At 69.7% G+C, this 455,954-nt stretch carries 393 protein-coding genes, 3 tRNA genes and 2 pseudogenes (1 of these 398 only partly in view); 229 read left to right on the plus strand and 169 right to left on the minus strand.

The window, feature by feature from the left end; genetic code table 11:
- Window positions 1-693: 693 nt before the first annotated feature.
- The 9 genes from ACTJI8_RS07050 to rpmH all read right to left on the minus strand — a co-directional run bounded on the left by ACTJI8_RS07050 (window position 694) and on the right by rpmH (window position 6,948).
- Window positions 694-1,032 (minus strand): tryptophan synthase subunit alpha, encoded by a 339-nt coding sequence (locus tag ACTJI8_RS07050; RefSeq protein ID WP_440732712.1) that lies wholly within the window; start codon window positions 1,030-1,032, stop codon window positions 694-696.
- A 97-nt stretch (window positions 1,033-1,129) separates the two neighbouring features.
- On the minus strand, window positions 1,130-2,107 hold the full coding sequence (locus ACTJI8_RS07055; protein WP_440732713.1) for a ParB/RepB/Spo0J family partition protein: 978 nt from the start codon (window positions 2,105-2,107) through the stop codon (window positions 1,130-1,132).
- Window positions 2,107-3,033 (minus strand): ParA family protein, encoded by a 927-nt coding sequence (locus tag ACTJI8_RS07060; protein WP_440732714.1) that lies wholly within the window; start codon window positions 3,031-3,033, stop codon window positions 2,107-2,109. Before ACTJI8_RS07060 ends, ACTJI8_RS07055 begins: the two co-directional genes overlap by 1 nt.
- Window positions 3,034-3,869: 836 nt before the next feature.
- Complete coding sequence (gene rsmG / locus ACTJI8_RS07065; RefSeq protein WP_440732715.1) at window positions 3,870-4,511, minus strand: 16S rRNA (guanine(527)-N(7))-methyltransferase RsmG; 642 nt, start codon at window positions 4,509-4,511, stop codon at window positions 3,870-3,872.
- A 15-nt stretch (window positions 4,512-4,526) separates the two neighbouring features.
- Entirely contained in the window at window positions 4,527-5,012 is a 486-nt protein-coding gene (locus ACTJI8_RS07070) for a Jag family protein (protein ID WP_440732716.1), read from the minus strand.
- Window positions 5,009-6,124 (minus strand): membrane protein insertase YidC, encoded by a 1,116-nt coding sequence (gene yidC / locus ACTJI8_RS07075; protein ID WP_440732717.1) that lies wholly within the window; start codon window positions 6,122-6,124, stop codon window positions 5,009-5,011. Before yidC ends, ACTJI8_RS07070 begins: the two co-directional genes overlap by 4 nt.
- A gap of 3 nt (window positions 6,125-6,127) precedes the next feature.
- A complete protein-coding gene (yidD, locus tag ACTJI8_RS07080) occupies window positions 6,128-6,478 on the minus strand; it encodes a membrane protein insertion efficiency factor YidD (RefSeq protein ID WP_440732718.1) in 351 nt (116 codons plus the stop codon).
- Window positions 6,475-6,807 (minus strand): ribonuclease P protein component, encoded by a 333-nt coding sequence (gene rnpA / locus ACTJI8_RS07085; RefSeq protein WP_440732719.1) that lies wholly within the window; start codon window positions 6,805-6,807, stop codon window positions 6,475-6,477. Before rnpA ends, yidD begins: the two co-directional genes overlap by 4 nt.
- Before the next feature lie 3 nt (window positions 6,808-6,810).
- Window positions 6,811-6,948, minus strand: a complete 138-nt coding sequence (gene rpmH / locus ACTJI8_RS07090; protein ID WP_105689046.1) for a 50S ribosomal protein L34 — start codon at window positions 6,946-6,948, stop codon at window positions 6,811-6,813.
- 300 nt (window positions 6,949-7,248) lie between these two features.
- Here rpmH and dnaA point away from each other — a divergent pair, with 300 nt between their 5' ends.
- The 8 genes from dnaA (at window position 7,249) to ACTJI8_RS07130 (ending at window position 17,907) form a co-directional block, all read left to right on the plus strand.
- Window positions 7,249-8,649: a chromosomal replication initiator protein DnaA gene (dnaA, locus tag ACTJI8_RS07095; RefSeq protein ID WP_440732720.1), complete on the plus strand. Its 1,401-nt coding sequence runs from the start codon at window positions 7,249-7,251 to the stop codon at window positions 8,647-8,649.
- Window positions 8,650-9,162: 513 nt separating this feature from the next.
- Window positions 9,163-10,302, plus strand: a complete 1,140-nt coding sequence (gene dnaN / locus ACTJI8_RS07100) for a DNA polymerase III subunit beta (protein ID WP_440732721.1) — start codon at window positions 9,163-9,165, stop codon at window positions 10,300-10,302.
- A 5-nt stretch (window positions 10,303-10,307) separates the two neighbouring features.
- Entirely contained in the window at window positions 10,308-10,760 is a 453-nt protein-coding gene (locus ACTJI8_RS07105) for a GNAT family N-acetyltransferase (protein ID WP_440732722.1), read from the plus strand.
- 151 nt (window positions 10,761-10,911) lie between these two features.
- Window positions 10,912-12,081 carry a DNA replication/repair protein RecF gene (gene recF, locus ACTJI8_RS07110; RefSeq protein WP_440732723.1) on the plus strand — a complete coding sequence of 390 codons (1,170 nt, stop codon included), beginning with the start codon at window positions 10,912-10,914 and terminating at the stop codon, window positions 12,079-12,081.
- Window positions 12,068-12,559: a DUF721 domain-containing protein gene (locus ACTJI8_RS07115; RefSeq protein ID WP_440732724.1), complete on the plus strand. Its 492-nt coding sequence runs from the start codon at window positions 12,068-12,070 to the stop codon at window positions 12,557-12,559. Before recF ends, ACTJI8_RS07115 begins: the two co-directional genes overlap by 14 nt.
- Window positions 12,560-12,677: 118 nt before the next feature.
- Entirely contained in the window at window positions 12,678-14,783 is a 2,106-nt protein-coding gene (gene gyrB / locus ACTJI8_RS07120; RefSeq protein WP_440732725.1) for a DNA topoisomerase (ATP-hydrolyzing) subunit B, read from the plus strand.
- A 176-nt stretch (window positions 14,784-14,959) separates the two neighbouring features.
- Window positions 14,960-17,509 (plus strand): DNA gyrase subunit A, encoded by a 2,550-nt coding sequence (gene gyrA / locus ACTJI8_RS07125; RefSeq protein ID WP_440732726.1) that lies wholly within the window; start codon window positions 14,960-14,962, stop codon window positions 17,507-17,509.
- The gene (locus ACTJI8_RS07130) at window positions 17,506-17,907 is read left to right on the plus strand and encodes a DUF3566 domain-containing protein (protein ID WP_440732727.1); all 402 of its coding nucleotides are present in this window, start codon (window positions 17,506-17,508) and stop codon (window positions 17,905-17,907) included. The genes gyrA and ACTJI8_RS07130 overlap by 4 nt, the downstream gene beginning before the upstream one ends.
- A gap of 195 nt (window positions 17,908-18,102) precedes the next feature.
- Here the strand turns inward: ACTJI8_RS07130 and ACTJI8_RS07135 are convergent, their stop codons facing one another.
- Window positions 18,103-18,816, minus strand: a complete 714-nt coding sequence (locus tag ACTJI8_RS07135) for a VIT1/CCC1 transporter family protein (protein ID WP_440732728.1) — start codon at window positions 18,814-18,816, stop codon at window positions 18,103-18,105.
- Window positions 18,817-18,953: 137 nt separating this feature from the next.
- On the opposite strand from ACTJI8_RS07135, the gene ACTJI8_RS07140 reads away from it, so the two are divergent.
- From ACTJI8_RS07140 to ACTJI8_RS07160, 5 genes are all read left to right on the plus strand, one after another.
- Window positions 18,954-20,234, plus strand: a complete 1,281-nt coding sequence (locus ACTJI8_RS07140; RefSeq protein WP_440732729.1) for a histidine kinase — start codon at window positions 18,954-18,956, stop codon at window positions 20,232-20,234.
- 52 nt (window positions 20,235-20,286) lie between these two features.
- Entirely contained in the window at window positions 20,287-21,003 is a 717-nt protein-coding gene (locus ACTJI8_RS07145; RefSeq protein WP_440732730.1) for a LuxR C-terminal-related transcriptional regulator, read from the plus strand.
- Entirely contained in the window at window positions 21,000-21,905 is a 906-nt protein-coding gene (locus ACTJI8_RS07150) for a DUF4097 family beta strand repeat-containing protein (RefSeq protein ID WP_440732731.1), read from the plus strand. Before ACTJI8_RS07145 ends, ACTJI8_RS07150 begins: the two co-directional genes overlap by 4 nt.
- Window positions 21,906-21,960: 55 nt before the next feature.
- Window positions 21,961-22,034: transfer RNA gene (locus tag ACTJI8_RS07155), tRNA-Ile, on the plus strand.
- Window positions 22,035-22,102: 68 nt separating this feature from the next.
- Window positions 22,103-22,175: transfer RNA gene (locus ACTJI8_RS07160), tRNA-Ala, on the plus strand.
- A gap of 96 nt (window positions 22,176-22,271) precedes the next feature.
- Here the strand turns inward: ACTJI8_RS07160 and yczR are convergent.
- Window positions 22,272-23,696, minus strand: a complete 1,425-nt coding sequence (gene yczR, locus ACTJI8_RS07165; RefSeq protein WP_440732732.1) for a MocR-like transcription factor YczR — start codon at window positions 23,694-23,696, stop codon at window positions 22,272-22,274.
- A 61-nt stretch (window positions 23,697-23,757) separates the two neighbouring features.
- On the opposite strand from yczR, the gene yczE reads away from it, so the two are divergent.
- From yczE to ACTJI8_RS07180, 3 genes are all read left to right on the plus strand, one after another.
- Window positions 23,758-24,489, plus strand: a complete 732-nt coding sequence (gene yczE, locus ACTJI8_RS07170; protein ID WP_440732733.1) for a membrane protein YczE — start codon at window positions 23,758-23,760, stop codon at window positions 24,487-24,489.
- Between the two features lie 34 nt (window positions 24,490-24,523).
- On the plus strand, window positions 24,524-25,345 hold the full coding sequence (locus ACTJI8_RS07175; RefSeq protein ID WP_440732734.1) for a phosphatase PAP2 family protein: 822 nt from the start codon (window positions 24,524-24,526) through the stop codon (window positions 25,343-25,345).
- A gap of 356 nt (window positions 25,346-25,701) precedes the next feature.
- Window positions 25,702-26,043 (plus strand): hypothetical protein, encoded by a 342-nt coding sequence (locus tag ACTJI8_RS07180; protein ID WP_440732735.1) that lies wholly within the window; start codon window positions 25,702-25,704, stop codon window positions 26,041-26,043.
- A gap of 81 nt (window positions 26,044-26,124) precedes the next feature.
- Here ACTJI8_RS07180 and ACTJI8_RS07185 read toward each other — a convergent pair whose 3' ends face one another.
- The gene (locus ACTJI8_RS07185) at window positions 26,125-26,700 is read right to left on the minus strand and encodes an Lrp/AsnC family transcriptional regulator (protein ID WP_440732736.1); all 576 of its coding nucleotides are present in this window, start codon (window positions 26,698-26,700) and stop codon (window positions 26,125-26,127) included.
- Between the two features lie 129 nt (window positions 26,701-26,829).
- On the opposite strand from ACTJI8_RS07185, the gene ACTJI8_RS07190 reads away from it, so the two are divergent.
- The 5 genes from ACTJI8_RS07190 to ACTJI8_RS07210 all read left to right on the plus strand — a co-directional run bounded on the left by ACTJI8_RS07190 (window position 26,830) and on the right by ACTJI8_RS07210 (window position 32,228).
- Complete coding sequence (locus ACTJI8_RS07190) at window positions 26,830-28,416, plus strand: ABC transporter substrate-binding protein (RefSeq protein WP_440732737.1); 1,587 nt, start codon at window positions 26,830-26,832, stop codon at window positions 28,414-28,416.
- Between the two features lie 80 nt (window positions 28,417-28,496).
- A complete protein-coding gene (locus ACTJI8_RS07195) occupies window positions 28,497-29,564 on the plus strand; it encodes an ABC transporter permease (RefSeq protein WP_440732738.1) in 1,068 nt (355 codons plus the stop codon).
- Window positions 29,561-30,487: an ABC transporter permease gene (locus ACTJI8_RS07200; RefSeq protein WP_440732739.1), complete on the plus strand. Its 927-nt coding sequence runs from the start codon at window positions 29,561-29,563 to the stop codon at window positions 30,485-30,487. Before ACTJI8_RS07195 ends, ACTJI8_RS07200 begins: the two co-directional genes overlap by 4 nt.
- Window positions 30,484-31,377: an ABC transporter ATP-binding protein gene (locus ACTJI8_RS07205; protein WP_440732740.1), complete on the plus strand. Its 894-nt coding sequence runs from the start codon at window positions 30,484-30,486 to the stop codon at window positions 31,375-31,377. Before ACTJI8_RS07200 ends, ACTJI8_RS07205 begins: the two co-directional genes overlap by 4 nt.
- The gene (locus tag ACTJI8_RS07210; protein WP_440732741.1) at window positions 31,374-32,228 is read left to right on the plus strand and encodes an ABC transporter ATP-binding protein; all 855 of its coding nucleotides are present in this window, start codon (window positions 31,374-31,376) and stop codon (window positions 32,226-32,228) included. Before ACTJI8_RS07205 ends, ACTJI8_RS07210 begins: the two co-directional genes overlap by 4 nt.
- Window positions 32,229-32,307: 79 nt before the next feature.
- On the opposite strand, the gene ACTJI8_RS07215 is transcribed toward ACTJI8_RS07210, so the two are convergent.
- The 4 genes from ACTJI8_RS07215 to ACTJI8_RS07230 all read right to left on the minus strand — a co-directional run bounded on the left by ACTJI8_RS07215 (window position 32,308) and on the right by ACTJI8_RS07230 (window position 35,860).
- Window positions 32,308-33,429, minus strand: coding sequence for a M24 family metallopeptidase (locus tag ACTJI8_RS07215; RefSeq protein WP_440732742.1), 1,122 nt, complete (start codon window positions 33,427-33,429; stop codon window positions 32,308-32,310).
- A gap of 252 nt (window positions 33,430-33,681) precedes the next feature.
- Window positions 33,682-34,359, minus strand: a complete 678-nt coding sequence (locus tag ACTJI8_RS07220) for a DUF3349 domain-containing protein (RefSeq protein WP_440732743.1) — start codon at window positions 34,357-34,359, stop codon at window positions 33,682-33,684.
- A complete protein-coding gene (locus ACTJI8_RS07225) occupies window positions 34,356-34,646 on the minus strand; it encodes a hypothetical protein (protein WP_440732744.1) in 291 nt (96 codons plus the stop codon). The genes ACTJI8_RS07220 and ACTJI8_RS07225 overlap by 4 nt, the downstream gene beginning before the upstream one ends.
- 17 nt (window positions 34,647-34,663) lie before the next feature.
- The gene (locus ACTJI8_RS07230) at window positions 34,664-35,860 is read right to left on the minus strand and encodes an anion permease (protein WP_440732745.1); all 1,197 of its coding nucleotides are present in this window, start codon (window positions 35,858-35,860) and stop codon (window positions 34,664-34,666) included.
- A 92-nt stretch (window positions 35,861-35,952) separates the two neighbouring features.
- Here ACTJI8_RS07230 and ACTJI8_RS07235 point away from each other — a divergent pair, with 92 nt between their 5' ends.
- The gene (locus ACTJI8_RS07235; protein WP_440732746.1) at window positions 35,953-36,942 is read left to right on the plus strand and encodes a cytochrome c oxidase assembly protein; all 990 of its coding nucleotides are present in this window, start codon (window positions 35,953-35,955) and stop codon (window positions 36,940-36,942) included.
- Window positions 36,943-37,111: 169 nt separating this feature from the next.
- Here the strand turns inward: ACTJI8_RS07235 and ACTJI8_RS07240 are convergent, their stop codons facing one another.
- Complete coding sequence (locus tag ACTJI8_RS07240) at window positions 37,112-37,570, minus strand: hypothetical protein (protein WP_440732747.1); 459 nt, start codon at window positions 37,568-37,570, stop codon at window positions 37,112-37,114.
- A 161-nt stretch (window positions 37,571-37,731) separates the two neighbouring features.
- Here ACTJI8_RS07240 and ACTJI8_RS07245 point away from each other — a divergent pair, with 161 nt between their 5' ends.
- The gene (locus tag ACTJI8_RS07245) at window positions 37,732-38,160 is read left to right on the plus strand and encodes an NUDIX hydrolase (RefSeq protein WP_440732748.1); all 429 of its coding nucleotides are present in this window, start codon (window positions 37,732-37,734) and stop codon (window positions 38,158-38,160) included.
- A gap of 1 nt (window position 38,161) precedes the next feature.
- Here the strand turns inward: ACTJI8_RS07245 and ACTJI8_RS07250 are convergent, their stop codons facing one another.
- The 3 genes from ACTJI8_RS07250 to ACTJI8_RS07260 form a co-directional block, all read right to left on the minus strand.
- Window positions 38,162-38,647 (minus strand): hypothetical protein, encoded by a 486-nt coding sequence (locus tag ACTJI8_RS07250; protein WP_440732749.1) that lies wholly within the window; start codon window positions 38,645-38,647, stop codon window positions 38,162-38,164.
- Window positions 38,648-38,693: 46 nt separating this feature from the next.
- A complete protein-coding gene (locus tag ACTJI8_RS07255) occupies window positions 38,694-39,143 on the minus strand; it encodes an aminoacyl-tRNA deacylase (protein WP_440733202.1) in 450 nt (149 codons plus the stop codon).
- Window positions 39,144-39,217: 74 nt separating this feature from the next.
- On the minus strand, window positions 39,218-39,688 hold the full coding sequence (locus ACTJI8_RS07260) for a DNA helicase (RefSeq protein WP_440733203.1): 471 nt from the start codon (window positions 39,686-39,688) through the stop codon (window positions 39,218-39,220).
- Between the two features lie 169 nt (window positions 39,689-39,857).
- Between ACTJI8_RS07260 and ACTJI8_RS07265 the strand changes: the two genes are divergently transcribed.
- Both ACTJI8_RS07265 and ACTJI8_RS07270 read left to right on the plus strand, forming a co-directional pair.
- A complete protein-coding gene (locus tag ACTJI8_RS07265) occupies window positions 39,858-40,415 on the plus strand; it encodes a peptidylprolyl isomerase (protein WP_233310797.1) in 558 nt (185 codons plus the stop codon).
- Between the two features lie 49 nt (window positions 40,416-40,464).
- Window positions 40,465-41,355, plus strand: coding sequence for a rhomboid family intramembrane serine protease (locus ACTJI8_RS07270; RefSeq protein ID WP_440732750.1), 891 nt, complete (start codon window positions 40,465-40,467; stop codon window positions 41,353-41,355).
- A gap of 270 nt (window positions 41,356-41,625) precedes the next feature.
- Here the strand turns inward: ACTJI8_RS07270 and ACTJI8_RS07275 are convergent, their stop codons facing one another.
- Window positions 41,626-41,865: a cell division protein CrgA gene (locus ACTJI8_RS07275; protein WP_440732751.1), complete on the minus strand. Its 240-nt coding sequence runs from the start codon at window positions 41,863-41,865 to the stop codon at window positions 41,626-41,628.
- Between the two features lie 78 nt (window positions 41,866-41,943).
- Between ACTJI8_RS07275 and ACTJI8_RS07280 the strand changes: the two genes are divergently transcribed.
- Window positions 41,944-42,744: a class E sortase gene (locus ACTJI8_RS07280; RefSeq protein ID WP_440732752.1), complete on the plus strand. Its 801-nt coding sequence runs from the start codon at window positions 41,944-41,946 to the stop codon at window positions 42,742-42,744.
- A complete protein-coding gene (locus ACTJI8_RS07285; protein ID WP_440732753.1) occupies window positions 42,744-42,917 on the plus strand; it encodes a hypothetical protein in 174 nt (57 codons plus the stop codon). Before ACTJI8_RS07280 ends, ACTJI8_RS07285 begins: the two co-directional genes overlap by 1 nt.
- Window positions 42,918-43,019: 102 nt before the next feature.
- Here ACTJI8_RS07285 and pknB read toward each other — a convergent pair whose 3' ends face one another.
- The 7 genes from pknB to ACTJI8_RS07320 form a co-directional block, all read right to left on the minus strand.
- Window positions 43,020-44,720, minus strand: a complete 1,701-nt coding sequence (pknB, locus tag ACTJI8_RS07290; RefSeq protein ID WP_440733204.1) for a Stk1 family PASTA domain-containing Ser/Thr kinase — start codon at window positions 44,718-44,720, stop codon at window positions 43,020-43,022.
- 63 nt (window positions 44,721-44,783) lie between these two features.
- A complete protein-coding gene (locus ACTJI8_RS07295) occupies window positions 44,784-46,520 on the minus strand; it encodes a protein kinase domain-containing protein (protein WP_440732754.1) in 1,737 nt (578 codons plus the stop codon).
- Window positions 46,517-47,974: a peptidoglycan D,D-transpeptidase FtsI family protein gene (locus ACTJI8_RS07300; RefSeq protein ID WP_440732755.1), complete on the minus strand. Its 1,458-nt coding sequence runs from the start codon at window positions 47,972-47,974 to the stop codon at window positions 46,517-46,519. Before ACTJI8_RS07300 ends, ACTJI8_RS07295 begins: the two co-directional genes overlap by 4 nt.
- Window positions 47,975-47,987: 13 nt before the next feature.
- Entirely contained in the window at window positions 47,988-49,388 is a 1,401-nt protein-coding gene (locus ACTJI8_RS07305; RefSeq protein ID WP_440732756.1) for an FtsW/RodA/SpoVE family cell cycle protein, read from the minus strand.
- A complete protein-coding gene (locus ACTJI8_RS07310) occupies window positions 49,385-50,635 on the minus strand; it encodes a protein phosphatase 2C domain-containing protein (protein WP_440732757.1) in 1,251 nt (416 codons plus the stop codon). The genes ACTJI8_RS07305 and ACTJI8_RS07310 overlap by 4 nt, the downstream gene beginning before the upstream one ends.
- Before the next feature lie 9 nt (window positions 50,636-50,644).
- Window positions 50,645-51,160 carry an FHA domain-containing protein FhaB/FipA gene (locus ACTJI8_RS07315; protein WP_440732758.1) on the minus strand — a complete coding sequence of 172 codons (516 nt, stop codon included), beginning with the start codon at window positions 51,158-51,160 and terminating at the stop codon, window positions 50,645-50,647.
- Window positions 51,157-51,885, minus strand: a complete 729-nt coding sequence (locus ACTJI8_RS07320; protein ID WP_440732759.1) for an FhaA domain-containing protein — start codon at window positions 51,883-51,885, stop codon at window positions 51,157-51,159. Before ACTJI8_RS07320 ends, ACTJI8_RS07315 begins: the two co-directional genes overlap by 4 nt.
- A gap of 271 nt (window positions 51,886-52,156) precedes the next feature.
- Here ACTJI8_RS07320 and ACTJI8_RS07325 point away from each other — a divergent pair.
- The 5 genes from ACTJI8_RS07325 (at window position 52,157) to ACTJI8_RS07345 (ending at window position 63,952) form a co-directional block, all read left to right on the plus strand.
- A tRNA-Leu gene (locus tag ACTJI8_RS07325) sits at window positions 52,157-52,240 on the plus strand.
- A 226-nt stretch (window positions 52,241-52,466) separates the two neighbouring features.
- Window positions 52,467-54,971 (plus strand): right-handed parallel beta-helix repeat-containing protein, encoded by a 2,505-nt coding sequence (locus ACTJI8_RS07330; protein ID WP_440732760.1) that lies wholly within the window; start codon window positions 52,467-52,469, stop codon window positions 54,969-54,971.
- A gap of 178 nt (window positions 54,972-55,149) precedes the next feature.
- Complete coding sequence (locus ACTJI8_RS07335) at window positions 55,150-57,024, plus strand: lipase family protein (protein ID WP_440732761.1); 1,875 nt, start codon at window positions 55,150-55,152, stop codon at window positions 57,022-57,024.
- Window positions 57,025-57,331: 307 nt separating this feature from the next.
- The gene (locus ACTJI8_RS07340; RefSeq protein WP_440732762.1) at window positions 57,332-61,903 is read left to right on the plus strand and encodes a Calx-beta domain-containing protein; all 4,572 of its coding nucleotides are present in this window, start codon (window positions 57,332-57,334) and stop codon (window positions 61,901-61,903) included.
- 186 nt (window positions 61,904-62,089) lie between these two features.
- Window positions 62,090-63,952, plus strand: a complete 1,863-nt coding sequence (locus ACTJI8_RS07345) for an AAA family ATPase (protein ID WP_440732763.1) — start codon at window positions 62,090-62,092, stop codon at window positions 63,950-63,952.
- Window positions 63,953-64,005: 53 nt separating this feature from the next.
- On the opposite strand, the gene ACTJI8_RS07350 is transcribed toward ACTJI8_RS07345, so the two are convergent.
- The gene (locus tag ACTJI8_RS07350) at window positions 64,006-64,791 is read right to left on the minus strand and encodes a DNA/RNA non-specific endonuclease (RefSeq protein WP_440732764.1); all 786 of its coding nucleotides are present in this window, start codon (window positions 64,789-64,791) and stop codon (window positions 64,006-64,008) included.
- 194 nt (window positions 64,792-64,985) lie between these two features.
- Between ACTJI8_RS07350 and ACTJI8_RS07355 the strand changes: the two genes are divergently transcribed.
- From ACTJI8_RS07355 to ACTJI8_RS07380, 6 genes are all read left to right on the plus strand, one after another.
- Entirely contained in the window at window positions 64,986-67,094 is a 2,109-nt protein-coding gene (locus ACTJI8_RS07355; RefSeq protein ID WP_440732765.1) for a DHA2 family efflux MFS transporter permease subunit, read from the plus strand.
- Between the two features lie 56 nt (window positions 67,095-67,150).
- A complete protein-coding gene (locus ACTJI8_RS07360) occupies window positions 67,151-67,765 on the plus strand; it encodes a TetR/AcrR family transcriptional regulator (protein ID WP_440732766.1) in 615 nt (204 codons plus the stop codon).
- Window positions 67,766-67,960: 195 nt separating this feature from the next.
- On the plus strand, window positions 67,961-70,036 hold the full coding sequence (locus tag ACTJI8_RS07365) for an MDR family MFS transporter (RefSeq protein WP_440732767.1): 2,076 nt from the start codon (window positions 67,961-67,963) through the stop codon (window positions 70,034-70,036).
- A gap of 61 nt (window positions 70,037-70,097) precedes the next feature.
- The gene (locus ACTJI8_RS07370; protein ID WP_440732768.1) at window positions 70,098-70,730 is read left to right on the plus strand and encodes a TetR/AcrR family transcriptional regulator; all 633 of its coding nucleotides are present in this window, start codon (window positions 70,098-70,100) and stop codon (window positions 70,728-70,730) included.
- On the plus strand, window positions 70,727-71,311 hold the full coding sequence (locus ACTJI8_RS07375; protein ID WP_440732769.1) for a GNAT family N-acetyltransferase: 585 nt from the start codon (window positions 70,727-70,729) through the stop codon (window positions 71,309-71,311). Before ACTJI8_RS07370 ends, ACTJI8_RS07375 begins: the two co-directional genes overlap by 4 nt.
- Before the next feature lie 549 nt (window positions 71,312-71,860).
- Window positions 71,861-72,064 (plus strand): cold-shock protein, encoded by a 204-nt coding sequence (locus tag ACTJI8_RS07380; protein WP_045250254.1) that lies wholly within the window; start codon window positions 71,861-71,863, stop codon window positions 72,062-72,064.
- Window positions 72,065-72,237: 173 nt separating this feature from the next.
- Here ACTJI8_RS07380 and ACTJI8_RS07385 read toward each other — a convergent pair whose 3' ends face one another.
- The 3 genes from ACTJI8_RS07385 to ACTJI8_RS07395 are packed head-to-tail and all read right to left on the minus strand — an operon-like array spanning window position 72,238 to window position 74,898.
- Window positions 72,238-72,912, minus strand: coding sequence for an HAD hydrolase-like protein (locus ACTJI8_RS07385; protein WP_440732770.1), 675 nt, complete (start codon window positions 72,910-72,912; stop codon window positions 72,238-72,240).
- 26 nt (window positions 72,913-72,938) lie between these two features.
- On the minus strand, window positions 72,939-73,634 hold the full coding sequence (gene nucS / locus ACTJI8_RS07390; RefSeq protein WP_440732771.1) for an endonuclease NucS: 696 nt from the start codon (window positions 73,632-73,634) through the stop codon (window positions 72,939-72,941).
- 40 nt (window positions 73,635-73,674) lie between these two features.
- Window positions 73,675-74,898 (minus strand): MFS transporter, encoded by a 1,224-nt coding sequence (locus ACTJI8_RS07395; RefSeq protein ID WP_440732772.1) that lies wholly within the window; start codon window positions 74,896-74,898, stop codon window positions 73,675-73,677.
- A gap of 59 nt (window positions 74,899-74,957) precedes the next feature.
- On the opposite strand from ACTJI8_RS07395, the gene ACTJI8_RS07400 reads away from it, so the two are divergent.
- The 11 genes from ACTJI8_RS07400 to ACTJI8_RS07450 all read left to right on the plus strand — a co-directional run bounded on the left by ACTJI8_RS07400 (window position 74,958) and on the right by ACTJI8_RS07450 (window position 90,198).
- Window positions 74,958-76,052, plus strand: coding sequence for a LacI family DNA-binding transcriptional regulator (locus tag ACTJI8_RS07400; protein ID WP_440732773.1), 1,095 nt, complete (start codon window positions 74,958-74,960; stop codon window positions 76,050-76,052).
- 119 nt (window positions 76,053-76,171) lie between these two features.
- Complete coding sequence (locus ACTJI8_RS07405; protein WP_440732774.1) at window positions 76,172-79,117, plus strand: Na+/H+ antiporter subunit A; 2,946 nt, start codon at window positions 76,172-76,174, stop codon at window positions 79,115-79,117.
- A complete protein-coding gene (locus ACTJI8_RS07410; protein WP_440732775.1) occupies window positions 79,117-79,716 on the plus strand; it encodes a Na(+)/H(+) antiporter subunit C in 600 nt (199 codons plus the stop codon). The genes ACTJI8_RS07405 and ACTJI8_RS07410 overlap by 1 nt, the downstream gene beginning before the upstream one ends.
- Window positions 79,713-81,275, plus strand: coding sequence for a Na+/H+ antiporter subunit D (locus ACTJI8_RS07415; protein ID WP_440732776.1), 1,563 nt, complete (start codon window positions 79,713-79,715; stop codon window positions 81,273-81,275). The genes ACTJI8_RS07410 and ACTJI8_RS07415 overlap by 4 nt, the downstream gene beginning before the upstream one ends.
- Entirely contained in the window at window positions 81,272-81,949 is a 678-nt protein-coding gene (locus tag ACTJI8_RS07420) for a Na+/H+ antiporter subunit E (RefSeq protein ID WP_440732777.1), read from the plus strand. Before ACTJI8_RS07415 ends, ACTJI8_RS07420 begins: the two co-directional genes overlap by 4 nt.
- Window positions 81,946-82,215, plus strand: a complete 270-nt coding sequence (locus ACTJI8_RS07425) for a monovalent cation/H+ antiporter complex subunit F (protein ID WP_045271280.1) — start codon at window positions 81,946-81,948, stop codon at window positions 82,213-82,215. Before ACTJI8_RS07420 ends, ACTJI8_RS07425 begins: the two co-directional genes overlap by 4 nt.
- A gap of 58 nt (window positions 82,216-82,273) precedes the next feature.
- A complete protein-coding gene (gene mnhG, locus ACTJI8_RS07430) occupies window positions 82,274-82,663 on the plus strand; it encodes a monovalent cation/H(+) antiporter subunit G (protein ID WP_440732778.1) in 390 nt (129 codons plus the stop codon).
- 632 nt (window positions 82,664-83,295) lie between these two features.
- Window positions 83,296-83,949 carry an endonuclease domain-containing protein gene (locus ACTJI8_RS07435; RefSeq protein WP_440733205.1) on the plus strand — a complete coding sequence of 218 codons (654 nt, stop codon included), beginning with the start codon at window positions 83,296-83,298 and terminating at the stop codon, window positions 83,947-83,949.
- A gap of 198 nt (window positions 83,950-84,147) precedes the next feature.
- The gene (locus ACTJI8_RS07440; protein WP_440732779.1) at window positions 84,148-88,233 is read left to right on the plus strand and encodes a Pls/PosA family non-ribosomal peptide synthetase; all 4,086 of its coding nucleotides are present in this window, start codon (window positions 84,148-84,150) and stop codon (window positions 88,231-88,233) included.
- Window positions 88,234-88,267: 34 nt separating this feature from the next.
- Window positions 88,268-89,644, plus strand: coding sequence for a M1 family metallopeptidase (locus ACTJI8_RS07445; protein ID WP_440732780.1), 1,377 nt, complete (start codon window positions 88,268-88,270; stop codon window positions 89,642-89,644).
- Entirely contained in the window at window positions 89,641-90,198 is a 558-nt protein-coding gene (locus ACTJI8_RS07450; RefSeq protein WP_440732781.1) for an RDD family protein, read from the plus strand. Before ACTJI8_RS07445 ends, ACTJI8_RS07450 begins: the two co-directional genes overlap by 4 nt.
- A 40-nt stretch (window positions 90,199-90,238) precedes the next feature.
- Here the strand turns inward: ACTJI8_RS07450 and ACTJI8_RS07455 are convergent, their stop codons facing one another.
- Both ACTJI8_RS07455 and ACTJI8_RS07460 read right to left on the minus strand, forming a co-directional pair.
- Window positions 90,239-91,654 (minus strand): MFS transporter, encoded by a 1,416-nt coding sequence (locus ACTJI8_RS07455; RefSeq protein WP_440732782.1) that lies wholly within the window; start codon window positions 91,652-91,654, stop codon window positions 90,239-90,241.
- Window positions 91,654-92,106: a MarR family winged helix-turn-helix transcriptional regulator gene (locus ACTJI8_RS07460; protein WP_440732783.1), complete on the minus strand. Its 453-nt coding sequence runs from the start codon at window positions 92,104-92,106 to the stop codon at window positions 91,654-91,656. The genes ACTJI8_RS07455 and ACTJI8_RS07460 overlap by 1 nt, the downstream gene beginning before the upstream one ends.
- A gap of 55 nt (window positions 92,107-92,161) precedes the next feature.
- On the opposite strand from ACTJI8_RS07460, the gene ACTJI8_RS07465 reads away from it, so the two are divergent.
- Entirely contained in the window at window positions 92,162-92,746 is a 585-nt protein-coding gene (locus tag ACTJI8_RS07465; RefSeq protein WP_440732784.1) for a cysteine hydrolase family protein, read from the plus strand.
- On the opposite strand, the gene ACTJI8_RS07470 is transcribed toward ACTJI8_RS07465, so the two are convergent.
- Window positions 92,691-93,245, minus strand: a complete 555-nt coding sequence (locus ACTJI8_RS07470) for a 4'-phosphopantetheinyl transferase family protein (protein WP_440732785.1) — start codon at window positions 93,243-93,245, stop codon at window positions 92,691-92,693. The two genes, ACTJI8_RS07465 and ACTJI8_RS07470, sit on opposite strands and share 56 nt — an antisense overlap.
- A gap of 182 nt (window positions 93,246-93,427) precedes the next feature.
- On the opposite strand from ACTJI8_RS07470, the gene ACTJI8_RS07475 reads away from it, so the two are divergent.
- The 6 genes from ACTJI8_RS07475 to ACTJI8_RS07500 all read left to right on the plus strand — a co-directional run bounded on the left by ACTJI8_RS07475 (window position 93,428) and on the right by ACTJI8_RS07500 (window position 101,386).
- Complete coding sequence (locus ACTJI8_RS07475) at window positions 93,428-94,438, plus strand: LacI family DNA-binding transcriptional regulator (RefSeq protein WP_440732786.1); 1,011 nt, start codon at window positions 93,428-93,430, stop codon at window positions 94,436-94,438.
- Between the two features lie 109 nt (window positions 94,439-94,547).
- A complete protein-coding gene (locus ACTJI8_RS07480) occupies window positions 94,548-95,858 on the plus strand; it encodes an ABC transporter substrate-binding protein (protein ID WP_440732787.1) in 1,311 nt (436 codons plus the stop codon).
- A gap of 69 nt (window positions 95,859-95,927) precedes the next feature.
- Entirely contained in the window at window positions 95,928-96,848 is a 921-nt protein-coding gene (locus ACTJI8_RS07485) for a carbohydrate ABC transporter permease (protein WP_440732788.1), read from the plus strand.
- Window positions 96,845-97,687, plus strand: a complete 843-nt coding sequence (locus ACTJI8_RS07490) for a carbohydrate ABC transporter permease (protein ID WP_440732789.1) — start codon at window positions 96,845-96,847, stop codon at window positions 97,685-97,687. The genes ACTJI8_RS07485 and ACTJI8_RS07490 overlap by 4 nt, the downstream gene beginning before the upstream one ends.
- Complete coding sequence (gene yicI, locus ACTJI8_RS07495) at window positions 97,687-99,819, plus strand: alpha-xylosidase (RefSeq protein ID WP_440732790.1); 2,133 nt, start codon at window positions 97,687-97,689, stop codon at window positions 99,817-99,819. Before ACTJI8_RS07490 ends, yicI begins: the two co-directional genes overlap by 1 nt.
- 70 nt (window positions 99,820-99,889) lie before the next feature.
- Window positions 99,890-101,386: a glutamate-cysteine ligase family protein gene (locus ACTJI8_RS07500; protein WP_440732791.1), complete on the plus strand. Its 1,497-nt coding sequence runs from the start codon at window positions 99,890-99,892 to the stop codon at window positions 101,384-101,386.
- A gap of 120 nt (window positions 101,387-101,506) precedes the next feature.
- On the opposite strand, the gene ACTJI8_RS07505 is transcribed toward ACTJI8_RS07500, so the two are convergent.
- From ACTJI8_RS07505 to ACTJI8_RS07545, 9 genes are all read right to left on the minus strand, one after another.
- Entirely contained in the window at window positions 101,507-102,265 is a 759-nt protein-coding gene (locus ACTJI8_RS07505; protein WP_440732792.1) for an alpha/beta fold hydrolase, read from the minus strand.
- Window positions 102,266-102,338: 73 nt separating this feature from the next.
- A complete protein-coding gene (locus tag ACTJI8_RS07510) occupies window positions 102,339-104,978 on the minus strand; it encodes a penicillin acylase family protein (RefSeq protein WP_440732793.1) in 2,640 nt (879 codons plus the stop codon).
- Between the two features lie 102 nt (window positions 104,979-105,080).
- On the minus strand, window positions 105,081-106,976 hold the full coding sequence (locus tag ACTJI8_RS07515) for a YhgE/Pip family protein (RefSeq protein ID WP_440732794.1): 1,896 nt from the start codon (window positions 106,974-106,976) through the stop codon (window positions 105,081-105,083).
- Entirely contained in the window at window positions 106,973-107,788 is an 816-nt protein-coding gene (locus tag ACTJI8_RS07520; protein ID WP_440732795.1) for a hypothetical protein, read from the minus strand. Before ACTJI8_RS07520 ends, ACTJI8_RS07515 begins: the two co-directional genes overlap by 4 nt.
- Entirely contained in the window at window positions 107,785-108,453 is a 669-nt protein-coding gene (locus ACTJI8_RS07525; protein ID WP_440732796.1) for a TetR/AcrR family transcriptional regulator, read from the minus strand. The genes ACTJI8_RS07520 and ACTJI8_RS07525 overlap by 4 nt, the downstream gene beginning before the upstream one ends.
- A gap of 239 nt (window positions 108,454-108,692) precedes the next feature.
- A complete protein-coding gene (locus ACTJI8_RS07530; protein ID WP_440732797.1) occupies window positions 108,693-109,325 on the minus strand; it encodes a SatD family protein in 633 nt (210 codons plus the stop codon).
- A 91-nt stretch (window positions 109,326-109,416) separates the two neighbouring features.
- Window positions 109,417-110,865 (minus strand): argininosuccinate synthase, encoded by a 1,449-nt coding sequence (gene argG, locus ACTJI8_RS07535; RefSeq protein ID WP_440732798.1) that lies wholly within the window; start codon window positions 110,863-110,865, stop codon window positions 109,417-109,419.
- A gap of 110 nt (window positions 110,866-110,975) precedes the next feature.
- Entirely contained in the window at window positions 110,976-111,392 is a 417-nt protein-coding gene (locus ACTJI8_RS07540) for a PIN domain-containing protein (protein ID WP_440732799.1), read from the minus strand.
- Window positions 111,376-111,606, minus strand: coding sequence for an AbrB/MazE/SpoVT family DNA-binding domain-containing protein (locus ACTJI8_RS07545; protein WP_440732800.1), 231 nt, complete (start codon window positions 111,604-111,606; stop codon window positions 111,376-111,378). The genes ACTJI8_RS07540 and ACTJI8_RS07545 overlap by 17 nt, the downstream gene beginning before the upstream one ends.
- Window positions 111,607-111,844: 238 nt before the next feature.
- Between ACTJI8_RS07545 and ACTJI8_RS07550 the strand changes: the two genes are divergently transcribed.
- The 4 genes from ACTJI8_RS07550 to ACTJI8_RS07565 all read left to right on the plus strand — a co-directional run bounded on the left by ACTJI8_RS07550 (window position 111,845) and on the right by ACTJI8_RS07565 (window position 117,601).
- Entirely contained in the window at window positions 111,845-113,962 is a 2,118-nt protein-coding gene (locus ACTJI8_RS07550; protein WP_440732801.1) for a carbohydrate-binding module family 20 domain-containing protein, read from the plus strand.
- 166 nt (window positions 113,963-114,128) lie between these two features.
- A complete protein-coding gene (locus ACTJI8_RS07555) occupies window positions 114,129-115,103 on the plus strand; it encodes an acetylxylan esterase (protein ID WP_440732802.1) in 975 nt (324 codons plus the stop codon).
- Between the two features lie 253 nt (window positions 115,104-115,356).
- Window positions 115,357-116,472 carry a cellulase family glycosylhydrolase gene (locus tag ACTJI8_RS07560; RefSeq protein ID WP_440732803.1) on the plus strand — a complete coding sequence of 372 codons (1,116 nt, stop codon included), beginning with the start codon at window positions 115,357-115,359 and terminating at the stop codon, window positions 116,470-116,472.
- A 91-nt stretch (window positions 116,473-116,563) separates the two neighbouring features.
- Window positions 116,564-117,601 carry a LacI family DNA-binding transcriptional regulator gene (locus ACTJI8_RS07565; protein ID WP_440732804.1) on the plus strand — a complete coding sequence of 346 codons (1,038 nt, stop codon included), beginning with the start codon at window positions 116,564-116,566 and terminating at the stop codon, window positions 117,599-117,601.
- Window positions 117,602-117,753: 152 nt separating this feature from the next.
- Here the strand turns inward: ACTJI8_RS07565 and ACTJI8_RS07570 are convergent, their stop codons facing one another.
- Together ACTJI8_RS07570 and ACTJI8_RS07575 are read right to left on the minus strand one after the other, a co-directional pair.
- The gene (locus tag ACTJI8_RS07570; protein WP_440732805.1) at window positions 117,754-119,919 is read right to left on the minus strand and encodes an alpha-galactosidase; all 2,166 of its coding nucleotides are present in this window, start codon (window positions 119,917-119,919) and stop codon (window positions 117,754-117,756) included.
- Complete coding sequence (locus ACTJI8_RS07575; RefSeq protein ID WP_440732806.1) at window positions 119,909-120,979, minus strand: LacI family DNA-binding transcriptional regulator; 1,071 nt, start codon at window positions 120,977-120,979, stop codon at window positions 119,909-119,911. The genes ACTJI8_RS07570 and ACTJI8_RS07575 overlap by 11 nt, the downstream gene beginning before the upstream one ends.
- Before the next feature lie 331 nt (window positions 120,980-121,310).
- On the opposite strand from ACTJI8_RS07575, the gene ACTJI8_RS07580 reads away from it, so the two are divergent.
- The 7 genes from ACTJI8_RS07580 to ACTJI8_RS07610 all read left to right on the plus strand — a co-directional run bounded on the left by ACTJI8_RS07580 (window position 121,311) and on the right by ACTJI8_RS07610 (window position 132,307).
- Window positions 121,311-122,621 carry an ABC transporter substrate-binding protein gene (locus ACTJI8_RS07580; RefSeq protein WP_440732807.1) on the plus strand — a complete coding sequence of 437 codons (1,311 nt, stop codon included), beginning with the start codon at window positions 121,311-121,313 and terminating at the stop codon, window positions 122,619-122,621.
- Window positions 122,622-122,652: 31 nt separating this feature from the next.
- Window positions 122,653-123,621: a carbohydrate ABC transporter permease gene (locus ACTJI8_RS07585; RefSeq protein WP_440732808.1), complete on the plus strand. Its 969-nt coding sequence runs from the start codon at window positions 122,653-122,655 to the stop codon at window positions 123,619-123,621.
- Window positions 123,618-124,499: a carbohydrate ABC transporter permease gene (locus ACTJI8_RS07590; RefSeq protein ID WP_440732809.1), complete on the plus strand. Its 882-nt coding sequence runs from the start codon at window positions 123,618-123,620 to the stop codon at window positions 124,497-124,499. Before ACTJI8_RS07585 ends, ACTJI8_RS07590 begins: the two co-directional genes overlap by 4 nt.
- Window positions 124,496-127,078: a glycoside hydrolase family 2 protein gene (locus tag ACTJI8_RS07595; RefSeq protein ID WP_440732810.1), complete on the plus strand. Its 2,583-nt coding sequence runs from the start codon at window positions 124,496-124,498 to the stop codon at window positions 127,076-127,078. Before ACTJI8_RS07590 ends, ACTJI8_RS07595 begins: the two co-directional genes overlap by 4 nt.
- Window positions 127,075-128,028 (plus strand): glycoside hydrolase family 113, encoded by a 954-nt coding sequence (locus ACTJI8_RS07600; protein ID WP_440732811.1) that lies wholly within the window; start codon window positions 127,075-127,077, stop codon window positions 128,026-128,028. Before ACTJI8_RS07595 ends, ACTJI8_RS07600 begins: the two co-directional genes overlap by 4 nt.
- Before the next feature lie 163 nt (window positions 128,029-128,191).
- On the plus strand, window positions 128,192-131,143 hold the full coding sequence (locus tag ACTJI8_RS07605; protein ID WP_440732812.1) for a glycosyl hydrolase: 2,952 nt from the start codon (window positions 128,192-128,194) through the stop codon (window positions 131,141-131,143).
- A gap of 177 nt (window positions 131,144-131,320) precedes the next feature.
- Window positions 131,321-132,307, plus strand: coding sequence for an N-acetylglucosamine kinase (locus ACTJI8_RS07610; RefSeq protein ID WP_440732813.1), 987 nt, complete (start codon window positions 131,321-131,323; stop codon window positions 132,305-132,307).
- 145 nt (window positions 132,308-132,452) lie between these two features.
- Here the strand turns inward: ACTJI8_RS07610 and ACTJI8_RS07615 are convergent, their stop codons facing one another.
- The 8 genes from ACTJI8_RS07615 to ACTJI8_RS07650 all read right to left on the minus strand — a co-directional run bounded on the left by ACTJI8_RS07615 (window position 132,453) and on the right by ACTJI8_RS07650 (window position 139,934).
- Window positions 132,453-133,187, minus strand: a complete 735-nt coding sequence (locus ACTJI8_RS07615; RefSeq protein ID WP_440732814.1) for a Pr6Pr family membrane protein — start codon at window positions 133,185-133,187, stop codon at window positions 132,453-132,455.
- A gap of 29 nt (window positions 133,188-133,216) precedes the next feature.
- A complete protein-coding gene (locus tag ACTJI8_RS07620) occupies window positions 133,217-134,389 on the minus strand; it encodes a hypothetical protein (RefSeq protein ID WP_440732815.1) in 1,173 nt (390 codons plus the stop codon).
- The gene (locus tag ACTJI8_RS07625; protein WP_440732816.1) at window positions 134,383-135,213 is read right to left on the minus strand and encodes a hypothetical protein; all 831 of its coding nucleotides are present in this window, start codon (window positions 135,211-135,213) and stop codon (window positions 134,383-134,385) included. Before ACTJI8_RS07625 ends, ACTJI8_RS07620 begins: the two co-directional genes overlap by 7 nt.
- Window positions 135,210-136,292: a vWA domain-containing protein gene (locus ACTJI8_RS07630; RefSeq protein WP_440732817.1), complete on the minus strand. Its 1,083-nt coding sequence runs from the start codon at window positions 136,290-136,292 to the stop codon at window positions 135,210-135,212. The genes ACTJI8_RS07625 and ACTJI8_RS07630 overlap by 4 nt, the downstream gene beginning before the upstream one ends.
- The gene (locus tag ACTJI8_RS07635; RefSeq protein ID WP_440732818.1) at window positions 136,289-137,275 is read right to left on the minus strand and encodes a vWA domain-containing protein; all 987 of its coding nucleotides are present in this window, start codon (window positions 137,273-137,275) and stop codon (window positions 136,289-136,291) included. Before ACTJI8_RS07635 ends, ACTJI8_RS07630 begins: the two co-directional genes overlap by 4 nt.
- On the minus strand, window positions 137,266-137,757 hold the full coding sequence (locus ACTJI8_RS07640; protein WP_440732819.1) for a hypothetical protein: 492 nt from the start codon (window positions 137,755-137,757) through the stop codon (window positions 137,266-137,268). The genes ACTJI8_RS07635 and ACTJI8_RS07640 overlap by 10 nt, the downstream gene beginning before the upstream one ends.
- Window positions 137,741-138,745: a DUF58 domain-containing protein gene (locus tag ACTJI8_RS07645; RefSeq protein ID WP_440732820.1), complete on the minus strand. Its 1,005-nt coding sequence runs from the start codon at window positions 138,743-138,745 to the stop codon at window positions 137,741-137,743. The genes ACTJI8_RS07640 and ACTJI8_RS07645 overlap by 17 nt, the downstream gene beginning before the upstream one ends.
- A 223-nt stretch (window positions 138,746-138,968) precedes the next feature.
- Window positions 138,969-139,934, minus strand: coding sequence for an AAA family ATPase (locus ACTJI8_RS07650; protein WP_440732821.1), 966 nt, complete (start codon window positions 139,932-139,934; stop codon window positions 138,969-138,971).
- 40 nt (window positions 139,935-139,974) lie between these two features.
- On the opposite strand from ACTJI8_RS07650, the gene ACTJI8_RS07655 reads away from it, so the two are divergent.
- The 3 genes from ACTJI8_RS07655 to ACTJI8_RS07665 all read left to right on the plus strand — a co-directional run bounded on the left by ACTJI8_RS07655 (window position 139,975) and on the right by ACTJI8_RS07665 (window position 142,384).
- Window positions 139,975-140,253: a hypothetical protein gene (locus ACTJI8_RS07655; protein WP_440732822.1), complete on the plus strand. Its 279-nt coding sequence runs from the start codon at window positions 139,975-139,977 to the stop codon at window positions 140,251-140,253.
- 212 nt (window positions 140,254-140,465) lie between these two features.
- Complete coding sequence (locus tag ACTJI8_RS07660) at window positions 140,466-141,716, plus strand: sensor histidine kinase (protein WP_440732823.1); 1,251 nt, start codon at window positions 140,466-140,468, stop codon at window positions 141,714-141,716.
- The gene (locus tag ACTJI8_RS07665) at window positions 141,713-142,384 is read left to right on the plus strand and encodes a response regulator (RefSeq protein WP_440732824.1); all 672 of its coding nucleotides are present in this window, start codon (window positions 141,713-141,715) and stop codon (window positions 142,382-142,384) included. Before ACTJI8_RS07660 ends, ACTJI8_RS07665 begins: the two co-directional genes overlap by 4 nt.
- A 61-nt stretch (window positions 142,385-142,445) precedes the next feature.
- Here the strand turns inward: ACTJI8_RS07665 and ACTJI8_RS07670 are convergent, their stop codons facing one another.
- The gene (locus ACTJI8_RS07670; protein WP_440732825.1) at window positions 142,446-142,841 is read right to left on the minus strand and encodes a DUF4190 domain-containing protein; all 396 of its coding nucleotides are present in this window, start codon (window positions 142,839-142,841) and stop codon (window positions 142,446-142,448) included.
- Between the two features lie 176 nt (window positions 142,842-143,017).
- Here ACTJI8_RS07670 and ACTJI8_RS07675 point away from each other — a divergent pair, with 176 nt between their 5' ends.
- From ACTJI8_RS07675 to ACTJI8_RS07690, 4 genes are all read left to right on the plus strand, one after another.
- Window positions 143,018-144,319, plus strand: coding sequence for an acyltransferase family protein (locus ACTJI8_RS07675; protein WP_440732826.1), 1,302 nt, complete (start codon window positions 143,018-143,020; stop codon window positions 144,317-144,319).
- Between the two features lie 119 nt (window positions 144,320-144,438).
- A complete protein-coding gene (locus tag ACTJI8_RS07680; protein ID WP_440732827.1) occupies window positions 144,439-145,404 on the plus strand; it encodes an AraC family transcriptional regulator in 966 nt (321 codons plus the stop codon).
- Window positions 145,405-145,621: 217 nt separating this feature from the next.
- Window positions 145,622-147,688, plus strand: a complete 2,067-nt coding sequence (locus ACTJI8_RS07685) for an adenylate/guanylate cyclase domain-containing protein (protein ID WP_440732828.1) — start codon at window positions 145,622-145,624, stop codon at window positions 147,686-147,688.
- 1 nt (window position 147,689) lies between these two features.
- Entirely contained in the window at window positions 147,690-149,117 is a 1,428-nt protein-coding gene (locus ACTJI8_RS07690; RefSeq protein WP_440732829.1) for a mechanosensitive ion channel domain-containing protein, read from the plus strand.
- A 60-nt stretch (window positions 149,118-149,177) separates the two neighbouring features.
- On the opposite strand, the gene ACTJI8_RS07695 is transcribed toward ACTJI8_RS07690, so the two are convergent.
- The 12 genes from ACTJI8_RS07695 to ACTJI8_RS07750 all read right to left on the minus strand — a co-directional run bounded on the left by ACTJI8_RS07695 (window position 149,178) and on the right by ACTJI8_RS07750 (window position 161,464).
- Window positions 149,178-150,218: a DMT family transporter gene (locus ACTJI8_RS07695; RefSeq protein WP_440732830.1), complete on the minus strand. Its 1,041-nt coding sequence runs from the start codon at window positions 150,216-150,218 to the stop codon at window positions 149,178-149,180.
- Window positions 150,219-150,404: 186 nt separating this feature from the next.
- Complete coding sequence (locus ACTJI8_RS07700) at window positions 150,405-151,376, minus strand: hypothetical protein (RefSeq protein WP_440732831.1); 972 nt, start codon at window positions 151,374-151,376, stop codon at window positions 150,405-150,407.
- Between the two features lie 198 nt (window positions 151,377-151,574).
- A complete protein-coding gene (locus tag ACTJI8_RS07705) occupies window positions 151,575-152,750 on the minus strand; it encodes a 4-hydroxybenzoate 3-monooxygenase (RefSeq protein WP_440732832.1) in 1,176 nt (391 codons plus the stop codon).
- Window positions 152,751-152,880: 130 nt separating this feature from the next.
- Entirely contained in the window at window positions 152,881-153,585 is a 705-nt protein-coding gene (locus ACTJI8_RS07710) for an alpha/beta fold hydrolase (RefSeq protein ID WP_440732833.1), read from the minus strand.
- Window positions 153,586-153,785: 200 nt separating this feature from the next.
- A complete protein-coding gene (locus ACTJI8_RS07715; RefSeq protein ID WP_440732834.1) occupies window positions 153,786-154,541 on the minus strand; it encodes an IclR family transcriptional regulator in 756 nt (251 codons plus the stop codon).
- Between the two features lie 15 nt (window positions 154,542-154,556).
- A complete protein-coding gene (locus ACTJI8_RS07720; protein ID WP_440732835.1) occupies window positions 154,557-155,255 on the minus strand; it encodes a substrate-binding domain-containing protein in 699 nt (232 codons plus the stop codon).
- Complete coding sequence (locus tag ACTJI8_RS07725; RefSeq protein ID WP_440732836.1) at window positions 155,252-156,226, minus strand: aldo/keto reductase; 975 nt, start codon at window positions 156,224-156,226, stop codon at window positions 155,252-155,254. The genes ACTJI8_RS07720 and ACTJI8_RS07725 overlap by 4 nt, the downstream gene beginning before the upstream one ends.
- Complete coding sequence (locus ACTJI8_RS07730) at window positions 156,223-157,176, minus strand: Gfo/Idh/MocA family oxidoreductase (protein WP_440732837.1); 954 nt, start codon at window positions 157,174-157,176, stop codon at window positions 156,223-156,225. Before ACTJI8_RS07730 ends, ACTJI8_RS07725 begins: the two co-directional genes overlap by 4 nt.
- Before the next feature lie 25 nt (window positions 157,177-157,201).
- Window positions 157,202-158,599, minus strand: coding sequence for a protocatechuate 4,5-dioxygenase subunit alpha/beta (locus ACTJI8_RS07735; RefSeq protein ID WP_440732838.1), 1,398 nt, complete (start codon window positions 158,597-158,599; stop codon window positions 157,202-157,204).
- Window position 158,600: 1 nt separating this feature from the next.
- On the minus strand, window positions 158,601-159,707 hold the full coding sequence (locus ACTJI8_RS07740; RefSeq protein ID WP_440732839.1) for an amidohydrolase family protein: 1,107 nt from the start codon (window positions 159,705-159,707) through the stop codon (window positions 158,601-158,603).
- Between the two features lies 1 nt (window position 159,708).
- Window positions 159,709-160,416, minus strand: a complete 708-nt coding sequence (gene ligK / locus ACTJI8_RS07745; protein WP_440732840.1) for a 4-carboxy-4-hydroxy-2-oxoadipate aldolase/oxaloacetate decarboxylase — start codon at window positions 160,414-160,416, stop codon at window positions 159,709-159,711.
- A gap of 19 nt (window positions 160,417-160,435) precedes the next feature.
- Window positions 160,436-161,464: an amidohydrolase family protein gene (locus ACTJI8_RS07750; RefSeq protein WP_440732841.1), complete on the minus strand. Its 1,029-nt coding sequence runs from the start codon at window positions 161,462-161,464 to the stop codon at window positions 160,436-160,438.
- A gap of 117 nt (window positions 161,465-161,581) precedes the next feature.
- Between ACTJI8_RS07750 and ACTJI8_RS07755 the strand changes: the two genes are divergently transcribed.
- Window positions 161,582-162,502, plus strand: a complete 921-nt coding sequence (locus ACTJI8_RS07755; RefSeq protein WP_440732842.1) for a LysR family transcriptional regulator — start codon at window positions 161,582-161,584, stop codon at window positions 162,500-162,502.
- Between the two features lie 233 nt (window positions 162,503-162,735).
- Here the strand turns inward: ACTJI8_RS07755 and ACTJI8_RS07760 are convergent, their stop codons facing one another.
- The gene (locus ACTJI8_RS07760; RefSeq protein ID WP_440732843.1) at window positions 162,736-163,383 is read right to left on the minus strand and encodes a nucleotidyltransferase domain-containing protein; all 648 of its coding nucleotides are present in this window, start codon (window positions 163,381-163,383) and stop codon (window positions 162,736-162,738) included.
- Window positions 163,384-163,535: 152 nt separating this feature from the next.
- Here ACTJI8_RS07760 and ACTJI8_RS07765 point away from each other — a divergent pair, with 152 nt between their 5' ends.
- Complete coding sequence (locus ACTJI8_RS07765) at window positions 163,536-164,822, plus strand: adenylosuccinate synthase (protein ID WP_440732844.1); 1,287 nt, start codon at window positions 163,536-163,538, stop codon at window positions 164,820-164,822.
- A gap of 1 nt (window position 164,823) precedes the next feature.
- Window positions 164,824-165,963 (plus strand): lactonase family protein, encoded by a 1,140-nt coding sequence (locus tag ACTJI8_RS07770; protein WP_440732845.1) that lies wholly within the window; start codon window positions 164,824-164,826, stop codon window positions 165,961-165,963.
- A gap of 16 nt (window positions 165,964-165,979) precedes the next feature.
- Here ACTJI8_RS07770 and ACTJI8_RS07775 read toward each other — a convergent pair whose 3' ends face one another.
- A complete protein-coding gene (locus ACTJI8_RS07775; RefSeq protein WP_440732846.1) occupies window positions 165,980-167,071 on the minus strand; it encodes a flavin-containing monooxygenase in 1,092 nt (363 codons plus the stop codon).
- A 246-nt stretch (window positions 167,072-167,317) separates the two neighbouring features.
- Window positions 167,318-168,928, minus strand: a complete 1,611-nt coding sequence (locus ACTJI8_RS07780) for a LuxR C-terminal-related transcriptional regulator (RefSeq protein WP_440732847.1) — start codon at window positions 168,926-168,928, stop codon at window positions 167,318-167,320.
- Window positions 168,929-169,096: 168 nt separating this feature from the next.
- On the opposite strand from ACTJI8_RS07780, the gene ACTJI8_RS07785 reads away from it, so the two are divergent.
- Window positions 169,097-169,711, plus strand: a complete 615-nt coding sequence (locus ACTJI8_RS07785; RefSeq protein WP_440732848.1) for a hypothetical protein — start codon at window positions 169,097-169,099, stop codon at window positions 169,709-169,711.
- A 21-nt stretch (window positions 169,712-169,732) separates the two neighbouring features.
- Here ACTJI8_RS07785 and ACTJI8_RS07790 read toward each other — a convergent pair whose 3' ends face one another.
- Genes ACTJI8_RS07790 through ACTJI8_RS07805 form a run of 4 tightly spaced genes read right to left on the minus strand, consistent with a single transcriptional unit; the run spans window position 169,733 to window position 173,315 of the window.
- Window positions 169,733-170,599, minus strand: a complete 867-nt coding sequence (locus ACTJI8_RS07790) for an ABC transporter permease (protein WP_440732849.1) — start codon at window positions 170,597-170,599, stop codon at window positions 169,733-169,735.
- Window positions 170,599-171,417, minus strand: coding sequence for an ABC transporter permease (locus tag ACTJI8_RS07795; RefSeq protein ID WP_440732850.1), 819 nt, complete (start codon window positions 171,415-171,417; stop codon window positions 170,599-170,601). The genes ACTJI8_RS07790 and ACTJI8_RS07795 overlap by 1 nt, the downstream gene beginning before the upstream one ends.
- Entirely contained in the window at window positions 171,407-172,237 is an 831-nt protein-coding gene (locus ACTJI8_RS07800) for an ABC transporter ATP-binding protein (RefSeq protein WP_440732851.1), read from the minus strand. Before ACTJI8_RS07800 ends, ACTJI8_RS07795 begins: the two co-directional genes overlap by 11 nt.
- A gap of 13 nt (window positions 172,238-172,250) precedes the next feature.
- Window positions 172,251-173,315: an ABC transporter substrate-binding protein gene (locus ACTJI8_RS07805; protein WP_440732852.1), complete on the minus strand. Its 1,065-nt coding sequence runs from the start codon at window positions 173,313-173,315 to the stop codon at window positions 172,251-172,253.
- A gap of 277 nt (window positions 173,316-173,592) precedes the next feature.
- On the opposite strand from ACTJI8_RS07805, the gene ACTJI8_RS07810 reads away from it, so the two are divergent.
- From ACTJI8_RS07810 to ACTJI8_RS07835, 6 genes are all read left to right on the plus strand, one after another.
- On the plus strand, window positions 173,593-175,011 hold the full coding sequence (locus ACTJI8_RS07810) for a dihydrolipoyl dehydrogenase family protein (RefSeq protein WP_440732853.1): 1,419 nt from the start codon (window positions 173,593-173,595) through the stop codon (window positions 175,009-175,011).
- A 275-nt stretch (window positions 175,012-175,286) separates the two neighbouring features.
- Window positions 175,287-175,619, plus strand: a complete 333-nt coding sequence (locus ACTJI8_RS07815) for a DUF427 domain-containing protein (protein WP_440732854.1) — start codon at window positions 175,287-175,289, stop codon at window positions 175,617-175,619.
- A gap of 14 nt (window positions 175,620-175,633) precedes the next feature.
- On the plus strand, window positions 175,634-176,500 hold the full coding sequence (locus ACTJI8_RS07820) for an ABC transporter ATP-binding protein (RefSeq protein WP_440732855.1): 867 nt from the start codon (window positions 175,634-175,636) through the stop codon (window positions 176,498-176,500).
- 1 nt (window position 176,501) lies between these two features.
- Window positions 176,502-177,188, plus strand: a complete 687-nt coding sequence (locus ACTJI8_RS07825) for an ABC transporter permease (RefSeq protein WP_440732856.1) — start codon at window positions 176,502-176,504, stop codon at window positions 177,186-177,188.
- On the plus strand, window positions 177,185-177,928 hold the full coding sequence (locus ACTJI8_RS07830; RefSeq protein WP_440732857.1) for an ABC transporter permease: 744 nt from the start codon (window positions 177,185-177,187) through the stop codon (window positions 177,926-177,928). The genes ACTJI8_RS07825 and ACTJI8_RS07830 overlap by 4 nt, the downstream gene beginning before the upstream one ends.
- A gap of 35 nt (window positions 177,929-177,963) precedes the next feature.
- A complete protein-coding gene (locus ACTJI8_RS07835; protein WP_440732858.1) occupies window positions 177,964-178,881 on the plus strand; it encodes an ABC transporter substrate-binding protein in 918 nt (305 codons plus the stop codon).
- A gap of 153 nt (window positions 178,882-179,034) precedes the next feature.
- On the opposite strand, the gene ACTJI8_RS07840 is transcribed toward ACTJI8_RS07835, so the two are convergent.
- A complete protein-coding gene (locus ACTJI8_RS07840) occupies window positions 179,035-179,820 on the minus strand; it encodes an alpha/beta hydrolase (protein ID WP_440732859.1) in 786 nt (261 codons plus the stop codon).
- Window positions 179,821-179,977: 157 nt separating this feature from the next.
- Window positions 179,978-181,426 carry an aminobutyraldehyde dehydrogenase gene (locus tag ACTJI8_RS07845; RefSeq protein ID WP_440732860.1) on the minus strand — a complete coding sequence of 483 codons (1,449 nt, stop codon included), beginning with the start codon at window positions 181,424-181,426 and terminating at the stop codon, window positions 179,978-179,980.
- A gap of 100 nt (window positions 181,427-181,526) precedes the next feature.
- Here ACTJI8_RS07845 and ACTJI8_RS07850 point away from each other — a divergent pair, with 100 nt between their 5' ends.
- The 4 genes from ACTJI8_RS07850 to ACTJI8_RS07865 all read left to right on the plus strand — a co-directional run bounded on the left by ACTJI8_RS07850 (window position 181,527) and on the right by ACTJI8_RS07865 (window position 184,465).
- Window positions 181,527-181,994: an Lrp/AsnC family transcriptional regulator gene (locus ACTJI8_RS07850; protein WP_440732861.1), complete on the plus strand. Its 468-nt coding sequence runs from the start codon at window positions 181,527-181,529 to the stop codon at window positions 181,992-181,994.
- A 112-nt stretch (window positions 181,995-182,106) separates the two neighbouring features.
- Window positions 182,107-183,501 (plus strand): NAD(P)/FAD-dependent oxidoreductase, encoded by a 1,395-nt coding sequence (locus tag ACTJI8_RS07855; RefSeq protein WP_440732862.1) that lies wholly within the window; start codon window positions 182,107-182,109, stop codon window positions 183,499-183,501.
- Window positions 183,498-183,905, plus strand: a complete 408-nt coding sequence (locus ACTJI8_RS07860) for a cupin domain-containing protein (RefSeq protein ID WP_440732863.1) — start codon at window positions 183,498-183,500, stop codon at window positions 183,903-183,905. The genes ACTJI8_RS07855 and ACTJI8_RS07860 overlap by 4 nt, the downstream gene beginning before the upstream one ends.
- Before the next feature lie 86 nt (window positions 183,906-183,991).
- A complete protein-coding gene (locus ACTJI8_RS07865) occupies window positions 183,992-184,465 on the plus strand; it encodes a VOC family protein (RefSeq protein WP_440732864.1) in 474 nt (157 codons plus the stop codon).
- 172 nt (window positions 184,466-184,637) lie between these two features.
- Here the strand turns inward: ACTJI8_RS07865 and ACTJI8_RS07870 are convergent, their stop codons facing one another.
- A complete protein-coding gene (locus ACTJI8_RS07870; RefSeq protein ID WP_440732865.1) occupies window positions 184,638-186,302 on the minus strand; it encodes a PucR family transcriptional regulator ligand-binding domain-containing protein in 1,665 nt (554 codons plus the stop codon).
- Between the two features lie 113 nt (window positions 186,303-186,415).
- On the opposite strand from ACTJI8_RS07870, the gene ACTJI8_RS07875 reads away from it, so the two are divergent.
- Together ACTJI8_RS07875 and ACTJI8_RS07880 are read left to right on the plus strand one after the other, a co-directional pair.
- Window positions 186,416-187,915: a CoA-acylating methylmalonate-semialdehyde dehydrogenase gene (locus tag ACTJI8_RS07875; protein ID WP_440732866.1), complete on the plus strand. Its 1,500-nt coding sequence runs from the start codon at window positions 186,416-186,418 to the stop codon at window positions 187,913-187,915.
- 38 nt (window positions 187,916-187,953) lie between these two features.
- A complete protein-coding gene (locus ACTJI8_RS07880; protein WP_440732867.1) occupies window positions 187,954-189,357 on the plus strand; it encodes an aspartate aminotransferase family protein in 1,404 nt (467 codons plus the stop codon).
- Between the two features lie 142 nt (window positions 189,358-189,499).
- On the opposite strand, the gene ACTJI8_RS07885 is transcribed toward ACTJI8_RS07880, so the two are convergent.
- The 7 genes from ACTJI8_RS07885 to ACTJI8_RS07915 form a co-directional block, all read right to left on the minus strand.
- Window positions 189,500-190,123: a histidine phosphatase family protein gene (locus tag ACTJI8_RS07885; RefSeq protein WP_440732868.1), complete on the minus strand. Its 624-nt coding sequence runs from the start codon at window positions 190,121-190,123 to the stop codon at window positions 189,500-189,502.
- Between the two features lie 166 nt (window positions 190,124-190,289).
- A complete protein-coding gene (locus ACTJI8_RS07890; protein ID WP_440732869.1) occupies window positions 190,290-191,684 on the minus strand; it encodes an amidase in 1,395 nt (464 codons plus the stop codon).
- Between the two features lie 209 nt (window positions 191,685-191,893).
- Window positions 191,894-193,510 (minus strand): dipeptide ABC transporter ATP-binding protein, encoded by a 1,617-nt coding sequence (locus ACTJI8_RS07895; RefSeq protein WP_440732870.1) that lies wholly within the window; start codon window positions 193,508-193,510, stop codon window positions 191,894-191,896.
- Complete coding sequence (locus ACTJI8_RS07900) at window positions 193,507-194,373, minus strand: ABC transporter permease (protein ID WP_440732871.1); 867 nt, start codon at window positions 194,371-194,373, stop codon at window positions 193,507-193,509. Before ACTJI8_RS07900 ends, ACTJI8_RS07895 begins: the two co-directional genes overlap by 4 nt.
- Entirely contained in the window at window positions 194,370-195,326 is a 957-nt protein-coding gene (locus ACTJI8_RS07905; protein WP_440732872.1) for an ABC transporter permease, read from the minus strand. The genes ACTJI8_RS07900 and ACTJI8_RS07905 overlap by 4 nt, the downstream gene beginning before the upstream one ends.
- An 88-nt stretch (window positions 195,327-195,414) precedes the next feature.
- Window positions 195,415-197,082, minus strand: coding sequence for an ABC transporter substrate-binding protein (locus ACTJI8_RS07910; RefSeq protein ID WP_440732873.1), 1,668 nt, complete (start codon window positions 197,080-197,082; stop codon window positions 195,415-195,417).
- Window positions 197,079-198,815, minus strand: a complete 1,737-nt coding sequence (locus tag ACTJI8_RS07915) for an amidohydrolase (RefSeq protein WP_440732874.1) — start codon at window positions 198,813-198,815, stop codon at window positions 197,079-197,081. Before ACTJI8_RS07915 ends, ACTJI8_RS07910 begins: the two co-directional genes overlap by 4 nt.
- 164 nt (window positions 198,816-198,979) lie before the next feature.
- Here ACTJI8_RS07915 and ACTJI8_RS07920 point away from each other — a divergent pair, with 164 nt between their 5' ends.
- The 4 genes from ACTJI8_RS07920 (at window position 198,980) to ACTJI8_RS07935 (ending at window position 202,516) form a co-directional block, all read left to right on the plus strand.
- The gene (locus ACTJI8_RS07920) at window positions 198,980-199,672 is read left to right on the plus strand and encodes a TetR/AcrR family transcriptional regulator (RefSeq protein ID WP_440732875.1); all 693 of its coding nucleotides are present in this window, start codon (window positions 198,980-198,982) and stop codon (window positions 199,670-199,672) included.
- Window positions 199,673-200,187: 515 nt separating this feature from the next.
- The gene (locus ACTJI8_RS07925) at window positions 200,188-201,519 is read left to right on the plus strand and encodes a flavin-dependent oxidoreductase (RefSeq protein ID WP_440732876.1); all 1,332 of its coding nucleotides are present in this window, start codon (window positions 200,188-200,190) and stop codon (window positions 201,517-201,519) included.
- Complete coding sequence (locus ACTJI8_RS07930) at window positions 201,516-202,046, plus strand: MarR family winged helix-turn-helix transcriptional regulator (protein ID WP_440732877.1); 531 nt, start codon at window positions 201,516-201,518, stop codon at window positions 202,044-202,046. Before ACTJI8_RS07925 ends, ACTJI8_RS07930 begins: the two co-directional genes overlap by 4 nt.
- The gene (locus ACTJI8_RS07935; protein WP_440732878.1) at window positions 202,043-202,516 is read left to right on the plus strand and encodes a DUF3237 domain-containing protein; all 474 of its coding nucleotides are present in this window, start codon (window positions 202,043-202,045) and stop codon (window positions 202,514-202,516) included. The genes ACTJI8_RS07930 and ACTJI8_RS07935 overlap by 4 nt, the downstream gene beginning before the upstream one ends.
- A gap of 31 nt (window positions 202,517-202,547) precedes the next feature.
- Here the strand turns inward: ACTJI8_RS07935 and ACTJI8_RS07940 are convergent, their stop codons facing one another.
- Both ACTJI8_RS07940 and ACTJI8_RS07945 read right to left on the minus strand, forming a co-directional pair.
- Window positions 202,548-202,958 (minus strand): arsenate reductase ArsC, encoded by a 411-nt coding sequence (locus ACTJI8_RS07940; protein WP_440732879.1) that lies wholly within the window; start codon window positions 202,956-202,958, stop codon window positions 202,548-202,550.
- Between the two features lie 21 nt (window positions 202,959-202,979).
- Window positions 202,980-204,278, minus strand: a complete 1,299-nt coding sequence (locus ACTJI8_RS07945; RefSeq protein WP_440732880.1) for an NAD(P)/FAD-dependent oxidoreductase — start codon at window positions 204,276-204,278, stop codon at window positions 202,980-202,982.
- Window positions 204,279-204,380: 102 nt separating this feature from the next.
- Between ACTJI8_RS07945 and ACTJI8_RS07950 the strand changes: the two genes are divergently transcribed.
- Window positions 204,381-204,725, plus strand: coding sequence for an ArsR/SmtB family transcription factor (locus ACTJI8_RS07950; RefSeq protein ID WP_440732881.1), 345 nt, complete (start codon window positions 204,381-204,383; stop codon window positions 204,723-204,725).
- Between the two features lie 101 nt (window positions 204,726-204,826).
- Here ACTJI8_RS07950 and ACTJI8_RS07955 read toward each other — a convergent pair whose 3' ends face one another.
- Complete coding sequence (locus tag ACTJI8_RS07955; protein WP_440732882.1) at window positions 204,827-206,071, minus strand: AI-2E family transporter; 1,245 nt, start codon at window positions 206,069-206,071, stop codon at window positions 204,827-204,829.
- A gap of 73 nt (window positions 206,072-206,144) precedes the next feature.
- On the opposite strand from ACTJI8_RS07955, the gene ACTJI8_RS07960 reads away from it, so the two are divergent.
- On the plus strand, window positions 206,145-206,441 hold the full coding sequence (locus ACTJI8_RS07960) for a chorismate mutase (protein ID WP_440732883.1): 297 nt from the start codon (window positions 206,145-206,147) through the stop codon (window positions 206,439-206,441).
- A 59-nt stretch (window positions 206,442-206,500) separates the two neighbouring features.
- On the opposite strand, the gene ACTJI8_RS07965 is transcribed toward ACTJI8_RS07960, so the two are convergent.
- Window positions 206,501-207,268 carry a histidine phosphatase family protein gene (locus ACTJI8_RS07965; RefSeq protein ID WP_440732884.1) on the minus strand — a complete coding sequence of 256 codons (768 nt, stop codon included), beginning with the start codon at window positions 207,266-207,268 and terminating at the stop codon, window positions 206,501-206,503.
- A gap of 256 nt (window positions 207,269-207,524) precedes the next feature.
- On the opposite strand from ACTJI8_RS07965, the gene ACTJI8_RS07970 reads away from it, so the two are divergent.
- The 6 genes from ACTJI8_RS07970 to ACTJI8_RS07995 all read left to right on the plus strand — a co-directional run bounded on the left by ACTJI8_RS07970 (window position 207,525) and on the right by ACTJI8_RS07995 (window position 212,531).
- Window positions 207,525-208,439, plus strand: a complete 915-nt coding sequence (locus ACTJI8_RS07970) for an SIS domain-containing protein (RefSeq protein WP_440732885.1) — start codon at window positions 207,525-207,527, stop codon at window positions 208,437-208,439.
- 9 nt (window positions 208,440-208,448) lie between these two features.
- A complete protein-coding gene (locus tag ACTJI8_RS07975; RefSeq protein ID WP_440732886.1) occupies window positions 208,449-209,486 on the plus strand; it encodes an ROK family protein in 1,038 nt (345 codons plus the stop codon).
- A complete protein-coding gene (locus ACTJI8_RS07980; protein ID WP_440732887.1) occupies window positions 209,483-210,523 on the plus strand; it encodes a 1-phosphofructokinase family hexose kinase in 1,041 nt (346 codons plus the stop codon). The genes ACTJI8_RS07975 and ACTJI8_RS07980 overlap by 4 nt, the downstream gene beginning before the upstream one ends.
- Window positions 210,520-211,389 carry a class II fructose-bisphosphate aldolase gene (locus tag ACTJI8_RS07985; protein ID WP_440732888.1) on the plus strand — a complete coding sequence of 290 codons (870 nt, stop codon included), beginning with the start codon at window positions 210,520-210,522 and terminating at the stop codon, window positions 211,387-211,389. The genes ACTJI8_RS07980 and ACTJI8_RS07985 overlap by 4 nt, the downstream gene beginning before the upstream one ends.
- A 19-nt stretch (window positions 211,390-211,408) precedes the next feature.
- Window positions 211,409-212,185, plus strand: coding sequence for a DeoR/GlpR family DNA-binding transcription regulator (locus tag ACTJI8_RS07990; protein WP_440732889.1), 777 nt, complete (start codon window positions 211,409-211,411; stop codon window positions 212,183-212,185).
- A 76-nt stretch (window positions 212,186-212,261) separates the two neighbouring features.
- Window positions 212,262-212,531, plus strand: a complete 270-nt coding sequence (locus tag ACTJI8_RS07995; RefSeq protein ID WP_440732890.1) for a hypothetical protein — start codon at window positions 212,262-212,264, stop codon at window positions 212,529-212,531.
- Window positions 212,532-212,628: 97 nt separating this feature from the next.
- Here ACTJI8_RS07995 and ACTJI8_RS08000 read toward each other — a convergent pair whose 3' ends face one another.
- Both ACTJI8_RS08000 and ACTJI8_RS08005 read right to left on the minus strand, forming a co-directional pair.
- A complete protein-coding gene (locus tag ACTJI8_RS08000; protein WP_440732891.1) occupies window positions 212,629-213,414 on the minus strand; it encodes an alpha/beta fold hydrolase in 786 nt (261 codons plus the stop codon).
- Complete coding sequence (locus ACTJI8_RS08005) at window positions 213,411-213,689, minus strand: DUF1905 domain-containing protein (protein WP_440732892.1); 279 nt, start codon at window positions 213,687-213,689, stop codon at window positions 213,411-213,413. Before ACTJI8_RS08005 ends, ACTJI8_RS08000 begins: the two co-directional genes overlap by 4 nt.
- An 82-nt stretch (window positions 213,690-213,771) precedes the next feature.
- On the opposite strand from ACTJI8_RS08005, the gene ACTJI8_RS08010 reads away from it, so the two are divergent.
- On the plus strand, window positions 213,772-214,386 hold the full coding sequence (locus ACTJI8_RS08010) for a TetR/AcrR family transcriptional regulator (RefSeq protein ID WP_440732893.1): 615 nt from the start codon (window positions 213,772-213,774) through the stop codon (window positions 214,384-214,386).
- A gap of 62 nt (window positions 214,387-214,448) precedes the next feature.
- Here the strand turns inward: ACTJI8_RS08010 and ACTJI8_RS08015 are convergent, their stop codons facing one another.
- Complete coding sequence (locus ACTJI8_RS08015) at window positions 214,449-215,207, minus strand: SDR family NAD(P)-dependent oxidoreductase (protein WP_440732894.1); 759 nt, start codon at window positions 215,205-215,207, stop codon at window positions 214,449-214,451.
- A gap of 150 nt (window positions 215,208-215,357) precedes the next feature.
- Between ACTJI8_RS08015 and ACTJI8_RS08020 the strand changes: the two genes are divergently transcribed.
- A complete protein-coding gene (locus tag ACTJI8_RS08020) occupies window positions 215,358-215,846 on the plus strand; it encodes a MarR family winged helix-turn-helix transcriptional regulator (RefSeq protein WP_440732895.1) in 489 nt (162 codons plus the stop codon).
- Between the two features lie 25 nt (window positions 215,847-215,871).
- On the opposite strand, the gene ACTJI8_RS08025 is transcribed toward ACTJI8_RS08020, so the two are convergent.
- Window positions 215,872-217,005, minus strand: a complete 1,134-nt coding sequence (locus ACTJI8_RS08025) for a sensor histidine kinase (RefSeq protein ID WP_440732896.1) — start codon at window positions 217,003-217,005, stop codon at window positions 215,872-215,874.
- Window positions 216,998-217,747: a response regulator transcription factor gene (locus ACTJI8_RS08030; protein ID WP_440732897.1), complete on the minus strand. Its 750-nt coding sequence runs from the start codon at window positions 217,745-217,747 to the stop codon at window positions 216,998-217,000. Before ACTJI8_RS08030 ends, ACTJI8_RS08025 begins: the two co-directional genes overlap by 8 nt.
- 86 nt (window positions 217,748-217,833) lie before the next feature.
- Between ACTJI8_RS08030 and ACTJI8_RS08035 the strand changes: the two genes are divergently transcribed.
- Window positions 217,834-218,598, plus strand: coding sequence for a M15 family metallopeptidase (locus ACTJI8_RS08035; protein ID WP_440732898.1), 765 nt, complete (start codon window positions 217,834-217,836; stop codon window positions 218,596-218,598).
- 174 nt (window positions 218,599-218,772) lie between these two features.
- On the opposite strand, the gene ACTJI8_RS08040 is transcribed toward ACTJI8_RS08035, so the two are convergent.
- Window positions 218,773-219,267 (minus strand): SRPBCC domain-containing protein, encoded by a 495-nt coding sequence (locus ACTJI8_RS08040; RefSeq protein WP_440732899.1) that lies wholly within the window; start codon window positions 219,265-219,267, stop codon window positions 218,773-218,775.
- 16 nt (window positions 219,268-219,283) lie between these two features.
- Between ACTJI8_RS08040 and ACTJI8_RS08045 the strand changes: the two genes are divergently transcribed.
- Window positions 219,284-219,607 (plus strand): ArsR/SmtB family transcription factor, encoded by a 324-nt coding sequence (locus tag ACTJI8_RS08045; RefSeq protein WP_440732900.1) that lies wholly within the window; start codon window positions 219,284-219,286, stop codon window positions 219,605-219,607.
- A gap of 162 nt (window positions 219,608-219,769) precedes the next feature.
- Here the strand turns inward: ACTJI8_RS08045 and ACTJI8_RS08050 are convergent, their stop codons facing one another.
- Window positions 219,770-221,755, minus strand: coding sequence for a DUF5107 domain-containing protein (locus ACTJI8_RS08050; RefSeq protein ID WP_440732901.1), 1,986 nt, complete (start codon window positions 221,753-221,755; stop codon window positions 219,770-219,772).
- Window positions 221,756-221,950: 195 nt separating this feature from the next.
- Between ACTJI8_RS08050 and ACTJI8_RS08055 the strand changes: the two genes are divergently transcribed.
- Complete coding sequence (locus ACTJI8_RS08055; RefSeq protein WP_440732902.1) at window positions 221,951-223,102, plus strand: class I SAM-dependent methyltransferase; 1,152 nt, start codon at window positions 221,951-221,953, stop codon at window positions 223,100-223,102.
- 228 nt (window positions 223,103-223,330) lie between these two features.
- Here ACTJI8_RS08055 and ACTJI8_RS08060 read toward each other — a convergent pair whose 3' ends face one another.
- A complete protein-coding gene (locus ACTJI8_RS08060; RefSeq protein ID WP_440732903.1) occupies window positions 223,331-223,717 on the minus strand; it encodes an MmcQ/YjbR family DNA-binding protein in 387 nt (128 codons plus the stop codon).
- Window positions 223,718-224,014: 297 nt separating this feature from the next.
- Between ACTJI8_RS08060 and ACTJI8_RS08065 the strand changes: the two genes are divergently transcribed.
- The 5 genes from ACTJI8_RS08065 (at window position 224,015) to ACTJI8_RS08085 (ending at window position 228,556) form a co-directional block, all read left to right on the plus strand.
- Complete coding sequence (locus tag ACTJI8_RS08065; RefSeq protein ID WP_440732904.1) at window positions 224,015-225,346, plus strand: quaternary amine ABC transporter ATP-binding protein; 1,332 nt, start codon at window positions 224,015-224,017, stop codon at window positions 225,344-225,346.
- A complete protein-coding gene (locus ACTJI8_RS08070) occupies window positions 225,343-226,290 on the plus strand; it encodes an ABC transporter permease (protein WP_440732905.1) in 948 nt (315 codons plus the stop codon). Before ACTJI8_RS08065 ends, ACTJI8_RS08070 begins: the two co-directional genes overlap by 4 nt.
- The gene (locus ACTJI8_RS08075; protein ID WP_440732906.1) at window positions 226,283-227,212 is read left to right on the plus strand and encodes a glycine betaine ABC transporter substrate-binding protein; all 930 of its coding nucleotides are present in this window, start codon (window positions 226,283-226,285) and stop codon (window positions 227,210-227,212) included. Before ACTJI8_RS08070 ends, ACTJI8_RS08075 begins: the two co-directional genes overlap by 8 nt.
- 157 nt (window positions 227,213-227,369) lie before the next feature.
- On the plus strand, window positions 227,370-227,837 hold the full coding sequence (locus tag ACTJI8_RS08080) for a hypothetical protein (protein ID WP_440732907.1): 468 nt from the start codon (window positions 227,370-227,372) through the stop codon (window positions 227,835-227,837).
- A gap of 110 nt (window positions 227,838-227,947) precedes the next feature.
- Window positions 227,948-228,556, plus strand: coding sequence for a DUF305 domain-containing protein (locus tag ACTJI8_RS08085; protein WP_440732908.1), 609 nt, complete (start codon window positions 227,948-227,950; stop codon window positions 228,554-228,556).
- 146 nt (window positions 228,557-228,702) lie between these two features.
- Here the strand turns inward: ACTJI8_RS08085 and ACTJI8_RS08090 are convergent, their stop codons facing one another.
- Together ACTJI8_RS08090 and ACTJI8_RS08095 are read right to left on the minus strand one after the other, a co-directional pair.
- Entirely contained in the window at window positions 228,703-229,137 is a 435-nt protein-coding gene (locus ACTJI8_RS08090; RefSeq protein ID WP_440732909.1) for a rhodanese-like domain-containing protein, read from the minus strand.
- Window positions 229,138-229,159: 22 nt separating this feature from the next.
- Window positions 229,160-229,885: a helix-turn-helix transcriptional regulator gene (locus ACTJI8_RS08095; protein WP_440732910.1), complete on the minus strand. Its 726-nt coding sequence runs from the start codon at window positions 229,883-229,885 to the stop codon at window positions 229,160-229,162.
- A 131-nt stretch (window positions 229,886-230,016) separates the two neighbouring features.
- Between ACTJI8_RS08095 and ACTJI8_RS08100 the strand changes: the two genes are divergently transcribed.
- Window positions 230,017-231,369: an MFS transporter gene (locus ACTJI8_RS08100; RefSeq protein WP_440732911.1), complete on the plus strand. Its 1,353-nt coding sequence runs from the start codon at window positions 230,017-230,019 to the stop codon at window positions 231,367-231,369.
- Between the two features lie 121 nt (window positions 231,370-231,490).
- On the opposite strand, the gene ACTJI8_RS08105 is transcribed toward ACTJI8_RS08100, so the two are convergent.
- Both ACTJI8_RS08105 and ACTJI8_RS08110 read right to left on the minus strand, forming a co-directional pair.
- Window positions 231,491-232,093, minus strand: a complete 603-nt coding sequence (locus tag ACTJI8_RS08105) for a bifunctional 4-hydroxy-2-oxoglutarate aldolase/2-dehydro-3-deoxy-phosphogluconate aldolase (RefSeq protein WP_440732912.1) — start codon at window positions 232,091-232,093, stop codon at window positions 231,491-231,493.
- A 55-nt stretch (window positions 232,094-232,148) separates the two neighbouring features.
- Window positions 232,149-233,060, minus strand: a complete 912-nt coding sequence (locus ACTJI8_RS08110; protein WP_440732913.1) for a sugar kinase — start codon at window positions 233,058-233,060, stop codon at window positions 232,149-232,151.
- A 70-nt stretch (window positions 233,061-233,130) separates the two neighbouring features.
- On the opposite strand from ACTJI8_RS08110, the gene ACTJI8_RS08115 reads away from it, so the two are divergent.
- From ACTJI8_RS08115 to ACTJI8_RS08150, 8 genes are all read left to right on the plus strand, one after another.
- The gene (locus ACTJI8_RS08115) at window positions 233,131-234,384 is read left to right on the plus strand and encodes an alanine racemase (protein WP_440732914.1); all 1,254 of its coding nucleotides are present in this window, start codon (window positions 233,131-233,133) and stop codon (window positions 234,382-234,384) included.
- Between the two features lie 17 nt (window positions 234,385-234,401).
- Complete coding sequence (locus ACTJI8_RS08120) at window positions 234,402-235,988, plus strand: N-acyl-D-amino-acid deacylase family protein (RefSeq protein ID WP_440732915.1); 1,587 nt, start codon at window positions 234,402-234,404, stop codon at window positions 235,986-235,988.
- A gap of 3 nt (window positions 235,989-235,991) precedes the next feature.
- A complete protein-coding gene (locus ACTJI8_RS08125; protein ID WP_440732916.1) occupies window positions 235,992-236,723 on the plus strand; it encodes an IclR family transcriptional regulator in 732 nt (243 codons plus the stop codon).
- A gap of 38 nt (window positions 236,724-236,761) precedes the next feature.
- Window positions 236,762-237,145, plus strand: a complete 384-nt coding sequence (locus ACTJI8_RS08130; protein ID WP_440732917.1) for a RidA family protein — start codon at window positions 236,762-236,764, stop codon at window positions 237,143-237,145.
- A gap of 88 nt (window positions 237,146-237,233) precedes the next feature.
- Window positions 237,234-238,739, plus strand: a complete 1,506-nt coding sequence (locus ACTJI8_RS08135; RefSeq protein ID WP_440732918.1) for a lipase maturation factor family protein — start codon at window positions 237,234-237,236, stop codon at window positions 238,737-238,739.
- Between the two features lie 157 nt (window positions 238,740-238,896).
- Complete coding sequence (gene alr, locus ACTJI8_RS08140) at window positions 238,897-240,156, plus strand: alanine racemase (RefSeq protein WP_440732919.1); 1,260 nt, start codon at window positions 238,897-238,899, stop codon at window positions 240,154-240,156.
- Window positions 240,045-241,085 (plus strand): D-alanine--D-alanine ligase family protein, encoded by a 1,041-nt coding sequence (locus tag ACTJI8_RS08145; RefSeq protein ID WP_440732920.1) that lies wholly within the window; start codon window positions 240,045-240,047, stop codon window positions 241,083-241,085. Before alr ends, ACTJI8_RS08145 begins: the two co-directional genes overlap by 112 nt.
- Window positions 241,082-243,247, plus strand: a complete 2,166-nt coding sequence (locus ACTJI8_RS08150) for a CapA family protein (protein ID WP_440732921.1) — start codon at window positions 241,082-241,084, stop codon at window positions 243,245-243,247. Before ACTJI8_RS08145 ends, ACTJI8_RS08150 begins: the two co-directional genes overlap by 4 nt.
- A 56-nt stretch (window positions 243,248-243,303) precedes the next feature.
- Here the strand turns inward: ACTJI8_RS08150 and ACTJI8_RS08155 are convergent, their stop codons facing one another.
- A complete protein-coding gene (locus tag ACTJI8_RS08155) occupies window positions 243,304-245,526 on the minus strand; it encodes a glycoside hydrolase family 3 C-terminal domain-containing protein (protein WP_440732922.1) in 2,223 nt (740 codons plus the stop codon).
- A gap of 217 nt (window positions 245,527-245,743) precedes the next feature.
- Between ACTJI8_RS08155 and ACTJI8_RS08160 the strand changes: the two genes are divergently transcribed.
- The 5 genes from ACTJI8_RS08160 to ACTJI8_RS08180 all read left to right on the plus strand — a co-directional run bounded on the left by ACTJI8_RS08160 (window position 245,744) and on the right by ACTJI8_RS08180 (window position 252,267).
- Window positions 245,744-247,093: an MFS transporter gene (locus ACTJI8_RS08160; RefSeq protein ID WP_440732923.1), complete on the plus strand. Its 1,350-nt coding sequence runs from the start codon at window positions 245,744-245,746 to the stop codon at window positions 247,091-247,093.
- Window positions 247,094-247,179: 86 nt separating this feature from the next.
- Window positions 247,180-247,803 carry a TetR/AcrR family transcriptional regulator gene (locus tag ACTJI8_RS08165; protein WP_440732924.1) on the plus strand — a complete coding sequence of 208 codons (624 nt, stop codon included), beginning with the start codon at window positions 247,180-247,182 and terminating at the stop codon, window positions 247,801-247,803.
- A 10-nt stretch (window positions 247,804-247,813) separates the two neighbouring features.
- Complete coding sequence (locus ACTJI8_RS08170; RefSeq protein ID WP_440732925.1) at window positions 247,814-248,395, plus strand: TetR/AcrR family transcriptional regulator; 582 nt, start codon at window positions 247,814-247,816, stop codon at window positions 248,393-248,395.
- Between the two features lie 188 nt (window positions 248,396-248,583).
- Window positions 248,584-251,241, plus strand: coding sequence for a glycoside hydrolase family 3 protein (locus ACTJI8_RS08175; RefSeq protein WP_440732926.1), 2,658 nt, complete (start codon window positions 248,584-248,586; stop codon window positions 251,239-251,241).
- Between the two features lie 78 nt (window positions 251,242-251,319).
- Window positions 251,320-252,267 (plus strand): histidine phosphatase family protein, encoded by a 948-nt coding sequence (locus ACTJI8_RS08180; protein ID WP_440732927.1) that lies wholly within the window; start codon window positions 251,320-251,322, stop codon window positions 252,265-252,267.
- Window positions 252,268-252,338: 71 nt separating this feature from the next.
- On the opposite strand, the gene ACTJI8_RS08185 is transcribed toward ACTJI8_RS08180, so the two are convergent.
- Entirely contained in the window at window positions 252,339-253,379 is a 1,041-nt protein-coding gene (locus tag ACTJI8_RS08185; protein ID WP_440732928.1) for a Gfo/Idh/MocA family protein, read from the minus strand.
- Between the two features lie 4 nt (window positions 253,380-253,383).
- Complete coding sequence (locus ACTJI8_RS08190) at window positions 253,384-254,349, minus strand: hypothetical protein (RefSeq protein ID WP_440732929.1); 966 nt, start codon at window positions 254,347-254,349, stop codon at window positions 253,384-253,386.
- A gap of 287 nt (window positions 254,350-254,636) precedes the next feature.
- Between ACTJI8_RS08190 and ACTJI8_RS08195 the strand changes: the two genes are divergently transcribed.
- Window positions 254,637-254,921: a hypothetical protein gene (locus ACTJI8_RS08195; RefSeq protein WP_440732930.1), complete on the plus strand. Its 285-nt coding sequence runs from the start codon at window positions 254,637-254,639 to the stop codon at window positions 254,919-254,921.
- Between the two features lie 34 nt (window positions 254,922-254,955).
- Here the strand turns inward: ACTJI8_RS08195 and ACTJI8_RS08200 are convergent, their stop codons facing one another.
- Window positions 254,956-256,185 (minus strand): MFS transporter, encoded by a 1,230-nt coding sequence (locus ACTJI8_RS08200; protein WP_440732931.1) that lies wholly within the window; start codon window positions 256,183-256,185, stop codon window positions 254,956-254,958.
- 87 nt (window positions 256,186-256,272) lie between these two features.
- Here ACTJI8_RS08200 and ACTJI8_RS08205 point away from each other — a divergent pair, with 87 nt between their 5' ends.
- Entirely contained in the window at window positions 256,273-257,145 is an 873-nt protein-coding gene (locus ACTJI8_RS08205; protein ID WP_440732932.1) for a LysR family transcriptional regulator, read from the plus strand.
- A gap of 27 nt (window positions 257,146-257,172) precedes the next feature.
- Here the strand turns inward: ACTJI8_RS08205 and ACTJI8_RS08210 are convergent, their stop codons facing one another.
- The 7 genes from ACTJI8_RS08210 to purL all read right to left on the minus strand — a co-directional run bounded on the left by ACTJI8_RS08210 (window position 257,173) and on the right by purL (window position 265,229).
- Window positions 257,173-257,868 (minus strand): SGNH/GDSL hydrolase family protein, encoded by a 696-nt coding sequence (locus ACTJI8_RS08210; protein ID WP_440732933.1) that lies wholly within the window; start codon window positions 257,866-257,868, stop codon window positions 257,173-257,175.
- 65 nt (window positions 257,869-257,933) lie between these two features.
- Window positions 257,934-258,284: a TraR/DksA family transcriptional regulator gene (locus ACTJI8_RS08215; protein ID WP_440732934.1), complete on the minus strand. Its 351-nt coding sequence runs from the start codon at window positions 258,282-258,284 to the stop codon at window positions 257,934-257,936.
- Between the two features lie 35 nt (window positions 258,285-258,319).
- Window positions 258,320-259,924 (minus strand): amidohydrolase, encoded by a 1,605-nt coding sequence (locus ACTJI8_RS08220; RefSeq protein WP_440732935.1) that lies wholly within the window; start codon window positions 259,922-259,924, stop codon window positions 258,320-258,322.
- Window positions 259,924-261,303 (minus strand): APC family permease, encoded by a 1,380-nt coding sequence (locus ACTJI8_RS08225; RefSeq protein ID WP_440732936.1) that lies wholly within the window; start codon window positions 261,301-261,303, stop codon window positions 259,924-259,926. Before ACTJI8_RS08225 ends, ACTJI8_RS08220 begins: the two co-directional genes overlap by 1 nt.
- 227 nt (window positions 261,304-261,530) lie before the next feature.
- Window positions 261,531-262,559, minus strand: a complete 1,029-nt coding sequence (locus ACTJI8_RS08230) for a LacI family DNA-binding transcriptional regulator (RefSeq protein ID WP_440732937.1) — start codon at window positions 262,557-262,559, stop codon at window positions 261,531-261,533.
- Between the two features lie 172 nt (window positions 262,560-262,731).
- On the minus strand, window positions 262,732-262,878 hold the full coding sequence (locus ACTJI8_RS08235) for a hypothetical protein (protein ID WP_440732938.1): 147 nt from the start codon (window positions 262,876-262,878) through the stop codon (window positions 262,732-262,734).
- A gap of 23 nt (window positions 262,879-262,901) precedes the next feature.
- On the minus strand, window positions 262,902-265,229 hold the full coding sequence (purL, locus tag ACTJI8_RS08240) for a phosphoribosylformylglycinamidine synthase subunit PurL (protein WP_440732939.1): 2,328 nt from the start codon (window positions 265,227-265,229) through the stop codon (window positions 262,902-262,904).
- A 324-nt stretch (window positions 265,230-265,553) separates the two neighbouring features.
- Here purL and ACTJI8_RS08245 point away from each other — a divergent pair, with 324 nt between their 5' ends.
- On the plus strand, window positions 265,554-267,155 hold the full coding sequence (locus ACTJI8_RS08245; RefSeq protein WP_440732940.1) for an APC family permease: 1,602 nt from the start codon (window positions 265,554-265,556) through the stop codon (window positions 267,153-267,155).
- Window positions 267,156-267,196: 41 nt separating this feature from the next.
- Here the strand turns inward: ACTJI8_RS08245 and ACTJI8_RS08250 are convergent, their stop codons facing one another.
- Window positions 267,197-267,901: a DUF2786 domain-containing protein gene (locus ACTJI8_RS08250; RefSeq protein WP_440732941.1), complete on the minus strand. Its 705-nt coding sequence runs from the start codon at window positions 267,899-267,901 to the stop codon at window positions 267,197-267,199.
- A 303-nt stretch (window positions 267,902-268,204) separates the two neighbouring features.
- On the opposite strand from ACTJI8_RS08250, the gene ACTJI8_RS08255 reads away from it, so the two are divergent.
- A complete protein-coding gene (locus ACTJI8_RS08255) occupies window positions 268,205-268,390 on the plus strand; it encodes a hypothetical protein (protein ID WP_440732942.1) in 186 nt (61 codons plus the stop codon).
- 209 nt (window positions 268,391-268,599) lie between these two features.
- Here the strand turns inward: ACTJI8_RS08255 and ACTJI8_RS08260 are convergent, their stop codons facing one another.
- Entirely contained in the window at window positions 268,600-268,908 is a 309-nt protein-coding gene (locus tag ACTJI8_RS08260; protein WP_440732943.1) for a DUF7882 family protein, read from the minus strand.
- 279 nt (window positions 268,909-269,187) lie between these two features.
- Window positions 269,188-270,183, minus strand: a complete 996-nt coding sequence (locus ACTJI8_RS08265; protein WP_440732944.1) for an SDR family NAD(P)-dependent oxidoreductase — start codon at window positions 270,181-270,183, stop codon at window positions 269,188-269,190.
- A 121-nt stretch (window positions 270,184-270,304) separates the two neighbouring features.
- Here ACTJI8_RS08265 and ACTJI8_RS08270 point away from each other — a divergent pair, with 121 nt between their 5' ends.
- The 3 genes from ACTJI8_RS08270 to ACTJI8_RS08280 all read left to right on the plus strand — a co-directional run bounded on the left by ACTJI8_RS08270 (window position 270,305) and on the right by ACTJI8_RS08280 (window position 272,382).
- Window positions 270,305-270,889, plus strand: coding sequence for a TetR/AcrR family transcriptional regulator (locus ACTJI8_RS08270; RefSeq protein WP_440732945.1), 585 nt, complete (start codon window positions 270,305-270,307; stop codon window positions 270,887-270,889).
- 117 nt (window positions 270,890-271,006) lie between these two features.
- Window positions 271,007-271,567: a hypothetical protein gene (locus ACTJI8_RS08275; RefSeq protein ID WP_440732946.1), complete on the plus strand. Its 561-nt coding sequence runs from the start codon at window positions 271,007-271,009 to the stop codon at window positions 271,565-271,567.
- A 353-nt stretch (window positions 271,568-271,920) separates the two neighbouring features.
- A complete protein-coding gene (locus ACTJI8_RS08280) occupies window positions 271,921-272,382 on the plus strand; it encodes a PKD domain-containing protein (RefSeq protein WP_440732947.1) in 462 nt (153 codons plus the stop codon).
- 33 nt (window positions 272,383-272,415) lie between these two features.
- Here ACTJI8_RS08280 and ACTJI8_RS08285 read toward each other — a convergent pair whose 3' ends face one another.
- The 3 genes and pseudogenes from ACTJI8_RS08285 to ACTJI8_RS08295 all read right to left on the minus strand — a co-directional run.
- The gene (locus ACTJI8_RS08285; RefSeq protein ID WP_440732948.1) at window positions 272,416-273,525 is read right to left on the minus strand and encodes a nuclease-related domain-containing protein; all 1,110 of its coding nucleotides are present in this window, start codon (window positions 273,523-273,525) and stop codon (window positions 272,416-272,418) included.
- A gap of 91 nt (window positions 273,526-273,616) precedes the next feature.
- Window positions 273,617-275,374 (minus strand): DNA/RNA helicase domain-containing protein, encoded by a 1,758-nt coding sequence (locus tag ACTJI8_RS08290; protein WP_440732949.1) that lies wholly within the window; start codon window positions 275,372-275,374, stop codon window positions 273,617-273,619.
- A gap of 101 nt (window positions 275,375-275,475) precedes the next feature.
- Window positions 275,476-275,793, minus strand: a pseudogene (locus ACTJI8_RS08295) (nucleotide pyrophosphohydrolase); the annotation flags it as partial.
- Window positions 275,794-275,908: 115 nt separating this feature from the next.
- On the opposite strand from ACTJI8_RS08295, the gene ACTJI8_RS08300 reads away from it, so the two are divergent.
- Window positions 275,909-276,862 (plus strand): hypothetical protein, encoded by a 954-nt coding sequence (locus ACTJI8_RS08300; RefSeq protein WP_440732950.1) that lies wholly within the window; start codon window positions 275,909-275,911, stop codon window positions 276,860-276,862.
- Here ACTJI8_RS08300 and ACTJI8_RS08305 read toward each other — a convergent pair.
- Entirely contained in the window at window positions 276,859-277,284 is a 426-nt protein-coding gene (locus tag ACTJI8_RS08305; protein ID WP_440732951.1) for a (deoxy)nucleoside triphosphate pyrophosphohydrolase, read from the minus strand. The genes ACTJI8_RS08300 and ACTJI8_RS08305 overlap by 4 nt on opposite strands.
- A gap of 291 nt (window positions 277,285-277,575) precedes the next feature.
- Here ACTJI8_RS08305 and ACTJI8_RS08310 point away from each other — a divergent pair, with 291 nt between their 5' ends.
- Genes ACTJI8_RS08310 through panB form a run of 4 tightly spaced genes read left to right on the plus strand, consistent with a single transcriptional unit; the run spans window position 277,576 to window position 280,641 of the window.
- A complete protein-coding gene (locus ACTJI8_RS08310; protein WP_440732952.1) occupies window positions 277,576-278,475 on the plus strand; it encodes a DUF2520 domain-containing protein in 900 nt (299 codons plus the stop codon).
- Window positions 278,472-279,338 carry a pantoate--beta-alanine ligase gene (gene panC / locus ACTJI8_RS08315; protein WP_440732953.1) on the plus strand — a complete coding sequence of 289 codons (867 nt, stop codon included), beginning with the start codon at window positions 278,472-278,474 and terminating at the stop codon, window positions 279,336-279,338. The genes ACTJI8_RS08310 and panC overlap by 4 nt, the downstream gene beginning before the upstream one ends.
- The gene (gene panD / locus ACTJI8_RS08320) at window positions 279,338-279,775 is read left to right on the plus strand and encodes an aspartate 1-decarboxylase (RefSeq protein WP_440732954.1); all 438 of its coding nucleotides are present in this window, start codon (window positions 279,338-279,340) and stop codon (window positions 279,773-279,775) included. The genes panC and panD overlap by 1 nt, the downstream gene beginning before the upstream one ends.
- Window positions 279,772-280,641, plus strand: a complete 870-nt coding sequence (gene panB, locus ACTJI8_RS08325; RefSeq protein WP_440732955.1) for a 3-methyl-2-oxobutanoate hydroxymethyltransferase — start codon at window positions 279,772-279,774, stop codon at window positions 280,639-280,641. Before panD ends, panB begins: the two co-directional genes overlap by 4 nt.
- A gap of 141 nt (window positions 280,642-280,782) precedes the next feature.
- Here the strand turns inward: panB and ACTJI8_RS08330 are convergent, their stop codons facing one another.
- Complete coding sequence (locus tag ACTJI8_RS08330; protein WP_440732956.1) at window positions 280,783-281,424, minus strand: LysE family transporter; 642 nt, start codon at window positions 281,422-281,424, stop codon at window positions 280,783-280,785.
- Window positions 281,425-281,494: 70 nt separating this feature from the next.
- Here ACTJI8_RS08330 and ACTJI8_RS08335 point away from each other — a divergent pair, with 70 nt between their 5' ends.
- Window positions 281,495-281,920, plus strand: coding sequence for an Lrp/AsnC family transcriptional regulator (locus ACTJI8_RS08335; RefSeq protein ID WP_440732957.1), 426 nt, complete (start codon window positions 281,495-281,497; stop codon window positions 281,918-281,920).
- Between the two features lie 50 nt (window positions 281,921-281,970).
- Here ACTJI8_RS08335 and ACTJI8_RS08340 read toward each other — a convergent pair whose 3' ends face one another.
- Window positions 281,971-282,732, minus strand: coding sequence for an RNase H family protein (locus ACTJI8_RS08340; RefSeq protein ID WP_440732958.1), 762 nt, complete (start codon window positions 282,730-282,732; stop codon window positions 281,971-281,973).
- Window positions 282,733-283,160: 428 nt separating this feature from the next.
- Between ACTJI8_RS08340 and ACTJI8_RS08345 the strand changes: the two genes are divergently transcribed.
- Both ACTJI8_RS08345 and ACTJI8_RS08350 read left to right on the plus strand, forming a co-directional pair.
- Entirely contained in the window at window positions 283,161-283,754 is a 594-nt protein-coding gene (locus tag ACTJI8_RS08345; protein ID WP_440732959.1) for a PadR family transcriptional regulator, read from the plus strand.
- The gene (locus ACTJI8_RS08350; RefSeq protein WP_440732960.1) at window positions 283,754-285,781 is read left to right on the plus strand and encodes an ABC1 kinase family protein; all 2,028 of its coding nucleotides are present in this window, start codon (window positions 283,754-283,756) and stop codon (window positions 285,779-285,781) included. The genes ACTJI8_RS08345 and ACTJI8_RS08350 overlap by 1 nt, the downstream gene beginning before the upstream one ends.
- 70 nt (window positions 285,782-285,851) lie before the next feature.
- Here ACTJI8_RS08350 and ACTJI8_RS08355 read toward each other — a convergent pair whose 3' ends face one another.
- Together ACTJI8_RS08355 and ACTJI8_RS08360 are read right to left on the minus strand one after the other, a co-directional pair.
- Window positions 285,852-287,699, minus strand: a complete 1,848-nt coding sequence (locus ACTJI8_RS08355; protein ID WP_440732961.1) for a ParB-like protein — start codon at window positions 287,697-287,699, stop codon at window positions 285,852-285,854.
- Window positions 287,700-287,881: 182 nt separating this feature from the next.
- On the minus strand, window positions 287,882-289,111 hold the full coding sequence (locus ACTJI8_RS08360; protein ID WP_440732962.1) for an MFS transporter: 1,230 nt from the start codon (window positions 289,109-289,111) through the stop codon (window positions 287,882-287,884).
- 82 nt (window positions 289,112-289,193) lie between these two features.
- Between ACTJI8_RS08360 and ACTJI8_RS08365 the strand changes: the two genes are divergently transcribed.
- On the plus strand, window positions 289,194-289,514 hold the full coding sequence (locus ACTJI8_RS08365; protein WP_440732963.1) for an ArsR/SmtB family transcription factor: 321 nt from the start codon (window positions 289,194-289,196) through the stop codon (window positions 289,512-289,514).
- Window positions 289,515-289,698: 184 nt separating this feature from the next.
- On the opposite strand, the gene ACTJI8_RS08370 is transcribed toward ACTJI8_RS08365, so the two are convergent.
- On the minus strand, window positions 289,699-290,166 hold the full coding sequence (locus ACTJI8_RS08370) for a hypothetical protein (protein ID WP_440732964.1): 468 nt from the start codon (window positions 290,164-290,166) through the stop codon (window positions 289,699-289,701).
- Between the two features lie 128 nt (window positions 290,167-290,294).
- Between ACTJI8_RS08370 and ACTJI8_RS08375 the strand changes: the two are divergent.
- The 9 genes and pseudogenes from ACTJI8_RS08375 to ACTJI8_RS08415 all read left to right on the plus strand — a co-directional run.
- Window positions 290,295-290,456 (plus strand): annotated as a pseudogene (locus tag ACTJI8_RS08375) (DNA glycosylase AlkZ-like family protein); the annotation flags it as partial.
- A 5-nt stretch (window positions 290,457-290,461) separates the two neighbouring features.
- Window positions 290,462-291,286: a DNA glycosylase AlkZ-like family protein gene (locus tag ACTJI8_RS08380; protein WP_440733206.1), complete on the plus strand. Its 825-nt coding sequence runs from the start codon at window positions 290,462-290,464 to the stop codon at window positions 291,284-291,286.
- Window positions 291,287-291,418: 132 nt separating this feature from the next.
- On the plus strand, window positions 291,419-291,835 hold the full coding sequence (locus tag ACTJI8_RS08385; RefSeq protein ID WP_440732965.1) for a hypothetical protein: 417 nt from the start codon (window positions 291,419-291,421) through the stop codon (window positions 291,833-291,835).
- Between the two features lie 52 nt (window positions 291,836-291,887).
- Entirely contained in the window at window positions 291,888-292,325 is a 438-nt protein-coding gene (locus ACTJI8_RS08390; RefSeq protein ID WP_440732966.1) for a hypothetical protein, read from the plus strand.
- 61 nt (window positions 292,326-292,386) lie between these two features.
- On the plus strand, window positions 292,387-292,800 hold the full coding sequence (locus ACTJI8_RS08395) for an ArsR/SmtB family transcription factor (protein WP_440732967.1): 414 nt from the start codon (window positions 292,387-292,389) through the stop codon (window positions 292,798-292,800).
- 21 nt (window positions 292,801-292,821) lie between these two features.
- Window positions 292,822-293,817 carry an SRPBCC family protein gene (locus ACTJI8_RS08400; RefSeq protein WP_440732968.1) on the plus strand — a complete coding sequence of 332 codons (996 nt, stop codon included), beginning with the start codon at window positions 292,822-292,824 and terminating at the stop codon, window positions 293,815-293,817.
- A 133-nt stretch (window positions 293,818-293,950) separates the two neighbouring features.
- A complete protein-coding gene (locus ACTJI8_RS08405) occupies window positions 293,951-294,505 on the plus strand; it encodes a hypothetical protein (RefSeq protein ID WP_440732969.1) in 555 nt (184 codons plus the stop codon).
- A gap of 152 nt (window positions 294,506-294,657) precedes the next feature.
- Window positions 294,658-295,713: a DUF998 domain-containing protein gene (locus ACTJI8_RS08410; RefSeq protein ID WP_440732970.1), complete on the plus strand. Its 1,056-nt coding sequence runs from the start codon at window positions 294,658-294,660 to the stop codon at window positions 295,711-295,713.
- Between the two features lie 93 nt (window positions 295,714-295,806).
- Window positions 295,807-296,031 carry a hypothetical protein gene (locus ACTJI8_RS08415; RefSeq protein WP_440732971.1) on the plus strand — a complete coding sequence of 75 codons (225 nt, stop codon included), beginning with the start codon at window positions 295,807-295,809 and terminating at the stop codon, window positions 296,029-296,031.
- A gap of 28 nt (window positions 296,032-296,059) precedes the next feature.
- Here the strand turns inward: ACTJI8_RS08415 and ACTJI8_RS08420 are convergent, their stop codons facing one another.
- Entirely contained in the window at window positions 296,060-296,644 is a 585-nt protein-coding gene (locus tag ACTJI8_RS08420; protein WP_440732972.1) for a helix-turn-helix domain-containing protein, read from the minus strand.
- Window positions 296,645-296,722: 78 nt separating this feature from the next.
- Between ACTJI8_RS08420 and ACTJI8_RS08425 the strand changes: the two genes are divergently transcribed.
- The gene (locus ACTJI8_RS08425; RefSeq protein ID WP_440732973.1) at window positions 296,723-297,649 is read left to right on the plus strand and encodes an NAD(P)/FAD-dependent oxidoreductase; all 927 of its coding nucleotides are present in this window, start codon (window positions 296,723-296,725) and stop codon (window positions 297,647-297,649) included.
- A 19-nt stretch (window positions 297,650-297,668) separates the two neighbouring features.
- Window positions 297,669-297,926, plus strand: a complete 258-nt coding sequence (locus ACTJI8_RS08430; RefSeq protein WP_440732974.1) for a hypothetical protein — start codon at window positions 297,669-297,671, stop codon at window positions 297,924-297,926.
- A gap of 91 nt (window positions 297,927-298,017) precedes the next feature.
- On the opposite strand, the gene ACTJI8_RS08435 is transcribed toward ACTJI8_RS08430, so the two are convergent.
- From ACTJI8_RS08435 to ACTJI8_RS08450, 4 genes are all read right to left on the minus strand, one after another.
- Complete coding sequence (locus ACTJI8_RS08435; RefSeq protein WP_440732975.1) at window positions 298,018-298,374, minus strand: protealysin inhibitor emfourin; 357 nt, start codon at window positions 298,372-298,374, stop codon at window positions 298,018-298,020.
- Window positions 298,355-299,491, minus strand: a complete 1,137-nt coding sequence (locus ACTJI8_RS08440) for a M4 family metallopeptidase (protein WP_440732976.1) — start codon at window positions 299,489-299,491, stop codon at window positions 298,355-298,357. The genes ACTJI8_RS08435 and ACTJI8_RS08440 overlap by 20 nt, the downstream gene beginning before the upstream one ends.
- A 106-nt stretch (window positions 299,492-299,597) precedes the next feature.
- Entirely contained in the window at window positions 299,598-302,168 is a 2,571-nt protein-coding gene (locus ACTJI8_RS08445) for a DEAD/DEAH box helicase (RefSeq protein WP_440732977.1), read from the minus strand.
- A gap of 162 nt (window positions 302,169-302,330) precedes the next feature.
- Window positions 302,331-302,696, minus strand: coding sequence for a zinc ribbon domain-containing protein YjdM (locus tag ACTJI8_RS08450; protein ID WP_440732978.1), 366 nt, complete (start codon window positions 302,694-302,696; stop codon window positions 302,331-302,333).
- A 76-nt stretch (window positions 302,697-302,772) separates the two neighbouring features.
- On the opposite strand from ACTJI8_RS08450, the gene ACTJI8_RS08455 reads away from it, so the two are divergent.
- Window positions 302,773-303,165, plus strand: coding sequence for an ArsR/SmtB family transcription factor (locus ACTJI8_RS08455; protein WP_440732979.1), 393 nt, complete (start codon window positions 302,773-302,775; stop codon window positions 303,163-303,165).
- A complete protein-coding gene (locus ACTJI8_RS08460; RefSeq protein WP_440732980.1) occupies window positions 303,162-304,811 on the plus strand; it encodes a SulP family inorganic anion transporter in 1,650 nt (549 codons plus the stop codon). The genes ACTJI8_RS08455 and ACTJI8_RS08460 overlap by 4 nt, the downstream gene beginning before the upstream one ends.
- Before the next feature lie 26 nt (window positions 304,812-304,837).
- Here ACTJI8_RS08460 and deoD read toward each other — a convergent pair whose 3' ends face one another.
- Together deoD and ACTJI8_RS08470 are read right to left on the minus strand one after the other, a co-directional pair.
- The gene (deoD, locus tag ACTJI8_RS08465) at window positions 304,838-305,551 is read right to left on the minus strand and encodes a purine-nucleoside phosphorylase (protein WP_440732981.1); all 714 of its coding nucleotides are present in this window, start codon (window positions 305,549-305,551) and stop codon (window positions 304,838-304,840) included.
- Between the two features lie 153 nt (window positions 305,552-305,704).
- On the minus strand, window positions 305,705-306,367 hold the full coding sequence (locus ACTJI8_RS08470) for a DNA alkylation repair protein (RefSeq protein ID WP_440732982.1): 663 nt from the start codon (window positions 306,365-306,367) through the stop codon (window positions 305,705-305,707).
- A 175-nt stretch (window positions 306,368-306,542) separates the two neighbouring features.
- Between ACTJI8_RS08470 and ACTJI8_RS08475 the strand changes: the two genes are divergently transcribed.
- Window positions 306,543-308,306 carry a glycoside hydrolase family 35 protein gene (locus ACTJI8_RS08475; RefSeq protein WP_440732983.1) on the plus strand — a complete coding sequence of 588 codons (1,764 nt, stop codon included), beginning with the start codon at window positions 306,543-306,545 and terminating at the stop codon, window positions 308,304-308,306.
- A gap of 31 nt (window positions 308,307-308,337) precedes the next feature.
- Here ACTJI8_RS08475 and ACTJI8_RS08480 read toward each other — a convergent pair whose 3' ends face one another.
- Window positions 308,338-309,375, minus strand: coding sequence for an FUSC family protein (locus ACTJI8_RS08480; RefSeq protein ID WP_440732984.1), 1,038 nt, complete (start codon window positions 309,373-309,375; stop codon window positions 308,338-308,340).
- A 181-nt stretch (window positions 309,376-309,556) separates the two neighbouring features.
- Here ACTJI8_RS08480 and ACTJI8_RS08485 point away from each other — a divergent pair, with 181 nt between their 5' ends.
- The 4 genes from ACTJI8_RS08485 to ACTJI8_RS08500 all read left to right on the plus strand — a co-directional run bounded on the left by ACTJI8_RS08485 (window position 309,557) and on the right by ACTJI8_RS08500 (window position 314,693).
- Window positions 309,557-309,868 (plus strand): hypothetical protein, encoded by a 312-nt coding sequence (locus ACTJI8_RS08485; RefSeq protein WP_440732985.1) that lies wholly within the window; start codon window positions 309,557-309,559, stop codon window positions 309,866-309,868.
- Window positions 309,869-310,089: 221 nt separating this feature from the next.
- Entirely contained in the window at window positions 310,090-312,933 is a 2,844-nt protein-coding gene (locus tag ACTJI8_RS08490) for a helix-turn-helix transcriptional regulator (RefSeq protein WP_440732986.1), read from the plus strand.
- Window positions 312,934-313,061: 128 nt separating this feature from the next.
- Entirely contained in the window at window positions 313,062-313,841 is a 780-nt protein-coding gene (locus ACTJI8_RS08495; protein WP_440732987.1) for a carboxymuconolactone decarboxylase family protein, read from the plus strand.
- Between the two features lie 15 nt (window positions 313,842-313,856).
- On the plus strand, window positions 313,857-314,693 hold the full coding sequence (locus ACTJI8_RS08500; RefSeq protein ID WP_440732988.1) for an oxidoreductase: 837 nt from the start codon (window positions 313,857-313,859) through the stop codon (window positions 314,691-314,693).
- A gap of 80 nt (window positions 314,694-314,773) precedes the next feature.
- Here the strand turns inward: ACTJI8_RS08500 and ACTJI8_RS08505 are convergent, their stop codons facing one another.
- Window positions 314,774-315,748, minus strand: a complete 975-nt coding sequence (locus ACTJI8_RS08505; protein WP_440732989.1) for a siderophore-interacting protein — start codon at window positions 315,746-315,748, stop codon at window positions 314,774-314,776.
- A gap of 24 nt (window positions 315,749-315,772) precedes the next feature.
- Between ACTJI8_RS08505 and ACTJI8_RS08510 the strand changes: the two genes are divergently transcribed.
- The 3 genes from ACTJI8_RS08510 (at window position 315,773) to ACTJI8_RS08520 (ending at window position 319,972) form a co-directional block, all read left to right on the plus strand.
- Window positions 315,773-316,630, plus strand: a complete 858-nt coding sequence (locus ACTJI8_RS08510; protein ID WP_440732990.1) for an ABC transporter ATP-binding protein — start codon at window positions 315,773-315,775, stop codon at window positions 316,628-316,630.
- A gap of 179 nt (window positions 316,631-316,809) precedes the next feature.
- Window positions 316,810-317,835, plus strand: coding sequence for an ABC transporter substrate-binding protein (locus ACTJI8_RS08515; protein WP_440732991.1), 1,026 nt, complete (start codon window positions 316,810-316,812; stop codon window positions 317,833-317,835).
- A gap of 106 nt (window positions 317,836-317,941) precedes the next feature.
- Window positions 317,942-319,972 carry an iron ABC transporter permease gene (locus ACTJI8_RS08520; RefSeq protein ID WP_440732992.1) on the plus strand — a complete coding sequence of 677 codons (2,031 nt, stop codon included), beginning with the start codon at window positions 317,942-317,944 and terminating at the stop codon, window positions 319,970-319,972.
- Between the two features lie 303 nt (window positions 319,973-320,275).
- Here ACTJI8_RS08520 and ACTJI8_RS08525 read toward each other — a convergent pair whose 3' ends face one another.
- From ACTJI8_RS08525 to ACTJI8_RS08565, 9 genes are all read right to left on the minus strand, one after another.
- Entirely contained in the window at window positions 320,276-321,943 is a 1,668-nt protein-coding gene (locus ACTJI8_RS08525) for a phytoene desaturase family protein (protein ID WP_440732993.1), read from the minus strand.
- A 40-nt stretch (window positions 321,944-321,983) separates the two neighbouring features.
- Window positions 321,984-322,880, minus strand: coding sequence for a universal stress protein (locus tag ACTJI8_RS08530; RefSeq protein WP_440733207.1), 897 nt, complete (start codon window positions 322,878-322,880; stop codon window positions 321,984-321,986).
- Window positions 322,880-324,385 (minus strand): APC family permease, encoded by a 1,506-nt coding sequence (locus tag ACTJI8_RS08535; RefSeq protein ID WP_440732994.1) that lies wholly within the window; start codon window positions 324,383-324,385, stop codon window positions 322,880-322,882. The genes ACTJI8_RS08530 and ACTJI8_RS08535 overlap by 1 nt, the downstream gene beginning before the upstream one ends.
- Window positions 324,386-324,527: 142 nt before the next feature.
- Entirely contained in the window at window positions 324,528-325,208 is a 681-nt protein-coding gene (locus ACTJI8_RS08540; protein WP_440732995.1) for a response regulator, read from the minus strand.
- Window positions 325,205-327,901, minus strand: coding sequence for an ATP-binding protein (locus tag ACTJI8_RS08545; RefSeq protein WP_440733208.1), 2,697 nt, complete (start codon window positions 327,899-327,901; stop codon window positions 325,205-325,207). Before ACTJI8_RS08545 ends, ACTJI8_RS08540 begins: the two co-directional genes overlap by 4 nt.
- 41 nt (window positions 327,902-327,942) lie before the next feature.
- Complete coding sequence (gene kdpC, locus ACTJI8_RS08550) at window positions 327,943-328,584, minus strand: potassium-transporting ATPase subunit KdpC (protein ID WP_440732996.1); 642 nt, start codon at window positions 328,582-328,584, stop codon at window positions 327,943-327,945.
- 32 nt (window positions 328,585-328,616) lie between these two features.
- Window positions 328,617-330,842: a potassium-transporting ATPase subunit KdpB gene (gene kdpB, locus ACTJI8_RS08555; protein WP_440732997.1), complete on the minus strand. Its 2,226-nt coding sequence runs from the start codon at window positions 330,840-330,842 to the stop codon at window positions 328,617-328,619.
- On the minus strand, window positions 330,839-332,539 hold the full coding sequence (gene kdpA / locus ACTJI8_RS08560) for a potassium-transporting ATPase subunit KdpA (protein WP_440732998.1): 1,701 nt from the start codon (window positions 332,537-332,539) through the stop codon (window positions 330,839-330,841). Before kdpA ends, kdpB begins: the two co-directional genes overlap by 4 nt.
- Entirely contained in the window at window positions 332,539-332,628 is a 90-nt protein-coding gene (locus tag ACTJI8_RS08565) for a potassium-transporting ATPase subunit F (RefSeq protein WP_440732999.1), read from the minus strand. The genes kdpA and ACTJI8_RS08565 overlap by 1 nt, the downstream gene beginning before the upstream one ends.
- A gap of 222 nt (window positions 332,629-332,850) precedes the next feature.
- On the opposite strand from ACTJI8_RS08565, the gene ACTJI8_RS08570 reads away from it, so the two are divergent.
- Both ACTJI8_RS08570 and ACTJI8_RS08575 read left to right on the plus strand, forming a co-directional pair.
- On the plus strand, window positions 332,851-333,861 hold the full coding sequence (locus ACTJI8_RS08570) for a sensor histidine kinase (RefSeq protein ID WP_440733000.1): 1,011 nt from the start codon (window positions 332,851-332,853) through the stop codon (window positions 333,859-333,861).
- Entirely contained in the window at window positions 333,858-334,517 is a 660-nt protein-coding gene (locus tag ACTJI8_RS08575; protein WP_440733001.1) for a response regulator transcription factor, read from the plus strand. The genes ACTJI8_RS08570 and ACTJI8_RS08575 overlap by 4 nt, the downstream gene beginning before the upstream one ends.
- Window positions 334,518-334,543: 26 nt before the next feature.
- Here the strand turns inward: ACTJI8_RS08575 and ACTJI8_RS08580 are convergent, their stop codons facing one another.
- From ACTJI8_RS08580 to ACTJI8_RS08590, 3 genes are all read right to left on the minus strand, one after another.
- Window positions 334,544-335,833, minus strand: a complete 1,290-nt coding sequence (locus tag ACTJI8_RS08580) for a COG4705 family protein (protein ID WP_440733002.1) — start codon at window positions 335,831-335,833, stop codon at window positions 334,544-334,546.
- A gap of 58 nt (window positions 335,834-335,891) precedes the next feature.
- Window positions 335,892-340,607, minus strand: a complete 4,716-nt coding sequence (locus tag ACTJI8_RS08585; protein WP_440733003.1) for an NAD-glutamate dehydrogenase — start codon at window positions 340,605-340,607, stop codon at window positions 335,892-335,894.
- A 98-nt stretch (window positions 340,608-340,705) separates the two neighbouring features.
- Complete coding sequence (locus tag ACTJI8_RS08590) at window positions 340,706-342,787, minus strand: APC family permease (RefSeq protein WP_440733004.1); 2,082 nt, start codon at window positions 342,785-342,787, stop codon at window positions 340,706-340,708.
- A 348-nt stretch (window positions 342,788-343,135) separates the two neighbouring features.
- Between ACTJI8_RS08590 and ACTJI8_RS08595 the strand changes: the two genes are divergently transcribed.
- The gene (locus tag ACTJI8_RS08595; RefSeq protein WP_440733005.1) at window positions 343,136-345,529 is read left to right on the plus strand and encodes a discoidin domain-containing protein; all 2,394 of its coding nucleotides are present in this window, start codon (window positions 343,136-343,138) and stop codon (window positions 345,527-345,529) included.
- 51 nt (window positions 345,530-345,580) lie between these two features.
- Here ACTJI8_RS08595 and ACTJI8_RS08600 read toward each other — a convergent pair whose 3' ends face one another.
- Window positions 345,581-346,747 (minus strand): ROK family protein, encoded by a 1,167-nt coding sequence (locus tag ACTJI8_RS08600; protein ID WP_440733006.1) that lies wholly within the window; start codon window positions 346,745-346,747, stop codon window positions 345,581-345,583.
- A 71-nt stretch (window positions 346,748-346,818) separates the two neighbouring features.
- Here ACTJI8_RS08600 and ACTJI8_RS08605 point away from each other — a divergent pair, with 71 nt between their 5' ends.
- From ACTJI8_RS08605 to ACTJI8_RS08665, 13 genes are all read left to right on the plus strand, one after another.
- A complete protein-coding gene (locus ACTJI8_RS08605) occupies window positions 346,819-348,063 on the plus strand; it encodes a Gfo/Idh/MocA family protein (RefSeq protein WP_440733007.1) in 1,245 nt (414 codons plus the stop codon).
- The gene (locus ACTJI8_RS08610; protein ID WP_440733008.1) at window positions 348,060-349,838 is read left to right on the plus strand and encodes a glycoside hydrolase family 35 protein; all 1,779 of its coding nucleotides are present in this window, start codon (window positions 348,060-348,062) and stop codon (window positions 349,836-349,838) included. The genes ACTJI8_RS08605 and ACTJI8_RS08610 overlap by 4 nt, the downstream gene beginning before the upstream one ends.
- 108 nt (window positions 349,839-349,946) lie before the next feature.
- On the plus strand, window positions 349,947-351,257 hold the full coding sequence (locus ACTJI8_RS08615) for an ABC transporter substrate-binding protein (RefSeq protein WP_440733009.1): 1,311 nt from the start codon (window positions 349,947-349,949) through the stop codon (window positions 351,255-351,257).
- A gap of 2 nt (window positions 351,258-351,259) precedes the next feature.
- A complete protein-coding gene (locus tag ACTJI8_RS08620; RefSeq protein WP_440733010.1) occupies window positions 351,260-352,138 on the plus strand; it encodes a carbohydrate ABC transporter permease in 879 nt (292 codons plus the stop codon).
- Between the two features lie 83 nt (window positions 352,139-352,221).
- Window positions 352,222-353,061 carry a carbohydrate ABC transporter permease gene (locus ACTJI8_RS08625; protein WP_440733011.1) on the plus strand — a complete coding sequence of 280 codons (840 nt, stop codon included), beginning with the start codon at window positions 352,222-352,224 and terminating at the stop codon, window positions 353,059-353,061.
- 421 nt (window positions 353,062-353,482) lie between these two features.
- A complete protein-coding gene (locus ACTJI8_RS08630; protein ID WP_440733209.1) occupies window positions 353,483-355,441 on the plus strand; it encodes an alpha-N-acetylglucosaminidase TIM-barrel domain-containing protein in 1,959 nt (652 codons plus the stop codon).
- 796 nt (window positions 355,442-356,237) lie between these two features.
- Window positions 356,238-357,533 (plus strand): ABC transporter substrate-binding protein, encoded by a 1,296-nt coding sequence (locus tag ACTJI8_RS08635; protein ID WP_440733012.1) that lies wholly within the window; start codon window positions 356,238-356,240, stop codon window positions 357,531-357,533.
- On the plus strand, window positions 357,530-358,486 hold the full coding sequence (locus ACTJI8_RS08640) for a carbohydrate ABC transporter permease (protein WP_440733013.1): 957 nt from the start codon (window positions 357,530-357,532) through the stop codon (window positions 358,484-358,486). The genes ACTJI8_RS08635 and ACTJI8_RS08640 overlap by 4 nt, the downstream gene beginning before the upstream one ends.
- Window positions 358,487-358,587: 101 nt before the next feature.
- The gene (locus ACTJI8_RS08645; protein WP_440733014.1) at window positions 358,588-359,400 is read left to right on the plus strand and encodes a carbohydrate ABC transporter permease; all 813 of its coding nucleotides are present in this window, start codon (window positions 358,588-358,590) and stop codon (window positions 359,398-359,400) included.
- Window positions 359,397-360,701 carry an alpha-L-fucosidase gene (locus tag ACTJI8_RS08650; RefSeq protein ID WP_440733015.1) on the plus strand — a complete coding sequence of 435 codons (1,305 nt, stop codon included), beginning with the start codon at window positions 359,397-359,399 and terminating at the stop codon, window positions 360,699-360,701. Before ACTJI8_RS08645 ends, ACTJI8_RS08650 begins: the two co-directional genes overlap by 4 nt.
- 199 nt (window positions 360,702-360,900) lie before the next feature.
- Complete coding sequence (locus tag ACTJI8_RS08655; protein WP_440733016.1) at window positions 360,901-363,438, plus strand: ricin-type beta-trefoil lectin domain protein; 2,538 nt, start codon at window positions 360,901-360,903, stop codon at window positions 363,436-363,438.
- A gap of 290 nt (window positions 363,439-363,728) precedes the next feature.
- On the plus strand, window positions 363,729-364,868 hold the full coding sequence (locus ACTJI8_RS08660) for an ROK family transcriptional regulator (RefSeq protein WP_440733017.1): 1,140 nt from the start codon (window positions 363,729-363,731) through the stop codon (window positions 364,866-364,868).
- Window positions 364,869-364,955: 87 nt separating this feature from the next.
- A complete protein-coding gene (locus tag ACTJI8_RS08665; RefSeq protein ID WP_440733018.1) occupies window positions 364,956-366,617 on the plus strand; it encodes a beta-N-acetylhexosaminidase in 1,662 nt (553 codons plus the stop codon).
- A gap of 166 nt (window positions 366,618-366,783) precedes the next feature.
- On the opposite strand, the gene ACTJI8_RS08670 is transcribed toward ACTJI8_RS08665, so the two are convergent.
- Window positions 366,784-367,941: an RICIN domain-containing protein gene (locus ACTJI8_RS08670; RefSeq protein WP_440733019.1), complete on the minus strand. Its 1,158-nt coding sequence runs from the start codon at window positions 367,939-367,941 to the stop codon at window positions 366,784-366,786.
- Window positions 367,942-368,296: 355 nt separating this feature from the next.
- Here ACTJI8_RS08670 and ACTJI8_RS08675 point away from each other — a divergent pair, with 355 nt between their 5' ends.
- From ACTJI8_RS08675 to ACTJI8_RS08685, 3 genes are all read left to right on the plus strand, one after another.
- Window positions 368,297-368,941, plus strand: coding sequence for an MBL fold metallo-hydrolase (locus tag ACTJI8_RS08675; RefSeq protein ID WP_440733020.1), 645 nt, complete (start codon window positions 368,297-368,299; stop codon window positions 368,939-368,941).
- Between the two features lie 208 nt (window positions 368,942-369,149).
- Window positions 369,150-370,409 carry an MFS transporter gene (locus ACTJI8_RS08680; protein ID WP_440733021.1) on the plus strand — a complete coding sequence of 420 codons (1,260 nt, stop codon included), beginning with the start codon at window positions 369,150-369,152 and terminating at the stop codon, window positions 370,407-370,409.
- A 97-nt stretch (window positions 370,410-370,506) separates the two neighbouring features.
- Window positions 370,507-371,199 (plus strand): GTP pyrophosphokinase, encoded by a 693-nt coding sequence (locus ACTJI8_RS08685; RefSeq protein ID WP_440733022.1) that lies wholly within the window; start codon window positions 370,507-370,509, stop codon window positions 371,197-371,199.
- Between the two features lie 6 nt (window positions 371,200-371,205).
- On the opposite strand, the gene ACTJI8_RS08690 is transcribed toward ACTJI8_RS08685, so the two are convergent.
- Complete coding sequence (locus ACTJI8_RS08690; protein WP_440733023.1) at window positions 371,206-372,420, minus strand: amidohydrolase; 1,215 nt, start codon at window positions 372,418-372,420, stop codon at window positions 371,206-371,208.
- Window positions 372,421-372,463: 43 nt separating this feature from the next.
- Window positions 372,464-373,111, minus strand: a complete 648-nt coding sequence (locus ACTJI8_RS08695; RefSeq protein ID WP_440733024.1) for a TetR/AcrR family transcriptional regulator — start codon at window positions 373,109-373,111, stop codon at window positions 372,464-372,466.
- A gap of 143 nt (window positions 373,112-373,254) precedes the next feature.
- On the opposite strand from ACTJI8_RS08695, the gene ACTJI8_RS08700 reads away from it, so the two are divergent.
- The 9 genes from ACTJI8_RS08700 to ACTJI8_RS08740 all read left to right on the plus strand — a co-directional run bounded on the left by ACTJI8_RS08700 (window position 373,255) and on the right by ACTJI8_RS08740 (window position 384,803).
- Window positions 373,255-374,928 (plus strand): ABC transporter substrate-binding protein, encoded by a 1,674-nt coding sequence (locus ACTJI8_RS08700; RefSeq protein ID WP_440733025.1) that lies wholly within the window; start codon window positions 373,255-373,257, stop codon window positions 374,926-374,928.
- Between the two features lie 79 nt (window positions 374,929-375,007).
- Entirely contained in the window at window positions 375,008-375,832 is an 825-nt protein-coding gene (locus ACTJI8_RS08705) for an ABC transporter ATP-binding protein (protein WP_440733026.1), read from the plus strand.
- Entirely contained in the window at window positions 375,829-376,641 is an 813-nt protein-coding gene (locus ACTJI8_RS08710; RefSeq protein ID WP_440733027.1) for an ABC transporter ATP-binding protein, read from the plus strand. The genes ACTJI8_RS08705 and ACTJI8_RS08710 overlap by 4 nt, the downstream gene beginning before the upstream one ends.
- 104 nt (window positions 376,642-376,745) lie before the next feature.
- Window positions 376,746-377,741 (plus strand): ABC transporter permease, encoded by a 996-nt coding sequence (locus tag ACTJI8_RS08715; protein ID WP_440733210.1) that lies wholly within the window; start codon window positions 376,746-376,748, stop codon window positions 377,739-377,741.
- Between the two features lie 2 nt (window positions 377,742-377,743).
- Window positions 377,744-378,832 (plus strand): ABC transporter permease, encoded by a 1,089-nt coding sequence (locus tag ACTJI8_RS08720; protein WP_440733028.1) that lies wholly within the window; start codon window positions 377,744-377,746, stop codon window positions 378,830-378,832.
- Window positions 378,829-381,081 carry a glycoside hydrolase family 3 N-terminal domain-containing protein gene (locus ACTJI8_RS08725; protein WP_440733029.1) on the plus strand — a complete coding sequence of 751 codons (2,253 nt, stop codon included), beginning with the start codon at window positions 378,829-378,831 and terminating at the stop codon, window positions 381,079-381,081. Before ACTJI8_RS08720 ends, ACTJI8_RS08725 begins: the two co-directional genes overlap by 4 nt.
- 120 nt (window positions 381,082-381,201) lie before the next feature.
- On the plus strand, window positions 381,202-381,714 hold the full coding sequence (locus ACTJI8_RS08730) for an SOS response-associated peptidase family protein (protein WP_440733030.1): 513 nt from the start codon (window positions 381,202-381,204) through the stop codon (window positions 381,712-381,714).
- Window positions 381,715-381,990: 276 nt separating this feature from the next.
- Complete coding sequence (locus ACTJI8_RS08735; RefSeq protein WP_440733031.1) at window positions 381,991-382,911, plus strand: hypothetical protein; 921 nt, start codon at window positions 381,991-381,993, stop codon at window positions 382,909-382,911.
- A 524-nt stretch (window positions 382,912-383,435) separates the two neighbouring features.
- Window positions 383,436-384,803: an MFS transporter gene (locus ACTJI8_RS08740; RefSeq protein ID WP_082076678.1), complete on the plus strand. Its 1,368-nt coding sequence runs from the start codon at window positions 383,436-383,438 to the stop codon at window positions 384,801-384,803.
- Window positions 384,804-384,905: 102 nt separating this feature from the next.
- Here ACTJI8_RS08740 and ACTJI8_RS08745 read toward each other — a convergent pair whose 3' ends face one another.
- Window positions 384,906-385,877: a LacI family DNA-binding transcriptional regulator gene (locus ACTJI8_RS08745; protein WP_440733032.1), complete on the minus strand. Its 972-nt coding sequence runs from the start codon at window positions 385,875-385,877 to the stop codon at window positions 384,906-384,908.
- Window positions 385,878-386,082: 205 nt separating this feature from the next.
- Between ACTJI8_RS08745 and ACTJI8_RS08750 the strand changes: the two genes are divergently transcribed.
- The 5 genes from ACTJI8_RS08750 (at window position 386,083) to ACTJI8_RS08770 (ending at window position 395,257) form a co-directional block, all read left to right on the plus strand.
- Window positions 386,083-388,575: a family 78 glycoside hydrolase catalytic domain gene (locus ACTJI8_RS08750; RefSeq protein WP_440733033.1), complete on the plus strand. Its 2,493-nt coding sequence runs from the start codon at window positions 386,083-386,085 to the stop codon at window positions 388,573-388,575.
- The gene (locus ACTJI8_RS08755) at window positions 388,572-390,905 is read left to right on the plus strand and encodes a glycoside hydrolase family 3 N-terminal domain-containing protein (protein ID WP_440733034.1); all 2,334 of its coding nucleotides are present in this window, start codon (window positions 388,572-388,574) and stop codon (window positions 390,903-390,905) included. Before ACTJI8_RS08750 ends, ACTJI8_RS08755 begins: the two co-directional genes overlap by 4 nt.
- Entirely contained in the window at window positions 390,902-391,903 is a 1,002-nt protein-coding gene (locus ACTJI8_RS08760; protein WP_440733035.1) for a Gfo/Idh/MocA family protein, read from the plus strand. The genes ACTJI8_RS08755 and ACTJI8_RS08760 overlap by 4 nt, the downstream gene beginning before the upstream one ends.
- A 127-nt stretch (window positions 391,904-392,030) precedes the next feature.
- Window positions 392,031-394,469, plus strand: a complete 2,439-nt coding sequence (locus tag ACTJI8_RS08765) for a glycoside hydrolase family 2 TIM barrel-domain containing protein (RefSeq protein WP_440733036.1) — start codon at window positions 392,031-392,033, stop codon at window positions 394,467-394,469.
- Complete coding sequence (locus tag ACTJI8_RS08770; RefSeq protein WP_440733037.1) at window positions 394,466-395,257, plus strand: SDR family NAD(P)-dependent oxidoreductase; 792 nt, start codon at window positions 394,466-394,468, stop codon at window positions 395,255-395,257. Before ACTJI8_RS08765 ends, ACTJI8_RS08770 begins: the two co-directional genes overlap by 4 nt.
- 178 nt (window positions 395,258-395,435) lie before the next feature.
- Here ACTJI8_RS08770 and ACTJI8_RS08775 read toward each other — a convergent pair whose 3' ends face one another.
- Window positions 395,436-395,696, minus strand: a complete 261-nt coding sequence (locus ACTJI8_RS08775; protein ID WP_440733038.1) for a hypothetical protein — start codon at window positions 395,694-395,696, stop codon at window positions 395,436-395,438.
- 47 nt (window positions 395,697-395,743) lie between these two features.
- On the opposite strand from ACTJI8_RS08775, the gene ACTJI8_RS08780 reads away from it, so the two are divergent.
- From ACTJI8_RS08780 to ACTJI8_RS08790, 3 genes are all read left to right on the plus strand, one after another.
- Window positions 395,744-396,022: a hypothetical protein gene (locus ACTJI8_RS08780; RefSeq protein WP_152642121.1), complete on the plus strand. Its 279-nt coding sequence runs from the start codon at window positions 395,744-395,746 to the stop codon at window positions 396,020-396,022.
- Window positions 396,023-396,371: 349 nt separating this feature from the next.
- The gene (locus ACTJI8_RS08785) at window positions 396,372-396,959 is read left to right on the plus strand and encodes a hypothetical protein (RefSeq protein ID WP_440733039.1); all 588 of its coding nucleotides are present in this window, start codon (window positions 396,372-396,374) and stop codon (window positions 396,957-396,959) included.
- On the plus strand, window positions 396,914-398,185 hold the full coding sequence (locus ACTJI8_RS08790) for an MFS transporter (RefSeq protein WP_440733040.1): 1,272 nt from the start codon (window positions 396,914-396,916) through the stop codon (window positions 398,183-398,185). Before ACTJI8_RS08785 ends, ACTJI8_RS08790 begins: the two co-directional genes overlap by 46 nt.
- Window positions 398,186-398,379: 194 nt before the next feature.
- Here the strand turns inward: ACTJI8_RS08790 and ACTJI8_RS08795 are convergent, their stop codons facing one another.
- Both ACTJI8_RS08795 and ACTJI8_RS08800 read right to left on the minus strand, forming a co-directional pair.
- Window positions 398,380-400,041, minus strand: coding sequence for a glycoside hydrolase family 13 protein (locus tag ACTJI8_RS08795; RefSeq protein WP_440733041.1), 1,662 nt, complete (start codon window positions 400,039-400,041; stop codon window positions 398,380-398,382).
- A 280-nt stretch (window positions 400,042-400,321) separates the two neighbouring features.
- A complete protein-coding gene (locus ACTJI8_RS08800) occupies window positions 400,322-401,251 on the minus strand; it encodes an NAD(P)-dependent oxidoreductase (protein WP_440733042.1) in 930 nt (309 codons plus the stop codon).
- 270 nt (window positions 401,252-401,521) lie between these two features.
- On the opposite strand from ACTJI8_RS08800, the gene ACTJI8_RS08805 reads away from it, so the two are divergent.
- From ACTJI8_RS08805 to ACTJI8_RS08835, 7 genes are all read left to right on the plus strand, one after another.
- Window positions 401,522-402,829 carry an ABC transporter substrate-binding protein gene (locus tag ACTJI8_RS08805; RefSeq protein ID WP_440733043.1) on the plus strand — a complete coding sequence of 436 codons (1,308 nt, stop codon included), beginning with the start codon at window positions 401,522-401,524 and terminating at the stop codon, window positions 402,827-402,829.
- Between the two features lie 2 nt (window positions 402,830-402,831).
- A complete protein-coding gene (locus ACTJI8_RS08810; protein ID WP_440733044.1) occupies window positions 402,832-403,782 on the plus strand; it encodes a carbohydrate ABC transporter permease in 951 nt (316 codons plus the stop codon).
- Complete coding sequence (locus tag ACTJI8_RS08815) at window positions 403,779-404,720, plus strand: carbohydrate ABC transporter permease (RefSeq protein ID WP_440733045.1); 942 nt, start codon at window positions 403,779-403,781, stop codon at window positions 404,718-404,720. The genes ACTJI8_RS08810 and ACTJI8_RS08815 overlap by 4 nt, the downstream gene beginning before the upstream one ends.
- 67 nt (window positions 404,721-404,787) lie before the next feature.
- A complete protein-coding gene (locus ACTJI8_RS08820) occupies window positions 404,788-406,425 on the plus strand; it encodes an amylo-alpha-1,6-glucosidase (RefSeq protein ID WP_440733046.1) in 1,638 nt (545 codons plus the stop codon).
- Window positions 406,426-406,617: 192 nt separating this feature from the next.
- Window positions 406,618-407,934: an ABC transporter substrate-binding protein gene (locus ACTJI8_RS08825; protein WP_440733047.1), complete on the plus strand. Its 1,317-nt coding sequence runs from the start codon at window positions 406,618-406,620 to the stop codon at window positions 407,932-407,934.
- A 1-nt stretch (window position 407,935) separates the two neighbouring features.
- A complete protein-coding gene (locus tag ACTJI8_RS08830) occupies window positions 407,936-408,880 on the plus strand; it encodes a carbohydrate ABC transporter permease (protein ID WP_440733048.1) in 945 nt (314 codons plus the stop codon).
- A complete protein-coding gene (locus ACTJI8_RS08835; RefSeq protein WP_440733049.1) occupies window positions 408,877-409,773 on the plus strand; it encodes a carbohydrate ABC transporter permease in 897 nt (298 codons plus the stop codon). The genes ACTJI8_RS08830 and ACTJI8_RS08835 overlap by 4 nt, the downstream gene beginning before the upstream one ends.
- A 90-nt stretch (window positions 409,774-409,863) precedes the next feature.
- On the opposite strand, the gene ACTJI8_RS08840 is transcribed toward ACTJI8_RS08835, so the two are convergent.
- On the minus strand, window positions 409,864-410,520 hold the full coding sequence (locus ACTJI8_RS08840; RefSeq protein ID WP_440733050.1) for a GntR family transcriptional regulator: 657 nt from the start codon (window positions 410,518-410,520) through the stop codon (window positions 409,864-409,866).
- A 123-nt stretch (window positions 410,521-410,643) separates the two neighbouring features.
- Between ACTJI8_RS08840 and ACTJI8_RS08845 the strand changes: the two genes are divergently transcribed.
- The 7 genes from ACTJI8_RS08845 to ACTJI8_RS08875 all read left to right on the plus strand — a co-directional run bounded on the left by ACTJI8_RS08845 (window position 410,644) and on the right by ACTJI8_RS08875 (window position 420,187).
- Window positions 410,644-412,767: a beta-galactosidase gene (locus tag ACTJI8_RS08845; RefSeq protein ID WP_440733051.1), complete on the plus strand. Its 2,124-nt coding sequence runs from the start codon at window positions 410,644-410,646 to the stop codon at window positions 412,765-412,767.
- Window positions 412,764-414,140 (plus strand): aminomethyl-transferring glycine dehydrogenase subunit GcvPA, encoded by a 1,377-nt coding sequence (gene gcvPA, locus ACTJI8_RS08850; RefSeq protein WP_440733052.1) that lies wholly within the window; start codon window positions 412,764-412,766, stop codon window positions 414,138-414,140. The genes ACTJI8_RS08845 and gcvPA overlap by 4 nt, the downstream gene beginning before the upstream one ends.
- Complete coding sequence (gcvPB, locus tag ACTJI8_RS08855; RefSeq protein ID WP_440733053.1) at window positions 414,137-415,768, plus strand: aminomethyl-transferring glycine dehydrogenase subunit GcvPB; 1,632 nt, start codon at window positions 414,137-414,139, stop codon at window positions 415,766-415,768. Before gcvPA ends, gcvPB begins: the two co-directional genes overlap by 4 nt.
- Window positions 415,769-415,772: 4 nt before the next feature.
- Window positions 415,773-416,921 (plus strand): ATP-NAD kinase family protein, encoded by a 1,149-nt coding sequence (locus ACTJI8_RS08860; protein WP_440733054.1) that lies wholly within the window; start codon window positions 415,773-415,775, stop codon window positions 416,919-416,921.
- A gap of 127 nt (window positions 416,922-417,048) precedes the next feature.
- Window positions 417,049-417,807 (plus strand): SDR family NAD(P)-dependent oxidoreductase, encoded by a 759-nt coding sequence (locus ACTJI8_RS08865; RefSeq protein ID WP_440733055.1) that lies wholly within the window; start codon window positions 417,049-417,051, stop codon window positions 417,805-417,807.
- Between the two features lie 248 nt (window positions 417,808-418,055).
- Window positions 418,056-419,612: an SDR family NAD(P)-dependent oxidoreductase gene (locus ACTJI8_RS08870; RefSeq protein ID WP_440733056.1), complete on the plus strand. Its 1,557-nt coding sequence runs from the start codon at window positions 418,056-418,058 to the stop codon at window positions 419,610-419,612.
- Window positions 419,613-419,758: 146 nt separating this feature from the next.
- On the plus strand, window positions 419,759-420,187 hold the full coding sequence (locus ACTJI8_RS08875) for a DUF1761 domain-containing protein (protein WP_440733057.1): 429 nt from the start codon (window positions 419,759-419,761) through the stop codon (window positions 420,185-420,187).
- A gap of 90 nt (window positions 420,188-420,277) precedes the next feature.
- Here ACTJI8_RS08875 and ACTJI8_RS08880 read toward each other — a convergent pair whose 3' ends face one another.
- The 4 genes from ACTJI8_RS08880 to ACTJI8_RS08895 form a co-directional block, all read right to left on the minus strand.
- The gene (locus tag ACTJI8_RS08880; RefSeq protein WP_440733058.1) at window positions 420,278-420,868 is read right to left on the minus strand and encodes a dihydrofolate reductase family protein; all 591 of its coding nucleotides are present in this window, start codon (window positions 420,866-420,868) and stop codon (window positions 420,278-420,280) included.
- Window positions 420,869-421,202: 334 nt separating this feature from the next.
- A complete protein-coding gene (purQ, locus tag ACTJI8_RS08885; RefSeq protein ID WP_440733059.1) occupies window positions 421,203-421,910 on the minus strand; it encodes a phosphoribosylformylglycinamidine synthase subunit PurQ in 708 nt (235 codons plus the stop codon).
- Entirely contained in the window at window positions 421,907-422,155 is a 249-nt protein-coding gene (gene purS, locus ACTJI8_RS08890) for a phosphoribosylformylglycinamidine synthase subunit PurS (RefSeq protein WP_440733060.1), read from the minus strand. Before purS ends, purQ begins: the two co-directional genes overlap by 4 nt.
- Window positions 422,156-422,319: 164 nt before the next feature.
- Window positions 422,320-422,841, minus strand: coding sequence for an adenine phosphoribosyltransferase (locus ACTJI8_RS08895; protein ID WP_440733061.1), 522 nt, complete (start codon window positions 422,839-422,841; stop codon window positions 422,320-422,322).
- A gap of 286 nt (window positions 422,842-423,127) precedes the next feature.
- On the opposite strand from ACTJI8_RS08895, the gene ACTJI8_RS08900 reads away from it, so the two are divergent.
- The 4 genes from ACTJI8_RS08900 to ACTJI8_RS08915 all read left to right on the plus strand — a co-directional run bounded on the left by ACTJI8_RS08900 (window position 423,128) and on the right by ACTJI8_RS08915 (window position 428,010).
- Window positions 423,128-424,609 carry a glycoside hydrolase family 1 protein gene (locus tag ACTJI8_RS08900; RefSeq protein WP_440733062.1) on the plus strand — a complete coding sequence of 494 codons (1,482 nt, stop codon included), beginning with the start codon at window positions 423,128-423,130 and terminating at the stop codon, window positions 424,607-424,609.
- Window positions 424,610-424,645: 36 nt separating this feature from the next.
- A complete protein-coding gene (locus ACTJI8_RS08905) occupies window positions 424,646-425,713 on the plus strand; it encodes a LacI family DNA-binding transcriptional regulator (RefSeq protein WP_440733211.1) in 1,068 nt (355 codons plus the stop codon).
- A 261-nt stretch (window positions 425,714-425,974) separates the two neighbouring features.
- Window positions 425,975-427,384 (plus strand): histidine kinase, encoded by a 1,410-nt coding sequence (locus ACTJI8_RS08910; protein WP_440733063.1) that lies wholly within the window; start codon window positions 425,975-425,977, stop codon window positions 427,382-427,384.
- Window positions 427,384-428,010: a response regulator gene (locus tag ACTJI8_RS08915; protein ID WP_440733064.1), complete on the plus strand. Its 627-nt coding sequence runs from the start codon at window positions 427,384-427,386 to the stop codon at window positions 428,008-428,010. Before ACTJI8_RS08910 ends, ACTJI8_RS08915 begins: the two co-directional genes overlap by 1 nt.
- A gap of 136 nt (window positions 428,011-428,146) precedes the next feature.
- On the opposite strand, the gene ACTJI8_RS08920 is transcribed toward ACTJI8_RS08915, so the two are convergent.
- A complete protein-coding gene (locus tag ACTJI8_RS08920; RefSeq protein ID WP_440733065.1) occupies window positions 428,147-429,205 on the minus strand; it encodes a hypothetical protein in 1,059 nt (352 codons plus the stop codon).
- 11 nt (window positions 429,206-429,216) lie between these two features.
- Complete coding sequence (locus ACTJI8_RS08925; RefSeq protein ID WP_440733066.1) at window positions 429,217-430,092, minus strand: DUF1266 domain-containing protein; 876 nt, start codon at window positions 430,090-430,092, stop codon at window positions 429,217-429,219.
- A 105-nt stretch (window positions 430,093-430,197) separates the two neighbouring features.
- Here ACTJI8_RS08925 and ACTJI8_RS08930 point away from each other — a divergent pair, with 105 nt between their 5' ends.
- On the plus strand, window positions 430,198-430,983 hold the full coding sequence (locus ACTJI8_RS08930) for a TetR/AcrR family transcriptional regulator (protein ID WP_440733067.1): 786 nt from the start codon (window positions 430,198-430,200) through the stop codon (window positions 430,981-430,983).
- A gap of 13 nt (window positions 430,984-430,996) precedes the next feature.
- Here the strand turns inward: ACTJI8_RS08930 and ACTJI8_RS08935 are convergent, their stop codons facing one another.
- Complete coding sequence (locus tag ACTJI8_RS08935; protein ID WP_440733068.1) at window positions 430,997-432,343, minus strand: uracil-xanthine permease family protein; 1,347 nt, start codon at window positions 432,341-432,343, stop codon at window positions 430,997-430,999.
- 256 nt (window positions 432,344-432,599) lie between these two features.
- Window positions 432,600-433,475, minus strand: a complete 876-nt coding sequence (locus ACTJI8_RS08940; protein ID WP_440733069.1) for a phosphoribosylaminoimidazolesuccinocarboxamide synthase — start codon at window positions 433,473-433,475, stop codon at window positions 432,600-432,602.
- A 60-nt stretch (window positions 433,476-433,535) separates the two neighbouring features.
- On the opposite strand from ACTJI8_RS08940, the gene ACTJI8_RS08945 reads away from it, so the two are divergent.
- The 3 genes from ACTJI8_RS08945 (at window position 433,536) to ACTJI8_RS08955 (ending at window position 436,293) form a co-directional block, all read left to right on the plus strand.
- On the plus strand, window positions 433,536-434,117 hold the full coding sequence (locus tag ACTJI8_RS08945) for a GNAT family N-acetyltransferase (protein ID WP_440733070.1): 582 nt from the start codon (window positions 433,536-433,538) through the stop codon (window positions 434,115-434,117).
- Window positions 434,118-434,201: 84 nt separating this feature from the next.
- Window positions 434,202-434,813, plus strand: coding sequence for a PadR family transcriptional regulator (locus tag ACTJI8_RS08950; RefSeq protein WP_440733071.1), 612 nt, complete (start codon window positions 434,202-434,204; stop codon window positions 434,811-434,813).
- Window positions 434,806-436,293: a DHA2 family efflux MFS transporter permease subunit gene (locus ACTJI8_RS08955; RefSeq protein WP_440733072.1), complete on the plus strand. Its 1,488-nt coding sequence runs from the start codon at window positions 434,806-434,808 to the stop codon at window positions 436,291-436,293. Before ACTJI8_RS08950 ends, ACTJI8_RS08955 begins: the two co-directional genes overlap by 8 nt.
- A gap of 175 nt (window positions 436,294-436,468) precedes the next feature.
- Here ACTJI8_RS08955 and purD read toward each other — a convergent pair whose 3' ends face one another.
- Both purD and ACTJI8_RS08965 read right to left on the minus strand, forming a co-directional pair.
- Window positions 436,469-437,746 (minus strand): phosphoribosylamine--glycine ligase, encoded by a 1,278-nt coding sequence (gene purD / locus ACTJI8_RS08960; protein ID WP_440733073.1) that lies wholly within the window; start codon window positions 437,744-437,746, stop codon window positions 436,469-436,471.
- A gap of 56 nt (window positions 437,747-437,802) precedes the next feature.
- Window positions 437,803-438,504: an NUDIX hydrolase gene (locus ACTJI8_RS08965; RefSeq protein WP_440733074.1), complete on the minus strand. Its 702-nt coding sequence runs from the start codon at window positions 438,502-438,504 to the stop codon at window positions 437,803-437,805.
- A 38-nt stretch (window positions 438,505-438,542) separates the two neighbouring features.
- On the opposite strand from ACTJI8_RS08965, the gene ACTJI8_RS08970 reads away from it, so the two are divergent.
- The gene (locus tag ACTJI8_RS08970; RefSeq protein ID WP_440733075.1) at window positions 438,543-438,911 is read left to right on the plus strand and encodes a sterol carrier family protein; all 369 of its coding nucleotides are present in this window, start codon (window positions 438,543-438,545) and stop codon (window positions 438,909-438,911) included.
- 45 nt (window positions 438,912-438,956) lie between these two features.
- Window positions 438,957-439,274: a potassium transporter Trk gene (locus ACTJI8_RS08975; protein WP_440733076.1), complete on the plus strand. Its 318-nt coding sequence runs from the start codon at window positions 438,957-438,959 to the stop codon at window positions 439,272-439,274.
- 45 nt (window positions 439,275-439,319) lie between these two features.
- Here the strand turns inward: ACTJI8_RS08975 and ACTJI8_RS08980 are convergent, their stop codons facing one another.
- The 3 genes from ACTJI8_RS08980 to ACTJI8_RS08990 all read right to left on the minus strand — a co-directional run bounded on the left by ACTJI8_RS08980 (window position 439,320) and on the right by ACTJI8_RS08990 (window position 443,041).
- Window positions 439,320-439,919 (minus strand): zinc-binding alcohol dehydrogenase, encoded by a 600-nt coding sequence (locus tag ACTJI8_RS08980; protein ID WP_440733077.1) that lies wholly within the window; start codon window positions 439,917-439,919, stop codon window positions 439,320-439,322.
- Window positions 439,920-440,063: 144 nt separating this feature from the next.
- Window positions 440,064-441,314: a serine hydrolase domain-containing protein gene (locus tag ACTJI8_RS08985; protein WP_440733078.1), complete on the minus strand. Its 1,251-nt coding sequence runs from the start codon at window positions 441,312-441,314 to the stop codon at window positions 440,064-440,066.
- The gene (locus tag ACTJI8_RS08990) at window positions 441,311-443,041 is read right to left on the minus strand and encodes a biotin carboxylase (protein ID WP_440733079.1); all 1,731 of its coding nucleotides are present in this window, start codon (window positions 443,039-443,041) and stop codon (window positions 441,311-441,313) included. Before ACTJI8_RS08990 ends, ACTJI8_RS08985 begins: the two co-directional genes overlap by 4 nt.
- A gap of 229 nt (window positions 443,042-443,270) precedes the next feature.
- Between ACTJI8_RS08990 and purM the strand changes: the two genes are divergently transcribed.
- Genes purM through ACTJI8_RS09005 form a run of 3 tightly spaced genes read left to right on the plus strand, consistent with a single transcriptional unit; the run spans window position 443,271 to window position 447,257 of the window.
- Window positions 443,271-444,386 carry a phosphoribosylformylglycinamidine cyclo-ligase gene (purM, locus tag ACTJI8_RS08995; protein ID WP_440733080.1) on the plus strand — a complete coding sequence of 372 codons (1,116 nt, stop codon included), beginning with the start codon at window positions 443,271-443,273 and terminating at the stop codon, window positions 444,384-444,386.
- Between the two features lie 4 nt (window positions 444,387-444,390).
- A complete protein-coding gene (gene purF, locus ACTJI8_RS09000) occupies window positions 444,391-445,866 on the plus strand; it encodes an amidophosphoribosyltransferase (RefSeq protein ID WP_440733081.1) in 1,476 nt (491 codons plus the stop codon).
- Complete coding sequence (locus tag ACTJI8_RS09005; RefSeq protein ID WP_440733082.1) at window positions 445,863-447,257, plus strand: MFS transporter; 1,395 nt, start codon at window positions 445,863-445,865, stop codon at window positions 447,255-447,257. Before purF ends, ACTJI8_RS09005 begins: the two co-directional genes overlap by 4 nt.
- Window positions 447,258-447,266: 9 nt before the next feature.
- On the opposite strand, the gene ACTJI8_RS09010 is transcribed toward ACTJI8_RS09005, so the two are convergent.
- From ACTJI8_RS09010 to ACTJI8_RS09020, 3 genes are all read right to left on the minus strand, one after another.
- Complete coding sequence (locus ACTJI8_RS09010) at window positions 447,267-448,439, minus strand: metallophosphoesterase family protein (protein ID WP_440733083.1); 1,173 nt, start codon at window positions 448,437-448,439, stop codon at window positions 447,267-447,269.
- Window positions 448,436-450,562, minus strand: a complete 2,127-nt coding sequence (locus ACTJI8_RS09015; protein WP_440733084.1) for a DUF5054 domain-containing protein — start codon at window positions 450,560-450,562, stop codon at window positions 448,436-448,438. Before ACTJI8_RS09015 ends, ACTJI8_RS09010 begins: the two co-directional genes overlap by 4 nt.
- Before the next feature lie 121 nt (window positions 450,563-450,683).
- Complete coding sequence (locus ACTJI8_RS09020) at window positions 450,684-452,642, minus strand: glycoside hydrolase family 5 protein (RefSeq protein ID WP_440733085.1); 1,959 nt, start codon at window positions 452,640-452,642, stop codon at window positions 450,684-450,686.
- Window positions 452,643-452,834: 192 nt separating this feature from the next.
- On the opposite strand from ACTJI8_RS09020, the gene ACTJI8_RS09025 reads away from it, so the two are divergent.
- The 3 genes from ACTJI8_RS09025 to ACTJI8_RS09035 all read left to right on the plus strand — a co-directional run.
- The gene (locus tag ACTJI8_RS09025; protein ID WP_233312527.1) at window positions 452,835-453,722 is read left to right on the plus strand and encodes a carbohydrate ABC transporter permease; all 888 of its coding nucleotides are present in this window, start codon (window positions 452,835-452,837) and stop codon (window positions 453,720-453,722) included.
- Window positions 453,723-453,730: 8 nt separating this feature from the next.
- A complete protein-coding gene (locus ACTJI8_RS09030) occupies window positions 453,731-454,696 on the plus strand; it encodes a carbohydrate ABC transporter permease (protein WP_440733212.1) in 966 nt (321 codons plus the stop codon).
- An 81-nt stretch (window positions 454,697-454,777) separates the two neighbouring features.
- Window positions 454,778-455,954 carry the 5' portion of an ABC transporter substrate-binding protein gene (locus tag ACTJI8_RS09035; RefSeq protein WP_440733086.1) on the plus strand. It continues 146 nt past the right edge of the window, so the window shows 1,177 of its 1,323 coding nt (coding positions 1-1,177); its start codon is at window positions 454,778-454,780; its stop codon lies off the right edge, out of view.

A 455,954-nucleotide genomic window follows, 5' to 3' on the forward strand; every position in this document is an offset into this window, starting at 1 on the left:
CCCGCTCTCCTCCGGGAGGGCGGGCTTCGTCGTTCGCGGATCGATCCTGTTCAGAGCGGCTCCGGATCATACTCCGCGGCGCACTCCGGCTCCGCGTGCTGCGCCAGCACAGGCGACGGATCGATGGGCGCCGCGCTCCCCTACCGAAAAACTCTGGGAAGCTCTGATCCCTGACCTGCCCCCGGTCGGAGCTCCACGACAGCACCGTTTCACGTGAAACGGGCCAGTCAGCAGCCAACCAGAGGCCATGGTCTAACCCCAACGCTTCTCAGACGACAAGGTGTCTACCCGCCATACACGCCACGCACCATGCACATGGTGGTGGCGGGGTCATGGGCCCTTGTACGTGCGCGGCGGCGACACGTTTCACGTGAAACGCCCACACGCATCGGCTGCACGCGGGCGTCGCTACTCCACGGAGCGGCGGGCGCAAACTCTGCGGCGAAGGGCGCAGGGGTGGGTTCTCCGAGTGCATCGGGAGGGGCCCGCGAAGCGGGAAGGACCCCGCTCTGCGCTCGGAGAAGCCCCCCCCCCCCCGAAGCCCGGGCGCACCCGGGGGGGGGGAGAGCGCGGAGGGAAGGAAACCGCTCTGTGTGTGACCATGCCACCCCGGAGTCCGAGCGCGCCACGATAGCCCCTGGTGGGGGATAGACCTCGTCTGGGCGACGTTTCACGTGAAACATCGCGGGTGAGTCAGGGCCGGGCGTCGTCCGCCAGCAGGTCCCAGCGACGATACTTCGGGCCGTCTCCGAGCAGCCCCCAGACGATCGGGGTGAGTTCGGGGTAGTCGAGGGCGATGCGACGGAGCAGATCGAAATTGCGTGATTCGTCGGGGCGTACGCCACCGCTTTCGACGATCTCATCGGCTCGCAGGAGGAAGACGACCAGCTCATCCACGCTGGGGAGCTCCTCCATGAAGGCCCAGGGGTCCTCTCCCCCAAGCAGACGCTCCTGGACCAGCACCGCGAGCTCATCCGCCGCTTCGGCGCGCAGCACTTCGAGGCTGGCTCGACGGGTCGGGGATTCTTTCACCGTTCCAGCCTACGCGGCGGTGGATGAACAGGGGCCCGAGAGGATCCGCGTACGCAGATCGTCCCGGGCCCCGTTGAAAGCGGTCGCTCCGAATCCGTCAGGAACCGAAACCTTCTTCGCCGATCTCCGAAAGGATGCGGTTCAGGTCCTGGATAGAAGCGAATTCGATCTTGACCTGGCCTTTTCGTGCACCCAGGGCGATCTGCACCCGGGTGTTGAGTCGATCGCCGAGCTTGCCGGCGACGTCGTCCAGGTACGCGCGGCGCGCGCCCGCCTGCGGCTTGACGGACTTGGGTACGGTGCCCGCTGCGGCGATGGTCTTCGCCGCTTCTTCAGTTGCGCGGACGGAGAGATCCTCGTTGACAACCTTGTCCGAGAGCCGCTGCATCAGTTCGGTGTCGTCGAGCGAGAGGATCGCCCTGGCGTGGCCGGCCGACAACACTCCTGCCGCCACCCGCTGCTGGACGGGAACAGGCAGTTTGAGTAGCCGGATCGTGTTGCTGACCTGCGGACGGGAGCGACCGATGCGGTTCGCGAGGGCCTCCTGGGTGATACCGAAGTCCTCGAGGAGCTGCTGGTACGCGGAGGCCTCTTCGAGCGGGTTCAACTGCGACCGGTGCAGGTTCTCCAGCAGCGCATCACGGAGCAGATCTTCGTCTGCGGTCTCCCGTAGAATCGCCGGCATCGAATCGAGTCCGGCTTCCCGAGCGGCGCGGGTGCGCCGCTCCCCCATGATCAGCTCGTACTTGCCTTCGTCGTTCTGTCGCACGACCACGGGCTGCAGCACCCCGAACTCGCGCACGCTGTGCACGAGCTCCGCGAGATCGTCCTCGTTGAAGTGGACGCGCGGCTGTCGTGGGTTCGGAACGATGTCGTGCGGGTTCACACGAATCAGGCGGGCACCCGGAACGGCGACAAGATCCTCGGCCGGCTCGGCGGGCTGTACAGCAGGCGCGGTCTCCGGGACCGGATCGATGCGTGCGCCGGGGAAGAACACGTCCACGGGGCGCTCCGTGGCATCCGAAGTGGGGATGAGTGCGCCGATCCCCCGGCCGAGTCCCGTGCGTTTGGCCATCAGTGCCCCTTCTCGTTGTCTTCGGTCGCCCGGCGGGCGATCTCGACTGCTGCTTCTCGGTAGGCGACCGCGCCTACCGACTGCCCGTCGTACGCGATCACGGTCTGCCCGAAGCTCGGCGCTTCGGAGACACGCACGGAACGAGGAATCACGGTGTCCAGCACCTCGTGCGGGAAATGTCCGCGCACCTCCTCCGCAACCTGCTGCGCGAGTCGGGTGCGTCCGTCGAACATCGTCAGAAGGATCGTCGACATCGTGAGGTCGGGATTCAGGTGCTTCTGGATCATCCGGATGTTGCCGAGCAGCTGGCTCAGGCCCTCCAGGGCGTAGTACTCGCACTGAATCGGGATCATCACCTCGGTTGCGGCGGTGAAGGCGTTGATCGTGAGCAGTCCCAGCGACGGCGGGCAGTCGATGATCACGACGTCCACCGGATTCTGGGTCAGGTAGTCATTGAGCGCGGTGCGTAGCCGGTGCTCCCGCGCGACCTGCGAGACCAGCTCGATCTCGGCGCCCGCGAGGTGAATCGTGCTCGGCGCGCAGAGCAGATTGGGGGATTCAGGACTGGCTCGCACGACGTCCACCAGCGGAACATCGCTGATCAGGACGTCATAGATGCTCTGCAGATCGGCGGTGTGCGGGACTCCCAGCGCCGTCGATGCATTTCCCTGTGGATCCAGGTCGATCACGAGCACCTTCGCGCCGAGATCCGCCATCGCCGCCGCGATATTGACGGCGGTTGTCGTCTTTCCGACCCCGCCCTTCTGGTTCGAGATCGTGAAGACACGGGTCGGCCCGTCGAAACGGACCGTGACGCCTTCCAACGCCTTGCGGCGAGCCGTCAGATCCGCGAGTTCCCGGGCCAAAGGGGTGTCCACGCCGTATCCAGCAGTCGAGGTGCTTGAGGACTGTTTCACGTGAAACATCCACTCCTTTCGACGATCTCCGACGGGGAAACGACGGAATCTCCACTCTAACTTGCGCGGCCGACAATCTTCGGACGGATCAGTGAAACAGGGCTATGTTTCACGTGAAACACCACGTTCTGTGCCACTCGCAGCCTCGTAAGGCATGCGCGCTGAGCCCTCATTGCACACGTGGGCGCAGGGGTGTGGATCACGAATCGGTGGGCTCCTTCCCGCTGCGCGGCCCCCTCCCGATATTCGCCATCCACACACCCCTGCGCCCTCCCACGACAGGAACGGTCGGTCGGTGCTGGCAACAGCTATGACCGAGGTGGCGGCGCTGCGGTGATGTTTCACGTGAAACATCACATGGGGGCTGTGGCCCTCGAGGCAGGTATAGGCTGTGTCGACCGACTGAGAGGTCCCGCCGCGTTGACGGCCATCTCTGCGCAACACCACACTGCTCCCCCTACCCGGCCGTCGCGCTCTCATCCCACACGAGCGCCGCTAAGCGAAACGTGCTGAGCATGCCCCTCGCTGGCGGCTGCTCCTGGAGACACCCACGATCCGATTCGTCCGCTGTCCTGGGGTTCGTTTCAGCTGGGGGCCCTGTAACACCCAATCCCATCCCTGCCGAAGGACGCTGGGCCCACGCGCTTGGCCCAGGTCGAGCACGGCGTTTCACGTGAAACGAGGGCGGAGGGATGTGAGTACCACGAATATCGGGAGGGGGCCCGCGAAGCGGGAAGGAACCCGCCGATTCGTGGAACTCACATCCCGCAGCCAGGGCGCCGACTATCGAGGCGGAGCTATCAGACGAAGACCGTGTCCCGAAAGGGTGGTCCTACTCGCGGGACTCAGCCGCGGACAGTCGCTCGCAGCACGCGCGTCGTCTCGGTCAGCACGCCTTCACCGAGGACCTCCACGCGCACGTCGCTGAGCAGGAACTTGCGGATCTGCTTCTGCGCAGCGGTGATCTCGTTTTCGGCGTTGACGCCCTTGAGCAGCGCGAGCTCTCCCCCGCTGCGCACGAGAGGTGCAGTCCACGGAAGCAGAGTGCGCAGCGCGCTGACCGCGCGTGCAGTGACCATGTCGAACGTGCCGCTGAGCCCGACATCCTCAGCACGACCGCGAACGACCGTCGTGTTCGACAGGCCCAGGGCCGTGACCTGCTCGTCCAGCCATGCCACGCGTCGCTCCATCGGCTCGATGAGCGTGAACTGCACATCGGGTCGGGCGATCGCGAGCACGATGCCCGGCAGGCCGGCTCCGGATCCCACGTCCGCAACGGTGCCGTGGAACAGAGGTGCGGCGATAGCGCTGTTGAGGATGTGCCGGGTCCATAGTCGCGGCACCTCGAGCGGGCCGATCAGGCCGCGCTCTTCGCCTTGCTCGGCCAACGCCGCGGTGAAGTCGCGCGCGAGCCCGATCCGATCCCCGAACAGCACGGCGGCAACAGCCGGCTCAGCCTCGAGCTCGGACGACACCGATTCAGTCATGTTTCACGTGAAACGTCAGTGCCGGCGGATGACCGTATGGCGGGTCGGACCATCGCCGTAGGACTCGGAGATCAGGCCCCGCTCCGCCACGATGTCATGCACCAGCTTGCGCTCGTAACTCGACATCGACGGCAGCGACGCCTGCGACGCTCCCTCGTCGAGCTTCGCGACAGCGGAATCGACCAGGCGCTCGAGCTGACTACGGCGCGCATCCCGGGATCCGGCGACGTCGAGGATCACGCGCGAGAAGGATCCGGTGCTGCTCTGCACAGCGAGTCGGGTGAGCTCCTGCAGCGCCTGCACGGTGTCGGGCGCAGAAAGCAGGCGCAGACCGTCGCCCTCCGCCTCGACCGAGACGTATGCTCGTCCCTGCTTGACGTCCAGGGTCAGGTCGCCGTCGATGTCGGCGATGTCCAGAAGACCCTCGATGAAGTCCGCCGCGACGTCGCCCTCATGCTCGAGATCGGAGACGGTCGGCTCGGCGACATCCTGCTCGGTCATGCCTTGTCTCCGTTCACGTTCTTCTCAGGATCCTTCTTGGCGTTGTCCTGGTCCTTCTTGGCGCGCTTGGCGCTCTTCGGCTGCTGGCGCTTGGGCTGCTGAGCACGGAGGCGCTCGGCGTCCTCCAGCATCTTCTGCTGCTCGGCGTCGTAGGCGGCCTTCGGCACGACCTTGCCCTCGGAGTTGATGGCCTTGCCCTTGCGCGCGAGACGCTCCTCCCGCGCCTTGGCCGCATCGGATCCGGGTGTCGGCATCTCACGCAGCACCAGGAACTGCTGGCCCATCGTCCACAGGTTGCTGATGAACCAGTAGATGACCACACCGAGCGGGAAGAACAGACCGGAGAAGATGAAGCCCAGCGGAAGGATGTACAGCATGATCTTCTGCATCTGGTACGCCTGGCCGGTCTTGGCCTCGGGCGACAGGTTCTTCGAGATGATCTGCAGCTGCGTGAAGAACTGGGATCCGATCATGAGGATCACCAGGACGACGAGGATCGCGACCGTGGTCTCCCAGCCGGCCGGCTTGTGCTGCACCGCATCCACGAGGCTGGTGTGCAGCGGCGCCACTCCGAACAGCGTCGCGTCGTAGAACTGCTTGGTCAGCTGCTTCGTCAGCAGCCACACCCCGCCCTCGCCCGCGACGGCGTGCTTCTTGACATCGCTCAGCGTGTAGAACATGCCGAGCAGGAACGGCATCTGCACCAGCAGCGGAAGACAGCTCGACATCGGCGTCGTGCCGTGGCGCTTGTACAGGGCCATGGTCTCGCGACTCATCGCCTCGCGGCTCAGCTGATCACGCTTGCCCTTGTACTTCTCCTGAACTTTCTTGAGTTCAGGGGCGATTTCCATCATCTTGCGCTGACTCTTGATCTGCCGCACGAAGAGCGGGAAGACCGCCGCGCGAATGACCAGGACGAGCCCGACGATCGACAGCACCCAGGTGAGGCCCGCGGCGCCCTGCATGCCCAGGGAGGTGAACAGCCAGTGCCAGGCGACGAGGATCGCCTCGACCAGTGCCTTGAACGGCCACATGACGATGCCGAGCAGATCGAAGCCTCCGCTCGAGGCAGCAGGCGTCGTTGACGCGGCAAACAGGAGGTCGGAACCCACTGATCAGTCCTTTCGGGAGGGTACGACGAATCCTCGGGGCGTGAGGGCGTGTCGGAAGTCGGAATGCGGTGGCACGTCGTCCACACCGCCGTGGCTCCAGGGATTGCAGCGCAGAATCCGCCACGCCGAAAGGCCTGCGCCCTTCACCGCACCGTGCTGCTGCACCGCACCTACAGCGTAGGCGGAACACGATGGGTAGTACGCACAGACATCGCCGTACAGGGGGGAGACCGCCGCGCGGTAGGCGGTGAGGAACCCCAGCACCAGGTTGCGTGGAACCAGCGGGACTGCCCGCAGCGCGTCACCGGCGTGCAGGTGCGCGGTACCGCGCGAATACGCCGGAAGCGCGCTCATCGCACCCCCCTGTCGACGGCTCGTCCCAGATCCGACAGCAGATCCACGAAAGGCGCCTCCGCCGCGGAGGGCAGGGCGCGGATGACGATGTCGACGCCGTCTCTCAATGGGAGCTGGCGGGCGCATGCGTCCTTCAGGCGTCGCCGCACGGTGTTACGGGTCACTGCGTTCCCCACCTGCTTGCTCACGATGAAGCCGAAGCGCACGGGGCGCTGCTCACCGGTGTCGAGCACCGAGACGACAAGCCGCAGCCCGCCGTATCGCCGTCCGCGCCGAACCACCGTGCGGTAGTCGGACCCGCGGACGAGGCGATGCGGGCGGGCGAGCACGGTTTACGCCGAGAGCTCGACACGGCCCTTCGTGCGGCGTGCCGAGAGGATGGCGCGGCCGGCGCGGGTGCGCATGCGGGCACGGAACCCGTGCTTCTTGGCGCGACGACGGTTGTTGGGCTGGAAAGTACGCTTGCTCATGATTTCTCCGGGAAGGGAAGCTGTCACCGGGATCGATGCGGCCGGAGACGGTGGAAAAAGACTGCCGAAATGGCATAAGTCAACCGATTAAGGCTACGACGTCGACCCCGACATCGCAAACTGAGCGGGCGAAAGCAACATTATCCACATCTGTGGAGGGATCCTTCAACAAGGACACGCCGTCTCTCGTTCCCAGTCACAGGTTGCCCTCACGGCCCAGGCTGACTACCGTGGCACGAGCAGTTATCCACAGGCAGCGTGTCCCGATCCGCCCGCTGTGCCGAGTCGCCCGGGGGAACCATGTCCGCAGCCGCAGAGTCCGAAGTCCCGATCTGGGACGAACTTCTCGCGGAGCTGGCCCGAGACGAGCGCGTCTCCGCGCCGCTGCAGGGCTTCCTCAATCTCGCCGTTCCTGCGGGCGTCATGACTGCCACCCTCTACCTGGAGGTCCCGAACGACCTCACCGCGGGACAGATCAACAAGCGCCTCCGACTGCCGATCATGGAGGCGCTCGCCCGCATCGGAGACGAGGTGACCTCGTTCCGCGTCACCGTGAACCACGACATGGTCGAGCAGCAGACCGTGCCGATCCCGGTCCCGGACTTCGCCCCCGGCCGGCAGGAGCCGACCAGGATCGAATCCCCCATCGAGCAGCAGCCGACACCGATCCGTCACGAGTCGCGGCTGAACCCCAAGTACGTCTTCGACAACTTCGTGATCGGCCAGTCCAACCGCTTCGCCCACGCGGCCGCCGTCGCCGTCGCCGAGGCACCCGCGAAGGCCTACAACCCGCTGTTCATCTATGGAGGCCCTGGCCTGGGCAAGACCCACCTGCTGCACGCGATCGGCGACTACGCCCAGTCCCTGTACGCCGGGGTCAAGGTTCGCTACGTGTCGAGCGAGGAATTCACCAACGACTTCATCAACTCGATCGCGAACAACCGCGGATCCGCCTTCCAGGCGCGCTATCGCGAGGTCGACATCCTGATGATCGACGACATCCAGTTCCTGCAGGGCCGCGCGGAGACGCAGGAGGCGTTCTTCCACACCTTCAACCAGCTGCACGACCACAACAAGCAGGTCGTCATCACGAGCGACCTGCCGCCCAAGCACCTCACCGGGTTCGAGGAGCGGATGCGGAGCCGGTTCGAGTGGGGCCTCATCACCGACGTGCAAGCGCCCGACCTGGAGACGCGCATCGCGATCCTCCGCAAGAAGGCGCAGAGCGAGCAGCTGCACGTCCCGGACGACGTGCTCGAGTACATCGCGACGAAGGTGTCCTCCAACATCCGCGAGCTCGAGGGTGCGCTGATCCGTGCCACCGCGTTCGCGAACCTGAACCGCTCCGCACTCGACATCGCCACCGCGCAGACGGCCCTGCGCGACATCGTCGATCAGGACGAGGACAGCATCATCTCGCCGACCGACATCATCACGACGACCGCGAACTACTTCAAGCTCAGCGAGGACGACCTCTACGGATCCAGCAGGTCGCAGCAGATCGCGACGGCCCGACAGATCGCCATGTATCTGTGCCGCGAGCGCACCAATCTCTCATTGCCGAAGATCGGCCAGCTGTTCGGCAACCGCGACCACACCACCGTGATGTACGCGTACAAGAAGATCAGCGAGCTCATGAAGGAGCGCCGCGCCATCTTCAACCAGGTGACCGAGATCACCGCCCAGCTCAGCCGTCGCTGAACCTCCGCACGGATCCTCCCCCGCGCTGCGGGCTCTCTGCGCGGTCGCAGGAGCGCCGTCGACGCCAGTTCCAGGCTGTGCCGGCGAATTCTGGCATCCGCCCCGCCCGGAAGTCCACATGTGGATAACTTGGGGATATCTCGGGATCCGGACGGCGTGGATTCCCCATGATGAGCGTCGATCTGTGGATAACTCGGGCGAACGGATCCGCACCGCATGCCCCGCGACCCCGCTGTTTCCGCAGGGTCTCCACAACTCACACGTCTGTAGTTCCCTAGAGCCGCAAAGCATCCCCAGAGTTATCCACAGTATCCACAGGCGTTAACACCGTTAAGAACTCCTCTCGAATCTCCGTCCATCGATCACCACCCGGTGCCCGGTTGGGGATGGATGCGGATCCGGGGCACTTCGACCTGAACCTGATGCCTCGTGGCATTAGCATGGGATCCCCTGGTGTCTGCCATGGGGCGGAGATTCGTGTCATCCTCCGCATTCAGTCGACGGAGGAGCGCCGTGAGGTTCCAGGTCAATCGCGATGTCTTCAGCGAAGCTGTGTCCTTCGTCGTCAAGCTGCTGCCTCAGCGGAATCCGCAGCCGATCCTGGCCGGAGTGCTGATCGAGGCCGGTGATGAGGGGCTCACGCTCTCCGCCTTCGACTACGAGGCCTCCGCGCGCACCACGATCGAGGCCACCGTCGACGAACCGGGCACGATCCTCGTGCACGGACGCCTGCTCTCCGACATCGCCAGCCGTCTGCCCAACGCACCGATCGAGATCTCTGTCGAGGAGGACGGCGGCATCGCCGTACGCTGCGGATCCGCACGCTTCACCCTCGCCGCCATGCCGGTCGAGGAATATCCCTCCATTCCCGAGGTCTCCGGCACCAGCGGTGTCGTCCCCGCAGAGGACTTCGGCACTGCGATCGCCCAGGTCGCCTTCGCCGCCTCGCGCGACGACGTAACCCCGGTGCTCACCGGCGTGCAGCTCGAGGTCAGCGAGAACACGCTGAGCCTCGTGGCCACCGACCGATACCGGGTGTCGCTGCGCGACGTCCCATGGGACGGCGAGGCCGCGGCGCAGACCGCGCTCGTCCCGGCTCGCACCCTGCAGGAGGTCGGTAAGACCTTCGGTCACGCCGGCACCATCCAGATCTCGTTCTCGGGCGCCGGTGACCGCGAGATCATCGCATTCACCGCGGGCAACAAGACCGTCACCTCGCTGCTCATCAAGGGCAACTTCCCCCCGGTCCGCCGCCTTTTCCCGGAGCAGACCGACCACCACGCGGTGGTGAGCACCGCCGACCTCACCGAGGCCGTGCGTCGCGTCGCGCTCGTGCTGGACCGGTCCGCTCCGCTGCGTTTCACGTTCGAAACGTCCGAGGTGACCATGGACGCCTCCGGCGGCGAGCAGGCCCGTGCCTCCGAATCGGTCGACGCGCACCTCAACGGCGAAGAGGTCACCCTCGGCCTGAACCCGCAGTACCTGCTCGAGGCGCTCGGAGCTCTCAAGAGCGAGTTCGTGCGCGTCACGTTCACCTCCTCGGACAACGCGAACAAGCTCAGCCCCGTGCTGATCACGAGCCAGACGTCGGTCGATGCGGCCGGTCTCGACTCGTACAAGTACCTGCTGCAGCCCAACCTGCTGCTCCGCTGAGACGTATGAGGCTGGATCCGATCGATTCCGCTCTCGCGGCGAGGATCATCACCCGCGATGAGCGCTCGGGCGACGACTGGCACCCCGAGTACCCGTTCGAGGATGAGCTCGTGCCGCTGCGATCGCTCGCCGCTCGCGAGGACGCGGATCCGGTCTTCACGCTGTACGCCATCCGCGATGACCAGGGTGTCGCGGTCGGCGGCTTCGGATTCTTCGGTCCGCCGGACGAGACGGGAACAGTCGAATTCGGGTACGGGCTGATCCCCGCCGCGCGCGGTCGAGGGCTCGCGACGACCGCCGTCGCCGAAGGCCTGCAGATCGCGGCCGCTCATGGAGCCGTGCGCGCGATCGCCGACACCGAAGAGACGAATCTCGCCTCGCTCGCCGTGCTGGCGCGGTCCGGAATGACCGAGACCCGCCGCGAGGGCGGCATGGTCTACGTCGCCCGCGAACTCTGATCGCGCGGTCGCACACGGTCCGGCCCCCGTGACTGGTCGCAGAATGCGGCTTCGAACGCGGAATGACCGCGTTCTGCGACCACTGAGCCGGAGACCGAGCGCCCGGGTTCCGCCCAACCCGGTGTCGGGGCCCGCGGGTAAGGTTGCTCGGGTGATTGTGGAGCATCTCAGCCTCGTGGATTTCCGCAATTACGCGACCGCCGAACTCGCGCTGCACCGCGGCCCGAACGTGCTCGTCGGCCGCAACGGCCAGGGCAAGACGAACCTCGCCGAGGCGATCGTGTTCCTCGCGACCCTGGGTTCGCACCGGGTCTCCTCCGATGCCCCGATGGTGCGCGACGGTCATGATGCGGCGATCGTCCGCGCTCGGCTCGCGCACGGGCCGAGGAAAGTCCTGATCGAGGTGCAGATCAACCGACAGGGTTCGAATAAGGCGCGCATCAACGCCGCTCCGGGCCGTACCGCCGATCTGCCCCGATACGCGCACGTCGTGCTGTTCGCCCCGGAGGATCTGCAGATCGTGCGAGGGGATCCGTCCTCCCGCCGCCGGTTCGCCGATCAACTGCTGATCCAGCGCACTCCGCGCATGTCGGCGGTGCTCGGCGACTACGACCGCGTGCTGCGTCAGCGCACGGCGCTGTTGAAGTCGGCCCGTGCCCGCGGCATGAAAGCCGAGGCCTTGACCACGCTCGACGTCTGGGACGACAAGCTCATCGCACTCGGATCCGAGATCATCGACGCCCGTTCCCGGCTCGCCGCCGACCTGCAGCCGGGGCTTACCGATGCGTATTCGGCGATCGCCGGCGAGGATCATGACCCGCGCCTGCACTGGGCCCAGTCGATCCGCGGCGGCGACCCGGAGGAGGGCGACGCCGCCGAGGAGGCACCCGCTCCCGGATCCACGGCGGATCTCTTCCGCACCGCCCTCGCGGCCAAGCGCTCCGCGGAGCTCGAGCGGGGACTCACCCTGGTCGGACCGCACCGCGACGACCTCGTGCTGCGGGTGCGCGACCTCCCGGTGAAGGGCTACGCCTCTCACGGCGAGTCGTGGTCGATCGCGCTCGCGCTGCGACTCGCCTCGGCTGAGCTGCTGCGTGCGGAATCCCCCGCCGGGGATCCCGTGCTCATCCTCGACGACGTGTTCGCCGAGCTCGACGCCGAACGCCGCCGGCGTCTGGCCGGCATCACGGCCGGCTACGAGCAGGTGCTGGTCACGGCAGCCGTCGAGGAGGACATCCCAGAGGTGCTGCATCGGCACGTGGTGCGGATCTCGGCCGGCACCATCATCGACGAGCGCGAGGTCAACGATGACCGAGCATGACGAGCCGGACGTCCCCGAGACGATCGCGACGTACCTGCGCCTGAGGGGTCTGAAGCCGAGTTCCAAGAATTGGAAGCGCAAGAAGCGCCTCGTCGACGACGAGAACGCCCCGTTCACGGCCGGCCGTGACCCCGGCACACTCGGCGATGTCCTGGCGAAGCTGACCAAGGATGCGGGCTGGGAGGCGGCGCTGAGCCGCGAGGATCTCGTGCTGCAGTGGGCGGAGCTCGCGGGCCCCGACACGGCCAAGCACTCCGAGCCGGTGTCGCTGGAGGGCGGCATGCTCACGGTCAAGTGCGATTCGACGGCGTGGGCGAAGAACCTGCAGTACATGCGCGCCGTGATCATCACGGAGATCGGGAGGAGGTACCCGGAGGCCGGTGTCGAGAACATCCGGTTCGTCGGGCCGGACGTCCCTTCGTGGAAATGGGGCACCAGAGTCGCTCCAGGGCGCGGTCCGCGCGATACCTACGGTTAGGACATGATCCATCCCGTCCCGGGGGACTCCAGGCGCGCAGAATCGCGTACAACGAGACAGGAAGGGGTCTTTCCGATAGACTGAGGGCCTAGATCTTCGATGTGGAGCCTCCTCTCAGATGACGCCTGAAACCCCCTCTGACGCGAACGAATCGACCGCGAACGACTCGACCCAGACGGGGGCAGAAGCACCCGGATCCGCCACGTCGCCGACCGCGCCCGCCCCGGCGGCGAAGCCCGCCCCAGAAGTGGAGTACGGCGCCGACTCGATCCAGATCCTCGAGGGACTCGAGGCTGTGCGCAAGCGCCCCGGCATGTACATCGGTTCGACCGGACCCCGCGGCCTGCACCACCTGGTGTACGAGATCGTGGACAACTCCGTCGACGAGGCGCTCGCGGGTTACGCCGACAAGATCCTCGTCACGCTCCTCGCCGACGGCGGGGTCCGTGTCATCGACAACGGTCGCGGCATCCCGGTCGACCCGCACTCCTCCGACCCGACCAAGTCGACGGTCGAGGTCGTGCTCACGATCCTGCATGCCGGTGGCAAGTTCGGCGGCGGCGCGTACGCCGTGTCCGGCGGTCTGCACGGTGTCGGATCCTCCGTGGTCAACGCCCTTTCGACGCGATTCGACGTCGAGGTCAAGCAGAAGGGCTTCGTCTGGCGGCACCGTTTCGCCGACGGTGGTGCGCCGCAGCAGCAGCTCGAGAAGGGCGAGGCCACGTCCGAGACCGGAACGACGATCACGTTCTGGCCGGACGCGGAGATCTTCACCGAGACCGTCGAGTTCGAATACGACACGCTGCGCACCCGCTTCCAGCAGATGGCGTTCCTGAACAAGGGGCTGCGCATCGAGCTGCTCGACGAGCGCGAAGGCGCCACGGTCGATGAGGAGGTCGACGGCACCGTCGTCACGCGCCAGCGCGCGGATGTGTTCTTCTACGAGCGCGGTCTCGTCGACTACGTCGAGTACCTCAACCACGTGCGCAAGGCCGATGCCGTCAACGACGAGATCATCGCGTTCGAGTCCGAGGACACCGCCCGCAAGATCTCGCTCGAGGTCGCGATGCAGTGGACCACCGGCTACACCGAGAACGTGTTCACCTACGCGAACACCATCAACACGCACGAGGGCGGCACGCACGAGGAGGGCTTCCGCGCGGCGCTGACGACGCTCGTCAACCGCTACGCGCGCGCCAACAACATCCTCAAGGAGAAGGACGACAACCTCACCGGTGACGACGTGCGCGAGGGCCTCACCGCGGTCATCTCGATCAAGCTCGGCGAACCGCAGTTCGAGGGCCAGACCAAGACCAAGCTCGGCAACACCGAGGCGAAGGCCTTCACCCAGAAGGTGGTCGGCGATCAGCTCGGCGACTGGTTCGACCGCAACCCGAAGCAGGCCAAGAACGTCGTGACCAAGGCCGTCGAGGCCGCGACCGCCCGCATGGCCGCCCGCAAGGCGCGCGAGACCGCACGCCGCAAGAGCGTCTTCGAGTCGGCCGCGATGCCCGACAAGCTCAAGGACTGCACCAGCAAGGATCCGTCGATCAGCGAGATCTTCCTCGTGGAGGGCGACTCGGCCGGCGGCTCGGCTGTGCAGGGTCGCGACCCGCACACCCAGGCGATCCTGGCTCTGCGCGGCAAGATCCTCAACGTCGAGCGCGCGCGTCTGGACAAGGCCCTCGCCAACAAGGAAGTCCAGGCGATGATCCAGGCCTTCGGCACGGGCATCGGCGAGGACTTCGATCTCGGCAAGGCGCGCTATCACAAGATCGTGCTCATGGCGGATGCCGATGTGGACGGCCAGCACATCACCACGCTGCTGCTGACCCTACTGTTCCGCTACATGCGCGGGCTCATCGAAGCGGGCTTCGTGTTCCTCGCGATGCCGCCGCTGTACCGCCTGAAATGGACGAACGCACCGCACGAGTACGTGTACTCGGACGCCGAGCGCGACGCCCTGCTCAACGACGGGCTCGCGAACGGCAAGCGGATCCCGAAGGATGCCGGCATCCAGCGCTACAAGGGTCTGGGCGAGATGAACGCCAAGGAACTGTGGGAGACCACGATGGACCACACCACGCGCACGCTCCGTCAGATCACGATCGACGACGCGGCCGCCGCGGACGAGATCTTCAGCGTGCTGATGGGCGAGGACGTGGAGTCGCGTCGCGGCTTCATCCAGCGCAACGCCAAGGACGTCCGCTTCCTCGACATCTGATCCACCAACCACACAAGCGAATATCGGGAGTTCCTCCTTCGTGGCGGAGGAGGGCGCAGGGGTCTCACTGGTCAGGAGCATCGGGAGGGGCCCGCGCAGCGGGAAGGAACCCGCTCTGCTCCTGACCAGTGAGACCCCGGAGCCCGGGCCCCAGACGGGCAGGACGAGAAGAAGACATGACGGACGAACGAAACGAATCCGAGCACAACCACGGCAAGATCGACCAGGTCGATCTGCAGTCGGAGATGCAGCGGTCCTACCTCGACTACGCGATGGCGGTCATCGTGGGCCGGGCACTGCCCGACGTGCGCGACGGGCTCAAGCCCGTGCATCGCCGCGTGATCTACGGCATGTACGACGGCGGCTTCCGTCCTGACAAGTCGTTCTCCAAGTGCGCCCGCGTGGTCGGCGAGGTCATGGGTCAGTACCACCCGCACGGCGACTCCGCGATCTACGACGCCCTGGTCCGGCTGGTGCAGCCGTGGTCGCTGCGCTATCCGCTCGCACTCGGTCAGGGCAACTTCGGCTCCCCCGGGAACATGGGCGCCGCGGCCCCCCGGTACACCGAGACGAAGATGGCCCCGCTCGCGCTCGAGATGGTGCGCGACATCGAAGAGGCCACGGTCGATTTCTCCGACAACTACGACGGGCAGACGCAGGAGCCCGACGTGCTGCCCGCACGCTTCCCGAACCTGCTGGTGAACGGCTCGATCGGCATCGCGGTCGGCATGGCCACGAACATCCCGCCGCACAACCTGCGCGAGGTGTCCGAGGCCGCCCTCTGGGCGCTGGAGAATCCCGACCTGCCCCGCGAGGAGCTGCTCGAGGGCCTGATCCAGCGCGTCCCGGGCCCCGACTTCCCGACCGGTGCGCAGATCCTGGGCACGAAGGGCATCCAGGAGGCGTATCGCACCGGCCGCGGATCCATCACGATGCGCGCGGTCGTGGGCGTCGAGGAGATCCAGGGCCGCACGTGCCTCGTGATCACCGAACTGCCGTACCAGGTGAACCCCGATAACCTCGCGGTGAAGATCGGCGATCTGGTCCGGGAGGGCAAGGTCGCCGGCATCGCCGACATCCGCGACGAGACCAGCGATCGCACCGGCCAGCGCCTGGTGGTCGTGCTCAAGCGCGACGCGGTCGCGAAGGTCGTGCTGAACAACCTGTACAAGCACACGCAGCTGCAGGACAACTTCGGCGCCAACATGCTCGCGATCGTCGACGGCGTGCCGCGCACGCTGGCGCTGGACGGCTTCATCACGCACTGGCTCGCCCACCAGGTCGACGTCATCGTGCGCCGCACGAAGTTCCGCCTGGCCAAGGCCGAGGCGCGCATGCACATCCTGCAGGGCTACCTCAAGGCGCTCGACGCACTGGACGAGGTCATCGCCCTGATCCGCCGCTCGCCCTCGGCGCAGGAGGCCAACGAGGGTCTGCAGAAGCTCCTCGACATCGACGAGGAGCAGGCTCAGGCGATCCTCGACATGCAGCTGCGGCGCCTCGCCGCGATGGAGCGTCAGCGCATCATCGACGAGGCCGCCGAGCTCGAGGTGCGGATCGCTGACTACAAGCAGATCATCGCGGACGAGGGCCGCCAGCGTGAGATCATCCGCGAGGAGCTCACCGCGATCGTGGATCGGTTCGGAGACGAGCGCCGCACCCACATCCTGCACGGCTTCGACGGTGACGTCTCGATGGAAGACCTCATCGCCGAGGAGGAGATGGTCATCACGGTCACCCGTGAGGGCTACATCAAGCGCACCCGCAGCGACAACTACCGTTCGCAGCACCGGGGCGGCAAGGGCGTCAAGGGCGCACAGCTGCGGGCCGACGACCTCGTCGAGCACTTCTTCGTGACGACCACGCATCACTGGCTGCTGTTCTTCACCGACAAGGGCCGGGTCTACCGCACCAAGGCGTACGAGATCCCGGAGGCCGGCCGCGACGCGAAGGGCCAGCACGTCGCCAACCTGCTCGCACTGCAGCCGGACGAGAAGATCGCGCAGATCCTCGATCTGCGCGACTACGAGGCGGCGCAGTACCTGGTGCTCGCCACGCGCGGTGGACTGGTGAAGAAGAGCCGTCTCGGCGATTACGACACCAACCGTCAGGGCGGTGTCATCGCGATCCGCCTGCGCGAGGACGACGAGCTGGTCAGCGCGTTCCTCGCCGATGCCACCGATGACGTCCTGCTGATCAGCCGGCACGGCATGTCGGTGCGCTTCCAGGCGACCGACGAGGCGCTGCGGCCGATGGGACGCGCGACCGAGGGCGTCAAGGGCATGCGGTTCAACGGCGAGGACAGCCTGCTGTCCGCCTCGCTCGTGACGGGCGACGGCTACGTCTTCGTGGTCACCGACGGTGGCTATGCGAAGCGCACCTCGGTGGACGAGTACCGCGTGCAGGGCCGCGGCGGTCAGGGCATCAAGGTCGCCAAACTGAACGACGACCGGGGCATCCTGGCGGGGGGTCTGATCGTCCAGGAGGACGACGAGGTCCTTGTGGTTCTTGCCAGCGGCAAGGTGGTACGCTCTGCCGTGGCCGAGGTGCCGGCGAAGGGTCGCAACACCATGGGCGTGGTTTTCGCCCGGACCGACGAGGACGATCGGATCCTTGCGATCGCGCGGAACACCGAGCGCGGCCTGGCCGACAGCGACGAGTCCGAGGACTCCGGTACGGCCCCCGAGACAGAAGCCCCCGAAGCCCCCGAAGGAACTGACGCATGAGCACGGTAGCCGACAAGCTCGCGAAGAAGTCTTCCCGCAAGACCTCCAGCAAGCAGGTGCGCCTGCGCCTGGTCTACATCGACTTCTGGTCGGCAGTGAAGCTGTCCTTCCTCGGTGCGATCGCGATCGCTATCGTGACCCTCGTCACGTTCCTGCTCATCTACCTGGTGGTGGATGCCACGGGGCTGATGGACAAGGCCGACGAGTTCGTCTCCGGCATCGCCGACGGCGCGAAGCTGAGCGCGGTCGTCGGGCTGCCGCAGGTGCTGGCCTTCGGCTCGGTCGTCGCGATCCTGAACCTCATCGTGTTCACGGTGCTCGGTGCGATCGTCGCCGGCATCTACAACCTCGCGGTCAAGGTCACCGGCGGTCTGCTGGTCGGCTTCACCTCGAACTGACGCTTCTACACGGAAGGCCCGGATCCTCGGATCCGGGCCTTCGTCGTCCGCGCGCTCTGCTGGTCCACTTCTGACCGCGAGACTTCAACTGAGCGACGAGACTGCAAGTTTCTGCTGCAGTCTCGTCGCTCAGTTGAAGTCTCGCGGCTGGTCGGGCGGTCGGTCGGGTCAACGGCTCGGGCGGGTCGGCCGGCGTCAGACGACGCCGGTGCTGCCGAGCAGGGTGCCGATGAGCCACGTCGCGACGAGGGCGAGCGCCCCGCCGATGACCAGACGGATCGAGGCGCGCGTCGGATTCGAGCCGCCGATCCGCGCTGAGATGAAGCCCGTCGCGGCGAGGGCGATCAGCACGGCGACGAAGGTGACCGGCACGCGCCAGCCGGGCGGCGGCAGCAGGATCGCGAGCAGCGGCAAGATGGCGCCGACCGTGAACGCGATCGCCGAGGAGATCGCCGCGTGCCACGGGTTCACCAGATCGTCCTGGTCGATGCCGAGCTCGACCTCGAGGTGCGCAGCCAGTGCGTCGTGTGCGGTGAGCTCGACGGCGACCCGGTGCGCGGTGTCGTCGCTGAGTCCGCGCTGGCGGTACAGCTCGGTGAGCTCGGCGAGCTCCGCGTCCGGCATCGTACGCAGCTCTTCGCGTTCCTTCGCGATGAGGGCGTGCTCGCTGTCGCGCTGGCTCGACACCGAGACGTACTCACCGAGCGCCATCGAGATCGCGCCGCCGATGAGGCCCGCGAGGCCCGCGACCAGCAGCGCGGCATTGTCCGTCGTGGCACCGGCCACGCCCACGACGAGGGAGGCGACCGACACGATGCCGTCGTTCGCGCCGAGCACCCCGGCTCGCAGCCAGTTCAGGCGCTGTCCGAGACCGGTGCCGTGCGGTTCGTGCGGATGCAGTGCAGTCATGGGTCCACGTAAGCACCTGCACGCACCGCCGTCCATCAAGGCAAGGCATGCATAACCGCTGTTCTTACGGAAACCCCGAACCAGATCCCCCGGCTTCCCCCGTTCCCGGTCCACGAGCGCGCCCGTAGCGTGGAGCCATGACCACAGCAGCCTCCTCCCCGCCTCCTGTGACAGGCCCTGTCGCGGAAGCGTCACGCACCCCGGTGCGCCTGTTCCTCACGATCCTCGAACTCGCCGCGCTCGGCGTGATCGGATCCGCGGTGGTCGGCATCCTCGGCGGTGCGCTGGGGATCGGCTTCGGCCTCAGCTTCCTCGGCGTCGGGATCATCGTGCTCGTAGGCCTGGTCTACGCCCTGTACGGAGTGGCCTGGTTCGAGATCGCCCGGCTGAACGGCCTGTACGGGTTCGAACTCCCGGCCCTGCGCTGGCGTGCGACCGACCGTCCGGGCTTCGGCGGCTGGCTGCTCTCGCTCTGGCGGCAGGCGTACAACGGCCGGATGTGGCGGGCGCTGGCCAACTTCGCCATCGCCTGCGCGCTCGGATCCCTGGTGCTGCGGCTCATGGCGTGGTTCGGGTGGTCGGCGGTCACGGCCTTCGCCCCGCTGTTCACCACCGGCGAGGTCGACACGGGTTGGGGTACGAGGTACCCGAGCGCCTGGGCCCCGCTCATCGGCGGCGCCGGCGCGGCGGCCGCCGCGGTCGGCATCATCAGCGTGGCGCTGCTGCACCGGGTGATCTCGCGCGGCATCGTCGCCACCCCCGACCGGAACCTCGACCTCAGTGAGCGGGTGCGCACGACCACCGCGCAGCGCGCCGGCGCCGTGCGCGCCGCAGACGTGGAGCGCACCCGTATCGAGCGGGACCTGCATGACGGCGTACAGCCGCGGCTCGTCTCCGTCGGGATGACGCTCGGGATGGCGCAGCAGAAGATCGACTCGGATCCGGAAGCCGCCAAGGCGCTCATCGCCGAGGCGCACACCTCGACGAAGGCGGCGATCACCGAGCTGCGCCAGCTCGCGCGCGGAATCCACGCCTCGGTGCTCGACGACCGGGGGCTCGACGCGGCCCTCTCGGCCCTCGCCGGGCGCTCCCCCGTGCCGGTCGTGCTCGATGTGCGGATGAACGGGCGGTGCTCGCGTGACGCCGAGGCCGCCGTGTACTTCACTATCGCGGAGTCGCTCACCAACGCGGCCAAGCACTCCCGAGCCAGCGAATGCAGGGTCGTGGTGCGGGTTCGCGACGGCGGCACGCTCTGGGCCCGGGTCGAGGACAACGGCATCGGCGGCGCGACCGTGCTGCCGGGCGGAGGACTCGACGGGATCGGCAACCGCGTGCTCGCCGCCGGTGGCACGTTCCGCCTGGACAGCCCCGCGGGCGGTCCGACCAGCCTGGAGGTGAGCGTCCCGTGCGCATCCTGATCTGCACTCTTCTCGATCAGCACGTCGGTTCCGCCTCGAAGGAGCACATCTCATGAGGATCCTGATCGTCGAAGACTCGGTGCTGCTGCGGGAGGGGCTCGTGCGTCTGCTCGAGGACGCCGGGCACGCGGTGGTCGCCGCGCTGCCCGATGCGACCGACCTCGACGAGAGCGTCGACGCCACCGATCCCGAACTCTGCATCCTCGACGTGAGGCTCCCCCCGACTTTCGTGGACGAGGGGATCCGCGCGGCGCTGGCGTTGCGCACCCGACTGCCGCAGCTTCCGCTGCTCGTGCTGTCGCAGTACGTCGAGGAGCGCTATGCGAGCGATCTGATCATCGCCCAGAGCGGATCGGCACAGGGATCGGCGGGCCCGCTCGGCTACCTCTTGAAGGACCGGGTGGCTGATGTCTCCGAGTTCATCGAATCGGTCGCGCGCATCGCCTCCGGATCCACCGTGCTGGACCCGGAGGTCGTGGCCCAGCTGCTCACCCGGCGCAACCAGGACGACCGCATGCGAAGCCTCACCGAACGCGAGCGCACGGTGCTCGCCATGATCGCGGAGGGCAAGTCGAACCAGGCCATCGCGGCCGCGCTGTTCCTCTCCGAGGCCAGCGTCGAGAAGCACATCACCGCCATCTTCCAGAAACTCGGGCTCGAACCCGACGAGTCCGGCAACCGCCGCGTCCTCGCCGCGATCGCCCATATCTCCAGCGCCGGCCTGAACGGCCCTGCTGCCGGACCAGCACAGACAGGAACGAACCGTTGACGAATCTCACCCCTCCGAACCCTCCCGAGCCGGATCCGACCGCGGCCTCTGCGCCGGACTCCTCCCGATCCGCATCCCCTGCCCCCGGGGCCGGCCCGAGTCGCGGAGCCCTGACCGCGATCACCATCGCGGCGGCGATCATCGGCGGCGGGGCGCTGGTCACCGTCGGCGGCACCTCCGCTCTCGCGGCCGTCAGCCAGATCGCCACGGGCGACGGCTCCGTGGGCAGCACCACCACCGTCGACACCTCGGGCGTGACACACCTCAAGGTTGAGGTCGGGCGCGGTTCCGCGACGGTCCGCTTCGATGACGTCGCCGCGGCGACGATGCGGACCACCGGAGCGGGCAGCAGCGACTGGACGATGCGCCGGGACGGCGACGTGCTGCGTGTGGACCGCCCCAGCGGGCCGTTCGGCTGGTGGATCGGCACCTGGTTCGGCATCGATCCTCAGATGACCCTCACGCTCCCCCGTGAGCTGGAGGGCGAGCTGGCCGCCGACCTGCGGCTGGATGCAGGTTCGCTCTCCACCCAGGGACGCTTCGACACGCTGAGCACGACCGTGAACGCGGGGTCGCTGACGGTCGACGGCGGGGCGACCGCGGTCACCACGCGGGTGAGCGCGGGCTCGGCGACGCTGCGCCTGGACGACGTCACCACGGCGGACCTGTCGATGTCGGCGGGCGACCTGAACGCCACACTCACGGGCGTCCAGCCCGACGGGATCCGCCTGGACGTCAGTGCCGGATCCATGGACGTGACGGTACCGTCGGGCCGGTACGCCCTGTCCAAGGACGTCTCGGCGGGCAACCTGGAGACGAGCGTGCAGAACGACTTCTCGTCGTCGCATCGCATCCAGGCCTCGTTGTCCGCGGGGAGCATCACCCTGCGCGAAGGCAGCTGACCCGGCTCGATTTCGTGATCGTGTCAACGTCCGGTAAAGTCTTGGAGGTTGATACGGGGCTATAGCTCAGGCGGTTAGAGCGCTTCACTGATAATGAAGAGGTCCCAGGTTCAAGTCCTGGTAGCCCCACCGACATGTGAGCGGATCCGAGAAAATCGGATCCGCTCATTCGGTCGAAACCCGCCGAATCCCGGCACGGGGCCTTAGCTCAGTTGGTAGAGCGCCTGCTTTGCAAGCAGGATGTCAGGAGTTCGAATCTCCTAGGCTCCACACAGGACGAAGGGTCCAGGCATGCGCCTGGACCCTTCGTCGTTCTCAGGCCAGTGCAGCCGAGAACCGGTGCTCGTCCGCGTCGAACTCGACCACTCACACCAGTGCTTCGGCGGGGGTCGGCCGCGGTCCGGCTGCAGGCAGGTCGACGCCCGCGGTCACCCGTCGCCAGGACTCCTCGAGGATGTCGACCGCGCGGGCGAGCTCGCGGGCCTCGGCCGTGAACGGGATCCGCAGGTGCCGCTCGTGACCGCCCTCCACCGCGAACCGCGGTCCGGCCGACAGGTGCAGCCCGTGCCGTGTGGCATCCATCACCAGGGCGGAGCTCAGCGGCGCGCCCAACTCGACCCAGAGTGCGACTCCGCCGTGCACCTCAGGCACCGACCACTCCGGCAATGCCGCGGCCAGCGCTGTGGTGAGCGTGTCGCGGCCGGTGCGCAGCAGAGCGGAGCGCTGCGGCAGGATCTCATCGAGCCGAGCGACCACGCGGGTTGCGATGGCCTGCTCGAGGTCGGGGGTGCCCAGGTCGTGCGAGGTGCGTGCCGCCCGCAGGCGGCGGATCAGATCCCCGTCGGCACGGATCCATCCGATGCGCAGCCCACCCCACACGGACTTGCCGAGCGAGCCCACCCGGATCCAGGGGCCGGTCGTGAATGGCGCGGGGCCCGCGGGCCCGTCGACGCGGAGATCGGCGGTCGTCTCATCGATCAGGAGGACGGATCCGGCATCGTGTGCGGCGCGCGCGAACACCGAACTCTCCTCCGTGCTCATCCATCGCCCGGTCGGGTTCTGGAACTGCGGCATGAGGTAGGCGAGCACGGGAGCCGTGCGGGAGAACGCCTGCACGGCTCGATCCAGGTCCCAGCCATGCCGCGCATCCACAGGAACACCCACGAGACGGGACCCGGCCCGACGGAACGTCTCCGCGGCGTGCGGATAGGTAGGCGTCTCGATGAGCACGCGATCGGCCCGGCGCAGCAGAGTGCCGGCGATCAGGTTCAGCGCATGCTGGGCGCCGTTGGTGACCATGACCTGCTCGGGCACGGTGTCGATCCCCTGCACCGTGTACCGGTCCGCGATCGCGGCGCGCAGCTCGGCGTGTCCGAGGATGTCGTAGCCGGAGCGGGAGACGAGCGAGGTCGCTGAACCCGCGACCTCGGCGATCACCGCCGGCAGGCCGGGCCACGCCGGAGGGCTGGCCTGCTGCAGGTCGATGCCGCCGTGGTCGAACCAGCGCGCGGCGGCGGTGCGTCCGAGCGGCCGGGTGACACTGCCGGAGCCCTGGCGGCTGACGATGTGCCCGGTCGCGCGCAGTCCCCGGTAGGCGGCTGCGACCGTCGTCCGGCTCACGCCGAGCGCTGCCGCGAGCTCCCGCTCGGCGGGCAACGCCGTCTCGGGAGCGATGCGATTGTCGAGGCAGAGCAGGCGGATGCCGTCAGCGAGAGCGTCGAAGGCCGGTTCGCTGGTTCGCCACAGCCCGAGCAGCTCTACCAGTGCGCGCGCGGAGAGACGGGAGTCCATCAGGCCAGCCTAGGGTGATTGGACTGGTCTCACCAGTCCAGTTCTCCTGCATCATGGATCCATGACACGACGGGTGCTGCAGCTGGTGATCGGACTTGTGCTCTACGGCGTCGGAGACGGGCTCATGATCTCCGCCGGACTCGGCGTCGACCCCTGGACCGTGTTCGCGCAGGGGCTGTCCCGGCACACCGGCATCGGCGTGGGATGGATCACCAACATCGTCGGCCTCCTGGTGCTGCTGCTGTGGATCCCGCTGCGGCAGAAGCCTGGCCTGGGCACTCTCCTGAATGTCCTTCTCGTGGGAACCGCGATCCAGGCGACGGTGACGGTCCTCCCGCCGGTGCACGGCCTGCTCATGCAGATCCTCCTGCTCGTCGCCGGGGTGCTCGCGGTCGCCCTCGCGAGCGGGCTGTACATCGGTGCGCACTTCGGTCCTGGCCCGCGCGACGGTCTGATGACCGGCATGAACTCCCGCCTCGGCTGGCCGATCTGGGTCTCCCGCCTCACGGTGGAGGTCACGGTGCTCGCGATCGGCTGGCTGCTCGGCGGAACCGTCGGTGTCGGCACGGTCGTGTTCGCCCTCGGAATCGGCCCTCTCGTGCACATCGCCCTGCCGCTGCTCGACACGGCACGCACGCGCCATGGACACGGCGAGGAGCCGGAGACGCCTACGCGGCTCCCGGAGGATACCGGTCTCGTCCGACGACTCATGCGGCGCGGCCGTACCGGGACGTACGACGAGTCACGGGCTCTCAAAGACCTGCGGGCTGCGCGAGATCGCAGGGACTGGTGAGCAGGCCCACAGTTCGAACCTGCATGATGGATGCATGGCGGCAAGACGTGGAGTGTGGTCTTTCGCGATAGCCGCCGTGATCCTCGCGGCCGCGTTCGTGGCCACATACGTGTTCTTCGTGCGCACCTACGTCGGGCAGATCGTCGACGAGCGGGCGTTCGTGGGGGCGTCGTCGCAGCACGATATGGTCTATCGCCTCACCGGCATGGTGCTCGGCAATGTACCCACGGTCGCCATCGGCGGGGGAATCCTGCTCACGCTGATCATCGGCCTGGGGACGCGACGGTTCCGGCATCTGCTGGTCGCCCTCGCTGTGGGAGGAATCGCGGTGATCGCCGCCGAGCTCGCCAAGCACGTGTTCCTGGACCGCGCAGCGACCGGCGCCACCGACTTGCTCGACAATTCATTCCCTTCCGGGCATGCGACGGTCGCCGCCGCCGCGGCGTTCGCTGTCTTCGTCGTGTGTCCCCCGCGCTGGCGCCCTCTGGCGGCAGTGCTGGGCGGTGCATTCGCCGTGGTCACCGGGATTCTGCTGGTGATCCAGCAGTGGCACCGGCCGAGCGACGTGGTCGCGGCGTTCATGCTGGTCGCGGCATGCGGGTGCCTGGGCGGCATCGTGCTGCTGCTCTGGCGTGTGCCCGAAGCGGTGCCGCCGGCACGAACGCTGCCCGCGCTGTGGTGGATCGCGGGGGCGAGCGCCCTCGCCTCGGCCGTCGCCTTCGTCATCATCTACATCACGGTGGAGAACCACGGCAGCCACCTGCAGATCGCTTACGCGGGTGGGGGCGCCGCGATCCTCGCCGTCGGAAGCGCATTCGCCGCCGCAGGGAACACGCTCTTCCGGCGGATTTCCTGAGGCGGATCCCTCCACCCGCGCACGGTGATTCCCGTGTGCCGAGAGCACACACCGGAATATCGGTCCGGGGTTTCCCGGCGTCGGATGACAAGATCTGTGACGCGCGGGAAAACCACCGGTGAACAGCAGGTATCTCCACGAAGAGCCCGGGCGGGCGGCACTGCACAGGACGTTTTCCGCATTCGCCGAGTAATCCACATGTGGATGAACCTGTTAATAGATTTCTGCGCCGCAGGGATTGTCATTCCGGCGGAGATGATGGCGACCCGCACGGGATCCGCACACCGCCTTCACGGCCCGCACCGGAGGAGGACGGGATTGCGCCGAACGCCGGTGCGGGGTCCATACTCGTCGTCATGCCTTCCACGCTCCTCCTCGACGGACTGCGCTTCGCCATGGTCTCCTCGACCGCCAGCGAGGTCGATCCCAAGGCCCCGACGACCTTCGACTACCACCAGGACGGCCGCCTGATCTGGGGCGAATACACCGGTGACACGGTGACGGAGGGCCGTTTCGTCGGCGAGGTGGCCGGTGCCGAGGTGCGGGTGTCGTTCGCGCATGCCCTGGTCAGCGACGGCTCCGTCGTGCGCGGGGACGCGGTGAGCCGCGCCGAGCAGGAGGACGACGGCCGGATCCGCCTCATCGAGGACTTCGCCGTGGATGGCGTCGAACACGTGAGCGTCTGCCTGCAGGTCTGAGGCCCTGCTGTCGCCGGTGAGGGCACCGCGTTTCGTCTCGGTCGGCTTCGCCGTCCTCGCTCAACGACCCCGGGGTGACCGTCAGACCCGGGTCCCGCGGCTCCCGTCGGTGCGGGTGAATCGCATCAGGCCGCTGTCGACGCCGATCGCCGCGCGCTCCGGGATCTCGTCCGGCAGCACGAACGGTCGACGGAAGACCTCGCCCATGACGATCGCGGTCTCGACCTTCGTCACCTCGGGACGGTCGGCGATCGTGCCGATCACGAGCGACTGCATCCGCTCCATGTCGACGCTGCGGACGAGGAGCATCACATCGTGCTCACCGGTCATCACCATCGCCGATTCCACATCGGGCATGTCACCGATCGCCTGCAGGAACGAGGACCACGACTGCGGCTGGATCGTGCAGAACACGAGCGCGCTCACCCCGAGGCCGAGTCGCGTCGTGTCGACCTCGGCGGTGTACCCCGTGATGATCCCGGCGCGGGTCAGGGACTCCACCCGGGAGTAAGCGCTGGCCCGGGAGATCCCGACCTCCTGCGCGAGCGCGGCGATCGAGATCCGCCCGTTGCGGCGCAGTGCGCGGAGGATGTCGTACGCGATTTCGTCGATCCCGGGCGCGGATCGTCCAGAGACGGAAGGCTGATCATCGCTCATGCTGGACATATTGCCGTAGTGATGGAAGCGTGACAATGGATTGCTCGAAATCTGGCTAAACGGTCGGATATAGTGCCGGGAAACCCGACCCGGTCATCTGACCTGTCCAATTCAATGAGGAGGAAGCCCGTGGCCCGTTCCTATCGCCACGTCGCCGCAGCGCTCATCGCTGTGGCTGCAATCGCGCTCGCCGGCTGTTCCGGGGGCAACTCCGCGAACAACTCCAGCGGCTCCTCCTCGGGCGGCACGCTCGTGGTCGACACCGCGTTCTCGCTCGAGACCGGTGACCCCGGCCGCAACTACGTGCCCACCGGCAACATGGTGCTGCACGCGGTGTACGACACGCTGCTGACGTTCCAGGGCGCCGATTCGACCACCCCGAAACCGGATCTCGCGACCATGAAGCAGAACTCGGACGCCACCGAGTTCACCTTCACGATCCAGGATGGCCGGAAGTTCTCCGACGGCACCCCGGTCACCGCCGACGATGTCGTGTTCTCGCTCGACCGCGTCGCGGGCATCACCGATTCCAAGGCCAACTTCCTCATGGCGGGCATCACGGTCGCCAAGGTCGATGACAAGACCGTCACCCTGTCGACCAAGACGCCGTCGCTGCAGCTGCCCGCGATCGTCACCAACCCGTCGCTCGCGATCCTCAACTCGAAGCTCGTGAAGAAGAACGGCGGCACGACCGACGACAAGGACGCGGCCAAGACCTGGCTCGACGCGAACTCGGCCGGCTCCGGTCCGTACAAGCTGCAGTCGCTCGACCTGACCTCGCAGGTGGTGCTCGTGAAGAACGACAGCTACGACGGCGAGGACAAGCCGGCCTACGACAAGATCGTCGTGCGCAACATCTCGCAGTCCTCCACGCAGCTGACCAACCTCAAGGGCGGCGACTCGAACGTGGCGGTCGACCTCTCCGGAGACCAGGTCAAGAACCTCGGCGACGGTTTCACCGTGAACTCGGCGCCGTCTGCCGAGACGCTGTTCCTGCTCATCAACCAGGACAAGAACGTGGGCGGTGCGACCGCGAACCCGAAGTTCGCCGAGGCCGTGCGCTACGCGCTCGACTACGACAAGCTGCTGGAGCTCGCCGGCGCCGGATCCGAGCAGGCCACCGGCGTCATCCCGCCGATGTTCCCGGGCGCGAACAAGTCCGGCGTGAAGCAGGACCTCGACAAGGCCAAGGCTGCTCTCGCCGCCTCCGGATACACCGGCCAGGAGATCAAGCTCCAGTTCCCGAACGACAACCCGGTCGGCGGCGTGGAGTTCACCCCGGTCGCCGAGCGCGTGCAGGAGCAGCTCAAGGCCGCGGGCATCAACGCGACTCTCGCCCCGGCGCCGTTCGCGACCGAAGTGCAGCCCTACGTGAAGGCGCAGGAGGCGTTCTCGCTCTGGTACTGGGGCCCTGACTACGCCGACACCTCCTCGTTCCTGCCGTTCGGCCCTGGTCAGAAGGTCGGCCTGCGCGCCGGCTGGCCGACGGAGGCCGACAGCACCATCGCGGGCCTGGTGACCAAGGCGCAGAACGCGACCTCCGTCGACGAGCGCAACACGGCGTTCAGCGACTACGCCAAGGCGATGCAGGAGTCGGGACCGTTCGTGCCGCTGATCGTGCCCGGCATCAACCTCGCCAGCTCGACCAAGGTGGCGGGTCTCGAGTACAACGTGACCTGGACCCTCGACCTGCGGACGCTGCACCCCGCGAAGTGAGCCCTGCGGGGACCGGAGCCACGCGGCTCCGGTCCCCGCAGCATCACGCCCCCTCCGCCACGTAGATCCGGAAGCACCCAGTGTCCGAGACCCGAGTCATCGCCACCCGCAAGACGCGGCAGGCCCAGCACACGCTGCTGCGCTTCCTCGCCCGGCGGGCCGTGACGAGCGTGATCCTGCTGTTCGGGATCGTGCTGGTCACCTTCTCCCTCACCGTGATCGTGCCCGGCGATCCGGTGCGCGCCGCCCTCGGCGAGGGCGCCGCCTCGAACCCCGCCACGGTCGAGGCCTTCCGGCAGAAGTACGGGCTGGACCAGCCGGTGTGGATCCGGTTCTTCCTCTACGTCGGCAACCTGCTGCGCGGCGACCTCGGCACCTCGCTGAAGTCGGGACAGCCGGTCTCCGCAGACCTCGCCAAGGCCGTGCCGGCCACGGCGGAGATCGCCTTCTACGCGATCATCATCAGCCTCGCCGTCGCGATCGTGCTGGGCACCCTCGCCGCCTACCGCCGCGGCAAGGTCACCGACCAGGTCGTGCGCGTGGTCACCCTGATCGGGCTCAGCATCCCCACGTTCTGGATGGCCATCCTCACCTACCAGCTGTTCTTCATGCAGCTGCACTGGGTGTCAGGATCCGGGCGGATCTCCCCCACGATCACACCGCCGCCGCGCATCACCGGCTTCTACACGATCGACTACCTGCTGAACGGCGACTCGGTCGGATTCTTCGACGCGACCAGCCACCTGGCCCTGCCGGTGCTGGTGCTGAGCCTGTTCACGATCGCGACCCTCACCCGGTTCGTGCGCACCTCCGTGCTCGAGGTCCTCGACATGGACTATGCCCGTGCGGCGCGGGCGAAGGGCCTGAGCGGACGCCGGGTCGTCGTCGGCTACGTGCTGCGCGGAGCGGCGCTGCCCATCCTCACCCTCGTCGGCATCGCCTTCGGCAGCCTGCTCTCGGGCACTGTGCTGGTCGAGGCCGTGTTCGCCTGGCCCGGCCTGGGCACCTACGCCTACAACGCGTCGAAGAACCTCGATCTGCTCGCGGTGACCGGCGTCGGCCTCGTGGTCGGCGTCATCTACCTCGTCATCAACCTCGTCGTCGACGTGCTCTACGGCGTCCTGGATCCGCGAGTGAGGCTGTCATGAATCTCGTCATCCCCGAGAAGGTCGCCCCGAGGCGCCGTCGGCCCTGGCTGCCGCGCGCCTGGCGGACGCCGTTGGCCGTGGTGGGCACGGTGATCGCCGTGATGTGGATCGTGATCGCGATCCTCGCCCCGTGGATCGCCCCGCACGACCCGCTCGCGCAGGACCTCCCCCGGCTCGCCGCCCCCAGCGGCGACGCGATCATGGGCACCGACGTCAACGGCCGCGACGTGTTCTCCCGTCTGCTCCTGGGTGCTCAGGCGACGATCCCGCTCGCGCTCATGCTCGTCGTCTGCGCGATGATCGTCGGCACCGTCGTGGGCGCGGTCGCGGGATACCTCGGCGGCTGGTTCGACGAGGTGCTCATGCGCATCACCGACATGGTGATGGCGTTCCCGACCGTGATCCTCGCGATGGTCATCGCCGCCTCCCTCGGCCCGTCGATCATGAACGCGGTGATCGCCGGCATCATCGTGGCCTGGCCGCCCTACGCCCGCATCACGCGGTCGCTCGTGCTCGGCCTGCGCACGCAGAACTACGTGATCGCCGGACGCCTGCTCGGATCCTCCCCGCTGCGCTCCCTGCTGCGCGACGTGCTGCCGAACATCGCCGGCCCCGTGCTCGTGCTCGCGTCGCTCGACATCGGCACGGCGATCCTGCTGCTGTCCGGACTGTCCTTCCTCGGTCTCGGAGCGCAGCCGCCGACGCCCGAATGGGGCACCATGATCGCCGCGGCCATGCAGAACACCTCGGCCTGGTGGCTGGGTCTGTTCCCGGGCCTTGCGATCCTCAGCATCGTGATGGCGTTCAACTTCATCGGCGATTCGCTGCGCGACGCCCTCGATCCGCTCGCCGCGCGCGAGCGCGAGGCGGAGGCGCCCACCGCGGTGTCGGCCGCCGCCGCGACCGGGGAGGTGGCCGCATGAGCGCCGCACTCGCGATCCGCGACCTGCGCGTCGAGCTCGGGCAGGGCAGACGCAACCGCACCGAGGTCGTCAAGGGCATCTCCCTCGACCTGGTCCCCGGACGCATCCAGGGCCTTGCCGGAGAGTCCGGATCCGGCAAGAGCATGACCGCCATGGCGATCCTCGGTCTGCTGCCGGCCGGCGGCACCGCCTCCGGATCCATCGTCCTCGGCGGCGCGGGCGGATCGGAGGTCGAGCTCGTCGGGATGACGGGCGGGGCCTACCGCCGCGTGCGTGGCAAGCGCATCGGCATGGTCTTCCAGGATCCGTCCGCCAGCCTGCATCCGCAGATCACCGTCGGCTCCCAGCTCGCCGACGGCATGCGCGCCCATCTCGGGCTGTCCCGCGCCGAGGCCCGGAAGCGGGCATCGGAGCTGCTCGCGCTGGTGCGCGTGCCGAACCCGGAGGAGGCGCTGCAGAAGTATCCGCACCAGTTCTCCGGCGGGCAGCGGCAGCGCATCGCGATCGCCATCGCCCTGGCCTGCGAGCCCGAGGTGCTGCTCGCGGACGAGCCGACCACAGCGCTGGACGTGACGGTTCAGGCGGGGATCCTGCACCTGCTGCGCGACCTCGCGACCGAGCGCGACCTCGCCGTGCTGCTCGTCACGCACGATCTCGGCGTGATGAGCGCGATCGCCGACGAGGTCGCGGTGATGCGCGGCGGGCTGATCGTCGAGTCCGGATCCCGGCAGCAGGTCTTCCAGAATCCGCAGCACCCGTACACGCGGGAGCTGCTGGATGCGATGCCCGACGCGCAGGACTCCCTCGTGGACGCGCCGGCCGAGAACGGCCCCGCGCTCGGTGCCTCTGCCGCCGCCGCGGACGCCGCCGACACGGAGGAGAACCGATGAGTGCTCAGAAGCCGGTCCTGCACGTCGACTCCCTGGTCGTCGAGTACGGCGGCCGCGCCGCGTTCCGCGCGGTGGACGGCGTCTCCTTCGACATCGCCGCCGGTGAGGTGCTCGCGCTCGTCGGTGAGAGCGGCTGCGGGAAGTCCTCGACGGCTCGGGCCGTGATCGGCATGGAGAAGCCGCGCGCCGGTGAGGTGCTCTACCGGGACCGTCCGGTGCAGCCGCTCGGAATGCGCACCCGCCCCGCCGAGCTCACCGCGATCCAGATGGTGTTCCAGGATCCGAACTCCTCGCTGAACCCGCGGATCCGCGTCGCGCAGCAGATCGCGGAGGGATCCCGCGCCGCCCGTGCCCGTGGCGTCGACACCGAAGCGCCATCGCACTGGCTGAAGGCGGTCGGCCTCTCCCCGAACCTGGAGAACCGATACCCGTACCAGCTCTCCGGCGGTCAGCGGCAGCGCGTCGCCATCGCCCGAGCGCTCGCCGCGAAGCCCGACCTGATCGTCGCCGACGAGCCGATCTCGGCGCTCGACGCCTCGGCCCAGGCCTCGGTCGCCGGCATGATGCGCGAGCTGTGCGTAGCCTCGGGCGCGGCGATGCTGTTCATCTCGCACGACCTCTCCGTGGTCCGGCTCATGGCCGACCGTGTCGCCGTCATGTACCGCGGGCGCATCGTCGAGTCCGGCGCGACTCCGGTGGTGTGGGCGAACCCGGTGCATCCCTACACCGAGGCCCTGCTCGATGCGATCCCGCATCCTGACGGCGAAGGCGTGCTTCCCGCGGCCCCGGCCTCGGAGGCGCCGTCATCCTGGCGCACCGACATCCCCGAGGCGCTCGACCGCGTGCGCTGACCGCGAGGCACAGACTTCCCGGTGCGGGCCGCCCCCGATTGCGCCCGCACCGGGAGATCCACGGTGCGGGCGCGAGGGGTCAGAGACCCGCGGGCGTCAGTTCGTGGGGGGTGATGTTGAGGTTGGCGCAGCCGTCTGCGGTGACGACGACGATGTCCTCGATGCGGGAGCCCCACTCGCCGGGGAAGTAGATGCCCGGTTCGATGCTGAAGGCCATGCCCTCGCGCAGCGGCAGTGCGTTGCCGGGCGCGATGTACGGCTCCTCGTGCGTGGTGACGCCGATGCCGTGGCCGGTGCGGTGCAGGAACGCCTCGGCGAGACCCTCCGCGGCGAGCACGTCGCGGGCCGCGGCGTCGACCTGCTCCGCGGTGATGCCGGGGCGCACCGCATCGACGGCGGCCTGCTGGGCGCGCACGAGCACGGCGATGCGCCGCGCGACTTCGGGATCCGGCGTGCCGACGGCGTAGGTGCGCGTGCTGTCGGAGTTGTAGCCGCTCGGCACCGCGCCGCCGATGTCCACGACCACGATGTCGCCGTCCTGGATCACCCGGTCCGACACCTCGTGATGCGGATCCGCGCCGTTGGGCCCGGAGGCGACGATCACGAACTCGACCGTGCGGTGCCCCTCTTCGACGATCGCCGCGGCGATGTCGGCGCCGACCTCGCGCTCGGTGCGGCCGGCGCGCAGCAGGCCGGGAACGCGCCGGTGCACTGCGTCGATCGCCTCACCGGCGCGGCGCAGCTCGGCGATCTCGGCGGCGTCCTTGATCATGCGGCTCTCGCGGAGCACCGGCGTCGCCAGCTCGGGCCGCACGTCCAGGCGCTCGGTCAGCGGGATCGCGTGCAGCGCCGGCAGGGCGTCCGAGACGCCGAACCGTGAGACGGCTGCGCCCATCGCCGCCGTCACCAGCGCGTAGGGATCCTCGCCGTCCACCCAGTCCGCGACCGCGAGACCGAGCGCGCCGACGGCCGTGTCGCGTACCTTCGCGAGCTCCATCCGCGGCACGACGACGGTCGGATCCCCGGCCGCAGGGATTACGAGGGCGGTCAGACGTTCGATCGTGTCCCCCTCGACGCCGACGAGATACGTCAGGTCGGGCCCGGCTCCGACGATGATCGCGTCCAGACCGGCACTCGCGGTCAGGGTGCGGGCGCGGTCGAGGCGGGCGGCGTACACGGAGGCGGGGAAAGGCGTGCTCACCCCTCCACGCTACGTGCCGTCGAGGACGGCGCGCCAGGCCCGCGGCGAGACATATTCCGAGATCGAGATGAACCGCTGCGTGCGCCAGGATCCCGCGCCGAATCGTCCGTCGGATCCGCTGCGTCGCCCGCCCAGCCCAGACGATTCGCCTGTCTCGCGAGACTCCAACTCCGTAACGAGACTGCGGTTCTGGGGTGCATTCTCGTCACTCAGTTGGAGTCTCGCGGTCAGGAAACGTGAGCGAGGAGCCGGTCAGCTCAGCGTGATGCCCGACTCCTCGAGACGCGTGCGCACGCGCTCCACGTCATCGTCGCCGGGGAGCTCGCCGAGCACCTTCATCATGAGCACCTGGGCATCGACGAGCGAGATCTCCGGATCCGCCCCGCTCTGCGTGGCGACCGCCTCGCACACCTTCTGCACCTCGTCGTCGGTGAGGCGGCGGCGCAGCAGGGCGAGGATCGGCACACGGTCCTGGGCGGGGATGCCCTCCGGATAGCCCGCGCCCAGCCAGCGCAGCGCCTGCGCGATCAGGTTCTGCTCGGTGGAGCCCGGCTCGTCGACCGCGGCATCCGGGCCGGCGGTTCCGCGCGCTCCGGCAGCGGCATCGGCGAGGATCGTCCGATCGCCGACGATCCGCTGCGCCTTGGTGCTCAGCGGCACTCCGCGATCGGAGAGCAGCATGGCCACGCGGCGCACCTCGTCGTCGCCCGGCGTCGCCGAGGTCACGCCCGCGATCGCGGCCCGGATCTGCGAGACCCGCACCGGGTCCGTCTCCTGCTGGGCGAGCGCGCTGACCACCGCGGTGAGCTCCTCCGCCGTGAGCGTGCGCCGGAGCAGTGCCAGCAGCGGTGTGTAGTCCTTGGGTGGCACGCCTTCCGGGTACCCGGCGCGCAGCCAGTCGAGCACGCGGCGGAGGACGCTGCCGTTCATCTGCCGACCCCGAACAGGGAGATGCCGAAGTAGTGGTAGATGCTCAGCCGGGTGATGAAGAGCACCCCGGCCAGCACCACGGCGATCACGAGCGCGAACAGGATCCATCCCGCCGCGGTCAGCAACGGCCGGCGTGTGCCGGGCGCCTCGCCGTCGACCTCCCCGGTGCCGGCCGACTGCAGGCGCATCCCGAGGGCGAACAAGGCGGGCAGCCCCGCACCGAACAGCAGTCCGACCAGCAGCACGCGACCGGCCGAGAGCGCCATCTGCGCGATGTCGAAGTTCATGTCATCCGTCCTTCGGTTCAGGCCGCCGCGCCCTGCGAGGCGGCGTTCGGCGCGAGGGATCCGTCCCACTCGGCATTGACGTTGTGGTGGTCGATCTTCTGGCGGCGGCTGCGCAGGTACATGAGGGCCGCCGCTGCCAGCAGCAGCACGAACACGGTGATTGCGCCGGCGAGCCCGCCGATGCCGTGGGCGAGGAAGAAGCAGAGCGCGCCGACCACGCCGGCCGCGGGCATCGTGATGAGCCAGGCGGTGACCATGCGCCCCGCGATGCCCCAGCGCACCTGGGCACCGGGCCGGCCCACGCCGGAACCGAGGATCGAGCCCGTCGCCACGTGCGTGGTCGAGAGCGCCATGCCCATCGAGCTCGAGGTGAGGATGATCGCGGCGGAGGACGCCTCGGCCGCGAGGCCCTGGGGCGACTCGATCTCGACGAGGCCCTTGCCGAGGGTGCGGATGATGCGCCAGCCGCCGAGGTAGGTGCCGAGTGCGATAGCGGCACCGCAGGTCACGATGATCCAGATCGGCAGGCCCTCGTTCAGGATCTGGTCGCCGGTGAGCGAGCCGTGCGCGATGAGCGCGAGGGCGATCACGCCCATGGTCTTCTGCGCGTCGCCGGTGCCGTGTGCGAGGGAGACGAGCGATGCGGTGCCGATCTGACCCCAGCGGAAGCCGGCCTCGCGGTGCTTGGCGTGCACGGTGCGGGTGAGGCGATAGACGAGCCAGGTGCCGACCGCGGCGACGACGCCTGCGATCAGCGGGGAGAGCACGGCGGGGACGATGATCTTGCCGAGGATGCCGGCCCAGTTGACGGTGGCGGCACCCGCGATGCCGGCGCCGATCAGGCCGCCGAAGAGGGCGTGCGAGGAGCTGGACGGCAGGCCCAGCAGCCAGGTGAGCAGGTTCCACAGGATGCCGCCCACGAGCCCCGCGAAGATGATGATCATGGCCGACTCGGGGTTGAGGCCGGGTACCAGATCGCCGCTCGGACCCTGGATCGTCAGCACGTCCTTGGTGATGGTCGCGGCGACCTCGACCGAGAGGAACGCGCCCACCAGGTTCAGGACTGCCGAGAGTGCCACCGCGACCTTGGGCTTCAGCGCCCCGGTGGCGATGGAGGTCGCCATCGCGTTCCCGGTGTCGTGGAATCCGTTGGTGAAGTCGAACCCGAGTGCGGTCACGACCACCAGGATGAGGATCATCACTTCGGCGCTCATGATCGTCAGCATTCCGCGCTGCGCCCCCGCGAACAGCGGGTGTCGCGCACTCGACCGCGAGAGTTCACCGGGCGTTAAGGGCGGCCATCGCGATGGCCGATCGCGAGGTCCTCACCGTCCGCATAGCCGCCGGGCGTAACGTCATCGCGGCCCGCCGCCGCGCGGTGCCGCATCCACCGCCCTCGCGAGACACGGAGCCCGCCACGCCGCCTGTCCCCGTCTTCCTCAGCACCTGGAGCCTGGATCCCACAGCACTCGCGGTGCTGATCGTCGCGGCCGGGCTCTACCTCGGCGGTGTCGTGGCGCTGCGCCGACGCGGCCACCGCTGGCCGCTGCGGCTGACGCTGATGTACCTGCTGCTCGGGCTCGGCTCGTATGCCTGGGTCTCGTTCGGGTTCCTCGGGACGTGGAGCACGGAGCTCCGCTGGGCGTTCACAACACGGATCGCGCTGCTGCTGTTCGTCGTACCGATGCTGGTGACGTTCGGCCGGCCGGTGGCGCTGGCCCGCACGGTGCTGTCGGAACGCCCTCGCGCGCGCATGAACGGCTTCCTGCGGTCATGGCTCGCGAAGTTCTTCGGCAACGCGATCATGGCCCCGGTGTTCACCTGCCTGGTTTTCGCCGTGTTCTTCACGCCGCTGTCGGAGATGCTGCGGTCAGGCGCTGTCGCCGAGGCCGTGATCTCGGTGCTGGTCCCGCTGCTGGGGCTCCTGATGGTGCTGCCGATGGCGGCGCACACCGTGGCCCGCACGAGCCTGTTCATCGTGGCGGAGTTCCTGTTCGCGTTCGTGGAGCTCGTGCTCGACGCGGTCCCCGGCGTGCTGCTGCGACTGGGCACCGTGGTCTTCGATCACGCCGGTGCCTGGCCCGGCGCCCTGCCGCTGTGGTTCCCGAATCCGCTGCGCGATCAGCAGCTCTCCGGAGACCTGCTGTGGCTCATCGCGGAAGTCGTCGACGTGCCGATCCTGGTGATCCTGATGATGCGCTGGCTCCGGATGGACAAGCGCGAGTCGCGGAGCCTCGATGAGCTCAGCGACGAGGACATGGCCGAGCTCACCGCCGCGCACCTGCGCGGGGAGTGACGGATCCGGCCCGCCCGCGCTGTCCGGGTCGCCGCGTCCGGCCCGCTGTTCAGGTCGCGCTCCCCGCGTTCAGGTCGCGATCCCCGCGTTCAGGTCGCAGTTTCGGTCCCACCCGGGCCGGTTTTGCAGCCGAAATCGCGACCTGAACGGCGGAAGTCCGGATCCGGCGTCACTCCGCAGGGGCCGCGGTGCGGATGCGCTCGCCGAGGAAGGCGAGGTCGGCAGGCGTGAGCGCGGTCACGGCGTAGGACACGGGCCACACGGTGCCGTCGTCGAGTTGCGCCGGCCACTCGAACTCGAACGTGGCGTAGCGCACCTTGAACTTCGCCTTCGGCTTGAAGAAGCACACGACCTTGCCGGCGGCGTTCGCCCAGGCAGGCATGCCGTAGTAGGTCTTGGGGACGAGGTGCGGCGCGTTCTCGGCGATGAGGCGGTGCAGGGCGGTGGCGAGGGATCCGTCCTCCTCATCCATCTCCGCGATCTTGGCCAGCACGTCGGCCTCGCCGGCGGCGCGCAGCTCCTCGGGGCTCACCTTCTTGCGGGCGGCGCGAGTGCGGCTCTCCTTCGCGGCCTCCTTGACGGCGGCGCGCTCGAAGTCGCTCAGCACAGGGGCGTTGTTCTCGGTCATGGCATCCTCCGCTCGACGGCCCCGTGGATCCGGGGACTTCTTCAGCGTACGAAGGCGTGCGGACGGGCGCTTCTTCAGAACTGATCGATCCGATCGTGCGCGTGCGGCGAGGTCTGACCTGACCGCGCCGTACCAGTCGGGGACGGCCTAGGGTGTGAACCATGGACATGCGCGTCGCGGCATACGCGGTCATCCTGGACGAGGACCGACGTGTGCTGCTGGCGCGGTGGACCGAGGGTCGCCGGGTGTCGTGGACGATGCCCGGGGGCGGGCTGGAGCCGGGTGAGGATCCGGAGACCGCGGTCCGGCGCGAGGTGCGCGAGGAGACCGGCTACAAGGTGGTCGTCGATGAGTTGCTGGGGATCCACTCCAGGGTGATCCCGGCCCGCCGCCGGGTCACGCCCGGCGCGACCGAGCCGCTGCACACACTGCGCATCGTGTACCGGGCGCGGATCGTGAGCGGCAAGCTGCGCTTCGAGAAGGGCGGATCCACCGACATGGCCGCCTGGTACGCGCTCGACGAGGTCGCCGGTCTGCAGCGCGTGCGCCTCGTGGATATCGCTCTCGGGATGGCGGGCGTGAAGGGCTGAGTCAGCGCAGGACCTCGACCAGGGCGACCCAGGAGATCACGATCGCGACGACGAGCGCGAGGAGTGACCCCGCAGCCGCGAACATCAGCCCGACGGGCAGGCCTGTCAGCAGGAGTACCCCCGCCGCGGTGTAGGCGATCAGCGGCAGGAAGCCCAGAGCCGCGCGGGGCACCGTGTTGCCCAGCCCGGGATCGTGCCGGAGGGCGAGCGCGGCATGCACCTGGAACCCCGCGGCTCCGGCCGTCGTCGCCAGCAGGAGCACGCCGAACCAGAGCGGTTCGAGTGCGGGGATGAGGGCGATGCCCGAGGTGAGGATCGCGAGCACCAGCCCCGCGATCGCCGCGGCGAGCCGCGCGGTCAGGGCCTTGGCGAGGATGATCTTCTCGATGTTGACGCTCGCCGCGACGATGACCAGCCCGGCGAGGGCCGCAGTCGCGCCCAGCATCGCGACGTGGAACTCCGACCACGCATCCAGTGCATCCGTCATTCCCGGATGCTACCCCCGCGCGCGCACGCTGCGCAGGGGCGTGTCATCACTCCGGTTCGGAGATGTCGGCGACGGTCGCGTCGTAGGCCGCGATGAGATCGTCGGCGTCCACGAACAGGCTGTAGCCGTGGGCACCCGCGCCCATCGCGATCCGCCGCCCGCGGATCGTCTCATCGGCGAAAACGGGCCAGTCGGTGGTGCTGCCGATCGGAACGATCGTGCCGCGTTCGTAGCCGGTCGCGGCCAGTGCGACGGCCGGTTCCGGGAGCTTCAGCCGGTTCACGCCCACGAGGGCGCGCAGCTTCGGCCAGGAGATCTTGCGACCGCCGGGGATGAGCGCGAACAGGAACGTGTCGTCGGCTCTCTTGACCACGAGGGTCTTCACGATGCCGGAGGGATCCAGCCCGAGCAGCGCCGCGGCCTCCTGCAGGCTGTTCGCCGCCGGGCGCTCGCGGATCTCGATGTCGAGGCCGCGTGCGGCCGCGGCGTCGCACACGCGGGCGTGCGGCCCTTCGACGGGCTCGGAAACGGACCCTTCGACGGGCTCAGGAGCCGGCGAAGCGGGCGTGCTCACGCCTCGGGGGCGTTCAGCGGGTCGTCCGCGACCCAGAGCTCGTCGTCGGCACGCAGGGCCTGCCAGGCGGCGACGAGGACGCCCACCGCGGCTGCGGCGCCGAGCACGATCGCGATGACGGCTCCGATGCCGAGTCCGCTCTTGCGCTCCGCGGGCACGGCGACCACGGCGCGGGGGGTGTACGGGGTGCCGGTGCGCTTGGCGTTCGCGATGTCCCACGCACTGAGCGCGGATCCGACCACACCGCCGATCGCGGGGACGACCTTGTGATCCACGACATCGCGAGAGAACTTGATGCTCTTGTCGACGGCGGGAACCACACGGTGCTCGTACACGTCCTGCACGGTGGGGACGACCTGCTCGCGGCGGAAGTTGTCGAGCTGCCTTCCCGCCTCACGGGCGACGTTCGCGGCATCGCCGACGATGACCTGCTGCGCGGCCCACAGCTTGTTCGCCTCGCTCTGCAGCTGGCGGAGTTCCTTCTGACGCTTGCGGCTCAGGCTCACGATGCCCTCCCAATCGAAACGGGGTTCGGACTCCCCATCCTGCCAGAGAAGTGCCTGTGCGGCGGGTGTGCATCCGAGAAGTTCACAGGCGAATCGGAAGGTCGCAGGGATCCGATGCGAGAATGGATCCATGCCTCACGCCACTCACGTCGCCACGCTGCACACCAACCACGGAGACATCGTCGTCAACCTCTACGGTGACCACGCTCCCCGCACGGTGAAGAACTTCGTCGAACTCTCCGACGGCACCGGATCCTGGACGCACCCCGCCACCGGCAAGCCCGGCGAGGGCCCGCTGTACAAGGACGTCATCTTCCACCGGATCATCCCGAACTTCATGATCCAGGGCGGCGACCCGCTCGGCCAGGGCGTCGGCGGCCCCGGCTACAACTTCAACGACGAGATCCACGGCGAACTCAACTTCAACGAGCCCTACATCCTCGCGATGGCCAACGCGGGCCTGCGCCGCAACGCCATCACCGGCCAGGTCGAGGGCACCAACGGCTCGCAGTTCTTCATCACGACCGACCCGACCCCGTGGCTGCAGGGCAAGCACACGATCTTCGGCGAGGTCGCCGATGACGCGTCCAAGGCCGTCGTGGACGAGATCGCCGCGGTGCGCACCGGTGCGGGCGACCGCCCGGTCGAGGACGTGGTGCTGCAGTCCGTCGACATCGTCGCGAACTGACCCCGCGCCCTTCGACAGGCTCAAGGACCCAGGAATCCGGAGCGCACGGATGACGACTTCGGAGTTCCACGCGAATCCCGACAACTTCTGCTACCGGCATCCCGGACGGCAGAGCTTCGTGCTCTGCCAGCGGTGCATGCGCACGATCTGCCCCGAGTGCCAGACGCAGGCCCCCGTCGGCGTGATCTGCCCGGAGTGCATGCAGGAGCAGCGTCGCAGCCAGACCCCGACCCAGCGCCGCGCCAACCGGCGCTGGGGCGCGCGGTCGATGACCGCCGTGGGCGGGCGTCCGCTCGTGACGTACTGGATCCTCGCGATCACCTCCGCGGTGAGCCTGCTGCAGCTGCTCCCTGGAATCGGCTCGGTCATCACCGGCTACCTGCAGTTCGCGGGCGCGTACCTCTACCCGTCACTGTCCGGACTGCCGTTCGAGCCCTGGCGCCTCCTCACGGCGATGCTCGTGCACGGCGGTTTCATCCACCTCGGCCTCAACATGCTGGCGCTGTGGATGGTCGGGCAGCAGCTCGAGCCGCTGCTGGGTCGCGCGAAGTTCCTCACGCTGTATCTCGTGAGCGGTCTCGGCGGCTCCGTCGCGATGGCTCTGATCGATCCGGCGCAGCCCACGGTCGGGGCGTCCGGGGCGATCTTCGGCCTGTTCGTCGCGCTGATCGTGATCGGCCGCCACCTCGGCGGCAACATCGTCGGAGCGCTGGTCGTGCTCGCCATCAACTTCGTGTACGGATTCATCGTGCCGGGGATCGCGTGGGAGGCGCACGTCGGCGGTGCCGTCGTCGGCGCGCTGGTGGCGCTCATCTACGTCCGCACGAGCGGCCGCGGCACGGCGAGGTTCTGGTGGATCGGCCTCGTCTCGGCGCTCGTCCTCGTGCTGCTCGCCGTGGTCGCGATCGTTCCTCCCCTGCTCATCACCGCCGGCCGCTGAGCACCGGACCACAACGGCCCTCGCCTTCAGGCGGGGGCCGTTCGCCGTCCTCCGGGGCCGTGTGAATAACAGCCGTGTAATTCTCCCCACATGGGGATAGATCTGTGGATAACTTCGGGGAGGGGGTGTGCATATCGATCCCCAGAATGTGGATAACCCGCCGGATCCGTGGACAACCCTGCGGGATGCGGTCCCTGAGCCTGTCGAAGGGCGGGAATGCAGAAACGCCCCCGCGTGAGCGAGGGCGTCTCGAGAAGCGGAGCGGTGGCGTCAGCGCCAGCGCGTCGTCATCAGGAAGCCGATCAGGGCGATGCCGAGACCGATCAGCAGGTTCCAGGACTGCAGGCCCGGGATCGGGTACTGCATGCCTGTGATGTAGAAGACCAGGATCCAGGCCAGGCCCAGCAGCATGAAGCCGACCATGACCGGTTTGAACCATACGGCGTTGGGAGCGGTGCCGCCGTCGACCTTCTCGGCAACGGCTTCTTCGGGCTTGCGGGATCGTGCCATGGGCCCAGTCTACCCAACGGGCCGCAGCGCACATCAGGTGGTGTTCGCGAGGAAAGGTCGCCTCGGTAGGATCGCGGGATGACCGACGCCCCGCGAGCCGCCGCACGCCGTGCCGGCCGGGGCGGACGAGCCCGCCGCCGCGTCACGGTCACGAGCGTGCTGGGCGAGCTGCTGCTCACCGCGGGCGTCGTGGTGCTGCTGTACGTGGCATGGCAGATGTGGATCGGCGACATCATCATGAGCGCCGCCGCGAACGACAAGGGGCAGTCCATCAGCGCGCAGTGGGCGAAGGATCCGGCCCCCGCGCTGCCGGCCGAGATCGACGACGGGAGCGGCGTCGACGGCGCGCGCCCCCGATACGAGCCGCCCGTGATGACCGCGCCGGAGGACGGGGCGCCGTGGGGCGCCCTGATGCGCGTGCCGCGCTGGGGCGCCGACTACGCCGTCACGATCGCGGGCGGTGTGACCCGGCCCGACACCCTCGACCACGGCTGGATCGGGGTCTACCCGGGCTCGGGCATGCCAGGGCAGGTCGGCAACCTCTCGATGGCGGCCCATCGCACCACCTGGGGCAAGCCGTTCAACCAGCTCGACCGGCTGCGCCTGAACGACGCGATCGTGATCGAGACGGAGCAGGGCTGGTACACCTATCGGTTCCGCACGCTCGAGTACGTGACGCCGGACAGCGTCGACGTTCTGGATCCCGTCCCGCAGGAACCGGATCCGGCCGCGGCGGGCGCCCCCGGAGGCCGGTACATCACGCTCACGGCGTGCTCGCCGCTGTACTCGCTCGCCGAGCGCATCGTGGCGTACGGGGTGTTCGAGAGCTTCCAGCCGCGGGCCCTGGGCGCCCCGGACTCGTTGAAGGCGGTGAGCTGATGTACGGCGCGCTGTGGCGCATCCTCCCCGGCCCGTGGTGGGTGCGGCTGATCATCGTGCTGGTGCTGCTGGCCGCGGTGCTGTACGGACTCATGTTCTGGGTGTTCCCCTGGGTGAGCCCGCTGATCTCGCCCGGCGATGTGAGCATCGAGCCCGCGCCGACCCCGTCCTGAGCGGATCCGGGGGGCACCGCGTTTCGCCTCCGCGTTTCGTCTCGCCTTCGGCTCGCTCAACGCCCGTGCGCTGCGCGCAGCGCGCTCAACGACCTCGACGCGTCACTTGCCGGTGCAGTAGCTCAGGTCGATCGTCGACAGCACGGGAACGTCTCCGGGGGGCGCCGACATCGACGCGACCGTCTTCGGATCCGTGGCCTTGCAGTTCGGGTTGCCGACCGGGTTCGCCGTGAGCCCCAGCTCCTGCAGGGTCTGAGTCGCCGAGTCCAGCGTCCAGCCGGTGAGGTTGTTCAGCGTCACCACGCCGCTCGCGACGACGAGGTCGATGACGGTACCCGGAGCGACCTTGGTGTCGGCCTGCACGCTCGACGACAGCACGATGTCGTGCTGCGTGCGGGGGTCGTTCTCCTGCCGGATGGATCCGAGTTGCAGACCCGCCTTGGAGAGAGCGTCCTTGGCGGCGGTGGCGCTGAGGCCCACGAGCTGCGGGACCTTGACATCGGCCGCGCCGCTGGAGACGTACACGGTGACGGACTGGCCCTTGTCCATGTGGGTACCGGCCTCGGGCTCGGTGCTGACGACCTTGCCCTTCTCGACGTTCGCATCCGACTGGTCGATGCGTATGGCGCGCAGGTCGTTCTTCGACAGCAGCGCGACAGCCGATTCGTAGGTCTGCCCCGCCAGGCTCGGAACGGTGCGGGTGGCGCTCGGCACATCCGTGGTGGGCTTGATCGCGAGCACCCAGATCAGCACCGAGGCCAGCAGCACCACGAGCAGTGCCACGCCGGCCCAGATCCACGCCACCGGGGGACCCGACTGCGTGCGCGTCATGGTCGTGTCGGTGGAGAGCTGGCGGAGGGTGCGCGCGGTCTCCTGGGCGTGCCGCGGGCTCGGCCCGTACAGCTCACTGGTGAGCGATGACAGCTGCTTCTTCGTGGGGACGGCGCCGGTCACGGCGTCGTCCAGCGCGGTGCGGAACGAGACCGCATCGGGGAAGCGCTGGAAGGGATCCTTCGCCATCGCGCGCAGCACGACCGGATCCAGGGCGCGGATGCGCTCGAGCTCAGCGGCGGAGCGCTCCTCGTCGTGCACCTCGCTCGGCGGCAGCGGGGTCTCGCTGACGTGCTGGTAGGCGACGGCCACCGGGGAGTCACCGCGGAACGGCTGCCGTCCGGTCAGCATCTCGTACAGGACGATGCCGGCGGAGTACAGGTCGGTGCGCGCGTCGACCTGCTCGCCCTTGGCCTGCTCCGGCGAGAAGTACGCCGCGGTGCCGATGATCTGCGTGGTCTCGGCGACCGTGGACGACGAGTCCGACACGGCACGGGCGATCCCGAAGTCCATCACCTTGACCGTGCCGGCCGGTGTGATCATCACGTTGCCCGGCTTGATGTCGCGGTGCACGACACCGGCGCGATGCGAGTACTCCAGAGCCTCGAGAATTCCGTCGGCATAGCGCACCGCATCGGCGGTCGACACCGGCCCGCGCGCGATGATGTCCTTCAGCAACTCGCCGTGCACGAGTTCCATGACGATGAACGGCACAGGCTCGGCCGCGGTGCCCCCGGCCTCAGGGGTGGCATCCTCGCCCGCGTCGAACACGCGCACGATCGAGGGGTGCGACATGCGCGACGCCGCCTGCGCCTCCATCCGGAACCGGGTGCGGAAGGCGGTGTCGCGCGCGAGCTCCCTGTCCAGGATCTTGATCGCGACCTCGCGCCCGAGGGTCAGGTCGTACCCCCGGTGCACATGGGCCATGCCACCGCGGCCGATGAGGTCATCGACGCGGTACCGCCCCGACATCACACGCGTGATCGTCGCCACAGAGGACCCCCCTGGTTCTCTCGTTCGTACTGCTGACCGACGTCAGGGTGTCGGCGCCGGAGTGACCGGGCCGGTGCCCGGCAGGATCGGATCCGCCATCTGCGGCGACGGACCGCTCTCGCGCTTGCTGTCCCCGCACAGCGCGATGTACGTCGCGGTGACCTGAGCTCCGGGCTGGTTCGCGATCGAGATCTGCGCGTTCATCGTGCCGGCGTCGAAGGTCTTCTGGGATCCGTCGCCGACGAAGGTCGCGTTGGTCAGCGTCACCACGTAGCCCGACACGTTGCCGGTGCCGCTGGGGCATACGAAGCCGGCCCAGCTGAGCTGCACGGTCTGCCCGGCGATCGCCGGTCCGCCGAGCGTCGGCGGCGAGTCGGGTGCGCCGATCGGAGCGAGGTCGCCGTAGACGGTGAGCTTGACCGAGGTGCCCTTCTTGACGTTGCCGCCGCTGGGGTCGGTGCTGTAGACCGTGCCGACCTTGTCCTGCGCGGGGGCGCTGTCGCCCGTCGAGCAGGATCCGTCGAGGCCTGCGCCCTTGAGCGTCTGCACCGCGGCGTCACAGGTCTGGCCGACCAGGCCCAGCGTGCTGAGCGCGACGGTGTCGGCCGTCGGCGTCGGGGTGGGCGTCTTGCTCGGCGTCTTGATCGGCGTGGTCTGCGAGGTCGTCGACGGAGCGGGCTCCGGGGCCTTCTGGTTCGACAGCAGTGCCCAGATGGTGCCGCCGAGCACGATGATCAGCAGCGCGATGAGGGCGATCAGCGGCCAGGTCCACGGGCTGCGCTTCTTCTTCTCCGGGGCCGCATCGGCCTCGGTCGGGATCTGCGCCGTGGTCGGCATGATCGTGGTCGCACCCTGCGTCGCGCCCATGAGCTGCGTCATGGCGTCGTCGGAGCTCGCGACGGCACCGGCGCCAACGACGCCGGCGATGACGGCGGGCACCGCGATTGCGGCGGAGTTCAGGTCGCCGCGGCGCAGCGCCTGCGCGGCACGGGCGACGGTGGCAGCGGAGCTCGGCCGGTCCGCCGGCTTCTTCGCGATCATCGCCATGACCAGGTTCTGCACCGGCTGCGGCACCGTGGCGGGCAGCGGCGGCGGGGTGTCGTTGATCTGCGCCATCGCGATCGCGACCTGCGACTCGCCCGTGAACGGGCGCTTCCCAGCCAAGCATTCGTACGCGACGATGCCGAGCGAGTAGATGTCGGTGGCCGGGGATGCGGCGTGCCCGGATGCCTGCTCGGGCGAGAGGTACTGCACGGTGCCCATGACCTGACCGGTGGCCGTGAGCGGCACCTGGTCGGCGATGCGGGCGATGCCGAAGTCGGTGATCTTGACGCGGCCGTCCGGCGTGATCAGCAGGTTGCCGGGCTTGATGTCGCGGTGCACCAGACCCGCGGCGTGCGCGGCCTGCAGTGCGGAGGCGGTCTGCGCGACGATGTCGAGCGTCTTGTCGGCGCTGAGGGTGCCCTCGCGCTCGATGATGGTCGAGAGGGCCTCGCCGGGCACGAGCTCCATGACGAGGTACGCGGAGCCGTTCTCCTCGCCGTAGTCGAAGACGCTCGCGATGCCCTCATGGTTCACCAGGGCCGCGTGGCGGGCCTCGGCGCGGAAGCGCTCGAGGAAGCCAGGATCCCCCATGTACTCGTCCTTGAGGATCTTGATGGCGACGGTCCGCCCGATGACGTGGTCGGTCGCCTCCCACACCTCGCCCATGCCGCCGATGGCGATCCGAGACTGCAGCTCGTAGCGACCGCCGAAATGCACACCTTGCGTCGGCCTCATTTCTTCAGCACCGCCTCCATGACCTTCTTGGCAATCGGTGATGCGATTGCATCACCGGATCCGGATTGTCCTTGCCCACCGCCGTCTTCGACGACGACCGCAACGGCGATCTCCGGGTTCGAAGCGGGCGCGAAGCCGGTGAACCACAGCGTGTAGGGATCTGTGTCGCCGTTCTCCGCTGTGCCCGTCTTACCGGCCACGTCGACTCCGTCTATTCTTGCACCCTGCGCCGCGCCGCTTGAGACCGACGCCTGCATGGCCGCGGTGATCGCCGCGGCCTGCTCGGAGCTCATGGCCTGCCCGAACTGGGTGTTGTCGAACTGCTTCTGCACCGACAGATCGTCGCCGAGGACCTGATCCACCATGCGCGGGTTCATCACGACGCCGTCGTTCGCGATGCCGGCGGCGACCATGGCCATCTGCAGCGGGGTCGCCCGCACGTCGCCCTGACCGAACCCGGTGAGACCGGTCTGGTCGGAGGACAGGCTCTTCGGATAGGTCGACGGGGTCGACTCCAGCGGGAGGGAGAACGCCTTGCCGAAGCCGAACTTCTCCGCCGTGGCGCGGATGTCCTTGTCGCCGAGCTGAACGGCCAGCTCTGCCATCGGGATGTTGCAGCTGAGCCGGATCGCATCGGCGAGGGTCACGGTCGGCCCGTCGCCGCAGGTGCCGCCCCAGGCGTTGTGCACCGCGGTAGTCGTGCCGGGCAGCGTGTAGGCGGCGGGATTCGGGAACGTCGACTGCATCGTGAACTTGCCGGAGTCGAGCGCCGCGCTGGCCACGACCAGCTTGAACGTGGATCCGGGAGGGTTCATGTTGCCGCCGATGGCGCGGTTGTTCAGCGGCTTGTTCGGATCGGCGACGAGCCCGTCGTAGGTCTTGTTGGCCGCGGTCCCGTCGTGCACGGCGAGGGAGTTCGTGTCGAAGCCGGGGGTGGAGACCATGGCCAGGATCCGCCCGGTCTTCGGCTCGATGGCGACGACGGCGCCCTGGTAGCCCTGCAGGGCGTCGTAGGCGGCCTTCTGCGCCACCGGGTCGAGACTGAGGCGCACGTTCGCGCCCTTCTGCGGCTGGCCCGAGATGATGCGCTCGATCGAGGACAGGAACTGCGTGCTGCCGGTGCCGCTGAGCTCGCTGTTCATGGCCTTCTCGATGCCGGTGGCGCTGCCCAGGGCCGGGTTGTAGTAGCCCGTGACGGCGGACCACATCTGCGGGTCGGTGTACACCCGCTGGAACGAGTACATGTCGCCCGACGGCGTCGACGTGGCGATCGGGGTGTCGCCCGCGAGGATGGATCCGCGCTGGATCTCGTAACTGTCCAGACGCGTGCGCCGGTTCGCGTCGTTCTGCGAGAGCGCATCGGCCTGCACGACCTGGATCCAGCTCACCGAGCCGAACAGTGCGAGGAACATGACCAGCACGAGGATGCTGATCCGACGGAGTTCTTTCGTCATCCGATCACCTTCCTCATCCGATCACGACCCTGGGCTGGCGGCGCACCCCGTCGGAGATGCGCAGCAGCAGCCCGACGATGAGCCAGTTCGCGATGAGCGAGGATCCTCCCGCGGCGAGGAACGGGGTGGTGAGTCCGGTCAGCGGGATCACCCGGGTGACGCCGCCGACCATGATGAACACCTGCAGACCGATCGTGAAAGAGACCCCCACCGCCAGCAGTTTGCCGAAGTCGTCCTGCCCGGCGACGCCGATCCGCAGTCCGCGGCTGACGAACACCATGTACAGGCAGAGCAGGGCGAACAGCCCGATGAGGCCGATCTCCTCGCCGAGGCTGGTGATGATGAAGTCGCTCTCGGCGACGGGCGTGATCTGCGGGCGGCCCTGGCCGAGGCCGGTGCCGAGCAGTCCGCCGTGCGCGAGGCCGAAGATGCCCTGCGTGAGCTGGTAGCTCTGGTCCTCCATGAGGTCCGGGTTGAAGGCGTTGATCCAGGTGTTGAACCGGTTCTGCACGTAGGTGAGGAACTGCGACACGATCGCGACGCCGACCACCACGCCCGCGACGCCGATGAGCACCCAGCTCGTCTTGCCGGTCGCGACGTAGAGCATGACGATGAACATGCCGAAGATGAGCACACCGGTGCCGAGGTCGTGCTGGGCGACGATGATCGCGAGCGAGATCAGCCACACCACGATCACGGGCCCGAGCTCGCGCATGCGCGGCCAGGTGATGCCGGCGAAACGCTTGCCCACCGAAGACAGGCTCTCCCTCGTGCGAACCAGGTAGCCGGCGAAGAAGATCGCCAGGAAGATCTTCGCGAGCTCGCCCGGCTGGATCCCGAGTCCGGCGATGTTGATCCAGACGTCCGCGTTCGCGTCGTCGACGCCGAGGCCGGGGATGAACGGCAGGATCAGCAGCACGATGCCGGTCAGGCCCGACAGGTACGTGAAGCGGTACAGCACGCGGTAGTTGCGCAGGAAGATCACGAGCGCGATGGCGCCGATCACCGAGATCGCCATCCACATGAGCTGCTTGTTCGAGTAGGCGTCGAAGCCCACCCGGTGCGCCGCGATGTCGAGACGGTAGATCTCCGCGATCCCGACGCCGGTCAGCAGCGTCGCGATCGGCAGGACGAACGGATCCGCATCGCTCGCCACGAAGCGCAGCACGATGTGCAGGGCGAAGACGAGCACGGCGAGCCCGCCGCCGATGAGCAGGATCATCGGGTCGATCCGGCCCAGCGCGCCCAGCTGCACGAGGGTGAGCGCGGTGCCCGCGACGACCACGGCGAAGAGCAGGAGCCAGAACTCGCGGTTGCGCTGCGTCTGCGGCCCGCGGATCCTGCGCAGCGCGCGCAGCACGGCGGTGTCGGCGGCGACGTCGCCGGCGTGAGGTGCGGGTGCGGTGGATGTCATGGCTTCTTCCCCGTCCCGGCCGAGGCGCGGAGGCGCTCGACGATGGCGTTCGCATCGTCGAGGGACCGTGCGGTGATGGTCTGCTGCACGAGCGACTGGTTGAAGCTCGGCAGATCGGACATGCTGATGCCGGTGTCGTCGTACACGTGCGAGAGGGAGATCGGGCCGAGATCCTGCTGGATCCCCTGGAAGACCGCGACCGTGTCCGACTGTGTGTCGACGCCCACGAAGTAGCGCGTCTGAGTCCACGCGTAGGCGCCGAACAGCGCGGCCGCCATGAGCGCGATCACGACGATGAGGCCGGTGATCCAGCCGACCCGCCGGCGCACCGAGCGGCGGTGGTCCTCCTCGATGAGCTCCTCGAGGTAGTCGGCGGCGGGCTCGAAGTGCGTCGGCTCGTTCGCCGCCTGGCGCACGGGGTGCAGCCAGCTGGGACGGGCCGGGCGCGCCGCCGGAACGACGATGCCCTGCGGATTCGCCGCAGCGCCGACGACCGTGGCGGATCCGGAGAGCACGGGGTGCTGGCCGCCGACATCGACGATCACGATCGTGACGTTGTCGGGGGCGCCGCCGTCGAGGGCGTACCTCAGAAGGCCGTCCGCGGTGCGCCCCGGCGCCATGCCGAGCCGCAGCGTCTTCTGCATGTGCGCCTCGTCGACCACGCCGGACAAGCCATCGGAACACAGCACCCAGCGGTCGCCGGGCAGCGTCGGCATGACGAACATGTCGAGCTCGGGATCCGCGTCCATGTCACTGAGCACGCGCATGAGCACCGAGCGGCGCGGGTGATAGCGCGCCTCCTCGGGGGTGATCCGCCCTGAGTCGACCAGGCGCTGCACGAACGTGTGGTCGGTGGTGATCTGGGTGAGCGTCTCGTCGCGGTAGAGGTAGATGCGCGAGTCGCCGATGTGGCCGATGACGGCATAGTCGTCGACCATGATGATCGCGTCGAGCGTGGTGCCGAGGCCTGCCAGTTCCGGGCGGTCCTTGACGGCGCGGATCATGTCGCCCGCGGCGGTGGTGGCGGCCGCCTGCAGCGAGGCCTCCGCGTCCATGGTGGAGGGGTAGGCGTGGTCGAGGTTCTGCAGCCGGTGGATCGCGATGCTGCTCGCGACGTCGCCACCCGCGTGGCCGCCCATGCCGTCGGCGACGACGAACAGGTTCGCCCCGGCGTAACCGGAGTCCTGGTTGTTGGAGCGGACCTTCCCGGTGTGGGAGATCGCGGCGCTCGAGCCCTCGAAGACCATGGTCGCCGGTTACGCCCGCAACTCGAACGTGGTGGCGCCCACCTTGATGGGCGCGCCGATCGGTACGGGCACCGGGGCGCCGACGCGCTCGCCGTTCAGGAACGTGCCGTTCGTGGAGTCGAGATCCTGCAGCATCCACGCCTCGCCCCACAGCAGCAGTCGCGCGTGGTGGCTGGACGTGTAGTCGTCGCGGATCACCAGGCCGGATTCGCTGGAACGTCCGATCGACATCGGCTCGGATCCGAGCGGCACTTCGAGGCCGGCCTTCGGACCCGAGGTGATCACGAGCTTGGTGACGGTGGACGTGGTGGCGGGGCCGCCGGGCTTGCCCTTCGGCGCGGCCGCGGGCTTGGCGGGCGCCGGCTTCGCGGCGGGAGCGCTCGCCGCGGCGGCTTGGCCCTGAGGAAGCTTGCGCACGCGCACGCCGAACAGATCCGCACGCAGCGAGTAGACGACCGCGAACACGAAGAACCACATCAGCACGAGGAAGCCGATGCGCAGCAGGAGCAGCGTCAGTTCACTCACGGATTGACCCCGAACGCGCGCGTCGCGTCGTCTCCGCGGCTGCCGCGGGCCGGTGCCGAGACGGGCACGACCTGGAAGGTCAGGTCCGTGCGGCCGATCGTGATGACCATGCCGCTCTCCAGCTGGGCCTCGCGCACGCGCTGGCCGTCGAGCTTGGTGCCGTTGGTCGAGCCGAGATCGCGGAGCATGGCGTGGTCGCCGTCCCACAGCACCTCGGCGTGCTTGCGGCTGGATCCGGCGTCGGCGATGGTGATGTCGGCATCGCTGCCGCGCCCGATGACGGTGCGGGCCTTCGTGAGCGGGTACCGGGATCCGCCGGTCGAGATCTCGGCCTGCCAGGTGACCCGTCCGGCGCTCGAGGTCGAGGCGGACTCGACGCGCACGGTGCCGGTGGCGAGCTTGTCGTCGGCCTCGAGGGCGATGTTCACGGGGCCGGCGAAGCTGTAGCCCTGGGAACGGGCGTGCTCCTTCACCAGCACGTGCAGCTCGTCGATGAGAGCGGATCCGAGTCCGTGCATGGCGGTCGCGTCCTCGCCGCTGAGATTCACGAGGAAGGTGCTCGGCACGATGATGCGGTCGCGGCTGACGACAGCGGCCTTGGTGTCCATCTCACGGCGCAGGGCCGAGGCGATCTCCACGGGCTGGATGCCGCTGCGGAAGGTCTTCGCGAAGGCGCTGTTCACTGCGCGCTCGAGACCCTTCTCAAAGCTGTCTAGTAGTCCCACTGGGCTCCCATGGCTCACCGATCGGTACGGCCATGTTAGCGACACGGCCTGAATGAAGCCCCGGATGGCGCGATACGCAGGAAACCCTGAAGCGGTCGGGTGACGCGGCGGGCGGAAGGCAGGGCTCGGATCCGCGAGGGGCCCGGCCGCGCGGGATCCGGTCGCGCGGGACCCGGCGTGCGGATGGGGCGGCCTGCGGGCGCGGCGCCGTGGTTCGGTCCAGGTCTCGGGGCGTGATATTCTCGGGAGGTTGGTTCGCGAGGATCGACATGCGCGAGTGGCGGAATAGGTAGACGCGCTGGCTTCAGGTGCCAGTGCCTGCAAGGGCGTGGGGGTTCAAGTCCCCCCTCGCGCACAGAACGAAGAGGGCCCGGATCTCAGGATCCGGGCCTTCTTCGTCTCCGCGCGCAGAGCGGCCGCGGCCCTCCTCCTCGTGACAGACGGATGATCGATGTCATTGCCGCATGAGCCGACCGGATCGATTCCGCTCGTACGTGTGCGAATGCGTTCGCTTCCTTTCGTTGGAACACGCTTTCCCGTGACCATGGGGGCACAGGACTGCATTCGAGGAGGAACGCACGATGGCCCGCACTTCGCATCCCCATCCCACTGCCGCATCGGGGAGGATCCGCCGCTGGACAGGCCTCCTGGCCGGTGCAGCGACTCTTGCTCTGCCGCTCGTCGGGCTCGGGGCGCTGCCCGCCGCCGCAGCGACCGGCGCCGAGTATCGCGTCGACTGCGGCGCGGCCGACGCCGGCGCGGACGGCAGCGCCGACCACCCGTACACGACCCTCGCCGAGGTGAACGCTCTCGCGCTCCAGCCCGGTGATGCGCTGCTGTTCGCCCGCGGCACGACGTGCACGGGCACGCTGTCCCCGCACGGATCCGGATCCGCTGATGCGCCGATCGTCGTGGGCGCCTACGGCGATGGCGCCGCGCCGGTCATCGACGGCGCGGGCGCGCACGACGCCGTACTGCTGAAGGACATCGAGCACATCACGGTGCAGGACCTCGCGATCACGAACGCCGCGAACCCCGGCACCGAGAGGAACGGGATCCGTCTCTCCCTCACCGACTTCGGCAAGGCGAGCGGCTACGTGCTGCAGCGTCTCGACGTGCACGACGTGATGGGCGACGACAACAAGGGACTGAATGGATCCGCTGCGATCCAGATCGGCATCGGGGGCAAGAGCACGCCGACGTGGATCGACGGGCTGCAGATCCGCGACAGCACGATCACGCATGTCGGGCGCGAGGGCGTCTACTTCAAGTCGACCTGGAACAAGCGTCCCGAGGTGGGATCCCAGGACACCAGCGGTCTCGGACCGTGGACGCCGAGCACGGGCGTCGTCATCGCCGGCAACACCCTGACGAGCGTCGCGGGCGACGGCATCAAGGTCGACACGACGAAAGGCGCGGTGATCGAGCACAACATCCTCGCGGGCTTCCAGCTCCGATCCGCCGTGGCCAATGCCGGCATCTGGCCCTTCAACGCCGACGACACGCTCGTGCAGTACAACGACGTGTCCGGGGGTGGCAACAGCCACGATGGCATGTCGTTCGACGCCGACGGCGGATCCCAGAACACCGTCTTCCAGTACAACTACAGCCATGACAACGCGGGCGGCCTGCTGCTCGTCTGCCCCTACTCCGGTGCGCGCACCTGGGGCACTGTGTTCCGCTACAACATGAGCTACGACGACGCGGCGCGGGTGTTCCAGCTGTGCCCCGGCAACATCCAGGACACGCACATCTACAACAACACCATCGTCGACGAGCACGCGACGCCCACGTACTTCCTCCAGGACGACAACAGCACCAGCCGCGGCGTGACCTTCAGCAACAACATCATGGTCAACCGCGGCGCTCCCATGGGCGTGCAGGTGCGCGGCCCCGGGCTGTCGTTCGATCACAACCTCTTCATCGGCGTCACGGGCGTGCCCGCGAATGCCGACGGCGCCGTCAACCCGGGCGGTCTCGGCGACGACCCCGGCTTCGTGGAGGAGTCTCACAAGCCGATCGGCCTCGACGATCTCGGCGGTCTGGGGCTGCGCCAGTTCTCGCCGGCCTTCCGCGCCGGTCTCGCGGTCGCGGACAACGGCGGACGGGACATCACCGGTACTCCGGTGCCCGAGACGGGCCCCGTGAACCTGGGCGCGGATCAGGGCGTCGGCGCCCACACGGATCCGTCGGCGGTGCTGCGGATGCCGTCCGTCACGGCCGCGGCGAGCCTGCCGGTCACCGTGCACGTCACCGCGACATTCTGGGGCGCCAAGCCCACGCGCAGCGCGACGGCCGCATTGCAGGCGCCGGACGGATGGACGGTGACCCCGGTCCAGGCGAGCGTTCCGGACGGGCTGAAGTCCGGCGCGGGCGCGGAGCTGTCCTGGACCGTGACCCCGCCCGCCGATGCCGCGGAAGGAACAGCGACGCTGACCGCGACCGTGACCGCCGGCGACGGCCTGCTCGGCGGCGTCGCGACGGACGCAAAGGTGCGCGCCCTGTTCGCGTCGGTCGAGGCCGCCTACAACGATGTGGCCATCACCGCGGACGGCGCCTCGCCGTATACGGGCGATCTCGCGCTCAGCCGGAGCAGCCTCTCCTCGAACGAGCTGCTGAAGGCCAAGGGCATCGCTCCCGGTGCGACCGTTCAGGGCGCAAAGGTCGCCTACACCTGGCCGCAGTTCACGCCGGGTGAGAAGAACGCGGTGTGGGCTAGCGGGCAGAGCATCGCCGTGCACGGGCAGGGCACCGCGCTCGGACTCGTGGTGTTCGGCGTGAACGCATATCCCACCCCGGTGTCCGGCACGGCATCGGTGACGTACACGGACGGATCCACGAGCTCGTTCACGCTCGCCGCCGGCGACTACTACTACAACCAGCCGGCGACGGGGAACACGTTGTTCACGAAGATGGCCTATCGCAACACCCCCAGCGGCAAGGGAAACGGCCCGTTCAGCCTCTTCGAGAGCACGATCCCGATCGACGGCGCGAAGCAGGTCGCCTACGTGACGCTCCCGCAGCGGCCGGCCGACACGGACGGCAAGACGCCGGGCCTGCTGGTCCTGGCGATCGGCGTCGGCTGACCCGCGCGGTGAGCCGAGTCCCTGTCCCGTCGTGCGGGCAGGGACTCCGCCCGCGCGCAGACGCTTCACACTGCAGCCGAAGGGCCAGTATGTTGGCCTCAGCGCGCCCCGGCACGGGGATCGCAGGATGCGGATCGCGGCTGAGCGGCCGAGTGACCCGTGAGGCGAAGGGGGCACCGTGGCCGGCGACGAGAGTGCAGTCCTTCCGGATCCGGATGAGGCCCGACGCGGACGCTCCGACCGCCTGCGCGGCGGGATCGCCCGCCCGATCGGCGTGATCGCCCGGCAGAGCTCGGCGATCCGGATCGTGCTGGGGCTCGCGCTCGTCGCGGTCGGCGCCGTCTTCCTCCTCGTGTCGATGACGGTGCAGACGATCGCGCTGGTCACCGGGATCGGGATCCTGCTGGTCGGTGTCGCCGTTCTGGTCGTGCCCGGGGACCGCGCCGAGGGACCCGGATCCGGATCCCGTTCGCTTCCCGTGATCGTCAGCCGGGTGCTCGGTGCACTGCTCGTGCTGCTGGGCGCCGGGATGGCGCTGTGGCCCGCAGCGGGCGCGCCCCTGCTGGCGCAGCTCCTCACCGTGGCGCTCGTCGTCTTCGCCGTGGCGACCGTCATACGGGCGTTCCGGCCCGGCGCGGACCAGCGCGTCACGGGCATCATCGGGGCCGTCGCGACACTGGCTGTCGCCGCGGTCACGGTGTTCTGGCCCGTGCTGACCCTGGTCGTGTTCCGCCTCGGAGTGGGGGCGTGGTTCGTCTTCATCGGGCTGCAGCTGCTCGTGCGGGTGCTCTGGCGTCGCCCCCAGGCGCCCCGCGCCCCGGGTGGACGTCGCGGGGTGCGCTGGCTCCGCACGATCGGGGCGAGCGTCGCCCTCGTGCTCGCGGTCGCGCTCGCCGCGGGCAGCGGCGCGCTGCTCGGCGGCACCCCGCTGCCGGTGCCGGACGGGTTCTACACCCCGCCCGCCGACGTGCCGGCGCAGGCCGGCACCCTGATCCGCTCCGCACCGATGACCGTCGGCGTGCCGGCTGGGGCGAAGGCCTGGCGGATCCTCTATACGACAACGAACCCCGACGGATCCCCGGCGGTCTCGAGCGGCACCGTGCTCGCACCGGCGGATCCCGGACCGGATCCACTCCCCCTGCTCACCGTCTCGCATGGCACGGTCGGCGTCGTCCCCGGCTGCGCGCCCTCGCTCAGCGCCGAGCCGTTCGCCGACGGCGCGGGAACGGCGATGGTCGACATGGTCACGAAGCACGGCTGGGTCGCCGTGACCAGCGACTACATCGGTCTGGGCACGAAGGGCCCGCATCCCTACCTCGTGGGCGACGCGGAGGCGCGCAACGTGTGGGACGCGTCCAAGGCCGTGCTCGGCTTCAGCGAGCTCAAGGTCTCCACCGACACGGTGATCTGGGGCCACTCGCAGGGCGGTCAGGGATCGCTGTGGACGGGTCAGATCGCCGCGTCGTACGCCCCGGAGTTCACGGTCAAGGGCGTCGCCGCGTTCGCGCCCGCGTCGAACCTGTACGCGCTCGCCGAGGCGATCAAGTCGGAGACGGCGGGCAAGACGGTCTCGGCGTACATCGCCGCGACCTGGGACAAGGTGTTCCCGGATCTCGACGTCGAGAAGAACCTCACGCCCGGATCCGCAGGTCCCGTGGAACGCATCGGTGGACTCTGCTTCAACGGGCACGACGGCCTTGCGGCGATCCTGCGCGGCAGTCAGGTGCCGAACCAGATCTTCCCGAACGCGCTGCTGGCGGGGCCCTTCGGTGACAAGCTCAAGGAGCAGGAGCCCATGGGGCCGTTCCCTGCTCCCCTGCTGGTCGCCCAGGGTCTGGCGGATCCGCTCGTGAAGCCCGTGATCCAGGACGAGTGGGTCAAGGCTCGCTGCGATGCCGGCATCCCCGTCGACTACCGCACCTACCCGGGGCTCGGGCACGTGGAGCTCGTGGGGCCCGACTCGCCGCTCACGCCGCAGCTCGAGCAGTGGACCCTGGACCGCTGGGACGGAAAGGCGCCGACCCCGGACTGCGACCACCTGCCGGCGGGCTGAGGGCGCACAGCCCGGATCAGCGGGCGAGAGGGCATCGCGGGAGCGCGATGGCGGCCATCCGGTACACAGTGATGGTCCGCGCAGCCCGTTCCGGCGCCTGTGGATAACCATGGCACCGCGGTGACACTGACGCGCCCCGAGTCGCGCCGCTAACGTCTGTCGTGCCCTGGATCGGCGCTCGGGAACGCGTCGAGCGGGGTGCGGGGGGATCGCCGGACCCGGGATCCGGCGATGCGGCGGGACGTGCGACGAACGGGAACGAGGGCGAGTGACGGGGCGAAGCAGGCAGAGCGCTCGATCGACTGGCGTGGCGCTGCTGCTGGCGGCGATCGTCACCGGCATCGTGGTCGTACCGTCCTCCCCCGCGTACGCCGATGAGGATTCGATCCGCTTCAGCAGCGGCGAGGCGCACGCCACTCTGGGGCCGAACGATGTGCTGCGCATCGACGGGCGGCTGCGGTACTTCAACAACTGCTCGGCGCCGGCGAACGCCGGCGGGATCGACGATTTCGTCTACCCGGCGGCGGACGTCTACGTCGTCGCCGCGAACCATGAACCCTCCGACGGCGACGCGCTGAGCGACGCCTCCGGCACGCCCACCACGATCGTGCAGGCGGGGGGTACGTTCGTGGACGAGATCCTCACGATCACCCAGCCCAGCGGATCCCTGCCGGAGGGGGAGTACTCGATCGTCGTCGACACCTGCCAGAACGGTGTCTTCAACGCCGCGTCCGACACGCTCCTGAGCGACACGATCAGCGTCGCATTCCCGCCCGTCCTGCCCGCGATCGATCAGTCCATCCTGGAGCTGAAGAACAATGCCCGCACCCAATGGGGCAACTGGCAGGAGATCGCGAAGCTGTTCGACACCCTCCTGAACGTCGACAAGGCTGCCGGCTGCGGCACCGCCGCATTCGAGCACGGCGAAGAACTGGAGGACGCGCTGCACGGCTGCCTGGAAGTCATCAACATCTGGGTGGACTCCCCGGCGATCTCCACCTGGATCGAACAGACCGGGCGGATCAAGGATGCCGCCCGATGCCATGGCGACGACGCCGGTGCCTGCTTCGGTTTGATCTCCTCGTACTGGGGGCTGGACGGATCCCCGGTGCGCACCTTCGTCACGTCCGGGGCCAAGAACCTCATCGCGAACCAAGCCAAGACGTTCTTCGGGATCTATGCCGACCCCCCGCGCACCGATTACACCTCCGCGTCCTCGGCGGTGCAGCCCGACCTGCCGATCCCGCAGACCCAGGGCGACGGTCCGGTCTTCGACCGGCTGAGCGAGTTCGCGACCGCACTGGAACGCGAGCAGCTGATGCGGACCGCACTGCTGGCCGCGCTAGAGCGCTATCAGGGCGCCCAGGCCGCGGGCGATACCGCGGCGGCCGTGGCCCAGGCACGCTCTGCGGCGAATCTGGCCGACACCATTGCGGACGCCGCACCCGTCACCGCCGCGTTGCTGCAGGGCTGGTTCGACGGGGTGCAGACCGCGATCCCCGACCTCACCGCGATCACGCAGGACGAATGCGCCGACGCGCGGCGCCTGCTCGGCGGGCTGAACGGGGCGAACGGCAGCGGGATCACCCCTGCCGAGAACCAGGCCCTGCGCAACTGGGGCAACGCGGGTTCGGCCCGATCTGCGTGGCTCGACGAGGTGCGCGCGAACGGCATCGTCCCTGGCGGCCTGAACTGCGCGCCGCTGTCGAACCTCGGGCCGGTGAGCGCCGTCGTGAACGGGCAGAGCGCCGAGTCCGACCAGCTGCGCAGCACGGCGACGACGCTGCGACAGCTGGCTGACGGAATCGTCGGATCCGCCACCACGCCGACCCTGCGTCTGACGGGTGCGACGGGAGCGACGGTCGGTGCGCCTGTGACCCTGGCCGCGAGCGCGAACCTGGGTGCGACGGTGAGCTGGGATCTGGACGGCGACGGCGCATTCGACGATGCGACCGGGGCGTCCGCAACGGTGACGTTCGCCATCGCGGGCCATCGGTTCGTCGCGGCGAAGGCAACGGTCGGCGACGGCCCGGCGGTCACCGCGCACGCGCTGGTCCACGTGACAGCGGCGAACGGCGCTCCGCGGATCGACGGCTTCGATCCGGCAGGGATCGACGGGCGCGCCTACGCCACCACGGCAGTGGGCGACCAGCAGACCTTCACCGTGCAGGCGAACGACCCCGAGGGTGAGGCCCTGCGCTACGACTGGTTCGTCGACGGCGCCGTGCAGACCGGGAACGGGCCGACACTGACGCTCACCCCGGCGGGTGGCGATCGCGGGCCGCATACGGTGAGCGTGCAGGTGCAGGATCCGCATCCCGGAAACGTCGCCGAGCAGGCCTGGCGCTGGCAGGTGAACGACCCCGATCGAGACCACGACGGCTGGGCGGACAACGCGGTCGCCGACTGCGACGACCATGATGCGTCCGTGCATCCGGGTCAGGTAGAGGTGCTGTACAACGGCCGGGACGACGACTGCAACACCGCGACCGCCGACCAGCCGGCGAATCTCGGGACGGGCGGCGAAGTGTGGACCTGGGGCGACTACCGTGGCAACGCGCGGGGCGGAGCCGCCGATGTCCCGGCACCGATGGGAATCACGGACGCGGTACAGATCTCGGGCTTCATGGTGGGAGGCAACGCACTGCGCAGCGATGGCACGGTGTGGGGCTGGGGCGACGGCAACGGGTCCATCACCCGGCTGCCCGGCACGAACTACGGACCGATGTACGGCCTCGGCAGCGAGTCCGGGGAACTCGGCGGCGTGACGGCGATCACCGAGACCACCTACCTGGTGCCGGCCGTTTTCCTGCTGCTCTCCGATGGTCATGTCGCGTCGGTGGGCTGCGAGGGAAACGCGACGACCGACGGGCAGCTCGGTGCCGGAGCGGCCCTGAACTGCCGCAACTACCCGGACTACGTGCTCGGCCCCGACACCGACGGTGATGGGGCGCCGGATCCGCTGAGCAACGTGGTGAAGGTGTGGAACCTCGGCGGGTCGGGGCTGGCGCAGCAGGCCGACGGGACCCTGCTGCAGTGGGGTCGGCGGCAGTGCGCGGGGACCCCGGGGTATCGGCCGATCAGCTACACCGCGGTGGTTGAGCCGGCCTTGACGGCGGCGCTGCCGGGACTCGTGCAGGCCATCGGCGGCAGCAACAACGACGGAGCCGCGATGTTCCGGCTCGCGGACGGGCGCGTCCTGGCCTGCGGGGCGGACATGCCGGGCCCCGCGCAGGCGCCCAGCAACCAGGTGGTCCCGTTCGGCGACTTCGGACCTGCGGATCCGGCGGTGGACGTCGCAGTGACGCAGAGCTCCGACGAGTTCTGGGTCGTCACGGCATCCGGAAAGCTCTGGGTCAAGGCGTCGACCGGACTCGCTCTCGACCTCGACGGCTGCACGCCTCAGACCTGCCCCGGCTGGAAGCTGTTCGAGGCGCCACTCCCGCCGGGGGCCGCGGCGGTGGATCTGGAGACGACGTGGCCGACGATGCACCTCCGCCGCGCCGATGGCACACTGCTCACCTGGGGCGAGGGAACCGCGGGGTCGTCCGGCCACCCCGGGCAGGGTGGTTGGGGCACCCCGGCGCCTGCGCTGATCGACGGTTTCGTGCTGCAGAGCAGCCTGGCCACGTGGGACGGGTATGCGCTGGTGCTCCCCTCGGCCACGGTGGCCGCGTCGGGATGGGTGCCGCCGCAGCCCGACGTGAGGGTGTCGGCGTCGGGCGCCACGGGTCCTGAGGGCGGCGCAGCCACGGCCGGCGTGGTGCTGGACCGGCCCGCGTCGGGTGATCTCGTCGTGTCCTGGCGCTTCGGCGACGCGACTGGCGATGTCACCGTGCCCGCCGGCCAGACCCGCGTCGACCTCCCGCTGACGCTGCCCGCACCCGATGGCGTGTGGGGTGCGGATCGGCACGCACAGGTGATGCTCACCGGAGTGTCCGCGAACGCGATCCTCGGCGAGGACGTCGCCGACATCACGATCACCGACGCGGATCCGGCTCCCGAGCTCTCTCTCGAACCCTCCTCGATCGCAGAGGGCGACGACGCTCTGACCGCGGCGCCCGTGACGGTCCGGCTCTCCCGGCCGGCAGCGGTGGATCTCCGCGTGCGCGTGACCGCCGCCGACGGCACGGCGACCGCGGGAACCGACTACAAGCCGCTCGACGTCACGGTTCCGGTGCCGGCCGGCAGCACGACTGCAACCGCGCCGCTCGTGCTGCTCGGCAACACCGTGCCCCAGCCGAACCGCGCTCTGACGATGACCGCGGCCCCAGTCGCTCCGGATGCCGCATCCGTGATCCTCCCCGTGACCGGATCCCTGACGATCGCCGACGACGACCCGGTCACGCTACGGGCCCGCAGCGTCGTCGTCGCCGCCGGCGACACGGCCGAGATCGAGATCGGCTCGCCGCTCGTACCGGCCGACGAGTCGGTCGCCGTGGAGTGGCACACCGTCGATGCCACCGCCCGGGCGGGAACCGACTACACCGCCTCCGCCGGAACCGTGACCCTCGCGGGCGGCCGTGAGGGCGGCGGCCGCGGCACCATCACTGTCCCGACGGCCTTGCTGACTGCGGCCGCCTCAGCAGAACAGGGGCACGTGCTGACTGTCGCGCTGACCCCCGCCTCCGGGACGCGCACGGTCGTCTCCCCGGCATCCGTGACGATCCTCATCACACGCGCACTCGACTCCGGACCGAGCCCGGAACCGTCGTCGCCGCAGACGCCCGTTCCCTCCCTCCCGGCACAGGCAGATCACGGAGGCGGTGACCTGCCGGGCACCGGGGCGGCGCTCCCGGTCGCGGCGGTGGTCATCGGTGCGCTCGCGCTGCTGGCCGGAGCCGGGCTGCTGCGGGGCCGTCGTCGAAGACGGGGTTGAGGGGCGAGGCGCTGTCGGGCCGCGGGGCTGACGGACATCGTGGAGCTCGGCGGTCACGGCGACGCGACCCAGGACGCGGCTGACGACGACCGGGCTGAGCGTGCGCCGCGCACTCGGTCACCTGCCCTCGGAGTCCGTGTCGTCCCGGCCTTCCGCACGCGTGCTCCCGTCCACTACGTTCGTCCCGTGAGACCACGGTCGTTGCGCGCCGCTGCAGAGGAATCCGACGCCGCGCGCTTCGTCGGCCGGGATCCGGAGATGGCGACGGTCGCGGACCTGCTCGACGCTGACACGCCGAGCCGGATCCTGTTCGTGCACGGACCCGGCGGCATCGGCAAATCGACATTGCTGCGGGCCGCCGCCGCGCTCGCGGATCGCCGGGGACTGCGCACGTCGCGGATCGATGCACGCACCCTGCCGCCCGAACTCGAGCACGCGGTCGAGGTCGTCATGTCCGGTGGCGCCGTGCGGCGATGTGTCGTGATCGACGAGGCGGATGCACTCGGTCCGCGCCTCGACGTGCTGCGCGACCGGCTGCTGGACGAGCTTGCCGACACCAGCTGCCTTCTGGTCGCGGGCCGCAAGGGACCCTCCCCGTCGTGGCGCACCGCGGGGCTGGACGCGATCGTCGTCGGACTGCCGCTGCGCCCCCTCACCGACGAGGACTCCGCCGAGCTGCTGCGCTCGCGGGGAATGGATGAGGCGCAGGTCGCGGAGATCGTGGAGTGGGCGCAGGGATCCCCGCTCGCCCTGACGGTCGCCGCCAGCGCTCCCGCAGGTCGCACCGACGGCCCGAGCTCCGCCGCGCTGGAGCAGCGGCTGACGCAGTGGCTCGTCGGACAGCCGATCCTCGACGTATCCCGCGACGTTCTCGAGGTCGCTGCTCTCGCCCGCACCGTCGACGCTCGCCTGCTGAGCGCCGCCCTTCCCGGGCAGGCCACTCGCGACGGCCTGCGGCGCCTCGCCGCACTGCCCGTCGTGGAGCGTCTCGGAGACGACATCGCGCTGCACACGGTCCTCGCCGCGTCGATCCGCGAACACCTGCGCAGCACGGCCCCGGCGCGGGCGGCCGCGCTTTCGCGGCGCATCGCCGAGCACCTCGCCACGCGTGCGAGGCTCGGCGACATGGGGGCGCTGCTGCGGCTCTCCCGGCTGCTGGAGAGCGCCGAGTTGCGGGCCGCGATCGGCAACGATCCCAGCGACGAGTACTACGCCGACAATCGCCTGCACCCGGGTGAGCTCGAGCGTTTCGGGCGCCACCATGGCTTCGACGACGGCGCGGACTGGGGTGAGGTGCTCGACTGGTTGCAGCGGCCTGAGGGCCTGCTGTTGATCCGCCGCCGCGACGGCGAGGCCGTGATGGTGACGCGTTTCGTCGCGGTGCGGGAGCTTGCGCACACCGCCGCGCCGATGAGGCAGCCGGATCCGCGGAGGTCGCATGAACGGGACTCGGGGCCGGCGCCCGGCGCCATCGCGAGGAGCCTGGCGCTCGCCGCGGAACGCACAGACGCGGATCCGGCTCGGTCATTCGCCGGCGTCGTGCTCTTCGCCGACGGTCCTGCGCGCGACGCGGCGGAGGCGGCGCGGCTCGGCAGCGGCGCCTTCATGCTGCAGCACGGCGTCGGCGACATGCAGTCGATGTTGATCCACTACCCCGAGCCGGATCGCCGACCGCCCGTGCCGTCGAGCATCGCGAGCGAGGTCACGGGTCCCCTTCCGCGGCCCGTGGCGCTGAGCGACTTCCGCCCGTTCGGGGCGATCGGCAACGTGGAGGCGATGGTGCTCGGCGAACTCGGGTTCGTGCCGCGCTCGATCGACGCCGGTCTGCTTCTCGCCGAAGACGACGACCCCGTGCGGATCGCCGCACTCACCGCCCGGCTCGACGAGGTGTTCGGAGCGGGCGCGGAGGACCGTCGTCAACGGCGGGCGCTCGAACTCGTCCACCTCGGCACGCGCACGAGCGAGGAGGAGTGCCTCATGGCGCTCAACGTGAGCAGACGCACCTGGTTCCGCATTCTTCGCGCCGCGCGGGAGCGCGTGGCCGGCTGATCGCCTCGGTGGCGGATGTTGCGTCCGCCCGTTTCCGTCCGCGGTCGGGTTGGTCAGACCACGACGTCGTCGAGCGCGTGGAGCAGACGCCACTCGCCCGGGCGGACCGTCCGCGTCGCGAGCACGTCGGCGGACTCCAGAGGCCCGACGTCGACGCCGGCGAGCGTCGCGATCTCGGAGACCGGCACCTGGAACGTTCGGAACCCGCCGAGCGGCGCCGTCGCGAGCAGGCCGTCCCTGGTGTCGACCAGGTCGGACTGATCGAGCACGAATCCCGCCGCCGCGAGCGAACCCGCCGTGTCCCACGCTGCGATCTTCCAGAAGCGCAGCGGGATCCGGATGCCGCGGTAGGGCGGGTCATCCTCGGCCAGGACCGGCGCCGTGAACACCGAGAGGCGCTGCGCCGTCGCCTCCGCATAGGTCAGCACATGGTCCTCGAGGCCCAGCCAGAGCTCCGGTCCCTGGTTGAAGTTCGCGGCCTGCGGCGCCGCGTTGGGGTAGACGAAGGTGGCCTCCATCGCCGCGCGCGCGTCACCGGTCTCGCCCCAGCCCGGATCGCGCCGGCGCACCAGATGACCGCGATCGAGGTCGTTGCGGGCGTAGACGGCCGGGCCGGTCTGCTCATCCTCGCCGACCCGCGGATCGAGCCGCCACTCGCCCGTCCGCGGCAGGTCGCGCAAGGTCGCACCGTCGATGTTCACGCCGGTCGACGCTGCCAGCCGACGCTCGGGGTCCAGCAGCACGGTGAATCGCGGGTACGCGAGTTCGCGCACCTGGTGACCAGGGCGAGGAAGAGGCACGGTCGTCGCGAGGAACCCGGGGTCGTAGCCGTCCGTCATGCCTCCATCGTCGCCGAAGCCTCCGACAACCGGCCCGGCACAACGGATCCGAATCCGTGCGTGCAGGAAAGCTTGCAAAGGTGTAACATTGCAGGGTTGCAAGTTTTGCGCCGGCGTCGGCGCTCGCGTCGATCGATGAAGTCCGCGGGCAGGATCCGCACCGCTCCATCCCCCGTTCTCCTGGAAGGACCTGTATGGCAACCGCCACCGACACCGTCACGACGGTCGAGGCGCCCATCGCGCACGCGCCGAAGCCGATCATGACCCACAAGCAGATCATGTTGGTGATCTACGGCCTGATGAGCGGCATGTTCCTGTCGTCGCTCGCGCAGACCGTGTTCGGCACCGCGATCCGCACGATCGGTGACGACCTGCACGGCCTCGACCAGCAGGCCTGGGTGACGACCGCATTCCTCATCACGTCGACCATCGCCGTGCCGATCTACGGCAAGCTCAGCGACATCTTCGGCCGCCGCCCGCTGTTCATCCTCGGCATCGTCGTCTTCATCCTGGGCTCCACGCTCTCCGCGTTCTCGACCTCGATGATGATGCTGGCCGCGTTCCGCGCGTTCCAGGGCATCGGCGCCGGTGCCCTCATGGCGCTCCCCCTCGCGATCATGGGCGACATCCTCGCTCCGCGTGAGCGCGCCAAATATCAGGGCTACTTCTTCGCGGTGTTCGGCATCGCGACCGTGATCGGCCCGCTGGTCGGCGGTCTCTTCGCCGGTGCGAAGGAGATCCTCTGGATCGACGGCTGGCGCTGGACCTTCCTCATCAACATCCCGCTGGGCCTGTTCGCCCTGTTCATGGTGATCACGTTCCTGCACCTGCCCAAGGTCGGCAAGCACAAGGGCCCGCGCATCGACTGGTGGGGCGCCGCCGCTGTGATCGTCGCGCTCGTGCCGCTGCTCATCGTCGTCGAGCAGGGCCGCACCTGGGGCTGGGACTCGGTCGCCGCGATCGCCTGCTACGCGATCGGCGGGCTCGGCCTCGTGGCGTTCATCGTGATCGAAGCCCTCATGAAGGAGGACGCGATCATCCCGCTGAAGCTGTTCCGCTCCGGCACGTTCGCGATGGCCACGGTGCTGGGCGTCCTCGTGGGCTTCGCGATGTTCGGCGCCATGATGACGATCCCCCTGTACATGCAGATCGTCGTCGGCATGAACCCGACGGAGTCGGGGCTGTCGATGCTGCCGCTGATCCTCGGCCTCATCATCGCGTCGCTGGTCTCGGGACAGATCACCGCACGCACCGGCAGGTACCGCATCTTCCCGGTCCTCGGCACGCTCTTCACCGCCGTCGGCTTCCTCTCCCTCACGCTCATCCGCTACGAGACGCCTCTGTGGCAGATCTTCGCCGGCATGTTCGTGCTCGGTCTCGGTCTCGGCCAGCTCATGCAGCCGCTGACGCTCGCGAGCCAGAACTCGGTCGACCCGCACGAGATGGGCGTCGCCTCGAGCGCTGCCACGTTCTTCCGCCAGATCGGCGGAACGCTGGGCACGGCCGTCATGCTGTCGGTGCTGTTCTCGATGCTGCCGACCAACATCCTGCACGCAACCGAGGACAAGGCCAACCTGACCGCGGCGCTCGACGCCGCGCTGGATCCGGCGACGTCGTCCAAGAGCGAGAACGCGGCGATCATGAAGCAGCAGTGGAGCGGAGTCGCCGGTCCGCTGACCGAGGGCGTTCAGGCGCAGCTCGACAAGGGCGTGGCGGAGGGTGACGCGAAGGCCAAGTCCGCGGCCCGTGACGCCGTCACCACCGCCGTGACCGCGGGCGTGGACCAGGCCGTCGCCGCGGGTCAGCTGCCCGCTGAGGCCGCCCCCGCCGTGATCGCGCAGAAGGTCGCCGAGGCGACGCCTGCCGCCGAGGCCTCCGCGCACCAGCAGGTGCTGAGCACGGCCGCGGAGAAGGCGCACGCCTCTGTGCAGGGCGACACGGTCGCGGTCGACTGGGCCGACCACGACCAGCGCACCTACTGGGTCGACCAGCTGGTGCCGACGCTGCAGGACCAGATCAAGAAAAAGGAGAACGACGCCTCCGGATCCGGTTCCTCCGGCACCGCGGTGAACGACACCTCCTTCCTGACGGGGGCGGACGCGGCGCTCAGCAAGCCGTTCAAGATCGGCTTCATCCAGGGGCTCGTGACGCTGTACTGGGTCGGCCTCGGCGTGATCCTGCTCGCGTTCGTGCTGACCTGGTTCTTCAAGGTTCCGCCGCTGCGCGCCCGCTCCGCCCTGCAGGAACGGGCCGACAAGGTCGGCATGACCGAGACCGGAAGCATCAGGACCCACAAGGCCTGAGCAGAGCCTGACGAGAGCAGGGGCGGAGCCCCGCTCCGGCTCTCGAGGAGACAGAGATGACGAGCATCGAAGAACCGGCGGCGGATCCGCACGCCGACAACTGCGGGCGTCGCGAGCGCAAGAAGCAGCAGACGCGCCTGGCGCTGCACGAGGCGGCGCTGCAGCTGGTCGACGAGCAGGGCCTCGACGGCACCACGGTCGAGCAGATCTGCGAGACCGTGGACGTCTCGCCGCGCACCTTCTTCAACTACTTCCCGTCCAAGGCGGCCGCAGCGCTGGATCTGCCGGACTCCGGGATCTCCCCCGAAGGAGCCGCCGCCTTCCGCGCAGCCGAGGGCGAGCTGGTTCCGGCGCTGTGCGAGCTCATCGGCGCCTCGATGGATGACGCGCAGCAGCGCAAGCGCATGAAGGCGCTGGTGCTGCGCCGCCCCGAGCTGATGCCCGCGTTCGCGCAGTGGATGGGAGGCGTGCGCGAGCAGTACTTCGCGCTCGTGCGCGAGCGGGCGACTGACGAGGAGGCGCTGGCCGCGGTCGCGCTGACGATGGCGGCGCTCAGCGTGATCGTGCACGACGGGACCGCCGGAGGCGAGCGTCCGGGAGCGGCGCGGCTGCTGGAGGGCGTGGAGCAGCTGGTGGCCGCTCGCGGCGCTCTCCTGCGCGACCCCGCCTGACCCCGCGGTCGCTGAGCCGGTCGAAGCGCCCCGCCGCGCAGGATCCAGCAACCTCATAGCGATTCTGCGTTTGCGCAACCTTTCCTTTCGTGTAATCTTGCAGGGCTGCAACATTCTTGCCGCCAACGTCGGCGCTCGAAGCGACGGGTGTCGACGACGGGCGACGGCGTCCTCGATTCACGTGAAAGGGACTCCATGTCCACCGCCACAGCAACAACAGGGGCGACGCGCGCCGAGCGCTCGCAGAACGCCCCGATCATGACGCACAAGCAGATCCTGCTCGTCATCTACGGCCTCATGGCCGGCATGTTCCTGTCGTCTCTCGATCAGACGATCGTCGGCACCGCGATCCGCACGATCGGCGACGACCTGCACGGTCTCGACCAGCAGGCCTGGGTCACCACGGCGTACCTGATCACGTCGACGATCTCGGTGCCGATCTACGGCAAGCTCAGCGACATCTTCGGTCGCCGGCCGCTGTTCATCTTCGGCATCTCGGTGTTCATCCTCGGCTCCATCCTGGCGACGTTCTCGTCGTCGATGCTGATGCTTGCGGCGTTCCGAGGCGTCCAGGGCATCGGCGCGGGCGCGCTGATGTCGCTGCCGCTCGCGATCATGGCCGACATCCTCGCGCCGCGTGAGCGCGCGAAGTACCAGGGGTACTTCTTCGCTGTCTTCGGCATCTCCTCGCTGATCGGCCCGCTCGTCGGCGGCCTGTTCGCCGGTGCGAACGAGATCCTCTGGATCTCCGGATGGCGCTGGGTGTTCCTCATCAACCTGCCGATCGGCCTGATCGCGCTCGGCATGGTGATCGCGTTCCTGCACCTTCCGAAGGTCGGCAAGCACAAGAACCCCCGGATCGACTGGTGGGGCGCGACGGCCGTGATCGTGGCGCTCGTGCCGCTGCTGCTCGTCGCCGAGCAGGGCCGTGAGTGGGGCTGGGCCTCGTTCGGCGCGATCGCCTGCTACGTGATCGGCGGCCTCGGCGTGATCGCCTTCGTGCTGATCGAGATCGCGATGAAGGACGACGCGATCATCCCGATCCGGCTGTTCCACTCGCGCCCGTTCTCCTGGGCGACCGGGATCGGCGTGCTCGTCGGCTTCGGCATGTTCGGTGCCATGATGACCATCCCGCTGTACATGCAGATCGTCGGCGGACTCACCCCCACCGAGTCCGGATTCGCGATGCTGCCGATGGTGGTCGGACTCATGGGCTCGTCGATGGCGGCCGGGCAGATCACCTCGCGCACCGGAAAGTACGGCATCTTCCCGCGCACCGGCACGCTGATCATGGCCCTCGGCTTCCTGCTGCTGACCTTCGTCTCTTCGAACACTCCGGTGTGGTTCATGATGATCGGCATGTTCGTGGTCGGTCTCGGCCTCGGCCAGCTCATGCAGTCGCTGGTCATGGCGAGCCAGAACGCCGTCGAGGCCAGGGACATGGGTGTCGCGACCAGCGCCGCGACCTTCTTCCGCCAGATCGGCGGAACGCTGGGCACCGCGATCATGCTCTCGATCCTGTTCACGCTGCTGCCGCTGAACATCACGCACAGCATGGCCGACAAGCCGACGCTGACGGCCGCGCTGAACGGAGCTCTGGATCCCGCCGTCGCCGGTAAGGAACAGAACAAGGCGGTCATGAAGCAGCTGTGGACGCCGATCACGGGTCCGCTCGAGCAGAACATCCAGGCGCAACTCGACAAGGGCGCGACGGCGGCGAAGACCGCCGCGGGCCAGGCTGTGACGCAGAAGGTCACTGACGGCGTGAACCAGGCAGTCGCGGCGGGCCAGCTCCCGGCGGCTGCGGCGCAGACCGTGATCGCCCAGAAGGTGGCGGAGGCGACTCCGGCCGCCGAGACCGCAGCCCTGCAGGCGGTCGCCGACAAGGCGCACGCGACGGTGCAGGACGGCAAGGTCGTCGTGGACTGGTCGAACAAGGACCAGCGCAGCTATTGGGTCGACCAGCTCGTGCCGAACATCGTCAAGGAGCTGAACAAGGCGTCTTCGAAGACGTCGAGCGGATCCAGCAGCGCGGTGAGCGACACGTCGTTCCTGAACGGCGCGGATCCGGTGCTCACCAAGCCGTTCATGGTCGGCTTCACGAAGGCGATCGACGTCATCTACTGGGTCGGTTTCGGCGTGCTCATGCTGGCGTTCGTGCTGACGTGGTTCTTCAAGGCTCCGCCGCTGCGTACGCGCTCCGCGCTGCAGGAGCAGGCCGATGCCGCCGGTGTCAGCGAGACCGGCACCATCAGGACCCAGCAGGCCTGAGCGGATGGGCCGGAACGGGCGGATTCCCGTTCCGGCCCTCCCGTCGGGAAGGATGAGGAGCATGATCGAGACCGTCGACGGCCGGGGTGCCGCGAGCGAGCGCGTCGGCGAGGGCCGGCGCGAGCGCAAGAAGCAGCAGACCCGTCAGGCGCTGCACGAGGCCGCCCTGCGGCTCGTCGAGGAGCAGGGCCTGGACGGCACCACGATCGAGCAGATCTGCGAGGCGGTCGACGTCTCGCCGCGCACCTTCTTCAACTACTTCCCCTCGAAGGCGGCGGCGGCCCTGAAGCTGCCGGAGTCCGGCGCCGCCGACGACGTGGTGACGCGCTTCCTGCATGCTCGTGGCGAGCTCGTGCCGGCGCTGTGCGAGGTCGTCGGCTCGTCGATGGACGAGGGCATGGACCGGCATCGGATCAAGCAGCTGCTCATGCGCCGGCCCGAGCTGCTGCCCGCCTTCTCGCAATGGATGGGATCCGTGCGCGAGCAGCTCATCGAACTCGCCGAGCGCCGGGCGGCCGACCACGACGAGGCCGTGCGTGCGGTGTCGCTCGTGCTCGCCGCGATGAACGTGCTGGTGCACACCCGCGCGACCCCGGACCGGCCGGGCGCCGCTCGTCTGCTGCAGGCCCTGGACGGACTCGTCGACGTGCGCGCCGCACGGATGTCGGATCCGGACTCTAGCCTGGAGGCATGACCTCCTCCGCTCTGGAACGTCTCGCCCTCCCCCTGCGCACCGAGCGCCTGATCGTGCGGGCGAGCACGCCGGCCGACTCCGACGCGGTGTGGCGCTATCGCCGCCTCGACGAGGTGTCCCGGTGGCTGACCACCGCGCCCGCAGATGCCGAGGAGTTCCGCGCGCACTTCACGGATCCGGAGCGACTCGCGATCACCCTGCTCGTGGAGCTGCCGGGCACCGGCGTGATCGGCGACATCATGGTGCGCGTCGAGGACGCCTGGTCGCAGGCCGAGGTACGTGCGCAGGCTGCGGGCGTGCAGGCGGAGCTCGGCTGGGCGATGGATCCCGCGCAGCAGGGCCGCGGCTACGCGACCGAGGCGGTCCGTGCAGTGATGGCCGCGTGCTTCACCGTGCTGGGGCTGCGCCGGGTCAGCGCGGGCTGCTTCGCCGCGAACGAGGCATCGTGGCGGATGATGGAGCGGCTGGGAATGCGGCGCGAAGAGCACAGCCGTCGTACAGCGCTGCACCGCAGCGGAGAGTGGATGGACGGCATGAACTACGGGATTCTCGCCGAAGAATGGCGCTCTCTGAACGATTGAGAGCGTTTTCCGATCGGCGCGCCCCTGCGTCCTGGACACCGTGCGCGGCCTCGCCTAGTGTTGACCGCGCGCACGTGAAGACGGCCGCTCCCGCCTGACGTCCCCAGCGAAGGTGGAAGGTCTTCCCCAGAGACCGGCGGTCAGTGCGTGCAATGGCCCCCTCGGCGCATCCAGTCCCCAATGGATCCCCCGGGGGGGCCGCTTCGTCCCCAGTATTCCGATGTATTGAGATGATATCCCCGGGACCCAGATTTTGTCCCCCTTTTGGGGGACAAAATCTCAGAAGATGGGTTATGCTGGTCTCAGACGCACCCTCCGGTCGTCCTGGGTCCCCATCGCTCCCCCCGCGGTGGGGACCCGCTCCATTTCCCGGCGCTGTGCCGTCGTGACCGGCGATTCCGGCGGCGGACGGTCTGATCCGGCGGTCGCGCAGACGTGCAACATTTTCGTCACCTTGTCATCCGGGGTGTTGCGATGCGGGTCGACTCGGATAGCGTTAGCATCGTCGACGCGTTTGCGCCGGCGTAAGCCCAAGCAAGAAGGCAGTACATGACTCAGGGCACGGTTAAGTGGTTCAACTCGGAGAAGGGCTTCGGCTTCATCTCCCCCGACGACGGTGGAGCTGACGTGTTCGCGCACTACTCCGCCATTGCATCCTCCGGCTACCGCTCGCTCGACGAGAACCAGCGCGTCGAGTTCGATGTGGCGCAGGGCCCCAAGGGCCTGCAGGCCGAGAACATCCGTCCGCTCTGAGCGACACGGAATTCTGAGACTCCCCCGGTGCTTCGGCACCGGGGGAGTTCTCTTTGTGCGGGCTTCGACGTGCGCGGCTTGACCATGAGACCGAAGCTGCGTCCCGAGACCGACGATTCGATCGTCGCTCTCGGGACGGAAGTTCGGTCTCGCGGATGACCAGGCGGATCCGGTCAGGCCGCGGGCAAGAGGATTCGCAGCAGCTCGTCGGGGGTCGCGACCTCGGCGACGGCGCCGGCCGACTCGCCCGGCTCGCCGAAGCCCCAGGTGACGAAGATCACGGGCACGCCGAGCGGGGCCGCGCCCTCGATGTCGTGGAGGCGGTCGCCGATCAGGACGGGACGGCTGATGTCGACGCCTGCGTCGGCCAGACGGCCGAGCGCCCGGCGGAGGACCGCCTCCTTGCCGTCGTGCAGGCCCGCGGCGTCGGGCAGGGCTCCGGCGACCACGACGAAGTCGTCGATGAGCTCGTAGTGCTCGAGGATCGCGAGCACCTGGTTCTCCGGCTTCGAGCTGGCCGTCGCCTGCGGGATGCCGGCGGCCTTCACCGTCTTCAGCGCCTCGGCCACTCCCGGATAGATCCGCACGCTCGCGGCGTAGCCGTCACGCGCGGCGAGGCGGCGGTACTCGCGGACGGCGCGGTGCGCATCCTCTGCGGACATCCCGGCGAGCTCCTGGAAGGACTCGAACATCGGCGGTCCGATCCAGCGGGACAGGGCGCCTGCGTCGGGCTCGGGCAGCCCGAAGGACGTGAAGACCTCGAGCAGGCGCGGCAGGATGCCGGCGGATGCGTCGGCTATCGTGCCGTCGACGTCCCAGAGGATGCAGGAGTAGGGGGATGCGGCCACGTTCATGCCTTTCAGGGAATACCGGATCAGAACAGCCGCGGCACGCCGGACTCGATGCCCTTCATGTCCTCATAGTCGAGCACGAGGCACCGAATCCCCCGGTCCTCGGCCAGCACGCGCGCCTGCGGCTTGATCTCCTGTGCGGCGAACACACCCTGCACGGGAGCGAGGTGTGGATCCCGGCCGAGCAGCTCGAGATAGCGGGTGAGCTGCTCCACGCCGTCGATGTCGCCACGGCGCTTGATCTCGACGGCGATCGCGGCGCCGTCCGCGTCACGCACCATGAGATCGACAGGGCCGATGGCGGTCGGGTACTCCCGGCGCACCAGGGTGGCTCCCTCGGCGATCCGCTCCACCTGCTCGGCGAGCAGTCGCTGCAGGTCCGCCTCGACGCCGTCCTTCTGCAGACCGGGATCGATGCCCAGCTCATGCGCCGAGTCGTGCAGGATCTCGTAGATCTGCACGCGCAGCGCGTCACCGGTCTTCTGATGGGTGACCCGCCATACCTCGGTGACGCCGGCCGATGCCTCCTCCTCCCCCGGCTGCTCCGGTTCGAGGCGGCACGGCGGGCTCATCCAGTTCAGCGGCTTGTAGCTGCCGCCGTCGGAGTGCACGAGCAGGCTGCCGTCGCCCTTGTGCACGAGCAGACGCGTGGCGAGGGGCAGATGGGCGTTGAGGCGGCCGGAGTAGTCCACGGCGCAGCGGGCGATGACGAGACGCACCCGAAGAGCCTAGCCCGCTGCGGCTGCGCCTCCGCCGCGTTCAGCCCGCGGAGACCTTCTCCTCCTCGCGGAGCGGCCGGGCCGCGCCCGAGAACAAGCCGGAGAGAGCCGCCAGCACGACCAGGATGTAGAGCGTGTTGAGCAGGCCGATGTGGTTGCTGATGAAGCCGAGCACGGGCGGGCCGCCGAGGAAGGCGATGTAGCCGATCGTCGCGGCAGCGCTCACCCGCGCGGCGGCCTTGGCGGGGTCGTCGGCCGCGGCAGACATGCCCAGCGGGAAGCCGAGCGACGCGCCGACGCCCCACAGCGCCGCTGCCACGAACACCAGCGGGGTGCTCGGCGCCAGGATGAACAGCAGGATGCCGGCGGCGGCGGTGATCGCGAGCACCCGCAGCACCACGACGCGCCCGAAGCGGTCGACGAGCGGGCCGCCGAACAGGCGCACGACGGTCATCGCGACGGAGAACGTGGCCAGGGCCGCGGCGCCGAGCGCAGGACCCGCGTGGTGGTCCTCGGAGACACCGAGGGCCAGCCAGTCGTTGGCGCCGCCCTCCGCGAAGGACATGCCCAGCATCACGATGCCGAGGAAGTACGTGCGCGGCTCGCGCCAGGCCTCGAGCGCGACGTGCATCCGCTCGCGCCAGTGCGGCTTCTCCTCGGGCTGCGGGTCGAGCGCCGCTTCGCGATTGGGCACGTTCATCCAGCAGGCGAAGGCGAGCACGGCGATGATCACGGCGATGATCAGGGTGTGCGCGGCGACGTTCAGACCCAGGTTCACCACGAGAGCTCCCACCCCGGCGCCGATCACGGTGCCGAGGCTGAAGAAGGCGTGGAACACCGGCAGGATCGTCTTGCCCATCTGCTGCTCGATGGCGGTCGCTTCGACGTTCATCATCACGTCCAGCGATCCGTTGCCGAGGCCGAACAGCACCAGCCCCGCCACCACGACCGGCACGGAGCCCAGCACGTTGGTGCCCAGGCCCACCAGGCCGACGCCGATCGCGAAGCTCAGCATCGTGACGAGCATGCCGAGGCGCGCGCCGGTGCGCGCCATGACGGCGGGGCTCGTCGAGATGCCGATGATCGACGAGATGCCCATGCCGAGCAGCAGCAGGCCCATCTGACCGTTGTCGATGTGCAGGGCCGCCTTGATGTCCGGCACGCGCGACGCCCAGGTCGCGATCGACAGGCCGCTGGCGAGGAAGATCGCGAAGATCGCGGCGCGCCAGCGCACGAACTGGGAGCGGGTGAGGGCGGTGTCCATCCGGTCAGTGTATCGAATCGATTCGATCTCTGTGTTCCCAACGATGTTATTGTCGAGACATGACCTCGGATCCGGATGCTGCGGCGGTGCGGCGACGCGCCACGATCGCGGATGTGGCGCGTGCCGCGGGGGTGAGCCCGTCCACCGCGTCGGTCGTGTTCAGCGGCAAGGCACCGGTCGCCGACGCCACCAGGGAGCGGGTGCTCGCCGTCGCCGCGGAGCTCGGCTACACCGGCCCCGACCCCCGTGCCGCCTCACTGCGGCGGGGGCGCAGCGGCATCGTCGCCGTGGCGCTCGAAGAGCACCTGCGCACGGCCTTCCTGGATCCGATCAAGACCGCGACCATGGACGGGCTCACCGACGGCCTCGCCGCGCTCGGCGCCGGGGTGCTGCTGCTGCGGGATGACCCCGAGGCCGGGGCCGATGCGCCGACCCTCGCCACGGCGCCCATCGACGCGGCCGTGCTGATCGGCTGCAGCCCGCGCATGCGCGAGACCCTGCAGGCGGTGCGCAACCGCGGCCTCCCCGTGGTGGTGATCGAGGGCGACGCCGGCGACGACGTGCCCCGCATGGAGCTGGACAACGGCGAGGCTGCCGCGCAGATCGCGCACCACCTGCGTGCGCTCGGCCACAGGGATGTCGCCGTGGTCACGCTGCCGTTCGACGGGGACAAGGTGCGCGGCGACGCGACGCCCGAGCGCATCGCGATGATCACGACCCCTGTCACGAGCGCGCGCCTGTCGCCGACCCTCGAGGTGTTCCCTGACGCGCGCGTAGTGTCCGCCGCCAGCAGTCTCATCGACGAGGGCCTCATCGCGGGGCGAACCCTGTTCGCGGATCCGCAGACCCGACCGACCGCCGTCATCGCTCAGAGCGACCTCCTCGCCGCGGGCGTGATCCGCGCTGCGGAAGAGGCGGGTCTGCGCGTGCCCGAGGATGTCAGCGTTGCGGGGTTCGACGGCATCGCCGTGGACGGGCTCGGCGAGCACGTGCTCACCACCGCCGTGCAGCCCGCGGTGGAGAAGGGACGCGCCGCGGGAGACGCCGTCGCGCGTCTGCTGGCGGGGGAGCAGGCCGCGTCCATCCGCTTCACATGCACGTTCCGCGAGGGCACCACGACCGGGCCCGTGCCCGCTTCGCCGCCGCTTTCATGACGACGGCGGCGGTCGATTCCGGATCCGGCACGTAAACTGGCTCCGAACCCGCCCGCCTGTGTCGACCTGCACGCTCACCTGCTGAGTCCGCAGAGACCGACGAGCCAGAGGAGACCGCCATGCTGACGCTCCTCGCCGTGTTCGCCGTTGCCTCTCTGCTGCTGCCGCTGCTGGTCTCATGGATCGGCGCTCGCGCCTTCGCCGTCGCGGCGCTCGTGCCGGCGGCCGCGTTCGTGCACCTGATCGTGCTCACGCCCCAGGTGCTCGCCGGATCCGATGACTCGGCGTTGATCCCGCGGGAGTCGATCGAGTGGATCCCGCAGCTGGGACTGTCCCTCTCCTTCCGGCTCGACGAGCTGAGCTGGCTGCTCGCCCTCATCGTCACCGGCGTCGGGGCGCTCGTGCTGCTGTACTGCCGCTGGTACTTCCGCGGCTCGAAGGAGGGCATCGGCCAGTTCGCGGCGGTGCTGCTCGCCTTCGCCGGCGCGATGTACGGCCTGGTGACCACCGATGACCTCGTGCTGCTGGTGATGTTCTGGGAGCTGACCAGCATCCTCTCCTACCTGCTGATCGGGCACTATCACCGCCGCGGTGCGAGCCGACGTGCCGCGCTGCAGGCGCTGCTGGTGACGACCCTCGGCGGGCTGGCGATGTTCATCGGCGTGGTGTTCCTGGCCGTGCAGGCCGGAACCTCGAGCATGTCGCGGATCCTGGAGATCGCGCCCACCGGCCCGGTGGTCGACGCGGCGATCGTGCTGCTGCTCGTCGGCGCACTCAGCAAGTCCGCGATCTTCCCGTTCCACTTCTGGCTGCCGGGCGCCATGGCAGCTCCCACCCCGGTGAGCGCCTACCTGCACGCCGCAGCCATGGTGAAGGCGGGCATCTACCTCATCGCGCGGTTCGCGCCCGTGTTCGCGCTGTCCGGCCCCTGGCGGCCGATCACGATCACCCTGGGCGTGTTCACGATGCTGCTGGGCGGCGTGCAGGCGCTGCGGGAGACCGACCTCAAGCGCATCCTCGCGTTCGGCACCGTGAGTCAGCTCGGCTTCTTCACCGTGGTGCTCGGCTATGGGACGCCGGACGCGATGCTGGCCGGGCTCGCGCTCGTGATCAGCCACGCCCTGTTCAAATCTGCCCTGTTCCTCATCGTCGGGGTCATCGACCGCCAGCTGTCCACGCGTGATGTGAACGAGATCAGCGGCGTAGGGCGCCAGGCGCCGCTGCTCGCCATCTCCGGCTTCCTCGCCGTCGGATCCATGATGGGGATCCCCCCGACGATCGGATTCGCCGCGAAGGAGTCGACTCTGGCTGCCTTCTTCGACGAGGCACAGCGCGGATCCCCATGGGGGATCGTCGCGCTCGTGGGCGTGATCCTCGGATCCATTCTCACCGCGGCATACGGAGCACGGTTCCTCTGGGGGGCGTTCTGGCGGAAGAAGGACGCCACGGGCGCCTATATGCCCGACACGGAATGGCCGACCCCGCCCTTCGGGTTCCTGGTGTCGCCGGTGCTGCTCGCGTTCGGCACGCTCGTGCTGGGCCCGCTGGCCTCGGCGGTCACCGTGGTGCTCTACGGCTACGCGGACGACGCGAAGGCACCCGGCTACGACGGTTCGCCCCTGGACCCCGGGTACCTGGCGCTCTGGCACGGTCTGGCGCCGGCCCTGTTCCTCTCGCTCGGCGCGGTGCTGCTGGGTCTCGTGCTGTTCCCGCTCACGCGGCGCCTCGGCTGGGACCGCCGACCGCGCCTTCTGCCGTTCACCGCGCAGGACGCGTACTACTTCGTGATGCGGAGCGTGGACCGGCTCTCCGTGGTGACCACGTCGCTCACGCAGCGCGGTTCGCTGCCGGTCTACGTCGGCACGATCTTCGTGGTCGTGATCGCCGCCGAGACCACCGCGCTCATCGCGGGTGGCCCGGCGAATGCGCAGCTGAGCGCGTGGCACACGCCGGTGCAGCTCGTGGTGGCGCCCATCATGATCTTCGCGGGCCTGCTCGCGATCAGGGCGCAGAAGCGCTACACCGGCGTCGTGCTGGTCTCCGTCACGGGCCTCGGCATGGTCGTGCTGTTCGGCACGAGCGGCGCGCCCGATCTGGCGCTCACGCAGATCCTCGTCGAGACGGTGACGCTGGTCACCTTCGCGCTGGTGCTGCGGCGGCTGCCGGCCCGGATGGGGGAGCACAACGCGTCGGTCGGACGGGTGCCGCGCGCGATCCTCGGCATCGCAGCGGGCGTGATGATGGCGCTCGTGGCGATCGTCGCCACCGGATCCCGGGTCGCCGAACCCATCTCCGAGGCGTTCCCGAAGCTCGCCTACGAGCTCGGGCACGGCAAGAACGTGGTGAACGTGGCCCTGGTGGACCTGCGCGGCTGGGACACGATGGGGGAGCTGTCGGTGCTCGTGCTCGCGGCCACCGGCGTCGCCTCGCTCGTGTTCGTCACCCACCGCGCCGACCGGCTCTCCGCCACGAAGGCGCTGCCCGAGGGCCCGCGGCGGGCTCGGCGCGGCCCGCTCGTCGAGACGACCGAGGGCGTGCGCGTGCAGACCGCCGGTGACACGGCGCCCCGGGCGTGGCTCGTCGGCGGCGGCAACGTCAAGCCGGAGAACCGTTCGATCCTGCTCGAGGTGATCGTGCGGATCCTCTTCCACACCATCATCGTGGTCTCGATCTACCTGCTCTTCGCCGGCCACAACGCCCCGGGCGGCGGCTTCGCGGGCGGTCTTGTCGCGGGCATGGCCCTGGTCATGCGCTACATCGCGGGCGGCCGCTGGGAGCTGGGCGCCGCGGCGCCCACCGACGCGGGGCGTCTGCTCGGCGCGGGGCTCATCCTGGCGGTGGGCGCGGCCGTGGTGCCGCTGTTCTTCGGGCTCGCACCGCTCACCAGCGCGGTGTGGGAGGCGGAGATCCCCGTCATCGGCCACATCGAGTTCGTCAGCTCCACGTTCTTCGACATCGGCGTCTACCTCGTCGTGATCGGTCTGGTACTCGATGTGCTGCGCAGCCTCGGGGCCGAGGTCGACCGGCAGACGCTCGAGATGCGCGCGCGGGGGGTGGACATCTGATGGACGTCTCCCTGGTGCTCATCATCGTGATGGCGGTGCTGTTCGGCTGCGGCGTGTACGCGATGCTCGAACGCAGCCTCACCCGCGTGCTGATCGGGTTCCTGCTGCTCGGCAATGCGGTGAACCTGCTGCTGCTGATCGTGATGGGCCGGCCGGGACGCGCGCCGTTCTACGGCATCGCGGACGATATGAGCGACCCGCTGCCGCAGGCGCTCACCCTCACCGCGATCGTGATCACATTCGCGGTCTCCGCCTTCCTGCTCGCGCTCATCTACCGCTCGTGGCAGCTGGGCAAGGCCGACACGGTCGAGGACGACGAGGCCGACCTCGCCCTGCGCGAGCGCACCGAGATCGAGGAAGACCTCATGGACGACGAGGTCGATCTCGAGGACGAGGACGCCACGACCGACTTCGTGGGCGTCGTGACGTCGCCGATCCGTGTGCTGCACGCGAAGGATCTGGACGGGCTCGTCGATGACGCACCGGTGGACCGGCCGGATCCGCACCCGTTCTCCCGGGCGGATCGCTCGGCCTCTGAGGCGGAGACGGGCACACCCGAGACAGACGACGACCGCAAACCGGGGGAGGAGCCGCGATGAACGCCCTCGTCCCGCTGCTCGTCGCCCTGCCGCTGCTGGGCGCCGCGATCACGCTCGTGTTCGGCCGCAACACCCGCGTGCAGGTCATCGTCACCGTCGTCACGCTCGCCGCGGTCTCGGTGATCGCCGCGACCCTGCTCGTCGTGGTGGACCAGACCAAGCCGATCGCGGTGATGGTGGGCGGCTGGCCCGCCCCGTTCGGCATCGTGCTCTACGTCGACCGGCTCGCGGCGCTGCTCGTGCTCGTGTCGAGCATCGTGCTGGTCGCGGTGCTGCTCTTCTCAGTGGGCCAGGGTGCCGCGGATGGGGCCGAGGAGACCCCGATCTCGATCTTCAACCCGTCCTACCTGATCCTCGCGGCGGGCATCTTCAACGCCTTCATCGCGGGCGACCTGTTCAACCTCTACGTCGGATTCGAGATCCTGCTGGTCGCCTCCTACGTGCTGATAACTCTGGGCAGCACCGAGTCCCGGATCCGCACAGGCGCGGTCTACATCGTCGTGTCGCTGGTCTCCTCGGTGCTGTTCCTCGTCGCGATCGCGCTCATCTACGCGGCGCTCGGCACCGTGAACATGGCGCAGATCGCGGAGCGGATCGGGGAGATCCCGCCGAGCACGCAGCTCGTGCTGCACCTCATGCTCGTGGTCGCCTTCGGCATCAAGGCGGCCGTGTTCCCGATGTCGTTCTGGCTGCCGGACTCGTATCCGACCGCGCCCGCGCCGGTCACGGCGGTGTTCGCCGGACTGCTGACCAAGGTCGGCGTGTACGCGCTGATCCGCACCGAGACGCAGCTGTTCAACGTGTCGAGCATCAACACGCTGCTCATGATCGTGGCGCTCGCGACGATGCTGATCGGAATACTCGGCGCCGTCGCGCAGGCGGAGCTGAAGAGGATCCTGTCGTTCACGCTGGTCAGCCACGTCGGCTACATGGTGTTCGGCCTGGCGATCGCGACGCCGGCTGCCATCGGCGCCACGGTGTACTACATCGTGCACCACATCATCGTGCAGACCACGCTGTTCCTCGCGGTGGGACTCGTCGAGCGACGCGCGGGCAGCACCTCGATCCTGAAGGTGCGAGGACTCATGAAGGCGGCGCCGCTCATCGCCGTGCTGTACTTCGTGCCGGCGATCAACCTCGGCGGCCTGCCGCCGTTCTCGGGGTTCATCGGCAAGTTCGCGCTGTTCCAGGCGGCGGCACAGGTCGCGACGCCGTTGATCTGGGTGCTCATCGTGGGCGGCGTGCTCACCTCGCTGCTCACGCTCTACGCCCTCATGCGCGCGTGGAACCTCGCGTTCTGGCGCAGCAAGGATGAGACGCCGGAGGAGATGGAGAACGAGCGCATCGCCCATCTCGGCAGCGCGCCGGCCGCCGACGAGCAGCAGGAGCGGCGCCGGATCCCCACGATCATGACCTTCGCGACAGGCGGCATGGTCGCGGTCACCCTCGCGCTGACCGTGTTCGCGGGCCCGATCTACGGACTCTGCGAGCGGATCGGCGCGAACCTGCTGCAGCCTGTGCACCTCGACATGCTCGATGGCGACGAGGTCTCCTCATGAACCCGGGGACGAAGCGGGGACTCTGGCGCGAGATCGGCCTGCAGCTGCCGTTCCTGCTCTGGCTGATCGTGCTGTGGATGCTGCTGTGGGGCCAGTTCACGGTGCTGTCGGCCGTGACCGGCATCGCGGTGGCGCTGTTCGTGACGCGCGTGTTCCGGCTGCCCACGATCGAGCTCTCCGGGCGGATCAACCTGTGGTGGGCGGCGTTGCTGGTGGTGCAGTTCCTCGCCGCGGTCGTGCACGGCTCGCTCAGCGTCGCCGCGCAGGTGCTGAACCCGAGGCGCGCGCCGCGGTCCGCGATCATCGCGGTGCCGCTGCACTACGCCGACGACCTCGTGATGACCCACGTGGCGGTGACGTCGTCGCTCATCCCGGGGTCGCTCGTGGTCGAGGCCGACCGCGACACCCGCACCCTGTATCTGCACGTGATCGGCGTGCGCTCGCTCGAGGACGTGGAGCACCAGCGCGCGGGCGTGCTGCGCTGGGAGCGCCGCATCGTGCGCGCCCTCGGCACTCCGGCGCAGGCCGCGCGGTTGCGCGCCGACGAGCGTGCCGAGGGGGAGCGTCTCGCCGGGGCGATCGCCGGGAGCTCCCCGACGCCGCGCCGGCCGAAGGGATCCGGTCCGTCCCGGGGATCCGGCTCGTCCCAGGGATCCGAGGAGGGTCGCCGATGAATCCGCTGCTGCTCGTCATCATGATCGTGTTCGCGGTCGCCGCCGTGCTCGCCGTGATCCGCATCGTGATCGGACCCTCGATCCTCGACCGCGCCGTCGCCGCCGACGTGCTGCTCACCGAGGTGATGTGCGTGCTCGGTGCCGACATGGCGATCAACCACCACACCCGCACGCTGCCGGTGCTGATCGTCGTCGCCGCGGTCGGCGTGTTCGGCTCCATCTCGGTCGCCCGCTATGTCGCGCGGAGGGACAACACGCCATCATGAACGCCGTCACCATGAACCAGGCCTTCGCGCACCGGACCCGCAGCAACGGGGGAGCGCGATGAACGTCTTCGAACTGCGGATCCCCGATGTCGTCGTGGACACGGCGGTGTGGATCCTCGTCCTGATCGGGGCGCTCCTGTGCCTGACCGCCGCGATCGGGCTGCTGCGCCTGCGGGACGTGCCGAGCCGGCTGCACGCGGCCACCAAGCCGCAGGTGCTCGGCCTGCTGCTGATCTGCCTGGCGATCGCGCTCTCGCAGCGCTCCGTGATCGGGGTCGTGCTGGGGCTGCTGCTGGTGGCGCCGGTCGTGCTGATGCAGTTCGCGACCGCGCCCCTGTCGGCGCACATGGTCGGCCGCCAGGCCTACCGCAACGGCACGATCGACGAGCGCTCCCTCGTGGTCGACGAGCTCGCCGATTCGAAGCGCACCCCGCCCGGCGCGGGCTGAGGTCCCGGGCACCGGGCCGCGGAGCGCCGCCGAGGGCGGCTGGGGCCCAGCGCGGGGCGCCCGCCCGCGGGCCGCCTACCCGCGGGCTGCGGAGGGCAGTCGCTCCTACGCAGAAGCGGATTCAGGTTGAATTCGGCGGGCATCGGCCCGACGGACGGCGACGGGGGTGGGACGGCCGGCTCCGAGTCTGGGTCACGACGCCGGCTGGTTCCGTATTCAGGATGAACCCGGTCTTTCACCGGACAAGACGCCGCGAATCCACTGATCCCGCAAATCGCTCCTGAATAGGGGATGGAGTGCCGGCGTCGCAGCACGTGAGCCTTCGTCCTGCACAGGCTGCGCTGCTGGCGCGTTCTACACGGGTTCCGGATTCTTGCCCCGCCGTGCTTCGAAACACCGAGAGAGTCGCGACCATGCATCACGACAATCCTCGCTCGCCGGCACCCCTCCCGAGGAGAGCGGTCTTCCTCACCGCAGAACTGCGTGCCGCGGGACTCACCTCCCGGACGATTCGCGCGGCGGTCGATGGAGGGAGCCTGATCAGAGTCCGCCGCGGGCGCTACGCCCGAGGCGATGCTCCGCCTGCGATCATTGCGGCGGCCAGAACGGGGGGTCGTCTGGACTGCGTGTCGATGCTGCAACTTCTCGGCGTGTTCGTACTCGACGAGTCTCGGCCGCACGTCCGAGTCAACGCCCACGCCGGTCGATTCGACAAGCGAGGTCTCGTGATCCACTGGCGAGTGCCGGAGGGTGACATCTCTGGGCAAGACATGGTCAGCATCCGGGATGCAGCCGCGCAGGCTGTGCTGTGCCAGGAGGCCCGTGCGGCCGTCGCCACTCTGGACAGCCTGCTCCATCTGAAGCTGCTGTCGGAGGACGATTTGGATGCGATGTTCCGCGCACTTCCCGCGCGGACTCAGGTGCTGCGCCGTCTGGTCGACGGCAGGGCAGAGTCGGGCGGCGAGACGCTGCTACGCCTGATTCTGCGCACCCTTCCGGTGGATGTGCGGACGCAGGTCACGATCGCGCGGGTCGGTCGTGTCGATTTCCTCGTCGACGGCTGGCTCATCATCGAGTGCGATGGCCGCGAGTTCCATCAGGGCTGGGACAAGCAACAGGAAGACAGACGCCGTGATGTCGAGGCGGCGGCCCAGGGCTATGTGACGGTCCGATTCATCGCGGCTGACGTCTTCGGCGACTCCTCCTCGGTTCGCACCCAGATCGCGCGGGTTCTCGACGCGCTGACTCCGCGATTCCGTCGCGCTCGTGTTCGCAATTCAGGATGAACGCCGGTTCTTGGCGAAATGTGGTGGAGTTTCCGCGGATCTGGCAATTCTGACCTGAATTGCGAACGCGAATCCCATGACCCCGCAGCCAGCCTCGCGGCAGCACAGCCCACCGGGATCCGCTTCACCTGCTGTTTCCCCGCCCGCGGTACCCTGGGCGCGCACGCGCCCTGTGTGCAGCCGCTCGAACGGAAACCGATGCAAGACATCCTCGACCGCGCCGCGCTCGCGGCGCTGCCGCGCACGCTGATCGACATCCTCGTCGACACCGCCCGCCGATACCCGGACGCCTCCGCGATCGAGGATGCGGACGGTGCGCTCAGCTACGCCGAGCTGCTCGCCCAGGTCTGGCGGACGGCGGCCCGGCTGCACGAGCACGGCGTGATGCGCGGCGACAGGGTCGGCATCAGGATGCCCTCGGGCGGACGCGAACTGTACCTCGCGATCCTCGGCACCATGGCGGCCGGCGCGGCGTACGTGCCGGTCGACGCGGACGATCCGCAGGAGCGGGCCGATCTCGTGTTCGGCGAGGCGAAGGTCCGCGGCGTGATCGGGGCGGGCGGGGTGTTCGCGCCGACGTCGGATCCGTCTGGCGCTGCCGAACAGCGGGTTTCCGCGGATCTGCACGGCGGTTCGACGCAGACAGGCGGATCCCGACCGGGCGGTGCATCCGGATCCGGCCTGTTCGCCGGTGAGGATCCGCACCCGAACTCGGTCGCGATCACGACCGTGCCGCACCCGATGCCGTTGGACGATGCCTGGATCATCTTCACCTCGGGCTCGACCGGCGTGCCCAAGGGCGTCGCCGTGACCCACCGCTCCGCCGCGGCGTTCGTCGATGCCGAGGCGAACCTGTTCCTGCAGGATGCGCCGCTCGGCCCGGGTGACCGCGTTCTCGCGGGGCTCTCCGTCGCCTTCGACGCCTCGTGCGAGGAGATGTGGCTGGCCTGGCGCTATGGGGCCTGCCTGGTGCCGGCGCCGCGGGCACTGGTGCGCTCCGGCGAGGACCTCGGACCCTGGCTGCTCGGGCACGGCATCACCGCGGTGTCGACCGTGCCGACGCTCGCGGCGCTCTGGCCCCAGGATGCGATCGAGAACCTGCGCCTGCTGATCTTCGGCGGCGAGGCGCTGCCGCCCGAACTCGCCGCGCGGCTGGTCGGAGAGGACCGCGAGGTCTGGAACACCTACGGACCCACCGAGGCCACGGTCGTCGCCTGCGCGGCCGAGATGGACGGCGAGGCGCTGCGCGCCGGGGAGCCGGTGCGGATCGGTCTGCCGCTGGACGGCTGGGAGCTCGCGGTCGTCGACGGCGAGGGCGACCGGGTCGGCGAGGGCGAGGTCGGCGAGCTCGTGATCGGCGGCGTCGGACTCGCGCGGTACCTGGATCCGGCGAAGGACGCGGAGAAGTACGCGCCGATGCCGTCTCTGGGCTGGGAGCGCGCCTACCGCTCCGGGGACCTCGTGCGGCACGAGGAGGCGGGCCTGGTGTTCCAGGGCCGCGCCGACGACCAGGTCAAGATCGGCGGCCGGCGCATCGAGCTCGGAGAGGTCGAGGCCGCGCTGCAGAACCTCACCGCGGTGACGGCGGCGACCGTCGTCGTGCAGCGCAGCGAGGGCGGCATCCCCCTGCTCGTCGGATACGTGGTGCCGACGGAGGGCTTCGACCGGCAGACCGCGCGCGCCGAGCTCGCCGAGACGCTGCCGGCGCCGCTCATCCCGCTGCTCGCCATCATGGACGACCTGCCGGTGCGCACCTCGGGCAAGGTCGACAAGGCGGCGCTGCCGTGGCCGCTGACGGATCCGGACGCCGACGACTCCACGCTCACCGGCACCGCGGCCTGGCTCGCGGAGCAGTGGTTCGCCGTGCTCGGCACGCGGCCGCTCGACGAGGACGCCGACTTCTTCCAGCTCGGCGGCGGATCCCTCGCGGCCGCGCAGCTGGTGAGCCGCATCAGGGCCCGCGCGCCCGAGTTCACGATGGCCGACGTCTACGACCTGCCGCGGCTGCGGCGCATGGCCGACGCCGTCGAGGCCGAGGCGGGCGACGAGGACGAGGATCCGGGAGAGTTCCACGAGTCCCGGCCCACGCCGCGCCGGATGCAGTGGATCCAGTCGATCCTGGGTGTGCCGCTGTTCGTGCTCGGCGGCATCCGGTGGGTGCTGTGGCTGCTGACCGGCAGCGCGATCCTGCATCTGGTGCCCGGGTTCGACTGGCTGCCGACGGCGCCGCTGTGGCTGCTGATCGTCGGTCTCGTGGTGTTCGCGTCGCCGTTCGGCCGCATGGCGATCGCCGCGGTCGCCGCGAGGATCCTGCTCGCCGGCGTGCGGGCCGGCGACTACCCGCGCGGCGGCGGAGTGCACCTGCGGCTCTGGCTGGCGGAGCAGGTCAGCCACCAGATCGACCCGGTCGGCTTCGCGGGGGCTCCGTGGGTGAGCTACTACGCCCGGGCGCTCGGGGCGAAGATCGGCCCCGACGTCGACCTGCACACGCTGCCGCCCGTGACCGGCATGCTCGACATCGGCCGGGGCGCCGCGATCGAGCCCGAGGTCGATCTCTCCGGTTACTGGATCGACGGCGACGTGGTGCGCATCGGCGGAATACGGATCGGCGCGGGCGCGGTCGTGGGCGCGCGCAGCACGCTCGCTCCCGGCACCCGCATCGGCCGCGCCGCCGAGGTCGCTCCCGGATCCGCCGTGTTCGGGCGGGTGCGTGCCGGCCAGCGCTGGGCCGGCTCGCCCGCTGTGCGCATCGGCGGCAAGTCCGCCCCGCTGGCGCCCGAGCGGCCGCCCGCTCCGCGGCGCTGGCTGTGGGCATATGCCGCATCGAGCATGGGTCTCGGCCTGCTGCCCGTGCTGGCCTTCGCGCTCGGTGCGCTCGTGCTCGTGCAGGGCGGGCGCGGTGCGTCCTCGCTTGCGGCCGCGCTGCCGGGACTGGCGATCTGGCTCGTGCCGTCGGTGCTCGTGACCGGCGTCGTGTTCGCGGGGCTCGTCGTCGCGGCGACCCGGCTGCTGTCGATTGGGCTGCGAGAAGGGATCCACCCGGTCCGCGGCCGGATTGCGTGGCAGGCCTGGACCACCGAGCGCCTGCTCGACTCCGCGCGCACGCTGCTGTTCCCGTTGTATGCGAGCCTGATCACGCCGATGTGGCTGCGCCTGCTGGGTGCGAAGGTCGGATCCGAGGTGGAGATCTCCACGGTGCTGCTGATCCCGTCGATGACGACGATCGACGACGGCGCGTTCCTCGCCGACGACACCATGGTCGCGTCCTACGAGCTGGGCGGCGGGTGGATGCGCCTGGCCGCGGCGCGCATCGGAAAGCGCGCGTTCCTCGGCAACTCCGGCATGGCGGGCGCCGGGCACAAGGTGCCCAAGGACGGCCTCGTCGCGGTGCTCTCGGCCGCGCCGGACAAGGCGAAGGCGGGATCCTCCTGGCTCGGATCGCCACCGGTGCGCCTGCGCCGGGTGGTGAACGAGTCGGACCTGGAGCGCACCTACCGCCCTCGCGCGGCGCTGCGGGTCGCCCGGGGCCTCTGGGAGCTGTGCCGCATCGTCCCGGTCATCCTCACCTGCGCGCTCGGGCTGGCGGTGCTGCTGACACTCGCCGCACTGGCCCTGAGCATCGGCCCGGTGTGGACCGTGGTGCTCTCGGGCCTCGTCCTGCTGGCCGCGGGCGCGGTCGCCGCCGGGTTCGCGACGGCGGCGAAGTGGGCGTTCGTCGGGCCGATCCGCCCGGGGGAGCACCCGCTGTGGTCGAGCTTCGTATGGCGCACCGAGGTCGCCGACACGTTCACCGAGATGATGGCCGCGCCATGGTTCGCCAACGCGGCGGCGGGCACGCCCGCGCTCGCCGTGTGGCTGCGCTCGCTGGGCGCGACGATCGGCAAGGGCGTCTGGACGGACAGCTACTGGCTGCCCGAGCCCGACCTCGTGACGCTCGGCGACGGCGCCACGGTCAACCGCGGTTGCGTGGTGCAGACGCATCTCTTCCACGACCGGGTGATGAGCATCGACACGGTCACGCTCGAGGCGGGGGCGACTCTCGGCCCGCACAGCGTGATCCTGCCCGCTGCGACCATCGGATCCGACGCCACGGTGGGCCCCGCATCCCTCGTGATGCGCGGGGAGAGCGTGCCGGTGGGCAGCCGCTGGAGCGGCAATCCCATCGGGCCGTGGCGCGCGGTCAAGGTGCGCAGCTACCAGGATCCGGCGGCTTCGACCCCAGCATCGGACCGGCAGTCTCAGGTCCTCGAGATGCCCGACGGGCCCGAGGGCCCCGCCGCGTGAGCGCGCACGCCCCGCGATCTGTGAGCATGGAACAGTGAGCCCCGACGACTACACCCCGCATTCCGGCGATCGCCGCTATCGCGTCGAGCACTACGACCTGAGCGTCGACTACCGGCTCGGCACGAACCGGCTGGACGGTGTCGCCGTCGTGCGCGGGCGGGTCGTCGAGGCGACCAAGGCCGTCTCCCTGGACCTCGTGGGGCTGCGTGCGACCAAGGTGCGCGGCGACGTCGGCGGGCGCATCGGCTTCACGCAGACCGACCGGAAGCTCAAGGTCGCCTTCGGCCGCGAGCTCGCCGCGGGGGATCCGTTCGAGCTCACGATCTCGTACGGCGGCGCCCCGCGCCCGCGGCGCACGCGCTGGGGCACGCTCGGCTGGGAGGAGCTGGAGGACGGCGCGCTCGTCGCCTCGCAGCCCATCGGCGCGCCGTCGTGGTTCCCCTGCAACGATCACCCCGGCGACAAGGCGACGTACCGGATCTCGATCACCACGGACCCCGGATACGCGGTCGCCGCCGCGGAGCCGGTGTCGACGACGACCAAGGGCGGCCGCGCGACGTGGGTCTTCGAGCGCTCCACGCCGACGCCCAGTTACCTCGCGACCGTCCAGATCGGGAAATATGTCTCTCGAGGCATGGATCTCGCCGGTGTCGTGGGGCAGGTGCTGCATCCGGCGGGACTTGCCGCGCGGGTGGACGCGGACCTGGCGCCGCTGCCGCAGATGATGGCCGTGTTCGCCGAGGCGTTCGGGCCCTATCCGCTGCCGTCCTACCGGCTCGTCGTGACGGCCGACGACCTGGAGATCCCCCTCGAAGCGCAGGGCATGGGGGTGTTCGGTGCGAACCACATCGACGGGCGGGGGAGCCTCGAACGCCTCATCGCGCACGAGCTCGCGCATCAGTGGTTCGGCAACAGCGTGGGCGTCGCGCGCTGGCGGGACATCTGGCTGAACGAGGGCTTCGCCTGCTACGCCGAGTGGATCTGGTCCGAGCGCAGCGGCGGTCACAGCGCGCACGCGAAGGCGCTCGGGCACTGGGCCGCCCTCGCCGCCGAGCCGCAGGATCTCGTGTTGTCCGACCCGGGCCCGGAGCTCATGTTCGACGATCGGGTCTACAAGCGCGGGGCCCTGGCGCTGCACGCCTTGCGGATGACGGTCGGAGACGATGCGTTCTTCCGGATCCTGCGTTCGTGGACCGAGCGCAACGCGGGCGCGACGGCGACGACCGAGGACTTCCGCCTGCTGGCCGCGTCCGTCGCCGGACGCCGGCTTGAGGCGTTCTTCGACGCGTGGCTCGACCAGCCGGCGCTGCCGCCGCTGCCGGAGGCGGCCCCCGGCACCGGCGGAGTGGAGCCCGCCCCCGTGACCCAGGCCCTGAACGTCGTCCCGCGCGCCGTGGAGCAGCGTCGGTGACCGAGGAGACGCGGCAGCCTGGTGCGGTCGCGCGCGCCGACCGCAGAGCAGCTCTCGCGGAGGTCAGCACGCAGCTGGCTCCCACGCTCGGCCCCGAGGCGGCGAGGCGCGTCCGAGCCTTCGAGAACGGCGCGCTCTACGTCGACTCGACCATGTCGGGGGCCCTCCTGGCCTGGTTGATCGATGCCGTCCTGCTGTACGCCGTCGCGGTCACCGTGGCGATCCTCTACGGCACAGGATCCTTCGACCCCGATCGGGCGGTCGGAGCGGTCGTCATCGGGATCTCCCTGATCGTCGTGCTGCCCTTCGTCTACGGCTGGGCCTTTCGCAACGGCCGCGCCCTGGGCGGGGTGCTCACCGGCACGCAGGTGGTGCGGATGAAGGACGGAACCCCGATCGGGTTCGCGAAGGCCGGGTGGGCGATGCTGATCCGCACGGTGTTCCTGCCCTTCCTGTTCTGGGCCGCCATCGATGGCGTCGGCCAGGTCAGGGTGAGCATCGATCGGACCGCGACGGCGCGGCTCCACGACAGCGGAATCACCCGTCTGCCCTGAGGCTCGTCTTTCGTGCCCGACCCTCGGGCTCGCGGCCGGCTCAGGAATCGGATCCGGTCGCTCGCCCGATTCTGAGCAGCGACCGATCGAACACCGTGACGAGCAGGAACACCACGGCGATCCCGACCACGACCCAGCCCAGGACGTGCAGGCCGGCCGTCGTCGCCCGCGCACCGTAGACGTTGCCGTAGATCACGGCCGACACGATCGCGCCGAGGTAGAAGAACGTGCGCAGCAGACCGGCCGAGGAGGCGATGCGTGCGGGCTCGGCCTGGTAGTACAGCGAATTCTGGATCGCGAGATTGTTGAGACCCTGCGGGATGCCGAGCACCAGCATCGCGAGGACGAGGAACCAGACCGGCGACGACCCGGTCATGAACAGCACGAGGATCCCGGCGACGAGTTGCGCGGCGGATCCGACCAGCAGCTTGCCGAAGACTTCGGGCCGGCGTCCGAATGCGAGTGCGACCGCGATGCCCGCCGCGAACACCGGGAGCAGTACCAGCCCCGCGACGGTCGGGCTGAGGCCGCGGCCGTCTTCGAGCCACTGGGTGAAGCCGTAGACGAACGTGTACGAGATGGTCGCGGTCAGCAGCGATCGCACGTAGCTGAGCAGCAGCGGCCTGTTGCCGGAGAGCACGCGCACGTCGACGAAGGGATCCGGGACTCGGCGCTCCCACCACACGAAGACGGTTCCGGCCGCGAGTGCCACGACGAGCAGCCAGATCAGGGCCGGCGCGATGTTCTGCAGGAAGACGAGCAGGGCGAGCATCGTGACGGCGAAGAGGACGATCCCGATGCCGTCGATCCGTGGTCGGTCCTGTACGGCGGGCTCGAGCCCCGTTCGCCGGGGGAGGAAGAGCGCGCCCAGCAGCAGTGTGGCGAGTCCGAGCGGCACGTTGACGGCGAACGTGGCGCGCCAGCCCCAGGCGCCGACGAGCACGCCGCCGAGCGCGGGCGCGACCACGGCGATGGTCTGGGTCGTGACACTGAGCAGGGTGAGGATCCCGGCCGGCGAGGCGAGGCCGGTGCGCTCGCCCTCCGCGCGGATCATGTGCATCGCCGCGGGGTAGCCCGCGCAGGTGCCGAGGCCGAGGATGACGCGTGCCGCCACGAGCCACCAGATGCTGTCGCGGCTCTCCGGCGCGAGCATGCCGATCGTGCCGGCGGCGGTCACGAGCACCGCGCCGAGCAGGAAGAGGGAGCGCACGCCGAAGATGTCGACGAGGCGGCCGACCAGGGGCTGCCCGATCGCGGTGGCGAGGTAGAGGCTCGACACGAGCCACACGGTCTCGCGAGCCGGAGCGCCCAGCGCGAGGCCGATCGGGGTGAGCGCCACCGCGATGATCGCGGTGTTGATCGGGTTGAGGATCGCTCCCACCATCATCGGCGCGAGCAGTCGCCGATCGAACCGTCCCTCGGGAGCAGGACCCCCGATAGGTGCGGGGAAGCGCATCAGGGCAGCATCCGCTCGAGCACGGCCATGGCGGTGGAGACCGCGCGGAGGTCCGCGGGGTCGAGGTCGGTGAGGGCGTGCTCCAGCCAGGCGGCCGCGGCATCCTTCTGGCCCTCGATCCGCGCCCAGCCTGCGTCCGTGAGATCGATGATCTGCCGCCTTCCGTCGCTCGGGTCCTGGCTGCGGGTCACGAACCCCGCACTCTCCAGGGTCTCGACCGTCGCCGCCATCGACTGGGGCCGCACCCGTTCGGCGGCGGCCAGCGCGCTGACGGTCGAGACACCGCCCTTGCCCAGCCGAGCGAGCGCCGAGGCCTGCGACGGGGTCAGCGAGTCGTCGGCGCCCGCCTCGCGGAAGCGCCGCAACAGGCGGGCCACCACGGTTCGCAGATCGAGGGCGGTCTGCGCGGGACTCGGGATGGGGATGACGGTCTCGGACCCAGGCTCGGACATATCAACAGCCTAAACTGAACAGGTAAACCTGTCTATCTTGTGCGAGGATGCCGTCATGACCACCGCACTCCTGCTCATGGACTTCCAGAACGGCATCGCCGGGCGCTACGCCGCGGGCGGTTCCGACGTGATCGAGAACGCTGGGCGCGCACTCGCCGCGGCTCGGACCGCCGGGATCCCCGCCGTGTTCGTCCGTGTCGCTCTCCGCGAAGGATTCCCCGAGGCCGTCGCCCGGAACAAGTCCTTCGGCGCGATCAAGGACTCGACGACGTCTTCGCATCTGATCGAATCTGCGGAGGCCACGCAGATCGTCGCCGAGCTCGCGCCACTGCCGGAAGAGCCCGTGGTCGTCAAGCGCCGGATCGGCGCCTTCGCTTCCGACCTGGATGTGGTGCTGCGTGGGCTCGGTGCCGACGAACTGGTGCTCGCCGGCGTCTCCACGAGCGGGGCCGTGCTGAGCACGCTGCGCGACGCCGCGGATCGCGACTTCGGGCTCACGGTGCTCGCCGACGCCTGCGCGGATCAGGACCCGGAGGTGCACCGCGTGCTGCTCGAGAAGGTGTTCCCGCGCCAGGCCGACGTGGTCACGGTCGACGAGTGGGCCTCGGGCCTGGATCCGGATGCCGCAGCGCGAGCGTGACGATCAGGCCGGGGGCGGTGGCGACAGGCAGGATCCGGAATTCGCCGCCGTCCGGGACGGTCGCGCGGCCGTCCGGGGAGAGGCGCACCTGATCGGGTGAGAGCAGCAGCCCGCGCCCATCGGCTTTGAGCGCCGCCTCGATCGCGGTCCAGCCGCGAAGATCCGGCGGACTCGTCAGGGGGAACAGTGCGGCGAGGTCTGGCGCGGCGCGCTCCTGCTCGGCGTCGATGCCGAGGGCGGCGACGTCTCGATCCGAGCCGACGGCGACGACCACCCACGGACCCGCGTAGGCGACGCTCGCCAGCACCTGCGCGTGCGGCAGCAGTGGTCGCCCGTGCGGCCCACCGCACCCCGGGCAGCGCTGCTCGATCCGCAGGTCTGCCCCCGGGACGAGTTCGGCGGCCAGTTCCCGGATGAGGGCGCGCCCGGCCGCACGCCGGTCGTCAAGGGCGGAGCGCGTCCATGCGATCCGCACCCGCTCCACCGTCGCCCGCTGCACGTCACCAGGGTAGGGTGCAGCGCGCCCTGAGCCGGCGGGCATGGACGCCTCGGGGCACACCCGCTCGATAAGTTGAAGAAAACAACTTAAGGCTTGCGCGAGAGCGGCGGGCTCGCTATCGTCGGCTGTCGAAGCGCTTCACCAGCGCAATCCGTACCGACCGAAGAAGACCGGAGACGACGATGGCGAAGATCCACGAGGTGGCCGAGGCCGCCGGTGTGTCGATCAGCACCGTCTCGTATGCGCTGAGCGGCAAGCGGTCGATCTCACCGGCCACGCGGGACCGAGTGGAGCGTGCGGCCGCCCGGCTCGGCTACGAGCCGAACGCCGGGGCGCGGATGCTCGCGGGGCGCCGCACTCACATCTTCGCGCTCACCGAGCCGTTCCGGGCCGACACGCACGCCCCGACCCATATGAGCTTCGTGCTCGCGACCTCGATCGCCGCGCGCCGGTACGACTACGACATCCTGCTGCTGACGGACGCAGAGGCGTCGGCAGGGATGCGCCGGGTCTCGGCCAGCGGGCTCGTGGACGGGATCATCGTCCTCGACGTCGCGCCGGAGGATGACCGGGTCGCGCTGTCGCGTGCGATCGACGTGCCGACGGTCTTCATCGGCGTGCCCGACGACGTGGAGGGCCTCGTCTGCGTCGACCTCGACTTCGAAGCGGCCGCCGCGCTCGCCGTCGACCATCTCGCCGACGCGGGCCATCGCCGTATCGGGTTCCTCGGCCACCCGGAGAGCGCGTACGCGCTCTCGAACTTCCCTCCGCGGGTGCGCCGCGGCATCGAGCAGGCGGCGCGGCATCGCGCGGTCGCCCTCTCGACGGCCTTCCCCGGGGAGGGCGATGGGCGCCGCCGCGACATCGGCGATGCCGTGCGGCGCATGATCGGCGAAGGAGTCACCGCCCTGGCGCTGCACTGCGACGACGCAGCGCACTCGGCCGTCCTGGCGGAGCTCGCCGCGGCCGGGCTCTCGGTGCCGGGGGAGATGTCGGTCGTGTCGGTCGGCTCCTCGTTCGACACCTCCTCGTTCTCGACCCCGCTGGACCGCATCCCGCTCGAGCCCGAGATCTCTTGCGAGCTCGCGGTGGAGCTCGCGTCCCGTCTGGCCGACGGAGAGCACGTCGATCCGGGCGTGCGCCTCACCGCGCCGCGATATCAGTCCTTCGGCTCGGTGAGCGCTCCCCGCTGAGACCCGGCCGCGCCCCTCACCCGACTCCCGTCCACTCGATCACCCGTTCCGCACGTCCATCCCTTTTCCACCAATGTCGAAACGCTTCGACAATCTCATGGAGGTAGCAATGAAGCACACCAGGATCCTCGCGGCCGTCGTCGCGACGGCGGCCGTCGCCGCGGCTCTCACCGGCTGCAGCGGCGGCGCGAGCGGCAGCGGCGGCGACACGAACGGCGAGGGCAAGACCCTCCGTCTGTGGCACTACGAGGGCGCGGACAGCGCCATGGGTAAGGCATGGGCCGAGGCGATCAAGGTCTTCGAGAAGGAGACCGGGGCCAAGGTCGAGTTCGAGGAGAAGAGCTTCGAGCAGATCCGCTCCACGGCGAGCCAGGTGCTCAACTCCGATCAGGCGCCCGACGTGCTCGAGTACGCCAAGGGCAACGGAACCGCGGGCCTGCTGTCCAGCCAGGGACTGCTCGCCCCCCTCGACGATGCGGTGAAGAAGTACGGCTGGGACAAGAAGCTCGCCTCCAGTCTGCAGACGACCGCGAAGTACGACGACAAGGGCATCATGGGATCCGGCAGCTGGTACGGCGTGCCGAACTACGGTGAGTACGTCGAGGTCTACTACAACAAGACGGCGTTCGAGAAGGCCGGCGTCGCCGTGCCGACCTCGCTCTCGGAGTTCGAGACCGCGATGAAGACCTTGAAGGACGCCGGCCAGACTCCCCTCTCCGAGTCGGCGGCGGAGTACCCGCTCAGCCAGCTCTGGTACCAGCTGGCCTTGACCAAGGCCGACCGGTCGTTCATCGACGACTACCAGCTCTACAAGCACAAGGTGGACTGGAACGGCGAGCCGCTCACCTACGCCACCCAGACCATCGCGGACTGGACCGCGAAGGGGTACATCTCCAAGGACGCGAGCGGTGTCAAGGCCGAGGATGCGGGCGTCTCGTTCATCAACGGCCAGTCACCGATGTTCTACTCGGGCAGCTGGTGGTACGGCCGATTCATGAGCGAGATCAAGGGCTTCGAGTGGGGGACGTTCCTGTTCCCGGGCAGCGACTTCACCCCCGGATCCGCGGGGAACATGTGGGTCGTGCCGGAGCGTGCGAAGAACAAGGACCTCGCGGAGAAGTTCATCGACATCACGATGCGGCCCGAGATCCAGGCGATCCTCGGCAACAACGGCGGCGTGCCCGTCGCCGCCGACGTGTCCGCCATCACGGATGAGAAGTCGAAGCAGCTCATCGAGAACTTCAACACCATCACCAAGAACGACGGCATCGCGTTCTACCCCGACTGGCCCACCCCGACGTTCTACGACCAGATCAACGCCGGTCTGCAGGAGCTCGTCAACGGCACCAAGTCTCCCGCGGAGGTGCGCAAGCAGCTGGGTGAGCAGTACGCGTCCGGCGTGAAGGACATCGTCGGCTGAGGCCCTCGGGGGCTGCGGCGTCGTCCGCAGCCCCGGGCGCTCTCACCTCTCTACCGAAAGGACGACGGCATGTCCGACGCACGCAGCCTCATCCCGGGGTCGCGCCCGCGCGCATTCTGGCCCTATCTGCTCCCGGGGCTGATCCTGCTCATCGTGATCATCCTGATCCCGCTGGCCTGGAACGTCTATCTCACGTTCACGAGATACCGCGGCATCCGGCCTCCGCAGTGGATCGGGCTGAGCAACTGGCAGGAGCTGCTCGGCGACGAGGTGTTCTGGACCTCGTTCGGCAACTCCGTCGCGATGATCGTCGCGATGGTCGTGGTGCCGACCCTGCTCGGCCTTCTGCTGGCGGCGATGCTGTTCGACCTGATCGGCAAGAAGTTCGGCGGCCGGGTCGCGAGCTTCCTGCGCGCCACGTACTACCTGCCGCAGATCCTCCCCGCCGTGATCGCGGCGATCGTGATCGGCTGGATCCTGCGCCCGAAGAACGGCGCGCTCAACCAGGTGCTGGAAGCGATCGGCCTCGGCGCACTGCAGCACAACTGGCTGGGCAGCGGCGACACCGCACTCGTCAGCATCATGGTGATCATGGTCTGGGTGCAGCTGGGCTATCCGGTGGTGATCTTCATGGCCGCGCTGCAGCGGGTGGACCCGGAGCTGTACGAGGCGGCGGAACTGGACGGCGCCGGCTGGTTCCAGAGGTTCCGCGCCATCACCGTGGGCATCATCCGGCCCGAGATCTTCGTCGTCACGCTGACCTGCACGATCGCCGCGCTCAAGGTCTTCGGGCCCGTCTACGCGCTGACCCGCGGCGGTCCTGGCACGTCGACCATCGTTCCCGCGTACTACGCGTACAGCGAGTTCTTCCAGTCGCAGCAGGTCGGCTACGGCGCGACCATCGCGACCGCGCTGACCGTCGTCATCGCCATCGTGAGCGTGGTGTTCATCCTGGTGCAGAACCGCATGGAGAAGGAGGAGGCCCGATGAGCCGCCGGGGAATCGCGCGACGCCGGCCGTCCGACTGGGTGGTGCTCGCCGTCGCCATCGTGCTGGGTCTGCTCATCGCGGTGCCGCTGCTGCTGATCCTGATCAACTCGTTCAAGTCGCCCGGCGACTACAACCACTCGGGGCCAGTGTCGCTGCCGAAGGAGCTCTACTTCGACGGGATCAGCGCGTTCTGGAACCGGGTCGACTTCCCGCTCAAGCTCTGGAACAGCTTCTTCATCTCCGGCACGGTCGCCGTGCTGGCGGTGGGGCTGTCGATGCTCAACGCCTTCGCGCTCGGCATCGGCCGGATCAAGGGACGGCTGTGGATCGTCGTGCTGATCCTGCTGGCGAACATGCTGCCGCAGGAGGTGCTCCTGTATCCGCTGTACTTCCTGTTCAAGCAGGTCGGGCTGTACGACAACCCGTGGTCGGTGATCATCACCTTCACGGTCATCCAGTCGGCCTTCGGCACGTACCTGCTCTCCTCCGTTTTCAGCACGTTCCCCAAGGAGGTGCTCGAGGCGGCGGCGCTCGACGGCGCCGGTCGCTGGCACGTCCTGTGGCGTGTGGTGTTCCCGATCTCCCGGCCGACGCTGTCGGTGCTGCTCATCTTCTTCTTCATCTGGACGTGGAACGAGTTCCTCATCCCCCTGACGTTCCTCGTGTCGAACGCGAACCAGACGGTGCCCGTGGCGATCACGGCGCTGCAGGGCGACCGGCTCATGGACGTCACCACGACGAGCGCCTCGGCGCTGCTCGGTCTGCTGCCGACGCTCGTCTTCTTCCTCATCTTCCAGCGCACGCTGACGCGCGGCATCACGGCAGGAGCAGTCAAGTAATGAAGTTCACCGACGGGTTCTGGCAGCTCCGCCCCGGAGTCGACGCGCTGTACGCGCAGGAGGCGCGTGATCTCACCGCCCAGGAGGGCGAGCTCACCGTCTGGGCGCCGACCCGGGTGATCGCGTCGCGTGGCGACACCCTCAACCGCCCGATGCTGACGGTGTCGCTGGCGAGCCCCGCCGAGGGCGTGATCCGGGTGCGCATCGAACACCATCGTGGTGCAGCCGGTGCCGGTCGTGCGTTCGCGCTCGATGCCGACCCCGCGCACCGCGCCGAGGCACGCGTCGACGACGACGGCGGCGTGCTCGACGCCGGCGCCTTGTGGGCGCGCATCCGCCGCGGTGCGCCGTGGGAGCTCTCCTTCGAGCACGACGGCGGCGTGTACACCACCAGCGGTCACCGCTCGATCGGTTCGATCGCGCTCGCCTCGCACGCCGCGGTCGTGGCCGAGCCCGTCGGATCCGACGGCATCAGTCGCGAGGGGAAGGCCGAGGCGGCGAACTACATCCATGCGCAGCTCAGCCTCGACGTCGGCGAGCTCATCTACGGACTCGGCGAGCGGTTCGGCCCCTTCGTGAAGAACGGACAGACCGTCGACGTGTGGAACTCCGACGGCGGCACGTCGAGCGAGCAGTCGTACAAGAGCATCCCGTTCTATCTCTCCAACCGTGGCTACGGCGTGCTCGTCAACGACGCCGGCCATGTCTCGTTCGAGGTCGGATCCGAGGCAGTCGAGCAGGTGCAGTTCTCGGTGGCGGGGGAGAGGCTGGAGTTCTTCGTGATCGCCGGCCCCACTCCGGCCGAGGTGCTCGACCGGTACACCCGCCTCACCGGACGGCCGGCCCGGGTGCCGGACTGGTCGTATGGCCTGTGGCTGTCCACGAGCTTCACGACCGACTATGACGAGGCGACCGTCAACGGCTTCATCGACGGCATGGACCAGCGCGACATCCCGCTCGAGGTGTTCCACTTCGACTGCTTCTGGATGCGCGAGTTCCACTGGACCGACTTCGAGTGGGACCCGGCGGTGTTCCCCGATCCGGAGGGCATGCTCGCGCGTCTGCACGAACGGGGGCTGCGCGTGAGCACCTGGGTGAACCCGTACATCGCCCAGCGGTCGCGGCTGTTCGACGAAGGCATGGAGCACGGGTATCTGGTCCGGCGGCCCGACGGATCCGTGTTCCAGTGGGATCTCTGGCAGGCCGGGATGGCGCTGGTCGACTTCACGAACCCGGAGGCCACGGCCTGGTTCCAGGGCTACATCCGCCGCCTGCTGCGGCAGGGCGTCGACGCGGTCAAGACCGACTTCGGCGAGAGGATCCCGACCGGGCTGGCGTGGCACGACGGCAGCGATGCCGAGGCGATGCACCACCGCTACACGCACCTGTACAACCGGGCCGTGTTCGACGTGCTCGTCGAAGAGCGCGGCGAGGGCGAGGCGGTGCTGTTCGCCCGCTCGGCGACGACCGGTGGCCAGAGCATGCCGGTGCACTGGGGCGGCGACAACTCCTCGTCGTTCGTGTCGATGGCCGAGTCGCTGCGCGGCGGGCTCTCGCTCGCGCTCAGCGGGTTCGGATTCTGGAGCCACGACATCGGAGGCTTCGAGGGCGATCCGGATCCGGCGGTCTTCAAGAGGTGGCTCGCGTTCGGCCTGCTCTCCAGCCACTCGCGCCTGCACGGCTCGACCAACTACCGGGTGCCGTGGGCGTTCGATACCGGCGGCGAGGAGCCGGGGCAGAGCGCGGTCGACGTCGCTCGCGCCTTCACGAAGCTCAAGCGCTCCCTGCGCCCCTACCTGGTCGCGGCCGGCGAGGAGGCGCACCGCAGCGGCCGCCCGATCATGCGCCCGATGGTGCTCGAGTTCCCCGACGACCCGGCGGCGGGCCACCTCGACCGCCAGTACATGCTGGGCCCCGATCTGCTGGTGGCGCCCGTGTTCACCGCAGCCGGCGATGTCGAGTACTACCTGCCCCGCGGCCGGTGGACGAACTGGTTCACGCGCGAGCAGGTGCAGGGAGGCGGCTGGCGCCGCGAGACGCACGCCTTCGACACGGTTCCGCTGTGGATCCGGGAAGGCGCCGTGATCCCGGTCTCCGGCGAGGACGGCGTGCGGTCGGAGGTGCGCGGGTGAGCGGCGTCTGAGGTCCCGGGTCGACGGATCCGACCTCGACGCGCGGACGCGGGGCGAGTAGCTTCTGCTCATGGGAGACCGTGTCGATGATCGGGTGTTCACCCGGCAGGACCGCACGCAGTTCCGCGAGAAGACGGCGCGGTGCCTCGACGCCCTGGCCAGCATGCTCGCCGACGGCCAGTTCGAGGTGTCCGAGCCGCGGCTGGGTCTCGAGATCGAGCTGAACCTGGTCGACGACGCCTGCGACCCGGCCATGGCCAACGCACGGGCGCTCGAGGCGATCGCCGACCCCGCGTTCCAGACCGAGCTCGGCCAGTTCAACATCGAGATCAACGTCGAACCGCGCCCGCTCGCCGGCGGCAACGTGATCCGGCTCGAGGAATCCCTGCGCGAGGCGCTGAACGCCGCCGATGCGAAGGCGCGCAGCACGGGGTGCGGGCTCGCCATGATCGGGATGCTCCCCACGCTCGACGAGCACCACTTCACGAGCGAGTGGCTCTCCGAGGATCCGCGCTACGACCTGCTCAGTCAGCAGATCCTGGCTGCCCGCGGGGAGGACATCGAGCTGCGCCTCGACGGCGCCGCCCTCACCGGCGCGGGCGGTCGGGAGAGCCTCGACATCGTGTGCGACACGATCCTGCCCGAGGCCGCGTGCACCTCGGTGCAGCTGCACCTGCAGGTCGACCCGGCCGACTTCGCGGCCTACTGGAACTCGGCGCAGGCCATCGCCGGCGTGCAGGTGGCCCTGGCCGCGAACTCGCCGTTCTTCGCGGGGCGGGCGCTGTGGCACGAGACCCGGATCCCGCTGTTCGAGCAGGCGACCGACACCCGCTCGGTCGAGCTGAAGAACCAGCGGGTGCGCCCGCGCGTGTGGTTCGGTGAGCGCTGGGTGACCTCGATCTTCGATCTCTTCGAGGAGAACTCGCGCTACTTCCCGGCCCTGCTTCCGGTGACGACCGAGGAGGATCCGTTCGAGGTGCTCGCGCGCGGCGGTACCCCCGCGCTCGCCGAGTTGCGCATGCACAACGGCACCGTCTACCGGTGGAACCGGCCGATCTACGACGGGCACGGCGACCGCTACCACCTGCGTCTCGAGAACCGCGTGCTGCCGGCGGGGCCCTCGATCGTGGACGTGCTCGCCGACGCCGCGTTCTACTACGGCCTGGTGCGCAGCCTCGCGCTCGCGGACCGGCCGTTGTGGACGCAGATGACGTTCGACGCCGCGGAGGAGAACCTGCATTCCGCGGCACGCGACGGCATCGAGTCGCGGCTGTACTGGCCCGAGGTGGGCTGGATCGGTCCGCGCGAGCTCGTGCTGCGCCGGCTTCTGCCGCTCGCCGCGGAGGGGCTGGACGGCTTCGGCGTTGATGCGGCCGCGCGCGACCGATACCTCGGGGTCATCGAGCAGAGGTGCCTGACCGGTCGCAACGGCGCGGTCTGGCAGCGGGAGGCCGTCGCAGCCCGGGAGCGCGCCGGCGCCACGCGGTCCGAGGCGCTGCACGGCATGCTCGCCGACTACCTCGAGCGCATGCACACCGGGGAGCCCGTGCACACCTGGACGCTCTGAGTACGTCGGCCGCCCTTCGTACCGCCGAGGGGGCTGTGCCTTCTTCGTTCACTGGTCCCGAATTGCGGTTCTGCAGGCACAGAACCCGCAATTCGCGACCAGTGAACGGGCCCCGCCCTGTCAGATCCCGGCGAGGAACTCTTGGATCCGGTCGGCCGCGGGGCCCGCGTCACGGATCATCGTCTCGTGTCCGCAGCCCGGGATCTCCGCCAGTTCGCCCTGCGGGATCGCGTCGGCGACGGAACGGGTCCACACCGGCGGGCAGACCGGATCGCGCGAGCCGCGCAGGACCAGCGTGGGCACGGAGATCCGCGGATAGACCTGCTCCGGGCGATGCGCGACCGTGGCACGGATCTTGCGGACGATGTGCGGGCCGGCGCGCAGGTACTCGCGCACGCCGCGGATCACCACGCGGGGATCGATCGAGGCAGTGTCGTGCAGGAAGCGCAGCCCCTGTCTCACCACGCGGCGGGCGCCGGCGTCGACGGTCGGCGCCGCCAGCACGACCGCACGCACCCGGTCGGGATGGCGCACCGCCAGCTCCGCCGCCACCTGGCTGCCCATCGAGTGCCCGATCACGGTCACCGGCGGTGTGCCGGTCGAGGCGAGGTGCGCGGCGATCAGGTCGGCGTGCTGGGGCATCGTGAGCGGCAGCTCGGGCTCGGGCGCCGCGCCGAATCCCGGCAGGTCGACGGCGACGACGGTGCCGTCGAGGCGGCGGGCGAGTTCGGCGAAGACGCTGCGCCCCATGCCCAGGCCGTGCACGAGCAGCAACACGTCCGATCCGGATCCGGTCCGCTCGACGATCAGGGTGGATGAGCCCTCCACGAAGGCGGTGACGCTCCCGCCGAGCGCCGGTGTCAGATCGGGAGTGCTCACCCCACCACTTCATCACATCGCGCCGAGTCCGGCCGCGAGCAGCGGGGCGCCCACGGCCGCAGGACGGCGAGGCTCAGCCCGCGGGCTTGAGCACCAGCGTGTCCACGGCGGCCGCATCCACGGCCTTCTTCGTGAACGCCCAGGGGGACTGCACGCCCTTCGACCAGTTCTCGGTCTGGTCGGTGTAGTGCGGGCTGAAGGCGTGGCCGCTCGCGCCGGTGAGGTGGTTCCACGTGGAGGCGTCGAAGTCGGAGAGGTCGACCACCATCCGCATCGACGGCACCGTGGTCGTCGCGTAGGAGCCGCCGAGCGTCCAGCCGGTGGCATCCACGAGAGAGGATCCACCGCCGACGGGGTACGGACCGCGGTTGAACAGCCACTCGATCGGTGCGATGCCGCTCTTGCCGAGCGTCTGATGGGTGAGCGTGATCGCGTGCAGGTCGCCCCAGTTCCACCGGGCCGGATCCGATCCCTGCGCGGTCGAGAGTTCGTCATAGGCCTGCTTCGCCGACAGGGCCAGCATCTCGTCGCGCCCGGACACGCCGATCTTCGGGTTGGTCCAGAGCGGGTCATCCGGGTTCTCGAGCATCGGTCCGACCACGGTGAACAGTCGTCCTTGCCCGTCCATCGGCAGCGGATGCTCGCGGTTCGCGAAGAGGTTGAGCGCCAGCTTCTGCCAGAGCACGTTCGCATAGGCGGCGGCGGGCGAGTCGGCGGTGGCCTGCGCGTCCCAGGTCTTGAGCAGCTTCACGGCCTTGCGCACACCGGCATCCTTTGAGGCCGGGATCTCCTGCATCTCCGCCGCGAGCTGTTTGCCGATCCAGCTCTGCTGATCGAACTGGATGTCGCGCATGTCCTGCGTCGTGAGCGGATGCTGCTTCGCGGTGCGTTCGATGAGATCGGCGATCCGTGCGGCGCGATAGCCGTAGTCCCAGTCGCGCGACAGGAAGTACGGGTAGCTGTCCGGCACGATCGCGTTGTTCGCGGTGACGATGTAGCCCTCGTCCGGGTTGTACGAGACGGGGAGCTTCTCGAAGGGGATGTACCCGGTCCAGTCGGACGCGCTCGACCAGCCCGGCTGCGGGAAGTAGCCGTTTCCGGCACCGCGGATCGGCAGGCGTCCGGGCGTCTGGTAGCCGATGTTGCCCTTCTGGTCGGCGTAGATGAGGTTCTGCGCCGGCACGTCGAACAGCGACGCCGCATGCCGGAAACCGGTGAAGTCCGCAGCGGTGTTCATGGCGAAGATGGCGGTCGACGTGGTGCCCGGATCCAGTGCGGTCCAGCGCAGGCTCACCGCGTACTGGCCGGGAAGCGCGTCGGTCGCGGCATCGGGGGCGACGCCCGTCTCGCCCCCCGGTGAGGCCGTGTCGGTGCGCCCCACGATCGGGGTCTTCGCGAGCGCGGTGAAGTCGTCGGTCAGCCCGGAGACGATCGGGCCGTGCGCGGTGGAGCGGACGGTGAGCGTGATGTCGGCGGAGCCCGCGACCTTGACGGTCTCGGTGCGCGTCTGCAGCGGCACGCGCACGCCGTCGCGCCAGTAGCTGTCGCCGTCGATCTTCTCGATGTACAGGTCGGTCACGTCGGTGGTGAGGTTCGTGAACCCCCAGGCGATGTTCGCGTTGTGCCCGATCACGATGCTCGGCAGGCCGGAGAACGAGAACCCGGCCACGTCGAACGGGCAGGCGGTGCTCACCGTGCGGCAGCGCAGCTGCATCTGGTACCAGACCGAGGGGAGCGCCGCACCCAGGTGCGGGTCGTTCGCGAGCAGCGGCTTGCCGGTCGCGGTGAGGGATCCGGAGACCACCCAGGAGTTGGATCCGATGCCCTCGCCGGGGTCTCCGAGCAGCGTCTGGACAGCCTCGAGGGTGTTGCGCGCGGTGGTCCACGTCACGCCGGTCGCTGAGCTCGTCGAAGCGCCCGCACCGGTGCCGGCCGGCGCGCTCGCCGCCCCGGATCCGCCGCCCTGCTCCATCGGGGTGATGGTGGGCACGATCACGGGGTGCTCGTCGAACGGGTAGGCGGGGTAGATCTCGTTCATGGTCGCCGCGTCCACGGTGGGGGCGAGCAGTGCGCGCGTCGTCTCGGACTCGACGTTGCCACGCAGATCCCAGGCCATCGCCTTCAGCCAGGCGACGGAATCGGCGGGGGTCCACTTCTCGATGGTGTAGTCCGGATTGGTCATGCCGACCACGGCATATTCGAAGGATGCCTCGGCGCCCTCGTGGTCCGCGAGGTAGGCGTTCACGCCGTCCGCGTACGCCTGGTAGTAGCCGCGGGTGGTAGCGTCCATCGCCGCCCCCTCCTTCTCGGCGATGCCGTGCCAGTCGAGGGTGCGCAGGAACTCGTCGGTGGCGACCTGGGAGGATCCGAACAGCTCGGCGACCCTGCCGCTCGTCACGTGCCGGCGGAAGTCCATCTCCCAGAACCGGTCCTGCGCGTGTACGAAGCCCTGCGCGTAGAACAGATCGTGCGTGTTGTCGGCCGTGACGGTTGGGATCCCACGGTCGTCGCGCTGCACGGTCACCTGCGCCTGCAGCCCTTTCAGCGCCAGCTCTCCCGAGGTCTGCGGGAACGAGCGCTGCACGGTCCACACCAGGACCAGAGCGGCCGCCGTGGCGAGGATCACGACACCTGCGAGCACCCCGAAGACGGTGCGCCCGATGATCCGCCCGATGCGAGGCCGGGGCTTCACCGTGGGATCGGCAGACGACATGGGCGCTCCTTCGCGTGACACGGAGTCCCATGAAGCTGCGGATCGGGTCGCAGCTCGTGAGACGTCCTCGCATCCTAGCGCGGGGCTCCCGCCCGCCGCGGCTCAGCCGATCAGGCTGGGCTGCAGGTCGCGCAGGGTGCGCTTGTGCGTCATGCGGGTGACCCCGATCATCGCGAGCAGCAGGGATCCGACCATCCAGATCCCCAGCACTCCCAGATCCGTCAAGGCCCTCCCGACCTGCCCGCCGTACATCAGCTGGCGCATGGCGTCGACGACGTATCCCATCGGCAGCACATGGTGCAGTGCGGCGAGCGGCGCCGGCAGCGTCTGCCAGGGGAATGTGCCGCCTGCGGTCACCAGCTGCAGCACCATGAGCACGAGGCCCATGAACTGCCCCACGGATCCGAGCCACACGTTCAGCGCGAGGATGATCGCGGCGTAGGTGGCCGAGGCGAGCACCATGATCCCCAGGGCGCCCCAGCCGTTCTGGAACGTGAACCCGAGGGCCCAGGCGAGCACGCCGAGCAGGCCGACCATCTGCAGCGCCCCGAACGCCGCGGGCGTGAGCCAGCCGGCGAGCGTGATCCGGATCGGCGAGTGCAGCGCCGTCACCGCGCGCCGCGAGATCGGCTTGATGATGAGGAACAGCGCGTAGATGCCGATCCAGCCCGCCAGCGCGGCGAAGAACGGTGCGAGGCCCTGGCCGTAGTCCTTGGCCGCGGCGACCTTGTCGCTGGACACGTCGACGGGGTTCGCGATCGTCTTCGCCTGCTGCTCGCGCAGGTCGGGTGTGGACGCGGGGATCGCGTCGACACCGGCGGCGAGGCCGTCGTGCAGGGTGCCGATGCCCGTGGCGAGGGTGCCGAGGCCGTCGTGCAGGGCCTTCGCGCCGTCGCGCGCACTTGCCGCGCCCGAGCTCAGCGTCGCGGCACCGGTCGCGGCCGTCTGCGCGCCGTCGGCGAGCTGCTGCGACTTGTCGGCGAGGGTGGCGCTGCCGGAAGCGACCTGGGCGCTGCCGTCGGCGAGCTGGTCGATCTTGCCGACCGCGCCCTGCACGGTGTCGTTGCCGCTGCGCAGTCTGTCGCCCAGCGGATCCAGCTTCGCCAGCACCGCGTCGATCTCGGGCTGCGAGAGTCCGCGGTCCGCCAGGGCGGTCGCGATGTCGCTGCGCACCTGGGGCAGAGTGTCGGTCGCCTGCTGCACGAGGGATCCGGCCTCGTTCGCGTACTGCGCGATCTGCTGATTGCCGTCGCTCACCTGCTGCGCGCCGTTGGCGAGGGTCGCCGCGCCGTCGGCGAGCTGCTGGGATCCGTCGGCGATCTGCTGCGTGCCGCCGGCGAGCTGGGCGGCGCCGTCGGCGAGCTGGGCCGTGCCGTCGGCGAGCTGCCCGCTGCCCGAGACGGCGGTGTTCGCACCGTCGTGCAGCTGCGAAGCGCCGTCGGCCGCCTCGCCGAGCTTGTCCCGGACGTCGCTCAGCCCGGTGAGCAGCTTGTCCGCGGCCTCCTGGCCGACCATCTCGGCGACAGACCGGCGGATCTTCTCGACGGCTCCGGATCCGATCGACGACGCGAGGTAGTTGTTGGCGTCGTTCGTCTCGAGCTCGATCCGTGCCTGGTGCGGGCTCGTACCCGAGGAGGAGAGCAGTGCTTCGGAGAAGGTCTTGGGGATCGTCACCGTGAAGTCGACGTCGCCGTTCTTGAGGGCCGCGCGCGCGGCAGTGGCGCTCATCCGGTTCCAGTCGAACGCCTTGCCCTCGACGAGGTTGTCCGCGACCTTCTCGCCGTAGTTCGTGGTGGTGCCGTTCGAGGTCGACCCGGCGTCCTCGACGACGAGGCCCACAGGCACCTCGCTGAACTTTCCGTACGGATCCTGGTTCGCCCACAGGTACAGCCCGCCGTACAGGATCGGCACGGCCATGAGGGCGATCAGGGCGATCACGGCCATGGGGGTCGCGGTCAGCCGGCGCAGTTCGGCGCCGATCATCGCGGGAATCTTCATCGCGCGGCTCCGTTCTCGGTGTCGGTGGGGTTGTCGGTGTCGGTGTCGTCTTCCTCGACGACCTCGGAGGGGACCGGATCCGGCTCGATGAGGATCTCCTCGACGTCTACAGGTGCGACCGGATCCGGATCTGCGTCCCTCACCGTGGTCGATCCGGTCACGTCGGCGAGTGGGCGCACGGGCACCGTGGCGTTGGAGGGGTAGTCGGTCTCGAGCGCCTCGGGGAGCCGCTCGATGACGGCGGCCGCGGATCCGCCGACGATCACGAGCACGGCGAAACCGCGCTCGGCGAACTCCGTGGCGATGCGCCACCAGCCTTCGGGGCGCCCGCCGTGGCGATCGGGGGAGACCAGCACGAACCCCTCCACGTCGTCGCGCAGCACGGCGAGCTCGGCCATGACGCGCACGCGCACGGAGGGCTTGATGGTGCCGATCGGCTGCGCGGCGAGCTCGGCGAAGCCGATCTGCTCGAGCCAGCGCCGGGCGTGCAGCGGGGTGGCGGGCAGGCCCGCGAACATGAGCTCCTCGCCCACGACCGCGGCGAGTGTCACGCCGGGGTGCGGGTCGCTGACCTCGGGGGCATCGACGAGCGCCATGCGGCGGCGCAGGTCGCGGTCGTTCCGGGTTCCGTCGATCGTGACCTCGCCCGTGTCGGGGCGCATCCGGCCGGTCGCGATGAGGCCCAGCACCGTGGGGCGCAGCTCGGTCTCGGCGAGCACGAACCGGGCGTGGCCCGTCTCGATCTCGAGCGACGTGGTGGGCAGCGCATGGCCCTTCTTGCCCTTGCTGACGTCGTGCACGGCGATCCTCATGCGCGGCCCTCCTCGGCGGGAATCGTGGCAAGCGTATCCGGCGCACCGGTCGCAGAGAGCTCGGGGTGCGCGGCGAGCAGCGTGTCGATCTCGCGCCAGCCGAGCCCGGCGATGCTGAGCACCGCGCGCACGGCGATGCCGCCCGCGGCGGGGGAGGAAGCGTCGGTGCGGGTGACGACGGTGCGGGCGCTCTCCTCGATGAGACGCGCGAGCGTGGGGGCGGCCATGTCCTGGCGCAGCTCGCCGTCCTCCTGGCCGCGGCGGACGAGCGCCGCGAGCACCCGCCGCAGGGGTGCGAGCGCGGCGGCGGTCTCCTCGACGTGCGCGTCGTCGAGCGCGATCGCCGCGGCGACCTGGACGTGCGCGGCCTCGTGCCACAGGTCCGCGGTGAGGCGGGCCAGCGCGATGCGGCTGTCGGCGTCGTCGACCCGCTGCGCGATCGCGTTGAAGCGCGCGGCGCCGGAGGAGATCAGCGCATGCACGAGGGCGGAGCGGTCGTCGAAGTGGCCGTAGAGCGCGCGGCGGCTGAGGCCGGCGGCGCGGGCGATCTGGTCGACGGAGGCATGCGGATCCGCGGCCAGGGTCTGCGAGGCGGCGGCGAGGATGCCGGCCCGGTTCTCGGCGGCGTCCCTGCGCTGACGGCGGGGTGCGGTGATGTCTGTCACCCCATCAGTGTAACTCTAAAGTGCACATACGTGTGCAAGTTAGGGATGGGTGCGTGTGTGGCCGGTCGTTCACTGGTCGCGTATTGCCGTTATGCCGCGGGAATGAGGGCATTTTGCGACCTGCGAACGGGGAGATGAGCGGGATTTGCGGTATCCGGCGACGCAGGGCGTCCTGGAACGGGATATGCGGGATCCGGATCTGTGCGGCCTGGATCCGGGTTCGGCGCGTCGGCGCCGGGTCAGGCCAGCAGCAGTCGGAGTCCCTCGATGATCGCTCCCGCACCCGACGAGGCGAGCGCCTGGGAGACGGCAGGCTGGGTGATGCCCTCGGCGGCCGCGAGGTCGCGCTGGAAGACGCCGAGGCAGCGGCCATAGGTGAGGCGCCGTGTGCGCGCGCTCATGTCGCTGATGAGCTGGTCTCGCGTCATCAGCCCGATGTTCGCCTGATGGGCGAGGAGGCGCGCGGCGTCCGGCTGGGCCTCGTGCGCGACCACCCAGGTGCGGGCTCCTGGCACGGTGCGTTTCTGCAGCGCATGCACGTGCTCGATCGCGGTGCGCGCGGCCCACCACCCCGGCCCCTCCGGGAGGTCTCCCGCAGCGGAGGCGATCTCCTCGACCGGCCCGATGCCCACGCCGAAGCGGCAGTCGATGTGCTCGGGCAGGGCGAGCCGCAGCAGGGTCAGCCCCGCGAGCGCGGCGTCGAGCGTGGGGTAGACGCCCTGCTGCTCGTCGCCCACCGTCGGCCGGAGCGGGCTGCTCGCGAGAGGCCGGTCGGCCTCGACGCGCGCGATGGCGTCATCGAGCGCGTGCTGGGCGCCCGAACGGTCATCGAGCCCGCGAGATCCGACGATGTCGAGGATCACGGCGATCATGAAAAAAGGTTATCACTGATCTTCTACGAAGATAAGCTCTTTGCTTCTTGATCGGGCGGATCCGCCGAGGGCTTATGGAGCCCGGGAGGCCTCAGTCCGTGCCGGAGTCGAATGCGGCACCCTCGCTGGCTGCATCCACCGCATCGGCCAGCGCCTCCTCGGTGTCGGCGAGGGTCGTTCCCTCGACCGAAGCCGCGATCTCGGAGGCCTCGCCGGCCGTCACGCGGCCGACGAGCTCGCCCGTCGCACCGCCGACGAGACCGAGACCCGCGTACTGCTCGAGGCGTGCGCGCGAGTCGGCGATGTCGAGGTTGCGCATCGTGAGCTGGCCGATCCGGTCGACCGGGCCGAACGCGGCGTCGCCGACGCGCTCCATCGACAGCTTCTCGGGGCCGTAGGACAGGTTCGGGGAAACGGTGTCGAGGATCGTCCAGTCGTCGCCGCGGCGCAGGCGGATCGTGACGGTGCCGGAGATCGTGGATCCGACCCAGCGCTGGATCGATTCGCGCAGCATGAGCGACTGCGGCTCGAGCCAGCGACCCTCGTACATCAGGCGCCCGAGGCGGCGGCCCTGCTCGTGGTACGTCGCGAGGGTGTCCTCGTTCAGGATGCCGTTGACGAGGCGCTCGTAGGCGATGAAGAGGAGCGCCATGCCGGGGGCCTCGTAGATGCCGCGCGACTTCGCCTCGATGATCCGGTTCTCGATCTGGTCGCTCATGCCCAGGCCGTGCCGTCCTCCGATGCGGTTCGCCTCGAAGACGAGCTCCACCGGATCCGTGAACTCGACGCCGTTGAGCGCGACGGGGCGGCCGCCGGCGAAGGTCACCGTGACATCCTCGGTCTCGATCGCGACGGAGGGATCCCAGTACCTCACGCCCATGATCGGGTCGACGGTCTCGAGCGACACGTCGAGGTGCTCGAGGGTCTTCGCCTCGTGCGTGGCGCCCCAGATGTTGGCGTCGGTCGAGTACGCCTTCTCGGCGGAGTCGCGGTAGGGGAAGCCGTGCGCGACGAGCCACTCGCTCATCTCCTGGCGTCCGCCGAGCTCGGTCACGAAGTCGGCGTCGAGCCAGGGCTTGTAGATGCGCAGGCGCGGGTTGGCCAGCAGGCCGTAGCGGTAGAACCGCTCGATGTCGTTGCCCTTGTAGGTGGAGCCGTCGCCCCAGATGTCGACGCCGTCCTCCTTCATCGCGCGTACGAGCAGCGTGCCGGTGACGGCGCGGCCGATCGGCGTCGTGTTGAAGTAGGTCTTGCCGCCGGAGCGGATGTGGAATGCGCCGCAGGCCAGGGCGACGAAGCCCTCTTCGACGAGCGCGGTCTTGCAGTCGATCAGGCGCGAGTCCTCGGCGCCGTACTCCAATGCACGCCCGGGGATCGAGGCGATGTCGTCCTCGTCGGGCTGGCCCAGATCGCCGGTGTACGTGTACGGCACAGCACCCTTGTCGCGCATCCACGCGACGGCCACGGAGGTGTCGAGCCCTCCCGAGAAGGCGATGCCGACGCGCTCGCCGACGGGCAGGGACTGGAGGACCTTGGACATGGGATCCAGTCTATCGGCGGGCAGGGGGTGCATTTCGGGGGAGGCCCACCCGGGCGGGGCGACGGGCAGGGGTGCGCGAGTGACGCAGGACCGGGCGGATGCGAAGTCGCTCAGATCAGGCGCACGTCTACGCCGAGAGCCGCGTAGGTTCCGATGGCGCGACGGTCACAGGAGAGCAGCGGGACACCGGCGGCCTTTGCAGCGAGTCCGACAAGGCCGTCGTAGATCGCGCCGCCGGCGATACCCGCCTGGCTCAACGTGGTCACGGCATCGCGTGCGACGCCCGGCGAGAGCGCGGCCGACACGGGAAACTCGCGGGCGATGACCTGCGCGGCGTAGGCAGCGCTGAGTCGATTGTCTCCGGGGAGCCGCGTCAGAACGGAGTAAGTCTCGAACTGCGCATGGCCTGCGAGGCCCAGCGTCAACCCCTGTGTGAGCTCGAAGGCCACATCGTGCGACGGACTTGCATCTCGGAGAACCGCGAGCGCCGCGCTCGTGTCGAGGAGGAGGTCAGCGCTGGTCGGCAAGGCGAAGCTCGCGGATGTCGTCGGCGGTCAGCACGGGCCCGCCGGTGATGACCAGTCGACCATCCTTCTCGGTGACGCTGTCATGCGTCTCGATCTCGATCCGGATCCCGTCTCCGTCGATGATCAGGTCCACCGGCCCTGGCACCATCCCGAGGCGCTCGCGGATCGTCGCAGGGATGACGATCCGCCCTGCCTTGTCCATGGTCGCCTTCATGCCATCAGAATACCATTGGAATGGTCGACCTGAGAGATGGCGGCCAGATCGTGCCGGGGGCGGCTCATGATCCGACCGTTGGAAACGTTTGCAATGCTTCTTGAGCCACAACGCAAACAGCATGCTTCGGTGTTGCGAGGAAAAGCGCAGATTCTCTGGAAACGCTTGCACAATGAGCGGGCGCCCTGCTACTTTCGGGCACGATCGCGCGCGCCCGCCGCGCGGCAAGGAGTCGACGATGACACTCTTCCCCCGCAGAATCGCGACGGCGCTCGCGGCCGCCGCGCTGATCGCATCCGCTGTGCTGGTCGCCCCGTCCGCCTTGGCCGCGACGCCGACGGTCGCGACGAAGGCTCCGGCACCCGCTGCGGATCCGGCCGCCGCCGCGACGAAGGACGTCACGGCGCATCTCTTCCAGTGGCCGTGGAAGTCGGTCGCCGACGAGTGCAGGCACGTGCTCGGCCCGGCCGGCTACGGCGCAGTGCAGGTCTCGCCGCCGCAGGCGCACGTCGAGTTGAAGGACCAGGGCTACCCGTGGTGGCAGGCGTATCAGCCGGTCTCCTACTCGCTGCAGAGCCGCTACGGCACGCCCAAGGAGTTCGCGCAGATGGTCGACGCGTGCCACCGTGCGGGTGTGCGGGTGTATGTGGACGCGGTGCTCAACCACATGAGCGGCCAGCAGACCGGCGGCGTCGGCAGCGACGGCTCCACGTTCGGCAAGTACGACTACCCCGGTCTGTACTCGAACGGCGACTTCCACCACTGCGGTCGCAACGGCAACGACTGGATCGCGAACTGGAACGACCGATGGGAGATCCAGAACTGCGAGCTGCTCGGACTCTCGGACCTCGCGACAGAGACTGAGCACGTGCAGGCGACGCTCGCCGGCTACCTGAATTCCCTGCTGACCCTGGGCGTCGACGGCTTCCGCTTCGACGCAGCCAAGCACATCCCCGCTGCCGACCTGCAGGCCATCACGGCGAGGCTCGATCGCCCGGCGTACATCTACCAGGAGGTGCTCGACGGCGGCCCCATCCAGAAGAGCGAGTACCTGCCCGTCGGCAGCGTGATCGAGGATCGCTACGGCACGCAGATCTCCCGGGTCTTCAAGACCGGATCCCTGTCCTGGCTGAACATGTTCGGCGAGGCCTGGGGGTTCAGCGCCTCCGACGCGTCGGTCGTCTACACCGACAGTCATGACACCGAGCGCGACACCTCGGGAGGTTCGGTCACCTACAAGGACGGCGCGCTGAACGATCTCGCCACGGTGTTCGAGCTCGCCTGGCCGTACGGGCATCCGCTCGTGCTGTCGAGCTACCACTTCACGAGCACCGACGCGGGCCCCATCTCCGACGCCGGCGGCACCGTGCTTCCGGTCGCCTGCAACGCGGCGACGTCGGGCGTGGGCGGCTGGCTGTGCCAGGATCGCGCCGACGCCACTGTGGGCATGGTCGGGTTCCGCAACACCACATCGGGCACGTCCGTGACCCGCTGGTGGAGCGACGGATCCGATGCGATCGCCTTCGCGCGAGAGGGGGCGGGCTACGTCGTCGTGAACAAGGAGAGCGGATCCCTCACCCGCACCTTCGACACGGGTCTCGCCGCCGGCAGCTATTGCAACCTCGTCACCGGACACGTGGTGGGCAACCACTGCACCGGTCCGTCCGTGACGGTGGCGGCCGACGGATCCCTCGCGACGACCGTGGCAGGGCTGTCGGCCCTCGTGATCTCCAAGGACGCCCGCGTCAGCAAGCCCACGGCGGCTCCCGTCGCGGCGGTCGCGTTCACGGCGTACGCCTCGGTCGACGCCGGGCAGAGGCTCGTCGTGGTGGGCAGCGATCCGGCGCTCGGCGCCTGGGATCCGGCGAAGGGCCTCGCGCTCTCGTCCGCCGCATACCCGGTGTGGCGCGCCTCGGCCGCAATCCCCTCGGGCACCTCCTTCGAGTACAAGTACGCGAAGGTGTCGGCGGACGGCACCGTGGAGTGGGAATCGCGATCGAACCGCACCGCGACCGTGCCCGCGGACGGCGCTCTCGCGTTCAACGACGGCTGGAATGCCGGGGCGACGGTGGACGCCTCGGTGACCCTGCATGCGACTCTCGACCCCGGCCAGACGGCGTACATCGTCGGCGGATCCCCCGCCCTCGGCAACTGGAGTCCGGACGCCGCGATCCCGCTCGCGGCTGTCGGCGACGGCACGTACACGGGGACGGTGACGCTGCCCGGCTCGACGACGATCGAGTACAAGTACATCCGCAAGGATGCGGCGGGCAACGTCACCTGGGAGAGCGACCCGAACCGCAGCGTGACCACCGGCTCCGGCGGATCGCTGACGCTCGACGACACGTGGCGCTGAGGCTCTGACCGCTCGAGGTCCGGCCCGAGTCACCGGCCCGTCTCCCCGCCTGGGAGGGCGGGCCGGTTCCCTGCGACCAGCACGAACGGGCGCCTCCGCTCAACGTCGGCGCTTATCCGTGTAATCTCGACGGAGCCGCACCGCGAAGCACCCTCGGAAGGACGCCATGCCTCGCTTCGACCTGCCCCCTGAAGAGCTTCGCACCTACTGCCCGGACGTGGCGGAGCCGGCCGATTTCGACGAGTTCTGGCAACGCACGCTCGAGGCGTCTCGCGCCATCGCGAAGCCCCCCATCCTCACGAGGATCGAGAGTCCGCTGACCGTCTTCGACGTCTACGACCTGCGCTTCAGTGGGTTCGCCGGCGACGAGGTGCACGGGTGGTTCGTCGTGCCAGCGGGAGTCAGCGGGCCATTGCCGACCGTGGTCGAGTACAACGGCTACGGGGGAGGCCGGGGTCTGCCGCACGAGCGTCTGCCGTGGGCGGCGTCGGGCTACGCCTGGGCCTTCATGGACACGCGGGGCCAGGGCAGCGTCTGGGGGACCGAGGGCGTCACGCCCGACCCGCACGGCACGGGGCCGTCCGCGCCTGGCTTCATGACCCGCGGGATCGAGGATCCGGAGGCCTACTACTACCGGAGGGTGTTCACGGACGCGGCACTGCTCATCGACGCCGTGCGCGCGCTCGACGTGGTCGATGCGGATCGTGTGGCGGTGGTGGGCGGCAGCCAGGGCGGGGGCATCGCGATCGCGGCGGCCGGGCTCAGCCGAGGACTGGTCGGGGTCATGCCGGACGTGCCGTTCCTCTGCCATTTCGCACGCGCCGTGGGCCTGACCGATCGAGACCCTTACAACGAGGTCGTGCGGTATCTGTCGGTGCATCGGGGCGCCGACGAACGGGTGTTCCGCACGCTGTCTTACTTCGACGGCGTCAACCTCGCCAAGCGCGCGACGGCGCCGGCGCTGTTCTCGGTGGGGCTCATGGATCCGATCTGTCCCCCGTCGACCGTCTACGCCGCCGCCAACCACTACGGCGCTGTGGTCGACGTGGTCGAATACGCGTTCAACGAGCACGAGGGCGGTCAGGGCGTGCACTGGCAGCGCCAGGCCGCGTGGCTCGGGGCGCGGCTCGCGGCGGGCTGATCCACTCCGGGAGTCCGATCGTCCGCCGTGCGTCGCCGCGCGGCGATTCCGGATGCGAAGGAGCGGCTCGCGAAGCCTGCCGGGCGACGTGCGGCGCTGTTGCACAGGGGGCGGATCCGCTATCGTCGTCAGCGCGTAACTTATGCGCGTAATTAATCGACGGCGGACCGCAGCAGAGCGGATCCGGCCCCTGCGGGGTGATGATGGCGTCCCGTCGATCTCGATGCGGGGCGACCCGCAGAAGGAGATCTCGATGAGGAGACTTCTCGGAGGCCTGCTCGGCCTCGTTCTCGCGCTGGCGCTCACGCTGATCGCCCCGGTGGCGGCGCAGGCGTCGTCCAACGGGTTCTCGGTCTCGGGCGGCAGGATCTACGACGCGAACGGCAGCCTGTTCGTGCCGCAAGGGATCAACCACCCGCTGCAGTGGTACCCGACCCAGACCGGGGCGTTCGCCGATGCGCGGGCGGCCGGGGCTAACACCATCCGGGTCGTGCTGAGCGGCGGCCGGTACGGCACCTCGTCTGCGGCGATGGTGGCCGACGCCATCGCACGATGCAAGGCCAACAAGCTCGTCTGCATCCTCGAGGATCACGACACCACCGGTTATGGCGAGGACTCCTCGGCATACACGCTTGCGCAGGCCGCGCAGTTCTGGGTGAGCCTGAGGTCGACGCTGGTCGGCCAGGAGAAGTACGTGATGATCAACATCGGCAACGAGCCGTTCGGCAACAGCGGGTACGCGAACTGGAAGAGCGCGACGATCTCGGCGGTCCAGACCCTGCGCGCCGCCGGCCTCACGCACACACTCATCGTGGACGCACCCAATTGGGGCCAGGACTGGACCTTCACGATGCGCGACAACGCCGCCGCCGTGGCCGCGGTCGACGGCAACACGGTGTTCAGCGTGCACATGTACGGCATCTTCAGCACGGCGAGCGCCGTGAAGAGCTACATCGATTCCTTCACGAGCCGCGGGCTTCCGCTCCTCGTCGGCGAATTCGCGAACTACCACGCATCCGGCGTGCCCGACGCGAGCACGATCCTGTCGTACACGCGGAGCCAGGGCATCGGCATGCTGGCCTGGTCGTGGTCGGGCAACAGCGGCGAGGACGTGCCGCTCGATCTCGTCAACGGCTTCAACCCGGGCTCACTGACATCGTGGGGGCAGCGCTTCCTCAACGGCGCCGACGGTCTCACGGCGCGTGCGCCGCAGCTCGCCACGGTCTACACGACCTCGGGATCGGGATCCTCCACCGCCCCGAACGGTTACCGGTACTGCACGAGCGCGTCGTCGGATCCGGATGGCGACGGCTGGGGCTGGGAGAACAGCGCGTCCTGCGTCGTGCACGGCGGTGCAGCCGATCACTGACGCCGTAGGGAGCGATGTGAACGGTCACGGCCGGGGCGGCCGGCCGGGTCGTTCTGCGCCGCCCCCATCTCATGGCAGGTAGCCTGCAGAGGTGGGTATCGGGAAGCAGGCGAAGCGCGCGGTCACGGTCGATGACATCGCCGCGCGCGCGGGTGTCTCCTCCGCGGCGGTCTCCTTCGCGCTGAACGGACGCAAGGGGGTGTCGGAGGCGACGCGCTCCCGCATCCTGGCGATCGCCGATGACCTGGGCTGGGCGCCCACGAGCGCCGCCCGCGCGCTCGCAGGAGCCAAGACGCACACGATCGGCCTCGCGCTCGCCCGAGACCCGGGCAACCTCGGCGTCGAATCCTTCTATATGCAGTTCCTCACAGGGATCGAGAGCGAACTCTCGTCGCGTGACTACGGGCTGCTGCTGCAGGTGGTCCCGGATCTCGATGCCGAGCTGCGGGCGCTGCGGCAATGGCGCCGGGCGCGCCGGATCGACGGCGTGATCCTCGTCGACATCCGCACCGAGGATCCGCGCATCGCCGAGCTGGAGAAGGGGGCGCCGCTGGCGAGCATCGCCGTCGGCGACCCGGCATATGTCGGATCTCTACCCGCCGTGTGGACAGACGATGCCGCGGCGATGCGCGAGGCCGTGGAGGCGCTCGCCGCCCTCGGCCACCGTCGCATCGCGCGCATCGGCGGCACTCCCGAGCTCGCGCACTCGAGGATCCGAGACGAGGCCTTCCTCGCCGCGGTGGGCCAGCACTCCTGCCGCGGTATCGTGCTGCAGACCGACTACTCGCCTGAGCGCGGCGCCGCCGCGACCCGTCTCGCGCTCACGGAGCCGGATCGTCCGACGGCCTTCGTCTACGACAACGACATCATGGCGATCGCCAGCCTCGGGGAGTTCTCCGCGGCCGGGCTGCGCGTGCCGGACGACGCCTCGGTCATCGCCTGGGACGATTCCGTAGTGTGCCGGTACACGGCCCCCGCGCTCACCGCGCTGAGCCACGATGTCGTCGGGTACGGCGCGCACGTGGCGCGGCGGCTGTTCCAGGTCATGGACGAGGGCGCATCGGGCGCCTTCCTCGACTCGACGCCCACGCTCGTGCTCCGCGGGTCGACGGGGCCGGCGCCGGCGTGACCGGCGCCGGCCTCGGCCGTTGTCCTCTGGTCGGACGACGGGCTTTCTTTCCGGGTCTGCGTGCCGGGGCCTCGGCAGTGGCGCACCCAGGCCTGCCGCCTCTCGGACTGACCTGACCCGGCGGATCGGATCGCCAGGCGACGACGCCCCGGTCAGACCGCCTCGAGGTGCAGCACGAATGCCTGCACCGGCCACAGCGTGGGCAGCTGCAGGCCGATCTCGGACAATGCCGCCCCAGGGAGCTGGACCTCGCCGGAGGTGAACCACGGCGGGGCGATCCACCCGTACGCCGCGTCGCCGATCTCGCGGCGCACCCGCACGCGGTAGTGCCGTCGGCGATCCAGGCCGGGGATGCGGAGCCGTTCCGCGCGTGCATCCTCGAGGCTCGCGACCGTGGCGACCACGACGACGGCGGCGCCACGGTCGGGGGTGATGAACCCGGTGATCCGCCACGCGGCGTCGCGCACGACGGGGTGCAGCGTGGTTCCGGTGTGCACGATCGGCCGCAGCTCTTTGTAGAGCCGACCGAACGCGGCGATCGCCTCGGTCTCCTCCTCAGAGCAGTCGAGGATGTTCCACTCCAGCCCGGCGGATCCCATCAGGCTCGTCGCCATCCGGTACGACAGCGGCGTGACCCGGCCCGAGCTGTGCGACTCGGCGGGGCCGACGTGCGCGCCGACGAGCTCAGGCGGCAGCAGCAGCCCGGTCCAGCGCTGGATGTCCTGCCGCTCCACGGGGTCGTTCGAGTCGCTCCCCCAGACCCGGTCGGTGCGCTGCAGGATCCCGAGATCCGTACGCGCGCCGCCCGAGGAGCATGACTCGATCTCGAGGAGCGGGTGCCGGGCGCGCAGCTCGTCGAGCAGACGGTACAGCGCGAGGGTCTGCGTGTGCACGCCGGGCTGGCCGTCGTGCACGCTCTCCACGAGGTCGCGGTTGTGGTCCCACTTGACGAAGTCGATGCCCAGCTCGTCGACGAGCGCGGAGATCTGCCCGAGCACGTGCGCGTAGGCACCCGGGTTGGCGAGATCGAGCGCGAACTGGGTCCGCCAGGACAGCCGAGGGTCGTGCTGCAGGTGCCGCGGATCGTGCAGCAGCCAGTCCGGGTGGCTGCGTGCCAGGTCGGACTCGAGACTCACCATCTCGGGCTCGAACCACAGCCCGAACTGCATGCCGAGCTCGTGCACGCGCGCCGCGAGCGGCGTCAGTCCCTCGGGCCATACGGTGCGATCGACCACCCAGTCGCCGAGGCTCGTGGTGTCGTCGCGGCGTCCGGCGAACCAGCCGTCGTCGAGCACGAACCGCTCCACGCCGACGGCGGCCGCCCGCTCGGCGAGGGCTGTGACGCGGGCCGGGTCGTGGTCGAAGTAGACGGCCTCCCAGGTGTTCAGCACGAACGGCCGCGCCGTGGCGGGATGGCCGGGACGCGCGCGGAGCCAGGTGTGGAAGGCGGCCGCCACCCCGTCCATGCCATCCGCGGAATATGTGAACAGCACGTCGGGTGCGACGAGGTCCTGCCCGGGCTCGAGCACGACTTCGCCCGGACGCAGCAGCTCGCCGCCACCCAGCTGGGTGACGGCGTCGGTGATCCGGTCGACCCGGTAGGTGACATCGGTGGACCACGCCACATGCGCGACCCAGACCGACCCGTCGTCGAACCGCGGTGCGCCGACCGAGGCGGCGAACAGCGTCGGCGAGTCGTGGCCCGGGCGTCCGCGCCGGGACTGCCGGACGACGGATCCGGCGGGCATCGCGGTGACGACCGGACGCTTCTCGCGCGTCCAGCGACCGTCGAAGGAGAGCAGGTGATCGGCAGTCGTGGGCACGGGGAGGATGCTCTCCAGCCAGTCCACCTCGATGCGCCCGGCAGGACCCTCATGCCGCAGCACCTGCCCGACGCGCACGACGCCACCCGCCTCGATCCCGATCCGCACGGTCAGCCGCAATCCGATCGCGTCGTCCACGGCGGTCGTCTCGAAAACGCTGGGAGCAGTGACTCCGGATCCATCCGCCCCCGGGACGGCCGCGGACGTCTCGACCCGCCACCGCGGACGCAGCTGCACGCCGTCGAGGCGCAGTTGCAGGCCCGGCCGGCCGGACCATCCCTCCGCCTCCTGCGGGGAGATCGTCGCCTCCCAGGCGGTGTCGAGCGTGGCCGGCGGCGTCTGCCGGTTCAACGCCGCGCGCAGCGCCGCCGAGTCACCGGCGAGGTCCGCGCCGAGCGGCGCACCCCAGTGCAGCACCGCGGGCAGTCCCGGTCCTGCGGGGTCGACGACGACGGAGGCGCCGTGCGCTTCCAGGACGATGAGGTCAGCGGTCATGCGGGCTCTCCTGCGGAGGATCGGGGTCAGCGGACGGGTCGCTGTGAGCGGGCGCCGGCGGCGGTCGTTCGCCGGTGCCGCGCTCGATGAGCCAGGTGGGCAGTCGCTCTTGCTGCGTGAAGCTTGTGGGGGCGCCGATCCGCTCGAGCGCGAGCCGGGCCGAGCGCCTGCCGAGCTCGACCGGGTCGTAGGCGACGACGCTGACGCCCAGCACGTCGGCGGTGTCGAAGTCGTCGAAGCCGATGAGTGCGGGCGGCGGCTCCGCGCGCCCCCGCAGCGCCCGCAGCGCGCCGATCGTCATCCGGTTGTTGCCGGTCAGGATCGCCGTGGGCGGGTCGTCGAGCTCCAGCAGGGACGCGACGATGGCCTCGGCATCCGCCTCGCGATCGTCGACGAGGCGCTCCCAGCGGGCCGTGTCGGCGATGCCGGCGGCGGCCATCGCCCCGCGGTAGCCGCGCAGCCGCTCTGCCTGCGTGTAGACGGCGGCCGGGTTGCAGGCGTACGCGATGCGGCGATGCCCGCGGGCGAGCAGGTGCGCGGTGGCCTCGTAGGCGCCGCGGTGGTTCTCCAGCACGATCGAGTCAGCGACGAGGTTGCGCGCGGGGCGGTCGATCGCGATGACCGGGGTGCCCAGGTGCCGCTCGCCCTCGAGGTGCGACTGGTCGTCCGCGACCGGGACGATCAGCAGCGCGTCCACGCGCTGCGCGAGCAGGGCGTCGGCCACGCGCTCCTCGCCGTCGGCGGTGTCGTCCGTCGTGGCGACGACGAGGGCGTAGCCGTGCGGCGCGATCTCCTGCTCGATGCCCGCGGCGACCCGGTAGTAGAACGGGTTGCCCAGCTCGCCCATGACGAACGCGATCGTGTGCGTCGATCCGCCTCGGCGCAGATTGCGCGCCAGCGTGTTGGGCCGGAAGCGCAGGCGCTCGGCGGCGCTCAGCACCCGCTCGACGGTCTCGGGCGACACCAGGTCGCGGTTCGCGTAGACCCGGGAGACGGTCTTGGCGCTCACCCCTGCGAGGCGCGCGACGTCGTCGAGCGTGGCTCGGGTCTGAATTGCCATCGGGCTCCTTCATGGCGGGGGAATCGCGGTCGGGTACGGGGGCGGAGCGGGGTTGATCGGCGAGCCTAGCAACAGCGCCCTCCGGTGTCTATCGAAGGACATCTGTAGAAGATTCGGAATGCTCCGGGGACCGATCAGAGCTGGTGAATCCCTGATCAGAAGCGAGTTTAAACGATTCGATCGCAGAGCAGCGGCGCCAAGACAGCGTTGACATGGGCTTGCGCTTCCGGAGATTATGCGCTTAATCTTACGGGACCACACAGCAGGGCCCCCGAAACCCCCGTTTCAACGACGAACCACTCGTTCAAGGAAGAACCCGACAGGAGTCACCATGGCAAAGAAGGCATTCGCCCTCGCCGCGACCGTCGCCGTCGCCGCGATCGCGCTCAGCGGCTGCTCGTCCAGCGGCAGCGCGGGCAACTCGATCGACGGCAAGCCCACGGGCACGATCACCGTCCTCACCCAGCGCACCGACCTCGTCTCGGACGGCACGTTCAAGAAGTACGCGGCCGAGTTCAACAAGGCCTACCCCGACGTGACCGTCAAGTTCGAGGGCGTCAACGACTACGAGAACGCGATCAAGACCCGCCTGAACGGCACCAAGTACGGCGATGTGCTCGCCATCCCCGCTGCGGTGAAGCCGAGCCAGCTGGCGCAGTTCTTCGAGCCGCTCGGCAAGACCGCCGACTTCTCCGGCAAGTACCGCTACACCTCGCAGGCCTCGTACAACGGCACCCAGTACGGGATCGTGTCCGGCGGCAACGCGAACGGCATCGTCTACAACAAGAAGGTCTGGGAGAAGGCGGGCATCACCAAGCTCCCCACCACCGAGACCGAGTGGCTCGACGACCTCAAGCTGATCAAGAGTAAGACCGACGCCATCCCGCTCTACACGAACTACAAGGACGGCTGGCCGCTCTCGCAGGGTATGGGCAACCTGGGCGCCATCACGAACAATGTGAACGCGGCGATCGACATGGCCGAGAACCCGACTCCGTGGAAGGAGGGCACCGACATCTACGCAATCGACTCGCTGCTGTTCGACTCGGTCAACCAGAAGCTCACCGAGCCGGATCCGCTCTCGACCGACTGGGAGGGATCCAAGACCCAGCTCGGCACCGGCAAGATCGGCGCCATGGTGCTCGGCTCCTGGGCGATCTCGCAGATGCAGGCCGCCGCGGTCAAGGCCGGCGCCTCGGCCGACGACATCGGCTACATGGCATTCCCCGCCAACGTCAAGGGCGTGCAGTACGCGACGAACGCCGGCGACTACGCCTACGGCATCAGCAAGCACTCCACCGCGAAGGCGGCCGCCCAGGCGTGGATCACCTGGTTCACCGAGAAGAGCGACTACACGAAGAGCCAGGGCATGGTGTCCACCCTGAAGGACTCGCCGCTCCCGGCGAACCTCACCGGTCTCTCGGACGCGGGCGTGAAGCTCATCGAGCCGGCCGCCGCGCCCAAGGGCAAGGAGAGCCTGCTTAGCGATGTCGCCAACCAGGCCCAGATCGACCTCTACGGCCAGGTCTACCGCCAGAAGCTCGTCGACATCGCCCGTGGGGCGGCCGACGGAACCAAGGACGGCTACTTCGCCGAGCTGAACTCCAAATGGGACGCGGCCGTGAAACAGCTGGTCAACTAACCCGACCCGATCCACACCCGGAGGACATCTCATGGCGATCTCGACCCCGAGCACCGCGCCGGCGAGCACCTCCGCCATCCCTGCCGTCTCCGGGCGTCGCGCATTCGTGCGGCGCCCGGAGCCCACGGGGCGTCGGCGGATCCTGACCCCGCTCACCCCGTGGTTCTTCCTGGCCGCCGCGCTCGGCCTGCTCCTGCTGCTGACTTACTGGCCGGCGGTGAACCTGATCTACTACAGCTTCACCAGCTGGGACGGGTTCGACCAGAACAAGACCTTCATCGGCCTGGACAACTACGTCCAGGTGTTCACGAACCCCGACATCTTCCGGGTCTTCCTGGTGAGCGTCTACTACTTCCTCGCGACGTTCGTGCAGATGGCGCTGGCCCTGTACTTCGCCTCGATCCTCAGCTTCTCCACCCGGTTCTCGAACCTGTTCCGCGGCGTGCTGTTCTTCCCGTACCTCATCAACGGCGTCGCGATCGCGTTCATGTTCCAGTACGTGTTCCAGCAGGGCGGCTCGCTCGACATCGTGTTCAGCTGGTTCGGCGTCACTCACCCGCCGCAGTGGCTGGGCGATCCGTCGATCGCGAACTGGTCGCTCGCCAGCACCTCCGTCTGGCGCTACACGGGCCTCAACTTCGTGCTCTTCCTCGGCGCGATCCAGTCCATCCCGGCCGAGCTGTTCGAGGCGGCGGACTTGGACGGAGCGAGCAAGTGGCAGCAGTTCTGGGCCATCATCTTCCCCGGCATCCGGCGGGTGGTGGGGCTGAGCCTCATCCTCGGCATCTCCGGATCCCTGGCCGCCTTCGAGACGCCGTTCATCATGACCGGCGGCGCGAACGGCACCACGACCTTCGTCATCAAGACCGTGCAGACGGCGTTCGTGTACACGCACGTCGGCCTCGCCTCCGCGATGGCGGTCATCCTCCTTCTGATCGTGCTGCTGGTCACCTGGATCCAAAGAAAGCTCTTCCCCGACGAGAAGGTGGACCTCGCATGAGCGCTCTCGCACCCCGCCGTGCGGACGGGCGCCGCACGCCCAGCCTCGCCTGGATCCGCTTCCGCGGAGCCAGCGCGAAGACTGCCAAGTACGTGAGCCTGCTGCTCGCCGCGTTCTGCACCCTGCTGCCGATGGTCGCGATCCTGTTCGCGAGCTTCAAGGGCAGCAGCGAGTATCACCGCACGAGCGCGCTCACCCCGCCGCAGAACTGGTTCAACCTCGGCAACTTCGTCACCGCCTTCGTCAAGGGCGACATGCTCGAGGGCTTCGTGAACACGGCGATCGTGCTGTCGGTCTCGCTCGTCGGCACGATCTTCATCGGATCCATGGCCGCTTACGCACTGGACCGGTTCCGGTTCCGCGGCAAGGGCCTGGTCACCGCGCTGTTCATGATCGCCACGCTGGTGCCGTCCGTGACCAGCCAGGTCGCGACGTTCCAGCTCATCAACGGGCTGGGCCTGTACGACACCAAGGGCGCTCTGATCCTGATGTTCACGGGCACCGACATCATCGCGATCTACCTGTTCATCCAGTTCATGCAGTCGATCCCGGAGTCGCTCGACGAGGCGGCGATGCTCGACGGTGCGAACCGGTGGACGATCTATTGGCGGATCATCCTGCCGCTGCTCAAGCCTGCGATCGCCACGGTGGTCATCATCAAGGGCATCGGCATCTACAACGAGTTCTACACACCGTTCCTCTATCTGCCCAGCGAAGGCATGGTGTCGACGACGCTCTACAACTTCAAGAGCGCGACGAACACCCAGTGGGAGGTGATCTCGGCGGGCACCCTGCTCGTGATCATCCCGTCCCTGATCGCCTTCCTGCTGCTGCAGAAATGGATCTACCGAGGCCTGATGGCGGGAGCCGTGAAATGACCCTGACCCCCGTTCTCGCCGGCGCGATCGTGGAGACCGGACCGCTGCGCGCGCACACCCGCGAGCTGCACGATGGCTGGCGGATGCGCGCCGCCGCCGGCCCCGTGCCGGAGCACCTCCGCGACGCCCTGAGCGACGGATCCGTCGACGCGACCGTACCTGGCTGCGTGCACACCGATCTTCTCGCCGGGGGGCTGATCCCGGATCCCTACCTGGACGACAACGAGGCGCTGCTGGCCTGGATCGGCCTCGTGGACTGGACCTACGAGACCCGCTTCGACTGGACCGCGGGCGGGCACGAGCGGCACGACCTGGTCTTCGACGGGCTCGACACGGTCGCCACGGTGCGCCTGAACGGCACCATCGTGCTGGAGGCGGCGAACCAGCACCGCTCGTACCGCGTCGACGCCAGGGCGGCGCTCGTCGAGGGTGAGAACGTGCTCGAGGTCGCCTTCCGCTCGCCGATCCGGTACGCGAACGCGCAGAGCCTGGAGCTCGGCGCGCGGCCGCGGCCGTACCCGCTGCCGTACGAGGCGATCCGCAAGTCGGCCGCGAACTTCGGCTGGGACTGGGGCATCGCCACGTACACGAGCGGGATCTGGCGCCCGGTGCGCGTGGAGTCCTGGTCGGTGGCGCGCCTCGCCGAGGTGCGCATCGCGGCCACGCCGACCGTCGGCGGCGGCCGGGCGGAGGCCGTGGTGCGCGTCGAGCGCGCATCGGAGGACGCGGCGAGCTCGTTCGTCCTGACCGCGACCCTGGGCGGATCCCGCGGCGAGGTGCTGCTCCCAGCCGGATCCGACACCGCCGTGCTCGCTGTCGAGGCGGCGGGTCTGGAGCGCTGGTGGCCGGCCGGCTACGGCGACCAGCCCCTGTACGACGTGCACGTGTCGATCCGCGAGGAGCCGCCGCACGTGCGCGGCGACCTCGACGCGGTCGTGCGCCGCGTCGGCTTCCGCACCGTGGAGTGGGACACGGCGCCCGACGCCGACGGCACCCCCTTCACCCTCGTCGTGAACGGACAGCCGGTCTTCGTGAAGGGTGTGAACTGGATCCCGGACGACGCCCTGCCGGTGCGCGTGGACCGCGCCCGGTACGAGCGGCGCCTGCAGCAGGCACTCGCCGCGAACCTCAACCTGATCCGGGTCTGGGGCGGCGGAATCTACGAGTCCGACGACTTCTACGCGCTGTGCGACGAGCTCGGCCTGCTCACCTGGCAGGACTTCCTGTTCGCGTGCGCGGCGTACCCGGAGGAGGAGCCACTGCGCGGCGAGATCGAGGCCGAGGCACGGGAGAACATCGTGCGCCTCGCGGACCACGCCTCGCTCGTGCTGCTCACGGGCAACAACGAGAACCTGTGGGGCCACGAGGACTGGGGCTGGAAGAGCTACCTGGACGGCGCGACCTGGGGCGCCTACTACTACCACGAGCTGTTCCCCGCTCTCGTGGCGGAACTGGCGCCGCACGTGCCGTACAGCCCGGGCAGCCCGTTCAGCCCGGCGCAGGCGGACGGCACGACGCCGCACCCGAACGCCGAGCCGCACGGCACCATGCACCTGTGGGAGCAGTGGAACCGCCGCGACTACCCGACCTACCGCGAGCACCTTCCGCGCTTCGTCGCCGAGTTCGGCTGGCAGGGGCCGCCGGCCTGGTCGACGCTCGTGCGTTCGGTCTCGGACAGCCCGCTCACCCCGGAGTCGCCAGGCATGGTCGTGCACCAGAAGGCGATGGAGGGCAACGTCAAGCTGACCAACGGCCTGCTGCCGCACTTCCGCGTGCCGGCCGACATGGAGACCTGGCACTGGGCCATGCAGCTGAACCAGGCGCACGCCGTGCGGTTCGCGCTGGACCACTTCCGCTCGCTCGCGCCTTACACCATGGGTGCGGTGGTCTGGCAGCTTAACGACTGCTGGCCGGTCACCTCGTGGGCCGCGATCGACGGCGACGAGCGGCTCAAGCCGCTCTGGTTCGCCCTGAAAGCCGCGTTCGCGCCGCGGGTCGTCACGATCCAGCCGCGAGACGACGGGCTCGTCGCCGTGCTCGGCAACGACACCGGGTCGGACTGGTCGGGATCGCTGGCGGTGCGCCGCCTCGGCTTCGACGGATCCGAGCTCGCCGTGCAGACCGTGTCCGTCTCGGTGCCGGCCCGCGGATCCCTGTCGGTCGCGATCGATGCGTCGGTCGCGACGGCGGGCGATGCGGCCGCCGAGCTGTTGGTCGCGGACGTGCGCGACCGCTCCCTGAGCGAGCGCAGCGAGACGAACGGCGCCGTGCCTGTCGGGCGCGGGTTCTGGTACTTCGCCGAGCCCCGGGACTCCGCGCTGCCGGCGGCCGAGCTCACGATCGACGCGACGCCCGTCGCCGAGGGCACCGAGGTGCGGCTCACGGCCTCGACGCTCGTGCGCGACCTCACGCTCCTCGTCGACAAGATCGACCCGGACGCCGTCACCGAGCAGGGCCTGGTGACCCTGCTCCCCGGCGAGAGCACGGTCTTCACCGTGCGGCACACGTCGCCCCTGGACGAGTCGCTGCTGCGCTCGCCGCGGGTGATCCGCACGGCGAACGAGCTGGTCGCCCGATGAGCGCGACCGACATCATGGACCCCTACGTGGCGGGGATGACCTGGGGCTGGACCGGCGTGCGCGGCACCTGGGCCACGCCCGAGGCGGCCGAATCGATGCAGGCCATGGCCGAGCACGGCGTGAACTGGACGGCGATCGCGTACGCGGTCGAACAGGCCACCGCGCAGTCGCTGACCATGCCGTGGGACCTGGCGCCCACGGTCACCGAGGACGAGATCGTCTGGGCGATCCGCGAGGCGAAGCGGCACGGGCTGAAGGTGTGCCTGAAGCCCGTCGTGAACGTCAGCGACGGCACCTGGCGTGCGTACATCGGCTTCTTCGACTGGGACGTGCCCGGCGAGCCGAGCTGGGGCGAATGGTTCGCCGCGTACACCGAGTTCATCCTGCACGCTGCCCGGATCGCCGAGGCCGAGGGCTGCGAGATGCTCTGCATCGGCTGCGAGATGGTGCGCGCCGACAGCCGTGAGGCCGAGTGGCGGGCGCTGGTGGCCGCGGTGCGCGAGGTCTACTCGGGTGTCGTCGCGTACAACTGCGACAAGTACCAGGAGGACCACGTCACGTGGTGGGACGCCGTGGACGTGATCACGTCCAGCGGCTACTACCCGATCGACTGCTGGGACGCCGAGCTCGACCGCATCGAAGCCGTCGGGCAGGCGTCGGGTAAACCGTTCTTCTTCATGGAGGCCGGCTGCCCGTCCCGCGAGGGGTCTCCGGACAAGCCGAACGACTGGAACCTGCCCGGGGCGCCGTCGGGCGCCGAACAGCTGCGCTACTACGAGGCGATGTTCGCGGCGTGCGACCGCCGCCCGTGGATGCGCGGCTTCATGCTGTGGGACTGGCCACCCACGCTCTATCCCCTCGCGGATGCGGCGACGAACGACGACTACTGCCCCTATGGCAAGCCCGCCGGCGAGTTCCTCCGCGAGACGTATCTCGCGAAGACCGGCTGATCCGACGCCGGGCCCAGAAACCTGGCTCTCGACGTGTTTGCGCGGTCATTTCCCGTAGCCGCTGCTGATAACGGTGCAGCGTGGCCAGGTTTCGACAGCGCAAACCAAGCGAAATTCATCTCCGAACCCGCCCCACCCACCGAATCATGAAGGAGACTCGACGATGAGTCGCACCACACGCACCGCGTTCCGCGCGCTCGCACGCCCCCTGGCGCTGACCACCGCGACGCTCGTGCTCGCCGGGCTGCTCATTCCCACTGCCGCGGCGGCGACGTCCGCGCCTGCCGCCGCGCCCGCCGCACCGAAGGCCGCGGCGACCACCGCCGCGGCCGACCTCGTCGACGGCGACGCCACCGCAGAGACCCGCAGCCTGTTCTCGTACCTGCGCGATGTGCGCGGATCCGGGATCCTGTTCGGCCACCAGCACGACACCGACTACGGCACCACCTTCGCCAGTCCCGATGGCACCTCCAGCGATGTGAAGGCGGCGACCGGCGACTACCCCGCCGTGTTCGGCTTCGACACCCTCATCATCGAGGGCAAGGAGAAGCCCGGGGATCCGAACGCCACCGAGGAGCAGAACGCGCTGACGTTGGCCAACTCGATCCGTCAGGCGCATGACCTGGGCGGCATCGCCACGCTCAGCGCGCACATGCCCAACTTCGCCACCGGCGGCGACTTCTACGACACCTCCGGCGACACGCTGCGCTCCGTGCTGCCGGGCGGGGCGCACAACGCGGACCTGAACGCGTTCCTCGACCTCATCGCCGTCGCCGCGACCCACGCGACCGACGCGAACGGGCACCAGATCCCGATCGTCTTCCGTCCCTGGCATGAGAACGCCGGATCCTGGTTCTGGTGGGGTGCCGCGTTCGGCTCGCCCGGCGAGTACGCAGAGCTGTACCGCTACACGGTCGAGTACCTGCGCGACCTCAAGGGCGTGCACAGCCTGCTCTACGCGTTCTCGCCCGGTGGCGGGTTCGGCGGCAGCGCCGACCAGTACCTGCGCACCTACCCCGGTGACGACTTCGTCGACGTGCTCGGCTACGACACCTACGACGCGGCGGCGGACTCGACTTTCCTCAGCGGCCTGGTCAGCGACCTCGGCATGATCGCCGACCTCGCCGACGCGCGGGGCAAGATCAGCGCCTTCACCGAATTCGGCATCACCGGCGGCGTGCAGGCCGACGGCAGCAACAAGAACCTGCACTGGTACACGGACGTGCTGAACGCGATCACCGCGGATCCGCGCGCGTCGCGCGCGGCGTACATGCTGACCTGGGCCGACTTCGGCGGCACGGCCACGCCGTACATCCCGACGAGCGGCGAGATGCTGCCCGACTTCCAGGCCTTCTTCAACGACCCGTACACGCTGTTCGCGCACGACTTGCCGGCCGATGTCTTCACCCGCACGGTCGCTGCGGCGCCGACCCAGCCGACCGCGCACCTGGCGAGCCCCGCCGATGGATCCCGTGTCGCGGGCGCCACTCAGGAGATCCGCGCCTCCGTGCAGCACGCGACCGGCGTCGACAAGGTCACCGTGACCGTGGACGGCACGAACCAGGTCATCGACCTCACCGCCCCGGCCGCCGGATCCCTGTGGTGGACCGGCACCTGGACGGTGCCTGCGGCGCTGCGCACCAATGCCACGCGCGGCCTCACCCTGCACGTCTACGCGGGCGGCACCGAGGTCCTGACCACGCCGTCGAGTGTGGTCGTGGGAGCTGCGCCGGTGATGGCGCCCGGCGAGGTCGACGACTTCGAGGGCTACGGCGACGACGCCGCGCTGCGCAGCGCGTACGTGCAGTACAACGCGAATACGATCTCGCTCGCGCAGTCCCCGGCGACCGCTGTCGGCGACGGATCCAAGGCTCTGAAGCTCGACTACTCGTTCGCCTCGCAGAGCTACACCGGTTTCGGCAAGCAGCTGAGTGGTGACTGGTCGAACTTCTGGGACTTCCAGGCCTGGGTGCACCCGGACGGATCGAGCAACAAGCTCGTGCTGCAGATCGTGGCGAACGGGATCACGTTCGAGGCCTACCCCTCGCTCGCTGGCGCGACGGCCTCCCTCGTCGACATCCCGTTCGCCGACTGGCGCCCTGCCCCCTGGGACACCGCGCATGCCGCGGCCCGGCTCACCCCGGACAACCTCGCCAAGGTCACCCAGTTCAACGTGTACGTGAACGCCGTGAGCGGCGGGGCGACCAGCGGATCGATCGTGTTCGACGGCCTGCGCGCCGTGGTCGGCACCCCGCCGCCCACCACCTACCGCGACGTCCCCCGTGACGACGCCGACTACGCCGCGATCCAGTGGCTGCACGACTCCGTCATCGACCTGGGTGACAAGAACGGATCCTTCCACCCGACCAAGTCGGTCAAGGATGACGAGGCCGTCGCGGTCTTCACCACCTACGACAAGCTGGCGGGACGCACGGGCCTCGCGGCTCCGGCCTCGGCCCGGAGGCTGGCGCTGACCACCGCGCTCTGGCTGCGTGCCGGCTCGCCGGTCGTGCCGGGCGGGCCGATGTTCAAAGACGTGCCCGCCGCCTCCGCGGCCGCCGTGGCCTGGGCGGTGTCGGCGAAGGTGGTCGAGTCGACCGCGAAGAAGTCCTTCGACGTCAACGGCAGGGTGTCCCGCGCCGAGCTCGCCCGCTGGCTGCAGAAGACGGACGCGATCGTGCGTGCGAACCGGCCGACCCCGGTGGTCGACTTCAGCACGGGGGCTAAGGGCTGGACGATACCCGACTGGCAGACCAACGGCGGCACCGCCACGGCGGCGGGCGGGCACCTGGTCGTGACCGCGGCCTCGGGCGGCGACTGGGTGAGCGGTCCGGGCGGGCAGGACTTCTCGTCCCGCACGAAGCTCGTGGTCGATGTGCCCGCAACGTCCGGCGTCGGCATGAAGGCCGCTTTGCAGCTCGGCCCGGACTGGACGTGGTGCGAGACGGCGCAGACCGCCTGGGCCAGCGCCGGATCGCACACCGGATCCGACGCGATCGTGATCGACCTGACCACGATGACCCCGGACTGCAAGGCGCTGCTCGGACAGGTGCGCGGGATCAACCTGTTCGTCAACCAGGGCACCACCGAGATCGCCTCCGTCGGCGTCCGCTGACCGGATCCGGATCCGCGTTCGGTTCCCGATCGCCGTGCTGTCCGAACGAGATGGAAAGCGTCGCTGCGGGCGGCGCAGGAGTCGCCGGACCTGACGATCGCCCGAGCGCGCTCGACCTGCCCAACCCGCCCGCCCGAACTCATCGACAACCTATTGATCAGAAGGACCCTCCCGACGATGACCGCCAGCTCCCCTTCCGTGCTCGCGATCGATGCGGGCCAGAGCAGCATCAAGGTGCGCCATCTCGCGTCCGGCGTGGCGACCGAGTGGACGACCCCGGCGCTCCGCACCGACCAGCCCTTGCCGCCGCAGCTGGCTGAGGTGCTCCGCAGCGCGGTCGGGCGCGGTCTCGCTGCGGACGCCGTCGGCATCGGCGCCTCGGGTCTCGGCGACGACGGTATGGAAGCGGTCGAGCTGCGCGAACTCGTGGCGAGGCTCGGTGCGGGGTCGCTGATCATCGCGCACGACTCGATCACCGCCTTCCTCGGCGCGCTCGGCGACGGCCAGGGTGCCGTGGTCGCCGCAGGCACCGGCGTGGTGACGCTGGCGGTCGGGCGCACCGAGGTCGCCCGTGTCGACGGGTGGGGGCACCTGCTCGGCGATGCCGGAAGCGGCTACTGGATCGGACGGGCTGCACTCGACGCCGTGCTGCGAGCGAACGACGGACGGGGCCCGCGCACCGAGCTCAGCGCCGCGGTGCGTGCCGAGTTCCCGGTGCTGGAGGAGACGTACCTGCAGCTGCAAGCGGATCCGGGGCGCGTGCGGCGGATCGCAGCGTATGCGCGGCCGGTGGCGGAAGCGGCGGCGGACGGGGATCCGGTGGCGATCGGGATCTCCCGGGCCGCGGCCGAGGAGCTCGCACACTCCGTGGTGAGCGGGCTGCGCCGAGTCGGTGGGGCCGATGCCGATGCCGATGCCGTGCGCGGGGGTGCCGACGGTGCGCGTGTGCTCAGGGATCCCGATGTGCCGGTTTCCGTGCGCGCCATAGGCGGGGTGCTGGGATCCACCGTGCTCGCGACGGCGTTCGAAGAGGCGGTGCGCCGACGGATCCCCTCCGCCGATGTGCGCATCGGCAGCGCGGATCCGCTGGACGGCGCGGCGCTGCTGCCCGCGGTCGCGGACGCCAGTGCACTCCGCTCCCGCCTGGTCCGGATCGACGTCTGATCACGTCGACCGACACCGTCATCGCACCAGCGCGAGTCGGATTTCCTCGGCCTGATGCGCGTACTTCAGCCGCTCACACAGGCGTGAACTGAGCGACGGACGCCGCATCGCCGTGCCTGACCAGTCAGGATCTGCGCCCGACCGGTCAGCCGCCGCGCTTGCGGGACACCCAGACCACGCCCGCGCCCACGGCAAGGATCGCGACGGCGATGCCCACGATGTAGCTGGCGACGCCGAGGTAACCGCCGACGTTGGCCGGGTCGAGGAAGGGGTACGGGTACCAGCCGCGGGTGCCTGTGCGCGGGTTGATGATGAGGTTCGCGCGGATCAGCGTGTACGCGGCCCACACGATCGGGAACACCGCGGTGATCGCGACGACGCCCCAGCCCAGGCAGCGGCGGCGCGGCGCGAACAGAACGTCGGCCAGCATCAGCAGCGGCCCCACCACGTGCATCATCTCGTTGGCCCAGGCCACCGTCGTACCCTGCGGGAGCTCGATGCCGCGCAGCAGGGTGTTGTAGACGATGCCGGTGACGATCATGTAGGTCGAGCCGCAGGCGAGCAGGATCGCGATCCAGCGCGGCTCCGGGGTGACGGATCCGGTGGAGCGCAGGCTCCAGACCGCCACGATCACGAGCATGACCGCGGACCAGATGTTCGACTCGATCGTGAAGAAGCTGAGGAAGTTCGCTGCCACGGTCGGCACGTGCGACGCGTAGGGGGTCGTGGCCTGCAGCGCGTTGCCCATCGTCACGGCGAGCTGGTTCACGACCGCGGCGAGGATCGCGGCGGCTCCGACCAGGCGCACGATCGCCCAGGGCATCGTGCCGATCGCGAAGGCAGGGCGGGTCGTTGTGCGCTCCGGCGCGGACGTGTGCATGCTCTGACGATAGCGGCGTGGAGCCGCGATCACGGGTACTTCGTGAGCGCCTTCTGGAAGTCGTCGACCTTCGACTCGCTGAGCATGTAGCGGCCGACGATCGCGAGCTGCAGGCCCTCGAGCGGCTCGCCGGTGCGCTGCGCCGTCTGCTCACGGGACTTGCGGTACTCGCCGGTCGTGTCGTTCGCGAGGTCGGTCATGTCGGCGTAGAACCAGCCCGGATCCGGTTCGTCGTCGCTGAACCACTCCCAGTCGACCTGCGTCTCCGGGGTCGCTCCGCCGTACATCTTCGAGATCATCGCCGGATCCACACCGCTGCCCGGGTCGTTGAACGCGACCATGCTGCGCCAGCCGTGCTGCTCGATCACCGTCTCGACCGTCTGCATGACCTCGAGCTTGTGCGCGTAGCCGGTCACCGGCGTCGTCGTCGCCCAGACGTCCGACGTGAAGCGCACCAGCATCGACTCGCCGCCGTAGCCGTTGCGCTCCGGGCGCTCCTGCGCGTCGGCGGACTTCACCCACTGCAGCCCGTAATCGGCCGTCAACTGCGTGCGCACATCCGCCATGGTCTCGTCGGCCAGCGCATGCAGCTCCTCGAGCGACTGCTGCCGCAGGAACGTGCTCGAATCCTTGTCCTTGATGCCCGGATACGCCTCCCAGAGCTTCTGCTTGGCGGTCTTGTGCCCGTCGTAGGATCCGGTCGCCGCGACCCGGACGACGCTCAGCGCACCCATCGTGCCGACGTTCAGGACCAGCGCGATCGTGAGCGCGGCAGCGCCCAGCACGCGTCCCGCCTTCGTCGCCAGTGCGGCGATCGCGAGGCCCAGCACCACGAGCTGCAGCACGAGCATGGTCGCGCCGAAGAACGCGTCGGCGGCGCCGATCGCGATCAGAATCAGCATGAGCACGGCGAAGGCGATCGCGGCGCACAGCGCGATCCAGCCGAGCGGACTCCGCTTCTTCGGTGGCGCTCCTTGGTCTGCGGTGTACCGCGTTTCTTCTCGGCCGCGTGCGGCGTCCTCGCGCAACGACCGTGCGGCGTCCTCGCTCGACGACCCAGGGAAAGAGGCCGGGGGAGTCATCAGGGGCACCGCCGTGCCCAGCAGCGCACGGCGGGCGCCACGGTAGCCACCGGGCGGCGGCACGGGCGGGGCGCCGGCGGAGTCGGACACGTACCGGGGCGGGTCGCTGCGTTCTACCATGGCTTGTCCGTCCCGCTGCTGCCGCCGTCGTCGGTGCCGCCCTGCTGGTTCTGCTGGCGGTCCTGCTCGCCCTGCTGCAGCTTCTTCTGCAGTTCGTCGAGTTTGTCCGGATCGGGCGTCTGCGGCTGCGGCGGCTGCTTCGGGTCCTGCGTCGGATCCGGAGACTGCTGCTGCTTCTGCTGCTCGTCCTGCTGCTTCTGCTCCAAGCGGTCCTGCTGGTCCTTGTTGGACTGGCTCATGTCGCGCTGCGGATCCGGCGACTGCTCCTGCGCCTGCTTGCTGTCGCACTCCTTCGGCCGGCCGGCGTTCACCTGCAGCGCCTGCGCGTAGAGCTCCAGCGCGGTGACATGGTCCTGCTTGTCGGCGGCAGCGTCGCCCTCACGCTCGAGGACGAGGGCGAGGTTGAACCGCACCGCGCACACCTCGAGGCCGTGCGCGAGCTTCAGCGACTCCTCGAACTTCTTCTGCCCGGCGGCGAGCTTCCCCGATTCGGCCAGGCCCACGCCCTGATCGAAGGGCGCCTTGTACGGCTCGAACCAGTTCGCGGGGTTCAGCCCCTCCGCGGCGCTCACGGATCCGGTGTAGTCGCCCGCGACGTACGTGACGATCGACTGGTAGGCGAAGGCGTACAGGCTCACCAGCTTGCCGACGAAGAGGGCGGCGACGAGCAGCAGTGGCAGCGAGCACCAGGCGATCCAGCGGCGTGCGGCGCGGCGACGCCGGTTCGCGGCGAGCAGCGCGTGCGCGGCGGCGTCGGCAGTGGTCCCTTCGAGCTCGGGGGCCGCGAAGGCAGCCTCGGAGGCCGGGGTGGTCGCCGTGGTCATGAATCACCTCCCGACGTCGGACGGACCGAGAGCCCGCGCATGCGCACGATCAGCATCGTCGCGCGGGCGATCTCGGCGCACAGGAGCGCCGCGACCACGAGCGCCACGATCCAGCTCAGATCGGTGGGCTGTGTGAGCGGGTCGTCCTCGCGGTAGGCGGTGGTCGACTTCGGCGCGGGGGGAAGCACGGTCTTCGCGTCGGCGGTGCGGTGCTCGTAGGTCACGCCGAGCTCGGACGCGATGCGCTGCAGGTTCTTCTCATCGATGCGGCTGAGAGCGTCGGACCCCTGGTACTGGATGTACGGCCCGGCGCCGGCAGAACCGGTCCCTGAGCCTGTCGAAGGGCCGAACGCCCCCGTCGTCTCGCGCATGGGTCCGCCCTGGCTGGTGCCGTAGCCGAGCACCTCGCCTCCCGAGATCAGCTTCTTCGCGCTGTCGAACGGCTCGGGCTCGGTGGAAACGGTCTGCTCGCCGTCGCCGAGGTAGAACACCATCCGCGCCCGATCCGGCGAGGCCTTCTGCGCGTTCTGCAGCGTCTGCGTGAGCAGCTGGTTCGCGATGCCGATCGAGCTGCCCTTCGACTGCCGCGTCACCTCGGGCTGCAGCACCTCGACGGCGGAGACGAGTGCGCCGGTGTCGGTGGTGAGTGGAAGGCGCAGCACCGCGTTCGCGTCGAACGTGATGAGAGCGAACCTCGCCCCGGGGTAGGCCTCCGCGATGCGGCGCACGTCCTCGCGGACGCCCGCCATGCGCGTGTTGCCGGCGGATCCGGCGGATCCGCTGTTCGCGCCGTCCCAGTCCTCGGCGACCATGCTCGCGGTGGTGTCGACCGCGATCACGACATCGGTGGCGGAGGCGAGGGTGCGCACGTGCCCGCCGGGCACGCCGGGCCGCAGCAGCAGCACCCCGCAGGCGAGCACCAGCACCACGCGCAGCGCCCAGATCACAGGTCCGGCGCCGGTCGCTGGGCTACCCGACGCGCGGCGCAGCGACCGCACGAGCATCCACACGGCCGCGGCCAGCACGGGCAGCACGAGCAGGATCACCAGGAGCGGTGCGAGGACGGGCTGGAGGATCACAGGCGCACCCTCCACAGCAGCACGATGAAGCCGAGCGCGATCACGATGAGCGCCGCGATCCACAGCTGCGGCACGTCGGTCCAGATCACGGTGGCCTGTCCCTTGAGCTGGGTCGCCTCCTGCTTCTGCACCTGGCCGATGATGTCGCCCACCGTCGTGGTCTCCCGCAGCGCGTAGGCCTTGCCGCCCGTCGTCGTGGCGGCATCGGACAGGGTCTTGCTGTCGGGCTGGTCGATGCCGTCGACCGGGTTGATCGTGTAGATCCGGATCTTCTTCGAGGCGGCGTAGTCGGCGGCCTCCTGCAGGCTGACGATCGGGGATCCGTTCAGCTCGTTGTCGGTCGCGAGGATGATCGAGCGGGCGCGCTGCTCGTCGGCATGGTCGAAGCGCAGGGCGCACGAGGCCAGGCCGTCGCCGATGAGCGAGGCGCCGACGCCGTTCATGGTGCCGACCCACTGCTCGGGGATGTCGGTCGAGTAGTCGAAGCCCTTCATGAGACTGCGCAGGTGCTCCTGGATGAACCTGTAGTCGTCGGTGAGGGGGAAGACCTGCACGGCGGAGCTGTTGAAGATCGTGAGCCCGACGCGCTCGCCCTTGAAGCCGTCGGCGAGCTTGTCGAAGATCGACACGATCTCCTTGTCGACGTCGGTCATGGATCCGGACACGTCCAGGCACAGCATGATGTCGCGGTTCGTGGACACCGGTTGGATCGTCTTCTGGGCGATCGGGCGGGCTGCGACCACGCCGCCGAGCACCACGGCGAGCACGCCCAGCGCGACGATGCCCGCGAGCGCCGCCTGGCGCCGGCGCACCGCGCGCTGGAACGCCGGGAGCGAGCGGATCCGTTCGGCGCGGGCGATCGGGGCGCCGGGCTCCGCGGATCCGGTGCCCCGGCGGCGCAGTCCGAGCAGCACGCCGAGCACGATCGCCACCAGCAGCGCGCCGACGACCGCGAACAGGATCCAGACGTTCGCTAGTACCACGTCGTCACCACCGTCCGGGCGGCGTCGGCGCCGACGAGCGGGTCGACCGGAGCGGTGCGGCGGAAGATGCTGGGGTAGTAGTTGCGCCCGATCGCGTCGATGAGCGCGGGGTGCACGCCCATCCGCACGAGGTCGTCGAGCGCGAGCACGAGCGCCTCGATGCCGCTGTACTCGTTCACGAAGCCGCGCACCACGCGGCTGAGCTCGAGGTTGGCGCGGCGGGCGTCGGTGCGGCCTTCGCGGTAGTCGGCCTCGACCTGCGCGATCGCGCCGAGGTACTCCTGCCGCAGCACGGTGGCGACGTCGGCGGTGAAGGCCGGCATCGGGACCGGCGCGGCGGCGAACGCGACCGCGCGGCGCGGGCGGGTCAGCACGAGGACGAGCCACGCGATCCCTGCGATCAGAGCGAGGACGCCGATCGCGAGCAGGACCCAGCCCCACCCGTACTGGGCGGGCGGGTACAGTTCATCCGTGCCGGACATGCGACCTCGCATCCAGCATCCGCAGCAGCGCGCCGACCGCTTCGTCCTGTTCGGCCAGCGGCACGTGCGTGATCTCCAGCCGGCGCAGCAGCGCCTCGGTGTGCGCGGCATCGGCAGCATCCGCCGCGTGCAGTTCCGCGGCGAGCTCGGCGTCGCCCTGCAGGAACTCCGGGATCGCCCAGCGCGTCGCGACGTCGCGGCGGGCACGGGCCGGCACGGCCGGCTCGGGCGCCCGGCCGTCGACAGCATGTCCTCTCGCCGAACGCACACCTTCTCGACGCGAAGAGCGTGTGCGTTCGGCGGGAGCGTGTGCACTCGACGAGCGCGGAAGGTGCTCCAGCACGGGCTCGGCGTCGCGCAGCGTGATCCACAGCACGTCGTGCTGCACGCGCAGACGCCGCAACAGCCGCTCGGTCTCGTCGGAGACCGGGGCGTCGTCGGTGACCACGACGACGATCATGCGCCGCGCGATCGTGCGAGCGATGTACGACAGCAGCGCGTCGCGGTCGCTCGGCGCGGACGCGGCGTCGACCGCGTGATCGATCGTGCGCAGGGTGTGCTCCAGCGCCGCCTCGCTGCGGCCGATCTCGCGACGACGGACACCGGCGGAATCTCCGCTGACCAGGCAGAAGTCGTCGCCGTGGCGGAGGGCGAGAAGCCCCAGCACCCCGACCGTCAGGATCGCCAGATCCTTCTTCGGCTTCTCATCATGCGCGAGCGCGGTCATCGCGAGGCCGGTGTCGACGGCGAAGAGCACGGTGTGCATGCGGGTCGCGAGCGACCGTCGCACGACGGGGGATCCGAGCCGCGCCGTGGCCTTCCAGTCGATGTCGCGGATCTGATCGCCGTACTCGTAGGCGCGCAGGTCGTCGAAGTCGAGGCTGTGCCCGCGCAGCAGCGACGCGTACGCGCCGTCGAGCGCGTGCGTCGACTTGCGCGTCGAGTCGATGAAGAGCTTGCCCTTCACCGGCGTCAGCAGGCTGGCCATGGCGGGATCCTCGGTTCCTTCGGCTTCTCGGCTTGTTCGGCTTTTCGGTAGGGTCAGCGCCCGGTGGGAGATGGAAAATGTCGCTCCGAGTTGCTCGGGAGGAGCGAAATCCATCTCTTGGTCGCACGGTTGACGTCGTCGAGATGGAAAACGTCGCTGCCGAGGGCTTCGGAGATGCGAAAACCATCTCCGACACGGGCGCCGCGGACGAACGGATCCATGATCAGGGGGTCGGCACGGCGCCGAACACGGCGTCGATCACGTCTTCGCTGCGCACGTTCTCGGCCTCCGCCTCGAACGTCAGCAGCACGCGGTGGCGCAGCACCAGGTGGCGCAGGTTCCGCACGTCCTCGGGGATCACGTACGAGCGCCCGGCGAGCAGCGCGAGCGCGCGGGACGCCTGCAGGAAGGCGATGGATCCGCGGGGGCTGGCACCGTACTTGATGTAGCCGCCGAGCGTCTCGCCGATGTACGGCACCGGGTTCCGGGTGACGTAGACCAGGGAAACGATGTAGTTGCGGATCGCCGGATCGACGTAGACGCGTGAGGAGATGTCCTGCAGCTGCTCGACGTCGGCGAGCGAGATCGTCGTCGTCGCATGCCGATCCGGATCCAGGGCTCCGGAGTCGATGCGCGCGAGCACCTCGAGCTCGTCGGCCGGGCTCGGGTACTCGACGATCTCCTTGAGCAGGAAGCGGTCCATCTGCGCCTCGGGCAGCTCGTACGTGCCCTCCTGCTCGATCGGATTCTGCGTCGCGATCACGAGGAACGGACGAGGGACCCGGTGGATCTCGCCGCCGATCGTGGTCTGCCGCTCCTGCATCGCCTCGAGCATCGCCGACTGCGTCTTCGCGCTCGACCGGTTGATCTCGTCGAGCAGCACGAAGTTGGCGTGCACGGGGCCGAGCACGGTGCGGAAGGTGCCGCTCGCCGCGTCGTAGATCTGCGTGCCGGTGATGTCGCTCGGCAGCAGGTCGGGCGTGCACTGGATGCGCTTGAAGTCGGCCTTGACCGTGTCGGCGAGGGTGCTCGCGGCCGTGGTCTTGGCGAGGCCGGGAACGGACTCGAGCAGGATGTGGCCGCCGGCCATGAGGGACAGCAGCAGGCTGGTGCGCAGGCGATCCTGGCCGACCATGCGGGCGGAGTAGGCCTGGGAGACGATGTCGAGGATCTGCCGCGCTCGCGTCATCTCCGCCTCGGTTGGTGCGGGCTTCGCATCGGCGGCGGGGGTGGGCGCTTCCGGCCTGGGGCGGCTCTCGGCGGCCGGTGCTGCCGGGGGCGCGGTCGTCGCCGGCTGCGGAGCCGGCGCCACCGGCTGCTCCCGCCGGATGCTCGGCGCGGGCGGCATGGGCGGCGCGGGCGGAATCACGGGGGGCGGCGCGACCGTGCTGGCCGGCGGGGGCGGCGTCTGCGCGGCGAAGGATGTGGCGTCGTTGTTCTGGCTCACGTGCGGCTTCCCCCTGGTTCCCGTGTGCACGATCCGGCGACGCGCACCTCTGCCAGCGTAACCGCCGGCGTCTCCAGCGCAGCTCCGACGGCATGGGGAGGACTACCCATCGCGGGTTCCCCGCCGCGAACGCCGGAAGCGCCCGCCCCCGCCGACGCGGGGCCGACACCGACACCGACGCGGGGGCCGAGGTCGATACTGCGGGGTGACGCGCGGGGGCGTGGGAGGTCGTAGCGTGGATCGGACCGCACGCGACCGTGGAGAGGGGGCAGCATGACCGTCGAGAACCTGCAGGCCGCACAGCGTCCGGGGTTTCGCCGCCTCGGGATCCTGCCGCTGCGCGTGGCGCCGGGGCGCGCGAATCTCGCGATCTGGGCGGTCGCGATCGCGTGCGCGCTGGCACAGCTCGCGGTCTCCGCCTCGCTCAGCGTCACCCTCTACCGGATCCCGCTCGCGGCGGCGCTGCTGCTGTCGCTCGTGCAGGCGGCGGCCATCGTGCTCGCGCTGTTCGCGCCGGCGTGGGCGACCGTGCTCGCGCTGATCGCGGGCAATGCGCTGTCCGGACTCGCCGTGGCCGCCCCGGGACAGCCGTGGCCGATCGCCGCGTCGACCATCGTCGCGTACGCCCTGGTCTGGGTCGGCGTCGCGCTGCGGGCGCGCTGGTGGCTGCCTGTCGCCGGATGGGCGTTCAGCGTGCTGTCCTCGGTCATGGTCGCCGTGGACGCGCCCGCGCTGCCCGATGACGGACCGGTGATCGCGAATCTCGTCGTCTTCGCCGCCGTCACACTCGGCGCGGTGCTCGTCGGACTCGGCATCCGCAACTGGTCGCTGCTGCGCGCCCAGCTGCGGACCGAGCGCGCCGCCACCGCCGCGGAACTCGCCCGCCGCGAGGCCGTGCAGGACAAGGCGCGCATCGCCCGCGAACTGCACGACGTGGTCGCGCACGGCATGTCCGCGATCCAGGTGCGCGCGGCCAGCGCGCGGTACCGGATGCCGGATCTGCCCGCGGAGGCGGCCGCCGAGTTCGACGAGGTCGCCGCCACGGCGCGGTCCGCGATGAGGGAGATGCGCGTGATCCTCGGGCTGCTCCGCGATGAGGAGAGCGGGGCGGACCACGCGCCGCAGCCGGGGCTCGACGACCTCCCGGCGCTCGTCGCCCGGGCGAACGACCTCGCACCCGTCGCGGAGACCGGATCCTGGCAGCTCACCCCCGCCGAGCGGAGCGACCCGCTGCTGGGACTCACCGCCTACCGCGTGGTGCAGGAGGGGCTGAGCAACGTCGCCCGGCATGCTCCGGGCGCGGCGACGGAGATCGATTGGACCGAGACGCCGACGGAGCGCGGGATCAGGATCCGCAACGCCGCCCCGACGCGAACGGCCGCGCCGCGTGCGGATGACGGAGGGCACGGCCTCCGCGGCATGCGCGAGCGGGTCGAGGCGATGGGCGGCACGGTCGCCGCCGCCGTCACGGGCGATGGCGGGTATGTGCTGCAGGTTCGCATCCCGCGGGAGGAGAAGGCATGACGACGGTGCTCATCGTGGACGACCAGGCCATGCTCCGGGCGGGCTTCGCCGCGATCCTGCAGGCGCAGGACGGGCTGGAGGTCATCGGGCAGGCCGCGGACGGCGCGGAGGGCGTCGACGAGGCGCGCCGGCTGCGCCCCGAGGTGGTGCTCATGGACGTGCGGATGCCGAACCTCGACGGCATCGAGGCGACGCGCCGGATCATCGCCGCCGCCGAGCGCGACGGCCGCACGCCGCCGGCCGTGCTCGTGCTCACCACGTTCGACGCCGACGAATACGTGCACGAGGCCCTGCAGGCCGGGGCCAGCGGGTTCCTGCTCAAGGACGCCCTGCCGGAGGAGCTCGTGCAGGCGGTGCGCGTGGTGGCGGCGGGCGACGCCCTGCTCGCGCCGCGCATCACCCGGCGCCTGCTGGAGCGCTTCGCCGAGAACCGTCCGCGCTCGAACAACGCCGAGCTGCGCCTGAAGGGGCTCACCGAGCGGGAGCACGAGATCCTCGTGCTGATCGGGCGCGGGCAGTCGAACCGCGAGATCGCGGCCGACCTCTTCCTCGCCGAGCAGACCGTCAAGACGCACGTGAGCCGGATCTTCTCCAAGCTGGGGCTGCGCGACCGCGTGCAGGCCGTGATCCTCGCCTACGACGCCGGCCTTGTGGCGCCCGCCGGCTGATGCCGACAACCGTGGCGCTCGTCGGCTGAGACCGGCCCAGTCGGCCGACGTCGCCCCCGGATCAGCCCGTCTGCGAGACCGCGACCCCGAAGACGGAGATTCCGACGACGAGGAACAGGATCAGGATCAGCGCCCACACCAGCAGGATCAGGCTCGAGATGATCACGCCGGCCACGGCCATTCCGCGGCCCGCCGGCTCCTTGCGCAGGCCGGCGATGCCCAGGATCAGCGCCGCGATCGGCACGAGGAACGTGAAGCCGAACACGATCGAGACGAGCGCCAGCACCATGGACGCGATGCTCAGGCCCTTGGGCTCCGGCGCCGCGAGGTAGGCCGGCATCGGATAGTACGGCTGGCCGTTCGCGGGGTGCTGCACCATCGGATACGGCGGCGCGGGCTGATACTGCGGCGTGGACTGATAGGGCGGTCCGGGCTGCGGATCCTGCGGATAGGTCATGATCCCCCCTGGTCGGTGCGACGCGATGCGCCGTGACTCCTTTCCTAGCGCAGTCGAGTCGAACTCGCGCGCGCTATCGCGAACTTGCGACACCGAGATCGTGATACCGCAGTAGGGGGTGGATCCGGCTCCGCAGCGGGACGCGGAGGCCGTGACCCGGGCCCGACCGTAGGGGCATGGCACTCCTCAGCCCGATCCTCGCTTCCACGCCGGCACCGCCCGCACGCACCGCCGCTCCCGGTCCCGTCCCCGCGAAGGTCACGCGCGACACGGCCGTCGACGGCGTGCGGGCGATCCTGCTGGGCGTCGTGGTGCTGCTGCACTCGCTCATGGTCGGGGTGAGCGTCGCCGCCGACGGATCCCCGATCCTGCGCAACGCCATGGAGGGCTGGGACGGGTTCGCCCCGCTCACCTGGATCCTGCAGATCATGCCGCTGTTCTTCGTGCTGGGCGGCTTCGCGTCCTACACGCAGCGGACACGGCAGCGGGCGAAGGGCGCCACCACCGGTGAATACGTGGCGGGGCGGATGCGCCGGCTCCTGCTGCCTGCGTCCGGCGCGTTCGCGGCGACCGCCGTGGTGCTGGCCGGTCTCGCGATCGCCGGGGTTCCTGCCGACATCGTCGCGACGGCCGGCTTCCGGATCAGTCAGCCGCTGTGGTTCCTGGGCGTGTACCTCGGCTGCTCCGCACTCGTGCCGCTCATGGTGCGGCTGCACGAGCGGCACCGGCTCCGCACCGTCGTCGCGCTCGCCACCGGGGTCGTCGCGATCGACATCCTGCGCGGTGCGACCGGCGTCACCGCGATCGGACTCGTGAACATGGCCTTCGTGTGGCTGCTGCTGCAGCAGCTCGGCTTCGCGGTGGCAGACGGATCCCTCGACCGGCTGCGCCGCGCACCGCTGCTCGCGATCGCCAGCTCGGCAGTCGTCGTGGCGGCCGTGCTGATCCTCACCGGCGCGGCCCCCGCCGACCTCATCACGGCGCTCAACCCGCCGATGGCGATCCTCGTGGTCGCCGGTGTCGCGCAGACCGCCCTGTTCCTCGCCCTGCGCCCCCGGCTGCGCACCTGGGCCGCGGGTGCGCGCACCGCATCCGCGGTGGGCTGGATCAACGCCAGGGCGATGACGATCTACTCCTGGCACATGCTCGTGGTGGTCGCGCTCGCCGGGGCTCTGCTGCTCTCGCCGCTCGCCCTGCCGGTGCCGCTCAGTGCCGAATGGTGGGCGAGCCGGCCGCTGTGGTTCGCGGCGGCACTGATCGCGGTGGCCCTCGTCGTCGTCCGTGCGGGCCGACGCGAGGCCGCGCGCGAGACCCGGACGATCTCGGTCGGCAGCGGGCGTGCGACGACGTCCGCCTCGCTGGGCGTGGCCGGTGTCGTCGTGATCCTCGTGGCCGGATCCGCTCCCTCCGCCTGGGTGATCGGCGTGGCCCTGGTACTCGCGGCGGTGCGGCTGGCCGGGGGCCGCGCTCGCGGATGACGAGCCAGCCGGCCGAGACGGTGTCGGACTCCGTACCCGATCGACGCGTGCACGAAATGTCGGATCCGTCGGACGCTACGCTTCCAGAGGGGAGGGCGGCGACGGAGGGCGGTGCGGAGGTGACGGTCGACAACGCCATGCTCGAACGCCGAGGCCCCTTCGAGGGCGGCGCGCTGTTCTCCGGCGCCGAGGGTCTCGTCGGACTCTCGGTGTCGTCCCGCATGTCGAGCCCGCGTCCGCATCACCATCGCACGCTCGTCGCCACGACCACCTTCGGCGAGATGTTCGCGACGCGCATCCGTTCCCGCCATCTGCACGCAGAGCGCACTCCCGATCGTCTCGATGACCCGTACTCCGGGTATGCCCAGCTCGGGTTCGTGCTGTCAGGCCGCATGCAGATCGAGCAGTCCGGCCGGCACGGCACGATCGAACCGGGTGCGGCCAGCCTGCTGGTGGGCAGCCTCCCGTTCCGCACCCGGATCGATGACGAGGCCGAATCCATCCAGCTGTACCTCCCGCTGCGCCTGATGCTCGCGCACGGCTACGCGCCGGAGGCGTGGGCCGGTCGCTCCTGGGAGATCACACCGTCGGCGTCGGTGCTCCGGGAGATCCTGCGCTCCGTGACGAGCGGGTCGCACCCGGTTCCGGCCGCCTCGGCCAGCCACGTCGGCCACGCCCTGCGGGAGTTCGCCCTCGCTGTGCTGCACGAGGCGGCCGATCGCGTGCATGCCGGCTATGACGCCAGGGCGATGTACCGGGAGCGTGCCCAGGCCGCGATCGCCGACCGCTTCACGGATCCCTCCTTCGGCGTCGCCGCCCTCGCCGACGAGCTGCGGGTGAGCCCGCGCTACCTGCACACCCTGTTCCAAGGCGAGGATCTGAGCGCGGGGGCGCAGCTGCGGGCGACACGGATCCGGCACGCCGCGACCCTTCTCGCCGGGTCGCGCACGCGGGATCTGACGATCGCGGCCATCGCTCGGCTGAGCGGGTTCGGCGGCGACGATCAGTTCGCCCGTGCGTTCCGGCGCGCGCACGGCGTCACGCCCTCCGAGTACCGGGCGCGACACCGGCCCGCAACCCTCTGAACGTCCGACGTTTCACGCAGGCGCGGCGCCTCTCCCCTTTCGGGCCCGACCGTTATATCGGTACGGTTCGAGTGCCACAGCGTGGCCACCGGGAGTCTTGCTCGAGGAGTTGTGCTCAAAGGGGGGGCGGATGGACGTCGAAGGATCGCGCGCGGAACGTGTATCGAGGAGGCGTCGCCTCCGGGCAGGCCTGAGCATCCAGTCGAAGCTGCTGATCATGCTGCTCGCGGTGAGCCTCGTCTCCGCGCTCATCATCGGCGCCATCGGGTTCCTGAACGGCCGCAGTTCGCTGCATGCGAGTTCGATCGACCAGCTCACGACGATCCGCGAGATGCGCACGCACGAGATGAAGGTCGCGCTCGAGGACGTCCAGCGCACCGCGTCCCTGAACTCGCGCAACCTCAGTGCGCAGAACATGTCCAAGGCGATCAACGACGGCTTCGAGCAGCTGCAGAGCAGCACGCTCGACCCGGCGCAGGATGCGGCGCTCGACGGCTACTACGGCGACACGTTCGTGCCGACCCTCGAGAAGAAGACGGGTGAGACGTACGGCAAGCAGGCCTTCGTTCCGGCGTCCCCTGCCGGCCAGTGGCTGCAGGCGCACTACACGGTGCGCAACACGACGCTCGACGATGCCGGCTACGACGCGAACCTGAAGAACGACGATGCCGGCGACGGGTCGGCGTACTCGGCCGCCGCGGTGCGCTACGGCGACTACTTCACCCGCCTCGTCCACCAGGCGGGCTACGAGGATGTGATGCTGCTCAACCTCACGGGTGATGTCGTGTACACCGCGTACAAGGGCCCGGAGCTCGGCACCAATCTCGAGACCGGGCCGTTCCGCGACTCCAAGCTCGCCGACGCCTATCGCGAGGCTGTGGCCACCAACTCCGTCGACACGGTCGTGATGACGGACTTCGAGCGCTGGGTGCCCTCGCTCGGAGTGCCCTCGATGTGGATCGTGTCCCCCATCGGCAACGACACCGGCATCACCGGAGTGATGGCGCTGCAGGTGCCGTTGAGCTTCGTGAACGACGTCATGACCGGCAGCAACGGGTGGAAGGACCAGGGGCTCGGCACGACGGGAGAGGTGTACCTCGTGGGACGGGACGGGCTGATGCGCAGCACGTCGCGCGAGGTCGTCGAGCATCCGAAGCAGTACGCGCAGCGCGTGATCGAGCACGGCACCCCGCCGTCGGCGGCGAAGCGCGCGGTCGCGGTCAAGGGCACCGTGCTGATCCAGCCGATCACGGGGGACGCGGTGACCAGGGCGCAGAGCGGCAAGAGCGGCACGCTGGAGGGATCCGATTACGTCAGCGCCTCGAGCGTCGTCAGCTACGGACCGCTCGACGTGGAGGGTCTGGACTGGGTCGTCGTCGCGCGCATCGATTCGAGCGAGGCGTTCGCGCCGGTGGACGACTTCACGCGGATCGTGCTGATCTCGCTGCTCGGCATCATGCTCGCGGTCGCCCTGCTCTCGCTGGTGCTCGCGCAGGTGTTCACGAGGCCGATCAACCGCCTGGTCACGGCCGTGCACCAGGTCGCCGAGGGCGATCTCGATGTGCAGGTGCCGGCCGGCTCCCGTGACGAGTTCGGCGATCTCGGCAGCGCGTTCAACGACATGGCATCGAGCCTGCGGATCAAGCAGGAGCTCATCGACGACCAGCGCGCCGAGAACGAGAAGCTCATGCACACGCTCATGCCGCAGAGCGTCGCAGAGAAGTACAAGCAGGGGGAGGAGGCGATCACCGAGGCGCACGACAACGTGTCGGTCGTGTTCGCCGAGCTGATCGGACTCGACGAGCACAGCCGCGCGCTCAGCGCCGAAGAGGAGATCGCGCAGCTGAACGTGCTCATGCGCGGCTTCGACGAAGCGGCCGAGCGCGCCGGCGTCGAGAAGGTGCGCACGCTGCACGGCGGCTACCTGGCCTCCTCGGGACTCATCGTGCCGCGCGTCGACAACGTGCGCCGTGCGGTCGAGTTCGCCCGCAGCCTGCGCGAGGTGCTGGAGAGGTTCAACGCCCAGTACGGCACGTCGATCGGGCTCCGCGCCGGCGTCGACACCGGATCCGTGACGAGCGGCCTGGTCGCTCGCACAAGCCTCGCCTACGACCTCTGGGGCGATGCGGTGAACCTCGCATACCGGGTGCGCTCGGTCAGCGGCGACCCCGGCATCTACGTCAGCCAGCAGGTGCGCGACCGCACCGCCGAGCTGGTGGAGTACATCGAGGCGGGCACCGTCGAGGTGCGCGGCAAGGCCGAGACCGTGTGGAAGGTGGCCTGACGTGGGCGCCGTGTTCCAGCAGGGTTGGACCTGGTGGCTGATCGCGCTCGCGGTCGGCGTGCCCGTGCTGCTGGTGGGGCTGACCGAGCTGCTCGGAGCCCTACGCCGTCGCGGCAACCCGATGGCAAAGCCGATCGCGCTGCTGCGCAATGCCGTGGTCCCCGCGGGGGCGCTGTTCGCGCTGCTCGTCTTCGCGATCGGGCAGAAGGACGACGGTTACGTCTGGGTGCGCGTCGTCGCGACGATCTTCGGCTTCCTGCTGATCCTGCTCGTGCTCTCGGCCTTCAACGTGGTCCTGTTCGCGAACGCCGAAGAGGGATCCTGGCGCCATCGGGTGCCGTCGATCTTCGTCGAGATCGCGCGGCTCGTGCTGGTCGTGGTCGGCCTCGCGATGCTGTTCTCCTGGGTGTGGGATGCCGACGTGGGCGGGCTGTTCACCGCGCTCGGCGTCACCTCGATCGTCATCGGCCTGGCGCTGCAGAACGCGGCGGGCGGCGTCGTCTCCGGACTGCTGCTGCTGTTCGAGCAGCCGTTCAAGATCGGCGACTGGCTCGACACCGGCGGAGTGAAGGGGCGCGTCGTCGAGGTGAACTGGCGCGCGGTGCACATCGACACCGGATCCGGGATCCAGATCGTGCCCAACTCGACGCTCTCCGGTGCCTCGTTCACGAACATGAGCGAACCGGCCGGGCCGTACTACGCGACCGCGTCGATGGCGTTCAGCACGGACGATCCGCCTCAGGAGGTGATGGCGCTGCTGGTGCAGCTGGCCGACGGCCTGCCGATGCGCTGGCGCGACGAGCGGGCCACTGCGGAGTACAGCGGCTCCGCGAAGTACGCCGTGTCGATCCCGATCTCGGCACCGGCCGAGGCTTCCGGTGCGCTCTCCCTCTACCTCTCGTGGCTCTGGTACGCGGCGCGGCGGCGCGGGTTTGCCCTCGACGGCGACGCCACCGACCCGATCGCCGAGCCGGCGATGCTCGACGCGGCGATCGAGGAGGCCGTTCCCGTGCTGCACCTCGATGACGCGGGGCGGGAGCTGGTGCGCGCGGGCGCGACTCTGCAGCGGTACGGTGTGGGCGAGGTCGTACTGCCCGCCGGCATCGTGCCGAACGAGGTGCGCCTGATCGTGTCCGGCCGCGTCGTGATGCAGTTCGAGTCAGGGGACGCGCGGATCCCCGTGGGCGATACCGGCCCGCGCGAGCTGATCGGTCAGACGGCCCTGACCCGCGAGCGCACCACGGTGACGATCTCGGCGGTCGAGGTCCTGACGGTGCTGCGGATCCCCCTGGCCGTGATCGATGAGCTGATCCGCACGCATCCGCGGCTGGCGGCCGAGATCGGCGAGTCTCTCGAGCTCAAGCGCGCGGCGGCCGCCGACGCGATCGCCGCCCTCGGCCTGGCCCGGGGGGAGATCCGGCCGCGCTGAGGCCGGCCGTCAGGCGCCTTTTCCGTGGCGAGGAGTGCGGTCTGGCAGGGGGAACCGCCGTCAGTCGGGGTCCTGCTCGGTGGCGGGCGGGGTTCCGTCGGCGGATGCCTGCGCCGCACGCCGCCACCGCAGCCGCGTGACGAGCACCCCGAGCAGGCAGAGCGCGCCGCCGACGAACATGAGCGGTGTCGGCACCTCGCCGAGGATCAGCCACGACAGCAGGATCGCGATCGCCGGCACCACATAGGTGGTCGCGGAGGTCTGCCCCGCGGTGCTGCGCTGCAGCACGTACGCCCAGGTGGTGAAGGCGATCGCCGTCGGGAAGATGCCGAGGTAGACCACCCACAGGGTCGCGTCGATCGGGGCGTTCTGCAGCGCCCCGACGAGGCTGCCCGTCCACGGCAGCAGTGCGATCGTGCCGGCCGCCGCGCCCAGCCAGGTGAGCGTGGTCGCGTCGGCGCCGGCGCTCAGCAGGTGCTTCTGCACGAGCGTGCACCCGGCGTACATGACCGCGGCGAGCAGTGCGAGCAGGAGCCCGGCGATGTCGAGGACGCCGCTCTTCGCCCCGGAGTTCAGGCCGATGAGCACCACGCCCGCGAAGGCGATCGGGGCTCCGATCAGCAACGGCTTGGGGAAACCTTCGCGCAGGAACAGCCCGCTGAAGACGACCACCATGAGCGGCGCCAGGTTGACCACCATCGCCGCGGTGCCGGCGTCGAGGGTGTGCTCGGCGGCGTTGAGCGCCAGGTTGTAGACGCAGAACCAGCCCACGCCCCAGACGGCGACGAGCAGCCAGAGTCGTCGCGACGGTAGACGGATCCCGCGCCTCAGCGCGATGACCGTGAGGGCCACGGTGCCGACCGCCATGCGCAGCAGCGCCAGCGTGCCGGGATCGAAATGCGGACCGGCGCCGCGGATGCCGATGAACGCCGAGGCCCACAGCACGACCGTCACCAACGCCGCCGTGAGGACCAGGGCGCCGTTGCGCGGAGAGGCGGGCGCGGCCGTGCTGCCGCCGTGCGCCGTCGTGCCGCTGCCGTGTGCCGTCGCGCCGCTGCGCTGGGCGGGCAGGCTGGTCCGTTCCGGCGTGGTCTCGGTCATCCTTCGATCGTCGCAGGGACCGCGGACATCGGTCGAGAACGACGAGCGCCATCCCTCGCCGAGATCCGGCCAGCGTGCCGCGGCCGGTGGGGCGCATCCCTGCGCCGCTGGTGGAGCGCCGTGCGCCCTGCGCGGTGGAGCGGGGCCACGAAGCGGGGCCACCCGCCCGGGTCGCAGAGCGGGGGCTCAGATCGCGCTGCGCCGAGCCCGGAGGACGGCGCCGGCCGTGCCGTCGGAGTAGGCGACGGTGATGAGGGGGTCACCGAGGTCGACCAGCGAGCCGTTGACGGTGAGCGTCGCGCGCCCTGCGCCGTCGAAGGTCACGGAGCCCGCGCGGGCGGATCCGTAGGACACGGTCGCGGTGGCTCCGGGCTGACCGGCGAGGGAAAGCGTGTCGCTCGCGAGGATCCTGATGCCGAGAAGCCCCAGCGTGGTGTTCTCGGTGAGCCCGGTGAACGCGAGCGGCGCCGGTGCCGCGGGGGCGGGCGCGGGGTTTGCGGGGGCCGGGTTCGCGGGCGCCGGGCTCCCGGGGGCCGGTGCGGATGAGGGCGGGGCGGATCCGCCGTCTGCGGTCTCATCATGTTGGCCGGAATCGACAGGAGTGGGGGCTACGACCGTCTCGACCGGCGGGACGGCTGTCGGCGGGGTCGGGGTGGGCGATGGCGTGCGCTGCGGGGCGGAGGCGGACGGCGACCCCGCGCCCTCGAATCCACGCTCGGCGATCGGATCCACGGGTGCGGCGACGCGCGGGCTGTCGGCGGCCGTCGACTCCGGTGCGCGCACCAGCCACAGCCCGAATCCGAGCCCGGCGATCAGCACGAGCGCCGCGGCGATGCCGAGCCAGACGATCGCGCGACGCCTGCGCGGTGCCGATCCGGTCGTCGGCGCGGGATCGACGGGTTCGGCCGCCGGCACGGAGCCCGCCTGGCGCAGGCGTGCCTCGCGTCGCGGTGACCGAGTCGGTGCCGCGCCCGCCGTCGTCGGGACCAGCGGCTGAGGAAGCGGCTGAACACGCGGCGGGGCGAGCGACGGGGCGAGCTGCGGGACCTCGAATTCAGCGCTCGTGAGAGACTCCCGGCGCAGGCGCGCCTCGCGTCGCGTGGCTCCGGCGGGCATCGCGCGCGGGCCCGCGGGGGGCTGGTCCGTCGGCTCTGTCATCGTGGTGTCTCCGGCAGCGCTGACTCTCGATCAGCACGGTGCCTCCATCGCACGGTGCAGCGCTGCGGATCTCACCCTATCGACCGGGTCGGCCCTGAGCCTGGACGGGCTCCGCATGCTGCCTGGCGGAAGCGCGCCGAAGACCCGACGGGAGCGGATGCGCCGGACGCGCCGTCCGAGGTGCTGAAGGCGTCCGGCTCAGCCCTCGAGCGGCCAGCCGGTGTACGCCTCGGCGAGGTACGTGCGGCCGGCGCGGGACTCTACGACGGAACGCAGTTCGCCGATCTGGCGCCGCCGGTCGAACTCGGAGGCGTCGGGGCTCACGTGCAGCATGCTCGTCATCCACCAGGAGAAGTGCTGGGCCTTCCAGATCCGGCGCAGCGCCGTTTCGGCGTAGGCATCGATGAGACGGTCGTCGTTCTCGAGCAGGAGCGCGCGCAGCGCGTTCTCCAGGACCAGCACGTCCGCCACCGCCAGGTTCATCCCCTTGGCACCGGTCGGGGGGACGGTGTGCGCGGCGTCGCCGACCAGGGCGAGGCGTCCGCGTCGCAGATCCTGCGCCACGAAGCTGCGGAACCGCAGCACGTCGCGCTGGAAGACCGGGCCCTCCACGAGGGTCGTCCCCGGCACCCGCGCCTGCAGCTCGGACCACAGCTGCTCCTCGGAGAACGACTCCGGATCCATGCCGGGATCGCACTGGAAGTACATCCGCTGCACTGATTCGCTGCGCTGGCTGATCAGCGCGAACCCTTGCGCGGAGTTGCTGTAGATGAGCTCCGGCGCGCTCGGCGGGGCTTCGCAGAGGATGCCGAACCAGGCGAACGGGTACTCGCGGAAGTAGCCGCTGCGAGCGCCGCTCAACGCGGCGCGCGCGACGGAGTGCGAACCGTCCGCCCCGACCACGAAATCGGCCTCGATGACGAGCTCGGCACCGTCGCCGTCCACGGTGACCACCCGCGGGCGGTCGGACTCCGGATCCTCGATGCGCGTCGCCGTGACACCGAACCGCAGGTCCTGACCGGCCGCCAGGCGCGCCGCGATGAGATCGCGGAGGACCTCGTGCTGCGGGTACAGGAACACGCTGCGGCCGACGAGATCCTGGAAGTCGATCCGGTGGCCCTCGCCGTCGACGCGGAGTTCGATGCCCTCGTGGCGGTGCCCGTCGGTCAGCACCCTCGTGGAGGCCCCGGTCTCGACGAGCGCCTCGACCGTGCCGTGCTCGAGGATCCCGGCGCGGATGGTGTTCTCCACGGCGTCGCGCGTGCGGGAGTCGATGACGACCGATTCGATGCCGGCGCGATCCAGCAGGTGCGAGAGGAACAGGCCGGCGGGGCCTGCGCCGACGATCGCGACGCGGGTGCGGATGGTGGTCATGTCGTCTCCTTCGACGGATGTGGACGGAGTGCGGCGCGAAAGGCGCGGTCGTGGGAGGGGCCGGATGCGCGGCCGCTCCGGCGGTGCCGGCAGGCACGGGTCGGCGCGGTGCCGGCCGCGCGGCGTCGCGTTACGCGCCGGTGCCGGCAGCGAGGATCACGCGCGTCGTGGGCTCGGGATCCGAGTAGAACGGGGAGTGTCCGGTGTCGATGCGATGCACGGTCGAGCCGGCGCGAGCGGCGAGCTGCTCTTGCGCGAACACCGGGATCGCGTTGTCGCGCTCAGTGATGACGTACGTCGACGGCACCGTGTGCCAGGCCGCCGCGATCAGCGGATCCGTGAACGCCCGGAGCGACTGCGGCTGCAGCCGGGCGACCGCCTCGGCGGCGAGCTCCGGGTCGACGTCGTTGTAGAACACGTGGGCCGCCGGCTCGTCGGTGGTGCCGGCCGAGACCAGGTCGTCCTCGATCCGCCACCAGCTCGGGGCCACACCGCCGACAGCGGCGAGCAGCGACTCTCCCTGGTCCAGGGCGAAGGCGGCGACGTAGACGATGTGCACCACCTTCGGGTGATCCGCGGCGCCGACCGATGCGGGGATGCCTCCGTAGGAGTGCGCGACGACGACGACGTCTCCGTCGATCTCGTCGATGGCCGCTCGGACGACGGCGGCATCATCCTCCACGCCCCGCGCGGTCCTGTTCTCCGCGTGCACGGTGGGCAGCTCGACGGTGCGGATGTCCCTGCCGCTGCTCGTGAGCAGGGGCAGAACTTCGTCCCAGCACCAGGAGCCGTGCCAGGCGCCGTGGACGAGCAGAATCGCGGGTGTCGTCGTCATGGGTTCATCCATCTCTGTCTGTGCGTCATTGCGGGCGATGGGTGCGGAGGGTGCTCCGCGTGATGACCGATTTCCTCGGATGGACTCATCCTGACGGCCGGACCGCCGTCAACAGCGACCTAATCCCGTTGAACGGGATCCGGCGTGCGGAACGAGATCCGCCGAGGCTCCTCGACGGACTACGGCGGGGCCATCGGCGGCTATCCGCGAGGGGCGCCGAGCGCGGTCTCGATCTCCTTCGCGGCACGGTGCAACTCGACCAGCGCGTCGCCGACCGGCATCTCGCGGCGCAGCACCATCGACAGCGCCGCGATCACCGTGCCCGTCTCATCGCGGATGGGAACCGCGACCCCGGTGGAGACCCCCTCGACGTATCCGGGTGCGACCGCGTGCCCCAGCTGGCGCACCTCCGCGAGCTTCCTGCGCAGCACGGCCGGATCGGTGATGGTCTCGGCAGAGACAGCAGGCAGAGGGCCGGCGAGGATGCTCTCCTGCAGATCCCGGTCGCCGAAGGCGAGCAGCACCAGCCCCGAAGACGAGGCGTGCAGCGGCAGGCGGCCGGCGACGCGCGTGACGTTGGCGCCCGAATCCGGAGCCGAAAGACGCTCCAGGAACAGCGCCGTGCCCTGCTCCTCGATCGCCAGCTGGGTGTGCTCCCTGATGCGCTGCTGCACGCGCTCCATCGACGGCATCGCCGCCTGCCGCAGCCGAAGTGCCTGCGAGGAGCGCGTCGCGAGCTCCCACAGGCGCATGCCGACCCGGATCCGCTTGTCCTCGTCCCGCTCGAGCAGTCCGGCGGTCACCAGCTCTCCGATGAAACGATGCGCGGTCGACCGGGGAAGCTGTGCGCGCCGGCCGATCTCCGAGGCCGTCTGCACGGTGCGTGTCGGCGTGAACGTCGCGAGGACCCGGATCAGCCGATCGGCCACGGAATCTCCGGTGGGGGAGTTCGCCATGCGCACCAGCCTGCCTCACGGCGCGGCGAAACTGTGCGCGGCCTTCACCGGCGCGGCCTCCGCGGAGGCGAGGAACGCGAGGAGCGCGGCTGCGCCGGCGGGATCGGCTGCGGCGGTCGCCACCGCTCCCGAGAAGACGGTGTCGATCGCGGAGTCCTCGGGCAGGATGCCGAGGATCCGGATCCCGGGCTGCCCGACCAGCTCGCTGAGCTGCTGCAGGCCGAGGCCGACCTCGCCGCGCGCGAGCAGCGTCGCCACAGGCACCCCCGGCCGGGCCTGCACCAGACGCGGGCCGAGCTCGTCCTTGAGACCCCACGCCTCGATCATCCGGATCAGGGCGGTGCCGCTCGGCCCGGTCGAGTAGCCGATCCGGTCCGCAGCGCGCAGCGCGGCACGGAGGCCTGCCGTGTCGGGGAACGCCGATCCCTCGGCACGGGCTGCCGGCTCTTCTCCCTCGGCCGGGATGGCTGCCGCCACCTGCGAGAGGACGAGCGGGGTCACCGTGTCGGCGTCGACCCGTCCGTCCGCGGCGAGACGGCGGAGTGCGTCGTCGGCGAGGATCACCAGATCGAACGACTCTCCGTCGGCCACCCGAGCGGCCGCGTCCACGCCGCCGACGGAGGTGAGCTCGACCGGAGGCTGTCCCGCGGCGCTCGCCGTGGCGAGCAGGTCGCCGAGCAGGTGGCGGGTGGCCATGGATGAGATCGCCCTCATGCGGCGTCCTCGAGCGACTCGGCGTCCACCTCGGCTGCGGGGCCAGGGGCGTACCGTGCTCCGGAGACCGTGGCGGTGTCGATCAGTACCCCGGCGCGGGCCAGCAGCGCCGGGTCGACGACGAGCTCTGCCGCGGCCTGATTCTCGTGCAGGTGGTCGATCCTGGTCGTGCCGGGGATCGGCGCCACGTGGGGGCCGCGCGAGAGCAGCCAGGCGAGCGCGAGCTGCGCGGGCGTGCAGCCGGCCTCGGCGGCGAGCGCACGCCAGGCGGGCAGCAGCGCGGCGTTGGCGGGCCAGTGCTCCGGGAGGAAGCGGGGCATCGAGCGCCGGATGTCGTTCGCATCGAGCTCCTGCGGATCCCGTACCGCGTCGCCGAGGAAGCCGCGCGCGATCGGTGAGAACGCGACCAGTGCGATTCCGGCGTCGCGGGTCGCGTCCAGCATGCCGAGTTCGGGGTTGCGGCTCCACAGCGAGTACTCGTTCTGCACGGCCGCGATCGGGGCGACGGCCAGGGCTTCGCGCAGGCGAGCGACCGAGACCTCGGAGAGGCCGATCGCGCCGATCTTTCCCGCGGCGACGAGCTCGGCCAGGGCGCCGACGCTCTCGCCGATCGGAACCGACCGGTCCCAGCGGTGCAGGTAATAGAGGTCGATGTGCTCCACTCCGAGCCGCCCGAGCGAGGCGTCCACCTGGGCGCGCAGCGTCTCGGGCCGCCCGTCGATGCGTTTGACACCGTCGATGAGTGCCATGCCGCCCTTGCTCGCGAGCACCACCTCGTCGCGACGCCCGGAGAGCGCACGACCGACGAGCTCCTCGTTGCGGCCTCCGCCGTAGAGGGTCGCGGTGTCGAGCATGCCGATCCCGCCGTCGAGCGCGGCGCGGAGCAGCCTCAGCCCGTCCTCCTCCGAGGGCGGCGTTCCATATGCGTGGCTCAGCGACATGCAGCCGAGCCCCATCCGGGGGAGATTCACGCCAGCTGCTCCTCCAGGGCGCCCAGCACCCGGTAGCAGTCGATCACCTGGCGGAAGGAGGAGTTCGGCTCGCGGCCCTCGCGGATCGCGCTCACGAACTCCCGATCCTGCAGCTCGATGCCGTTCATGCTGACGGCCACGCCGGAGACGTCGATCTGCTCGTCACGGCCGGTGTACAGGTCGTCGTAGCGGGCGATGTACGTGCCGGTGTCGCCGATGTAGCGGAAGAACGTGCCGAACGGGCCGTCGTTGTTGAACGACAGGGAGAGCGTGCAGATCGCCCCGGTCTCGCTCTTCAGTTGGATCGACATGTCCATCGCGATGCCGAGTTCGGGGTGGATCGGGCCCTGGATCGCGTTCGCCTGCACGATGCGGCCGGCCTGGTACGCGAACAGGTCGACGGTGTGCGCGGCATGGTGCCAGAGCAGGTGGTCGGTCCAGGAGCGCGCCTCGCCCTTGGCGTTCGTGTTGCTGCGCCGGAAGAAGTACGTCTGCACGTCCATCTGCTGCACGGCGAGCTCGCCGGCGGAGATGCGGTCGTGCAGGAACTGGTGCGAGGGGTTGAACCGCCGGGTGTGCCCGACCATGGCGATCCGCCCCGCCGCCTCACTGGCGGCCAGGGTCGCCTCGGCGTCGGCGAGCGAGTCCGCCAGTGGGATCTCCACCTGCACGTGCTTGCCGGCGGCCAGCACGGCCTGCGCCTGGGCGGCGTGCAGGCCGGTGGGCGTGGCGAGGATCACGGCGTCGACGTCGTCGCGTGCGAGCACCGCGTCGAGGCCGACGACCGCGTTCGGCACGCCGTACTGCGCTGCGACCGCATCCGCCTTCTCCTGAGAGGTGGCGCTGACGACCGTGACCTCGGCGTCCTCGATGTTCGCCAGGCCGTCGAGGTGCTTCATGCCGAAGGCACCATTGGCGCCGACGACGGCGATGCGGGTCATGTCGGTCATAGGGGTCTCCTCAAGGTGTCGCTGGTCACACCGTCGCCGGAACCGTGGCGGTGCCGGGGGCGGGCTCGGATGCCGGGGCCGCGGTCTCGCCACCGGCGGCGGCGCTCTCCGGCGTCGCCACGGGGTTCGACAGCACCAGGTGCCCCACCGCGGTGTTCGATGCCGGCACATGGTAGAACCGGTGGTTCGTCTCGGGGGCGCCGCCGCCGAACTGGTCATCCATCGCGCCGCGGGCGATCAGCCAGTCGACGAGCTCGATGCCCTCGGATCCGGCCTCGTCGACGTACTCCATGTGCTGCCACTCGGTCAGACCCTTCGGATCCGCGATGAGATGGTCGAGGAACGCGTTGTCCCACTCCTCGTTGATGAGGCCCGCGCGGGGGCCCTGCAGCTGGTGGCTCATGCCGCCCGTGCCCCAGATCTGCACGTTGAGCTCGGGGCCGTCCCATTTGTCCAGGGCACGACGCAGCGCGCGACCGAGCTCGTAGCAGCGCCGGCCCGACGGCACCGGGTACTGCACGACGTTCACCGCGAGCGGGATCACCCGCACCGGCCACTGCTCATTCGGGCCGAGCTCGCCGAAGACGAGGGACAGCGGCACGGTGAGCCCGTGGTCCACCACCATCTCGTTGACGAGGGTGAGGTCGAAGTCGTCCTGGATGACGGACTGCGCGATGTGCGCGGCGAGCTCGGGGTAGCCCTTCACGTCGGGCACCGGGCGCGGGCCGTAGCCCTCGTCGGCGACAGGGTAGTCGGATCCGGTGCCGAGCACGAAGGTCGGGATGATCGAGGAGTCGAACGCGGTGGCGTGGTCGTTGTAGACCAGGATCACGACGTCCGGGGTGTTCTCCTTCGCCCACTTCCTGGTCCACTGGTAGCCGTCGAAGACCTTCTTCCAGTACGGCTCCTCGGTCTTGCCGAGGTCCATCGCGGCACCGATCGCGGGCACGTGCGACGTGAACAGCGCAGAGGTGTACCGAGCGGGGGCGTTCTCACGCAGGGTCTCGGCCTTCTCGCCGGGAACCGGGGGCGTCCAGCCGTCCAGATCCTTCAGGCGGTTGCCCTCGGGGCGCCGGCCGCCGCCGACCATCATGTCGCGGTAGGCGGCCTCGCTCATGCCGGTCATGGATCCGGCCATCTGCTGGAAGCTCAAGCCGTGGGTCGCGCCGATCTTGGAGAGGAAGTAGATGTTGCCGCCCTCTTCGATGCACGTGTTCAGGTCGATGTCGAGCACCGCCTGACGCTGCCGCGGGTTCAGCGGCCACTCATCGAGATAGGCCTCCTGATCGGCGAGGAACCGTGCGCGGTTCTCGGGCTTCATCAGCGACATGCAGAACTGGTTGAGGTGGTAGCCCTTGCGCGCCTGATCGGCGTCGAAGATCGTGGTGCCGGGGACGTCCTTGTACGGCTTGTCGAGTGACATGTCATGCTCCTTCGGTGATGCGCGCGCCGGCCCGGTCCTGATCGGCGCTCGGCGTCCGATCGGCCGGCGTCTGCTCGGCCTGCTCCTTGTCGGCCTGCTGTTGCTCGGCCCAGTACAGGCGGGCGGGGTTGTCCACGAGCAGCTTGCGCTGCAGCTCGGGTGTCGGCGCGATCTGCGGGATGAAGTCGACCAGCAGCCCGTCGTCGGGCATGTGGTCCTTGAGGTTGGGGTGCGGCCAGTCGGTTCCCCAGAGCACGCGGTCGGGGAACTCCTCGACCACGCGGCGGGCGAACGGCACCACATCGGCGTACGCATGCTGCTCGCCGTCGAGAGCGCGCGGTCCGGTCACGGACAGTCGCTCGGGGCAGGACACCTTGGTCCACACGTTCGGGTTCTCCCGCATGAATCTCAGGAAGAGCTCGAACTCCGGGCCGTCGGGATCCTTGGTCACGTCGGGTCGGCCCATGTGGTCGACGACGACATCGGTCGGGATGGCGGAGAAGAAGTCGTACAGCTCGGGCAGATCCTCGGCCTCGAAGTAGATGACCACGTGCCAGCCGAGGGGCGCGATCTTCGCGACGATCTCGTCGAGCGAGTCGGTGGGGACGCGGTCGACGAGTCGCTTGACGAAGTTGAACCGCACGCCGCGCACGCCCGCCTCGTGCAGCTCGGCGAGCTGATCCGGGGTGACGTCGCGGCGCACCGTGGCGACGCCGCGGGCGCGCCCGTCGCTGCGCCGCAGGGCGTCGACCAGCGCGCGGTTGTCGGCGCCGTGGCAGGTGGCCTGCACTATCACGTTGCGGTCGAAGCCGAGGTGGTCGCGCAGGGCGAACAACTGTGCGGCCGAGGCATCGCAGGGGGTGTACTTGCGCTCCGGGGCGTAGGGGAACTGCGCACCGGGCCCGAACACGTGGCAGTGCGCATCGACGGCGCCGTCGGGCAGCCGGAACGTCGGGGTGCTGGGTCCGTCGTACCAGTCCAGCCAGCCCTCGGACTTGGTGAAGCCGCCGCTCACGGTCCCTGAGCCGGGCCCGCGCGCCTCGGAGGCTCCCGGCGGCGCGGAGCGCTGGCTGGAGTGGGGCGTGGGGATCGAAGGGTCGTGCGCCATGTCAGTCCTCGCCGTCGTTCTGGTCGATGTACTCCAGGCCGGCGGCCGCGAGCGGCTCGCGCATGCCGTACAGATCCAGGCCGAGCACGCCGTCGCGGAACCGCTGCCGCTTCGACTCCTCATTGTCCTCGCGCTTCTGCGCCGCCTCCGCGACGGCGCCCACGAGGTCGCGCGGCACGACGACGACGCCGTCCACATCGGCGACGACCACGTCGCCGGGGTTCACCAGGGCGTTGGCGACGACGACCGGAATGTTCACGGATCCGAGCGTCGCCTTCACCGTGCCCTTCGCGTTGATCGCCCGGGAGAAGACCGGGAAGTCCATCTCCTGGAGGTCGGCGACATCGCGCACGCCCCCGTCGATGACGAGCCCGGCGCAGCCGCGGGAACGCAGCGAGGTGGCGAGCAGCTCCCCGAAGAAGCCGTCCTCGCTCTCGGTCGTGCAGCCGGCGATGAGCACGTCTCCCGGCTGCACCTGCTCGGCCGCGACGTGGAGCATCCAGTTGTCGCCGGGCTGCAGCAGCACGGTGACGGCGGGGCCGCAGAGCTTCGCGCCCGGGTAGGCGGGGCGGATGTAGGGCCGGAGCAGCCCGACCCTGCCCATCGCCTCGTGGATCGTGGCGACGCCGAACGCGCTCACGGCGGCGACGGCGGCCGGATCCGGTCGCGCGATGTCGGTGCGGACGATGCCGAGGTCGTTCAGTCGCATGAGACGCCTTCCTTCGGGTTCAGAGTCCGCGGGCGGTCAGCGCCCGGTCCAGACGGGGGTAAACGCGGCGGGCATTCGTCTCGAACACCTGCCGGCGCTGGGCCTCGTCCAGGTTCCCGGTCGCGTCCACGTAGCGCTTCGTGTCGTCGAAGTAGTGGCCCGTGCGGGGGTCGACATCGCGGACGGCGCCGATCATCTCGCTCGCGAACAGGATGTTCTCCGTGGGGATCACCTGGGTCAGCAGGTCGATTCCGGGCTGGTGGTAGACGCAGGTGTCGAAGAACACGTTGTGCAGCAGGTGCTCCTCGAGTTCGGGCTTGCCGAGGGCCATCGCGAGCCCGCGGAACCTGCCCCAGTGGTACGGCACGGCGCCGCCGCCGTGCGGGATGACGAGCTTCAGATCGGGGAAGTCCCGGAACAGGTCGCCCTTGAGCAGCTGCATGAACGCGGTGGTGTCGGCGTTCAGGTAGTGGTCCCCGGTCGTGTGGAACACCGGCTTGCACGAGGTGGAGACGTGCACCATCGCCGGGATCTCGTACTCGACGAGCTTCTCGTACACCGGGTACCACGACCGGTCGGTGAGCGCGGGGGCCGTCCAGAGCCCGCCGGACGGATCCGGATTCAGGTTCACGGTGACGGCTCCGAGCTCCTCCACCGCGCGGGTCAGCTCGGCGACGGTGCTGGCAGGGTCGGCCCCCGGCGACTGGGGCAGCATCGCGCCCATCAGGAAGCGGTCGGGGAACAGCTCGCTCACCCGGGCGCAGAGGTCGTTGCAGATCCGCGCCCAGGTTTCGCTCACCGCGAGATCGCCGATGTGATGCGCCATGAACGACGCGCGCGGGCTGAACACGGTGACGTCGCTGCCGCGCTCGTCCATCAGGCGCAGCTGATTGGCCCGGATCGTCTCGCGGATCTCGTCGTCGTCGATCCGCAGGGCGGCGAGATCCGGCGCCTCGCCGTCGCCGGCGGCGAAGGCGATCTGCAGATCACGCCACGCGCCCAGCTGCGCCGGGGCCGTGGTGTAGTGGCCGTGGATGTCGATGATCACCGGGTGTCGTCCTTGTCACAGTCGGTCGGGCGGAGCGCTCTTGAGGCCGACTCTAGGACGCGGGTCACATATGGTCCAATAGATGTTCAGGCGTCACTGCATAGAGGAGATCGATACATGTCGCTCGCCGATCTGAACCAGCTCCGGACGTTCGTCACGCTGTACGAACTGCGCAGCGTGACCGCCACGGCCGAACGCCTGCACGTGACGCAGCCGACCGTGAGCTACACGCTGCGCCGACTGCGGGCGCAGTTCGGCGACGAGCTGTTCCGGCGGGAGGGGCACGACATGGTCCCGACCGGGAAGGCCACGCAGCTGTTCGGACCGCTGCATGCCGCCCTCGCCCAGATCGACGAGACCGTGGGCGGATCCGACGTGTTCGAACCGACCACGTTCCGGGGCGAGCTCGTGCTTGGGCTGACGTCCATCGGCGAGCAGACCTTCCTGCCGCCGATCATGGCGGCGCTCGCCCGGGAGGGGGCGGATCCGCACCTGCAGGTGGAGCGGCTCGACGCGGACGCGGTCGAGGACTCCCTCGTGCGCGGCACCATCGACCTGGCCATGACCGTGTCGCTCATCGGATCCCCGCGCCTGTGGCGCACGCTGGTGCGCGCCGTCGAGTACGTCGCGCTGTGCTCGGGGGCGCATCCGCTGCCGGAGACCGGGCCGGACATGTTCGCGGGGCGGCGCTTCGTGCGCGTCTCGGCGCGTGGCGGGCACGTCTTCCCACTGCAGGCGCTGACCGAGAACTCCCTCATGGGACAGGTGTCGCTGACGGTCGAGGAGTACGCGACCGTGCCGGCCGTGCTCGAAGCGACGGACCTGGTGGTGCTGCTGCCGCGGCACGTCGCGGAGGTGTTCCGCGGATGGTTCCCCGGGCTCCACATCGCCGACCTGCCGTGGCCGGGGCAGAGCACGCCGGTGTCGCTCTACACGCGCAACGACGCCAGCCTCTCGCCGGCGCAGCGCTGGTTCCGCTCGGTCGTGTTCGAGGCGGTCGCGGCCGGGGAGTACCGCACGGCGGCCGTCGCCGGCTGATCCGGTGTTCTCCGGTTTCAGCCGGGTCGGGTCTTCCCCACTCGGGTTCTCCGGTTCAGGTGGGTGTTCCCCAACTTCGGCTCAGGTCGCAGTTTCTGCTGTTCCGGGGGCGTGGAAACCGCAGAAAGTGCGACCTGAACGGGGAAAGTGCGACCTGAATGGACGTCGGATCCGGATCTCGGTCGGTCGGCGGTCGCGGGGCGGTCGGCGGTCGCGAGTCGGTCGGTCGACGGTCAGCGCCCGGGGCGGTTCCAGCTCGCCTTGGCCGGGGCGAACGGACTGCGCACGTGGATCGACCAGGTCGAGTGCGGGTGGATCGTCAGGATCGCGCGCTCCCACCAGGCGCGGGCCTCGGTCGACAGCTCTGGCAGCACCGCTTCCTTGTCGGCGTCGTCCTCCGGCCGCGGCCGCAGCGCCTTCCACACGAGCTGCACCTCGGGCGCTCCGGTCGGGATGCCGTCGAGGTCGAGCACGGCCCGATCCCAGGGCAGCTGAAGCCGCGGGTCGCGCTTGTAGACCCAGGCGCGGTCGGCGCCGTCCTCCGCATTCACCTGCAGCACCCAGCTGTTGCGGGACTCGTCGTGGATCAGGATCGGATGGGCGTCGACGTCCTCGCCGGCGTCGGCGAGAGGGATCCAGCCGTCGCCGTCCGCGATCCAGGCACTGTACGGCGACGGGAGAGCGGCCACCAGCTCGCGGAGGTCGCGGGCCGTCGTGCTGACGTCGACGTTCGCGCGGGCGCGGATCGGCCGTCCGAGCCATCGATCCAGAGCGGCGCCACCGGAGAGCCACCATCGCACCGACGACGACGCGAGCAGATCGGCGACGGCGCCGGGGGAGAGCGGATCCCACTCGGTGGTGAAGGACGGAGAAGCCACCATGGATGCAGGTTACTGGACCCCGTCGATGCGCCCGCAACGGCGTCGGAGCCCCTCCGATAGACTGGCTCCGCCCGATCGGGCCAGCTCATCAGCCGGTGCAAACCCGGCGAAAAGCACGGCGGCCACCGGCCGCACCCAAGGGGGATGCACCCATGCCAGGAATCGTGATCGTCGGCGTCCAGTGGGGCGACGAGGGCAAGGGCAAGGCCACGGATCTGCTCGGCGAGCGTACGGACTGGGTGGTCAAGTTCAACGGCGGCAACAACGCCGGGCACACCGTCGTCGTCGGCGACGAGAAGTACGCCCTGCACCTGCTGCCCTCCGGTATCCTCTCGGCCGGCGTCACCCCTGTGATCGGCAACGGCGTCGTGATCGACCTGGAGGTGCTGTTCCACGAGCTCGAGGCCCTCGGATCCCGCGGCATCGACACGTCGCGTCTCAAGGTGAGCGCCAACGCGCACATCATCACCCAGTACCACCGCACGCTCGACAAGGTCACCGAGCGCTTCCTCGGCAAGCGCATGATCGGCACCACCGGCCGCGGCATCGGCCCGGCCTACGCCGACAAGATCAACCGCGTGGGCATCCGCGTGCAGGACCTGTTCGACGAGAACATCCTGCGCCAGAAGGTCGAGGGCGCGCTCGACCAGAAGAACCACCTCCTCGTGAAGGTCTTCAACCGCCGTGCCATCACGTGTGACGAGATCGTCGAGGACCTGCTCTCCTACGCCGAGCGGCTGCGCCCGATGGTCGCCGACACCGGGCACCTGCTCGACGATGCGCTGCAGCGCGGCGAGGTCGTCGTGTTCGAGGGCGGCCAGGCCACCATGCTCGACGTCGACCACGGCACGTACCCGTTCGTGACGTCCTCCTCGGCGACCGCCGGCGGCGCGGCGACCGGATCCGGCGTCGGCCCCGGCCGCCTGGACCGCATCGTCGGCATCGTGAAGGCCTACACGACGCGCGTCGGATCCGGCCCGTTCCCCACCGAGCTCTTCGACGAGCAGGGCGACTGGCTGCGCGCGCGCGGCTTCGAGTTCGGCACCACCACCGGGCGTCCGCGCCGGGTGGGCTGGTACGACGCGCCGATCACCCGGTACGCGACCCGTGTGAACGGCATCACCGACCTCGTGCTCACCAAGCTCGACATCCTCGATGGTCTGGATCAGGTCCCGGTCTGCGTCGCCTACGACGTCGATGGCGTGCGCTTCGACGACGTGCCGGTGAACCAGAGCGACTTCCACCACGCGAAGCCGATCCTGGAGTACTTCCCGGGCTGGCAGGAGGACATCTCCTCCGCGCGCCGGTTCGAGGATCTGCCGAAGAACGCGCAGGACTACGTGCTCGCGCTGGAGAAGATGAGCGGCACCCGCATCTCGGTGATCGGTGTCGGGCCGGAGCGCGACCAGGTCATCGTCCGGCACGATCTCGTCGACTGACGTGACCCGGTTCTGGGTCGGCGGCTACGGCGTCGACATGGAGGGGCCGGCCGACGGCATCGGCGTGCTGGCGGTCGATGAGGGATACGGTCCGACGACTCTCGCCTACCGTGGTGCGGTCGCGGCCGCGCCGTCACCGTCGTGGCTCGCGCAGCACCCGACGCTCGACGTCGTCTATGCGGCGCTCGAGGGATCCGGCGAGGTCGCCGCGTTCGCTCGCACCGGCGAGAACGCCCTGCGGCCGCTCGGGCGGCCCGTCGCGGCGGGGCAGTACGTGTGCCACCTCGCCGTCGCCCCGGACGGGAGGTTCCTCGTCGCGAGCTGCTACGGCGACGGCCGTGTGGTGCGGATCGGGCTGGACGCGGCCGGCAGGCTCGTGCCGGATGCGCGCGACAAGGCCGCGGAGCTGCGGGCGGCCCTGTTCGGCCAGGGCTCGGACGAAGCCAACGAGAGCGGCGACGGCGACGGCGCCGCTGACCCGATGGCTGCGGCCGACCCGTACGCCTCGGATCCGAATCGTCTGGATCCGAACGGCGATCCCCGGGTCTCGCATGCGCACGCCGCGGCGTTCCTGCCCGACGGGCGGATCGCCACGACCGACCTCGGCTACGACCTCGTGCGGATCTGGCGTCCTGCGGCGTCGGGGCTGACGCTCGACCATGAGGTCGTGCTGCCGCGCGGATCCGGGCCGCGGCACATGGTCGTGCACCCCAGCGGGCACCTGCACGTGGTCACCGAGTACTCGTGCGAGCTGTTCACGCTCGCCGCCGACCGTGAGGGGCGCTGGGGGCTGGTCTCCGGCACCCCGGTGTCGGCGATCGTGACGCCCGGGCATGACTATCCGGCCGAGCTCAGCCGTTCCCGCGATGGCGAGACGCTGTATGCAGGAGTGCGCGGCAGCAACACGATCGCCGCGTTGCGCGTGCGCGGATCCGGTGAGCGGGTCGAACCCCTCGCGCTCGCCGACGCGGGCGTCGACTGGCCGCGCCACCACCTCGTGCACCACGGAGCGCTGCTCGTCGCGGGCCAGCGCTCGAACGAGATCAGCGTGCTGGAGCTGGATGACCGTACCGGTGCGCCGGGTCGTGTCCGGCACCGCACACCCGCGCCCGCCCCCACGCACCTGCTGCTCGCGCGCTGAGCGCGGCGGCCCTTCCTCATGCCGCCCGCGGCACCGGCACCGGTCGCAGCAGGTGCTCCACGACGTAGTCGGCGTCGCGGCCCATGCCCATCAGGGTGGGCGACGCGATCGAGTACTGGAACGGCAGCCCCATGAACGCGAGCCCCGGCACCGTCGTGGACAGTCCGCGCTCATGCCGGATCCCGTTCTCGTCGGCGAAGCCCGGCAGATCGATCCAGTCCAGGATCGGGCGGGATCCGGTGCACCAGACGATCGTCGCCGGACGCAGGTGCTCGCCGTCATCCAGCACGGGCAGGCCGTCATCGACGCCCGCCACTCTGCCGACCAGCCGGATGCCCGCGCGGCGCAGATCCGAAAGATGGTTGCGGACGAGGTTCACGCCGTGCCCGCGCTGCTGCTCCCACACCCGGCGCCCCTTCTCGGTGTCGATCGTGGTGTTGCGCAGCCGTCGGATGAAGACGCCGCTGATCAGGTTCCCGACCGGGGTGTCGATGCGTCCAGGCACCTGCCCGGGGTGGCGTCCGGCGAGGACCGTCCCGTGCCCGGAGGCCGCCGCCTCGAGGGCGATGTCCGTTCCCGAGTTCGCGGCGCCGACGACCAACACCGGCCCGGCCGCGAAGTCCTCCGGCCCCTGGTACTCGAGCGAGTGCAGCTGCCGGATCGACGGATCCACGTCGGACGCGAACGGCGGCACGATCGGCCGGTGGTGCACGCCGGCCGCGACCACGACTCGGCGCGCGATGATCTCCTCCCCGGTGTCGAGCTCGAGTCGGAACCGGCCATCCTCCTCCGCGGAGAGCCGCCGCACCCGCGTGGCGGTGCGCACCGGGATCTCGAACGTCGCCGCGTACCGCTCCAGATAGTCGGCGAGCTGTATCGCCGTCGGGTACTCGAACACGCCGATGTCGAGTCGGAGCCCCGGCAGCTCCGCCCAGCGCCGCGGGGTGAACAGGCGCAGGGAGCGGTAGCGCTCCCGCCAGGTGTCCCCGATGCGCGCGTGCGCGTCGAAGACCTGGATCTGCATGCCGCGGTCCATCGCCCGGCGCGCGGTGTGCAGTCCCGCCGCTCCCGCGCCGACGACGGCCAGGTCGAGTGCCGTGGTGTGCATGATGGCCTCCTCCGCCGGGCTCGGTGCGCCGGCATTCCCGCACGGTACGGCGGCGTGAGGGGGCCGGCATCGGCAGAAATGACCAATTCGGATCCGGATCGGCTTGAGCGCGCGCGGTCTGAAACTCAGTCGATCCTGCGCGCAACAGGCCGTGCGCGATCGCTGGGTGCCGGATCGACTGAGTTTCGGACGCGGCGCCCGCAACGGCATCGACCGGCACCGGCACGGGCGGCGGGCGGGGCCGGCTCAGGCGATGCGGACGAGTCCGTGCGCGTACGCGTAGGCGGTCGCAGCCGACCGCGAGGGCACGGCGAGCTTGCTGAGGATGCTGCCCACATGGCGGGCCACGGTGCGGTCGCTGAGGAACAGGCGCTCGGCGATGCGCCGGTTCGACCACCCCTGGGCGACGAGCTCGAGCACCTCCCGCTCGCGGCGGCTGAGGCCCGGATCCGCCGGCACCGGCGTCGTGGCCGCCGCGAGTCGCTCCAGCCGCGCGAGGTCGGGCACGGCGCCGAGTTGCTCCAGCGCCGTGCGGGCGGCGTCGAACTCGAGCTGTGCGCCCTCCTCGTCGCCGGCGGCGCGCGCGGCGGATCCGATGGCGACACGCACGAGCGCCGCCTGATGGGGCGCGTCGAGGCGCCGCCAGTCCAGCCATGCGGCGCGCAGCAGCGGCAGCGCTCCGGCCGTGCGGCCCTCGCGCAGGGCGACCTCGCCGCGCGCCTGGGCGGCCTGGGCCCGCAGGGACAGGGTGTGGAAGGCGGCCGCGCAAGCGGTGAGCTCCGATGCCGCCGCTCGGGCATCGGCGATGCGGCCACAGTCCAGCGCGACGGCCACCGCAGCGGCCAGCACCTCGGCGCGCTCCGCGGGACCGAGAGGACCCGATCGCGCCCGGGCGAGACCGTTCCACGCCGTGTCGAGCTCGCCGGCATCGCGGTGCAGCAGCGCGAGGCCCGGTTGAGTCGGGGTGCCGAGCGCCGCCGCGCGGCGGAACGCATCCCGCGCCTGTGCCGCTCGCCCTGTGACGCGGTGCAGCTCGGCGGTCCGATACCAGGCGTTGCCGAGCGTCTCGAGGCGCTTCTCGGTGCGGCAGACCTCGTCGGCGGCCTTCGCGGCCGCGGCCCACTCGCCGCCCAGCTGCATGACCGTGGCGCGGTGCAGCGTGCACTCCCCGCGGAACGGTTCGAGACCGCGCTGCGTGTCGCACCAATCGCCCAGGTCGCGCGTCCACACCCGCGCCCGCTCCAGATCGCCGCGGGCGAGCAGGCTCGCGACGACCGCGCAGAAGGCGGGCCCGGCGGCGCGGTCGCTCACCCGCCCGGATCCGATCATGAGCATGACCCGGTCGAGGCAGTCGAAGCCTTCCTCCGCCCTGCCCGTCTGCACGAGCGCCCGCCCGAGCCCCATCGTGGCGAGCGCGTCGACGTCCCCGTCGCCCGCCGCGGCCGCGAGCTCCCCCGCCTGGCGGTACAGCGGTGCGGATCCCTCGGCATCTCCTTGGGCGTACCGCGCGACCGCGCGGCAGAGCTGCTGGGACGCATCGGTGCGCGTGTTCGCGTCCGGTCGGGCGCACAGCTCGAACAGCCGGCCCATCCAGGTGCGGGCGAGCACCGCGTCTCCGTGCTCGCTGAGCGTGAAGCCGAGCCAGAACACGCATCGCACCGCTGAGGCGAGATCCCCCGCTTCCAGGAACGCGAGGTGTGCACGCTCCCAGGCGCGGACGCTGACATCGTCGCGCCCGGTGAACCATGCAGCCTGGCCGAGGTCGTCCAGCTCGGCCGCCCCGAGGTGCGCCTCGCGCGCGACGAGCTCGTCGAACCGTCCCGTCCAGTCCACGTCGGGCGCGCCCCGGATCGCCATGCGCACAGTATGTTCCCGCCGGGGGTGGGCGACAAGAGGCGATCCGGATCCCGGTTCGCCTCCGTCCTGGACGCACCCTGCGCAAGGGCGAGCGCGCCAACACCTACCGGGCGCCCGCACCGATGCACCGCCTGCTCGCGCGTTGAGTCCGGCCTCTAGACTCCTGCCATGACCCCTCCGCCCTCGGCGTCCGTCGGCCAGGTCGTGGTGCTGCTCGAGCGCTGGCCGGATCCGGTTCCGCCCGCCGAGCTCCCCATCCGGGGCGCGATGCGGGCCGGCGCCCGCGTCGTCTTCGTGGTGCTGCTGGTCCTCGCCACGGTGGTGGGGGCGGGCACGGTCGTCCCGCTCTGGACCCTGCCGACCCCGGGCGTCTGGTTCTCCGTGCTCTTCACGGTGTTCATCGCGGTGGTCGTCGTCGTGCTCTGGCTCGTCTACATCGGTGCGCTGGCCCACAGCGCGTCGAGGGCGCGTGCGCTGACGCGCTGGCGTGCAGCGGCCGGTCGCATCGAGCGACTCGACGGCACGGTCGTCGCGCGCACGGTCTCGACGATCGAGGACGGCGGCGTCGACCGCTTCGAGCTCACCGTCGACACGTCGCAGGGCCGGTCTTCAGCGACGTGGGAGCGCCCCACCGCCCGGTCCAGGATGCTCCTGCAGACCCAGGTGCCGGGCGTGGGGGCGAGCGCGCGGGTGTGGCGGATCCGGCAGGCCGGAGCCGAAGATCCGCTGGTCGTCGAGATCCTGGATCCGTCGGTGGTGGCCTCTCCATCCGCGCAGCAGTGACCGACCGCGAGGATCCGGACGCTACGCCGCCTGCGGACGCATGCCCATCCGGGCCAGCACGACGTCCTCCACGATCTGGATCACGTTGTAGAGCAGCAGCGAGACGACGGTGACCACCACGACGGATGTCCACAGCGCGGTGAACTGCGCCTGCGGGATGAAGCCGCCGATCGAACCGCCGATTCCGCCGCCGACCGCCAGCCACTCGGCCAGAAGCGCGCCCGTGATCGCGCCGGGGACCGAGATGCGCACCGCGGCGAAGAAGGCAGGAAGCGACGCGGGCATCGCCACTTTCCGCAGCTTGGCCCAAGCCCCGCCGCCGTAGACCTCGACGAGGTCGTTCATCTGCGCGGAGGCCGACTTCAGCCCGAACGAGATGTTCACCAGCGCGGGGAACAGCACGACGATGCCGCCGATCACGGCGACGGTCCAGAGGTCGCGCCCGAAGATCATGATGATCACCGGAGCCATCGCGATGAGCGGAACGGAGCGCAGCAGCATCGCCACCGGCATGAGCGCGTGCTCGACCCCGCGGCTCAGCTGGAACGCCGCAGCGCCGAGCAGCGCGACCAACAGACCTGCCGCGAATCCGATCGCCGAGTGCCCGAGCGTCACGACGAGGTTGCCGAGGATGAGCTCCCGGTTCGCTGCAGCGGCCGGGACGACGAACAGATACCGCCACACATCGACGGGGCCCTTCGCGATGAGCGGGGACACTCCCGACAGCCAGAGCACGCCGACCCAGAGGACGCCGACCGTGAGCAGCGTCAGCAGGAAGGTGAGTAGTCCCCAGCCTGCGGCAGAGAGCACCCGCCTGGTGCGCTCGCGCCGCAGGCGGGCGTCGACGTCGACGATGGATTGCGCGGCGGTGACGGTGATCACGGTCATCACGCTGCTCCCTTCGACCAGGGAGTGAGGGATCTCGCGACCAGCCCCACCAGCGCGAACCCGGCGAGGGCGACCGCACCGCTGGCGAGCGCCAGCCCCCACACGACGGCCGCGTCGGAGTTCTGCTGGGCGAGGATCATGGCGAGACCGACACCGCGCTCGATCTTGCCGAAGAACTCGCCGAGCACGGCGCCGAGGAACGCCGCCGGCACGGCGATCTGCAGCGCGTTCAGCACGGCGGGCAGCGCCGCGATGAAGCGCACCTTGACGAGCTGAGTGAATGCGGATCCGCCGTACACGGTGACGACGTCGAGGCTCGCCCGGTCGGCCGATTTCAACCCCAGCAGAGCGCCCACCACGGTCGTGAAGAACACCGACAATGCGGCGAGGAAGATCGCGGTCCCGCTCGGCTGCCCTGCCGCGGCGGGAGGCCCGATGAGCACCACGGCGAGCATGCCCACGGCGACGATCGGCACGCAGTAGGTCGTGATCGCGAGCTGCATCGCCACGCCCTCCAGCTTCGGGATCACGAGCACGACGGCGGACAGCAGCAGCGCCAGTCCGTTGCCCCACAGGTAGCCGATCCCGGCCTCGGCGAGGGTCACCGCGAAGTTCTGCTCGTAGTAGGTCCATCCGCTGCGCACGAACCCGGCCAGCACCTCGGGTGGAGTCGGCACGGTGATCGTGCCCACCGCGCTCCTGCCGAAGGCCGCCGCGATGATCCACCAGAGCGCGAACAGCACCACGGCGCCGATCACGCCGATCGCCCACGGCGGCAGACGTCGCCCGGCAAGCGCGGTGCGTGCGTCAGTGGTCATCGGCTGCGGCTCCCCCGACGCCGAAGAGCAGTTCGGATGCCTCGTCGACGTAGGCGTGGAACTCCGGCGTGCGCATCATCTCGGGTGTGCGCGGCCGCGGCAGATCGATGGTCATGACGGCCTTGACGCGCCCCGGACGCGGGCTCATCACGGCCACCTGATCGGAGAGGAAGATCGCCTCGGACACGCCATGGGTGACCAGCAGCGTGGTCGCCGGCTTCTCTGTCCAGATCCGCAGCAGCTCGAGGTTGAGCTTCTGCCGGGTCATGTCGTCGAGTGCACCGAACGGCTCGTCGAACAGCAGCACGTCGGGCTTGAGGATCAGCGAGCGTGCGATCGAGACGCGCTGGCGCATGCCGCCGGAGAGCTGGGCCGGCTTCGCCTTCTCGAACCCCGTGAGGCCGACGAGCTCGATGAGCTCCGAGACGTACGCCTTGTCGACGCTCTGCCCGGCGATCTCGAAGGGCAGCCGCACGTTCGACATCACGCTGCGCCACGGCATCAGTGCGGAGTCCTGGAAGGCGATGCCGAGCTTGTGCGCACGGCGCAGCTCGTCGGGGCTGCGTCCGTCGACCCGGGTCGTGCCGCTCGTGGGGCGCTCGAGACCTGCGAGGATGCGCAGGATCGTCGACTTCCCGCAGCCGGACGGGCCGAGCAGCGAGAGGAAGGTTCCCTGTGCGGTGTGCAGATCGGTGTCCTGCAGCGCGACGACGCTCTTGCGTCCGCTCGTGAACACCTTGTTCAGGGCTGTGATCTGCAGGCCGGTGCCCAGAGCGACGCTCTGGGCACCGGCCGCGGCCCTGATCGCGGAATCCGACATGGCGGTGGCCGTGTCAGCCCGCGTACTTCACCAGCTCGGGGTGGGCCTTGTAGACCTCCTCGAGCAGTGACAGGTCGAAAAGATCCTTGGGGGTCAGAGTGACGCCGGCCCCGGCCAGGCTCTTGATCGTGCTCTTCTGCAGCTCGTCCGAGATGGTGAAGAGCCCGTTCTTCGCGGTCTCGTCGGAGACGACGAGCTTCTCGGCCTGCTCCTTGGCACCGGCGATCGAGTTCGTCAGATCCAGCTTGAGGTCCTTGCCGTAGTTCTCGACGGCCAGCTTCGCGCCGGCTTCCGGATCCTTGACCGCGTCGGTCCAGCCCTTGATCTCGGCCACCAGGAACGACTTCAGCCGCTCGCGATGCTTCGCGATCATGTCGTCGGTGGTCGTGACGGTCTCGGCCACGAAGGGCAGCCCGTTGTCGGCGAACGGCAGGTTGGTGGTCTCGACGCCCTTGGCCTTGACTGTGATCGCCTCATTGGTGAGGTAGGCGATGAAGCCGTCGACGTCGCCGTTGAGCAGGGGCGCCGGGTCGTACTGAACAGGAACGATCGTCACGTCCTTGTCCGTGAGCCCGTTGGCGGCGAGCAGCGCCTTGAACAGTGCGGTGTTCGAGTCCTGGACGCCGATCTTCTTGCCCTTGAGGTCGGCGGGCGTGGCGATGTCGCCCTTGCTCTTCAGGGACAGCACCGTGAACGGGTTCTTCTGGTACGTGGTGCCGATGATCTTCAGCGGCGCGCCCTCACTCGCCACGACGGATCCGATCGAGACGGCATCGGAGAGGGCGATGTCGGTCTTGCCCGACAGCAGCTCGGCGGCGCCCGTGGACGGGCCGGGAGTGAGCGTGACGGTGAGGCCGGCGTCCTTGTAGTAGCCCTTCGAGTCGGCGAAGAACTCGCCGGAGAACTCCTCGTTCTTGATCCAGCTGAGCTGGACGTTGAGTTTTCCGCCGTCGGATGCGCCCTCGGTGGGCGTCTGAGCCGCCGAGCCGCCGCTCGAGCAGGCGCTCAGTGCGATCGCGGTGACGGCCGCGGCGGCGAGTGCCGCCAGCGAGCGCCGGAGCGAGGAGTGAGATGTCATGTGCGGGTCTCCTGCCGGTGAAGCTCTTCGGGTGTGCGTCGCGCCGGCGATCGGGCGCGAGCAGTTCCCTCACGGTACGGACGTCATGTTTCGGCCAGAGGCACGGATGGTTGCCCCGCTGTTTCGCGCGCGATCGGGACGAAGCCGCCCCGTCGTCTCGCGGGATAGGACCGGAATCTGACGAACCCGTGAGGAATCCTCGCCCGGCCGCGGGCGTTCTGCGAGGGTGGGACGGACGTTGCGTCACCCCCACCGCACCGCGATCGGAAGGCTCCTGATGACCGACGAATACGACCTGATCGTGCTGGGCGGCGGCCCGGTGGGAGAGAACGTGGCCGACCGCGCCGTGCAGGGCGGGCTCACCGCCGTGATCGTGGAGAGCGAGCTGGTCGGCGGCGAATGCTCGTACTGGGCGTGCATGCCGTCGAAGGCGCTGCTGCGCTCGCCGCAGGCGCTGCGCGCGGCACAGCACGTCGGCGGCGCGGCGGAAGCGGTGACCGGCCGCCTCGACGTGCGCGCGGTGCTCGACCGGCGCGACTCGTTCACGAGCCACTGGCAGGACGACGGCCAGGTCGCCTGGCTCGATTCCGCCGGGATCGACCTCGTGCGCGGGCACGGACGCCTGAGCGGTGAACGCAAGGTCGCCGTCACCCAGCCCGACGGCAGTGTGCGCACCCTCACCGCTCGGCAGGCGGTGGTCATCAGCACCGGATCCGATGCCGCGATCCCCCCGATCCCGGGGCTGCACGAGGCGAACCCGTGGACCAGCCGCGAGGCCACGAGCGCCGAGGAGATCCCCGCGTCGCTCGTCGTGATCGGCGGCGGCGTGGTCGCCGTCGAGATGGCCACCGCCTACGCCTCGCTCGGTGCTGAGGTCACCGTGCTCGCCCGCAGCGGACTGCTCGGATCCGTCGAGCCGTTCGCCGGCGAGCTCGTCACCGAGGGGCTGCGCGCGCTCGGTGTCGACGTGCGCACGGGCGTCGTCACGAAGAGCGTCTCGCGCGACGCCGACGGGGTCACCGTCACCACCGACGGCGGCGACGTGCGCGCCGCGGAGATCCTCGTCGCGACGGGCCGCACGCCCCGCAGCGGCGACATCGGGCTCGAGACGGTGGGGCTCGCCGCGGGCCGGTACATCCGCACCGACGACACGCTGCAGGTGCCCGGCGTGGACTGGCTCTACGCCGTCGGCGACGTGAACGGCCGCGTGCTGCTCACGCACCAGGGCAAGTACCAGGCCCGCGCCGCGGGCGACGTCATCGCCGCCCGCGCGAAGGGCGAGCCGGTCGACGACGACCGCTGGGGCCGGCACGTCGCGACGGCGGACCACACGGCCGTGCCGCAGGTCGTCTTCGGCGAGCCCGAGGTCGCGGCCGTGGGCGTCACCGCTGCGGCCGCCCGCGAGGCGGGCCACCGCGTGCGCGAGGTCCAGGTCGAGTTCTCCTCCGTCGCCGGAGCCTCGCTGCACGCCGACGGCTACCAGGGCCGCGCGCACATGGTCGTGGACGAGGACCGGCAGGTGCTGCTCGGCGTGACCCTGGTCGGATCCGATGTCGCGGAGCTCATCCACGCCGCCACGATCGCGGTCGTCGGCGAGGTCCCGCTGGCCCGGCTCTGGCACGCGGTGCCGTCGTATCCGACCATGAGCGAGGTGTGGCTGCGGCTGCTCGAGGCCTACGGGCGGCAGACCGCCTGAGGGCCGCCCCGTCCCCGTGGTGCGGCCGGTCTTTCTGGTTTCAGAGCGCGCAAATGGCTCCATTCGGGCCCCGGATCCAGCCATTTGCGCGCTTTGAAAACATGGATGGTCCGGTCGGAGCGGGAATCCCGGCGGATGTCGGTCTGTTTCCGATGTGGCGGGCGTTCTTCATGGATGTCGGAGGCTTGGCCTACTGTCGGAAGGGCGCCGTGGCGCACGCCGGGCAGGCGCACGCGGACGCACGTGTCTCATCGATCTGAACAGGACGGACGAGCATGCAAGCAGTATTCGAAGGACGAGTCGTCGCGAACGCCGATGACGCCGATGTGGTGCTCATCGAGGGCAACAGGTACTTCCCGCCGACGGCCGTCACCGAGGGCGTGCTGCAGGAGAGCCCCACGCCGTACACCTGTCCGTGGAAGGGCGAGTGCCAGTACTACTCGCTCCGCGTGAACGAGCAGGACCACAAGGATCTGGCCTGGGCGTATCCGCACCCCTACCCGACGGCCATCGAACGGGTCGGCGTCGACTTCTCCGGCTACGTCGCGTTCGACCGCAAGGTCGAGATCCGCGCGGGCGACGTGCCCCAGGAGGGGGCGCTCCCCTGAGGGGCGGGACCGCGATGATCGAATTCCGCTCCGTCACGAAGACGTTCCCGGACGGCACCCGCGCCGTCGACGACTTCAGTCTGGTCATCCCCGCCCGGCAGACGACCGTGCTGGTCGGCTCGTCGGGATCCGGCAAGACCACACTGCTGCGCATGATCAACCGCATGGTCGAGCCCAGCTCGGGCGCCGTCGAGATCGACGGCGAGAGCGTCCTCGAGGGCGACCCCGTCGCCCTGCGCCGCCGCATCGGCTACGTGATGCAGAACTCCGGACTCCTGCCGCACTTCAGCGTGATCGACAACGTCGCCACGGTGCTGCGCCTGAACGGCGTCGCCCGGCGTGAGGCGCACGTCCGCGCGCGCGAGCTGCTCGACACGGTCGGCCTCGACCAGGCGCTCGCCGACCGCTATCCCAGCCAGCTCTCCGGTGGACAGCAGCAGCGCGTCGGCGTGGCCCGCGGGCTCGCCGCGGATCCGAACATCCTGCTGATGGACGAGCCGTTCGGCGCCGTCGACCCGATCGTGCGCACCGAGCTGCAGCAGGAGCTGCTGCGCCTGCAGCGCGAACTGGGCAAGACCGTGGTGTTCGTCACGCACGACATCGACGAGGCGATGCTGCTCGGCGACCGGATCGTGATCCTCGGCAAGAGCGCCCGCATCGTGCAGCAGGGCACGCCGGACGAGATCCTCGCCGCGCCCGCCGACGACTTCGTCGCCGCGTTCATCGGCGCCGACCGCGGACGCCGCGCGCTGCACCTGCGGGAGACCCCGCACGGCACCGTGGTCGTCGACGCCGACGGGCGCGCCCAGGGGACGCTCGTGCAGTCGCCGGCCGATCTCCTCGATGCGCATCCGCCGCAGTCCGCGGACGAGGTCGGCTGACATGACCTGGATCATCGACAACCTCGGGCTCATCGCGAGCCTCGCCGCCGTGCATCTGCAGCAGAGCCTCATCGCTCTCGTGCTCGGGGTCGTCGTTTCCGTGCCGCTGGGGTGGATCGCCTGGCGGTACCGGTTGGTGCGCGGCCCCGTGATCGTGCTCACCGGCCTGCTCTACACGATCCCCTCCCTCGCGCTGCTCATCCTGCTGCCGGCGCTGCTCGGCTACTCCGCCATCAGCCCCACCAACCTCATCGTGGCGCTGACCATCTACAACGTGGCGATCCTCGTGCGCGCAGTCGCCGACGGGCTCGACTCGGTCGATGCCGATGTGCGTCGCGCCGCGATCGCCATGGGCTACGGATCCGGACGCCGGTTCTGGACCGTCGACATGCCGCTCGCCGGACCGGTGATCCTCGCCGGCGTGCGCGTCGCCGCCGTCTCGACGATCGCCCTCGCCACGGTCGGCATCCTGGTCGGCGTGCAGAACCTCGGCTACCTCTTCACGAATGGACTCGACCGCCGCCTCATCGAGGAGGTGTTTGCCGGAGTGATCGCGGTGATCCTGCTCGCGCTCGTGATCGACGCCCTGCTGGTCGTGCTCGGCCGCGTGCTGATGCCGTGGCAGCGCAGCACCCGGCGACGTACGCGCAGCGGCCGGCCCGCCGTCGTGACCGGAGGTGCCGCATGAACCTCTTCGGCGATGCGATCCGGTGGCTGCTCGACCCCGAGCAGTGGACCGGCTCCTATGCGCTGCCGGTGCTGCTCGGCCAGCACCTGCTCTACACGGTCGTGTCGGTGCTCGTCGCGAGCCTGATCGCCGTGCCGGCCGGCTGGCTGATCGGGCACACCGGCCGTGGACGCGAGGTCGCCGTGGCGATCTCGGGCGCCGCGCGTGCGATCCCCTCGTTCGGACTGCTGATCCTGCTCGTGCTGCTGTTCGGCGTGCTGCAGGTGCCAGCGGCCGCGCTGGTGACGCTCGTGCTGCTCGCGATCCCGTCGCTGCTCGCCGGTGCGTACACCGGGATCGAGGCGATCGAGCCCCGGGTGATCGACGCGGCGAAGGCGATGGGGATGACGCCGTGGCAGGTGTTCTGGAAGGTCGAGTTCCCGCTCGGTCTGCCCCTGCTGGTCGGCGGCCTGCGCGCGGCGACGCTGCAGGTGATCGCGACCGTGACGATCGCGGCCTGGGTGAACCTCGGCGGCCTCGGTTACCCGATCATCCAGGGCATCCCCCTCGGCCGCTTCGACCAGGTGCTCGCGGGGGCTCTCCTCGTCGCGGCGCTCGCCCTGATCGCCGACCTGCTGTTCGCGATCGCGCAGCGCGCCGCTGTCCCGGCCGGTGTGCGTGCGGCCGGCGGTCGCTCCGAAGACGAACCCCACGCCCGCGGGCGCTCCCTGAGCCTGTCGAAGGCCGCCGCACGCACCTGACCTGCACCGACTCCCCCACCGAAGAGAGGCACACCATGTTCACCGCTCGCATCACCCGCATCGCCGCTGCAGCGACGGCCGCGGCCGCCGTCGCGCTCGCGCTCAGCGCCTGCAGCTCCAGCAACCCGCTCGACAAGCCGACCGCGACGAGCGGATCCGGCTCCTCCGACACGGTCGTGATCGGATCCCAGGCGTACTACTCGAACGAGATCATCGCCGAGATCTATGCGCAGGCCCTCGAGAAGGACGGCGTGAAGGTCGACCGCAAGTTCAACATCGGCCAGCGCGACGCCTACATGCCCGACGTCAAGTCCGGCGCGATCAACCTGTTCCCCGAGTACACCGGCAATCTGCTCGAGTACCTGGGCGGCAAGGCCGACACGAACAGCCCCGATGACGTGTACGCCGCGCTGAAGAAGGCCCTGCCGTCGGGCCTCACCGTGCTCGACTACGCGAAGGCCGCCGATCAGGATACCTACACGGTCACCAAGGCGAACGCCGATAAGTACAGCCTCGAATCGATCGCCGACCTCTCGAAGGTGCCCGCGCCCGTCACGGTGGGCGCCGCGCCCGAGTTCGAGAAGCGCCCGTACGGCCCCGCAGCCGCGAAGACCCTGTACGGCGTCGACCTGGCGTTCTCGGCCACCGGCCAGACCACGCTCGAGGCGCTGAAGGCCGGCACCGTGCAGGTCGCCGACATCTACTCCGCCGACCCGGCGTTCGCCAGCGGTGACCTGGTCGCGCTGAAGGATCCGAAGAACCTCATCCTTCCGTCGAACGTCGTGCCGATCGTGAGTGCGAACGTCGCCGACAAGGTGTCGAAGGCGATCAACGCGGTGAGCGCGAAGCTATCGACCGAGGAGCTCGTCAAGCTCAACGTGCAGAGCACGGCCGACAAGAAGCAGCCGGCAGACATCGCCAAGGCCTGGCTCAAGGAGCAGGGCCTGAGCTGACGCGGGGTGGGGCGGGACGGGACGGACTTCGTCCCGTCCCTGGCTCTGTTCAACTCTGCAGGACGATTGCAACTCCGCAGGACGATTCATGAAGAAACGTCCTGCGGAGTTGCCGTTCTCCTGGATTGCCGGAGCCGGGCCGGATCGGACGGCTCAGACCGTCGGACTCAGGTGCCGCGCGAAGAACCGCGCCGCGTCTTCGCCGGCATGCGCCGGGACACCGGTGTGCCCGCCGAGATTGGCCTGCAGGGTCTTCTCGGCGGATCCGAACGCGTCGAACACATCGAGCGACCGCTGTCGGTCGTTGCCTTCGTCGTCCCACTGCAGCAGCACGTGCAGCGGGATGGTGACCTGACGGGCCTCGTCAAACATGGCGCGCGGCACGTAGCTGCCGGCGAACAGGCCGGCGGCCACGATGCGCGGTTCGACCACGGCGAGCCGGATCCCGATCGCGAGCACGCCGCCCGAATAGGCGACGGGGCCGCCGATCTCGGGCAGCGCTAGCACCGCGTCGAGCGCCGCCTGCCATTCGGGCACCGTGCGCTCGACCAGCGGCAGCACCAGCCGGTCGATGACGTCCTCGCTGGGGCGTTCGCCGGCGTCGAGGGCCCGCATCAGGTCGGCGCGGGCGCTCTCGAGCTCGGGCAAGGCCGGACGCGTGCCGTTGCCGGGCATCTCGAGAGTGACCGACGCGAAACCCAGCTCGGCGGACGAGCGTGCCCGGCCCTCCAGGCGAGGGCGCATCCGGGCGAGCCCTGGCCCGCTCGGATGGCCGAGCAGGATCAGCGGGGCAGGATGCTCCGCGGAGGCGGATTCCGGCAACCAGAGGATGCCGTCGATCCCGTCGAGGGTGAAGTCGCGCTCGATGATGCCGTCGCGATGCGGTTCGGAGGCGAGGCGCCTCTCGGAGGTGAAGGTGAGTTCAGGGGTGATGTTCATGGTCGTGCCTTTCGGGAGTGCGCATATACGGCGCTCCCGGGCGACCTATCGCCCGACCGTGACCCCGAGGAGGAGCACCCACGTCGATTCGTTCATGGGTATCACCTCCTGTTCTCGTGCCAGCACGGCGTAGGCGACAGTAGCATCTCCGCCGGAGTCAGTCGAGGGCGCTCATCACGTGCTTGATGCGCGTGTAGTCGTCGAAGCCGTACTGCGACAGGTCCTTGCCGTAGCCGGAGTGCTTGAAGCCGCCGTGCGGCATGTCCGACACGAACGGGATGTGCGTGTTGATCCACACGCAGCCGAAGTCCAGATCCCGCGAGAATCGCATCGAGCGGGCGTGGTCGGTGGTCCACACTGAGGACGCCAGGGCGAACGGCACGTCGTTGGCGTACGCCAGCGCCTCGTCGTCGTCCTCGAAGGACTGCACGGTCAGCACCGGCCCGAAGATCTCGCTCTGCACGGCCTCGTCGTCCTGGCGCATGCCCGAGACGATCGTCGGCTCGAAGAAGTAGCCGACGTCGCCCTGCCGCTTGCCTCCGGTCTCGATCGTCGCGTGCGCCGGCAGGCGATCCACGAAGCCCTGCACCTGGGCCAGCTGCGCCGCGCTCGAGAGCGGGCCGAAGAACACGCCCTCCTCGTGCGGTGCGCCGGTGCGTGCGTGCGTGCGCACCCTCTCGACGAGCGCCTTCACCAGTTCGTCGTGCACCGAGGCGTGCACGATCACGCGGGTGGCCGCGGTGCAGTCCTGGCCGGCGTTGAAGAAGGCGCCGGTGACGATGCCCTCCGCGGCCTTGGCGATCGACGCGTCCGGGAACACGATCGCCGGAGCCTTGCCGCCGAGTTCGAGGTGCACGCGCTTCACATCAGCCGCGGCCGACTCGGCCACCGCCATGCCGGCCCGCACGGATCCGGTGATCGCGACCATCTGCGGCGTCTTGTGGGCGACCAGGGCGGCACCCGTGCTGCGATCGCCGAGCACGACGTTGAGCGTGCCCGCTGGCGTGTGCTCGGCGACGATCTCGGCGAGCAGGAGCGTGGTGAGCGGGGTGGACTCGGCGGGCTTTAGCACCACGGTGTTGCCGGCGGCCAGAGCAGGCGCGATCTTCCACACGGCCATGTTCAGCGGGTAGTTCCACGGGGTGACCTGCCCGATCACACCGATCGGCTCGCGGCGCACGTAGGAGGTGTGCCCCGCCATGTACTCCCCGGCGGCCCTGCCTTCGAGGCTGCGCGCGGCGCCCGCGAAGAAGCGCAGCTGGTCGACGGACTGGTCGATCTCGTCGGCCACGAGGTTCGGGCGGGGCTTGCCGGTGTCCTGCGACTCCAGGTCGGCGAACTCCTCCGCGCGGGCGGCCATCGCGTCCGCGATCCGGAACAGTGCGAGCTGGCGGGCGGCCGGGGTGGTGTCGCGCCAGACCGGGAAGGCGGCGGCCGCGGCGGCGTAGGCGGCGTCGACGTCGCTCTGGTCCGAGATCGGCGCCTGACCGTACACCTGCTCGGTGACGGGGTCGATCAGGTCCATGCGGCCCTCGCCGTGGGCGGCCACGGAGCGCCCGCCGATGAAGTTCTGCAACAGTGCTGTTTCAGACAGTGTGCTCTGCATGCTGATCAGGATAGGTGAGAACCAACGAAATCGGAAGAAATCTGCAACAGATTCTGCGAAATCAGTTGCAGAGCGTCGTTCAGAGTGTCAAGATCATCACATGAGCGACAAGCCGAAGGTGCCGGTACTGGACGACGTGTCGAAGCGGATCATCGAGCTGCTGCAGGAGGACGGTCGTCGGCCCTACGCCGAGATCGGACGAGCCGTGGGTCTTAGTGAAGCAGCTGTGCGCCAGCGCGTGCAGCGGCTCACCGACAGCGGCGTGGTGCAGATCGTCGCGGTGACCGATCCGCGCCAACTCGGATTCTCCCGCATGGCCATGCTCGGCATCCGCGTCGATGGGGATCCGCGTGTCGCCGCGGAGGCCATTGCGAATATTCCCGAGATCGCATATGTCAATGTGACCCTCGGATCCTTCGACATCCTGGCCGAGGCCATCTGCGAGAGCGACGAGGATCTGCTGGCATTGATCGCGACGCGGATCCGCACCATCGAGGGCGTCTCGCACACCGAGTGCTTCCTCTACGCGGGGCTCCACAAGGACCTCTACAACTGGGGAACGCGCTGATCCGCTGAGCCCCTCGCTCTCCCCGACCCGGCCGCATCGCGGCTCCGGGGCGCCCCGTCGCGCCCTGAGAACCACCTCTCCACCCCTTCCACCTCCGGACAAGGAATCAGTCATGGGAACGACCGTCTTCGAACGACGGCAGCCGAGCGCATCGGTCATCGAGCGCTCTCTCGAGAACACGGTGCACGGCGCCTTCTGGCTCGACGACGTCGAACGCCCCGCCTACCCGCAGCTCACGGGTGAGGTCCGCGCCGACCTCGCGATCGTGGGCGGTGGCTATGCCGGCCTGTGGACCGCGATCCGCGCCAAGGAACGCGACCCGCAGCGCACGGTGGTGCTGCTCGAGGCGAACCGTGTGGGCTGGGCCGCATCCGGCCGCAACGGCGGGTTCTGTGAGGCGAGCCTCACGCACGGCGAGGAGAACGGCCTGAACCGCTGGCCCGAGGAGATGGAGCAGCTCGAGCGCCTCGGCCTGGAGAACCTCGACGGCATCCAGGACGCGGTCGAGCGCTACGGGATGGACGTGGACTGGGAGCGCACGGGCCAGATGGCCGTGGCGGTCGAGCCGCACCAGATCGAGTGGATGGAGGGGGACGACTTCCTCGACCAGGCCGCCGTGCAGGCCGAGGTCGCCTCGCCGACGTACCTGGCCGGATCCTGGAACCGTGAGGGCTGTGCGATGGTGCACCCCGCGAAGCTCGCCTTCGAGCTCGCCCGTGTGGCCACCGAGCTCGGCGTGCAGATCTTCGAGCGCACACGAGTCACAGAGCTCAGCGGCAAGGGTGTGCAGACGGTCGCGGCCGAGAGCGGCTCCGTCGTCGCCGACCAGGTCGCCCTCGCCACGAACGTGTTCCCATCGTTGCTCAAGCGCAACCGGCTGATGACCGTGCCGGTCTACGACTACGCGCTGATGACCGAGCCGCTCACCGCGGAGCAGTACGACGCGATCGGCTGGAAGAACCGCCAGGGTCTCGCCGACAGTGCGAACCAGTTCCACTACTACCGCCTGAGCGCCGACAACCGGATCCTGTTCGGCGGCTACGACGCCGTCTACCACTTCGGCGGCAAGGTGCGCGAGGAGTACGAGGAGCGCCCGGAGAGCTTCCGCAAGCTCGCCTCGCATTTCTTCACGACGTTCCCGCAGCTCGAGGGGCTGCAGTTCACGCACCGCTGGGCCGGTGCGATCGACTCGTGCAGCCGGTTCTGCGCGTTCTTCGGCACCGCGCGTGGCGGACGCGTCGCCTACGCCACCGGCTTCACCGGGCTCGGCGTCGGCGCGACCCGGTTCGCGGCGGATGTGATGCTCGACGAGCTCGCGGGGCTGACCACCGAGCGCACGCAGCTGGAGATGGTGCGCACCAAGCCCATTCCGTTCCCGCCGGAGCCGGCGGCCTCGATCGGCGTGAACCTGGTGCGCGCGGCGATGAACCAGGCCGACCACAACAACGGCAAGCGCAACCTGTTCCTGAAGACGCTGGACGCGGTCGGCATGGGGTTCGACTCATGACCGCGTTGCCCGCCGCGGGGCCTGCTTCGGTCCCTGAGCCTGTCGAAGGGTCCGGAACACGCCTGCCCGCCGCGGGGCACGCGGTGACCGACGCCGACCTGGGCCTCGCGCACGCGCCGCTGCCCGCGGACGAGGTCGTGGCCGGCTCTCCCACGACGGCGATGGCCGTGCTGGACGACACCGGCGACCGCGAGATCGGCATCTGGGAGATGACGCCGGGCACGGCGCGCGACACCGAGGCGGACGAGCTGTTCGTTGTGCTCTCGGGCCGGGCGACGATCGTGTTCGAGGATCCGTCGCTGCGGGATCTCGAGGTCGGTCCCGGATCCGTGGTGCGCCTCGCCGAGGGCATGCGGACGACCTGGACCGTGACCGAGACCCTGCGCAAGGTCTACATCGCCTGAGCCTTCCCGGAGGCCTTTCCGGCTGGCGGATCCGGGAATACAATCAGCGCGGGGAACTCATTCGCGCGCCCAAGCGGCGCGGCGTTGTGCTGGGCCGACGCGAGGATGACAACACCCCGGAGCTGGGGCTCATCATGTTCGAGAAACTCATGGCGACGGCCGTCCTTCCGGCGACGGACCTCGATCGCGCCAAGGGGTGGTGGCACGACGTGCTCGACCGGGATCCGGTCGACGTCGATGTCGAGTCGGGGAACGTGTTCTACGACGTCGGCGGCACCGTGGTGCTGGTGTACCTCACCAGCTTCGCGGGCACGGCGAAGAACACCGCGCTCAACCTCGTGACCGACGACATCGACCGCGACGTGGCGGCGCTGCGCGCCCGAGGAGTCGAATTCCACGAGTACGACTTCCCCGGGCTGAAGACCGTCGACGGCATCGCGGAACTGGGAGACGAGCGGGCCGCGTGGTTCAGCGACAGCGAGGAGAACATCATCGCGCTCGGCCAGCCCTCGCCCGAGATGGTGGAGCGCGTGATGGGCGGGGCGCACGCGGCCGGGTGAGCCACGGATCCGGATCCCGGACTCTCGCTGACGCTCGCTGGTCGCGAATTGCCGTCATTCCGCTGTCATGGCGGCAATTCGCGACCAGTGAACGGACGCGCCGGGCGGATCCGGGCGCCGGAAGTCGTGCGCCCAGGACTCCCGCCGCGCAGCGCCTCTCGCCGTCGCTTCGTCAGCGCCCCTGCGCGAGCAGTGCCAGGTGCAGGGCCGACAGCGTTTCGCCGTCGTCGAGATCGGCGCCGAGCAGGTCCGCGATGAGGGTGAGGCGCTGGTAGAACACCGAGCGGGACAGGTGCGAGGCGGTCGCCGCCGCGGTGCGGTTGCCGGGGTGGGCGACCACGGCGCGCAGCACGCGGAGCAGGTCGCCGTCCGTGGCGTCGTCGTGGCGGACCAGCGGAGCGAGCAGGCGCGCGCTGTGCTCCTGGATCCGGTGGTCGCCGCTGAGCTCGGCGGCCAGGCGCGCGAGGGGCCGGTCGGCGACGCGCAGCACGGCACCGGGTTCCGCCTGACGGGCCAGGCGCCGCACGACGGGGATCGCCGCGAGCAGCTCCCCGGTCGTCGAGGCGGGATCGCTGATGGCGCCGGTCCCGAGGTCGTCGAGGAGCGGATCCGGCAGGCGCGTGCCGGCCAGCGAGACGAGCAGGATCCGCTCCGAGCCGATGTCCGCGGACAGCGTGCGGGCGTCCCCGGATCCGGGTCGCGTCGGATCCGTGACGATCTGCACAGCGTGCGACGATCCGCGCGCGTCATCGCCCGTTCCGTGTGCAGATCGTCTCATCGTGTGCAGATCGTCACGCACCGCGGATCCGGGCGCTCCGGTGCGTGCCCGCGCGGCTCCGGGTTGTCCGTCGCCGCCCGCCGCGGACACGGCGACGTACAGCGTGCGACCGTGCAGAGGGAAACCCGACGCCTCCAGGCGTGCTTCGATGTCGGCGACCGACACATAGCGCTCGCCGAGGAGCGCCGCGATCAGCCCCTCCGCGCGCAACCGGGCCCAGGCGCCCTCGCCGTCCGCCAGACGTGACAGCGCCAGCGCCGTGGCCGCCTGCTCGAGCACCGTCGCGGGCCCGGCGGGGTGCGGCGGACCGGGCAACGCGACCAGCTCGCCCCACTGCGTGCCGCGGGCGGCCACCGGCACGCGCGTCCACTCCGGCGGAAGCCGACGCGACCGCCCCGTCCAGCCGGCCAGCACCTCCGCTTCGGCGAGGTCGAACGGGTCGGCGACCACGACCTCGTGCGCGAGATCCTCCAGCACCACGGGCGCGCGCAGCGCTCGCGCGGTCTCCCGCACGACCACCTCGACCGGCGCCCCGCGCAGACTGAGCCCGGTGAACAGCTCGTGCAGTCGCTGCCGCTCCTGCAGCGCCCCGACCTGCCCCGCGATGATCCGGCGGTGCACCTCCTCGGTGACCGCGACGAACTTCACCTCGCGCTCCAACGACACGAGCGCCAGGTCACGGGCGCGGCACGCCGCCACGAGCGGCGGGGGCACCACGGCGAACCGCGTGCCGAGCTCCAGCACGATTCCGGCGAGGCCCGCATCGGCCAGCTCGTCGACGAGCCGAGCGAGGGCGTCGGCGGCGCCGGGCCAGCCGGCGCCCGTCGTCAGGAGCAGCTCGCCGCCGTCCAGCAGCGCCGCGACCCGGTCGCTGTCGGACACGTGCACCCAGCGCACCGGCACGTCGACGGATCCGGCCAGCAGCTCGGGGATTCCGGCCTGCAGCGAGGCGACCTCGAGGGCGTCGGCGACCGTCGGGAGCCCGGGGTCGCGGTCCGTCGAGAATCGGTCCGGACGATCTGTCCGATCGGCGGCGAAGTCCAGACGATCTGCGGGCACGGATCCATCCTCCCCTTTGCCACCATGGGAGAGCAAGCCCGCGGGTGCGTCCGATCAGAGTGTCCGGATCCGCGATCCCGCACCATCGAAACCCACAACCCGAGGAGCATCGCGTGACCGTGATCCGCCACTTCATCGACGGAGCCGACACCGGCGAGACCGAGCGCACCGGCCCGGTGTACAACCCCGCGACCGGCGAGGCGCACCGCACCGTCGCGTTCGCGAGCGTCGGCGAGGTCGAGCAGGCCATCGCCGCGGCGAAGGCCGCGCTGCCGGCCTGGCGGGCGACGAGCCTCATCAAGCGCGCCGACGTGTTCTTCCGCCTGCGCCAGATCCTCGCCGAGCGGACGCCGGAGCTCGCTGCGATCGTCACGAGCGAGCACGGCAAGGTGCTCTCCGACGCGGCCGGCGAGGTCTCCCGCGGCATCGAGAACGTCGAGTTCGCCGCCGGTCTCGTGCACCTGCTCAAGGGCGAGCGCGCCGAGCAGGTCGCGCGTGGCGTGGACGTGCACTCGGTCAAGCAGCCGGTCGGCGTGGTCGCCTGCATCACCCCGTTCAACTTCCCCGTGATGGTGCCGCTGTGGATGGTCGCCTCCGCGATCGCGTGCGGCAACACCGTTGTGCTCAAGCCCAGCGAGAAGGACCCGTCCGCGGCGATCTGGCTCGCGAAGGCCTTCCAGGAGGCCGGGCTCCCGGACGGCGTGCTGAACGTCGTCAACGGCGACAAGGTCGCGGTCGACACCCTGCTCGACTCGCCCGATGTCAAGGCCGTGAGCTTCGTCGGATCCACCCCGATCGCGAAGTCGATCTACGAGCGCGCCTCGGCGAACGGCAAGCGCGTCCAGGCCCTCGGCGGCGCCAAGAACCACATGGTCGTCATGCCCGACGCCGACATCGACGGCGCCGCAGCGGCGGCGGTCTCGGCCGCCTACGGCTCGGCCGGCGAGCGCTGCATGGCCGTCTCGGTGCTGGTCGCCGTGGGCGAGGTCGCGGATCCGCTGATCGCGTCGATCACCGAGAAGGTGCAGAACCTGCGCATCGGAGACGGCACCGACGCCGCGAGCGAGATGGGGCCGCTGATCACCCGCGAGCACCGGGACCGCGTCGAGTCGTACGTGACCGGCGCCGAGGCGGAGGGCGCCACCGTCGTGCTCGACGGCACGAAGCGCGTCGCCGCGGGCGAGCGTCTCGACGAGAACGGCTTCTTCACCGGCATCAGCCTCATCGACGGCGTGAAGCCCGGCATGAAGCTCTACGAGGACGAGATCTTCGGCCCCGTGCTCGGCGTGGTGCGCGTCGACAACTACGCGGAGGCCGTGGAGCTCATCAACGCCCACCAGTTCGGCAACGGCGTCGCGATCTTCACCCGCGACGGCGGCACCGCCCGCCAGTTCGAGTTCGACATCGAGGTCGGCATGGTCGGCATCAACGTGCCGATCCCGGTGCCGGTCGGCGCGTTCTCGTTCGGTGGCTGGAAGGCCTCCCTGTTCGGCGACTCGCACATCTACGGCCCCGAGTCGATCCACTTCTACACGCGCTCCAAGGTCGTCACCACGCGCTGGCCCGACCACACCCCGGCGCAGGTCGACCTCGGCTTCCCGAGCAACCACTGAGTCCTGAGAACCACTGACGCGGAAAAGGATCCGAGATCATGACCGTCACCACCGAAGCCGCGGCCCTCACCGACCGGCACGGCGTCGTGCACGCCCTCCCGGCGCCCGAGGCCGAGGCGCAGGTGCGCGCCGACGACCGCGCGCACGTCTTCCATTCCTGGAGCGCGCAGGCGCTCATCGACCCGGTGCCCGTCGCCGCGGGCGAGGGATCCACGTTCTGGGACTACCAGGGCAACGCCTACCTCGATTTCTCCAGCCAGCTGGTGAACCTCAACCTGGGTCACCAGCAGCCGGATCTGGTCGCGGCGATCCAGCAGCAGGCCGGCCGTCTCGCGACGATCCAGCCGTCGCTCGCGAACGACGTGCGCGGCGAGCTGGCGCGGCTCATCGCCGAGGTCGCCCCCGAAGGTATGGAGAAGGTCTTCTTCACCAACGGCGGCGCCGACGCGAACGAGTACGCGGTGCGCATGGCGCGCACCGTGACCGGGCGACGCAAGGTGCTGTCGATGTACCGCAGCTACCACGGCTCCACGGCGACGGCGATCTCGATGACCGGCGACCCGCGGCGCTGGGCGAACGACACCGTCGACAACGGCACCGTGCGCTTCTTCGGCCCGTACCTGTACCGCTCGGCGTTCCACTCGTCGACGCTCGCTGAGGAGTCGCAGCGCGCGCTCGAGCACCTCGAGCAGACCATCCAGCTCGAGGGTCCGAACACCATCGCGGCGATCATCATCGAGACCGTCGTCGGCACCAACGGCGTGCTGGTGCCGCCGCCGGGCTACCTGCAGGGCGTGCGCGAGCTGTGCGATCGCTACGGCATCGTCTACATCGCGGATGAGGTCATGGTCGGCTTCGGCCGCCTCGGCGAGTGGTTCGGCATCGACGCCTTCGACGCCAAGCCCGACCTCATCACCTTCGCCAAGGGCGTGAACTCCGGCTACGTCCCGCTCGGCGGCGTCGTGATCTCCGACCGAATCGCCTCGGCGTTCGACACCGTCCCGTTCGCGGGCGGCCTCACGTACTCGGGGCACCCGCTCGCGTGCGCCGCGGGCGTCGCGACATTCGAGGTGTTCCGCCGCGACGGGATCCTGGAGCGCGTGCGCGATCTCGGATCCCGCATCGTGGAGCCGACGCTGCGCTCCTGGGCCGAGAAGCACCCGAGCGTCGGCGAGGTGCGCGGCCAGGGCCTGTTCTGGGCCGTGGAACTCGTGCGCTCGAAGGAGACCCGCGAGCCGCTCGTGCCGTTCAACGCGGCAGGTTCCGACGCCGCCCCGATGGGCGCGTTCGTGGCCGCGGCGAAGAAGGGCGGCGTCTGGCCGTTCGTGCACTTCAACCGCACGCACATCGCGCCGCCGCTCGTGATCACCGAGGACGAGCTGGTGCGCGGCCTCGGCGTGCTGGACGAGGCGCTCGACGTCGCGGACTCTTACACCGACTGAGCCCCGGCGGGCGCCTGCGCGGGCCGACCGGGTCCGCGTTCGCCGAGCCTGTCGCAGCACGGATCCCGTCCCCTGTCCGGGGGCGGGATCCGCCGCGTCGGGGGCGCTGCGTTTCGGGGCCGGTCGCGGTCTGCGCCGTCGCTCAGACCGCGACCGGATCCGGCATCGCGGCACGGTCGACGCGCCAGCCGTCGTCGATGCGCCGCACGGTCGAGACCGATAGGTTCTCGGGGCCGATCGTGAGGTGCGAGAGGTCGGCGCCGAGACCGTGCAGCAGGGTCAGGATCGTGATGCCGCTGGTCACCACGAGCACCTCGGATCCGGCACTCGCGACATCGTGCAGCGCCTCGGTCGCGCGCCGGGCGACGTCGGCGGGGGACTCGGCGAGCGGATCCTCCGCGGCGAGGGCGTCGAGCGTCGCGAAGAACGGATTGTCGGCCGCCACGTGCGCCTGCATGAGCCGGACGAACTTGCGTGCGCGCACGGCCTCGAGCCGGCCGAAGCACAGCTCGCGCCAGCGCGGATCCGACGTCGGCTGCAGGTCGGATCCGGCGGCGCCGAGCAGGCGCGCGGCGGTCTCGCGATGCCGGATGCCGTCGCCCGAGAAGGCGGCGTCGAACGTGATTCCGGCGGCCGCGAAGTCGCGGCCGCGTTCGGTGGCCTGATCCTGGCCGAGGGCGGTGAGCGGCGCATCGGACCAGCCCTGCATCCGCTCCGCCGCGTTCAGCATGCTCTGCCCGTGCCGCACCACCCAGATCCGCGTCATGGTTCCAGCCTAGGAGAGCGGTGTGGCGGTGCGTCTCCGCTCAGGTCGCAATATCTGCTGCCCCAGGGGGTGTTTCGGAGCAGAAAGTGCGACCGGAGCGGAGAGGGACGAGCGCGTCGGGCTCGCAGGCCGCTTCAGGGCGGGTCGTTTCAAAGGGCGGGTCGCTTCAAAGGGCAGGCCACCACGCCGGATCCGTCCACAGTCCGAGCTCCTGCTCGAGCGCCGCGCCGACCCGGAACACCGTGGCATCGTCGAAAGTGCGCCCGACGATCTGCACGCCCGTGGGGACGCCGTTCGGAGCGATGCCCGACGGCACGGCCAGCACCGGCACGCGGCCGATGACGTTGAACGGCAGGGTCATCAGCTGCGCGAACACGGCGTCGCTGTCGGTGCAGGGCTCGTCGGCGGCCAGGCCCGTGGTGGCGATCGTGGGGCAGACGAGCACGTCGTAGTCCTGCATCAGCTCCCCGAACGGACGGTAGAACGCCGACTCCGCCTCGAGCCCGGTCACGAAGTCGCCGCTGTTCGCCGCGGCCGCCGCGAACGCCCGCGTGTACGGCATCAGCTGCGCCGAGCGCTCGGGGTCGCCGTCGGCGATGGACTCGATGAACGGCCCCATCACGGCGCCGAAGTGCGGCCAGCTGGTCTCGAGGGTGCGCTGCGGACCCCAGGGCAGCTCGACCTGCTCGACCACGGCGCCCGCGGCGCGGAGTGCGGTGACGACGCCGAGGGTGTTCGCGACGACAGACGGATCCACCGCGTAGCCGCCCAGGTCGAGGCAGACGGCGATGCGCATGCCCGCGAGCGACGAGACCTCGCCGGACACCGTCACGACCTCGCGCAGTGACGCCGCGTCGCCCGCCCAGGGCCCGGAGATGACGTTCTGCAGCAGCGCGACGTCGGCGACGCTGCGCCCCATCGGACCGTCTGCGCAGTACGTGTCGGAGTTGAACGGGGCAAGACCCGGCACGCGCGCGAACGGGGGCTTGAACCCGACGACGCCACAGAACGAGGAGGGGATCCGGATCGATCCGCCGATGTCGGATCCGGTCGCGAGGATGGTGGATCCGGCGGCGAGCACCGCACCGGATCCGCCCGAGGATCCGCCCGGGGAGTATGCGGTGTTCCACGGGTTGCGGGTCACGCCCCAGAGCGCCGTGTGGGTGACGGGGGCGCAGCAGTACTCAGGCGTGGTCGTGCGACCGTGCACCACGGCGCCGGCGGCGAGGATCCGGTCCACGATCGGGTGGGTCTCGGTGGCGACGTGCCCGCGCTCGAGCAGGCTGCCCTCCTCAGCGGTGCGGCCGGCGATCGGCTGCTCCTCCTTGAGCATGAGCGGAATGCCCTCGAGTGGCCGGGTGGCCCCGCCGTCCGCGAACCGCTGCTCCGAGTCGAGGGCGGCGGTGCGGGCCTCGTCGAGCCACTGCTCGGTGACGGCGTTGATGGCCGGCTCGGTCGCCGCCGTGCGCGCGATGACCGCGTCGAGCAGCTCGACGGGGGAGAGCTCGCGACGGCGGAACCGTGCGGCTGCCTCGGTGGCGGTGAGGTGGTGCAGTTCCATGGGGCTTCCTTGTCTCAAGGGGTTCTCGTTCTGGGTCCTCGGATCCGGATCCCCGTGTTCAGGTCGCACTATCTGCTCTTCCTGGGGATGTTTTGGAGCAGAAAGTGCGACCTGAGCGGAGGTGGATCCCGGCGTTGGCCGGATCGGATCCGGCCGGGACCGATCCGGCCAACGCCGGGACTGATCAGGCGGAGGCCGGCCGGTCGTGGTCAGGCCGGGACCGGCACCGAGTCCAGCAGCAGGCGGGTGTACTCGTGCTGCGGATTCGTCAGGATCTCGGTCGTCGCACCGCGCTCCACGATCTCGCCGCGGCGCATCACCAGGGTCTGCTCGCACACCCGGCGAACGACGGCCAGATCGTGGCTGATGAACAGCAGCGTCAGCCCCTGGCGGCGCCGGATGTCGGCGACGAGGTCGAGCACCTGCGCCTGCACCGAGACGTCCAGGGCGCTGGTGGCCTCGTCCATCACGAGCAGATCGGGCTCGACGGCCAGCGCGCGGGCGATCGCGACGCGCTGGCGCTGCCCGCCGGACAGCGTCTTGGGGCGTGCGACCGCGTGCTCTTCGCTCAGGCCGACCGCCGTCAGCAGCTCCCGGGCGCGATCCGCCGCGGCCGCCTTGTCGAGTCCCGCGTGCAGGCGCAGCACGTCGCCGACCGCCTGGCCGGCGGGGATGCGCGGATCCAATGACAGGTACGGATCCTGGAACACCATCTGCACGCTCTTCGCCCGCGCGAGTCGTGCCTCGCGCCCCGACGCATGTCCCGCGATCTCACGCCCGCCGATCCGGATCATTCCCGTATCGGCCTGCTCCAGGCCGACGATCATGCGCGCGAGCGTCGACTTGCCGGATCCTGACTCGCCCACGACAGCGAGCGCACCGCCGACCGGGATCTCGAGGGTGGCATCCGCGACGGCGTGCACCTCGCCGCGACCGCGCACCTTGTACGTCTTCGAGACGTCGGCGACCTCGACCATGGCAGAGACTGAGCCGGCCGAGCCCACGGCGCTGTCCGACCCGGTCAGTCGCGGCGTCGCCGCGACCAGGCGGCGGGTGTACTCGGCCTGCGGAGCGCGCAGCACGTCGAGGGCGGGACCCTCCTCGATCACGGCGCCGTCCTTCATGACGACCAGCCGGTCGCACAGGGATCCGGCGAGGTTGAGGTCGTGCGTGATGAACAGCATGCCCATGCCGCGTTCGGCGCAGAGTTCGCGGAGCACCTGCACGATCTCCGCCTGCGTGGTCACGTCGAGCGCCGTGGTGGGCTCGTCGCACACCAGCAGGCGCGGCGACGTGGTCAGGGCGCCCGCGATCATGACGCGCTGCAGCATGCCGCCGCTCAGCTCATGCGGGTGCTGGTCCAGGTGCTCCGTTGGCGAGGGCAGCCGCACGTCGGCGAGCAGCTCGGCGGCACGGGTCCTCGCACGCGACCGGCTCCAGCTCTCGTTCAGCCGCAGCGCTTCGGTGAGGTGGTCGCCGATCGTGCGCATCGGGTTGATCCCCGCGCGCGGATCCTGGAACACCATCGCCGCATCCGCGCGACGGATCGCCCGGAGCGTCGCCGGCGCGAGGGGCGAGCGGCCGTCGACCGTGACGGTGCCGCCGATCTCGGCCCGCTCGGGCGTGAGGCCGAGCACGGTGCGCGCGGTGAGCGACTTCCCGGATCCGGATTCGCCGACGAGGCCCACGGTCTCGCCGGGAGCGACGGACAGTGTGATCCCGTGCAGCAGGCGGGTGCCGTTCGGCAGATCGAGCGTGAGGTCGCGGATGTCCAGCAGAGCGGAAGCGGAGTGCGCCGCGGCCGTGTCGAGAAGTGCGGCGGTCATGCGGGGATCTCCCCTCCGATGCGGTCGGAGAGATCCTCGCCGACGATGTTGACGGCCACGACCACGAGCACCACCACGATGGCGGGCGCGATGGCGGGCAGGAACTGGCCCGCGGCGATGCCGGACTGGGCCTCGTTGATCATGGCGCCCCAGTCGGCGGTCGGCGCCTGCACGCCGAGCCCGAGGAAGGACAGGCCGGCGAGCTCGGCGAGCACGTAGCCGAAGTTCAGCGTCGACTGCGCGCCCACGATCGGGGCGATGTTCGGCAGCACGCGGCGCAGCGCGATCCACGCCCCACCGAAGCCCTGCACGCGATACGCGGCGACGTACGGGCGGGTGCGCTCGGCGGCCACGAGCGAGCGGGTCAGCCGCGCCACGAACGGCGCGTACGAGATGCTCATCGCGATGACCGGGGCGACCAGGCCCTTGCCGAACAGGGCGACGGCCATCATCGCGATGAGCAGCGACGGGAAGGCGAACAGCACGTCGAAGACACGGCCCAGGACGGCGTCGATCCAGCCGCCCCGCCACCCGGCGACCAGGCCCAGCAGGATGCCCAGCACGGTGGAGAAGACGACGACCAGCAGCGGGCCGAGGAGGGCCGTGCGACCGCCCCAGATGATGCGGCTGAGCAGGTCGCGGCCGAGGCTGTCCGTGCCGAGCCAGTGCGCGGGGGACGGCGCCGCGTAGAACGCGGTGAAGTCGACGGCGTCCGGGTCGTACGGGGCGACCCACGGGGCGAGGATCGCGGTCAGGGTGACCACGGCGAGGATCACCATGCTGGTGATCACGATGCCGCGGCCGCGCATCCTCTTCGGCATGCGCAGCACGCGCACGGCCAGGGTGGGGGCTGAAGAGGTCATCGGGCACCAGCTCCTGCGGCGGATCGCGGGTCGATCCAGGGTTCGAGGATGTCGATGATCGCGTTCACGACGACGAAGGCCGTGACCACGAGCAGGACGATCGCCTGCACGACGGGGAAGTCGAGGCGGTCGACCGAGCCGACCAGGAGCGAGCCGATCCCGGCGAGGCCGAAGGCCTGCTCGACGATGGAGCTCGCGACGATGAGGCCGGCCACGAGCACGCCGGACACGGTGAGGATCGGGCCCAGCGCATTGCGCAGCACGTGCCGGCGGACCACGGCGAGGCGGGTGATGCCGCGCGAGGTGGCGACCTCGACGTGTTCGCGGTTCAACTGCTCGACCATGGCCGAGCGGGTGACCTTGCCGACGAGCACGATGAACACGATCGCGAGCGCGATCGACGGCAGCACGAGGTGGTAGACCATGTCCCAGAATCCGGATCCGGATCCGAATGAGGGGAACCAGCCCAGCTGCACCGAGAAGATCGCGATCAGCACGATGGATCCGACGAACGAGGGGATCGCGCCCAGCACGGTGAGCGAGATGAGGATCCCGCGGTCGGCGGCCCGGCCCTTGTTCAGGGCGGCGATCGTGCCGCCGACGAGCCCTGTAATGGCGATGATCGTGCCGGCCATCACGACGAGCATGAGGGTGACCGGGAGGCGGTCGCCGAGCACGGCCGTGACGTCCTGGCGGAACTGCAGGGAGCGGCCGAAGTCGCCGTGCAGCACGCCGGCGATCCAGCGCACGTACTGCTCCCAGGGGGGCAGGTTCAGCCCGTACTGCGCGGTGACGTCGGCGATCGCCTCGGGCGACGGCTTGCGGCCGCGCAGGAGGAAGCGGATCGGGTCGCCGGGCACGAGGAACCGGGAGAAGAAGACGAGGAGCGAGGCGAGGAAGAGGGTGAGCAGCAGCCCGCCCAGCTTTCCCGCGACGCGGCGGAGAGTGCTCATGGCGTCACCTGTGGGTCTCGGCCGACCCCGGAGCGACGCGGGTGCGCGTCGCTCCGGAAGCACGGCTCATCGGGTGGGGGTGGACAGATCAGCGCTTGCCGATCTGGGCCGCCCACGGGTAGTAGAGGAACGCCATCGACGGGTCGAGGCCCGTGATGCGCTTGCCGAGGAACAGCGGCAGCGGGCCCGTCGCGAGCGGCAGCCAGGGCAGCTCCTCGTTCGCGATCTGCTGGGCCTTGGCGGTCAGCACGCTGCGCGCGGCCGGATCCATCGTGCCGACGGCCTCGTTGACGGTCTTGTCGAACTCGGGGTTGCTCCAGCCGCCGTAGTTGCTGAAGTCGCCGGTGCGCAGCACGCCGTACATCTCCAGGGCGTCCGGGCTGGAGAGGTACCAGACCGTGTAGAACAGGTCGACGCCCTCGCGTGCGCTCGGGTCGCTGAACAGTGCGGTGTACTGCGCGGGGCTGACGGTCTTGATGGTCAGCTTCAGGCCGATCGACTGTGCGGCCGCCATGGTCGCCTGCGAGACCACGGAGAAGTCGTTGCCGATCGGTGCGGTGACGTAGACGAGCTCCTTGCCGGTCGCGCCGGCCTCCTCGACGAGCTTCTTCGCGGCCGCGACGTCCTGCTTGTAGTGCGTGATGTCATCGAAGGCGGTCTTCTTCGCCGCATCGGTGGCCGTGCCCCACACCAGCTTCGTGGTCAGCACATCGCTGATCTCGCCGATGCCCTGCGACGCGCCCTTGAGGATGCCGGGGCGGTCGAGCGCCATCATGAGCGCCTTGCGCACGCGCTTGTCGCCGAGCGGACCGCCCAGGTTGCTGATCACGAGGTTGCTCGTCGCCGAGGACGGTGCGTACAGCACGTCGCCCTTGCCGGAGGCCTGCAGCTGCGGGGCGGATTCCATCGGGATCTGCCAGGATCCGTCGACGCTGCCCGACTTCATGGCGTTCACGCGCGCGGTGGCGTCGGGGATGATCGCGAACGTCATCTTCGCCGCCTTCGCGCGCAGATCCTTGTCCCAGTAGCCGTCGTAGCGCTCGAGCGAGAGCGACTCGCCCGACTTCCACTGCGTCAGGGAGAACGGACCGGTGCAGTTCACGCCGCCGGTCGAGTTTCCGTAGTCCTTGCCCTTGGCGGCCAGGGTCGCCGCCGACTCGATCACGCCGGCGGATCCGCCCATGCCCTGGTTGAACTGGGAGTCGGGGATCTTGGTCTTGACCGTGACCTCCATAGGGCCGGTCTGGGTGATCGATTCGACGTTCTGGTAGACCGAGAACCAGGCGGATCCCACGGACGGGTCCATGATCCGCTGCATCGAGGCGACGGCGTCCGCCGCGGTCAGCGGGGTTCCGTCGTGGAACGTCACGCCGTCGCGGATCTCGTAGACCCAGGTGAGCGGGTCGGGGTTGCTGAAGCTCTTCGCGAGTCCCGGGCTCAGGCTGTAGTCGGGGTTCAGGCGCAGCAGTGACTCGCACACGTTGGCGAGCACCTGGTTGTCCGGGTAGTCGAACGCGTACGCGTAGTCGAGCGTCGCGGGCTCGGCATACAGCGCGAACGAGAACGAGTCGATGTCACCGGTCGGCTTCGCGGTGGTGGTGGTCAGCTTCCAGTCGGCGCCGGCGGATCCGGTCGACGTGCCGCCCGCGCTGCCGGAGCAGGCGGTCAGCGAGGTGGCGGCTATCAGGACCGCGGCCCCCAGCACCGCGGCGGAGCGGTGACGGGCGGCGACGCGGGAGAGGCGGTTTCGGGTCATGACAGCTCTCCTTCGAGCTCGGTGCGGGAGGTGTTCTCGGTGCGTGTCTCGGCGATGGCGAGGGCGGTCTCGGCGGCGTGCAGCAGACGGCCGTCGATCCAGGTCTGGGTGACGCGGCTGGTGTGGATCTCGTCGGCGGGAACGTCGAACGGAGACGGATCCAGCACGACGAGGTCGGCGCGGTAGCCCGGCTTGATGCTGCCGGTGTCGTGGTCACGGTGGTTCACGTACGCGGTGCCGGAGGTGTAGGCGGCCATCGCGGTCGCCAGGTCGAGGCGCTGGTGCGCGCCGCCCAGGGGCTCCCGGTCGGATCCCGGGGTGGTCCGGTTGACGGCGATGTGGATCGCCTCGATCGGAGCGGCGCTCGAGACCGGCCAGTCGCTGCCGGCCGCGAGCCGCACGCCCGCCCGCACGAAGTCGCCGAACGGGTACTGACGTGCTTCCTGTCCTTCCTGAAGGAACGGCAGGGTGAGCTGGTCCAGCTGGTCCTCGTGGGTGGCCCACAGCGCCTGGATGTTCGCGATCGCGTCGAGTTCGGCGAAGCGCGGCACGTCCTCCTCCGCCACGATCTGCAGGTGCGCGAGGTGGTGGCGGCCGTCGGTCGGACCGTTCGCGTCGCGCGCCTGCTGCAGCGCGTCCAGCGCCTCGCGCACGGCGCGGTCGCCGAGCGCGTGCATGTGCACCTGCTGTCCGGCCGCGTCGAGCGCCGTGACGTACTCGCGCAGTCGCTCCGGGTCGATGAAGCTCAGCCCGTGGTTGTGAGTGTCGTGGCCGTGCGCGTCGCGGTAGGGCGTGAGCATCGCGGCAGTGTGGTTCTCGGCGACGCCGTCGACCATGATCTTGGTGGTGCCCACCTCGAGCCGCTCCGGGGATCCGAGGGCTGCGACGCGGTGGCGCTGCGCGACCATGTGCTCGACCTGCTCGATGCCGCCGTCGCGCTCCCACCACTGCGCGCCGGTGACGTGCACCTGCAGCGTCCCCTCGGCGAGGGCCTTCTCGTATGCGGGCAGAGGATCGGCGATGCCCGCACCGCCGCCGCCGACCATGGCGTCCTGCCAGCCGGTGATGCCGAGCGCGACGAGCTCTTCCTGGGCGCGGAGCAACCCGCGGTAGCGCAGGTCCTCACCGATCTCGGGCCGGACGGCGGCGAACAGATCTGCCGCGCCCTCGTGGAACGTGCCCGCGGGGTGGTCGTCGGCGTCGCGGATGACCACGCCGTCAGCGGGATCCGGCGTCTCGGCGGTGATGCCCGCGCGAGTGATCGCCTCAGTCGATGCCCACACGCTGTGGTGGTCGCGGCTGGACAGCAGCACCGGGCGGCCCGGGGCCGCGGCGTCGAGCAGCTCGCGCGGCGGGTTGCCGCCGGGGAAGCAGTCCATCGACCAGCCGCCGCCGAGGATCCACTCCTCGTCGGGGTTGGCCTCGGCGTAGGCGCGGACGGCCGCGACGGCCTCGTCGGCGCTCTCGGTGCCGGTGAGGTCGCACTGCAGCAGCTCGACGCCGCCGCCGACCGCGTGGATGTGGGCGTCCTGGAAGCCGGGGCTCAGCAGGGCGCCGCGCAGGTCGATGAGCTCGACGGTTCCGGAGGGCTCCGCGCCCAGGACGGCGGCGAGCTCGGACTCGGACACGATGCGCTCGACGCGCTCGTCGCGCACGATGACGGCCTGGCCGAGCAGGGGGGATCCGGATCCGGTGAACACCGATCCGCCGTGGAAGACGCGCGTCGTCATCATCCGCCTTTCGTCGTTGAAGCAAGGGGGGGTTGAACCCGCAGGGCGGCGGGATCGCGATAACGCTAGCCAGCGTCAAGAGTGATGTCAACAGTGTTGACAGGATTGATGTCCGAACCGATGATGAGGCGTGCCACGCGTGGCACGATAGAGAGCGGAGAGGGGCGATGCCCGTGAAGAAGAGCAGCCGGATCGCAGCCGTAGCAGACGGCGGGACGGCGTCCGTGCGCGCCCGCCTCGACCCCGAGACGATCATCGCCACGGGTCTGGAACTTGCCGCGACCCGCGTGACCGTGATCTCGGTGCGCGAGCTCGGAGCGCGCCTCGGCGCGGATCCGACCGCGATCTACCGGCACTTCCGCAGCAAGGACGAGCTCATGCGCGCTCTGCTCGACGAGGTCACGATGCGCGCCCTGAACAGTGTCGACGTGCCTGTGGAGGACTGGCAGGGTCGGCTGCGTGCCCTGGCCACGGCCACGCTCGACCTGTACTCCGAGTACCCCGCGGTGGGTGCGGAGGCGACCACGTTGACCACGCACGGACCGGGTGAGCTCGGCGCGATCGAGCTCATGCTGCAGGCGTTCACCACGGCCGGCCTGAGCGCCTCCGACGTGGTCCGGCATTATGCGCTGCTGGCTTCGCACGTGCTGTCCACCGCCGCCGGCATCGCCAGGGCCAGGGCCGTACGCGATGCGGACGAGGTCGACGGGCCGTGGTTCGATGAGCCGCCGCTCGCGGATCCGCGCCGATACCCGCTCCTCGCCCAGAACACCGTGGCGCTGGCGTCGCTGCGCGATCGGGAGCTGTTCTTCCTCGGCGTGGATCAGATCCTCGACTCCGCCGAGCGCGCCGCGGGCTGAGCGCGCCGCCGACTATGGCTGGCGGCCCCGCGCTGTGGCAGGCGGCCCGCGGATCCATCTCGTTCAGGTCGCAGTTTCTGCTCCGACCGGGGGCCTGGAACAGCAGAAACTGCGACCTGAAGCCGCGTGGTTGTAACGATCTGCACATCATGTGACGATCCGCATGCGTGTTGACGTGGATCCGTGCGCTGATCGTCACAACGTGTGCGGATCGTGACAGGACGGATCTGAGCGTGTCGCCGGCGGAGCTCGCGGCAGCCAGAGGGTGCCCCCGGCTAAGGGCGCACGCGGCTAAGGGCGCGCCGCAGTCTGAGCACGCGGCAGCCAGAGGGCGCGGGTCAGGTCCATGTCGCCGGATCCCCCTTGCTCACTGGTCGCGAATTGCGGCTTCGCGTGCGTGAGAGGCGCAATTTGCGACCAGCGAACGGGTCTCCGGATCCGGACTTGCGTGGTGACTAATTTTGTGACAAAACTAGTTCGCGACGGCGAGGGCGCTGGGAAACGGGAGTGGATCGATGCGGATCGGAATCATCGGCGCGGGGATCGGCGGGCTCGCCACCGCGCTCAGCCTGGAGGCCGCCGGCTTCCGCGATATCACCGTGCACGAGCGCACGGACGAGATCCGCGGGCTGGGCGTCGGACTCAACCTGCTGCCGCACGCGATCCGCGAGCTGACCGAGCTCGGTCTGCGTGATCGTGTCGAGGCGCTCGGCATCGCGCCCGAGACCCTCGTCTACATGAACCGCTTCGGCCAGCACATCTGGAGCGAGCCGCGCGGACTCGCCGCCGGCTACCGCTGGCCGCAGCTCTCCGTGCACCGCGGGCGGCTGCAGCTCGCCCTGCGCGACGCGGTCGTCGAGCGACTCGGCGATGTGATCCGGCTCGGCCATCGCTTCGTGGCCGCCGAGAGCGGCGATGACGGGTCCGAGACTGTGCACTTCGCGACGGCGGACGGCGAGGTCGCGGCGACCTACGACCTCGTGATCGGGGCCGACGGGATCCACTCCGCCCTGCGTGCGCTGCGCTACCCGGCCGAGGGCGCACCGCCGTGGAGCGGGCTGACGCTGTGGCGCGGAGTCTCCGAGGCCCCGGTGCTCGTCGACGGGCGCACCATGATCATGGCGGGCGACGGCGAGCAGAAGTTCGTCGCCTACCCGCTCGGCGCCCCGGAGAACGGCCGCCAGCGACTGAACTTCATCGCGGAGCGGCGCGGCATCGGCCACCCCGACGCGGACTGGAACCGCTCGGTGGATCCGGGGCCCATCGCCGAGCTGTTCGCGGACTGGGTGTTCGACGGACTGGATGTACCGGCGATCATCGCGAATGCCGAGGAGATCCTGGAGTATCCGATGGTCGACCGCGACGCGCTCCCGCAGTGGACATTCGGGCGCACCACCCTGGTCGGGGACGCCGCTCACGCGATGTACCCGAACGGCTCGAACGGCGGGTCCCAGGCGATCCTCGACGCGCGTACGCTCGCGTTCCACCTCGGCACCGCCGTGCAGCGGGCCACGGCGCAGCGCATGACGACCCAGGGCGCCACGGCGCAGCGCACGACGACCCAGGGCGCCACGGCGCAGGGTGATGCGATCGACGCGGCGCTCGCCGATTACGAGGAGGCGCGCCGGCCCGCGATGACCGCGCTGCTGGCCGGCACTCGCGCGACCGGGCCCGAGCGGGTCATGCTGCTCGCCGCCGAGCGCGCCCCGCAGGGGTTCACACGCATCGATGACGTGATCCCGCGTGCGGAGCGAGAGGAGATCGCGAACGCCTACAAGCGCGCGGCCGGATTCGACCCGTCGATCCTCAACGAGCGGTCCTCGCTCAGCGTCGGGGATCGGGCATGAGCGACCGGTCGCCCGCCGAGGGCGCGGACGCCGCCGCTGCCGCCGATGCCGCGCTGGCACCCGCACCCGGAACCGGCTTCGACGCGGAGAGCCGCCTCGCCGCGGTCATCTCCCCGCTGCGGCGCACCCTGCTGACCGCAGCGCGCGAACGCGGCGATCTCCCCGACATCCCCGATGCGCAGATCGAAGTGGTGCGCGCCCTCCTGCCGGCCTCGGGAGAGGCGGAGCGGGGCCCCGCCGAACTCGCCGAGGCGCTGCACCTGAACAGGTCCACCGTCAGCAACCTGCTCGGCGCGATGGAGGCCGACGGCCTCGTGCAGCGGCGCCGGGCCACCGGCGACGGCCGTCGCGTGGTCGTCGCCCTCTCGCCGCGTGCGATCGATCTGTTCGGACGCTTCGACCAGGCCGCGGGTGAGATCCTGCGGGACGCGCTGGGCAGCCTGGACCCGGCCGACCGCGCCGCCGTGGCCGCTGCTGTCCCGGCCCTCGAGCGCCTCGCCGCAGCGCTGCACGGAGCGGACCGATGAGCGACTTCTTCGCCGAGCTGCCGCAGCCCCGCTTCGAGCCGGCCTTCGACGTCACCGTTCACGTGGGCCCGCCGCGCGACCACGGCGTCACCTCGGCCGGCCACCGCCGGGTGGTGCCGATCCTCGGCGGGCGGATCGCCGGCGACCTCGAGGCCGAGATCCTTCCGGGCGGATCCGACCGGCAGCTGATCGCGCCCGACGGCACGATCGGCATCGACGCCGAGTACACGGCCGTCGCGGCTGCCGGACCGCTGCTCATCCGCACCCGCGGGGTGCGCGCGGGCTCAGACGAGGTGCTCGCGCGGCTGAGCCGCGGCGAAGCGGTGGATCCGGACGCCTACTACTTCCGCACGACCTTCGAGGTCGAGGCAGCGGCTCCCGAGTTCTCCGGGCTGCAGCGCACGCTGTTCGTCGCCGTGTGCCGCCGGGACGGATCCGAAGTCCGTTACCGGGTGCACCGGATCGCCTGAGCCGGCGGCTGCGGATCTCGGCGATGCGGCCTCAGGCCGGCAGCAGCTCCCCGACCAGCTGCTGGATCCGCCGGCGGATCTCGTCGCGGATGGGGCGGACCGCCTCGATGCCCTGTCCGGCCGGGTCGTCGAGCGTCCAATCCTCGTAACGCTTGCCGGGGAAGAACGGGCAGGCGTCGCCGCAGCCCATCGTGATCACGACGTCGGAGTCCTGCACGGCCTCCGTCGTGAGCACCTTCGGCTGCTCCGCGGCGATGTCGATGCCGAGCTCCGCCATCGCCGCCACGGCCACGGGGTTGATCTGCGTAGCGGGGAGAGATCCGGCGGAGCGGACCTCGATCCGGTCACCCGCGAACTCGCGCAGAAATCCCGCGGCCATCTGCGATCGGCCGGCGTTGTGCACGCAGACGAAGAGCACGGCAGGGGTGGCGTCGGTGGTCATGCTTCTCTCCTCGTTTCGGGTTCAGCCTACGGCGACCGGGCGGGCGCCGATCTGCAGGACGGGGACGGCGCAGCAGTTTTCACCCGCGGTGTCGAAGTCGCCGGATCCACCGCACACGCCGGTGCTCGGGAGTGCCAGCTCGTTGCGGTCCGCAGCCTCGTCATCTCCCGCGAGGTACGCGGCGACGCTGCGGACCTGTTCGTAGCCGGTGAGGGCGAGGAAGGTCGGTGCGCGGCCGTAGCTCTTCGCCCCGACGATGAAGAAATCGGGTTCCGGCTGCGCGAGCTCCCGCGCTCCGGTCGCGCCGACGGATCCGCACGAATGGATGTTGGGGTCGATCTCGGCTGCGATTCCCGCAACCGCCTCCAGGACGGGATCGAGGGCTATCCTCAGCTCGGTCAGGAAAGACGTGTCCGGCCGGAATCCGGTGAGCGCGAAGACGTGGGCGACATCGGTGACCTCGCGTCCATCGTCGGCCACGACGGTGATGCCGTCCGGGTGCGCGCGGAGCTCGTCCACACGGAACCCGGTGATCACCTCGACGAGACCCTTCTCCATGGCGCGGCGAGCCCGGGTGCCGAGCGCGGCGCGCTCGGGCAGGCCGTCGCCGGCACCACCGCCGAAGACCGACCCCACGCCGCCGCGACGGAGAACCCAGGTGACCCGGGTCCCTGGCTCCGTGCGTGCCAGATCGGTGAGGCGCAGCACGGCGTGCGCCGCGGAGTTGCCCGCTCCCACGACGAGCAGATGCTGCCCGGCCAGATGCGAGACGTCGTCCGGGATCCGGTACGAGACGCGTTCACCGATGGCACGCTCTCCGAGTGCGGGCACGCCGCTCGCGCCGGCCGGGTTGGGCGTCGACCAAGTGCCGGAGGCGTCGAGAACGGCCCGCGCGCGGATGTGGCTCTCATGGCCGTCGGCGTCGACCGTGTGCACGAGGAACGGAGTCCCGTGACGGCCGGAGTCCACGACCCGGTCGCGTCCGGCCCGGGTGATGCCCGTCACTGTCGCGCTGGTGCGGACGCGGTCGCCCAGCGCCGCCGCGAGGGGCGCGAGATAGCGGTCGACCCACTCGCGACCCGTCGGGTAACCCTCGGTCGGCGCGGCCCATCCGGTGCCTTCGAGCAGGCGATGCGCCGCGGCGTCGATGAGCTCCGACCACCCGGAGAACAAACGAACGTGCCCCCACTCCGAGACGGCGGCTGCTGGGGTCGCGCCCGCCTCGAACACGACGACCTCCTGCCCGCGCTCGAGGAGATGCGCGGCGGCGGCGAGACCCTGGGGGCCCGCGCCCACGACGACGACAGGCAGCTCTGACATCCGCACTCCTCAGGGGTCGGGAACAGTCTCAGATTGAAAGATGTGAATATGACTACGGTCCAATACGTATCGACAAATGTCAATACGTGAGAGGATGTCGTCATGACGCTCCCCGTGACCATCGTCGCCGACGTCTCCTGCTGCGTGACCGCGCGGGAGCCTCGGATCGCTGCCGACGAGGCGGAGCGCATCGCGCGGGTGTTCAAGGCGCTGGGTGACCCGACGCGCCTGAAGCTGCTCTCGCTCATCGGCGCCGGCGAGGGTGGAGAGGCGTGCATCTGCGATCTCACCGAGCCGGTCGGGCTATCGCAGGGCACGGTCTCGCACCACATGAAGCTCCTCGCCGAGGCCGGCCTCGTCACCCGCGAGCAGCGGGGCAAGTGGGCGTACTTCGCGATCGCCGAGGGCGCACTGGATCAGGCGGCGGCGTCGCTGCGGACGATCTGAGGGGGGATTCTCCAGGACTGGCGCGGGAGCGGATCCGATGATGCGCGGATCGGTCGTGAGCCGACGCGGTCGTGAGCCGATTCGGCGTCGATGCCGGACCGCTAGATCCGCCCGTCCTGACGGGGGATCCACACCTGCTTGATGATGATCAGGATCGAGGCGGTCACGGGCACGGCGATGAGGGCGCCGAGCAGTCCGAGGAGCGTGCCGCCGACGAGAGCGCCGATCACCACGAGCGAGCCGGGGATCGAGATCGCCTTGCTCATCACGCGCGGGGTGATGACGTATGCCTCGAACTGCATGTAGACGACGTAGACCGCGGCGAAGATCAGCGCCATGAGCGGTGAGGTGAACAGCGCGATGCCGGTGCCGATGATCCAGAACATCACGGAGCCGACGAGTGGGATCAGCGTGATGAGGAATGCGACCGTCGCCATGAGCGGCGGGAACGGCAGCCCGAGCACGAGGTACAGCAGGAACACGATCACGGCGTTGATGAACGCGAGGCCCACCATGCCCATCACGTAGCCGCCGACGGACTCGATGATCTGCTCGCTGATGCGGTCGATGCCCTTGCGGTCGCGGGCCGGCGCCAGCCGCAGCAGTCCCGACTTCATCGAGGGGAGGGTCGCGAGGAAGTAGAGGGTCAGCACGAGCACGATCAGCCCGCCCGAGATGCCCGTTGCGATGCCGGTCGCGATCCCGGTGCCGATCTGCAGCGCGCCGCCGCCGATCTGGGCGATCCGGGTCGGATCGCTGAGGAACTTCTGCACCTCGGTGACGAGATCCGTGAGGCCAACCCCGAACTGCCCCTCGAGCCATGCGTAGAACGTGGTGTGCGTGAAGTTGCGGATCGTGCCGGGGATCCCGGTGACGAATGTCGCGATCTGGTCGATGACGGTCGGCAGGATCGCGAGCACGATGACGACGAGCACGAGTGCGAGCGCCACGATGACGGAGACGACGGACCAGGCGCGGCTCAGCCCGTGCCGCTCGAGCCAGCGCACGGCGGGGTCGAGGCCGAGCGCGGCGAACAGCGCGAACGCGATGTAGATGAGCACGGTCGACAGGCTGCCCAGCGACAGGCCGAGCAGGATGGCGAGGAGGCCGCCGACGGTGGCGAGGAAGCCGAACCGGAACGGCTTGTCGATGCGGGTCCAGAACGAGGCGCGAGGGGGCGCTGCCTCGATGTACCTGGCCGGGGCGATGCCGGCGTCGGCGTCCGCGCCGACCTCGTCGGTCGGGGCGACGGTCGCGGTCGCGGTACTCCCGGTCGCGGCTGTGCCGGCGGCCATCGCGGCGGCGTCATCCGCCGCTTCCTCGGGGGTGCGCTCTTCGCGGGTCATGGCTTCACTGTAGAGGGCGGCGACGCGTTATCGTCGGAGGGTCCGCCCGTCCGCCGCTCGGTGAGGAGCCCCCATGTCCGACGCTGATCCCCGCACCGAACTGCTGCGACTGCGCGCCAGCATCGACAACATCGACGCCGCCCTCATCTTCATGCTCGCGGAGCGGTTCCGGTGCACACAGCAGGTGGGCGTGCTCAAGGCCGAGCACGACATGCCGGCATCGGATCCGGGCCGTGAGGAGCAGCAGGTCGCTCGCCTGCGCGCTCTCGCCGAGGAGGCGCATCTGGATCCCGAGTTCGCGGAGAAATGGTTCAACTTCGTCGTCGCGGAAGTCATCCGCCACCACACCGAGGCCGCCGGATCGCGCTGACGCGACGTCGTCGCAGCGGGCGTACGACGTGCTCGGCCGGTGGCCTCGGTGCGTGAAGCTCAGCCCGCGTAGCTCGTGTCGTTGACGGACTGCACGGTCCATGCCCCCTGTGCGTAGGTGAGGACGTTCACCGCGCCGTTCTCGAGCGGCCCCGGCACCTCGGCGCCGAGCGATTCCAGCAGACAGGTGATCGACATGCCGCTGGAGACGGCGAGGATCTTGCCGCCGTGGCGCATGGGCATCGTGCGATCGGTGGCCGCAGTGGTGAGCGCGTCGTTCATGCGGGCGGCGACCTGCGCCCAGGTCTCGGCGGGCAGCGTCTTGTCGGGGTTGCTCGCGACGAAGGCGTCGATGATGTGCTCCAGGGTGTCCAGTGGTCCCGCGGCGGCGAGCTGCGGGTACACGACCGACTGCTTCTCCCCCTCCCAGCCTCCGTAGGAGACCTCGCGCAGGCCGGCGACCCGGGTCGGGACGAGCGCGGAGCCCGCGGCGGCGAGGATCCCGCTCGCAGTCTGGAAATGGCGGGTCATGTCGGCGGAGTGTGCGGCGTCGAACCCGCCGATGTCCGCCGCGAGGTTGCGGCCGACGTTCGCCGCGGTCGCGACACCCGCGTCGGTGAGCGGGGAGTCGGACCAGCCCTGCACGCGGCCGGCCTGGTTCAGCCAGGTCCGGCCGTGGCGGACCAGGTAGACGGTGACCGTACGGTGCGGCTGCGCGCCTGTGGGAGCGGCGTTCGCAGGGGCGGCGGCCCCGGCGACGGCGATCGTGCCGGCGAGGGCGGCGCCTCCGAGCGAGAGCAGGGCGGTGCGACGGGACAGATCGGGCATGTCATCTCCTTTGATGGTGGGAACCCAAAAGCCTTACATCGTTAAGGATTTGGATCTTGAAAGCCTAGTGACATTCAGGTTTCGAAGTGACTACGGATCCGGCGGAACGGCGATCAAGGCGTGCATGCTTGGTGCATGCGGCGGGGGTGCGGAGCCTGGGCGGTCCGGAACAATGCGTGACGGAAAGTGATTGTTTTAGCGTAAGATCAATCACGGTCACGCACTCAGTGTCGACCGCAACCGCCGAGGAGGACGCATGACCGACCCGAACGAGAATCTCGCCCCCGGCGCTCACATGCGCGCCGAGCTCGACTCGCAGCCCGAGATGTGGGCGCGCGCGGCGGGCATGACGGCCGAGCAGGCCCTGCTGCCGGCGAAGGGCGAGCGCGTCGCCGTGGTCGGCTGCGGCACGTCCTGGTTCATGGCCCAGTCCTACGCCGCGCTGCGCGAGCGTGCGGGCTTCGGCATCACCGACGCCTACGCCGCGAGCGAGGCGTTCATGGATCGCGGCTATGACGCGGTTGTCGCCCTGACCCGCTCCGGAACGACCACCGAGGTGCTCGAGCTGGTCGACGAGCTCAAGGGATCCGGATCCGCTCCGCGCATCATCGGCGTGATCGGCGACGAGACCTCGCCGCTGGTGGGCATGGTGGATGACGCGATCCTGCTGCCCTTCGCCGACGAGCGGTCGGTCGTGCAGACCCGTTTCGCGACCACCGCGCTCGCGCTGTTCCGCGCCTCGCTCGGCGAGGACCTCACCGGGGCCATCGCCGATGCCCGCACCGCGCTCGCCGACGTGGATCCGACCCTCGCGGGCGCCGACCAGTACACCTTCCTCGGCCGCGGCTGGACGATCGGCCTCGCGCACGAGGCGGCCCTGAAGATGCGCGAGTCGTCGCAGTCGTGGACCGAGTCGTACCCGTCGATGGACTACCGCCACGGCCCGATCGCGATCGCCGCACCCGGCCGCATCACATGGCAGTTCGGCGCCGCGCCCGAGGGGCTGGACGCGCAGGTCGCCGCCACCGGCGGACGCTGGGTGCAGCACCCGATCGACCCGCTGGCCGACCTCGTGCGGCTGCACCGCGTGGCGCTCGACCGCGCGCTGGCCAAGGGGCTCAATCCCGACGAGCCGCGCAACCTCACCCGTTCGGTCATCCTCGAGGACTGAGAGCCGGCGATGACCACCCCTGGCGACGGCGTCGCGGTGAACGTCCCCCGCGCGCACGACGCGGCCGAGGCCGCCCGTGCGGTGCCCGACGTGCTCACCGATGCCTCGGGAGATCCCCTCGCGCAAGCGGCGGAGCTCGGCGCCGGATCCGCTGTGCTCGCGTTCGACGTCGGCGGCACCGACATCAAGTCGGCACTGTTCGACGCCGAGGGCGCCATGCTCGGTCTGCGTCGCACGCCGACGCCGGATCCGGGTCCCGACCTCCCGGAGCGGCTGATCGCCCGGCTGGTCGAGCTCGGCGCGCAGCTGCGCGAGGAGCATCCCGCGGTGGAGCCGGTCGCGGTGGGGCTGGTCGTGCCCGGCATCGTCGACGAAGTCGCCGGCATCGGCGTGTTCGCCAGCAACATGGGCTGGCGGGACGCGCCGATCCGCGCCCTCGCGGAGGAGGCGTTCGGCCTGCCCGTCGCGTTCGACCACGACGTGCGCACCGGCGGCTGGGCCGAGCACGTGCTCGGCGGCGCGCGTCCCTATCCGAACTCGATCGTGCTGATCATCGGCACCGGGATCGCCGGGGCCCTGCTGCTGGGCGGAGTGCCCTTCACCTCCGGGGGCTACGCCGGCGAGGTGGGCCACTCCCCGGTCGCCGACGAGCCGGTGTGTCCGTGCGGCGCACGCGGTTGCCTCGAGGCCATCGCCTCGGCGGGAGCCATCGCCCGGCGCTACACCGCCCGCACCGGCAACGCCGTGGACGGGGCGAAGGAGGTCATCGCCCTCGCCGCCGCGGGGGACGAGGCCGCGGCCGCGGTCTGGAACGAGGCGCTCGATGCCCTCGCCCTGTCGCTCGCGCAGCTCACCGCGGTCGTCGCGCCGCAGGCCGTCATCATCGGCGGCGGGCTCTCGCGGGCGGGCGGAGCGCTGTTCGACGAGCTGCGCGCGCGCCTGCGGGCCCGGCTCAGCTTCCACCGCATCCCGGATCTGGTTCCCGCGCAGCTGCTCGGCAACGCCGGGATCCTGGGTGCGGCGCTGCGTGCGAGGGGCCTCGCATGATCGTCACCGTCACGCCGAACCCGGCGCTGGATCTCACCTGGCATGTCGAGCGGATCGTGCCCGGAGGCACCCATCGCGCGGACACCGGTGTCGCTCGCGCGGGCGGCAAGGGCCTGAACGTGGCCCGGGTGGCGCACGCGCAGGGCGCCGCCGTGCTCGCGCTGGCCACTGCGGGCGGACCGACCGGCGACGAGTTCGCCGCCGAGCTGGCTTCGACCTCGATTCCGCACGAACTGGTCTCAGTGCAGGCGGCGACCCGCCGCAGCGTCGCGCTCGTCGACGAGCACCTCGGCGACACCACGATCGTGAACGAGCGCGGTGTGAACCCGACGGCGGACGAGTGGGATGCGCTGAAGGCCGCTGTCGTCCGGGCGCTGGCGACCGGGCGCTCCGTCCGCGATGCCGTCGAAGGATCCGGATCCGCGGATGCCGGTGCGACAGCTCCCGCCGGCACGAAGAGAATCAAGCCCGTCCTCGTCCTCTCCGGATCCCTTCCTCCCGGCGCTCCCGACGACCTGCTCCCGTCGCTCATCCGGATCGGCCGCGACGCCGGGGCGATCGTCATCGCCGACACGTCGGGGCCGGCGCTCCTGGCCGCGGCCGATGCCGGTGCGACCGTGCTCAAGCCCAACGCGGCGGAGCTCGCGGAGGCCACCGGCCTCGCCGATCCCATCGCCGGGGCGTGCGAGCTGCTGCACCGCGGCGCGAAGCTGGTCCTACTCTCCCGCGGGGCGGACGGGATGCTGGCCGTCACCTCGGACGAGGTCGTGCGCGCCCGCCTCGCCGAGCCGCTCGCGGGCAACCCGACCGGCGCAGGCGACGCCGCCGTCGCCGCGTGCGCCGTGCTGATGGCGCAGGGGGAGAGGAAGCCCACGGCGCTGCTGCGCCGCGCCACCGCGTGGTCGGCCGCGGCCGTGCTGATGCCGGTCGCGGGTGAGATCCACGCGTCGTGGCCCGAGCTCGAATCCGCCCTGATCGTCGACAGCCCTCCCTTGACGGCGCTGAGCCGACCGTCCGCCGAAAGGACACCCCGATGACCCTCGTCTCCGCCCGCGACCTCGTGCACGATGCGGCCCGCCGCGGTACCGGCGTCGGCGCCTTCAACGTGATCCACCTGGAGACGGCCGAGGCGCTGGTGGCCGCGTCGGCCCAGGCCGAGCTGCCCGTGATCCTGCAGATCTCGCAGAACTGCGCCGAGTACCACGGCGGACTCGAGCCGATCGCGCTGGCCACTCTCGCGGTGGCCCGGCGTGCGGCCACGCCGGTCGCGGTGCACCTCGACCATGCCGAGCGGCCCGAGCTCGTCGACGAGGCCATCGCGCTCGGGTTCGGATCCGTCATGTTCGACGGCGGCGCGCTCGACTACGCCGAGAACGTCGCGCTCACCGCACAGGTCGTCGAGCGCGCGCACGCCGCCGAGGTGTACGTCGAGGGCGAGCTCGGCGAGGTCGGCGGCAAGGACGGTGCGCACGCCCCGGGTGTCCGCACGGACCCGCAGGAGGCGCGCGCCTTCGTCGCCGAGACCGGCGTCGACGCCCTCGCCGTAGCCGTCGGATCCTCGCACGCGATGACCGATCGCACGGCGGCGCTGGACCTCGACCTCATCGCGCGTCTGCGCGAGGCCATGCGCGGCGCGGGAGAGGACGGAGTAGACGTGCCGCTCGTGCTGCATGGATCCAGCGGCGTGCCGGATGACGCGATCGCCGCCGCGGTGCGCGCGGGCATGACGAAGATCAACGTCTCCACGCACCTGAACGGGTTCTTCACCCGCGCGATCCGGGAGAGACTGGAGGCGGATCCGCGCCTCGTGGACTCCCGCAAGTACGTCGCTCCCGCCCGTGATGCGGTCGCCGGCGAGGCCGCGCGTCTGCTGCGCCTGTTCGCCCTTCAGGACGCATCCTGACCGGATCCGGAGCCTGCACATGAATCGCGCCAATCGCCTCACGGCGATCCTCGACCTGCTCGCCGCCCGCGGCGACGTGTCCGTGGAGGAGCTCGCCGAGCGCCTCGACGCCTCGGCCGCCACGATCCGCCGCGATCTGGACAGTCTGTCCGAGCGGCGCCTGCTCACCCGCACCCACGGCGGGGCGGTGGCGCAGTCCGTCGCGTATGAGCTGCCGGTGCGCTACAAGAGCCACCAGCGCACCTCGCAGAAGGAGCGCATCGCACAGGCCGCCGCGGCGCTCGTCTCGCCCGGCGCCGTCGTCGGACTCTCCGGAGGCACCACCACGACCGCGATCGCGACGGCGCTCGCGGCCCGCGAAGATCTCGCCGAGCACGGCCTCACCGTGGTCACGAACGCCGTGAACATCGCCGCGCAGCTCGCGACGCGCCCCGACATCAAGGTCGTGGTCACGGGCGGAGTGATCCACTCCCGCAGCTACGAGCTGGTGGGGCCGTTCGTGGAGCAGCTGCTCGCGGGCATCGCGCTGGACATCGCCTTCATCGGCGTGAACGCCGTGTCGGCCGAGGGGATGGCGAGCACGCACGATGAGCGCGAAGCGGCCGTGAACCGCATGATGGCGAGCCGTGCCCGGCGCGCGGTGATCGTCGCCGACTCGTCGAAGATCGGCGCCTCGGCGTTCGCCGCGGTCGGCGGATCCGACCTGTTCCCCACGCTGCTCACCGACGACGGCATCGCGCCGGACGATCGGAGCGCCCTGCGTGAGGCCGGCTACGACGTGGTCCTGGTGCCCTGAGCCGTGGTTCTCGCCGCGGGGGGCGCGAATCGGGAACGCACTCGCGCTCTCACGGAGGAGTTCGTATCCTTCGGATATGAGTGAGACTCCGGTTCCTCGCCTCACCCGCGGGTACGTCTTCTTCATCTGGACGCTGGCGATCCTGATCAGTGCGGGCGCGGGAGTGGGCCTCGGCGTTCTGACTCGGAACGTCTGGGTCGGGATCGTGTCGGGCGTGGCCGTCATCGCGCTCGTGGGGTTCTCCTCGATGCTCTCCGCTCGACGGGAAGGTCGCGGCACGTTCGAGGCCGCGCCCCCATGGACCGGCGATGCGGGAGTCCGCCACCACAACGGCGGGTCCGTGTAGCCGCCCGCGCAGCATCCCCCGCGACCGTCGCCTTCGGGAAGCGATGGCGACGGTCGCGGCGTTCCGTGACGCCGCGCTAGGACCTACCGCGCCCGCCTCAGCGCGGGGCTCCGGCGAGCAGGCGGGCAAGGCGGTCCGCCATCGCGTTCGGCTCCCACTCGTGCCAGGCGCCGGGAAGCTCCTCCGCGGTTCCGTGCGCCGCCGATGCGGCGATGGCGGCGGCCGCCTCGGCCATGCCGGGGAAGGTCTCCGCACCGACGACCGCGAGCACGGGGGCCGCGAGCCCGGCGAGGAAGGCGCCCGGCGACTGCTCCTCCACGATGGCGAGGGCGGTGCCGTCGGGGATCCAGCTGTGCACGAGCGCCGGGAACTCCGGTGACGTGCGCAGCTCGTCGATCCACTCCGGCGGCATGCCCACCATGTAGCTCACGATGGCGCCCTCGAGATCGCCCGCGTCGATGTGCCGGCGCACGTCGGCCCACCATGCCGGCGCTCCCTCGGGGAACTGCCAGAGCGGCGCCTCCCAGAGCACGAGTCCGGCGAGAGCGGGGATCCGTTCGGCGCCGAGCATCGCCAGCGCGCACCCCGAGGAGTGCCCGACCAGCGCGACGGGTCCGCCGAGCGCGTCGGCGACCGCCGCGATCGCGGCGAGCTCGCGCTCGAGTTCGATCGGGCCGGACGCGGACGAGTCGCCCCGTCCGACGCGATCGGGCACGGCGGCCCTGAAGCCGCGCGCGGCGAGCAGGCGCGCCGTCTCGGACGGTGTCGGGTTCGCCGCGCGCTCGAGTCCGGCCCCCTGGACGAAGAGCGCGGCGGGGCTGCCCTCGGGGCCGTGCACCTCGATGCCGACCGTGTCGCCGAGGGGCGTACGCACCCGCATCATGCCTCCGGTCCGTCCAGTCGCACGTGCACGAGGTCGCCGGCGGCCTTGCCGATCGCCGCGCGGGTGGCGGCCTTGACCGGGCCGACGTGGGCGCCGTTGCCGACGGGCATGAGCGTGATGGCGACGGGGTGGTCGTCGACGGTTCCCGTCACGCGCACCGGTCGGCCGGTGCCGAAGAACGCGCGGGAGTCGGGGACGTCGAACACCGTCCACGATGCGGCCTCGGGCGCGACGCGGAGCCGGGCGTCGAACTGAAGGGCGGACTTCTCTGCCATGGGACACCTCCACTTTCTAGACCAATGAGTCTTGTTTTGGATACTAGACTCATGAGTATGATTTAGGCAAGGAGGTGATCGGATGCGCCCGAGTTCGCAGCCCAAGCGCGCCGCGGCCCTCGCCGCGGCCGAGCGGCAGTTCCTCGCGACCGGATACGAGTCGGTCACGATGGACTCGATCGCGCAGGAGTCCGGCGTCGCGAAGCAGACCTTGTACAGCCATTTCGGCAGCAAGCGCGACCTGTTCCTGGAGATCGTCACTGCGCAGACCGAAGGGGCCAGTGCTTCGGTGCTCGAACCCGCGCCACGATTCGCCGACGCATCCCGCGCGCGCGGCGACCTGCGCGACCTGCTCGTGGCGCAGCTGAGCGCCGTGCTCGCGCCGCGGATCCTGGCGCTGCGCCGCCTCGTGATCGGCGAGCTGCGACGTTCGCCGGAGCTCGCCGAGGCCCTCTACGAGCGGGGTCCGCGCCGGGCGATCATCGCGCTCACCGCCGTCGTCGAAGACCTCCAGGCGGCAGGGGTCGTCCGCGCGGTCGATGCCGAGCTGGCGGCGACGCAGCTGAACTGGCTGGTGATGGGCGAGCCGATCAACCGCGCGATGCTGCTCGGGGATGACGCCGCCCTGGCTGCGGCGCAGATCCCCGCACACGTCGACACCGCGCTCGACATGTTCTTCGCCGCATACGGCGTGTAGCGCGTGAGCGCGTTGCCTTCGGGTGTCTCGGGCGCCCTCTGCTCCGGCGCAGATGTTGCGGGTCAGAGCATCGTGGTGAGCACGCCGCCATCGGCGCGCACGGCGGATCCGTTGGTGGCCGAGGAACGGGGGCTGGCCAGGTAGGCGACGAGGTTCGCGATCTCCGCTGGGTCGATGAACCGCTCGAGCAGGGTCGTGCGGTTCTGGCCGATGATCGCGGCCTTGACCGTCCCGACGTCCACGCCCTGGGCGGCGGCGAGCTGGGTGACGACCGCCTCCACTCCGTCGGAATAGGTCGGGCCGCCGAGGATGCTGTTGACGGTGACACCCGTCCCGCGGGTGAGCTTGGATAGGCCGTTGGCGAGGGCGAGCATCGCGGCCTTGGTGGCGCCGTAGTGGATCATGTCGGCGGGCACATCGACGCCGGACTCGCTGGCGATGAACACGACCCGCCCCCACCCGCGGCGCAGCATGCCCGGCAGGAGTGCTCGCGAGAGCCGGACGCCGCTCATCACGTTGACGTCGAAATAGCGCTGCCAGTCGTCGTCGGCGATGTCGCTGAACGGTGCGACCCCGAACAGGCCGACGTTGTTCACCAGGACGTCGACCTCGCCGATGTCCTGCAGTAGACGGGAGGTCTCCCCGGGGTCAGCAAGGTCGGCGGCGACTCCGCGCAGCAGCGCTCCCGGATGCTCCGAGCGCAGTCGGGACACGGCGGCGTCGACGGCGGCAGGGGTGCGCCCGTTGATGATGACCTCCGCCCCCTCGGCGGTGAGTGCGGAGGCGACGGCATAGCCGATGCCCTGGGTGGATCCGCTCACGAAAGCCGTCCTGCCGTGCAGTTCCAGGTTCATATCGCTCCGTTCCGGACGGCGTCGGTGTCGCCGTTTCACTTGCTTGGGAAAGTCAAACTACGCGTATTCAGTTGCCTGAGCAAGTCACGCTCGTCGGTTTCGAGGTATCCTGACCTCGTGCCCGAGCTCACGAGATCCGCCACGACGCCGCTGCCCAGAGCGGAGATCTGGGCGTCCGTCGCGACGCTCCTGGAGCGCCTTCCTGCCGCGCTCGACGCCCAGCTGCAGCGGGACAGCGGCCTGACGCACTTCGAGTTCGGGATCCTCTACGCGCTCGACGCCGCCGAGGGGCGGTCATTGCGCTTGAGCGTGCTCGCCGGGTTCGCGAGCTGTACGCTCTCGCGGCTCTCGCGTGCGGTCTCACGCCTCGAGCAGCGCGGCTGGGTCCGGCGGGTGATCGACCCGACGGATGGACGGTTCACCCTCGCCGTGCTGTCGGAGGACGGCCACGCGAAGGTCCAGCAGGCGACGCCGGGTCACGAGGCGCTCGTCGACACCCTCGTCTTCGACGTCCTCACCGCCGCCCAGGCGCGACAGCTCGGCATCGCCAGCCGGCGGATCTCGGCGGCCATCGCCCCCGACCCGATCTGGATCCCGCCGAGCTGAGGTTTTCGAGCTGCGCCGACCCGCGTCACTCCAGCGGGAAAGTCGCCTCGACGCGCAGGCCGCCCGCGGGCAGGGCGGTCAGCTCGAGCGCCCCACCCAGCACGTCGACGATCGAACCGGCGATCGCCAGGCCCAGTCCGGATCCGCCGTGGGCGCCGTCCCGCGTGCGCCCGGCGCCGCGCTGGAACGGCTCGACCAGGGTGGCGACCACGGCTGGGTCGAGCCGGTCTCCGGTGTTCTCGACGACCAGCGCACCCTGCCCGCCGAGACGGAGCGTGCGCACGGTGGCGGATCCGCCGGAGGGCAGATTGTGCACGAGGGCGTTCTGAACGAGGTTCAAGGCGAGCTGGTCGAGCAGCGCCGCGTCTCCGCGGACCATGACCGGGTCGCCGACCGCGTCGAGCCGCACGTCATGAGCCGCGGCCACCTCGTGCAGCAGTTCGACAGCGCCCTCCGCGGCCAGGGACAGGTCGACGGCGACGCGTGCGGGCGGGCGGGCGTCCAGCCGCGCGAGCAGCAGCAGTGCTTCGGTCAGCGCGATGGCCCGTTCGTTCGCGGCACGGAGGCGCACGAGCAGCTGGGGGACATCCGGATCCGGATCCGCGTCGGCGACGTCGAGCAGCGCGCGGGTGATCGCGAGCGGGGTGCGCAGCTCATGCGACGCGCTCGCCGCGAACCGGCGTTCGCGCTCCATGTCGTGCTGGATCCGGTCGAGCATGCCGTCGAACACGTCGGCCAGGCGACGGAACTCGTCGTCCCCGCCCGGCAACGCGATCCGGGCGCCCAGGTCCCCGTCGCCCACCGCGCGCGCGGTGTCGGCCATGATCGCGAGCGGCCGCAGCACACGCCCGGCGAGGATCCAGCCGCCGAGCACGCTCACGCCGATGAGCCCGAGGAGCGCCCCGGATGCGGCGGGGACGAAAGCGCGAATGAGGTCGGTGCGATTCGGGGCCCAGCTTTCGCCGGACAGGGGGTCGGAGCTGTAGACCGGGCCATCGGGGATGTAGCGCAGCAGCCACAGTGCCACCACGCCGAGCAGCACGGCCCCGGCGATCGCGACCAGCGCCACATAGCTGAGCGTCAGCCGCCATCGCACCGACAGGCCCGCGGCGCGGACGGGGCGGGGCGGGAGGGCGGAGCTCGACGGCGCGTCAGGCATTCCCGGTGCGCCCCGGCATCGACGCGTCCCGGTCCGTCGTCTCGTCGACCGCCTCCGCATCCGACTCGCCGGAGGCATCCCCGTCGACATCGATCCGGTAGCCGACCCCCGGCACGGTGAGGATCACCCGCGGCTCCCCGAGCCGCTTGCGCAGCGCCGAGACGGTGATGCGCACCGCGTTCGTGAACGGATCCGCGTTCTCGTCCCAGGCGCGCTCGAGCAGCTCCTCGGCGCTGATCACGCCGCCGCCGGCCTCGACGAGCACCTGCAGCACCGCGAACTGCTTGCGCGTGAGGGCGACGTAGCGTCCGTCGCGGTACACCTCGCGGCGGAACGGGTCGAGCCGGATGCCGGCCAGCTCGTGCACCGGCGGCGTCGACCGCGGGGCGCGCCGGGCCAGCGCCCTGATCCGCAGGATCAGCTCGCGCATCTCGAACGGCTTGGTCAGGTAGTCGTCGGCGCCGAGCTCGAAGCCGGTGGCCTTGTCATCCAGACGATCGGCGGCCGTGAGCATGAGGATCGGCAGGCCGGATCCGGACGCGACGATCGCCTGCGCGATGTCATCGCCGCTCGGGCCCGGGATGTCCCGGTCGAGCACGGCCACGTCGTAGGCGTTGATGTCCAGCAGCTCCAGGGCGACGTGCCCGTCTCCGGCGGTGTCCGCGGCGATCGCCGCGAGGCGCAACCCGTCTCGGACCGCTCCGGCCAGGGTGGGTTCGTCCTCGACGATCAGCACGCGCATGCCAGAAGCCTAAGCACACCGGCATATCGCGGGTGTATGCGAAAACGCGAACGGGCGCACAACGTCCGCCTCGATGGAGTGGAGGCATGGACACGAACACCTCTGCTCCTCTGCGACCCGGATCCGCGCCGGAATGGATCCTGCACCAGGAGCCCGACGCCGACGCACGGCGTACGGCGGAACGGATGCCTGCACCGCGGCACCCGGCGTCGAGGGCGCCCCGGCGGCACCGGCCGCTGTTCCGGTTCTTCGCCACGCTGGCGGTGCTCGCCCTGCTGGGGGCCGGCACCGCAGCCGCGGTGATCACGGCGGCCGTCACCGCGCGGCCCGACTATCCGGGGCCGGTAGCCGCGGGCGACGACGGATCCCCGTCCGCACGCAGCGGCGGCATGCCGACCGCAGAGGACGGCTACCTCGCGGACGGCGACTCGGTGGCGCTGTCGGACGATGTGCCCGCGGTCGCGAAGCTGGAACCCGCTCTGCGCGAGGCGCTGGGGCAGGCGCTCGCCGCGGCCGAGGAAGACGGGCTCGAGCTGCGGGTGGCGAGCGGCTGGCGCTCGAAGGCGTACCAGGCCTGGCTGCTGCGCGATGCCGTGCGCACCTACGGATCCGAGGCCGAGGCGTCGCGGTGGGTCGGCACCCCGGAGACGTCGCTGCACGTCAAGGGTCAGGCGGTCGACATCGCCCCGTACAACGCCGCGGACTGGCTGAACCGCCATGGCGCGCAGTTCGGACTGTGCCGCACGTACGACAACGAGGCCTGGCACTTCGAGCTGAACCCGTCCGCGATCGACGCGGGCTGCCCGGCGATGTACCGCGACCCCACGGAGGATCCCCGGATGCGGGGATGATCGGGCCGTGCGGCGCGGATCCGCCGCCCTCCCTCTGTTCACTGGTCGCAGATTGCGGTTCTGGGCACGCGAAACCCGCAATTTGCGACCAGTGAGCGGGGTGGCCGGCGAACGCGGGGATCGGCGAACGTGGCGCTCGGTGAGCGTGCGGCGCGGCGTGACTGCCGGGGCGGACTACTTGTAGAAGCCGTCGCGCAGGTTGATGCCGTGCTCGAGCCAGGCCTTGAGCGCGGCGAGCATGCCGGTCCAGCCCTCGCAGTTGCCGAAGGCGCTCTTCGCACCGCCCGAGGTCGCGCGCCACGTCGACTCGGTGATGGTGACGAGGGTGCGTGCGCCGTCATCGATCGGGGCGAAGGCGAACACCGTGCGGGTGGTGCCGGTGTCGTTGCTGCCGGGCGCGGCCGCCCACTCGATCACGATGCGCTCCGGAGCCTTCGCCTCGACCACCACGACGGGGAAGCGTCCGGGGAAGTCGGCGAAGTCCCAGCTCACGTCGGCGCCGGGTTCGAGACGGCCCCGGGCTCCGCCGGTGGTGAAGTAGTGCGAGAGCTGCGCCGGATCGGCGACCGCCTCGTAGACCTCCGCCGGCGGACGGGAGACGCGGCCGGAGACGGAGAAGGACAGTTCTGTGAGCGGAGCCATGTCCGCAGCGATTTCGATCTGAGACATGTTGTAAGATTACAACATGAATGCGGGGGAGGGAACCGAGGACGACGATCTGGTCTTCAAGGCGCTCGCCGCTCCCGTCCGCCGCCGGATGCTCGACGCCTTGCGCGCGGCGCCGCGAACGACGGGTGAGCTGTGCGCGTGCTTCCCCGAGCTCGACCGCACTACCGTGCTGCAGCACCTGAAGGTGCTCGAGCGCGCCGAGCTCGTGATCGGTCGCCGCGAGGGCAGGGAACGCCACCTCACGCTCGCCCCGCTGCCGATCAAGCGGATCCACGACCGCTGGATCGGCGCCTATGCCGCGGCCGCGGTCCAGCTGCTGGACGACCTCGACCGCGGCTGATGCGGCGACGGCCGAGCCGTTGACCGAGTCGCCTCTGTGGGGTCGTTGAGCGAGCACGGCCGGAGGTCGAGCGAGACGAAACGGAGCGGGCCGCGTTTCGTCTCGGTCGCTTCGCGTCCTCGCTCAACGACCCGGGGGAGACGTGACGCGGTCTCGGATCCTTCAGCCCTCCGGCGCCATCTCGAAGTCGTACCAGGCCGGCACCGGACGGCCGGGGAACGCCTCGTGCCACAGGGCCGACATGCTCAATTCGCCCTCGCGGAGGTTCGGCACCTCGAAGCGCTCCTCGAGGATCCGACCTGCCGCGTCGGTGTCTCCGGTGGCGAGGGCGGCGCGGATCTCCACGACGCGGAACCGCCCGAGCGTGCGCAGCGCGGCGGGCAGCGTCTCGACCAGGGTGCGCGCCTCATCGGCGCGCCCATCGGAGAGCAGCGTTTCGGCGAGTTCGAGCGCGAGCGGCACGAGGTCGGGGGCGAGTTCGCGCGCCTCGGCGAGCCGGCTGATGCCCTGCTCCTGCGCCGCGGAGCCGCCGTCGGATTGGCGCAGGGCGAGGCCGAGCCCGCGCAGGGCCCAGGCACTGCGTCGATGCCGCAGCGATGCCTCGTAGTGCGAGATCGCGGTGCCGTGCTCGCCGCGCGCATGCGCGATGGTGGCGCGGTGATAGTGCGTCAGCCAGGTCGAGGGGGCCTCGGCGAGGAGGTGGTCCCACTCGTCTCCGGTGACATAGGAGGCTGGGGCGACGGACGGATCCGGTTCCGTGACTCCCGCAGTCGGGTCGGTCGAATCGGGGGTGCCGTCGAGCAGGAAGGCCCAGTACGCGCCCTCGTCCCCGTCGCGCACGAACCGCACTCCGGGAAGGAAGGTGAAGACCGAATCGTCGCGGCTCGCGAGCTCCTGCTCGAGCGCACCCCAGGGCGACCCCACCGACAGCAGCGCATCCGGAGCGATCTCGGCAGCGGCTTCGAGCCGGGCGATGCCGGCGGATCCGGCGGCCTCCGTCGCCTGCAGCACCTGGGCGCCGACGACGGCGACGTCCTCGTTCCAGGATCCGTCGAGGTTCGGATCCGAAAGCGCCAGCGGCAGGAACGTCTCGGTCCACTCCCACGTGGCGCCGCCGGGTATGCGCAGATGCTCGTACTGGGTGGCGGCGAGCCCGGCCTGGATCTCGAAGTAGGCGCCGGTCTCGCCGCCGAGCCAGTCGCACCACCGGCGCCCGCCCGGGGTGTCGCCCCAGACGAACAGCTTGCGGCCGAGCAGGCGCGCGGTCGAAACGTGGGCGAGGCCGGATCCGTCCGCGTCGACGGCGGCGATCCAGGGCCGCGGTGCTGGCGCGCCTGGAGTGGCGTCCGCCGCGAGGCCGGGAGCGAGGTCGAAGAAGTAGTCCGCAGCGGCGGGTGCGGAGGCGGGGCGTCGTGGATCCGTCTCGGTCAGGTCCACCCGGCCGAGAGCGCCGTCGTAGCCGGTCATGTAGGCGTGCGTCGCCGGTGCGAACACCCGGCTGCCCTCGGTCTGGGCGACGGCGATGTTCGTCCACCAGTACATCCCGGTCTCGCGATCGCGCGGGTTGCGCACCCGCGCCCGCACGTGCAGGGCGGCGCCGTCGAGCGTCGCGTCGAGCTGCAGGATCAGCCCGCGCACGCGCTCGTACTCCCACATCCGCAGGATCGGCTCGCCGTCGGCGCCGGTGATCTCGGCGGCGTACAGCGGGGAGCAGGTCAACGGCCAATGGCCGCGCATGCCGATGTTCCACTCTGCTCCGCCGGAGAACCAGGCGTCGCGCAGCGCGAGATTCGCCGGCTGGAAGACGGCATTGCGGTACACGAGGTCGCGGCCGGTGGCCTTGTCGAACAGGCGCACGAGCCGGCCGCCCAGGTCGAGCGCGAACTCGGCGCGCAGTTGCCCGTTCTCCAGCACGGCGACGCGCATCGGCGCGGGTGTGCGCTCGCGGTCGTAGCCGTCCTGCAGCAGGTACGGATGGACCGACGAGACCTGCCCGTACCGGATGTTGGCCGCCATCTCGGCGGGCAGCCCCTCTGTGGTGGCCTCGTACGGCGCCTGCGGCATGGCGGCGATCGCGGGGAGGGGGTTCGCGGATCCGACGGGGGCGGTGGGGAGGACGACCTGGGTGACGGTCAACGTTGCGCTCATCGTTCCCCAGTATCCACGCCGGGGCTGTGCGCCGGGAAGGAATCGGATCCGGATCCGCCTCGGCTTCCATCTTCGAGTCGTCCCCTCCAGTACGACCTATGGACCGTGCTCAGGGGGACGACTCGAAGGTGGAGCCCCCACGTACGATGCCGGGCGCGGCGGGATCGGGCCGGAGCGCCCGCGTACGCTGAGCGGGTGCCCGAGTTCCCGTACGCCCGCCTGCGCCGGTTCCCCGACGTGGAGGCGCCGAACCTGCAGGCGTGGGACGCGACGGATGAGCTCCTCGTCGACGCGGCACAGGTCGTCGCTGCGGAGCACGGGATCGACGGATCCGCGATCGCCGTGATCGGCGACGGATACGGCGCGCTCACGCTGCCTCTCCTCACTGCGGGCCTGGACGGCGTGCGGGTGCACCAGGATCTGGTGACGGGGCGCCGGGCACTGGCCCGCAATGCGGCCGAACTCGGGGCGGCGGGCTTCGCTGCGCACGAACTCGACGCCGAGCTGCTGCGCGACGCGCGGCTCGTGCTGCTGCAGCTGCCGAAGGGGCTCGCCGAGCTCGAGGAGATCGCGGATGCGGTCGCGCGCTGGGCGGCGCCCGACGTCACGTTGCTCGCCGGCGGACGCGTGAAGCACATGACCCTGGCGCAGAACGACGTGCTCGCCCGGTTCTTCGGGCGGGTGCAGCCGCAGCGTGCGGAGCGGAAGTCGCGCCTGATCGTCGCGGCGGATCCGCAGCCGGTGCTTTCGGGCCTGCCGTTCCCGGTGCCGACGACGCATCCTGAGTTCGGGCTCACGCTGTGCGCGCACGGCGGGGCGTTCGCCGGCGACCGCATCGACATCGGCACCCGGGTGCTGCTGAACGTGATGCGCGAGCGGGCCCCGGAGCTCGCCGCCCTGGCCGGACGGGAGGGGCTGACCGCCGTCGACCTCGGCTGCGGCACCGGCGCGCTCGCCGCGTCGCTGGCCCTCGCGGTGCCGAGTGCGCACGTCGTCGCCACCGACCGTTCCGCCGCGGCGGTGCAGTCGGCCCGCGCCACGATGACGGCGAGCGGCATCGCCGACAGGGTGACCGTGACGCTCGACGACGCCGGATCCGGGATCCCGGACGGATCCGTCGACCTCGTGCTGCTGAACCCGCCGTTCCACCTCGGCGCCAGCGTCCATGAAGGGGCAGGAAGCCGGCTCATCGACGCGGCCGCGCGGCTGCTCCGTCCCGGCGGCGAAGTATGGACCGTGTTCAACTCGCACCTCGACCACCGTCGCGCGCTCGCCGCCGCGGTCGGCGAGACCGACCAGCTCACGCGCACCCCGAAGTTCACGGTCACACGGTCCGTGCGGCGCTGACCGCCTGACGGACCCGGTCCGACGCGCGTCACGGCGGCTCGAGAGTGCTGTGCGCCTCCGCGCGTCTCGTGCCAATCCGAACGCAGGGGCCACGCCTCAGGCGAGGTGTTCGGTGCGTGCTCGTCCGCCAAGTCGGGGTGGGGTGCTGGTGCCGGGTGGGGGCAGGAACCACACTCTGGACGCACCGGGAGCTGCGGGTGCGGGTTCGATGCAGTCTTCGGCCGAGCATCACCCGCTGGCCTGACCGAACGTGGCAGGGTCGACGGGGCGCTTCGCGCGGGGCAGATTCGCGACCACGAGCAGGTACGAATCCGTGACCAGGTCGTCTATCAGCGGCGTCGGCAGGCCGCCTGAGGGGCGCACCGTGATCCAGTGCTTCTTGTTCATGTGATAGCCCGGCGTGATCGCGTCGTACTGTTCCCGGAGCGCCTTGCCGTCTTCCGGGTCGGTCTTCAGGATGACGATCGGCTCTCCCGTCACGTCGGTGAGCAGCATGAAGACCCGGTCGCGGACTTTGTAGACCTCCCAGCCGGGCCCGAACGGGTGCTCCAGCCCGGCGCCGGGGAGTTCTTCCGCGCGATCGCGTGCACGCCCCTGCAGTTCCTCGCCATCCATGCGTTCCCCCTCATCCCGTCGCGCGCACCCTAGGTCATCGACCTCGGATTTGCCACGGGATCAGGTTCTCGTTACGTTGGAATGCGGGCCTGATGGCCCAAGACCAGTCCGCGGCCGCGTCCTTCTTTCGATTCTGCTGTGCACGAAGAGGCGTGGGCGTACGGTCGATGATCTCTGTTGAGGATCCGAAATCCTCCTCCTGCGCCGCCAGCATGGCTTGGTTCGAAACGGCCCTGTGATCATCACCCGGGCGAGACCGATGCAGGCCTCCCCTCGAGGTGAGGCCGCGGGGGAAACGTGTCCGAAACCGCTCTGGAAGCGCGTCATCTGTTCAAGGTGTTCGGGAGGAATCCGAACCAGGCCGTCCGCCGGCTGAAGGCCGGCGAGACCCGATCCGAGGTCGCCGACGCCGGCACCGCCGCCGTCATCGACGCGAGCTTCACCGTCAACCGCGGCGAGATCTTCGTCATCATGGGACTGTCCGGATCCGGCAAGTCCACCATCATCCGCATGCTCAACGGCCTGCACGAGGCGACCGACGGCTCCGTGCTCGTCGCCGGGGATCCGATCACCGGGATTACGGCGTCGCGTCTGCGTGAGATCCGCCGCGATCGCGTGTCGATGGTGTTCCAGCACTTCGCCTTGCTGCCGCACCGCACCGTCGCCGCGAACGTGGCCTACCCGCTTGAGCTGAAGGGCATCGGCAAGGCCGAGCGCCTGGCCAAGGCCGAGGAGATCCTGGGTCTCGTCGGCCTCGAGGGGCAAGGCGAGAAGCTGCCGTCCGAGCTCTCCGGCGGCATGCAGCAGCGCGTGGGCATCGCCCGTGCGCTCGCGGCCGACAGCGACATCCTGCTCATGGACGAGGCGTTCAGCGCGCTGGATCCGCTGATCCGCCGGGAGATGCAGGAGCAGCTGCTCGAGCTGCAGCAGAAGCTGCAGAAGACCATCGTGTTCATCACGCACGACCTGAACGAGGCCATGTTCCTCGGCGACCGCATCGCGGTGATGCGCGACGGCCGCATCGTGCAGATCGGCACGCCAGAGGACATCCTCACGGACCCGGCCAACAGCTATGTCGAGCAGTTCGTGCAGGATGTCGACCGCGCCCGGGTGCTCACCGCGGCGAACGTCATGGAGCGTCCGCGCCCCGTCGTCTCCGAGAACGCCGGTCCGCGCACCGCGCTCAAGCAGATGCGCGACGCCTTCATGTCGGCGACGTACGTCGTCGGCCGCGACCGCAAGCTCATCGGCATCGTCACCGACCGTGACGTCGTCAAGCTGATCCGCCGCGGGGAGAGCACGATCACGTCGGTGCTCAAGCCCGCTACGCAGGTCGTCGACGAGGACGAGATCCTGATGAACCTGTTCATCCCGGCCGTGGAATCCCCAGTGCCGCTCGCCGTCGCCGACGCGGAGGGGCGCCTCGTCGGCGTGATCCCGCGCATCACGCTGCTCGCCGCGCTCGGCCCTGGCCCTGGTGCCACCGGCGAGATCAACCTGCCGGTGCTGCCGCTGCCGCAGGCGGAGGTCGACGCCATCCTCGACGACGGCTGGACGGCGCCGACCACCGGAAACACGCCGACCACGTCGCCCACCCCGGATGCGCCGAACGAGGAGATCACCCGATGAACGTCCTGCCCATCGGATCCTGGGTCGCTGTCGCGGTCGACTGGATCAAAGCCAACCTGGACGGCCTGCTGCACGTCATCTCAACCGTCGTGTCGTTCCTCGTCGACGGCCTGAGCTTCCTGCTGCTGATGCCCTGGTTCTACGTCGTGATCATCATCGCGGCGCTGATCGCCTGGCTCGTCCGCTCGTGGCGCCTGGCGATCGGCACCGTGATCTCGTTCGGACTGATCGTCGCGATGGGCCTGTGGGTCCCCGCGATGCAGACGCTCGCGCTGGTGCTCGTCGCCGGAGCGGTCGCCGTGGTGATCGCGATCCCGCTCGGCATCTGGTCGGCCCGGAACGCCACCGTGCGCGCGGTGCTCAAGCCCGTGCTCGACTTCATGCAGACGATGCCCGCCTTCGTCTACCTCATCCCCGCGATCGTGTTCTTCAGCATCGGCGTCGTGCCGGGCCTCGTGGCCACGGTCATCTTCGCGCTGCCGCCCGGCGTGCGCTTCACCGAGCTCGGCATCCGCGGGGTCGACTCCGAGACCGTCGAAGCCGGGCAGTCGTTCGGCGCGACGCCGGGCCAGATCCTGCGCGGGATCCAGCTGCCGCTCGCGATGCCGACGATCCTCGCCGGCGTCAACCAGGTCATCATGCTCGCGCTCTCGATGGCCGTCATCGCCGGCATGGCCGGCGCCGACGGGCTCGGCAAGCTCGTGGTCGAGGCGATCTCGACCGTCAACATCGCCAAGGGCGTCGAGGCCGGTCTCGGCGTCGTGCTGATCGCGGTCTTCCTCGACCGGGTCACCGCGTCGCTGGGGTCGCTGGGGCAGCACCCCGGGTCGCTGCTCGGCGTGCTGGCGCGCCGCCGTTCGGCGCGGCGCCTGGCCGCGGCGTCCGCTGTCGCCGACCAGGTCCCCGAAGCATCCCTGGAGGAGAAGGAGCTGCAGCATGCGTAAGAGCAGGATCACCGCCCTCGCGGCGCTCGGCGTCGCGGCTGTCCTCACCCTGGCCGGATGCGCGAGCGACGGCGCCGGTGGCACCCTCGAGATGGCAGGCAAGGCGCCGGCGAACGATGCCGGATCCGGTGACAAGGGCACGATCACGATCGGGTTCCTGCCCAGCTGGACGGACGGGCTCAGCACCGCGTACCTGCTGCAGGACCAGCTCGGCAAGATGGGCTACGACGTCAAGATGCAGACGCTCTCCGACGCGGGACCGCTGTATGCGGGGCTGTCGCAAGGGGATGTGGACATCTTCCCGTCGGCGTGGCCCGAGGTCACGCAGAAGGCGTACATGGACAAGTACCAGGGGTCGATCGACGACCTCGGGACGTACTACGACAACGCCCGCCTCACGATCGCGGTGCCGAAGTACTCCGATATCGACTCGATCGACGAGCTCAAGGGCAACGCCTCGAAGTTCGGCGGCAAGATCATCGGCATCGAGCCGGGTGCCGGCCTCACCGCCCAGACCCAGAAGATGATGCCGGAGTACGGCCTCGACGGCGAGTATCAGCTCGTGACCTCGTCGACCGCGGCGATGCTCACCGAGCTGAAGTCGGCGACGGACAAGAAGCAGGACATCGCGGTGACCCTGTGGCGTCCGTTCTGGGCCAACAGCGCCTACCCCGTGAAGGACCTCAAGGATCCGAAGGGCGCCATGGGCAAGCCCGAGGGGCTGCACTTCCTCGGCGCGAAGGACTTCGCGAAGAAGCACCCGGACGCCGCCGCGCTGATCGGCAAGATCAAGCTCGACGACGCGCAGTACGGCTCGCTCGAGGACATGGTCGTGAACCAGTTCGGCGAGGGCAAGGAGCCCCAGGCGATCGATGCCTGGGTCGAGAAGTACGGCAGTGAGTTCGACTGGGCGAAGAAGTAGGGCCGCGGTTCGCCTGACCCGGCTGTGTGTGACGCCTGCAGGACCCCGATACGGATGCACGACCAGATCCGAGAACGGGCCCTGCAGGCGTCGCATGGTCCTGCAGGCGTCGCAGAGCCCCAGGCCCACAGGGTCGAGGCCGCTATGCTGTACCCCCGTGGGGTATTGGATCCGTGGCCGGGACACGTCGTCGACGTGGTCGCTGCGGATCCTGTTCCTCGTCTCCGCGGTGATCGTCGGACTTCTCGGCATGCATGTACTCGCGGGGCACGGCACGTCGGCGACCGCGGAGCGCGCCGTGCACGGCGTGATGGCGGGTACCGCGGCTACCGCACACGTCGCGGACGCTCAGGCGCCGACGTGCACGACGGGTTCGACATCCGCGAGTGAAGCCATGACGGCCCGCGACGCGATGGCCGCACCGACGCAGGGCTGCGCGGACTGTGCCGAGCACGCCGTGATGGCCCCGTCCTGCACGCTCGCGCCGATCGCCACCGCCGCGCTTCCGGGGCCTCCCGCGGAAGACCTCCGCCCTGCGCTCGCCGTCGTCGTCGCGTCCTCCGCGGCGGTCACGGCAGAGCCCCGCCCTCCGAGCATGGCCGTCCTCTGCATCAGTCGCAGATGAGCCGGATCCTGCGCGTCCCGCACACCCCGCTCCGCGGGCGGACGCGCTGGAACGGCTTCGCGCCCGCCCTCCGGCGGTGCGCGTCATCGACGACGAAAGCAGAGAACGACATGACCATCCGAACCCTTCACCGTGCCCTCGCGATCGGGTCGATCGCCCTCGCCGGGGCCGCCCTCACCGCCTGCGCGCCCACGACCGGCCACTCCGGGATGCCGGGGATGACGCACGGCGCGTCCGCCCCGGTGACCGGATCCGCCCAGGGATCTGCGAACGATGCCGACGCGATGTTCGCGACCATGATGATCGACCACCACCAGCAGGCCGTCGACATGAGCGACACGCTGCTCGCCAAGACCGGCGTGGATCCGCGGGTCGCCGACCTCGCGACCAGGATCAAGGCCGCGCAGGCGCCCGAGATCGCGACCATGCGCGACTGGCTCGATGGCTGGGGCGTGCCGCTTGCGGCCCCTGGATCCATGGGACACGGCGACGGCATGATGAGCGAGACCGACATGGCCGCGCTCGAGGCCGCGTCGGGCGCCGAGGCGGGGAAGCTCTTCCTGCGGCAGATGATCGCGCACCACGAGGGCGCAGTCGAGATGGCCCGCACCGAGAAGGGCGATGGCAAGGATCCTCGTGCCGTCGCTTTGGCGAGCACGATCATCGACGCCCAGACGGTCGAGATCGCCGAGATGAAGGGGCTCCTGGCGCAGCTCTGACGCCCTCCGCGGGACCTGCCTCCGCTCACTGGTCGCGAACTGCCCCCATTTCGCTCGAATGACGGCAATTCGCGACCAGTGAGCGGGTCTGCACCCGCCGCCGGCGACGGCGCTGTCGACCCGCCTGGCCGGGATGCCGCGGGGGCTCAGACCTCGGCGGTGACCAGGGGATCCGGTGCCCGGCGCGTGACGACCCCACCTGCCTCGGTCGCGTAGCCGTTGCGCGCCCAGTACTCGTATCCTCCGTACAGCTCGCGCGTATCCAGGCCGGCCGCGAGCAGGATCCGGGCCGTCGCCGTCGCGCCGTTGCAGCCCGGCCCCCAGCCGTAGACGATCAGCGTGCGGTCACGGGGGAGCTCGTGGATCCGCGCCTCCAGGCCGTGCGTGGGCACGTGCAGGGCGCCGGCGATGTGGCTGTGATCCCACGACTCCCGGCGGCGCGTGTCGACGAGCACGGCCTCGCCTGCTGCGACGGCCTGTGCCGCGGCGACCACGTCTATCTCGTATGCCAGGCGTACGTCGACGTGCGCGAGTCGCGCCGCGATGGATCCGTCTGCGGCGGCGATGTCGGCTCCGCTCATCTGCATCCTCCTCCGCCCAGGCTCAGCCGCGGGTGCGGGCCTCGTCGAGATAGGCGTATGCGGTCACCCGCGAGATGCCCAGTCGCTTCGCGATCGTCTCGATCGACTTGCGCATCTGGGTGGCTCCGCGCTGGTCGAGGCGCTCGAGCACGGTGATCTTGTCCTCGCGTGACATCTGCTCGACGGGGCGGCCGATCTCGGCGATCGCCTCGGTGATCATCGAGTCCATCACCGACACCAGATCGCTGCCGAAGTGCTCACGGGGGCCGTTGTCCGCCGCACCCTGCACGGGGAGCAGGGCCTCGAGCATGTTCCTGGCCTGCTGGATCGGGCTGAGGTCGACGTTGATGCAGAACGAGGCGATGATGTCGCCGGCAGCGTTGCGGAAGTACACCGATGAGCAGCGCAGCTCGCGACCGTCGCTCGTGAAGCCGCGGTATCCGAAGGCGTCGTGGTCCTTCTGCCGATCCTTCATCACGTCCAGGCCCAGCGAGGTCGACGGCCCGCCGACGGCGCGCCCGGTGACATGGCCGTTCTCGATGGCCATGATGGTGTGCCCGAGGTCGACGTCGGCGCCGTCGAGATTGTGCAGCACGACCTCGACAGAGGGACCGGCGGCCGTGGCCAGCGCCCGCATCACGGGGCGGTACAACCGCAGCACCTCCTCGGCGCTCTCGTACGTCTGGTGGGCGGCATCGCCGGCCAGTGCGGTCGCAGCGGCCTCCATCGTCGCCGGATTCGCCATCATCCACCTCCACTTTACAAAAAGTCCAGCTAGTAGACATACTGTCTACGTCGCGGCTATCTTAGCGAGGACAGCCTTTCACGTCGAGGGCTGACCCCCGATCTCTCCCGCAGTTCCCGAGCAAGGAGGCTCCCATGGCAACAGTCGCATCACCCGGCCTCACGCCCCACCAGCGCAAGACCGTCGCCGGTGGCGCGATCGGCACGCTCATCGAGTACTACGACTACTACCTCTACGGTCTCGCGTCGGCCGCCGTCTTCCCCGCGGTGTTCTTCTCGTCCGATGACCCGGTGGTCGCGCAGCTCTCGTCGTTCGCGACGTTCGCAGTCGGATTCTTCCTCCGTCCCGTCGGCGGCGTCATCTGGGGCATCATCGGTGACCGGGTCGGCCGCAAGGTCGTCCTGATGAGCACCGTGATCGGCATGGGGCTCGCGACGACCGCCATCGGCCTCATCCCGCCGGACCACGCCATCGGCGTCGCTGCGCCGATCCTGCTGCTCGTGTGCCGTCTGTTCCAGGGCTTCTTCGTCGGCGGTGAGATGGGCGGCGCGGCGACGATGGTCGTCGAGGCCGCGCCGATCGGCAAGAAGGGCCTGTACGGCGCCTTCCTCATCAGCGGCGCCGGCATCGCCAACGTCGTCTCGGGTGGCCTCATGGCGGCACTGGGACTGACGCCCGGCTCTTGGTTCATCGAGTGGGGTTGGCGCATCCCCTTCGTGTTCTCGATCGTTCTCGCGATCGCCGCCGTCATCCTGCGCCGTCACCTCGAGGACTCCGACGAGTTCATCGAGACGCAGGCCCTGCACCTGAACGCCACCGGCAAGAAGCCGAACCCGCTGGTCGAGGCGTTCCGCCACCCGAAGAACGCGATCATGGGCATCCTCATCGGGCTGCCGCAGTCGATCGCCGGCTACGTCGTGCTCACCTACGGCCTCGCCTTCATGGTGAGCAACAAGCACCTGCCGGCGTGGATGGGCTTCGCGGGAACCATGATCGTCGGTCTGCTGCAGATCGTCGTCGCGCCGCTGTGGGGTGCGATCTCGGATCGGATCGGCCGTCGCACCGTGTACATCATCGGCTGCCTCGGCTTCGCCGCGATGGTCTACCCCGCCTTCCTGCTCTTCAGCACCGGCAACATGTGGCTGATCTGGCTGGGGCAGATCCTCGGCTTCGTCGTGTTCGGTGTAGCGATGCAGGCGACCCTGGCGACGATGCTGGCGGAGATGTTCGACCCGGAGGCGCGCACCACCGGCGTCAACATCGGCTACCAGATCTCCAACACCCTCGGCGGCGGACTCGCACCCATCATCTGCACGGCGTTGGTCGCCGCCGTCGGCGGAGCGATCTGGCCGGTCGTGATCTACGCCGCGGTGATCGCGATCGTCGGCGTCATCGCGACGATGCTCGCGTCCATCCGGCCCGACGTCGAGGGTGCCGGGCGGCTGCACGAGCTGGTCATCGCCCCGCGCGTGGGGGCCGACGCCTGAGCGTCATGACACCGGTGGACGCGCCGTCGTCCCCGACTGCGCGGCGCTCGGGCTCGCGCCGTGCGCAGAAGATCCCGCCCCCGATGCGGAACGCCGGGAGCGGGATCGGATGCGGATGGGCTCAGCCGAGCAGCTTCGCGAGCGCAGGAAGCTGCGCCTCGTCCTCCAGGGCGGAGCCGACGGCGACGACCCGCACGCCCGCGTCGAGGTACGCCTGGGCGTTGCCGGAGTCCATGCCGCCCGTGGCGACGAACTTCGCCTGCGGGAAGGGGCCGCGCATCGCGGGGAACCAGCCGGTGCCCAGCAGTGACGCCGGGAACGCCTTCAGCCAGGTGAGCCCGTCGCCCAGCGCGTGCTGCACCTCGGTGGCGCTCGAGACGCCGGGCAGCGCCGGCATGCCTGCCTCGTGCGAGGCCCGCACCACGTCGAGGTCGAGGCCCGGGCTCACGGTGAACGCCGCGCCCGCTTCGGCGGCCTGGTGCACGTGCTCGAGCGACACGACGGTGCCCGCTCCCACGGTCAGGCCGCGCTCGCGGGCGGCTTCGGCGAGCACGCGCAGCGCCTCGACGTCGGTCGGCGTCTGCACGGGCACCTCGACGGCCGTGATGCCGAGGTCCCAGGCGCGGGTGGCGGTCGCGAGCGTGCGCTCGACGCCCATGCCGCGCAGGATCGCCATCAGGGGCACGTCGCGGAAGATCTCGTCGAATGCGGAGTTGTCGGTCATGGTCGGGGGCCTTTCGCTTCGTCTCGCTGCACCCCCTCGGCGCAGCGTGGTCTTCTCAGTCGGGCAGGAGGTCGCCGGTGGACTGCAGCACGAGGTGCGCGCGGCGGTGGCCGGCGGCGAGGCGCTCCGCGGCCTCGGCGCCCTGCAGGTGGGCGGCCAGGTAGCCGGCCGCGAACGCATCGCCCGCGCCGACGGCCTCGACCACCTCGGTCTTGATCGCCGGAGCGAAGGTGCGCTCATCGGCGTCGCCCGTGCGGTGGAACTCGGTGGCTCCCACGTCGCCGTCCTTGACGACGAGCAGCTGCGGAGCGGGGATCAGCGCGCGCACGGCATCGGCGTCGGCCGTGCCCCACAGGCCCTCCGCCTCGTCGAGGCCGACGAACACGACATCGGCGCGGCGCGCGAGCGCGAGCAGGGTCGGGGCCGCCGCGCCCGGCGCCCACAGGGCCGCGCGGTGGTTGACGTCGAAGCTCAGGAAGCCGGATCCCGCGCCCACGCGGTCGAAGACGGCGTCGATGAGCGCGGCGCACGACTCCGAGAGCGCCGGGGTGATGCCCGACACGTGCACGAGGTCGGCCTGCTCGAGCGGAACCTCGGAGACCGTGGCGGGGCTCATCGCCGAGGCGGCCGAGCCGCGGCGGTAGTAGAGCACGCCGTGGCCCGGATCCTTGAAGTACACGCCGGTGGGCGCGGCGGGGTCATCAACGACCCAGCGGACGTCGACGCCGTGGCGGGCGACCTCGTCGCGTACCCGCACGCCGAGGGCGTCGTCGCCCACGGCGCTGACCCAGGCGGTCGGGATGCCGAGGTGCGCGGCGTGGATCGCCACGTTCGACTCGGCGCCGCCGATGAGCAGCCGCACCTCCTGGGCGGTGGCGAGCGCCTCCGCGTGGGCAGGGGTGATGAGGGCCATCGTCTCGCCGATGGCGATCATGCGTGGTGCGGAGGTCTCGGACACGGTTACCATGATGAGGCGGTCTGTGCGCACAGTGCAACGGACGTTGCGATATATGCACAACGAGGACGAAAGGCGTGAGATGAACGACCGGGACGACGAACTGCTGACGGCGCGGGACAAGGGGATCCCGGAGCGCGCGATCGGTATGACCGCATCCGCCTTCCTCGCGACGAAGCCGCGCCTCGACGAGTTCTGGACGCCGCTGATCGTGCTCGACGACGCCGGTATGCAGGCGAACGTCGCGACCATGGCCGCGTGGTGCGTGGAGCGCGGCCTGGAGATCATGCCGCATGGCAAGACCACGATGGCCCCCGAGCTGTGGAAACGCCAGACCGACGCCGGCGCCCTCGGCATCACCCTCGCGACCATGGGGCAGGTGCGCACCGGCCGCGACCTCGGACTCGACTCGATCATGCTCGCCAACGCCGCCGTCGACGCCCGGTCGCTGGCCTGGCTCGCCGGCGAGCTCGCCGATCCCGGGTTCCGGTTCGTCTGCTGGGCCGACTCGCTCGCCACCGTGGACGCGATGGAGAGCGCGCTGAACGGCGTCGAGCTGCCGCGCCCGGTCGACGTCTGCGTCGAGCTGGGCGCCGCGGGGGGCCGCACGGGCGCCCGTTCCGTCGACGAGGCCATCGAGATCGCCGAGCGCCTCGCCGCCTCCGACGTGCTGCGGCTCGCCGGCGTCGCCGGCTACGAGGGCAGCATCGCGCACGACCGCTCGCCCGAGGGTCTCGCCGCCGTGCGCACCTACCTCGAGACGCAGCTCGCGCTGCACCGCGCGATCACGCCGCTCTACGACGACGGCGAGGTGTACGTCACCGCCGGTGGCAGCGCGTACTTCGAGATCGTCGCCGACGTGTGGGCGGCCGCCGAGCGCGACGGACGCACCCGGTTCACCCTGCGCTCGGGCGCCTATATCGTGCACGACGACGGGTTCTACCGCGGCATCTCGCCGTTCGACGAGGGCGGCGCGGGCGAGGGACCCCACTTCGTCAACGCGATGCACGGCATCGCCCGCGTCGTCTCCAGCCCCGAGCCCGGTCTGGCGCTGGTGGACGCCGGCAAGCGCGACTTCCCCTACGACGAGGGTCTGCCCATCCCGCGCGCCGTCGCCGCCGATCTCGCCGCGCCCTGGCAGCCGACCGAGGCGACCGTCTCGGCCATGAACGACCAGCACTCGTACGTGCGGCCGGCCGAGCCGCTGCCCGTCGGGTCAGTCGTGCGCTTCGGCCTCTCGCACCCCTGCACCGCCTTCGACAAGTGGCGCGTGCTGCCCGTCGTCGACTCCCTCGAGTCCGGTGTGGTCACCGGCCTCGTCCGCACCTACTTCTGAGGCCTTCGAGGAGCGCCATGTCCGGTCGTACAGTCCTGCGCGGTGGTTCGGTGGTCACGCCGTCCGGCACCGCGCGCGCCGACGTCGCCCTCGACGGCGCGGTGATCGCCCGGGTCGGCGAGGTCGAGGCGCGCGACGGCGACCTCGTGATCGACGCGTCCGGGCGGCTCGTCCTGCCCGGCTTCGTCGACGCGCACTCGCACGCCGACGGCCTGCTCCGCGAGCCCGAGGTCACCCGGGCGCTGCTGCGCCAGGGGGTGACCACGATCATCGGCGGACAGGACGGCGTCTCCTACGCCCCTGGCGATGGCGCGTACGCGACCGGCTACTTCGCCGCGATCAACGGACCGCACCCGGCCTACCGCGGAGGCGGAGTCGCCGAGCTGCTGGCGGCGGTCGACGGAGCTTCCGCCCTCAACGCCGCGTACCTGGTGCCCGCCGGCACCGTGCGCTTCGAGGTGTGCGGCCGACGCACCGGCCCCGCCGCCGACGCCGAGCGCGCCCGCATGGTCGAGCTCGTGGCGCAGGGCATGGCCGATGGGGCGCTGGGTCTCTCGACCGGGCTCGATTACGTGCCCGGCATCTTCCAGGACGCCGACGAGATCGCCGCGCTGTGCGTGCCGGTGGCCGCGGCCGGCGGCGTGTACGTCAGCCACATGCGCGGCGGATACGAGGCCAACACGGCGGCCGGGATCACCGAGATGGCCGAGATCTCGCGCCGCGCCGCCCGGGGTGCTGGGGCGCCGCTGCCCGTGCACGTGTCGCACCTGCACGCCGACGCCGACATCGTGCTGTCTCAACTCGGCGCGCTCGCCGAGGCCGGCGTCGACGCCACCTTCGACGCGTACCCGTACATCCGCGGCTGCACGCTGCTGGGCATGCCCCTGCTGCCGCCGGAGGTCTCGGCGCTTCCCGCCGACGAGGCCGTCGCCCGCATCGGCGACCCCGAGGGGCGCGACGCCCTGCGCACGGCGTGCATCGAGCGCGCCTCGAACAGCCCGAGTCTGGGACCGGACTGGCCCGACATGATCACGCTCGCGCACATCGCCGCATCCGAGTACGCCTGGGCGCACGGCCTGACCCTGCGCGCGGCATCCGCCCGCGCGGCCCAGGATCCGATGGACTTCGCCCTCGACCTGCTCGCGGCATCGCGCATGGAGAGCAGTGCCGTCATGGCCGTGCGCAATCCGCGGCCGGCCACCGAGCTGGCGCGCATCTTCGCGCATCCCGGCCATATCGGCGGATCGGACGGCATCTTCATCGGCGCGCACCCGCATCCCCGTGCCGCGGGATCGTTCGCCCGCTACCTGCGCGAGTTCGTGCGCGAGCTCGGCACGTGGTCGTGGGCGGATGCTGTGCACCACCTCTCCGCCCAGCCCGCACGGCGCTTCGGCCTCGGCCGCCGTGGCGTCGTCGAGGCGGGCGCGATCGCCGACCTGCTGCTCGTCGATCCCGAGGTCGTGGCCGACGGATCCACCTATGAGAACCCGCGCGAGCCCGCCGTCGGCATCGACGACGTCTTCGTCGCCGGCGTCCGCGTGCTCGCCGGGGGCGAGCTGACCGGGGCGCTCCCCGGCCGAGGCCTGCGCAGGGGAGGCGCCTGACCCATGTCGCAGAGTGTCACCCGTGCCGCCGGCATCCTTGCGTCGCTCACCGGCGGGCCCTCGGCGGTGGCCGAGCTCGCCGCGGAGTTCGGCATCCACCGCACCACCATGTTCCGCGAGCTGCAGAGCCTGGAGCAGGTCGCTTTCGTGCGGAAGCAGGCGGACGGACGCTACGCGCTGGGCATGCAGCTCGCCGTGCTCGGCGGGGCCGCGCTCGAACAGCTCGACCTGCGCGGCGCCGCCTTCGCGCAGGTGCGCCGGCTGCACCGCATCGTGGGCAACACCGTGCACGTCGGCGCGCTGATCGGCGACGAGATCGTCTACGTCGACAAGGTCGAGGACGCCGCCGGCGTGCGGATGTACTCCCGCGTCGGCGCTTCGGTGCTGCCGTACTGCAGCGGTATCGGCAAGGCAGTGCTCGCCGAGTTGCCGACCGACCGCCGCGACGCCGTGCTCGCCCGATGCGACTGGCATCCGCACACCGTCCGCACCCTGACCAGCCGCGCCGCCCTCGATGCCGACCTCGCCCTCACCGCACGACGCGGCTGGGCGTTCGACGACGCCGAGTTCGAGGACTTCGTCGGCTGCGTCGCGGTGCCGATCGTGACATCCGCCGGCGTCGTCGGCGCGCTGTCGCTCACGGCGTTGCGCGCCGCCCATAGTCGCGAGCAGCTCGAGCAGCGCGTGCCCATGCTGCGTGAGACCGCGGCAGAGATCTCCCACCAGCTGGGATGAACCGAACACCAGAACCATCCGAGAAGAAGGAGAAGAAGATGCCCAAGACCGGGTTCTACGCCGAAGGCGCCCCCGCCCCCGCCGGCCCCTACAGCCACGGCGTCGTCGCGAACGGATTCCTGTACACGGCCGGCTTCGGCCCGCAGGATGCCGCGAACGACAACGCCATCGCCGACAACGTGGGCGACCAGACCCGCCAGGTGCTGCGGAACATCCAGAAGGTGCTCGCGGAGCACGGACTGACCATGGACGACGTGGTGAAGTCGACGGTGCACCTGCAGGACCTCGCCGACTTCGCCGAGTTCAACGAGGCGTACCAGGAGTTCTTCACGGCTCCGTACCCCGTGCGCACCACGGTGGGCTCGCAGCTGGCGAACATCCTCGTCGAGATCGACGTGGTCGCCGCCCTGCCCCAGGCCTGAGACGGCGGACAGCCGGATGTCGCCCGTGAGCGGCATCCGGCTGTCAAGACCCCTGCCGTGCGGCCGCGGCGGCCCCTAATCTGTGATCATGGACGGCTTCGCGGCGGTCGACTTCGGCTTCGCGCGAGAGGTGCTCCAGCGAGGCATCGCGGCGCTCTACCTGGTCGCGTTCGTCAGCACGCTGAACCAGTTCCGTGCGCTGCTGGGCGAGCACGGCCTGCTTCCGGCGCCCGAGTTGCTCGCCTGGGCCGGATCCTCGCCGCGCGCCCGCCGACTCCTGCGCCCGACGCTGTTCCTGCGCGTCCGCTACACGGACCGGCGGCTCCTGGCGCTCTGCATCGCGGGCGTCGTCGTCTCCGCCGCGCTCGTGGCGGGGATCCCGCAGCTCGCGCCGCCGTGGGTGCCGATGGTGAGCTTCCTGCTGCTGTGGCTCGGGTACATGTCGATCTCGTCGATCGGGCAGACCTTCTACGGCTTCGGCTGGGAGATGCTGCTGCTCGAGGCCGGGTTCCTCGCCGCGTTCCTCGGATCCGGCTCCCAGCCGCCGCCGACCGTGGTCATCATGCTGTTCTGGTGGCTCGTGATCCGGCTCGAGTTCGGCGCGGGCATGATCAAGATCCGCGGCGGTCGCGAGTGGCGCGACCTCACCGCACTCATGTACCACCACGAGACCCAGCCCATGCCGGGCCCGTTCAGTCGCCAGGCGCATCTGCTGCCGCCCTGGTTCCACCGGCTCGAAGCGGTGGGCAACCACATCGCGCAGCTCGGTGCACCGTGGCTCCTGCTCGCGCCGATCCTCGGACTGTGGATCCCCGGTGCTGTCCCTGCCCTCATCGGAGCGGTCGGCGCGGGGATCGTCATCGCGACCCAGCTCTGGCTCATCGTGACGGGCAACTTCGCCTGGCTGAACTGGGCGACCGTCGTGATCGCGTTCTCGGCGATCGGGATCCCGCTCGGCATGCCGCACCGCGCGGAGACCGCACTGCCGTGGGTGATCGACGGCCTGTCGCTGCCGTGGTTCGTGGTCACCTCGGTGGTCGGTGTGCTCTACGTCTGGCTCTCGGTGCCGGCGGTGCGCAACCTGTTCTCGCGCAGCCAGGCCATGAACGCGTCGTTCAACCGCTGGCAGCTCGCGAACGCCTACGGTGCCTTCGGCACGGTGACCAAGGAGCGGATCGAGATCGTGGTCGAGGGCACGCTGCTGCCCGACGCGGATCCGGATCCGCTCGCGGGCGAATGGCGCGAGTACGGCTTCAAGGGCAAGCCCGGCGATCTGCACCGGATCCCCCGACAGTTCGCGCCGTACCACCTGCGCCTCGACTGGCTGATGTGGTTCCTGCCGCTGGGGCGGATGTACGAGGACTGGTTCGCGATGCTTCTCGTGCGACTGCTCGAGGCCGACGCGCCCACGCTGCGGCTGCTGCGACACGACCCGTTCGGCGGGGCGCGCCCGGCGCAGGTGCGCGCCGTCGCCTACCGCTACCGGTTCACGACCCGCGCACAGCGCCGGGAGAGCGGCCAGGTATGGATCCGCGATCGCCGCCGGGTGGTGGTGCGGCCGCTGTCGCTGGGCGACGACGACGGTTCGATGTAGCCGCCGCTATGCCGAACGCGGCGTTGCTCCCTGCGCGGCAACCCCTGACGCGGGTGGCGTCCACTCCCGTCGCCTGCGCAGCGGCGGCGACATATATCGTCCGCATATCGAGAACCGGATACGCCCCGGCAACCCGGCGCTCGCTTGACTCGATCCCATGCCATCGCCAGCTTCGGAACTCGTCGTCCATGAGGACGCGCTCCGCGAGAACACCGCGCGATTCCACGCCCTGACCGGGGGACGGCTGATGGCGGTCCTCAAGGCGGACGCGTTCGGACACGGGGACGTCGCCTCCGCGGTGCTCGAGGCGGGCGCGGGCTCGATCGGCGTGACCAGCATCGACGAGGCGCTCGCACTGCGGCAGGCGGGCATCGGCGCTCCGATCCTGAGCTGGCTCAACACGCCGGACGCCGACTTCGAGACGGCGCTGCGTGCGCGCATCGATCTCGCCGTGCCGAACCTCGAGCTGCTCTATGCGATCGCCGGGGCGGCGCGGGCGACGGGAACCGCAGCCCGGGTGCACCTGCACGTCGACGTCGGCACGGGCCGTGACGGCTGTCCGCCGCGGGACTGGGCCACGCTGTGCGCGCTCGCATGCGAGCAGGAGGCGACGGGTGCCCTGCGCGTGGTGGGCGTGATGGGGCACATGTCCTGCGCCGATGATCCGGAGAGCGGCCAGAACGTACGCGACCGCCTGGTCTTCGAGAACGCGATCCGCAGCGCCCGTCGACGCGGACTGCGCCCGCACCTCCTGCACCTCGCCGCCACGGCGGCGACGCTCACCGGCACTGCAGCCGGATACGACCTGCATCGCGTCGGCGCCGGACTGTTCGGCATCGATCCGTCCCGCACGACCGATGATCTGCGGCCGGCCCTGAGCCTCACCTCGACCGTCGTGTCCGCCCGTGAGGTGCCGGCGGGCACCGGCGTCGGATACGGCCACGATTTCGTCACCCCCGCTCGCACCGGTCTGGCGCTGCTGCCCCTCGGATACGCCGACGGACTGCCGCGGGCGGCATCGGGGCGGGCCGAGGTGCTGGTGCGCGGCCAGCGGCGCGCGCTGGTGGGCAGGTTCTCGATGGACATGGTCGTCGTCGACACCGGCGAGACGCTGCTGCGGCCGGGCGAGCGCGTGACGATCTTCGGCCCCGGCCGGGACGGCGAGCCGACCGTCGCGGAATGGGCGGCCTGGTCGCACACCATCGAGCACGAGATCGTCACCGCGGTCGGCGCGCGGACGTCTCGGATCCCACACGCCCTCGACACGTCGACCACCCGATCGACCGAACTCTCAGGAGACATCGCATGCCTCAGCACACCCGCCGCCGGATCGCCGTCATCGGCGGCGGCGCGAACGACGAGCACCCGGTCTCCCTCGCGTCCGCGGCCGGCGTCACGCGAGCTGTCCGCGCGCTGAGGCACATCGCGGTCCCGCTCACCATCGGCGAGGACGGCACCTGGCGGGACGATCAGGACGTCGCGCTGCCCGCCCATCGCGCGGTCGAGCTCCTCACAGGCTGCGACGTCGCGTTCCCCGTGCTGCACGGCGAACGGGGCGAGGACGGCACGATCGCGGGGCTGCTCGAGCTCTGCGGAGTCCCCTTCGCGGGCTCCCCGGTGCGGGCGGGCGCCCTGGGGATGGACAAGCACGCCACGAAGCTGATCGCGGCGTCGCTGGGGATCGCGACGGCGAACGGGCGCGTGGTCGCATCCGGTGACGCGGCCGGAATTGCCGCGGCCGGTCTGACCCCGCCCTTCGTCGTGAAGCCCGCGAGCGGCGGATCCAGCAACGGGGTCTTCGTGGTCCCCGACGTCGCCGGTCTCGCGGACGCCGTCGATCGCGCGAGGGCGTTCGGGGATCCGGTGCTGATCGAGGAGTACGTCACCGGCCGGGAGGTCGACATCGCCGTCTTCCGCGACCGGCGCCGCGCGCCGCGTGTCGGCGCCACGCTCGAGATCTCCGTGGCGCCCGGCGACGTGTTCGGGGCGACGGAGAAGTACGACGGCAGCGCACGATTCACGGTGCCGGCCCCGATCGACGACGCCGACGAGGCGGCCGTCCGCGCGGCGGCGACCCGGCTCTACGATGCACTGGGGTGCGCCGGGGTCGCCCGCTTCGACTTCTTCGTGACCGCCGCCGGCCCGGTGCTCAACGAGGTGAACACGACACCGGGGATGACCGAGCGCTCCCAGGTGCCGCTGATGTACGCGGCGACCGGGCTCGACTACACCGGGTTGATCGCCGAGCTCCTGGACGCCGCGCTGCCGCCGGCCCCGCAGGAGGAGGATCCGGGTGAGGAGCGGCGTTCCGGTGCAGCGCCGAGCGAGTCCGGATCCGCCACGTGACGGTCGGTGGAGCGTCCCCCACGCCCCGGCTGGCCTGGGCGGACACCGCCAAGGGGCTGCTGATCGTCCTCGTCGTGTTCTGGCACGTCGTGATGAAGAGCTACCTCACGATCGACTGGAGGCTCGGGATCCCCATCCCCGGCGTGTGGGGGCTCATCTCCGACATCGCCTACCCGGTGCGGATGCCCCTGTTCTTCCTCATCTCCGGTTGCTTCGCGGCGAACGCCGTCGCCCGGCCGTGGGCGGCGGTCTTCCGTGGGCGAGTCGTGCGCTTCCTGTACCTCTACCTGCTCTGGACCCTCATCCACATGGCGACGATGTGGGCGTTCCCCGACTTCCCGACCCTGGTCCCGCGATCCATCGCGGAGTTCGTCGAGGCGATCACGATCAGCCCGCCGAACGCCTGGTACCTCTACGCACTCGCGCTCTACTTCCTCGTCGCGAAGGGGTTGCGCCGTCTGCCGTCCTGGATCCCTCTGGCCGCCGCGGCCGCACTGACGACCGCCGTGGGTGCGGGGCTCATCGACATCGTCAGCAACCGCGGATCGCTGCTCGCCAACCTGCTCTACTTCCTCATCGGCACCACGTTCACGCAGCGGATCATCCGTCTCGCGGCCCGCCCGCGCCCTCTGCTCGCGACCGCATCCGTGGTGCTCTACCTGGGCGCCTTCGCGGTGGTGCGGGTGACCGGGACGGAGCAGATCCCCGGGGTGTGGCCGGCGGTCGCCCTCCTCGGCGTCGGGGCGGGGATCGCCGTGGCTCCGCTGCTGGCGACGGTGCCCCGGCTCGGTCAAGGCCTGGCCCGGCTCGGCAGGAGCACGCTGAAGATCTACGTGATCCACATGCCGGTGCTCGCGCTCGCCGACGCCCTCGTGGCGCAACCGGTGTCGGACGCCGGCCGGCCGATGCAATTGGCCGCAGCGGTCCTGCTGCCCATCGTCCTCACCGCCGCGGTCATCGCCGTCAGCGTCGGGATCGGCGCCCTGATCACGCGGGACAGGCTGTCATGGCTGTTCGACCTGCCCGTGCGACGCCGCTCCGCGGGGCGCCGTTCCGGGCACCGAGCCGCGGAGTCGCCCTCCCGGTCTCGCGTCCCGTGGCGCACAGCCGTGGCGGTGCTGGGGCTCGTGGCCGTCGGCATCGTCGCGACCGGGGCGGCGGCGCTGCCCGCTCCTCCTTCCACGATCCCGTACCAGTCCGCGCAGCGCGGCGGCGAGGTGAGCATCGGCGCGACCGGAGACATCCTGCTCTACGACGCGAGCCGCTCGGCGCCCTCCGACGGCGGGGCCGGCCACTTCGACCGGGTGCGCCCGTGGTTCACGGAGGACATCGTGACCGGGAACCTCGAACAGGCGATCTCGCCCGACACGGGGCACGACAAATGCGGGAAGGATCCGGACTGCCTCGCCTTCCGCAGCGACCCCGCCTCGGTCGCCGGCCTCGCCGGGTTCGACATCCTCAACCTCGCGAACAACCACAGCCGGGACTTCGGGCAGACCGGCTACGACGACACCCGGGCGAGTCTGGCCGCGGCCGGGATCCGCGCCGTGGGTGATCGCGACGAGATCGTCTACTCTCGGATCGGCGACGTCACCGTGGCGATGATCGGCTTCGCGCCCTACGAGGACTTCAACCGCGTCACCGACCTGCGACATGTGCGCGCGGTCGTGCGCACCGCTGCCGCGCGGGCCGACGTCGTGATCGTGCAGGCGCACATGGGGGCCGAGGGGCCGAACGCCGACGCGGTCACCCCGGGTACCGAGTCGATGTACGGCGAGGAGCGCGGGGATCCGATCGCCTTCTCGCATGCGGCGATCGACGCCGGCGCCGACCTCGTCCTCGGTCACGGCCCGCACGTGCTCCGCGGGATGGAGTGGTACCACGGCCGCCTCATCGCCTACAGCCTCGGCAACTTCGGCGGCGGGGGCGTGTTCGGCAAGGATCCGGCGACGCGGTACGGCGCCTACCTCTCGATCCGGCTGCGGGCGGATGGGACCGCGGTGGCCGGGCAGATGCGTTCGGTCCGATTCGACTACGCCGACGGCATCCCGTCGCCCGACCCCGCCGACGGTGCGGCGCAGCTCATCGATCAGCGCGGGCGCCGGGACTTCGGGGCGAACGCGGCGAAGATCGGCTCGGACGGCAGGATCACCGTGCCCTAGGCGTGCGGGACCGGCCCGCGTCAGCCGCCGGCCCGTGTCCGCCCCGCCAGCCCGTGTCAGCCGCGCTGCGCGCGCTCCACGAGTTCGACCATGTCGGCCCGCGGCAGCGGGAAGCCGTCGAGGCGGCCGACGGGGAAGTTGCCGAGCATCTTCAGCAGCTGGTTCTCCCCGGTCCCGTAGCGCTCCTCGATCATCGCGCGCAGGTCGGATCCGACGACGGGGTCGAGCAGCAGCTCGTCGAAGGAGGAGTTCAGCGACGCCGGCAGCACCACCTCATCGCCGTCGACGGCGACGGCGGTCGACGTCCGCAGGTCTCGGCTCGAGGCGCCCACGTCGATGACGTAGGTGCCGCCCTCCACGATCCAGCGGTCCACCCGGATGTCCCAGTACGCGAGCTCCGACCGGCGGATCCGCAGCGTCACCGGTGCCGTCTCGCCCGGGGCGAGCTGCACGGATGCGAACGCCTTCAGCTCGTGCGGCGGGCGCTGCACGTCCGAACCGGGCAGCGACGTGTACGCCTGGACCACCTCGCGGCCGGCCGAACGGCCCGTGTTCGTGACCGGCACGACCACGACGATGTCGCCGTCCTCGCGCACGGCCGCAACCGCCTCGCCGTAGGTGAATGTCGTGTACGAGAGGCCGTGACCGAAGGGGTATCGCACCGCGAGCTGCTTCTCGTCGTACCAGCGGTAGCCCACGAGAAGACCCTCGCCATAGCGCACGTGGCCGTGCTCGCCCGGGAAGCTCCCGTACGCGGGGGTGTCCTCGAGGCGCAGCGGGATCGTCTCCGCGAGCCGGCCCGACGGGTTCACGTCGCCGAACAGCACGTCCGCCGTGGCGGATCCGCCGGCCTGGCCGAGCAACCATGCCTCCACGATCGCGGGCACCTTGCTCTCGAAAGGCAGCGCGACCACGCCGCCATTCGAGAGCACGACCACCACATCAGTGTTGACCTCGACGATCGCATCGATGAGGTCGAGCTGCGCGGCGGGCAGATCGATGTGCTCGCGGTCGTACCCCTCCGATTCCTCGTGCGAGGGCACGCCGAGGAACAGCAGCACCGTGCCTGCGTCGCGGGCGACGGCCACCGCCTCGTCGCGCAGCCGCGCGGTCTCCGCCTCGGACGCGCCCTCGGGCGTGATGTCGAAGCCGGCCGCGAACGGCACCTCACCGGCGACCGCGCGGATCGCGTCGAGGGCGGCATCGACCCGGGTGGGGTTGATCTGCGAGGATCCGGCGCCCTGGAACCGCGGAGTGCGCGCGAACTCGCCGATCACCGCGAGCCGGGCGTTGCGCGGCAGCGGCAGCGTCCCCTCGTTCTTGAGCAGCACGATCGCGCGGCCGGCGACCTCGCGCGCCAGCGCGTGGTGCGCGTCCACGTCGAGCGGTCCCGCGCCCGCGGGTCGGGCCTGCGCCTTCCGGGCGAGCTCCAGCAGGCGGTCCGCGACGATGTCGAGATCGCGCTCGTCCAGACGACCGTCGTGCACGGCGGCGACGAGCTCGGCGTCCGTGCGGCCTCCGCTGGACGGCATCTCCAGATCCATGCCCGCGACGAGTCCGGCGACCCGGTCGTTCACCGCCCCCCAGTCCGAGACCACGATGCCGTCGAAGCCCCACTCGTCGCGCAGCACCTGGGTGAGCAGCCACGGATCCTCCGAGGCGTAGACGCCGTTGATCCGGTTGTACGAGCACATCACCGTCCAGGGCTGGGCATCGCGCACCACGCGCTCGAAGCCGCGCAGGTAGATCTCGCGCAGCGGGCGCGGATCCACGTCGCTGGAGACCCGGAGGCGGTCGGTCTCCTGGTTGTTCGCCGCGAAGTGCTTGAGCGACGATCCGACGCCCTGCGACTGGATGCCCTTCACGAGCCCGGCACCCATGGCACCCGAGACGATCGGATCCTCCGACATGTACTCGAAGTTGCGCCCGCACAACGGCGACCGCTTGATGTTGATGCCGGGGCCGAGGATGACCGCGACGTCCTCGATCGCCGACTCGACGCCGAGCGCGACGCCCACGCGCTCCGCGAGCTCGGGGTCGAACGTCGCGCTCAGGCCGACGGCCGGCGGGAAGCAGGTCGCGGGCACGGATCCGGCGAGACCGAGATGGTCATTGCCCGTGGCCTGCTTGCGGAGGCCGTGCGGGCCATCGGTCAGCATGATCGAGGGGACTCCGACTCGATCGATCGCCTTCGTGGTCCAGAAGTCGGCGCCGCTCGTGAGCGCAGCCTTCTCCTCGAGGGTGAGGTCTGCCGCGCGCAGGCCTTTCGGTTCCGTCATCACGGGCTCCCTGTCGTCGGGGTTCATGGGGGAAACCATAACGGTGCAGGTTTTTGCCGACAAGGTTCGCCTCGACATCCGTGACGGCTTTCCCCGGTCCGAAATCTTCTTGCGACGGAAACCTGAAAAGGATAGGTTTTCACGCACGAGGGCCGGAGCTCCCTGGCGGCGCAGTGTGGCGTCCGCTCTCCTCCTCGACCGGCCAAAGGAGGCAGGTATGAGTTCTGTCAGCGGTTCCGCTGCGGGCAATCCATCCGGGATGACGGCGGCGAGCCGGACACTCGGCTCACACGAGCATCACTGGTTCTCCGAGCCGACCGAGCCGGCCAAGAAGAGCTATGTCTTCTGGCTGATCGTCGCGCAGTTCATCTTCTTCGTGGCGCTGCTCGGCCCGGCGATCGTCGGCATCGGCCTGAAGATCCTCGAGCTCCAGCACACCGGTGCAGTGGAGAACACGGGCGCCGGACTGAACTCCGCCCAGGCGATCCTCGGTGGCGTGGGCGCCCTCTTCGCCACCCTCGCCAACGTCGTCTTCGGTCGCGTCTCCGATCGCACCACCAGCCGATGGGGCCGACGCCGGATCTGGATCGTGCTCGGCACGATCATCATGACGATCGGGTTCGTCTTCATGGCGACCGGGACGAGTCTCCTGATCGCCACCGTCGGCTGGGCGATCGCGCAGCTCGGCGCGAACATGACGCTCGCACCCTTCGTCGCGACCCTGGCGGATCAGGTGCCGAAGTTCCAACGTGGCAAGATCACCGCAGCCCTCGGCATCGCGCAGAACGCCGGCATCGTCGGTGGCGTCTACGTCGCCGGCTGGTTCTCGGCCAATCTCTTCGTCGTCTTCGTGATCCCGTCGATCCTCGCGATCGGCGCGATGATCGTGTTCGCCTTCGTCCTGCCGGACAAGGTGCTGCCGGTGAAGCCTCCGCGGATGACCTTCGGCGAGATCGTGCAGACCATCTGGGTCAGCCCCGTCAAGGAGCCGGACTTCGCTCTGGCCTGGTGGTCGCGGTTCCTGATCACGTTCGCCTCCTTCGGCTTCACCGCGTTCCGATTCGGCTATCTGATCAATCACCTCAAGGTGCCGGAGAAGGAGATCGGCCTCCTGATCGCGAACACCACGCTCGTGTACACCGGGGCGCTGATCGTCACCGCCTGGCTTGCGGGCATGCTCTCCGACAAGATCGGGAAGCGCAAGGTCTTCGTCTGGGTGGCGACGGCGCTCTTCGCGGTGGGCACGTTCGCGTTGATCTTCGTCCAGGACGTCCCGTCGTACTACATCCTGGAGCTGTTCCTCGGGGCGGCGTACGGCATCTACGTCGGCGTGGATCTCGCGCTCGTCATCGATGTGCTCCCCAACCCGGACGACTCGGGCAAGGACCTGGGCGTGCTCAACATCGCGAACGCCCTGCCGCAGACCCTCGCGCCGGCGATCGGAGGCTTCGTGCTTCTGGCCACCGGAGGTGCCAACGGGTCGAATTATTCGGTGTGGTTCACGCTCTGTGCGATCGCGGGACTGATCGGCGCCGTGGTGATCTTCCCGATCAAGAAGGTCAGGTAGCGCGAGGAGAGCGGGCCGCCGGGGCCGGACGTCGGCCCGCTCTCCGCCGCCAGGAGCCTGGCGCGGGACGAGGCAAGGGGGTGGTGGTGACGGAGCCGATGCGCACGTCGCGCGGCGCGTACGCCAAGGGGGTGCTGCGGCGATCCGAGATCCTGGCGGCCGCGCTCGACGTGATCTCGGAATGCGGCAGCCGCGGCGCGCTGATCGGCGACATCGCCCGCCGGGTGGGGCTCACGCAGGCCGGGCTCATGCATCACTTCCGCTCCCGGGACGAGTTGTTCTGCGCGATCATCCAGACCCGCGATGAGCACGACGAGGCGGTGTATGCGCGCACCCCTGTCGGGATCGCCGGGTTCCTCGCTGTGATCGAGCACAATCAGCGGGTTCCGGGGCTGGTCCAGCTGTTCGCCGAGTACGCCGCCGAGGTCGCGGGCGACCCGCGGCATCCGTCCCGCGGCTTCTTCCAGCAGAGGTACGCCGCGCTGCGGGAGGCGCTGATGGGGGATGTGCGGATCGCGCAGGAGTCGGGGCAGATGGGGACGGATGCGTGCGCCCCGGTCATCGCCGAGCAGATGATCGTCGCAGCCGACGGGCTGCAGGTGCAGTGGCTGCTGGACCGCGAGATCGACATGGCCGAACGTCTGCGGCAGCTGTGGCGAGCGCTGTGCGCGGCGTCCTTCGGCGCGGAGGATCGGGGCGCGAACACGTAGTCTGGCACTCGTGAAGCGGGGCCCGTACGCCAAGGGGACGGCCAAGCGCGAGGAGATCCTCTCCGTCGCGCTCGAGGTTGTGGCTGCGAAGGGCTGCCGGAAGGCGTCGAACCGCGAGATCGCCGAGCGCGTCGGCCTGACCCAGGCCGGGCTCATGCACCACTTCGCGTCGCGCGAGGAGCTGTACCAGGAGGTGCTGCGCGCGCGGGACATCCGCGATCACGGCATGTTCTTCGCACCGGATCCGACCATCGAGGGATTCTTCGCCGTCATCGCCCATAACGCCGAAGTCCCAGGGCTGGTGCGGCTGTACGTCGAGTTCTCCGCCGAGGCGAGCATCCCCGAGCACCCGGCGCATGCGTTCTTCCTCGAGCGGTACGCGTGGCTGCGCGATGGCCTCTCCGGGGTCATCGTGCGCGCCCAGGACGCCGGCGTGATCGGCCCCGCGGTCGACGTCTCCGCCGCGGTCGACCTGCTGGTGGCGGCCGCGGACGGCCTGCAGCTGCAGTGGCTCAACGACCACACGATCGACATGGTGGCGCGCCTGCGCCGCCTCTGGGACGGGATTGTGGCGGTCTCGCACGCCGCCTGACGCGACCCTCCGTGCGTCATCCGACGCCGCGGGCGGCCATGTCGCCCATCCCGGCGGGGCATGACAAAAAACCTGAGCCACTTAGGGATTCCCTGGTCGAATACTTGACTCGTTTAGGTATTGACGTCAGACTCGGTGCCACTCGCACATCGCAACGAGGCGATGCGCACAGGCCCGATGGAGGGTTCATGTCTGAGAAGTCCGGCGTCGCCTGGGCCAATGCAGATTGGGACAGTGCAGCCACCGACGAGCGCGTCGAGGGGCTCCTCGCGCAGATGTCGCTCGACGAGAAGATCGCGTTCGTCACGGGCGATCTGAACTGGAACTTCGGCTTCTACGCCGAGGGCGTGGAGAGGCTCGGCATCCCGAACATCCAGATGGCGGACGGACCCGCCGGCGTGCGGATCAACAAAGGCGATGTGCACGAGGGCAAGGCCACGTCGCTGCCCGCACCGATCGCCCTCGCCGCCACCTGGGATCCGGCACAGGCATCCGCCTACGGCGCGGTCATCGGCGCGGAATGCCGCGCGACCGACCACAACGTCTCGCTGGGTCCGGCCGTCGACATCGCCCGGGTGCCCATCGGCGGGCGCACGTTCGAGTCGTTCGGCGAGGATCCGCACCTGCAGTCGGAGATCGGTGTCGCGCTCGTGCGCGGCATCCAGGAGCAGGGCGTGCAGGCGTGCGCCAAGCACTACGCGATCAACAACCAGGAGGACCACCGGTCCAGCGTGGACGCGATGATCGACGAGCGCACCATGCGCGAGCTGTATCTGCCGCCGTTCGAGGCGCTCATCCGGGACGGGGGCGTCGCGTCGATGATGGGATCGTTCAACCGCGTCAACGGCGAGTTCGCCTGCGAGAATCCCCGGATCCTGCGCGACATCCTGCGCGACGACTTCGGGTTCCGTGGCTGGATCATGAGCGACTACGGCGCCAACCACTCGACGGCGGAGGCGGCGAACGCCGGGCTCGACCAGGAGCAGCCGAACGAGGGCTTCTGGGGCGGCCAGTTGCGCGCCGCGGTGGACGACGGGCGCGTGCCCGAAGCGGTGATCGATGAGAAGGTGCGCAACATCCTGCGACCGATGATCGGGATGGGGCAACTGGAGAACCCCGTCGGCATCGCGGACTTCGCCGTCGACGAGCACCACGCCGTCGCCCAGGCGATCGCCGAGGACGCGATGGTGCTGCTGCGCAACGACGGGATCCTGCCTCTCGGAGGCGTAGGACGTGTGGCGCTGATCGGCCCGGACGTCGACGCCTGGAGCGCGCAGGGCGGGGGCAGCTCGCAGGTCAGGCCGACGCGCGGCGTCTCGCCCGCGGAAGGCCTGCGGCGTGCGCTGGGTGACGACGTCGAGATCCTCGTCGAATACGGCAGCGATCCGGTCACCCCGGGTGCGCTCCTGCCCGGGGCGGATCCCGTCGACTCCGGCTTCTTCCGTGCGCCGTCGGGCGAGGTCGGTCTGCAGGCCGAGTACTGGGCGAACCCGTCGTTCGAGGGGGATCCGCTGGTGTCCCGGATCGACGGGCGGATCGAGCTGCTGCACGGCTTCCACAACTTCCCCGGGTTCAACGCCGCGTCGGCGCGATACGAGAGGCTGCCCACCGAGCTGAACGCGCAGATGTCGGCGCGGTACACCGGCACGCTGACCGTGCCGGTCACCGGCGCCTACCGGTTCGTGATCACCAGCCTCGGCTCGTACACGTTCGAGCTCGACGGCCGTGTGGTCACGCGATCCGGGATGGCGGAGGTCGTCGAGCACGCCGCCGAGGCTGAGGCGGTGATCGACCTCGCCGCGGATGAGGTGGTGGCCGCGACGGACGAGCCCCGGCCGTACGGGTGGGGCGGCGACGGCGGACAGCCCGACGTCGAGATCGACGAGGTCGTGGTGCGGCTGCAGGCCGGTCGCGCCTACCGGATCCGGATGTCTTACGCCGCCGACCACCCGTCGCAGGGGTTCCTGCTCGGGGCGAAGCTCCGGCTCGGCTGGGTGCCGCCGGAGGGGGTCCTCTCACCCAATGCGGCCCGCGCCGCGGAGGTCGCGGCATCCGCCGACGTCGCCGTCGTCATCGCGCGCAGCTACGAGGCGGAGGCCGACGATCGTCCGAGCATGCAGCTGCCCGGCGGCCAGAACGACCTCATCCGCGCGGTGCTCGCGGCGAACCCGCGCACGATCGTCGTGCTGATGACCGGAGCCCCCGTCGACATCACCGGCTGGGGCACGGATCCGGCCGCGCTGGTGCAGGCGTGGTATCCCGGTCAGGCGCAGGGGGACGCGCTCGCGCGCGTGCTCACGGGCGCCGTCGAGCCCGGCGGGCGGCTGCCGTTGACGCTACCGGTCGACCTCTCCCAGACGCCCGCCCGCGAGGCCCGCACCTATCCCGGGATCGACGGACGCGTGCACTACGACGAGGGGGTCTTCGTCGGCTATCGCGGATTCGACGCGCACGATCTGGAACCGGCGTATCCGTTCGGCCACGGCCTGGGATACACGACCTGGGAGATCGAGGATCTCGCGGTCGCCTCGTCGGACGGGGACGACGCGGGCACGGCGACGGTCACGGTGCGCAACACCGGTTCGCGCTCGGGATCCGTCGTCGTCCAGGTCTATGCGGGAGACGTCACGGCGCCGGTGCCGATGCCGCCGCAGCAGCTCGCAGGGTTCGCGAAGGTGCGTCTGGAGCCCGGCCGATCCGAGCGGGTCACGGTGCGCATCCCTCGGCGGGCCGTGTCGTACTTCGACGTGGATGCGCACAGCTGGACGCCGGCGACGGGCCCGGCCGAGATCCGCGTCGGGGTGTCGTCACGGGACATCCGTGTGAGCGGGCCGCTCACCTTCTGAACGACCGCCGAGGATCGGGTGCCTCGTCGCGCCCCGATCCGTCAGCCCCTCATCTCTCATCCCCTCAAGGAGAGCACCATGAAGAAGAGCATCATCCGCGTCGCGGCGGTCACCGCGGCACTCCTCACGGCGACGACCCTCACCGCCGTCTCGGCAGCCGCCGCGTCGCCGTCGACCGCCGTCGGGGCCGGCAACAGCAAGGCCGACCGCGTCGTCACGATCTATCTCACCAGGCACGGTCGCACGATCCTCAACCAGACCGACACCGTGCAGGGCTGGTCGGACTCGCCCCTGCTCGTCGGCACGAAGCCGGTCGCGACGGCGCCCGTCGGCAAGCTCGATGAGGGACGCCCGCTCGCGGTCGCCGTCGGCGCGAAACTCGGCGCCGCAGTGGGCCCCTTCTCCGCCGCGTATTCGGCCGACGGCAAGCGTCATTTCGAGACGGCGACCTTTGCGCTCCAGGGTGCGGGCCAGTCGAAGCTGACCGTGACCCAGGACGCCCGGCTGCGCGAGGTGAACTTCGGCAAGTACGAGGGCAAGGAGAACAAGGAGCTGTGGACGGCGGCCGTGGAGCACCTCGGCTACACGATCGATCACTCCGCGCCCCCGCTCGCGCCTGTCGATGCGAACGGCCAGAACGGCGGATGGCAGACGATGCAGGGCATCGCGATCGCGCAGCACGGTCTGTACGGGATGATGGCCGCCATCAAGGCCGTCGCTGACGCGCCCGAACTCGGTCTGCCCGCCGAGGACTGCACCGATGTCGACGCGCGCATGACCGATGCGCTCGCCGAGATCGCTGCGAAGGCCGTGGACAAGAACGATAAGACGGTGTTCGTGGTCTCGAGCGGCCTTTCGATCTCGTGCTTCGCGGGCGCCCCGGACATGCGCGACACGACCGGGGCCACCCCGGCGATGCCGCCCGCGGGCGTGCCCAACCTGGGCGTGACCAAGGTCGTCTACAAGAACGGCGCTTTCACGATCGACGGCCCCGTCGGCAGCAAGGCGTACTACCCGCAGCCCTGATCCCGTGCAGGGGCGCGATCCCGGCGCGTTTCCCTCCCCTGGGCGAGATTCCCTCCCCTGATGGACGTCTCTCAGAGGAGGGAATCACGCTGCGAGGGGGGAAACGCGGATCTGGCACCGCCCGCGGCGACGGACGCATACGCCGCGTCCACGACGGCGACTGCGGCGATGCCGTCGGCCGGGGTCACCCGGGCCTGCCCTCCCGTGCGGATCGCGTCGGCGAAGTCGGCGATCTGGGCGCGGTACGGGTGATCCTCGGTCTGCGGCGGGAGGTAGCCGGCACCGGACTCGACCGACGGAGCCGGCCCGGCGTCACCGGGCGCAGACGCGGCGGTCTCGGTGACGGCATCCGCGGCGCTGTCGTGCGCGAGCGTCCCCTCGGTGCCGACCGCCGCGATCGTGGTGCGGAACGGCGTGCCCTCACCCAACCAGCCGCCGTCGATGCGTGTGGTCACGCCGCTCGCGTGGGTGAGTTCGACCACAGCGGTGACCGGTGCCGAGAACCGTCCGTCGACGCTCGGCGGATCCTGCCGCGCGGAGACCGAGACGACAGGCCCGGCGAGCCACAGCGCCTGATCGATGTCGTGGATGAGCAGGTCGCGGATCAGCCCGCCACCCGCGCCCTCGTCGTAGAACCATCCCGCCGTCGGTCCCGCTCCTGAGCGGCTGAGCCGCAGCGACCGCAGCGCGCCGATCCCGCCGGCGGCGACCTGCTGCTGGATCCGCCGGTACGCCGCGAAGTACCGCACGACATGGGCGGGGAACAGGCGCACGCCCGCGGCCTCGGCGGCGCCGGCCATGTGCCGCGCCTCCGCAGCACTCACCGCGAGCGGCTTCTCGCACACCACGTGCCGGCCGCGGGCGATCGCGCGCAGAGCTAGGTCGGGGTGCGTGGGCGTGGGAGTGAGGATCCCGACGACGTCGACCCGGTCGATGAGCGCGTCGACGTCGTCCGCGATCTCCACGCCGAACCGCGTGGCGAGGGCTTCGGGGCGGGTGCGCGAGGAGATCACGCACTCCGCGCCGAGCGCCTGCCAGGCGTCCAGATGCGATGCGGCGATCCCGCCCGCGCCGATGAGGCCGACGCGCAGCGGCGCGTCCGGGACGGTCACGAGGTCAGCGCTCCGGGTTCGTCAGCGGTGCGGCCTCACGCAGGGGATCCGGAGCCGCGAGCGGATCGTGCGCCGGAATCGGATCCGCGACGGCGACTGGATCCGCCTTTACGCTCGGATCCGCGACGGGGACTGGATCCGCCAGCGCGCTCGGGTCCGCGTGAGGGGGCGGCGCCGAAACCGCGGCCGGATCCGTCTCGGTCCCCGCGTCCGCGGAGGCGTCGGGCTCGCGAGCACGACCGGGTTCGAGCTGGAGCGCGACCTTCTTCTCGAGGTTCTCCACGGCGGCGTCCGAGAGATCGATGAGGCCGTCCAGCTCCTCGCGCACGCGGCGGTATGCCGTCTGTCGTTCGGCGGGCGTGGCGGACTGGTCGACGGCGACCTTGAGCATGTGCTGCGCGCGTTCGAGACGCTTGCGCTCGTCGTCGGTGAAGGTGGAGTCGCGCAGGCGGCGGGCGTCCTTCTCCGCGATCTCGAACGCGACCGCGTAGTTGCCGACCGCGTCGAGGTATTCGGTGACCTGCTGCTCGGCGACCTTCGCCTCGGCCGAGCTCGGCCGCAGCGCGTCGGCGATCTTCTTCGCCCGCAGGAACGCCGCGGTCAGGGGCTGGCGTCCGTCGCTCATCGCCGGGAATGCGATCATCTTCGCGACGTCGAGCTCGTAGTCCAGCCAGCGGGCGGTGATCCCGTCATGCTCGGCGAACAGCCGCTCGAGCAGTTCCTTCGAGGAGTTCGCCTGCTGCTGCGCGGCGGCCCGCGGCGAAAGCTGCGGGGCGATCTGGCCGCGCGCGGCGAGCTGGGCGGCCTTGATCTCGCCCTTCAGGCGCAGAGTCTCCAGCTTCTGCTTGTGGCGCTGCTGCGACAGCACCTGCCACCGTCGGCCGATGCCCCCGGCCACGCCCATGAGCGGGAACACGAGCCACCAATAGTGCTGCGCGAACGTCCAGAAACCGTCCCAGAACTCCTGCATGATGCCCCTCAGCCTATGCGCCCCGCTGCGGATCGTCATCGGTGCTTTTCGAGCGCTGCGGGGTGCGCCGCGCGACCTGCCGCGCCCGACAGACGGGTGCTCGTCGGGCAACGCTGCGGGCAGCCTCGCTCCGGGACGGATGCGCGATCGCCGACCGCCGGCGCCGCTCGCGCCAGGATGAAGCGGCGGCGAAGAACGGGTGAAGGATCGGTGTTGTCGCGTAATCGAAGCCCGCTTCGCCCGTCTCTCCTGATGAATGCCCGCAGTCATCCTGGAGGAGGCGGTCAGTGTCCCACGAGTCCGATCGATGGTATTCGGCGCTGCTCGACGAAGCGACGGCGCGTTCGGACGCCGCGTTGCATTCTGGCGCGAGCTGGTTCCACGTGCGTCGACCGATCGATGACGCAGCGACGATGCTGGCGGAAGTCGCCGTCGGCGCACGCAGCATTCCGGAGGGTTCGGACGCTTCCGACCGCGAGATCACCTACGGCATTCAATTCGGCCGCGCCTACCTCGTCGCGCTCCGGCGCCGCATGAGAGAACGAGTCAGCGTGCGAGATGGAGCCTCGTGACAGGAGTTCGCTGGGGCGGTCGAGCACGCACCGATCACGCCGCCGTCGGCGTCGAGTGGCGCAGCATCCTTCCGCCGGACGCGACCACGAGCAGACCTGCGAGGGCACTGAGTCCGATGAGCACTGACACGGGGGTCCAGATGCTCAGGGCACCCGCCGCGAGCAGAGGAGGAAGGGTCATGCCCGCGTAGGCGATCAGGAAGATCGCGGCGAGCGCCTCGCCTCGTCGTTCCGGCGCGGCCGCCGACGCCGCGGTGGTCAGCGCATTGCGGAACAGGATCCCGATACCGGCGCCCGCGATGCCCCCTCCGATCAGGAAGAGTGCCAGCGACGTGAGCACGGCACCCGCTGAGACCGTGGTGAGACCGAGCACCGCCAGGGCGATCGCGCTGATGAGCTGCGCCCGCGCCGGGACCTTCGTCGTGAGCATCTGCGCCGCGGCTGCAGCCATGAAGAGGACGAACGGTGCGACGCCCACCAGCAGGGGCGAGTGCACGCCGAGCACCCGGCCGAGGAATGTCGACGAGAGGCCCATGAAGGTGCCGAAGACCGCGAACGCCCCGAAGGCGGCCGCCGCGGCCGACCAGAAAGCGGGCCGCCCCGCCGCCGGGATTGCCACGCGCTGCGGCCGGTAGGCGGGCCGCTCTTCGCGGCGTTCGACGGTCTCCGGCACGAAGGCCACGACGACCGCCTCCACGGCGAGGAGGATGGCGAAGATCGCATACGGAGTCACGAGAGGACGCGCTGCCCAGGTGGCGACCACGCCGCCCACCAGCGGCCCGAGGGAGATGCCGCCGAGATTCGCGAACGTCGACACGAGTGACGAACGTCCCCCGGACCGTCCCGCGGCGGCGCCGAGCTCCGAGAGGTGCGCCGTCGCGGTCGCGGTCAGGATGCCGACGCCGAGCCCGCAGACGAAGCGGGCGACGATGAGGCCGGTCACGTCCGTCCATACGAGGAAGAGGACGGCGGAGAGCACGTTGATCAGGAGCGATCCGAGGATCACGCGACGGCGGCCGAGCCAGTCGGAGACGTGGCCCGCCAGATACAGGCTCACCATCACGCCGACCGCGTAGGCGACGAAGATCACCGTGAGGACGATCGTCGGGAAGCCATCGCGCTGCTGGTAGATCGCGTACAGCGGTGTGGGGATCGCGCAGAACGCCATCTCGGTGAGGAATGCGACGGCGATGATCCAGAAGCCGGCGTGGTGCGGGAGTCGTCGGGCGGAGACGAGGGAAGGGGATGCTGTCGAGGTGGTCACGGCTTCCATGCTTTCCCTCGGGCGTCATCGAGTCCAACGGTTATCATGGATCACTGTCATCGCTCTTATCGATGGCGAGGAGGTCACGTGGACACCCGGCAGGCCGAGTACGCCATCGCCGTCGCCGACGAGCTGAGCTTCACCCGGGCCGCGCAGCGCGTGTACGCCGGGCAGTCGACCGTCTCGGCGGGGGTGCGCGCGCTGGAGAAGGAACTGGGCGCCGCGCTCTTCGAACGCGATCAACGCGGGGTGCGGATCACCCCGGCCGGCGAGGCCGTCCTCCCCGTGCTGCGCGAACTCGCCGATGCCGAAGCCCGCGCCAGGGCGGCGGCGGATCCGCGCGGGGAACTGCGCGGGCTCCTGCGCATGGGCATGTTCACGAGTATCAGTTCCATGGCCGTTCCCCGCGTCATCGGAGCATTCCACCGTGCGAATCCACTGGTGGAACTCCGTCTGCGCGGCACCTCTGGCGGATCCGGCGAGCTGCTGGATTCGGTGCGACGGGGTCGGGTCGATCTCAGCCTTTTCGGCCTTCCGGCGTCGGCCGCTCCCGGTCTGGCCGTGCATCGCCTCGCGACGACGCCGTACCGGGTCATCCTGTCCGAGGACCACGAGCTCGCTCGGCGCGCGGAGATCGGCCTGGCAGAGATCGCTGCCGAGCACTTCGTCGACACGCCCGCCGGATTCGGCAATCGCGACGTCCTCGACTCCGCACTCGCCGCACGGGGCATCGTCCGCGACATCCGCGCCGAAGTGACGGAGACGAGTGCAATACCGGTGTTCGTCGCCACGGGCCTTGGCATCGCGGTGCTTCCGGAACTGCTCATCACGCCTGTCGACGGCGTCGTGTCGGTGGCGCTCGCCGAGCAGATTGACTGGGACCTCAGCATCATCAGCCCCCGCCAGCCCAGCGCCCCGGCAGCGGCGCTGATCGAGGAGTTCCTCGCCGCCTACCGATGAAGCGAGTGCACCGAGGGTGCGCTCGGCTCAGTTCAGCCGGCCCGCGGCGATGTCGGCGCGGAGCTTCGGCAGCACGCGGGAAGCGACCGGGTCCAGTCCCAGGGTTTCGGCGATTTCGAGCGCGAGTGCCTGGTGTCCGGTGGCGTTGGGGTGGAACGGGTCGTTCATGAGCCCCCACGGCACCCCGCCGTTGCCGAGCTCGGCGAAACGGGCGAACTGGTCAACGAGCATCGCGTCCTCGGCAGCGGCGACGTCGCGGACGGCCTGTGCGAACGCGGCGATGCGACCGCGTTCCGGAGCGTTCGGCACGTCGACGGCCGGCGGCGTCTGCAGCACCGGGATCGCACCGAGCTCGCGCACACGCCGGACGAACTCGGTCAGCGACGCCGCGAACTCATCGGGCGTGATCACGGGGAACACGCCCTCGTCGGAGCAGTCGTTCGTGCCGATCATGAGCGTGACCACCTGCGGGCGCCACGTGGCGACCCGGCGGTCGAAGTCCTCCAGGAGCTGCACGATCCGCCAGCCGCTGATCGCGGTGTCGATGACGACGTCGTGCACCCGGCCGAGCTCGCCACGGACGATCTCGTGCAGGTGCTCCGCGTATGTGCGGCCGCCCTGCGTGTGCACCAGGCCATGCGTGATCGAGTCTCCCGTCAGCACCCAGGTGAGCGGGGCGCCGGAGGCGAGGGCACGGGCGAGAGCGGCGGCGTCGGCGGTCATGGATCCATTCTGGTGGGGGAAGGACCCGGATCCGGTTCCCGCGGCCCCGGACGCGGCGGCGTCCCTCAGCGTCCGAGACGCTCGGCGCAGGCGACGCAGTGCTCGGCGAACGGGCGCACCTCGAGACGACTGGCGGGGATCGGCCGGCCGCATGAGGCGCAGATGCCGTAGGCGCCGGCGTCCAGGCGCGCGAGCGCGTGGTCGACCTGCTGCAGCTTCGCAGCCGCGGCGTCGGCGATCCCCGTGAGGCGGGACCACTCGGACGACAGCGTCACGCCCTCCGGGTCGTGCTCGTCGTCGTCGTTCGAGCCCTCCCGGTCGTGCAGGAGCTCTCGGACCGCGGCGTCGGCCTCGGTGACCTGGGTCGCCGCCGCGGTGCGGAGCTCCTCGAGCAGAGCGCGGGGATCGGAGGCCATGCGGCTGACTCTAGACCTGCCGCGGACCATCCGCCTCACGGCCCGGCGGTGGGCTTCCCGTCGACAAGGGTGAGCAGCACGCGGGCTCGGAGCAGCTCCTCGGGTGAGGTGCCCAGCGGATCGCGGTCGACCACGACGAGGTCCGCGGGTGCGCCGGGGACGAGCCGTCCGCCATCGGACGCGACTGCACGGTGCGCGTGGGACGTGTACCCCTCGAGTGCCTCGACGGCGCTGAGCGCCTGCTCCGGCCCGACGGGTGCGGAGTCGGCCACCGCGACGGATCGGCGGCCCTGGGCATCCGCCATGATCTCCCACGGATCGAACGCCGCGACCGGCCAGTCCGAGCCCAGGGCGAGCACCGCTCCGCTGCGCCGAACGTCGGCGGTGCGCCACGCGCGGGCAGCCCGCTCGGCGCCGAGACGTCGTGACCAGTCGTCGGAGCCGTCCGTGCGCACGTGATGCGTGCAGTGCGTCGGCTGCATGCTCGCCACGATCCCGTTCGCGCCGATCATGGCGATGACGTCGTCCTCGACCGATTCGATGTGCTCGATGCGGTGCGGCACTCCGCCCTTCGGCAGGGCCGCGAGAGTCTCCGCGACGAAGCGGATCCCCTGCTCGCCGATCGCGTGGGTCGCGGTGGGCACCCCTGCATGGTCGAACTGCCGCACGCGCTCGGCGTAGGCCTCGGCGGGCGTCCAGGCCGAGGACAGCCCCTCACCCTGAGCGTCGGGGTGCGACAGCCAGGCGGTGCCGCCCTCGACGGTGCCGTCGATGAAGAACTTGACCCCTTCGACCACGTAGCGCCGCCCGCCGTGGCCCTGCAGTGCGATGAGTACGGCGACCTCGTCGTCCGTCGTCTCCGGCGTGACCCAAGGGGAGATCCGCAGGCGCACGGGCAGATCGCCGGTCGCCTCGATCGCGGCGAGCAGGTCGAGCGCGTCGTCGTCTTGCAGGTCCATGACGTGCGCCGCAGTGATGCCGACCGCGGCCATGTCCGACAGCAGGCGATGAAGCTGCGCGACCCGGTCGGCGAATCCGAGCACGGGGAGGGCGCGCTCGAGGATCTCCATGGTCGGGAACTCGATCAGGTGGCCGGTGAGGTTGCCGTCCTCATCGCCCGCGGCACCGGATCCGTCCGGATACGTGACGGGGGCGTCGATGCCGGCGCGGGTGAGGGCGGCCGCCGAGGCGATGCCCGAGTGCGCGTCGAACATCTTGATGTAGGCGGGGCGGTCGGCGCCGAGCACTTCATGCAGGGCGGCGTTGCCGATCGGGCGGCCCTCGAACGCGGTCGGATCGAGGCCCCAGGCGAGGAACCACTCCGCCCCGGCCTGCTCGTCGCGCCCCCGCTCGAGAGCGGCGACGAGTTCGTCATAGGTGTGCACGCCCGTCAGAGACAGTCCGCGGACGATGCCGAGGCTGTAGATCGGGTGGCTGTGCGCATCGACGAGACCGGGGATGATCGTCGCACTCGCGTGGGTGATGAGCTCGGTGCCCGCTCCCGCGAGAGGGAGGATCTCGGATCTGGGCCCGACGGCGGTGATCCGGCCGTCGGTGATGGCGACGGCGTCGGTGTCCTCTCCGGTCTCCGATGCGAGCGAGCGCACCCGCGCTCCGATGACGATCGTGTCGACCACCATCACTCCTTCAGGTCGAGGGTCGGCGTGGGGCGGCGGAAGAACCGCGTGACGATGAGGAGCAGGATGAATCCGATCGCCAGCCAGGAGAGGCCCACGACGAACGTCATGCCGGTGAGGTTCGTCCACAGCCACACCGTCAGGGCGAAGCCGATGCCGGGCAGTACGAGGTTGTTCACCGCGTGCCATCCGCTGCGCTCACCGCGGTCGATGAAGTAGTGCTTGAATGTCGCCAGGTTCACGCAGGAGAACGCGATGAGGGCGCCGAAGCTGATCATGTTCGAGATCGTGAGCAGATCCGCGAACGCGGCGTACAGGGAGACGACCGAGACGATCAGGATCGGGATGACCGGGGTGCCGAAGCGCTTGTTCAGCCTTCCGAAGATCGCGCTCGGCAGCACGCCGTCGCGTCCCATGGCGAACAGGATCCGGGCGACCGATGCCTGCGAGGTCAGCGCCGACCCCATGCCGCCGGCGACGAAGCCCGCTATGAACAGCACGGAGAGCCACTGCTGGCCGAGTGAGGCGACCACTTCGATGCTGGCCGTGTCGGGCGAGGTGAACTTGTTCGAGGGGAAGGCCCACTGCGAGAAGTAGGCGAGCAGGATGAAGATCACGCCGGCGGTGATGGTGGTGATCATGATCGCGCGGGGGACGGTGCGGGTGGAGTCCTTCGCCTCCTCGGACAGCGTCGAGACCGAGTCGAAGCCGAGGAAGGAGAGGCACAGGATCGCCGCACCCTGGAACAGCGGGCCCAGGCCGGTCACGGTGCCGTCGCCGCGGAACGGCAGCAGCGGGTCGACGTGGTGGCCCGTGGCGGATCCGATCGCGAAGACGACGAACGCGATGATGAAGATCGTCTGCACGGCGATGATCACGAAGTTGGCGCGGGCGACCGAGACGATGCCGATCACGTTCAGGACCGTGACGAGCAGGATCGCACCGACGATCCACACCCAGTTCGGGATCGACGGGAACGTCTGGTTCATGTAGAGCCCGACGATCAGGTAGTTGATCATCGGGAGGAAGAGGTAGTCCAACAGCAGCGCCCATCCGGCGAGGAAGCCGATGGCGCCGCCGAAGCTCTGCTGGGTGTAGATGTACGCGGATCCGGAGTACGGATAGGCGACCGACATCCGCGAGTACGAGCGGGCGGTGAACACCATCGCGACGAGGGTGATCACGTAGGTGATCGGCACGCGCCCGCCGGTGAGCTGGGTGACGATGCCGTACGTCGTGAACGCGGTGAGCGGCACCATGTAGACGAGGCCGAACAGCACGAGGGATGGTGTGCCCAGCACCCTCTTGAAGCGGCCTTCGGTGACCTGGGCGGTGAGCTCCGTGGGCGAGGCGAGCGGCTCGCCGGGGGCGGGGTGAGTCATGGGGGCTCCTGTTCCGCGGGCGTTGCGGGTGGGGGAATCGACGTCGTCGTCGTGTCGGCGGCAGGGAATCCGTCGGTTCCGCCAGAGTAGCAATATCGATAAAGCAAGCGCAAGTACTTGTCTGGGCTCAGCTGCGGATCGTGGATACGGATCGGGCGGGCTGGGCGGCCGAGGGTGAGCGCCCCGGGCTCCCGAGGTCACCAGGGCCCTGCGTAGGGGGCCTCGGATCAGGAGGACGGGGGTACGACGGGGCCGCGGGTGGACGCCCGGCGCTGCACCGAGATCGGCACCAGCTCGCGCACTGTGCGGTCATCACCGGCGGCGGCTTCGATCACCGCTACGGCGGCGCGCACGCAGCGCCGGCCGAACTCGCGCGGATGCAGGTCGATCGCGGTGACCGAAGGCTGCGCCAGGGCGAGCACCTCGGAGTCGACGAGCGCGGCGACGAGCAGATCCTCGCCGACGCGGCGGCCGAGCCGCTGCGCGCTGGTGACGACGCTGAGCGCCGTGCCGTCGGAGACGGCGAGGATCGCATCGACCGGGTCGTTCACGTCGCGCACGAGCTCGGCCACTGCCGCGTGGATCATCTCGGGCGCCGTCGGGTGCGGCAGCGTGACGGTACGGGGCTGCATGCCGTGCTCGGTGCACCAGTCGGTGAAAGCATCCCGGACGGTGAACGCCCAGTCGCTCTGCAGATCCGGGAGCACCATCGCCGGATGTCGCGCCCCTCGCTCGTGCAGATGCGCCATCAGCTCGCGGACGGCCGGCACGTGGTCGCTGGTGACCTCGCCGCGCGCGGCCGGCAGCCCCTCGGGCACGCGCTCGCCGGTGACGACGGGCACCCGGCCGGCGAGGAGGGTGCGCGCTGCAGGATCGTCGATGGCGGGATCCAGCAGGATCACGGCGTCGGCGGGCAGCTGGTCGTAACCCTCCGGTCGCTCGCCGGACGGCAGCATGAAGACGATGAGGCCCGTGCGCTCAGCCTCCTCGACCATGCCGAACGTCGCCTCCATGTAGTACGACATCGTGGTGCTGTCGGGTGGGATGTGCAGCGCGAGCATGCCCGTGCGCGAGCCCTTGAGGTTGCGGGCGACGGTGTTCGGCCGATAGCCGAGTTCATCGGCGACCTCGTGCACGCGACGGCGCATCTCCTCCGACACGCGGCCGCGCCCCGTGATCGCGAACGACGCGGTCGAGCGGGACACGCCGAGGCGATCGGCGATGTCCTGCAGTGTCACCGCACGGTCGGGTCGCATGCTCTCGAACCTACTCTGTACAGGCAGGGGGAGCCGCCCGCCGTGTGGGCGGACGGAGGCGCGCCTGTGCGGGTTGGGGGAGCTGTGCGGGCAGGGAGGCGCCGCCCCGCTGTGCGGGGCAGAGCGAGCCGGGCGCACGTCGCAGCGACGCCGTGCACCCGGAGTGCCGGATTCAGCCCAGCAGCACCGTGAGCAGGGCGGATCCGCCGCCCACCAGGATGAGCGCGACGATCACGACCCAGGCCGTGATGCGGATCCGGCGCTGCCGCCGAGCGCTGTAGATCGAGAGGTCCTCGGTCTCCTCGGGGGTGCTGTTCATGAGCTTCCTCGCTTCGCGGGCCGTCAGGCGCCGATCGGCTCGGCGACGGTCGGGCCGAACGCGGCGGGCAGGGTCGCCTGGGCGGTCGCGCGCAGCTCCTCGACGGAGACGGTGAAGACGTCCTGCACCTCGAGCTGCGGGGCGCTGTCGGTCACGCCGATGCGGAGCACGGGGTAGCCCCGGCCCTCGCACAGGCCCTGGAACTTCACGTCGTCCTCGCGGGGCACGGTCACGATCACGCGGCCGGCAGACTCGGAGAACAGCGCGGTCGCGGCGTCCACGCCGTCGCGCTCCATGAGCTCGGTCAGCCACACGCGGGCGCCGACGCCGAAACGCATGACGCCCTCGGCGAGGGCCTGGCCGAGGCCGCCCTCGCTGAGGTCGTGCGCCGAGGAGATCAGCCACTCGTCGCGCGCGGCGCCGATGAGGCCGGCCAGGCGCTTCTCGCCTGCGAGGTCGACCTTGGGCGGCAGGCCGCCGAGGTGGTCGTGGATGACGTCGGCCCAGGCGGATCCGGAAAGCTCCGTCGAGGTGGTGCCGAGCAGGTAGATGTTCTGGCCCTCGTCCTGCCATCCGGACGGGATCCGGCGGGAGACGTCGTCGATGATGCCGAGCACGCCGACGAGCGGGGTCGGGTGGATCGGCACGTCGCCGGTCTGGTTGTAGAACGAGACGTTGCCGCCGGTGACCGGGGTGCCGAGCTCGAAGCAGCCGTCGGCGAGGCCGTCGACGGTCTGGCCGAACTGCCACATGACCTCGGGGTTCTCGGGCGAGCCGAAGTTGAGGCAGTCGGTGATCGCCGTGGGCTCCGCGCCGGTGACAGCGACGTTGCGGTACGCCTCGGCGAGAGCCAGCTGCGCACCCGCGTAGGGGTCGAGCTGGCTGTAGCGGCCGTTCGCGTCGGTCGAGATCGAGAAGCCGAGGCCCGACTCCTCGTCGACGCGGATCATGCCGGCGTCGTCGGGGAAGGCGAGGGCGGTGTTGCCGAGCACGTAGTAGTCGTACTGGTTGGTGATCCAGCGGGTGTCGGCGAGGTTGGGGCTCTCCAGCAGCGCCAGGAACTGCTGCTTCAGCGCCTCCGGGTCGTTGTCGCGGGGGAGCAGCTCCGCCGCGTCGGCCTGCAGCGCGTCGATCCAGGTGGGGTAGGCGACCGGGCGGTCGTAGACCGGGCCGTCGACGGCGACGGTGGAGGGATCCACGTCGACGATGCGCTCACCCTGCCAGTCGATGATGAGGCGACCGTCGCCGGTGACCTCACCGAGGACCGAGGTCTCCACGTCCCACTTCTTGACGACGGCGAGGAACGCGTCGAGCTTCTCGGGCGCGACGATCGCCATCATGCGCTCCTGCGACTCCGACATGAGGATCTCCTCAGCGGTCAGCGTGGGGTCGCGCAGCAGCACGTTGTCGAGCGACACGTGCATGCCGGAGTTGCCGTTGGCGGCCAGCTCGCTCGTGGCGCAGGAGATGCCGGCGGCGCCGAGATCCTGGATCGCCTCGACGAGCTCGTCGCGGTAAAGCTCGAGGCAGCACTCGATGAGCACCTTCTCGGCGAACGGGTCGCCGACCTGCACAGCGGGGCGCTTGGTCGGACCGGTCGAGTCGAACGAGTCGGAGGCGAGGATCGACGCACCGCCGATGCCGTCGCCGCCGGTGCGGGCGCCGAAGAGCACGACCTTGTTGCCGACGCCGGTGGCGTTCGCGAGCTTGAGGTCCTCGTGACGGAGCACGCCGACCGCGAGCGCGTTCACGAGCGGGTTGGCCTGGTAGACGGCGTCGAACACCGTCTCGCCGCCGATGTTCGGCAGGCCGAGGCAGTTGCCGTAGAAGCTGATGCCGGCGGTGACGCCGTGCACGACGCGGGCCGTGTCGGGGTCGTCGATCGCGCCGAAGCGGAGGGCATCCATGACGGCGACGGGGCGCGCGCCCATCGAGATGATGTCGCGGACGATGCCGCCGACGCCGGTCGCGGCACCCTGGAAGGGCTCGATGAACGACGGGTGGTTGTGCGACTCGGCCTTGAACGTGACCGCCCAGCCCTCGCCCACGTCGATGACGCCCGCGTTCTGGCCCATGCCGACCATGAGACGCTTCTTCATCTCGTCCGAGACCTTCTGGCCGAACCTTCTGAGGTAGTTCTTGCTGCTCTTGTAGGAGCAGTGCTCGCTCCACATCACCGAGTACATCGCCAGCTCGCCCGAGGTGGGGCGGCGGCCAAGGATCTCGCGGATCCGCGCGTATTCGTCGTCCTTGAGGCCGAGCGCCGCGTACGGCTGCTCCTTCTCCGGCGTCGCTTCTGCGTTGGCGACCGAGTCGGGGACGTGGTCGGTGGGGGTGTTCGGAGAGGTCACGCGGGCTCCTGGAGCGAGGGGAGGCGGGGCGGACTCAGTCTACCGGCGGCGGAAGGCCCGGATCCGCGCGTGCTTCGGGAGGCTTCGCCGCGACGATCTGCACAGGATGCGACGATCAGCACACCGGATCCGGCTGAAACGTGTGCTGATCGTCACAGGATGTGCAGATCGTGACCCGCTCGAGGCGGCGGAGCCCCGGCTCGAGGCGGCCGAGCCTGCGCCGCTTTCAGCCCACCCATAGAATTGACGCGGGGCGCAGCGTTGCCGGACACCGTGTTGCCATCGGGGCGGCCGTGCGACGGAGCGCAGGAAGCAGGAAATCGCATGAGTGTGAAGTACGACCAGGGCGCGCCGGATCCGGCTACGCGCACGCTCGACTCGGTCACGGGCATCAGCAAGAAGGGCCTCCCGACGGGCACCGTGGGAGTGCTCGGCTGCCTGGTCATCGGGATCTCGACGTGTGCCCCGGCCTACACGCTGACCGCCGCGGTGGGACCCGCCGCGAGCGAGGTCGGCTACCAGACCCCCGCGATCTTCCTCATGGGTTTCATCCCGATGCTGCTCGTCGCGCTCGGCTACCGCGCGCTCAACTCGGCGATGCCCGACTCCGGCACGTCGTTCACCTGGGCCACCCGCGCCTTCGGACCGTGGATCGGCTGGATGGCCGGCTGGGGCCTGATCGCCGCGACCGTGCTGGTGCTGTCGAACCTCGCCGGCATCGCCGTGGAGTTCCTGTTCCAGTCGATCAGCATCGCCGTCGGCAATCCGGCGATCGCCGACCTCGCCGCGAACAAGTTCATCAACATCGCGGTATGCCTGGGGTTCATGGCTCTGGCGACGCTCATCTCGTACCGCGGCATGACCTCGACGAAGATCTTCCAGTACATCACCGTGATCTTCCAGATGGCGGTGATGGTGTGGTTCGTGATCGCGATGTTCGTGGGCGCCGCGGACCCCGCCAACAAGGAGGCGAAGCTGCCCGAGCTGAGCTGGTTCAACCCGTTCGAGGTGTCCAGCTTCAGCGCGTTCGCCGCAGGGATCGCCGTGTCGATCTTCGTGTACTGGGGCTGGGACACCGTGCTCACGATGGGTGAGGAGACCAAGCCGTCGAAGGGGCGCCTCTCCACGGAGAGCAAAGCGGCGACGATCCTCGTTGCGATCCTGGTCGTCCTCTATGTCGGCACGGCGACGGCCACCGTCGCGTTCGCCGGTCTCGGCGACGGGCCCACCGGTCTCGGCAACTCCGAGATCATCGAGAACGTGTTCGCGGCGCTCGCGCATCCGGTCATGGGCCCGGCCGCGATCCTGCTCTCGCTCGCGATCCTGGTCAGCGCGATGGCGTCGATCAACTCGACGGCGATCTCGCCCGCGCGCACCCTGCTCGCGATGTCGCACTACGGCGCGCTGCCCGCATCGCTGAAGAAGGTGCACCCGAAGTACAAGTCGCCCCACGTGGCGCTGCTGCTCTCATCGATCGTCGCCTCGGTGTTCTACGCCGTCATGCGCTTCATCAGCGAGGACGTGCTGTGGGACACGATCACGGCGCTCGGCATGATGGTGTGCTTCTATTACGGCGTCACCGCGCTCGCGAGCCCCTGGTACTTCCGCAAGGCGGCGATCCGCGAGGGCTTCGGATCGATCATGATGAAGATCGTGCTGCCCGGCCTCGGCGGGATCCTGCTGCTGATCGTGTTCGTCAAGACGACGATCGACGCCATGGATCCGGAAGCCGGATCCGGCAGCAACATCGGCGGCGTGGGCCTGGTCGGGATCATCGGCGTCACTGTGCTGGGCCTGGGCGTGATCCTCATGTTCGTCCAGGCGAAGGTCTCGCCGGACTTCTTCCGCGGCAAGCGCCTCACGCGCACCGACGCCACGAACGACACCTCGGCGCTGCAGGTCTTCGACGACGGCCTCGGCGGCTGACGGCCGACTGGTTCCCGCCCGACCCCTCACGGTCTGGCCCCTCACGGCGCGACGGGTCGCCCGCCGACGTTCGCCTCTCGGCCCGAGCTGCGTCCTCTGAGAAAGGATCCGGGGTCGGCGCCGTCGCGGGAGCGCGCCCGTCGCGTGTTCATCGCGCGTACGGCGTCGTCCACGCGTTCGCGACGCGAGGCCAGCATGATCTCAGTGCCGGTGCCGGACTCCTCGATCACAGCCGCGCGGGACTCGCGGATCCGGTCTGCGGCGCCGACGCCGAACCCGCGCACGAAACCGCTGCGTGCACGCCGTCGCACGGTGTCGTCGAACCAGGGGTAGTGGTCGCGTTCGGCGGTCCACCAGTGCCGCATCGCGACCATCGACTGCACCTGCAGGCTGGCGATCAGGATCCGCGCCTGCGCCACGTCCGACGCACAGCCGACGAGGTAGAGCGCACAGTCTCCGCCGGACGCGCCGAAGAGCGGGCGCACGGTGCCGAGGGCGACGGCGACTCCCGCGCCGAGCTCGCGGATGTCTCGGGCGTAGGAACCGCTGAACAGCATGAGTTCGCGCACGATCTCCTCGTGCGCGTCTCCGTGGAGGGCTCGTCGAGCGTCGAGGCGCGCTCTCTCTATGCCGTACTTCAGCATCAGACGCTCGGCGTGCTCGGTGAGCGCCTCCGCCTCCTGGGGTGTGGTGCTCTCGGCCTTCGCCAGCAGCTTCATGATCAGGTCGAGCTTGCGGTCGCTCATGTCATCTCCTCCTTATCGGATGTCGGCATCCTCCGCGGGACCTCCCTCAGTGCGACGGCGATCGCACGCAACCTGTGCCGAACGAGTTCCGCACAGGGACGGCGCGGATCGAGTGGATCCGGCGCATCCCTACGACAACCGCCTGAACCGCGCCCTGCACATCCGCGGCTAGCACGCCGGAAGCGCGGTGACAAGCCAGCAGACGCCGGCGTTCTGCCGGCCTAGCGTGTGCCGTGTACCCGGAGTCCGTCCGTCACCCGACGGCGGTTCAGACCGAGACTCCCCGATGTGAAGGAGCGCGCCATGACGAACAACCCGCAGATGCCGCTGATCCCGGAGGATCCGGAGGATGAGCTCTCCGACCCGCCTCTCGTGGAGGATCCGGACGGCCACGAGAAGCTCGACCCGGATCGGAACGACGAACAGATCGACAGCGCCGAAGCCGACCGCATCGCGGCCGAGACCGACGCCGACCCCCAGGAGAACTGACCCGAGCCGTGCCATACGTCGGCACGGATGTGATCCGCGCGCCCGCGCTGGCAGCTGGCGGCTGGCAGCTGTGGGCCGCTACAGGAGCGTCTGGTGCGCTGAATGGATCCACGAACGAACGCGCGGGATGCCCGGAGATCCGGATCCGTGGATCGCTGCGGGGCGTGCACGACGGCCGGCGATCTCGCGCTCGGGCGGATCCTCGAGCGTCAGAGGTCGAGCGTGGCCTCGTCGGGGAGCAGGATGCCGCCGGAGGTGTTGGCCGAGTTCGCGTAAGCCTGCACGCGTCGCGGGTCGATCTCGGGCGGCGTCGGATCCGTGAACTCGAACCGCAGCGGGATGGAGGGGTGCAACCAGATCGTGGAGCGCCCGAGGGGCTGGGTGCCGTCGTGGCGCCAGGACAGCGTGAAGCTCTCGTTGCGGCGCAGCTTCGTCGCGATCACGATCTTCAGGTGGGCGAGGGCGACGTCTTCGATCTCGATCGGATGCTCGGATCCGCCGTAATAGAGGGTTGCCATGCTCCGGACGCTACGCCTTTCGATCGGATCCTGAGGGCTGACGCGCAAGATCGCGGTGATGATCCGGCGGCCGTCGACCGGCGAGGACCCGGGCCGGTGGCTATCCGGCCCGGGTCCTCGGGGTTCCGCGGCTTGGCGGGAGTCCTGAAGCCTTGGGGATCCCGCATGCGCCCGGAACTTCCCTCCTGTGTCCATCTCCCGGTGACGAGCACGACGCTAGCCGTGATCCATCGGGCCGCGAAGGGGGTTGACCGGGCGCGGCGTTCAGGCTACGGAGCGCTACTGCACCGACCACCCGCCGTCGGAGGCGAGGATCGCCCCGTTGATGTTCACGGCGTCGTCAGAGAGCAGGAAGGTGATCGACGCGGCGAGGTGCTCGGCCGTCGCGACCGTCGGGATGGCCTGCTGGAACGGGGCGAGTCGGCCGGATCCGTATTCGGACATCTGCGGAGGCATCGGGATGCCGGTCGCGACGCCGCCGGGGGCGACGGAGTTCACCCGGATGCCCTTCGGCCCGTACATGAACGCCGCCGACTTCGTGACGCCGATGATGCCGTGCTTGCTCGCGGTGTAGGCGTTGCCCGAGGCGTTGCCGCGCAGTCCGGCCTCGCTCGAGACGTTGAGGATGGATCCGCGTCCCGCCGCTTCCATGATCGGGAGGACCGCGCGCATGAGCTTGAACGGCGCGGTGAGGTTGATCGCGATCACGCGGTCCCACACGGCGTCGGGCGTCTCGCCGGCGGGGGAGAAGTCGTCGTTGATGCCGGCGACGTTGGCGAGGCCGTCGATGCGGTCGCCTGCGGCGGCGACGACACGATCGATCGCGTCCTGCTGAGTGAGGTCGCCGGCGACCGTCACGATGCCGGGGAGATCTGCGGCGAGTGCGTCGAGCTTGTCGGCCGCGATGTCGCACGCGATGACTCGGCCGCCCTCGCGGGAGATGCGCGACGCCGTGGCCCTGCCGATTCCCGACGCGGCGCCCGTGACGATCACGGTCTTGCCCGCGAAGCGGCCGGGGGTCGTCTGCTCGGTCCAACCAGTCGGAGTGGTGTCTTCGGGTATCTCGCCGTCGTTCGCCGCCCGCACGAGGTCATCGACCACGGACTGCGGCATCGCGCCCTGGCTCATCACGACGAGCTGCTGCAGGGGCAGTCCGAGCACGGGGGTGAGCGAGTCGGCGCTCGCCCCCGACTGCGCGAGCAGCCCGCGGATCAGCTCACCGCCGGTCGGATCGGCCAGCCAGTCGCCGATGGAGGAATTCGCGGTCAAGGCCATGGGTGTCTCCTTCGTGAGCTCGTGGATCCGGTTCGTCACGTCGCGGCCTTCTGGATCGCGATCAGGTTTCGCAACGGTGCGTCCACTTATTGAGGAGCGTACACCTCGCTACTCTCGGAGGGTGCCCCGTCCCCGCAGTGAGAACGCCCGCCAGGCGGTGCTGGCGGCGATGCGCGCCGCGCTCGCCGCGGACGGCTATGCCGCGGTGACCATCGAGGGCCTCGCCGCCGAGGCCGGCGTCTCGAAGCAGACGATCTACCGATGGTGGTCCTCGAAGGCGGCGATACTCGGCGAGGCGCTGCTGGAGGGCGCGCTGCCGGGCGCTGAGGCTGACCTGCCGTTCTCTTCGGATCTCGCCGCGGACCTGCGGTCGTGGTTCGCGACCGCAGGGGAGCACCTATCCCGTGCCGAGAACGTCGAGCTGGCCCGCGCGCTCATCGCGGTGACCGCCACGGATCCGGAGCTGGGTGAGGCCCTGAACCACCGGTTCGCGGATCCGATCGTGTCGTGGATCGTCGCCCGGGTCACCAGCGCGCAGGAGGACGGATCGGTGCGCGCTGACGTGGATCCGGCCGCCGTCGCCGACCAGTTCGTCGCGGCGACCTCGTACGCGGCGCTGCTCAGCCGGCCGTTGACGGCGGATCGCGTGGACGGGCTCGTGGACCTGGTGATGCGCGGGGTCGCGGCGCCGCCCCGAGGTCGTTGAGCGAGCGAAGCGAGACCAAACGCCGTACGCTCCCGGAGCCGTGCCTGTGGATAACTCCCCCGGCGACGCCCCCGATCCGGTTACGGTGTGGGAGTGAACCCTCGACGCAGCGCTCTCGTGACCACGGCCGGTCGTGCCGGCCGCCTCATGGAGCCGCTGCGAGCGGGCATCGCCGTGGTGCTCGTCGCCGCCGCAGTAGGTCTGGTCGGCTGCACCCCCGGCCCTGCTCCCAAGCCCACCCCCACGCCGCTGTTCACGAGCGAGGCGGAAGCGTTCAAGGCGGCGGAACAGGTGTACCGGGACTATACAGATGCAGGCAACGCGGCCCACGGCGGTGACAGCGAGGCAAAACCCGAGCAGTACCTCGCTGGCGTGGCCCTTGAAGACGAAATCTCGGTCCAGCGTCAACTCGAGGAACAGAAACTCAAGGTCGTCGGCCCGATCAGGATCGTCTCGTTTGAGGGGACGGGTTTCGAATCCGCCACAGCGCGTGTGACGGCAAAGGTTTGTCTCGATGTGAAGGATGCGAGAGTCGTCGACGCATCGGGAACCGACGTGACACCAAGGGGCCGACAGGAACAGGGCCTACTTGACCTGGCGTTCACTCGCTCAGGAGGAGGTCTGGTGATTATCGAATCGAAGAACTCGGATGCGAAATGTTCAGCAGTCGCTCCTTAACCGTCGGGCTCGTTGTGTTCGCTGTAGCGACCATGGGCAGCTTGGAAGTAACGACTAGCGCGGCAAGCGTGCGCCCAATGGGATGCGGACAAGTTGGACTTGTTACCGGTTGCCCGGACCATAGTGGCATCACCCTCATTGGTAGCCAGACGAGCGGCGACGGAGGGTTGGATCCCTCTCCCGGTGACCCGGGCACCCCAGGTGACGCCGGCACCGCAGAACCGTCCCCATATGAGATCTGCGCCGCAACCCCGGGGCCGCCCAGTGCCTTCTGTCGCTCCCTCGCACCCCTGGGCGTAGCAAACGGGCAACCGTCTCCCACCGTCCCCGGCTGGAGCGTCACGGTCTCAGACTTGGCGCGCTTCGTCCCATCCACAGCGACCATCGCAGGCGAGCCGGACAACGTCGCCGTTGTCGGACTCCCTGCGAACTTCCTCAGCAGCGCCAAGACCGAGACGGTCCCGGGCACGATCCTCGGTCGGGCGCTCACCATCCGATTCACGCCGACGAGCTTCGCCTTCGACTACGGCGACGGCGAGCAGCGCACGAGCACGACGCCGGGCACAGCGTGGGACGCGAGCGGTCAGGCGCAGTTCACACCCACCGACACGAGTCACGTCTACAAGCAACCCGGCACCTACACGGTGACCGTCACAGTCACCTACGCCGCGGATGTCGACCTCGGCGCCGGCTGGATCCCGATCAACGGCACGCTGAACGGCCCGCCCGCGAGCCAGCAGATCCGCGTCGTCAAGGCGCACACGGCCCTTGTTCAGGGCACCTGCCTCGAGCGACCCAGCGCCCCCGGCTGCTGACTCGAAACGGAGCCGCCGCCGAAACGGCCCGCGTCAGACCCGTTCGCTGCGCCGTTCCCGGATCCGCGGGCCTTCGGAGGACGCGGCCTGGGCGGAGAGGTTCCCGTGCACGGGCATTCGGAAGTTCAGCGGCACCGGGCTGCGGAACTCCGCGGCGAAGCGACCTGTGCCGTGCAGGTCGGCGCCGAGTTCGCGCACCGTCGCGACGAGCTGCGTGAGCTGGTGCGATGAGGGGCCGGCCGGGCCGCCCGTCTGCGCGTCGAGGAGCGCCTTCTGGATCGTGCGGACGGATGCGATCCGCGTGGGCTGCGCCTTCGCGGTCTCGTCGAGGCCTCCGGTCCACACGCGCGCGTCAGGGTGCGAGTAGAACACGCAGGCCTGCAGGTAGGGCGCGGATCCGTGCCGTGCAGAGAGGTGCTGATAGAAGCGACGGGCCTGACGGCGCACCTGAGAGGCAGGGGATTCCGAGCCGAGCAGCGTGCGCACGTCGAGACGCTCCCCGCCGTCCCGCGAGACGGCGATCGCGAACGACGGCGGCAGCGCGCTCTCGTCGAACAGCACCCCCAGTGCGCCCGCGAGCGTCGACGGCTTCTTGCCGTCGAGGATGAGGCCCTTCCAGTTCTTGCTGTCGACCAGCACGACCGCCTTCTCTGTGATCACCAGGTGGTCGAGCTGTGCGCAGTAAGGCGCGATGGATCCCTCGTCGCTCGGCGAGAACACGATGTTCGTCGCGACAATCGCGTCGAGCCCCGCCGCCTCGCACGCGTCGACGAGCACCTCGCGTGACGCGAGCTCCCAGCGCAGTCCGCGCCCGGCGAGCAGACGGGATCCTTCCTCGTTCGCGATCGCGGCATCGCGCTCGGCGGTGAGCGTGCGCACCTGTTCCTCATGGGCCTCGAGGTGCTGCATCATCTCGGCGTCATGCCGCGTGGTCAGCGTGGCGAGCGTCTCGCTGTGCGTGCTCTGCAGCTCGCGGGTGGCACTGGCTTGACGCTCGACGAGCGAGGTCTCCTCGTCGGCATAACGACGCTGCAGCTCGTCCCTCGTGCGGCGGTTGCGCCTGATCAGAACCCACGCCGTGAGCGCGAACGCGACCAGCAGCACGGCGACGATGACGAGCAGGACCAGCGTGGAGATCTCCATCCGTCCAGCCAACCAGCGGCCGCCGACTTTCCCGGCGCGTCGCCCGCGCGTGGCGCAGACCGGAGGGCCGATCCGATCTGAGACCGACGAATCAGCCTGCGAACACCCGCCGCAGCCGTTCGCGCAGAGCCGGATCGCACACGTAGACGTAGGTACCGAGGATTCCGCGGGTGAGCAGCACGCCGTAGATATTGCGAATGAAGGTGAGCAGCTGCTCGTCGGTGAAGCCGCCGGCGAAGGATCCGGTCTTCTCCTTGCCCTTCTTGTCGCGGTAGCGCTCGCGATCAGCGACGATCTGTCCGGTTGCCGGGTCCAGCCGCAAATCGGGTCCGATGACTACGCCGGCGTAGTTGAGGTCGTAGCCCTGCACAGTGTGGATCGAACCGACCTGATCGATTGCACCCGGCGAGTTGATCCAGTCCCTGTCGGTGACGTTCCAGAGCAGTCGTTCGTCGTCGATGTCGAAGTCGAACTCGGCCAGACCTTTCTTGCCCTTGCGTGGCTTGGTGACCCAGTCCCACGCGAACCCGGCCACGAGCCGGGCAAGTCCGTGTTCTTTCTCGACGCCGCGGATCATGGTCCTCATCTCGCCGAGATCGTCGAAGAAGCGCAGGTCGTAGTCGCCGAGATCAGGGCGAGCAGGATCCTCACCGCGCAGCGCCGCGCGCACGAACCCGACGTAGTCGGCACCCGCCTTCACTCGCATCTGTGTCATGAGATGGAAGTAGTGGTCGCCGTCCTTTGCTGTCCGCAAGATCTGCTGAAGCGTCTGCGGGGCGAGGTCGTGCGGCCGCACGCTCTGCAATTCGTCGACGAGCAGGATCTGGTGGCGGCTACGGGTACGGATCCAGTCGAGCTGCGTGAACGACGGATCATCGCGACCGAAGAGCGCCTCATTGATGCGGGGAAACTTCTTGTTCTGCCCGCCGGACGCCTGGTTCGCGCGCTGTCCCAGACGGTGGGCCTCGTCGACGAAGACGAGATCGAACTGCTCGGTGGATTCGGCGAACTGGAACGGGCTCAGGACAGCCTTCGGATCCAGCCCCGGCGTCTTGCGGAACACGCGCTGCACTGACGTGCGAAGCGACTGTTGAGGAATCACGAGTGCGATGTGCAGCTTCGCGAGCGGTTCGCGATGTCCTTTTAGGAAGTAGTCGGCGAAGAGCGAGTCCTGGTCGACGTCATCCCCGGGCGTGTACGCCGCGATATCGGCGAGCAGCTTCATCATGAAGATGGCCACGATCGTCTTGCCGGTGCCAGGAGCGCCCTGCACGACGAGCGTCGATCCGCGTGAGGGTGCCTCAAGGTCCTCAAGGAGCACCTTGAGGATGTTGTCGACCGCGATGTTCTGGTCGTGGTTGAGTGCCTTGAACGGCGACAGCTTGAACATGTCGCTGTTCTCGATCTCGGCGATGCTTTGCGTGAAGAGACCCTCCTCGCGCAGGTTCTCGAAGATCTTCGTGAAAGATTCGCGGTAGGCGGCGCGGTCGAAGTACTGCGCATCCGCAGTGAGGCCGGCGTTGCTGTTGAGCACCTCGTACTGCGCGTCGCCGGAGAACCAACGGATCAGGTGCGACTCAAGGTCGAGGCACACCGACTTGTTGAAGCGCTCGTCGATGATGACGCGAACAGTGTCGAGGTGGGCGTTCTTCTTCGCGCCAGCGAGGTGCTGCACCATCCGCTGGTACGTGTTGACGGTCTCACCGACATAAAGCCCTGGCTTCGGCCGCCGCCGGGCGCCGTCGATGACGTACACGACGGGCCAGTTCGAGAGGCGCGAGTCGGCGCTGGCGTGCTGGTCGAGCGGGATGCGCCGGAACGGGACGTGCTCGATGCGGAAGGTGGTCATGGGCGGTCCGGGTTCGCCGGGTGCTCGCGGGTGCCGGCGTGCCCTGTGCGCGCGGACGCATCCGAGCCGGCGTCGGCATCGTCGGCTGCGCGCTCGGCGGCAAGTTGCGTGTACTTCAGCATCCGGCCCTTCGCCTGATCCACCGGATACTTCGCCCGGGTCGACTCGAGCTTGCGCAGCACGATCTCGTCCAGATCGACCCCGATCCGGTTCGCCAGGTGGATGCAGTACGTGACGACGTCGGCGAGTTCCTCCTCGACGCACGTCTGGTCGAAGTCAGGCCCCCACTGGAAGCACTCCAGCAGCTCGCTCGACTCGATCGCGATGCTCTTGGCGAGATTCTCGGGAGTGTGGAATTGATCCCAATCCCGCTCCTCGACGAAGGCGCGGAGGGCGGCGAGGGTCGTTAGGGATGGCATGGAGTGACGGTAGCAGGGGCGTCACGCTTGGGTGTGAACATGGGCTTGGTGCACCCATAAGGACCTCAATAAGTGAGTACTTCGTGTAGCTCAGTGAGTTCGATATGGTCGGGGCATGTCGACCCCCGTGCCCCTGATCGTCGGGGAGCTCTACACCCGCGAGGGGCTCGTTGTGGAATATGGCGGAAGCGTCCAATCGGGTGGCATTGTGCCTAGCACGACGTCGAACACGGTCTTCATCTTCACGGATCCTAGTGAGGGCACTCAATTCGGCTATGTCTACGACGGGTTCTCTCCAGACGGTACAGTCCTTCACTACACGGGAGCGGGTCAGGACGGCGACCAGGTCGAAAAGGGGGCCAACTCCCCGATCCTGACTGCTGGTGTGAAGGGGCGCACGTTGCATGCGTTTGTGGCGACGGGCCAGATTCCGGGGAGGTCCGTCAAGCGTCAACGGTACGTCGGCGAGTTCGTTTTGGACCCGAGTCTTCCCTATGAGCGCATGCCTGCACTCGACAAGAATGGTGGCTTGAGGACGGTCATCGTGTTTCGACTGATACCGGTGTCGGTCGTGCCGAACGATCTCATCCAAGTTGTCGGATTTTCTGGCATCACGGAAGATCCACGGTCAATATTGGTGCCCACGGAGATTAATTCGTCGTTCTTCTTCGAGACAAGTGATCGAGTCGGAGGCGCTGCGGTCCGCCGCGAATCCCAGTTGGTCCACGACTTTATCGCCAGCCAGGAGGGCCACGGCTTCTCGCGGTGGGCGATCACGCTGCCTCAAGAACAGACGCGACTACTCACGGACGTATATGACGAGACTGATCGAGTGCTTTATGAAGCAAAGGCGCTTTCGTCGCGGTCAGACGTTCGGATGGCTGTTGGTCAGCTTTACGACTATCGCCGCCACGTCGCAGTCAACGACCTACGTTGTGCGCTGCTACTCCCTGAGCAACCCACCGCAGATCTTCGTGACTATCTCGAAGATGTGGGGCTGGGGCTGGTGTTCCGCGCAGGAGATCAATTTACGTTTGAAGGTGCGAACCGACGAGCGCTTACTCGCTAGCTATTGTGCATCTCTTCGCTCGGGCGCGGTGTTCGGTCGCGCATGACGCGTTTGACGGTCGGTACGTCAGCATCGGCCCACTCAACGTTGAGAAGATCGGGTACGGGGATCCAGCGGAGCTCGGAGTGCTCGGTCAGCTGGGGCTCTCCTTCAACAAGGGTCGCGTAGAACGTGGTCAGCGTGACCACGCCGAAGTTGTACTCGTGACGGATCGTATCGATGTGGTCGCCGATCGTCACCGTGCAAAGTAGCTCCTCACGCATCTCGCGAGCCAGCGCGACCTGTGGAGTCTCACCAGCCTCGACCTTGCCACCAGGAAACTCCCAAAAGCCGGCGAGGGACATGTGCGGGCTGCGCTGCGCCGAAAGCACCGCGCCATCCCGTATGAGGACCGCGCCAACCACTTCGATCTGCTTCTTCACTCGGCACTCCAGGCCCTTGGTTCCGCTTTGCTCAGCCTATCGAGGGCATCGGCAGGGCGCCGAGACGTCCGGTCCCGTGGACGCGATCCGCAGGCACTCAGATCTCATCGGCACGAGGGCGCCCGATCCTGGCTGTCGAGATCAGAATGCTAACCAAAGCATTAGATGTAACAACATAATGCTTGCTGTTGGAGTCTGCAAATATGCTGTTTTGATCTGCAATTTGGCCATGCTCTCGCAATGGGCGGATACTCGACCCGTCCCGGGCGTCGATCCCGACCGGGTCCAACAATGAACTCGACCTCCTCTTATGCGACTGCGGCTTCCGACCGCAGCATCGCCGTCGTCGGTGTCGGACGCCTCGGCGGCGTGCTGGCGCGGGCGCTGACGGAGGCCGGGTTCGACGTGCGTGGACCACTCGGCCGTGAAGATGCCGTGCCGGCCGTCGACATTGCGATCCTGTGCGTGCCCGATGCGGCGATCCACGTTGCTGCGTTGGCAGCGCGTCCGCATGCGGGGCTGGTCGGACACGTCTCCGGGTCGACGGGGCTCGACGACGTCGACTTCAGCATCCACCCGCTGCAGACCTTCACGGGATCCGAGCAGCCCAGCGTCTTTCACGGCATCGGCGCCGCGATCGACGGGCGCACGCCGGAGGCGCTCGCGACGGCGGAGAGCGTTGCTCGCGCGCTCGGTGCGCATCCGTTCCGGGTCGAGGATGCGCACCGTGCCGGGTATCACGCGTCCGCCTCGATCGCGTCGAACCTGCTCCTCGCCGTGCTCGACGCAGCCGAGCGGGTCGCCGGGTCTGCGGGGATCCCCTCGGGTGAGGCACGCGCGATCCTCGCGCCACTCGTGCGGCAGACCGTCGAGAACTGGGCCGATCGCGGCGCCGCGGAAGTGCTCACCGGACCGATCGCCCGCGGTGACGACGCCACTGTCGCACGGCAGCGAGCGGCCATCGCGGAGGGCGACCCGGAGCTTCTGGAGCTCGTCGATGCGCTGACTGCGCAGACCCGCGCGCTCGCCGATCCCGAAGGTGACCGCGTTTCGTCTCGCTCCGCTCGCTCAACGACCGCGGGCACGGTTCGCTCCGCTCGCTCAACGACCACGGGCACGGACCCGGGCCACGGCGTTTCGTCTCGCTTCGCTCGCTCAACGTCCACGGATCCCGAGGGGGCCCGCGCATGAGGATCATCCGCACCATCGCTGAGGTCCGCACGGCGGTGAGTGAGGCCAAGCGCGGCGGCAAGACTGTCGGACTCGTCCCGACCATGGGCGCCTTCCACGCCGGTCACCTGTCGCTGATGCGAGAGGCCCAGAAGAATAACGACCTCGTCGTGGTGTCGCTGTTCGTCAACCCGACGCAGTTCGGCCCGAACGAAGACCTCAGCCGCTACCCGCGCGACGAGGCCCGGGATGCCGCGATGGCGGACGAGCAGGGCGCGGACATCCTGTTCGCGCCCGAACCTGCGGAGATCTACCCCGACGGCTTCGCAACGACCATCCACATCGCCGGCATCACCGACGTGCTCGACGGCGCGAGCCGTGGCGCGCATCACTTCGACGGCGTCGCCACAGTCGTCGCCAAGCTGTTCGGGATCGTCGCCCCCGATGTCGCCTACTTCGGGCAGAAGGACGCGCAGCAGGTGCTCGTCGTCCGCCGGCTCGTGCGCGATCTGAACCTCGACGTGCGGATCGAGGCCTGCCCCATCGTGCGCGAGGCGGACGGGCTGGCCATGAGCTCGCGCAACGTCTACCTCGACCCCGAGGCGCGGCGGCGGGCGACCGCGCTGAACCGCGCACTCGATGCGGCGCAGGCCCTCGCGAACGAGGGGGAGCGCGACGCCGGCGCCCTCACCGCCGCCGCTGGTGCGATCCTCGCCGATGCCGGGATCGAGCCCGAGTATCTCGAGCTCCGCGACACCGAGACCCTTCGCCCCGTCGTACGCCTCGATGGCGAGGCGCTGCTCGCGGTCGCCGCGAACGTGGGCGCCGCGCGACTGATCGACAACCACATCCTCCGTTCTGCCGACAGGAGAGGCGACGCCTGATGCGACGCACCATGCTGAAGTCGAAGATCCACCGCGCGACGATCACCGGATCCGATCTGCAGTACGTCGGATCCATCACGATCGATCCCGACCTGCTCGAGGCGGCCGATATCCTCCCGCACGAGCAGGTGCACGTCGTCGACGTCGACAACGGATCCCGCTTCGAGACGTACACGATCGCGGGAGAGCGCGGATCCGGAATGATCCAGGTCAACGGCGCCGCCGCCCGGCTCGTGCACACGGGCGACACCGTGATCGTCATCTCATACGCCGACTACTCCGCCGAAGACCTCTCCACCTACGCGCCGACCGTGGTGCATGTCGACCGGGCGAACGCGATCATCCAGGTCGACTCCGCCGTGGATGTGCTCCTCACAGAGGCTCTGGCGCCGGACGCTTCGACAGGCTCAGCGACCGGTGAGGAGGCTCTCGTATGAGCGCGCACGCCGCGCCCGGCCGCCGGCTCACGCTGAGCGACCTCGCCGCGAAGAAGGCCGCGGGCGAGCCGATCGTCATGGTCACCGCGTACGACCACCCCGGCGCACAGATCGTCGAGGCCGCCGGCGTCGACATGGTGCTCGTGGGCGACTCCGCCGCGATGACGGTGCTCGGCTACGACAGCACGGTGCCCGTCTCGGTCGACGAGATGATCATGCTCACCAAGGCGGTTCGACGCGGCCTCACGAAGCCGCTGCTCGTGGCGGATCTGCCGTTCGGCTCGTACGAGACCTCCGACGCGCAGGCCCTCGCCACGGCCCAGCGCTTCGTGAAGGAGGCCGGCTGCGACCTCGTCAAGATCGAGCGCGGCGGCACCTCGGTGCAGCGCGCGCGGGCGCTGGTGGAGGCCGGGATCCCCGTCGTCGGCCACGTCGGACTCACGCCGCAGACGGCGACGTCGCTCGGCGGCTACCGCGCGCAGGGTCGCACGGCGGATGCGGCGCTGTCGCTCATCGACGACGCCCTCGCCCTGCAGGACGCGGGCTGCGCGCTGCTCGTGGTCGAGGCTGTGCCGAGCGAGGTCACCGCCGCGCTCATGCCGCTCATCGACATCCCGGTGATCGGGATCGGAGCCGGATCCGACACCGACGGGCAGGTGCTCGTGTTCCACGACCTGCTGGGGATCTACGACGGCGGGGCTGCGAAGTTCGTCAAGCGGTATGCGAACCTGCGCACCGCGGCGATCGACGGTGTGACCGCCTACGCCGACGAGGTGCGCGACCGCGCGTACCCCGCGCCCGAGCACACCTACTCGATGCCGGCCGAGGAGGCCGCCCGGCTGCGCGAGCTGCTCGCGGCGCGGTGACGAAGCCGGGCTGACCCGTGCAGTCCGCCGAGCTGATCGTGCGCCAGGCTCGGAGATGTGCACGATCTTCGGAGGAACGTGCCGGATCCGTCCGAAGATCGTGCACAGATCCGAGGCGCCCGTGCACCTGTGGGCGGCGCGCTAACGGGTGGCGAGCGCGCCGATGCCCTCGGCGAGCACCACGGCCCCGAGACCGATCACCACGATCGAGGCCGCGATCCCGATGATCCGGGTGGCGCGCGGTCCGATCAGGTGGCCGAACGCGGCGCCCGCGCCGGCGAGCATGAGCTGCCATGCGAACGAGGCGATCCCGGCGGCGGCCACGAAGACCACCGGCCCCGCCGCCGAGGTGCTGCGCGCCGTGACCGCGCCGCCGAGCGCGATGAAGTAGATCAGCGTCATCGGGTTGATCGCGGTGAGCCCGAAGAATCGGACGAAGGCGCGCAGTGCGGAGATCCTGCCGACCTCGAGCGCATCGGATCCTGGATCCCGCCGGATCCGCAGCAGCTGCAGGATCCCGATCCCGACGACGAGGACCCCGGAGGCGATCAGGAACGGGCCGCGGAAGCCCTCGATCGCGGAGGCGAGGAGAGCCCCCGTCGCGGTGGCGACGGCACAGTAGAGCAGGTCGACCGTCGCGACACCGGCGGCCGCGGCGGCGCCGACCCGGAAGCCGTTCACGATGCCCTCGCGCAGCAGCAGAGCGCCGATCGCGCCGAGCGGCATCGCCACGCCGAGCCCGGCCAACGCGCCGGCCACCGCGGGCACCCACAATGCGTCCATGGAGCCCAGTGTGGCGGGAGCGTCGTGGCTGAACAGGGATTCTCGCTGTCTTACGACTACTCTGACCAGCATGGACGCGCTTGACGAGCAGATCATCGGTATTCTTCAGGAGAATGCACGCCGATCGTTCAGTGACCTCGGGCGCACGATCGGGCTCAGCACCAACGCCACCGCGGCGCGCGTGCGACGCCTCGAGGAGAGCGGCATCATCCTCGGCTACACGATCCGCACCGGCAGCGATGCCCCCGATCCGCGGGGCGGGCTGGAGGTGTTCATCGACGTGCGCCTGGACGAGGCGACCGATTTCGACGTGTTCGCGGAGCGCGTCGGGTCGATCGGCGAGATCGTCGACGCCGTGCACATGACCGGACCTTACGACGGGATGGTGCGCGCGTTCACCCGCGATACCGCGTCGCTCGATCGCCTGCTCCGGCGGCTGAAGAAGGAGTGCGGCGCCGCGCAGACGCAGACCCGCGTGGCTCTGCGCTCGCGCTGAATCTCGCGCTGAGACGGCGAGTCGGCCAGGAGGAGGCCGGCGCCGCGGCCTCAGATCAGCCGGCGCAGCGCTTCTTCGAGCGTCACGCCCTGTGCATCGGCACGGTCGCGAAGGCGGGCGTGCTCCTCGGCGCTGAGCGTCACCCGCAGCTCGATCGGGGTCGCGTCGGTGGGGAGGTCGAGCCCGTCGAGCAGGTCCGACGCCTCGGCCCAGAGCGCGGGTGCCGGAGCGGCGGAAGAGGCGACGACAGGGAGGGAGAAGGATCCGGCGGTAGGAGTCGCGTCGCGAGCCTCCGGAGCAGAGGCCATGGCAGGCATCGGCGCCGGTGTCACGGCGACCGCAGCGCCGCCGGTGAACCCCGGACCGCGGTCCGGATCCTTCTTGCGCTGATACGCGGTCGCGGCGGCGTTCGCGCGCTGATCCGCGGCCTCGTTGAGGGGGTGTCCGGCGTGACCCTTGACCCAGGTGAACGAGACGTCGCGCCCGCGCAGCGCCTCGTCGATGCCCTCGAGCAGGTCGCGGTTGAGTACCGGCCCGCCGTCGGACTTGCGCCAGCCCTTACGCTTCCAGCCCGGCATCCACTTGGTCACGGAGTCGATCACGTACCGGCTGTCGCACTCGATCACGAGCTTCTCGCCGGCCGCGCCCACGGTCGCCTGCAGCAGCTCGAGCACGGCCCGCAGCTCGCCCTGGTTGTTCGTGCCGTGCGGGGATCCGCCGGCGGCCCAGTTGTCGTCGTCGATGTACCAGGCCCAGCCATTGGGGCCGGGGTTTCCCAGGGCGGATCCGTCTGCCGCGGCGGTGATCGTCATCCCTCAACCGTAGGGCGTGGAGGGTGGTGGGCCGGGCGTGGCGGGCGGTCTGGGCGGGCGCGGCTCGTGCCCCTCGGACCTCGCTGGAGGGCGCCGCCTGGCGGACTCGTCCAACTTGCGTTCCCAATTCAGGACGAATTCTCGAGTTCGGCGTGTTTTGGTGCTTCCGTGGGGCCTCCGGACGAATTCCTCCTGAATTGAGCACATCGGAATCGGCGCTGCCCTGCGAGCTACTCAGGCTGGAGCTTCGGAAATCGCCGGATCGGGCCCCTTTCACCGCGTCGCAGCGAGATCCAGCCTGAGTTGTGCGCGGCAGGCGGCGGGGTCTCTGTGAAGCAGCTTCGGATCCGGATACAGTCTTCCCTTCCGATACATAACGACATATCGTTGACTATCGCTCGACAGGACTCGGACCTGAGGAGGTCGTCATGGACAACAGCTACGCATCGCACGGTTTCGGCGGAATGGGCTTCGGCGCCAGCGGAGGACGAGGCTTCGGCGGCCGCCCTGGCATGAACCCGACCGCAGGGCTCTGGGAGGCCATGGAGCACCTGCGCTCCGCCTTCGATCAGCGCCCGTCCACCCCGCGCATGGCCCGCGGAGATGTGCGCGCCGCCGTGCTCGCGCTGCTCGCCGAGCAGCCCATGCACGGCTACCAGATCATCCAGGAGATCGAGGAGCGCAGCGGCGGCTCGTGGAAGCCGAGTGCCGGATCCGTCTATCCCACGCTGCAGCTGCTCGCGGACGAAGGGCTCATCGAAGCGGCCGAGCAGGGTGGGCGCAAGACCTACTCGCTCACCGAGGCCGGCCGTGCGGTCGCGGACGAGGCCGGCACGCCGCCGTGGGAGAGCTCCGGCGCCCGCGCGGGTTCGGCGTCGTTCGGGGCGCTGCCCAAGGCGGGCGTCGACCTCGCGGGCGCCGCGGCCCAGGTCGCACGCACGGGCACTCCGGAACAGGTGCAGCAGGCCATCGAGGTGCTCGACGAGGCCCGACGCAAGCTGTACGCGATCCTCGCCGACTGATGGCGGCCGGCGACAGCGACGACTGGTTCCTGAGTCAGAGCCCGGACCAGGCGCCCGCCGCGACGGCTTCCGCGCCTGCAGCGGAGGCCGCGCGACCGGACGCGTCCGCGGCGCGCCCGGATTCGGTGCCCACGTCTGCCGGGCCGGCCGCGCCCGTGCAGCCGTCGCCCGTGTCCACCGGGTCAGGCGGGCCTGTGCGAGCATCGCCCACCCCGGCTGGCCCGCCGACCCCGGACACGGTGCCGGCCTCCGCTGCGAGCGCATCTCCGCGCGCGACAGATGAGGCCGGTCCTCCGCTGCGCGCCAGGTACCGGCGGATCCTCGGGTTCGCCGCGCGCGTGCTCGTGCAGACGTGGTGGTTCGAACTCGCGTTGCCGCGAATTGGCTTCGCGCGCGTGGCGGAGCGGTCACGCGAGCGCCGGATGCGGGTGCTCGCTCAGCGGTTCCATGCGCTCGCGGTCGAACTGGGCGGGCTGATGATCAAGGTCGGCCAGTTCATGTCCTCGCGCCTGGACGTGCTGCCGCCCGAGATCACGAAGGAGCTCGAGGGCCTGCAGGATGAGGTCCCGCCCGTCCCGATCGCCGAGATCCGCGCGCTCGCCGAGGCCGAGCTCGGTGTGCCGCTCGCCCGAGCCTTCGCCTCGTTCGATGACACTCCGCTCGCCGCTGCTTCGCTCGGACAGGCGCATCGTGCCCGGCTGTCCGACCTGGACGCCGCCGACGCCGGGTTCGCCGACGTCGTAGTCAAGGTGCAGCGCCCCGGGATCGACCAGGTGGTCGCCACGGACCTCGCCGCACTCCGCCGCGTCGCAGGCTGGCTGCGACGCATCAGGTTCATCGCCGACCGGGTCGACGCGCCCGCGCTCGTCGAGGAGTTCGCGCAGACCAGCCTCGAGGAGATCGACTACCTGCACGAGGCCTCGGCCGCGGAGCGGTTCGCCGAGAGCTTCGCCCACGACCCGCGGGTCGACGCGCCGCTCGTGGCCTGGGAGCGCACCACGCGTCGCGTGCTCACGCTCTCCGATGTCACCGCGATCAAGATCAACGACGTCGACGCCCTGCGCGCGGCCGGCATCGACCCCACCGACGTCGCCCGCGTGTTCGCCGAGGTCATGTTCGACCAGCTGTTCACGCACGGGTTCGTGCATGCGGATCCGCATCCGGGCAACATCTTCGTCACGCCGCATCAGGCCGGCGGCGTGGGGATGCCCGGCGCTTCGACGGGCTCAGCGGCCGGCCCGGTTCCCGCGACCGGCGCCGCGCACCCGGCCTGGCGGCTCACCTTCATCGACTTCGGCATGATGGCGGAGGTGCCCGAGGGGATCCGGCACGGGCTGCGCACGCTCTTCATCGCCGCCGCCTCGCGCGACGGGAAGGGCATGGTCGCCGCCGCACAGGAGATCGGCGTGCTCATGCCCTCCGCTGAGAACCGCGAGCTGGAGCGAGCCCTCACCGCGCTGTTCGCCCGCTTCGGCGGCATGGGCTTCGCCGAACTGCGTGACGTGGATCCGCGGGAGTTCCAGGGCTTCGCCGAGGAATTCGGCGACACCATGCGCTCGCTGCCGGTGCAGTTGCCCGAGGGGCTCCTGCTGCTCATCCGCGCCGTCTCGCTCACCTCGGGCATGTGCAGCGGACTGGATCCGCAGTTCAATATCTGGGAGTCGATCGAGCCCTACGCCACCCGGCTGCTGGCGGACGAGAGCGGCAACCTCGTGCGGGACGTCGCGCAGCAGGTCGTCGCGAACGCCGCCACCCTCTGGCGGCTGCCGAAGCGGGTCGACGACATCATCACCCGGGTCGACGAGGGATCCGTCACATTCGACACGTCGCGCATCGAGCGCCGCCTCGATCGCATCGACGGGCTGATCCGCCGCGGCATCTCGGGGCTGCTCTTCGCCGCGCTGCTCATCGGCGGGGCACTCGTGCTCGCCGTGAACCCGGTGCTCGGAATCGTGCTGATGAGCGTCTCGGCGCTGCCCCTGCTGCACGCGCTGTTCGCCGGTCTGTTCCGGCGCGGACCGCGGTAGCGCGGCCCGCACGGACGACGAAGGGGCGCACGACCGGATCTTCGGTCCTGCGCCCCTCGTCGTGCTGCGGTCAGTTCTGGTCGAGCCCGGTGCGACGTCGTGCGAGCAGCAGCACGCCGACGGCGATCACGAGGGCGCCTGCGACGCCGAGCGCGATGGGCGCGTCGGATCCGGTGGTCGCGAGGCCGCTCGAACCAGCCGAACCGGATCCCGCCGAACCTGCATCGGCGTCGGATCCGCCCGACCCCGCACCGGATCCGGTTCCGCCGCCGGATCCGGCATCGCCGCCGCCGGCCGCCGCGACCGTGAACGACGCGGATGCGACGGTCGTGCCGTTGAACGACACGGTCACGGTGTGCGCCCCCGAGGGCAGCGACGTGGGCAGCGCGGCCTGCAGCGTGAACGCGCCGGCCCCGTCGGTCGAGCCGGTGCCGAGGGTGACGGGGTCGGAGTGCACCACGACCACGAAGCCTGCCGCGTCGGCGGCGAGGTCGGACGCGGTGACGGTGACGGATCCGCCCGGGCGGAAGTCGCCGGCGATCGCGACCGAGCCGCGCGTCGCGGTGGGATCCGCCACGGCGACCGTCGTGGCGGCGGAGGCGGTGGATCCGATCGCGTTGTGCGCGGTGACCGTCAGGGCGTACGAGCCCGGAGCGACGTCATCGAACGTGAACGACGTGGCGCGCGCGTCGGCCTCGGCGGTCCGGCCTGCACCGAGGGCGACGGTGTACCCGGTCAGAGCGGACCCGCCGTCCGCGGGCGCTGACCAGGAGGCCGCCACGTGGGAGCCGGCGGGCGACGCGCCGCCGACGACCGCTGCCGGAGCGGCCGGCGCGGCGGGCGCGGTCGGAGCCGGGGTCACGTGCCGCAGGCGGTACTCGGTCATGTAGGCGAGCTTGCCGGGCTTGGCATCGGAGTAGGGCTTGGCGAGCTTGGCCCACTCGCCCTTGCCCTCGGCCTTACCGTCGTTCCAGGCGCTCAGCACGCTGAGGTCGCCCGCAGTGTAGCCGGACTGCGGGTCGACGACGGTGCCGGCGCCGAGCGCGACCTGCGCCTGGGTGAGCTGCTTCACGAGCGCAAGGGATCCGGCCCAGTCGTCCTGGTTCCAGCCTGCGACGGGGACGTCCGTGCGGGTGCGCAGCCAGGTGCCCCAGTAGAACTCCTGGAACGGCACCGCGCCGTCGGCCGAGTAGCCGATGTCGCGCGCGAAGTAGAGGATGCTGCGGAAGCGGTCGTCCTCGAAGTTCGACAGGCCCACATTCGACGGCAGCTGGGCCGGGGTGATCGCGTCGCCGTTCACATCGCGCAGCCAGGTCCACTTGTTCGCCTGCATCGCGGCCCAGAAGTCCGCGTCGGACAGGCCGGACAGGTTGCCGAGCACGCGCAGCCGCACATGCACGTCGGGGCCGCTGTTCTCTTGGAACGAGGTGAGGGTGTGGTGTCCGTCGGTGAGGTACAGCACGCCCTGCGGGCCGATCACCACGGTCTTCATCGGGGTGATCGTGTCGGCGGTCTCGCTGCCGACCGGCACCGTGCAGGTGAAGGTGGACGGATCCGTCAGCGTCGCGTTCGGCTGTGCGCTCGCGACGTCCTGCTGGCCGTTCGCCTCGCACCAGTCGGCGAACTTCTTGTTGATCGCGTCCTTCGAGAGCTCCGCGTCGTAGCGGCCGAGCTTGTAGTAGACCTCGTCGTAGCCCAGCGAGGGCTGGGTCGGGTGCACGTCGCCGATGCGGACGTCGAGCAGCTCACCCACCGGTGCGCACAGATCACGGGTGTCGCCGACGGCGCAGGACGCGTCCTTGACGTCGGTCGGCGCGTCTGCGGCGGAGGCGGGCGTCGCGGCGAGGACGGATCCGCCGAGGGCGAGGAACGAGGCGAGCGCGACGGCGAGCGTGCGACGCGAGCGGAGCAGGGGCACGGGGGTCTCCAGGGATGCGTGGTCGGTGCGGATCCGCGATCCGGACGTCAGTCATCCACGTGCGGGATCCGATTCGACCCTGGCCAGCCCAGGCGGACGCGGGGTTGCGGAGGGATGAACAGTCGGTGACACCGGACTCTCCGCGCGTCACCGCCCTCCCGCGGATCGTCGCCTGCCGTCGGTCAAGCGGACCGGCGAACGCGCAGCACGAGCGCGATCAGCGACAGCACGATGACGAAGACGCCATACCCGAGGCACACCGTGCCGAGTCCGAGCGGGGCGACCAGCACCCCCGCGATGACCGCGGGCACACCGAAGGCGAGGTAGGCGAGCAGATACAGCACGGCGAACGCGTCGGCGCGCTGGGTCGCCGGAATCTTCGGGGCGAGGGATCCGACGACGCCGAAGAATGCGGTGCCGAAGCCCATGCCCGTCACCGCGGCGGCCACGAGGTAGGCCGCGAGCGAGCCGATCCCGAGTGCCAGCAGCGAGAGGGCGGTGCCCGCGGCCAGCGCGGCGGTGCCGAAGATCACGATGGTGCGCGCGCTGCGGCGCCGGATCGCGAAGGCTGTGATGGCGCCCACCCCCGCCAGGAGGGCGACGGCGAGGCCCTGCCAGAGGTGCGCGGTGCCGCCGAGCTCGCCGTGGACGATCGTCGCCCCCAGCGACAGGAACAGGCCACCGGTCGCCCAACCGGCGATCACCGCCGGTGCCGCCCGCCAGAACTCTGCGCGGATCTCCGCCGGAACCGAGAGCCGGAACCGCAGTGATGCCCAGGCTCTGGGCAGCCGCGGCGCGGTCTCCGGCGCGATGAGCACGAGGCCCGCGATCACGACGTAGATCACGGCGAGCGGAAGGAAGATGTCGCGTAGCGCGTCCGGGGTGGTGTCCAGAGCGAGGGCCGCGATCAGCGCGCCCGAGGCCAGGCCGATCCCGGGGCTGAGGGCGTTCCAGAGTGCGGCGGCGCCAGGGCGCGCGGGCGGAGCGAGGTCGAGGACGGTCGCCGAGAGCGCCGAGATGAGCAGCCCGCTCGCGATGCCCTGCAGGATCCGAGCGAGTACGAGCAGCGTCACGGATCCGGCGTTGCCGAACAGCACCATGCTGGCGGCGAGCAGCACGAGCCCTGCGATGATCACCGGGCGCCGCCCGATGTGATCCGAGAGTGACCCCGCCGAGAGCAGCGTGAGGAGCAGGGCGAGCGCATACACGGCGAACACCGCCGTGATCACGATCGCGTCGAAACCGAGGTGCTGCGCGAGTACAGGATAGAACGGCGACGGTGCGCTGGCTCCTGCCATCATCAGGATCTGCGCGACGATGCCGAGCACGAACCCGAAGCGCGTACGCGCGGAGCGCACGGGCAGGGCGGCGGACGCCCCGATCCGAGGCGTCGCGATCGGCTGCGTGGTCATGGCGTCTCCTCATCCGTTCGAGAATTCTCGAACGTTGTGCACATTACTCGTCCGCCGATGAATGTTCAAGTATTATCGAACTATGCCTGGCGCTGTCGACCTCCCGCATCCGGAACGCTCCCAGATCGAGCTGACCGCAGTGCTCTTCGCGCTCAGTGATCCGGAACGCCTGTCCATCGCGCGCCAGCTCGTCGACGGTCCGCTCGACATGGCGGCATGCCACGCGACGGACCCCGACCTGCCGAAGTCGACCAAGTCGCACTTCATGAAGGTGCTGCGCGAGGCGGGGGTGATCCGCAATGAGCCCAACGGGCGACGGCGCATCCTCACCCTGCGCCGTGACGACCTGGACGCGAAGTTCCCCGGCCTGCTCGATGCCGTGCTGGGGTCGACCGAGAGCTGAGCCGGGGCGGGATCCGTATCGCGCTGTTCCCAGCGGTCGATCGCAACGGCGTATCCGGACCCTGAGCCCGTCGAAGGGCCCGGATCCACAGGCCGGACGCTTCGCTCCCCACGCCCCACTCCAGCCAGCGCTCCGCGCTGCCCGGAGCCTCCGGGGCGCGTGGGCCCAGCTCAGCGGCCGGCGTTCAGCCCCGGGCGATCTCCTGCACGATCGTGCGCGTGGATCCGGTCGCGTCGGTGGTCTCGTACAGCACCGGCATCCCCGGATGGGCGAGCGCGAACCAGAACACGGCGACGCCGTCGTCGTCGTTCACGTCGTACCTCAGGCACTCGAGCTGGCCGAGTGGGTGCTCGATCGTCTCGGTGACCACTGTGGTGCGGTCGGCGGGGAAGGCGGCGTGCTCCTGCAGGTCCCGCCAGCTCACGCGTTTCGAGACGGCCGCCTCGACGTCATCGAGAGGGTGGGTCGTCAGCAGGGCTCCGACCTCATCCCCGTCGGCGAAGCGGTTGATCCGCTCGGACCGGGCGCCGTCGGGTTCCTCGTCGAGGATCCGGATCGTGGCCCCGCCTCGCAGTGCCTCGCGGATCTCGTCGGCCGTGAACGGCGTCGGCAGCAGACCCTCGGCGATGACGTGCGGATCCGGTTCGCTCATGCGGTCAGGATAGGCCCGGTCGCTGGCAGGATGTCGGCATGACGACGCTCCGCGACATCGCGCGCTGGCGGCTCCGCTCCCAGCTGCTCGAGGCTCCCGCGGGCGCCGCCGAGGACGTCGTACGGACGATGCTCGCGGTGCAGGCGGAGAACCCCGCTCAATCCGCCTGGGCGGTCGCCGCACGCACGGTCTCTCCTGGCGCCGGCGACCTCGCCCAGGCGCTATCCGATGCCAGGGTCGTGCGCACGCACGTGCTGCGCCCGACCTGGCACTACGTGCATGCGGACGACGTGCGCTGGTTGATCGAGCTCACCGCGCCCCGCGTGCTGCCGGTGTTCGATCAGCAGCTGCGACCCTCTGCGGACCGCATGGTCGCACTCACCGACGCGATCGCGCATGCGGTCGCCGGGGGAACCGGCCTCACGCGCCCCGAGATCGCGCTCGCGCTCGCCGAGGCCGGGCTCGACCTGCCTCCTCTCAGCTCACGCTGCTGCTGGGCCGGCTCGAGCTGCAGCTGCTGCTCACCAGCGGCGTTCCCCGCGACGGCCAGCACACCTACGCTCTCCTCGCTGAGCGCGTGCATTCGGCCGAGACCGTCGATCGAGACGAGGCGCTCGCCAACCTGGCACTCCGCTATCTCGGCGCCCACGGCCCAGCCACGGACCGCGACCTCGCGTACTGGGCGACGCTCACCCTGACCGATGCCCGGCGGGGGATCGCTGCGGTCGCCGACCGGCTGGAGTCGTTCGATCACGACGGTCGCACCTACTGGCACCTCGCGGGCGGGTATGGCGCCGAGACCACGAGTTCGCGAGGTCGCGGTGCCGCGCACCTCCTGCAGATCCTCGACGAGATGTACCGGGGCTATCAGGACTCGCGCTGGGCGCTGGACTCCGAGGGCATCGTGCTCCGCGACCGCGAGGCCTCGATGGGCATGGTGCTGTGCGATGGCCAGCTCGTGGCCGGCATGCGGCGGAGCCTCGACAAACGTCGCGCGGTCTTCGCTCTTGCGCCCTATCGCCCGCTCACTGCCCGCGAGCGTGCCGAGATCGAGAAGGCCGCCGCACGCTGCGCGGCGTTCCTCGGGGTGGAGCCGGTGGTCGAGTTCGCGTCGGCGTGATCGGCGGACGCCACATCGAATCACGCCGACCGACCCGGCTCTGGTTAGGATCGGTCCGCGGATCGAGCCTTCGGGTCGAGATCCCGTCAACATGCCGACGAACCGCGTCCGCATCGACCAGGGGAGTGACGGATGATGAAGCGGGCCGCCACTGCGTTCATACTCGGCGTTCTCATCGTCCTGCTCGGCGGCTGCGCCGGGCTCGGGCCGTCCGATGCTCAGCTTGCGGAGAAGTACAAGGACGCCGTCACGCCCTTGCCCCACGTGGAGAGCGTGGACAGCAGCTACAAGACGGTCATCGGAATGGGCCGGACGGGGTTCGTGCACATCACCGCGGACACCAGCGACGACGGGGAACTGCTCGCTCTGCTGAAGCAGGCCTTCCCGGCGGTCGTGCGCGCGGCGGAGAACGACCCCGAGATCGGTCTGGAGATTCTGGTCGTCGCGTCCGACGGCAGCGGTGGCTATGGGCCGGAGGCCCTCGGATACTCCGGCGTGGGCACGCTCACGAGCTACCGCGACTTCCTGAAGTCTCATCCGGACCTGTGAGTGGAGAAATCCTGCACTTTGACACGAACGACGGGCGGGGAGGTTGAGGACCGTGATCCCCGACGACCCCGATCGTGATCGACGGGACCAGCGCACCCGCGACGAGCACCGCGCAGCTCGTGTCCGCGGCGAACGCAGATATCTCAGCCCCACCGTCGAGGGCGAGCTCTACAGCTATGCCGCTGACGAGTTCGGCGCTGTCGGCGGCCCCATGGGCGGGAACATCCAGGTCAGGACACTGCCCGGGTTCGTCGTTGTGATGTCGCTGGGGTGGCTCTTCGTGCTGGGCACTCTCTTCGAGACCTTCGTGTACGCGCCGTTCGTGCAGCCCGGGGACGGCCGCCCAGCGTGGCCCGTTCTCGTCGCCACCGGGGTGGCCGGCCTCGTCGCCTGGGCCGGCACCCACTACGTCGCAACGGAGCTCCGCGCCCGCAAGGTGCGCCGGGCGCGTGGGATCCCGGAGCCTCGCGCCGGCAGTACGAGCTCATGACTCCTCGCTGATTTCGGGAACCTCTTGACACCCGGATCCGACCATCGTAATCTACAACCAAATGGTTGTACGAGATGAACTGAGTGATGAACAGACCGACCGTGTGTTCCAGGCCCTGGCGGCGAGCACGCGGCGCGATATCCTGCGCCGCACGATCACCCAGGAGCAGACCGTCTCCGAGCTCGCCCGCGACTACGACATGTCGTTCGCGGCGGTGCAGAAGCACGTGGCGGTGCTCGAGGCGGCCGAACTCATCGTCAAGCGCGCCGAGGGACGCGAGCGGCTGGTCCGCGCGAATCCCGAGATGATCGCGCGTGCCCGGGCTCTGCTGGCCCGCTACGAGGACCTGTGGCGCAGCCGCATCGCGCGCCTCGACGACCTGCTCGCCGAACCGGTTGCTGCGCCTGGCGAAGCATCCGACCCCGACACCAGTACCGATCCCGGATCCGCGCCGCGCGGATCCAGCACCACCTGACCGACACAGAAGGAGAGTGACATGCCTGTCACCGACGTGATCACCGATCCCGAGAACCTGACGCTGACGATCCTCGCCGACTTCGCCGCCCCGGTGGAGCGGGTGTGGGCGGCGTACTCCGACCCGCGCCAGCTGGAGCGCTTCTGGGGCCCGCCCGGATGGCCGGCGACCTTCACCGAGTTCGACCACACGGTCGGCGGCTTCGCGCAGTACCACCTCGACGGTCCGCGCGGAGAGAAGTCGTCGGGGCGATGGGAGTTCACCCGCATCGAGGCGCCGGCGCTGTTCGAGGTGCTCGACTCTTTCGTCGACGAGTCCGGGCAGCCGATCGACGGGTTCCCGGCGATGCGGATGACGCTGGCGTTCTCGCCGACAGCCGAAGGCACCCGCATGACCGGCACCAGCCACTTCGACTCGGTCGAAGCGCTCGAACAGGTCCTCGCGATGGGCGTGATCGAGGGCACGAAGGCCGCGATGGGTCAGCTCGACACGGTGCTGCAGGACCTGCGCGACTACGCGCAGGGCAAGGGCACGCGGGTGGAGCTGCTCGACGACACGCACGTGCGGATCACGCGGCTGGTCGACGGTCCGCAGGAACTCGTGTGGCGCGCGCACCACGATCCGGAGCTGATGAAGCAGTGGCTGCTGGGACCCGACGGGTGGGAGATGACCGAGTGCGAGATCGCCACGGAGTCGGGTCAGGCGTACCGCTACTCCTGGGCTCCCGTCGGCGACCCTGAGACAAGCTCAGGGCAGGCACGCCAGGCGTTCGGCTTCGAGGGGGAGGCGCTGCTCGTCGACGCCACGCGCCGCGCCGTGACCACGGAGAAGATGCAGGGCACTGACGGCCCCGTGACGCTGAACGACCTCAGCTTCTACGAGGAGGACGGCGCCACGCTGATCACCCTCCTCGTCGAGTACCCCGACGTCGAGACCCGCGACATGATCCTGGCCACCGGCATGGTCGACGGCATGGAGGCCTCGTACGCCCGCATGGAGGACCTGGTCCTGGTCTGACGCGCGTTCATCGCGAGAGATCCCGGTCGTCCCTCCCGCCTGGGAGCGGATCCGACCGGGATCTCTTGCGCGCAGGCTTGCCGCGAGGCGGAGGCGGGCTTCGACGGCTCCCGCGACACGGTACCGTCGAGGGATGTCCGCCTTCGTGGTGAAGATCCTCCTCGTGCTGGCCGTCCTGATCCTGGTGGCGGCCGCCGTGTCGAGGATGCGAGGGCGTCGATCCGTGGGGCCCGTGCGGCAGCGCATGCCCAAGCTCGTCCTGGTCGTGGGCGCGCTGTTCGTCGCGGTCGGCGGATTGATGGCGCTGGCCTCCTTCACGGAGAAGAACACCGACGGCATGCTGTGGCCCATGCGCATCGCGTCGCTCGTGATCGGCCTCGGCGGCGCGGTGTTCCTGGTGATGTACCGCAACTTCTACGTCGAACCGCGCGTCGACGAGGTCGCGTTCCGCACGATCTGGGGGCGCGAGGCCGTCATCGCCTACTCCGACATCGTCGACTACCACGTGCGCACCTCCGGCGGGCAGCTGCAGCTCACCGTGCGTGCGGCGTCCGGCCCGCGGCTGCGCCTGAATCCGCGCATCTACGATCTCTCGCCGCTGCTGCGCGCGAACGAGTTCCGGCTGCACAACGGGCGCTGGCCGCTGCGCGGCGAGATGCACGGGGGAACCGGCACCGTCTCGCGCTAAGGCAGCCCGTCCAGCCGGATCCTGACACTTCCTGACCGTGAGACTGCATCTCGGCGACGAGACTGCAGTCCATGCGTGCAGTCTCGTCGCGCAGATGCAGTCTCGCGGTTCGGCGCGAGGACGACGTCGGCGGGGCGTGGTTCGATGGCGGCATGGACACCTCGCTCGGGCTGCGCAACGAGACGCGCACGGTCTGGGCGACGGCGCTGTGCTTCGCCCTCGGCACGATCGCGGGGCTCGTGGTGCTGCAGGGGCCGCCGCGGCCGCTGACCGGCCCCGGGTCGTTGAGCCAGCCCGTCGCGGTGATCGCCGGCGTCGTCGCCGCGGCCGCCTTCGTCGTGAGCACGGTGCAGCATCGCCGCGGTGAGACGGATCCGATGCCGCCGTGGCAGACGACGGTGTCGCATGTCTCCGCGGTCGCCCTGACCGTGGCCTTCGCGGCGGTGACCGCGTTCGGGGTGCTGCTGGGCGGCGTCGTGTTCGGAGCCGGCTTGCACGACTTCACCGCGCCGCCCCTGGGTGGCGCGCTCGTCGCAGGCGTCGCGGCGGCGATCGGCGGACGGTTTGCCTACACGGCCGGCGTCGGGATCCGCACCCGGGATCTGGCGACGCTGCTGTTCGGGTTCCTCACGATCGGCACGCTGTTCGCGATGGCGACCGCATCGGATCCGCTGTGGTGGCAGCAGAACTTCTCGCAGCTCGGGCTCGGTGTCCGCGGCTGGGCGTTCAACGGCACCCTGGTCGTGGCGGGGCTGCTGTTCGCCACGGTCGGCGCCTACATCGGCCGCGACCTGCACCGGTTGCGCGGCGACAGCGCGCTGCGCGGGATCGCCGCGGTCGTCGTGCTCTGGGGTGCCACCGGGGCCGCGCTGGCGGTCGTGGGGTTCGTGCCGATCGAACTGAACCGCGTGGTGCACTGGATCGCGGCCATCGGCACACTCGTGCTGTTCGGGGTCGCCGCGCTGCTCTCGACGCGGGTGCTGCCCGGTCCGCCGCGCGCGCTCCTGATCGCGACCGTGGGCCTCGGCGTGCTCATGGTGGCGGCGGTGCTGCTGCACTGGCCGATGGGGCTGTACTCCTCCGCGGGGCTCGAGGCGATCGCGGTGGGGCTGGGCCTGGTCTGGATGACCACCTTCGTGCGCGTGCTCGCCGTGCTGGTGCCGGACGTACCGCGGGTCTCCGCCCGGACTTCGCTCCTGCGCGGCTGAGGCGGCGAGGCACCGGTCGGCGCGGGCCGTCGAGAGTGCTCACAGGGTAGAGCGGCGGATCCGCTCCCGCGCCGGCGGGCGCACAATGGACGCATGGGCATGTTCACGCAGAAGCCGGAAGAGCCGAGCGAGTGGGCGGCTCTGCCCGGGGAGCTGTTCGACCGCGATGAGGCGGATCTGCTCCCCGAGCAGCCGACGGCGGATCCGTTCGGGCTCGGCCTCGGCACGCCGACGTCCGCGGCGAGCGTGGCGATCCCGCTGCCGCCCGCGGAGCCGAGCGCAGCCGGCGGCGAGTCCGGGGCTGAGCCCACGCGCTGAGCGACGCGCTGAGCGACGTCGTCCGTCCTCAGGCGGCGTCGCCCGCCTCGGGAAGGTGCACGCGGGCGCCGGTGCGATCGAACAGGCTGAGGATCTCCGCAGGCCCGTCGCCCGTGGCGCCGAACCAGTGCGGTGTGCGGGTGTCGAAGTCGGCGACCTCGCCGGGCCCGAGAACCAGATCCCGGCTGCCGACGATGAGGCGGATCCTCCCGCTGAGCACGTAGATCCACTCGGATCCGTCATGCGTACGCCGTTCGCCGGGCCCCGTCTCGAGGGGCATCACGATCTTCCACGCCTGCACGCCGCCGGGGTTGCGGCTCAGCGGGATCACGATGCGCCCGTTCCTGCGCCGCGGCCGCAGCTGCACGCGCGGATCCCCGAACTCGGGGGCGCCGACGAGGTCGTCCAGGCTCATCCCGTACACCCGGGCGAGGGGGAAGAGCAGCTCGAGGCTGGGCCGCCGCAAGCCGCTCTCGAGCCGCGACACGGTGCTGGCGGAGGTGCCGGCGAGCTCCGCCACCTCCGCGAGGGTCAGACCCCGGCTCGTCCGGAGGCGCTGCAGGCGCGGTCCGATCCCGTCCAGCGCGGCGGCGAGGTCTGCGTTCGTGTCCACATCGACAAGAACACCAGGCGTTTGCGGTTTCTGCAAGAAGGATTGCCAGATCGCACAGTCCGACGCGAACCTTGACCTATGACCCCAGAACAGTTCGACACCGCGATCGTCGGAGGTGGAGCAGCCGGACTGAGCGCCGCCCTCGTCCTCGCCCGCTCCCGCCGCTCCGTCGTGCTCCTCGACGCCGGCGCACCCCGCAACGCGCCTGCCGCGCACATGCACGGCTTCCTCTCGCGCGACGGCTTCCCGCCGTCGCAGCTGCGGGAGATAGGACGCGAGGAGATCGCGTCCTATGGCGTGCGCCTGGTCCCGCACTCCGTGGCTTCGGCGCGCGGCGATGTCGTGGACGGATTCGTGCTCACGACCGACGAGGGAACCGAGTTCACCGCTCGCAGGATCATCCTGGCGACGGGCGTCGAGGACGTGCTTCCTGACATCCCGGGCGCCCGCGAGGCCTGGGGGCGGTTCCTGCTGCACTGCCCCTACTGCCACGGCTACGAGGTCGGTGATCGCTCCCTGGCGGTCTACGGCGGCGTTCCGGGCGCTGTCGTGCAGGCGCTGCTCGTCCGGCAGTGGTCGGCCGATCTCACCTACTTCACGAACGGGAGTGCGCTCGCGGACGAGGATGCGCAGCTGCTCCACGTCCGGGGCATCCGCGTGCAGGACGGTCGGATCGCGGAGCTCGTCCTCGACGGCGAGCGGTTCGTCGGCGTGAGGCTCGACAGCGGTGACATCGTCCCGGTCGACGCGGTGTTCCTCCGGCCGGAGTCCCGCCCCCGCACCGACCTGGTCGTGGCTCTCGGCGGTTCCGTCGACGGCGCGGGCTTCGCGCACGTCGATGCGTCGGGGCGCACCTCCGTACCCGGAGTCCGGGTCACCGGCAACCTGGTGGATCCGCGTGCGCAGGTGATCACCGCCGCGGGGCACGCCAACGCGGTCGCGATGGACGTCAACGCCGATCTCGTCGATGACGACATCCGCGCCGAACGACGAATGCCCCGCTGAACTGAGAGATGAGCAACCTATGACGCACACGCCCGCCCCGACCGCCCCCGCGACGCCTCGGCCGCCGGGTCAGCACACGCTCGCGCTCATGATCTGGATCGCCGTGACGCCGACCCTGCTGGCGATCAACCTGCTGCTCGGTCCGCTGATGGCCGGGATCCCCGTGGTCCCCCGCACGATCATCACCGTGACGATCGCCGTTCCCATCGTGATCTACGGGCTCATGCCGTTGCTGCACCGGATCCGCCGCCGCTGGGTGACGTCCCGCAGGTCCTAGGCGCGGCTGCCCGGGAGACGGCGCGCTTGACCTGAGCAACCGCCCTTCCCCGGGCACCCGCGATCCTTCAGGCGGCAGCAGGAATCGGCGATCAGGCGCCGGCCACGCCGGCATCCGCCTCCCTCACGGCGTCGACGAGCGCGCGCCACGGACCCTGCAGATGCTCCTCAGGGATCACCTGCTCGTGGCGCTCCTGGCGGACCCGCACCTCGATCCGCCAGATGAAACGGTCCGCGCCGGTCCCGGCCGGGGGCTTCTCGTCCCACGGGCAGCGTTCGACGAGAAGCATCCAGTGCTCTCTCTCGCTGCCCGAAGGCTGGACGCTCCATCGCCGGGTCATTCCGGCGATGCCGCCGCTGCGGGCGACGCGGATCGCGACGCCGTCGTCGCCGGCGGCATCGGAGTCGGCGGGAACGCCGACGGGCGGATCAGCCGGAGGTCCGCTCATCGCCTGTCGCCGATCCCGTCGCGCTGCCGACCCCGGCCTTGATCACGCCGACCGAGGCCCACGCCATCCGGGCGGCGTCACCGGTCGCCGTGCTCACCGCGTCCGCCTCCTTGATCGTCGCGTTCGCGAACTGCGCGAACGTCGCCGACGACGACAGCCCCCCGGTGAGCGCGCGATACCAGACCGAACCCGCGGTCTCCCACGCGTGGCCCCCGAGCTCCACGGCGAACAAGGCGAACGCCCGATTCGGGATGCCCGAGTTCATGTGCACCCCGCCGTTGTCGTCGCTGGTCTTGACGTAGCCGCTCATGTCGGCCGGCTGCGGATCCTTGCCGAGCTCCGGGTCGTCGTAGGCGGTGCCCGGATGCAGCATCGAACGCAGCGCCTTGCCGTGCACGGCAGGGGTGAAGATGCCCGCGCCGATGAGCCAGGTCGCCTGGTCCGCGGTCTGGCCCTGCAGGTGCTGCTCGGTGAGGGCGCCGAACACGTCGGCGATCGACTCGTTGAGCGCCCCGGGCTGACCCTGGTACTCCAGGGCGGCTGTGTACTGCACAACGCCGTGTCCGAGTTCGTGTCCGATCACGCTGGTCGCGCCCGTGAACCCCTGGAACACCTGGCCGTCGCCATCGCCGAACACCATGCGCTCGCCGTTCCAGAACGCGTTGTCGTAACCGGATCCGTAGTGCACCGTCGCATCCAGCGGCAGGCCCTGGCCGTCGACCGAGTTGCGCTGGAACGCGTCGAGCAGCATCTGGAACGTCGCGCCGAGCCCGTCGAACGCCTGGTTCACGGCGACATCTGCGACCGTCGGCTCGTCCTCCGTGCGCACCACGGTGCCGGGCAGGCTCTCCGTGCCGTGCGCGTCGCTGATCGTGCGATTCGGCGCCGCCTCGACCGTGGCCACGAGCGCGCCGTTCTCATCGATGGACAGCTGCAGCTGCGCGCGGCGCTGCGCGGGCGCCGGCGCGATCAGGGTCTGCCTGGCAGCTTCCGCGGCCTGCGCGTATCGCTCCGATTCGGCGAGCTTCGCCAGCAGATAGGACGGGATGATGCCCTGGTGGATCGGTCCCCGCCGGACTGTCGTCTGCGGCCCCCCGCGACCTTCGTGAATCGTCATGACGTCCTCCGTTCCGCTCCGTGTGTTCGACGATACGCCGGGTCGCCGACATCGGCGCGGAGAGCGTGGAGAACCGCGGAGAGGTTGACGCAGCGGCGCCGCCGGGCTAGAGCCGAGTCAGCCCGGACACGACGATGACCGCCTCGCCCGCTTCATCGGAGGCGTCGAGATCCACCATCGCGGAGATCCGCCAGTCGTGGTCTCCGGACGGATCATCGAGGATCTGCTGCACGGCCCACGCCCGCGCGGGGCGTTCGTGGTCGGGCCCGCCGGTCTCGTCGATGATGAGCAGTGCGGCGCTGCGAGCATCGGCGCCCGTGCGGATCTCGTCGTGCTCGGCGAAGTATGCATCCAGCGCGGCATCCCAGCCGTCGGCGCCGAACTCCGGATCCAGTGCGGCGAGGGCGTCCAGATCCTCTCGTGCGGCGAGCTGCACGCGGCGGAACAGTTCGTTGCGCACCAGGATCCGGAAGGCTCGGACATTCGTCGTGAGCCGTTTCGGGGCCGGCGGCACGACCGGCTCGTCCGTGTGCGAGACGGGATGGCCCGAGATGAGCTCCTCCCACTCGTCGAGCAACGAGGAGTCGACCTGGCGGACCAGCTCGCCGAGCCACTCGATGAGGTCGCGCAGCTCCTCGGTCTTCAGGTGCTCGGGGATGGTCTGCGACGCCGCGCGGTAGGCGTCGGAGAGGTAGCGCAGCACGACGCCCTCGGAGCGTGCGACCTTGTACAGCGCGACGTATTCCCCGAACGACATGGCTCGCTCGTACATGTCGCGGACGACCGACTTCGGGTGCAGCTCGAAGTCGCGGATCCATGGCTGGGCGGCGCTGAAGGTCTCGAACGCGGCCGACAGCAGCTCCTCGAGCGGCTTCGGATAGGTGATCTCCTCGAGCGCCTCCATGCGCTCGTCGTACTCCATGCCCTCGCGCTTCATCGCCGCCACGGCCTCGCCGCGGGCGACGAACTCCTGCTGGCTGAGGATCGCGCGCGGGTCGTCGAGCGTGGCCTCCACGATCGAGAGCATGTCGAGCGCGAAGGTCGAGGAATGCGGAGCCGCGGGAGCGGATCCCTCGGTCCCTGAGCCCGTCGAAGGGTCGAGCAGCTCGAAGGCCGCCAGTGCGAACGGCGACAGCGGTTGGTTGAGCGCGAAGTTCGGCTGAAGGTCGACGGTGAGCCGGACGGCGCCGTCGGGGGTGCGCTCGACGATCCCCGACTCCCGCAGGGTCCGATAGATTCCGAGCGCGCGGATCGCCAGGATCCGCTGCTTCTGCCGCGGCTCGTGGTTGTCATATACCAGCGCGCGCATATTCGCGAAGACATCGCCACCGCGGCCGACCACGTTCAGCATCATGGCGCTCGTGATCTGCATGTGCGACGACAGCGTCTCGGGCTCGGCGGCGATGAGCTTCTGGAACGACGGCTCACCCCAGGACACGAAGCCGTCGGGCGCCTTCTTGCGGATGATCTTGCGCTTCTTCTTCGGATCGTCGCCGGCCTTGCGGATCGCGGCGATGTTCTCGCTCTCGTGCTCAGGAGCCTGCGCGACGACCGTGCCGGCGGTGTCGAAGCCGGCCCGCCCGGCCCGGCCGGCGATCTGGTGGAACTCGCGGGCGTTGAGCTGGCGCATCCGCGTGCCGTCGAACTTGGTGAGCGCCGTGAGCAGCACCGTGCGGATGGGCACATTGATGCCGACCCCGAGGGTGTCCGTGCCGCAGATGACGCGCAGGAGCCCGCGCTGCGCCAGCTGCTCGACGAGGCGCCGGTACTTCGGCAGCATGCCGGCGTGGTGCACGCCGATGCCGAGACGGAGGAGGCGTGCCAGGGTCTTGCCGAACGACGTGGTGAAGCGGAACCCGCCGATGAGCTCGGCGATCTCGTCGCGCTGCTCGCGGGTGGCGACCTTCGCGCTTGCGAGGGCCTGGGCGCGCTCCATCGCCGCGGCCTGCGAGAAGTGCACGATGTAGACCGGCGCGCGGTCGGTGTGCAGCAGATCCTCGATCGTCTCGTGGATCGGCGTCGTCTCGTAGAAGAAGTGCAGAGGAACGGGCCGCTCCACACCCGTGACCACGGCCGTCTCGCGGCCGGTGCGGCGGGTGAGGTCGGCGGCGAGATCGGTCACGTCGCCGAGCGTGGCCGACATCAGGATGAACTGCGCCTGCGGCAGCGTGAGCAGCGGCACCTGCCAGGCCCAGCCGCGGTCGGGGTCGCCGTAGAAATGGAACTCGTCCATGACGACCTGGCCGACCTCGGCGTCGGGCCCCTGGCGCAGCGCCAGGTTGGCGAGGATCTCCGCCGTGCAGCAGACGATCGGCGCGTCCGCGTTCACGGCGGAGTCGCCGGTGACCATGCCGACGTTCTCGGCGCCGAACACCTCGACCAGGCTGAAGAACTTCTCGCTGACCAGCGCCTTGATGGGGGCGGTGTAGTAGGTGCGGCGCCCATCGGCGAGGGCGGCGAAATGCGCGGCGACCGCGACGAGGGACTTGCCGGTGCCGGTCGGGGTGCTGAGGATCAGGTTCTGCCCCGACACGATCTCGATGACGGCCTCGTCCTGCGCCGGGTAGAGCGAGATCCCGGTGGACTCGGCCCATTCCACGAACGCCATGTAGACGGCGTCGGGATCCGGATCCCCCTCGGTGGGGCGGACGACGGACGGATCGAGGCGCGCAGACATGATGTGTCGATCATCCCACCCGGGGGCGGCCGATGCGGGCCGTACCGTGCTCAGGATGGAATGCTCCGCATCGGCGGAAGGAGGCCGAGATCACGGGGATCCACGGAATCCCTCCTGAGTTCGGAACCGCGGCCGGCGCGCACCGGTGCAACGGGCGGGCGGTCAGGCCTTCTTCACGAGGCTCGACTTCAGAAGCATGGCGCCGAAGCCATCGATCTTGCAGTCGATGTCATGGCCGTTCACCGGATCGATCAGGCGGATTCCCCGCACCTTGGTGCCGGCCTTGATGCCCTGCGGGGACCCTTTGACCTTGATCGACGTCGTGACGACGACCGTGTCGCCGTCGGCCAGCACATTCCCGACGGCGTCCTTCACGACGCTCTCGTTGGCGCCCTCGGCGGACGCGACGGCGTCGCCGCCGACACCCGGTGCCCACTCGTGGCCGCACATCGGGCACACCAGCAGCGGGCCCATCTCGTAGGCGTGCTCGCTGGAGCACTCGGGGCAGAGGGGGAAGGGCTCGGACATGCTCGGGATTCTATCGCGATATGATGAAACCATCACACCAGGACCGCAGCGCGGGTGCGCCGGAGGGAGAACGCCGATGCTCAGCGACCCGAGCCGCCCGCTGTATGAGGTGAAGGCGGGCCTGTTCAAGGGCCTCGCCCACCCGATCCGGATCCGCATCCTCGAGGTGCTGTCCGCGGCGCCCGAGGCCTCGGTCACCGAGCTGCTCGCCGCTACCGAGCTCGAAGCCTCGCACGTGTCTCAGCATCTCGCGGTGCTGCGCGGCAACCGCCTCGTGGTGTCCGAGCGGCGTGGCAGCCTCGTCTACTACCGCCTCACCTATCCGCAGGTGGCCGACCTGCTGCGGGTCGCCCGCGCCCTGCTCGGTGAGATCCTGCAGACGACGCAGCAGCAGCTGGTGGAGCAGAACGGCCTGCCCGCGATCCCCGACACCGTTCCGGAGGCGGAGCCCGCCGGGACCGCTCGATGAGCGCTCGTCCCCGGTCCACCGCGCTTCTCGCGCTGCTGCCCTCGGCGGCCGACTACCGCGACCTCCGGCGCACTTGGCGGGGAGACCTCCTCGCTGGCGTCACGGTCGGCATCGTCGCGCTGCCGCTGGCCCTCGCCTTCGGCGTCAGTTCGGGCGCGGGCGCCGAGAGCGGCCTGGTCACCGCGATCATCGCAGGAGTCGTGGCGGCGGTGTTCGGCGGCTCCAACGTTCAGGTGTCGGGGCCGACCGGGGCGATGGTCGTCGTGCTCGCCCCTATCGTCGCGGCGCACGGCGCCGGCGCGCTCGCGCTGGTCTGCATGCTCGCCGGGTTCATCGTGCTGACCGCCGGGGTTCTGCGGCTGGGGCGCACCGTCTCGTACATCCCGTGGCCGGTGATCGAGGGATTCACACTCGGCATCGCGGTGATCATCTTCCTTCAGCAGGTGCCCACGGCGACCGGGTCCCACAGTGCGAAGAATGCGAACGCCGCCGTCGCGGCCGTCGAAACGCTGCTGGCCACGCAGTGGCCGAAGCTCGGCTGGTCGCTGATGCTGGTCGCGATCGTCGTCGCGGTCATGCTGGTCTCTCTGCGAATCCATCCGCGCTTCCCCGGGTCTCTCGTCGCGATCGTGATCACCGCTGTCGCCGCCGCGGTGTTCGGCCTGCCGGTGGACACCATCGGGGCCCTGCCGCCCGGCCTGCCGGCGCCGGCGCTGCCCTCCTTCGACGTCGCCTCGATCTCCGCCCTGATCGGGCCGGCGGCCGCAGTGGCTGCACTTGCGGCGATCGAGTCCCTGCTGTCGGCCAGGGTCGCCTCGACGCTCGCCGACACCGGGCCGTACGACGCCGATCGCGAACTCGTCGGACAAGGTCTCGCCTCGATCGCCGCCGGGCTGTTCGGCGGCATGCCGGCCACGGGAGCGATCGCCCGCACCGCGGTCGGGGTGCGGGCCGGGGCGCGCACCCGGCTCGCCGCGATCACGCATGGCGTGCTGCTCCTGGCGATCGTGCTGGTCGGATCGGCAGTGGTCTCCCGCATCCCTCTGGCGGCGCTCGCGGGTGTGCTCATGGTCACCGCATGCCGGATGATCACCCCGCGCGCCGTCCGCACCATCCTGCGTGCCTCACGCTCCGATGCGATCGTGTTCTGCCTCACCGCGATCGTGACGGTGAGCGTCGACCTCATCTACGCGGTGCTCATCGGCCTGCTCGTGGCGGGGTTCTTCGCGCTGCATCAGCTGGCCCGCACCAGCGGCGTGCATCGCGAGGAACTGCCGGGGCCGGCCCAGCCGGGCGATGAGCGCATCGCCGTGTTCCGGCTGGAGGGGGCGCTGTTCTTCGGTGCGGCCGAGCGCACGCTCGAGCGGGTCGCGGGGTTGCGCGACGTGGAGGTCGTGATCCTGCGGATGTCGCAGCTGCAGCTGCTCGACGCGACTGGCGCACAGGTGGTGACCGAGCTCATCGCCTCCCTCGAGCGCCGCGGCATCGCCGTACTGGTGAAGGGGATCCGCCCCGTGCACCGCGACATCGCCGAGCGCGTCGGCGTGGTCTCTTCGCTGCGGCACCAGAACCATCTCTTCGACGATCTCGGATCCGCCGTCGCACATGCGCGCAGCCACGTCGTGCGCGGCCCCGACGTGGGCTGACCCGCGCGGCGGCAGGCGGCAGCGGCTCAGCCGGCGGTCGCCGCTTCCAGGGCGATGCGCACCATGTCGCCGAAGCTCTGCTCGCGCTCCAGGGCGGTGGTCTCCTCGTGCGTGACGAGGTGGTCGGACACGGTGCAGATGCTGAGCGCGCGGCGGCCGTAGTACACGGCGAGCGTGTAGAGCGCGCTGGTCTCCATCTCGACGGCGAGCGCGCCGTGTTGCACGAACGGCTCGGTGAGCTCGGGGCGGGTGCTGTAGAACTGGTCGCTCGAGAACAGCAGGCCGACGTGCACGGCGTGCTCGAGATCCATCCGCTCGCTCGCCTCGACGGCGCGGCGCAGCAGGGAGAAGTCGGCGACGGGCGCGTAGTCCTGGCCGTGGAAGCGGATCCGGTTGATCCCGGAATCGGTGCAGGCGCCGTTCGCGATGATGATGTCGCGCATGCCGACCTTCTCGGTGAGCGCGCCGCAGGAGCCGACCCGCACGACGGCCTGCACGTCGTAGTCCTGGAACAGCTCGTTCGCGTAGATCGACATCGATGGCTGGCCCATGCCGGATCCCTGCACCGAGACGCGGTGTCCCTGCCAGGTGCCGGTGAAGCCGAGCATGCCACGGACCTCGCTGTAGAGCTCTGCGCCCTCGAGGAAGTTCTCGGCGATCCACTTCGCTCGCAGCGGATCGCCGGGGAAGAGGACAACGGGTGCGATCTGACCGGGCGCGGCGGCGATGTGCGTGCTCATGACATCAGGGTATGCGGGGCGGATCCGTTCCCTGGTCGCGGATTGCGGCCTTCGTGCCCGCATTACCTCAGTCTGCGACCAGGGAACAGGCTCGATCGGCCTCGTGCGGATCCGGTCATGCCGGGCTCTTCCTGGCGAGCGAGCACGCCCCGCTCAGCCCTGGCGGCGCACCATCTCTGCGATCCAGAGCGGGGCGAACGGCGAGGTGCAGTTCGGCGGCGTGGGATAGTCGGCGAGCACCTGCAGGCGCTCGCCGATCGCGATCGCACGGTCGCGCAGGGCGGCGTGGTGGATGCCGATCGTGGCGAGGGTCTCGTTCATCGCCCACTGCTCGCGGGCGGGGGCGGCGGCCAGTTCGCGCTCGATCCGATCCAGGAGCGCGTCGAGGTCGAGGCCGTCCGGGTTCTTCGCGACCCGGGCGCTCGTGAGCGACCAGGCCGCAGCGCGGGCGTCGGGCTCGGCATCGTCCAGCCAGCGCAGGCGCAGCTCTTCCGCGTGCGGTGACTTCTTCACGAGGTAGGCGACGAGCCAGTCGTGCGCCTTGGCGCTCTGCGTGGCGCGCACCATGCGGTCGAGCTCGTCGGCCGCGAGAGCGCGGGGCTTCGCGACCAGGATCCCGAGGAGCTGTCCGGCCACATCGCCGCAGTCGTACAGCTCGCGGGAGAGCCCGGGATCCGTGCCGATCCGCTTCGCGAGAGCGCGCATCCGCGACAGGTTCACGCCGTGCGCGTCGCCGTGCCGCTCGTTGACGGCGCGAGCCTTCGGATCCTCCAGCGCGGCTAGTTCGGCGAGAGCCTCGGGCAGGGTGGTCGACATGCCGCCAGCCTATGTCGCGCGAAACTCAGTCGATTCGGGTTGTAGGGCGCCGAGCGTTGCGAATTCGCCCTGAATCGACTGAGTTTCGCACCGAACCCCGCTCGCGGGCGCGCCTCAGAGGTGCGGTGAGCAAGAATGGTGACGCAAACATCGTGCCGCACCCCCGAGGAGAGCTATGACCGAGTCCCCGCGCGCCGCGCTCACCTACGAGGACGGCGCGCTGCTGCGCCAGGGGAAGCCGTTCCGGATGCTCTCCGGCGCCGTGCACTACTTCCGCATCCACCCGGACCAGTGGGAGGACCGGTTGCGCCGCCTCGCCGCGATGGGGGCGAACACGGTCGACACCTACATTCCGTGGAACTTCCACGAGCGGGTCGAGGGCGCGGTCGACTTCACCGGCTGGCGCGACGCGGAGCGGTTCATCCGGCTCGCCGGCGAGATCGGGCTCGACGTCTTCGTGCGCCCGAGCCCCTACATCTGCGCGGAATGGTCGAACGGGGGGATCCCGTTCTGGCTGAGCGGGCGCACGCGCGCCCTGCGCACGAGCGATCCCGTCTTCCTCGCCGCGGTCGATGCCTGGTACGACGCGCTGATCCCGCGGCTCGCCGCGCTGCAGGCCGCACACGGCGGGCCGATCACCGCCGTGCAGATCGAGAACGAGTACGGATCCTTCGGCAGTGACCACGACTACCTCGTGCACCTGCGCGACGGGTTGCGTGCGAGGGGCATGGTCGAGCTGCTCACCACGGCCGACGGCACGACGGAGGACATGGTTCGCAACGGCAGCGTCGAGGGCGCGATGGGCTCGTTCACCTTCGGCACCGGCGTCGCGGAGGCGGAGCGCCTGCGCGTGCCGGACCAGGCGCTGCTCTGCGCCGAGCTGTGGGGCGGCTGGTTCGACCACTGGGGTGAGCAGCACCACGTGCGCTCTGCGACGAGCATGATCGGCACCGTGGAGGAGCTGCTGGCCGAGGGCGGATCCGTCAGCCTCTACATGGCGCACGGCGGCACGAACTTCGGCCTCTGGGCGGGGGCCAACCACGACGGCGTGCTGCAGCCGACCGTCACGAGCTACGACTCGGACGCGCCGATCGGCGAGGACGGATCGCTGAACGACAAGTTCCATGCGCTGCGGGCGGCGTTCGCCCCGTTCCACGACGGCGACCTGCCGCCGATCCCGGATCCGCCCCGGCGGCAGGCGGCAGCATCCGCCCCGCTGGTGCCGGTCGCCTCGCTGCTCGACGTCGTGCGTGCGGTTCCTGCGGGCGTCACCGCTCCGATGCCGCTCACGTTCGAGGAGCTCGGCGCCGAGGACGGGCTGGTCGCCTACCAGGCCGAGATCTCCTACGTTCCGGGGGCAGCGCTGACCGTCGACGTGCTGCATGACCGGGCTGTCGTCTTCCTGGACGGCGTGCGCCTCGGCGCGCTCGAGCGTGACGGAGAGCAAACTCTGGACCTGCCCGGGACCGGCGGACCCGGCCTGCTCACGCTCGTCGTGGAGAGCCGGGGACGCGTCAACTACGGCCCGCACACCGGCGAGGGCAAGGGCATCATGGCGGGCGTGCGGATCGGGCGCCGCTTCGCGCACGGCTGGACCCACCGGGTCCTCCCGCAGGGGGCGCCTGCCGATCCGAAGGGCGCCGTGGCATCCGGAGTCGACGCGGCCGACGGTCTCGCCGTCGCCGTGTTCGACGTCGCCGATCCCGCTGACGCCTGGCTCGCCTTCCCGGGCGGCGAGAACGGCATGGTGTGGCTGAACGGTTTCCTGCTCGGCCGGTATCGTGCGGCCGGCCCGCAGGTCACGCTGTACGCCCCCGGACCGCTGTGGCGGGCGGGACGCAACGAGATCCGCGTGCTGGACACCGACGGGATCGGATCCGCCGTCGAGATCCGCGAGGAGCCCGACTTCGGCCCGGTGGAGGAGTTCATCGGGGCCTGAGCAGATACGACCCCGGCGCGGGGCTCGCGGATCAGGCCTCGTCGCGCAGGCCGGCGCGGATGCGGCGCAGATCCTCGGTGAGGGATCCGATCAGCACCCAATTGCGCGACGAGGGCGGACGGATGTCCAGCGGCGAGGTGAGCGCCGGGATGGCGGAGGTCAGCGCCTCGGGCTCCGGAACCACCTCCGCGAGCTGGACGGCGAGGCGCACGTCGTGGGCCGCGCGGTGCATCTGATCGGCGATCGCGGCGACCGAGGGCTCCGCGGGGAGCGTGTCGTCGTACTGGTCGACGAAGGCGCGGGTCATCCCGATCACCTGCGTCACGATCGGGCCGAGGCGCTCCAGCAGCGCGCGCATCGCGGCGAGCTCCGGGCGATGGCGTGACCCGAGCGGGTTCAGCGTGAGCGACTCCTCCCCGGCGGTGAGCGAGGCGTCGGCGGCGTCCTTCATCGGGCGCAGCAGTCGCGCCTCGAGCATGAGCTCCTGCAGGCGCGCGGGGGTCTGCTCTGCGGTGATCGCATCGGCCAGGCGGTCGAGGGTGGCGGCGAGCTCTCCGCCGAGCAGAGCCAGATCGCGGCGCACCGGGGCGACCAGTACCGGCGGCACCACGACGACGTTCACCACGAAGCCGATCGCCGCGCCGATCAGGGTCTCCAGGATCCGGTCCACGGCGTAGTCGGGGCTCGCCGAACCGAGCGCCAGCACGAGCATCGCCGAGATCGCCACCTGATTCGCGGTGCCTGGGGTGGCCTTGAACGACCACGCCACCACCATCGCCACGACCACGGCCAGCAGCACGACCCAGCTGAGCCCGCCGAGCGCGAGGCTCAGCAGCACTGCGATCACGACGCCCGCGATCACGCCGATGCTGCGCTCCACGGCCTTCGCGAACGACTGGTTCACGCTCGGCTGCACCACGAGCAGGGCGGCGATCGCTGCGAACACGGGCAGGTGCCCCGGCACGAGCCAGCCCGCGATCAGCCAGGCCGCGATGGTCGCCGCTGCCGACTTCGCCACCTGCAGCAGCGGCGCGCGTCGGGCGGCGCGGAGGGCGGCGAGCGGACGCATGGTTCCACGGTAGTCCGCGAGCCTGTGCGCGGCGGGAGGCCGCCCCTCCTTGCCGGTCGCCAGGCATGGCGGTGCGACTCGGATCCGGATCTGAGGTACCCGCGTCGGAAGTTAGGGCATCTGCCCGATGGGGTGAGGGGGCCTTAGCGACGAGCGTATGAGTACCGGAGAAGGAGACATCATGGAACTGAACTACGCGATGAGCTACCGCATCACCACGCTGGAGATCGAGCAGGCCGCGATCCGTGCCGAGCGTGCTCGGATGGCCGCCGAGAACGCGAACATGATCGTGCATCGCGACGGCATCCTGCGCCGGGCGCTGCGTCGCCTGCAGGCCCGCCGCGCCGAGGTCGCGCCGGCCTCCGCAGCCGAGGCGTCTGCGGTCGCCCCCGCCACGCAGGCGGTCGCCCCCGCCCGGGTCGCTGAGCTCGCGCCGGCATCGGACGAGACCCGCGACCGCGAGCTCGTCGGCTGCGTCTCGCACGCCGCATGAGTGCAGTGGCGCCCGAGCCGGCGTCCACCGCCAGGGCATCTGCCCTGTCATCGACAGCGGACGCCCCCGAACGCAAGAGCCTCCCGACGACGGATCCGGCACAGGGTCCGCGGTCGTCGGGAGGCTCTTCGCCGTCTGCCGAGGCCACCGCCGGTTCTGCCGAGAGCGGCGCCCCGCGCGCAGCGGCGCCCGATGTCCGTGGCTGGTGGCACGATGAAGACATGTCCCTCGCCACCACGTCGGCCGCCATGGTCGGACGCGATGCCGAACTCGCGCTCCTCGACGACGCCCTGCGCCGTGCGGGTGCCGGCGAGTCGGCGTCCGTGCTCGTGGGCGGCGAGGCGGGAATCGGCAAGTCCCGGCTGACGGCCGAGTTCCGCCGTCGGGTGGCCGACGAGGCCACGGTGCTGACGGGCTGGTGCCTGGACTACGGGTCCACGCCGGCGCCCTTCGGCCCGCTTCCGGCGATCCTGCGCGGCGTGCTCGACGAGCTCGGCGATCGCGCCGACGAGGCCGCAGGCCCGGGCCGCGATGCCCTGCAGCTGCTGCTGCCCGAGCGTGCCGTCGGTCCAGTCGACCGCTCGGCGATCCGCCCGGAGGGACTGCGCGAGACGATCGCGAACCTGCTCGAGGCAGCCGCCGCCATTCGTCCCGTGGTGGTCGTGATCGAAGACCTGCACTGGGCCGACGCCGCGACCCTGTCGATGCTGTCCTTCCTGCTCCGCGCCCTCGCGGGCCGCCCCGTGCTGTTCCTGCTCACCTGCCGCATCGACGAGGTGCGCCGCGGCGGAGAGGTGCGCACGTTCCTCGCCGAGGCCGAACGCGCCCGCCTCCTGGATCGGGTCACCCTCGACCGCCTGGACGCGAACGCCGTGCGCGACCTCGTGCAACGTCTGCGCGGGCCGGTGGGCGACGTCGGCCTGGCCAAGCTCATGGAGCGCAGCGAGGGCGTGCCGTTCTTCGTCGAAGAGCTGCTCTGCAACGTGCAGGGCCCGATGCCGGACACCCTGCGGGACGTCCTTCTGGCCCGGTTCGACGCCCTCGGCGACGACGCCAAGCGCGTGGTGCGGGTCGCGTCGGGATCCGATGGGGCGATCGCGCACGACCTGCTCGCCACGCTCGCCGGCTTCGGTGATGAGCGGCTCGACGAGGCCGTCCGCGAGGCGATGGGTGCGGGCATCATCGGCGTCGCCGACCGGGAGAGCTACGGCTTCCGGCATGCGCTGCTGCGCGAGGCCGTGCACGACGATCTGCTGCCGGGCGAGCGCGCCCGTTTGCACTGGGCCTACGCCGACGCGCTGGAGGCGGCCGGCGCGGCTCCGTCGACACTCGCGTTCCACTGGCATCGTGCCCATGACTCTCCGCGCGCGCTCGCCGCAGCGGTGACCGCGATGCAGGAGGCGAAGAACAGCTATGCCTTTTCGACCGCGGCGCGGTTCGGGGAACTCGCCCTGGAGCTGTGGGAGCAGGTGCCGGACGCGGCGGAGGTCGCCGGCATCGAACGGATACCGCTGCTCGCCCAGGTCGGATCCATCCTGCGCAACGGCGGCGACGGGGAACGGGCGCTCGCCGTCGTCTCGCTCGCACTCGCCGAGATCGACCCTGCGCACGTCGACCGCTCCGTGCACGCGCGGCTGCTGCGAGACAAGGCGCTCTACCTGCAGAATCTCGGCCGCGGCGGATCCGTTGATCTGTTCCTGGAGGCGCTCGCGATCATCGAGTCCGAGCCGGGACAGGAGCGGCTGAGAGCCGCCCTGCTGGGCTATCTCGCGGGGCGCTACCTCATCGGAGCCCGGCTGGAGGAGGCGGTGGCGACCGCCGACGAGGCGTTCCGGATGGCGGAGTCGATCGGCTTCGACAACGTGATGTCCGTCGCCGCGAACCTGCGCGGCTGCAGCCGGATCCACCTCGGTCAGGTCGAGGCCGGCCTCGCCGACTTCCGCCTGTCGTGGGAGCATGCGGCCGATCACGACGCGCAGCTGCGCTACCGGGTCAACTACGCCGACAGCCTGAACATGCTCGGCCGTTTCCGCGAGGCCGTCGAGGTCGCCGAGGCCGGTGTGGCGCACTCCCGGACGCTCGGGGTCGAGCGGTCGACCGGCGCCATCCTCTCGCACAACATGGTCGAGCCCCTGCTCGAGCTCGGCGAGATCGACCGGGTGGAGGAGATCTCCGCACGAGAGCTCGCCGTGCGCACGCTGCAGGTCTTCCGGATGTATTCGACGATGTCGCGCATCAGGGCCCTGGTCTGGCGCGGCGAGATGGACGAGGCCGTCCGCGTGCTCGGCGAATGGCGCTCGATCGCCGAGGGCGTCGCCGCCGTCGAACGGCAGGTCTGGTACTCGCTGCACGATGTCGAGATCCTCATCGCCCTCGGACTCGGCGACTCGGTGCGCGCCGCCGCAGAACTGCGCACGGTCATCGAGGATCCGGGTCAGCGGCTCGCCCTGATGGGGCGGATCCTGCTCGAGGGCGGCCGGGTCGTCGCCGACCTCCGCGCGGACGGACACACCGCGCTCGCCGCATCGACGGCCGAGCTGGTGCGCGCACGCTGGCTGTCCCTGCCCGTCGAACTGCAGCACCCGCATTGGGCCGCCGTGCTCACCGCGCTGCTGGACGCGGATCCGGAACGGCTCGAAGCAGCGTTCCCCGTGGTCGACGGCGAGGACGTACCCGCTGTCTTCCGTCCGCTCGTCCGGCTGGAACGCGCCAGGGCGCTCGTGGCGGAGGGCGACAGAGCAGCCGCGGTCGACGTGGTGACCGAAGCCGCTGCGATCGCGGAGAGCCTGGGGCACGATCGGCTGCGCCGGCGCACCGCGGAATTCATGGAGGCGGCGGGGCTCAACCGCACCGCGGCGCGCGGCGCGCCTTCCGTGGAGAGCATCGAGCTCACGGCGCGCGAGCAGCAGGTGCTCGACCTCATCGCCGAGGGGCTCAGCAACCGGCAGATCGGCGAGCGGCTGTTCATCAGCGGAAAGACCGCGAGCGTGCACGTCTCCGCGATCCTGCGCAAGCTCGGCGTGTCCAGCCGCACCGAGGCCGCCGTCGCCCAGCGCGTCCGCTGAAGTCCGGCGTCCCGGCCGAGGGTCGGAAACGCCGACGCGGGGCCGCAGAACAGCGCACCGGTCGTAACCTGGGCGCGAAGGACGGATGATCGTCCAGCGATGGCATGAGCCCGCGAGGAAGGACCCGCATGGCCGAGAACGACGCTTCGAACGTGGACGAGGGCGGACGCACCGCTGCCGCGGAGGAGGTCTACGCGCGGCTGTTCGGGCCGCGAGACACGACCGCGCCGGGTGACGATCCGGAGCTGATGGGGATCCTGCGGGGGTTCATCTTCGGGGACGTGTTCGGCACCGGCGTCATCGACGACCGCGCTCGCGAGCTGATCACGGTCACCGTCCTGGCCTGTCTCCAGGCGCTGCCGCAGCTGAGGGCGCACGTGGGCGCGGCGTTGAACGTCGGAGTGGATCCGGTTCAGGTGCGGGAGGCGATCTATCAGCTGGCCCCGTTCATCGGCTTCCCGTACACGCTCAACGCCGTCGCCGTGGCCAACGACGTGTTCCGCGAGCGCGGGATACCGCTGCCGCTTCCGGATCAGGGGACGGTGGCCGACACCGACCGGACCGCGAAGGGCCGGGAGATCCAGGCACCGCTGTACGGCACGGAGATCGCTGACGACCTCGCCGATCTTCCTGCCCCCTTCGCGGAGGCGCTGCCGCGATTCCTGACCGAGTTCTGCTTCGGCGACTTCTACACGCGTGGCGGCCTGACGCTCGCGCAGCGGGAGTTGCTGGTGCTATGCGCGCTGACGACGATCGGCGACACGGCCGCGCAACTCGGCCCGCACGCGCGCGTCTGCCTCGAGGTCGGCAACTCCCAGGCCGAGGTCGTCGCCGCGCTCGTGCAGTGCTTCCCCTACATCGGCTTCCCTCGCACGGTCGCCGCCATTCGTGCGGTGAAGAGCCTCTGAGGAGGAGCGGTGGCGATGAGAACGAAGGTCGTACTGGTCACGGGAGCCTCCTCGGGGATCGGCGAGTCCGCCGCGCGTCACCTGAAGGAGGCGGGCTTCACCGTCTACGCCGCCGCGCGGCGCGTGGAGCGGATGGCAGGGCTGCGGGACGCGGGCGTGCACACCATCGCCCTGGACGTCACCGATGACAGGTCTGCGCAGGCCGCGGTCGCGCAGATCCTCGCCGAGCAGGGGCACATCGACGTGCTCGTGAACAACGCCGGCTACGGCTCGTACGGCGCGCTCGAGGACGTGCCGCTCACCGAGGCGCAGGCCCAGCTCGACGTGAACGTGCTGGGCCTGGCACGCATGGCGCAGTTGGTGCTGCCGCCGATGCGCGCGCAGCGCAGCGGGACGATCATCAACATCGCCTCGATGGGCGGGAACTTCACGACGCCCCTTGGTGCGTGGTACCACGCCAGCAAGTACGCGGTCGAGGCGCTCAGCGATGCGATGCGCATGGAGCTGGCACCCTTCGGCATCGACGTCGTCGTCATCGAGCCCGGATCCATCCGCACCGAGTGGGGTGGCATCGCCGCCGCGAAGGTGCTCGAGACGTCCGGCCGGGGTGCGTACCGGAAGCAGGCGGAGCAGGTGGCGGCAGTCCTCGGGCGCACTTCTGTACCCGGCGCCAGGATGACGTCGTCTGCGGACGTCGTCGCGCGGGCGATCACCAGGGCGGCGACTTCCCGCCGCCCTCGAGCCCGCTACCGCATCGGCTTCGGCGCGAAGCCTCTCTTCTTCCTGCACCGGATCCTGCCCGCCCGCGTGTTCGACCGGCTCATCCAGCGCGGCATGGGCATCGGCGGCTGACGACCAGGAATCCGCTCGCGGACACGGGCGACCGCGGGGCGGATGGCGTGGAACCGCCGTGCGCGGCGCAAGCTCCCGGTTCAGGCGGCCTCGGCCCGCCCTCGGCGCCAGTAGCCCATGAACGCGACCGAGCGGCGGTCGATGCCGAGGCCGCGCACCAGGTGCCGGCGCAGCGCCGTGATCGTCGACGCCTCCCCGGCCAGCCAGGCGTAGCAGGATCCGACGGTGTCCTCCGGAACTTCCCAGAGCACGTCGTCTTCGCTCGGATCCGCCAGTTCCGCTCCCGCGGCGGTCTCGAGCTCGGCGCCCGGCCCGACAGGCTCTGCGGTGTCGGCCGAGGCTGCAACGTCGGCGGTCGGCGTGCCCCCGGTGACCCGCGACTCGCCCCAGGCGTGCACGGCCGCGCTCAGGCGCAGCCCGTGCGCCGCGCTTCCGCGGGCCAGCCACCGGACCGCGACGCCGTCCGGGGCCGTGAGCGGCAGCGCGTCCGCCTCGGTGGGCACCTCGATGTAGACGGATCCGGTCACGTGTGCGGGCAGTGACTCGACGATCGCGCAGATCGCGGGCACCGCGGTCTCATCGCCCGCGATGAGCACGGAACCGGCATCGCCCGGGTTCCACTCCCGTCCGCCGGTCTCGTCGGCGCGCGCATCGGGGCCGATCACGACCAGCGGTTCCCCTGGCGCGGCGGCCGTGGCCCAGGCGGAAGCCGGGCCCTCGGTGCCGTGCAGCACGAAATCGACGTCGATCTCACGGGATTCCGGTCGCACCGCGCGGATCGTGTACGTGCGGATCGGATTGCGCTGCTCATCGGGGAGTTCTCGCCATCGGCGATACCACTCCATCATGCCGACCGACTCGTCGAACTGGCCGACGTCGGTGAAGGACCCGTCGGGCAGCGGCAGCACGAGCTTGATGCGCTGATCGAGCCCCGCCGTGCCGAAGTGCACGAGATCGGGGCCGGTCAGCGTCATCCGCAGGAAGCTCGGCGACAGCTGCTCGCGGCGGGCGACGGTGGTGCGATAGGTCCGGTACGGGTGATGTGACACGTTCATCAGGATAGGTTAGGCTCCCCTAACATGACGAATCGGAACTCCTCCGACGCCCTCCCGAAGGCCGGCCTCGAGGCAGAGGGCCTCGCGCTGCACTACGGCCGGACACCTGTCGTGCACGACGTCGCGCTGACGCTCCGACCCGGATCCGTCACGGCGCTCATCGGGCCGAACGGCAGCGGCAAGTCCACGGCGCTGCGGGCCATCGCGCGACTGCATCGGATCCAGGCCGGGTCGGTGCGCATCGACGCCGACGGCGCCCGCCGCGACGCCGCAGCGATGGACGCGAAGGAGTTCGCGCGCACCGTGGCGATGCTGTCGCAGTCGCGGCCGCATCCCTCCGGTCTGGAGGTGCGCGATGTCGTCGCTTTCGGGCGGCACCCGCATCGCGGCCGCTTCTCGGGCCTGCGCCACGAAGACCGCGCCGCCATCGACCGGGCGCTGGCGCTCACCGGTCTCGGCGCGATGGGCGCCCGTCCCGTGGACGAACTCTCTGGAGGGGAGCTGCAGCGCGTCTGGCTGGCCACCGCGCTCGCGCAGACCACGCCGATCCTGCTGCTCGACGAGCCCACCAACCATCTCGACCTGCGCTACCAGATCGAGACGCTCGACCTCATCCGCGACCTCGCCGACGCCGGCACCGCGCTGGGCGTCGTGCTGCACGACCTCGACCACGCCGCCGCGGTCGCCGACCGTGTCGTGCTGCTCCACGACGGCCGCGTGCGCGCCGATGGCACCCCCGCCGAGGTGCTCACCGGCGAGAACCTGTCGGCGGCCTACGGGCTGCGCATCGACACCGCGCTCGACGACGACGGCCGGGTGCGCGTGATCCCGCGCGGCCGGCACGACGCGCCGCGCTCCGCACGCGAGCCGCAGCTGGTCTGACCACCGGCCGTCGCGCGCCGATGCGCCCACGGCGCCCCATCGGCCCGACGGCCCCCGTGCGTGCGCCCGCGCTCGGCCGCCGCGACCGGATCCGCCAACCCCTGACCAAGCCTTCGAGCAACCCGACCGTCCCGACCCACCGACCACCCGACCCACTGACTCACCGACCCTGGAGAACCATGCGCAAGCCCCTCGCCGTCCTCTCACTGCTCGCCGCCAGCACCCTCGCCCTCGCCGGCTGCGGAACGACCTCCGTTGCGGCGCCCACCAGCAGCGCCGCACCCGCCACGAGCGCCGAGTGCGCCAAGGACTCCACGACCACCGCCACGGGGCCGGTCACTGTGACCGACGCCCTCGGCCGCACCGTGAAGCTCGACAAGCCCGCCGCGCGCGTCGCGGTGCTGGAGTGGCAGCAGGTCGAGGATGCGCTCACCCTGTGCGTGACGCCCGTGGCCGTGGCCGATGCGGCCGGCTACCGGCAGTGGGACAAGGCTGAGACGCTGCCCGAGGGCGTGAAGGACGTGGGAACCCGGCAGGAGCCGAACCTCGATGCGTTGTTCCAGGCCAAGCCGGACCTCGTCATCGTCGAGGCGCAGACCCGCGACGACGCGATCATCGGCCAGCTCGAGAAGTACGGCGTGCCCGTGCTCGTCACGATCGGCGCCGACGCGAAGGATCCGGTGAAGCAGCTGCTCGCGACCTTCGGCCTCATCGCGCAGGCCACCGGCCGCACCGAACGGGCCGAGGCCGTCACGACGGAGATGAAGAACCACCTCGCGGAGGCGAAGAAGACCCTGGCCGCGGCGAAGCCCTCCAGCACCGAGTTCGTGTACTTCGATGGCTGGGTCGACGGCGGCACCGTGTCGCTGCGCCCCTTCGGCACCGGCTCGCTGATCGGCGCGATCGGCGCCGAGCTGGGGCTCACGAACGTGTGGAAGGGCGAGACCGACCCCGCGTACGGGCTCGGCAGCACCGACATCGAGGGCATGACGACGGTCGGATCCGCGACGCTGCTGCACACCGGGACCGATGACCCCGACAGCGACAGCTTCATCACGGCGGCCCAGAAGAACCCGGCCTGGGCCTCGATCCCGGCGGTGAAGGAGAAGCGCATCCACGCGTTCCCGAGCGGCATCTGGACGTTCGGCGGACCGCGCTCGGCCGAGAAGATCGCCGACGCGTACGTCGCCGCGTTCGGCAAGTGAGCCGACGGCGGTGAGCTCGATGTGGGTGGACGAGCAGGATCCTGCGAGGCCGGTTGCGCGCGGGGCGGCGGAACCGACGGCCGAGGCGGGCACGGATGTGCGGGCGATGACCGGAGAAGCGGGCGCGAGCCCTGCGTCCGCCGTCCGCGCCCGCCTCGGCGCCGTCGGCGTGCTGGTCCTGCTCACCCTCGCCCTCGTCGCCGCTGCGGGCTGGCACCTCACCCAGGGCACGAGCGGTGCTGTCTGGGCGAACCCCGACATCCTGCTCGGTGCGCGCCTGCCGCGACTCGCCGCGGGAGTTGCCGTCGGCGTCGCGCTCGGCATGGCCGGCCTGCTCATGCAGTCGCTGGCGCGCAACGCCCTGGCCTCGCCCGACACGCTCGGCGTGACGGCGGGTTCGTATCTCGCCGTCACCGCGGTCGCCGCGTTCGGGATCTCGGTCCCGTTCTGGGCATCGGGGATCGTCGCGTTCGCCGGCGGACTCGTCGCGGCCGTGATCGTGCTGGGACTCGCGGGGGGCGCCGGATCCTCGACGACCCGGCTCGTGCTGGCCGGGTCCGCGCTGGCCCTCGCGTTCCAGGCCGCGACCTCGGCGCTGCTGATCCTGTTCAGCGAGCAGACCAAGGGGCTGCTCGCATGGGGGAGCGGCAGCCTCTCGCAGCTCGGGCTCGAGGCCTTCCTGCGCGCGGCGCCGGTCGTCGTGGTCGCCGGCCTGTTGGCGCTGCTCCTCGCCCGCCGCCTCGACGTGCTCGCCCTCGGCGACGATCTGGCCGCGTCCCTCGGCGTGCGGATCCGCTCCACGCGCATCCTCGGGATCCTGCTCTCGGTGCTGCTGACCGCGACCGCCGTCACCCTTGCCGGTCCGCTCGGCTTCGTCGGACTGTGCGCGCCCGTGCTCGCACGCCTGCTCGTGCGGATCGTGCCGGGTCTCGGCCGTCATGCCCTGCTGCTGCCCGCCTCCGGTCTCATCGGCGCGCTCGTGGTGATCCTCGCCGACGCCTTGCTGCGGCTGATCATCGGCGCCGAGGGTGCGATCGCGGTGCCCACGGGCGTGGCGACGACCGTGCTCGGATCCGTCGTGCTCGTGGTGATGGCGCGGCGGCTGCGCGACTCCGGACCCACGCGGCGGCCGCCGTCGATCCGGTTCGGCGTGCGAGGGCCGCTGCGCTTCCGGCTGGTGCTCGCGATCGCGGCCGTGCTGGTGGTCGCGGTCGTGATCGCCGGCCTGCTGCTGGGCGCGACGCCGCTGCTCACCGGCGACCTGCTGCTCTGGCTACAGGGGCAGGCCCCGCCGCAGATCGCGTTCGCGCTGGACGAGCGTGCGCCTCGGGTGATCGCCGCGGTCACGGCGGGGGCGGCCCTCGCGCTCGCCGGGTGCCTCACCCAGGCGGTGAGCCGCAACCCGCTCGCGGATCCGGCGCTCCTCGGCATCACCGGCGGCGCGGGGCTCGGCGCCGTGCTCGTGGTGACCAGCGCCGCGGCATCGACGTTCGGCATGCTCGTGGCGGCGGTGGTCGGCGCGATCACGGCGTTCGCCCTCGTCTACCTGCTGTCCTGGCGCGGCGGGCTCAGCGCGGACCGGTTCATCCTCATCGGGATCGGCGTCTCGTCGGCCGCGGTCGCGCTCACCTCGTTCGTGCTGCTGCGCGCAAGTCCCTTCGACACTCCGAAGATCTACACCTGGCTGAGCGGCACGACGTACGGCCGGATCTGGGAGCAGGTCGTGCCACTGGCCGTGGTGCTGCTGATCGCGCTGCCCGTGGTGCTGCTGCGCGGCCGGGAGCTGGATCTGCTCGCCCTCGACGAGGACACCCCGCGCGCGCTGGGCGTGAAGCTCGAGCGGTCGCGTCTGCTGATCCTCGCGGTGGCCGCGCTGCTCGCCGCATTCAGCGTGGTGGCCGTCGGCGTGATCGGCTTCGTCGGGCTGGTCGCCCCGCACGCCGCGCGGGCCCTGGTCGGGGCACGGCATTCGCGCGTGGTGCCCGTCGCGGTGCTGATCGGGGCGGTGCTCGTGGGGCTTGCGGACGCCGTGGGGCGCACGGTGATCGCGCCCGCGCAGCTGCCCGCAGGACTCGTGGTCGCCGTGCTCGGCGCGCCGTACTTCGTCTGGCTGCTCTGGCGCTCCCGCGACGTGTGAGCCGGCGATCGTCGGGTGCGCTCGGCGGTGCCGGTGCTCGCTCCGGAACCGGGGGAGGCTCACCTCCGCTCAGGACCCGGGGGAGGTTCGCCTCCGCTCAGGACCCGGGGGAGGTTCGCCTCCGCTCAGGTCGCAGAAACTGCTCCGATGGAGGCCCCTTCACAGCAGATAGTGCGACCTGAGCGGCGGTAGTGCGACCTGAGCGGCGGGAGTGCGACCTGAGCAGCGGGAGTGCGACCTGACCGGGTGGGAGTGCGACCTGAGGGGGCGGCACGACCTGACCGGGCGGCACGACGCTGCGGCTCAGCCCGCGGCGTCGGCCTCGAGCACCGCCATCGCGGCGTTGTGGCCGCCGATGCCCGAGACGGCGCCGCCGCGGACCGCGCCGGATCCGCACAACAGCACGTCCGGGAAGCGGGTCGCGACGCCCCAGCGCTGGGCGGGGGTGTCGAGCTCGGCGCCGTCCTCAGCCCAGGGCCAGGACAGCGGCCCGTGGAAGATGTTGCCTCCCGGCATCGCGAGCGCCTCCTCCAGGTCGCGCGTCGTCTTGACCTCGATGCACGGCGCCCCCGCCGCATCGACGGCGAGGACGTCCTCGATCGGCTCCGCGAGGACCGAGTTCAGTGAGGCGAGCACGGCGGTCCGGATCCGGTCGCGCAGTTCGTCGTTGCCGATCCGGTCGACGAGGCGGTCGGGCACGTGCAGGCCGAACAGGGTGAGAGTCTGGGCGGGGGTGTCGCGGAGCGATTCGCCCAGGATCGTCCGGTCGCTCAGCGTGTGGCAGTAGATCTCGCACGGCATCGGATCCGGCAGCTCGCCCGCCTCCGCGCGCTCGAAGGCGGCCCGCAGCTGCACGCCGAGCTCGTTGATGTGGAAGGTGCCTGCGAACGCCGCCTCGGGCGCGACGGTCTCGTCGCGGAGTCTCGGCAGCCGGGTGAGGAACAGGTTCACCTTCGCCTGTGCGCCCTCGGGACGGACCGCGGCGGCGCCATCCGCGACGCCGGACGTGTCAGACGGCCCGGCGTCGCCGAGCAGCCGCTCGAGCACCGCGGGCGCGACGTTCGACAGGATCGTCCGCGCGGTGACCGTGCGGTCCTCCCCGCCGTGGCGGTACTGCACCGTGGCCACGTCCGTCGCCGCGTCCGTGGCCGTGCCCGCGAAGGCGCCGGCACCGGCCGGGGTCACCGACAGCACCTCGGCCTCGGTGAGCACGGTCGCGCCGGCGACCGAGGCCGCTCGGGCGATCTCGCCCGAGACCGCTCCCATGCCGCCGACCGGCACGTCCCAGTCGCCGGTGCCGCCGCCGATCACGTGGTACAGGAAGCAGCGGTTCGCGTCGAGCGCCGGATCGTCGAGGCTGGTGAACGTCCCGATCAGCCCGTCTGTCGCGACGACGCCGCGCACCAGGTCGCTGCGGAACCGCGCGTCGATCGTGTCGCCGAGCGGACGCTCGATGAACGCGTCCCACACCTCGTCCTCGCCGAGACGTGCCTTCGCCTCGGCACGTGTCGGCAGCGGCTCGGTCAGGGTCGGGAACAGCGCCTCCGCGATCCGCCGTTGCTCGTCGTAGAGCTCGTCCCAGGCCGCCACATCCTCGGGACCGACCCCGGCCCGCGCGAAATCGGCGCGGGCGCCCTCGGCATCGGCCGCGCGGTCGACGAGCAGGCCGCGGGTCGGGTCGAGCGGATCCGGAGTGTACGACGAGTACCGGCGGCGGACGAGGCTGATGTCCAGCCCGAGGTCGTCGATGATCCGCTGCGGCAGCAGGCTGACCAGGTACGCGTAGCGGGACAGTCGGGCGTCGACGCCCTCGAACGCCTGGGCGGACACCGCCGCACCGCCGACATGGTCGTCGCGTTCGAGCACGAGCACGCTGCGGCCTGCCTTGGCGAGATATGCCGCGGCGGTCAGTCCGTTGTGGCCCGCTCCGACGATGACGGCGTCGTAGTCGGGGGTCTTCTCATCAGGCATCCAGATCCTCGTTCGTCGCGCGCTGATTCTCGGATCCGGTTCACTCCGTCGTGGCTGCACCGGGCACGGCGACGACGGGGACCGGCGCATAGCGGATGATCTTGGCCGCACTCGATCCCAGGAACACGCGGGCGATCGGGTGCGTCGATGAGGAGCCGATGGCGAGGATGTCGCCCTCCTCCCAGTCGAGCCGACGGATCGCGCGGGCCCAGTCGGATCCCTCGGCGATGGTGAACACGAGCGTGTCGTCGTCGAAGCCCTGCGAGCGCAGGAACCCCTCCGCCTCGTGCTGCGCGTTGCCCGCCTGCATCCGCCACAGATCGATCACCTGGGTCTCGGCGTGCCCCATCCGCGACGTGACGGGACGGCGGGGCGGAGCGACGACGAAGGTCACGACGCGCAGCCGCGCCCCCGTGCGCCGACAGATCTCCGCGACGCCGGTGAGCAGCGACCAGCTCGCGTCGTCGTCGCGGAACGCCACCGTGACGCGGGTCACGCCGCTGTCGGTGCGGTAGCCCCGGGGCGCGATGGCCACGGGGACCGGCGACGAGTGCACGAGCCGGTCCGTCTTCGAACTGAGCCTGATGCGGCCGGGCTCGGCGTCCCCGCTCGAGCCGACCACGAGCATCCGCGCCTCATGCTCCAGCGCCTGCTCGACGAGGGCCTGCGGCACCGAGCGCCCGCTCACCCAGACCGCCGTGCCGTCGACGCCGGGGTGCTGGGCCAGGTCGGCGCGCGCTTCCTCGGCGGTGATCTCGCCCTCGCTCGCCGCCCAGTCCTCGAACTCCCGGTCCGTGCCGCCGGCGAGCGGGGTGCCCCAGCCCTGCGGGACGACGGACACGGCGCGGACCGGCTGGGGCTCGGAGCGGGCGAACTGGCAGGCGAGTTCGATGGCGGAACGGTCGTTGTTGTGGGGGCCGTAGCCGACGAGGTACATCACTTGGCCTGGTCTTCGAGCTCGGGATGGATGGGTTCGGAGATCTCCTCGTCGGACGTGTAGGTGTTCAGCGTCGCCCTGCGACGCCCGTAGGCGACGTAGAACAGGAACACGATCACGAGCCAGCTCACGCAGATGATCCAGGTGATGGGCTGCAGCTGGGTCAGCACATACACGCACACCAGGACGGTGAGGATCGGCACGACCCACGGGCCGAACGGGACCTTGTACGGCCGCTCGATCTCGGGGTGGGTGCGGCGCAGGACCATCAGGGAGATCGCGACGATGCTGAACGCGACCAGCGTTCCGAAGGAGACGCTGTCCCACAGGTAGTCCGCCGGCACGAACCCGGCGACGAGGGCGACGATGATCGACACCGTGAGGGTGTTGAAGACGGGGGTGCCGAACCTCGGGCTGACGCGCTCGAACTTCTTCGAGACCATGCCGTCACGCGAGATCGAGAACAGGATGCGGGTCTGCCCGTAGAGGGTGACCAGGGTCACCGAGAACACGGAGATCACCGCACCCGCGGACAGGACGATCGGCCAGACCGGGCTCCCGGTCACATGCAGCAGGATCTTCGCCAGGCCCGCTTCACCGGCCTCCTTCGTCGCGAACCAGCTGGCGGGCTCGGCGGCGAGGCCCGCGACGGAGACCAGGACGTAGATCACGGTGACGATCAGCAGCGCGCCGATGATCGCGCGGGGGATCGCCTTCTGCGGGTTGCGCACCTCCTCAGACGCGGTGGCGACCGCATCGAGTCCGATGTACGAGAAGAAGATCACGCCCGCCGCACCGCTGATCCCGGACGCCTGCCCGAAGAAGTTCGCGAAGTGGTCGGCGTTGAACGCCGTGAACGCGAGCACCACGAACAGCAGCAGCACGCCGAGCTTGACGCACACCATGATCGCGTTCACGGTCGCGGACTCCGACGCGCCGCGGATCAGCAGCAGCATGCACAGACCGATCAGCACCACGGCGGGCAGGTTGATGAACCCGCCGTTCGGGGATCCGTCCGGGTTCGGGATGAACGTCAGCGACAGCGCCGTCGGCAGCTCGAAGTGGAACAGCTGCAGCAGCAGCTCGTTGAAGTACCCGCTCCATCCGACGGCGACGGCCGAGACGGCGAGGCCGTACTCGAGCAGCACCGCGCCGCCGACCAGGACCGCCGGCCCCTCGCCCAGCGCGTGATACGTGTACGAGTAGCTCGACCCGCTGACGGGGATCGCCGACGCGAGCTCGGCGTAGCACAGCGCCGACAGCCCCGCGGCGACCGCCGCGAGCAGGAAGGAGAGGATGACCGCCGGTCCCGCCAGGGGGACCGCGCTGCTGAGGACGAAGAAGACACCGGTGCCGACGGTGGCGCCGACGCCGAACATCATCAGCTGGAACGTCCCCAGATTGCGGGACAGCTCCTCGCCCTGATGGTGCCGGCGCTGAAAGATGATCGGCTTGCGACGCACGAGCTGTCGGCCGAAAGACGTCGGGGTGTGATTGCTGGACATGTGGCTCCCAAAGGCCGGTGGCGGGCGTCTTCGACCGCCGTTGCCTCATGTTGGCACTCGGCGAGAGCGATACCAACAACCTTTCGAAGGCGGCTGTCTGGGATCTCAGACTGAGGTCGCGCTCGTTCGTCAGAGCGGGGGTTCAGGCCGGGTCCAGCACCAGGCGGTAGCCCATGCCCTGTTCGGTGAGCAGGTGCTCCGGCGCGCTCGGAGTGCGCTCGAGCTTCTTGCGCAGCTGCGACAGGTACAGCCGCAGATAGCCGGTGTCGGTGATCTGCTCGGTGCCCCAGATCTCGCGCAGCAGCTCTTGCCGCGTCACGAGCGCGCCGGGGTGGCGGGCCAGATGCTCCAGGATCTGCCACTCCGTGGGAGTGAGGTGCACGCGGGATCCGCCGCGCGTCACGGCCTTGGCTGCCAGATCCACCTCCACCTCGCCGAAGGCGACCGACGACTCGGCCGGTGCTCCGCCGCGGCGGCGGGCGAGGGCGCGCAGCCGCGCGAGCAGCTCGTCGATCTGGAACGGCTTGGTGACGTAGTCGTCGGCGCCCGCATCGAGGGCCTCGACCTTGTCCGCGGATCCGGTCCGGCCCGACACGACCAGGATCGGCACGTCGCTCCAGCCGCGCAGCGCCTCGATCACGGCGATCCCGTCGAGCTTCGGCATGCCGAGGTCGAGCAGCACGATGTCGGGGTGGGCCTGCGCGGCCATCGCGATCGCGGCGGCGCCATCGGGGGCGGCGATCACGTCGTAGCCGTGCGCCGCGAGCGTGATCCGCAGAGCGCGCACGAGCTGCGGGTCGTCGTCGGCGACGAGCAGTTTCATCGGGGATCTCCGTCCGGGGTGGGGCTCTCGCGGTTCGAAGCGCGCAAATGGTCGTATTCCGTGCCCGGATACGGCAAAGTGCGCGCTTCGAAACCAGCGTCCGCGAGCGGCAGCGACACCACCATCGTGAGGCCGCCGCCAGGGGTGTCCTCGGCCGTCAGCGTACCGCCCATGCCCTCGGCGAAACCGCGAGACAGGGCGAGGCCGAGGCCGAGCCCCGTCGTGTTGTCGGTGTCGCCGTGGCGCTGGAACGGCAGGAACGCGCTCTCACGCTGGTCCTCGGGGATGCCCTCGCCCCTGTCGGCCACGCGGATCTCCGCGCGCTCGCCGAGGCGGCTCGTCGACACGATCACGCGGACGCCGTCGGGCGAATGCCGGACGGCATTGGTGAGCAGGTTCACGAGCACGCGCTGCAGCAGCACCGGATCCGCGCGCAGCGCCGGCAGCACCGGATCCAGGGCGAGCTCGACATCGGCGGGGCCGAGCGACAGCTCGTCCAGCGCCGAGACCACGCCGCTCGCAGCATCCACCCGGCCCAGCGACACCGCCAGCACACCGGCCTGCACGCGGCTGACATCGAGCAGGTCGGTGACCAGGCGTGACAGCGTGGCGAGGCTCTCGTCGGCGGTCTCGACGAGCTCGGCGCGGTCCTCCGCCGAGAGGCGGTGCGCACTGCGCAGTCCGCCGACCGCGGCGACGGCGGCGGCGAGCGGGCGGCGCAGGTCGTGGCTCAGGGCCGAGAGCAAGGCGCTGCGCACCTGATCGGTCTCGGCGAGCACCGCGGCCTGGCTCGCGGTCTCGCGCAGGTCGGTGTGCTCGATCGCGGCGGCGAGCTGCGCCACGATCGCGTCGAGCAGCCGGCGTCCCGCCGCGTCGAGGTCGGCCCCGTGCAGCTCGAGGATCGCGCGCGGCTGTCCATCCGCTCCGATGCCGACCGGCACGGTCTCGACGCGCCCGGCGGCGGTCGATGCCGACGCCGATCCTGCTGCGGCGGATCCTCCGGCCGGGGATTCGCTCGGATCCGCGTCGCTCCCGGCGAGCGGCTCCCCGTCGGCGGCGATCACCGCGCCGTCGGGGGAGAGCAGCCGGATGCCGCTCAGTCCGAACGCCTCGCGTGCTCGTGCGACCAGGGCGGTGGGGGCGCTGTCGCCGCGCAGCACGTTGCCCGCCACCGCGGCGAGGAGCTCGGCCTCCCCGGCCGCGCGCTGGGCGGCGCGGGCGCGGCGGGCCGCCTGGTCCACGACGATGCTCACGAGCACCGCGATCACGACGTAGAGCGCGAGGGCGAGGGCGTGCAGCGGATCCGCGATCGTGACGGTGAACAGCGGATCGACGAAGAGGAAGTCCAGCGTGAACCCGCTCAGCACGGCGGCGAAGAGGGCCGGCCGCAGGCCGCCGATGAGCGCCACCACGACGACCAGCAGCTGGTAGCTGAGCACGTCGGTGGTGATGGATCCGGGTGCCTTGAGCGCGAACAGCAGCCAGGACAGCAGCGGCCCGCCGACCAGGGCCACGGCGAGGCCGATGAGCTGGCGCCGCCACCCGAGGGCTCCGCCTCTGATCGAGGGGAGCGGTCCGCGCCCGCCTGCGGCGGCGTGGGTGACGATGTGCACGTCGATGTCCCCGGAGCGGCGGATGATCTCCGCGCCGATGCCCGGCCCCGTGAGCGCTGCGGAGAGCCGGGAGCGCCGGCTCACTCCGATCACGAGCTGGCTGGCGTCGACGGACTGCGCGAACTCGACCAGCGCGCCCGGCACGTCGTCGCCCACGAGCTGGTGGTAGCTGCCGCCCAGGGATTCCACGAGGCCGCGCTGGGCGCTGAGTGCGCCAGGGCGATCGCCGCGCAGGCCGTCCTGCGTGGTGACGTGCACGGCGAGCAGCTCCCCGCCCGCCGAACGCGCCGCGATCCTGGCGCCACGGCGCAGCAGCGTCTCGCCCTCCGGTCCACCGGTGAGGGCGACGACCACGCGCTCCCTGGCCTGCCAGGCGCTGTCGATGCCGTGCTGGGTGCGGTAGCTGCGCAGCGCGCTGTCCACCTCGTCCGCCAGCCACAGCAGCGCCAGTTCTCGCAGCGCCGTGAGGTTGCCGAGGCGGAAGTAGTTCGACAGCGCCGCGTCGATGCGCTCGGCCGGATACACCTGGCCCGCGGACAGCCGGTCGCGCAGGGTCTGCGGGGCGAGATCCACGACCTCCACCTCGTCCGCGTCGCGGATGACCTCGTCCGGGACGGTCTCCTGCTGCACGACGCCGGTGATCTTCTCGACGACGGCGTTGAGCGACGCGATGTGCTGCACGTTCACCGTGGTGATCACGTCGATGCCCGCGTCCAGCAGCTCCTGCACGTCCTGCCAGCGCTTGGCGTTGCGGGATCCGGGCGCGTTGGTGTGCGCCATCTCGTCGATGAGCGCGAGCTCTGGCCGACGGGCGAGCACCGCGTCGAGGTCGAGCTCATCGAGCTGCACCCCGCGGTGCGACACGGCCCGACGCGGCACCTGCTCGATGCCCCGGGTCTGGGCGAGCGTCGCGTCGCGGCCGTGCGTCTCCACGATCCCGATCGCCACATCGCGCCCGGCCTCGGCGAGACGTCGGCCCTCGCCGAGCATCTCGTAGGTCTTGCCCACGCCGGGCGCCGCACCCAGCAGCACGCGCAGGCGTCCGCGGGATCCGGATCCCCCCTCGCGCCTCGCGCCCATCATCGCCTCGCTCACTGCAGGTGCTCTCTCGTCGCCGGTTCTCACCGCTGCAGGGCGTCGAGGGCCTGATTCAGCGCGAGCACGTTCACCCGCTCCTCGCCGAGGAAGCCCGCATCGCGCGTTTGAATCCTAGACTCCACCAGCGAGCGGACTGCGGAGGCGTCCAGGCCGCGCGCCTCGGCGACCCGGTTCACCTGCAGCAGGGCGTACGCCGGGCTGATCTGCGGATCGAGACCCGACGCCGAGGCGGTGACAGCGTCCGCAGGGACCGCGGATGCGGCGACGTGCTCGCGCGCCGCGATCGCCGCACGGCGCTCGGCGATCGTCTTGACGAGGTCGGGGTTGTTGGGGCCGAGGTTGCTGCCGCCAGAGGCCGTGGGATCATAGCCGTTCTTGCCGGCCGCTGAGGGGCGGGGCTGGAAGTACTGCGGCAGCGCCTCGCCCTTAGCGTCGGTGAAGGACTGCCCGATCAGCGCGCTGCCGAGCGGCGCGTCACCGCCGGCCCAGCCGCCGACGGGTCGCCCCTTCGCGTCGACGAGGGATCCGTTCGACTGCCAGGGCAGCGCGAGCTGGCCGATACCGGTGATCGCGAGCGTGTACCCGACACCGAGGAGGAGGGTGAGCACGAGCATCGCGCGGACGGCGACGCCGGTGAGGCGGACGGTGCCGCGGAGGTTCGACATGGTGTGCGTTCCTTTGGAGTCAGAATCCGGCGTCAGAAACCGGGGATGAGAGCGACGACGAGGTCGATGAGCTTGATGCCGACGAACGGGAGGATCACGCCGCCGATCCCGTAGATCAGCAGGTTGCGCTGCAGGATCTGCGACGCGCTCGCCGGCTTGTAGGTCACCCCGCGCAGGGCGAGCGGGATGAGGAAGACGATCACGACCGCGTTGAAGATGATCGCGCTCGTCACGGCGGAGGCCGGCGAGTGCAACTGCATGATGTTGAGCGCCGCGAGCCCGGGGAAAGCACCCATGAACATCGCCGGGATGATCGCGAAGTACTTCGCGATGTCGTTGGCGAGCGAGAACGTGGTGAGCGCGCCACGGGTGATGAGCAGCTGCTTGCCGATCCGCACGATGTCGATGAGCTTGGTCGGATCCGAGTCCAGATCGACCATGTTCCCGGCCTCCTTGGCGGCCGAGGTGCCCGTGTTCATCGCGACGCCGACGTCGGCCTGCGCGAGGGCGGGGGCGTCGTTCGTGCCGTCCCCGGTCATCGCGACGAGACGGCCGCCCTCCTGCTCGCGGCGGATCAGGGCGAGCTTGTCCTCCGGGGTGGCCTCGGCGAGGTAGTCGTCGACGCCGGCCTCGGCCGCGATCGCCTTCGCCGTGAGCGGGTTGTCGCCCGTGATCATCACGGTGCGGATGCCCATGCTACGCAGTTCGCCGAACCGCTCCGCCAGGCCCTCCTTGACGACGTCCTTGAGGTGCACGACGCCGAGGATGCGGGTGCCCGCCTCGCTCGAGGACCTCGGGGCGCTGACGGCCACCATGAGCGGAGTGCCGCCCGACGCGGCGATGTCGTCGGCGAAGCGCGCGGCCTCGGCGGCGGCCGCCGCGTCGGTCCCTGAGCCAGTCGAAGGGCCCTCCGACTCGATCCAGGCGCGGATCGCGGATCCTGCCCCCTTGCGGATCTGCGTCCCGTCGATCAGGTCGACGCCGCTCATGCGGGTCTGCGCGGTGAACGGCACGGTCTCGGCACCCTCGGGAGCGGCGACCACGATGCCGCGGCCCGCGGCGAGCTCGACGATCGACGCGCCCTCCGGCGTGGGGTCGGCGAGGGAGGACAGCGCCGCGGCGTGCAGCAACTCCTCCGCGGAGACCCCGGCGACCGGTCGGACGTCGGTGGCACGGCGGTTGCCGTACGTGATCGTGCCGGTCTTGTCGAGGAGCAGCGTGGTGACGTCGCCCGCGGCCTCGACCGCGCGGCCCGACATCGCCAGCACGTTGCGCTGCACGAGACGGTCCATCCCGGCGATGCCGATCGCGCTCAGCAGCGCGCCGATCGTGGTCGGGATCAGGCAGACGAGCAGGGCGATCAGCACCGGGATGCTCACCGGCGACGCCGAGTACGACGCGATCGGGTTGAGGGCCAGCACCACCACCAGGAACACGATCGACAGGCTCGCGAGCAGGATGTTGAGCGCGATCTCGTTAGGGGTGCGCTGGCGATCCGCGCCTTCGACGAGCGCGATCATGCGGTCGACGAAGGTCTCGCCAGGCTGGGACGTGATCCGCACCACGATCCGGTCCGACAGCACCCGGGTGCCGCCGGTGACGGCGCTGCGGTCGCCGCCGGACTCGCGCACCACCGGGGCGCTCTCGCCGGTGATCGCCGACTCGTCGACGGTCGCAATGCCGGCGACGATATCGCCGTCTCCGGGGATGGGCTCGCCCGCGACCACGATCACCACGTCGTCCCGGCGCAGGTCGGCGGAGGAGACCTCCTCGGTCGCCGCGCGCTCCGCTGTGGGATCGGTCGCGTCGTCGTAGCGGACCACGCGACGGGCCATCGTGCTTGTGCGCGTCTTGCGCAGCGTCGCGGCCTGCGCCTTGCCGCGGCCTTCGGCCACGGACTCGGCGAGGTTCGCGAAAAGCACGGTGAGCCAGAGCCACACCGCGATCGACCAGGTGAAGCCGTTCGGGACGGGAGTGCCGCCCGAGGCCGCCGCGGCTGAACCGAGGAACGGCTCGGCGACCGCCAGCACGGTGGTGATCGCGGCGCCGGCCCACACGAGAAGGATGACGGGGTTGCGCAGCAGAGTGGCGGGATTCAGCCGGCGCAGCGCACCGGGCAGAGCCTGCGTGAGCTGGCTCCAGCCGAAGGCGCGCTGCGGGCGCTTCGGGGATCCGGATCCGTCGCCCGATGCGGGTTCGGGAGCGGGGTGGGTGAGACCTTCGACAGGCTCAGGGACCGAGGGGGTCATGACGGTCATCGGACGAGTCCTTCTGCGAGCGGCCCGAGCGTGAGCACGGGGAAGTAGGTGAGGGCGGTGACCACGACGGACACTGCGATGAGGAGCCCGACGAACTGCGGGCGGTGCGTGGGCAGCGTTCCGGCCGTCTCCGGCACGTGCTGCTGCCGGGCCAGGGATCCGGCGAGGGCCAGCACGAACACGATCGGGACGAACCGTCCGAGCAGCATCGCGACGCCGAGCGCGGTGTTCAGCCAGGGGGTGTTCGCGGTGAGGCCGGCGAAGGCGGATCCGTTGTTGTTCGCCGCCGAGGTGAAGGCGTAGAGCACCTCGCTGAGCCCATGCGGGCCGGGGTTGAGGATCGAGGTCTTCTCCACATCGGCGCGGATCGGGGGGATCGCGAAGCTCAGGGCGGTGCCGGCCAGCACCAGGGTCGGCGTCACCAGGATGTAGAGGCTGGCGAGATTGATCTCACGCGGACCGAGACGCTTGCCCAGGTACTCCGGGGTGCGGCCGACGAGCAGCCCGCCCACGAACACCGCGATCACGGCGAGGATGAGCATGCCGTACAGCCCGGATCCGACGCCGCCGGGCGCGACCTCGCCGAGCATCATGTTGATCATCGGCATCATGCCGCCGAGCGGGGTGAACGAGTCGTGCATCGCATTGACCGCACCGGTGGAGGTGAGCGTGGACGCGGTGCCGAAGAGCGTGGATCCGAGGACCCCGAACCGCTGCTCCTTGCCCTCCATGGCGGATCCGGCGAGCTGCGTGGCCGTACCGCCGCCACCGAGTTCGAAGGCGCTCAGTGCGGTCAGGGAGACCAGGAAGATCGTGCCCATCACGGCCGCGATCGCGTAGCCCTGGCGGTGGTCGCCGACGATCCGGCCGAACGTGCGCGGCAGCGCGAACGGGATCGCGAGGATCAGGATGATCTCGAGCAGGTTCGTCCACGGCATCGGGTTCTCGAACGGGTGCGCGGAGTTGGCGTTGTAGAAGCCGCCGCCGTTGGTGCCGAGGAGCTTGATGGCCTCCTGCGAGGCGACCGGTCCTCCGGGGATCGCCTGCGCAGTGCCGGCGAGCGTGTGCACCTCGGTGAAGCCGGACAGGTTCTGCACCACGCCGCCGGCGATGAGGGCGAGCGCCGAGAGCACGGCGAGGGGAAGCAGCAGGCGGATCAGTCCGCGGATGAGGTCGACCCAGAAGTTGCCGATCGTGGCGCTGCCGCGACGGGCGAAGCCGCGCACGAGGGCGATGGCGATCGCGATGCCGACCGCGGCCGAGGTGAAGTTCTGCACGGCGAGGCCTGCGAGCTGGACGAGGTGGCCCATGGTCTGCTCGGGCGAGTATGACTGCCAGTTGGTGTTGGCGACGAACGAGGCGGCCGTGTTGAACGCGAGGGCCTCCGGCACCGAGGGCAGGCCGAGCGAGAGCGGCAGGACCTGCTGCACGCGCTGCAGCAGGTAGAGCAGCAGCAGGCCGACGACGGAGAACGCGAGCACGCTGCGCGCGTAGGCCCTCCAGGTCTGCTCGGACGACGGATCAACGCCGATGAGGCGGTAGAGGCCGCGCTCCACGCGCACATCCTTGGCGCCGGTGTAGACGCGGGCCATGTAGTCGCCGAGGGGGCGGTACAGCAGCACGAGGACGACGATGAGCGTGGCGGCCTGGAGCACGCCGAGCCAGAGGCCGGCGGCGTCGACGGACGCGGCGCCCATCAGAACTTCTCCGGGGCGACGAGGGCGACCACGAGGTAGCCGATCGCGACGACGGCGAGGACAGCGGCGATGATCTCGATGACGATCACAGCTTCTCCACCCCCTTCGCGATCAGTGCGACCAGGGCGAACAGCGCGAGCGTTCCCGCGACGTAGATGATGTCGAGCACGGATCCGATCGAACCGGTCCGGAGAGCGCCGGATCGGGATCCTCACGACTCCCTCACGCGCCGCTGCGGGATCCATGCACCTTCCGCACGGACCGGTGCCGAGTGCGGGCCCGCCGGAGGTGCGCCAGGGGATGATGGACGCATGACGCGACGTGCGCACCCGCCGGATCCGCTCGATCCGCGCCGCTCCAGCCGTGCGATCGGCTGGCAGGTCGCCGGGGTCTCGGCCGTTCTCGTGCTCGTCGGCGCCGCGCTCGCGATGGGCTACCTGTTCTGGCAGACCAGGCCGGCAGAGGAGGCGGGGGTCGATCCGGGCAGCGTCCGCGTGTTCGTGGAGCCGGCCAACCTCGTGATCGCCGGCCTGGTCGTGGGTGTCGGCGCAGTGCTGTGCGCCGGCGGTGCGGCCTGGCTCATCGCCCGCCGCGCGGTCCGCCCGCTTGCAGAGGCCGCCCGCATCCAGGAGCGGTTCGTCGCCGATGCCAGTCACGAGCTGCGCACCCCGCTCGCCGTGTTGAACGCGCGGGCGCAGCACCTCGCGCTGCTCACGCCCGCGGACGACCCCCGCCACGAGATCGTCGGAGCGCTGCGCGCCGACGCCCGGATCATGTCGGGCGTGGTCGATGACATGCTGGCCGTCGCGACCGGCGCGCCCGCCCGCCGCGGCAGCTGCGTGGTCGCCGACGTGCTGACCGAGGTCGCGGCCGACCTCGCCGTGCTGGCCGCGCAGCGCGAGGTCTCGGTGCGGGTCGAGCTCCCGGCGAGTGCCGTGCCGGGGCCGGTCGTCGCGGCGCTGCCGGAATCGGAACTGCGCCGCTGCCTGGTCGCGCTGCTCGACAACGCGATCGATCACTCCCCGTCGAACGGGACGGTCGTGGTCTCGGCGGCGACCGAGGACGACATGGTGCGCGTCACCGTCCTGGACGGCGGATCCGGCATCGTCGGGATCGCGCCGGAGCGCATCTTCGACCGCTTCGCTCATGGCGCGGCGACGGCGCGGGAATCCGACGGCGTCGCACGCACCCGGTCCGGCATCGGACTTTCGCTGGTGAAGGAGGTCGTCGAGCGCCACGGCGGAGACGTGCGGGTCGTGCGCACCGGGCCCGAGGGCACCGCGTTCGCGCTGAGGGTGCCGCTCGCGGAGGGTGCGCGATGACGGGGCGGCTGCTGCTGGTCGAGGACGATCCGCGTCTCGGGCCGATCATGGGTGACGTGCTCGGATCCGAATGGCGCGTCGATCTGAAGGGGACCGCCGAGGAGGGGCTGGCGGCGGCGCTCGCCGCGCGCTACGACGTGATCGTCACGGATCGACGGCTGCCCGGCATGAGCGGCGAGGAGCTGGTGCGCGAGCTGCGCCGGCGCCGGGTGGCGACGCCGATCCTGATGCTCACAGCGCTGGGCGAGGTGCGTGACCGGGTCGATGGCCTCGACGCCGGCGCCAACGACTACCTCGTCAAGCCCTTCGAGTTCGAGGAGCTGAGCGCGCGGCTGCGGGCGCTGACCCGCGACTACGGCGGACCGGAGGAGGGCCTCGCGATCGGCAGCTGGGTCTTCCACCCCGACGATCAGAGCATCGAGTCGCCGTACGCGGGGCGGATCCTGCTCACCGAGGCCGAGAGCGCGTTCCTGCACGTGCTGGCCGCCGAACCGGAGCGGACGTTCTCCCGCGAGTATCTGCTGCAGGCCGTGTTCGCCCGCGGCGAGAGCCTCACCACGGTGGAGACCTACGTGCACTACCTGCGACGCAAGACCGATCGCGACCTCATCCAGACCGTCCGCGGCGCCGGCTACCGCCTCGGCACACCGGCCTGATCGACGGCGACCCAGACGATCCCGGCTCAGGCGCCGAGATCCTTCAGCAGGGTCGCGAGCTCGGCCTGCTGCGCGGCGGGCGCCGCGGCTTTCACCCCCGGATGATCGATCGCGTAGGTCTTGAGGATCGCGTCCATCTGCTGATCCAGGAACGTCCAGGCGGTCTGGTCGGCGGCCTGCAGCGCGTTCGCGTCGGCGTCCCACGCGTCGCGCATCCTCTGAACGGTGGCATGCGATGCGGACGTATCGCCCGCCGCATCCTGCTTCGTCGCGGTCTGCGCGAGCGCGATGTACTTGGCGACCGCCTCCTTCGGCAGATGCGCGGTGACCTGCTGCGGCGAGAGAGAGGCGACCGGACCGGTCGAAGCGCCGTCGTCGGCTGCCGCGGCCGCCTGGTGGGGCGCGAGTGAGGCGACGGTGAGGATCACGGCGGTGGCGACGCCGAGGGCGACGAATCCGATCAGGCCGATCCGTTCGCGCTGCGGGCTGGTGACCACTCGGGAGACGTGGGTCGCATCGTAGGTCTCCACCACGTCGCGGCGGCTGATCGCGAGGTAGATCACGGTGGCCAGGATCAGCCCGAGGAAGATGATGCTCGTGGCGAAGGTGCCGAGGCCCAGGCCGACCGGCTCGCCCGGGTTCGCGGCCTGCGTCGGGGAGCCGAGGAAGTCGCCGATGTTGGCGCCGAGCGGCCGCGTCAGGATGTAGGCCAGCCAGAACGACAGCACGGGGTTCGCTCCACCACGCCACAGCGCGGTGATCGCGAGGATCAGTCCGAGCGGCAGCAGCACGGCGACCCCGGGGCTCCAGCCGGTCAGCTCCAGCGTCCAGTCCCCGGTCGCGGTGCCGAGTGCGAACGTCACGAGCACGGTGAGCCAGTAGAATGCCTCGCGCGGGCGGGTGTCGATGGAATGGATCGACAGCGTGCGCTCCCGGGCCCACCAGATCCCGAACACGGCCGCCAGCAGCACCGAGAACACGGCGGAGGAGACCCACAGGGGCACGCCCAGCTGGTCGGTCAGGATGTCGGTGTACAGGGTGCCGGTGATCGAGATGACCACGACCGTCAGCCAGTACGGGAACGGCGAATACCGCTTGAGGCTCAGCTGCACCGCGAGGACAACGACGAGCACGCCCGTGAAGATCCACGCAGTGTTGCCCAGGCCGACGCCGAGTGTGAGGTTGATCCAGTCCGCGAAGCTCTCGCCGACCGTGGTGCACAGGATCTTGATGATCCAGAACCAGATCGTGACCTCGGGGACCTTGTTCAGCAGGCGTCCCGCGGTCGCCGCTCTCGCAGTGCTCGTCGTCGTCATGCTTCGACGCTAGGAGCGAGGCACCAAGGACCCGCCAAGGATCCGATGACGCCCCGGGTCAGCGCACGAGCGAGCGCAGCCGCCGCAGCGCGACCGACAGCACCGCGATGCCCGGGTTCGGCACGGCCGACGCTGCGGCGAGGGCCGAGGCGGCCCGCTGCGCCGTGCTGCCGCCGCCCTCGAGCCACCGGGCGTACCGCTCGTCGAGCTCGACGTCGCCCGCGTGGGTCTGCACCGAGGCGGTCAGGTCCACGAGCACGGCGTACAGGTCGTCGCGCAGGGACGCGCGGGCCATCGACTGCCAGCTGTCGTCCTGCGGCAGCCCGGAGACGCTGGTCAGCAGATCGTCGAAGCGGATCTCCCCGGAGAGCAGGAAGTAGGTGCGCGCGACGTCTTCGAGATCCCAGCCTCTGGCCTGGGCGAGCTCGATCACGTCGAGCAGTCGCAGCGCCTCGAGCAGCCTGGCGCCGCGGTGCGCGAGATCCTCGGGCACTCCCGCGGCCGCGAGCGCCGCCTGCCGTGCGGCGAACTGAGCCGCCTCGTCTCCGTGGAAGAACCCGGCGAGCCGTTCGGACAGGATCCGCACCGGCTCGGCGAACCGGGCGATCTCGGCGCCGATGTCGACGCCTTCGGAGCGGTGCTGCACGAACCAGCGCGCGGCGCGGTCGAGCAGGCGGCGGAAGTCGAGGTACAGCCGGGTCTGGGTGGCGGTGTCGACGAGGTTGTCGGTGGCCTCGACCGCGACGACGAAGCCGCGCAGGTCGAAGATCTCCCGCGCCGCGACGTAGGCCCGGGCGATCTGCTCGGCGGTGGCCCCGGTCTCGGCGGCCGCGCGGTCGGCGAACGTGATGCCGCCCCGGTTGACCATCGAGTTCACGACGGTGTTCACGATGATCTCGTGGCGCAGCGGATGCTCGGCCAGGCGCTCGCCGAATCGCTCGCGCAGCGCGCTCGGGAAGTACTCCGCGAGGGTCTCCGCGAACCAGGGGTCGTCGGCGAGGTCGGTCGCGGCCAAGTCGGTCTTGAGGGCGAGCTTCGCGTAGGCGACGAGCACGGCGAACTCCGGTCGGGTCAGCCCCTCGCCGGCCTCCACGCGCTCCTGCACCGTGAGCCGGTCGGGCAGGAACTCGATCTCGCGGTCGAGCTCGTCGCGCGCCTCCAGGGTCTCCATCAGCCTCTCGTGCACGGGCAGCATGATCGCGGCGTTCGCGCGGGAGTTGCCGAGGAGGACGTTCTGCTCGTAGTTGTCGCGCAGCACCTGCACGGCCACCTCGTCCGTCATCGATGCGAGCAGGGCGTTGCGGTCCTCGATGCTCAGCATGCCCTCGCGCACGAGTGCGCCGAGCAGGATCTTGATGTTCACCTCGCGATCGGAGGTGCCGACACCGGCGGAGTTGTCGATGGCGTCGGTGTTGATCTGCACGCCCGCGTGCGCCGCCTCGATGCGGCCGCGCTGACTGACCCCGAGGTTGCCACCCTCGCCGACGACGCGCACCCGGAGGCTGCGCCCGTCGACGCGGATCGCGTCGTTGGCGCGATCGCCGATCTCGGCGTGCGACTCGGTCGACGCCTTCACGTAGGTGCCGATGCCGCCGTTCCAGAGCAGGTCGACGGGGGCGAGCAGCACCGCGCGCTTGAGCTCGTTCGGGGTGAGCGCCGTCACCGCGTCGTCGAGTCCGAGCGCCGCCCGCATCTGCGGCGACACCGGGATCGACTTCGCGCTGAGCGGGAAGGCGCCGCCGCCCGCGGAGATCAGCGCCGGGTCGTAATCGCCCCAGGACGAGCCGGGCAGGCGGAACAGCCGCAGTCGCTCCGCGAAGGACACGGCGGGATCCGGATCCGGATCGATGAAGACGTGACGGTGGTCGAACGCGGCGATCAGCCGGATGTGCTCGGACAGCAGCATCCCGTTGCCGAACACGTCGCCGGACATGTCGCCGATGCCGACGACGGTGAAGTCCTCGGTCTGCGTGTCGTGGCCCAGCTCTCGGAAGTGCCGCTTGACCGACTCCCACGCGCCGCGCGCCGTGATACCCATCGCCTTGTGGTCGTAGCCGACGGAGCCGCCCGAGGCGAAGGCGTCGTCGAGCCAGAAGCCGTACTCCTGGGAGATTCCGTTCGCGATGTCCGAGAACGTGGCGGTGCCCTTGTCGGCGGCCACGACGAGGTACGGGTCGTCGCCATCACGTCGCACCACGCGATCGGGCGGCAGGATCCCGTCGGCCGTGCGGTTGTCGGTGAGGTCGAGCAGCCCGCGGATGAACGTCCGATAGGCGGCCTTGCCCGCCTCCAGCCACGCACCGCGATCGGCGGCGGAGTCGGGCAGCCGCTTGCCGACGAACCCGCCTTTCGAGCCGGTCGGCACGATCACGGCGTTCTTCACCATCTGCGCCTTGACCAGCCCGAGCACCTCGGTGCGGAAGTCCTCGCGCCGGTCGCTCCAGCGCAGGCCGCCGCGGGCGACCGCGCCGAAGCGCAGATGCACGCCCTCGACCTCGGGGGAGTAGACCCAGATCTCGACCATCGGCCGGGGCGCGGGAAGATCTGGCACCCGCTTGCTGTCCAGCTTCATCGACACCCAGGGCTTCGGCTGCCCGTCGGCGCTCTGCTGGTAGAAGTTGGTGCGCAGGGTCGCGTCGATCACGCCCAGGAACGCGCGCAGGATCCGGTCGTGGTCGAGGCTCGCGACACCGTCCAGCCCCTGGAGCACGCGCTCCCGGATGCGGGCCTGCGCGTCCGGATCCGCTGCGTCCGGGTCGAAGCTCGCCGCGAAGAGGTGCACCAGCGACACCGCGATCGTCGGGTTCGTGATCAGCGCTTGGTCGATGTAGCCCGTCGAGAACGCGGATCCGATCTGTCGCAGATAGCCGCCGATCGCGCGCAGGATGACGATGTCGCGCCAGTCCAGCCCCGCGTGCACGACCAGCGCGTTGAGGTTGTCGTTCTCCGCGGCGCCCGTCCAGATCGCGAGGAACGCCTCCTCGAACTGCGCCGCCCGCGTCTCGTCGCCCCAGAGCGCCGCATCGGATAGCCGCAGGCCGAAGTCGGAGATGTGCCGCCGGGTGCCGTCCGGGAGTGTGACGGTATGCGGGCGGTCGTCGACGACCTCGACGCCGAGCGCGGTGAGCATGGGCAGCACCTCGGCGAGCGGGCGCGGATCCACGCTCACCACGGTCAGGAAGCGGCGCGTCTCATCGTCGCCCTCGGCGTACAGGTGCACGGCGACGCCTCCGGAATCGTCGAGCCGTTCCAGTCGCTGCACATCGCCGACGGCCTCCTCGGGCGTCGCGAACTCCTTGTACGACTCCGGGAAGGCCGCGCTGTAGCGGGCGTGCAGGGTTCCGGCGGTCTCCTCGTCATATGCGCCGTGCAGCGCGTCGACGAACTCCGAGTCCCACGTGCGCAGGGCGGCCGCGAGGCGCGCGTCCAAGTCGGCCGGGTCGATCGCGGGGATATCGCGGTCCTTCGGCATCCGCATCACGACGTGCAGCTGAGCGAGCGGCGACTCGCCCACCTTGGCGGTGTACTCCAAGGCATCGACGCCGTAGGCGTCCTTCAGCAGCGCCTCGATCCGCAGCCGCACGGGGGTGTTGTAGCGGTCGCGCGGCAGCAGGACCAGCGCCGACACGAACCGGCCGAACTCGTCGCTGCGCGCGAAGATCGCCGCGCCGCGCCGCTCACGCAGCCGGCTGATCCGGGTGGCGACCGCGAGCAGGTGCTCCGGCGAGTCCTGGAACAGCTCGTCGCGGGGGTAGTCCTCGAGGATCTGCTCCAGCTCCTTGGCCGAGTGCGACCCCAGCGCGTGGCCGGAGGCCGCCAGCACCTCGGTCACCTTCGCGGCGACGATCGGCAGCGCGGTCACGGAGGAGGCGTAGGTGATCGACGTGAACAGGCCCAGGAAGCGGTGCTCCCCGGTCACGTTCCCCGCCTCGTCGAACGAGCGCACGCCGATGTAGTCGAGGTACACGGGCCGGTGCACGGTGGATCGCGAGTTGGCCTTCGTGATCGTCAGGATCCGCGGCTCGTGCGCGGTCGCGCGGGCCTCGGGGCGCAGATGCACGACGCGACTCGGCGCATCCCGGAGGATGCCGAGGCCGGTGTCGTCGATGGGGCGGAGCACGTCCTCCCCGTCGATCGCGTCCAGCGCGTAGGCGCGGTAGCCGAGGAAGGTGAAGTGGTCGTCGGCGAGCCAGCTCAGGAACTCGGTGCTGCGGGCGATCTCCGCGGGAGCGGCGGTCGGCGGCGGGGAGGTGCGCAGCGCGGTGACGATGTCGAGGCAGGTGCGTCGCAGCACGCTCCAGTCGGCGACCGCGGCGTGCACGTCGGCGACGACGGAGAGGATCCGGGAACGCAGCGCCTCCCGCTGCTCGACGGTCGGGATCCGGTCGGTCTCGAGGTGCATCCACGACTCGGATCGGCCGCCCAGGCCGCCGACCTCGAGCAGCCGGCCCTCGTCGTCGCGGCGGACGGCGACGACCGGGTGCAGGAGCAGGTGGACGGTGGGCCCCTCCTCGGCGACGGCCGCGGCGACGGAGTCGACCAGGAAGGGCACGTCGTCGGTGCAGATCTGCACGATCGTCCGGCGCGACGTCCAGCCGTTCTCCGCGATGGTCGGCGTGAAGACGGCGACCCGCGTCTCGCCGGGGCGACGCCCCTCAGCGAGGTCGACCATCGCGGTCAGCGCCCCCGTGACGTCGCGGGGATCCCGGTCCTCCAGGCCGTCCTGCGGGAGCCTGCTGCGGAGCCGGTCGATCAGAGCAGTGGTCTCGGGCATCGTCGTCCTTCCGCCGCCGCGCGGTGGTCGTTCACCCGCGGTCAGCCCGAGTGTCCCGCCGGGCGGGCGTCATGTCAACGGCTGCCCGGCGCCGGCGCTCAGCCCAGCTCGGGCGGGCCCGCCGGGCGCTGCACCCGACGCGCCGGCTTCGTGTTGTCGTCGCCGTAGAGGGGGCGACCGCCGCGCTGCTGGCCGGGCACCGGCCGGGAGCGGCGTCCGTAGATGAGCTCGGACGAGTCGAGCAGCCAGGGCACGAGCGTGATCGTGACGCCGTGCACCATCATCAGCTGGTTGGCCACACGCCGGGCGCGCCGGTTGTGCAGGATCGACTCCCACCAGTGCCCCACGATGTACTGGGGCAGGTACACGGTGACCACGGCCGGACCGTGCTTCTGCCGGTACTTGCTGATGTAGGCCTCGACGGGGGCCGCGTAGTGGCGGAACGGAGACTCCACGATCACCAGCGGGATCGGGATCCGGTGCTGCTGCCAGTCCTTCTGCAGCTGCACGCCGTCCTCCGGGTTGGCGGCCACGTGCAGCGCGATCGTCTTCTGGTGCTTGGCCGCGATGGCGTAGTCGATCGCCTTGATCACCGGCTTCTGCAGCCGGTTGACGAGGATGATCGCGACGTCGCCCTCGGATCCGAAGTGGGTCGTGTCGTCGATAGCGATCTCGTGCTCGACGTCGCGGTAGTAGCGCTTCACGCCCATCATGAGGAGGGCCAGCAGCGGGATCGCGATGAACACCATCCATGCGCCGTGCGTGAACTTGGTGATGGTGACGATCACGAGCACCGCGATCGTCATCGACGCGCCGAGGGAGTTGATCGCAAGGCCGGTGTAGGCCGTGCGGCGTACGGGCAGCGCATCCTTCACGCTCATCGTCTTGGTGCCGGCCAGCAGCCGTCGCCAGTGCCGCACCATGCCGACCTGGCCGAGCGAGAACGACACGAACACGCCGATGATGTACAGCTGGATGAGGTTCGTCAGATTCGCCTGGAACAGCACCAGCACGCCGATCGCGGCGATGCCGAGCAGGATCATGCCGTTCGAGAACACCAGGCGGTCGCCGCGGGTGTTCAGTGCCTTGGGTGCGTAGCCGTCGCGCGCGAGCACGGCGCCGAGCAGCGGGAAGCCGTTGAACGCCGTGTTCGCGGCGAGCAGGAGCACGCAGGCTGTCGCCGCCTGAATGATGAAGAACGGCAGGGATCCGCCGCCGAACACAGCCGAGGCGATCTGCGCCATGAGGCTCTGCTGCGGAGTTCCGCAGGCGTAGCCGACCAGGTCGCGGCAGGGGTTCTCCGCGTAGTGCACCTGCGTGATCAGGCCGAGGGCGGTGAGTCCGGTGAACAGCAGGATGGCGATGCCGCCCATCATGGCGAGTGTCGCCTGCGCGTTGCCGATCTTGGGGATGCGGAAGGCCTGCACGCCGTTGGAGACGGCCTCGACGCCGGTCAGGGCCGAACAGCCGCTGGAGAAGGCGCGCAGCACGAGCAGGATGACCGCCGCGTTCGCGAGCTGGTCGCCGTGCATCGCGTACTGCGCGCTCGCGGCGACCGGCACGTCGCCGAGGAACGTGCGCACCAGGCCGGTGACGATCATGACGCCGACGGATCCGATGAAGATGTAGGTCGGGACCGCGAAGAACGTCGAGGCCTCGCGCACGCCGCGCAGGTTGACGATCACGATGAGGATCACGAAGCCCACGGCGAGTTCGACGCGGAACGGATCGAGCTGCGGCACCGCGGAGATGATGTTGTCCACGCCTGACGCGATCGACACCGACACCGTCAGGATGTAGTCCACGAGCAGTGCCGCGGCCACGACGACGGCCGGGACTTCGCCGAGATTCTTGGCCGCGACCTCGTAGTCGCCGCCGCCCGAGGGGTAGGCCTGGATGAGCTTGCGATAGCTCAGCACGATGACGATCAGCAGCAGCACCACCGCTGCCGCGACCCACGGGGCGAACGTGAGGAACGCCAGACCGCCGAGGCCGAGGGTCATCAGCATCTCCTGCGGACCGTAAGCCACGGAGGAGAGCGCGTCGGATGCGAAGATCGGCAGCGCCATCCGTTTCGGGAGGAGCTGCTCGTTCGCCTTCTCTGTGCTGAGCGGTTCGCCCAGCAGGATGCGTTTGGCTACCTGCGGGGCGTCGGCGCTCTCACGGCTGTCATTTGCCACGAGCGGCAAAGTTACGCCTGCAACGGGGCAGACGCAATTTCACGCGCGGGTTGTTGCATCACTGTTCCATCACTCTTTGCCCGCGACGGAGCCCGGGCGTATCCGGCGACGGTAATGGAGAGCGTTCTCCCGTCGTGCCGAAGTCCACGGAACTGTCGGCCATGTGCCGCTGACGCGACTGACCCTAGGTATTTACGAAATGGCCCTATATATTGTCTCGCAACCACACCGTCCGACGAAGGGCAGGACATGAGTTATCCACGCACGCGGCCGTTGAGCCGCAGAAGACTGACCGCGGCAACCATTGCCGTGGTCCTGGCCGCAGCCGGTTCCAGCCTGCTTGGCGCAATGCCGGGATACGCCGCCGGTGGCACCACCTATTACGTCGACGCGGCGGCGGGCGACGACACCGCGGCGGGTACGAGCGCGGCATCGCCCTGGCGTTCGCTTGACAAGGTCAATGCGACAAGCCTCTCGCCGGGCGACAGCGTTCTGTTCAAGGGGGGCTCGGTCTGGACCGGCAGCTTGACGGTGACGTCATCAGGAACCGCTAGCGCGCCGATCACGATCGGGTCCTACGGCGCGGGTCGAGGACGCATCGATGGAGGCGGCTCCGTGACCAACACGTTGACCGTGCGCAACGCGAGTTATGTGACCGTGCAGAACCTTGAGGTCACGAACTCCAGCTCGATCACGACGTCGACATCCAGCATCCGACGCGGCATCTATGTCGAGGCGAAGGACATCGGCGAGGTGGACGGCATCTCCATCCTGAACAACTTCGTCCACCTCGTCGACGGACAGGGAAAGTCGGGCGGCATCGGGGAGGGTGGCATCGCTGTCGGAGTGCGAGGGAACAGCGTGCAGACGTGGTTCGCCGGCACGCGCATCTCCGGGAACGAGGTCAGCGACGTCAATGCGTACGGCATCTCCACCTTCACGACCTGGTGCGGGGGGTGCGAAATCTACTCCGGGGAGACCGGGATTCCATCGACAGAGGTCTCGGGCACGCGCAAGCCGTTCACCGGCCTCAAAGTGGACCAGAACTACGTCCACGACGTCACCGGGGGCGGCATCACGCCGCAGTACGCCGACAACGCCGTGGTCGAGTGGAACACAGTCGATCGCGCCGCAAGCCACCAGCTCGTCGCCGGCGGGGGCAATGTCGGCATCTGGTGGCAGGGGACCAAGGGCATCGTCGTGCAGTACAACACTGTTCGCCGGACAGCTTTCGAGGGAATCTATTCCAACGCAGACGGACTCGCTTTCGACGCCGACATGGGCTCCCAGAACAGCGTGGTGCAGTACAACATCAGCGACAGCAATAACGGCGGGTTCTTCATGTGCTTGATCTCGGCCTACCAGAACCAGGTTCGCTACAACCTCAGCGTGAACGACAAGCGCCTCATCTTCCGCTTCCTCTCCGGCTGTGGCGGAACGCGAGCGCACAACAACACCATCTGGACATCGGCCGACCCCGGTCCGACGCTCACTTCGCCGGGGGTGAACGGCGCCCCCAAGCAGCTCGCCGGGATCGTGGCGACGGACACCTCGGGCAACTCGATCGCCCGCGGACAGGCCGTCGTCGACAACATCATCTACAATCCGTCCAACGCTCCGTACAACGTCTCCGGTGAGGTTGTCACTCCGTATTCGAACAACCTCTACTGGAACGGCACGTCGTCCACGACTCCGGCCTCCAACGACACGAGCGCGACCGTCGGCGACCCGCAACTGGCGAACACGTCCGCCACGCTGCCCTCTGGCGGGTTCATTACTTCCGCACAGTTCAACGCCTACATGGCGGCGTTCAGCCCTGCGGGCACATCGCCGGTGCGGAACAAGGGCGTCTCCGAGTGGGGACAGACGAAGGACGCGCTCGGCAGCACGGTCCCCGTGGGGGCCGTCGACCTGGGTGCGATCCAGCACGTGGTCGGCGCGACCGCGACGTCTTCTCTCGGCACGTCGGCAGGTACGGTGGCGAATGTCGCCGACGGCGACGTGTCGACGTCATGGGCCACTGCGAATGGCGCGACCTTCCCCGGGGACGTCACGGTGCAGTACAACGACCCGCGCACGCTCGATGCAGTCACACTGGCGGTCGCGTTCGGGCAGGGACAGGGTCCCACCGCCGTGGACGTGCAGACGTGGAACGGGACCGGATGGCAGACGCAGCTCTCCAATGCGGCGATCAGCTGGTCGACCAACACCTCCGCCGTCGAGTACAAGCGGCTGACGCTCCCGGCCGCGGTGACCACCAGTCAGCTCCGGGTCATCATCAAGGCGGCGAACCTGACCTGGGGTCACGCGGCACTGAACGAGCTGTCGGCCTCCTACCGAGGCGTGGCGGCGACGAGCATGGGTGAGCTGTCGAACACCAACGTCACGTCTGCGCTGGTCGACAACAACCCCGCGACCTCCTGGGCTTCGGAGGGATCGACGCTCGGATACCTGCAGATCGACGGCCCGCCGGTGACGGCGAGCTCCATCACGCTGAGCGCGGCGTTCGGACAAGGGCAGGGCCCGACTCAGGTGTTCGTGCAGGCGCTGAACGGCGACACGGGAACATGGCAGACCGTCCTGCCGACGACCGCCGTCACGTGGTCCACCAACACGTCGACGGTCGAGTCCCGGACGCTCACGTTCACGGCCCCCGTCACGGCGACGAGGTTCGAAGTGCAGTTCTCCGCGGCGAACCTCACGTGGGGGCACGTGGCGGTGAACGACATCAGGCTGCAGTAGCGGTCGATCGGAGGGGGAGGGGTGTGGCCGGCGGCGCCCCTCCCCCTCTCGTCAGCCGATCTGCATGACCGTCGCGGTCACGTATTCCCGGCACAGTGCGATGCCGCCGAGTGCCACCGCGGACTGTCCCAGCTGTGAGATGCGCAGTTCGATCGGGAAGAGCGTGAGCGCTGCCACGGCTGCGCGCAGTGGGGCGAGCAGCCGCTCGCCGAGCTGCGCCACGCCGCCGCCGATCACGACGACCTCCGGATCGAGGGCGAGGCAGAGTGCCGCGATTCCTCGGGCGAGGTCGTCCGCGAACTTCTGCAGTTGTCGGAGTGCTTGCGGGTCGTCATGCGCGATGGCGTCGAGCGTCTGGTCCATGGATCCAGTTGCGTCCGCGAGCCTCCGGTGCGCGCTCGCCCAGCGGGTCGAAGGAAGGGCGCCGATCTCGCCGGCGCCGCCGTGCACACCGCGCGCGAGTCGACCGTCGATGATCATTCCTGCAGCCACCCGGTGCCCGACCAGCACGTTCACTGCGCTCTGCGTGCCCGCGGCGCTGCCCCAGGCGTGTTCACCGACGGTGGCGAGTTTGGCGTCGTTCTCGAAGATCACCCGCATCGAGCCGTATCGTCCCCGAATGCGAGCCGGTAGGTCGAACGTCTGCCATTGCGGTACGACCACCGTCAGGGCGATCCCGCCGTCTGCGCCGACGATCGCCGGCAGGCCCACGGTTAGGGCGACGACATCCTGTTCCTGGGCGTCCGCATCGGCCAGTGCGCTCGCCATCGCCTGCTGCACCGCGTCGAAGGCCGTCTCACCGTCCGTGAGGTCGATCTCAGAAGACCGCACGCTCGCCAGCGGCTCCCCGCGCAGGGTCGTGACGACGCACACGAATCCGTGGGGGCCCAGGTCGAGGCCGACCAGCACGTTGGCGCGGTCAGCGAGGGAATAGCGCTTGGCTGGCCGACCGGCGCGCTGGCCCAGCGGTTGTGCAGCCGTTTCGAGGATCCATCCGTCCTGAACAAGCTGCGCGAGAGCTCCCTCCACGGTGGGGCGGCTGAGGGCACATGCTGCGGCGATCTCGGCGACGGAGTGCTCACCGGGCTTGTCGAACAGGAACCGGAGCACGGCTCGCTCATTGATGCGTCTCAGCGTGGAGACTTCGCTTCCGTCCAGTTCCTGCACGAATCTCAGTATGTCGTGCGGGAGCGGCGGCTTTCGCGAAGAGGTCCTCATTCCGAAATTATACAAGGGCCCTATATAATTTGAGCGTTCGCCAGGAATGGAAGGCCAGCAAGAGGAGTCGCATGTCCACCCCAGTCCGTCTCGCTGTGGTCGGCGCAGGATCGCGCGGAACCAATTACGCACGGCTCGCCGCGGACGTCGGTGCCGTCGTCGTCGCGGTCGCCGAACCTGATCCGGTACGTCGGGAGCTCTTCGCCGCGGAGTTCTCCCTTTCGCCCGAGGCCGTGTTCGTCACATGGGAGGACCTGGTGGTCGCGCCTCGGTCTGCCGACGCGGTCGTCATCGCCACACAGGACCGCGGCCACACGGCCCCTGCGGTCGCGTTCGCGCATGCAGGTTTCGACATCCTGCTCGAGAAGCCGATCGCACCGACGGAGGGCGAAGCGACGCAGATCGTCGAGGCTGTCGAGGCGACGGGCGTGATCATGGCGGTGGGGCACGTGATGCGTTACAGCGACTACACGCGAGCCCTGAAAGAGCTGTTGAGGGCCGGCGCCATCGGAAAGATCGTGTCAGTGGAACACCTCGAGCCGATCGGATGGTGGCATTTCGCCCACTCGTACGTCCGAGGCAACTGGCGTCGCGAGGAGACATCGAGTTCCATGCTCATGGCCAAGTCGTCTCACGACCTTGACTGGCTCTCGTACATCGTGGGGCGTCCGGTGCGACGGGTCTCCTCCTTCGGGGGGCTGTATTGGTTCAGGCCCGAGAACAAGCCGGCCAAGGCGGCGAACCGTTGTGTCGACTGCCCGCTTCAGAAGACCTGCGCCTACTCGGCGACGCAGATCTACGAGGGCTTCCTCGAGGATCCTTCGTATCGCGTGTGGCCCCTCGGCGTGCTCACGCCGAACCCCACCGCCGAGACCGTGCGGAACGCTCTGGAGACAGGACCCTACGGCGCATGCGTCTACAACGGTCAGAACGATGTCGCCGATCACCAGGTCGTGAATCTCGAGTTCGACGATGGATCGACGGCCGCCTTCACCGCGGTCGCGTTCACGCAGCTCGAGTTTCGCAAGACCCGCATCTTCGGGACGGAGGGATCCATCGACGGCGACGGCCAGAACCTCACGATCCTCGACTTCGCAACGGGACGGACGCGGATCCTGGACACGATGCCTGCAGGAGGCGCAAGCGCGGCGGATGGGCATGGCGGCGCCGATGGTCGTCTGGTGGAGGCGTTCCTGCATGCTGTCGCGGCCCGCGACGGCAGCGGCCTCTCGCCCGCACGTGAGAGTCTCGAGTCGCACCAGCTGGTGTGGGCGGCCGAACGCGCGCGCGAGCGCGGCGAGGTGGTGACGCTGTGACGACGGACGCACGTACGTGGATCGACGACGGCCAGGTGCTGTCCGGTGCTGTCCACTACTTCCGCATACATCCCGACCTGTGGACCGATCGCCTGAAGCGCCTTGCGGCGATGGGTGCGACCCATGTCGAGACCTACGTCGCGTGGAACTTCCACGAGCGCGAGCGGGGGCAGGTCGATTTCGACGAGTGGCGGGACCTGCCGCGATTCATCCGTCTCGCCGAGAACGAGGGGCTTTCGGTCATCGTTCGGCCGGGGCCGTTCATCTGCGCCGAGTGGGACAACGGAGGCCTGCCCACCTGGCTGTTGTACGACGGAACAACCCCGCTGCGAACCAGCGACCCACGCTTCCTCGAGCCCGTCGACGCCTGGTTCGACATTCTGATTCCCCTTCTGGTGCCGCTGCAGAGGTCGCACGGGGGACCGGTCGTCGCGGTGCAGGTCGAGAACGAGTACGGATCCTTCGGTACGGATCGCGCGTATCTGGAGCATCTGCGCGACGGACTGAGATCGCGCGGCATCGACGTGCCGCTGTTCACCTCGGACGGACCGACGGACCTCATGCTCGACGCGGGGACGTTGCCTGACGTGGCCGCCACCGCGAACTTCGGGAGCGCTGCGAGTGAGGCAATGCGCGTCCTCGAGCGGCGCAGACCCGGTGAGCCGTTCCTGTGCGCCGAGTTCTGGGGCGGATGGTTCGATCACTGGGGTCGCGAGCACCACACGCGACCCGCCGACGACTTGGCTGCGGCGATCGAGCCTCTCCTTGCCTCCGGTGGCTCCATCAACGTCTACATGGCGCACGGCGGCACAAGTTTCGGCACGTGGCCCGGGGCCAACATCGACCAGGGGATCTACCTGTCCACCGTTACCTCCTACGACTCGGATGCGCCCATCGGCGAAGCGGGGGAACTGACCGAGAAGTTCTGGGCGCTGCGGCGACTGTTCGGCTCCGCGACAGGCGCGTCCCTGCCCGAACCGCCACCGCTCCCCGAGCGTCAGCGAGCGCAGACCGCCCCGCTCGCCCCCGGAGCGGCGCTCCTCACTGCGCTCAGGGCTGCGTCATCCGGCGAGATCACTTCTCATCTGCCGCTCAGTCAGGAGGCGTTGCACCAAGCATCCGGTTTGACTCTCTACGAGGCGGATGTGCGAATACCTCTCGGCGACAGCACGCTGCGAGTACACGAGCCGCGTGATCGCGCCTGGGTTTTCGTGGACGGGGTGCTGCGGCATCGCGTAGACCGGAATGCCCTCGACGAGGGTCTGTCGTTGGTGGGGAACGGCGCGATCTCGCAAGTCTCGGTCGTTGTCGAGAACGAGGGGCGGGTGAACTTCGGGCGGCATATCGGCGAGGCGAAGGGGCTGCTGGGCGGGGTGAGTATCGATGCGCATGGCGTTTCGCGCCTCGTTCACGGCTGGACCCAGCGAGCCATCGACGTGCAGGCGCTGACCTCGCTCCCTGAGCTCCCGGCGCCCTCCGCGCAGGGCGGTCCCGGGACCTATCGCGCCGAGCTGATCTGCGCGCAGAGAGCCGACGCCTTCATCTCACTCCCGGGATGGGAGAAAGCCTACGTCTGGCTCAATGGTTTCCTGTTGGGACGCCTCGACGCTCGGGGGCCGCAACAGACGCTCTACGCGCCGGGGCCGTTGTGGGCGCTCGGACCGAACGTGGTCGAGGTCCTTTCGCTGGGGCGTCCCGGGGGTGACCTTCACGTTGCGGGACATCCCGTTCTCGATGGGAAGATCCCCGAGCTTTCATCCCTTGAACTGGGATAAATAGTTCCTCTTGTATTACGTAAGCCCCTTATGTAATACTTCCAGTGCAGGCCTCCCCGATGGTCTGCATGACCCAGCACTTCATATCCTCATAGGAAGGAGCGCGCGATGAGGTTGTCGCGACGCACTGCATCATTCATGGCCATCGGCACCATCGCCATCGCTACCGTCGCCCTTTCTGGCTGCGGCCAGAAGGTCGGCGGAGGCGATGCCGGAGAGAAGTCCGGCGGTACGGTGACGTATCTGACGGCCTGGCCGGCAGATACCCCCCAGGCGAAGATCTTCGCCCAGGCGGCGAAGGACTACACCAGCAAGACCGGTGTCAAGGTCGACATCAAGCAGCTCGGCAACGGCGGCTCGACGGCGATCATCAATGCTTCAAACTCGGGTACCGGGCCCGACATGTTCGACGACTCGCCCGACAACGCTCCGGCGTACCGCTCGGCGGGCCTGATCGCGGACCTATCCGATGTGCTGTCCTCGAAGGCTGAGGGTGAGAGCACGACGATCAAGGAGGACTACCCGAAGTCCGTGATCGATGCCGCTTCCGACAAGGACGGCCTGGCATTCATCCCGCACACCATCCTTTCCGGAGGCGTGTGGTACGACGCGAACGCTCACCCGGAGCTGGTCTCGAAGGCTCCCGCGAGCTGGGACGATCTGAAGGCGGAGTTCGCGAAGCTCAAGGAATCCGGGAAAGTCCCGATCGCGCAGGAGGGTGGCAACGCCTCCTACAACGTGCTCTGGTTCTACTGGCTGATGCTGCGCTCGCACGGTCCGGGAGCGATCTTGAACCTGAGCAAGTCGGCTGATGCGTGGAGCGATCCCGCGGTCCTCGCCGCCGCACAGGAAGTCGCATCCATCCGCCCGTATTTCCAGAGCGGATACGATGGCTCGCGCTATCCGAACGCGCAGAACGCGTGGGCTCAGGGCGACTACGTCTTCGACCTGAACGGCTCGTGGCTCGCCGGCGAGGTCAAGTCGGTCGTCCCCAGCAGCGCCAAGCTCAGCACCTTCCCGTTCCCGACCTACGGCGCTGATTCGAAGTCGGTCGAGGAACTCAACGTCCTCGGCTGGACCGTCAACGCCAAGGGCAAGAACGCCAAGGGCGCCAAGGAGTTCATCAAGTTCCTGGTGCAGAAGAAGTACATCGAGAAGATCGGTTCCGATGCGCTGAACATCCCGGCCCGCTCCGACGTCAAGGCGCCCAGCGCCCTGGCCGCCATGCAGAAGGCCGTGCTCGACAGCAGCGCGACCACCGGCTACATGGACAATGCCGCGGCCAATGCGCCGACGTGGTACAAGGATGTTCTGCTTGCGCTGGATGACCAGCTCGTCTTCGGCAAGATCACGCCCGAGGAGTTCGTCGCTCAGGGCAAGGAGAAGACCGCGGCGTACATCGCGAGCGGCACTCGGTGAGTATGACTTCTCGCAAGGGAGGACTGCGGGCCTTCATCTGGCCCGCAGTCCTCGTCTACACGCTGTTGTTCGTGGTGCCGGCGATCTACGGCGCAGCCATCAGTCTGTTCGACTGGAGCGGTATCGGAACGAAGGCCACATTCCGGGGCTTCGGCAATTACCTCTTCATCCTGACGGACGACGCCTTCCGGCAGTCCTTCATCAACACTCTGGTGCTCGCCGTCAGCGGAGGCATTCTCATCTTCCTCGTGGCGTTCTGCTGCATGGCGGTACTGCGACAGATGAAGGGCCGCGGTTTCATACGCTCCGTGGTCTACCTGCCCAACATCATCTCTCCGATCGCCATCGGCGCCGCATTGAGCTTCGCTCTGGATTCGCGTGGAGCGCTGAACCAGGTGCTCTCCTGGATCGGCCTCCCGCCGCAGTCCTGGCTGGGCCCGGATCTCGTCTTCCGTTGCATCATCGCGGGTCTCGCGTGGTCCGCGGCCGGCTTCTACGTGATCCTTCTCATGTCGGCCGTCGATGGCATTCCGGAGGATCTGTATGAGGCGGCCTCCCTTGAAGGCGTCACCAAGGTGCAGGCCTTCCGGATGATCACCCTTCCTCTTTCATGGGACGTGTTCGCGACCTGCGCGGTCCTGTGGGTCATCGGTTCCCTCAAGGTCTTCGAGATCGTCCTCGCGTTCACCGGCAGCGCGAATTCGGGTGTGCCCCTCTCGGCTCGGACCGTCGCCATTCAGCAATACATGGCGTTCAACGATCCGTCCGGTCTTCCACATCTGGGCGTCGTCTCTGCGATCGGCGTGCTCATGTTCCTCCTATCCCTTGTTCTCGTGGGCCTCACCCGGCGCCTGACGAGAAGAGAGGCTCTCGAGCTGTGACTTCACATATCGCACATACTCCCTGGCACCGACCCCCAGAGTCTTGGGGGCGGAAGGTCAGTCGACTCTTCGGCGATCACATCGTGCCCTCTGCGATCAAGGCCGGTATCTGGCTCTGGGTCGCGTTCAATCTGGGCTTGCTCGCCTGGGTCCTGATGACGAGTCTGAAGTCCACCCGTGACATCCTGCTCGGCCCGTTTGCACTGCCCACGCACATCGAGTGGGAGAACTACGTCACCGCATGGGACACGGCGGGTTTCGGGCAGGCGACGCTCGTCACGCTGATCTTCGTCTTCTCCAGCCTGGTGCTCGTCATGGGATTCTCCCTCCCCGCCGCCTATGGACTTGCCCGTCGCATGGATCGCACGGCGTCGACTCTGACGGCGTACTTCGCCATGGGCATCGCTCTGCCCATGCAGACGGTGCTGATCCCTTACTTCGTCGTCAACACGAGCGTCGGTCAGTTCATGACCGACTGGGTGACCGGGGCGTGGGATCCCCGTATCGGCCTGGTGGTCTTCTACTCGGCGACCGCTATTCCATGGACGGTCTTCGTCCTCACCGCCTACTTCCGCTCGCTCCCCAGTTCTCTTGAGGAGGCGGCGCAGCTCGACGGTGCCGGACCTTGGCTCATCTTCCGCAAGATCATGCTTCCCGTGGCTCGCGGACCTGTCACGACCATCGCCATCATCACGGGCCTCGGTGCCTGGAACGAAACACTGCTCGTCTTGTTCCTCGTTCCCGACGGCGCCCAGCGAACCCTGCCCGCCGCGTTGCTGAACATGTACTACGGCCTTCAGTACACCTCGAACTGGGGTGCGCTGTTCGCCGGAGTCGTATTGCTCGTCGGCCCCATCGTCGCGGTGTTCCTCTGGCTGGGACGCCGGATCATCGAAGGCGCAACCCTCGGCGCCAACAAGTAGCAGCCGAAAGCACGCGTGCGCCGACGCAGGCCTCGGGCGGCGTTTTCAGGCTTCCCCGGGGCGCTCGAGCGCCGTGCGGCGGCAAAGCACGGAAGTCTGCCTGTCCCACCGCCCTGGGTCGTGGGGCAGGCGACGCCATCCCCGGACTCGAGCGCGCCATCGATGGCGTGCTCGGGGCAATCCATTCATGTGAAGGGCTCTGATGAATCACGACCAGCGCGCAGCGCAGCGACTCCCCGCCCCCACGGCGGGTGTCACCGCGAGTGCACAGCAGGTTGCCCGAGATGCGTTCGACCGCGTCCTGGGCAAGGCGGCGGACAATGTCCTGGTCGACATCGCCCCGATGTCGGAAGACGGGTTCGTCGTTTCTGCGACGGAGGGGCTTCCGCACATCACCGCCTCTTCGCCTGCGACGGCGCTGATGGGTTTGCGATCGGTTCTGGCCAAGACGGGCGAGCCTTTCGACGAGATTCTGTCCGCGGTCTCCGGGATCGGTCCGATCGCCCCTGAGTCGCCGATCGTCGCAAGGGCGCGCTTGCAGCATCGGTTCTACGGCAACGACACCGAGGACTCGTACGTCGGCGCATACCGGACCTTCGAGGACTGGGAGCGGCTGATCGATGGTCTCGTGGCGAGGGGGTTCAACGAGATCTTCGTTCCTGTAGGCATCGAAGGCGCATATGTGGATCTGCTCACGAGGTTCGGGTATTCGCGTGACGAGGCGCTCGACTGGATCCCGTTGCCATCGCATCAGCCGTGGTGGCTGCTGCAGAACATGTCGTCCTATCCCGGCGGGATGTCGGAGGAACTGCTCGCGAAACGCGTCCAACTCGGTCGGCGGATCATCGCCCGCCTGCGTGAGCTGGGCGTGGAGCCCGTCGTGCCCGGATTCGGCGGCGTCGTTCCCCGCGACTTCGGCACCCCTGACGGTGCCTTCGTGGACGTGCCGGGCAACGACTGGCAGGGGTTCGACCGGCCTGCCTGGCTCGATCCTCGCTCCACGCTCTTCGCGGAAGCCGCGTCCGTCTTCTACGGTGCTGTCGACAGGCTCCTCGGCCCCGTCGATATGTTCAAGATCGACCCGCTGCACGAAGGCGGGACGACGACGATCGACATTGCCGAGGCCGGCCGCGGCATTGAAAGGGCCATGCAGCGGGCTCGTCCTGGTGCGACGTGGGTGCTCCTGGCCTGGCAGGACAACCCGCGGAGGGAGCTTCTTGACGCGCTGGACCCGCGCAGGGTGCTGGTCGTCGACGGTGTCTCCGATCGTCATCTTGCGCTCGATCGCGAGGAGGACTTCCGCGGAGTCGACTACGCGTTCGGTGCGATCTGGAACTTCGGCGGCGACACAGCCCTCGGTGCCCAGCTTGCGACATGGAACGACCGGGTCGAGGAATGGCTGAAGGTTCCTTCATCACGACTGCGTGGGATCGCCGCGCTCCCGGAGGGGGGACTGAACAACCCGCTGGCGATGGACTTCTTCGCCTCGCTGGCGTGGCGGGACGGTCGCGTGGATGTGGACGATTGGGTGCGGCAGTGGACGATCGCGCGATACGGCCGGGCGGTTCCGGCAGCGGTCTCTGCCTGGCAGCGGATCGTTGCAACGGCGTACTCCCTCCCGGACGACAACGATTTCTCGGAACCGCATGACTCGCTGTTCGCCGCCTGGCCGTCGTTCAGTGCGTCGACGTCATCATTGTTCTCACCGCGCACTGCGACGTACGACCTGAGCGCATTCGCCGAGGCGCTGCCTTTGATGAGCGATGCCGCCGGCGACCTCGGTCGCCATCGCGCGTTCCGGTTCGACCTCGCCGACGTGGCTCGGCAGACGGTGACGAACACTGCGCGCCAACTGCTGCCTGCTATTGCCGACGCGTACGGGGCGTGCGACGGCGTGAGGTATGACGAACTCACCCGGATGTGGATCCAAGGCATGGAACTGCTCGATGCCATCGCCGGCACGGAGCCGCTCTGGCTCCTCGGGCGATTTCTTGACGAGGCCCGCGCCGCAGGCAGCGACCCCGAGGAACGAGATCGCCTCGAGCGCAGTCAACGATTGATCCTCAGTACCTGGGGTCCGCTGGTTCCCGCGACCACCGGTGCGCTGAGCAACTACGCCGGACGCGATTGGCAGGGTCTGATGGGTACTCTTTACCTGCCGCGCTGGCGGGAGTTCTTCACGTGGAATCATCCGGACCGGCCGAGGGCCCGTGAGATCACGGATGCGGACTGGTGGCACCGTGACCAGGACTGGGTCGATAGCACCGACCGTGCAGGCATCCGTTCGGAGCCGTCCGGCGACATCGTCGCCCTGGCCGGCCGGGCGAGCGTGTTCATCGAGCGCGTCCAGGGGGCGCTTTCACAGCGCGTCACGGGTTGAGGGAGCCGGTCTGCGGTTCCCAGCGCACGCCGCACCGGGAGCGACCGGGCTTTGGTGTCCGGGGTTTCGTGGGCTCGGAGCGTGCCCCAGGGATCGCCTGAACCCGCGCCTCGGTCGTCCCGTCGAAGGGCCTCGCGCTGTGGGCGGGTGACGATTGGATCACGTTCTGGAGAACGGGATGTTTCGGCGCTCTCGCCGCCCGACATGGGCACTGACCTTCGTTGCGCGTCGACTGTCCTCCGCCGGGGGCCGTGCGAGGTCTGTTGGACGGTTACGCACGCCCAAGAGGCGTCGTCTTTGACGCGGTTTCTAGCGCTTCTCGTGCCTGAGCGGCAGTCCTCGTGTGGTCGCAGCGCGTCGCTCAGCATTTAGTTTTCAAAATAGACGTATCCGCGTGAAGTTCCATCGGTGCCCCCATTAGGCCTGATATTCCACGGTTGCGGTTAGTTCGAAAGTCTGCTTTATTATTCCCAACTCAATCGCGCCGGCCCGAATGTCGAGCGGTGAGGAGAGCGTGAGGCAGCGGGGGCAAGGTGGCCCCGTCCAGCATCAGGCGCTGAGTGAACATCGACACGGAACCCGAACCTTCGATACAGAACCAAGATCCTCGAGAACAGATCCAGAATCCGCGCGACATCGTCCCCCGGACCTGGCCGTGCTCCGACGTCCGTTTGGGACGTCCGGGTCGGACCGGGCAGGCCACCGCCAGCAGTGGCCGCGCCTCTCTGCGGGAGGTCCGCGCGATGCGGTGCGATTCACACCATGCAAGTCCCTATTCAACGCAGTGAGGAACAACATGAATCTCAAGGGAGTTCGCGGCGTCGCCGTCGCACTCGTCGCCGTCGGAGCGCTCGCGCTTGCCGGCTGCTCAGGCGCTGGAGGCGGATCCGACGCCAAGGGTGGAAGCTTCACCTACTGGTCCATGTGGAGCGAGAAGGAACCGCAGGCCAAGGTCATCGACGCAGCGATCAAGGCGTACGAGAAGGAGACCGGCGCCAAGGTCACGGTGCAGTGGCAGGGGCGCAACGTGCTCGACCAGGTGACCGCCGGACTCGCCGCAGGCAAGACCCCGGACCTGGTGGACCAGGGATACGACAAGCTCGGTACCGCCCTGAACAGCCAGGACGCTCTTGCCGACCTCAGCGATGTCTGGGGCAAGACGAACGCCGACGGCAAGAAGGTTGCCGACGTCGTGAACAAGTCCTATGTCGAGAAGATCCCGGCGTACGGCGGCTCCAGTAACAAGTACCTCATCCCGTACACCGTCTCGACGGTCTCGTTGTTCTACAACGCGAACAGCCCGTACGTGAAGGAAGCGCCCGCGTCGTATGACGATCTGCTCAAGGACTGCGCCGCGGCGAAGGCTGCCGGCGTCGGCTGCATCGTCAGCGACAGCGACGCCATCTGGGCTGCGGAGTACTGGTTCGACTATCTTCTGAACCGCAACGCGGGCGACGGAGCCATGAAGAAGCTCGCTGAAGACAAGACCGGCGCTGAGTGGGACTCCGCCGCGGTGAAGAAGACCGCGGAGCAGGTGCACCAGCTGATCACCGACGGCTACATGGTCTCGGGCTACGACGCCAGCCAGTATCCGGCCGGCGAGACCGCCTGGGCGCAGGGCCAGGGCGTGTTCTACCTGACGGGTAGCTGGGTCACGGCCGAGACGGCGAAGACCATCGGCGCGGACTGGAAGTACGCCGGTGCGAACTTCCCCTCCACGGGCGGTTCCTCGGCGGACGGCGTCTCCGTGCTGCCCTTCGGCTTCGCCGTTCCGACCGCGGCCAAGAACGCGGATGCGGCCAAGGCGTTCATCGCGTACTTCTCGTCGGAGAAGTACGAGGGCAAGATCGCGACAGAAGCCTCCAACCTGACCGCGCTGAAGGACGGCCAGGCGCCGGCCGAGCTCGCCAGCGTCCAGGAAGTCCTTTCCAAGGCGGCACCGCGCGTGACGTTCGACGGCGAGGGCGGCAACTACTTCAGCAAGGTCTTCGACCCCGCGTTCGGCGACCTCTGGCTCGGCAAGACCACGGCGGACCAGTTCGTCGCCGACGGCAAGGCCGCGCACGTCCAGTACTGGAAGGCACAGGGTTGACGACGTCATCCACCACGCTTGCCGCGGGTGGTTCGCCCGCCCGCGGCAAGCGGTTCCCGACCCACTCGCCCATGGAGCGCGTGCGTCGCCGCGTGTTCTGGCCGTTCGTGCTCCCCGCACTCGCCGGCATGGTCATCTTCTACTTCGCCCCGATCGTGTTCGTGGCATGGCTGAGCCTGAACAAGTGGTCCGGCTTCGGCCCCATGCGCTTCGTCGGCACGGCGAACTATCAGCAGCTCTGGCTCGACCCCACTTTCACGACGTCGATCGTGAACACGTTCAAGATCCTCGTGATCGTCGGAGTCATCACCTTCGTCCTCGCCTTCGCGCTCACACTCGTGCTGCGCCAGATGACGGGCAAGCACTTCGTGCGTTCGGTGCTGTTCTTCCCGAACCTGATCAACGCGCTGATCTTCGCCATCTTCGCCGGAATGCTGTTCAACCCGAACGGTCTCGTCAACACCGCGCTGCACTGGGTGGGCATCGCCGACGCGCCCAAATGGCTGGCGCCCGACAACCAGTTCACCCTGATCATGGCGATCCTCATCTGGTCCTCCACGGGCTACTTCACGAGCATCATCATGTCGGGCGTCGACCAGATCCCGCCCTACTACTACGAGGCGGCATCGCTGGACGGCGCCGGCCCCATCCGTCAGTTCTTCACGGTCACCCTTCCGCTCTCCTGGGACGTCGTGTCCGTCTGCGCCATCCTGTGGACGATGAGCTCGGTGAAGGTGTTCGAGCTGATCCTCGTCTTCGGTGGAACGCGTGCGTCGTCGCCGAACAGCCAGAACTGGACGACTGCGATCTACGTGTACCTGAGCGCGTTCCAGGCCAACGCAGGACGTGCTTTCGGGCTCGCCGCGGCTGCCGCGCTCGTCAGCCTCGCACTGGTCGCCGTGCTCACCCTCGGCTTGCGCCGACTTCTGCGCCGGGAGGCGATCGAACTATGACCTCTGTCACCCGTGCCCTGACGACAGCGGGTTCCCGCCGGAGACGGACGTTGCGTTCGTCAGGGAGCAAGACGGGCGTTGCCGGTTGGATCGGACGCGCGATGGTCTGGCTCGTCGTCGCGTTCAACATCTTCCTCATCGCGTGGATGGTGATCTCGTCGCTGCGCAGCACGGTGGACTATCTGCGCCAGCCCTTGGGTCTCCCCGTCCCTCCCCATCTGGAGAACTACGCCAACGCCTGGACGATCGGCGACTTCGGCGTCGCGTTCCTGAACTCCGCGTCCGTCACTCTCATCTCAGCCTTCTTCGCGGTCGCGATCGCGGCACCCGCCGCGTATGCCCTGAGCCGCTCGACGCGATGGATCGCTCCGAAGATAACGGCGGCGTTCGCCCTCGGTCTGGGCGTGCCGGGTCAGGTCCTGCTGATCCCGATCTATATCGGGCTCGCGCAGGTCCAGCAGAACACCGGCATCCCCCTCATCGATAGCCAGCTCGGCCTCACGATCGTGCTGATCGGCCTCAACCTCCCGTTCACCGTGTTCCTGCTGACGGGCTTCTTCGCGTCCCTCCCCGGCGAGATCGAAGAGGCTGCCGCGCTCGACGGTGCATCCGGGATCCGCACGTTCGTGACGATCATGCTCCCTCTGGCGCGACCGGGGCTGACGACGGCGATGACTCTCGCGGCAATCGGCTCGTGGAACGAGACGCTGTTCTCGCTCGTGCTGCTCACGGACAAGTCGACCCGGACGCTGCCCATCGCGCTCATTCAGATCATGAACTCCGCGGCGTTCAACGGAGCCGACTGGGGATCGATCTTCGCAGGTATGACGCTCATGGTGCTGCCGCTGCTCATCGTGTACACCTGGCTCGGTCGCCGCATCGTCGCCGGCATGACGGTGGGCGCCGGAAAATGAGTACCGTCGACACGGCGGCGCCGAACGCGGACACGGGCTGGTTCGTCCATGACCGCTTCGGGATGTTCGTGCACTTCGGGCTGTACTCGATCGCTGCGCGGCACGAATGGGTCATGACACGGGAGAAGATCAGCGCCAGCGACTACCGGCGTTACTTCGAGCACTTCGATCCCGATCTGTTCGACGCGGCCGAGCTGGTGGATCTGGCGGTGCGCGGTGGTATGCGATACGTCGTGCTCACGACGAAGCATCACGAGGGATTCTGCCTCTGGGATTCGAAGGTGACCGACTACACCTCGGTGAACGCGCCGTGCGGGCGCGATCTGGTGCGGGAGTTCGTCGATGCCGCACGTGCCGCCGGCTTGCGCGTGGGGCTGTACTACTCGCTGATCGACTGGCATCACGAGCAGTTCCCGATCGACGGGATCCATCCGCTGCGTGACGAACCGGCGGAGAAGGTCCGCGCGATCAACGAGGAGCGTCGCATCCGTCTCTATGCGGACTACCTCCACGCCCAGGTGCGGGAGCTGCTCACCTCGTACGGCACGATCGACTACCTCTTCTTCGACTACTCCTACGCGGAAGGCGCCATACCGCCGGTGTGGGGTGGAAAGGGCGCCGCGGAGTGGCAGTCCGAGCAGCTCCTCACGATGGTTCGCGGGCTGCAGCCGGGCATCGTCGTGAACGATCGCCTCGGTATCCCGGGCGATGTCACGACCCCGGAGCAGTATCAGCCGACTTCGCCCATGGAGAAGGATGGACAGCTCGTCACCTGGGAAGCCTGTCAGACGATGAACGGATCATGGGGCTACGACCGGGACAACCATGACATGAAGTCTCCGGAACTCGTTGCGCGCATGCTCATAGACACCGTCGCGATGAACGGGAACATGTTGCTGAACGTCGGCCCGGACGGGCGGGGCCGGGTGGACCCGGAATCGGGGCGCGTCATCGACACGGTCGGGTCCTGGGTCGGTGTGCACTCGCGCGCCGTCTACGGCGCGGGGCCGGCGTCCTGGGCGGCGCCGACCGATGTGCGTTACACCCAGCGCGGTCGGCGCTTGTATGTGCATCTGTTCGCCTGGCCGTTCGGTGCACTGCATCTGCCCGACCTGGCGGACCAGGCGACCTATGCGCAGTTCCTGCACGATGCGTCCGAAGTGCGCATGGTCATCCGACCGCCGGAAGCCGAGGCGTTCAACACGGTACCCGGTGGGCAGCCGGCCGGAACACTCACGCTGGAGCTGCCTGTTCAGCGCCCGGACGTGCTCGTGCCGGTCATCGAGATCTTCCTGAGCTGAGCGCGCGGCGGTCGTCATGCACGTCGGCATCGTGAACAGCGCAGGAACGGTGTCCTCCCCAGAGGCGACACCTTTCGCGTCACGCACTATCCCCTCTCAAGCGCTACGCAGACCGTCGCCCGCAGAGAACGCACATACGTCACGCACACGAACCGCAGCGGGAATCCATCACATGCACCACAAACAGGAGGAGACGAAGATGACAACCCCTCACGTGCTACAACGACGGCCCTGGGCCGTGATAGCGGTGATCATCGCCGTGGTCTTCGGGCTGCTGATCAGCGCTCAGCCCGCATCCGCGGCGACACCCGGTCAGATCACGATCGGCGCAAAGTGCCTCGACGACAGAAACTCGAGCACTCAGGACGGCAACATCATCCAGCTGTTCTCGTGCAACGGCGCTTCCGCGCAGTCCTGGACGCTCTCCTCCGACGGCACGGTCCGCGTGCTCGGCAAGTGTTTGAGCATCAGCGGTCAGGCAGTGGCGAACGGCACGGTCGTGGAGCTGTGGAGCTGTGTCAGCAGCGGCAGCGACCAGAAATGGGTGGCACTCCCGAACGGCACGATCTCGAACCTCAAGTCGGGCAAGTGCCTGAGCGTGACCGGACAGGCGATCATCGACGGGGCGCGGCTGGAGCTTCAACCCTGCCAGCCCAGCGCGGCCTTTCAGCAGTGGACGGTTCCGGCGACCGATCCGCCCGCGATCGCGGCGATCTCGACGCAGACATCCACCATCGGCGTGGCCACCGGCCTGACGCCCTCGGCAACTGGAGGGGTGGGGCGCGTCGATTGGACGGCCACGAACCTGCCCGACGGCCTGCTCATCAATTACGCGACGGGCATGGTCATGGGAACCCCGCGGACAGCGGGCTCGTGGACCACGACGCTCACGGCAACCGATTCGCGCCTGCACGCATCGAGCATCACGTTCACGTGGACGGTTCAGGCGGCCGCCGTCGGCACGGCGTGGTACGTCGACTGCAGTGCTGCGAGCAACGGATCGGGGACGAGCACCAGCCCGTGGAATTCCTTGAGTGGTCCTAACGGCCACACGTTCTCGCCGGGAGATCAACTTCTCCTCAAGCGCGGGGTCACTTGCTCCGGTCGGCTCTTCCCGCAAGGCAACGGCAGCGCCAGCGCTCCGATCACGATCACCGGCTACGGGTCGGGCGCCAAGCCGATCATTGCCGGCGGTGCAGTCGCGGAAAGCGCGGTGCTCCTGCAGAACCAGTCCTATTGGATCGTGGACGGACTCGAGGTCACGAACTCCTCGGCGACCGAGGCGCGTCGATCCGGCATCCTGGTCACGATCAACAGCGCTGCCACCTACTCGGGTATCACCATTCGCAACAACGACGTCCACGACGTGATGGGTGTCTCCGATCGTGGTGCTGACGCCAACGGCTTCTACATGTCGCACGGGATCGGGCTCAACGTTCCGCTCGATGGCGCCCTCATGGCGGGTCTGACGATCTCGGACAACTATGTCCATGACATGCGCGGCAACGGTATCGGTCTGTACGGCACCGACGGCTCCAACACGAATGTCGTGAAGAACCGCTACGTGCTCGTCCAGGGCAACAAGGTGGTGCGCAACAGCAACGACGGCATCGTGGTCTGCGGAACCGACTCGCCCCTGATCGATCACAACATCTCCGACGGCGCGGGGACGAATGCGATCAACCCGCAGAACATCGCGGCGATCTGGGGATGGAACGACGACAACCCCACCTTCCAGTACAACGAGGCGATGAACCTCGTGGCGCACACGTTCGACAGTGAGGCGTGGGACTGCGACGGCTACATGACCGGCCGGTGCACCTATCAGTACAACTACGACCACAACAACTACGGCGGGATCCTGCTGGATTGCGTCGGTTGCGGCGGAGGAAAGCCGACGTCGATCGTGTACCGGTACAACGTCTCCGTGGGTGATTGCCGCGTCGTCGACAACCCCGGCAATCTGACGGACTTCGCGTTCTACAACAACACGATCGACTGCGGTTCGGCTTCGCCGGATCTGGGATTCGCCAGCCTCACGTATCTTGCGAACAACATCTTCATTGGTCCGTCAGGCGCGTCGATGCCGAACAACGCGTACTACTCGAACAACGTCTATCGCGGCTTCACGCCGCCGAGCGACCTGTTCGCGTCCACAGCAGACTCGAAGATCATCGCTCAGGGTACGGCGGCCACGGGCTATCAGACGGTGGGCGGATACCAGATCGCCTCCGGCTCCTCCGGCGCCAACAACGGGATCGCCGTGGCGAACCCGCCGGCAGCGGACTACTGGGGCAACGTGATCTCAACGACGGTTCCGAACAGGGGGGCGTTCGGTGGAAGCCCGCTGGGCGCAGCGACGTTCACGGACGACTCGTCGAGCAGCATCAGCTACTCCGGTACATGGACCACGGAGAATGTGGTGGCGTCCCGCAACGGATCTGATCACGTCGCCGGTTCTACCACGGCCACGGCGGCGTTCTCGTTCAGCGGACGTCATCTCTCCATCTGGGCCACGCAGGCACCGGACGGGGGCCTGATCCGAGTGGTGATCGACGGCACCGTGGTGGCCGACGCGTCGCTCTACGCGGTGTCCGCAGCCCCGGGGACGCGCGTGTACACGAGCCCGCAGCTACTCTCGGGTTCGCACACGGTCACACTCTCGGTGAGCCCGGCATCGGACCCGCGTTCGAGTGGATCGAAAGTCACCTTCGACGGCCTTGAAGTGCGTCCGTGACATCGTGCGCTGAATGATCACCGGCGGGCAGCGCAGCGCGTAGAGCATGCTGATGCACTGCGCTGCCTGCCGGAATGCGCGAGGACGACCCGAGAACGCCTGAGCGTTCAGAGATATCGTAAAACTCATTACTAATGCCGGGTGGCCGCGATCTCGGACTCGTTCTCGTTGCTGACCTTGCTCCCTGGGGCTCGGCTCGAGCTCTCGTTTCGTCTTGTTTGATATTTGTAATCTTGTCTGCTTTATTTGGATCGCGCCGACGTTCGTTCGGCGGGAAGGACGCAGCCACAATGGCGAACACCGAACACCCTTCGCCTCTGCGCGCGCTGCGTGTCACAGAGAACGCATCCCCCGAGCGCAGTCGCAAGACCAACCGGACGCTGCTGTTGCAGGCGCTGATCCAGCATGGTCCGCTCAGCCGAGCGGACCTGGCGCGACAGTCCAGCCTCTCCAAGCCCCTGGTTTCCGATCTCGTCGGGGAGCTTCTCGACAAGGGGGTCATCGAGCAGATCGGCACCCGCCGCCGTACGAGCGCCGGAAAGCCGGCGACGATGCTCGCCGTTCGCGACGACTCGTTCCAGATCATCGCGCTCGATCTGTCGGATGAGAAGCGTTTCACCGGTGTGGTGACCAACCTTCGTGGGAAGGTGCTGCACCGGGCCGAGGGCGCAGTGGCGGGGAGAGCGGGTGAGGCAGCGCTCGACCTCGTCGCTGACCTCCTGGGTCGCCTGATCCAGCTGTCGACGGCACCGTTGCTCGGCGTAGGTATCGGAACCCCGGGAATCGTCGAAAGCAAGCGGGTCGTTCGGCTAGCGTCTTCGCTTCGCTGGGAGAACGTGGACCTGGCAGCGGGCGTCCGCGGTGACTACGAAGGTGCCATCCATGTCGCCAACGATGCGAATGCCGCTGTGCTCGGAATGTACGCGTACCGGGGTGCCGAGCGTTCTTCTCTTCTTCTGGTCACCCTCGAGCACGGCATCGGGGCGGGGCTGATCATCGGCGGATCTCTTGTCGAAGGGCCGCAGTTCGCGGCGGGTGAGATCGGACACATCGTCGTCGACGATGATGGCGACAGGTGCTCGTGCGGACTGCGGGGGTGCCTCGATCTCGCGGCGTCCGCTCCCAATCTGCGCCTCAGGCTGGAGCGCGACCCGAGCGATCGCGACCGGATCCTCTCTTATGCAGCGCTCGCTCTGGGGCGAGCTCTCACGCCGATGATCGCGCTGACCGGGGTGAAGGATGTCGTGATCGCGGGGCCTGTCGATCTCGTCAGCGACCACTTCCTGCGCGCGGTCGAGGAGACGATCGTTCAGCGGTCCATCCCCGCTGTGAATGCCGGGCTCAGAGTGGTCTCCGCGCCAGGAGGAGAGGATCTCGTCCTGCTCGGTGCCGCCGCCATGGTGCTGTCGGCCGAGCTGGGCGTGACGTAGCAGGGCCTACTTCTGGCGACAGACGCAATTCCTCCGGCCCTCGTCTCTCATACCGCCGAGCGCCGCCATCACTGCTTTAGGAACCCGATGATCTCTCTCTTGCCCTTGCCTCAGTCGGTATCGTTCTCCGACGGGTTGTTCGTGCTCCGTGCCGGGATGGCTGTCGAGGCATGTACGGAGTTGGAGCGCGTCGCGACCTGGCTCACGACCGCTGTGGGGCGAGCGGGCGTGCCTTTGACCCCTGTGAGCGCCGGAGGGGAATCCCGGGCGAACCGGGCTGTCGGTGTTCGCTTGACAGTCGCGGAAGATCTTCCGGCCGAGGCCTACCGGCTCGATGTCGATGCGAACGGCATCGGCATTTCTGGAGGTGACGAGGCAGGGGTCTTCTACGGCGCTCAGGCCTTGCTGCAGCTGCTGCCGGAACGCGTCTTTCGCTCGGCTGCTGTCGCTGATGTGGAATCGATCTCGGTCCCTTTCTCGCAGATCCGCGACGAACCGCGTTTCGGCTGGAGGGGTGTGCTCCTCGATGTCGCTCGACACTTCATGCCGAAGCATGATCTTCTTCGCTTCATCGACCTGATGGCGATGCATCGACTCAACCTGCTCCATCTCCATCTCACCGACGATCAGGGATGGCGGGTAGAGATCGTCTCGCGTCCGAGGTTGACCGAGATCGGCGGTTGGAGGGTCGAATCGCAGGTCGGACCGCCGCCGCACTCGCCGGTGAACGGACGCCCACACGGCGGCTTCTACACCCAGGACGACATCCGTGAGATCGTGGCGTACGCTCGGCAGCGCTTCATCGAGGTCGTGCCCGAGATCGATATCCCGGGGCACTCCCGTGCAGCCATCGCCGCATATCCTGAGTTGGGCATAGGTGTGGGCGACGATGCATCGGCAACGCCAGCGCCCGCCGTCGCGACCACGTGGGGCGTTCATCCTGAGGTGCTGAACCTCGAGGACTCCACGGTGCAGTTCTTCCGCGACGTCTTCACGGAGATCATGGATCTGTTTCCGAGTGCCTACATCGGTCTCGGCGGCGACGAGTGCCCGACCGACTTGTGGCGCGAGGATGCGCGAACCCAGGAACTCATGCGGGCTCGCGGCATCGCGACGGAAGACGGAGCCCGGGAGTGGTTCGTCGAGCAGATCGCGGAGCACATCATCGCCCGTGGACGTCGGCCCTATGGGTGGGATGAGCTGCTGGAGGGAACCCCGCCTCCTGGGACGGTCGTCGCGTCCTGGAGGGGCATGAGAGGTGCGCTTGCCGGCGTGCGACGAGGCTATGACGTGGTGGCCTGCCCCGACGACAAGGCGTATCTCGATTATCGCCAGTCCGATGATCCTGACGAGCCGATTCCCTTCGGAGCGTTGTTGTCGTTGCGCGACACCTATTCGTTCGAGCCGATCCCGGCGGATGCCACGCCCGAGGAAGCTCGGCGGGTCCTCGGCGGACAGGCGAACCTCTGGACCGAGCACATGGATTCCCCGCGCACGGTCGACTATTACGCCTTCCCCCGGTTGTGCGCGATCGCGGAGGCGCTGTGGAGTCGGCGACGTGGAGCCTTCGAGGCGTTCTCCGCTCGGTTGGATGATCATCTGCGCAGGCTTGACGCGCTGGGAGTCGAGTATCGGCGTCCGACGGGGCCGCTGCCCTGGCAAAGACGTCCCGAGGTCGAAGGTCAGCCCTTGACGGCCGAACAGCATGCCGAGCATGTGGCCGCCTTGGTCTCGGGTATCGCCGTTTGACCCCGCGGAGTTCAGGTGGCTCGCCGCGAGCCATCAGGCAGGTTCGCGAAGGTCCGACGGACGACCGTGGACGAACGCCCCGCGGAGGGTCTCCCCGATCGTGACGAGGAGACCCTCCGTGGTGACGTCGTGGTGTTGCACTCTCCGGCGCCGGTTGCGACGGATGTCACCCGGTCGTGGTGAAGCTCCAGGTGGCACCCGGCCCGCTCTGCTGTGCGAGCCCCGATCCCGCAGACGTCCCGCTCGGGCCGACCGCGAGGCCGCTCCACTGGTTGACCAATTGGTATCCCGCGGTCGCGGCACGGAGCGTCCACTTCTGGTTGGCGCCGCCGGTGCAATCCCACTGGATGACCGCGCTGCCTGCTGTGGTCGACGACGCAGCATCGTCGAGGCACAGGCCCGAGTGCTGATTCACCAGCGCGTAGCTGCCGTCGCTGTTGGCGTGGGCCGTCCACAATTGGTTGGCACCGCCGTTGACGGTCCAGACGGCGATCTGCGTGCCGGTCGTCGTGGACCATGCGGGGTCGTCGATCACCTGGTTCGTGGACGTGTCGCGGATCTGGTAGGTCGATCCGTCCGACAGAGGGCCGGGAGAGGACGTGGCTCCCCACCCGCGCGTGATCTCCACGCCCGTCCCGACCAGCTGAGCCTGATAGTTCGCCTGTCCGAGGCAAGCCCCGTATTCGTAGGGGCTGCTCACCTGCCCGCTCAGCCCGCCGCTTGCGGTGGATGTCGGCCCGCCGAAGGTCACGTGCACCGGGGGCAGCTCGCTGCAGGACGCCGGGGCGTCGTAGTACTCGACGAATCCGGCCTGGCCGCCGACCAGGTCGCCACTCCCCGACGGCAGCCGGTAGCTGCCGATGTGGGTGCTTCTCCCCGTCGTCGTGTCGGTGGCGGTTCCGCTCCAAGTGTCAGCGGCGATCCGCTTCACCGTGAGCGCATACCGGTGGCCATACGCGCCATCGAAGTCGACGCCGCAACTGACGCCCGCACCCCCGTCGGCCCCGTCGGTGCAGTTCGCGTCCGTGCTGGTCGTGCCGCTGATGAAGCTCGAGAAGACGCCGTGGAGTCTGGGTGCGCCGTTGAGCGGAGCACGGGGCTGGAGTCCGGTATAGCCGACGTCCGCGGCCTTCGCGAAGCCGAATTGCTGGGCGAAGTAGGTGCCTGCCTGCTGCGCCGTGTCGCTTCCGATCGTCTCGTAGAACGTCACGTCGGGAAGCCCTGTCGAGGGCGCCCCCGGAATCGACCACGTGACGCTGACATTGCCTCCGAACGTCTGAGCCGACGCGGAAGCGGCGAACCCCGTGATGGTCAGGGCGGCCATCGCCACACCACCGGCGACCGAGCGTGCCAAAGCCCGCCACCCGGTGTGACTGGGCCAGCGGGATCGTTGTGGACGGGACAACCTCCGGGCTTGTTCATCATGCATTGCAGAACCCCCTCGAATATCGCTATATCGGAGCGGGCCGTGCCTCGGAACGGGAATCACGGGGGCGCGGCCTGCGTTTACATCGGAGATGCTAAAGGGCATTATGAAATAGCGGGTTCACTGTGAGCAAGCGATAGATGAACTCGGTTGAAGAACGACCGTCGCGCCTCGAGACCGGCGTGAAGAGGCGGTCGACTCAGCGGTTCGCACTCACGGAGTGGGGCCGTTCATCGTGACGAAGGAGCAGGACATGACGACGATCTCTACCTGGCGGCATTCGGCGGTCTCGCTGGAGAAGGGGGGAAGCAGGCTCGTGATCGACCCGGGCGTCTACAGCGACCCGCAGGCGTTGCGGAACGCCTCCGCCGTGCTGATCACCCACGATCACCAGGATCACGTTGATGCCGCCGCGGTGGTGGACAGCGGGGCGCCGGTGTGGACGACGGGAGCCGTTGCGGCGATGTTGCGGAAGGCGGGCGCCGACGGCAGCCGCCTTCATGTCGTCGCGCCGGGAGAGCACTTCGCGGCGGCCGGATTCGACGTCGTCGCGTTGGGGGGCGCTCACGCCGTGATCCACCCGGACCTCCCGGACGAGGAGAACCTCGCCTTCTTCATCGACGGGACGCTTCTGCATCCGGGTGACTCTCTCACGCCCGCACCGACCGACACCCGAGTCCGAGTGCTCTTCCTGCCGATCGCCGCGCCGTGGCTGAATCTCGAGTCCGCCGTCGAGTACGCCCGCGCCGTCAGCCCCGAGGTCGTCGTGCCGATCCATGACGGCACGCTCAGCGAGGCTGGCGCTCAGCTGACCAACTGGATCACGGAGCAGCTTCTGCCCGGGATCGAATACCGCCGGCTCGACAGCGGCGCGGGCTTCGACGTCGTGCCGGACTGAGGTGCGCACGCTGACATCGCCTTCTTGTTTCCGGATGATGTCGGTGCGAAGAGCATTCGTAGATGAGTTTTACTTCTGAAGGCACATTGTGTAATCCCTGAGAAACAGTCGATTCCTAGCGTGAAGCATGCACGGAGCAATACCTGGGCTCCGTGTAAATCGCGCTCCCGATGGTGTGGGCATCCGCTTATACCCGAAGGAGTACGAAATGGACGCACTGACTCGAGTGCGCAGCATCCCCTTGTTCGCCGTCGCGGCGCTCGCCCTGGGCGGTTTCGCGATCGGCGCCAGCGAGTTCACGGGGATGGGACTCGTTTCGAATCTCGCCCAGGCACTCCTGCCGACTCTCTATGAGAGCGAACCTGCGCGCGCGTTGGCGGCCACGGCGTGGGTGACGACGGCGTACGCCACCGGCGTCGTGGTCGGCGCGCCGGCGATCGCCTCACTCACTGCACGACTCCCCGTGCGGCGCGTGCTCATCGCGCTGCTCGCGATGTTCGTGCTGGGAAGCGTGCTGTCTGCGACGTCGACGACATTGCCGATGCTCGTCGGTGCGAGGTTCCTGGCCGGCCTGCCCCATGGGGCGTACTTCGGTCTCGCCGTTCTCGCCGCGAGACGGCTCCTGGGTGAGGCTCGCCGCGGGCTCGGCGCCGCAGCCGTCATCGGCGGCCTCACCATCTCGAACATCGTCGGGATCCCTGTCGTGACCGGCCTCGGCCAGCGTTTCGGGTGGGCCAGCGCCTACATCGTGATCTCGGGGCTGTTCGCGGTGGCGCTCGCGCTCGTCTTCGTCTTCGTCCCTGCGCTGCCGGCCGACCCTCGGGCGACCGTGCGCAGCGAGATCCGTGCGCTGCGTCGGCCGCAGGTGTGGCTCGCGCTGGGCATGGGAGCCGTGGGCTTCGGAGGGCTTTTCGCGGTCTACTCGTTCATCAGCCCGCTATCGCGTGAGATCACAGGACTCGCGCCGAACCTGCTCCCGTTCTTGCTCGCCACCGTGGGCGTCGGCATGACGACGGGCAACTTCGCCGGCGGCTGGGCCGCAGACCGCAGTGTGCGGCGCACTAGCTACGCGGCGCTCGGGCTGCTGTCGGTCGGTCTGATCTGTCTGGCGCTCACCGCGCGCTGGCCCGTCGGGCTCTTCGCGAGTGCCTTCCTCATCGGAGCGGGCGCGGCCGCTCTCGGGCCGACGATCCAGACGCGCCTGATGGATGTGGCCCACGAGGGGCAGACGTTGGTCGCAGCGCTGAACCATTCCGCCTTCAACGTCGCCAACGGCCTCGGCGCCGCCCTCGGCGGAATCGTCATCGCGTCGGGGATGGGTCTGCTCGCCCCCACCTGGGTTGGAATCGTCCTCACGGCCGGCGGGGCTGTGCTGGCCGCCACCTCGTTCAGCATCGATCGCAGCCATCGTCGTCGCGGGCGCGTGCTGCCCTACGGAACGGGCAGGATCTCGACGATCCCCGCGTGATATGTCGAACACGGACCTCTCGAAGCGGCTGCTTCGAGAGGTCCGCTCAGAACGAACACACAGGAGATCCGAACACCTGTTGCGTAGCGTCGCAGGCATGAGCACGGTCCCCCTCGATGACGACGCGCTGAACCAGACCCTGTCCGAGGCGCGAGAGCTGCGAGACGAGTTCCAGCGCTTCCTGCACGAGTACGAGTTCGGGATGCGCGAGATCGAGACGAAGATCTCGATCCTGCGCGACGAGTTCACCCACCATCACTCCTACAACCCGATCGAGCACGTGAAGAGCCGGGTGAAGTCGCCCGACAGCATCGTCGAGAAGGTGGCCCGAAGGGGGATCGAGCCCGACTTCGACACGATCCGCGAGCACATCACCGACATCGCGGGCGTGCGCGTGACCTGCAGCTTCGTCGCCGACGTGTACCGCCTGTTCGACCTGCTCTCCGCGCAGGACGACATCACCGTGCGCATCGTGAAGGACTACATCGCGACGCCGAAGGCCAACGGCTACCGCAGCCTGCACGCGATCCTCGAGGTGCCGGTGTTCCTCTCCTCGGGCCCGATCATGGTGCCCGTCGAGGTGCAGTTCCGCACGATCGCGATGGACTTCTGGGCGAGCCTGGAGCACAAGATCCACTACAAGTTCCAGGGCCAGGTGCCCGCTCGCCTCGTCGACGACCTCACCGCGGCGGCCGACGCCGCGAGCGAGCTCGACGAGCGCATGGAGCGGCTGCACCACGAGGCGCACGCCCCTCTCGCCGCGCTCCCGCACCTGCCTGTCGAGGTCTGAGCGCGCTCAGTCCAAGAACTCGCGCGCCGCGACGGTGAGGGCCTTGACGCCGACCTCGATCGTGGGGTGGATCTCCACGGCGAAGTACGGGGAGTGGTTCGTGGCGATCTCGCTGTCGACGGTGCCCTGCGCGACGGCCGCGGCGTAGCGGGCCGGAGCGATGCCGCCCCAGAACCAGAACACCAGCGGCACGCCGGCATCCCGGGCGAACCACGACACGTCCTCGCTGCCGGTGAAGAGGCCGGGATCGATGACGTTCTCCTCGCCGAACGCGGCACGGAAGGCTGCGGTCGCGCGCTCGGTCGCCCCGTCGTCGTTGATCGTGGCGGGCAGCGTATGCAGCGTCTCGATCGTCGGATCCTGCGTCGCCCCGCTCGCCATCGCCTCAGCCTTGATCACGCGCTCGACCTTGGCCAGCACCCTGGTGCGCAGCGCGTCGTCGGGGTAGCGCAGGCTGAGGTCGAGCGTGGCCTCGGCGGGGATGATGTTGTTCTTGGTGCCGGCGTGGATGGCGCCCACCGTGACCACGGCGAGGTCATGCGGATCCACCTCGCGCGAGACCACCGTCTGCAGGCGCATCACCGTGGCGGCCGCCATGACCACCGGGTCGATCGTGGAGTGCGGCCGGGACCCGTGTCCGCCCCGGCCGTGCAGCACCACGTGCAGACCGTCGGAGGCCGACATCTGAGGCCCGGGCCGCACGCCGATCACGCCGGCGGGGAACGGCGTCACGTGCTGCCCGATGACGACGTCGGGACGAGGGAAGCGGTCCAGCACCCCGTCGTCGAGCATCGCGCGGGCGCCGGCGCCGAACTCCTCCGCGGGCTGGATGACGACGACCAGGGTGCCGGACCACTCGTCGCGGGTGCGGACGAGCTCCTCCACCGCGCCGATCATCGCGGTCACGTGCATGTCGTGGCCGCATGCGTGCATGATGCCGACTTCGTGCCCCTCGGCGTCGACGCCCTTGGCGGTGCTGGCGTAGGGCAGCCCCGACTCCTCGACGACGGGCAGCGCATCCATGTCGGCGCGCGCCCACACGACAGGGCCCCCGCCGTTGCGGAGCACGCCGATGACGCCGGTGCGCCCGACGCCCTCGGTGACCTCCAGACCGAGGTCGCGCAGGTGCCCGGCGGCGATGCCGGCGGTGCGCACCTCCTGGAACGAGAGCTCGGGGTTGCGGTGCAGGTCGATGAAGAGCGCTTCGAGGTCGATCGTCATGGCCCCGAGCCTACGCGGATCCCGGTGCCGACCGGATCCGCGATCAGCGTCCCGCGTAGGTCTCCAGCGCGGGCCCGGGGTGCAGCACGCCGTTCACGATCGCCCGGATCGCGAAGGCACTCGCCTCGGCGAGCCCGACGGCGGAGGGATCCAGCAGCCACTGCAGTTGCAGGCCGTCCATGACCGCGAGGATCGACGCCGACGCCGTGCCGATCGCGGCGGTGTCCATCACGCCCTCCTGCGCGCACAACTCGCGGAACGCCGCGGACACCTCGGTGCGGAGCTTGTCGTAGCGGTGCTCGAAGAAGCCGCGGGCGGGATGGCCGTCCGTCACGGACTCGTTCGACAGCACGGTGTACGTCTGCACGATCCCCGGTCGGAGCTCGTTCGCGAATGCGGTCTTGACCAGGTGCAGGAACAGCTCGGGGCCGTCGGGGATGTGCTGATCGGCGAGCTGGGCGACGTCGCTCTTGTCGCGGTAGTCGAGCACCTCGAGCAGGAGCTTCTGCTTCGACCCGAAGTGGTGCAGCACCCCGGCGTGCGTCATCCCGACCTGCTCGGCGATGTCGGCGAGGGTGCCGTTGGTGGATCCTTTAGCGCCGAAGATCTCGATCGCCGCGTCCAGGATCTCGGTGCGCTTGCGCTCGGTCTCGGGCCGCGATTTCACGCGCGCCGACGTCGTCGTGACCATTTCGTCCCCTTCGCCGCTTGTCATCCAGCTTACTCGTCGGTAACCTCACTCCTACTTACTTTCTCGCTAGTAAGTAAAGTTCCCCGGAAGCGAGACCCCGCACCAGGTGGGCGCACGATGGCCGTGCCCCAGAAGGAGAAGCAATGAGGCTCACCAAGACCCTGCTCGTCGTCTCGGCGATCGCGGCCCTCAGCGCCGTCGCGCTGACCGGCTGCTCGTCGGGCTCCACCGCCGGCGGGTCCGGCGGCGGCTCGCTCACCGTCGCCAAGCCGGACGGCGCCGCGATCCTGTCGACCCAGACCAACAACCCGTTCATCTCCACCGGATCGGGCATGTCGCTCGGCTACGACCGGATGATCTACGAGCCCCTCGCGATCGTGAACCCGGTCGGCAAGAACGAGACGACGCCGTGGCTGGCCTCCAAGGTGGAGTGGAACGCCGACTACACCCAGCTCACGGTCACTCCGCGCAGCGGCGTGAAGTGGAGCGACGGCAAGCCGTTCACCGCCGACGACATCGTCTTCACGTACACGATGATCAAGAACACACCCGCCCTCGACCTCGGCGGCCTCAAGCTCGCCGACGTCAAGAAGGACGGCGGGAACGTGGTGCTCTCCTTCAGCGAGTCGAAGTTCGTGAAGCAGGGCGACGTGCTGCAGGTCACCATCGTCCCCGAGCACCAGTGGAAGGGCATCTCCGACCCGTCCAAGGACCCGGTCAAGGACGCGGTCGGCACCGGTCCGTACACGATCAAGAGCTTCTCCTCGCAGGGCGTGGTGCTGAAGGCCCGCACCGACTACTGGGGCGGCAAGGTGCCCGTGGGACAGCTCAAGTACCTCGAGTACAACGACAACACCGGGCTCCTGCGCGCGCTGCAGAGCAAGGAGGCCGACTGGGCGCAGATCTTCATCACCGACTATCAGAAGAACTACGTCGACAAGGATCCGAAGCACAACGTGTTCTGGGGTGCGAACGTGCTGAGCCCCGACATGGTGCTCGTCAACACCACGAAGGCGCCGTTCAACGACGTCGCTTTCCGCAAGGCCGTCAACATGGTCGTCGACCGCAAGGCGCATGCGGACAAGGCCCGCAGCAACGCGGGCCCCGAGCTCACCAGCGTCACCGGCATCCCGCAGCCCACCGGCGACCAGTACATCGCCCCCGAGTACAAGGACAAGACCTTCACCATCGACGTCGACGGCGCCAAGAAGGTGCTCACCGACGCGGGCTACACCTGGAAGGACGGCGCCCTGATCGATCCCTCCGGCAACCCCGTCTCGTTCACGCTGCAGGATCCGCAGGGCTGGAACGACTACGTCACCGGGATCCAGCTCGTGGCGACGCAGATCAAGAGCACGCTGGGCGCGGACGCGAAGGTGGCCACGCCGGACGCCGATACCTGGTTCACCAACATGGCGACCGGGAACTTCGACGCCGCGCTGCACTGGTCGGGCTCCGGCTCCAACCCCTGGCACATCTACGACGACGTGATGAACGGCGCCTACCTGGAGCAGGCGGCCGACGGCAAGGTCTCGGACAACTTCGGCCGCTACAACAACCCGGAGGCGACCGCGCTGCTCAAGCAGTACGCGCAGGCATCCGACGACGCCACCCGCACCGAGGCGCTCAACAAGATCCAGAAGATCTTCGTCGAGGACGTCCCCGCCATCCCGATCGGCACGCACCCGCAGCTGGGCGAGTACAACACCCGCGCCTTCACGGGCTGGCCGAGTGAGAAGGACCAGTACGCCACCGCCGACCCGACGCAGCCCTCTGCCGTCCAGGTCATCATGAAGCTGAAGCCGGCCGGCAAGTAGGTCGCATGACGCATGCGGGGTGAGGGGCGACGGGCCCCTCACCCCGTGGATCCTGCCCGCTCGAGCACGAAAGCACCTCATGACAGACACCCTTCTCTCCGTGCGCGACTTCTCGGTCGTGTACGACGTGGATCCACCCGTGCGGGCGGTCAAGAACGTCACGATCGACATCCGCCGCGGTGAGATCGTGGGACTGGCCGGCGAGAGCGGCAGCGGCAAGACCACGCTCGCTTACGGCGTGCAGCGGCTGCTCAAACCGCCGGCCGTGATCACCAGCGGCAGCGTCGTCTTCCACGACGCCGACGGCTCGGACGTCGATCTGCACGCCCTCGACACCGAGCAGATGCGACGGTTCCGCTGGGACAAGGTGTCGATGGTGTTCCAGGGCGCGATGAACGCCCTCAACCCGGTGGCGACGATCGGCGCGCAGCTCGACGACGTGTTCCGCGTGCACCGGCCCGGGATGAGCCGGGCGCAGCGGCGCGCGGAGGTCGTCGACCTCCTCGAGATCGTGAAGGTCGGCGGCCAGCGGATCCGGTCCTACCCGCACGAGCTGTCCGGAGGCATGCGTCAGCGGGTGATGATCGCGATGGCGCTCGCGCTCCGGCCGCAGCTCATGGTCATGGACGAGCCCACAACCGCGCTCGACGTGCTCGTGCAGCGCGAGATCCTGAAGCAGATCTCCCAGTTGCGCCACGAGTTCGGCTTCTCGGTCGTGTTCATCACCCACGACCTGCCGCTGCTGCTGGAGATCAGCGACCGCATCGCGGTCATGCGCGAGGGCGAGATCGTCGAACTCGCGGACGCTGAGCGGCTGTGGACGGATCCTCAGCACGAGTACACCCGCGACCTGCTGCGCTCCTTCCCGCGCCTGACCGGCGAGCGGGGGGTGGTGGTGCGATGACCACGCTCGAGTTCCGAGGCGTCACCAAGCTCTACAACGTCCGCGGGTCCGGACAGCTCAAGGCCCTGGACGACGTCAGCTTCACCCTGCACTCGCGCCAGACCATCGGCCTGGTCGGCCAGTCCGGCAGCGGCAAGTCCACGATCGCCAAGATCCTCACCCAGCTCGAGACGCCCACGTACGGAGAGGTGCTGCTCGATGGCACCCCGATCCCGCGCCGCGGCAAGGGTCTGCGCACGTACCGGCAGCAGCTGCGCATGGTGTTCCAGGATCCGTTCGCCTCGCTGAACCCGTATCACTCGATCCGCCATCACGTGGAGCGCCCGCTGCGGCTCGATCGCGTCGTGCCGCGCGACCAGGTCGACGCCGAGGTGCGCCGTCTGCTCGAGCGGGTGCGGCTGGATCCGGACGCCGTGATGGAGCGGCGCCCGCACGAGCTCTCCGGCGGCCAGCGCCAGCGCGTCGCCATCGCGCGGGCGCTCGCCTCCCGGCCCGCGCTGCTCGTCGCCGACGAGCCGGTGTCGATGCTGGACGTGTCGATCCGCCTCGGGGTGCTCAACCTGCTCGCCGACCTGCAGCGCGAGGAGGGGCTCGGCGTGCTCTACATCACCCACGACCTTGCGACCGCGCGCCACTTCAGCGACGAGATCATGGTGCTCAACCAGGGCAGGGTCGTGGAGCGCGGACCTGCGGACGACGTCATCCTGCGCCCTCGCGACCCCTACACGCGGGAGCTGCGGGCCGCGTCGCCCGATCCGGAGGAGTTCTTCCGCCGCCGGGCGGCACAGACCACGGGAGGTGCGCGATGAGCGCCGACACGTCCGCACCCGCGACCCAGGCGTCGCCCGCCGCACCCGAGCCGGTGGATCCGACGCTCGTCGGAACGACCGCGACCCGGGCCGAGCGAGGCCGCATGCGCGTGCCCTGGCGCTTCATCGGCGGCAGGGCGGCCTTCTACCTGTTCACGGCCTGGGCCGCGATCACCATCAACTTCTTCATCCCGCGACTGATGAAGGGGGATGCGGTCGACGCCTACATGGCGCGCAGCCAGGGCCAGCTGACCCCCGACGCCGAGAAGGCGCTGCGCCTCATGTTCGGCCTGGACCACTCGGTGCCCCTGTGGCAGCAGTACCTCGACTACTGGGGCATGCTGCTGCGCGGCGACCTCGGCGTGTCCATCTCGACCGGCATGGCCCCGGTCGGCGACGCGATCGCGGCCGCGCTGCCTTGGACCTTGGGGCTGGTCGGATTCGCCACGATCGTCTCCTTCCTCATCGGCACCGTGCTGGGCGCCGTGATCGGATGGCGGCGCGGCGGCCGGCTGGACGTGCTCGTGCCGGTGACGACGTTCCTCGGCACGATCCCCTACTTCTGGCTCGGCCTGATCTTCATCGCCGCGTTCTCGTCGGTGCTGGGCTGGTTCCCCGCCGGGCACGCCTACGAGGTCGGCGTGGATCCGGGCTGGAACGCCGACTTCATCGGGCAGGTGCTCTCGCACGCGGCGCTGCCGGTGATCACGATCGTGATCGCTTCCCTCGGCGGCTGGGTGCTCGGGATGCGCAACATGATGCTCACCGTGCTCGATGAGGACTACATCACCGTCGCCCAGGCCAAGGGCATGCCGAACCGTCGGGTGCTCTGGCGGTACGCGGCGCGCAACGCGGTGCTGCCGCAGATCCAGAGCTTCGCCCTGTCGCTCGGCTTCATCGTGGGCGGCACGATCGTCATGGAGATGGTGTTCTCCTACCCCGGCATCGGACTGCTGCTGCTCGGCGCGACGAACGCGAAGGACTACGCGCTCATGCAGGGCATCTTCCTGGTGCTGGTCATGGCGGTGCTGGTCGCGAACATCATCGCCGACATCGCCTACGCCATCCTCGACCCGCGCACCCGTCAGACGGAGGCCTGATCATGACGACGACTCCCGTTCCCCCCGAGGTCGCGCAGCCGGCCGCCGGCGCGCCCGAGACCGCGGCGCTGCTCACCGCCGAGCGGCGGCTCGCACCGCGGCGCACCTTCTGGACCCAGCTCAAGGCATCGCTGGCGATGTTCAGCAACCGCAAGTCCGCCGCGGGCCTGATCATCCTGGGCGTGTTCACGCTCGTGGCGGTCTTCGCGCCGTGGATCGCGCCGTACAGCCCGACCGCGCAGCATCTCGATGTGACGCTGCAGCCGCCGTCCTGGCAGCACCTGCTCGGCACGACGCACATCGGCGAGGATGTGTTCAGTCAGCTCGTCTACGGCACGCGCGGCGTGCTCGTGGTCGGCTTCCTCGCGACGATCATGGCGACCGTGGTGGCGATCCTGGTCGGCGTGACCGCCGGCTATCTGCGTGGCTGGAAGAGCGAATCGCTGTCCGCGCTGTCCAACGTGTTCCTCGTGCTCCCGGGGCTGCCGCTCATGATCATCATCGCCTCGCAGTTCCAGGATCCGCCGCTGTGGATCATCGCCGCGGTGCTGGGACTGACCGGCTGGGCGTGGGGAGCGCGGGTGCTGCGGGCGCAGACGATGTCGTTGCGCAACCGGGACTTCATCCAGGCGGCGCGCGCGAATGGCGAGCCGCTGCACCGGATCATCCTGGTCGAGATGCTCCCGAACCTCATGGCGATCATCGCGTCGAGCTTCGTCGGCACCATGACCGCCGCCGTGCTCGGCCTCACGACCCTCGCGTTCATCGGCGTCATCCCGGTGTCGAACCTGAACTGGGGGACCATCCTGTTCTGGGCGCAGCAGAACAGCGCCTTCCCGGACTACTGGTGGTGGTACGTGCCGGCGGGCCTCTGCATCGCCCTGCTCGGAGTGGCGCTCGCACTGATCAACTTCGGCATCGACGAGTATGTGAACCCGCGGCTGCGTTCCGCCGGAGAGCGGGCCCGCGCCCTGAAGAAGCGCGGCATCGACGCGAACGCCGCCGTGACCGCGGTGCGTCCCGCCGCGCTGCCGGCGTCGTCCCCCGCGGCCGGAGCGGCCGCCGAACCAGAGAGCACCACCACCGCATGAGCGACGTCCTGCCCTTCCGTGATCCGAGCCTCGGCACGGCCGAACGCGTCGCCGACCTCCTCGGTCGTATGACGGTCGAGGAGAAGGTCGGTCAGATGCTGCAGCTCGACGCGCGCGACGACCTGCGCGACCACGTGCTGCGGCGTCACGTCGGCTCGATCCTGCACACCTCGCCGGAGCGCATCCTCGAGGCCAACCGGCTCACCGCCGAGACGCGTCTGCGCATTCCGCTGCTGGTGGGCGAGGACTGCATCCACGGGCACTCGTTCTGGCCGGGCGCGACGATCTACCCGACGCAGCTCGGCATGGCCGCGACCTGGGATCCGGCCCTCATCGAGCAGGTCGCCCGCGCCACGGCTGAGGAGGTCGCGGCGACCGGGATCCACTGGACGTTCTCGCCGGTGCTGTGCATCGCGCGCGATCTGCGCTGGGGGAGGATCAGCGAGACGTTCGGTGAGGATCCGTTCCTCATCGGCGAGCTCGCGAGCGCGATGGTGCGCGGCTATCAGGGGGAGGGGCTCGAGGATCCGACCGCGATCCTCGCCACGGCGAAGCACTTCGCCGGGTACTCCGAGACCCAGGGCGGCCGCGATGCGAGCGAGGCAGACATCTCCCGGCGGAAGCTCCGCAGCTGGTTCCTGCCGCCGTTCGAGCGGGTCGCACGCGAGGGGTGCCGGACGTTCATGCTCGGCTATCAGACCACGGATGGCGTGCCGATCACGGTCAACGACTGGCTGCTCAGCGACGTGCTGCGCGGCGAGTGGGGATACACCGGCACGCTCATCACGGACTGGGACAACGTCGGCAGGATGGTCTGGGAGCAGCGCGTGCAGCCCGACTACGCGCACGCCGCCGCCGCCGCGGTGATCGCCGGCAACGACATGGTGATGACCACCCCGCACTTCTACGAGGGCGCGCTCGAGGCGGTAGAGAAGGGCCTGCTCGGGCCGGAGGCGTTCGATGCCGCGGTGGCCCGCATCCTCACGCTGAAGTTCGACCTCGGGCTCTTCGAGGATCCGCGCCTGCCCTCGTCCGACCTGGACGCCGTGGTGGGCAGCGCGGCGCACTCCGACCTCAACCTCGAAGTGGCGCGGCGGTCGATCGTGCTGCTGGAGAACGACGGGGTGCTGCCGCTCGGGGCGACGGCTCCGCTCACGGCTGCGGATCCGATCCGCGTCGCCGTGGTGGGCCCTCTCGCCGACGACGCGCAGACCCAGCTCGGCGACTGGGCCGGAGGATCCGGCCAGGCGGGCTGGCTCGACGGCCAGCCCCGCGAGATGATCACGACGGTGCTCGACGGCCTGCGCGCGGTCGAGGGCCTCGCCGTGCGGCATGCGCGGGGCGCGGACATCCTCACCCTCGAGGACGACCCGCTCGGCGCAACCTTCCCGGACGGGCAGCCCAGGCCGCCGGTCGTGGTGCCTGCCGCATCCGATCCGCTCCTGCTCGCCGAGGCGGTCCGCGCCGCCGAGGCCGCGGACGTCGTCGTCGCCGTGGTCGGAGACAGGATCGAGCTCGTCGGCGAGGGCCGCTCCACCGCGACCCTCGAGCTCATCGGCGGTCAGAACGCGCTGCTCGATGCGATGATCGCGTCCAGCACGCCCGTGATCGTGGTGCTCCTGGCCTCCAAGCCGCTCGTGCTCCCGGCTTCGGCGGCGGGGGCGGCCGCCGTGATCTGGGCCGCCAACCCCGGCATGCAGGGAGGGCGCGCGATCGCCGAGCTCATCACCGGTGCGATCGAACCCTCTGGGCGGCTGCCGATCTCGTTCGCGCGGCACGTCGGCCAGCAGCCCACGTACTACAACCAGATCCGCGGGCAGCACGGCACCCGCTACGCCGACCTCACCCAGGCGCCGGCCTGGGCGTTCGGCGAGGGGCTGTCGTTCACGACCGTGGAGTACTCCGCGCTGGGGATCGTGTCGGCGACTCTCGCCGCGGGCGACACGATCGTCGCCGAGGTGACGGTGACCAACACCGGATCCCGTCCCGTGCGCGAGACGGTGCAGGTGTACGTGCGCGACGTCGTCACGAGCGCGAGCTGGACCGACAAGGAGCTCAAGGCCTACCGCCAGGTCGACCTCGCTCCGGGGGAGTCCGCCCTGGTGCGGTTGGAGCTGCCGGTGGCCGACTGCACGATCGTGGACGCCGAGGGGACCCGCCGCGTCGAGCCCGGCGCGTTCGAGCTTCTGGTCGGGCCGTCGTCACGGGACGAGGCCCTGCTGTCCGCCGCGTTCGAGGTGTTCGGCTGAGGCGGTGAGGTCGTCCAGCCGACCGGGCATCTCAAGCGGAACCTGAACCCGATCATCCGCGACTCGAGCACGCTCGAGCTCGCGTGGTGGGGTTACCTCGTCGACGGGCGCCCGAGCAAGTTGCCGTCGATCAACTCCAGGTCTGAGACGCTGGAGACGCGGTTCAAGGCGCGCCCGTTGCCGGCGAGGGCGATCGTGCCCGCGTCGTACTGGCGTGAGATGCAGAAGCCGTCGAAGCGGTGGGTCCACCTGGCGTTGCCGGGGGAGGAGCTGATCGGCATGGCGGCGGTCCTGCAGCGTGGACGGGCTGAGGACGGTACGGAGTACACGTGCTACTCGCTCGTGATGCAGGAGGCCGCGGCGCACATCGCGGATGTGCACGACAGGATGCCCGTGCTGGTCCCGCAGGATTTCGCGGGGGAGTGGCTGACGAGTGAGGCGCCGGCCGTCGAGTTGATCGACGCCGCGCGCGCGGCCGCGTTCCCGCTTGCGGAGCGGGTGATCGCGCGCCCACAGGGGTCGGCATCGACCTCTGCGCCGTCGCTCTTCCAAACGGCGCCACCGGGTGGCAGAGAGACTGGCTCCCAGGATGAACCAGGAGGTTCAGGGCCCGGGAGCCAGCCAAGGGTTTAGCTGGGCAGCGACTCGATGATGAGCTTCACTGCGGCGTAGGCCACGAGCTTCAACACCCACCAATACGACTGCTGCTGGGGCTTCTCAAGATCCTTGTTCGGACGCATGATCTGCTCCTCTCTCAGCTTCGGCGTGGCCGATACGAGAGTGACAGCTGGCTACGCGTTGTCTTCGCCGGCAGCGGGTATCCAGAGCGATGGCGGCCAACGCCGTGGGGCGCTGGTGACGAAACCGTGCATGCGGTGGTCGCGCTGGCAGAGGCGCTAGAGTCCGACGATGGGTCTGGATCAGCGGGCGGCGGCCGAGAGGATCCGGTATCAGTTGCGTCTGATTGAGTCGATCGCGCAGCAGGCTGAAAGCGGGCATTTTGATCTGGCTGCTCCCGGGTCTGAGCTCGCCACCGATGACGCTCTGCTTGGCGGCCACCAGACTAGCCATCTGGTCGGCCACTGCTTGTCCGTCTCGCAGGATGCACTTTCGACGGCGAAACTCATCCTTCTCGACCCAATTACCGACGGGCTCCGCATCCCAGTGGTTGGTCAGTTCCCGGTCTTGCGCACATCTATCGAGTCCGCGTCGCTGGCGATCTGGCTCCTCGCGCCCGACGAGCAGAGGGAGCGCCTCTGCCGATCGTTACGCGCTCGCATGGACGAGATCCACCATGAGGACCATCTCGTGACCGTCCTGACTGAGGCAGAAGAGGGCGATACGAAAGCGAAGACCGCCGAAAAGCAGAAGCATCGGCGAGAGAACACCAAACGGTCGCGCGCACAGAAGAAGCGACTACGGGATCATGCGACCGACTCTGGGATCGGACTCGAGGACATCAACCGAGGCCTTCCGGGATTCGGGCCAATCGTTCGTGCTTCCAGCGAGCTCGTCGGCATCGGCGGGAATCACACACAAGGAATGTGGGCCTTCATCAGTGGGCTCACGCACCCGTCGGTGAAACGAAGTATCGCCGCGTCAGACATCGAACGTCTCGCCGACGGCGAAGTGTTCGCAGCCAAGTTCACGGCGAACCTCGCATCCGTCGTCATGGCGCTTGACGCCGCTATCGCAGCGCACCTCACTGCCTTACGCCTCCTTGCGCGGCGGGGAGGGCGGCCAGAGCTGGCGTGGTCTCCGGGCGCGGAGTTTCCGCTCCCTCCAGGAGTTGCACTCTCGCCGCACAAGGGCGGAACACTCTCAGACTGACATAATCGTCATTATCGGCGATACTCACACCTGCTTAAACAAAGCATAGTCTCGTCTGTATCTTCTAATCAAGATCCAAGTATGGTGGCTCTCGATAAGCACGATGAGCGCACCAAGCCCCCGGAAAGGCTACGCCGCATGCGCAAGCATTCGGTCACCCGCGCGTGCCGCCATTCCGTTGCCGCGTCAGCAGACGAGGTTGTGCGTGTAGGTCGCGGTCAGGTTGCTGCAGCCGCCCGCGGAGTAGGAGTCGTTGATGAACTTCAAGGTCGGAGAGCCCACCGATGCTGCTGCGCCGCTCGCCAAGCCCACAAAACAAAAAGCTTGCGCGCGCTAGCAAACACGGTTACAGTTGGCGGGCATAGCGCGCGCTAGTGGATCGCGAATCACGACGCCCTTGGGATGCCCCTGGATTCGACGACCACTGCCACGAACCTCGCCTTGACCGGCCAGGACGTGAGGAGCTTCACGAGAGTCTCTGAGCGCGACGTTCACCCGAGCTGTACCTCGACAACGGAGTCACCATGACCAACCCGCCCCCATCGGACTCGAACGCTGACCTGGCAGCCTCCGAGTTGGCACCACTTCCCTCTACGCTCCCCGTGACACCGGTCGCGGTTGAGGAGGGCATACGAACGGTGACCGGGCTCATTCGCCCAGCTCGCGCGTCCAGCTCTTACATCTGGCTGCTGATACTTGCTCAGTTTGGTATCTTCGTCGCGTTCATCACGCCGCTAGCGATCTCTCTCGCAGTCCGGCTGGCGGTTCTTGCGCCGGCGAACGAGGAGTATCTGGGCTACATAACCGGATCGGGTTCCGTTGTGGTGATGATCATCACGCCAATCATCGGTATCCTGAGCGATCGAACCCGCTCCCGCTTTGGACGCCGGCGGCCGTGGGTTCTCGGAGGCATGCTGGTAGGAGTCGTTTCCCTGTTCGTGATGGGGGCTGCGCCGAGCGTGTTCCTGCTCGGCGCGGGCTGGGTGCTCGCACAGATCGGCTGGGGCACGTCGCTGGCCCAGGTCACCACGTCGATGGCGGACACCCTGCCGGAGCACCAGCGCGGGAAGGTCGCCGGTTTCGTTGGGTTCGCCACACAGGTCGCTCCGGTCGCCGGCGTGATCATCGCGGGATATCTCGTCGGAGACGCGCTACTGATGTTCCTCATCCCGGGCGTGGTGGGCGTGGTCTTCGTGCTGCTGTTCGTCCTGTTCTCCCGCGAGCAGGACAGCCGCATGATGACCTTCGCCGAGAAGCTCACCTTCGGCAGCGCTCTGGGGAAGTACATCTTCAACCCGGCGAAGTACCCGGACTACTCCCTGGTGTGGGTGGGACGGTTCCTGTTCTACTTCGGCCTCACCCTGAACACAACGTTCACCGCGTTCTTCTTCGCCAGCCGCCTGGACGTCGGCGTCGACAAGGTCGCAGGCGTGCTGGCGACGCTGAGCTTCGTGGGTATCGCCGCCACCACGATCGGCGCGCTCGGAGGCGGGTGGCTGTCCGACAAGCTCCGCCGTCGACGCCTGTTTGTGCTCGTGGCGTCCTTGATCTTCGCGGCGGGTGTGATCATGGAGGCCGTCGCCACCGACGTTCCGATGCTCTTCGCGGGGTCGCTGGTGGCCTCGGTCGGAATCGGCGCGTTCTCAGCCGTCGACCAGGCGCTTCTACTGGACGTGCTCCCCGAGCGCGACACTGACGCCGGCCGGTTCATGGGAATCGCCGGGTTCGCGACAGCCATCCCGCAAGCTGTGGCACCGTTCCTGGCGCCTCTCATCCTCGTCATCGGCGCCACGGCCGCGGGAGAGAAGAACTACACCCTGCTCTACTGGGTGGCCGGGGCCATCACCGTCATCGGCGGCTTCGTGGTGATGCGCATCCGATCGGTTCGCTGACAAGTGAGAGAGGCGCTCCGGGAGACCATCCCGGAGCGCCTCGTCCTGGCCGGCGCACGTTGACGCTGCTCTGCAGACGGATCCTCAGCTTTGCACCAACCCTTAGATGCGGGTAGCCTTCGGCGCCACGGCGGAGGATGCGCGTTCCACCAGGCTGACGGCAGAGCCTTCCTGGAGCGGAGAGGCACTCACGCCGTCCACAGCGGTGATCGCCAAGGATGCGAGGTACTGGCCCAGGCCGGTGGCATCGAGTCGCACTGAGGTGATCCTCGGCTCGATCATTGCGGCGATCGGCGTGTCATCGTGCCCGACGACCGACAGCTCCGCTGGCACCGCCAGACCTGCTCGCTGCGCCGCGCCGATGACCGCGGCGGCGACGTCATCGTTGAACGCTGCGATTCCAGTGATACCTCGTCCCACCCAGTCGCGCACCGGTGGGTCTTCGGATGACTCAGGCGCCGCGAGAGTGAAGACTTCTGGAGCGGAGAGCCCTGCTTCTGCGGCAGCCTCGAGGGCGGTTGCTTGCCGCATGTCGATGAGCTGCTGCAGCCGCGGATTCCCGGATCGCACGTACCCGATCCGTTCGTGGCCCAGGCTGCGCAGGTGCTCGATCTGCAGACGGGCACCTTCTTCTGAGTGCTGCACTTCCGGGATGATGTCGGGGTCCGGGACGATCCGAGGCACCCCTGCCTCCCGCATAGATCGCACGAGGGCGTCGGAGAAAGGCAACAGACCCACCACGACATCGGGCTGCAGGGTTTCCCAGAGGGGGCGCGAGCGAGAGTCCTCGTGCAGTGTGTGCGTGATGAGGGTGTATCCGTTGCTCTCCAAGGTGTGTGTTGCCTCGTCGATGTGCTGCCCGAGGCTGAACTCGATCGGCCAGTCTGGCAGTACCAGAAGGATGAGGTTGCTGCGGCCGCTGGCCAGCGCGCGAGCCGCCGTGTGAGGCCGATAGCCCAGGCGCCGCGCCTCGGCGACTACGCGCTCGGTGGTGGCAGCAGAGATGGTCTGGCCTGGTGTGCCGTTGAGAACGAACCCCACGGTCGCGCGTGAGATTCCCAGCGAGCGTGCCACGTCGGCAGCTGTGACACGGCGATTCGTCGCCTGCGTTCCCACGGCGGTTCCCCCTTCCGCAGCGCCACACCCGGGTCTCGGGCTTGTGCGCGCTAGTTCATGAGGATAACGTAGACCCGACTACTAGCCCGCGCTAGTAGTTTCGATAAGGGAGTCCCGACGTCGCACTATCGAGGTGCTCCCCCGACCGAGGGGCATCCAGCCGATGAGCGCACGCGCTACCACTCCTTTCATCACCCCCGTCGTCGCCGATGGATCTGTCGGCGACCCTGCGGCGTACTTGCGGCGGTCGTTTCTGGTGTCCGCCGCTCCCTGCCGTGTGATCCTCCGTTCGACAGCAATCGGCCTCATCGAGCCGCACCTCAACGGCGGCGCTGTCGGCGATGAGGTACTCGCCCCCGGGTGGACCTCCTACCGGCACCGGCTTGCTGTCAGCACGTTCGACGTCACTGACCGCGTCCGCATCGGTGAGAACGTCATCGGCGCGGTCCTCGGCGAGGGCTGGGCGGTGGGCCGGCTGGGCTGGGAGAACACGCGACACCACTATTCGGACCGTCCTGCGGCGTGGATGGAGCTCGAGCTGGAGTACCCGGACGGGCGAATCGAACTGATCGGTACGGACACCTCATTCACCGCCGCCCACGGCGGTACTGGAGCCAACAGCCTCTACGACGGAGAGACCTACGACGCGCGGGCAGAACCCGACGGATGGGATGCTCCCGGATTCGACGACGCCGGGTGGGGACCAGTGAGCGTGTTCGAATGGCCCGCCGCTGCACTCACCCCGCAGACGGCGCCCCCCATTCGACGCATCGAAGAGCTGGCACCGGTCGAGATCCTGACGACCGCGTCCGGCAGGACCGTCGTCGACTTCGGGCAGAACATCTCCGGATGGGTCCGGCTCACTGTGCACGGCAAGCGGGGAACGACTATCACCCTCCGCCACGCGGAAGTGATGGTCGACGGGGAGATCGAGGTTGAGACGCTTCGCACTGCAGCCAACACCGACCGCTACATTCTCCGCGGCGGAAACTCTGAGACCTGGGAGCCCCGGTTCACCTTCCATGGGTTCCGCTACGTCGAGGTCAGCGGATGGCCTGGCACCCTCGCCTCCGAATCGTTGCGCGCGATCGTGATCCACTCCGACATGCAGCGCACAGGATGGCTCACCACATCGGATCCGCTGCTCAATCAGCTGCACTCAAACGCCGTGTGGTCCATGCGCGACAACTTCGTCGGCGTTCCCACGGACTGTCCGCAGCGCGACGAACGCCTGGGCTGGACCGGCGACATCAACGCCTTCGCCCCCAGCGCCGCCTTCCTTTACGACGTGCGCGGCGTCCTCGGATCCTGGCTGCGCGACCTCGCGGTGGAGCAGCAGGAGAAGGGCTTCGTGCCGTGGGTGGTCCCCGATGTTCTCTCCACCCCCTCATCCCCCACTGCCCTGTGGAGTGACGTCGCGGTCAGCCTGCCCTGGGCCCTGTACCGCGAGTACGGCGACCCCGCGATCCTGGGGGATTCGTACGACTCGATGAGCACCTTCATCCGTCAGGTCGCAGACCTTTTGGATGAAGACGGGTTGTGGAGCACCGGCTTCCAGTACGGGGACTGGCTCGACCCAGACGCGCCCGAGGACAACCCGGCTGGCGGCAAGACCGACCGGCACCTGGTCGCCAGCGCCTACCTGTGCCGAACCACACGGGAGATGGCGGACACCGCTCGCATCCTTGGACGAGAAGCCGACGCGACCGAGTTCGAGGAGATTGCCCAGCGGGTTCGGCACGCGTTCCGTGAGGAGTTTGTCACGCCCAAGGGCCGCCTCGCTGGTGAGACCGCAACCGCCTACGCCCTGGCGATCGCGTTCGGCATCCTCAACGACCATGAGAACGCTCACGCTGGCGACCGGTTGGCCGCCATCGTCGCACGAGCCGGGTACCGGATTTCCACCGGCTTCGCGGGCACCCCGCTGGTGACCGACGCGCTCTCGATGACCGGCCACCTCGAGGAGGCGTACCTGCTGCTCACCGAGACCCGCTGCCCCTCGTTCCTGTACCCGGTCACCATGGGGGCGACGACGATCTGGGAGCGGTGGGACTCGGTACGGGCCGACGGCAGCATCAACCCGTCCGGGATGACGTCACTGAATCACTACGCCCTCGGAGCTGTCGTCGACTGGATGCATCGCACGATCGGCGGTCTCGCCGCGATCGAGCCCGGGTACCGTCGCATGCGCATCGCGCCCCAGCCGGGCGGCGGTCTCACCCATGCCGACCTGACCCACACCACCGGTCACGGCAACGTGCGGATCGCCTGGCGCATCGAAGACGGCCTGGTCACCGTCGAGGTGACCGTTCCCGAGGGGACCACCGCCGAGGTCACGCTCCCGTTGCACCCCGACCCCGACGCGCAGGTGCTCCACGTCGACGCAGGTACCCATACCTGGACATATGAGATCGATCTGTCGTCGACTCGTCTGCCTCTGAGCCTGGACTCCACCCTGCGGCAGGTGGCTGACGATCCGGCCGGTTGGCAGCGGTTCACCGAAGCATTCGCGCGGCACTACCCGGGGGTGCCGCTGGACGGCTCCGATCCCGAGGCAGCCAGAATGTCCGTGCGAACCATGCTCGATTACGTCCCAGGCGCATCCGACGAGCTCCGCACCGACCTCGCGGCGGCGCTCGAAGGCACCCTCCGATGACACGGGCCACGTCCCGAACCTCCGCCCCTCCTTCCCGTGATGCTTTGGAAACCCCGATGACCCGTTTGCCTTATCAGAATGACTCGCTGCCGATCGAGGATCGTGTCGCCGATCTGCTGTCGCGCCTCACCGTCGAGGAGAAGGCGGGCCAGCTGACCCAGTACTTCTACACCGGAGACGGCGAACCCATCCCGGAAGACTTCGACATCGAGTCACTGCCCCCTGAGTACCGAGTACACGTCGAACTGCCCGCACGCATCGAGGCCGCCATCCGGTCCGGGCGGGCTGGCTCGCTGCTGTTCCTCCGTGATCCGAAGTTGAGCAACCGGCTGCAGACCTACGCCGTCGAGGAAAGCCGACTCGGCATTCCGCTGCTGTTCGGATTCGATGTCGTCCACGGCTGGCGCACCGCGTTCCCGGTGCCTATCGCCATGGCCGCGACCTGGTCGGCGGACATCGTGGAAGCCGCGCAGACTGTCGCGGCGCGCGAAGCACGGGCGGCCGGCGTGCACTGGACATTTGCCCCCATGATCGATGTTGCCCGTGATGCCCGCTGGGGACGCATCATCGAGGGCGCCGGCGAGGACCCAGTCCTCGGGGCAGCGATGGCGGCAGCGCAAGTGCGCGGGTTCCAGGGGGACCTCGGTGTTGATCGCCTCATCGCCGGCCCGAAGCACTTCCTCGGGTACGGAGCGGCGCGAGGTGGCCGCGACTACGACGACGCCGAGGTGTCGGACAACGAACTGTGGAACGTCTATCTCCCACCGTTCCGGGCCGCGATCGACGCCGGCGCCGGGAACATCATGAGCGCCTACATGGACCTCAACGGTGTCCCCGCAGCGGCCAACCGGAACCTGCTGACCCGGATGCTTCGCGAGCAGCTCGGTTTCGAAGGATTCGTCGTCTCCGACGCGAACGCGATCCGCTCGCTCGAGGTGCAGCATTTCGCCGCCGACCAAACCGATGCGGCCGCGCGAGCACTCAACGCCGGACTCGACATGGAGATGTGCATGTTCGATCCCGCGTTCGACAACCTCCCCGCTGCGGTCACCGACGGTCGTGTCGACGAAGCCACGCTCGACGAGGCCGTGCGCCGCGTGCTGACGGCGAAATTCCGTCTGGGGCTCTTCGAGAACCCTTACGCGGACGCGACAGCCACCGCCACCGTGCTAGGCGCTACAGAACACCGAACGCTCTCCCGTGCCGCGGCAGAGCAGGCCATCGTTCTGCTGAAGAACGAGAATGCGGCCCTTCCCATCCACCGCGACACGGTCGGACGTATCGGCGTGGTGGGCGTCCTCGCTGACAGCCGCCGGGATCTGCTCGGACCGTGGATCTTCGACCACGACACCACCGAGACCATTACCGTCCTCGAAGGGCTGCGGACTGCCCTGGGAACCACGGATGTCTCCTACGAGGCCGGTGTCGGGATCCCCGAACGCGTCCACCCGTCGCCGTTTGACGTGACGGATGCCAGCATTGAGCGCACCCCCGAAGACCATGACGACGACGCGGCCCTTCAGCGCGCCGTTGCTCTGGCGGAGGCGTCGGACGTGACGGTCGTCGTCGTCGGGCAGCGTCAGAACCAGATTGGTGAGAAGGCGTCCACCAGCACCCTGGATCTCCCCGGTCGCCAACTCGAGCAGCTGCAGCGCATCCATGCCACCGGCACGAAAGTGATCCTCGTCGTCGTCTCCGGGCGGGCGCTGGACCTCCGTTGGGCGGATGAGCACGTGCCCGCGATCGTGCAAGCCTGGTATCCGGGCAGTCGTGCAGGTGAGGCGGTCGCATCGGTGCTGCTCGGCGATGTAAGTCCCGCGGGACGCCTGCCGTTCACCTGGCCGCGGCACGTCGGCCAGGTGCCCCTGATCTACGCGCACAACCGCACCTTCCTGCCTGACGAGCAGGACGCGCGCTACATCGAAGAGACCAACGCGCCGCTGTACCCGTTCGGGTACGGGCTGTCCTACTCGGCGTTCGAGTACGACAATCTGACCGTCGAACCAGCAACGATCGCGCCCGGTGCCTCCGCCGTGGTCAGCGTCGACGTCACCAATGTGGGCGATCGTGACGCCGACGAGGTCGTTCAGCTGTATATCCACCAACGGTACGGAAGTGCCTCCCGGCCCGTCAGGGAGCTGAAGGGCTTCCGCCGGATGTTTGTGGAGGCGGGAGAGACCCATCGGGTGGAGTTCTCACTCACTCCAGCGGAGCTGCGTTACTGGAACGCGGGCACGTCGTCGTACGTGCAGGACGCCACGACGTTCGACGTTGGCATCGGTGGCGACTCCACCGTTCCGCTCGACGGGTCGCTCTCGGTGACCCCGTGAACGCGCAGTCCACCGCGCTCGGATGGGCGGTCGTCGGGACCGGTACGGTTTCGCACGCGGTCGCCTCCGACCTCCGTCACGTGGAGGGAGCGCGGCGGGCCGCAGTCTGGTCCAGAGACGTCCGCAAAGCTCACGCATTCGCGCAGCAGCAGCAGTTCGACCGCGCCTACGTCTCCTTCGACCAGCTGATAGCCGCGCCCGACGTCGACATCGTCTACCTCGCAACCCCCCACGCCACGCACACCCCGTTCGCCCTCGCAGCACTCGACGCCGGCAAGCACGTTCTCATTGAGAAGCCGATCGGCGTCGATGCGGCAGAGGCGCGCACCATTGCGCGGGCCGCGCGTGCGAACAAGCGTTTCGCGATGGAGGGCATGTGGATGCGGTTCAGCCCGGCCTACATCGCGCTGCGTGCCGAAGTTGCGAGCGGTGCGCTCGGGGACATCAGCTCGGTCCGGGCGACTTTCGGGCTGCCTTTCGGCGCGAAAGACTCACCTGCGTGGAGCGCCGACCGTGGCAGCAGCACCCTCCTGGACCAAGCGATCTACACCGTTACCCTCGCCCGCGACATCCTGGGCGAACCAGCAGGCATCGTGAGCAACGCAACCACACGCGAGGACGGCGTGGATCTCTCCCTGCATGCCACCCTCCTGTTCGACGGCGGACGCTTCGCCCAGCTGGCGGCCTCCATGGTGACATATATCGATCCGACAGCATCCATCAGCGGCACAAACGGCTGGGCGACTCTGGCCGCACCGTTCTGGGCGACGGATCGCTTCCGACGGCACTCCGGCGACTTCGGCGACGCCTTCGATGCGCCCGTCGACCGTGTCTTCCCACAGGAAGGGCACGGCTACGTCCCCATGCTGCGCGCCGTGCAGGTCGCGGTGACGGCGGGGCTGACCGAGCACCCCCTGCACCCCCTGACCGACAGCATCGCGGTCATGGATGTCCTGGATCGCATCCGATCCTCGTGGCTGCCCGCCACCTCCATCTGACCCGACGTTCTCAACTTCGGACGCCACCTGAAAGGCAGCAATGACTCGCTCACCCTTCAACTCGAACTGGTCGTACCGGCCGAAGACCAGCATCTTCGCTGACGTTCACGGACAATCCTCCGCCGGCGTGTCGATCAGGTTGCCGCACGACGCGATCATCGGCCTCGAACGTCGCGCCGACGCGCCCAGCGGCGCAGGCGGGGCATTCTTCCCGGACGGCGCCTTCGAATACCTCACTACGCTCGACGTGCCGCTGGGCTGGGCGGACAAGCACGTCGCACTGGAGTTCGAAGGTGTCTACCGGGACGCGATGGTCTACGTCAACGGCGCGTTCATCGCCCAGCGTCCCAACGGGTACGCCGCCTTCGTCGTCCCCCTCGACGGGTTCCTCGAATACGGCGCTGAAAACACCATCCGGGTCGACGCCCGCACCCACGCCGACTCCCGGTGGTACACCGGCGCCGGTCTCTACCGCGAAGTGCACCTCTGGGTCACCGAACGCGTCCACGTCGCCGAACACGGTGGAGTGCGCATCACCACCCCAGACGTCGACGAGGACCGGGCTGTCGTGGCGGTCACCACCCGCCTCGACAACACCGGCACCCTCACCCGCACCGCCACGGTGATCACCGAAATCCTCGCCCCGAACGGCGACGTCGTGGCCGCCGAGAGAAGCCCGGTCACGACCCTCCCTCAGTCCACTGGCGTCATTCGGCAGCGGATGTACGTTCCGCACCCTCGACTGTGGAACGTCGACACGCCGGCCCTCTACGTCGCCCGCACCACCGTCGAAGGGATCTCGTATGACCCCGAAGTGCGGCACACATCGTTCGGCATCAGGAAGCTGCAATTGGACCCCCAGAACGGGCTCCGCATCAACGGCGACAGCGTGAAACTGCGCGGTGCGTGCATCCACCACGACAACGGCATCCTCGGCGCCGCCACGTTCGCCGACGCGGAAGAGCGTCGCATCAAGCTCCTCAAGGAGGCTGGGTTTAACGCGATCCGCAGCAGCCACAACCCGATCAGCGTCGCCATGCTCGAGGCGTGCGACCGGCTCGGGATGCTGGTGATGGACGAGACCTTCGACATGTGGGCGGACTCGAAGTCACCGTTCGACTACTCCCTCGCGTTCCCGGAGTGGTGGGAACGCGATGTCGAAGCCATGGTCGCCGTGGACTTCAACCACCCCAGCGTCATCATCTACTCCATTGGCAACGAGATCCCCGAGACCGGCCACGCCGTCGCCAGCCAATGGGGACGCAAACTGACAGAGAAAATCCGCGAACTCGACGACACCAGGTTCATCACCAACGGCATCAACGGATTCGTGTCCGTCCTCCGCGACGTGCCCGCTCTCACCGAAGCCGCAACATCCGAAGCCGCCGCGGCGTCCAGCCTTGAGGCAGCTGCAGCAGACGGCGGAGTCAACGCGCTCATGGGCAGCGACGACGATTTCATGGACCAGCTCGTGGGCTCGCCGCTCGTCACCGCCGCGACCGCTGAATCCTTCGCGTTGCTTGACATCGTCGGGCTGAACTACGGCGACGTCCGTTACCAGATGGAGCGGGATGCGCACCCCAACCGCATCGTCGTAGGAACCGAAACCTTCCCCTCCCGGATTGACCGGAACTGGAAACTCGTCACCGAACACCCGCACGTCATCGGCGACTTCACCTGGTCCGGCTGGGACTACCTCGGTGAAGTCGGCGTCGGCCGGGTCAAGTACGCCGGCGACGCCGACGAAGACTCGTTCGACGGCGCATTCCCCTGGCTCACCTCCTGGTCAGCTGACCTCGACATCACCGGGCATCGCCGCCCCATGTCCTACTACCGAGAAACCGTCTTCGGCCTCCGCACCGACCCGTACATCGCAGTTCGCCGCCCCGCCAACCACGGACGAGCGTTCACGCTCGGACAATGGAGCTGGACCGACGCCGTCTCCAGCTGGAGCTGGAAAGCCCCCACCGGCTCACCGATGATCCTCGAGGTGTATAGCGACGCCGATGAGATCGAGTTGCAACTCAACGATCACGTCGTCGCAAGGACCCCCGTCGGAACCAGACGCGCACTTGTGGCGGACTTCGAGATCCCGTACGAACCCGGCACCCTCACCGCCGTCGCCTTTCAGGGAGGCATCGAAGTCGGCCGATCCGTGCTCCGCACCGCTTCAGGTCCGACCCTCATCGACGCGCGAGCTGACAAGGCGACCACGCCGTTACGAGACGGTGCGCTCGTCTTCGTCGCGATTGAGCTGCGGGATGCCGACGGGAACCTCGTCAACGACGCAGACCGACCTGTCTCCGTTACGGTGACCGGCGCCGGCTCGCTCGCCGCCCTCGGCAGCGGACGCCCACGAACCTTCGAGCGATTCGACCAACACACACACAGTAGCTACGACGGCCGACTGCTCGCAGCAATCCGACCCGACAGCATCGGAATCATCAACATCACGGTCGACGCCACAGACGCAACGACATCGGCAATCCAAATCGACGTACTCCCGGATAACGGCGCACTGCCGATAACCGTGCGTCCTGACTCTCTCGAATCGATCCCCGCATGAACGGAAACCATATGCCCAACCGCCTCGACCAGAAGACGATCATCGTCACCGGCGCCGCATCCGGCATCGGCCGGGGCACCGCCCTGAGGCTGCTTGCAGAAGGAGCCACCGTCGCAGCTATGGACCTTAGCGCGGCGAACCTCGACACTCTGAGCCAAGAAGTCGCACCCGCAGATCGCCAGCGTCTGCTTTTGGCTGAAGTCAACATCGCCGACGAGAGTTCGGTACGGGACGCCGTCGCAGACATCATCAGGCGCGCCGGGCAACTGAACGCAATCGTAAACGCAGCTGGAATCCTGTACGCGGACCACACCCACCAGATGACTCTGGACAGGTGGAACCGTCTTGTCCAGGTCAACCTGACGGGAACGTTTCTCATGGTCCGCGAAGCGCTTCCTCACCTGCTCAACACGCCTAACAGTGTGATCGTCAACTTCGCGTCGACCTCGGCCTTCTTCGCCCACCCGTACATGGCAGCCTACGCCGCGACAAAAGGGGCCATCGCAGCGTTCACACACTCGATCGCGATCGAGTACGCGAAGAAGGGTCTGCGCGCGGTAAACGTCGTTCCCGGTGGGATCCAAAGCGGAATTACCAACAACATCATGCACAGCCTTCCGGGCGACATCGACTGGAGCCTGCTGGAGAACAATCTCCAGGCGCGGCTCAACGATGGAAGTCAGGGCACGCCCGCCGATGTCTCCGGTGTCATCGCGATGCTGATCTCCGACGACGGCGCCTTCATCACCGGCACCGAGATCCGTATCGACGGTGGCGCACACATGTAAGCAACCCTTTTGTGGTTCTTGGTTGATGCCGTCGACGTCACAGGATCGTCGAAGCCGTCGACGGCATCGACTTCTGCGCGATTCCACGGAAGGACAAACGGGTCGCGCGATCATCATGGTCAGACGTTCGAAGCCCCCCACGCCGCTCCAGTTACTCCGGAGCGGTGTCTCTGGAGCGTCAGGCGTAGGTGTTGTGCACGGGCCACCCGTGTTCACCCTTGTAGACGTCGAAGACGTAGCTCTCGCCGGCGTCGTCGGTGCCCTGGAAGCGCCACCCGTAGAGCGGGTGCGGTTTCTCGATCGGCACGGACCAGATCGAGTCGCGGATTCTTGTCGGCATGTCGGTGACGCGCCAGCGCTTCCCCGCGAAGACCATCCGAGCGGGGATGTCGTTGACCATCCACAGCATCACGAGCTGTTCGAGTGTTTGCGCGTTCATGGGTTAACATCATCGAATACATATTCGAATGAGGCTAGAGTGCGAGCGTGCATGTGATCCAGCTCGCCCGCTCGCAGTGGCTCGCGGTGCACAACCACTACCGCGCGCGGTTCCTCATCGTCGAGGGGCCGCAGGTGTTGCGTGAGACGGGTGAGACGATGGTGAAGCACCGCGTCGAGTGGTGGGCGCCGGATCCGAAGAACCGGCACGTCGTCGCCGTGTGTGACGGGCTTCTCGCTGCGGAGAGCTGGTGCCGTGACGAGATCCGCCGCGCCACCGAGGAGAAGGCGAAGATCTCGGCGTCGGCCGCGCGTGACGGGTTCTGATCGCGTGGGCACGAGCCAGCGTGAAGCGGACGCGGCCGCCGACCACTTCCTGCTGAAGATCGCGCGCGCGAACGCGCCTGCTCGTGCGTAAGCCCGTCGATCTCGACGGTCGGGTTGCCGAACGGGAGTCCAGACTTCAGGCCGCCCGCGTCGAGAGCGTCGCGCAGCTGGTGCTCCACGGTGACCACGTGATCGCTGGTGAAGTGGCGGACCCATGTCGGGAGCTCCCCGTCGACGTCGATCTCCAAGAGGGGGAGCGTGCGTGCAATGTCGCCCGCGATGACCTGCGCGAACTGGGTGATCTCGGCGGGCCGGCGATCACGCCACGCTCCCCCAGGGCGACGCCGATGTGTCCTTCGAGGTCAGCGACGGACCACGCGGAACGGCGCTGCTCGACGGCTGCGAGCACGTCGCCGCGGAGCACGGCCTGGTCGAGTTCGTCGAGTGTGATGCGCTCCGGAGCAGAGACGGCGGTGAACCCGTCGACCTGCAGGCCGGCGTCGCGCAGCTCGTCGATCCACTTCTGTTCCGGGTGCTCCACGGACTGCCGCTTGCGGGGACGTTCGTGCGCCGACGCTCGCTGATCCCATTCACGGCGCAGCTCACCGCTCGGCTCCTGGCCGGTGTGTTCGCGACGCCACTCGGCCTCGAACGTCACGACGTTCCGCTCGATTTGCTGCGCACGCTTCGACAGCGTGCGAGCCTGCTCGTGGAGGTTGGTCACCCGGCCGGTGGCGACGCCGAACTCGAACCCAGCATGTGCAAGCGCCTGCTGCAGACCGGCATGCGAGTTGATCGTCGCTTCCCCGACGCCACGGAGTGTCCGACGATTCGTCCGGAATCCTCACAAAAAGGGAGCGCGGAGCGGATCCGCTCTGGTTGGATGACCTGGTGCGAACGACTGCTGACGACACCGGCTTCCGGCCCGGAGCGCTGATCTGGCTCGCCGTCGCGACCTTCTCGATGGGGATCGACGGCTATGTGCTGGCGGGTCTGCTGCCTCAGATCGCGACCGATCTCGACGTCGATGCGGCGGCCGCCGGCCAGCTCATGAGCGTGTTCGCGGCGACCGGCGCGATCGCCGGGCCCGTGCTCGGTGCACTCACCGGGCGGTGGGAGCGCAAGGCGACGATCGTGCTGTCCCTCGGCGTCTTCGTGCTCGGCAACCTGATGGTGGGGCTCGCACCGACCTACTTCTGGGCGATGAGCGGCCGGGTGATCTCCGCGCTCGGGGGTGCGCTGCTGAACGCCGTGATCGGCTCCTACGTCATCGCGCGCACTCCCGAGCAGTACCGTGGCCGCGCACTCTCGCTCGTGATGGGCGGGTTCCTGTTCGCGACCGCCCTCGGCGTGCCCGTCGGGCTGGTGATCGGACAGACCGACTGGCGGATCCCGCTGTTCCTCGTGGTCGGCGTCGGGGCCGCCGCGCTCGTGGGGATCCTCATCAAGGTGCGATCGCTGCATCTGCCGCCGCTGTCGCTGCGCCAGGCGCTGAGCCCTCTTACGCGCCCGGCGATCCTGGCCGTGCTGCTGGTGCCGATGGGCCTCATGTGCGCGAGTTATCTCTGCTTCACCTACGCCACGCTCATCCTGGGTCCGCGGATCGGCGAGGGGTACCCGATCATCGGCGCGCTGTTCGGCTACGGCATCGTGAGCCTGGTCGGCAACATCGTCTCGGGGCGCGTGACCGACCGCCGGGGTCCGGTCGCCGTGCTCACCGTCATCGTCGCCACGGTACTCGCCGCCGCGCTGCTCGGCTGGGCGGGGCTCATGCTGCCCGGCATCGCCGGAGCCGTCGCCGGGCTCGCCTGGTTCCTGGTCTGCGCGTTCTTCAACGGTGGATCGGGCGTGGCGGCGCAGACCAGGCTCGCCACGATGGTGCCGCCGGCGGTCGCCGCCCTCGTGCTCGCGCTCAACAACAGCGCCATGATGCTGGGCAGCGCACTGGGCAGCGCGCTCGGCGGACTCGCGCTCGCCGAGGGCGCCCTGCCGGATCAGCTCCTGCTGCTGTCGGGCATCGTGCTCGCGGTGACGCTCGGGGTGCAGCTCATCACGGCGGTGGCGCACCGGCGCCGCTCCCGCGTGCTCGTCGAGGTCGGCCCGATCGGCTCGGGGCCGGTCGGCCCCGCCGAGCCGCCGATGGGCGCGGTCGAGCCCGCCTGAGGGCGCAGGTCTGCGGCGCCGTGACCGAGGCCGGGAGCGCGCATCCGCGAGACTGCAACTGAGTCGCGAGACTGCGCGACAATCGTGCAGTCTCGCAACAGGGTTGCAGTCTCGCGGTCGGGAACGGCCCGGGGCCGGCTCCGGAGTCGGCCACAGGGGCGCGCCAGAAGGGCGGTCCGCCGCAAGGAGCGGGCTCAGCCGATCGTGTACCAGGCCGCCGCGTTCGGCGGCAGCACGGTCCCGGAGCCCGGTGCGCTGTGCACCACGACCGCGGCACCCGCGGGGAGCGGCAGGGGTGCCTCGCCGAGGTTCGCCGCAACGTGCAGGTCGCCGCGCCGGAACGCGACCGCGTCGGATCCGAGGTCCTCCCACACGAGGGATCCGGATCCGAGCCCGCGCTCCTTGCGCAGTCCGAGCAGCGTCTTGTACAGCTCCAGCGTGGAGCCGTCATCGCCCTCCTCGGCGGCGCGCGCGTGCTCCGCCCACTCCGCCGGCTGCGGCAGCCACGAGGCGCCGGTGTCGTTGAAGCCGTACGACGGTGCGGTGCCGCTCCACGGCAGCGGCACCCGGCAGCCGTCGCGCCCGTAGCGCTCGCCGCTCGTGCGGAACCAGGTCGGATCCTGCCGGAACTCGTCGGGGATCTCCATGGCCTCCGGCAGGCCCAGCTCCTCGCCCTGGTACAGGTAGGCGGATCCGGGCAGCGACAGCATCACCGTGCTCGCGGCGCGGGCGCGGGCGAGTCCGACCGCGCGGTCGGGCTTGGGCTCGTCCCGCGGACCGATGCCGTCGCCCTGCGGGTTGTCCCATGTGAGCGCCAGGCGCGAGGCGTGGCGCACCACGTCGTGGTTGGACAGCACCCAGGTGCTCGGCGCGCCGACCGCGCCGAACGCGTCGAGGGAGTCGCGGATCACGGTGCGCAGCTCTTCGGCGTTCCACGGCGTCATCAGGTAGTTGAAGTTGAACGCCTGGTTCATCTCATCGGGGCGCACCCAGAGCGCGATCTGGTCGAGCGTGGGCATCCATGCCTCGGCGCACAGGGCGCGGTCGCCGTCGTAGGCGGCGAGCACATCGTGCCAGTCGCGGTAGATCTCGTGCACGCCGGGCTGGCCCCAGTACGGCACGTCCTCCTGGTCGCCGCCCATGGAGTCGGCGCCCTCGTCGGGCGTGTAGTCGGGCAGCCCCGCCTTCTTGATCATGCCGTGCGCGACATCCACCCGGAAGCCGTCGACACCGCGGTCGAGCCAGAACCGCAGCACGCCGCGGAACTCCTCGCGCACCTCCTCGTTCGTCCAGTCGAAGTCGGGCTGGCTGGTGTCGAAGATGTGCAGGTACCACTGGCCGGGCGTGCCGTCGGCCTCGGTCACGCGGGTCCACATGCCGCCGCCGAACACGCTCTGCCAGTTGTTGGGCGGCAGCTCGCCGTGCTCGCCCTTGCCGTCGCGGAAGATGTAGCGGGCGCGCTCGGGGCTGCCCGGGGCGGCCTTCAGCGCCTCCTGGAACCAGCGGTGCTGGTCGGACGAGTGGTTCGGCACGAGGTCGACGATCACGCGGATGCTGCGGGCGTGCGCTGCGGCGAGCATCGCGTCGAAGTCCTCGAGCGTGCCGAACAGCGGATCCACTCCGCGGTAGTCCGAGACGTCGTAGCCCGCATCTTTCTGCGGACTGGGCATGAACGGGCTCAGCCAGATCGCGTCGACGCCGAGCTCCTGCAGCGCATCCAGCCGGGAGGTGATGCCGGGCAGATCGCCGATGCCGTCGCCGTTCGCGTCGGCGAAGGAGCGCGGGTAGATCTGATAGATGACGGCGGTGCGCCACCACTCGGATCCGGGGGCGGACTGCTGCTCGATCTCGGCCATGCGATCAGGGTACCGGGAGGGCGGCGGATCCCGGAAACTCGCGGATCGAATCGGTTCGAGCGCCTGGCCCCGCCGCGCCGGAGAGCTACCGCGGTCGAGTCGGTGTCTCGTATTCAGGTTGGATTTCGCAAATCCGCGGAATTCGGATCCGGGAACAGCCGATTCGGTGCATCCATCCTGAATTAGATACGCGCCGACGAGCCATACGCGCGGACGACGCGACGGAAGGCGAGCGGGAGCGGCTCCGGATTCCGCATCGGTCACTGCGGAATCCGCCATGTCACCGGGGGATGAGGTTCGCCGGCTCCTCGCCCGCGAGCATGCGGTCGATCTGGGTGCGCACCAGCGCAGCGATACGCGGATTCATCGCGGTCGAGGCGCCGCCGACGTGCGGGGTGAACAGCACGCCGGGGGTGGTCCACAGCGGGTGGCCCTCGGGCAGCGGCTCCGGATCCATGACGTCCAGGGCCGCTCGAATCCGGCCGTTCTCGGCGATCAGGGCGTCCGTGTCGACGAGTGTGCCGCGGCCGACGTTGACGAGCAGCGCTCCGTCGGCCATACGTGCCAGCATGTCCGCGTCGAACAGCTGGTGCGTGGCGGATCCGCCCGGCAGCGACAGGATGACGATCTCCGCGTCGGGCAGGAGCGTGGGCAGGTCGGCGAGCGCGTGCACGGCGATCTCGCCGACGCCCTCGACATGCTCGGTGCGGGCGGTCTGCGCGACCGCGGTGATCGAGGTCTCGAACCCGGCGAGGCGTCGGGCCACGGCCTTTCCGACGCCGCCGATGCCGACCAGCAGCACGCGGCGATCCGCGAGGCTCGAGGTGAACGCCCGGTCCCACACACCCGCGTCCTGGGCGCGCACGAACCGCGGCAGCTCGCGCTGCGCGGCGAGGGTCAGCGCGAGGGCGAGCTCGGCGGTCGCCGGCTCGTGCACGCTGGCGGCGTTCGCGAACGGCACGCCCGCGGGCACCTTGTCGATCACGGCTTCGTAGCCGATCATCTGGCCCTGCACGAGGCCCACCTCGATGCCGTCCAGCGCGGAGAAACGCTGCCGGCCGAGGTACGACGGCACCACGATGTCGATCCGAGGCGCGGGCGGGGGTGCGGTCATGTCCCACACCTGCACCTCCACGCCGTCGGGCAGCGGGCCCTGGGCGGCGATGTCGGCGGCGAGTTCGGCGGTGGGGACGGTGACGAGCAGGCTCACCCCTCGAGCGTAGGCCCGTTGATGCACCTCCGGATCAGACCACTCTGCGGCGGGTGGACTTTCCGCTGTGCCGCGTCGTGCACTCGGCGATCGTCGGGCGCACGATCATCGCAGGTGCCGCCGCCTCGACGCTGCCGTCGGCTACGACCCGTGCGCCGCTCCAGAACGACGAGGTCCGACGCGCGGCCGTTGACAAACGTCGTCTGTATACATAATACTGAGTGCGTCCCGACCTCCGATCTGCCCTTCAACGACGAAAGAGGTGGCGCCATGCCCCGCTCGAACCCTCGACTCCTGCGCACGCTCGCGGCAGTGTCCGCCGGCGCACTCATGCTCGGTCTCGCCGCGTGCAGCGGCGGCTCCCACGGCGGCGGCTCGGCCGCCGACGGCAAGGCCACCGTCGTCTGGTCGACGTGGGGCAGCGCGGACGAACTCAAGCGTTACCAGGACTTCGACAAGGAGTTCATGAAGCGCCACCCCGACATCACGGTCAAGCTGCAGCCGGTCGCCGGCTATGACGACTATCACTCCAAGCTCCTCGCACAGCTGACCAGCAACACGGCGCCCGATGTGTTCTACGTGGGCGACGACATGATCGGCCAGTTCGTCGGATCCAACCGACTGATGCCGCTCAAGAGCCTCATGAACGGCTCGAAGAGCCAGAGCAAGGTCGACGACTTCTCGCCGGGCCTGTTCGGTGCGGCGGAGAAGGACGGCGAGATCTACGCCGCTCCGAACGACTCGAACCCCGACGTGTTCTGGTACGACAAGGAGGCGCTCAAGGCCGCGGGCGTCACCGACGACCCCGCGACCCTCGCCGCCGAGGGCAAGTGGACGACGAGCGCCTTCCTGGACATGAACAAGAAGCTGCACGACGCGGGCCTCACCGGCACGATGTTCTGGAACTACTGGGCCACGCAGTGGAGCTGGCTGAGCTCGCAGGGCGTGTCCGCGCCCTATGACAAGAGCGGGAAGTTCGTCGCGAACAAGGACGCCGACGCCGTCAAGGCGCTGGATCAGTTCGGATCCCTGTTCCAGGACAAGACGTTCCTCGTCGCCGACACCCTCCCCGACGGGGCGGGCGCCGACAGTGTCTTCGTCGCGCACAAGGCCGGATTCTTCGTGCAGGGGCGCTACACGATCGGCACCGTCGAGGGCGCCGGCGTGAAGGACTCGTACGACATCGCGCCGTGGCCGACGCCCGACGGCAAGGCTGCGCCGACCGGCGTCGCAACCTCGTTCCTCGCGATCAACAAGGGCACCAAGGTCAGGGACGCGGCGTTCATGTTCTGGACCGAATTCCTCTCGGCCGAGGGCCAGACCCTTCGCTTGCAGGGCGGCGGCAACGCGGTCCCGTCTATCAAGGGTGCCGACAAGGTGGTGCTGGACGGCTACCCCGCGCATGCGCAGACCTTCCTCGACATGCGCGACATCGGCTTCGTCAACTACCCGACCGAGGCGCGCCTTCCCGGCATCCGCGGCGGCATCGGCGACCAGTTCCTGGCGCTCTACCAGGGCAAGCAGGATGCGCAGGCCACGCTCGACGCGGTCGGCAAGCTGGTCCAGGACGGCAAGTGAGCATGAGCGCACCGTCGGTGAGCACCCGGGCGTCGTCATCGACGGCGCCCGGGTGGCGGCGCGAGGCCGCTTGGCGCCGTCGCGACCGGCGCTGGGGATACGCCTTCGTCGGGCCGCAGCTGATCGGCATGGGGCTGTTCGTGGTGGTGCCGTTCCTCGCGAGCCTCGTGCTCGCGTTCGCGCATTGGGACGGCTTGTCGGATCTCAACTGGGTCGGTTTCGACAACTTCGGCGCAGAACTCGCGGATCCGCTCTTCGGCCGCGCGATCCTGAACACGCTGCTCATCGCGATCATCACGGTGCCGATCGGCCTCGCTCTCGCCGTGACCATCGCGGTGGCGCTCGAGAAGCTGAAGACCCGCACGCTCTACCTCGTGCTCTTCTTCGCGCCGGTGGTCACTTCGACGGTGGCGGTCGCGATGATGTGGCAGCAGATGTTCCGCGCGGACGGCGTGCTGTCGTCGGCCATCTCCACCATCTTCGGGATCGCGCCGCCGGACTGGCTGCAGGATCCCCGGCTGGCGCTGATCGCGGTCTGCATCGTGACGATCTGGTCGTCGCTGGGCCTCAACGTGATCATCTTCCTCGCCGGGCTGCAGAACATCTCGCCGTCGGTGATCGAGGCGGCGCGGATCGACGGGGCAGGAGCCTGGCGGCTGTTCACCGCGATCCGGCTGCCGCTGCTGTCGCCGATCGTCTTCTTCTCCTCCGTGATCGCCTTCATCTCGTCATTGCAGACCTTCGACACGGTCTACGTGCTCGTGCGCAACGCCGGTCCGGACAACGCCACCCGCACGATCGTCTATCACATCTACGACCTGGGCATGAAGAAGTTCGACTTCGGCCTCTCATCGGCCGCGAGCATCATCCTGCTGCTGCTGACCCTCGTGATCACGGGGATCCAGTTCGCCGCGCAGAAGAAGTTCGTCCACTACGAGGATGACCCCGCATGAGCGTCGACACCACGCGCATCACGACCGGCGGACACGCGCCCGCCACCGACTCCACGATCGCCCTCGTCGCGCCCGGCCGGCGGATCCGCCCTCGCGCCGCGGGCAAGGGGCGCCGCCGGCTGTCCGCCACGATCCTGCACGTCGTGCTGATCGTCGCGGGGCTCGGAATGGTGTTCCCGTTCGTGTGGATGCTGCTGACCTCGTTCAAGACCCTGCCGCAGCTGCTCAAGAACCCGCTCTCGCTGCTGCCGAGCCCGTGGACGTTCGACAACTACGTCCAGGCGTGGAACGCGGTGCCGTTCGCGCAGGCCTATCTGAACAGCGCATACATCGCCGTGCTCGTCGTCGCCGGCACACTCATCACCGCGTCGATGGCGGGCTACGCGTTCGCCCGCATCCGCTTCCGCGGGTCCAAGGTGCTGTTCATCGTCTTCCTCGCCACGCAGATGATCCCCAAGCAGGTCACGCTCATCCCGTTCTACCTGCTGATGTCGCAGCTGGGCTGGGTGGATTCGCACCTCGCCCTGATCATCCCCGGCATGATCGCCAACCCGTTCGCCGTGTTCCTCATGCGCCAGTTCGTGCTGTCGCTGCCACGGGAGCTCGAGGAGGCCGCGCTCGTGGACGGGGCGGGTCGGATCCGCACGTTCTTCCAGGTGATCCTGCCGAACCTCAGGCCGGGTCTCGCCGCGCTCAGCATCATCGTCGCCCTCGACGTGTGGAACTCCTTCTTGTTCCCGCTCGTGCTGCTCAACACCCCCGATCTGTTCACGGTCCCGTTGCTGTTGCAGTCGTTCCAGGGTCAGTTCGGCTCGGTGAACTACGGGCTGGTGATGGCCGCCTCGGCGATCTCCACCGTGCCGATGCTGATCGTGTTCGTGATCGGACAGCGCCGGATCCTGAACAGCATGGCTTCCTCCGGACTCGGAGGGCGCTGAGGTGACGGATGGTGGGGCGCCGTCCGCCGCAGAGCTCGCGCTAACCGCGGGTCGTCACCTCGATCTGGTGACGGCCCCGTTCACGATGCCGCGCTCGCGCCTGCTGGTGTTCCGCGAGAGCGACGGCGTGCGCGTGCACACGTCCGAGTACGAGCGGAGCCTCGACCAGTGCCGCGTGCTCGACCGGCTCGAGGTCGTCGACGGCGCCGGTCACGTGCTGCCGGTCGCAGACGTGCAGCCCCACCGGATCCGTTTCGCCGGGGTGACGCTCACCTTCGACGGGCTGCGCGCGCTGAGCATCGGGGGCGACGCCTCGGCTCGCGTGCGCCTGGTGTTCCCGGATGGGAGCACGGTCGAGCAACCGGTCGGATCGGGCCTGCGCATCGACGTGGCCGACCGTGGTGCGCTCGTCTCCGCACAGCCCGCCGCGGCGCACGAGGATGCGCTCGCGGTGCTCGAACGGGAGTGGGACGCCTGGTTCGACCGCTGCCCGCGGGTGCGCGAGGACCTGCAGGACATGGCCGCGTTCTGCTGGTGGGTGCTCGGCGCGAACATCGTGGAGCTGCCCGCCCTCGAGGGCGCTCGTGCGATCGTGCCCTCGAAGATCGGCTACGTCGGGCTCTGGCAGTGGGACGCGTACTTCATCGCGGTCGGGCTGCGCCACGGCGACCCCGAGCTCGCCAGGGAGCAGCTCGAGCTGGCGTTCCGGTTCCCGCGCGAGAACGGGCAGCTGCCCGACGTCGTGCACGAGCAGGGCGTGCTCGCCACGAGCGACGACCTGCCCGAGTCCGACCGGGCGACGCTGCGGCGCGCGCGCTCGCAAGTGGCGGATCCGACCGCCCCCGTGCCCCTCACCAAGCCGCCGCTCGCGGCCTGGGCGCTGCGCAAGGTGCTCGAGGCCGAGGATGCGCCCGAGTGGGCCGCGGCACAGCTGGAGCGCGTGATCCGCTCGCAGGACTGGTGGTTCGCAGGGCCGGAGCGGAACGGATCCGACCTCGACGGCGACGGGCTGCCGGAGTACGGCCACCCCTACTCCTCCGGCCTCGACGACAGCCCCGTCTTCGACGGCCCGATCCCGACCACGGCGCCCGACCTCGCCGCCTACCTCGTGCAGCAGGACCGGGAGATCGCCGCGCTCGCGGCGCGCTTCCTGCCCGGTCATGACGTGGCGCCGCACCTGGCCCGCGCCGAACGTACTGCCGCGCTCCTCATGGAACGGCTGTGGGATCCGGCCGAGCGGCGCTTCATCGCGCGCGGCCCCGGATCCGGCGACGATGCGACCGGCCACGACGGGGAGCGCATCGCGAGCGACACGGTCGTGGGGCTCATGCCGCTGCGGGTGGAAGGGCTGCCGCAGGACGCCCGCACCGCCCTGATCGAGGCGATCGACGATCCGCGGCGATACGCCCTGGAGTGGGGGCTTCCGACCGTGTCCGCGGCGGATCCCGACTTCTCCTCGGAGCGGATGTGGCGCGGCCCGATCTGGATCAACACCAGTGCGCTCATCGCCGAGGGCCTCGAGACCGCGGGAGAGCCCGAACGCGCCAGGGCGCTGCGCGAGCAGACCGTGCACCTGGTGATCCACGGCGGTGGCCCGCACGAGTACTTCAATCCGCGCACCGGCTTCAAGGCCGAGCACGCGACGACGGCTTTCGCGTGGTCGGCTGCGCTGTTCATCGACCTGGCGGTCGAACTCAGCCGCTGACACGCGAAACCCCCACAGAGAGTCGAAACCCCCCCTCACAGGCGCGCAAACAGGAGGGGGCTTCGACGCTCCGTGGGGGTTTCGACGTCTTCCGGTGCCGATGCCTGCATCGGTGGAGTCGGTCTCTTCCACCCTGGTGTTAGCGTAACCACGCGTGTACTGTATTCAATACACAATTCTGACGAGGAGGTCATGATGAAGCGACGCGGCATGCTCGCGCTGGCGATCGGGGCGACGGCGGCTATCGCCCTGTCCGGATGCGCGTTCGGAGGCGGCGCACCCTCGAGCGAGAAGAAGCTCACGGCCGAGGGCGGCGCCACAGGCACGATCACGATCTGGTCGTGGGACGTTGCCGCGACCGCGCTCAAGCGGCTCGGCGCCGATTACGAGAAGGCGCACAAGGGCACCACGATCAAGGTCGTCGACATCGGCTACGACAACGCCTACGACAAGATCTCGGTCGGGCTGCAGGCCGGAACCGGCCTCCCCGACCTGATCACGCTCGAGACCGACCACAACCAGAGCTACCTCACGCAGTTCCCGAAGGGCTTCGCCGACCTCTCGCCTGTGCTCGGCGACAAGAAGGCCGACTTCGACCCGTTCAAGTGGTCGACCGGCACCGACAAGGGCGGCGCGCTGCGCATGGCGCCGTGGGACTCCGGCACGGTCGGGCTGTACTACCGGGCCGACTACTTCCAGGCCGCGGGCGTGGATCCCTCCGCCGTGAAGACCTGGGATGACCTCGTCGCCGCGGGGGAGAAGATCAAGGCCGCCACAGGGCACACGCTGCTCACCGCCGACCTCTCCTCGGGCGGATCCCTCTCGATGTACCTGCAGCAGCAGGGCGCCGGCTACTTCGACGACAAGGGCGACATCACGGTGAACTCGCCGGACGCCGTGCGCGCGCTCACCCTGTTGCAGACCATGCAGCAGAAGGGGCTCATCACCAACGCCAAGGGCTGGGACGCGAGCGTCACGAGCGCGAAGGACGGCGACTCCGCCGTCACCCCCGAGGCGGTCTGGTGGATCGGCACCCTCGAGGGCGAGGCGCCCGAGCTGAGCGGGAAGTACGCCGTGCGCGACCTGCCGGTGTTCGATGACCACAGCGCCCCGACCTCGAACAACGGCGGATCCGGTCTCGCGATCCCGGCGCAGGCGAAGAACCCGCAACTCGCAGCCGACTTCCTGGCCTACGTGCTGGCGAACGCCGACAACCAGTCGAGCATGATGCAGAAGGAGGGCCTCTTCCCGGCGTACCTGCCGGCGCTCAAGGCTGACTTCTTCGAGCAGCCGAGCGAGTACTTCGGCGGGCAGAAGGTGTTCCGGACCTTCGCACAGCTCACGCCGAAGATCCCGTCCATCGCCTTCACCTCCGACCAGTCGGTCGCGAGCGACGCCGTCACGAACGCCGTCGGCGCGGCGGTGCTGAACGGCGAGGACCCGAAGAAGGCGCTGGACGACGCGGCCGCCCAGATCGCGAACTCGACCGGTCGCAAGATCGCGGGCTGACATGACGGTCGCCACAACGCGGCGGCCTTCCGCGGAGGGGAACCGTGACGAGAACCGTCGCGACTCCCCTCGCACGGGCCAGCGCTTCGCCGCGCGCATGCAGCGCCCAGGGCTGTGGTTCGCCCTTCCGGCGGCTGCCCTGCTCGCGCTGTTCTTCGCGTACCCGCTCGCCGTGTCGCTGCTGCAGAGCTTCTTCCGCACCTCGGGCGGCGTGAGCACCTTCGTCGGACTCGACCAGTACGCGCGGATGCTCCGGGATCCGCTCGTACTGAAGAGCCTGGGCAATGCGCTGCTCATCCTGGTCGTGCAGGTGCCGATCATGATCGCGCTCGCCGTGGGCCTCGCCTACCTGCTGAATCAGGCATGGCTGCGCTTCCGGGCCGGGTTCCGCCTGCTCACCTTCCTGCCGTCCATCACGACGCTCGTCGCGTACTCGGTCGTGTTCCGAGTGATCATGACCACGGACGGCGGCATGCTGAACCAGTTCCTCGCCCTGTTCGGCGCGGGCCCCATCGATTGGCTGAACAACGAGTGGTGGGCGCGGGTGGCGGTGATCGCCTCGATCACCTGGCGCTGGACCGGCTACAACGTGGTCATCATCCTCGCGGGCCTGCAGTCGATCCCGCCCGAGCTCTACGAGGCGGCACGCATCGACGGCGCGGGGCGCTGGCAGATCTTCCGGCACATCGTCGTCCCGCAGCTGCGGCCCGTGCTGATCTTCACCAGCGTCACGTCGACGATCGGCGCGCTGCAGCTCTTCGATGAGAACTTCATCCTCACCGGGGGCGGCCCGAACAACGCGACTCTCACTCCGGTGCTCTACCTGTACAAGATCGGCTTCCAGCAGTTCGACTTCGGCTACGCGAGCGCGATCGCCTGGATGCTCGTGGCACTCACCGGGATCATCGCCGTGATCCAGTTCCGCATCATGAGGGAGAAGCCATGACGACCCAGCTGATCACCACCGGCCGCGGCCGGCGCCTCGGGCAGCCCGCGGACCGAGGCGGCGAGCCGCTGCTGCGCAAGATCGTGCTGCGGGCGCCGGTCTACGTGGTCATGATCGTGGCGAGCGTGCTCGCACTCATTCCGTTCCTGTGGATGGTCATCGCCTCCACGCACAAGACCAGCGACTTGTTCGTCACGCCGTTGCCGCTCCTGCCCGGCGGCGAGTTCTGGCAGAACCTCGGCCGGCTGCAGGAGAGCATCGGCTTCGGGCAGGTGATGCTCAACAGCGTGCTCGTGTCCGTGGTCTACACGGTGTTCAGTTCACTGGTCAGCATCATGTGCGGATATGGGCTCGCGACGTACCGGTTCCGCGGACGCGGCGTGCTGCTGGGTGTGATCCTGGTCACGATGATGATCCCGATGCAGGTGCTGCTCGTGCCGCTGTTCCAGATGATGGCCAGCGCCGGATGGATCGACAGCTACCAGGCGCTGATCGTCCCGTTCCTGGCGAACGCGTTCGGCATCTTCCTGATGCGGCAGGGGTTCCTCGACTTCCCGACCTCGCTCATCGAGGCGTCGCGGATCGACGGCGCGAGCGAGCTGCGCGCCTTCTACCGGATCGTGCTGCCGGTCGCGCGCCCGCAGATCGCGGCGCTCGTGATCTACACGTTCATCAGTCAGTGGAACTCGTTCATCTGGCCCCTGCTCATGCTGAACAGCGAGGACAGGTACACGGTCCCGGTCGCGCTGAACACCATGATCGGCCTCAGTCGGGTCGATTACTCCGGGCTCATGCTCGGATCCTTGCTGGCGACGCTTCCGCTCTTCGTGCTGTTCCTGGTGTTCCAGAAGCAGTTCGTGGCGGGCCTGCTCGGGGGAGCCGTCAAGGGCTGACCCGGCGCGCGCTCGCCGCAGCGGGCGCTCGCCACGGCCCGGAGCAGCCGGCGGATGCGCGTATCGCCGGCGGGGCAGTTCGGGCCCGCGTCAGGCGCTGAAGTACGCGCTCGAGGAGTTGTCCAGGATCCGCTGCATGCCATGCATCCAGTTGATCTTGAGGGCGTCGATCGCGGCCGGCACGTCGCCGTCGGCCAGGGCGTGCGCGATCGCGGCGTGCTCGGCGGCGACCCGGTCGATCTTCACGTCGTCCGCGACGAGAAGGGCCTCGTAGCGGTGGAAGGATCCCCGCACGCTCTCGATCACGTCGAGCAGCCGCCGATTCGGGCAGACCGAGAGCATGACGGCGTGCCACTCGTCGTCCTTGGTCATCACGAGGGCGTGCTCGACATGCTCGTCGGTGAAGGCCTCCGCGAGCTCGACGAGCCGCGCGCCGACGCGCCGCAGCTCGTCGACGGGGCTCAGCTCGAGGGCGAGGCTCTCCAGGGTCGCCATCACGGGGGCGAGGTCCTCGAACTCGCCGGCGCTGAGGGGCACGAAGCGGAAGCCCTTGCCGTTCTCGCTCGTGATCTGCCCCTCGGACTCCAGGGCGATCAGGGCCTCCCGCAGGGGGGTGCGGCTGACGCCGAGCTCGGCGGCGAGCTGCACCTCGTTGATGCCCTCGCCGGGCTTGACCTGTCCGGCGCGCATGCGGGTGAGCAGCTCCTCGCGCACCTGGGAACGCAGGTTCTTGCGTTCGATAGCCATTCGTTCTCCCCTTCGGCCGGTGCGGTCAGCCTACGGCTTGACCGGATCCAGCATTCGCCATACGCTTGCTGTATACAGAATACATTGAACAGCGTTTCTGTACAGACTCAGGGAGGAGCCGTAGTGGCCCAGCATCTCGACGACGAGCGGATCCGGGAGGTCCGCATCGACGCCCTGGCGTTCGGCGGCGACTACAACCCCGACCAGTGGTCCGAGGACGTCTGGCGCGAGGACATCCGTCTCATGCTCGACGCGGGCGTGAACATGGTGAGCCTGCCGATCTTCAGCTGGCCGCAGCTCGAGCCCCAGCCGGGCGTCTACGACTGGAGCTGGCTGGACCGGATCCTGGATCTGCTGCACGAGGCGGGGATCCGCATCGACCTCGCGACCGCGACCGCGACGCCGCCGTCCTGGCTGCTGCGGGCGCACCCCGAGATGGCGCCGTGGGACTCCGACGGGCACCGCCTGGAGTTCGGATCCCGGCAGACCTACTGTCCGTCCTCACCGATCTGGCGCGAGAACGTCGCCAGGATGACGCGTGCGATCGCGGAGCGCTACGGCGAGCATCCGGGCCTGGCGATGTGGCACATCTCGAACGAGTACGGCGACCACGTGTCGCGCTGCTGGTGCCCCGAATCCGCTCGGCACTTCCGTCGCTGGCTGCAGGACCGCTACGGCGACCTGGACGGGCTGAACGAGGCCTGGGGCGTGAACGTGTGGGGCCAGCGCTACACCTCCTGGGAGCACATCGAGACGCCGAAGAAGGCGCCGGGACCGATCAACCCCACCAAGCTGCTGGACTTCGAGCGGTTCTCCTCCGACGCGATGCTCGAGCTGTTCCAGATCGAGATCGATGTGCTGCGCGAGGTCACCCCCGACATCGCCGTGACCACGAACTTCATGAGCATGTTCCGCGATCTCGACTACTGGCGCTTCGCCGAGCGCGAGGACGTGGTCACCGATGACGCATACCCGGATCCGATGGATCCGACCTCGCACGTCGGTGCCGCCCTCAACTACGGGCTCATGCGCGCGCTCAAGGGCGGGCGGCCGTGGCTGCTGCTGGAGTCGTCGGCGAGCGCGACCAGCTGGCGCGACGTGAACGTGCCGAAGGCGCCCGGCAAGATCCGGGTGGAGAGCCTGCAGGCCGTGGCGCACGGATCCGACGCCGTCATGTTCTTCCAGTGGCGCCAGGCGAAGTACGGCCAGGAGAAGTTCCACTCGTCGATGCTGGGTCACCGCGGCGAGAAGTCGCGCAGCTTCCAGGAGACGAGGGCGCTCGGACACGAGCTGCGCCGGCTCGAGCCCGTGCGCGGCAGCCGGGTGCGCTCGCGCGTGGGCCTCGTCGTGGACTGGGATTCCTGGTGGGGCTCCAGTGCGCTCGAATCTCTGCCCTCGCAGCGGCTGCAGTGGGCGCAGCAGGCCCGTGCCTGGCACCGCGCGCTCTACACGCTCGGCCACCCCGTCGACGCCGTGCGCGTGGGCGGGGAGGCGAGCGGCACCCCGTTCGACCGCTACGACGTGATCGTGGCGCCGAACCTGTACATCCTCGAGGAGTCGCAGACGGCCGCGCTGCGTGCCTTCGTCGCCCGCGGCGGAACGCTCGTCGTCGGCCCGTTCTCCGGCGTCGTCGACAGCACCGAGAAGGTGCACGACGGCGGTGCCCCGGGTCCGCTGCGCGACCTGCTCGGCATCGAGGTCGACGAGCAGTGGCCGATCGCGGACGGGCTCGTCGAGCATCTGGCCTACGCGGGTGCCGAGCTCGCCGTGCCGCACTGGGGCGAGTGGATCGAAGCGGGCGACGACGTCGAGATCCGCGGGGCGTACACCACCGGCGAGCTCGCGGGACGGCCCGCCGTCACCCGGCGTCCGCACGCCGCGGGATCCGCCTGGTACGTCAGTGCGATGCTGCAGCCCGAGGGTCTGGTCGCCGTGTTCCGCGACATCATCCGCGCGGCGGGCCTGCCCGCCCGCGACGAGGTGTCCGTGCAGGCCGAGGCCGTCACGCGCTCGGACGACACGACCGACTACACCTTCCTGCTGAACCACGCGGCCGACCCCGTGACCTTCCACCTGCCGGTCGCCGGCCTCGATCTGATCACCGGATCCGAGACCGCGGACACCGTGACGCTCGATGCCTACGGCGTCGCCGTCGTGGCCACGCCGCGCGCCGCGCAGATCCCTTTCCTCACCCTGACCCATACCCCGCGGCCCACCCCGGCCACCCCGTCGAAGGAGCTGGCATGACGCAGACGTTCGTGCACCCCTACATCCCGAACTCGGCGCCCGAGATCCGCGCCGAGATGCTCGCCGCCGTCGGCGCCGCCTCCGTCGAGGATTTCTACGCCGACGTGCCGGAGGACCTGCGCCTGCGCCGTCCGCTGGACGTTCCGGCCCCGCTGCCGGCCGAGCAGGACCTCGCCCGGCACGTGCGGGGGATCCTGGCGCAGAACCGCACCACCGAGGAGCGTCTGAGCTTCCTCGGCGCTGGCACGTACAACCACTACGTGCCGGCGGTCGTGGACGAGGTCATCCGCCGCAGCGAGTTCCTCACCGCCTACGCGGGGGAGCCCTACGAGGATCACGGCCGGTTCCAGGCGCTGTTCGAGTACCAGTCGCTCATGGCCGAACTGCTCGCGATGGACGTCGTGAACGTGCCCACCTATGACGGCTACCAGGCCACGGCCACGGGCCTCGCGATGGCCGGCCGGCTCACCGGCCGCGGCCGTGTGCTCGCCGTGAGCGACGTGCTGCCGGAGAAGGACTCGAAGGTGCGCGACTACACGCGCGCCGGCCTCGAGATCGAGCGGATCCCCGTCGTGGGCGGCATCGCGGACGTCGCGACCCTGCGCGCCCGGCTCGGTGACGACGTCGCGGCGGTGTGGATCGAGACGCCGAGCTTCACCGGTGCGGTCGAGACCCGGTTGCGCGAGATCGCCGGGGCGGCGCACGCGGCCGGGGCGGTCGTCGTGGTCGGCACCGACCCGATCGGCTACGGCGTGCTCACCCCGCCCGCGCTGCAGGGCGCCGACATCGTCACGGGCGACATCCAGTCGCTCGGCCTGCACCAGTGGTTCGGCGGCGCGCACGCCGGGTTCATCGCGGTGCACGACGAGCCCCGGTTCGTGATGGAGATGCCCTCGCGCCTGTTCGGCCTGGAGTCCACCGACGTGCCCGGCGAGTACGGCTTCGGCGACGTCGCCTACGACCGCACCTCCTTCGCGCATCGCGAAGAGGGCAAGGAATGGGTCGGCACCGCCGCCGCGCTGTGGGGCATCGCCGCCGGCGTGCACCTCGCGCTCATGGGGCCGCAGGGCATGGCCGACCTGGGCGAACTGCTGCTCGCCCGCACCGCGTACGCCCAGCAGAAGCTCGCCGCGCTCGACGGCGTCGCCCTGGGTGACGACGCGCTGCACTTGCGCGAGTTCACGATCCGCTTCGACACCGCTCGCGCCGCCGACGTCGTCACCGCGCTGCGCGCCGAAGGAATCGAGCCCGGCGTCGTCGTGGACGAGCACACCCTGCTCGTCTGCGTGACCGAGGCCACCTCCGCATCCGACATCGACCGCCTCGCCGCCGCGCTCGCGACGGCCATCGACACCGAGGAGCAGGCCGCGTGACCCTTCCCGTCGCCCCCAAGCAGAGCCCCCGCCGGTTCCAGCAGGCCAGCTGGGACGAGCCGATCGTCTTCGAGCTGTCCACGCCGGGCGAGCGCGGCGTGCTCGTGACGCCCGTCGAGCCCGCCGTGCGCGAGGCGGTCGGCGATGTCGTCGCCGCCCTCCCCGAGGGGATGCGCCGTCCCACGCCGCCGGCGCTGCCCGAGATCGCGCAGATGCGCGTGCTCAAGCACTACCTGCGGCTGTCGCAGGAGAACCTCGGATCCGACCTCAACGTCGACATCGGTCAGGGCACCTGCACGATCAAGTACTCGCCCAAGATCAACGACCAGCTCATCGAAGTGCCGCAGCTGCGCGCACTGCACCCCGCGCAGGATCCCGCCGACACGCAGGGCGCACTCGAGACGATCTGGCGCCTCGAGCGGCTCATGGCCGAGATCTCCGGCATGGACGCCGTCTCGCTCGCCTCCCCGGGCGGATCCGCGGGAATCTGGACGAACATCGCGATGATCCGCGCCTACCACGCGTCGCACGGCGAGGCCGAGCAGCGCGACGAGGTCATCACGACGATCTTCAGCCACCCGTCGAACGCGGCCGCGGCCAAGGTCGCGGGGTACAAGGTCATCACGATCTACCCGGACGCCGACGGCTACCCCGACCTGGCCGCGCTCAAGGCCGCGCTCTCGGAGCGCACCGCGGCGATCATGGTGACCAACCCCGAGGACACCGGCATCTACAACCCCGCGATCAAGGAGTGGGTCGACGCCGCGCACCAGATCGGCGCCCTCGCGTCCTACGATCAGGCCAATGCGGCCGGCATCCTCGGCATCACCCGTGCCCGCGACGCCGGATTCGACGTGTGCCAGTTCAACCTGCACAAGACGTTCTCAGCGCCGCACGGCAGCGGTGGTCCGGGAGCGGCGGCCAATGCGGTCAGCGCCGCCCTGGCACCGTTTCTGCCCGGCCCGCGCGTGGAGCGGGTAGACGGACGCTTCGTGGTGCGCGAGCCCGGCGAGCTGTCGATCGGGCACGTCGCCCCGGCGCACGGGGTCATCCTGCACGTCGTGCGGGCGTATGCGTGGATCATGGCGCTCGGTGCCGAGGGCATGCTCGAGGCCTCGCAGATCGCGGTGCTGAACAACAACTACCTCCTTAAGAAGGTGCTCGAGATCCCCGGGGCGTCCGCACCCTACGCGACCGGTCGCCGCCGTATCGAGCAGGTGCGGTACTCGTGGCAGGAGCTGTTCGAGGAGACCGGAATCTCCTCGGAGGAGATCGGCATCCGGATGGCCGACTACGGCTTCCACTACTGGACGAGCCACCACCCCTACGTCGTGCCGCAGCCGTTCACGCTCGAGCCCACCGAGTGCTACTCGAAGGCCGAGATCGACGAGTACGTCGCGGCGCTGGCGCAGGTCGCGCAGGAGGCGCGGGAGAACCCCGAGCTCGTGCGCACAGCGCCGCACAACCAGACCGTGCACCACACGCACCACGACGACCTGGACGACCCCGAGCGCTGGGCGATCACCTGGCGCGCGTACCGCCGGAAGTACTTCGGCGAGGTGCCGGCCGGTCCCGCGGAGAGCGCTCTGCCGGACGGCGAGCTCGCCGTCGCCACGGTGGGAGCCTGATCGCGTGATCGGACTGGTCGTCAACCCTGTCGCCGGAGTCGGCGGGCCTGCGGGTCTCGCCGGCTCCGACGGTGCGGTCGTGCAGGCGCGGGCGGCGGAGCACGGTTCCCTCCCGCGGGCGCACGAGCGTGCCGTGCAGGCGCTGACGATCATCGCCCGCTCGCACCCCGCGGAGTGGATCCTCACCGCCGCCGGGGCCATGGGTGGCACCGCCGTGGCGGAGGCGGGGCTCGAGCCGGTCGTGGTCTTCACGCCGTCCTCGGCCACGACCACGCCTGACGACACCGCCGCCGCGGTCGCCGCCGTGGCCGCGGCCGGCGCATCGCTCGTGCTGGTGGCAGGAGGCGACGGCACTCTGCGCGATGCCGTGCGGGGGCTGGGCCCGTCGTCGGGGAGCCCGGGTGCGCCGGCCGTCCTGGGCATCCCCGCTGGCGTCAAGATGTACTCGCCGGTGTTCGCGGTCACGCCGGTGGCGGCCGGATCCCTCGCCGCCGACTGGCTCGGGCCGGATCCGGTCGCCACTGCCGAGCGCGAGGTGCTCGACGTCGACGAGGCGGCACTGCGCCGCGCCCGCGTCGAACCCGCGCTGTACGGCACGCTGCGCGTGCCGCAGCGCCTCGGGCGAACCCAGGCGCGCAAGGCGCCGACCCCGGTGAGCGAGGAGGCGGCCGTTGCCTCGGCCGCACACGCGGCGGTGGCTGCGATGCGGCCGGGCATCCGCTACCTGCTCGGCCCCGGTGGCACCACGGCGCGGATCGCCGCCGTGCTCGGCATCGCGAAGACCCCGCTCGGCGTGGATGTCGTGCTCGACGGGCGCCTCGTCGCTGCGGGCGCCGACGAGCACCGGCTGCTCGAGGAGGTCGCCGCCGGTCCCGCGCAGGCCGTGGTCACCGTGATCGGCGGCCAGGGCTTCCTGCTCGGCCGGGGCAACCAGCAGCTCTCCGCGCGCGTGATCCGCGCGCTCGGGCCGGATCCGCTCCTCGTCGTCGCCCCCGAGCAGAAGCTCGTCGACCTCGGCGGGCGCCCGCTCCTCGTCGACACCGGCGATCCCCACGTCGACGCCTCCCTCGCCGGACACATCCGCGTCATCACCGGCGCCGCAGCCGCCGCGTTCTACGCTGTCGCCGCGCCCGAAGCCTCCGTCCCCGTCTGACCCGATCCCGCCCCCTCTCGGTCTCCGAGCACCGCACGAAACCCCGGTCCCTGAGCACCACACGAACCCCGGTCCCTGAGCCTGTCGAAGGGGCCGCACCGAACCACCGACCCGCAAGGAGCATCCCATGCGTCTGCAGAACAAGAACGCCATCGTCACCGGAGGCGCCGGCGGCATCGGCCGCGCCACGTCCCTCGCCTTCGCGGCCGAGGGTGCCAACGTCGCCGTCGTCGACCTGAACGCCGAGGCCGCCGAAGCCGTCGCGGAGGAGATCCGCGCGGCCGGCGGCACCGCTGTCGCGATCGGCGCCGACGTCTCCAGTGAGGCCGACATCGAGCGCGTCGTGGCCTCGGTCGTCGACGGATTCGGCGGCGTCGACGTCGTCTTCAACAACGCGGGCATCATCCGGCGCACCACGGCGGTCGAGACCACGGTCGAGGAGTGGGACCGCGTGTTCGGCGTGAACGTGCGGGCGATCTTCCTGATGTGCAAGCACGTCGTGCCGGTTATGGCCGCGAACGGCGGCGGATCGATCGTGAACACGGGATCGGGCTGGGGCCTCAAGGGCGGCGGTCAGGCGATCTCCTACTGTGCCTCGAAGGGCGCGGTCGTGAACATGACCCGGGCGCTCGCGATCGACCACGGCCCGCAGGGCATCCGCGTCAACTCGGTCAATCCGGGCGACGTCGACACTGGCATGCTGCGCGACGAGGCGCGCCAGCTCGGTCAGGACCAGGCCGGCTTCCTCGCCGAGGCTGCGGAGCGCCCGCTGAACCGGATGGGCCAGCCCTCAGAGATCGCCGCGGCGGTCGTCTGGCTCGCGAGCGACGAGTCGTCGTACGTGACCGGATCCGCCCTCGTCGTCGACGGCGGCGGCATCGCCTGAGCCCCGGCGGGCGCCTGGGTGCACCGGGCACCCCGGGGCCCTGGGTACCCGGTGCCTCAGTGCGCCCGGGTGCGCCCGTGCGCCCAGGTGCGCGTTTCCCTCCCCGTGTCGTCTTTCCCTCCCCGTGCAGACGCCACTGCGGGGAGGGAAAGACGGCCAGGGGAGGGAAACAGGACGGGATCGGGGTCTCGTCGCGAGTGGGATCCGGGTCGGGCTCCCATCCAGCCTGGTCGCGTAAAATCGTGACAATGACCGACGCCCCCTCCGACGCTCCGTCGACGCAGAGCGACCGCAGCGCCACGACAGGCGGCGACGCCGGCGGATCCGGCATCGACCCGGCCGACCTCGCGACCACCCTTCGAGTGCTCGCCGAGCTGCACGGGCTCGAGCAGGATCACCCCGACTTCATCACCGTGCGCCGTGCGACCGCGGCCATGTTCAAGGCCGCCAAGCGGGTGCGCCGCCGGGAGATCCGCGATGCCATCGCCGAGGCGGACAAGGCCGTGATCGCGGCGACCGCGACCGGCGCCCCCGACCGCATCGACGACGAGACCCGCGGCCTGGATCTGGCGTCCAGCGTGGTCGACGCTCCGATCGCGGGGGAGCTGCTGAAGCCCCGCAACTGCTACATCTGCAAGCAGTCGTACACGACGGTCGACGCGTTCTACCACCAGCTCTGCCCCGACTGCGCGCGGTTCAGTCACGGCAAGCGCAACGCCCGCACCGACCTCACCGGCAAGCGCGCGCTGCTCACCGGCGGTCGCGCGAAGATCGGCATGCACATCGCGCTGCGCCTGCTGCGCGACGGCGCGCACACCACGATCACCACCCGCTTCCCGCGCGACGCGGTGCGCCGGTTCGCGGCTCTCGAGGACTCGGCCGACTGGCTGCACCGGCTGCGCGTAGTCGGCATCGACCTGCGCGACCCGGCCCAGGTGATCGCGCTCGCCGACTCCGTCGCGGCCCAGGGCCCGCTCGACATCCTCATCAACAACGCCGCGCAGACCGTGCGCCGCTCGCCCGGCGCGTACTCGCTGCTGGCCGACGCCGAGCTGCAGCCGCTCCCGAACGGGCCGCTGCCCGAGATGGAGACCTTCGGGCACACCGCGGATCCGCACCCCGAGGCGCTGCAGGCCTCGGTCGACGCGCACCCGCTGCTGTCGATCGCCTCCCTCGGTGGCACGATCGCCGAACAGGGTGGGCAGGCGCTCACGGCCGAAGAACTCGCCCGGCTCGCGATGGCCCCCGGATCCTCCTCGCTCGCGAAGCACGCGGACGGCACCGCCATCGACGCGGGCGGCCTCGTGCCCGACGTGAACCGCGTGAACAGCTGGGTGCAGAGCGTGGACCAGGTGGATCCGCTCGAGATGCTCGAGGTGCAGTTGTGCAACACGACCGCGCCGTTCCTTCTGATCAGCCGGCTGCGTCCGTCGATGGCCGCGTCTGCCGCGCGGCGCAAGCACATCGTGAACGTCTCGGCGATGGAGGGTCAGTTCTCCCGCCGGTACAAGGGACCGGGGCACCCGCACACGAACATGGCGAAGGCGGCGCTGAACATGCTGACCCGCACCAGCGCCGGCGAGATGCTGGAGACCGACGGGATCCTGATGACGGCGGTCGACACCGGATGGATCACCGACGAGCGCCCGCACTACACGAAGGTGCGTCTCGCCGAGGAGGGCTTCCACGCCCCGCTCGACCTCGTCGACGGCGCCGCCCGCGTCTACGACCCGATCGTGCGCGGCGAAGCAGGCGAGGACATCCACGGCGTGTTCCTGAAGGACTACGAGCCCAGCCCCTGGTGATCGCTCGCGTCCGGTGATGCGTCGCTGAGCCGGCCATTCTGCAACGGTCGAGCCGCGGTGCTCCACCGGTGACGGGATCCGCCGCGGTACTCTGAGCGCACCGGATCGCGGGTGCGGACCCGCCCGATCGAGCGAGGAGCACGACGATGGTTCCTGAGATCAACTACTGGGCGGTACTGCTGGCGACTGCGTCGAGCATGGTCGTCGGATCCATCTGGTACGCCCGCGGTGTGCTCGGCACCCGCTGGGCGCGGTTGGCCGGCGTGGACCTCGACAACCCCAAGGGCAACCCTGTGCTGGCCATCATCGCGACGGTGATCGTGAGCTTCGTCACGGCGTGGGTGCTCGCGGGGGCCACGGCGATCGCCTGGCACTTCTACGGCGGATCGTTCTTCGTCTCGGCGCTGGTCACCGCAATCACGCTGTGGATGGGCTTCACGGCGGCGCGGTTCATCACGCACGACGCCTTCGAGGGGCGCCCCAGCTCGCTGACGGTGATGAACATCGCGCACGAACTCGTGACGGTCGTCGTGATGGCCGTGCTCATCGGAGTCTGGCCGCCGGCACTCGGCTGACCTCGGCGCGCTGTCGGCTGTGCCCGCGCGCCTGCCTCCCGGGGCTCCCGAGGGCCCGAGCGACCCCGCGCGCCCCGGCTGAGCCGCGCCTCAGTGCCGGATGGCGTAGCGGTGCAGCGTGACGCCCTGGTCATAGGCGGCCTGCTCGAGCAGGTCGAGGATCACCGGATCCCGGGTCTCGCCGGGGCGGGGCTCGTCGAACAGCGGGCGACCGGATCCGAGGATCGCCGGGTGCGTGAACAGCAGCAGCTCGTCGAGCAGGCCGGCATCGAGCAGCGCCGTGGCGAGCGTCGCTCCGCCGACGCCGATGGCGCCATCGGTCTCGGCGCGGACCTCGGCGAGCCGGTGGACCGCATCCTCGCCGATGACACGCGTGTGGAATGGCGCCTCGGTGCGCGTGCGCGAGACGAGGATCTTCGGCTTGTCGGTCCAGATCGCCCCGTACTCCTGCATGAACTCGGGCAGCGACCGGTTGTCACGCGCCGCGGGCCAGTACGACTCCATGATCTCGAACACGCGGCGGCCCTGCACCATGAGCGCGAGGTCTGCCGCACGCCGGTTGAACTCGCGGTGCAGCGGTTCATCGATCCGCATCCAGTCACCGCCGCCGTCCTCGCCGGGAGCGGCCTCGATCTGCAGGTCGAGGGACACGTTCATCCAGTACACGAACCGGCCGGCCATGCGCTTCTCCCATCCTCGGGGACGGGTTCGACGCTAGCCCCGGGGATCCGCGGACGCAATGGATACGGATCCGTCTCGGGGCCGGCAGGCGCCATGGATCCGGATCCGCCCGGGGGTTCAGCGTCCTCCGCAGCGTTCACCCCCTCCCGCGTCGACACCTCCCCGTATGGACGTCGCTCAGCGGGGGTAATGACGCGGCGAGGGGGTGAGGGCGAGGTGCCTGGAGGGGCGCCGCGATCGCGGGCTCGTACGAAGAATGAGTCGTCCCCCTCAGCACGACCTATGGACCGTGCTGAGGGGGACGACTCGGAAGTAGAAAGAGAAAGGGGGCGGATTACGCCGCGATGCGGGCGACCGCGGCGATCGCGCTCGTGAAGAACGGCAGGCCGTCGACGCCGCTGCGCATGGCGGCGGATGTATCCGGGCCGAAGCCGGGCTCGGTGGCGTGCTCGGGGTGCGGCATGAGGCCCACGACGTTGCCGGCGGGGTTCGTGAGGCCGGCGATGTCGCGGAGGGATCCGTTCGGGTTCACTCCGGCGTAGCGGAAGGCGACCAGGCCCTCGCCCTCGATGCGGTCAAGGGTCTCGTCGGAGGCGATGTAGCCGCCCTCGGCGTTCTTCAGCGGGATGATGATCTCCTGGCCGCGCGTGAACTCGTTCGTCCAGGCGGTGTCGGCGTTGGTGACCGTGAGCTTCTGGTCGCGGCGAACGAAGTGCTGGTGGTCGTTGCGGATCAGGCCGCCGGGCAGCAGGTGCGCCTCGACGAGCATCTGGAAGCCGTTGCAGATCCCGAGGATCGGCATGCCCTTGGCAGCGGCGTCCTTGATCTCGGTCATGATCGGCGAGAGCGCGGCGATGGCGCCCGAGCGCAGGTAGTCGCCGTAGCTGAAGCCGCCGGGCAGGATCACGGCGTCCACGCCGTCGAGGTCGTGCGAGCCGTGCCAGAGGGCGACGGGCTCGGCCCCGGCGATGCGGACGGCGCGCTGCGCGTCGCGGTCGTCGAGGGATCCGGGGAAGGTGACGACCCCGATCCGAACGGTCACTCCGAGACCTCGATGCCCACGACGTCCTCGATCACGGAGTTGGAGAGCACCTCTTCGGCGATCCGCCGGGCCTCGGCGAGCACGTCGTCGGTGACCTCACCGTCGACGGTGAGCTCGAAGCGCTTGCCGATGCGGACGTCGCTGAACGCGGTCACGCCGGTGCGGGCGAATGCTCCGGAGACGGCCTTCCCCTGCGGGTCGAGCAGTTCGGACTTGGGCATGACGTCGACGACGATGGTGGGCATTCGAGGCTCCGAAATGTCGCGGGCGGGGGCAGAGGCCAGTCTATCGCGCGGAAACAGGGCCTCCGGTCGGGGTTCGCGGAGCCGGGCCGGCGGGCAGGCTCGAAGGAGTCGGGCCGGGCAGCGGGCTCGCGGCGTTGCCCGTCGACCGAGCGGGTCGGCCCGGGTCAGCTGCGGAACACGGTGTGCACGTCGCCGACGACGTCGCGGCCGCCCAGCCCGTCGATCTCGAAGAGCACCGAGATCCCGGCGACCGTGTAGCCGAGCTGCTCGACGATCTTCCGGCCGGCGGCCAGCGTGCCGCCGGTGGCGAGCACGTCGTCGATGAGTAGGATCCGGGATCCGGCGGGCAGGTCCTCGTGCATTTCGATGGTGGCGGTGCCGTACTCCAGCGCGTAGTCGACCGACGCTGCCGGCAGCGGCAGTTTGCCGGCCTTGCGGATCGGCACGAAGCCGGTCCCCGCCTCGATCGCCGCGGCCCCGGCAAGGATGAAGCCGCGCGCCTCGATCCCCGCAACGACGTCGAAGGCGCCGCGGAACGGCGCGACGAGAGCCTCGGTCGTGGCCTGCAGCGCCTCGCGGTCGGCCAGCAGCGGAGTGATGTCGCGGAACAGGATGCCCGGCTCCGGGTGGTCCGGGATCGAGCGGATGAGCGATTCGGCACGGACGAGCGCGGGCGATGAGGTCACCGCACCAGGCTACGCGGTGCAGTGCCTCGTGCGGGGGCGTCTGAAACTCAGTCGAAACCGGAACTTGCGGCGGCGAACGGCGCCAAGCGGCACGGATCGACTGAGTTTGGCGCGGCTCGCCCCCGGACGGTGCGGTGAACGGGTGAGGGATGTACTGCGGAGAATCCGCTGAGCGCTGTTGACAGTCGTGGGAGCGCTCCCATAGCCTGTCCGGAATGCGCGGCAACCCGCCGACGACCCGCGCGCACCGCCTTGAAGCCGCCACCATGAAGGAGCGTCCGCCCGCATGAGCACCGTGGATCCGTCCGCCCGCCGATTCCCCGACGGCTTCCTGTTCGGTGCCGCCACCGCCGCCTACCAGATCGAGGGCGCCGCCTTCGAGGACGGCCGCACCGCGTCGATCTGGGACGCCTTCGCCCGCGTGCCGGGCGCGGTGCACGACGGCGACACCGGCGACGTGGCGTGCGACCATTACCACCGCTATGCCGATGACGTGAAGCTCATGGGGGAACTGGGCCTGCAGGCCTACCGCTTCTCCACGTCGTGGGCGCGCGTGCGGCCCGACGGCGGTGCGGTGAACCCCGCCGGGCTCTCGTTCTACGACCGCCTCGTCGACGAGCTGCTCGACGGCGGCATCGTGCCGTGGCTCACGCTGTACCACTGGGACCTGCCCCAGGCGCTCGAGGAGAAGGGCGGCTGGACCTCCCGCGACACCGCGGAGCGCTTCGTCGAGTATGCGCTCAGCGTGCACGATGCCCTCGGCGACCGCGTGCAGCACTGGACCACGCTGAACGAGCCGTGGTGCTCCTCGTTCCTGTCCTACACCGCGGGCGTGCACGCGCCGGGCAGGCTCGGCATCGAGGACGGCATGCTCGCCGCACACCACCTGCTGCTGGCGCACGGCCGCACGATCCGGGCGCTGCGCGAACGGGATCCGCAGCTCGACCTCGGCATCACGCTGAATCTGACGGTCGCCGATCCTGCCGACGCGCGTGACCCCGCCGACGTCGATGCCGCGCGCCGCATCGACGGGCAGTTCAACCGCTGGTTCCTGGATCCGGTCCTCCGCGGCGCCTACCCGGCCGACGTCGTCTCCGACATCCGCGAGGTGGATCCGGTCGCCGTCCGTCGATGGGCCGCCGCGATCCACGAGGGCGACCTCGACACCATCGCCGCGCCGCTGGACTGCCTGGGCATCAACTACTACCACGGCGAACTGCTCTCGGGCACGCCGCAACCGGGCAGCGAGGGCACACCGCACGACGGCGGCGGAGAGGGCGAGAACGCGCGTCGCACGCGTTCGCCGTTCCCCGCCGCCGACGACGTGCACTGGGTCGAGCGCGGGCTGCCGCGGACGGGCATGGACTGGGAGGTGCAGCCCGAAGGCCTCACCCGGCTGCTGCGCCGGATCGGCACGGAGTACGCACCGGGGCTTCCGCTGTACGTCACCGAGAACGGCGCGGCCTACGACGACGTGCTCGAGGGTGCTCGGGTGGACCCTGCGACGGGGCACAGCACAGGCGGCGCCGTGCACGATTCGGAGCGGGCGATGTTCCTGCGCGAGCACATCGCGGCGACCTACGACGCGATCGACGAGGGCGTCGACGTGCGCGGTTACTTCGCGTGGTCGCTGCTGGACAACTACGAGTGGTCGTTCGGCTACAGCAAGCGCTTCGGGATCGTGCGGGTCGACTACGACACCCAGGCGCGGATCGTGAAGGACTCCGGGCGCGAGTACGCCAGGATCATCGCGGCCCGGGCGGTCTGAGACGTGGTCGCCAGGTCTCGCGCCGGTGCCGGACGCATCGGGCCGGCGGCACCGGGATCCCCATCGGGAGAGGGAACCACGGATCGGACGGCGTCCGGACGGGCCACGATCGAGGAGGTCGCGGCGGCGGCAGGGGTCTCCCGGTCGACCGTGTCGCGGGTCGTGAACGGGTCGACCGCGGTGAGCCCGCACGCGCTCGCGGCGGTGCAGGACGCGATCGCCCGGCTCGGCTACGCGCCGAACCGCGCGGCGCGCTCGCTCGCCCTGCGCCAGACCCACGCGATCGCGCTCGTCGTGCCCGAGGACACTCGGCGCTTCTTCGGCGACCCCTACTTCGGCGCGGTCGTCGCGGGGATCAGCGACCGGGTCGCGCGCTCGGACTACATCCTGAACCTGCTGATCGCGAGCGATGACCCGGGCGGCAGGATGACGGGCTTCGTGCGCAACGGAGGCGTGGACGGCGCGATCATCCTGTCGCACCACAACAGCGACGCCTTCGTCGACCGCATCGTCGAGGCCGTGCCGGTCGTGTTCGGCGGACGCCGCACGAACGGCCGTGACGACGACTGGCTCGTGGACGTGGACAACGTCACGGGCAGCAGGCAGGCCGTCGACCACTTGCTGGCCACCGGGCACCGACGGATCGCGACCGTGACAGGGCCGCTGTCGATGGCGGGCGCCGTGGATCGGCTCACCGGCTTCCGCGAGCGCCTCGCCGAGGACGGTCTGGAGCCGTTCGCCGAGATCGCCGGCGACTACTCCGAGGCCAGCGGGGTGCGGGCGGCCCAGGAGCTGCTCGACCGCGCCGCCGAGCCGGGCGGAGGGCTGCCCGACGCGGTCTTCGCCGCCAGCGATCTCATGGCCCGGGGCGTGCTGCGTACGCTCCGCGGCGCGGGCGTGCGCATTCCCGAGGACGTCGCGATCGTCGGCTTCGACGACTCACCCGTGGCCCTGTCGACGGATCCGCCGCTCACCACGATCCGCCAGCCGATGCACGCCCAGGGCGAGGCACTCGCGGGCGTGCTCATCGATCGACTGACCGGATCCGCTCCGCCGCACCGCACGACCCTCGGCACCGAGCTGGTGGTGCGCGGTTCGGCGTGACGCGCGGACCGAATTCAGGATGGATTCGGCTTCGGAGCCGGAAACGCGGCGTGTGGACGTGAACACGGGCGATCCAACCTGAATACGGCACGGAAGGTGTTGGTGTGTTGTGTTGCAGGCGCCGACCGGCGGCGGGCAGCGGGCGGGCAGGCGGTCTGCGGCGTACGACGTCCGCCGGCGGCAGGCGGCAGCCGCCCTGGGCGCGGAGCCATAGCCGATCGGATGATGCGGTTCCGAGCGCGGCGTTCGTAGGCTGAGCCCATGCGATCGCGGACCGAGCTGCAGGACGAGAGGCCCCTCGGCGACGGCGTGCGGGGCATTCTCGCTCCCGTGCGATTCGGGCGCGCGCTGCAGGTCGTGCTCATCGCGCTGATCGTGGTGAGCGCGATCCGCTACCTGCTTCGCCACGGCGAGGGCGAGAACGCCGTCCTCGTGCTCGCCGGCGCCGCCCTGCTCACCGTGACCGCCGTACTGCAGGGCCTGGTGCCGCGTCGCGGCGTGTGGCCCGCGGCATGGGCGCTCGTGGCGTGCGCGCTCTGGGCCGTGCTCACGCTGGTCGCGCCGTCGTTCGGCTGGTGTGCCGTTCCGCTCGCCTTCGCGGTGCTGCAGATCCTGCCGTTCTGGCTGGCGACGGCGGCGATCACGGCGATGACCGCGGTCGTGATCGTCGCAGAACTGCGCCTTTCCTCGCTGTTCGACCCGACGCTCGTCGCGGGCCCGATCGGCATCGCGTTCGCCACGATCTTCGCCTACCGCGCACTCGACCGCGAGGCGCGCGCCCGGCAGCAGCTGCTCGACGAGCTCACCGCGACGCAGGCGGACCTCTCCGCCGCGCAGCACCGTGCGGGCGCGCTCGCCGAACGCGCCCGCCTGTCGCGTGAGATCCACGACTCCGTCGGGCAGGACCTGTCCAGCATCAACCTGCTGCTGCAGGCGGCCGAGCAGGGCTGGGAGCGCCGCCCCGACACCGCCAGGGAGCAGGTGCGCTCGGCCGCCGGCACCGCCCGGTCGGCGCTCGACGAGGTGCGCCGCGTGGTGCGCGACCTCGCCCCCGGCGAGCTCGAGGGCGCCGCCGGATCCCTCCCCGCCGCCCTCGCCCGCGTGGTCGAGGAGGCGTCGGGGCGCGGCGTCGACGTGCAGTTCCGCAGCCACGGCACCGCCACGGAGGTGCCGCTGCCGGTGGCGTCGGCCATCATCCGCACGGTGCGCGGCGCCCTCGCGAACGTCGCCGAGCACGCCCGCGCGACCCGGGCCGTGGTGAGCCTGACCGCCCAGCCGGACGAGCTGCGCCTGGACATCCGCGACGACGGGGTCGGCTTCGACGCGCGGCCCGCCGCGATGTCGGCCAGGGCGGCACAGCGACGAGCGGCCGGCCGCGGCCAGGGCATCCCCGGCATGGCGGAGCGGATCGCTCAGCTGGGCGGCGAGCTGCACGTCGAGAGCGCTCCGGGGGAGGGCACGACGCTGTCGCTGGTGTTCCCGCTCAGCGCCGACGGAACCCGAGCGGAGCCCGGATCCGGTGCGAGGACCGGATCCGATCCCGCGGCCGGTTCCGATCTCGCAGCCAGTTCCGATCTCGCAGCGGGTTCCGATCCCGCGAGCGGATCCGACACGAAGAGCGGATCCGACACCGAGAGCGGATCCGACGCGGATCCGCAGGAGGAGACCTGATGACCCTGCGGATCGTGCTCGTGGACGACCATCCCGTCGTGCGCGCCGGCGTGCGCGCGCTGCTCGAGTCGAGGGACGGCCTCGTGGTCGTGGGCGAGGCGTCGAACGCCGCCGACGCCGTGCGGGCGGTCGAGGCCGAGCGGCCGGATGTGGTGCTCATGGACCTCAGCCTGGGTGACGGCGAGAGCGGCATCGCCGCGACCGGGCGGATCCGGGCGCTGCCGGAGCCGCCGGCCGTGCTCGTGCTGACCACCTACGACAGCGAGTCCGACATCCTGCGCGCGCTGGACGCCGGTGCCGCCGGATACCTGCTGAAGGACTCCCCGCCGGATCAGCTGTTCGCCGGCATTCAGGCGGTCCACCGGGGCGAGCCGGCCCTCGCCCCCTCGGTGGCGGCGGTGCTCATGCGCCGTGCCGCCTCGCCGGAGCCGCGCATGACCGAGCGGGAGGTCGAGGTGCTCGAGCTGCTGGCCGATGGGCTCGGCAACCGCGAGCTCGCCAAGGCGCTGTTCGTGTCGGAGGCGACGGTGAAGTCGCACCTCTCGCACATCTACGGCAAGCTCGGCGTCGACACCAGGGCCGGCGCCGTCGCCGCGGCGATCGAGCAGCGCATCATCCGGCGCTGAGCGCGGCGGGCGCAGGGCGCGCTTATCATCGGCGCCGACCCGCCCGGTCGCAGACGCCGAGACGCCCCGTCCCTGCCGTGCACAGCAGGGGACGGGGCGTCGGTCGCCGATCCCCCCAAGAGATCAGCGCCTGCGGTCACCCCCCTGATCGCAGGATCGCCCCGCCGAACAGCGCGAACGCCGTGATCCCTGCGGAGAGGATCACCGCCGCCGATACGCCGGCCACGGCCAGCAGGGACACGCCCTGTCCGCCGAGGCGCTGTCCGCCCAGCCCGATCGCAACTCCCTCCGGTCGTACGATCGGGCCGGTGCTCTCGTCGCGGTACGGCCCCGTGCGTGCCGCGAAGCGTCGGTGCAGCTCTTCGGCGAGCTGCACGGTTCCCTGCATCACGTCCGGTCGATCGAACCGGGTGCTGCCGGGCAGGTACACGTAGGCGCGATCCTCGACGAGTTCGATCTCGGCACCGGATCCGAGATCCAGGATCCGCGCCATCAGATCGGGCGTGAAGATGTAGAGCGCGTCACGCTGATACCCCTCGGGCACCAGCAGCTGGAACGTCGACGCGAAATGGCCTTCCAGATCCATCCGTGCCCCGCCCAGACCCAGGGTGGGCACGATGCTGCGGCGGCGGTTGCGCAGCACGATGTGCGGAACCTTCGCAGGCAGCGGCAGCTCGACGAAGGCGAAAGGGCGCTGCACGGTCGCGGCCTCGTCCCGGCCGCCGACCGAGCGCGCGATGCCCAGCTCGAACGGGATGCGTTCGTCCTCCGACGCGACCACGCCGCGCTCGATCGAGCGGCGCATGCGCGTGAACGCCGAGCCGGGTCGGCGGGTGCCCTGCAGCAGGTCGGCGTAGGCCCACCCGTTGCCCCACGCGAACATCGCCAGGCGCGTGCGGCGGGACAGGCCCACGGCGTACCAGACGAAGCCGACCGCTCCCATCACGCCGTAGAGGGCGCCGAACACGGCGATCAGCGGCACCCGCGCGAGCATCCCGATCGAGCCGAGCCACCAGAGCGCGGCCACGATCGCCGTCGTGAGCAGCAGCACGCCGGCGAGCACCGCGACGAAGCGCCGGTGCAGGGGGATGCGCGCCGCGCGCTCGTAGGCGAGCAGCGTGCGCATTCCCGGTGACGTCCGCAGTGCGGAGAGATCGACCCGGATCGGCTCCGCGGTGCGCGGATCCGTGCTCATACGGCCCTCGCTCACCCGATTCGCCAGGGCAGCGACGCCCACGGCCCGTTGCGCTTCGCGGTCGCGGCCGCCTTGAACTCGGACCAGCCGTCGCCGAACTTGTCGAAGGTCTTCTCGCCGATCACGCCGTCGCTCCAGTGCATGACGCGACCCGTGATGTAGCTGAGGCCGAAGTCGGCCCACGAGGAGAACGCCGGGCGTCCCTCCTCGTTGATGCGGTGGATGATCGCTCGCGCCTCGGGGATGTCGGCGTGGCCCAGCGCGACACCCCAGGTCGCGAGTGCGACGGCCTGGCCGAGCGCGTAGCCGTCGAGCGTGCGGACGTAGACGTCCGGCGTCACGATGTCCTTGCCGACGAGCTTGCGCACCTGCCCCTCGACGCCCTCGATCGCGGCGACGAAGGAGCGGGCATCGCGCTTGTCGCCGCCGGCCTCGATGATCGCGGACGTCCACTCCTTGCTCTTCGGCACGCGACCGAGCCGGCCGGCCAGCTCGGCGCGGATCGCCAGGCAGGTCACCCACACGTCGCGTCGGCGCCGGCCCGTGACGAGACGTTCGATGCCGGCGAGCCACTCCTCACGCGTCGCCACGCCCCACATCTCGACGAGCCGCTTCTTCTCCCCGTCGCTGAGCGCGGACGCGGTCGGATCGTTCCACGGCCCGGACGGCTGGTTCACGATCTGCAGGAAGCCCAGCGCGATCTCGTTCGCCTCGCGGTCGTCGGTCGGGTACGCCTCGGAGGGCTTCACCTTCGCGGCCGGCATGATCCACACGACGAGGAAGAACAGCACGACGACACCGACGATCACCCACACCCACCACTGGGCGAAGAGCCAGCCGATGATGCTGCCGAGGTCGTTCAGATCCACGCGCGCGCTGCCGTGCATGAAGGCGCCTCCAGTCTGGGGGGAATCGTAGGTTGAACACTTGTTCAGTGATTAATGTAGCGAAAGGATCCCTCACCCGGAAAACGGATCCGGAAGGCACGTCGCATGGCACGCTCCCCGGAGCAGAACCGCGTCGCCAGGGAGCGCTCCCGCGAGAGCCTGCTCGAGGCGGCGATCGACGTCTTCGCCGAGCGCGGGATCGACGGCGCGACGATCGCCGACATCACCGGACGCGCGGGCGTCGCACAGGGGCTGGTCAACTACTACTTCGGCGGCAAGGAGCAGCTCGTCCAGGCGGTGATCGACCGCTGGTTCGAGATGCTGCTCGGCATCGCACACGGCGGGGCGGCGGCCGACCCCGGGAGCGCGGCCCGAGGCGAAGAGATCGCCGCGCGGCCTGAGCCCGAGTCGGAGCCGGCCACCGAGCCCGAGCAGCCCGAGTCGGAGCGAGTGCCGCCGCCGTCGGCCGCGTCGCTCCCTCCGGAGGTGCGGCTGGCAGCCATCATCGACACCGCGCTCGGCATGACCGCCGTCGCCCTTCCGTTGCAGCGCGTGGTCATCGCCCTGCAGCAGCAGCCGACCACGCGAGCTCTGTTCGCCGAGGGGGAGCGGCGGCACATGGCAGGGGTCATCGCCGCGGAGGACGCGGTGCGCTCGATCTTCCGCGACCGCGGCGACGCGGATCCGGCGCTCGAGGAGATCATGCTCCGCAGCGTGCTCGACGGCATCGTCGGGCAGCGCATCATGTACGGCGACTCGTATCCGCTCGAGGAGGCGCGCCGCTGGGTGCACCGCCGCTACGGTCTGCCGGAGCCTGAAGCGCCGCTCCCCGGAATGACGAAGCCCACGCCCGGCTCGGGATCCGAGCTGCGGGCGCGGGCTTCGCGCTGAGCAGTCGCGCGGATCAGGCCGGGTCACCGCCCATCGGCCCCACGGCCTCGAGCGGACGGGGGCCGTCCGCACCGGTCTTGCGCAGCCGGGCGATCGCGTTGCCGCCGTGATAGATGATGATCGCCGCCACCGTGGCGATGACGATGCCGCCGAGCATGAAGCCGGAGTCCTTGATCGCGATCGAGAAGCCTCCGACGGCGATGATGAGCGCGACGGCGGCGGTGTACTGGTTGACCGGGCGGGAGAAGTCGACGCGGTTGTCGACCCAGATCTTGATGCCGATCACGCCGATGAGGCCGTACAGCCCGGTCGTGATGCCGCCGAGCACGCCCGCGGGTACCGAGTTGATGATCGCCCCGAACTTCGGGGAGAGGCTGAGCAGGATCGCGGCGATGCCGGCGACCCAGTACGCGGCGGTCGAGTACACCCTGGTCGACGCCATGACGCCGATGTTCTCGCCGTAGGTGGTGGTTCCGGATCCGCCGAAGAAGCCGGCGATCGTGGTCGAGACGCCGTCGGCGATGAGCGCCTTGCCGGTCTGCTGGTTGATCTCCGGGTCCTCGACCATGGTCGCGACGCCGCGCACGTGGCCGACGTTCTCGGCGATGAGCACGAGCACGACGGGGAGGAACATCGCGATGCCGCTCCACACGCTCGGGGTGCCGAAGTCGGGGAAGTGGAAGGTGGGAAGCCCCACCCACGCGGCCTTGTCGACCGCCGAGAAGTCGAGCTCGCCGCGGAAGCCGGCGAAGATGTAGCCCGCGATCACGCCGAGGAAGATCGAGATCCGCCCCAGGAACCCGCGGAACAGCACCGCGAAGATGATCGTGATCGCAAGCGTGAAGGTCGCGGTGACGGGCGCCTTGGCGAAGTTGCCGTACGCGGCGCCGGCGAGGTTGAACCCGATCAGCGCGACGATGGTGCCCGCCAGCACCGGCGGCAGGAACCGGTCCACCCACTTCACACCGGCGACATGCACCACGACGCCGATGAGCGCGAGCAGCACGCCGACCGCGACGATGCCGGCGAGGGCGGCGCTGATCCCACTGTCGCCTCCGGTCGCGTGGGCGGCGGTCGCGGCGGTCACCGGGGCGATGAACGCGAAGGAGGATCCCAGGTAGCTCGGCAGCTTGTTGCGCGTGATCAGCAGGAACAGCAGCGTGCCGACGCCGCTGAACAGCAGGGTCGTCGGCACCGGGAAGCCGGTGAGGATCGGCACCAGGAAGGTCGCGCCGAACATCGCCACGACGTGCTGCACGCCGATCGCGATCGTGGCGGGCCAGTTCAGGCGCTCATCGGGGTGGACGACGGCGCCGGGTTCGACGGTGCGTCCGTTGCCGTGGATCTTCCACAGGGCCATGCGGGCTCCTCGGGATCGGGGGGAGGGTGCTGTGGAAACCCTATCCTGGGCGTTCCCTGGGAGCAGGGATCCCCGTCGCCCGGCCCCGCCGGCGACACGGCCCCGCAGACACGCGGCCTCGTCGCTGCGCGGCGCCCGGCCGGCCGTTCGCGCCGAAATCAGGAGGAATGACCGAGATCAGGATCCTTCCGCGCGAAACGTCCTGTTCTCGGTCACTTGTCCCGATCTCGGCACGCGGCGGCCGGTACGCGACCCGTCAGGCCGTCAGGCGCTGCAGCAGCTCGGCGTAACGCGCGGCGGTCTGGGCGACCACCTCGTCGGGCAGCACGGGCGGGGTGCCCTGCTTGTCCCAGTGCGCGCTCAGCCAGTCGCGCACGATCTGCTTGTCGAAGCTCGCCATCCGCTCGGCAGGGGTGGATCCGGTCCGCCACGACTCCGCGTCCCAGTACCGGGAGGAGTCGCTGGTGAGCACCTCGTCGGCGAGCCGCAGCACACCGTCGGCATCGACGCCGAACTCGAACTTCGTGTCGGCGAGGATCAGTCCGCGCTCCTCGGCGATGGCCGCAGCCCGGCGGTAGACCGCGAGGGAGGCGTCCCGCAGCTGGGCGGCGCGCTCGGCGCCGACGAGCTCGGCGGTGCGCTCGAACGTGATGTTCTCGTCGTGCTCGCCCATGGGGGCCTTGTACGCCGGGGTGAACAGCGGCTCGGGCAGCCGGTCGCCGTTCTGCAGGCCGGCGGGCAGCGCGATGCCGCAGACGGTCCCGCTCTGCTGGTACTCGGCCCAGCCGGATCCGGTCAGGTATCCGCGCACCACGCATTCGATCGGCAGCATCTCCAGGGACATCGCGAGCATCGCGTGGTTGGCGACCTCGGCCGGGATGTCGCCGTCCACCAGGTGGTTCGGAATCGGATCCGGTCCCTCTGCGAGCCGGTCGAACCACCAGCGGCTGAGCGCGGTGAGCAGGGCGCCCTTCTCGGGGATCCCCGGCTCGAGGGCGAAGTCGAAGGCGCTCACGCGGTCGCTCGCGACGACGAGCAGGCGCTTGTCGGCCGGATCCTCGGGGGCGTACAGATCGCGGACCTTGCCGGAGTAGAGGTGACGCCAGCCGGAGAGTTCGAGGGGTGTGCTCACGCGTCCATTATCGCGGTGGCCGGAGCCGGCGATGTCCGTGGCGACGCGTAGGTTGCTCTCGTGAGCGCCGCCTTTCCCCCCGAGACCACGACCGACCGCCTCCTGCTGCGTCGACCTGTCCCGGGCGATCTCGCATCGGTGTTCGCGATCCATGCGGATCCGCGGGTTTGGACGCATTTCCCCAGCCTGCGGCCCACCGATCCCGACCAGATCCAGACGATGATGGCGCGGTGGGGGCGCAGCTGGGAGGGTGCGGGGCTCGGCACCTGGACGGTGTTGCTGCGGGGGACCGGCGAGATGATCGGCAACGGCGGATGCATGCTGCTCACCGCCGAGGGCGATGACCCCGCGGCGGGCGTCTGGAACCTCGGCTACCGGCTCTCGGCCGAGCACCACGGTCACGGCTATGCGACCGAGCTGGCGCAGGCGGCGCGGGCGGCTGCTGCCGAGGTCGCGCCCGAGCGTCCGGTGATCGCCTACCTCGTCGAGCACAACCGCGCGTCCGCGGCGGTCGCGGAGAAGGCGGGTCTGACTCTCGTGCACCGCGCGCCGGACGTCGGGAATCCGGATCCCGCCGTGATGCGCCTGGTCTACGCCGATCGCGAGCTCACCTCCGCCCAGCTCGCCACGGCGCTGCGATGAGCGACGGCTCCGGGCTGGCGTCGGCTGTTGTTTCGGCGTATAGTCCTATCCGACTAGTCCATATGGACTAGTCGGGACGGAGTGATGGTGAAGGATCCGGCGCTCACCCCCCTGGGGGTGATGGTGCTCGCCCTGCTGAGCGAGGGCGACATGCACCCTTACGAGATGGCGCGGCTGCTGCGCGCCCGTCGCGACGACAGGATCATCCCGATCTCCAACGGCACGCTCTACCACACGGTCGCCCGCCTGCACGGGCAGGGGCTGCTCGAGGAGGTCGGCGTCGATCGCGACGGCAACCGCCCCGAACGCACGACCTACGCGGTCACGGCGGCCGGCGCGGACGCGGTGCGCGAATGGGTGCGCCGCGAACTCGGCGGCAGTCGGCGGCAGACCCCGTTCCGCGTCGCCCTGGCCGAGGCGCACAACCTCGACCGGGACGAGGCGGTCGACCTGCTCACTCAGCGGCTCGGGCTGCTCCGGCAGGAGCTCGACACGATCTGCGGCGCGCTGGACGGCGCCGCGACGCGCGACGTGCCGGAGCAGTACCTCCTCGAACCGTTCCGACACCGCCTGATGCTGCAGGCGGAGATCGACTGGCTCGACACCCTGATCCCCCGGATCTCGTCCCCCGACTTCGCGTGGGGGCCGGATCCGGACCACCTTCTTGCCAAGCGAAAGGCACACCAGAATGGCTGAAACCATCGGTACGTCGACCGGCGCCTACGCCGCCGGCCACAAGCCGAAGAGCCCCTGGCCCGCCCTCTGGGCGCTGGTCATCGGCTTCTTCATGATCCTCGTGGACACCACGATCGTCTCCGTCGCGAACCCGGCCATCAAGGCTGCGCTCGACCCGAAGACCAACAACCTCGACAACGTGGTGTGGGTGACGAGCGCCTACCTGCTCGCCTACGCCGTGCCGCTGCTGATCACCGGCCGCCTCGGCGACCGGTTCGGCCCGAAGAACATCTACCTCATCGGTCTGACGATCTTCACCCTGGCCTCGCTCGGCTGCGGTCTCTCCGGCACGCTGGAGATGCTGATCGCGTTCCGTGCCGTGCAGGGACTCGGCGCCGCGCTGATGACGCCGCAGACCATGGCGGTCATCACCCGCACGTTCCCGGCCGAGCGCCGGGGCGCCGCGATGGGGCTGTGGGGCGCGACGGCGGGCGTCGCGACGCTGGTGGGCCCGCTGGCCGGCGGCCTGCTGGTGGACGCCTTCGGATGGGAGTGGATCTTCTTCATCAACCTTCCGGTCGGCGTGATCGGCTTCGTGCTGGCCGCGGTCCTCGTCCCGCGGTTGAAGACGCACGAGCACCGGTTCGACATGGTCGGCGTCGTTCTCAGCGCCCTCGGGCTGTTCCTCATCGTCTTCGGGCTGCAGGAGGGGCAGCACTACGACTGGGCCGGATGGATCTGGGCGATGATCGGCGCGGGCGTCGTGGTGATGGCGATCTTCATCTGGCAGCAGGCGAAGACCCGCAGCGAGCCTCTGGTGCCCCTCGGCCTGTTCCGCGACCGCAACTTCTCGGTCGCGAACTTCGGCATCGCCGCCGTCGGCTTCACGGTGACCTCGATGTCCCTGCCGATGATGTTCTTCTACCAGCTCGCCCGCGGCCTCACGCCGACCGAGGCGGCGCTGCTGCTGATCCCGATGGCGGTGCTGTCGGGCGTGCTCGCCCCCATCGCGGGCCGCATCCTGGACCGGGTGGATCCCCGCGTCTTGCTCGTGCCGGGCCTCGGCCTGACCACGGTCGCGCTGATCTGGTACGGACTGCTGATGAACCCGGACACCCCGATCTGGATGTTCCTGCTGCCGTCGGCGCTCATGGGCATCGGCCAGGCGGGGATGTGGGGCCCACTGGCCACCACCGCGACGCGCAACCTCGCTCCGCGCCAGGCGGGCGCGGGTGCCGGCATCTACAACACCACCCGAACGATCGGATCCGTCCTGGGATCGGCAGCCATCGCCGCCCTCATGCAGGGCCGACTCGAGGCGAACCTTCCGGGTGCGGCCAGCCACGGCGGCGACTTCGGCACGGGCAAGCTGCCCGAGTTCGTGGTGGCGGGGTTCTCGACCGCCATGGCGCAGTCGATGATCCTGCCCGCCACCGTGCTCTTCCTCGGCGTGATCGGGATCCTGTTCATGCAGCGTCCGGAGCACCTCGTGAAGCGCTGACGCAGCGCTCGTCTCGTCCGCGCCCTCTGAGCGCCGATACCCCGCCTGAGCGCCGATACCCCCTCGTACGGACGATCGTACGAGGGGGTATCGATGATGCGAGGGGGCGTCGGCGTTCGCGGTCGGCGTCTCGCGGGCCTTGTGCAGACCAGGCCCGTGCGCGCGTGCGGGCGGGCTACTGCGCGACGCGGGCGGCGATGTCCGTGCGGAAGTGCGCACCGTCGAGGCGGATCCGGCCGATCGCCTCATAGGCGCGGGTGCGCGCGTCGGCGAAGTCGGATCCGGTCGCGACCACGTTCAGCACCCGGCCGCCGGTGGCGATGAGGTTGCCGCCCGGTGCGTCGGGGCCCGCGGTCGCCGCGTGCACGATGCCGACGCCCTCGACCGCCGCGGCCTCGGCCAGGCCCTCGATCGGGCGGCCGGTCTGCGGCGCCTCGGGGTAGCCCTCGCTCGCGAGCACCACGGTGATCGCGACGTCGTCCGAGAACTGCGGCTGCGGCTGGTCTTCGAGCGTGCCGGTGGCTGCCGCGAGCAGCAGCCGCGACAACGGGGTGCGCAGGCGCGGCAGCACGACCTGGGTCTCGGGGTCGCCGAAGCGCGCATTGAACTCGATCACGCGCACGCCGGCGGGGGTGAGGATGAGGCCGGCATAGAGCAGGCCGATGAACGGCGTGCCCTCGGCGTCGAGCTGCTTCACGACGGGGAGGGCGACGGTGCGGGTGACCTCCTCGACGAACGCCGCCTCGCTGCCGAACTGCTCGTCGAGCCAGGGCAGCGGGGAGTAGGCACCCATGCCGCCGGTGTTCGGCCCCTCGTCGCCGTCGAGGGCGCGCTTGAAGTCCTGTGCGGGGCTCAGGGCGCGCACCGTGTCGCCGTCGCTGAGGAAGAACAGCGAGACCTCGGGTCCGGTGAGGAACTCCTCGATGAGCACCGGCCCGTGCGGCAAGTAGTGCTCCGCGTGCGCGAGGGCGGCGGCGCGGTCGGAGGTGACGATCACGCCCTTGCCCGCGGCCAGGCCGTCGGCCTTCACGACGTACGGCGCACCGAGATCGTCGAACGCGGCCTCGACCTGGGCCGTCGAGCTCGCGCGCACGGCACGGCCGGTCGGCACGGAGGCCGCCTCCATGATCCGCTTCGCGAACGCCTTGGACCCCTCCAGCTGCGCGGCGGCGCGACCGGGGCCGAAGACGGGGATCCCGTGCTCGCGCACCACGTCGGCGACGCCCGCGACGAGCGGCGCCTCGGGGCCGATCACGACGAGGTCGACGGCATGCTCATCGGCGAACGCGCGCACGGCGGAGCCGTCCATCGGATCCACCTCGACCAGGGTCGCGTGCTGCGCGATGCCGGCGTTGCCGGGGGCGCAGAGGATCTCGTGCCCCTTGTGCTCCGCACGCAGGGCGAGGATGATCGCGTGCTCACGGGCACCGGAACCGAGGACGAGGATCTTCACCCCGCAAGCCTACCGAGCGCGCGCATGCCGATGACGGCCGTGCGGCGCCCGGTCGGTCACACCTCGAGCCGGATCGGCCTCTCATCGGCGCGGTTCCACGGCAGGGTCCACCCCGCGGCCTCGAAGACGCCGTCGAGAACCATCGCCGTGAAGCCCCACACGATGGTGCCGTCGACGTCGAAGGCGGGCCCGCGGAAGGTCTGCCCCATCCGCGTGAGGGTGGACGTGAACCGGGTGGCCGGATCCAGCAGCGTGGCCACCGGCACGCGGAACACCTGCACGGTCTCGGCATGATCCACCGCGACCACGCGCGAGGGCTCCCGCCACCAGCCCAGCACCGGGGTGACGAGGTGGTTGCTGGCGGCGAGGGGGATCTCGGGCAGAGTCGCGAGGATCTCGACGCCGGCCGGATCCAGTCCTGTCTCCTCCTGCGCCTCGCGGAGGGCGGTCGCGGCGGGATCCGGATCCGCGTCCTCCCGGCGTCCGCCGGGGAACGAGACCTGGCCGGGGTGCGAGGAGAGCGTCGCCGCACGACGCTGCAGCAGCACGTCGAGGTCGGCCGGCACGGTCACGGCGTCCGCATCGGACGGCTCGTCGTCGAGGCGGCCGAACAGGATCAGCACGGACGCGGCGTGCGCGTCGTCGTCGACCCCGGGGAAGCGGCCCAGTCCGAGTGCGCCCTTCGCCGCCGCCGCGAGCAGGTCGGCGCGCGCCCCGGCTGCGGTGTCCGTGGCGGGCGTCTCGGCGGAGGAAGTCATCGTGCCGAGCCTATGCCCGGCGTGCCTAGCATGGACCCATGGCGAGCAGGATCGACACGACGGCGGGGCGCGCGGCGCTCGAGGCGGCCCGCGCCGCGCTCACGGCCGGGGAGAAGCCGGCCCGCTCCGACTACGCCACAGCCGTGCGCTACCTGTTGCAGCTGCTCGACGAGAAGGCTCCGGGCAACAGCGTCGAGGTGCGCGTGCCGCCGTTCGGTGCCGTGCAGGTCGTGCAAGGGCCGCGGCACACGCGGGGCACGCCGCCGAATGTCGTCGAGCTGGATCCCGCCACGTGGATCGCCGTCGCGATCGGATCCGAGACCTGGGCCGCCGCCGTCGATGCGGGCCGCATCCACGCCTCCGGCACGCGCGCCGACCTGACCGAGCTGCTGCCGCTGCGGCCCTGATCATCCGCCGGATCCCCGCACAGGTGCGCGTGGGACAATGGATTCATGAGCACGTCGCAGCCGCATCGCACGCCCGAGATCGAGATCGCGCGCGTTCGTCGAGCGCCGCGCTGGGGCGTCTTCCTCGGCATCGGCGTGGGCCTGGGCGTCGTTCTCGCGTTCCTGCTGACCGTGTTCGGCAACTTCGGCGCCTCGGAGGCCACGCAGGTCTCCTACCCGTTCGGCCAGGTGTTCGGCTTCCTGCTGCTGTGGACCGTGCCGGCCGGCATCGCCGTGTTCGGCGTCATCGCACTGCTGCTCGAACGCGCCGCCCGCCACAGCGAGCGCGTGGTGCGCGTCGACCACGAGACCGTCGTCGAGTAGCCCGCGCGGGAGCGCGAGCGCAGAGGTCGAGTAGTCCGCGCGGACTCACGCCACTTCGGCGATGACGGGGCGGATGGCGCTGTCGAAGTCGACCGGGTCGTGCCGGAGGCTGTCGGTCACCGCGATGCTGAACGCCCCGATGCGCCAGATTCCGCGCTGCGCGAGCGGCAGCACGTGCACGTTCAGCTCGAAGGAGTGCGCGCGGCGCCCGGTGTCGCGCTCGAACTCCGCGAGCGCCGCGGCGTATGCCCGATACGGATCACCGGTGCCGGAGACGGACCGGGAATAGCGCTGCTGCGCCTCGTTCGCGTAGCGCACCACCTCGGCGGCGAGCGGGGCGATCGCGGTGCGCAGCCGCTCGGCTCCGACGGCGGGGAGCGCGACGATCGTGTCGAAGCCGTCGATGAGCTCGAGCGGAGCGGCGGACGGGTGCGTCTCCGGCTCGACCGTCATGTCCCAGTACGCCCGCCATTGCCGTTCGAGCACGTCGTCCGCCCCGGCGTCGTCGAAGGCGCGCAGCGGATGATCCCTCAGCGTGGGAAGCTCGGCGGGGGTCCGTACGCCGAGCCGCTGGCGCAGCGCGAGTGCGACGAGCACCGGGATCCCGGCCTCCTCGCGCACCAGCCACTGCGGCTTGTCGACCATGGCCCCATCGTACGGATTCCGGGGCCTCGCGGGGCGGCTCGATTCACGATTCAGGGAGCGACGTCCGTCCTGATCCGTGCAGGAACAGGACCGGCATCGCTCCCCGAACCGGAAATGCGGATCCGGTGCCGCGAAACGCGCCGGTCAGCCGATCGTTCGGGCGACGGCGTCGAAGGCTTTGATCGTCCACAGCAGCCGCTCGGCATCCTGCGGCGTCGGCCAGCTGGAGAGCTTGGCGGCGACGACGTTCGCGGCACGGTTGACGTAGATCATCTGTCCGTGGATGCCGAGCGCGAGGAAGACGTCGGACCCCGGGTACGGGAACCAGAACCCGTTGCGGTACATGCCGCCGGGCATGAGCGTCGGCTCCGCCGCGTTCGCGAACGCCGCGCGGGAGTCGGGTGCGCCGGCCATGGTCTCCGCGATCCAGGACGAGGGAAGCACCTGCTTCCCGTCCATCGCTGCGCCGTCGCGGAGGAACAGCGTGCCGAAGCGCAGCAGATCCCGCAGGGACGCCGAGACGCCGCCGTCGAACATGCCCGCACCGACCGCGTCCACGCCGACGTTCGCGCCGAACTCCGCCCCCATCGGACCCCACAGCCGCTCGGACATGAGATCGGCCGCGTGCACGCCGGTCGCGCCCTCGAGCACGAACGCGAGCGCGTCGGTCTCGCACGACTTGTAGTCGAAGCGGCCGCCGTGCGGGCCGTCCGCGCCCAGCGTCGCGAGGAAGTCGCGCAGCGTGCCAGGGGTGTCGGGGTGCCTGCGCGGCGCCCAGCCGATGGCCTCCTCGAGCAGGCGGACCTCGGCGTTCTCGTCCAGATACGCCTCGGAGAACCGCACGCCCGTGCGCATGTCGAGCAGGTCGCGCACGCGTGCGCCCTCGTAGCCGGATCCGGCCAGCGCCGGGACGTAGGCGGTGACCTGCGCTCCCGCATCCAGCGCTCCGGCGCCCATGAGCGTGCCGGCGACGGCCGTCGTGAGCGACTTGCTCACCGACATCAGCAGGTGCAGCACGCTCGCTGACATCGTGCCGGTGTACTGCTCGCCCATGACCGCGCCGTCGCGCGAGACGATCCATCCGTCTGTGAAGGTCGAGGCCATCACGTCCTCGAACGGCGCCGAACGCGGCTCCCACGGGTGCGGGACGTCGATGTGGCTGAGATCGGCCGGCACCGAGGGCAGCGCGAGCGTGCGGCCTCGCGAGGAGATCTCGTGCACCGGCAGGAAGTCCGCCATGTGCTGCATCGACCAGCGCAGGTTGGGCTCCTGCTGCCAGGCCTCGAGCGGGGGGATGAACCCGTCGATCGGTCGCGGGCCGTCCGGTGCACCGCCCGCCGCCGGTATGGTGCCGTTCCAGGTGTCCGTCGACGGGGGTGTCACATCACCGCTCATGGTGTCGGTTCGGTTCCGATCTGCTCGTGCTCGTCGATCTCCGCCGCGGGCGGCAGCGGCGTGGCCGCGTACATCGCCCGGATGGACTCGATGAGATGCTTCGCGCGGATGGACAGGCGCCCTGTGGGCGTCTGCAGCCGGCCTTTGGTGACCAGGATCCCCAGATCCGCGCCCTTCCAACGGTAGTCGCCCGGGCCGTAGATCCGCAGGAAGAACGATTCCGACTCGCTGCCGAGCAGGTGCCAGTCCAGGTCGCCCTGCGAGAATGCGAGGCGACCGTACGCATCCAGCACGTAACGGCCGGTGGGCGGAGCCACATCGATGTGCTCCACGGTCGGATCCGTGTGCTTGATGATCATGTGGCTCCACTGGTCGGCGGCGGCGAGCTCCTCCCAGCGGTCGTTGATCTCGTCGACGTCGAGGTCGAACTCCACCCCGGAGAACTCGAGCAGGTGGAACACGAACAGCGGGATGTCGGCGTACGCGCCCGCGGTCACGTTCGTGATCGCGGAGGCGCCGGAGATGCGCGGGTTCAGCTCGCCCAGGTACACGTCGCCGGTGTCGGTGTCCAGCAGCACGTCGACCTCGAAGAAGCCCCGGTAGCCCTCCGCGCTCAGCGCGTCGCCCAGCTTGCGCACGAGGCTGGTCGCCGCATGCCGGGTGGGCTCGTCGAGCACGCCCGGGAACATTTCGTTGCCGGCCCAGCCACCGCGATACGGGGTGAGCTCCTTGTGCCCGGTGATCTCGGTCATGAACGGGCCGACGATCGTGCCGTGCCGGGTGAGCACCGCCTCGACGGCGATCGGGCGGTTGTTGATCCGCTTCATGACCTTGATCTCATGGCCGATCACGTCGGCCGCGTTCTTGTCGAACGAAGCGCGGTCGGTGACGAAGTACGTGGTCTTGCCCGAATCGCCGTAAGCGGTCTGAACGACGAGGTCGGATCCGAGACCGGCCTTCTCGGCCTGCGCCATCAGGTCCTCGAAGGACTCCGCCTTCGTGATCACGTTCGGCACGCTGGGCACGCCGACGGAGTCCGCGATCCGGGTGGTCACCATCTTCGAGTCGAGGCGCTCCCGCAGTGACGCCTTGGGCAGGATCAGCTCGTAGCCGAGCTCCTCGCAGATCGCCTCGGTCTCCTCGTCGAAGAACACCAGCGCGATGCGCGGCTTCTCTCCCGCCGGAGTGAGTCGGGCGATGTGCGCTCGCACCTCGTGGTGGCGCAGCAGCCAGTTGTTGATCTGCTCGCCGCTCTCCCACTCGATGTACGGCTTGTGGATCGGGCTGAACACGCGCGGATGCGCGCCCTGCCAGCTGTCGTAGTAGGCGATGTACGAGAATCCCCGCACCCAGCGATCCAGGCCCAGCAGGTTGAACGACGACGCGCCCACGAAGAAGATCGGGGTGCGGTTGGTGCGGAAGAAGTGCCGGATCTCCGACATGTTCCGCAGGCCGTGACGACGGACCGGCGGCTCCCCGGGAGCGATCTCGGGATCGAGCGTAGGGGCGGCCACCGGCAGCGGTCCGGTGTTCGACGACGTGGTGGGCATCGGTACCGGCTTGCGGGCGCGTGATCGCGATGCGCCGGCTGTCTTCGCCGCGGGCGTGACCGGAGCCTTCGCGGCCGCAGCACTCGCCGCGCGGCGACGCGGCGCCGATCTCTTCACGGCGGCCGCCTCCTCCGCCGGAGCAGGTGCGGATCCCTTGTCCTTCTGAGTGCGTGCCACGATCGTCCTCTCCACTTGCCACCGCACGGCATCGTTGCCGTGCGGTCTCACATCCAGCGCGTCACACGCCTTCAGGGGTCTCTCAGGATCGGGGGAGTCAAGTATTACCAGGTCCGCAGACGATGCACCAGGACATTTCGGATCGGTCCGTCCGACCGCCCTGCGGGCGGGCCGGGACGGCGGCGGTCTCCCGGGTCTTCGCACAGTCGCCCGCCGGTAGGATTGACGGGTGTCCTCCCGCACCTATGCTGAGGCCGGCGTCGATACGGCAGCCGGCGATCGCGCCGTCGAACTCATGAAGTCCGCCGTCCGTGCCACGCACGGACCCGAGGTGCTCGGCGGGGTCGGCGGATTCGCCGGTCTCTTCGACGCCTCCGCCCTGCTCGGCTACCGCCGGCCGCTGCTCGCCTCGAGCACCGACGGCGTCGGCACGAAGGTCGCCATCGCGCAGGCGATCGACAAGCACGACACGATCGGGCACGACCTGGTCGGCATGGTCGTGGACGACATCGTCGTGGTCGGCGCGAAGCCGCTGTTCATGACCGACTACATCGCCTGCGGCAAGGTCTTCCCCGAGCGCATCGCCGACATCGTGCGCGGCATCGCCGAGGCGTGCGAGCTCACCGGCACCGCCCTCGTCGGCGGTGAGACGGCCGAGCACCCGGGGCTCCTGGGCGTCGACGACTACGACGTCGCGGGCGCGGCGACCGGCATCGTCGAGGCGGACCGGATCCTCGGTTCCGAGCGCGTGCGGGACGGCGACGTCGTGCTCGCCCTCGCCTCGAGCGGCCTGCACTCGAACGGCTACTCGCTCGTGCGGCACATCCTCGCCAAGGCCGGCATCGGCTACGGCGACCGCGCCGACGACCTCGGCGCGACCTGGGGCGAGGCTCTGCTGACCCCCACCCGCCTCTACACGACTCCGCTGCTCGCCCTGACCGACCGGTTCGAGGGCGCCGTGCACTCGCTCAGTCATGTCACCGGCGGCGGCATCGCCGCGAACCTCGCGCGCGTGCTGCCGCAGGGATCCTGGGCCGAGGTCGACCGCTCCACGTGGTCCCCGGCCCCGGTGTTCCGTGCGCTGAGCGATCTGGCCGGCACCTCGCTGGAGTCCAGCGAGGGCACCTGGAACCTCGGCATCGGCTTCCTCGCGGTCGTCGACGCCGCCTCCGCCACCGCGATCGCCGACGCGCTCACGGCCGGGGGCATCGACACCTGGCAGGTCGGGACGGTGCGGCTCGATGCCGTCGCCGCACGCCCGGCCGGCGATTTCGAGCAGGGCGCCAAGGGCGTCGACGGTGGTGCCGTGCGCCTGGTCGGCGCCTACGCGGACGGAGCGAACTGACCTCATGTGCGGCATCGTCGGAATGGTCGGGCACGCTCCGGTCAACCAGGACATCTATGACGCGCTCCTGCTGCTGCAGCACCGCGGCCAGGACGCGACCGGCATCGCCACGGCCGAGCCGAGCGGGGTCATGCACATGGCCAAGGCGGAGGGCATGGTGCGCGAGGCGTTCCGCACCCGCGACATGCGCTCGCTGCTCGGCAACGTCGGCCTCGGCCACGTGCGTTACGCCACCAAGGGCACGGCCTCGAGCGAGGAGGAGGCCCAGCCGTTCTACGTGAACGCGCCGTACGGCATCGTCCTCATCCACAACGGCAACCTCACGAACACGCGCGAGCTCACCGCCGACATGGCGCACCGTGACCGCCGTCATCTGAACTCCTCGAGCGACACCGAGCTGCTGCTGAACGTGCTCGCGCATGAGCTGCAGACCTCGACCTCGACCGTCGACCTCGACTCGGAGCGCATCTTCGAGGCGGTCGCGCGCACGCACAAGCGCATCGAGGGCGCGTACGCCGTCATCGCCATCCTCGCCGGGTACGGGCTGCTCGCGTTCCGGGATCCGTTCGGGATCCGCCCGCTGATCCTCGGCAAGCGCGTGCGCCCGTCGGGGGCCTCCGGGATCGATCGGGAGGAGTGGGTCGTCGCGAGCGAGTCGCTCGTGCTCGAGAACGGCGACTACGAGATCGTCCGCGAGGTCGAGCCGGGTGAGGCCGTGTTCATCACCAACGAGGGCGAGCTGTTCACGAAGCAGTGCGCGGCGGATCCGGTCCTCGCGCCCTGCGCCTTCGAGTACGTGTATCTGGCCCGGCCTGACTCGGTCATGAACGGGATCTCCGTGTACGAGTCCCGGCTGCGCATGGGCGATCGCCTCGCCGACACGATCGCGAAGCACGTGCCGCTGGACGAGATCGACGTGGTCATGCCCATCCCCGACTCATCGCGCCCCGCCGCGATGGAGGTCGCCCGCAAGCTCGGCATCGAGTACCGCGAGGGCTTCTACAAGAACCGGTACGTCGGCCGGACCTTCATCATGCCGGGGCAGGCGGTGCGCAAGAAGAGCGTGCGGCAGAAGCTGAACGCGATGTCGACCGAGTTCAAGGGCAAGAACGTGCTGCTCATCGATGACTCGATCGTGCGTGGCACCACCTCGAAGCAGATCATCCAGATGGCCCGCGACGCCGGGGCGAAGTCGGTGATCTTCGCGTCCGCGGCGCCGCCCATCCGACACCCGCACGTGTACGGCATCAACATGCCGTCCAAGCACGAGCTCATCGCCCACGGCCGCACGATCCCCGAGATCGCGGAGGTGCTCGGCGCGGATCGAATGGTCTTCCAGGAGGTCGAGGACCTCAAGGCCGCGATCATGGAGGGATCCGAGCTCACCGACCTCGATCTGAGCCCCTTCGACGGCCGGTACGTCACCGGAACCGTCACCGAGGAGTACCTGGGCTGGCTCGAGGGATCGCAGAGCTCGTGACGGCGGGCGGACCGGATCGGTCCCTGAGCTCGTCGAAGGGTCGACCGCTCTGGCGCGGGCGCGTCCTGGCGGTGCTCGGCATCGTCCTCGTCGCGTTCTCGCTGCGCTCCGCCGTGGCCTCGCTGTCACCGGTCGTCGACCACGTGGCACGCGACTTCCCCATGCCGGCTGCCGTGGTCGGCCTGATCGGAACCGCGCCGCCGGTGTGCTTCGCCTTGTTCGGGCTGCTCACCCCGCTCATGGAGCGCCGGCTCGGTCTCGAGCGGGTGGCCGTCATCGCCCTGAGCGCCGTGACGGTGGGGCTCGTCGGGCGCGGGTTCGCCGTCGACGCGACCACGCTGCTGATCGCCACGGCGCTCGTGTTCGCCGGCGTCGGCATGGCGAACATCCTGATGCCGCCGCTGGTGAAGAAGTACTTCCCCGACCGGCTCGGCCTGATGATGACGCTGTACACGACGGTGATGGCGTTCTCGACGTTCCTGCCGCCGCTGGTCGCGGTCCCGGCGGCGGACGTCGCCGGCTGGCGGGTGTCCCTCGCGATGTGGGCCGTGTTCGCGCTCGCCGGGACGCTCCCCTGGATCGTGATGCTGCTGCGCGTCCGCGCCGAGGGCGCGACCGCGTCCGCCGAGGCAGCACCCGCGGTCGGCGACCGGGCACAGGATCAGGTCGAGGCCGACGTGACGGATCCGGCCGGGACCGCATCAGCCCGGCCGTCGTTCGAGGACGCCGCGGCGCTCTCCACTGGTCCGATCGTGACGGCGCCGTCCAGCTCGCGCGTCTTCTCCCGTCTGACCCGAATCCCCCTCGCCTGGATGCTGGCGGTCGTGTTCGGCACGTCTGCGAGCATGGCCTACACGGCGTTCGCCTGGCTGCCCACGATCCTCGTCGAGCACGTCGGCACGACTCCGCAGCAGGCCGGTCTGCTCCTCTCGCTGTTCGCGTTCACCGGCTTCCCCGCGTCCCTGATCGTGCCGGTGCTCATCGTGCGCTTCCATGCCACCACCTGGCTCTACGTGATCGGCGCGCTCGGCGCGGTGCTGGGCCTGCTCGGCCTGCTGCTGTTCCCCGCTCTGTCGATCGTGTGGCTGTGGGTGCTGTTGTACGGGCTCGCCGGGTTGCTCTTCCCGCTCGCGCTGGTGCTGATCAGCATTCGCGCGCGCGAGTCGGAGACCGCGGTCGCGCTGAGCGGCTTCGTGCAGAGCTGTGGCTATGTGCTCGCCGCGATCTTCCCGCTCCTGCTCGGCATCGTGCACACCGCGACCGGCGGCTGGCAGGTGCCGCTGATCGTGCTCACCGCTCTGCTCGTCGCATCCATCCCCGCCGGCGTCTACGCCGGGCGTCCGATCACGGTCGAGGCCGCGTGGGAGCGGCGCCACGGCCGGCGCTGGTAGGCCCGAGGTCTAATCGTCTCCATCGGAGCGTGACCGGTTGGGCGCGTGCGGCGCGAGGGCATGCGTGAGGCGTACGGCGCCGTCGAGCGTGCGCATCTCCAGGCGCAGGGCCTCGGGATCCGCCCGGAGGTCGATCCAGGTCGCGGCCTCGAGGGACGCGGCGTCCAGATCCGGGCCGCCGGCGACGACCTGCGCGTACGGGAACGCCGTGTCCGCGGGGATCAGGGCGGGCTCGTGGGTGTGGCCGGAGACGATCAGCTGCGCGCCCCACGCGACCAGAGCATCGTGCCAGGCATCACGGCTCATCCGGCTGAACCAGTCGTACCCGTCGCGGTCGTAGTCGGCCGGGGTCTCGTCGAGCCAGCGCAGCGGGATGTGGCAGAAAACGAGGCGGTAGGGCGCGTCGCGGATCTCCGGCCGTGCGATCGCCTCGCGCAGCCACAGCGCCTGCTCGGCACGCAGCGGCTCGAACGCGACGCGACCCTCGAAGGTGGGGTGCGCGTCGGGCTTGTCCTCGCCCGTGTGCAGGAAGAGGCACGCCACAGGCCCGATCCGCGCGGCGGAGAAGGGCCGGCCGTCCCTGGTCGCCACGTAGTCCTGCAGCTGGAACGCCCAGTCCCCGCGGACGTCGTGGTTGCCGATCGTGATCTCGAGCGGCCGGTCGGCGCTGATGTCGCGCTGGGCGGGGGAGAGCACGGTGCTCACGAACTGGCCGGGGGTCTTCCAGTCGTTGCAGAGGTCGCCGTTCCACACCAGCAGGTCGACCGCCGGAGTCTGCTCGTCGAGGGCGCGAATCGTGTCGTCGCGCTGGTGCGTGTCGTTCCACACCGCGATCCGGGCGTGTGCGGCGGACGCATCCAGCAGGCGCACGGTCTTCCATGCGCTCACGTGCTGCGCGCCGGGGTCGCCGACCGCCTCGGTGACCGCGCGCACCTGCACCGTCGTGCCGGGGTGCATCCCCTCGGCGCGCACCCGCAGCACCTGCTCGCCCTGGGGCGTCATGCCGAACGGATCCGTCCGCGCTTCACCCTCGGCGCGGTCGGTGCGCCACTCGAGCCGTCCACGGCTGAGCCGGCTCACCGCCCACACCGCCTCGAACCCGTCCGGACGCACGGCCATGATCACCAGCGGGCTCGTCACGAGTGCGTCATCGGCGGCGGACGTGCGGCGGACGTCGGTCATCGGTTCTCCTCTGCGGGGATGGGGGCGCCGTCGAGATCCAGCTCGAACCGGTAGCGCAGATCGTCATCGAACCACATCCGGAAGTTCGTGCCCCACACGTTGTTGTGCAGGTTCACGGCGAATCCGTCGGCCGGATCCGGGATCTCGTCGTCGAAGCGCAGCAGCGCAGGGGCGCCGACCGCGACGAGCGGGGCGTCGATGGTGCGCAGGCGCAGCGGACGGGATCCGCGGCGCTCCACGGCCGTCACCGCGTGCAGCGTGCGGTTGCCGCGGCTCACCACGCGCCGGGGGTCCACCGGCACGCCGAGCTTGCGCAGCGCCCAGGCGTCGGCGGCGGCACTCTCGGCCGGCGCCGGACGGAAGCCGAACCAGCTCGCCTCGGGCAGCCGCGACGCCTCTCGCCCGCACACGTCGAGCAGGATCCGGATCGGGCCTTCGCCCAGCGGGAACCGGTACTCGATGCGGACCTGCCGCGGCGCCCCCGTCTCGGCGACGAGCTCTTCCGGGAGGGTCAGCTCGAGAAGCGCCGTGCCGTCGCCCTCCGGCGCAGTGCGGATCGTGAGGCCGCGGAGCTCGGGCGCCGTCACGCGCGCCGGCAGGGTCTCGGCGATCGCGAGCCCGGGGCTCGCCTGGTCGGGGATCGCCCAGACGCCGGTGTGTCCGAGATCGCGGCAGTACTGCTGCAGCCAGCGCTCCTCGTCGCGCTCGTCGAAGGTCTGATGCCGGAAGGCGCCGAGCGTGTGCTCCGGATCCGCCCACACCGCCCCGCGCTCGTCGCGCAGCCCGGTGATCGCGCCGTCCGCCCCGAACGTCACCCGGAACCGCCCCAGCGCGACTTCCTCGCCGACGCTCACCTCGGCCTCGGGGGTGGCGGGGCCGGCGCCGGTGTCCGCCGACGGACGCAGCTCGGCCAGCGCTGCGAGCGCCTCTGCGGCGCGCTCAGGGGCGAGCGCGGTGAGCGCGGCATCCAGGTGCGCGCGCTGCTCGGCCCATGACGCCTCGAAGCCGGAATAGGTGAGGCCCTGCGGCGACGGATGCTCCGCCCACGCCCAGTCGTAGGCGCGGGTGTCCGCGGGATTCGCGGACGGATCCACGACATCGCGGGCGCGCGCGGCACGGAAGTCGGCCTTGGCGTAGTTCACGTAGTCGGGGAGGTACGTCTTCAGATCCTCGCCCCAGGTGTGCTCGACGATGCGAAGCAGGGCGACGCCGAAGTCGTGGTGCTCCGCGGACGACGGATCCAGCGCGCCGTCGCGCAGCCACGTGGTCCGCAGCCCCTGCAGCACGCCCAGTCCCGCCGTGAGCAGGGGATCGGCGCCCGCGCCGTGGATCCAGGTGTCGCCGATCTCCGCAGTCACGACGGGGAGGGCGTCGCGGTGCGCGAGCACGGCGCGGGCGAAGTCGTCCAGGTTCGATGCGACGATCCGTGCGCCGGGGTGCGCGGCCGTCAGGGCGGCGAACAGCTCCTCGACCTCGGCAGCCGAGGGCGGGCCGTTGTTGTCACCGGTGTGCGCGAGGTGCAGCGCGTCCGTGCCGCCCGGCACCACGGCGAGGTCGAGCCCCTCCGAGCCGTAGGAGCGGGCGTAGTTCACCACGACCTCGGCGCCGTCGGGTGCGCGCCACACGAAGAACTCGGGCACGTCGGGGACCGCGGAGGCGCCGTTCACGCCCAGGTGCAGGTACTCGATCCCCGCCGCGGCGAGCACAGGCACGAGCCCGATGGTGTGCCCCGGCACGTCGGTCATCTTCGCAGCGATGGTGCGCCGACCGTACCGGGCGTCCAGCCCCTGTGCGATCGACGCGGCGAACGCGGCGAGCGACGGATCCATGAGCTCGGTGTGCGTCGTGAGCGGCAGTGCGTGCCAGTGGATCCGTCCCTCTCTCAGGGCGGCGTCCAGCCGGTCCTGCTGGGCGGGCGTGCCGGCCCGCAGCACGTGATCGATCAGCCAGGACCCGGTCGTCCAGACGAATCGGGCGGGCCCGCCGCGGCGCTCCAGTTCCTCGGAGAGCTCGATCGCGCGCGGCAGGTAGCGCTCGGTGTACCCGGCGATCACGTCGCGCGCGAGCGCCGTGAAGCCGATGTCGAGGTGGGTCTTGAAGACGACGTGGATCGTGTCTATCACGGCGGATCCTTCCGGGGCGGGGAATGCGGTGCAGGGGTCGGGTCGAGGGGCGCTGTCGCGTCGCGCAGGGTCGTGCGCCTGTCCCGGAGCGACGGTACGCCGTCCGGGACAGGTGCATGGGTCAGTGCAGCGGCTTGCAGAGCAGAGCGCTGGGCACGCCGCCCTGGACCCGCTGATAGGTGTAGGCGATGCCGGCGACGTACTCGCCGTCCGCGCACTGCCCCTTGAAGCGTCCGGGCGCCCAGTCGCTCGCGGTCGAGCCTCCGCCCGCAGGCCGGTTGTCCGCGCGGTCGAACCAGAGGGTGCGGCCGGCGCTCTGCGGCAGCGCGGTCGTGCTCGGCGCGCAGAGCAGCGTGGACGTGGCCCAGCGGTTGACCGTGCCGATGGTCAGGCTGAGGCCCACGGCGATCTCGCCGTTCGCGCACTGCAGCTTGCTGTAGCCGCCGGCCCAGTCGGACTGCACGTTCGCCTCGTTGCCGACGACGTGGCGCACGGTCGTGAGGGACGGCTGCCCGGCGTCGGTGCACAGGGCGCGGTTGCTGCTGCGCGACACGCCCTGGAGGCGCTCGGTGTCCGGGCAGACGCCCTTCCACTGGCCCGGATCCCAGTCGGGACGGTCCTGCATGAGCACAGAGGCGTTCGTGTCGGGCAGGTAGCTGTCGCTGCCCAGCATGTTCCAGCGCGTCGGGGGGTCGACGTGCCCGGTCTTGCCGACGGAGGTCACGAGCTTCTGCCACCCCGCGTATCGCCAGTCATCGGCGATGCTGATCCTGCTGCCGTCCGGCCGGTATCCGAGCAGAGCGTAGGTGTCGGCGAACGTGCCGGCGGCATCGGCCTGCGTGACCAGCGGCCATGCCGCGAAGTCGGTGTCGTTGGCGGCGAGCAGGACGGTGAAGTTGTTCCACCAGTCGATGTTCTTCTGATCCGTCTCCCCGGCCCCGCGGATGCCGAACTCGCTCATCCACACCGGCGCCGTGTAGTGCTGCCCGGCGGTGGTGACGAACAGCGCCTCCTGCGTCACGGCATCGGCGAGCTGCGCCGCCGTCATGTCCCGATAGCGCAGGTCGTGCGTCTCGCCGAGGCCCGTGGCACCGGTGTGCTGCGGGCCGGTGTACGCGTACACGTGCGCCGAATAGACGAGTTTGTCGGGGTGCAGGATCGTGTTCGACGTGTTCGCGACCGGCTTCAGCATCGGCCGGTCGTGGAAGAAGCCGTCGATCGGCATCCCCTGCCAGTTGATGCCCTCCATCACGATGAGGACGTCCGGGTTCACCTTCTGGATCGCGATGGCCGCCTGCTGGTACGCCTTGTACAGGTCGTTGCCGTCGCCCATGCCCCAGTTCGCGTCGTCGGTCACATCTCGTCGCACCTCATTGCGCAGATCCATGCCCACGACGCGCGGGTTCGTCCGATACCGCTGGGCCAGCATGACCCAGTCCGAGATCCACTTCTCGGTGGTCTGGCTGCTGTACCACTTGGTGTTGGCGTCTACGCCGCAGCACCACAGTGATGTCGTGGTGTGGTTGTTCAGGATCACGGCGAAGCCGTCGGCGGTGAGCGCGTCGATCACGGCGTCGAAGACCTGCAGGGGCGTCTTGCCGCGCAACTGCGGGTTCGCCGCGACCGCTGCGTCCGGCACGGCCGCCGTCATCCCGAGCATTTCGTTCGAGAAGGGGAGGCGGATGCTGTTGATCCCGATCGAGTGGAAGTCACTCATCAGGGTCGGCAGCGCCACCCGGTCCAGACCCATCGGGATGTCGAAACTGTCGCCGCTGTTGTGCGTGGTCGGGTCGGACTTGGATCCGTTCCCGCTCCAATGCCCCTGCGCGCCGTCCCAGTTCGCGGAGATGAGCTTGAACCGGTCGCCGTCCGCGTCCACCACGTAGCGCCCGCGCGTGCTCAGTGGCGCCGTCCAGCTCGCGGAGAGCTCGGCACCGGTGAGCTGCGGGATCTGGGTCGGCGCGGGGCCGGCGGCCGGTCGCGTCGAGGTCGTGGCGGCCTGAGCCGGCACGGCGAGGGCAAGGGCGAGGATCGCGCCGCTCAGCGCGATCGCCCCCTGCGTCCATCGTCGTCGTTGCATGGATCCAACTCCTTCGTCTTCTGTCCATCTGGTCGGCCTCCGTCTGCCTCCGCACATCGTCCATACGGTGGAACTTCCACGGATTGGCAACGTAAACATCACGTTTCCGAACCGTGAGTTGTTTACGTAACCATAGTGTGCCTATAGTGCTCTTGGTAACGCAACCAATCACGAGGAAGTGACTTGATGTCGATGGCGATGACGGGGCTCCGACGCTCCCGGCGGTCCTGGGCCGGCTGGTGGTTCGTCGGTCCTTTCATGCTCGTGTTCACGCTGGTGCTCATCGCGCCGCTGCTGTACGCGATCTATCTCAGCCTGTTCCGCGACTCCCTGATCGGAGGCACGCACTTCGTCGGCTTCGAGAACTACGCACTGGCGATCGTGGATCCGAAGTTCTGGGACGCCACCGGCCGTGTCGTGCTGTTCCTCGTGGTGCAGGTGCCGATCATGCTGATCCTCGCACTCGTCGCCGCCCTGGCACTGGACAGCGCGCGACTGCGCTTCGTGCCGTTCTACCGGCTCAGCATCTTCCTGCCCTACGCGGTGCCCGGCGTCGTCGCCGTGATGATCTGGGGCTACATGTACGGCGACCAGTTCGGTCTCGTCGCCGATCTGAACCGCTGGCTCGGCGACGTCGTGCCCTCCCCGCTGTCGGCGACGTTCATCCTCCCCGCGATCGGCAACATCGTCACCTGGGAGTTCGTCGGCTACAACATGCTGATCTTCTTCTCCGCGCTGCAGGCGGTGCCGCAGGAGCAGTACGAGGCGGCCGAGATCGACGGCGCCGGTGCGCTGCGCACGGTGTTCAGCATCAAGCTGCCGGCCATCCGGGGCGCGATCGTGGTCGCGACCATCTTCTCCATCATCGGCAGCTTCCAGCTGTTCAACGAGCCCGCCGTGCTGCAGAAGATCGCGCCGAACTCGATCTCCAGTTACTTCACGCCGAACATGTACGCGTTCAACCTGTCGTTCGCCGGATCCCAGTTCAACTACGCCGCCGCGATCGCGATCATCTCCGGCGTGATCACGATGATCATCGCCTTCGTCGCGCAGTCCATGGGCTCGAAGGAGCAGAAGTGATGAGCGTCATGACCTCGAACAGCGCTGAGCCGAGGGACACCGAGGCCATTGTCACCGGACGGCGCCCGAGCCGGCTCGCGAGCGGGCGGATCGCGCACCGGCCGGCCCGACGCACGCGGCGCACCTCGCCGCGTCGCACCCGCACCTCGATCACGCTGATGATCGTCATGTCCCTCATGCTGCTGTACAGCCTGGGGCCGCTGTTCTGGCTGGTGGTGAACGCCACCAAGTCGAAGTCCGACCTCTACACGACGCCCGGACTGTGGTTCGGGCCGACCTTCTCGTTGTTCACGAACATCGCGGACACCTTCGCCTACGACGACGGCGTCTTCCTGCGCTGGTTCCTGAACACCGTGCTCTACGTCGTCGTCGGCGCCGGCGGAGCCACCCTGCTGGCCACGCTCGCCGGCTACGGCCTCGCGAAGTACCGCTTCCCCGGGCGCAAGGCCGTGTTCGCGATCATCCTCGGCGCGCTCGCCATCCCCGGATCCGTGCTCGCCGTGCCGCAGTTCCTACTGTTCAGCAAGCTCGGTCTGACGAACACGCCTGCGGCGGTGATCATCCCGTCGCTGGTGAGCGCGTTCGGTCTGTACCTGGTGTGGGTGTACGCCGCGGAAGCGATCCCCGACGAGCTCATCGAGGCCGCGCGTCTGGACGGCGCGGGGGAGCTGCGGATCTTCTTCTCGATCTCGCTGCGCCAGCTCGCCCCGGCCTTCATCACCGTGCTGATGTTCGCGGTGGTCGCGACGTGGAACAACTACTTCCTCCCGCTGATCATGCTCTCCAGCCCCGAGTGGTATCCGCTCACCGTGGGGCTCAGCCAGTGGGCGTCCGCCTCCGCCTCGATCGGAACGGCGCCGATCCCGCAGCTGGTCATCACCGGCTCGCTGCTCACGGTCCTGCCCATCTCCGCCGCGTTCCTGTACCTGCAGCGGTACTGGCAGTCCGGCCTCGCCGCCGGAAGCGTCAAGTAGCCGCGCATCCATCCACCCTCCCCGCATCACGAATCCCACGCACGAAAGATCTCTGCATCACCTCCCGAAAGGAAACCCGCAGTGAAGAAGAACATCTGGATGCGCGCCGCCGTCGTCGTCGGCGCCGCCTCACTCATGATGGGCGCCCTCGCCGGCTGCCAGGGCGGCAGCGACGCCGCCTCCGGCGGCTCGAAGGCCGACATCGACGCCGCGCTGAAGAAGGGCGGTGAGCTCACCTGGTGGACCTGGGGCGACACGACCCAGGACTGGGCGGACGCTTTCACCAAGGAGCACCCGAACGTCAAGATCAAGGTCGTCAAGCTCGACAACCCCGATGCGACGGTCACCAAGCTGCAGAACGCGATCAAGGCCGGATCCGGTGCTCCGGACATCGTGCCGGTGGAGTACCAGACGATGCCGCAGCTCACGATGAGCGGTGCGCTCGCGGACATGACCCCCTACGGCCTGGACGGCTACAAGGACAAGTTCACCGCCTCCACCTGGAACGCGGTCAACGTCGGCGGCAAGCTCGTCGGCCTCCCGCTGGACTCCGGTCCCATGGTCATGATCTACAACACCAAGCTCTACGCCGCCGCGGGCATCACCGAGGCGCCGAAGACCTGGGACGAGTTCACCGCGGACAGCGCGAAGCTGCACGCGGCGAACCCGGACGCCTACATCGCCACCGGCGGCGACGCCGGCTTCTTCACCAGCATGATCTGGGCCTCGGGCGGTCACCCGTTCAAGACGGACGGGGAGAAGGTCACGATCGACCTGCAGGACACCGGCAGCAAGAAGTTCGCGGACATGTGGGGCGGGATGCTGCAGAAGGGCGAGCTCTCCCCGCTCGCCACCTGGTCCGACGAGTGGACCAAGGCGCTCGCGCAGGACAAGCTCGCCACGCTGATGATGGGATCCTGGATGATCGACATGGGCGAGGACTACGGCGTGGACAAGTGGAAGGTCGCGCCCATGCCGACGTGGGACGGCACTCCCGGTTCCGCTGAGAACGGCGGCAGCGGCATCACGGTCACCGAGCAGAGCAAGAACAAGGCCCTCGCCGCGGCGGTGCTGCAGTTCCTCGCCGACGGCAAGGGACGCGACCTCGTCAACAAGGGCGGATTCCCCTCGACCGTCGCCACGTTCGACGACCAGGCGTGGGCGAACCGCACCTTCCCGGCCTTCGTCGACAGCCAGAAGGCGAACCAGGTCGGCGTCGCGGCGTCGAAGTCGGTCATCCCCGGCTGGCAGTACCTCC

Origin of the sequence: Microbacterium sp. 22303, assembly GCF_052045265.1 — a bacterium.
Lineage (GTDB): Bacteria > Actinomycetota > Actinomycetes > Actinomycetales > Microbacteriaceae > Microbacterium.

Bases quoted from the DNA above. Each gene is read 5' to 3' on its own strand.
- ACTJI8_RS07055 (WP_440732713.1), bottom strand. From the start codon at position 2,107: ATGGCCAAACGCACGGGACTCGGCCGGGGGATCGGCGCACTCATCCCC.
- ACTJI8_RS07060 (WP_440732714.1), bottom strand. From the start codon at position 3,033: ATGTTTCACGTGAAACAGTCCTCAAGCACCTCGACTGCTGGATACGGC.
- rsmG (WP_440732715.1), bottom strand. From the start codon at position 4,511: ATGACTGAATCGGTGTCGTCCGAGCTCGAGGCTGAGCCGGCTGTTGCC.
- ACTJI8_RS07070 (WP_440732716.1), bottom strand. From the start codon at position 5,012: ATGACCGAGCAGGATGTCGCCGAGCCGACCGTCTCCGATCTCGAGCAT.
- yidD (WP_440732718.1), bottom strand. From the start codon at position 6,478: ATGAGCGCGCTTCCGGCGTATTCGCGCGGTACCGCGCACCTGCACGCC.
- rpmH (WP_105689046.1), bottom strand. From the start codon at position 6,948: ATGAGCAAGCGTACTTTCCAGCCCAACAACCGTCGTCGCGCCAAGAAG.
- dnaA (WP_440732720.1), top strand. From the start codon at position 7,249: ATGTCCGCAGCCGCAGAGTCCGAAGTCCCGATCTGGGACGAACTTCTC.
- ACTJI8_RS07105 (WP_440732722.1), top strand. From the start codon at position 10,308: ATGAGGCTGGATCCGATCGATTCCGCTCTCGCGGCGAGGATCATCACC.
- ACTJI8_RS07115 (WP_440732724.1), top strand. From the start codon at position 12,068: ATGACCGAGCATGACGAGCCGGACGTCCCCGAGACGATCGCGACGTAC.
- gyrB (WP_440732725.1), top strand. From the start codon at position 12,678: ATGACGCCTGAAACCCCCTCTGACGCGAACGAATCGACCGCGAACGAC.
- gyrA (WP_440732726.1), top strand. From the start codon at position 14,960: ATGACGGACGAACGAAACGAATCCGAGCACAACCACGGCAAGATCGAC.
- ACTJI8_RS07130 (WP_440732727.1), top strand. From the start codon at position 17,506: ATGAGCACGGTAGCCGACAAGCTCGCGAAGAAGTCTTCCCGCAAGACC.
- ACTJI8_RS07135 (WP_440732728.1), bottom strand. From the start codon at position 18,816: ATGACTGCACTGCATCCGCACGAACCGCACGGCACCGGTCTCGGACAG.
- ACTJI8_RS07140 (WP_440732729.1), top strand. From the start codon at position 18,954: ATGACCACAGCAGCCTCCTCCCCGCCTCCTGTGACAGGCCCTGTCGCG.
- ACTJI8_RS07145 (WP_440732730.1), top strand. From the start codon at position 20,287: ATGAGGATCCTGATCGTCGAAGACTCGGTGCTGCTGCGGGAGGGGCTC.
- yczR (WP_440732732.1), bottom strand. From the start codon at position 23,696: ATGGACTCCCGTCTCTCCGCGCGCGCACTGGTAGAGCTGCTCGGGCTG.
- yczE (WP_440732733.1), top strand. From the start codon at position 23,758: ATGACACGACGGGTGCTGCAGCTGGTGATCGGACTTGTGCTCTACGGC.
- ACTJI8_RS07175 (WP_440732734.1), top strand. From the start codon at position 24,524: ATGGCGGCAAGACGTGGAGTGTGGTCTTTCGCGATAGCCGCCGTGATC.
- ACTJI8_RS07180 (WP_440732735.1), top strand. From the start codon at position 25,702: ATGCCTTCCACGCTCCTCCTCGACGGACTGCGCTTCGCCATGGTCTCC.
- ACTJI8_RS07185 (WP_440732736.1), bottom strand. From the start codon at position 26,700: ATGAGCGATGATCAGCCTTCCGTCTCTGGACGATCCGCGCCCGGGATC.
- ACTJI8_RS07200 (WP_440732739.1), top strand. From the start codon at position 29,561: ATGAATCTCGTCATCCCCGAGAAGGTCGCCCCGAGGCGCCGTCGGCCC.
- ACTJI8_RS07205 (WP_440732740.1), top strand. From the start codon at position 30,484: ATGAGCGCCGCACTCGCGATCCGCGACCTGCGCGTCGAGCTCGGGCAG.
- ACTJI8_RS07210 (WP_440732741.1), top strand. From the start codon at position 31,374: ATGAGTGCTCAGAAGCCGGTCCTGCACGTCGACTCCCTGGTCGTCGAG.
- ACTJI8_RS07220 (WP_440732743.1), bottom strand. From the start codon at position 34,359: ATGAACGGCAGCGTCCTCCGCCGCGTGCTCGACTGGCTGCGCGCCGGG.
- ACTJI8_RS07225 (WP_440732744.1), bottom strand. From the start codon at position 34,646: ATGAACTTCGACATCGCGCAGATGGCGCTCTCGGCCGGTCGCGTGCTG.
- ACTJI8_RS07230 (WP_440732745.1), bottom strand. From the start codon at position 35,860: ATGAGCGCCGAAGTGATGATCCTCATCCTGGTGGTCGTGACCGCACTC.
- ACTJI8_RS07235 (WP_440732746.1), top strand. From the start codon at position 35,953: ATGGCCGATCGCGAGGTCCTCACCGTCCGCATAGCCGCCGGGCGTAAC.
- ACTJI8_RS07240 (WP_440732747.1), bottom strand. From the start codon at position 37,570: ATGACCGAGAACAACGCCCCTGTGCTGAGCGACTTCGAGCGCGCCGCC.
- ACTJI8_RS07245 (WP_440732748.1), top strand. From the start codon at position 37,732: ATGGACATGCGCGTCGCGGCATACGCGGTCATCCTGGACGAGGACCGA.
- ACTJI8_RS07250 (WP_440732749.1), bottom strand. From the start codon at position 38,647: ATGACGGATGCACTGGATGCGTGGTCGGAGTTCCACGTCGCGATGCTG.
- ACTJI8_RS07265 (WP_233310797.1), top strand. From the start codon at position 39,858: ATGCCTCACGCCACTCACGTCGCCACGCTGCACACCAACCACGGAGAC.
- ACTJI8_RS07270 (WP_440732750.1), top strand. From the start codon at position 40,465: ATGACGACTTCGGAGTTCCACGCGAATCCCGACAACTTCTGCTACCGG.
- ACTJI8_RS07275 (WP_440732751.1), bottom strand. From the start codon at position 41,865: ATGGCACGATCCCGCAAGCCCGAAGAAGCCGTTGCCGAGAAGGTCGAC.
- ACTJI8_RS07280 (WP_440732752.1), top strand. From the start codon at position 41,944: ATGACCGACGCCCCGCGAGCCGCCGCACGCCGTGCCGGCCGGGGCGGA.
- ACTJI8_RS07285 (WP_440732753.1), top strand. From the start codon at position 42,744: ATGTACGGCGCGCTGTGGCGCATCCTCCCCGGCCCGTGGTGGGTGCGG.
- pknB (WP_440733204.1), bottom strand. From the start codon at position 44,720: ATGTCGGGGCGGTACCGCGTCGATGACCTCATCGGCCGCGGTGGCATG.
- ACTJI8_RS07295 (WP_440732754.1), bottom strand. From the start codon at position 46,520: ATGAGGCCGACGCAAGGTGTGCATTTCGGCGGTCGCTACGAGCTGCAG.
- ACTJI8_RS07300 (WP_440732755.1), bottom strand. From the start codon at position 47,974: ATGACGAAAGAACTCCGTCGGATCAGCATCCTCGTGCTGGTCATGTTC.
- ACTJI8_RS07305 (WP_440732756.1), bottom strand. From the start codon at position 49,388: ATGACATCCACCGCACCCGCACCTCACGCCGGCGACGTCGCCGCCGAC.
- ACTJI8_RS07310 (WP_440732757.1), bottom strand. From the start codon at position 50,635: ATGGTCTTCGAGGGCTCGAGCGCCGCGATCTCCCACACCGGGAAGGTC.
- ACTJI8_RS07330 (WP_440732760.1), top strand. From the start codon at position 52,467: ATGGCCCGCACTTCGCATCCCCATCCCACTGCCGCATCGGGGAGGATC.
- ACTJI8_RS07350 (WP_440732764.1), bottom strand. From the start codon at position 64,791: ATGACGGACGGCTACGACCCCGGGTTCCTCGCGACGACCGTGCCTCTT.
- ACTJI8_RS07355 (WP_440732765.1), top strand. From the start codon at position 64,986: ATGGCAACCGCCACCGACACCGTCACGACGGTCGAGGCGCCCATCGCG.
- ACTJI8_RS07360 (WP_440732766.1), top strand. From the start codon at position 67,151: ATGACGAGCATCGAAGAACCGGCGGCGGATCCGCACGCCGACAACTGC.
- ACTJI8_RS07365 (WP_440732767.1), top strand. From the start codon at position 67,961: ATGTCCACCGCCACAGCAACAACAGGGGCGACGCGCGCCGAGCGCTCG.
- ACTJI8_RS07370 (WP_440732768.1), top strand. From the start codon at position 70,098: ATGATCGAGACCGTCGACGGCCGGGGTGCCGCGAGCGAGCGCGTCGGC.
- ACTJI8_RS07375 (WP_440732769.1), top strand. From the start codon at position 70,727: ATGACCTCCTCCGCTCTGGAACGTCTCGCCCTCCCCCTGCGCACCGAG.
- ACTJI8_RS07380 (WP_045250254.1), top strand. From the start codon at position 71,861: ATGACTCAGGGCACGGTTAAGTGGTTCAACTCGGAGAAGGGCTTCGGC.
- ACTJI8_RS07395 (WP_440732772.1), bottom strand. From the start codon at position 74,898: ATGGACACCGCCCTCACCCGCTCCCAGTTCGTGCGCTGGCGCGCCGCG.
- ACTJI8_RS07400 (WP_440732773.1), top strand. From the start codon at position 74,958: ATGACCTCGGATCCGGATGCTGCGGCGGTGCGGCGACGCGCCACGATC.
- ACTJI8_RS07405 (WP_440732774.1), top strand. From the start codon at position 76,172: ATGCTGACGCTCCTCGCCGTGTTCGCCGTTGCCTCTCTGCTGCTGCCG.
- ACTJI8_RS07410 (WP_440732775.1), top strand. From the start codon at position 79,117: ATGGACGTCTCCCTGGTGCTCATCATCGTGATGGCGGTGCTGTTCGGC.
- ACTJI8_RS07415 (WP_440732776.1), top strand. From the start codon at position 79,713: ATGAACGCCCTCGTCCCGCTGCTCGTCGCCCTGCCGCTGCTGGGCGCC.
- ACTJI8_RS07420 (WP_440732777.1), top strand. From the start codon at position 81,272: ATGAACCCGGGGACGAAGCGGGGACTCTGGCGCGAGATCGGCCTGCAG.
- ACTJI8_RS07425 (WP_045271280.1), top strand. From the start codon at position 81,946: ATGAATCCGCTGCTGCTCGTCATCATGATCGTGTTCGCGGTCGCCGCC.
- mnhG (WP_440732778.1), top strand. From the start codon at position 82,274: ATGAACGTCTTCGAACTGCGGATCCCCGATGTCGTCGTGGACACGGCG.
- ACTJI8_RS07435 (WP_440733205.1), top strand. From the start codon at position 83,296: ATGCTGCAACTTCTCGGCGTGTTCGTACTCGACGAGTCTCGGCCGCAC.
- ACTJI8_RS07440 (WP_440732779.1), top strand. From the start codon at position 84,148: ATGCAAGACATCCTCGACCGCGCCGCGCTCGCGGCGCTGCCGCGCACG.
- ACTJI8_RS07455 (WP_440732782.1), bottom strand. From the start codon at position 91,654: ATGCGCTTCCCCGCACCTATCGGGGGTCCTGCTCCCGAGGGACGGTTC.
- ACTJI8_RS07460 (WP_440732783.1), bottom strand. From the start codon at position 92,106: ATGTCCGAGCCTGGGTCCGAGACCGTCATCCCCATCCCGAGTCCCGCG.
- ACTJI8_RS07465 (WP_440732784.1), top strand. From the start codon at position 92,162: ATGACCACCGCACTCCTGCTCATGGACTTCCAGAACGGCATCGCCGGG.
- ACTJI8_RS07475 (WP_440732786.1), top strand. From the start codon at position 93,428: ATGGCGAAGATCCACGAGGTGGCCGAGGCCGCCGGTGTGTCGATCAGC.
- ACTJI8_RS07480 (WP_440732787.1), top strand. From the start codon at position 94,548: ATGAAGCACACCAGGATCCTCGCGGCCGTCGTCGCGACGGCGGCCGTC.
- ACTJI8_RS07485 (WP_440732788.1), top strand. From the start codon at position 95,928: ATGTCCGACGCACGCAGCCTCATCCCGGGGTCGCGCCCGCGCGCATTC.
- ACTJI8_RS07490 (WP_440732789.1), top strand. From the start codon at position 96,845: ATGAGCCGCCGGGGAATCGCGCGACGCCGGCCGTCCGACTGGGTGGTG.
- yicI (WP_440732790.1), top strand. From the start codon at position 97,687: ATGAAGTTCACCGACGGGTTCTGGCAGCTCCGCCCCGGAGTCGACGCG.
- ACTJI8_RS07500 (WP_440732791.1), top strand. From the start codon at position 99,890: ATGGGAGACCGTGTCGATGATCGGGTGTTCACCCGGCAGGACCGCACG.
- ACTJI8_RS07510 (WP_440732793.1), bottom strand. From the start codon at position 104,978: ATGTCGTCTGCCGATCCCACGGTGAAGCCCCGGCCTCGCATCGGGCGG.
- ACTJI8_RS07515 (WP_440732794.1), bottom strand. From the start codon at position 106,976: ATGAAGATTCCCGCGATGATCGGCGCCGAACTGCGCCGGCTGACCGCG.
- ACTJI8_RS07520 (WP_440732795.1), bottom strand. From the start codon at position 107,788: ATGAGGATCGCCGTGCACGACGTCAGCAAGGGCAAGAAGGGCCATGCG.
- ACTJI8_RS07530 (WP_440732797.1), bottom strand. From the start codon at position 109,325: ATGATCGCCGTGATCCTCGACATCGTCGGATCTCGCGGGCTCGATGAC.
- argG (WP_440732798.1), bottom strand. From the start codon at position 110,865: ATGTCCAAGGTCCTCCAGTCCCTGCCCGTCGGCGAGCGCGTCGGCATC.
- ACTJI8_RS07545 (WP_440732800.1), bottom strand. From the start codon at position 111,606: ATGAAGGCGACCATGGACAAGGCAGGGCGGATCGTCATCCCTGCGACG.
- ACTJI8_RS07550 (WP_440732801.1), top strand. From the start codon at position 111,845: ATGACACTCTTCCCCCGCAGAATCGCGACGGCGCTCGCGGCCGCCGCG.
- ACTJI8_RS07555 (WP_440732802.1), top strand. From the start codon at position 114,129: ATGCCTCGCTTCGACCTGCCCCCTGAAGAGCTTCGCACCTACTGCCCG.
- ACTJI8_RS07560 (WP_440732803.1), top strand. From the start codon at position 115,357: ATGAGGAGACTTCTCGGAGGCCTGCTCGGCCTCGTTCTCGCGCTGGCG.
- ACTJI8_RS07570 (WP_440732805.1), bottom strand. From the start codon at position 119,919: ATGACCGCTGACCTCATCGTCCTGGAAGCGCACGGCGCCTCCGTCGTC.
- ACTJI8_RS07575 (WP_440732806.1), bottom strand. From the start codon at position 120,979: ATGGCAATTCAGACCCGAGCCACGCTCGACGACGTCGCGCGCCTCGCA.
- ACTJI8_RS07580 (WP_440732807.1), top strand. From the start codon at position 121,311: ATGGCAAAGAAGGCATTCGCCCTCGCCGCGACCGTCGCCGTCGCCGCG.
- ACTJI8_RS07585 (WP_440732808.1), top strand. From the start codon at position 122,653: ATGGCGATCTCGACCCCGAGCACCGCGCCGGCGAGCACCTCCGCCATC.
- ACTJI8_RS07590 (WP_440732809.1), top strand. From the start codon at position 123,618: ATGAGCGCTCTCGCACCCCGCCGTGCGGACGGGCGCCGCACGCCCAGC.
- ACTJI8_RS07595 (WP_440732810.1), top strand. From the start codon at position 124,496: ATGACCCTGACCCCCGTTCTCGCCGGCGCGATCGTGGAGACCGGACCG.
- ACTJI8_RS07600 (WP_440732811.1), top strand. From the start codon at position 127,075: ATGAGCGCGACCGACATCATGGACCCCTACGTGGCGGGGATGACCTGG.
- ACTJI8_RS07605 (WP_440732812.1), top strand. From the start codon at position 128,192: ATGAGTCGCACCACACGCACCGCGTTCCGCGCGCTCGCACGCCCCCTG.
- ACTJI8_RS07610 (WP_440732813.1), top strand. From the start codon at position 131,321: ATGACCGCCAGCTCCCCTTCCGTGCTCGCGATCGATGCGGGCCAGAGC.
- ACTJI8_RS07615 (WP_440732814.1), bottom strand. From the start codon at position 133,187: ATGCACACGTCCGCGCCGGAGCGCACAACGACCCGCCCTGCCTTCGCG.
- ACTJI8_RS07620 (WP_440732815.1), bottom strand. From the start codon at position 134,389: ATGGTAGAACGCAGCGACCCGCCCCGGTACGTGTCCGACTCCGCCGGC.
- ACTJI8_RS07625 (WP_440732816.1), bottom strand. From the start codon at position 135,213: ATGACCACGGCGACCACCCCGGCCTCCGAGGCTGCCTTCGCGGCCCCC.
- ACTJI8_RS07640 (WP_440732819.1), bottom strand. From the start codon at position 137,757: ATGTCCGGCACGGATGAACTGTACCCGCCCGCCCAGTACGGGTGGGGC.
- ACTJI8_RS07645 (WP_440732820.1), bottom strand. From the start codon at position 138,745: ATGGCCAGCCTGCTGACGCCGGTGAAGGGCAAGCTCTTCATCGACTCG.
- ACTJI8_RS07650 (WP_440732821.1), bottom strand. From the start codon at position 139,934: ATGACGCGAGCGCGGCAGATCCTCGACATCGTCTCCCAGGCCTACTCC.
- ACTJI8_RS07660 (WP_440732823.1), top strand. From the start codon at position 140,466: ATGACCGTCGAGAACCTGCAGGCCGCACAGCGTCCGGGGTTTCGCCGC.
- ACTJI8_RS07665 (WP_440732824.1), top strand. From the start codon at position 141,713: ATGACGACGGTGCTCATCGTGGACGACCAGGCCATGCTCCGGGCGGGC.
- ACTJI8_RS07670 (WP_440732825.1), bottom strand. From the start codon at position 142,841: ATGACCTATCCGCAGGATCCGCAGCCCGGACCGCCCTATCAGTCCACG.
- ACTJI8_RS07675 (WP_440732826.1), top strand. From the start codon at position 143,018: ATGGCACTCCTCAGCCCGATCCTCGCTTCCACGCCGGCACCGCCCGCA.
- ACTJI8_RS07685 (WP_440732828.1), top strand. From the start codon at position 145,622: ATGCTGCTCGCGGTGAGCCTCGTCTCCGCGCTCATCATCGGCGCCATC.
- ACTJI8_RS07695 (WP_440732830.1), bottom strand. From the start codon at position 150,218: ATGACCGAGACCACGCCGGAACGGACCAGCCTGCCCGCCCAGCGCAGC.
- ACTJI8_RS07700 (WP_440732831.1), bottom strand. From the start codon at position 151,376: ATGACAGAGCCGACGGACCAGCCCCCCGCGGGCCCGCGCGCGATGCCC.
- ACTJI8_RS07705 (WP_440732832.1), bottom strand. From the start codon at position 152,750: ATGACCACCATCCGCACCCGCGTCGCGATCGTCGGCGCAGGCCCCGCC.
- ACTJI8_RS07710 (WP_440732833.1), bottom strand. From the start codon at position 153,585: ATGACGACGACACCCGCGATTCTGCTCGTCCACGGCGCCTGGCACGGC.
- ACTJI8_RS07715 (WP_440732834.1), bottom strand. From the start codon at position 154,541: ATGGCGAACTCCCCCACCGGAGATTCCGTGGCCGATCGGCTGATCCGG.
- ACTJI8_RS07720 (WP_440732835.1), bottom strand. From the start codon at position 155,255: ATGAGGGCGATCTCATCCATGGCCACCCGCCACCTGCTCGGCGACCTG.
- ACTJI8_RS07730 (WP_440732837.1), bottom strand. From the start codon at position 157,176: ATGACCGACATGACCCGCATCGCCGTCGTCGGCGCCAATGGTGCCTTC.
- ACTJI8_RS07735 (WP_440732838.1), bottom strand. From the start codon at position 158,599: ATGTCACTCGACAAGCCGTACAAGGACGTCCCCGGCACCACGATCTTC.
- ACTJI8_RS07740 (WP_440732839.1), bottom strand. From the start codon at position 159,707: ATGGCGCACGACCCTTCGATCCCCACGCCCCACTCCAGCCAGCGCTCC.
- ligK (WP_440732840.1), bottom strand. From the start codon at position 160,416: ATGCGACTGAACGACCTCGGCATCGTCCGCACCGACATCGCGCGACCG.
- ACTJI8_RS07755 (WP_440732842.1), top strand. From the start codon at position 161,582: ATGTCGCTCGCCGATCTGAACCAGCTCCGGACGTTCGTCACGCTGTAC.
- ACTJI8_RS07760 (WP_440732843.1), bottom strand. From the start codon at position 163,383: ATGGTGGCTTCTCCGTCCTTCACCACCGAGTGGGATCCGCTCTCCCCC.
- ACTJI8_RS07765 (WP_440732844.1), top strand. From the start codon at position 163,536: ATGCCAGGAATCGTGATCGTCGGCGTCCAGTGGGGCGACGAGGGCAAG.
- ACTJI8_RS07775 (WP_440732846.1), bottom strand. From the start codon at position 167,071: ATGCACACCACGGCACTCGACCTGGCCGTCGTCGGCGCGGGAGCGGCG.
- ACTJI8_RS07780 (WP_440732847.1), bottom strand. From the start codon at position 168,928: ATGGCGATCCGGGGCGCGCCCGACGTGGACTGGACGGGACGGTTCGAC.
- ACTJI8_RS07785 (WP_440732848.1), top strand. From the start codon at position 169,097: ATGACCCCTCCGCCCTCGGCGTCCGTCGGCCAGGTCGTGGTGCTGCTC.
- ACTJI8_RS07790 (WP_440732849.1), bottom strand. From the start codon at position 170,599: ATGACCGTGATCACCGTCACCGCCGCGCAATCCATCGTCGACGTCGAC.
- ACTJI8_RS07795 (WP_440732850.1), bottom strand. From the start codon at position 171,417: ATGACCACTGACGCACGCACCGCGCTTGCCGGGCGACGTCTGCCGCCG.
- ACTJI8_RS07800 (WP_440732851.1), bottom strand. From the start codon at position 172,237: ATGTCGGATTCCGCGATCAGGGCCGCGGCCGGTGCCCAGAGCGTCGCT.
- ACTJI8_RS07805 (WP_440732852.1), bottom strand. From the start codon at position 173,315: ATGACATCTCACTCCTCGCTCCGGCGCTCGCTGGCGGCACTCGCCGCC.
- ACTJI8_RS07810 (WP_440732853.1), top strand. From the start codon at position 173,593: ATGACCGACGAATACGACCTGATCGTGCTGGGCGGCGGCCCGGTGGGA.
- ACTJI8_RS07815 (WP_440732854.1), top strand. From the start codon at position 175,287: ATGCAAGCAGTATTCGAAGGACGAGTCGTCGCGAACGCCGATGACGCC.
- ACTJI8_RS07820 (WP_440732855.1), top strand. From the start codon at position 175,634: ATGATCGAATTCCGCTCCGTCACGAAGACGTTCCCGGACGGCACCCGC.
- ACTJI8_RS07825 (WP_440732856.1), top strand. From the start codon at position 176,502: ATGACCTGGATCATCGACAACCTCGGGCTCATCGCGAGCCTCGCCGCC.
- ACTJI8_RS07830 (WP_440732857.1), top strand. From the start codon at position 177,185: ATGAACCTCTTCGGCGATGCGATCCGGTGGCTGCTCGACCCCGAGCAG.
- ACTJI8_RS07835 (WP_440732858.1), top strand. From the start codon at position 177,964: ATGTTCACCGCTCGCATCACCCGCATCGCCGCTGCAGCGACGGCCGCG.
- ACTJI8_RS07840 (WP_440732859.1), bottom strand. From the start codon at position 179,820: ATGAACATCACCCCTGAACTCACCTTCACCTCCGAGAGGCGCCTCGCC.
- ACTJI8_RS07845 (WP_440732860.1), bottom strand. From the start codon at position 181,426: ATGCAGAGCACACTGTCTGAAACAGCACTGTTGCAGAACTTCATCGGC.
- ACTJI8_RS07850 (WP_440732861.1), top strand. From the start codon at position 181,527: ATGAGCGACAAGCCGAAGGTGCCGGTACTGGACGACGTGTCGAAGCGG.
- ACTJI8_RS07855 (WP_440732862.1), top strand. From the start codon at position 182,107: ATGGGAACGACCGTCTTCGAACGACGGCAGCCGAGCGCATCGGTCATC.
- ACTJI8_RS07860 (WP_440732863.1), top strand. From the start codon at position 183,498: ATGACCGCGTTGCCCGCCGCGGGGCCTGCTTCGGTCCCTGAGCCTGTC.
- ACTJI8_RS07880 (WP_440732867.1), top strand. From the start codon at position 187,954: ATGACCGTCACCACCGAAGCCGCGGCCCTCACCGACCGGCACGGCGTC.
- ACTJI8_RS07885 (WP_440732868.1), bottom strand. From the start codon at position 190,123: ATGACGCGGATCTGGGTGGTGCGGCACGGGCAGAGCATGCTGAACGCG.
- ACTJI8_RS07890 (WP_440732869.1), bottom strand. From the start codon at position 191,684: ATGGAACTGCACCACCTCACCGCCACCGAGGCAGCCGCACGGTTCCGC.
- ACTJI8_RS07895 (WP_440732870.1), bottom strand. From the start codon at position 193,510: ATGACCGCCGCACTTCTCGACACGGCCGCGGCGCACTCCGCTTCCGCT.
- ACTJI8_RS07900 (WP_440732871.1), bottom strand. From the start codon at position 194,373: ATGACCTCTTCAGCCCCCACCCTGGCCGTGCGCGTGCTGCGCATGCCG.
- ACTJI8_RS07905 (WP_440732872.1), bottom strand. From the start codon at position 195,326: ATGAGCACTCTCCGCCGCGTCGCGGGAAAGCTGGGCGGGCTGCTGCTC.
- ACTJI8_RS07910 (WP_440732873.1), bottom strand. From the start codon at position 197,082: ATGACCCGAAACCGCCTCTCCCGCGTCGCCGCCCGTCACCGCTCCGCC.
- ACTJI8_RS07915 (WP_440732874.1), bottom strand. From the start codon at position 198,815: ATGATGACGACGCGCGTCTTCCACGGCGGATCGGTGTTCACCGGATCC.
- ACTJI8_RS07920 (WP_440732875.1), top strand. From the start codon at position 198,980: ATGCCCGTGAAGAAGAGCAGCCGGATCGCAGCCGTAGCAGACGGCGGG.
- ACTJI8_RS07925 (WP_440732876.1), top strand. From the start codon at position 200,188: ATGCGGATCGGAATCATCGGCGCGGGGATCGGCGGGCTCGCCACCGCG.
- ACTJI8_RS07930 (WP_440732877.1), top strand. From the start codon at position 201,516: ATGAGCGACCGGTCGCCCGCCGAGGGCGCGGACGCCGCCGCTGCCGCC.
- ACTJI8_RS07935 (WP_440732878.1), top strand. From the start codon at position 202,043: ATGAGCGACTTCTTCGCCGAGCTGCCGCAGCCCCGCTTCGAGCCGGCC.
- ACTJI8_RS07940 (WP_440732879.1), bottom strand. From the start codon at position 202,958: ATGACCACCGACGCCACCCCTGCCGTGCTCTTCGTCTGCGTGCACAAC.
- ACTJI8_RS07945 (WP_440732880.1), bottom strand. From the start codon at position 204,278: ATGTCAGAGCTGCCTGTCGTCGTCGTGGGCGCGGGCCCCCAGGGTCTC.
- ACTJI8_RS07950 (WP_440732881.1), top strand. From the start codon at position 204,381: ATGACGCTCCCCGTGACCATCGTCGCCGACGTCTCCTGCTGCGTGACC.
- ACTJI8_RS07955 (WP_440732882.1), bottom strand. From the start codon at position 206,071: ATGACCCGCGAAGAGCGCACCCCCGAGGAAGCGGCGGATGACGCCGCC.
- ACTJI8_RS07960 (WP_440732883.1), top strand. From the start codon at position 206,145: ATGTCCGACGCTGATCCCCGCACCGAACTGCTGCGACTGCGCGCCAGC.
- ACTJI8_RS07965 (WP_440732884.1), bottom strand. From the start codon at position 207,268: ATGCCCGATCTGTCCCGTCGCACCGCCCTGCTCTCGCTCGGAGGCGCC.
- ACTJI8_RS07970 (WP_440732885.1), top strand. From the start codon at position 207,525: ATGACCGACCCGAACGAGAATCTCGCCCCCGGCGCTCACATGCGCGCC.
- ACTJI8_RS07975 (WP_440732886.1), top strand. From the start codon at position 208,449: ATGACCACCCCTGGCGACGGCGTCGCGGTGAACGTCCCCCGCGCGCAC.
- ACTJI8_RS07980 (WP_440732887.1), top strand. From the start codon at position 209,483: ATGATCGTCACCGTCACGCCGAACCCGGCGCTGGATCTCACCTGGCAT.
- ACTJI8_RS07985 (WP_440732888.1), top strand. From the start codon at position 210,520: ATGACCCTCGTCTCCGCCCGCGACCTCGTGCACGATGCGGCCCGCCGC.
- ACTJI8_RS07990 (WP_440732889.1), top strand. From the start codon at position 211,409: ATGAATCGCGCCAATCGCCTCACGGCGATCCTCGACCTGCTCGCCGCC.
- ACTJI8_RS07995 (WP_440732890.1), top strand. From the start codon at position 212,262: ATGAGTGAGACTCCGGTTCCTCGCCTCACCCGCGGGTACGTCTTCTTC.
- ACTJI8_RS08000 (WP_440732891.1), bottom strand. From the start codon at position 213,414: ATGATGCGGGTGCGTACGCCCCTCGGCGACACGGTCGGCATCGAGGTG.
- ACTJI8_RS08005 (WP_440732892.1), bottom strand. From the start codon at position 213,689: ATGGCAGAGAAGTCCGCCCTTCAGTTCGACGCCCGGCTCCGCGTCGCG.
- ACTJI8_RS08010 (WP_440732893.1), top strand. From the start codon at position 213,772: ATGCGCCCGAGTTCGCAGCCCAAGCGCGCCGCGGCCCTCGCCGCGGCC.
- ACTJI8_RS08025 (WP_440732896.1), bottom strand. From the start codon at position 217,005: ATGCCTGACGCGCCGTCGAGCTCCGCCCTCCCGCCCCGCCCCGTCCGC.
- ACTJI8_RS08030 (WP_440732897.1), bottom strand. From the start codon at position 217,747: ATGCGCGTGCTGATCGTCGAGGACGAACCCACCCTGGCCGGAGCGGTC.
- ACTJI8_RS08035 (WP_440732898.1), top strand. From the start codon at position 217,834: ATGGACACGAACACCTCTGCTCCTCTGCGACCCGGATCCGCGCCGGAA.
- ACTJI8_RS08040 (WP_440732899.1), bottom strand. From the start codon at position 219,267: ATGTCTCAGATCGAAATCGCTGCGGACATGGCTCCGCTCACAGAACTG.
- ACTJI8_RS08045 (WP_440732900.1), top strand. From the start codon at position 219,284: ATGAATGCGGGGGAGGGAACCGAGGACGACGATCTGGTCTTCAAGGCG.
- ACTJI8_RS08050 (WP_440732901.1), bottom strand. From the start codon at position 221,755: ATGAGCGCAACGTTGACCGTCACCCAGGTCGTCCTCCCCACCGCCCCC.
- ACTJI8_RS08060 (WP_440732903.1), bottom strand. From the start codon at position 223,717: ATGGATGGCGAGGAACTGCAGGGGCGTGCACGCGATCGCGCGGAAGAA.
- ACTJI8_RS08070 (WP_440732905.1), top strand. From the start codon at position 225,343: ATGAACGTCCTGCCCATCGGATCCTGGGTCGCTGTCGCGGTCGACTGG.
- ACTJI8_RS08075 (WP_440732906.1), top strand. From the start codon at position 226,283: ATGCGTAAGAGCAGGATCACCGCCCTCGCGGCGCTCGGCGTCGCGGCT.
- ACTJI8_RS08085 (WP_440732908.1), top strand. From the start codon at position 227,948: ATGACCATCCGAACCCTTCACCGTGCCCTCGCGATCGGGTCGATCGCC.
- ACTJI8_RS08090 (WP_440732909.1), bottom strand. From the start codon at position 229,137: ATGAGCGGAGCCGACATCGCCGCCGCAGACGGATCCATCGCGGCGCGA.
- ACTJI8_RS08095 (WP_440732910.1), bottom strand. From the start codon at position 229,885: ATGATGGCGAATCCGGCGACGATGGAGGCCGCTGCGACCGCACTGGCC.
- ACTJI8_RS08100 (WP_440732911.1), top strand. From the start codon at position 230,017: ATGGCAACAGTCGCATCACCCGGCCTCACGCCCCACCAGCGCAAGACC.
- ACTJI8_RS08105 (WP_440732912.1), bottom strand. From the start codon at position 232,093: ATGACCGACAACTCCGCATTCGACGAGATCTTCCGCGACGTGCCCCTG.
- ACTJI8_RS08110 (WP_440732913.1), bottom strand. From the start codon at position 233,060: ATGGTAACCGTGTCCGAGACCTCCGCACCACGCATGATCGCCATCGGC.
- ACTJI8_RS08115 (WP_440732914.1), top strand. From the start codon at position 233,131: ATGAACGACCGGGACGACGAACTGCTGACGGCGCGGGACAAGGGGATC.
- ACTJI8_RS08120 (WP_440732915.1), top strand. From the start codon at position 234,402: ATGTCCGGTCGTACAGTCCTGCGCGGTGGTTCGGTGGTCACGCCGTCC.
- ACTJI8_RS08125 (WP_440732916.1), top strand. From the start codon at position 235,992: ATGTCGCAGAGTGTCACCCGTGCCGCCGGCATCCTTGCGTCGCTCACC.
- ACTJI8_RS08130 (WP_440732917.1), top strand. From the start codon at position 236,762: ATGCCCAAGACCGGGTTCTACGCCGAAGGCGCCCCCGCCCCCGCCGGC.
- ACTJI8_RS08135 (WP_440732918.1), top strand. From the start codon at position 237,234: ATGGACGGCTTCGCGGCGGTCGACTTCGGCTTCGCGCGAGAGGTGCTC.
- alr (WP_440732919.1), top strand. From the start codon at position 238,897: ATGCCATCGCCAGCTTCGGAACTCGTCGTCCATGAGGACGCGCTCCGC.
- ACTJI8_RS08145 (WP_440732920.1), top strand. From the start codon at position 240,045: ATGCCTCAGCACACCCGCCGCCGGATCGCCGTCATCGGCGGCGGCGCG.
- ACTJI8_RS08155 (WP_440732922.1), bottom strand. From the start codon at position 245,526: ATGACGGAACCGAAAGGCCTGCGCGCGGCAGACCTCACCCTCGAGGAG.
- ACTJI8_RS08160 (WP_440732923.1), top strand. From the start codon at position 245,744: ATGAGTTCTGTCAGCGGTTCCGCTGCGGGCAATCCATCCGGGATGACG.
- ACTJI8_RS08175 (WP_440732926.1), top strand. From the start codon at position 248,584: ATGTCTGAGAAGTCCGGCGTCGCCTGGGCCAATGCAGATTGGGACAGT.
- ACTJI8_RS08180 (WP_440732927.1), top strand. From the start codon at position 251,320: ATGAAGAAGAGCATCATCCGCGTCGCGGCGGTCACCGCGGCACTCCTC.
- ACTJI8_RS08190 (WP_440732929.1), bottom strand. From the start codon at position 254,349: ATGCAGGAGTTCTGGGACGGTTTCTGGACGTTCGCGCAGCACTATTGG.
- ACTJI8_RS08210 (WP_440732933.1), bottom strand. From the start codon at position 257,868: ATGACCGCCGACGCCGCCGCTCTCGCCCGTGCCCTCGCCTCCGGCGCC.
- ACTJI8_RS08215 (WP_440732934.1), bottom strand. From the start codon at position 258,284: ATGGCCTCCGATCCCCGCGCTCTGCTCGAGGAGCTCCGCACCGCGGCG.
- ACTJI8_RS08220 (WP_440732935.1), bottom strand. From the start codon at position 259,924: ATGGTGGTCGACACGATCGTCATCGGAGCGCGGGTGCGCTCGCTCGCA.
- ACTJI8_RS08225 (WP_440732936.1), bottom strand. From the start codon at position 261,303: ATGACTCACCCCGCCCCCGGCGAGCCGCTCGCCTCGCCCACGGAGCTC.
- ACTJI8_RS08230 (WP_440732937.1), bottom strand. From the start codon at position 262,559: ATGCGACCCGACCGTGCGGTGACACTGCAGGACATCGCCGATCGCCTC.
- ACTJI8_RS08235 (WP_440732938.1), bottom strand. From the start codon at position 262,878: ATGAACAGCACCCCCGAGGAGACCGAGGACCTCTCGATCTACAGCGCT.
- ACTJI8_RS08245 (WP_440732940.1), top strand. From the start codon at position 265,554: ATGAGTGTGAAGTACGACCAGGGCGCGCCGGATCCGGCTACGCGCACG.
- ACTJI8_RS08250 (WP_440732941.1), bottom strand. From the start codon at position 267,901: ATGAGCGACCGCAAGCTCGACCTGATCATGAAGCTGCTGGCGAAGGCC.
- ACTJI8_RS08255 (WP_440732942.1), top strand. From the start codon at position 268,205: ATGACGAACAACCCGCAGATGCCGCTGATCCCGGAGGATCCGGAGGAT.
- ACTJI8_RS08260 (WP_440732943.1), bottom strand. From the start codon at position 268,908: ATGGCAACCCTCTATTACGGCGGATCCGAGCATCCGATCGAGATCGAA.
- ACTJI8_RS08265 (WP_440732944.1), bottom strand. From the start codon at position 270,183: ATGGCCTTGACCGCGAATTCCTCCATCGGCGACTGGCTGGCCGATCCG.
- ACTJI8_RS08285 (WP_440732948.1), bottom strand. From the start codon at position 273,525: ATGGAGATCTCCACGCTGGTCCTGCTCGTCATCGTCGCCGTGCTGCTG.
- ACTJI8_RS08290 (WP_440732949.1), bottom strand. From the start codon at position 275,374: ATGACCACCTTCCGCATCGAGCACGTCCCGTTCCGGCGCATCCCGCTC.
- ACTJI8_RS08300 (WP_440732950.1), top strand. From the start codon at position 275,909: ATGTCGACCCCCGTGCCCCTGATCGTCGGGGAGCTCTACACCCGCGAG.
- ACTJI8_RS08310 (WP_440732952.1), top strand. From the start codon at position 277,576: ATGAACTCGACCTCCTCTTATGCGACTGCGGCTTCCGACCGCAGCATC.
- panC (WP_440732953.1), top strand. From the start codon at position 278,472: ATGAGGATCATCCGCACCATCGCTGAGGTCCGCACGGCGGTGAGTGAG.
- panD (WP_440732954.1), top strand. From the start codon at position 279,338: ATGCGACGCACCATGCTGAAGTCGAAGATCCACCGCGCGACGATCACC.
- panB (WP_440732955.1), top strand. From the start codon at position 279,772: ATGAGCGCGCACGCCGCGCCCGGCCGCCGGCTCACGCTGAGCGACCTC.
- ACTJI8_RS08330 (WP_440732956.1), bottom strand. From the start codon at position 281,424: ATGGACGCATTGTGGGTGCCCGCGGTGGCCGGCGCGTTGGCCGGGCTC.
- ACTJI8_RS08335 (WP_440732957.1), top strand. From the start codon at position 281,495: ATGGACGCGCTTGACGAGCAGATCATCGGTATTCTTCAGGAGAATGCA.
- ACTJI8_RS08340 (WP_440732958.1), bottom strand. From the start codon at position 282,732: ATGACGATCACCGCCGCGGCAGACGGATCCGCCCTGGGAAACCCCGGC.
- ACTJI8_RS08345 (WP_440732959.1), top strand. From the start codon at position 283,161: ATGGACAACAGCTACGCATCGCACGGTTTCGGCGGAATGGGCTTCGGC.
- ACTJI8_RS08350 (WP_440732960.1), top strand. From the start codon at position 283,754: ATGGCGGCCGGCGACAGCGACGACTGGTTCCTGAGTCAGAGCCCGGAC.
- ACTJI8_RS08360 (WP_440732962.1), bottom strand. From the start codon at position 289,111: ATGACCACGCAGCCGATCGCGACGCCTCGGATCGGGGCGTCCGCCGCC.
- ACTJI8_RS08365 (WP_440732963.1), top strand. From the start codon at position 289,194: ATGCCTGGCGCTGTCGACCTCCCGCATCCGGAACGCTCCCAGATCGAG.
- ACTJI8_RS08370 (WP_440732964.1), bottom strand. From the start codon at position 290,166: ATGAGCGAACCGGATCCGCACGTCATCGCCGAGGGTCTGCTGCCGACG.
- ACTJI8_RS08385 (WP_440732965.1), top strand. From the start codon at position 291,419: ATGATGAAGCGGGCCGCCACTGCGTTCATACTCGGCGTTCTCATCGTC.
- ACTJI8_RS08395 (WP_440732967.1), top strand. From the start codon at position 292,387: ATGGTTGTACGAGATGAACTGAGTGATGAACAGACCGACCGTGTGTTC.
- ACTJI8_RS08400 (WP_440732968.1), top strand. From the start codon at position 292,822: ATGCCTGTCACCGACGTGATCACCGATCCCGAGAACCTGACGCTGACG.
- ACTJI8_RS08405 (WP_440732969.1), top strand. From the start codon at position 293,951: ATGTCCGCCTTCGTGGTGAAGATCCTCCTCGTGCTGGCCGTCCTGATC.
- ACTJI8_RS08410 (WP_440732970.1), top strand. From the start codon at position 294,658: ATGGACACCTCGCTCGGGCTGCGCAACGAGACGCGCACGGTCTGGGCG.
- ACTJI8_RS08415 (WP_440732971.1), top strand. From the start codon at position 295,807: ATGGGCATGTTCACGCAGAAGCCGGAAGAGCCGAGCGAGTGGGCGGCT.
- ACTJI8_RS08425 (WP_440732973.1), top strand. From the start codon at position 296,723: ATGACCCCAGAACAGTTCGACACCGCGATCGTCGGAGGTGGAGCAGCC.
- ACTJI8_RS08430 (WP_440732974.1), top strand. From the start codon at position 297,669: ATGACGCACACGCCCGCCCCGACCGCCCCCGCGACGCCTCGGCCGCCG.
- ACTJI8_RS08435 (WP_440732975.1), bottom strand. From the start codon at position 298,374: ATGAGCGGACCTCCGGCTGATCCGCCCGTCGGCGTTCCCGCCGACTCC.
- ACTJI8_RS08440 (WP_440732976.1), bottom strand. From the start codon at position 299,491: ATGACGATTCACGAAGGTCGCGGGGGGCCGCAGACGACAGTCCGGCGG.
- ACTJI8_RS08445 (WP_440732977.1), bottom strand. From the start codon at position 302,168: ATGTCTGCGCGCCTCGATCCGTCCGTCGTCCGCCCCACCGAGGGGGAT.
- ACTJI8_RS08450 (WP_440732978.1), bottom strand. From the start codon at position 302,696: ATGTCCGAGCCCTTCCCCCTCTGCCCCGAGTGCTCCAGCGAGCACGCC.
- ACTJI8_RS08455 (WP_440732979.1), top strand. From the start codon at position 302,773: ATGCTCAGCGACCCGAGCCGCCCGCTGTATGAGGTGAAGGCGGGCCTG.
- ACTJI8_RS08460 (WP_440732980.1), top strand. From the start codon at position 303,162: ATGAGCGCTCGTCCCCGGTCCACCGCGCTTCTCGCGCTGCTGCCCTCG.
- deoD (WP_440732981.1), bottom strand. From the start codon at position 305,551: ATGAGCACGCACATCGCCGCCGCGCCCGGTCAGATCGCACCCGTTGTC.
- ACTJI8_RS08470 (WP_440732982.1), bottom strand. From the start codon at position 306,367: ATGTCGACCACCCTGCCCGAGGCTCTCGCCGAACTAGCCGCGCTGGAG.
- ACTJI8_RS08475 (WP_440732983.1), top strand. From the start codon at position 306,543: ATGACCGAGTCCCCGCGCGCCGCGCTCACCTACGAGGACGGCGCGCTG.
- ACTJI8_RS08480 (WP_440732984.1), bottom strand. From the start codon at position 309,375: ATGCGTCCGCTCGCCGCCCTCCGCGCCGCCCGACGCGCGCCGCTGCTG.
- ACTJI8_RS08485 (WP_440732985.1), top strand. From the start codon at position 309,557: ATGGAACTGAACTACGCGATGAGCTACCGCATCACCACGCTGGAGATC.
- ACTJI8_RS08490 (WP_440732986.1), top strand. From the start codon at position 310,090: ATGTCCCTCGCCACCACGTCGGCCGCCATGGTCGGACGCGATGCCGAA.
- ACTJI8_RS08495 (WP_440732987.1), top strand. From the start codon at position 313,062: ATGGCCGAGAACGACGCTTCGAACGTGGACGAGGGCGGACGCACCGCT.
- ACTJI8_RS08500 (WP_440732988.1), top strand. From the start codon at position 313,857: ATGAGAACGAAGGTCGTACTGGTCACGGGAGCCTCCTCGGGGATCGGC.
- ACTJI8_RS08505 (WP_440732989.1), bottom strand. From the start codon at position 315,748: ATGAACGTGTCACATCACCCGTACCGGACCTATCGCACCACCGTCGCC.
- ACTJI8_RS08510 (WP_440732990.1), top strand. From the start codon at position 315,773: ATGACGAATCGGAACTCCTCCGACGCCCTCCCGAAGGCCGGCCTCGAG.
- ACTJI8_RS08515 (WP_440732991.1), top strand. From the start codon at position 316,810: ATGCGCAAGCCCCTCGCCGTCCTCTCACTGCTCGCCGCCAGCACCCTC.
- ACTJI8_RS08520 (WP_440732992.1), top strand. From the start codon at position 317,942: ATGACCGGAGAAGCGGGCGCGAGCCCTGCGTCCGCCGTCCGCGCCCGC.
- ACTJI8_RS08525 (WP_440732993.1), bottom strand. From the start codon at position 321,943: ATGCCTGATGAGAAGACCCCCGACTACGACGCCGTCATCGTCGGAGCG.
- ACTJI8_RS08530 (WP_440733207.1), bottom strand. From the start codon at position 322,880: ATGTACCTCGTCGGCTACGGCCCCCACAACAACGACCGTTCCGCCATC.
- ACTJI8_RS08535 (WP_440732994.1), bottom strand. From the start codon at position 324,385: ATGTCCAGCAATCACACCCCGACGTCTTTCGGCCGACAGCTCGTGCGT.
- ACTJI8_RS08540 (WP_440732995.1), bottom strand. From the start codon at position 325,208: ATGAAACTGCTCGTCGCCGACGACGACCCGCAGCTCGTGCGCGCTCTG.
- ACTJI8_RS08545 (WP_440733208.1), bottom strand. From the start codon at position 327,901: ATGGGCGCGAGGCGCGAGGGGGGATCCGGATCCCGCGGACGCCTGCGC.
- kdpC (WP_440732996.1), bottom strand. From the start codon at position 328,584: ATGTCGAACCTCCGCGGCACCGTCCGCCTCACCGGCGTCGCCGTCCGC.
- kdpB (WP_440732997.1), bottom strand. From the start codon at position 330,842: ATGACCGTCATGACCCCCTCGGTCCCTGAGCCTGTCGAAGGTCTCACC.
- kdpA (WP_440732998.1), bottom strand. From the start codon at position 332,539: ATGGGCGCCGCGTCCGTCGACGCCGCCGGCCTCTGGCTCGGCGTGCTC.
- ACTJI8_RS08570 (WP_440733000.1), top strand. From the start codon at position 332,851: ATGACGCGACGTGCGCACCCGCCGGATCCGCTCGATCCGCGCCGCTCC.
- ACTJI8_RS08575 (WP_440733001.1), top strand. From the start codon at position 333,858: ATGACGGGGCGGCTGCTGCTGGTCGAGGACGATCCGCGTCTCGGGCCG.
- ACTJI8_RS08580 (WP_440733002.1), bottom strand. From the start codon at position 335,833: ATGACGACGACGAGCACTGCGAGAGCGGCGACCGCGGGACGCCTGCTG.
- ACTJI8_RS08585 (WP_440733003.1), bottom strand. From the start codon at position 340,607: ATGCCCGAGACCACTGCTCTGATCGACCGGCTCCGCAGCAGGCTCCCG.
- ACTJI8_RS08595 (WP_440733005.1), top strand. From the start codon at position 343,136: ATGCCGGGATACGCCGCCGGTGGCACCACCTATTACGTCGACGCGGCG.
- ACTJI8_RS08600 (WP_440733006.1), bottom strand. From the start codon at position 346,747: ATGAGGACCTCTTCGCGAAAGCCGCCGCTCCCGCACGACATACTGAGA.
- ACTJI8_RS08605 (WP_440733007.1), top strand. From the start codon at position 346,819: ATGTCCACCCCAGTCCGTCTCGCTGTGGTCGGCGCAGGATCGCGCGGA.
- ACTJI8_RS08615 (WP_440733009.1), top strand. From the start codon at position 349,947: ATGAGGTTGTCGCGACGCACTGCATCATTCATGGCCATCGGCACCATC.
- ACTJI8_RS08620 (WP_440733010.1), top strand. From the start codon at position 351,260: ATGACTTCTCGCAAGGGAGGACTGCGGGCCTTCATCTGGCCCGCAGTC.
- ACTJI8_RS08630 (WP_440733209.1), top strand. From the start codon at position 353,483: ATGGGTTTGCGATCGGTTCTGGCCAAGACGGGCGAGCCTTTCGACGAG.
- ACTJI8_RS08635 (WP_440733012.1), top strand. From the start codon at position 356,238: ATGAATCTCAAGGGAGTTCGCGGCGTCGCCGTCGCACTCGTCGCCGTC.
- ACTJI8_RS08645 (WP_440733014.1), top strand. From the start codon at position 358,588: ATGGTCTGGCTCGTCGTCGCGTTCAACATCTTCCTCATCGCGTGGATG.
- ACTJI8_RS08650 (WP_440733015.1), top strand. From the start codon at position 359,397: ATGAGTACCGTCGACACGGCGGCGCCGAACGCGGACACGGGCTGGTTC.
- ACTJI8_RS08655 (WP_440733016.1), top strand. From the start codon at position 360,901: ATGACAACCCCTCACGTGCTACAACGACGGCCCTGGGCCGTGATAGCG.
- ACTJI8_RS08660 (WP_440733017.1), top strand. From the start codon at position 363,729: ATGGCGAACACCGAACACCCTTCGCCTCTGCGCGCGCTGCGTGTCACA.
- ACTJI8_RS08665 (WP_440733018.1), top strand. From the start codon at position 364,956: ATGATCTCTCTCTTGCCCTTGCCTCAGTCGGTATCGTTCTCCGACGGG.
- ACTJI8_RS08670 (WP_440733019.1), bottom strand. From the start codon at position 367,941: ATGGCCGCCCTGACCATCACGGGGTTCGCCGCTTCCGCGTCGGCTCAG.
- ACTJI8_RS08675 (WP_440733020.1), top strand. From the start codon at position 368,297: ATGACGACGATCTCTACCTGGCGGCATTCGGCGGTCTCGCTGGAGAAG.
- ACTJI8_RS08680 (WP_440733021.1), top strand. From the start codon at position 369,150: ATGGACGCACTGACTCGAGTGCGCAGCATCCCCTTGTTCGCCGTCGCG.
- ACTJI8_RS08685 (WP_440733022.1), top strand. From the start codon at position 370,507: ATGAGCACGGTCCCCCTCGATGACGACGCGCTGAACCAGACCCTGTCC.
- ACTJI8_RS08690 (WP_440733023.1), bottom strand. From the start codon at position 372,420: ATGACGATCGACCTCGAAGCGCTCTTCATCGACCTGCACCGCAACCCC.
- ACTJI8_RS08695 (WP_440733024.1), bottom strand. From the start codon at position 373,111: ATGGTCACGACGACGTCGGCGCGCGTGAAATCGCGGCCCGAGACCGAG.
- ACTJI8_RS08700 (WP_440733025.1), top strand. From the start codon at position 373,255: ATGAGGCTCACCAAGACCCTGCTCGTCGTCTCGGCGATCGCGGCCCTC.
- ACTJI8_RS08705 (WP_440733026.1), top strand. From the start codon at position 375,008: ATGACAGACACCCTTCTCTCCGTGCGCGACTTCTCGGTCGTGTACGAC.
- ACTJI8_RS08710 (WP_440733027.1), top strand. From the start codon at position 375,829: ATGACCACGCTCGAGTTCCGAGGCGTCACCAAGCTCTACAACGTCCGC.
- ACTJI8_RS08715 (WP_440733210.1), top strand. From the start codon at position 376,746: ATGCGCGTGCCCTGGCGCTTCATCGGCGGCAGGGCGGCCTTCTACCTG.
- ACTJI8_RS08720 (WP_440733028.1), top strand. From the start codon at position 377,744: ATGACGACGACTCCCGTTCCCCCCGAGGTCGCGCAGCCGGCCGCCGGC.
- ACTJI8_RS08725 (WP_440733029.1), top strand. From the start codon at position 378,829: ATGAGCGACGTCCTGCCCTTCCGTGATCCGAGCCTCGGCACGGCCGAA.
- ACTJI8_RS08735 (WP_440733031.1), top strand. From the start codon at position 381,991: ATGGGTCTGGATCAGCGGGCGGCGGCCGAGAGGATCCGGTATCAGTTG.
- ACTJI8_RS08740 (WP_082076678.1), top strand. From the start codon at position 383,436: ATGACCAACCCGCCCCCATCGGACTCGAACGCTGACCTGGCAGCCTCC.
- ACTJI8_RS08750 (WP_440733033.1), top strand. From the start codon at position 386,083: ATGAGCGCACGCGCTACCACTCCTTTCATCACCCCCGTCGTCGCCGAT.
- ACTJI8_RS08755 (WP_440733034.1), top strand. From the start codon at position 388,572: ATGACACGGGCCACGTCCCGAACCTCCGCCCCTCCTTCCCGTGATGCT.
- ACTJI8_RS08770 (WP_440733037.1), top strand. From the start codon at position 394,466: ATGAACGGAAACCATATGCCCAACCGCCTCGACCAGAAGACGATCATC.
- ACTJI8_RS08775 (WP_440733038.1), bottom strand. From the start codon at position 395,696: ATGAACGCGCAAACACTCGAACAGCTCGTGATGCTGTGGATGGTCAAC.
- ACTJI8_RS08795 (WP_440733041.1), bottom strand. From the start codon at position 400,041: ATGGCCGAGATCGAGCAGCAGTCCGCCCCCGGATCCGAGTGGTGGCGC.
- ACTJI8_RS08805 (WP_440733043.1), top strand. From the start codon at position 401,522: ATGCCCCGCTCGAACCCTCGACTCCTGCGCACGCTCGCGGCAGTGTCC.
- ACTJI8_RS08810 (WP_440733044.1), top strand. From the start codon at position 402,832: ATGAGCGCACCGTCGGTGAGCACCCGGGCGTCGTCATCGACGGCGCCC.
- ACTJI8_RS08815 (WP_440733045.1), top strand. From the start codon at position 403,779: ATGAGCGTCGACACCACGCGCATCACGACCGGCGGACACGCGCCCGCC.
- ACTJI8_RS08825 (WP_440733047.1), top strand. From the start codon at position 406,618: ATGATGAAGCGACGCGGCATGCTCGCGCTGGCGATCGGGGCGACGGCG.
- ACTJI8_RS08830 (WP_440733048.1), top strand. From the start codon at position 407,936: ATGACGGTCGCCACAACGCGGCGGCCTTCCGCGGAGGGGAACCGTGAC.
- ACTJI8_RS08835 (WP_440733049.1), top strand. From the start codon at position 408,877: ATGACGACCCAGCTGATCACCACCGGCCGCGGCCGGCGCCTCGGGCAG.
- ACTJI8_RS08840 (WP_440733050.1), bottom strand. From the start codon at position 410,520: ATGGCTATCGAACGCAAGAACCTGCGTTCCCAGGTGCGCGAGGAGCTG.
- gcvPA (WP_440733052.1), top strand. From the start codon at position 412,764: ATGACGCAGACGTTCGTGCACCCCTACATCCCGAACTCGGCGCCCGAG.
- ACTJI8_RS08865 (WP_440733055.1), top strand. From the start codon at position 417,049: ATGCGTCTGCAGAACAAGAACGCCATCGTCACCGGAGGCGCCGGCGGC.
- ACTJI8_RS08870 (WP_440733056.1), top strand. From the start codon at position 418,056: ATGACCGACGCCCCCTCCGACGCTCCGTCGACGCAGAGCGACCGCAGC.
- ACTJI8_RS08875 (WP_440733057.1), top strand. From the start codon at position 419,759: ATGGTTCCTGAGATCAACTACTGGGCGGTACTGCTGGCGACTGCGTCG.
- ACTJI8_RS08880 (WP_440733058.1), bottom strand. From the start codon at position 420,868: ATGGCCGGCCGGTTCGTGTACTGGATGAACGTGTCCCTCGACCTGCAG.
- purS (WP_440733060.1), bottom strand. From the start codon at position 422,155: ATGCCCACCATCGTCGTCGACGTCATGCCCAAGTCCGAACTGCTCGAC.
- ACTJI8_RS08900 (WP_440733062.1), top strand. From the start codon at position 423,128: ATGAGCACCGTGGATCCGTCCGCCCGCCGATTCCCCGACGGCTTCCTG.
- ACTJI8_RS08910 (WP_440733063.1), top strand. From the start codon at position 425,975: ATGCGATCGCGGACCGAGCTGCAGGACGAGAGGCCCCTCGGCGACGGC.
- ACTJI8_RS08915 (WP_440733064.1), top strand. From the start codon at position 427,384: ATGACCCTGCGGATCGTGCTCGTGGACGACCATCCCGTCGTGCGCGCC.
- ACTJI8_RS08920 (WP_440733065.1), bottom strand. From the start codon at position 429,205: ATGAGCACGGATCCGCGCACCGCGGAGCCGATCCGGGTCGATCTCTCC.
- ACTJI8_RS08925 (WP_440733066.1), bottom strand. From the start codon at position 430,092: ATGCACGGCAGCGCGCGCGTGGATCTGAACGACCTCGGCAGCATCATC.
- ACTJI8_RS08930 (WP_440733067.1), top strand. From the start codon at position 430,198: ATGGCACGCTCCCCGGAGCAGAACCGCGTCGCCAGGGAGCGCTCCCGC.
- ACTJI8_RS08935 (WP_440733068.1), bottom strand. From the start codon at position 432,343: ATGGCCCTGTGGAAGATCCACGGCAACGGACGCACCGTCGAACCCGGC.
- ACTJI8_RS08950 (WP_440733071.1), top strand. From the start codon at position 434,202: ATGGTGAAGGATCCGGCGCTCACCCCCCTGGGGGTGATGGTGCTCGCC.
- ACTJI8_RS08955 (WP_440733072.1), top strand. From the start codon at position 434,806: ATGGCTGAAACCATCGGTACGTCGACCGGCGCCTACGCCGCCGGCCAC.
- ACTJI8_RS08965 (WP_440733074.1), bottom strand. From the start codon at position 438,504: ATGACTTCCTCCGCCGAGACGCCCGCCACGGACACCGCAGCCGGGGCG.
- ACTJI8_RS08970 (WP_440733075.1), top strand. From the start codon at position 438,543: ATGGCGAGCAGGATCGACACGACGGCGGGGCGCGCGGCGCTCGAGGCG.
- ACTJI8_RS08975 (WP_440733076.1), top strand. From the start codon at position 438,957: ATGAGCACGTCGCAGCCGCATCGCACGCCCGAGATCGAGATCGCGCGC.
- ACTJI8_RS08980 (WP_440733077.1), bottom strand. From the start codon at position 439,919: ATGGTCGACAAGCCGCAGTGGCTGGTGCGCGAGGAGGCCGGGATCCCG.
- ACTJI8_RS08985 (WP_440733078.1), bottom strand. From the start codon at position 441,314: ATGAGCGGTGATGTGACACCCCCGTCGACGGACACCTGGAACGGCACC.
- purF (WP_440733081.1), top strand. From the start codon at position 444,391: ATGTGCGGCATCGTCGGAATGGTCGGGCACGCTCCGGTCAACCAGGAC.
- ACTJI8_RS09010 (WP_440733083.1), bottom strand. From the start codon at position 448,439: ATGACCGACGTCCGCCGCACGTCCGCCGCCGATGACGCACTCGTGACG.
- ACTJI8_RS09020 (WP_440733085.1), bottom strand. From the start codon at position 452,642: ATGCAACGACGACGATGGACGCAGGGGGCGATCGCGCTGAGCGGCGCG.
- ACTJI8_RS09025 (WP_233312527.1), top strand. From the start codon at position 452,835: ATGGCGATGACGGGGCTCCGACGCTCCCGGCGGTCCTGGGCCGGCTGG.
- ACTJI8_RS09030 (WP_440733212.1), top strand. From the start codon at position 453,731: ATGACCTCGAACAGCGCTGAGCCGAGGGACACCGAGGCCATTGTCACC.